The following is a 460,107-nucleotide window of genomic DNA, read 5'->3' as shown; positions in this document are numbered from 1 at the left end:
TCGGTGTCGCTGCCCGCGTACTCCTCGACCGCCTGCACCACCGGGGTCGGCGGGCTGCTCGACGGCCTGAACGTCGGCTCGCTCACCGTCCGGATCGGGTCGCGGACCGCCGAGTCGTACTGCGCGCTGCTCGACGGGAAGGAGCGCGTGGTCACCACGCTCGCGCCCGGCACCGTGGTGACGGTCCCCCTGACCGTCGCGGTCGGACCGGTCGTGCTGCTGCCGCGCACCGAGGCGGCGACGCTCCGGCTGGCGGTCTCGGGCGGCTTCACCGACCGGGTGGACGGGACCCTGAGGATCGGCACGAACCTGCTCGGCACCCGGTCCCCGCGGGTCGCCTCGCCGAGCGTCGTCCCGGCCGTCGCCGCCCCGCCCGCGGAGTGCGTCGACGCCGGCATCACCTCGGTCGCCGAGACCGTCGTCCTCAGCGGCGACGGCGCCGTGTTCGACGCCCGCACCGACCGGCCGGGTGCGACCGGGCCGCTGCTCGTCGTGGGCACTCCCGGACCCGACCGCATCACGGGGTCCCCGGGCCGGGACTGCCTGGTCGGGGCGGGCGGGGACGACGTGCTCGACGGCGGGGCCGGGGACGACGTGCTGCTCGGCGGCGACGGCGACGACCGCCTCTCCGGCGGGGACGGGGCCGACCGGCTCTACGGCGGCGCCGGAGCCGACACCCTGCTCGGCGGCCCGGAGAACCCGCGCGAGCCGGACGTGCTGCACGGCGGCCTCGCCGACGGCGCGACCTGCCCGGACGCCGGCCCGGACGACCTCCTGACCGCGTGCACGGCACCGGCCCCCGCCGCGACGCCACCGGCGACCGCACCGTCACCGGCACCCGGCGCGACTCCGGTGCCGGAGGGCTCGGCCGACCCGGCCGCGCCCGGGGACCCCGCCTCCACACCCCCGGAGCCGGCCCCGCCCGCGCCGGCCGTGCCCGAGGGCGAGCCCGACCCGGCGACGACCGCCCCGCCCGGCTGATCGGATCCCGGAATCGTCGGGGGGCCCGGCTAGCCTGCCCGCGTGACCGTCCGGGAGCCCCCGTCCGCCCGCGCGGCCGGACCCGGTGCGTCCCCGGCCGCCACCGCACCGCGTCCCCCCGCCCTGTCCCCGTCGCGTGCGGCGGACTTCCGCCGCTGCCCACTGCTCTACCGGTTCCGTGCGGTCGATCGGCTCCCGGAGCCGCCGTCGCAGGCGCAGGTCCGCGGGACACTGGTGCACGCGGTGCTGGAGCGGCTGTTCGCCCGGGACCCGGCCGACCGGACCCCGCAGGCCGCGCGGGAGCTGCTCGGCCCCTGCTGGGACGACCTCGCGGCCGCGGAGCCCGCCGCGGCGGCGCTGTTCAGCGGCCCGGAGGACCCGCAGCTCGCGCTCTGGCTGGACTCGGCCTCCGCGCTGCTCGACCGCTACTTCGCGCTGGAGGACCCGGCCGGCGTCTCCGCGACGGCGGTGGAGACCCGCATCGAGGCGGCCCTGCCCGGCGCCGGCGACGCGGCGCCGGTGCCGCTGCGCGGCATCCTGGACCGGCTCGACGACGGTCCCGACGGGCTGCGGGTGGTCGACTACAAGACCGGCGCGACGCCCGGCGAGGGCTACGAGTCCGGCGTGCTGTTCCAGCTCAAGTTCTACGCACTGGCCGTCCTGCTGACCCACGGCCGCGTCCCCGACGAGCTGCGCCTGCTCTACCTGGCCGACGGCACCGCCCTGACCTACCGGCCCGACGCCGAGGAGCTCACCCGCTTCGGGCGCCTGCTCGAGGCGGTGTGGACCGCCATCCGGCTCGCCGCCCCCACCGGGGACTTCCGGCCCCGCACCGGCCCGGCCTGCCGCACCTGCGACCACAAGGCCCGCTGCCCCGCGTGGGGCGGTACTCCCCCGCCGTATCCCGGCTGGCCGGGCGGCGCGGCATGATCGACGGGTGAGCGCACCGCCCCCTATCCCGCCCGGCCCGTTCTACCTGCCCCGCGGCGAGCAGACCGCCGACGGCGTCACCCACGCCGCCTTCGAGGCGACGCCGTCGACGACCGGCCCCTGGTTCGCCGACGCCCAGCACATGGGCCCGCCCTCGGCGCTGCTGGTCCGCGCCCTCGAACGGCTGCCCGAGTCCCGCCCCGGCGGCGCCGAGGCGGGGTGGCGGATCGCCCGCGTCACCGTCGAGGTGCTCGGGGCGGTGCCCGCCGGGCCGGTCACGGTCACCGCGGGCGTCGAGCGGCCCGGGCGGACGATCGAGCTGCTGTCGGCGACGATGCGCGCCGGTGACCGGGACGTGCTCCGGGCCCGGGCCTGGCGGCTCGCCTCGTCCGACACCGCCGTCGTCGCGCAGGGGCAGGCAGCCGCGCTGCCCGGGCGGGACGCCGCCGTCGTGCGCACCGAGCGGCCGGACGGCTGGCTGCCCGGGTTCCTCGACGCGATCGAGTGGGCCTGGCTCGACGGGGGCAGCCTCGGCGACGAGGGCCCGGGGCGCGGCTGGATCCGGATGCGGGTCCCGCTCGTCGAGGGTGAGGATCCGAGCCCGGCGCAGCGGCTGATGGTCGCCGCGGACTGTGCGAACGGGCTCGCCGCACCGCTGGACGTGACGCGCTGGCTGTTCGTCAACACCGAGCTGACGGTGCACCTGCACCGGGCCCCGGCCGGCGAGTGGATCGGCGTCGACGCCGCGACCGTCGTCGGGCCGGACGGGCTGGGCACCTGCTCGGCCACCCTGTTCGACGACGACGGGCACACCGGCCGGATCGCCCAGGCCCTGACCGTCCGGGCCCGCTAGCCGTACAACCGCCGGCACCGCCCCGGCCGCACGACGGCGGCCCGCCACCGGAGTCACCGGGGCGGGCCGCCGTGGGGGGAACGGACGTCGGACGGGGTGGGCTCAGTGGCCGTGGCCGTTGACCGTCATCGCGCGGCAGGACCGGATCTCCGAGGTGAGGATCGCGGTGGCGCCGATGTCGGCGAGCTTGTCCATCACGCGGTTCGTGTCCTTGGTGCGCACCATCGTGCGGACCGCGACCCAGCCCTTCTTCGACAGCGGCGAGACCGTCGGCGCCTGCAGGCCCGGTGCGACCTTCTCCACGGCCTCCAGCAGCCCCTCCGGGCAGTCGAAGTCCATCATCAGGTACTCGCGGGCCACGACGACGCCCTGCAGCCGGTCGGCGAAGACCTTCTTCAGGCGGGTGGTCTCGGCGTCCTCGGCGCGGTCGTGCCGCTTCTCCCGCTCGATGAGCGTGGCCTGCGAGGTGGCGATGGCCTCGCCGATGATCTGCAGACCGTGCTGGCGCAACGTGCGCCCGGAGGACACGACGTCGGCGATCGCGTCGGCCAGACCCAGCTGGATGGAGATCTCCACCGCGCCGTCGAGCTTCACGATCTCCGCGCCGATCCGCTTGCCGGAGAGGTACGAGCGGACCAGACGGGGGTAGGACGTCGCGATCTTGCGGCCGTCGAGGTCCTCGATCTTCCAGTCGGCGTCGGCCGGGGCCGCGAAGTGGAACCGCGACTTGCCGAAGCCGAGCGGGATGATCTCCTGGGTCTGGCTGCCCGACTCCTCCATGAGGTCGAAGCCGGTGACGCCCAGATGCAGGTCACCCTTGCCGACGTAGGTCGCGATGTCCTTGGGCCGCAGGTAGAAGAACTCGATCTCGTTCTCGTCGTCGACCACGCTGAGGTCGCGCGAGTCGGTCCGCTGGCGGTACCCCGCCTCGCGCATCATCGTCGCGGCGGGCTCGGCCAGGGTGCCCTTGTTCGGCAGTGCCACGCGGAGCATTTCCGCTCTCCTGACGGTCGTCGTCGGTGGTGGTGGTGTCGGTGGGTCGGGTCGACCTACAGATGCTTGTACACGTCCTCGAGGGTGAGCCCCCGCTGGAGCATGATCACCTGCAGCCGGTACAGCAGCTGCGAGATCTCCTCGGCCAGCTCGTCGTCGCCCTGGTACTCGGCGGCGATCCAGACCTCACCGGCCTCCTCGAGCACCTTCTTGCCCTGGGCGTGCACCCCGGCGTCCAGCGCGGCGACGGTCCCCGAACCGGCCGGCCGCTCCTGGGCCTTGGCCTGCAGCTCGGCGAACAAGTCGTCGAATGTCTTCACGGGTACCAGTGTGAACGGTGACCCACGCCGCACGCCGGGCGCATCCGGGGCGGTAAGCCGTGTGGGCAACGGACCGCGCCGGATGGTTCACCCGGAGTGAGCAAGACCAGGTCGGAGTGCCGCTCGTCGCCGCGAACGGCCCGCTCACACCGGCCCTTGGGCCGTTCAGCGGGCCCGGACCTCCGCGAGGACCGCCCCGAGCTCGGCCGGCCCGATCCCGGCGAGGGTCTCGCGCAGCACCCGGCGCGGACCGGCGGGCACCTCGAGCTCACAGGGCACCACCAGCACCGCGCAGCCGGCCCGCTCGGCCGACAGCGCACCCGTCGGCGAGTCCTCCACCGCGACGCAGTCGCGCGGTTCGACCCCGAGCAGCTCGGCGCCGCGCCGGTAGGGCTCGGGCTGCGGCTTGGGCTCGCGCACCTCGTCGCCGGGCACGACGGCGGCGAAGTGCTCCCGGCCCAGGGTCCCCAGCGCCCGCTCCACCAGCACCCGGATGGTGTTGGTGACGAGCGCGGTCGGGATGCCCGCCTCGCGCAGGGCGCCGAGCAGCTCCCGGGCACCGGGCCGCCACGGCACGCCGTGGGAGAACAGCTCCCCGGCGCGGTCGTAGAGCCACTCGCCGGTCTCGCGGTACTCGTCGGCGGGGATCGTGCCGGGGTCGCGCCCGGCCTCCCGGAAGCAGATCCGCAGCGACGAGTCGAGCGAGCCGCCGACGGACTCCAGCCGGGCCTCGAGGCTCAGCTCCGGGGCGCCGAGGTGCTTCATGAGGTCGTTGAGGGCGACCTCCCACACCTTCTCCGAGTCGATCAGGGTGCCGTCCATGTCCAGCAGCACGCCCGCGGGCCGGGTCGTCGTCGGCTCAGGCATCGGGGGTGTACCCCAGGTTCGGGCGCAGCCACTTCTCGACGACGGCGACGTCCACGCCGAGCCGGCCGGCGTAGTCGGCGACCTGGTCGGACCCGATCCGGCCGACGGTGAAGTACCGCGACTCCGGGTGGGCGAACATCATGCCGCTGACCGCGGCCGCCGGGGTCATGGCGAAGGACTCGGTGAGCCCCACGCCGGTCTCCTCGGCGCCCAGCAGGTCGAACAGCGGCCGCTTGAGCGTGTGGTCCGGGCAGGCCGGGTAGCCGAACGCGGGACGGATGCCCCGGAACCGCTCGGCGTGCAGGTCCTCGACGGCCTGGTTCGCGTCGGGCTCGAACCACTCGCGGCGGGCCTGCCGGTGGGCGTACTCGGCGAAGGCCTCGGCGAGCCGGTCGGCCAGCGCCTTCACCATGATCGCCTTGTAGTCGTCGAGCGCGGTCTCGAACTCGGCGGCCATGTCCTCGGCGCCGTGGATGGACACCGCGAACGCGCCGAGGTGGTCCCCGTCGGGCGCCACGTAGTCGGCGAGGCTGCGGTTGGCCCGCCCCTTCGGCTTGACGGTCTGCTGTCGCAGCATCGGCAGCCGCACGTCACCGCCGTCGGGTGAGATCACGATGTCCTCGCCCTCGGCGCGGGCCGGCCAGAAGCCGTAGACGCCGCGGGCGGTGAACCGGTCCTCGGCGATGATCTGGTCGAGCATCGCGTTGGCGTCGTCGTAGAGCTCCTTGGCGACGGGCGAGTTCAGGATCTGCGGGAACTTGCCCTTCAGCTCCCAGGCCAGGAACAGGAACTGCCAGTCGATCAGCTCGCGGAGTTCGGCGATCGTGGGCTCGCACGGGCGGACCCCGGTGAACTCGGGGACGGGCAGCTCACCGAAGTCGATGCTCTCGCGGTTGGCGACGGCGTCGGCGAAGGGCAGCAGCGGCTTGGCCTGCCGGCCCTCGTGCTGCTCGCGCAGCCGCTGCTGGTCGGCGTCGTTGCGCCGGGACAGGACCTCGGCGCGGTCGTCGTCGAGCAGGTCCGACACGACCCCGACGACCCGGGAGGCGTCCAGGACGTGCAGGACGTCGCCCTGGTACTGCTGGGCGATCTTCACCGCGGTGTGCTGGCGGGAGGTCGTGGCCCCGCCGATGAGCAGCGGCAGCTTCAGGCCGCGCCGCTCCATCTCGGTGGCCACGCTCACCATCTCGTCGAGCGAGGGGGTGATCAGGCCGGACAACCCGACGACGTCGGCGCCCTCGGCGACGGCGGTGTCGAGGATGGTCTGCGCGGGCACCATCACGCCGAGGTCGATGACCTCGTAGCTGTTGCAGCCCAGCACGACCCCGACGATGTTCTTGCCGATGTCGTGCACGTCGCCCTTGACCGTGGCCATGACGACCTTGCCGTGCCCGCGGGCGTCGATCTCGCCGCGGGCCTTGGCCTCCTCCTTCTCCTTCTCCATGAAGGGCTCGAGGTAGGCGACGGCGCGCTTCATGACGCGGGCGGACTTCACGACCTGGGGCAGGAACATCTTGCCGTCGCCGAACAGGTCGCCGACGACCTTCATGCCGTCCATCAGCGGGCCCTCGATGACGTCGAGCGGCCGCGTGGCCTGCGCGCGGGCCTCCTCGGTGTCGGCCTCGACGAAGTCGACGATGCCGTGCACGAGCGCGTGCGACAGGCGGGCGCGGACGTCGGCCTCCCGCCAGGACAGGTCGACCTTGCGCTGGGTGCCCTCGCCCTTGAACCGGTCGGCGTTCTCCACGAGCCGGTCGGTGGCGTCGGGGCGGCGGTTGAACAGGACGTCCTCGACCATCTCGAGCAGGTCGGCCGGGATGTCCTGGTAGACCGCGAGCTGGCCGGCGTTGACGATCCCCATGTCCAGGCCGGCCTTGATGGCGTGGAACAGGAAGGCCGAGTCCATGGCCTCGCGGACGACGTTGTTGCCGCGGAAGGCGAAGGACAGGTTCGAGACACCACCGGAGATGTGGGCGCCGGGGCAGCGCTCCTTGATCCGCGGGCAGGCCTCGATGAAGTCCTTCGCGTAGTCGTTGTGCTCCTCCATGCCGGTGGCGATGGCGAGGATGTTCGGGTCGAAGATGATGTCGTGCGGGTCGAGCCCGGCCTTCTCGACGAGCAGGTCGTAGGCGCGGCCGCAGATCTCGACCTTGCGGTCGGCGGTGTCGGCCTGGCCGGTCTCGTCGAAGGCCATGACCACCACGCCCGCGCCGTAGGCCTTGACCTTGCGGGCCTGCTCCAGGAAGGGCTCCTCGCCCTCCTTGAGGCTGATCGAGTTGACGACGCCCTTGCCCTGCACGCACTGCAGGCCCGCCTCGATCACCGACCACCGCGAGCTGTCGATCATGATCGGCAGTCGGGCGACCTCGGGCTCGGTGGCCAGCAGGTTGAGGAAGGTGCGCATCTCGTCGGCGGACTCGAGCAGGTCGGCGTCCATGTTGACGTCGAGCATGTTCGCGCCGCCGCGGACCATGTCCAGCGCGACGTCGAGCGCGCCGTTGTAGTCCTTCGACTCGATGAGCCTGCGGAACCGCTTGGAGCCGGTGACGTTGGTCCGCTCACCGATCATCACGAAACCGGTGTCGGGGCCGATCTCGAAGCGCTCCAGGCCGGAGAAGCGGGTGCGCTGCGGGGCCTCGGTCGGCACCCGCGGCGGCAGCCCCTTGACCCGGTCGGCGATGTGGCGGATGTGCTCCGGCCCGGTGCCGCAGCAGCCGCCGACGATGTTCACCAGCCCGGACTCGGCGAACTCCTTGAGGAAGTCCGCGGTCTGCTCGGGGGTCTCGTCGTAGCCGCCGAAGGCGTTCGGCAGGCCCGCGTTGGGGTAGGTCGCGACGAACGCGTCGCTGATCTCGGCGAGCGCGACGGCGTGCGGGCGCATCTCGTCGGCGCCCAGTGCGCAGTTCAGCCCGACGACGAGCGGCGCGGCGTGGCGCACGGAGGTCCAGAACGCGTCGACGGTCTGCCCGGACAGCGTGCGCCCGGAGCGGTCGACGATGGTCACCGAGATCCACACCGGAAGGTGCGGGGCGACGTCGTGCGCGGCCTGCAACGCGGCCTTCGAGTTCAACGTGTCGAAGATGGTCTCGATCAGCAGGACGTCGACGCCGCCGGAGTCCAGCGCGGCGATCTGCTGGGCGTAGGAGTCGTAGACCTGCTCGTAGGACACCGCACGGTAGGCGGGGTCGTCGACCTTCGGCGACAGCGACAGCGTGACGTTCAGCGGACCGATGGAGCCGGCCACCCACTTGGGCTCGCCGGTGGCCTTCTCGGCCTCGTCGGCGGCCTCGCGGGCCAGCCGCGCCGCGGCCACGTTCATCTCGTCGACCTTCGACTCCAGGCCGTAGTCCGCCTGGCCGATCGTGGTCGCGGTGAAGGTGTTGGTCGTCGTCAGGTCGGCGCCCGCGTCGAAGTAGTTGCGGTGCGCCTGGAGGATCAGGTCCGGACGGGTGAGGTTGAGCAGGTCCGGGTCGCCGTTGGTGTCCTTGGGGTGGCCGTGCAGCCAGTCCGCGGAGTAGTCCTCCGGGGTCAGGCCGAGGCCCTGGATGACGGTGCCCCACGCCCCGTCGATGACGCCGATGCGCCGACCCAGCAGCTCCGTCAGCTGCTCGGTCCGCCGGGCCGCTCGCTCGACCCGTTCGGGGTCGATCGGGCGGGTCGTGCTGTGGTCGTCCGAAGAGATGCCCACCGAGTGATCCGCTCCCGTCGTAGCTGACACGATCAACCACGGTACCTGGTGACGGGGAGGGAACCCGGCCGTGCGCCCGCGGGGTCGTAGGCTGGGGCGATGACCGACCGAGAGCCGAGCACCACGGGCGGCGACAGCACTCCGCACCTGGTCGACCCGGTCCTCATCGCGGCGTTCGAGGGCTGGAACGACGCCGGTGAGGCCGCGAGCACCGCGCTGGAGCACCTCGAGCTCAGCTGGGACGCGAAGCCTCTGACCTCGATCGATCCCGAGGAATACTACGACTTCCAGGTCACGCGCCCGCACGTCAAGCTCGCCGACGGCGTCACCCGGCGGATCGAGTGGCAGACCACGCGGCTGTCGTGGGCGACGCTGCCGGGCACCGACCGGCATGTCGTCCTGGTGAACGGGATCGAGCCGAACCTGCGCTGGAAGACGTTCTGCGCGGAACTGGTGGGCCACGCGGAGCGTCTCGGCGTGACGAAGGTCATCACATTGGGAGCCCTGCTCACCGAGGTCCCGCACACCCGACCGACGCCGGTGAACGGCACCTCCTGGGACGCGGAGTCGCAGAAGGCGATGGGCACCGAGCCGTCGAACTACGAGGGCCCGACCGGGATCGTCGCGGTCTTCCAGCAGGCCTGCGTGCAGGCCGGCATCCCGGCCGTCTCCTACTGGGCCGAGGTGCCGCACTACGTCTCGCAGGCCCAGGTCCCGAAGGCCGCGGTCGCGCTGCTGCACCGGATCGAGGAGTCCCTCGACGTCGAGGTGCCGCTCGGCGTCCTGCCGGAGAAGGCCGAGGAGTGGGAGCGGACCGTGTCGGAGATGGCCGACGCCGACGACGAGGTCCGCGAGTACGTGCGCCAGCTGGAGGAGCAGGCCTCGGAGTCCGACGACGAGGAGGCCCGCACCGAGCTGCGCGAGACCTCCGGGGACTCCATCGCGGCGGACTTCGAGCGCTACCTGCGCCGCCGCGGCCCCAACTCCTGACGGGCCGCGGCTCGTGGTGGCGCTGCGCCGGGCGGCGCTGTACCTGGGCGCCTTCCTCGGGCCCTTCGGCGGTGGCCTGACCGCGGCGATGCTGCCGGAGCTGGGCGCCGACTTCGGCGTCCCGACGGCGACGGCGTCGGTGTCGATCACCGCGTACCTGCTGCCGTTCGCCGGGGTCATGCTCGTCTCGGGCACCCTCGGAGACCGCTGGGGACGGGGGCGCACCGTCGTCGCCGGGTACGCGCTCTACGTCGTCGCCTCGCTGGCCTGCGTGCTGGCGGTGTCCTGGCCGGTCTTCCTGGCCGGGCGGGCGCTGCAGGGTGTCGCGAACGCGTTCACCACCCCGGTTCTGCTGGCGGCGCTGGCCGCCGCGGTGGAGCCGGACCGGCTGGGCCGGGCGCTGGGCTGGTTCGGGTCGCTGCAGGCGGCCGGGCAGACCTCGGCGCCGCTGGTGGGCGGGCTGGGCGCCGAGGTGGACTGGCGGCTGGCGTTCGGCGGAGCCGCCGCCGTGGCTCTGCTGCTCGCCGTCGTGGGCATCCCGTCCGGCGGGTCCCGGGGGAACGCCGGGGAACGCCCCCGGCTGCGGTCGGCCTGGACCGGGCCGGTGCTGCGGCTGGGGCTCGTCGCCGGGCTGGGCTGGGGCTGTCTCGCCGGGCTCAACTTCCTGCTCGCGCTGCGGCTGGAGGAGTTCTTCGGGCTCGGTGCCGGGCCGCGTGGGCTGGTGCTGACCGCGCTCGGCATCGCCGGGATCCTCACCGCTCGGCTGATCGGTGGCGCGGTGGACCGGGTCGGGCCGCGGCGCTGCGTCCTGACCGGCGCGATCGGCGGCGGGGTGCTGGTCGCCCTGATCGGCGCCGTGCCGGTGCTGGGCGTCGTCGTGGCGCTCTGGGCACTGGGCGGGATCTGCAGCCAGCTGATCCTCGTCGGGGTGAACGCCCTGGTCCTGGGGTCGGGCAGACCGAACAGCGGCGGCGCGGTGTCGGTGGTGCAGGCGGTGCGCTTCGCCGGGACCGCGGCGTCGCCGGTGGTGGTCACGCCCGTCTACCACGCAGATCCGCTGGCGGGATTCCTCGTGCCGGCGGCGCTGCTCGCCGCGGGGGTGCCGACGGTGCTCACCGGGGTCCGCACCCGGCGCCGCCCGGACGGATCCGGGCCCCCGGAACCGTCCTGACCCGGCCCGGGACGCAGCGATCGTCCCGACGGGCCGGGACGGACCGACCCTCCCGGCCGGGACCCGGATGTGGCGCACCGGGTCGACGCCGCGGACCGGGCACGCGCGGAGGGTCTCGGTCCCTGACCGGGCGAGCCGGTCAGTGCCGCGCGGCGTGCGCCCGCAGGTCGTCGAGGTCGACCCACTCGAGGGTGCGGGCGTGCGTCGCCTCGAGCACCACCGGCGGTGCGGCGCCCTCACGCAGCGCCTCGGCCCAGCGGCTCGCGCACAGGCACCACCGGTCCCCCGGCACCAGGCCGGGGAACCCGAACCGCGGGTTCGGGGTCGTCAGGTCGTTGCCCTGCTCGCGGGAGAAGTCGAGGAACTCGGCGGTGACGCGGGCGCAGACGGTGTGCACGCCCGCGTCCTCGCCCCCGGTGTCGCAGCATCCGTTGCGGTAGAAGCCGGTGAGCGGATCGGTCCCGCAGGTCTCCAGCTCACCGCCCAGCACGTTGAGGGCCATCCGTGGAGTCTCCCGGCCGGGCGCCCGCCCTGCCGGTCGGGACGGGTACCGGACCGGCTACAGGTTCACGCCGAGCAGCGCGTCCAGCGCGGTGCGCACCTGCTGGGGGGCCGCGGTGTCGGTACCGCGGCGGGTGAGCGCCTCCTCGGCCCAGGCGTCGACGGCGGCGAGCGCACCGGGGGTGTCGAGGTCGTCGGCGAGGTGGGTCCGCAGCTTCGCGACCAGCTCGGCCGCGTCCGGCCCGGCGTCGAGGCCGACGGCCTCGCGCCAGCGGGTCACCCGTCGGTCGCCCTTCGCGTGCACCTCGTCGGTCCAGGACCGGTCGGTGCGGTAGTGCCCGTCGAGCAGGGCGACCCGGATGACGTTCGGGTCCACGCGGGCGTTGCGCAGCTTGGAGACGAAGACCAGGTTGCCCTTGGACTTCGACATCTTCTCGCCGTCGAGGCCGATCATGCCGGTGTGCACGTAGTGCCGGGCGAACGGGTGCTCACCGGTGAGGGACTCGGTGTGCAGGGCGCCGCACTCGTGGTGCGGGAAGATCAGGTCCGAGCCGCCGCCGTTGAGGTCGATCTGCGGGCCGAGCCGGTTCAGGCCGATCGCGGCGCACTCCACGTGCCAGCCGGGGCGACCGCGGCCGAGGCCGGAGTCCCAGGCGGGCTCGCCGGGGCGCGCGGTGCGCCACAGCAGCGGGTCGAGCCGATTGCGCTTGCCCGGCCGGTCCGGGTCGCCGCCGCGCTCGGCGGAGAACCTCAGCATGGTGTCCAGGTCGTAGTTCGACTCGTAGCCGAAGTGCCCGGTGGCGGTGACGTCGTGGTAGACGTCGGGGTACTCCGGGTCGTCGATCCGGTAGGCCGCGCCGGCGGCGACGAGCTTCTCGACCAGCTCGGCGATCTCGGGGATCGCCTCGACGGCACCGACGAACTGGCGGGGCGGCAGAACGCGCAGCGCCTCCATGTCCTCGCGGAACAGGGCGGTCTCGCGCAGGCCCAGCACGACCCAGTCGTCCTGGTCGCGCTCGGCGCGCTCCAGCAGCGGCTCGTCGATGTCGGTGACGTTCTGGACGTAGTGCACGTCGTGGCCGAGGTCGCGCCAGTAGCGGTTGACCAGGTCGAACGTCAGGTAGGTGGCGGCGTGGCCGAGGTGGGTCGCGTCGTAGGGGGTGATCCCGCAGACGTACATCGTCGCGACCGGGCCCGGCGCCGTGGGCCGGACCCGGCCGGTGGCGGTGTCGTGCAGGCGCAGCGGCGGGCCGCTGCCCTCCAGTGCCGGGACGTCGGTCGGGGCCCAGGTCTCCATGCGGTCAAACCTACCTAGCTCTCGGAAGCGGTCACGCATGCGAACGCGCGGCGTCCGTCGCAGATTCCGGTGCGGGACGGGGTGCCGGTCACCACCACTCGACGTCGAGCTTGGCCTCGATGTCGCGGACGTGCCTGCGTGCGCAGGCCGGGCACAGCCGGCCGTCGCGGTCGCGCTCGTCGCGGTCGGTCACCCAGCCCGCGACGGCGGCGACCCCGGCGTCGTCGGGACCGGGGGCGTCGCAGAGACGGCAGGCGGACGGCGTCACGCCCGCGATGGTGCTCCGGCGGCCCGGTCGGTGTCGAGCGCCGCGCGGCGCCGGCCGACCCGGTCGGCGATCATCGCGCACGCCATCAGCTGGATCTGGTGGAACAGCATGAGCGGCAGCACCACCAGCGCCCCGGCGGGGCCGCCGAACAGCACACCGGCGATCGGCAGCCCGCTGGCCAGCGACTTCTTCGACCCGCAGAACACGATCGCGATGCGGTCGGCGTCGTCGAAACCGAGCGCGCGGGCCCCGAGCGAGGTCACCACGAGCGCCAGCGCGAGCAGCAGCAGGCAGATCCCGAGCAGCACGAGCAGCGAGACCGGGGTGAGCCGTCCCCAGATCCCGGCGACGACGCCCTCGCTGAACGCGGCGTAGACGACGAGCAGGATCGACCCGCGGTCCACCAGCGACAGCCGCTTCCTGTGCCGGGCCACGAACCGGCCGATGAGCGGCCGTGCGGCCTGCCCGGCGAGGAAGGGCACCAGCAGGCGCAGCGCGATGTCACCGAAGCTCGACGCGTCGAACCCGCCGCTGGTGGCCAGCAGCAGCGCGGCCAGCACAGGGGTGAGGACCACCCCGAGCACGTTCGACACCGACGCCGCGACGATCGCGGCGGGCACGTTGCCGCGGGCGATGCCGGTGAAGGCGATCGAGGACTGCACGGTCGACGGCAGACAGCACAGGAACACGACGCCGGCGGCGAGCGGTGCGGGCAGCAGCCACTCCGGCAGCAGCAGCACCGACAGGCCGAGCAATGGGAACAGCACGAACGTCGCCGCCAGGACGGTGCCGTGCAGCCGCCAGTTCCGCAGCCCGCCCAGCGCCTCGGCGGCGGAGAGGCGGGCGCCGTAGAGGAAGAACAGCAAGGCGATCGCGGCGGTGACGGCGACGTCGACGACCCCGACCATCGCGCCGCGCGCGGGGAACAGCGACGCGACGCCGACGGTCACGAGGAGCAACACCAGGAACGGATCGGGACGGACTCGCATGGGTTCCATCCTGCAAGCCGTCCGCCCATCGGGAAACCAACTGATCACCATGACTGTGTCCGCGATCTATGATGACCGGATGCTCGACCCCGTCCAGCTGCGGTCGTTCGCCGCCGTCGCGCGTGCCCGCAGCTTCACCCGGGCCGCCGCCACGCTCGGCGTCGGACAGTCCACCGTGAGCCAGCACGTGCGGCGCCTGGAGGCGACGGTCGGCCGCCCGCTGCTCGACCGCGACACCCACTCGGTGTCGCTCACCGTCGACGGCGAGGCGATGCTGGAGTTCGCCGCCACCATCCTCGACGCGGGTGACCGGGCGATGGCCCACTTCCGGGCGTCGCGGGTGCACGGCCGGGTGCGGTTCGGGGTGTCGGAGGACCTGGTCCTGACCCGGCTGCCCGCGGTGCTCGCGGACTTCCGCCGCCGCCACCCCGAGGTCGACCTGGAGCTGACCGTCGGTCTGGCCGGCGGGCTCGAACACCGCCTCGACGCCGGGGAGCTGGACCTGATGTTCGCCAAGCGCCTCCCCGGCCCCGACGACGGCCGGCTGGTCGTCCGCCGCGACCGCTTCGTCTGGGTCGGGGCGCCCGGACTTCCGCTCGGCCCCGGCGACCCGGTACCGGTCGTCGCCTACCCCCCGCCGAGCCTGTCGCGCACCGCCGCCGTCGGGGCCCTGGAGGCGGTCGGGCGGCCGTGGCGGATGGCCTGCACCAGCGGCAGCCTGTCCGGCCTGCGGGCCGCCGCCCTCGCCGGTCTGGGTGTGCTCGCGCACGCCGCGACGCTGGTCCCCGACGGGCTGGAGGTCGTCGGGGACCGTGCCGGGCTGCCCGAGCTGGGCCCGGTCGAGCTGGTGCTCGCGCACGGACGGCGGCGCAGCGACCCGGCCGAGGCGCTGGTCCGCAGCATCCGCACCGCAGACCTCCGTCCGGAGTCGTGGACACCCCCGAACGGCGGCTAGGGTCCCGGGCCGTGCGCCGCCTGCCGATCGTCCTGCTGCTCGCGATGCTGGTCGCCGGATGCGGTGCGCCCGCCGCACCGGGGTCCCCGACGCTGGACCGGGTCGCGGCGTCGCACGTGCTGCGGGTCTGCTCGACCGGGGACTACCGGCCGCTGACCGCACTGGCCGCGGACGGCACCTGGTCCGGGATCGACGTCGACATGGCCCGCGACCTCGCCGCCGAGCTCGGTGCCCGCGCCGAGCTGGTCCGCACGACCTGGGCGACCCTGCTCGACGACGTCGTCGCCGGGCGCTGCGACATCGCCGTCGGTGGCGTCTCGGTCACCCCGGACCGCGCGGAGCGGGCCGTGTTCACCGAGCCCTACCTGCGCGACGGCAAGACGCCGATCGCGCGCTGCCCCGACGTCGCCCGCTACGGCACGGTCGCCGACATCGACCGGCCCGGCGTCCGGGTCGTGGTGAACCCGGGCGGGACCAACGAGCGCTTCGCCCGGGAGACCTTCACCCGCGCGACGATCGTGGACCACCCGGACAACTCCACGATCTTCGACGAGATCGTGGCCGGTCGCGCGGACCTGATGGTCACCGACGCGATCGAGACCCGCTGGCAGGCCGCACAGCACCCCGGGGTGCTGTGCGCGGTGCACCCCGACGCCCCGTTCACCGCGTCGGAGAAGGCCTACCTGACCCCGGCCGGCGACCCGTCCTTCACCGAGCGGGTGAACACCTGGCTGCGCGCGGCGCGCACCGACGGCACCTGGGACCGCCTCGCCCGCCCCTGGCTCGGCTGAGTCCACACCCCCTGCCGGGCGGCCACACCCGTCACGACAGGTGTGGCCGCCGGGGAACGGGTGTGGCTGTCGGACCCCCGTGCGACGGTGCGGGCATGCGCATCGTGGTGACGACACCGACCGGCACCGTCGGCTCCCGGTTGCTGCGCCTGCTCCTCCAGGCCGGGCTGCACCCGGTGGCCCTGCTCCGCGACCCGGCCCGGCTGCCCCCGGACCTCGCCGGGCTGGTCGAGCCGGTGGTCGCGGACCAGACCGACGCCGACGCCGTCGTCGGCGCCACGCTCGGCGCGGACCGGCTGTACTGGGTGAACCCGCCCGCACCGCCCGGCACCGACCCGCTCGCCCACCAGGGAGCCTGCGCCGCAGTCGTCGCGGAGGCCGTGCGCTGCAACGGGATCGGCGCGACGGTGCTGCAGAGCAGCGGTGGCGCGGAGCTGCGCCGCGGCGCCGGGGACATCGACGGCCTGGCCGCGACCGAGCAGGCGCTCGACGCGACCGGCGCCCCGGTGCTGCACCTGCGGTGCGGCTACTTCATGTCGAACCTGCTGATGTCGGCCGACGAGATCGCCGGCGGGACGCTGTCGACGCCGTGGCCGCTCGATCACCCGCTGCCCTGGGTCGCGCCCGGTGACGTCGCCGCCGTCGCCGCGGTGCGGCTGCTCGGGCCGGTGTGGTCGGGGCGGTTGGTACAGGCCGTGCACGGGCCGGCGGACCTGACGTTCGACGACGCCGCGGCAGTGCTCACCGGGGTACTCGGCCACCCGGTCCGCGCGACGCACCTGCCCCGCGACGGGTTCCGGTCGATGCTGGCCGGCCTCGGCATGACGGCACCGGAGATCGACGCGGTCGCCGGGATGGCCGAACGCCTCTCGGCCCCCGGGTACCTCCCCGAGCAGCGCCGCGACGCGGTGTCGACGACCCCCACGACGCTGCGCGCCTGGGCCGCGGAACACCTGACCCCCGGTCCCGCCTGATCCCACGGGTCCACCGGGTACCCGCAGCGTCCCGTCGTGTCCCACGGTGACCTGTCACGTGCCGCGGCGACCCGTCGCGTACCGCGGCGACCCACGCGTGGGGTGCCGGGGCACGCGACGGGTCGCCGCGCGGTCAGCCGGTGCGGCGGCGCAGGTAGTCCGAGACCACCTCCGCGCCGAGGCCGTCGAGGTCGGGCTGCACCACCCGTCCCCCGGCGCGGCGCGCGAGCCGGTTCACGAACGACAGCAGCCCCGGGTCGTCACCGAGCACGAAGAACGTGAACGCCGCGTCCATCCCGATCAGCCGGTCCAGGCCGTCCACCGTCGCCCGCAGCGTGTGCGGGCTGGGCGGGTAGTCGAAGAACGCCTCGCCGTCGGGTTCCAGGTGCGCGGTCGGCTCGCCGTCGGTCACCACCAGGACGACCGGCGTCGCGTCGGGCTGGCGGGCCAGCCGCTCCCGGGCCAGGAGCAGCGCGTGGTGCAGGTTGGTGCCCTGCATGTACACGCCCTCCAGCCCGATCAGCTCGGCCAGGTCCACGGTCTGCGCGTGCCGCCCGAAGGTGATCAGCGACAGGTCGTCGCCGCGGAACCGGGTGGAGATGAGCTGGTGCAGCGCCAGCGCGGTGCGCTTCATCGGCACCCAGCGCCCCTCGGCCACCATCGACCACGACGTGTCGACCAGCAGCGTCACCGCAGCCCGGGTGCGCTGCTCGGTCTCGACGATCTCGACGTCGGACACGTCGAGTGCCCGGTCGTCGCCGCCGGCGCGGCGCAGCTGGGCGTTGAGCAGCGTCCGCGGCACCGACCAGGCCTGGGTGTCGCCGAAGGCCCACGGCCGGGTCGACCCGGTCGCGTCGCCCGCCGCCCCGGCACGCCGGGTGTCGCGCTGCCCCTGCCGCCCGGAGATCCGGTCGGCGACGTCGCGCAGCACCGACTGCCCGAGCGTCCGCAGCGCCTTGGGCGAGAGCATCAGCGAGCCGTCGGGGGCGCGGCGGAACAGGTCCTGGCGCTGCAGCTCGCGTTCCAGCTCGGCCAGGGTGCGGGCGTCGGCGGCGGCCTCCGGGCCGAGCATCTCGGTGAGCGCGTCGAGGTCGATGTCCTCCATCCGCGCGCCCGGGTAGCTCTGCGCGAGCTGTTCGGCCAGGGCGTCGAGCTGCCCCAGCTCCTCCATCGCGCGGGTCCCCTCGCCCATGCCCATCGGGTTCTCGCCGCGGAAGTCGCCCTCCCCCGACCAGTCCTCGCCCGGGCGCAGGCCCTGCAGCTGGGCGTCGAGCCGGGCCAGCGACTCCGACAGCCGCGGGTCACCGAACGCCTGCTGGGCCAGCTCGGCCAGCTCGGCGCGCTGCTCGGCCGACATCGAGTTCATCATCCGCTGGGCCGCGGCGGCCCGGGCGGCGAGCGCGTCGACCAGCTCCTCGGTGTTCTGCGGGTTCTCCGGGAAGTGCTCGCCGTGCTTGCCCATGAACTCGGCGAACTGCTCGGTGGTGTCCTCGCCGCGGGCGTGCCGGTCGAGCAGGTCGTTGAGGTCGGCGAGCATCGCGTTGATCCGCTCGACGTCCTCCGGGGTGGCGTTCTGCATGGCCTGCTTCATGCCCTCGAAGCGCTGGTCGAGCAGCTCCCGGCCGAGCAGGTCGCGGATCTCCTGGTAGGCCTCGCGGGCGTCGGAGGAGCGCCAGTCGTACTCATTCAGCTCCCGCACCGAGCCGCCGGTGTCGGGCGGCAGGGCGTCGAGCTGCATCTCGCGGAACCGCGCGTCGTCGGAGTCCTCGTTGCCCAGCGCCTCGCGCTCGGCGTCGAGGGCCCGTTGCAGCAGCTCACGGACCTCCTGCAGCGTCCCGTCGATGCGGTTGTCGCGCTGCAGGTCCCGGCGCCGCTCCCACACCCGGCGGGTGAGGTCGTCGAGCCCGCGCCGCCCGTCGAGGCCACGACGGAGCAGCTCCTGCAGCGCCTGACGCGGCGAGGAGCCCTCCATGACGTCGCGGCCGATCTGGTCCATCGCCGCCCGGATGTCGTACGGCGGCGCCAGCGGGTCGGGCCCGCCCGCGTAGGGGCCGTAGGCGTACCGGCGGCGACGACGCCGGGGATCAGCCATACGACACCGTGTCACCGTCGTCGGACTCATCCTTGGCCAGCTTGCGGGTCAGGAACAGGTACTCCAGCGCCAGCTCCGCGGCCGAGGCCATCGGGCCCGGGTCCTCGGTGCCCGCGGCGCCGAGCTTCGCGGCGATCTCGGTCAGCGCGTCGACCCGCGGCAGGGCGGCGACGACGTGGCGGGCGGGGATGCGCTCGCCGGTGCGGACCGGGCGGGTGGACACCTCCACGGCCAGCTCGTCGAGGTCGACGCCGCGCAGCGCGAAGCGGGCGGTGTCGGCGGTCGCGCGGCGCAGCAGGTGCTCGAGCACCTCGTCCTCGCGGCCCTCCTCCCCCGACGCGAACTCGATCTTGCCGCGGAGCACGGCCGGGACCGACTCCAGGTCGACCGGGCGGGCGTAGGCCGTCTCCTCGCCGGTCAGCGCGGCACGGCGCAGCGCCGCGGCGGCGACGGTCTCGGCCGCGGCCACGGCGAACCGGGCCGACACCCCCGAGCCCTGGTCGACCGCGGACGAGTCGCGCAGGTGCCGGGTGAACCGGGCGACGACCTCGAGCAGGTGCCGCGGCACCTCGGCGACGAGGTCGGCCTCCTGCGCGACGAGCTCGACCTCGGGGGCCAGCTCCAGCGGGTAGTGGGTGCGGACCTCGGCGCCGAACCGGTCCTTGAGCGGGGTGATGATCCGCCCGCGGTTGGTGTAGTCCTCGGGGTTCGCACTGGCCACGAGCAGCACGTCCAGCGGCAGCCGCAGCGTGTAGCCGCGGACCTGGATGTCGCGCTCCTCCATCACGTTGAGCAACGCGACCTGGATGCGTTCGGCCAGGTCGGGCAGCTCGTTGATGGCGACGATGCCGCGATGGGACCGCGGGACGAGCCCGAAGTGGATGGTCTCGGGGTCGCCCAGCGAGCGGCCCTCGGCGACCTTGACCGGGTCGACGTCGCCGATCAGGTCGGCGACCGAGGTGTCGGGCGTGGCGAGCTTCTCGGTGTAGCGGTGGTCGCGGTGCACCCAGGCGACCGGCAGGTCGTCGCCGAACTCGGCGGCGCGCCGGATCGAGGCGGGCACGATCGGCTCGTAGGGGTGCTCGCCGATCTCGGAGCCCTCGATGACGGGGGTCCACTCGTCGAGCAGGCCGGCCAGCGACCGCAGCAGGCGGGTCTTGCCCTGGCCCCGCTCACCGAGCAGGACGAGGTCGTGGCCGGCGAGCAGCGCCCGCTCGAGCTGCGGGACGACGGTGTCGTCGAAGCCGACGATGCCGGGCCAGGGGTCGCGGCCCTCGCGCAGGGCCGCCAGGAGGTTGTCGCGGATCTCGTGCTTCACGGGTCGCTGTACGTGACCGGACGCACGCAGCGCACCGACGGTACGGGGAAGGTCAGGTGTGACGGGCACGATCTCCACGCTACGCCCGGTTCCGGACTGCAGCGCGTCGTCGCGGAACCGTGTTCCGCGGGCCGGACTGGAATCTGTCTGGTTGTACAGATAGTTTGTCGGTATGGCCGATCCCACCCCCGACGGGCGACGACGACGCGGCGCCGACACCCGTCGCGCGCTGGTGCGGGCCGCCGTCGACGTCGTCACCGCGCACGGCTTCGACCGGCTGACGCTGCGCCAGGTCGCGGACCGCGCCGGTGCGTCGGCCGCGTCGGCGACCTACCACTTCGGCACCCTCGACGCGCTGCTGGAGGCGGTCGCCGTCGAGCTGGAGCACGACGCCGTCGCACGGCTGGGCGAGCTGACCCGCCGGGCCCGCTCCGGTGACCTGACCCTGCTCGACGCCTGCACCGCCTACCTGGTCGACCTGCTCGGCCCCCGCCGCCCGGTGTTCCTGACCATGCTGGAGCTGCGCGTCCGCGTCGCCCGGGGCCACGGCGGCACCGCCACCGGCCCGGCCGCCGCGGAACCCGACGCGGCGCTGGTCGACCTCATCCAGGACCACGTCGGGAACCGGGAACGGGCCCGCGAGCTGTTCGCCGGGGTCTTCGGGCTGTCCGCGCTGGCCGTGTTCGCCCCCGTCCCGCCGGGCGAGCCCGAGCTGCGGGCCCGGATGGCCCGGCTGCTCGCCGGAGCCGGGCTCACCACCCACGACGACCACGCCGTCCCGCAGGAGACCCCGCACGAGACCCAGGAGGACCGGTTCCCGTGACCGCCACCCGATCCCCCGGCGCGCCCGACCGCGACGCCCTCGCCGCCCGTTTCGGGCCCCGGCGGGCCGACCTCGCGGTGCGCGCCCGGACCGCGGGCGACCCGCTCGCCGACGCCGTGGTCGCCGAGATCCGCGCCGCGGGCCGCGAGGGCGGCCGCGCGCTCACCGCGGCGCTGCAGCGCGGCATCCGCGACGGGCTCGCCTCGGTGACCGGTCCCTCCCCCGCCCTCGCGGCCCTGCTCACCTCGGCCGAGTCGGTGCCCGCGGGCACCGACCCCGCGATGCTCGACACCGGGATCCGGCCCATGTTCACCGCACCGCCCGCGGTGCACACCCTGTCCCTGTCGGCCGGGGCGCTGCTGCGCACCTACGGCTCCCCGTCGATCGCGGTGCTGCTCGGCACCACCGGACGGCTGGTGGAGTCCGCCGAGCGCCGCCTCACCGAGACCGGCACCTGGCTGCTCGCGGCCACCCTGCCCGGCGGCATGCGCCCCGGCAGCCCCGGCTACGTCGGCACCCTGCAGGTCCGCATGCTGCACGCCCGCATGCGCGTGCTCGCCCGCGGCCGCGGCCTCGACGAGGCGGTGCACGGCACCCCGGTCAACCAGGTCGACCTGGTCCGGACCTGGCTGGACTTCACCCTCGTCTCGATGCGGGCCGAGGCGACGATCGGGTTCGGGCTCACCCCCGCCGAGACCACCGAGGTCTACGCCTGCTGGCAGCTGCTGGCCCACCAGCTCGGCATCGATCCCGAGCTGGTCCGCGACGTCACCTCGCACGCCGACGCCGAGGAGCTCGACGCACTGGTCACCGCCGTCACCGGACCGCCCGCCCCCGAGTCACGCGCGCTGGCCGGGGCGCTGATCGGGGCCGTCGCCGCGCTGCTCGTCCAGCCGCTGCGCCTGCCCGTGCCGCAGGGGCGCCGTCTGCTGCAGGCGCTGGCCCGGCGCTTCCACGGCGCCGCGGTGACCACCGGGCTGGGTCTGCGGCGCAGCCCCGGCTGGGAGGTGGCCGTCGCCGTCCTGGGGCGGGTGGTCGCGGTGCAGCGCCGGTGGGTCCGGCGCAGCCCGGCGTCGCTGGAGGCCGCGCGGGTCCGCAACGTCGCCGCCACCCGGGCGCTGCTCGCCGAGGACCGCGGCGGCCCCTCCCTGTTCGAGACGCACGGCGCCTGAGGTCAGGCCGGGTCGTCCCACCAGCACGGGGACAGCCCGGCGGCCCCGACGGCCGCGGTCAGCGCGTCGCGGCGCCGGTCCGGCCCGACCAGGACCAGGCCGCCGCCGTGGCCCAGCGCGACCGCGACCCGGTCGGTCGGCTGCAGGTGCAGCCCCGGCCCGAGGTCCGGCGAGCCGAGCTGCGGGTAGGTGTCGGCGACGGCGAGCAGCGGCCCGCCCGGCCCGTCCCGGCTCCCCCACAGCGCGACGACGTGCGCGACCGACCAGTCCGGCCCCGGCCGGACCCCGGCGTCGAGGTCGGCGACCGGGGTGCCCGCGGCGACCAGCTCCCCGGTCCACAGGGCGGCCAGCACGCCGACCGGGCCGTCGGCGGTGACGGCGGTGACGGCGTCGAGCAGCGCGGTCAGGCGCGCAGCGGTCCAGTCCCCCGTGGCCGGGACCGCGGCGAGCGACTCCCCGGAGAACTCCTCGACCGCACGACCGAGACCGGCGACCGGGGTGCCCGCCCGCTCGTCGTCCGCGGCGACCGGCAGGCCCCGCAGGTAGTCGGCGTCCGCCGGCGCCCCGGGCGGCCGCGACGACACGTCGTCGCCGACCCGCACCCGGGTGCCCGCCGCGTGCGCGAAGGCGGCCACCGTCGGTGCCGGCAGCGACGACAGCGCGGCCACCAGCAGCCGGGCGACGAACGGCCCGGCCAGCTGGTCGGGCTGGGGCAGCGACGCCGCGTGCACCCGCAGCAGCGCCTCCGCCCCGGGGAACGCACGGACCGGGCCGGGCACCGGAGTGCTCATGGGGCGACCAGCAGCCACACCGGCACAACGACCAGCGCGAGGGCGACCAGCCGGATCAGCCCGTGCACGACGCGCGGCAGCGCGGGGGGCGGGGCGGTGATCCGGTCGATGCGGGCCTCCAACGCGTCGGTGAACGACGACAGCGCCGCCGCCGGCGCGGACCCGCCGACGGCCTTGAGCGCGGTCGCCAGCTCGGTCGGGTCGCACAGCCTGCGGGCGACGTCGTCGGCCCGCATCTCGATCAGCCGGGCCACCGCGAGCTGGGCGTGCACCATGCCGCGCACGAACGGCGCCGTCGCCCCCCACGCGACGAAGGGGAGCACGACCAGGTCGTGCCGCTCACGCAGGTGCGCCCGCTCGTGGGCCAGCACCGCGACGACCCCGGCGGTGTCGAGGGTGTCCAGGACCCCCGCCGACACCACGAGCCGGGAGCTGCGCCCGGGCAGGCAGTAGGCGACCGGGACGGGATGGTCGAGGACACGGGTACCGGAGGCGTGCGGCCACGGCGTGGCGAGCACGTCGAGCAGGTCGCGGTGGCGCCGGCGGGCCCGCAGCGTCCGCACCGTGGTGATCACCAGGACCGACAGCAGCCGCACCAGCACCCCGAGCGCGATCAACAGGGCACCCACGTGCAGCGGGTCCATCCGGTCCGGCCACTCGCCCGCCGCCACCGATGCCGACAGCGCCGCCGCCGCGGTGGGCAGGCTGTGCCCCATCGGCGACAGCCCGTAGGCCAGCCCCGCACCGAACAGCGAGATCCCGCCGCCGAGCCCGACGGCCTGCCACAGCAGCAGCGCTCCGACGGGGTCGCGGCCGGGCCAGCGCGCCCGGGCCAGGGCACGACTGACCGGCTCGGCGAGCAGTACGCCGAGCAGTCCGAGTCCGAGCGCGGTCAGCTGCATCGCCTCACATCGTCGCGGAGTGCGCGGCGCGGCGCTGCATCACCCCCGCGACCGGACGGGCTCGTGGAACGCCGGCGGCTCAGCCGAGCAGGTCGCGCAACCGCGACCGCTCCTCCTCCGACATCGAGCCGAGGAACCGCGCGAGGGCGGCACCCCGGTCTGACGCGTCGTCGAGCGCGTCGGTCATCAGCTCGGCCACGTGGTCCTCCCGGCTGGCCACCGGGCGGTAGTGGTGGGCGCGGCCGTCGCGGATCCGCCGGACCAGCTGTTTGCGCTCGAGCCGGCCGAGGACGGTGAGCACGGTCGTCGTGGCCAGGTCGCGGTCGGCGAGCTGGTCCTGCACCTCACGGGCGGTCATGTCCCGGTCGGTCTCCCACAGGACGTTCATGACCGCCCGCTCCAACTCGCCCAGACTCGTCACGAAGGTCATCCTACGCGAACCTTTCTACTGCGCGTAGAACCCCTCCGGGAGATGACTCACACACCCGGGGCGCGACTCAGTGGATCTGCACCTGGTCGCCGACCTGCAGGTAGTCGAACCACCGGCGCGCATCGGTCTCGGCGAGCTTCACGCAGCCGGCCGACGGGGTGGAGAGGTCGCCCTGGTGGAAGGCGATGCCGCCCTGGGCGAAGAACACCGACCACGGCATCTGGGTCAGCCGTTCCCGGCTGGTCCACTGCTCGGCCTTCCACTGCACGGCGAAGGTCCCGGTCGGTGTCGGGGCCTCCGGGTCGCCGGGGCGCATCGCGACCGGTCCGGCGACGACCCGACCGGCGTCGAACAGCCAGGTGGAGCGGCTCTCCAGATCCACACATGCCCGCGCCGAGGAGGTGCACGGTGTGCCCGGGACGAGCTCGCCGGTGGCGACCTGCCGGTCGGTGGGATCGGGCTGCTCCGACGGCTCGGCCACGGCGGGGCCCGCCAGGAGCCCGGCGGTCAGGGCGCCGGTCAGAGCGACGCCCACCGCGAGGAGTCCGGTGGTCCGGCTCCGTCCCCGTGCCCGCATCCGTCCGCCCCTCCGCCGGGCGCACGCCCCACGTCCTCGGCCCGTCGGGACCGACCGGAAGCACAGTGCGACCGGCTGGTTCCCCACGGTAGCCCAACATGATCTTGAGCTGAACGGGCGAGTCCGATACCGCCGATCGGCGGTGCACGAGAAGCGTCGGACGGTCGCTGCGTCGTCCGGTCCCGCGGTCAGCGGCCCCGGAACACCGGTGCGCGCTTCTCGGTGCGGGCGGCGCGCCCCTCGGCGATGTCCTCCGCGGCCCAGCATCCGCGGAACTCCTCGGTGAGGCCGTCGACCACCGCCGGGTCGGTGTGGCCGCCACGGCCGAACGTGTCCACCGAACGCTTGTTGTAGGCCAGGGTCAGGGGGGCCATGGTCGCGATGTCCCGGGCCAGGGCGTGGGCGGCGTCGCGGTCGCCGAGGGTGTCGGCGAGACCGCGGGCGTGGGCGGTGACGGCGTCGACGGTGGCGCAGGCCAGCAACAGGCTGCGGGCCGTGCCGCCGCCGGCGATCTGCACCAGGCGCTCGATCGTCCACGGGTCCACGGCCAGACCGAGCCGCGCGGTCGGCAGCCCGAACACCGCCTCCGGGGCGGCGACCCGCAGGTCGCAGGCCAGGGCCAGCTGCAGCCCGCCGCCGATCGCGGGCCCGGTCACCGCGGCCACGGTCGGCATCGGCAGGTCGGCGACCGCGTGCAGCCCGGTGTAGAGCGCGTCGAGGAACTCGTCGGTGTAGACCTCGCCGAAGTCGGCGCCCGAGCAGAACGCCGGCCCGTTCCCGGCGACGACCACCGCCCGCGCGCCGGCCGCGCGGACCTCGGCCGCGGCGTCGACCAGCTGCCGGCAGGTCGCGATGTCCAGGGCGTTGCGGCGCTCGGGGCGGTTCAGCTCGATCAGACCGACGTCGTCGTGGGTGCTCACGGAGATCACTGCCGGACCCTAACCCGCCGCCGCGGCCCCGGACCCGTCCGCGTGACCGGCGCCGCGCGCGGCGGGAGAGGGCTCGCTCCAGGTCTGCCCGCACAGCTCGCGGGCCAGCCCGACGGCGAGCTGGTCGATCCGGCGCAGCAGCCGCGCCGCGGTCAGCCGACGCGTCCGCTCGGTCCCGGGACCGGCGGCGGTCCGTGACGCCGCGTCCGCCTCGGCGGCGTCGAGCAGCTCCTCCGCGGAGCCGACGCCGTAGTCGGCGGGGCCCGCGCCACTCGGGTGCTCGCGCCGGTCGGCGGGGCCCCAGGCGTCGTCGAGGATGCGGCGCAGGCCGTCGAGGTCGGCGCGGACCCGCTCGGCCGCGGGGCCCAGGGTCGCGGCCCAGCCGGGCACCGACGCGGTCGCGGCCTGGGCGGCGAGCTGGCGGGTGTAGTGGTCGACGGCGCCGACGACCCGCACGGTGTGGTGCACCCCGCGGCGCAGCGGCCTGCGGGCGACGGGGTGCTGCAGCGGCACCGCGCGGGTCCGCACGGTGGCCACCGCGGTGTCCACGGCACGGGCCTTCTCCAGCGGGTCACCGGCGCCGGGGCGGCCCAGCGCCGCGTCGACCGAGGTGCGCAGGGAGACGTCGACGGCGGTGAGGGCGTCGTCGAGGGCCTCGGCGAAGGCCGTGCGCGACCGGGTGGGCAGGACCAGGTAGGCGGCGAGCATGCCCAGCGCGCCGCCGACCACGGTCTCCTCGACCCGCAGCACCAGGGTCTGCACGCTGAACTGGCCGATCACTCCGTAGAGCAGGGCCAGCACCGCGGTGATCCAGAACGCCATCATCGCCTGCGAGATCCGCACCAGGTACAGGGCGAGGAACACGCAGACGAACAACAGCGCCAGGCTGGCGACGACGTTGCCGCCCACCAGCAGCGCCAGCAGCATCCCCGCCACGACCCCACCCGCGGTGCCCACCGCGCGGGCCCAGCCGCGGCTCAGGACGTCGCCGCGGCTGGCGGTGCCGGCGAACACCACGAACGCGGCGATCACCGCCCAGTACCAGCGGGCCGGGGAGATCAGCTCGCCGACGACGATCGCGAGGCTGGTGGCGACGCCGACCTGCACGGCCTGCCGGGTGTGCAGCGCGAGGCCGCCGAACCGGTCCCGGCCCGCCGGCGGCGGCACCTGTTCGGGGACGGGCCCGGGTGCCGGGTCGCCGCCCGCGGTCTCCCGGTCGGTGTCGTGGTGCTCGGCGATCCGCAGGCGGGCCTGCTCGACGGTGGTCTGCATCGCGTCGGCGAGCCGGACGACGGCGAACCCGATGCGCTGCTCGCGCGCGGCGGGCCCGACCCCGGCCGGCCGGTCCACGATGTCGGCGACGGCGGACCGTGCGCCGTCGTAGAGGCGGGCGGCGATCGCGCCGGGCGTCCCGACGGCGGTGGCCGCGGCGAGGGCCCGCAACCCCTCGGCCAGCTCGGCGCGGTCGTCGTCGGGGATCGGGTCGTGGTGCTCGACCGACCGGCGGACCGACATGGCGACCCGTTCGGCGGCGAGCTCGGAGTCGATGATCCACTGCCGTAGGCCCGCGACGGGGCCGGCCGCGACATCGGGCCCGTCGTCGGTGTCGTCGTCGGTGTCGTCGAGCCGGTCGGTCACCAGCAGCGCGGTCTCGTTGAGCCGGGCCTGGGCGCGCACCAGCGGGTCGAGGTCGGGCTCGCCGGCGGTGGTCCCCACCGCCTCGACCGCGGTGAGCAGCAGCGCGTGCAGCCGCGCCTCGAACGCCCGGAACAGCGCGTCCAGGACGGTCTCGGAGCGGCGGGTGAACACCAGGCAGCGCAGCAGGAAGGTGCTGCCGATGCCGATCACCACCCCGGCCAGCAGGAACGGCAGCTCGCCGGGGCCGGCGTGCAGGAACTGCACGAAGAAGAACGGCATGAACGCCGCCATGCCGAGCGCGACCCCGCGCGGCCCGTACCGCCTGACCGCGACGGCGACCATCATGACCAGGACGAACACGACGTCGGCCGCGACCCGGTTCGTCGACAGCAGCGCGGACACCGTCGCCGACGCCGCGGCGGGCACGACCATCAGGGCGGTGGTGACCCGCCGTCGCCGCAGGTCGTTCTCGTTCACCGCCAGGTTGCTGATCATCGCCAGCACCACGGAGAACAGCACGATCGTGATCGGCTGCCCGGTCAGAGCACGCAGCACGCTCGCGGCGACCGCGGCCAGCAGCATCGCCGCGGTCGCGACCGAGGCCAGGTGCAGCCGGGTGTGGCCCGGGTCGACCGCGGCCGCCCACGTCCGCAGCTCGCCCCACCGGGCCGGCACCGGCAGACGTCGTCCCCGCTCGACCGTCCCCGTCACGGTGCGAGTCTGACACGCACCGCGTGCCGGAGGTCCCTGCCTCAGTTCGCGGTGCGGGCCTGCGGCGGCAGCGACTCGGTCGGCACCGGGTTGGTCGCCCCCGGGACCGGCTGCGAGGTGGGCCGGGCGACCCGGATGCCGAGCACGTCACCGGCGGCCGCGGCCATCGCGCGCATCCCCTGGGCGTTGGGGTGCACCGGCGCGGCGGGCGAGGTCGGGACCAGGCCCTCGACCCACTTGACGCCGGGCAGCGTGCAGGCGTCGTGGCCGATGGTCGGGGTGTAGGTGTCGACGTAGTCGACACCGGCGTCGCGGGCGGCGTCGGCCAGCATCGCGTTGAGCTTCTTCTCGGTCTCGCGCAGGTAGGCGGTGTCGCCCGGGCTGAACGGGATGACCGGGTAGCAGCCGGGGCCGGTGTCCGGGAGGATCGACGGGTACCCGACGACGGCGACCCGTGCGGCGGGCGACCGGTCGCGGATCGTCGCGAGCACGTCGGAGACCTTGGACTCGGTGTCGTCGATCCGCTCGGCGAGCTGGTCGGTGCCGCCCGCGGTGTAGAAGTCCTTGCAGGCCGCGCCGAACAGGTTCGCCGAGGAGCGGCGCACGCACTCGCCGATGATCCCGGAGAAGCCGATGTCGTTGCCGCCGATGGTCAGGGTGACCAGCGACTCGGAGCCGTCGAGGGCGTCGAGCTGCGGCGGGTTCGGCCCGGCCTGGACCTGCTGCGGGGCGGTCATGTCCTCGGTCGTCGCGCCGCTGCAGGACACGTCGGTGAAGCGGCCGATGCCGGCCGAGCGCGCGAGCACCGACGGGTAGTTCTGGTTGGAGCGCAGGCACCCGGACGGCGTGCCCTGCTGCACCGGGACCAGCGGGCCTGCGGCGTAGGAGTCGCCCAGGGCGACGAAGCGCCCGACCGGGGCGGTGTCGAGGTTGCGCGCGGACAGCGTGGTCTCGGCGAACGTGGTCGGCGCCTCCGCCTGCGCGGGCGCGAGGGCGCTCATCCCCGCCGAGCTCAGCAGGGTCATGGTCGCCACGGCGAGCCACCGGGACGGACGGGGACGGCGCACGGGCTCTCGGACCTCCGGTCGGACGTCGCCGGCGTGGGCACGCCGGTCCTGACCGACCAACGATCATCGTCGCCGACCGGTTACGCCCCGTTCGGCGCACGTGACGGGCCGGGTACGACCCGGCCCGTCACGCACCGTGGGCGGGGCTCGCTCAGTCGGTGAGCCTGCGCAGCGACAGCGGTGCCACCAGGCGGTGCCGCAGCGCGGTCGCGTCCCAGAGCTCCGGCTGCGACGGCATCGACGCGAGCCGCCCGGCGGCGACCGCGCCGGGGTCGTCCATCGGCTCGCGGACACCGGCGAGGAAGGCCCACTCGTGCTCCTCGCAGCCGATGTAGACCCCGCGCCCGCCGGTCTCGCCGAACACGGTGGCGAAGCGCTGCCAGGCCGAGCGCAGCGTCGCGTCCCGCCACACCGCCGGGCTGCCCGCCTGGAACACCAGGACCCCGCCGGGGGTGAGCCGCTGCGCGCAGGCGCGGACGAAGTCCTCCTCGTAGAGCCGGTTGATCTGGGCGTCGGGCTCGTCGGGGCGCTCGTCGGGCAGGTCGACGACCACCAGGTCCCAGTGCTCGTCGGATTCCAGGACGAACTGCCGACCGTCGCCGTAGGTCAGGTGCACCGGGCCGTCGCCGCGCTCGGCCGCGGCGAGGGACTCGGGGGTGTAGCCGTAGGGCAGGTGCTCGGCGCAGATCCGGACGGCCTCGGTGTCGATGTCGACGTGGTCGACCCGGCTCGCACCGGCAGCGACCGCCATCTCCGACGCGACACCCTCGGAGGAGCCGACGATCAGCACCCGGTCCAGTTCGCGGGCCAGCAGGGCGCCGGGCCACACCAGCGCCTCGTGGTAGGTGAGCTGGGTGTGCTCGGTGGACTGGCGCTCGTCGTCGCAGAAGAGGGTGACGCCGTGCGCGGTGTCGGCGACCACGACGTGCTGGAACCCGGTGTGCGCGACGTGGTGGACCCGGCCGAGGTCCCAGCGCCGGGTCAGGCCGGGCGAGAGGGGCTCGGTGACGGTGCGCGGGGCGCCGCCGCGGTCCACGACCTGCAGCGCGGTGTCGGTCGCGCCGACACGTTCGGCGAGGCGGCGCACGGCGTCGACCGGGTCGGCGCTCTCGCCGCAGGTGAACACGTCGACGTGCATGCCGCCGTGCTCGGGCCAGGTGTGGATCGAGGCGTGCGACTCGGCCAGGACCGCGACGACGGTCGCCCCCTGCGGCTCGAACCGTTCGACGACCACCTGGCGGACCTGGGCCCCGGCCTCGGTCAGCGCGGCGGTCAGGTCGCTGCGCAGGCGTTCGCAGTCGTCGAGGATCTCGGGGGCGATGCCGCCGAGCTCGGCCAGGACGTGTCTGCCGACCGGTGACGACGTGCTGGGCAGCGCGGGTGCGCCCGTCCCGAGCCCGACGGTCGGATGCAGTTCTCCGGCCGCGGCGGCGGGCACGGACATGATCGGCGAGGTGGAGGATGACACGTCCGGACACGTTAACCGGGATGTGGGAGTGACGCCCCCTCCCCCGCGACGAGCACCTCGAGCGGGCCGAACCCGTTGAACCCGACCGAGGCGTAGCTCGAGGTGTAGGCGCCGGCCCCGAGCAGGTCGACGACGTCGCCCGCGGCCAGATCCAGCGGCAGCGCGACCGGGGTGCGGCGGTAGATGACGTCGTCGCCGTCACAGGTGGGGCCCGCCACCACGACCGGTCCGCGCGGGCCGCTGCGCCCGGGCACGCGCAGCGGATAGGCGATCGCCTCGCCCTCGGTCTCGGCGAGACCCTGGTAGCGGCCGACGTCGAGGTAGACCCAGCGGCGGTGGTCCACGCCCGGGCGGCGGGACACGCGCAGCACCCGGGCGCGCAGCACCCCGGCCGGGGCGACCAGCGCGCGGCCCGGTTCCAGCAGCAGCGTCGCGCCGTCCACGTGCCCGGCGTCGACGGCCGTGGCCACCGCGGCGCGCACGGCCGCGACGTAGTCCTCCGCGGGGGCGACGGCGGCGCGGTAGGCCACCGGCCAGCCGCCGCCCAGGTCCAGCTCGGGACGGCGCAGCCCGGCCCGCCCGGCGGTCGCCAGCGCGAGCGTGACGGCCCCGGCGTAGGTGGCGGGGCGGGTCTGCTGGGAGCCCGCGTGGAAGGTGACCCCGGCGGCGACCAGGCCGCGGTCGGCGACCCGCCCCAGCAGCGCGACGGCCGCGTCGGGCGGCGCCCCGAACTTGCCGTGGAACGGCGTCGCCGAGCCGGTGTCGTCGACCGAGAGCCGGACCTGCACCCGGGCGCCGGGGACCTCGGCGGCGAGGGCGTCGACGTCCTCGGCGCTGTCGGTGACGAACCGGGTGACGCCGTCGCGGGCGGCCCGGGCGGCGGCACCGGGGCCGCGCACCGGGTTCCCGTGCTGCAGCGTCGCCGGGTCCGCACCGGCGGCCAGGCACAGGTCGATCTCGGCCTGGGAGGCGACGTCGAACCCGGCCCCGGCCGCGACGAGGGCGCGCAGCACGGCGGGCTCCGGGCAGGCCTTGACGGCGTAGAGGATCCGGGCGTCGCCGAACGCGGCGGCCAGCGCGCGGTACCGCTCCCCGGCGACGGCGGGGTCCAGCGCCAGGTACGGCGTCGGACGGTCGGTGGCGAGCAGCCGCTCCAGACCGGGGCTCAGGGTGTCGGGCACACCGGGATCGTCTCCCGGGCCGGGTGGCGTGCCACCGCCGGGGCACGACCCGCCGGGGCCCGCACCGGCCCGACCGGACCGCTCCGGGCGCCGGGCCGCTGATCTAGGTTCGACCCATGACCGCACCGAAGCCGCAGCGCCGCGCCCGGAAGATCGCGATGACCCCGGAGGAGGTCACCGTCTTCCTCGACGCCGAGCGCACCTGCCGGGTCGCCACCAACGGCGTGAACGGCCCGCACGCCACCCCGCTCTGGTACCTGTGGGACGGCGAGGCGCTCTGGCTGACCTCGCTCTCGCGCTCGCAGCGGTGGGCGGACCTGCAGCGCGACCCTCGGATCGCCGTGGTCGTCGACGCCGGGCACGACTACGCCGAGCTGCGCGGGGTCGAGCTGCGCGGCTCTGTCGAGGTCGTCGGCGAGGTGCCCCGCACCGGCGAGCCGAACCCGGAGCTGGAGCGGGTCGAGCAGGTCTTCGCCGCGCGCTACACCGGCGGCCAGGTCGTGATCGACGGACGGCACGCGTGGCTGCGGCTGCGGCCGGAGAAGATCACCAGCTGGGACTTCCGCAAGATGTGATCACCGGGTGGGAGGGGTCCGGTGCCGGATCCGGCACCGGACACCTCACCGGTGGCGATCACCGGGAGCCTCCCGAGCCGTGCATCGCGAACCCGCGGTACCCGTCGCGGGCCACGGTGGACAGCTCCTTGCGGTAGGCCTTGTGCCCGGCCATGTAGAACATCACCGCGTTCGGCTTGCCGGGGATGTTCGCCCCGAAGATCCACGAGTCGGCCTTCGGGAACAGCGTGGCGTCGGCGATCTCCCGGCAGAGCCGGGACCAGCCCCGCTCGGCCTCGGCCGTCGGCTCGATCGTGCCGATACCGCTGCGCTCGGCGTGCCCGATCAGCTCACCGATCCACTCGACCTGGGCCTCGATGCTCGGCGGCAGGTTGGTGAACGGCCCGTTCGGCCCGAGGATCATGAACATGTTCGGGAAGCCCGCCGTGGACACCCCGAGGTAGCTCGACGGCCCGTCGGTCCAGTGGTCGTCGATGTGGCGGCCCCCGCGGCCGCGCAGGTCCATCGCCCGGTAGTTGCCGTCGACGGCGTCGAAACCGGTCGCGAGGACGACCACGTCGAGCTCGTGCACGACACCGTCGGCGGTGCGCACCCCGGCCGGGGTGACCTCGGCGATCGGGTTCTCCCGGATCGAGACCAGCTCGACGTCGTCGCGGTTGAAGGTCTCGTAGTACCCCTCGTTGCAGATCGGGCGCTTGGCGTAGAGGTCGGTCGGTGTGAGCTTCCGGGCGGTCTCCGGGTCCACGACGATCTCGGAGATCTTGCGCCGGATGAACGCGGCGGCCGCGGCGTTGGCCTCGGGATCGGTCGCGATGTCGCAGAACGTGCCGAACATGAACCGGAACCCGTTGCCGGCGTCCCAGTTCTCCTGGAAGACGCGCTCGCGCTCCTGCGCGGACACGCTCATCGCCTCGACGGCGCTCTCCTCGAACCCGAAGGCCACGACCGAGCCGCGCACCTGGTCCCAGATCTCGGGGAAGTGCTCCTTGGTGCGGTCGACCTCGTCCTGGGTGACCGGTCGGTTGCCGGAGGGCACGTTGTACTGCGGGCTGCGCTGGAAGACGGTGAGGTGAGCCGCGCGCGGGGCCGCCGCGACGATGAACTGGGCGCCGGTCGAGCCGGTCCCGACGACGCCGACCCGCCGCCCGGCGATGTCGAGGTCGTCGGGCCAGGCGTTGGTGTGGACGGTGCGCCCGGCGAAGGTGTCCAGCCCGGGGAGGGCGGGGACGTTGCTGCGGGCCAGCAACCCCAGGGCGTTGACCAGGTAGCGGCAGCGCACCGTCTCGCCGCCGGAGGTGCGCACCCGCCAGAGACCGGCGTCCTCGTCGTAGACCGCGGCGGTCACCTCGGTGCCCAGCGTGATGTCCCGGCGCAGCCCGTACCGGTCGACGACGTGCTCGAGGTAGGCCAGGACATCGGGCTGGTCCAGGTAGCGGGTGCTCCAGTTCCATTCCTGCAGCAGGTCCCGGTCGAACGAGTAGCGGTAGACGAACCCCTCGGTGTCGGACTTCGCGCCGGGGTACCGGTTGAAGTACCAGGTGCCGCCGACGCCGTCGCCCTTCTCGAAGGCGCGGACGCTCAGGCCGAGCCGGTCCCGCAGCGTGTGCAGCATGTAGATGCCGCCGAACCCGGCGCCGACGACGACGGCGTCGACATCGGGGGTGGTGGAGGTGGTCATGGTGTGCTCCCGGTGGGTGTCGAGGGATCAGCCGCGGTACCAGGCGGCGAGGGCGGCGAGCTCCTCGTCGGCCTCGGGCGCGGTGCCGGCGAGGAACGGGAAGACGTGCTGCATGCCCGCGACGACCGACAGCGTCACGTCGACACCGGCGGCCCGGGCCCGGTCGGCGAGCCGGACGGCGTCGTCGAGGAGCGCCTCGGCACCCCCGGCGTCGACGTAGAGCCGGGGGAGGCCGGTGAGGTCGGCGTGCAACGGGTTCGCCAGCGGTGCCCGCCGGTCGACGTGCCCCTCCCCCAGGACGCCGGCGATCATCCCCTCCAGCAGGGGCACCGTGACCAGGGCGTCCGAGGCGGCGTTGGTGACGAGCGTGGCGCCGGTGTTCTCCATGTCCAGCCACGGCGAGAACGCGACGACCCGGCCCGGCAGCGGTCGGCCCGCGTCGCGCAGGGCGAGCACGGCGGCGACCGCCAGGTTCCCGCCCGCGGAGTCACCGATGGTCGTCACGTCCGCGGGGGCGGTCCCCCGGGCCAGCAGCGCCTCGAACACCGCGACGGTGTCCTCCACCTGTGCCGGGTGCCGGTGTTCCGGCGCGCGACGGTAGTCCGCCACGAACGCCGTGGCGCCGACCGCCCGCGCGACGTGCCCCGCGAGCTTGCGATGGCTCGACGCCGAGCCGACGGCGAACCCGCCGCCGTGGGTGTAGAGCAGGACCTGCGCGGGATCCGCCCCGACCGGCAGCGCCCAGATCCCCGGGACGCCCCCGAGGGACTCCTCCCGGTAGGTCACGTCCTCGGGTTCACGGGTGGCCTGGTGCCACTCGTCGAAGATGCTGCGGAACAGCCGCGTGGTCAGGTCCGGGGTCGCCGCGATGACGGCGGACCAGTCGGCGTAGAGCGCGCGCAGCGCGTCGGACTCCGTGGACGCACCCGTCGGGCGGGTCGGTGGTGCCGTCGTCATCGCGGTCCTCCTCCGGTCGGCCGGAGCGACGGCGGGCGCCGCGCCGGCGGTGGCGTGGCCGTCGATGGTGGGCACCGCGGAGGCACCGCGGGTGTTCCGTTCTGGAACGCCCACCGGCCACTCCCCCTGGCCAGGATGGTGTGACCTGGGGCACCGTGGACGTGTCCGCAACGGGCGGCGAGGGACGGATCGGGGCGATGACGCGTCGGGACGAGGACACGGCGGTGCCGGCCCTGTCGGCCGGGCAGCGCCTGCGCATCCGGCGCAGCCGCGAGACGCTCGTCGACGGGGGGCTGCTGGCGCTGCCGCCCGGCCACGCGGGCGTGCCGCCGCTGATCGAGCAGAGCTGGCGGCGCTGCATCGGGGAGGCGGTGCCGACGGCGCCGGACCGCATCGGCTACGCCGACCCCGGCGACGACCACACCGCGCTGCGCCGGGCCGCGGCGCCCGTGCTGGAGCGGCTCGTGGACAGCTTCGCCGACGTCCCGGTGGCCATGGTGCTGTCCGACGCGACCGGGCGCATCGTCCGCCGCCACGTCGGCGTCCGGCGCCAGCGCACGCTCATGGACCGGGCGAGCGCGGTGGAGGGCTCGGACTTCTCCGAGCGGTCGGTGGGCACCAACGGCATCGGCACGGTGCTGGTCGAACGACGCCCGGTCCTGGTCCGGGGCCCCGAGCACTACAACGCCCTCCTGGAGAACCTCACCTGCGCCGGCACCCCGCTGGTCGAGCCCGGGACCGGCCGGACGGTGGGCTCGCTCTCACTGGCCTGCGCGGTGCGTGACGTGCACCCGCTCATGGCGGTGATGGCCGCCGACATCGGCCGCCAGATCGAGGCCCGGCTGCTCGACGAGGCGGGCGAACACCGTCGCAGGCTGGTACGGGCCTACCTCGCGCTGGAGCGGGCCACGACCGGGGCGCTGGTCGTCGACGCCGACACCGTCCTGGCCGACCGGCACGCGCTGGCCCACGCCGGCCCGGACCTGCACGCCCTGCTGTGGGAGCTGCTGCGCGACGGGGGTCCGGACCGGCCACGCCGGATGCGGGTGCCGATGCCCGACGGCCCGCACGACGCGGTCGTCGCCCCGGTCGAGGGCACCGGGGGGACCGCGTTCAGCGTCCGGCTGGCGCCCCGCCGGGCGGCACCCGCGGTGGCGGCCCCGGCCACCGTCCGGGGAGCCGCGCTCCACCACGACCTGGAGGTCGACCACCGGCTCCGCGAGGCCGTCTCCCACCGGGAGACCGTCGCCGTGACCGGCCCCGGGGGCAGCGGGAAGCTGCGGACCGCCCGCCGCGTGCTGTCCCGCCTGGGCCACGACGGCGCCGTGGTCGTCGAGCCGCACCGGGAGCGCGAGTGGTGGGAGACGGCCCGCGCGGCGCTGGCCGCGGGTCGCGGGCTCGTCCTGCGGCGGGTGCACCTGTCACCGGGGCCGCGACCGGAGCTCCTGCGGGACCTGGCCGCGACCGGTGTCCCGTTCGTCCTCACCGCCGACGCCGACCCCACCGACGACACCACCCCCGCCCTCCTCGGCCAGGTCGCCACCACCGTCCGCCTCCCGGCGCTGGCGGCGGGCCGCGAGCACCTCCCGGCGCTGGTGGAGACGCTGCTCGCGGAGCTGCCCCCGCCCGCGTCGGGGTCCCGGCTGTCCGGCGCGGCCCTGGACCGGCTCCGGGCCTGGCACTGGCCCGGTGACCTGGCCGAGCTCCGCACCGTGGTCACGGCGGCGGCCCGCCGCGCCGGCGGCGGACCGGTCGACGAGGCCGACCTCCCCGACCGCCTGCGCACCGCCCGCCGGGAACTCGGTCTGCTGGAGGCCGCCGAACGCGACGCCGTGGCCGACGCCCTGCGTGCGGCGGGCGGGAACCGCACCCGGGCCGCCCGCACGCTCGGGATCGGGCGCAACACCCTGTACCGGAAGCTGCGCGAGTTCGGGGTGTCCTGACCGGCCGGCACGGACCGGCGGCGTTCAGGGCCGCCCGGTCACCAACGGCCAGAGCCCGTCGGCGCCCGCGTCCAGCGCGGCCGCCCCGACCCGGTCGTTCCAGAACGCCTCGTCACCGTCCTCGTCGCGCCAGGCCCACAGCCGGGTCGTGACCAGCCGCAACGCGTGCTCGCGGGTGAACCCGATGGCCCCGTGCACCTGGTGGGCGATCCGCGCGACGGCCGTCGCCGCCTCCGAGCAGCGGGCCTTCGCCGCGGCGACGGCGAACGCCGTCTCCGGGGCGGCGAACCCCGCGCGCCGCGCGGTCGAGGTCGCGGCGGCGGAGGCGGCGGAGGCGGCCGCGACCTCGGCGCCCGCCTCGGCGAGCATCTGCTGCACGGCCTGGAAGCGGCCGATGGGACGACCGAACTGGGTGCGCTCCCCGGCGTAGGCGACCGAGCGGGCCAGTGCGCCGCGGGCGGCGCCGGCGAGCAGCAGCGACCGCGCCAGCGCCGCCCGCAGGGTCAGCTCCGCCGCCGCCCCGGCGGGGGCGGAGCCGGTGGCCAGCGGCGTGACCCCGTCGAGGGTGAGGCCGTCGCGGGGCTCCTCGGCGAGGTTGGCACCCTCGGTGACCGCCGCCGCGCCCGTGTCGAGCACGAGGACCCGGTCGCCGTCGAGGACGACGACCGCGGCCAGCGAACGGCCCCACGGCACCCGGGTCAGGGCCGCCGACACCGTGCCGGTCGTGCCGCCGCTGCCGGTCACCGTGCCCCCGGCGGTCCCGGCCGGGCGGTCCCCGCCGGTCGCGTCGGTGACGACGGCGGCCAGCGGCCCGTCCGGCGCGGCGAGCCCGGCGGCGCGGCCCAGCCACCCGGCGAGCAGGTCGGTCTCGGCCAGCGGCAGGCGGGCCGCGTCGGCGCCGGCGACCTCCAGCAGCACGGCGGCGTCGTCGAGGGTGCCGCCGGTGTCCGGGTCGGTCAGCGAGGTCAGCCCGGCCCCGGCGCACGCCTTCCAGGCCGCCGTGTCCAGGCCGGTCCCGTCACGGTCGTCGGACCCGGCCGCGAGGATCGAGGCGGCCAGGTCGGCCAGGTCGCTGTTGCGGGCCATCAGCGCAGTCCCATCCCCCGCGCGACGATGCCGCGCAGGACCTCGTTGGTGCCGCCGCGCAGGGTGAACCCGGGCGCGTGCAGCACGGCGTCGGCGAGCAGCCGGGCGAACCCGGACTCCGCACCCGGGTCCGGCGGGATGTCGACCAGCAGCCGGGCGGCGTCGACGATCTCGTTCTCGTAGCGGGTACCGAGGTCCTTGACCAGGGCCGCGGCCAGCTCGGGGGCCCGGCCGGACTCCAGCGCCCCGGCGACGGCCAGCGACATGGCCCGCAGCGTCCACAGCCGCGACACCAGCGACCCGACGCGACGACGGGTGCCGGCGTCGGCACGGCCCGCCCCGGCGAGCTCGCCGACCAGCGACGCCAGCAGCGGGTAGGTCGACAGGAACCGCTCCGGTCCGGAGCGCTCGAACGCGAGCTCGCCGGTGACCTGGGCCCAGCCGTTCCCCAGCTCGCCGAAGACCCGCGCGTCGGGGATGAACACGTCGTCGAAGCGGACCTCGTTGAAGTGGTGTGCCCCGGTGAGCAACGGGATCGGGCGGATCTCCACCCCGGGCGAGTCCAGCTCCACCAGGAACTGGGACAGCCCCGCGTGCCGGTGCGCGTCGTCGCGCGGCTCGGTGCGCACCAGCGCGAAGAACGCGTGCGCGTGGTGCGCCCCGGAGGTCCACACCTTGGTGCCCGACAGCCGCCACCCGCCGTCGACGCGGGTCGCCCGGGTCCGCACCGACGCCAGGTCGGAGCCCGAGTCCGGTTCGGACATGCCGATGCCGAAGTACACCTCGCCGCGGGCGATCCCGGGCAGGAACGCGCGACGCTGCTCCTCGGTGCCGTGGCGCAGCAGCGACGGCCCGATCTGGCGGTCGGCGATCCAGTGCGCCGCCACCGGTGCGCCCGCGGCGAGCAGCTCCTCGGTGACGACGTAGCGCTCCAGCGCGGTCCGGCCGTGCCCGCCGTACTCGGTGGGGATGGTCATCCCGAGCCAGCCGCGCTCCCCCAGCCGCCGCGAGAACGACTCGTCCCAGCCGGAGAGCCACACGTCCGCACGCGGGGTCCAGCGGGCGGCGCCGCGCTCGTCGTCGAGGAAGGAACGGACCTCGGCCCGCAGGTCCGCCAGCCCGGCGGGGAGCTCGACCGGGTCGGGCACGAGCTCGGGCAGGGCCGCTGCCGGTGTCGATGTCGCTGCCACGGGCCTCATCATGACCCAGCCCCGCCGGCGCCGCCGGTGTCTATGGGCCGACTCACCGGGGTACGTTCCGGGCATGACCACCAATGCTGACGAGCGCAGGGTGCTGGATGCCGTCCCCACCGGCCTGTTCATCGGCGGCCAATGGCGGAAGGCGGAGAACGGCGCGACCGCGAAGGTGGAGGACCCGGCCACCGGAGAGGTGCTGACCGAGGTCGCCGACGCCTCCCCCGCCGACGGCATGGACGCCCTCGCCGCCGCGCACGCCGCGCAGCCCACGATCGCCGCGATGGCGCCGCGGGAGCGCAGCGAGATCCTGCGCCGCGCCTACGACCTGCTCCACGAGCGGATCGACGACCTGGCCCTGCTCATGACCCTGGAGATGGGCAAGCCCTTCGCCGAGGCCAAGGGCGAGGTCGTCTACGCCTCGGAGTTCCTGCGCTGGTTCTCCGAGGAGGCCGTGCGCATCGACGGCGGCTACCAGGTCGCCCCGAACGGCCAGACCCGCTTCCTCACCATCCGCCAGCCCGTCGGGGTCTGCGTGTTCGTGACCCCGTGGAACTTCCCGCTGGCCATGGGCACCCGCAAGATCGCCCCGGCGGTCGCCGCCGGCTGTGCCTCGGTGATCAAGCCCGCGCCGCAGACGCCGCTGACCATGCTCGCGTTCGCGCAGGTGCTGGCCGACGCCGGCCTGCCCGACGGCGCCCTGAACGTCATCAACGCCACCGACGCCGGCGCGGTGATGGAGCCGATCCTGCGCGACGGCCGCGCCCGCAAGATGTCGTTCACCGGGTCCACCCCGGTCGGGAAGCTGCTGCTGTCCCAGGCCTCGGACAAGGTCATGCGCTCGTCGCTGGAGCTGGGCGGCAACGCCTCGTTCATCGTGCTCGACGACGCCGACGTCGACGCCGCCGTCGAGGGCGCCATGATCGCCAAGATGCGGAACATGGGCGAGGCCTGCACCGCCGCGAACCGGTTCTACGTCCAGCGCGGCGTCGCCGAGGAGTTCACCGCGAAGCTCGCCGAGCGGATGGGCGCGCTCAAGGTCGGCCGCGGCACCGAGGAGGGCGTGAACGTGGGCCCGCTCATCGACGCGAAGGGCCTGGACAAGGTCACCGACCTGGTCGCCGACGCCGTCGCCGCCGGTGCCTCGGTCGCGATCGGAGGGAGGGCCCAGGACGGGCCGGGCTACTTCTACCCGCCGACCGTGCTCACCGACGTGCCGGTGAACTCCCGGCTCAACCACGAGGAGATCTTCGGCCCGGTCGCGCCGATCACCGTCGTCGACAGCGCCGACGACGCACTGGCCGCGGCCAACGCGACCGAGTTCGGCCTGGTCAACTACGTGTACACGCGCGACCTGAACCGGGCGCTGCACATCGCCGAGAACCTCGAGAGCGGCATGATCGGGCTCAACACCGGTCTGGTGTCGAACCCGGCCGCCCCGTTCGGCGGCGTCAAGGAGTCCGGGCTGGGCCGCGAGGGCGGCACCGTCGGCATCGACGAGTTCCTGGAGACCAAGTACGTGGCCATCGGCTACAGCGGCTGACCCCATGCACGACCGAGGGCCCCGGTGCCGTACGGCGCCGGGGCCCTCGTATGTCGCGGGTCGGTCAGTTGGCCGGGGCCGCGGGCGCCGCCGGGGCCGCGGGTGCCGGGGCCTGCGGCTGGATCGGCACCGCCGGGTCCTGCCCGGGCAGCGGCTCGGCGGGCTGGGTCACGTCGGCCCGGCCCCCCGAGACGAGCTCGACCAGCTCGACGCCGCCGTTGAGGGTCAGCATCACGACCAGCAGCGCCACCGAGGCGACGGCGGCCGCGGTGAGCCCGCGCTGCGCGGACCCGCTGGTGACCAACCGGCCACGGCTGGTCTCCACCACCCAGGCGCGGGCGGCGAACACGGCCAGCATCAGACCGAACGCGAGCCAGGTCAGGAGGAATCCGTTCACGGGTTCGGCACCTCCCCACCGGCCGCCGGGGCCGGGGCCGTCGCCGGTGCCGGAACGCCCGGCGCCGGGAGCGGCTCGTTGCGCACCAGGATCGCGTCGAAACCGCTCTCGTAGGTCGCGCGGTACTGGCCCGACGCGATGAGCTGGTTGCGGATCTCGATCGTCCAGCCCGGCTCGCGGTCGTTCAGGACGACGCCCTGCTTCTCGATCGCCGGGTAGAACAGGATCGTCTGCGGCTGGACCTGGTCGATGCAGCGGAACGGGTCCGCGGCGAGGACCGCGCAGCCCTGACCGCCCGAGGCCATGTTGTTGTTCTCGCCGACGCCCTCCAGGGCGTAGGGCCCGACCGTCGACAACGGCTGCACCGTCGCCCCGGGCGGCGCCTCGGCGTAGGCCTTGCGGGTCATCTGGACGTCCTCGGTGGTGACGTCGGTGTAGGCCTCGTTACCGCCGCGGATGAAGATGAGCAGACCGAAGACGACCACCATGGCCACCGCGAGCAGCCGTTCGCGCTTGCGGTCGACGCGGGCGAAGGCCCGCAGCGCGTCGACGGCCAGGATCGACAGGATCGGCAGGCCGTAGAGCAGCACGCGCAGGAGCAGCTCGCCGCCGTAGCTCTGCACGACCGCCATCCCCATGGGGATGATCGCCAGCAGGATCGGCACGAGGTCGCGGCGGCGGCGCCAGTAGACCCAGGCCCCGGCGAAGCCGAGGACGTAGGTCAGGCCGGTCATCACGACCCGGAACCCCTTGCCGACGAGCTGGCCCGTGTCGCCCTGGAAGCGGTCCGCGACACCGGCCTGCAGCGCGCTGCCGTCGTCGCCGCTACCGATGATCATGCTGATCTGGTTCATCCAGAAGTCGCGGGCGCCGATCAGCACGAACACCGTCACCGCGGCGATCGCGACGATCACCAGCCCGCGTCCGCGGAACCGGCCGACGACGGCCAGCACGGCCAGCTGGCCGATGATGGCGAACGGGGTCAGCTGGTGGGCCGGGGCGACGGCGATGACGCACAGCGCCGCGCAGAAGTAGATCAGCAGCAGCTGCCGGGCGGGCAGCGTCGGCGTGTTCGGCGGGGTCAGCGCCGACACCAGCCAGCGCCGCCACCGGGGCAGCGGTGGCGCCCCGCGGTGGGCCCGCGGCCAGCCCGGGACCCCGGCGTTGTCGACGCGGCGGGTCGCCAGCGGGCCGAGCGCGAAGGTCAGCACCGTCAGCAGCAGCACGATCGCGGTCGCCTGCGGGGAGAAATAGTCCTGCTCGATCCAGTTCAGGCCGATGAACAGCCAGGCCGCGACCCACGGCGCGCGGGTGCCCCCGAGCATCGAGCGGGCCAGGGCGTAGACGCCGATCGCCCACACCGCGGTGACCGCGGGCGGGTACCAGCGCAGGATCGTGTCGAGCTGGTCGGCACCGGCGGCGTCGCGGATCCACGCCCACTGGGCGAAGAACGCGGGCCAGTAGAACCGCGCGTCCACGCCGGTGGGCGGGACGCCGTTATTGCTGGCGACCGCGTCGACGAACCCGGAGATCAGCCAGGCGGTGGTGAACCGGGCCTGGGGCTGCACGACCGAGGGCAGGCCGGTCGAGCACAGCAGCAGCACACCCGTCGCGGCACCCAGCATCGGGATGCGCGGGCGGCGCGACCAGAGCTCGAGCAGGCAGGCGCCGATGGCGAGCAGCAGTGCGACCCACGCGAACGGGCTCAGCGCCGGGGCGAGGCCCCAGCCGCCCAGGTCGGACAGGTCGGTCGTCGCGGCGGCGACGGGCAGCAGCAGCACCGCGAGAACGGCCAGGACCGGTGCGCCCCAGACCCACAGCGGGGACAGCGGCTCGGCGGTCTCGGGTGCGGGCGGCGGGGGCGGCGGCGGGCCGTCACCGGGCGGGCGCGGGACCGGGCCGCGGACGGCCGTGGTCGGCGAGTCCGGGCCGGGCGGCGTGACGAACTGGGTCCGCTCGCTCGCGCTCTCCTCCGCGACGCGGGTCCGCGCGACGGCGGGCTCCTCGCCGCGGTGGCCGCGGGTGGACGGGTCGGGGCCGCCCGTCCGGCGGGTCTCCGACGTCACGACTTCACCTCCGGTGTGCTCCGGCGGTTCCACGCCGGGACGAATCTGAGTGCCAGTGCGCAGAGGATCTGCGCGCCGACGTAGCCGAGGACGACCGGCAGCATGGTCATGCTGACCGATGCGGTTCCGGGGTCCGGCAGCGGGACCAGACCGGCGAAGACCACGACCAGGCCGGTGTTGAGCAGCTGGATCTTCGCGTAGCCCATCCCGTCGCCGTCGGCCTGGCGGCGGGCGAGCTCGAACACGACGATCAGCCGGAAGAACAGGCCGCCCATGAGCACGGCCAGCGCCGGGGCGCCGGGCGCGTAGCCCTCGCCGAGCAGCGACAGCACCGGGTAGCCCAGTGCCGCGCCGAGCCCGAGCGCGGGGACGAACAGCAGGAGCATCCGGCGCCGGGCGACGCGGGCGAACTCCTCGGCGCGGTGCGGCTCCCGGGCGGTCTGCACGGTCAGCGAGTTGGTGAAGAACGTCGCGGCCAGGTCGATGACGGTCACCGCCTGCCAGCAGATGAAGAAGACCGCGCCGATCTCGTTGCCCATCCGGAAGTTCGCGAACAGCGGGACCTGGTTGTAGAGCAGCGCGTTGCCGCACTGCGCCAGCGCGGTCGGCGCCAGGAACGCGATCATCTCCGGGCGCGACGGCAGCGTGCCCGGCCCACCGGCGCGGGCGAAGCGCCGCACCATGAACCAGAGCAGCACGGTGCCCGCGGCAATCCACAGCACGACCGGGATCGCCCAGGACAGCACCAGCGCCTCGGAGGCGAGCGTGCTGCCCAGTGCCAGCAGCAACACGATCCGGGTCACGGCGAAGGTGCCGTTGCGCCACACCGCCACCCACGGCCGCCCGATGGCGACCATGACGAAGTCGTGGACGACGAACACGCACCAGCCGGCGCAGGTCAGGACCAGGACGACCAGGCCCCAGCCGAACGATCCGCCACCCGCGGCCTCCGCGACCCGGGGCACGAGCGTGCCGTAGATCAGGCCGATCAGCCCGGACAGCGGCATGATCAGCAGCAGCGAGCCGAACGTGAGCCGGACCGACCTGCGGCCGGCCCCGGGGAGCCAGCGCAGCAACGCCAGCCCCAGGTTCAGCTGGGCGACGCCGCCGATCAGCTGGAAGGCCGACACGAACTCCGAGGCCCGGCCGACCTCGGCCTGCGGCATGATCCGGGTCGCGATCAGCACGCCGAGCAGCCCGGCGACCGAGCCGAAGCCCGAGCACAGGGTCAGGGCGATGCCGTCGCCGATGCCGCCGTTGCGGTCCGGGACCTGCTCGCCGTCCTCACCGCCGCCGTCTCCGCCGCCCGGTCCGGGCGGTGGGGTGGGCGGTGGGGTCGGCGGGTTCTCGCCGGGCCCGCGCAGCCCGACCAGCGGCGGGAGGTACTCGGTGTGCTGCTCGGCGTTGCGGCGCGAGTGCGCCCGGGCGTGGGCGGCGGCGAGACGCTGGGTCGGGGCGTCCGGGTCGACGCCCGCCGCCTGCGGTCCGGGGACGGGGCCGGGACCGGCCGTACCCGCGGCGGGGCGGGGACGCGCCGGCCCGACCGGCCTCACCGGGAGGTCCCGCTCACTGGGCCACCACGGCGTGGCGCAGCAGGAACGGGACCGACAGGAGCGTGACGACGAACAGGGCGACGCTCGGGTACCAGAGCCCCAGGCTGACCATGAGCTGGCCGCCGATCAGGGTGACGGCGGTGCCGACCCCGAGGGTCAGGAGCCAGACGTGCGCGGCGGGCGCGCGGCGCAGGAAGCCCGCGGCGGCCCAGCCGGGGCCGAGCAGCAGGAAGCCGATGGTGACCAGCAGACGGAACTCGCCCAGCGCGCCCCCGCTGATCCCGGCGATGCTCAGGCCGCAGGCGATGACGCCGGCGACGACGAGCAGGATCGCCACGTACCGCCGCGCGGTCCTCGCGCGGGTCAGCTCAGCTGCGGACTGCACGCTCACCGCGGCTCACTCCTCTTCACTGGTGGTTCTCCCGGCGCCACGCCCCTCGTGGGGCGTGGGCCGGTGGGGCACGGACCGGGCCCGATCCGGTCCCGGGGCGCTCAGGACGCCTCTTCCCCCCATGCGTACCGCACACCGGTCCGCTCGGGACGGGCGGACCCGTCGCGCTCGGAGCCGACGGGGCGCTGCTCGCGGGCGACCGGCGACGGGGCCGGCTGCTGCGGGGCGGGCCGGCCCGCACCGGGCTGCGGCTGCGGGGCCGGACGCGACGGTTGCTGCTGCGGGCGCTGCGGAGGTGCGTCGGCGTGCGGCCGCGGGGCCGGACGCTGCGGCTGCGCCGCCGGGACGGCACGGTCGGGCACCGCGGGCGGCACCGGCGCCGTGGCCGGGGTGGCGGGCACCGCCGGGTGCCCGGCGGGCGGGACGACCGCGGCGGGGCCGGGGCCGGCTGTGCCGGGGCCAGCGGGCCGGTCGTCGCGACCGGCCCGCCGCCGCTCGGCGGCGAGGGTCCGCAGGACGCGGGTGCCGTCGGCGAAGGTGCGCAGGTTCGTCTCGCCGAACATCCGCTCCTTCTCCACCGAGGGGACCTCGGTGATCGACAGACCGGCGGCGGCGACGCGGCAGTTCAGGACCGTCTCGATCTCGAACCCGTCGCCCCAGTACATCCCGCCGTCCGGGTGCGGCGGCATGTCGACCGCGGGCAGCTCCAGCAGCGGCAGGATGTCGGCCCAGAAGGCGTTGTAGCCGTAGCAGAGGTCGCTGTAGCGGGTCCCGAACAGCGTGTTCGCGATCAGGTTCAGACCGGCGTTGCCACCCTTGCGGAGCAACGTGATGTCGTCGCTGCCGCCCCCCTTGGTGAACCGGCTGCCCTTCGCGAAGTCGGCGCCCTCGACGAGCGCGGCGACGAAGCGCGGGATCTCCTGCGGGTCGGCCGAGCCGTCCGCGTCGAACATGACGACGACGTCGCCGGTGGCCGCGGCGAAACCGCAGGCCATCGCGTTGCCCTTGCCCTTGCGGGTCTGGCGGACGATCCGGACGCCGGGCAGGACACGGCGTGCGGTCTCGACGGTGCCGTCCCGGGAGTCGCCGTCGACGACGATCACCTCGTACACGGCGGGACGCACGGCCGCGACGGCCGGCAGGACCACCTCGAGGTTCCGTGCCTCGTTGCGGGTCGGCACGATCACCGACACCCTCGGTTGGTTCGGACGACGTGGTCCGTGGTCAGGGCGCTTGTTCACCGGTCTCTCCCCCGAATCGATCGGTCCTGGCGCGCGGTTGGCGAGCAGTGCGTGTCCGGTCGTGACGACGATGCCGACATCGACCGGATCCGTTACCCCACAACGGGGGTCATCCGGCTTATCTCCGGCGCCGTCGGTCGCGTTACGTGACCCGCACCGCATTGGGTGTCGCCCGGACGGCGCAAGGCCTCCGGACTCCGTCGCCGCGGCGTGGACCGATCACGCGAACACGACGACCGATACTACGGACGTCGTCCGAACCGCCGCGGTGCGGGACCGGCCCACCGGGACCCCGCCCGACGAGCGGTGATCGTCGGGCGGCGAGCGGCGAGACGTCCGGCCGTGATCACGGTGCGTATCCGTTCCGTCCCGATGGTCCCCTTCGGACGTCGCTCGTCCGCGCCGCCGTCCGGCCCGCCGACCGGGACGGGTAGCGTGGGTCGCCGCCTGCTCGTCCGATCCGTTCCACCCCTGCGAGGTACCCGATGAGGCCCGGCGGCTTTGTGCCCAGCGTGTCCGTCTGCATCCCGGTCCACAACGGCGAGACCTATCTCGCCGAGACCATCCGCAGCGTGCTGGAGCAGACCTGGCGGGACTTCGAGCTCGTCGTGCTGGAGAACGGCAGCACCGACGCGAGCTGGGAGATCGCGACCTCGTTCCGCGACCCGCGGATCCGGGTCGAGCGCAACCGGCAGACCCTGCCGCAGGGCGACAACTGGAACCGCGCCGTCGAACTGTGCCGCGCACCGCTGGTGAAGCTCGTCTGCGCCGACGACCTGCTGCACCCGCGCTGCCTGGAGCTGCAGGTTCCGCCGATGCGCGACGACCCGTCGCTGTCGGTGGTGGCCTCGCGCCGGCACATGATCGACGAGCAGAGCCGGGTCATCGTCCCGCGCCGCGGCCTCGGCGGCGGCCTGGTCGGGCTGCACTCGGGCAGCGAGGTCGCGCGTCGGGTCATCCGCAACGGCGCGAACCCGATCGGCGAGCCGGGCAATGTCCTGTTCCGTCGCGAGCAGTTCGTCACCGCGGGCGGGTGGCGCCCGGAGCGGCGCTTCATCATGGACCTCGACCTCTGGATGCGCCTGCTCCAGTACGGCGACTTCCTCGGCGTCCCGGAGACCCTGGCCGCGTTCCGGATCGCTCGCGGCTCGGTCTCCTCGGAGTTCGAGCAGCAGATCTCCGAGGAGCAGCAGCTGCTGTTCGACGAGCTGGGCGACTCCGGGGTGTTCGACGTCCGTCCGATCGACGTGCGGATCGGCCGGCTCGCCCTGCCGCTGGGCCGGGCCCGGCGCAAGGCGCTGTTCAAGGTCTCGCGCATCGCCGCCCGCAAGGACGACAAGCTGATCGCCGAGCGCGACGAGGCCGCGTCGGCCGACGCCCGCTGACCGCGGGCGCCCGACCGCGCGCCGCCCGTACGGACGGCATCCCGGACTCCCCGATCGGCGGGGTCGATACCGGACATCCGGGACATGCAGTCGCCTATCTACTGCCAGGCCTTTGCGGCAGCACCGCCGTCGCGTTGAATCCCCTCACCCGGCCGGGTGGCGGCCGGTCCGACCGGTGAGGGGGCGCGATGCAGACGCACGCGGTCGCCATGCACATGAGCGACGGACTGGTGAACGGCCCGACGGCGCTGCTGTTCGCCGTCGTCGCGGTGATCGCGCTGACGGTGGCCGTCCTGCGCGCCCGCGCGGACCTCGACGACCGCACCGCGCCGATGGCCGGACTGGTCACGGCGTTCGTCTTCGCCGTCCAGATGATCAACTTCCCGATCCTGCCCGGGGCCAGTGGGCACCTGCTGGGCGGGGCGCTCGTCGCGATCCTGGTCGGCCCGTGGGTGGGCATGATCGCGATCTCGATCGTGCTCGTCGTGCAGGCGCTGCTGTTCGCCGACGGCGGCATCACCGCACTGGGCCTCAACATCACGAACATGGCCGTGATCGGGGTGGTCGTCGGCTGGCTGGTGGCGCGCTCGCTGCGCCGGTTCGCGGTGCGTTCCCGCGGCGGGCTGGTCGCCGTCGCCTTCGTCGCGGCCCTGCTCAACACCGTCGTCGCGTCGATGGGCTTCGTCCTGGAGTACGCGATCGGAGGCGCCGGCGGCGCCACCCTCGGCACGGTGTTCGCGCTGATGGGCGGGCTGCACGTGCTGATCGGCATCGGTGAGGGCGTGATCACCGCGGCCACCGTGGGCGCGGTGGCCGCCGCCCGGCCGGACCTGGTGTACCTGCTGCGCGGCACCGGGCGCCCGCTGGCCCGCCGCTCGACCTCCGAGGAGGGTGCGCGATGAGCGCCACCGCCCGCCGTCGCCCGCTGCTGTTCTTCGCCGGATTCCTGATCGTGTCCCTGGTCGTGGCCGGGCTGGTCTCGTCCTTCGCCTCCCCCGACCCCGACGGCCTGGACACCGTCGCCCGGGACGGCTGCACCGCCGTCGCGACCCCGGACGGCGAGGAGCGGCTGGAGGGCACCTGCATCGCGACCCACGAGAGCGACCACGCCATGGCATCGAGCCCGCTCGCCGGGTACTCGGTCGTGGGCGGCGAGGGCACCACCGGCGTCGCCGGGGTGGCGGGGGTGCTGGTGACGGTCGTCGTCGCGGGCGGGGTGTTCCTGCTGCTGCGCCGCCGGGACGGCTGATGGGCGCCGGGCACGCGCACCCGCTGTACCTGCACCGCGACTCCCCCGTCCACCGGCTCCCCCCCGAGGTGAAGGTCGTCTCGGCGCTGCTGGTGGTGGTGTGCGTGGTCGCGACCCCGCGCGAGGCGTTCGCGGTGTTCGGCGGGTTCGCGCTGCTGCTGGCCGCGGTGTGGGCCCTGGCCGGGGTGCGCCCGGGCTGGATCCTGCGTCGCTCGGTGATCGAGCTGCCGTTCGTGGTGCTCGCGGTGCTGCTGCCGTTCACCGGCCCGGCACCGACGCTGGACTGGCTCGGCCTCACGCTGTCCCAGCCGGGGCTGCTCGGGGCGTGGAACATCCTGGTCAAGGGCACCCTCGGCGTCCTGACCTCGCTGACCCTCGCGGCGACGACGCCGATGCGCGACCTGCTCGTCGGCCTGCAGCGCCTGCACGCCCCGGCGATCGTCACCACGATCGCCACCCTGATGCTGCGCTACGCCGACGTGATCACCGGCGAGGCCCGCCGGATGCGGCTGTCCCGGATCTCCCGCGGCCACGACCCGCGGTTCCTGTGGCAGGCCGGGGCGACCGCCCGCGGGATCGGCTCGCTGTTCGTACGGTCCTACGAACGCGGCGAGCGGGTGCATCTGACGATGCTGTCGCGCGGCTGGACCGGCACCATGCCGCCGTCGGGCGATGCCCCGACCACCTCACGGCAGTGGCTGGCCGGGCTGACCGTCGCCGGGGTCGCGGTGCTGCTGGCCGGATCCGGCTGGGTGGCCGTATGAGCCCGCCGTCGCTGCGGCTGACCGACCTCGCCTTCGCCTACCCCGACGGCCACCAGGCGCTGTTCGGCATCGACCTGACGATCGCCCCCGGCGAGCGGGTCGCGCTGCTCGGCCCGAACGGCGCCGGGAAGACCACGCTGGTGCTGCACCTCAACGGGATCCTCGGCGGCGGGGACGGCGCCGCGGGCACCGTCGAGGTCGGCGGGCTCCGGGTGGAGAAGCGGCACCTGCGCGAGATCCGCCGCCGGGTGGGGATCGTCTTCCAGGACCCCGACGACCAGCTGTTCATGCCCACCGTCGCCGAGGACGTGGCCTTCGGCCCGGCGAACTTCGGGCTGCGCGGGCCCGCGCTGCGCGAGCGGGTCGACGAGGCCCTGGCCGCGGTGGGGATGGCCGACGCCGCCGACCGCTCCCCGCTGCACCTGTCCGGCGGGCAGCGCCGCCGGGTCGCGCTGGCCACGGTGCTGGCGTGCGACCCGGAGATCCTGGTGCTCGACGAGCCGTCGTCGAACCTGGACCCGGTGGCCCGCCGCGAGCTGGCCGAGGTGCTGCTGGGGCTGGGCCGGACCATGCTCATGGTCACCCACGACCTGCCGTACGCGCTGCAGCTGTGCCCCCGCAGCGTCGTGCTGGACGGGGGCACCGTCGTCGCCGACGGGCCGACCCGCGAGCTGCTGGCCGACACCGAGCTGCTCGCCCGGCACCGCCTGGAGCTGCCCTACGGCTTCGTCCTGGCCTGAGTGGGGCGCCCAGGGAGATCGCGCATGCTCCGGACGCGCCACCGCCCCACCCGGCGAGCCGGACGGGGCGGTGCGGTCACCGTTCGACGGTGAGGTGCGGCCCGGGGGTCAGCCGCGCTGTTCCTGGCCGTTCGGGTGGCCCTGCGCCGCGCCCGGGGCGCCGATGCCGGGGACCTCGCGGGAGGCCTCCAGCCGGGCCGGGGCCGCACCGCCGCCGTTGCCGGTCTCGGCGCCGGGGACTGGCGGGACGTCCGAGCCGACCGGCGGGACCTCCTGCTGGGCCGCCGCGGTGGCCGCCGCGACCTGCTTGGCGATCTCCGGGTCGGACGAGGTGTCGAACCAGTCCTCGACGCCGTCGTCCTCGGCGGGCCGGGAGACGGTGCCGTCGTCGGGACTGGGCTCGTAGCGGAAGACGCCGTCCTCGCCGGGCGCACCCAGCATCCGGGTGAAGCCCTCCAGTGCCTTCCCGAAGTCGGACGGGACGACCCACAGCTTGCTGGCCTCGCCCTCGGCCATCTGCGGCAGCGTCTGCAGGTACTCGTAGGCGAGCAGCTCCGGGGTGGGCTTGCCGGCCTTGATCGCGGCGAACTTCTTCTCGATCGCCTTCGACTCACCCTGCGCCTCGAGGTACAGCGCGGCCCGGCGGCCCTGCGCCCGCAGGATCTCCGACTGCCGCTCGGCCTCGGCGGCGAGGATGGCGGCCTGCTTGGCGCCCTCCGCGGTGAGGATCTGGGACTGCTTATTGCCCTCGGCGCTGCGGATGGCCGACTCCCGCTGGCCCTCCGCGGTGAGGATCATGGCCCGCTTCTCGCGGTCGGCCTTCATCTGCTGTTCCATCGAGTTCTGGATCGAGGGCGGCGGGTCGATCGCCTTGATCTCGACCCGGGCGACCCGGATGCCCCAGCGCTCGGTGGCCTCGTCCAGCTCGCCGCGCAGCGCGGTGTTGATCCGGTCGCGCGAGGTCAGCGTCTGCTCGAGGGTCATGCCGCCGACCACGTTGCGCAGGGTCGTGGTGGTGATCTGCTCGACACCGGCGATGTAGTTGGCGATCTCGTAGACCGCCGCCTTGGCGTCGTTGACCTTGAAGTACACGACCGTGTCGATGTTGACGGTCAGGTTGTCCTGCGTGATGACCGGCTGCGGCGGGAACGACACGACCTGCTCACGCAGGTCGACCCGCTCGCGGGTGCGGTCGACGAACGGCACCAGGATGGCGGGGCCGCCCTCCCGGATGCTGTGGTAGCGGCCCAGCCGTTCGATGATGTAGGCCCACTCCTGCGGGACGATGACGACCGACTTGACGACGATCGTCACGACCAGCGCGAGCAGGATGATGCCGATGATGAACTCGGCGCCCATGTGCTCTCCCCTCCTGCGCGCCGGAGAACCGGCGCCCGTGTCGCCCCGGATTCCCCGGGGCGTCGTGGCCGTCCCGCCGCGGTGGCGGTCAGGACGGCGGTAGCTCCCCCCGACCGGTGACGAGCACGGCCGCCCCGGTCACCTGCAGGATCGTGACGGTGGCGCCAGCCTCGAGGACCTCCACCCCGTCCATCGACCGCGCCGACCACACCTCACGTCCGATCCGCACCTGCCCGCGCTCGCCGTCGACGCGCTGCACGACCTCGGCGGAGGCGCCGACGAACCGGTCCTGGTGGCGATCGAGCGTGCCCATGTGCTCGGCCAGCCTGCGTTTCGCCACCGGTCGCACGGCCAGCAGCAGCAGTACCGCGACGGCGCCGCCCACCCCGGCGGCCGGGAGGAGCGTCAACCCGAGTGCGGCCCCGGCCGCCGCGGCGAGTGCGCCGCCGCCGAGCATGACGAGGAACAGCTCCCCGGACACGACCTCGCTGCCGATCAGTACGAGACCGATGAGCAGCCAGATCAGTGCCGGATCCATGGGCCCCAGGGTGCCAGAATGTCCGATTCCCCGTCGGCGTTTCGTCGGGATGCTCCGCACCGCTTGGCCCGATCGTTACCGGCCGGTGCCGGACTCCGCCCGCGGTGTCGGGGTCAGTCCCCCTCGGCGGTGACGAAGTCGATGAGGCGCTCGACCGCGCCGATCATCGGGGTCTCCAGGTCGCGGTAGCTGCGGACCGCGCCGAGCACCCGGCGGGCGCCGTCGGCGGGCTCGCCCCACCGCAGCGCCGCGCAGACCCCGGTCTTCCAGTCGGTGCCGCGCGGGATCACCGGCCATTCGCGGATCCCGACGACCGAGGGCTTCACGGCCTGCCAGACGTCGACGTAGGGGTGGCCGGTGACCAGGACGTGCTGCTGCGCGTCGCGGGTCGCCCGGTAGGCCTCGCGGGCCTGGCGGGTCTCCTTCGTGCCCTCCACCAGGTGGTCGACGAGGATGCCGAGGCGCCGGTGCGGGCCCGGGGCGAAGTCGCGGACCGCGGCGGCGAGGTCGTCGACGCCGTGCAGCGGCTCCACGACCACGCCCTCGACGCGCAGGTCGTGCCCCCACACCTGCTCGACCAGGGCCGCGTCGTGCAGGCCCTCGACCCAGATCCGGGCGGCGCGCGCGGTGCGCGCCTTCAGGTTCGCGACGTGCACCGAGCCGGACGCGGACAACGTGCGGCCCGCGGGGGCGGCCTGCGGCCGCACCAGCGTCGCGGGGCGGCCCTCGTACAGGAATCCGGCGGGGCGCAGCGGGAAGATCCGCCGGCCGCCGAAGCGGTCCTCCAGCGTCACCTCCGAGCCGGTGACGGTCACCACGGCACCGCAGAAACCGCTGGCCGGGTCCTCGACGACCAGGCCCGGCTCGGCGGCGACCTCGGTCACCCGGCTCTCCCGCGGCGCACGGGTGCCCGCGGTGTCGAACATGCCCCGGTAATCGTGGGTCCGGCTCATGGTGAGCCAGTATCGGTCGACGCCGGTCGGTGACCGCGGCACGACACGCCCACACTGCGGTGGTCACGCACAGCGTGACCCTCGTAGCGCTGCGTCACCCACGTGCCGGGTGTGCGACGCCGGACGGGCCGTTAGCCTGACCGCCGTGTCCTGTGCCTCCACGACCTTCGCCGTGTGGGCCTCGGCCTGGCTGGCCGGGTCCGCCGCACCCGACGACGTCCTCGACGCGCTCGCGCCGTGGTCGGAGGCGCACGACGTGCTCGCCGCCGACGACGTCACCGCCGCCACGACCGGACTGCCCGGACCCGGATCGGCGCCGACCTCGACGGCGATGCTGCTGGCCGCCGTCCGCCGCGGCGCCCCGCGCGGGCAGGCCCGGCTGGTGCTGCCGGCCCCCGGGGACGTGCGCGGCCTGCCCGGCCCGGGCCCGTTCTCCGACGCCGCGATCACCGCGGGCGAGGGCGTGCTGTTCGCCGACGCCGGGTTCGGCGTCGTGCCGTCACCGATCGCCGACGGGGTGGTCCGCTGGACCGCGCACGCCGTCGCCGACCCCGGCCCGGTCCCCGAGTACGTGGCGCTGAACGAGGCCGAACGGGAGCTGCGCGGCCAGGTGCGGGCCGCCGCCGCGGCGCTGACCGACCTGGGCGTGGCCCGGCACCGGCCCGGCGTGCGCGAGGAGATCGCGGCCTGGCTGCGCCGCCGCCCGCAGGCGCTGTGGCCCGGCGGGATGCCCCCGCAGGCGCTGCGGGTGCTGCAGCAGGCCGACGAGGTGGACGCGATCCTGTCCGCCGCCTCCGGCGACGAGCCCGGCGGCGCGCTGTCGGCGTCGGCGGCGGTCGCCCGCTCCGACGCGCTGCGCCCCATCGCCACCGCGGTGCGGGTCGCGCGGCGCGCCGCGGTCGCCGAGGCCGTCCGGGTCCTGGTGTCGGTCCCCCGCTGATCCCCGCGCCGGGCGTCACCGGAGCAGGGACTCCAGCAGCGCCTGCGCCGCCGGTCCGCCGGGCCCGCCCGAGCGCCACACCAGGTGCAGCCGCGTCCGGATCTCCGGGGGGGGATCGGCACCGCGACCGGCGGCCGGGCCAGGGCCACCACCCCGGCCGCGCCGAGCGCGGGTTCCGGGACCACCGCCACCCCCGCCCCGCGCGCGGCCAGGCGCACCAGCAGCGTCATCGCGCCGGACTCGAACCCGACCCGCGCGGTGAGCGACCGGGCCGCCGGCGCCGCGTCCAGCGCGGCGCGCAGGCCGTGCCCGCGGGGCAGGCAGATCAGCGGCCGGGCCGCGAGCTCGTCCAGGGTCACCGCGGCCCGACCGGCGAACGGGTCGTCCGCCGCCACCGCCGCCACCGCCGCGACCAGTGGGGACTCGACCAGCACCCGTCCGTCGAGGCCGTCGGGCGGGGCGTGCGGAAACCCCAGCACGGCGACGTCGAGCCTCCTGGACGGGTTCGCCGCCCGCGCGACCCGCGAGCGGTCGCACCCGGCGTTCCGGTTCGGACCGCCCCGCGGTGTCCCGGCCTCGTAGTCTCCGCCCATGACGCGTGCCGCGCCCCGACCGGAACCACGCCTGCGGGCGTGGGAAGCACGGACCGACGTCGGTCTGACGGTGCTCTCCGCCGGGTTCCTGCTGCTCTACGCCTGCGAGGTGCTGCTGACCCGCCCCGGGGCGCCGGCGTGGCGGGCCCTGGAGACCCTCCTGTGGGTGCTGTGGGCGGTGTTCGTCGCCGACGTCGCGATCCGGCTGTGGCTGGCCCGCGACCGGTGGCGGTTCCTGCTCGACAACCCCCTCGACGTCCTGGTCCTGCTCGCCCCGTTCCTGCGGTTCCTGCGCCTGGTCCGGCTCGTCGGCGCGGTGTCGGTGCTGACCCGGACGCTGCGGGACGACCTGCGCGGCCGGGTGAGCGCCTACCTCGTCGTCACCGTGTCGCTGCTGGGGTTCGTCGCGGCACTCGGCGTCTACGAGGCCGAACGCGACGTGCCCGACGCAACGATCACGACCTTCGCCGACGCCCTGTGGTGGGTCCTGACCACGATCACGACCGTCGGCTACGGCGACCGCTACCCGGTGACGACCGAGGGCAGGCTCGTCGCGGCCGGCCTGATGATCGCCGGGATCGCCGTGCTGGGCACCGTGACCGCGACCATCGCCAGCTGGTTCACCGAGCAGATCGAGCGGTCCCGTACGGAGGCCGCCCGCCACGACGAGCCCGACCCCGCCGGGCCGGGCGCCCCCGACCCGGCCACCTGGGCCGAACTCCTCGCCGAGCTCCGTCGGCTGCGCTCCCGCCTCGACGAGCTGGAGGCGGCCCCCGGGCAGCCGCCCGGCTGACGCCGCGTCAGACCGGCGGGGACAACCCGGCGTCGTGCACCAGCAGCGCCACCTGGACCCGGTTGTTCAGGTCCAGCTTGGTCAGGATCGCCGAGACATGGGTCTTCACCGTCGCCACACTGATGTGGTGACGGGCGGCGATCTCGGCGTTGGACCGGCCCGCGCCGAGATCGAGGGCGATGGTGCGCTCCCGCTCGGCGAGGCACTCCAGCCGTCGCCGGGCCGCGGCCCGGGTGCTGTCCCGGTCGGTCTCGGCGACCCGGTCGATGAGCCGGCGGGTCACCTCCGGCGAGAGCACCGGACGGCCCGCGGCGGCGTGCCGGACGGCGAGCACGAGTTCGTCGGGCGGGGTGTCCTTCAGCAGGAACCCGGCGGCGCCGGCCCGCAGCGCGCGCAGCACGTGGGCGTCGGCGTCGAAGGTGGTGAGCACGACGACCTGCGGCGCGCCGGGGCGGCGGCGCAGCGTCTCGGTGGCGGTCAGCCCGTCGGTGCCCGGCATCCGGATGTCCATCAGCACGACGTCGGGCCGGTGCCGCTCGGCCAGCGCGACCCCCTCGGCACCGTCCCCGGCCTCGGCGACCACGGTCAGGCCGTCGGCGCCGCGCAGCATCATCGACAGTCCGAAGCGGACGACCGGGTCGTCGTCGACGATGAGCACCGCGACGGGGTCGGAGGCGGTCACGACGGCCACGGTAGCCGCATCCCGGTCCGCCACCCGCCGTCCGGGGTCGGGCCGTGGTCCAGCCGGCCCCCGACGAGCGTCGCCCGCTCGGCCAGCCCCCGCAGCCCCTGCCCGGCCGCCGGCCGGTCGGCGCGGGCGGGCCGGGCCGGTGCCGGGTTCGCCACCTCGACGACGAGCCCGTCCCCGGCCCCGCCGGTCACCGTCACCGTGACCGGGGCACCCGGCGCGTACGTGCGCGCGTTGGTGAGGGCCTCCTGCACCAGCCGGTAGGCGGTGCGCCCCGCGGTCTCGGGCACCGGGTGTTCCCCGGTGGTCACGCCGGGCCCGTCGTGCAGGACGACCGCGGTCCCGGTCCGGCGGGTCTCCTCGAGCAGCTCCCCGACGTCGGTGATCCCGGGCAGCGGCAGCTCCCCCACCGGCGCCCGGAGCACCCCGATGACCTCCCGCAGGTCCTGCAGGGCGCGGTGGGCGTTCTCCCGCACGACCTCGGCGGCCCGCGCGGTCTCCTCCGCCGGCGCGTCGCGGTGGAACGCCAGCGCCCCCGCGTGCACGCTGAGCAGCGACAGCCGGTGCCCGAGCACGTCGTGCATCTCCCGGGCCAGCGCCTCCCGCGCCTCGTGCGCGGTGCGCTCGGCCCGCAGCGCCGCGGCGGACTCGGCCATCGCGGCCCGCTCGCGCAGCGACTCGACCAGCAGCCGGCGGCTGCGCACGAGCAGCCCCCAGCCGAACACCGCCGCGTGTCCCGCCACCAGCGCCCCGACCAGCAGCCACAGCGGGGCCTCCGGCATAGGCCGCCAGGAGTAGTACACCGCGAACGACGCGACGCTGCCCAGGAACACCGCGGCCGAGAGCCGGGCCGGGCAGCGGGCGGCGACCGCGAACAGCGCGACCAGCCCCGGGACCGAGGCGACCTCGGAGAACGTGCACAGCACGACGATGCCCACGGCCACCGGCAGCGGGTACCGGCGCCGCCACCAGAGCGCGACGCAGGCCAGCATCCCCGCCACGACGTCGACACCCAGCAGCACCTCGGGCCCCTCCGGCGACGACACCACCCGCAACCGGACCATGAGCAGCCCGATCAGGGCCGTCACCACGACCACCAGGCCGTCGACGACCCACCGCCGGTACGCCGCGACATCGGTCATGACGCCGAGGCTAGGGCCCGTACCGGCGCGGACGCCTCCGTCCCACGACCCGGCCGCGCTCATCCTTCGGACGGACCCCGGCCTGCCAGAACTCTCCCCCGGACGGATCCGGACGGCCGGACGGCCGCTCCAGACTCCACCGCATGCACGCCCTGCACCGACTCCTCCGGCCCCTCGCCGTCCTCGCGGCCGTAGTCGCCCTGACCCTGACCGGCTGCGCCGCCGCCGCACCCGCCGCACCCGCCGTCCCACCGCCCGACCCGGTCACCTGGACCGGGTGCGGTCCCGGCCTGGAGTGCGGCACCCTCGAGGTCCCCCAGGAGTACACCGACCCCGACGGCCCCCGCATCGCCCTCGCGGTGATGCGGCACCGTGCCACCGATCCCCAGCGCCGGATCGGCACCCTGTTCTTCAACCCGGGCGGCCCCGGGGTCGCCGCGACCGACACGCTGCGCGCGATGCCCGCCACCCCGGGGGTGCCGGGCACGTTCGGGCCGGAGGTGCTGGCGCGCTTCGACGTCGTCGCGATGGACCCACGCGGCGTCGGCGCCTCGTCGGCGGTGCGGTGCCGCAGCGACGCCGAGCGCGCCGACGCCGCCGCGAGCACCGCCGCGGACCCCGCCGTCCCCGGCGGTGCCCCGCTGCCGACGCTGCTCGCCGAGGCGAGAGCGCTGGCCGAGGGCTGTGCGGCGCACCGGACCCCGGCGTTCCTGGCGAGCCTGTCCACCGACAACGTCGCCCGCGACCTGGACCGGCTCCGCGCCGCGCTCGGTGAGGAGACGATCACCTACTACGGCATCTCCTACGGCACCGTCGTCGGCCCGATGTACGCCACCCTGTTCCCGGACCGGGTCCGGCAGATGGTCCTCGACGCGCCCGTCGACACCACGTTGTGGACCGGGGACTCCCTGGAGTTCCTCGACGAGGTCGCCGTCGCCAGCGAGCGGACCCTCGACGCCTGGTTCGACACCTGCCGCGCGGAGGGCACCGCTGCCTGCCCGTTCGGCGACGGGAACCCGGCCGCCGCGTTCGACGCCCTCGTCGCCGGTCTGGAACGCAGCCCCGCCCCGGCCCGGGCGGTGGAGGGTCTCACCCCGGCCGGCGTCGTCGACGGCGCGATGCTGCTGGAGACCGCCCGCGGCGCGGCGGGCGACCGCGCCCTCTGGCCGGTGCTGACGACGGCGCTGACGACCGCGCAGCAGGGCGACGGCACCCTCACCCACCTGCTGTACCGCACCCTGACGGTCTCGCCGTTCGGTGTCCCGACCGCGACGCAGGAGCAGCACACCGCGGTGCGCTGCGCGGACTGGACCACCCCGGCCGACGTCGCCGCGCACACCGCGGCCGCCGAGCGCGCGGTCGGGCACGCACCGCGGATCGGCACCCGCGCCGCCTACAGCGCGCTGGCCTGCGCGGTGTGGCCCGCGCCGAACACCGACCGGGTCACCGCGCCGCTGACCGGCGCGGGCGCCCCGCCGGCGCTGGTGGTCGGCGGCCGGCTCGACCCGGTCACCCCCCACACCTGGGCGGAGCGGACGGCCGACACACTGGACCGGGCGGTCCTGCTGACCCGTGAGGGTGTCGGGCACGGCTCGTACGGCACCGACCCCTGTGTCGACGCCGCGGTGGAGGCCACGCTGCTCGACACCACACTGCCGGCGGCGGGCACCGTGTGCACACCGCCGCGGGCCACCACCCGTCCCGGGGCGGTCCCGGGCGGCTGAGGTCAGCCGTGCGCGAGCACGGCGAACAGGGCCGGCACCAGCACCGTCACCCGGTCGCGAGCTCCAGCGCAGTGGTCAGTTCCAGCAGCCCGGCCGTCCCGGTCGCCGGCCGCCGGGCCTCACCCCCGCACCGCGGCCGCGAGGGCCGCGAGGTCGTCGGGGTGCATCCGGGCCGGGCCCGGCTCCGGTGCCGTGGCGCGCAGCCGGTCCCGTTCCGCGGCGAGCCCGTCCCGCTCCCGGCGGGTGTCGTCGAGCCGGCGGGTCAGCTCCTCGGCCGCGGTGCGGGCGTTCTCGTGCTGCGCGCGCAGCCCCTCGGCGACGGCGCGGGCCTCGGTCAGCAGGTCGTGCTGCGCGGCGAGCCGGCTGCGCTGTTCGACGACGGTCTCGACCAGACCCGCCCGATCGGCGACCACCGCGGCGTGGTCGGCCCGCAGCGCCGTCAGGTCGGCGTCCAGACGGTCCCGGTCGCGGGTGGCGGCGTCGGCGCGGGCGAGGGCGGCGTCGCGCTCGTGCTCGGCGGTCCGGGCGGTGAGTACCGCGGCCTCCCGGTCCCGGGTGGCGGTCGCGGCGGTGTCCCGGGCCTCGCGGGCGTCGGCGACGGCGGCGTCCCGGGCGGCGACGGCGTCGGCGGCCTGCTGCCGCGCCGCTCCGAGGGCCTCGGTCGCCGCGAGCGCGGTGGCGGCGGCCTCCTCGGCCCGGGTCACCGCCTCGGCCCGCTCCTGCCGGGCTTCGGTCGCGGCCCGGTCCGCCTCGCGGGCCCGGCGCTCGGCCGTCTCCCGGGCGGTGTCGGCCTGTCGACGGGCGGCGTCGGACTCGGCGGCGCCCGCGCGGGCTGACTCGGTGGCGGCCAGGGCGTCGCGCTCGATCTCGTCGAGCCGGTCCAGCACAGCGGTCAGCGCCCCGGACAGCTCGGCCACCGGCCCGGCAAGCGCGCCGACGTGCTCGCGGAGCCGGTCCGCGTCGAGCGCGAACGCCCCGGTCCCGGTGTCGAGGCCGAGAGCACCGAGGGCCTCCCGCTCGGCGCGGGCCATCTGCGCGCACGTCCGCCCCTGCTCCCACCGGGTGTCCCGGCAGAACGACCGCGGACGGCCGCCCTGCGGCCCGGGCGGGGGCAGCTCCGCCCGGCACCGGCTGTATCCGCACCGCACCACCGTGTCTGTCACGCCAGCCATGCTACCGGTTCAGGTTTCAGCAACTGATACGGGGTTTTAGGTCAGTTATTTTCGAACTAGAACAACACGGGATAATGCAGAGAATCCCGGGTTGTCCGGGCCACGGGTGCGCCGACCGACGCCGGGGCGCGCGGGAGCACACGGGGCACCGTCGTGGAGAGGGACCGCCGAGGCGGTGGAGGGTGCGCGGTCAGGCCGGAGCGGAGGCGCCGAACCACTCCGCGACCATCGCCGCGACCACGTCGCTGTCGGTGTCCGTCATCGGCATGTGGCTGTTCCCCGCCGGCCGGCGGGCGGGCAGATCCAGGTGCTGGACGGGCCCGGCCACTCCCCCGACGTAGGCCGACCACTGGGTCCGGAGCTGCCGGTACACCGGGGTCCGGTCGAGGGAGTCCCCGGACAGGCCTCCTGCTCGGTGCGCAGCAGCGCAGGGTCGGCCCCGCTGGAGGAAGTACTGGAGCCGGCCCTCCCGGCGGCGGAGGAGGCCGAGCGTAGCCGCGCAGGCCCGGGCCACGATCACCGCCGATAGCCTGGCCGGGAACCGGGCGAAAGGAGCAGCGATGGGCAGGACACCGTGGTTCGGGCCGGAGCGGGTCGGGTGGGGACTGCGCCCGCGGACCTGGCAGGGCCGGGTGGTGACGGCGGCGTTCGCCGCCGCACTGCTCGTCGTCGCCGCGGTCGGGCACTGACCGTGCCCCCGGTCCCGCGCCCCGCCGACCTCGACGCCGTCCGCGACTCCTACGACCGCGTCGCCGACAACTACGTCGACATGGTCGTCGCCACCGGCCTCGGTGACGTCCGCACCCACCCCTGGCTCCGGGCCGCCATGGACACCTTCGCCGACGCCGTCGCGGGCCGCGGGCCGGTCCTCGACGTCGGCTGCGGGCCGGGACAGGTCACCGCCCACCTCGTGGACCGCGGCGTCGACGCGTCCGGGATGGACCTCTCCCCCGCCATGATCGCCCACGCCCGGCGCCTGTACCCGCACTGCCGGTTCTCGGTCGGCTCGGCCACCGGGCTGGCGGTCCCCGACGCCTCGCTCGCCGGAGTCCTGGGCTGGTGGTCGCTGTTCCACCTGCCCCGCGACGTCCTGCCGCACGTCCTGGCCTCCTTCACCCGCGCCCTCGCCCCCGGTGGGCGGCTGATCATGGCGACCCACGTCGGCGACGGCGAGCTCGAACGCACCGAGTGCTACGGCGGCGTGCCCGTCCGCTGGACCACCCACCTGTGGCGGCCCGAGCAGCTGCGCGACCTCCTCGGGCGGGCCGGGCTGCACCCCGAGGCCGAGCTCCTCCTGCACCCCGACGAGCGGACCGGCCCGGGCGTGGTGATCACGGCGCGGGCACCGGGACCGGGAGGATGACCCCGTGACCGACCCCGCCCCCACCGGCGTCCCCGGCGCCGAGCTGCTCGCGCCGCAGGTGGACCTCCCGCTGACCGAGCAGGAGGCCGCCTACGTCGCGGCCGCCCGGTCGGCCAACACCCGTCGCGGCTACGCCTCGGACTGGCGGGAGTTCAGCAGCTGGTGCGCCCGGCACGGGCACGAGGCGCTGCCTGCCGCCCCCGAGGCGCTGTCCGGCTACATCACCGAGCTCGCCGGGGCCGGGGCGAAGGTCGGGACCATCAGCCGCCGGCTGTCCTCGATCCGGTTCGTGCACGTCATGCGCGACCTGCCCGACCCCACCGACGCCCGCCGCGTCACCGCCGTCTGGGAAGGCATCCGCCGCACCCACGGCGCCCCGCCGGTCCAGGCCCGGCCGCTGATGCCCCCCGACCTCGACGACGTCGTCGACGCCTGCCCCACCACGCGCAGCTACGCGACCCGCCCGGGTGAGGACGACCTCGCCGGCCTGCGCGACCGGGCCCTGCTGCTGGTCGGGTTCTTCTCCGCGCTGCGCCGCTCCGAGCTGGCCGCGCTCACCGTCGCCGACGTCGCCGACCACCCGCGCGGCCGCGTCCTGTCGATCCCCCGGTCCAAGACCAACCCGTACGGCACCGAGCCCGAGCTCGTCGTCCTCCCGCACGCGCACCGGTCCGCACGCTGCCCGGTCACCGCGCTGCGGACCTGGCTCGACGCAGCCGGGATCACCGAGGGCCCGGTGCTGCGCAAGGTCACCCGCGGCAACCGGGTGACCGACCGGCCGCTGCACCCGGAGTCGGTCAACGAGATCGTCCAGCGCGCGGTGGCCCGTGCCGACATCGGCCCCGGCCCCTGGTCGGCGCACTCCCTGCGCGCGGGCCACGTCACCTACGCCCACCAGCGCGGCGCCTCCGACCGGGCCATCGCCCACCAGACCCGGCACCGCTCCCTGGCCACCGTCGGCGCCTACATCCGCATCGACAACGCCTGGGAGGACAACTCCGCCGCCCTGCTGGCAGGTCTGTAGCCGTGCCCCTCCACCCGCCGATCGAGCCCCACGACGCCGGAACCCTCGCCACCGACGACGGCCAGGCCCTCCACTGGGAGACCTGCGGCAACCCCGACGGTCGACCCGCCCTGCACCTGCACGGCGGGCCCGGATCGGGGGCCTCGGCCGGGACACGCCGGTACTTCGATCCCGAGCGGTACCGGATCGTGCTGCTCGACCAGCGCGGCTGCGGCCGCAGCAGGCCACTCGCCTCCGACCCGGGCGTCGACCTGGGGCGCACCCAGACCACACAGCTGCTCGTCGACGACATCGAGCGGCTCCGCGAGCTGCTGGCCGTCCCCTCCTGGGTCGTGCGGGGCGGCTCGTGGGGCAGCACCCTCGCCCTCGCCTACGCCCAGGCCCACCCGCAGCGCGTCGACGCGCTCGTCCTCGCCGCGGTCACCACGACGACCGAGCGGGAGGTCCGCTGGGTCACCGAGGACATGCGCCGGATCTTCCCCGCGGCGTGACCCGGCTCCCCGGGACCCCGGTCCACGGCCGGTACGACGTCAGCGGCCCCCCGGACATCGCCTGGGACCTGCACCGGCGCCGGCCGGGCAGCGAGCTGCGGATCATCGACGACGCCGGGCACGGCGGCGCCGGGGCGTTCACCGACGCCGTCGTCGATGCGCTCGACCGGGCCGCCGACCGACCCCGCTGACCCGGGGTCTGCACCGCGCCGCACACCGGCCACCGGGCCGGGCCACCGGATCCTCCCCGGCCGGCGCCGGCCTCTCCGGATCCGGGCGGTTCGGTGGTCGTCGTTTCGTCGACGATTCGTCCGCGTCAATGTTTCATTGACTGTGAAGACTGCGACGTCACGCCGAGCCGGGGGCCGCCGGCGGCCGCTCGTCCTCACGGCCCTCGCCTCCGCCCTGGACGCGATCGACGTGAGAACCCGTCCACTCCCGGCGGCACGCCCACGTGTCCTGACGACACACGGGCACGGGCGTCGACAACCGGCCGGGCCGGGGAGCCGAGGCCAGACCCGCGCCCCCGGCCTCGCACCGGACCGGACCGGACCGGACCGGACCGGACCGCCTGATGATTCGCGCCGGCCGGGTACCGCCGGAACGGCCGGCCCGGTCACGGCCGTTCCGGCCCGACAGCGCGAGCCGGTCTCCTCTCCCCCGGCTCCGCAGCCGGCGGGTGTCGCTGCTCGGTTGACCGCACGTCGGCGTCAATGATTCCTTGACAACGTGAGTCGCGGCGCTTCGACCCCCGACACGTTGACCCCCTGTCCGCAGCGGCTCTAGATTCGAGCGATCCCGGTGCCGACTCCGTGCACCCCGCCTGTCGCAGGAGTGCACCCTGTCCACGATCCCGCTGTCGTGCCTGGACCTGAACCCGGTCCGGCCCGGCGGAACCGCCACCGACGTCGTCTCCGACGCGATCGTGCTCGCGCGCCACGTCGAGTCGCTCGGCATGCTGCGCTACTGGGTCGGCGAGCACCACCTCAACCCGGCGCTCGGATCGACCAGCCCGATGGTGCTGCTCTCGCACCTCGCGGCCCGGACCGGACGCATCCGGCTGGGCGTCGCCGCCACCCTGGTCGCCTACCACCCGCCGCTACGCCTGGCCGAGGACGCGACGCTGCTGTCCGCCCTGTCCGGTGGCCGCACCGACCTCGGGCTGGGCCGGTCGGTCGCCGCGCGCACGCCGCGCACCGTCGGGCTCGACCACGACCGCCCGCATGTCGAGGCCCGGCTGCTCGAACGCGGCCTGGGCACCTTCACCGGACGCTGCGACCAGCTCCTGCGCCTGCTCGCCGGCAAGGAGCCGGGGCTGCAGGGCACGCCGGTCGACCTGCTCGACGCCGTGACCCCGCAGGTCTGGGTGCACGCGGCAGGTGCGGGCGAGAGCGCCGAGTACGCCGCGCGCAACGGGCTGCCGATGGGTGTCGCCTACTTCTCCCGGCCGACCACCGTGCTCGAGGCGATCGACCTGTACCGCGAGCGGTTCGTACCGGGCCCCTACCGGGACCGCCCGCACGTCGCGATCGCGGTGTCGGCGCTGGCCGCGGACACCGAGGACGAGGCCGCCGCACTGGGCTCCGGTTACGACGTCTGGCTGCGCGGGCTCGCCCTCGACGCGGGCGCGCACCACTACCCCACCGCCGACGAGCGGGCCGGTCTCCCCCCGCTGGACCCGGACGAGCACGTCGCGCTGGACGACCGCCTGCGGACCCGCGTCGTCGGCCGGGCGGACGCCGTCGCGCGCCGTCTCGCCGCGATCGTCGAGGCCGCGGAGGCCGACGAGCTCGTCGTCGAGACCGTCGCCCCCACTCTCGACGACCGCCTGCGGTCCTACGAGCTGCTCGCCCGGGCGTGGGCCCGGGTCTGACCGGGCCCACGCGACGGGTCAGAGCATCGCCCGCTCGGACGGTTCCACCTCGGCGACCTCGCCGGAGGCGAGCTTCGCACGGAACTCCCGGACCTCCTTCTTGACCACCGGGGCCAGCACGTAGAGGCCCAGGATGTTGAAGAACGCGAGCAGGAAGAGCACCGCGTCGGCGAAGTCGAGCACGCTGCCCAGCGTCAGCACCGAGCCGACGACCACGAAGAAGCAGAAGATCACCTGGTAGACGCGCTCGGACACCATGTTCCTGCCGAACAGGTAGGTCCAGGCCTTCTGCCCGTAGTAGCCCCACGTGATAATCGTGGAGACGGCGAACAGGAACACCGCGACCGCGAGCACGTAGGGGAACCACGGCAGCACCGTGGCGAACGCGTCGGAGGTGACGAGCACGCCGTCGGCCACGTCGGAGCCGCCGCTGGCGAAGGCGGTCGCCTGGGCCTGCTGCCAGAAGGGCGTACCGGCGATCACGATGGTCAGCGCGGTCATCGTGCAGATGACCACGGTGTCGACGAACGGCTCGATCAGGGCCACGTAACCCTCGGTGGCCGGGTTCTTCGTCCGCACCGCCGAGTGCGCGATCGGCGAGGAGCCCAGGCCCGCCTCGTTCGAGAAGGCCGCCCGCTGGAAACCGACGATCATGGCGCCGAGCGCACCGCCCACCACGCCCTCCGCGGAGAACGCTCCCGAGAGGATGAGCCCGAACGCCGTCGGGACCTGCGCGATGTTCACGGCGATCACCAGGAGACAGGCGGTCACGTAGACGATCGCCATCGCCGGGACGAGACGACCCGTGACCGCACCGACGGACTTGATGCCCCCGAACACGACCGCCCCGACGAGCGCGGCCAGCAGCAGACCGAAGACGAACGCGGCGCCGCCGCTGCCGAGCAGACCGGTCTCGCCGCCGGTGACGTTGCGGAGCTGGGCGAAGGTCTGGTTGGCCTGGAACATGTTCCCGCCGGCGACGCCGAAGAAGAGGATCATCACCGCCGCACCGGCGGCCAGGACCTTGCCCAGGCCGCGGCCGAACGCGTTGGGGATGCGCTCGGCGACACCGATCCGCAGGTAGTGCATCGGACCGCCGGACACGGTGCCGTCGGGGTGCACGTCGCGGTACTTCACGCCGAGGGTGCACTCGACGAACTTGGTGGCCATGCTGAGCAGCCCGGCGACGATCATCCAGAACGTCGCGCCGGGACCACCGATCGTGACCGCCACACCGACGCCGGCGATGTTGCCCAGACCGACGGTGCCCGACAACGCGGAGGACAGAGCCTGGAAGTGGGTGATCTCCCCCGGCTCGTCGCGCCGGGTGTAGCGGCCACGGACGATCCGCAGGGCGAGGCCGATGCTGCGGAACTGGACGAACCCGAAGTAGAGGGTGAACAGCACCCCGGCCAGGATCAGCCAGCCCACGATCAGCGGGAAGTCGGCACCGAGGACGGTCACCTCGTAGAAGACGATGTTCGACAGCCCGGTCGAGATCGGGTCGAACACCGAGTTGATGGACAGCTCGATGCTCTCGAGCACGCCGGGTTGCGGCGGTGCCGTGGTCGGTACGGAGGTCATGGAGCCGAACCTCACCCCATGTGAGCACGAATCACAAGAATACGGACAAACGGTTACCGGATCGTCGATTTCGGCCCGGGAGCACGACCTCGAACGAGGTCGGGTCGCCCGGAATCTCCCGACGGTGGAGACCGTCGGACCGGCCTCCTACCGGGGGTCGTGACCGCCTGCCTGGCCGGGTCCTACGGCGAGCCGGCCGGGACCAGGGTCGAGGTCCCCGCCCATCTGGCCCGGGTGCGTCGGCGCTGATCAGCTCGGCCGGGCGGGCCGCCGCTGCGGCACGCAGCAGTCGACCGCGCAGGGCGCCCCGTTGCGGGTGCACCCGGCGGACGGGCCGGTGCCCAGCCGCCGGGCGGGCACGCCGTCGGAGTGTTCCCGCACGAGCTCGACCACCATGTCGGCGAAGCGTGGGTCGGGTCCGGCGGTGGCGGCGCGGGCGAAGCCCATGCCGTGCTCGGCGGCACGCTCGGCCGCCTCGTTGTCGAGGTCCCACACGACCTCGACGTGGTCGGACACGAACCCGACCGGCGCGACGACGACCGCGGGCACACCCTTGGCGTGCAGGTCGTCGATGTGGTCGACGATGTCGGGCTCCAGCCACGGCACCTGCGGCGGACCGGAGCGGGACTGCCAGACGACGTCGAACTCGTCGACGCCCACCTCGGCGGCGACCAGCGCCGCGGCCTCGCCGACCTGGCGGGAGTAGCGGTGCCCGCCGTCGGCCGGGGTCCCGGCGGCCGCGTCGGCCGAGGTCGGGATGGAGTGCGCGGTGAACACCAGCCGCGCCGCCTCGCGACGGTCCTCGGGCAGCTGGGCCCACGCGGTCCGCACGGCGTCGGCGTTGGCGCGCACGAAGTCCGGGTGGTCGTAGAAGTGGCGCAGCTTGACCAGCTCGGGGGCCGCGTCGCCGACCGCGTCCCGGGCCCGGGAGATGTCCTCGTGGTACTGGCGGCAGGCGGAGTAGCCGCCGTAGGCGCTGGTCGCGAACACCAGCGCCCGCTCGACGCCGGCCTCGGCCATCTCGCGCACGGTGTCCTCGGCGTAGGGCCGCCAGTTGCGGTTGCCGAAGTACACCGGCAGCTCGGTGCGCGCGGCGATCGCCGCGACCAGCTCGCGGTTGCGGGCGTTGATCGGCGAGACCCCGCCGAAGTGCTGGTAGTGCTCCTCGACGGCGTCGAGGCGCTCCGGCGGGACCCCGCGCCCCCGGGTCACGTTCTCCAGGAACGGGCGGACCTCGTCGGGGGCCTCGGGGCCGCCGAAGCTGAGCAGCAGTATCGCGTCGAACTGTTCGGGCACGACCCCGATTATCGACCCCGGCCCGCGCCGACGCGCGCGGGCCGGTACCGGCTCACACGCCGACGGCGTGCACCCCGCCGTCGGCCATGATCATCGAACCGGTGGTGGTCGGCATCCAGTCCGACAGCGCGGCGCACACGGTCTTGGCGACCGGCACCGGGTCGTTCATGTCCCAGCCGAGCGGGGCACGTTTGTCCCACACGTCCTCGAACGCGGAGAAACCCGGGATCGACTTGGCGGCCATCGTCTTCACCGGTCCGGCGGCGACCAGGTTGACCCGGATGCCGTCGCGGCCCAGGTCGCGGGCCAGGTAGCGGGTGACCGACTCCAGCGCGGACTTCGCGACGCCCATCCAGTCGTAGGCGGGCCACGCCTGCCGGTTGTCGAAGTCCATGCCGACGATCGAGCTGCCCGGGCCGAGCAGCGGCTTGCACGCCATCGCCAGGGACTTCAACGAGTACGCCGACACCTGGATCGTGGTGGCGACGTCCTCCCACTGCGCGTTGAGGAACGCGCCCTCGCCGAGCGCGCCGGGCGGGGCGAACCCGATGGAGTGCAGCACGCCGTCGAGGCGGGGCTCGTCGCCCAGGTGCGGGGTGACCCGCTCGACGAGCGAGTCCAGCTGCTCCTGGTCCGACACGTCCAGCTCGACGACCGGTGCGGGCTTCGGCAGCCGCATCGCGATCCGCTCGACCAGCCGCATCCGGCCGAAACCGGTGAGCACGACCTCGGCGCCCTGCTCCTGGGCGATCTTGGCGGAGTGGAAGGCCAGCGAGGCGTCGGTGATCACACCAGTGATCAGCAGCCGCTTGCCGTCGAGCAGTCCCATGACGTCCTTTCGAGAGTTCTGCGTGCCCGGGCCGGTGGGCACGGCGTCGATGTCCGCTCCGCGGACCTCGCTCAGTGCCCCATGCCCAGGCCGCCGTCGACCGGGACGACCGCTCCGGTGACGTAGCCGGCGCCGGGCGAGGCGAGGAAGGCCACGACCGAGGCGATCTCGCCGGTGTCGGCGTAGCGGGAGAGCGGGATGGTCCCCAGGATCTCCTCGCGCCGCTTCTCGGGCAGCGCGCGGGTCATGTCGGTGTCGACGAACCCGGGGGCGACGACGTTCGCGGTGATGCCGCGGCTGCCCAGCTCCCGGGCGACCGAGCGGGCCAGGCCGACGAGCCCGGACTTCGAGGCGGCGTAGTTGACCTGCCCGGCCGAGCCGGAGAGGCCCACGACCGACGAGACGAAGATCATCCGGCCCTTCTTGGCCTTCAGCATCCCGCGCGAGGCCCGCTTCGCGACCCGGTAGGCCGCGGTGAGGTTGGCGTCGACGACCTTGGTGAAGGACTCCTCGGCCATCCGCATGAGCAGCCCGTCGTCGGTGATGCCGGCGTTGGACACCAGCACCTCGACCGGGCCGTGTGCGGCCTCGACCTCGGTGAACGCGGCGTCGACGGACTCGGCGTCGGTGACGTCGCAGTGCACCGGCAACAGCCCGCCGGGGATGTCGTCCTTCCCGGAGCGGTAGGTCACCGCCACCTGGTCGCCCTCGGCCGCGAACGCCTGTGCGATCGCCAGGCCGATGCCGCGGTTTCCTCCGGTCACGAGCACGCTACGTCCCACGGGGGGTGAACCTAACGCACTACCGGCCGGTACCCGCGAGCGGAGATCACCCTCACGGCAGTCGCCTGCCGAGCAGGATGCCCGCGCCGAGCCCGCCGATCAGGAGCACGAACCCGCCGATCATCCAGGGCCTGCTCGCGTCGACCTCGCGTTCCTCGTAGCCGAGCTCCTCGGACAGGTCGGAGTAGACCGCGCGCAGCTCGGACTCGGTGGCGGCGGTGAAGAACCGGCCGCCCGAGAGCTGCGCGATGCGCTCCATGGAGGCGTCGTCGACGGCGACGGGGGTGCGCCCGCCGTCGAGCTCGATCGTGCCGTAGCTGGTGCCGAAGGAGATCGTCGAGACGGGCACGCCGCGGTTCTTCGCCTCGGCGGCCGCGGTGAACGAGCCGCGCGGCTCGGTCTCCCCGTCCGGCCCCGGGACGGTCTGGGTGCCGTCGGAGAGCAGCACGATCCGCGCCGGTGGCGGCACACCCGCCGCGTCGGGGCCGCCCTGCAGCGAGCGGGAGAAGGTGTCGATCGACTGCATCGCCGTGAAGATCGCCTCACCGGTCGCGGTGGACTCGGCGAGCTGCAGGTTGTCGACGCCGTTCTTGACCGCGCTGCGGTCGGTCGTGGGCGAGACGAGCACCGCCGCCGTCCCGGCGAAGGACACCAGCCCCAGGTTGACGCCGGGGGTCAGCTGGTCGGCGAACTGCTTGGCCGCGGCCTGCGCGGCGGCGAGCCGGGTCGGGGCGACGTCGGTGGCCTTCATCGACAGCGACACGTCGATCACCAGCATCACCGTGGCCCGGTTGCGCGGCACCTTCGCCATGGCCTGCGGCCCGGCGAGCGCCACGGTGAGCACCGCCAGCGCCGCGATCAGCGCGATCGCCGGGAGGTGCCGCCACCGGCCCGGCCGCTTCGGGGCGACCGACTCCAGCAGCTCCAGGTTGGTGAACCGCACGACGTCGCGACGGCGCCGCCGCAGCAGCCACACGTAGGCCACCGCGAGCGCGGCGACGACGAGCAACCCGAGCAGCCACCAGGGGGCGGTGAACGTCACGCGAGCCTCCGCGGAGCAGCGGCGTGCTTGCGCGCGACGGCGAACCGCACGATGTCGGCCACCCAGTCGGTGTCGGTGCGCAGGGTCAGGTGCCCGGCCCCGCAGCGGCGCAGCGCGGTGGCCACCCGGTCGCGGTGCTCGGAGGCGGCGGCGGCGAACTCGCGGCGCAGCAGCGGCGTGGTGTCGACCTCGCGCTGGCGCCCGGTCTCGGGGTCGGCGAGCACGACGGTCCCGACGTCGGGCAGCTCCAGCTCCCGCGGGTCGACGACCTCGATCGCGAGCAGCTCGTGGCGGGCCGAGAGCGCCCGCAGGGAGCGCTCCCAGGTGGGCTCGCCGAGGAAGTCCGACACCACGACGACCAGCCCGCGCCGGCGCGGCGGGCGGCGCAGCTCGTCGAGCGCACCGGACAGGTCGCCGCGGGTGCCCTCGGGTGCCGGCGGCATCGTCGCGACCCGGCGGACCAGGCCGCGGGCGTGCGCCAGGCCGCCGCGGGCGGGCAGGCGCTGCGTCGACTCCCCGTTCGCGACGACGGCGCCGAGCCGGTTCCCGCCGCCGGTCGTCAGCTGGGCGACCGCGGTGAGCCCGGCCAGCGCCAGGTGCCGCTTGTCGGTGCGGGCGGTTCCGTAGTCGATGCTGCGCGACAGGTCGACCACCGCCCAGGTCTCCAGCTCGCGGTCGGCGACGGTCTCGCGCACGTGCGGCGCGGTGGTGCGGGCGGTGACCGACCAGTCCATCCGGCGGACGTCGTCGCCGGGCTGGTAGGGCCGCGCGTCACCGGGCTCGGTGCCGGGCCCGGGCAGCAGACCGACGTGGTTGCCCTGGAGCAGCCCGTCCAGCCGGCGCCGGACGGTGAGCTCCAGGGTCCGCAGGGAGGCCTCGAGCCGGACGAGGTCGGCGGACCCCGCCGTCACGCCGGGCCCTGGCCGGCGTCCGGTGCGGACGGCCACGCCGTCGACGCGCCCTCGGGCCCTCCCCCGGGCCGGGCGCTGACCTGCGGCAACGGCACGGTCTGCAGGACCCGGGTGACGATGTGGTCGACCGGCACCTGGTCGGCGATCGCGTCGTAGGACAGCACCAGGCGGTGGCGCAGCACGTCCGGGGCGACCTCCAGCACGTCCTGCGGGAGCACGTAGTCCCGGCCGCGGACCAGGGCCAGCGCGCGGGCGGCGGACACGATGCCCAGCGACGCACGTGGCGAGGCGCCGTAGGCGATCCAGGACGCGACGTCGGACAGGCCGTGCTCGGACGGCAGCCGGGTCGCGACGACCAGCCGCACGACGTAGTCGACCAGGGCGTGGTGCACGAACACGTCCGCCGCGGTGCGCTGCAGCCGGACCAGCTCCTCGGGGGTGAGGATCTGGGAGGGCACCGGCGGGGTGGACCCCATCCGGTAGATGATCTCCCGTTCCTCCTCGACGCCCGGGTACTCGATGATCAGCTTGAACAGGAAGCGGTCGCGCTGCGCCTCGGGCAGCGGGTAGACGCCCTCGTTCTCGATCGGGTTCTGGGTGGCGAGCACGAGGAACGGGTCGGGCATCGGGTGGTCGCGACCGGCGAGGGAGAGCTTGCGCTCGGCCATCACCTCGAGCATCGCCGACTGCACCTTGGCCGGCGCGCGGTTGATCTCGTCGGCGAGCACGAAGTTCGCGACGACCGGACCGAGCTCGACGTCGAACTCCTCGCGGCCCTGCCGGTAGATGCGGGTGCCGAGGATGTCGGCGGGCACCAGGTCGGGGGTGAACTGCAGCCGGGAGAAGCTGCCGCCCACGACCGTCGCGAAGGTCTCCACGGCGAGGGTCTTCGCGACGCCGGGAACGCCCTCCAGCAGCAGGTGCCCCTTCGCGAGGAGCCCCACCAGCATCCGCTCGACGAGGCGGTCCTGGCCGACGATCACCCGCTTCACCTCGAGCACCGCACGCTCGAGCCGCTCGGCGTCGCGGGCGGGGGTGATCGGGTCCGGACCGGTCGAGGCAGTCGTGCTCACCGAGCCATCCCACCGTGCGGCCCGTGTGACGACGGTGAAACGCGCGGGCGGCCGCCGGGCCTGGTCGCGGTCGTCCTACTTCCTATAGGATCGATGACCTCCGCACCGCCAGGACGAGGGGACCGCGATGACGCGCCTGTTCAACGACCCGGACGACTTCGCCGCCGAGATGACCACCGGGCTCGCCGCGGCCTCCGCGCGCTGGCTCCGGGCCGTCCCGGGCGGGGTGGTGCGATCGACCGAGGCCGACGGGCCGACGGTGTCGCTGGTCGTCGGCGGCGGGTCCGGGCACTACCCCGCCTTCGCCGGGCTCGTCGGTCCCGGGCTCGCGCACGGCGCGGCGATGGGCAACCTGTTCGCCTCGCCCTCGACCCAGCAGGTCCACTCCGTCGCCGCCGCGGCGGACCGGGGCCGCGGGGTGCTGATGTCCTACGGCAACTACGCCGGCGACGTCCTGAACTTCGACGCCGCCCAGGCCCGGCTGCGCGATGCCGGGGTGGACTGCCGCACCGTGGTGGTCACCGACGACGTCTCCAGCGCCGCCGACCCGGCACTGCGCCGCGGGATCGCCGGGGACCTGTGCGTGTTCAAGGTCGCCGGCGCGGCCTGCGAAGCCGGTCACGACCTCGACGGCGTCGAGCGCGTCGCCCGGCTGGCCAACGAGCGGACCCGGTCGCTGGGCGTCGCCTTCGACGGCTGCACCCTGCCCGGCGCGGGCTCGCCGCTGTTCACCGTGCCGGACGGGCGGATGGCGGTCGGGCTGGGCATCCACGGCGAGCCGGGCATCGACGAGACCGACGTGCCCACCGCGGCCGGGCTCGCCGAGCTTCTGGTCCGCGGCCTGCTCGCCGAGCGGCCCGCCGGGGCCGGTGACCGCGTCGTCCCGATCCTCAACGGCCTCGGCTCGGTCAAGTACGAGGAGCTCTACGTCGTCTACGGCGCCGTGCACCGGCTGCTCGGCGAGGCCGGGCTCACCGTCGTCGACCCCGAGGTCGGCGAGTTCTGCACCAGCTTCGACATGGCGGGCGCCTCGCTGACCCTGCTCTGGCTCGACGACGCCCCCGGCGAGCTGGAGCGTCTGTGGACCGCCCCGTGCGACACCCCCGCGTTCCGCCGCGGGGCGGTCGCCGGGCACCACGGCACCACCGCCGCACCGCAGGACACCGCGGCCGGCGCGCCGGCCGCGGTGCTCGAGGGATCGCCGGGGTCGCGGGCCTGCGGTGCGCGGGTCGCCGCCGCGTTCGACGCGGTCGCCGCGGTGCTCGACGCCGAGGCCGACCGGCTCGGGCGGCTCGACCGCGTCGCGGGCGACGGCGACCACGGCATCGGCATGCAGCGCGGCGGACGCGCCGCCCGGGAGGCCGCCGCGGACGCCGCCGCCCGCGGGGCCGGCGCCGGGACCGTGCTCCGCCACGCCGCCGACGCCTGGGGCGACCGCGCGGGCGGCACCTCCGGGGCGATCTGGGCCGCCCTGCTCGACGCGCTCGGCACCGCGCTCGGTGACACCGGCACCCCGGACACGGCCGCCGTCGCCGCCGCGGTCCGCGCCGCCGAGCGGGCCGTCGCCGCCGCGGGCGGGGCCGCCGTCGGGGACAAGACCATGGTCGACGCCCTCGTCCCGTTCGCCACCGTCCTCGACGAGCGCGTCGGCGCGGGCGAGGACCTGCCGGTCGCCTGGGCCGACGCCGCCGACGCCGCCGGGCGGGCCGCCGAGGACACCGCACGGCTCACGGCCCGCCTGGGCCGCGCGCGGGCCCACGGCGAGCGCAGCGTCGGCACCCCCGACCCCGGCGCGGTGTCGTTCGCGCTGGTCGTACGCACGGCCGGGGAGCACCTGTGCTGATCGGGTCGAGCCTCAAGACCTACCTCGGCCACGCCCGCACCTGCGACTGGCTGCGGGCGGTCGCCGCGATCGCCGCCGGGCACCGGGCCGTCGCCTCCGGGGCGGCGACGCTGTTCGCGCTCCCCCAGTTCCCGTCCATCCCCGCGGCCGTGGAGATCGCCCGCCCGGCCGGGATCGCCGTCGGCGCCCAGGACGTGGCCGTGCACGACGACGGCCCGTGGACCGGGGAGGTCACCGCGCCCGTGCTGGTCGAGGTGGGCGCCACGCTGGCCGAGGTCGGGCACGCCGAGCGCCGGGCCCACTTCGGCGAGACCGACGACGTCGTCGCCGCGAAGACGCTCGCCGCACTGCGCAACGGCCTCACCCCGGTCCTGTGCGTCGGCGAGACCGACCGGTCCGGGGCGGGGCGGGCCGCCGACGCCGTGCGGGCCCAGGTCGACCACGCCCTCGCTCCGGCACTCGCGGCCGGGCACACGGGTCCGGTCGTCGTCGCCTACGAGCCCGTCTGGGCGATCGGCGCCCCCGAACCGGCCCCGGCCGCGCACGTCAGCGCGGTCGGGTCGGCGTTGCGTGCGCACGTCGCGGGGCGCCCGGGCGCCGCGGTGATCTACGGTGGGAGTGCCGGGCCGGGCCTGCTGCCCCGCATCGCCGACGGCGTCGACGGCATGTTCCTGGGCCGCTTCGCCCACGACCCGCGCGCCGTCGCCGCGATCCTCGACGAGGTCGCCGACCTGGAGGGAGCCCGATGAGCGCCAGCACCCCGGGGCTGCGCGGCGGGATCGAGCGCCGCGGCCTGCGCGACCACGTCTACGAGCGCATCCTCGAGCTGCTGCTCTCCGGCGGGCTCGAGCCGGGCACGCGGCTGGGCATCGACACCATCGCGCGCGACCTCGACGTCTCCCCTACCCCGGTGCGCGAGGCCATGGTCCAGCTGGAGCGGACCGGCCTGGTGACCCGCGAGGCGCTCAAGGGCTACCGGGTCGCGCCGCCGCTGGCCGCCGACCAGCTCGCCGAGCTCTTCGACGCCCGGCTGATGCTGGAGACCACCGCCGCGAGCATGGCCGCCCCCGCGACCCCGGCCATGCTCGCCGAGCTGCGGTCCGCGCACGCCCGCCACGCCGCGGCCGGCGAGCGCGTGGCCGCCGCACTCGCGCAGGGCCGGGTCGACCCGTCGCTGACCGCGGAGTACTTCGCCGCCGACACCGAGTTCCACGACGTCGTGCTCCACCACGCCCGCAACCGCTACCTCGTGCAGATGTCCGAGACCCTCGGCGCCCAGGTGCACCGGATGCGCCAGACCGCGCTGCAGGGGGTCCCCGACGTCGAGGAGGCGGTCGCGGAGCACGGCGGCGTCGTCGACGCGTTCGCCTCCGGCGGCGTGGACGAGCCGGTGGCCGCGCTACGCCGCCACCTCGACAACGTGCGCGAGCGCTCGCTGCGCTTCGAGCGCGGGGCCTGACCCGCCCGTCCCGATCGACATCCCCCGAACGGTTGACCTCGCTCGTCAATCCTATAGGATCTATCCAAGATCGCATGTGCACCGAAGGAGCCGCCATGCCCACCACACCCCCGGTCCCCGCGCCAGAGGACTGGCCGATCGCCGTCTGCATGCACGGGTTCGCCCCCGTGGGACCCGACGGGGTGGCGCTGCACGACGCCCCCGCCGAGCGCTGGGACGACGTGTTCGCCCAGGTCGCCGCCCTCGGGTTCACCGAGCTGGAGATCGCCGACTCCCACATCCGGCCCGCCGACCTGGAGCCCTCGCGCCGCGAGGAGCTGCGCGCGATCGCGACGCAGCACGGCGTCGCGATGATCTCGGTGCACGTGCAGCGCCAGAGCGTGCTGCAGCCCGGCCGCGAACAGCGCAACCTCGACTACGCCCACCGCACCATCGACGCGGCCGCCGAGCTGGGCATGACGGTGTTCTCCACCGGCCTGCACCACCCGTTCTCCGAGGCGCAGAAGAAGGCGCTGTGGTTCTGGACCGCGCCCGGCTGGAAGGACCCCGACGACGCCGCGACCCGGGCCACCGCCGTCGCGCGGCTGCGCGAGCTCGGCGAGCACGCGGCGTCGGTCGGCCTGCCGATGGCGCTGGAGATGTACGAGGACACCTACCTCGGCACCGCCGACTCCGCCGTGGCGCTGGTGCACGAGATCGGGCTCGACAACGTCGGGCTCAACCCCGACATCGGCAACCTCGTCCGGCTGCACCGCCCCATCGAGGACTGGCGCGAGATGCACGCCAGGACGCTGCCGTACGCGAAGTACTGGCACGTGAAGAACTACGCCCGCGACGAGGCCGGCGACGGCTCGTGGTTCAGCTCCACGCCGACCTCGATGGAGCTCGGGCTCATCAACTACCGGCAGGTCGTGTGCGACGCCGTCGAGCTCGGCTTCCGCGGGCCGTTCCTGATGGAGCAGTACGGCGGCGACTCGCTCGGCGTCTGCGCCACCAACCGCGACTATCTGCGCGGCCTGCTCGCCACCACCCGGAAGGACCGTTCATGACTCTCGAGGGACGCACCGTCGCGGTGATCGGCAGCGGCTACATGGGCGGCGGGATCGCCCAGGTCCTGGCCCTGGCCGGGGCCGAGGTCCGCATTGCCGACGTCGACGCCGACACCACCCGCGCCAACCGCGACCGGCTCGTCGCGGAGGCCCGCGCCTTCGCCGCCGAGGACCTGTTCCCCGCCCACGCCCCCGACACGATCGCCGGGCGCGTGCACGCCGCGGAGTCGTTCGAGGCCGCCGTCGAGGGCGCCGACTTCGTCGAGGAGGCGGTGCCGGAGAAGATCGGCATCAAGCACGAGGTGCTGCGCCGGGTCTCGGCCGCCGCCGCGCCGGACACCGTCATCGGGTCCAACACCTCCACCATCCTCATCGGGCGGATCGCCGAGGCCGTCGCGCGGCCGGAGCGGTTCCTGGGCGTGCACTTCTCCAACCCCGCGCCGTTCATCCCCGGCGTCGAGGTCATCGCGCACGCCGGCACCGACCCGGCGATCCTGCCCGGCGTCGAGGAGCTGGTGCGCGCGGTCGGCAAGCAGCCCGCGCGCATCTCCGACGCCGACGGCTTCGTCCTCAACCGTCTGCAGTACGCGCTGTTCTCCGAGGCGTCCCAGCTCGTCGACGAGGGCGTCGCGAGCGCGGAGGACGTCGACACGATCGTCCGGACCACCTTCGGGTTCCGGCTGCCGTTCTTCGGCCCGTTCGCGATCGCCGACATGGCGGGCCTGGACGTCTACCGGTTCTGCTTCGAGTCGCTGCAGGGCCGCTGGCCCGAGCGCTTCGCCACCCCGCGGGCGCTGGCCGAGCACGTCGAGAACGGCCGGCTGGGCACCAAGTCCGGTGGCGGGTTCCTCGACGTCCCCGCCGAGCGGGTGCCCGAGCTCGTCGCGTACCGCAACAAGGCCTACGCGCGGATGGCGCAGCTGATCGACGAGCTGGGCCCGGCCCCGCTCGGGAAGGAGGGCGACCGATGACCGGGTTCCCCGCCGAACGGACCGTGATCCTCACCGGGGCGGGCTCGCCGCGCGGGATCGGGCGCTATGCGGCCGACCACCTCGCCGCGGCCGGCTGGCACGTCGGGCTGATCGACATCGACGGCGACGCGGCCGCGACGACCGCCGCCGGGATCGCCGAGCGGCACGGGGTGCGCGCCGCGGGCGTCGGCGCCGACGTCGCCGACCGCGAGGCCGCCGTCGCCGCGGTGGACGCGCTGGAGCAGCAGCTGCCGCAGCTGGTCGCGCTGGTCGCGTTCGCCGGGGTCGCCTCCCCGGTCCCCTACCTCGACGTCGACGAGCAGGAGTGGCGCCGGGTCGTGGCCGTGAACCTCGACGGCACCCACTGGGTCACCCAGCGGGTCGCCCGCAGCCTGGTCGCCCACGGCGTCGGACGCATCGTGGGCATCTCCTCGGTCTCCGCCCAGCGCGGCGGCGGCACCTACTCCAAGACCCCGTACTCCGCGGCGAAGGCCGGCATCCAGGGCTTCATCCGCTCGGTCGCCCGCGAGCTGGGCCCGCACGGGATCACCGCGAACGTGATCGCCCCCGGCCCGATCGACACCGACATCATGGGCGGCACCCTCTCGCCCGAGCGCAAGGCGGCCATGGCCGCCGACGGCGTGGTGGCGCGCATCGGCACCCCGCACGACGTCGCCGCCGCCGCCGCGTACCTCATCGGGCCCGACTCCGGCTTCGTGACGGGCCAGACCCTGAACGTCGACGGCGGCCTCTACATGCACTAGGAGCCCGCGTGCCCCGTGAACCGTTCCCCGGCTGGTCGTGGTCGCGCGTCGCGTTCCTCGCGATCGGCCTCGTCCTCGTCGCGATCGGCCTCGTGCTGGTCCTCTGACCCGTCCGCCCGCACACGACCTCGAAGGGGAGATCGTGGAACCCACCACCGGCGACCGCACGCCGCGCGCGCTGCTCGACAGCCCGCACCTCGCGTCCGGCATCCGCAAGGCCACCACCCGGCTCATGCCGATGCTGGTGGTCCTCTACTTCGTCGCGTTCCTGGACCGCACCAACGTCGGCTTCGCCGAGGAGGGGCTGCAGGTCGACCGCGGCATCAGCGCCGGGGCGTTCGCCCTGGGCGCGGGCATCTTCTTCATCGGCTACGCGATCTTCGAGATCCCCAGCAACCTGCTGCTCGACCGCTTCGGCGCCCGGTTCTGGCTGGCCCGGATCGCGGTGACCTGGGGTGTGGTCGCGAGCGCGTTCGCGTTCACCACGAACGACACGATGTTCGTGTTCCTGCGGTTCCTGCTCGGCGTCACCGAGGCCGGGCTGTTCCCCGGCGTGATCATGTTCCTGTCGCAGTGGTTCCCGAACAAGAAGCGCGTGCAGATGTTCGCGATCTTCTACCTGGCCCAGCCGTTCAGCCAGATGCTCGGGGCGCCGCTGTCGGGTGGGCTGATCAGCTTCGGCGACACCCTCACGCCCTGGCACGGCTGGCAGGTCATGTTCTTCGTCGAGGGCGTCATGGCGATCGTCGCCGGCGTGGCCGCGTACTTCCTGCTGACCGACTCCCCGCAGAAGGCGACCTGGCTCGACGAGCGCGAGAAGGCCGCGATGCGCGAGGTCATGGCGCACGAGGACACCGTGCGCGACGCCGACGGCCCGCGCGGGATCGTCCCGGCGATGCTCAACGGCAAGGTCTGGTACTTCACCGTCATCTACTTCTGCCTGCAGGTGGCCGTCTACGGCACCACGTTCTACCTGCCCCAGCAGGTCGCGGGCCTGCTCGGGCGCGACGTCGGCTGGCAGGTCGGGCTCGTCGCGGCGATCCCCTGGGCGGTCGGCCTGGTCTTCTGCTACGTCGTCGGCCGGCACGCCGACACCGTCGCGCGGCGGCGCCACTGGGGCGGCATCGCCTTCCTCCTGACCGGCGCCGCGATCCTCGCCTCGGCCTGGGCCGGGGCGAACGGACAGGCGCTGCTGGGCATCGTCGCGATCACCGTCGCGGTGTCGGCGTTCCTGTGCGCCGGTCCGATCAGCTGGTCGTTCCCGACGGCGTTCCTCACCGGAGCCGCGGCGGCCACCGGCATCGGTCTGATCAACTCGATCGGCAACCTCGGCGGCTTCGTCGCGCCGATCATGCGGACCGCGATCAACGAGGCCGTCCCGACCGAGGCCGGGACGTGGGGCGTCGTCTCGCTGGGGGTCCTCGCCTTCCTCGCCGCGGCGATGATGTGGGGCACGGCGCTGTTCCGCACCCGCGCCGACGCGCTGCTCGACACCCCGGGGCGGGAGCGGTGAAGATCCTCGTCTGCGACGACGACCCGACCGGGACGCAGTCCGCGACCGGGGTCGAGGTCCTGCTCCGGTGGGACGCCGACGTGCTCACCAACGCCCTGCGCCGGGCCGACGCGGTGTACCTGCTGACCAACACCCGCGCGCTCGACGAACAGGCCGCCGTCGCACTGGTGTCGGGCATCCGAGCCGACGCCGACGTCGCGGGCGGGCGGCTCGGCGAGCGGGTCCGGCTGGTGCTGCGGGGCGACTCGACGCTGCGCGGGCACGTGTTCGCCGAGTGCGATGCCGTCGACCCGGCCGCGCCGGTGCTGTTCGTCCCCGCCTTCCCCGGCGGCGGACGCACGACCGTCGACGGCACGCACCGGGTACGCGTCGGCGGCGAGATCCTCCCGGCGCACGAGACGGAGTTCGCCCGCGACCCGGTGTTCGGCTACCGCGACGGCCATCTGCCCGGCTACGTCCGGGAGAAGTCCGTGCGCACACCGGTCACGGTCGGCATCGACGACGTGCGCTCCGGCGCGCTCACCGGGGTGCTGACCGGCGCCGGGGACATCGACGTGGTGCTGCCCGACGTGCACGACGACACCGACGTCGCCCGTGTCGCCGACGCCCTGCGCGCGGCGTGGGCGACCCGCGAGATCGTCGCGCGCGGCGGGGCGCCGCTGGCGGCCGCGGTCTGCCGGGTGAGCAGCGACGGCCTGCTCGACGCCCCCGTCGCGGGCCCGGGCCGCACGCTGCTGGTGTGCGGCTCGCACACCGCCGCCGCGGGCCGGCAGCTGACGTACGCCTGCGCCGGGCGCGGTGCGCCCGTGGTGGTCGGCACCGACGACGCACTCGCCGACCCGGACGCGACCGCGGCCCGGCTGGTCCGTGACCTGGCCGGTGACCTGTCCGCCGGCGGCTGGGCGGCCCTGGCCAGCGAGCGGGAGCGCCGCGCCGAGCACGACACCCTGGCCCACGGGGAGTCGGTGATGCGGGCGGTGGTCGGAGCGGTCGCGGCCCTGCGCGAGCAGGTCGACGTCGTGGTGACCAAGGGCGGGATCACCGGGGCCCAGGTCGCCCGCGACGGCCTCGGCGCGGTCTCGGCGCGGGTCCGCGGGCAGGTGCTGCCCGGGGTGTCGGTGTGGGACCTGATGACGCCGGGCGGGCGCGCGGTCGTGCAGGTGGTGGTGCCGGGCAACGTCGGCGACGACGACGCCCTCGACGCGGCGCTCGCGGCCGTCGGTGTGTGAGCTCACGGCGGGCCCCCGTCGACGAAGCGCAGGGTCATCGCCAGGTAGTCGCGCAGCGACACGGTGCGCGGCGCGCGCCGGTGCCGGGACCAGATGACGTTGGCGCGGCCCGGACTCAGGGTGTGGGCGTGCGCGACGACGGCACGCGCCTCGTCCGGGCCGATCTCGCGCCCGGCCAGCGAGGCGAGGGCCACGGCCAGCTCGGTAGCGCGGTCGTCGTCCACGCCCTCAGGAGAGCAGACACCCCCGACAGTTCGGGGCGCTCACTCCACCAGCAGGAACACGATCGCCGCGACCCCGATCACGACGATCACGGTCCGCAGCACCGCGGGCGGCAGCCTGCGGCCGACCTTCGCACCGAGCAGCCCGCCGACGATCGAGCTGACCGCGATGATCCCGACGACCGTCCAGTCGACCGGCGCGACGACGGCGTAGATCGCCCCGGCGACGATGTTCACGACCGAGGCGAGGGTGTTCTTGAAGGCGTTGAGCCGCTGGAGCGGGTCCGCGACGAGCAACCCCATCACCCCGACCAGCATGATCCCCTGGGCGGCGGTGAAGTAGCCGCCGTAGACGCCCACCAGGAACACCAGCACGTAGAGCACCGGCGAGCCGGACCGGTCCGGACGCGGGCGGTCGCGCAGCAGGCGGGCCAGCAGGGGCTGCACAGCGACCAGCAGCACCGAGGTACCGACCAGGACCGGCACGATCGTCTCGAACGCGTCCGGCGGCAGCGACAACAGCAGCGCCGCACCGACCACGGCCCCCAGGAACGACGCGACACCGTACTTCGCGAGGCGGCGGCCGTGCCCGGCCCACTCCTTGCGGTACCCGACGGCGCCGGTGACCGAGCCGGTGATCAGCCCGATGGCGTTCGACGTCGTCGCCGTCACCGGGGGGAAGCCCAGCGCCACGAGCACCGGGAAGGTCACCAGCGTCCCCGACCCGACGACGGTGTTGATCAACCCCGCCCAGAGCCCGGCCAGCGCGATGACCCCGACCTCCCACAACTCCATCGGGACACCCTACGAACCGCGCACCGGCACTCCGCCGGGCGCAGGGCGCGTAGGGGTTACGCCATGCGCGTAGGGCTCCCTACGAAATGCGTGACATGATCGACGCGTGACCGCCGCCGACGACCCCCGCTGGGCCGCTCCCCCGGCCCCGGCGCGCCGGACGTTGGACCGCGGCTCGATCGTCGCCACGGCGCTGCGCCTCGCCGACGCCGACGGGCTGGCCGCGGTGTCGATGCCGCGGCTGGCCCGCGAGCTGGGGTCCGCGCCGATGTCGCTGTACCGGCACGTGCCCGGCAAGGACGCGCTGGTCGACCTCGTCCTGGACGTCGCACTGGGCGAGCCGCCGGACCTGTCGGGCTGCGGGCTGCGGCTGGGCTGCGAGATCTGGGCGGCCGCCCTGCGCGACGTGCTCGACGAGCACCCGTGGACCGTCGGGCTGCTCGCCGGCCCCCGCGCCACCGGCCCCGCCGAGTGCGCGTGGTCGGAGGCGCTGCTGGCGCACGTCGTCGGGGCGGGGCACCCGCTGCACGCGGCCGTCGAGGTGCTGCACCTGCTGCACGGCTACGTCCGGGGCGCTGCGGCCCTGGCCGGGGACCGCCTCCCCACCCTCGACGACGTCCGCCGCTCCGGCCGGGCGGAGCGCCTGCCGGTGCTGTCCCGGCTCCTCGGCGGCGCCGTCGTGCGCGGGCCCGGCGGCGGTGAGCCGCTGTTCGACTCCGGGCTGCGCCGCACCCTCGACGCCGTCGAGGCCGGGCTCCGGCCGTGATCACCCGGCCGGGTCGAGCTCCAGCCGCGGCCAGTCGGCCAGGTCGCGCAGCAGCTGCCGGTCGTGGGTGGCGACGACGACGGCCGCCGAGGTGTCCCGGACCATCGCGGTGAGCTCGTCCACGAGCCGCGCGGACAAATGGTTGGTCGGCTCGTCGAGCAGCAGCGTCGTCGGGCGCTCCGCCAGGGCGCGGGCCAGGTCGAGCCGGCGCCGCCGGCCCTCCGACAGCCGACCCACCGGGGTCCGCAGCGCCGCCGCGTCGAGCAGGCCGTGGGCGCCACCACCGACGTGCTCCAGCACGGCACGCGCGGGCCGCCGCGGGTCGAGCACCGCGGTCTCCTGCCCCAGCCGGACGACCCGGGCGCCGCTCGCGGTGCGCACCGACCCGGCGTCCGGAGCGAGCGACCCGGCCAGCACGGCGAGCAGCGTCGACTTCCCGGCCCCGTTCGGCCCGGTCACGAGCAGCCGGTCGCCCGCGTCGAGGACCAGGTCGACCGGACCGGCGAGCCGCCCCCGCACGCCGACTCCGTGCGCGCGCAGCTGGGGCGCGCCAGGACGCACGTCGAGGTCGGGCCGGCGCAACGACGACGGCGGTACCGGCACGTCGATCCGGTGCGCGTCGAGCTCGGCCCGACGCCGGTGCAGCGCCTGCACCACCCCCGGGGCCCGGGACTGGCGGGCGTGCTTGCCGGTCCCCTTGTCCGGACGCCAGCCGGTCGAGAGCCGGTCCCGCGCGGTGGCGACGGCGTCGGCGAGGCGGCGGTGCTCGGCCTGCTGTTCGGCGTGCTCGGCCTCCCACGCGGCGCGGGCCCGGTCCCGCGCGGTCCTCCAGGCGTCGTAGCCGCCCGCGGTGAGCCGGGGCGTGCCGTCGCGCGTCGGGTCGAGGTCGCAGAACTCGTCGGCGACGTCACGCAGCAGGGCCCGGTCGTGACTGACCACGGCGAGCCCGCCCGGGTGCGCGCGCAGGGTGCGGGTCAGGAAGTCGAGCCCGGCGGCGTCGAGGTGGTTGGTGGGCTCGTCGAGGAGCAGGACGTCGTGGCGGGCACCGAGCAGGCACGCCAGCCGCACGCGGTGGCGCTGTCCCACCGACAGCGTCTCCAGCGGCCGGGTGCGGTCGGTGCAGGCGCCGATCGCACCGAGGGCGACGTCGACGCGGCGTTCGGCGTCCCAGGCGTCGAGCCGGGTCGCGGCGTCCAGGGCGGTGGCGAACCGGTCGTCGGCGCCGGGCGCGCCGTCGGTGAGCGCCGCGGTCGCCGCGTCGAGCTCGCGCAGCGCCGTCCGCGGGGCGGCGAGCGCCTCCGCGGTCAGGGTGCCGACGGTCTCGCCGTCGCGGGCGGGCACCTCCTGGCGGGCCAGGGCGACGGTGCCGGCGCGGTGCACGACCCCGGCGTCCGGTGCGAGCAGGCCCGCGAGGACGTGCAGGAGCGTGGACTTGCCGCGCCCGTTCTCCCCGACGACGGCGAGCCGCGAGCGGGCGGAGACGGTCAGCGTCACGCCGGTGAGGACGCGGTGCGACCCGCGGGTGACGACGACGTCCTCGACACGCACGTGGGCGGCCGCGCCGGCGTCGAGGGCGGGTGACAGGGACGGTTGTTCGGGTGTGGTGTGCACGAGGGCTCCGCGGCATCCGGGATCGGAGCCGGGCAGCACGGACTGCGCCGCCCGGCGGGGACCGGGACGGCGGACGCGATTCGGAAGGGGTGAAGGGCGCCGCCGTCAGCGGGCGGTGCGGACCTTCTGCGACCAGATGCCTCGTGCCATGGTGTCGACCCTAGCCATCGGCGCACGGCCGTGTCGTCCGGTTTACGTGCACCGTCGGCCCCGCCCCGCCCCGCGCAGGAGGACCCGATGACCGCCCGAGCCGTGCCGTTCCTGACCTTCCAGCCGCCGCGTGGCCCGAGCGCGAGCGAGGCGATGGAGTTCTGGACATCCCTGTTCGACGACGGCGAGATCGTCTCGGTCACCCACCGCCCCGACGATCCGAACGCGGTGGTCCTCGCCGAGTTCGTCGTCGCCGGGCAGCGCCTGCGGTGCAGCGACAGCCCGCCGGTGCACCAGTGGGACTTCTCCCCCGCCGTCTCGCTGTGGGTGGACTGCGAGTCCGGCGACGAGCAGGAGCGGCTGCTGGCGGCCCTCGCGACCGGTGGACGGGAGTTCATGCCGCTCGACGACTACGGCTTCGGCCCCTTCGCCTGGGTCGAGGACCGCTTCGGCGTCTCCTGGCAGCTCGCCGCCCCGGCCGCCTGAGCAGCGGACACGGCCCCGAGCGAGGCTCCGCCAGGCCACCCTGCCCGTTCGGCACGGTGATCAGAAGGGCGCGACGACGGTGGTGTCGTGGTCGGCCGCGTCCGGCAGCGGATCGGTGAAGACCCGGTGGTCGAACGGCCGCGTCGTCGCCCGGCGGTCGCACGGTGCCACCCAGGTCAGACTGCCGTCGGTCCCGGCGAGCACCTGCCAGCCCGGTGCGTCCTTCAACACGTGGTCGGCCCGGCACAGCCCGAACAGGTTCTCGGCGCTGGTCGACCCGTCCCCGGCCGCCCACGGCACGTGGTGGTCGAGGTCGCGGACCCGTCGGCTGCACGCCGGGCCGCGACAGGTGCAGTCCCGCGCCCGGACGTGGTCGGCCATCGCGACCGGCGGGCGGTAGCGGGTCCGCCCCACGTCGAGCAGCGTGCCCGACAGCGGATCGGCCACCAGCCGCTGCCACACCCCGCCGGCGGCGAGGGCCCGGGCGAGGTCGGCGGGGATCGGGCCGTGCCCGACCAGCTCGCCCGGTGCCGCGCCGCCCATCAGCGTGCTGAGCGGGACGACGACCTGGATCAGCGGGCGTCGGCCCACGGCCTCCTCCGGGTCCGGCTTCGCGGCGAGCACCCGCGCGACCGCGGCGAGCAGGCCGTCCTCGTCGGTCCCCGCCCCGTCCGCGCCGAGCGCGTCCCGGACCGTGCCGACGTCGGTGAGCGTCAGCGTGCCCTGCTGCAGCTGGTGGGCGAGGTCGACACGCTTCTGGTCCAGGGTGCGGTCGTCGCACGGGTCGTCCAGGGAGCGCGCGAGCCGGTCGACGCACTGCCACGACGCCCCCACCTGCGCGGCCGTGCCGCAGAGCCAGAGCGAGCCCATGCCGTCGTCCCCCGGGGAGATCGACATCCGTCGCTCCGACCGGGCCCGTTCGTGGCGCTCGCGGGCGCCGTCGGGGTCGACGCGGGCGACGTGGGCGACGTGGCGGCGCAGCCGGTCGCGCAGCAGCCGGCGGTGTGCTTCCGGGGCGCCCGGGAGGACCGCGGCCTGCACCCGGCGGGCGCGCTCGTCGTCCAGCACGAGGGTCGCGGACGAGATCGCCTCGGCTGCTCCCTGGTCGATCTGGCCCGACTCCCACGCGGCCAGGGTCTCCGGCAAAACCTGGACGAATCGCTGCGCCTGCCCGATCAGCGACCGGGCGTGATCGCGCGGGACCCGCAGCACGATCGCCACCTGGTCCGGCAACCACCGGGAGACGGGCTGCACCGCACGCGGGTCCGCGCCCGGCGGTGCGGCGCCGCTCCCCGCCGGGCGGCGCTCCGCGATCAGCGCGACCGACCGCATCCGCAGGGCGCTCGCACGGCGCACCCAGTGCTCGGCGCCCTCGAGGACGTCGAGCACCTGCAGGTCGGTGAGCCGGTCGGTCGGGGCTCCGGCGACCAGGTACCGCAGCGCCTCCCAGGCGACGTCGTCGATCCCGGCGGACTGGTCGGGCGGGGGCTCGGGACCGCACATCTCGCCGCACAGGTCGATCGCGAGGCCGTGCGGGCACCGGGTCGCCTCCTCCACCGCCTCGCGGCGGCGCCGGTGTTCGAGCCAGGCCGGGTCGTCACCCGGGTCGGCATGGCCCAACACATCCGAAGTATCGATCACATGTTCGATTATACTGCTCTGAGCTGGACGTTCCGAGGTCATTCGGCGCTCGCCTCCGGCCGTCCGCCGCATCCCACCGGCGGACGATCACCGTGTACCGGAGGAGCGCGGCACACGACGACCGGCGCCGCGAGAGAGACCGCCGCCGTAGGGACCGGAGGTCCCGCCGCGCTCCTGCCCGTCTGCGAACAGGAACACCCCACCGTCGCCGTGGATCCCGCTGAACGCGTCTCCGACGCGCGAACGCTCGTCCGCCGACACGATGCCGCGCGGTGAGTGCGGCGCGGTGGAGCGCGGCGCGGTGGGGTGCGCTGCCGCGCAGTACAGGGAGGTGCGTCGACGCTCCGTCGGTCGAGAGCAGCGACGATGCGACGTCGGTCGCGCCGCGCGCGTGGCCGCTTCACCGACCGCGTCCCGGCACTGCCCGCGCACCAGCTCGCGACGCAGCCTCCCCGGCCTCATCATGCCCGGGCGTCACGCCCCATCATGCCTGGGCGTCACGCCCCGCGGCCGCTGCCCGAGCCCATGGCCGACGCACTCGCCGGAGCACCGCGGTCGTACCTCGACAGCCCAGGCCGCCCCACCACGACTCCAGCTGCGCTCCGAGAACGACGTCCCGGCATTCCGCACCTCACCACTCGGCTGGACGGCGGAGGCGCGCGACCCTCGCACGCGCGAGGATGACCCCGTGCCCCCTCTCGCCGTCCCGCTGCTCGCCGTCCTGGCGCTCCTCGCCCCGACGAGCGCGGCGAGCGGGACAAGCGCGGCGATCGGGACCACGATCCCGTCCACCCGGACCTCGTGCGTCCCCGACCCCCTCCGCTCCGCCCACGCGTTCACCGGCACCGTCGCCTCGACCTCCGCCGACGGCCGCGTCGCGCAGGTCCGCACCGACGACGGCCGCGACGTCCAGGTCGCCGGCTCCCCGAACCCACGGCCGAACACCGCGACCTCGGTCGACCGGTCGTACGCCACCGGGACCCGCTACGAGTTCCATCCGCTGAACCCTGCGGGCCCGCACGAGGACACCTTGTGCACCGCCACCCGCGAGGTCGCGGCCGCGCCCGCGGTACCGCCCGAGCCCCCGGCGACCACGGTGTCGGCGGGCGCGTTCGTGACCGCCCTCGTCGCGCTCGGGGTCGTCGTCCTGGTCGGGACCGCGGCGGCGTTCCTCGTCCCGAGCCGCCGTCGCCGCAACCGCCGACGGCGCCGGCGGGCCTGACCCACGGCCCGGAGAGCAGGTCCCACCGGTTCCCGGCGACGTCGCGGAACACCGCGACCGTGCCGTAGGTCTCCACCCGCGGCGGTCCCTCGAACTCCACCCCGAGCGCCACGAGCCGCTCGTACTCCGCGGCGGCGTCGTCGACCTCCAGGAAGTGCCCCACCCGCCCGGCGAACTGGTCACCGACGACGGCCCGCTGCCGGTCGCCGTCGGTGCGGGTCAGGAGCAGGCCGGTGTCGGCGCCGGGCGGACGCACCACGACGACGCACGACCCGGCGCTTCGCCGCCCCGGTCGCCGAGGTCGTCGCGGGCGAGTCATCGACCTGATCGAAGCCGGGCACGTCGACGAGGAAGGTGAGCGCGGCGTCGTGGTCGTCGACCACGAGCGTGGTGCAGCGCAGCCTCATGCCGCCACCGGTACCCGACGCCGGGCCGGCGCGGAGGCCACCAGCACTCCGCCGACGACCACCGCCCCGGCGACCAGCTCGGTCACCGACGGCCGCTCCCCCAGGAGCACCATCGCCAGGCTCATCCCGACCACCGGGACGAGCAGCGAGTGCGGCGCGACGAGCCCCGCCGGGTAGCGGCGCATCAGCCCGGTCCAGATCCCGGCGGCGAGCACGGTCGCCACCAGCGACAGGTACACGAGCGCGACCAGCCCGGCGACGCCGTCGGGGGTCACCATCGCGACGACGTCGCCCCAGGTGCCCGGACCCTCCACCACGGCCGAGGCGGCCAGCATCGGCACCGGCGGCACGACGGTCATCCACAGCGTCAGGTGCAGCGGGTCGACCGCCTCGCCGTCGCGCTGGGCCAGCCGGCTGCACAGGTTCCCGGCCGCCCAGCCGAGCGCGCCGAGCAGGGTCAGCACGACCGGCAGCAGCGCCGCGGACTGGGCTCGGGCGAGGGCGATGCACCCCAGCCCGAGCACGGCGACGCCGATCCCGGCCCACTGCCGCGGCGTCACCCTCTCGCGCAGCAGCAGCGCACCCAGCACGAGCGTGAACGGTCCCGACGCCTGCAGGACCAGGGACGCGAGCCCGGTCGGCATCCCGGCGTACATCCCCAGGAACAGGAAGAGGAACTGCACCGTGCCGAACCCGAGCCCGTAGCCGACGAGCCAGCGCAGCGGAACCCGCGGCCGCGGCACGAGGAGCACCGTCGGGACCGCCAGCACGAGCATCCGCAGCCCGGCCAGGAACAGCGGCTGGAAGTGCTCGAGCCCGACGTGGATGGCGATGAAGTTGGCGCCCCACAACACGGCGACGACGACGGCGAGCAGGCGGTCACGAACGGTCACGGCGTCCACGCTGCCGTCCCCAGACCGTGCAGACCAGCGACAACAACTGAAACGATGTTGTAGCTTTTCTGCATGGACGTGCGGCGGCTCCGGATCCTGCGCGAGCTCGCCGACCGCGGCTCGGTCACCGCCGTCGCCGCGGCGCTCAACTTCACCCCGTCCGCGGTGTCCCAGCAGCTCAAGGCACTGTCCCGGGAGGCGGGCCTGGAGCTGACCGCACCGGACGGGCGCGGGCTGCGGCTCACCGCGGCCGGGCGGGCCGTCGTCGACGGGGCGCAGGAGGTGCTCGACGCGCTGGGCCGGCTGGAGGAGACCACCGCGGGCCTGCGCGAGCAGCCGCTGGGCACGGTCCGGGTGGTGTTCTTCCCGTCGGCGGCCCGGCTGCTGCTGCCCGGGCTGCTGCGCCGGGCGTCGGCCCACCCCGGGCTGGCGCTGTCCTGCCGTGACCTCGACCTGCGCCCGGAGGACGTACCGGCCGCCGCGGCCGCCGCCGACGTCGTCGTCACCCACCACGACGAACGGCTCGACCCGCTGCGCACGGGCCGGCTCACCGTGCACCCGCTCCTGCGCGAGCCCCTCGACGTCGCCCTGCCCCCGGACCACCCGCTGGCCCACCGCGCCGAGGTGCACCTGTCCGACCTCGTCGACGCCGATTGGATCTCGGTCGCCGTCGGGTGGCCGGTCGACGACGTGCTCAACTCGCTCGCACTGGTCACCGGCACCGTGCCGCGGGTGGTGCAGCGGATCAACGACTTCTCGGTCACCGAGGAGCTCGTCGCCCACGGGCACGGCGTCGCGCTGCTGCCCCGCTACTCCACCGACCACCGCGACGGCGCCCGGCTCGCACTGCGCCCGCTCGCCGGGGTGCGGGCCGCCCGCCTGGTGCGGGCCGTGACCCGCGGTGCGGTGACCCGGCCCGCGGTGCGGCTGGTGCTCGACGAGCTGACCGGCGAGGCCGCGGCCGTCAGAGCAGCCGGGTGACCTTGTTCAGGCCGTCGTAGCGGACCGAGGTGACCCGCACACTCGCGCCCGAGTACGGGGCCTCGAGCATCTTCCCGTCGCCGAGGTAGATGGCGATGTGGTGGGTGCGGCCGCCGTCGGCCCAGGACAGCATGTCCCCGCGCCGCATGTCCGAGATCGGCACCAGCCGGCCGGCGTTCGCCTGGTTGCCGCTGTAGCGGGGCAGATCGACGCCGACCCCGGCGAAGGCGAACTGCATCAGCCCCGAGCAGTCGAAGCCGACCTTGCGGAAGTCGCCGTGGGCGTCGGCGACGCCGCCGTCGCGGATCCCGCGGGTCGGTCCGCGCGAGTTGCCGCCACCCCAGGCGTAGATGGTGCCGAGCTGGGCCATCGCCCGGTCGATCACGGTCTCGATCGCCGCCGACCCGGTGCGCCGCGGCGCGGGGCCGTCCGACGGCGCGGGCTCCTGCGCGACCCGCGACGCCGCCTCCTCCCGGGCCCGCCGGTCGGCCTCGGCCTGGAGCCGGGCCTGCTCGGCCCGCCAGGCCTCGTAGCGCTGACGCTGGGCGCGCAGCCCGGCGTCGGCGTTCTCGGCGGCGTCGAGCCGGGACTGCACGTCGGTGCGTTCGGTGTGCACGGCGTCGAGCCGGATCTGCTGGGCGTCGGCGGCCGCGACGGCCTCGTCGACGGCGGAGTCGGCCGCCGCGGAGGCCTGCTCGGCGTCGGCGCGGCGCCGGTCGGCCTCCTCCTGCGCCGCACGGGCGAGGGAGTCGGCGTTGGCCTGGGCGATACGGGCCTGCTGGAGCTGCTCCAGGACCGCGGCCTGGTCCTCGCTCAGCGCGTCGGTGAGCCGGGCCCGGTCCATCAGGTCCTGCGGGTCGGTCGCCCGCGAGAGCAGCCCGAGCGGACCCAGGTCGAGACCGTGGGTGTAGACGTCGCCGACGAAGGCGTCGATCCGGGTCCGGGCGTCGTCGACGGCGCGGCCCGCGGCCTCGGTCGCGGCGCGGGCGTCGGCGGCCCGGGCCGCGGCGGTCTCGGCCTCACGACCGGCGGCGTCGGCGGTGTCCCGGGCGGCGAGCGCCTCCTCGTTGCGCCCCGCGACCTGCATCTGCAGCTGCTCGGCCTGCGCGTCGAGCTCGGCGAGGCGGGCGGTGAGCCGGCCGACCTCGGCGGCCCGGTCCTGCACCGACTGGCGGCTGCGCTCCAGCTCGTCGTCGCCGGGGTTCGGCGGCGGCGGGGGCGGCGGCTGGGCCGGGAGCACCGCGGCGGCGGGCACGACGACGGTCGCGGCCGCGCCCATCCCGGGCGAGGCCAGCGCGACCGCGACGAGCACGGCCACCACGACGAGGGTCGCCGACGGCTGGCGCGTCACGGGGAGGTCCTTCCATGGGGCGGGCGGGATCGACGGGGAATCGACTGGGAACAGTGCCACTCGTGTCACCCGAACCCCGTGCGACACACCGGACCCGTCCACCGCACGGGGGACGCCACCCGCGCGACGGCGCCGCGACCCCGGCCACACCCGCCTCGCCAGGCTTATAGGACAGGCGTACTATTTGCGGTACGAGGGTCCGCGCTGCTGCCGGCACGGCGGTGCGCGAGACTCCGGCACGACGCAGGTGAGCACCCCCGGCCCGCGGGGCGGGGCGCGTTCACCGCACCGGACATAGCGACCGCCCACCACCACGGGAGGACCACCAAGTGGCCAGCACCGACAGCTTCGGCGCCCGAGGACAACTCGACGTCGGGGGCACCGGTTACGAGATCTTCCGGCTCTCCGCGGTGGAGGGCTCGAAGCGCCTGCCGTTCAGTCTGAAGGTCCTGCTCGAGAACCTGCTCCGCACCGAGGACGGTGCGAACGTCACGGCGGACCACATCACCGCCCTGGCGAACTGGGACCCGCAGGCCGACCCGGACACCGAGATCCAGTTCACCCCCGCCCGGGTGATCATGCAGGACTTCACCGGCGTGCCCTGCGTCGTCGACCTGGCGACCATGCGCGAGGCCGTGACCGAGATGGGCGGCGACCCGTCCAAGGTCAACCCGCTCGCGCCCGCCGAGCTGGTCATCGACCACTCGGTCATGATCGACTTCTTCGGCACCGCCGACGCGTTCGAGCGCAACATCGAGTTCGAGTACGGGCGCAACAAGGAGCGCTACCAGTTCCTGCGCTGGGGCCAGGGCGCCTTCGACGAGTTCAAGGTCGTCCCGCCCGGCACCGGCATCGTGCACCAGGTCAACATCGAGAACCTGGCGCGCGTGGTCATGCCCCGCAACGGTCAGGCCTACCCGGACACCCTGGTCGGCACCGACTCCCACACCACCATGGTCAACGGCCTGGGTGTGCTGGGCTGGGGCGTCGGCGGCATCGAGGCCGAGGCCGCGATGCTCGGCCAGCCGGTCTCGATGCTCATCCCCCAGGTGCTCGGCTTCAAGCTAACCGGCGAGATCCCGACCGGTGTGACCGCCACCGACGTGGTGCTCACGATCACCGAGATGCTGCGTCGCCAGGGCGTCGTCGGCAAGTTCGTCGAGTTCTACGGCGCCGGCGTCGGCGCGGTGCCGCTGGCCAACCGCGCCACCATCGGCAACATGAGCCCGGAGTTCGGCTCGACCGCGGCGATCTTCCCGATCGACGAGGAGACCGTCCGCTACCTGAAGCTGACCGGCCGCTCGGCCGAGCAGATCGCGCTGGTCGAGGCCTACGCCAAGGAGCAGGGTCTCTGGCACGACCCGGAGCACGAGCCGGTCTTCTCCGAGACCCTCGAGCTCGACCTCTCGACGGTCGTCCCGTCGATCGCCGGCCCGAAGCGCCCGCAGGACCGCATCGAGCTGACCGACGCCAAGCCGGCGTTCCGCAAGACCGTGCACGACTACACCGACGACGACGTGGCCCCGAGCCCGCTCGCCGGCGTCGACGAGTCGTCGAACGAGTCCTTCCCTGCCAGCGACGCCCCGGCGCTCTCCTTCGCCGACGACGACGCGGCGCCGGTCGTCATGTCGGCCGCGGACGGCTGCGAGGGCCGCCCGTCCAAGCCGGTCACCGTGAAGTCCGACTCGCGCGGTGAGTTCGTGCTCGACCACGGCGCCGTGGTGATCGCCTCGATCACCTCCTGCACCAACACCTCGAACCCCAGCGTCATGCTCGGCGCGGCGCTGCTGGCCAAGAACGCCGTCGAGAAGGGCCTGACCACCAGGCCGTGGGTCAAGACCTCGATGGCCCCGGGCAGCCAGGTCGTCACCGACTACTACGAGAAGGCCGGTCTCTGGCCCTACCTCGACAAGCTCGGCTACAACCTGGTCGGCTACGGCTGCACCACCTGCATCGGCAACTCCGGCCCGCTGCCCGAGGAGATCTCGGCCGCGGTCAACGACAACGACCTCACCGTCGTCTCGGTGCTCTCGGGCAACCGGAACTTCGAGGGCCGGATCAACCCCGACGTCAAGATGAACTACCTGGCGTCGCCGCCGCTGGTCATCGCCTACGCGCTGGCCGGGACGATGGACTTCGACTTCGAGAACCAGCCCCTGGGGCAGGACTCCGAGGGCAACGACGTCTTCCTGCGCGACATCTGGCCCTCGACCGAGGACATCAACGACGTCGTCGACTCCTCCATCACCTCGGAGATGTTCACCAAGAGCTACTCCGACGTGTTCCGCGGCGACGACCGCTGGCGCGCGCTGCCCACCCCCGAGGGCCGGACCTTCGAGTGGGACCAGCAGTCCACCTACGTCCGCAAGCCCCCGTACTTCGAGGGCATGAAGGGCGAGCCGGACCCGGTCACCGACATCTCCGGCGCCCGTGTGCTCGCGCTGCTCGGCGACTCGGTCACCACCGACCACATCTCGCCGGCCGGTGCGATCAAGCCGGGCACCCCGGCCGCGGAGTACCTGGACTCCCACGGCATCGAGAAGAAGGACTACAACTCCTTCGGTTCGCGGCGCGGCAACCACGAGGTGATGATCCGCGGCACGTTCGCGAACATCCGGCTGCGCAACCAGCTCCTCGACGACGTCTCGGGTGGCTACACCCGCGACTTCACCCAGGACGGGGCGCCGCAGTCGTTCATCTACGACGCCGCGCAGAACTACGCCGCGCAGGGCACCCCGCTGGTCGTGCTGGGCGGCAAGGAGTACGGCTCCGGCTCCTCGCGTGACTGGGCGGCCAAGGGCACCGCGCTGCTGGGCGTGCGCGCCGTCATCGTCGAGTCCTTCGAGCGGATCCACCGTTCGAACCTGATCGGCATGGGCGTCGTCCCGCTGCAGTTCCCGGACGGCGAGTCGGCGACGAGCCTCGGGCTCGACGGCACCGAGACCTTCGACATCGCCGGCATCACCGAGCTGAACGACGGGAAGACCCCGAAGTCGGTGCACGTGACCGCGACGAAGGACTCCGGCGAGACCGTCGAGTTCGACGCGAAGGTCCGCATCGACACCCCCGGTGAGGCGGACTACTACCGCAACGGCGGCATCCTGCAGTACGTCCTGCGGGGCATGCTGAAGAGCTGACGCGCACAGCACCCACCACCACACGGAGCCCGTCCTCTCACCGAGGGGGCGGGCTCCGTCGTTCCTGCGGGTCGTTCCTACGGGCGGGCCCCCAGGTCGCGGGAGATGCGCCGGGCGGCGTCGGCGGCGGCGCGGCCGTGGTCGTCGAAGACCTCCTCGGACATGCGCACCGTGGGGCCGGACACCGACAGCGCCCCGACCGGACGGCCGTCGGGACCGAGGACGGGGGCGCCGACCGCGGCGATGCCGTCGGAGAGCCCCTCGGGATTGACCGACCACCCGCGCTCGCGCACCTCGGCGATCCGGGCCCGCAGCAGGTCGGGGTCGACGACGGTGTGCCGGGTGGAGGGTTCCAGCGGGCCGGCGAGGTAGGAGTCGACCTCCGCCGGGGTGCAGGCGGCGAGGTAGGCCTGGCCGGTGGCCGAGGCGTGCAGCGGGATGCGGTGGCCCAACGGCAGGAACGCGCGCAGCCGGTGCGCGGTGTCGAGCCGTTCGAGCAGGACCAGCTCGCGGCCGTCCGGGGCGGCCAGGTGCACGGTCTCCCCCGTCGCGAGCTGCAGCTCGTGCAGCACCGGGACCGCCACCGCCCGCAGGCCGCCGGCGTCGCGGGCCTGGTTGCCGACGGCGAACGCACGGTAGGTGAGCCGCCAGCGTGCGGTGTCGTCGGTGACGCACCACCCGACCTCGGCGAGCGTGCGCAGGGTGCGCTGCACGGTGCTCTTGGGCAACGCGACCGCCCGGGCCAGGTCCGACAGCCCGACGGGCTGACGCTCCCCCACCGCCTCCAGGACGCGGACCGCGGTCACCACGCTGTTCGTCGGAGCCATCGTCGGTGTTGACCTTCCCCGTTCGGGCGACCTAGTGTCCGCTCCAGGCGGTCCACTGTGCGCACCACTGTGCCACTGGGTGGACCGATACGACAAGCGCGTACCAACGGGGGTAGGCATGGCGGTGCAGGTCATCACGCTGGTGGTGTTCGCGGCGGTCTTCGTGATCGCCGAGGTCCGCCGGTCCCACATCGGGATCGTCATGTTCGCGGCCGCCGCCGGCATGGGGCTGCTCGTCGCGGGCCTGCCGCTCGACGACATCGTCGCGGGCTTCCCGGTCGACATCCTGGTCCTGCTGGTCGGGGTGACCTTCTTCTTCGGGATCGCGAAGTCCAACGGCACCATCGGCCGGCTGGTGGACCGGGCGCTGGTCGTCGTCGGCGACCGGACCGCGGCGCTGCCGCTGACGTTCTTCCTGCTCACCGGTGTGGTGTCGGCGATGGGCTCGCCACTGGGCGGGCTGGTCATGGCGCCGATCGGGATGACGGTGGCGCACCGGCGCGGGATGGACCCGATGCTGATGGCGCTGGCGATCGGCACCGGGCTGTCGGCGGGCGGGTTCGCGCCGACGTCGCTGTTCGGGATCGTCACCTGGGGGACGGCGTCGGCGGCGGGCATCGCCCTCAACCCGCTGACCCTGTTCGCGGTCGCGATCATCGCGAACCTGGTGCTGCTGGGCGCGTCCTACCTGATGTTCTCCGCCCGCAGCCGCGTCCCGGTCACGACGGGCGGCGGCGCCGGGCCCGAGGTGCCCGGTGACGAGGAGCCCCCGGCCCGCGAGCCGTTCCGCGTGACGCACTGGATCACCGTCGTCGCGATGCTCGGCCTGGTCGCGGCGGTCGTCGTGCTGGCGGTGCTCGGCGCCGAGCCCGACGTCGGGGTGCTGGCCTTCGCCTTCGGCGCGGCGCTCACCCTGATCGACCCGGACAGCGGCCGCGGCGCCCTGAAGGAGATCGACTGGTCCACCGTCCTGCTGGTCGGCGGGATCATCACCTACGTCGGTGTGCTGCAGGAGATCGGCTCGGTCGACCTGCTGGGTGACCTCGCCGCGAGCCTCACCGTCCCGCTGCTCGCCGCCCTGGTGGTCTGCGCGGTGTGCGGGCTGGTGTCGGCGTTCGCGTCGACCACCGGCATCCTCGCCGCACTGGTGCCGCTGGCGATCCCGCTGGTCCAGCAGGGCGGGATCCCGGGCTGGGCGCTGATCTGCGCGCTGGGGGTCTGCTCGTCCATCGTGGACGTGTCACCCTTCTCGACGGTGGGTGCGACGCTGGTCGCCACCACCGTCGACGAGCAGGAACGTCCCCGCATGACCGCGCTGCTGACCCGCTGGGGCCTGTCCATGGTCGTCATCGGCCCGATCGCGCTGGTGGGAGCCCTCGTGCTGCCCGCCATGGCGGTCTGACCCCGTCACCACCAGGAGAACGACGTTGTTCCTCACCTCGCTCACCGACAGCCACGACCTCGACCGCGCCGTCACCGTCGGCGACGACGTGCTCTCGCGCGCCGAGCTCCTCGACCGGGCGGGCCGGTTCGCCGCCGGCATCCCCGGCGACGGCCCGGTCGCCGTGCACGCGACCGCCTCGATCGACACCGTCGTCGCCGTCACCGGCGCGATCCTCGCCGGCGTGCCGGTCGTGCCCGTGCCGCCGGATTCCGGGCCCGCCGAGCGCGGCCACGTCCTCACCGACTCCGGCGCCACCGCCTGGGCCGGGGAACGCCCCGACGACGTCGACCTCCCCGTGGTCCTACCGGGGGCGCAGCCGATCGGCCCGCGCCCGGTCGACCCCGCCGCCACCGCGATGCTGCTCTACACCTCCGGCACCACCGGACGCCCCAAGGGCGCCCAGCTCTCCGGCGCCGCGATCGCCGCCGGCCTCGACGCCCTCTACGAGGTCTGGGACTGGACCCCCGACGACACCGTCGCCCACGGCCTGCCCCTGTTCCACGTCCACGGCCTGATCCTCGGCGTCCTCGGATCACTGCGCCGCGGCTCCCGCGTCGTGCACACCGTGAAGCCGCAGCCCGCCCGCTACGCCGCGGTCGGGGCGTCGATGTACTTCGGGGTGCCGACGGTGTGGAACCGCATCGTCGACGAACCCGACGCCGCCCGCGCCCTGTCCCGCGCCCGGCTGCTGGTGTCGGGCAGCGCGCCCCTGCCCGCATCGCTGTTCGACCGGATCGCCGCGCTCACCGGGCAGGCGCCGGTGGAGCGCTACGGCATGACCGAAACCATGATCACCCTGTCCGCGCACGCCTCCGGAGAACGCCGCGCCGGCTGGGTCGGACTCCCCGTCCCCGGCGCCGAGACCCGCCTGCTCCCCGCCACCGACGACCCGACCGACGCCGACACCGTCCCCGACGACGGCGAGACCGTCGGCCGCCTGCAGGTCCGCGGCCCCATGCTGTTCGACGGCTACCTGAACCGCCCGGACGCGAACGACGAGTGCTGGGCCGGCGAGGGCTGGTTCCGCACCGGTGACCTCGCCGTCCGCGACGCGGGCGGGTTCCACCGCATCGTCGGCCGCGAGTCCACCGACCTCATCAAGTCCGGCGGCTACCGCATCGGGTCCGGCGAGATCGAGGCCGTCCTGCTCGACCACCCCGCCGTGTCCGAGGTCGCCGTCGTCGGCGTCCCCGACCCCGACCTCGGCCAGAGGATCGTCGCCTACGTCGTCGGCGACGGCCACGACGCCCAGGTCCTCATCGACCACGTCGCCGGGCAGCTGTCCTGGCACAAGCGGCCGCGCGAGGTCGTGTTCCTCGACGGCCTGCCCCGCAACCCGATGGGCAAGGTCCAGAAGAAGCTGCTGGGAACCTGAGCGGACCGGGCCGTCCGGTTCTAGGTTCGGATCATGCCCGGTGCGCACTCACCCTCGGAGGACCGCGGCGACGACCGCGCGGTCCCGGTCAACCCGGTCTTCGCCGCGGAGCCCGTCGACATCCCCCGCTTCCGCATCCCCGACACGGGGATGCACCCGGAGATCGCCTACCAGGTGGTGCACGACGAGCTGATGCTCGACGGGAACGCCCGGCTGAACCTGGCCACGTTCGTCACGACGTGGGCGGAGCCCCAGGCCGAGCGGCTGATGGCCGAGTCCTTCGACAAGAACATGATCGACAAGGACGAGTACCCGCGGACCGCGGACCTGGAGCAGCGGTGCGTGCGGATGCTCGCCGACCTGTGGCACGCCCCCGACCCGGGCCGCGCGATCGGTTGCTCGACGACGGGCTCGTCGGAGGCCTGCATGCTCGGCGGGCTGGCGCTCAAGCGGCGCTGGCAGCACCGGCGGAGGGCGGCGGGTCTCCCGACGGACCGCCCGAACATCGTGATGGGCGTGAACGTCCAGATCTGCTGGGACAAGTTCGCGAACTACTGGGACGTGGAGCCGCGGCTGGTCCCGATGGAGGGCGACCGGCTGCACCTGGGCGTCGAGGAGGCCGTCGCACTGTGCGACGAGAACACCATCGGCGTCGTCGCGATCCTGGGATCCACCTTCGACGGCAGCTACGAGCCGGTCGCGCAGCTGTGCGCAGCGCTCGACGACCTGCAGTCCCGCACCGGGCTGGACGTGCCGGTGCACGTCGACGGTGCGTCCGGGGCGATGGTCGCGCCGTTCTGCGACCCCGACCTGGAGTGGGACTTCCGGCTGCCACGGGTGGCGTCGATCAACACCTCCGGCCACAAGTACGGCCTGGTGCACCCGGGCGTCGGGTGGGCGGTGTGGCGCGACACCGACGCGCTGCCCGAGGACCTGGTGTTCCGGGTGAACTACCTCGGCGGTGACATGCCGACGTTCGCGCTGAACTTCTCCCGCCCCGGCGGCCAGGTGATCGCCCAGTACTACAACTTCCTGCGGCTGGGGCACGAGGGCTACGCCCGGGTGCAGGGCACCTGCCGGGAGATCGCGACCGGGCTGGCCCGGCGGATCGAGGCGACGGGCGCGTTCCGGCTGCTCACCGACGGCTCGCAGCTGCCGGTGTTCGCGTTCACCGTCGCCGACGGCGAGCCGTTCTCGGTGTTCGACGTGTCGGCGGGTCTGCGCGAGACGGGATGGCTGGTCCCGGCGTACACGTTCCCGGAGAACCGGGAGGACCTGGCGGCGCTGCGGATCGTGGTCCGCAACGGGTTCAGCCACGACCTGGCCGCGCTGCTGCTCGACGACCTGGCGCGGCTGCTGGAGCGGCTGCGCCGCCAGGCCGGTCCCGTCCGCGGGAGCGAGGCCGCGGGCTTCGCCCACGGGACGTGAGCCGGTCCCGGCGGGACACCCGCACCGCGTACCTGCTGCTGGCCCCCAGCCTGGTGGGCGTGGTGCTGTTCCTGCTGCTCCCGGTGCTGATCGTGCTGGGGCTGGCGCTGTTCCGGTGGGATCTGGTCGGGCCGCGGACCTTCGTCGGGCTGGACAACGTCGCCGCGGTCGCCGCGGACGGCCGGTTCGCGCGGTCCCTGCTGGTGACGGCGTTCTTCGTACTCATCGTCATCCCGGTGCAGACCGTGCTCGGACTGGCGGCGGCGCTGCTGCTGGACCGCGGGCTGCCCGGGACGACGGTGTTCCGGGTGGTCTTCGTCCTGCCGTGGATCTGCGCGCCGCTGGTGCTGGGCGTGGTGTGGCGGTGGATCCTGTCCCCCACCGACGGCGCGCTCAACGCGCTGCTCGGGATCCGCGTCGAGTGGCTGGCCGACCCGGCGCTGGCGCTGCCGTCGGTCGCCGCGGTGACCGCCTGGACCCAGGTCGGCTACGTCGCCCTGTTCTTCCTGGCCGGGCTGCGCGCCATCCCGGACACGATCGTGGAGGCGGCCCGGCTCGACGGGGCCTCGGCGTGGCAGCTGCTCTGGCGGATCCGGCTGCCGCTGCTGCGCCCGACACTGTTCTTCGTGCTGGTCACCGGGGTGATCTCCAGCTTCCAGGTGTTCGACTCGGTGTACGCCCTCACGCCGAACGGCGGCCCGCAGGGTGTCACCGACGTCGTCGCGGGGCGGATCTACTACGAGGCGTTCGAGAACCGCGCGGTCGGGCAGGCCGCGGTGATGGCGGTGGTGTTGTTCGTGATCCTGGTGGTGGTGACCATGGCCCAGCAGCGGTGGTTCAGCCGTCGCACGACCTACGAGCTCGACACGTGAGGCGGGACAGGCTCGTCGACGCGGCCGTGCTGGTCGCGCTGCTGGTGGGCGCGGCGGCGACGCTGGCGCCGTTCGTGCTGAGCGTGACGACGGCGCTGAAGACGACCCGGCAGTTCGCGTCGACGCCGGTGCTGTCACCGCCGGCCCCGCCGACGGTGGAGAACATCGTGACCCTGTTCGGCCGGGACTACGACTTCGTGACCCCGATCGCGGTGACCGCCCAGGTGGTGGTCGTCGTCCTGGTGGGGCAGCTGCTGTTCTCGGTGCTGGCGGCGTACGCGTTCGCGCGGCTGGAGTTCCCCGGCCGGGACGCGCTGTTCTGGGTGTACCTGGGGACGCTGATGGTGCCGCAGGCGGTGACGGTGATCCCGCTGTACCTGATGATGACCGAGGTGGGGCTGCGGAACACGTTCTGGGCGCTGGTGCTGCCCTACGTGCTCGGGTCGCCGTTCGCGATCTTCCTGTTGCGTGAGCACTTCCGGACCATCCCGCAGGACCTGATCGACGCCGCCCGGCTCGACGGCGCCGGGACGGTCGGGATCCTGCGGCACGTCGTGGTGCCGGTGAGCCGGCCGATCCTCACGACGCTGGCGGTGATCACCGTGGTGACGCACTGGAACAACTTCCTGTGGCCGCTGGTCATCACCTCCGGCCGGACCTGGCAGGTGATGACCGTCGCGACCGCGGGCCTGCAGACGCAGTACAACGGGAACTGGCCGGTCGTCATGGCCGCGACGACGGTCGCGATCGTCCCGCTGATCGTGCTGTTCCTGGTGTTCCAGCGCAGCGTGGTCCGCTCGATCACGATCACGGGGTTCCGGTGAGACGGCGGATGGGCGCCGCCCTGGCGCTGGTCGGGGTGCTGCTGCTGGCGGCGTGCTCACCGGCGTCCCGTTTCGACGACGACGCCGACGGCGTGACCACGGTGACGCTGCGGCTGTGGGACACCCAGGTCGCAGCGGCCTACGAGCGCTCGTTCGCCGCGTTCTCGCGGGCCAACCCGGACATCCGGGTCGAGCTCGTGCAGGTTCCGTTCTCGGACTACTTCACCTCGCTGCCGCTGGACGTCGCGTCCGGCACCGCGACCGACATCTACTGGGTCAACTCCTCGAACTTCGGGGCGTTCGCCGACGCCGGGAAGCTGATCGACGTCGGTGCCGCGCTCGCCGACCAGCGCGCCGGCTGGGTGGACGCCGCCGCCGAGCAGTACACCCGCGGCGGGACCCTGTGGGGCGTCCCGGTGGTGACCGACGGGCGGATCGCCGTGTTCTACAACAAGGACCTCGTCCGCGCGGCGGGCGTCGACCCGGCCGCACTGCGCTGGGACCCCACCGACCCGGCCCGTGACACCCTGCTCCCCGCGGCCCGGAAGCTGACCCGTGACGCCGCCGGGCGCAGCGCCGGCACGCCCGGATTCGACCCGGGCACCGTGCGCCAGTACGGCTTCAACGCCGCCCGGGACCTGCAGGCGATCTACGTCGACTTCCTCGGCTCGGCAGGCGGGCGGCTCCAGGCGCCCGACGAGACCTTCGACATCGCGACACCCGCGGGCGAAGAGGCATTCGGCTACCTGGTGAACATGATCAACACCGAGCGGGTGGCGCCGTCCGCGGCGGACACGAACCAGAACCCGGACTTCAGCCGCGACCAGTTCCTGCAGGGGCGGATGGCGCTGTTCCAGAGCGGCACCTACAACCTCGCCAACATCGCCGAGGGCGCCACGTTCGAGTGGGGCGTCGCCCCCATGGTCGAGGGCCCGCGGGGCCGGGTCAGCGTGGTGTCGAGCATCGTCGCCGCCGGCAACGCCGACAGTCCGAAGCGTCCGGAGATCCTGCGGGTGCTGCGCTGGCTGGGCTCGCCCGAGGGCGCCGCCCCGGTCGGCGACAGCGGCGCCGGACTGCCCGCGGTCACCCCGGCCCAGCGGGGCTGGTTCGACTACTGGGCCCGGCGCGGCGTCGACACCCGGGAGTTCGTCGCGGACGGCCCGACGACCCCGGCCCCGTCCGGCCCGAAGGTGGGCGCGGCGACGACGGCGATGGAGCCCGCGCTCGACGAGTTGTTCGCCGGACGGGTCGCGGTCGGCCCGGGGCTGCGGGCGGCGCAGGACATCGGCAACGCGGCCCTGCGCTGATAACCTCCGCGGTGCGCCCCCGATGGGCCCAGCCGGAAGGAGTTCTCCCCAGTCCCGCACGGGCCCGCGGGCGCAGCTCCTTCCGCAGGTCGTTCGCGTGGTCCCCGCTCGTCAGGAGACCCGTATGACCTGCACGTTCAACCACACGATCATCGCCGCCCGGGACCGGGTGGCCTCCGCCGCGTTCTACCGGCACGTCCTGGAGGCGGCGCAGGCGCCGTCCTGGGGGCCGTTCACCAACATCGCCCTCGACGGCGGTGTCCTCGTCCAGTTCGCCGACCTGCCGCTCCACGTGGTGCCGGAGATCCAGCCGCAGCACTACGCGTTCCTCGTCGACGACGCGTTGTTCGACCGCGCGTACGCCCGGCTCGTCGAGGACGGGACGGAGCACTGGGCCGACCCCCAGCGCACCCGTCCCGGCGAGATCAACCACGGCCACGGCGGTCGCGGGGTGTACTTCCTCGACCCGGCCGGTCACTATCTCGAGATGATCACCCGGCCGTATGTGTGACGTCGCCGCGGCCCGCCGGTGGCTCGCCGCGGCCCGGCCCGATCCCGGCCGGGCCCCCGACTGGATGGGGCCGCTGCTGCGCGGGCTGGAGCACGCCGGGCCGCGCGACATCAGCGCGAACGACCTGCCCCCCGACCACGTCGGGCCCCGGCAGTCGGCCGTTCTGGTACTGCTCGGCCAGGGCCCGGACGGCCCGGAGGTCGTGCTGCAGCGGCGGGCCCGACGACTGCGCCACCACTCCGGGGAGATCTCCTTCCCCGGGGGCCGCGCGGACCCGGGCGACACCGACCCGGCCGCGACGGCGCTGCGGGAGGCTACCGAGGAGACCGGGCTGGACCCGTCCGGTGTGGACGTCGTCGCGATGCTGCCGCGTCTGATCCTGCTGACCGGGTTCCACGTGACCGCAGTGCTCGGGCACTGGCGGACGCCGACCCGGCTGCACGCGGTCGACCCGGCCGAGACCGAGGCGGTGCTGCACGTGCCGCCGGCGGTGCTGGCCGACCCGGCGCACCGGTTCCGGCTCCGGGCCGGCGGCGGGGCCTGGCGGGGCCCCGGATTCCGGGTGGGCGGCGACGTGGTGTGGGGGTTCACCGGCGACGTCGTCGACGCGGTGCTGCGCCTGGGCGGGTGGGAGCGGCCGTGGCCGTCCGGCCCGGAGCTGGAGTGGGAGTCGCTGTGACCGCGGCGGCCCGCGTAGGCCACTCACGACGAGGCCAGGACGGCGTCGAGCAGCACCGGAGCACTGTGCCGAGGGCTTCGTGGGACGGGCAGGTCGGGCCGGTGGAGCGGGTTGCGCCGGGGCCCGCCCGGCACCCAGGGTGGTGGATGGAACTCCGGGAACCCGCCGTCGATCTCGACCGCCCAGTCCCCGATGTGGATCATGCGATGGTGGTGCGGACACAGCAGCACCAGGTTCGTGAGGTCGGTGCACCCACCGTGGGCCCAGTGCACGACGTGGTGGGCCACGCACCACTGCGGCGGCGCCTCGCACCCCGGGAACGCGCACCCGCCGTCGCGCTGGGCCAGCGCCCGACGCTGCGCCCGGTTCGCCAGCCGCTGCTCGCGCCCGACGAACAGCGGCTCCCCCGTCGACGCCAGCACGATCGGCACCGCCCGCGCATCGCACGCCAACCGCAACGCATCCTCCGCAGCGATCGCCGCGGACGACCCACCCGCACCGAAACCCAGCAACCCGGCCCCGGCACCCGAGGTCAGGGTTTCCAACGGCACCGTCACGGTCAGCGCTACCGGCTGCCCGTTCTCGACTCCGAGATTCCCGACCGCCAGCAACCGACGGGCCAGCTCGACCAGCCCGTCCCCGTTGCGCTCGGCCGTGGAGCGTTCGTCCCGCGCCTGCCCGGCACCCTCGGGTGCAGCCGGGGCGGTGAGCGGGGACAACGCGCTGCGCAGGACCGCGGCGGACTCGGTGTCCAGCCAGCCCCGCGCCTCGAACCCCGCCCCCTGCGGCCGCAACGTGAACCGGTTCCGGGTCGGCTTCGGTTCCCGCGGGCGCGGCCCGTCGGGATCGAGCAGCGCAATGGCCCGCCGGCCCAGCGTGTCCACCGCGTCGGGATCCAGGGTCCCGGCGTGGGCGACGAGGTCGGCCTCCAGCACCGGCCGGTGCTCGCCGAGATGCGGGGGCAGCGAGGCGAGCACCCGGATGATCACGCGCACGTGCTCGGGGGTCACCGCGCCCTGCTCGAACGCCTCCGCCAGCACCGGCAGCTCGGGGTCGACCTGGTCACCGGTGATCAGGAACAGCGGCGAGAGCTTCCGGGCGGCGTCGACCCGGGCACGGGCGGTGGACGCCCCGACGTTCTGCACCGTGCGCAGCAGGTCCGCGGTGTCCCGGAACCCCTTCGCCCCGGCCAGACCGCGGGTGGCGACCTCGGCGACGAGGGCGACCAGGGACGCGGACTCGCGGTTGATCCGTTCCTGGACGGCCGCGACCGCGACGAGAAGGTCCTCGTCGTCGGTCTTCCAGAGCTCGTCCACGCATCTGATTCTACTCGACCATGCGTTCGATGAGTGCCGGTTGAGCTGCGCGGACGGTGTACGGCGACGAGCGGCTCGGTGGTCAGCCCACGTCGGGTGCGTAGCTCGCCACGACCCATCCGCGCTCGTAGTCCATGTCCCACTCCAGATAGAGGGCGGGGCCGCCGCCGGTCGTCGTCATGAAGGCGGACACCCGGCCGGAGCCGACGACGTCGTAGTTCAGCTCGACACGCGACTCGGCGGGATGAACGCGAGCAGGTTCGACACCAGGGGGCGGCCAACGTTGTCCGTGGCATCACCGGCCCGCCACGCGGTCAGGAACTCGTCGGCGCTGCGTCGCGCATGGCGTTCCTGCACCTCGGCACGGTCGACGCAGGCCCGGTCGCTGTCCGGGCCGGTCTCAGTCGTTCAGTAGCTGCCAGCGCCCCAGAGCCCGTCGAGGTCGGTGCCGGCCGCGGCCGACGGTGGGGCGGGCGCCGGTGTCGCGACGGGAGCCGTCGTGCGCGGAGCCTGCTCGACCACCTCGACCACCTCGACCCCGGTCGGCGGCGCCGCAGTGGCGGCCGGCGGAGGAACGGCCGCGGCGACCGGGGGCGGCGCGGCGACCGGACGCGGGGCAGCCATCCCGACGACTGCTGTGACCACGCCGGTCGTGACGACGACGAGGACCCCGACCAGCGAGAGCCAGCGTACAAGCGTCGTGTGCACGGCTCAGCCCCCGCAGATCGGGTCGAGAGGGTTCTGCAGACATCTCGCCCGCTCGGCCGAGCCCACCGGGTAGCCCGCGCCCGGTTCGTACTGGCCGCGAGCGACCAGCTCGGCCGGGTCCACGTACTCGCCACTCTGCCGTCGCTGCTGCTCGAGGTACTCCCGCTGCGCCTGCTCCTTCGCGGCGTTCAGCTCGGGGCAGGCCTTGTTGGTGATGTCGTCCGGGTGTGCCGGGTCCCCGAACTCGGCGTCGGCCCACGGCTCACAGGTGTAGACCACCGGCTCTGGGACGAACGACTCCAGTGGCGCGGCGGGCACTATCCCGTCAGGGACCACCGGCGCCGGGAAGTCCCGCGTCACCGCGCTCGGCCCCGACGCCGCCGCCCGCAGGGCCGTCGGCCCGGCGATCACCGGCGCCGCCGACGCGAACGACGCGACGCAGAGCGCGGCAGCCGTCGTCGCCGGCACCACAGCGGCCAGGACGAGGCGGGGCACGGAACGGCGTGCGCGGCGGTGCAGGATCATCGCGCGGTCTCCCCGGTCGACCTCGGGGCCGCCCGACACGGCCCGTACGCCCGGTGGATCGCTCCGGACGGAGCACGTCGTTATCGTCCGGACGGCCGTTCATCGGAAGTGATGACGGGGTCCGGCACGCCGGCCGGGCGGGCGACCGAAGCCAGCATTGGCGAAGCGACCAGGGCCAGCGCCGCCGCCGTCCACACCGGACCGGTGGGCCCGGCGACGGCGAGTCCCGCACCGCCCAGCAGCGGGCCCACCGTCGCCCCGGCGTTCAGCGACGCGGTGGCGACCGCGCCGCCGAGGGTCGGCGCCTCACGGGCGAGCGTCAGCGCCCGCGCGATCAGCGTCGAGCCGACCGCGAACCCGAGCGCGCCCAGCAGGCCCACCAGCGCGAGGACCGCCACCGGGTGCGCGGCACCGACGGCGAGCGCCACCCAGCCCGGCGGCAGCGCGCCGCCCGCGACGAGCAGCAGCGGACGGGTGCGGGTGTCGGCGAACCGGCCCGCGACGCCCACCCCGGCGACGGCGCCGACCCCGAACAGCAACAGGCCGGCGGGCACCGCGGGCGGGCCGCCCGCCGTCGCCAGCAGCGGGGACAGGTAGGTGTGCGCGGCGAACGTCGAGCCGTTCACCAGCGCGCCGAGCGCGAGTGTCCGGACGACCGGGCCCCGGCGCAGCACCGTCAGCTCGGCCCGCAGACCGGGCGCGGGTGCCCGGCCGCCGTCGCCGGCGGGTACGCCGACGACGACCCCCACCAGCGCGACGGCGGCGACCGCCGCGACCGACCAGAACGTGGCCCGCCAGCCGAACGCCTGCCCCACCAGCGCCCCGGCCGGCACGCCGGCGATCAGGGCGAGGGTCGTGCCGGACAGCAGGGTCGCGGTCGCGCGGGCGGTGCGCTCCGGCGGCACGGCGGCGACCGCGACCGACAGGGCCACGGCGAGGAAACCGGCGGTGCACAGCGCCGCGAGCACCCGGGTGACCAGCAGGACCCCGAGTCCGGGGGCCAGCGCCCCGGCGACGTGCACGGCGACGAACGCGGCGAGGAACCCCCGCAGCGCGAGCCGCGGTGGCAGCCGGCGGGCGGCGAGCGCCACGAGCGGCGCGCCGACGACCATCCCGACGGCGAACGCCGAGGTCAGCGACCCGGCGGCGAGCGGGGTGACGCCGAGGTCGGCGGCGATGTCCGGGACGAGCCCGGCGAGCATGAACTCCGAGGTGGCCTGCGCGAAGACGGCGCAGGCGAGGACGACGAGCAGCACGGTGGAACTCCGTGGGTGACGGGGTCGTGGAACGGACGCCGGTCCGGCCTCGTCACCGGGAGCGGGCAGGGGAGGTCGCCGCCACCGGTGGGGACCGGTGGCTACCGCCTGTTCGACTCCGGGCTGCTCACGGCCGTCACCGTAGCCGCCGCGCTCCCCCGGCGCCCGCCGTTTCCGCTCCCGGGCCGCTCACCAGACGATGCGGTCGAACAGCTCCCGCAGTCGCGCCGCCCGGGCCGGGCGCCCGTGCCCCACCCAGGCGATCCGTCCCAGCAGGTGCTCGCGGAAGGCCGGGTGCCCGGCCCGGTTCTGGGCGTCCGGGCCGGTACGGGCCGCGTTGTGCAGGATCGCGCGGAGCTCGTCGTGGTCGCGACGCGACGCCGCGGGCTCGCCGCCGTTCACGACGAGCCCGACGATCCGCTGGCGGTGGTGCGCGGGCATGATCCGGGTCTTGTCCGGGCGGACGCGGAAGCCTTCCTCCGCGGCGATCGCGGCCACCCGCTGCGCCAGGCCCTGCACCGGCAGTGTCGCGTCGCCGGAGAACACGAGGTCGTCGGCGTAGCGGCCGTAGGCGGCGCCGACCGCGGCGGCCAGGCCGCTCAGCCGCCGGTCCAGCCCGTAGGTGAGCAGGTTCGCCATCGTCGGCGACGACGGCGCCCCCTGCGGCAGGTGCGGTGCGGCGAGGCGGTCGAGCAGCCGCCGTCGTGGGGCGGGGTCGCCCCGGTGTGGGCAGACGCGCAGCACCCCGGGCGGGGTGGTGGTGACGAGCAGCCCGGCGACGGGGGCGGCGACGGCGGGCGGGTACCCCGCGACCCGCAGGAGTCCGGCGACCCGGCCGCCGGTGACGTGGGAGTAGAAGCCCTCCAGGTCCAGGCGTAGCACCATCGGCCGGGCCCGGTGCTCCGCGGCGAGGGTGTGCGGGCTGCGGCCGCGGACGTGGCCGTGTGCGGCCGGGTGCACCGGGATCCGGTCGAGCACGCTGCGCACGATCCGGCGCTGCAGCTCGGCGAGCCGCGGGGCGGGTGCCTCGACCAGGCGCGGCGTCCCGGAGCGCGACGGCGTCCAGTGCCGCCGGTAGTGGGTCAGCGGGCCGTCCGGGGTACGCCGCAGCCAGCCGCCGGGGTCGGCGAACCAGGCGAGCTCGCCGTCGTCCAGGTGCAGGGCGGCGGCCAGGGCGGGCAGGTCCGTCCAGCGCGGCACCGGCAGGCGCCACACCGGGTCGGGCTGGACGACCGGCCGGTGCCGGCGCGGCCCCGCCAGCAGCTCGGCGACCTCGGCCTCGACACCGGCCGGGGATCCACGCGGGGCGCGGCGCCGCCGGGCGACGAGGGCGCCCACGACGCCGGCCAGCTCGTCGGGGCCCGACCAGCCGCCGAGCCGGGCGAGCCGTTCGGTCAGCGGGTCCGTTCCCCAGCGCCCGGCGCAGGCGGCCGCGGCGATCGCCGCCGGGTCCGGCGCCATCAGCGGTCCCGTGCCGTGCGGCGGCCCACGGACAGCGGGGTGATGCGGCGGCGGGGGTCGACCGGTGTTCTCCGTCCGCCGCGCGCCGCCGGCAGCGCTGTCCTGCCACCCGCGCGCGGGACGCCGTGCTGCATCGTGCCGGTGCACCCCGGGGTTGCCCCGGAGTCGCGGGCCCCGGCCGGAACCGGGGCGGCCGCCTGCTCGTCCGTCCGCCGCCGCATCGGCACCGACGCTACCGTCCCTGCCGCACACCGGGAGCCCACACGGCCGGGTGAGGGCGGGCCCGTATCGTCGCCCGCCGTGACCTCCCCACCGTCCCGGGCGACCCCGGTGCTCGCCCTGGTCGCGATCGCGTTCGTCGTCGTCCAGCAGGTCCCCGGCCTGGTCTTCCAGCGCGGCGTCGTGGTGCCACTGCTGCCGATCGGGCTGTGGCGCGCGTGGATCCCGCTGGTGCTGACCGGGCTGGTGGTGCTCGCGGTGTCGGCGGCCGCAGGGCTGCGACGCCCGGGCCCGCTGAGCACGGCCGGGCGGCTCGCCGGGCTGCTGCTCGCCCTCGGGCCGCTGACCGTACTCGCGTTCCGGGGACGGCTGGTGGACCCGCTGTTCGTCTTCGAGCTGGGGCTGGACCCGTCGGTGCGGGCGTGGCCGGTGATCGACGTCGTGCTGGGGACGCTGCTCGCGGTCGCCCTCGCGGTGACGCTGCTCAGCGCCGTGGGTGCAGGGGGTCGACCCAGGGGACGTGCTCGGGGTCGGGCACCCCGGTGATGTCGAGGTTGACCACGATCGGCTCCTGACCGGAGCGGGTCAGCACGCACTCCAGCGGCTCGTCGTCGAGGGCGTTGATCTCCTGGTGCGGCACGAACGGCGGCACGAAGATGAACCCGCCCGGCCCGGCCTCGGCGATGAACTCCAGATTCTCGCCCCATTTCATCCGGGCCCGGCCGCGGACGACGTAGATGACGCTCTCCAGCTCACCGTGGTGGTGCGCACCGGTGCGGGCGCCGGGGTGGATGGTCACCGTGCCCGCCCACAGCCGCTGCGCGCCGACCCGGTCCCCGGTGACGGCGGCGGCGCGGTGCATGCCGGGCGTCTGCGGGGTGTTGGCGTCCAGCATGTCGCCGGGGATGACCCGGACGCCGTCGTGGCGCCAGTCGGTGCTCATGCACCCGACCCTAGCCGCGGCCGGCCCGGAACCGGAACGACCGCGCACCCAGCTCGGTCTCCGGCCGTGCGAACCCGGCCGCCCCGAGCCGCCGCGGCAGCGTCGCCGGGTCGACCGCGGTCAGGGTGTCCCCGATGTGGATCGTCCGGAACCGCAGCGTCATCCGGGAGTCGATGCCCGCGAACGTCCCGCCGGGACGCAGTACCCGCGCGGCCTCGGCGAAGAGCCGGTCCTGCTCGCCGGGCGTCGGGACGTGGTGGAGCATCGTGAAGCAGACGACGGCGTCGAAGCTGCCGTCCGGGAAGGGCAGGGCGGCGCCGTCGCCGTGCCGGACGTCGACACCGAGCTCACCCCCGAGGCCCGCACGCAGGTCCTCGGCCAGCACCGGGTCGACCTCCAGCGCGGTCAGCGCCCCGGTGCGCGCCGCGAGCCAGCGGGTGGTGACGCCGTAGCCCGGGCCGATCTCCAGGACCTCGCCGGTGAGGTCGACGCCGCGGGTGGCCCAGGGCAACGTCGTCCCGTGCATCCGGTCGGCCCAGGAGTCGGAGCGGCAGATCCGTCGGTGCAGCGCGTTCATCGCCATGTCCGCGACGCTAGGCGCCACCCGCGGTGGCCGGGAACCGCTGGGCTGCCGGATCGTGTCGCGGAGATGCGCGGGACCTACCTGTGGCCCGGCCGCTGCCCGATCGACCGGCCCGCGCCGTGCGTGCTCGCGGTGGAGCCGCTGGTCGCGGGGCGCCCGGTCGGCGTGGTCGCCCGGCACCTCGGCCACGCGACTCCCTCGGCGTCGTCGCGGCGTTCCGCCGGGAGACCGGGACCGCGCCGTCGGCGGTGCTGCGCCCCGGCCGGCGCAGCACCGCCGGACCTCAGGCGGCGGTGAGCAGCGTCAGCGCGAACCGCGCGTCGGGGTCGACCCAGCGCCGCGTCGTGGCGAACCCGGCGGCGGCGGCGAACGCGTCGACCGTCGCGGGGGTGAACTTCGCCGAGATCTCGGTGGCGAGCTCCTCCCCCGCGGCGAACGCGACGTCGAGGTCGAGGTCGGCGATCCGGACCCGCATGTCGCGGGTGGCGCGCAGCCGCATCTCGATCCAGGAGTTCTCCGCGTCCCAGACGGCGACGTGGTCGAACGCGTCGACGTCGAAGGTCGCGTCCAGCTCGCGGTTGAGCACGTGCAGCACGTTGCGGTTGAACTCCGCGGTGACCCCGGCGGCGTCGTCGTAGGCGGGGACCATCACCGCCGGGTCGGTGGCCAGGCCGGTGCCGAGCAACAGCTGCTCACCGGGCTGCAGCACCGAGCGGACGTGGACCAGGAAGTCGTGGCGCGGGCCGGGCATCAGGTTGCCGATGGTGCCGCCGAGGAAGGCGATCATCCGCTTCCCGCCGGGGTCGGCCCCGGGCAGCCGGTCCAGGTCGCGGGTGAAGTCGCCGACCACGCCGTGCAGCTCCAGCTGCGGGTAGTCGCGGTGCAGCTCGTCGATGGCGCCGCGCAGCGCGGACTCGCTCACGTCCTGCGGCACGTAGCGGCGCAGCGTCCCGGCGCGGGTGAACGCGTCGAGCAGCAGCCGGGTCTTGGTCGAGGACCCCGACCCCAGCTCGACGACGGTGTCGGCGCCCGAGGAGCGGGCGATGTCGTCGACGGAGTCGGTGAGCAGAGCCCGCTCGGTGCGGAACGGGTAGTACTCGGGCAGCTCGGTGATCCGCTCGAACAGCTCGGACCCGCGGGCGTCGTAGAACCACTTCGGCGGCAGCTCCTTCGGCGACGCGGCGAGGCCGCGGCGCACGTCGGACCGCAGCGCGGTGTCGGCATCGGTGTCGGAGAGGTGGACGTCCAGCTGGATGGCGCCGGGAGTGCTCACGGAGCTCCTAGGTCATGACTCTCGTGGTGGCCCGGTCGGGCCACCACCAGGTGCCGGTCGGGCACCCGGGTCCAGTCGGGGAACGCATGGGTGGGTTCGGAGGCGACGGTGACGCCCGCCGGTCCGGCCCGGACGGCGAGTGCGTGCCGCCAGGCCGTGGCCCAGATCGTCGTGCCGTCGGTGAGCAGCAGGTTCAGCCGCGAGCCGGGTGCGCTCCGCTCGGTGTCGGCGCAGACCCGGGCCAGCAGGTCGGCGGGGTCGGCGCCGTCGGCGAGACCGCGCCGGACCACCGCCCACAGCAGCGCGGCGTCGGTGGGGGCGTCGAGGGTCATCAGGTCGGTGACGGGCAGCGCCGCCGCGGCGGCCGCGAGGGAGTCCGGCCAGCCGCGGACGACGCCGTTGTGGCTGAACAGCCACCGCCCGTCGGTGAAGGGGGCGGCGGCGGTCGCCGTCACCGGCATCCCGACCGTCGCCGAGCGGACGGCGGCGAGCACGGCGCCCGACGTCGTCGCCGCGGCCAGCGCGGCGTAGGAGGTGTCGGCCCACAGCGGTGACGCCGACCGGACCCGTACCGGCGTCGTGCTGCCGGGCGGGTACCAGCCGGTGCCGTGGCCGTCGGCGTTGATCGTGCCGCCGCCACGCATGTCGGCCGGGGCGTAGGACTGCGCGAGCAGCCCGTGCTCCGGCTCCAGGAGCAGCGACGCCAGCGTGGCCGGCTCCCCCAGGTACGCGAGGTGCCTACACACCGGCGTCGCGGACCAGCCGGAATCCGGCGAAGATCTGCCGGCGGATCGGGTGGTCCCAGTTGCGGAACGTGGCCCGGATCGCCGCCGGGTCGGTGCCGAACGATCCGCCGCGCAGCACCGCGTAGTCCCCGCCGAAGAACACCTCGGAGTACTCGGGGTACGGGAACACGCTGAACCCCGGGTAGGGGTGCCAGCCGGAGTCGCACCACTCCCAGACGTCGCCGACCATCTGCTGCACCCCCAGGGCGGACGCCCCCGCCGGGTAGGAGCCGATCGGGGCGGGCTGGAGGTGGCGCTGTCCGAGGTTGGCGTGCTCGGCGCGCGGCTCGTCGTCGCCCCAGGGGAAGCGCCGGGACCGGCCGGTCGCCGGGTCGTGCCGGGCGGCCTTCTCCCACTCCGCCTCGGTGGGCAGACGCTTGCCGACCCAGCGGGCGTAGGCCTGCGCCTCGTGGAAGGAGACGTGCACGACGGGCTCGTCGTCGGGCACCCGCTCGACGACGCCGAACCGGCGCCGCCACCAGGTGCCGTCGCTGTCGCGGGACCAGAACCGCGGCGCGACCAGCTCCTCCTCGGTGCGGTGCGCCCACCCGGCGTCGGTCCACAGCCGCGGGTCGTCGTAGCCGCCCGCGTCGACGAACGCCGCGAACGCGCCGTTGGTGACAGGGTGCACGTCGATCCGGAACGCGGGCAGGTCCACGACGTGCGCGGGCCGCTCGTTGTCCAGCGCCCACGGCTCGGCCGAGGTCCCCATCTCGAACGGGCCCGCCGGGACGAGCACCTCCGCGGCCGGGTCGACCGCTCCGGCCGGGCGGGGCGGCGGGGCGGCGTCGAGCACCGGCCCCCCGGAGCGCAGCTGGTGGGTGGCGAGCATGGTCTCGTCGTGCTGCTGCTCGTGCTGCACGATCATCCCGAACGCGAAGCCCTCGGCCTCCAACCGGCGACCGCGCAGTGGGCTGCGGTGCAGCGCGTCGAGCGCCTTGTCCCGCACCTCGGCGACGTAGCCGCGGGCCTCGGCCGGGGTGAGCAGCGGCAGCTCGACCCGCGAGGAACGGGAGTGCTGGAACGCGTCGTAGAGGCCGTCGATCTCCGGGCGCAGCGGCTCGCGGCCGCCCACGTCGCGGACGAGCCACAGCTCCTCCATCGACCCGATGTGCGCGAGGTCCCAGACCAGCGGCGACATCAGCGGCGAGTGCTGGGCGGCCAGCTCGCCGTCGTCGAGGGCGGTGAGCGCGGTGCTGCGGTCGCGGGAGCGGCCCAGCAGTGCGGCGACGCGGGTACGCATCGTCTCCGGGCTCTCCCCCGGGGTCGCGGGGCCGGTCAGCGGTCCGGCGGGAACGGCGGGATCGGCGGTCATGCCACGTCCTCCTGGGCAGCCTGGTCGGCGGTGTCGACGGCGGACCGGCCGGGTTCTCGACCGGTCACCTCTCGTGCGGCGGGCGCGCCGGGCAGGGCGGAACCCAGATGGAGCCCCGGCGGGAACGGATCGGCGGTCGGGCCCGCACCCTGCTCGGCGGGGTCGATGTCATCGGCGGGGCAGCGCCCCTGCTGCACGCGCCGCTCGGTGACCTCGCGCAGCCGGGCCAGCAGCGGGCCCGGCCCGGTGGTCAGCGGATGGTCCGCGGCGGCCAGCACGTCGCAGGCCAGCGGGAACAGACCGGCGGCCGCCGCGGCCAGATCCGGGTGGTCCAGCCCGTGGCGGGCGGCGGCGACCCACTCGTCGCGGACCGGCTCGCACAGCTCCCGGACCCGGTCGACGACGGGGCCGGAGGAGGTGAGCGCCAGCAGCACCGCGGTCGGCAGCGCCCAGTCGTCGCCGGCCTGACCGTCGACGTAGCGCACCTCGAGGTAGCCGTGCGGGCGGACCGGCGGGAAGAGGGTCGAGACGTGGTAGTCGAGGTCGGCCAGTGTCGGCGGCCGGTCGAGGACCCCGCCGCGGGCGCGGCCGGACACCCAGTCGGCGAAGGTGACCCCGGCCGGCACCGACCAGGTCCCGGTGCCGCGCACGCACAGCAGCGGGGTGGTGACCACCCGGCGCGCCCAGGCGGCGGCCGGGTCGGTACCGGTCGTCGCGGTGGGCGGCGGCGCGGTCCGCGCGGGGTCGAGGCTGAGCCAGCACGCCTGCCGGGAGGACTTCCAGCCGGTGCGGCGGCCGTGCTGCACCGGCGAGTTCGCGAACGCTGCGAGCAGCACCGGGCCCAGCTCGTGCAGGACCGCCCAGCGTTCGGCGATCCCGGCGGCCGGGCCGGCGTCCAGGCTGACCTGGACCGCCGCCGTGGAGCACATCCCGCTGCGTCCGTGCGGGCCGACGCCGTCGAACACGCACTCCATGGCCGCGTAGCGCGGCAGGTCCAGCAGCCGCCGGGCGGGCCGGACCGGGTCGGCGGCGCGGCCGTGCGGCCGCAGGCCCTGCTCGGCGAGCAGACCGTGGAGGTGGGCTGCGTCGGCGCCGAGGGCGCCGAGGAGGGCCTCGAGCGAGTCAGCGGGAGCGCTGGAGATCTCGATCTGGCCGCCCGGCTCGACGGTCACGGTGCCGCCCGCGGGGAGCGGGGCCGCGTGCGAGGCGGGGTCCAGAGAGGCCGGGCGGTGCGGGCCGAGAGCGGCACGCACGGCGTCGAGGTCGACCGGGTCGGCCGGTCGACCGGGTCGGTGGAGCATCCATTCGATCTCGACACCGGCCAGGGTCGGGGGGCCGTGTTTGAAGCAGACCGAGGCCACGTAGGCCTCGGCCTCCCCCACGCTGCGGAGCACACCGTCGGTGCTCTGGTCGTCCAGGGTCACCACGTCGACGCTACCCCCGACGTGTGACACCCGCACGCGATGAAACCGTGGTCGTCGGCGCCGCCGGTGACCGGCGACACGACCGTCCACACATGCAGGACAAGCGTACGGAATACTGGGGAGCATGCCCCGCGTCAGCACCGACCAGCTCGCCGCACGCCGGCAGCAGATCCTCACCGGTGCCCGGACCTGCTTCGCCGACCACGGCTACGAGGGCGCCACCGTCCGGCGGCTCGAGGAGTACACCGGGCTGTCCCGTGGCGCGATCTTCCACTACTTCCGGGACAAGGAGGCGCTGTTCCTGGCCCTGGCCGAGCAGGACGCCACCCGGATGGCCGACGTCGTCGCCGAACAGGGCCTGGTGCAGGTCATGCGCGACCTGCTGCGCGGCGGCTCGGACCGCAGCTGGCTGGGCACCCGCCTGGAGGTCTCCCGACGGCTGCGCACCGACCCGGAGTTCCGGGCCCGCTGGCAGGAGCACTCCGGCGCGCTGACCGCCGCGACCCGGGCGCGGCTGGAACGTCAGGCCGCAGCCGGCGCGCTGCGCGACGACGTGCCGGTGCCGGTGCTCGCCCAGTACCTGGAGCTGGTGCTGGAGGGGCTGGTCTCGCACCTGGCGATGGGGCTGCCCGCCGACGACCTCGGCCCGGTGCTCGACCTCGTGGAGAACGCCGTCCGCGCGCCGTTGATGCGCTGACCGCCCACGGCCAGCATGATCGGCGCCATGCCGTTCCCCTTCCACCCGGCGGGCGACGACCCCGTCCCGGCCGCCGTCCGCGGGTTCGCCCGGGCCCACGCCGACCTCGTCGCCCTGCACGAGGACCCGATCCACCTCCTCGCACGCCACCGGGCACCCGGCAGGCGGGTCGGGCTGGTCTCCGGCGGGGGTTCCGGCCACGAGCCGCTGCACGCCGGGTTCCTCGGCCGCGGGATGCTCGACGCCGTCGCCCCCGGTCCGGTGTTCACCTCCCCGCACAACAAGGCCGTGCTGTACGCGTCCCGGGCCGCGGCGGGCCCGGACGGGGTGATCCACATCGTCAAGAACTACACCGGAGACCGGATCAACTTCGGCATCGCGGCGGAGCGGCTGCGGATGGAGGGCGTGGACGTCGCCCGCGTCCTCGTCGACGACGACCTGGCCACCGACGGGCTCGACACCGCGACCGGGCGGCGCGGGACCGGGGCGACCGTCGTCGTCGAGAAGATCCTCGGCGCCGCCGCGGACAGCGGTGCCGGGCTGGCCGAGCTCGCGACGCTCGGTGCGGACGTCGCCGCGGCCTCGCGCAGCCTCGCCGTCGCCTCCCGCGCGCAGACCTCGATGCGCACCGGGGAGCCCGCGTTCGCCCTCGACGGGCGGCTCGACTACGGCGTCGGCATCCACGGCGAGCGGGCCCGGCGCTCGGTCGACCGGCCGCCCACCGAGGAGCTCGTCGACCGGATGCTCGACGAGGTCGTCGCGGGCCTGCCCGACGGCCCCGACCAGGTCGTCATGGTCGTCAACGGCATGGGGGGCACGGCACTGCTGGAGCTCTACGTGCTCGCCGAGCTGGCCGCCGCCGGGCTGGAGGCGCGCGGGCTGGAGCGGGTGGGCCTGCTCGTCGGCACGTTCGTGCCCGCCCTGGACATGGCCGGGTTCTCGCTCACCCTGACCCGGATGCGCCCGGAGTGGACGGGCCTGTGGGCCGCACCGGCGCAGACGGCCGCCTTCCCCCGGACGGAGACCTCATGACCGACCATCGCCCCCTCGACCAGGACGCCGTGCTGGCCCGCTTCGCCCGGGCCGTCGAGGACGGCCACGGTGTGCTCACCGACCTCGACCAGCACTCCGGCGACGGCGACTACGGCGACAACCTGCGCGCCGGGGTCCGGCTGGCCGTCGCGCTGGCCGGGCGCGGACCGCAGCGCGGGTTCGGCGCGCTCGGCGAGGTCTTCCTCGACGAGGTCGGCGGCACCAGCGGCCCGCTGCTGGGCCTGCTGTTCTCCGAGATCGCCCGCGCGCTGTCCTACGGCTCGGCCGACACGGCCGCGTTCGCCGCGGGCGCCCGGGCCGGGCTGACCGCGATCCAGCGGGTCGGCGAGGCCGAGGTGGGCGACCGGACGATGGTCGACGCGCTGGCCCCGGCCGTGACCGCGCTCGACCGTTCGGGGTACGCCGCCGCGGCGGCCGCGGCCCTCGACGGCGCCGAGCGGACCGCGGAGCTCGCGGCCCGGCACGGCCGCGCGTCCTACGTCGGCGAGCGCGCGAAGGGCGCGCCGGACCCCGGCGCGGTCGGCGTCGCGCTGCTGTTCGCCGCCGTCGCCGCGGTGGCCGAGCCGGGCGCCGAGGTGGCGGACCCGCTGGCGGGCCGGGCCTGAGCACCGGCCCGCCGGAGTCGCTCAGCCCGCGGTCGTCGCCGCCGGGAGGAACTGGGTCCGGTAGAGCGTGGCGTAGCGGCCGTCGGCGGCCAGCAGCTCGTCGTGGGTGCCGGACTCGACGACCTGCCCACCCTCCAGCACCGCGATCCGGTCGGCCGCACGCACGGTGGACAGCCGGTGCGCGATGACGATCGCGGTCCGCCCGACCAGCGCCTCCGCCAGTGCCTCCTGCACTGCTGCCTCGGACTCCGAGTCGAGGTGCGCGGTGGCCTCGTCGAGGATCACCACCCGCGGGCGGGCCAGCAGCAGACGGGCGATGGTCAGCCGCTGGCGCTCACCACCGGACAGACGGTAGCCGCGCTCCCCCACCACGGTGTCGAGACCGTCGGGCAGCGTGTCGAGAAGATCGCCGAGCCGGGCGCGGCGCAGCGCGTCGATCATCTCGTCGTCGGTGGCGTCGGGCGAGGCGTAGCGCAGGTTGCCGGCGATGGTGTCGTGGAACAGGTGCCCGTCCTGGGTGACCATCCCGACGGCGCCGCGCAGCGTGGCGAACGACAGGTCCCGCACGTCCACCCCGGACAGCTCGACCGAGCCGGCGTCGACGTCGTAGAGACGTGGGACCAGCGAGGCGAGCGTGGACTTCCCGGCCCCGGACGACCCGACCAGGGCGAGCAGCCCGCCGCCGTGGACGTGCAGGTCGACGCCGTGCAGCACCTCGGTGTTGACCCGCTGGTCGAGCACCGCGACCTCCTCCAGCGAGGCCAGGGAGACGTCGGTGGCGCTGGGGTAGGTGAACCGGACCCCGCGCAGGGCGACGTCGACGGGGCCGTCGGGCAGCACGGCCGGGTCGGGTCGCTCGGTCAGCATCGGGCGCAGGTCGAGCACCTCGAAGACCCGCTCGAAGGCGACCAGCGCGGTCATCACGTCGACGCGGGCGTTGGCCAGCGCCGTCATCGGGGTGTAGAGCCGGGTCAGCAGCAGCCCGAGCGCGACGACGGTACCCGCCGGGATCGCCCCGGTCACCGCGAGGTAGCCGCCGAGGCCGTAGATCATGGCCTGGGCCAGCGCAGACACCAGCTGCAGCGCAGTGACGAACAACCGCGACACCATCGCCGACCGGACACCGATGTCGCGCACCCGCGACACCTGGCCCCGGAAGACCGCGGCCTCGGAGTCGGGGTCGCCGAACAGCTTCACCAGGGTGGCGCCGGGCGCGGAGAAGCGCTCGGTCATCTGGTTACCCATGGTGGCGTTGAGCTCGGCGGCCTCGCGGCGCAGCTCGGCGAGCCAGGTCCCCATCCGCCGGGCCGGGAGCACGAACACCGGCAGCAGCAGCATCGCCAGCACGGTGACCTGCCAGGCCAGACCGATCATGACCGCGATGGCCAGCACGAGCTGGATGCTGTTGGACAGCACCGTGGACAGGGTGCCGGTGATGGCGGTCTGGGCGCCGATCACGTCGTTGTTGAGCCGGCTGACCAGCGCCCCGGTCCGGGTGCGGGAGAAGAACGCCAGCGGCATCGACTGGACGTGACGGAACACCGCCACCCGCAGGTCCTCGATGAGTCCCTCGCCGAGCCGCGCCGAGAACCAGCGGCCGGCGAGCCCGACCACCGCCTCCAGGACGGCCATCCCGGCGATCGCCCCGGCGATCACCATCACGACGCGGGCGGCGTCGGGCAGCTCGTTCGCCGCGACGATCGTGTTGACCACGCGCCCGGCCAGCACCGGCGTCGCGACGCCGATCACGGCGGTGACGGTGGTCAGGGCCAGATAGGACAGCAGCCAGCGGCGGTAGGGCCGGACGAAGCCCCAGATCCGGGGCCAGGTGCCCCGCGCGATGGAGCCACGGCGGATGGACGTCGAGTCCGCCCCCCGGATGACCCCGCGCATCAGAGCGAGCGGGCGATCCAACGGTGTTCCCCTTCGCCGGTGGTGGACGGCGAGGGTTCACGTTACGGCGCGTACGGCGGGCGGGCGCGGTGATCCCGCGCGCGGCGCCCCACGACACACCCCGGACACACGACGACGCCGCCCCGGGCCCGATGCTCGACCCGATCGGCGGCGCCGACGAGCACTACTTCTTCTTGGTACGGGTGGCGCCGCCGCGCCCGCGCAACGTCACACCCGTCTCGGACAGGACCCGGTGGACGAAGCCGTACGACCGCCCGGTCTGCTCGGCCAGCGAACGGATGCTGGCGCCCTTCTCGTACTTCTTCTTCAGGTCGGCGGCGAGTTTGCCCCGCTGCGTCCCGGTGATCCGGGCGCCCTTCTTCAGCTCGGCCATCGGCCCTCCTCATCCCCTCCGCGGATGCCCCCGCGGACCGCCGCATCTGGCGCGACGATCAGGCCATGATGATCCAGTTGACCATTTATGACCAGAACGCGGAAAACGCGATCGGCGAACGGTTACCCCGAACGGCGCAGCACCGCGGGTACCTTTCGGAATCGTCATCCGTCGGGCAGCGCAGTGGATTACCCCGTCGGAACGGACCGTGCACGATTCCGGGAGCCGCACGCGGTACGGCCCGGACACGTTCGACGATCGTGGTGGTCCGGTCGGGTGATCACCGCTGCGTGCGGTGACCGGTCACGCGAGCTGGACGAGTTCCAGGTAGTCGGCCGACCAGTGGTCCTCGGTGCCGTCGGGCAGGACGATCACCCGGTCCGGCTCCAGCGCCTCGACCGCACCCGGGTCGTGGGTGACGAGCACGACGGCACCCTCGAAGCGGCGCAGCGCGTCGAGCACCTGCTCGCGGCTGGCCGGGTCCAGGTTGTTCGTCGGCTCGTCGAGCAGCAGCACGTTCGCCGCCGAGGACACCAGACCGGCCAGGGCGAGCCGGGTCCGCTCACCGCCGGACAGCGTCCCGGCGGGCTGCTGGAGCTGCTCCCCCGAGAACATGAACGACCCGAGCAGGGTCCGCAGCTGCTGCTCGGCGGCGTCCGGGCTGGCGTGGCGGATGTTGTCCCAGACCGAGGCGTCCATGTCGAGCGTGTCGTGCTCCTGGGCGAAGTAGCCCCGTCGCAGCCCGTGGCCGGGCACGACCCCGCCGGAGTCGGACTCCTCGGTGCCGGCCAGGATCCGCAGCAGCGTCGTCTTGCCGGCGCCGTTGAAGCCCAGCACCACGACCTTCGACCCGCGGTCCACCGCGAGGTCCACCCCGGTGAACACCTCCAGCGACCCGTAGGCCTTGGACAGGTTCTCCGCGGTGAGCGGGGTGCGCCCGCAGGGCGCCGGGGTCGGGAACCGGATGTGCGCGACGCGGTCGGCCTGACGCTCGTCGTCGAGTCCGGCGAGCAGGGCGTCGGCCCGGCGGGCCATGTTCTTGGCGGCGACGGCCTTGGTGGCCTTCGCGCCCATCTTGGCGGCCTGGACGTGCAGCGCGGACGCCTTCTTCTCGGCGTTGGCCCGCTCGCGGCGACGACGCTTCTCGTCGGTGGAGCGCGCCTCCAGGTACCGCTTCCAGTCCATGTTGTACTGGTCCGCCTCGCCGCGGGTCGCGTCGAGGAACCAGACCTTGTTCACGACCGCGGCCAGCAGGTCGGTGTCGTGACTGATGACGACCAGACCGCCCTCGTGCTGCTGCAGGAACCCGCGCAGCCAGGTGATCGAGTCGGCGTCGAGGTGGTTGGTGGGCTCGTCGAGCAGCAGCGTGGTCGCCGACTGCGACCCGCCGTCGGAGGCGGCGAACAGGATCCGGGCCAGCTCCACGCGCCGGCGCTGACCGCCCGAGAGCGTGCGCATCGGCTGGGCCAGCACCCGCTCGGGCAGCCCCAGGTGCGTGCAGATCCGCGCGGCCTCGGACTCCGCGGCGTAGCCGCCGAGGGCGGAGAACCGTTCCTCGAGCCGTCCGTACTCGCGGACCGCCTTGTCGTTCGCGGCCGGGTCGGCCAGCTCGGCCATCGCCGTCTGCGCCTTCTCCATCTTCGCCAGCAGCACGTCCAGGCCGCGCGCCGAGAGCACCCGGTCCTTCGCCGTGACCGACAGGTCGCCCTCGCGCGGGTCCTGCGGCAGGTAGCCGACCGGGGAGTTCGCGCTCCGCTGCCCGGAGTACGGCTCGCCCTCGCCGGCCAGCACCCGCATCGAGGTGGTCTTGCCGGCGCCGTTGCGCCCGACCAGACCGATCCGGTCGCCGGGCTGCACCCGCAGGGTGGCACCGGAGAGCAGGATGCGGGACCCGGCGCGCAGTTCGAGGTCGGTCGTGGTGATCACGTGGAAGAGCTCCAGACGGAGGACGGGGAGTGACGCTGAGAGGACCGGGATGCGGGCACGGCGGTGCCCGGGTACGCCGGTCTACTCGATCAGGATCACGCGTCCACACTACCGGCCGGGTCCACCGGAATCCCCACGTAGGGTCGGGCCCCATGACCGATCTCACCTCCCTGGCCGGTCGGGCGGCACTGGTCACCGGCGCCTCGCGGGGCATCGGGTACGGCGTCGCCGCCGCGCTGCTGGCGCGCGGCGCGTCGGTGACGATCACCGGCCGGCGCGCCCCGGAGCTCGACGCGGCGGCGGCGGAGCTCGCGGCAGGCACGGGGGTCGGCCCCGGCCGGGTGCTCGCCGTCGCCGGCAACGTCGGGGACGCGGCGCACCGGGCCGCCGCGGCGGAGGCGACGGTGACCGCGTTCGGCTCGCTGGACGTGCTGGTCAACAACGCCGGGATCAACCCCCAGCACGGGCCGCTGGTCGAGGCCGACCTCGACGCCGTCCGCAGGATCCTCGACGTCAACGTGGTCGCCGCCCTCGGGTTCGTCCAGCAGGCGCACCGGGTGTGGATGGGTGCGCACGGCGGCGCCGTCGTCAACGTCGCCTCGGTCGCGGCGCTGCGGCCCACCGGCGTCATCGGGGCCTACGGGGCGTCGAAGGCGGCACTGCTCACCCTGACCGAGGAGCTGGCCGGCCAGCTCGGCCCCGGCGTCCGGGTCAACGCCGTCGCCCCCGCCGTGGTGCGGACGAGGTTCGCCGAGGCGCTCTACGCCCACGACGAGGCGTCCGTCGTCGCGGGCTATCCGCTGGGGCGCCTCGGCGAGCCCGCGGACGTCGCCGAGGCGGTGGCGTTCCTCGTCTCCGACGCCGCGTCCTGGGTCACCGGGGCCACCCTGCGGATCGACGGCGGCAGCCTGTCCGCCGGCCGGCACCGGCCGGGCCCGCGATGACGGGGACGAGGAGCGGGACGGCGTCGTCGAGCCGGTCGGGTGCCCCCGGCACGACGGTGGCCGACGTGCTGGTCCTCGGCGGTGGTCCGGCCGGGCGGGCGCTCGCGGCGGCGTGCGCGGAGACCGGGCTGCGCACCACGCTCGCCGACCCCGCCCCGGAGCGGGCGTGGACGGCGACCTACTGCGCGTGGCCCGAGGAGCTGCCCCCGCACCTGCCTGCGGCGATGATCGCGACCCGGCCGGAGGCGGTGGCCGTGCTGCCCGGTGGTGGCACCCGCGCGCTGGGCCCGTACGCGGTGCTCGACACCGCCGGGCTGCGCGCCCACCTCGACGCGCGGCTCGCCGGGGTCACGGTGCTGCCCGGGCGCGCCGCCGCCGACGACGTCCGGCCCGACGGCCACCGGTACCGGGTGCGGCTGCACCCTCCGGGCGGCCGGGGCGGGAGCGGCGGCCCCGGTGACGGCGGGGCCCCGCGGGACGACGCGGCGCGGGTCGTCGACGCGGCCCTGGTCGTCGACGCCACCGGGGCCCCGTCGCGGCTGCGCCCCGGCCCGGCGGGCGGGACCGAGCAGACCGCGTGGGGCGTCGTCGTCGACGAGCGGGTGGCCGCGCCGGTGGTGGGGCCCGGCGAGGCCGTCTTCATGGACTGGCGCTCCCCCGGCCCGCACCGCCCGGGGTGGACGGAGTGGCCGACGTTCCTCTACGCCGTCCCCTATGGCGACGGCACCGTCCTGCTGGAGGAGACCTCCCTGGCGCGACGGCCGGGGCTGGGGCTGCCCGAGCTGCGCGACCGGCTCGCGGCCCGGCTCGCCGGGGCGGGCGTCGCCGTGCCCGACGCCGCCCCCGTCGAGCGCGTCCGCTTCCCGGTCGACACCCCGCGCGGCCCACGGCACCCCGTCGGGTTCGGGGCGGCGACGCCGCTGGTGCACCCCGCGACCGGGTTCAGCGTCGCCCCCGCGCTCGGGCTGGCCCCGCGGCTGGCCGCCGAGCTGGCCCGGCACCTGCCGCACGACCCCGCCGCCGCGACGACGGCGGCCCGCCGGCTGCTCTGGCCCCGCTCGGCCCGCGCGGTGCACCGCCTGCGCCGCCACGGGCTGCGCACCGTGCTGGAGATGCCGCCGCGGCTGGTGCCGGACTTCTTCGACGCGTTCTTCGCCGGCCGCAGCGGCCGCGCGTTCCTCACCGGCCGCGACGACCTGACCGGCACCCTCGCCGGGATGGCCGGTGTGTTCCGGGCCGCTCCGCCACCCGTACGAGCGCACATGCTGCGATCGGCCGCCGCATTTCACTCGAAAGGGCGATGACGGGAGGGACTCGGGACAAGTTGATCGGATACCACGTAGTAACGTCGTCGCACGCGGTGACGCCGGCCGCCGGACCGGCGACGCGCGACCGTTCCCCGGGAGGCACCTGTGTCCGCATACAAGACCATCGTCGTCGGCACCGACGGCTCGTCGACGTCGTTCGCGGCCGTCGAGCGCGCGGCCGGGGTGGCCGCGGACAGCGGCGCGAAGCTGGTCATCGTCTCCGCCTACACCCCGGCCAGCCGCGAGGACACCTCGGCCGCGGAGGACGCGCTGAAGGACGAGGCCTTCCTCGTCACCGGCTGGACCCCCGCCGAGGAGGCGCTGCGCGAGGCCTCCGACCGGGCCGCCGCCGCCGGCGCGAAGGACGTCTCGACCTTCGCCGAGGACGGCGCGCCGGTCGACGTCCTGCGCAAGGCGGTCAAGGAGCACAGCGCCGACCTGCTCGTGATCGGCAACCGCGGTCTGAACACCTTCTCCGGGCGGCTGCTCGGCTCGGTGCCCGCCGACGCGACCCGCCGTGCCGGCGTGGACGTGCTCGTCGTGCACACCACGTGATCGCGTGACGTCCGAACCCGGACGGCCCCGTCCGATGCCCGATCCCGCCTCGATCGACTGGAGCGAGATAGACGACGGGGCGCTGGACGAGTTCATCCTGGGCGCGCCCCGTGAGTTCACCCGCGACGAGCTGGTGGAGGCCGCGGGGCTCGACCCGGAGGAGTCGGGGCGGCTCTGGCGGGCGCTGGGGTTCGCGGACTCCGATCCGGAGGACCGGGTCTACACCCGCGCCGACCTGGAGGCGGCCAGCACCGTCGCCCGCCTGACCCGGGACTGGCTGCCCGACAAGAACGCCCGCGAGGCGGTCGCCCGCGCGGTCGCGCAGTCGCTGTCGCGGCTCGCCGAGTGGCAGATCGGCATGCTCGCCCAGGTCGCCGCCGCCCACATCGGCGAGCTGACCCCGCGCGACGCGGCCCGGCTCGCCGCCGACGTGCTGCCCGAGCTGGAGTCGCTGCAGTCCTACGTGTGGCGGCGCCACCTCGCGGCGACGGCGTCGCGCTGGGTCGCGGGGGCGCAGCGGTTGGACGCCGCGCACATCGCGGCCGACACCTGGCCGCTGTCGGTCGGGTTCGCCGACATGGTCGGCTTCACCCGCACCACCCGCCGACGTTCGATGGACGAGCTCGGCGAGATGATCGAGCGGTTCGGCTCGGTGACGACCGAGGTCATCGCGAACGGCCGGGGCCGGGTGATCAAGACCGTCGGCGACGAGGTCCTCTACGTCACCGAGCACCCCGCCGACGCCGCGGCCATCGCGCTCGGCCTGCGCGACCGGGTCCGGACCGAGCCGGCGCTGCCGCAGCTGCGGATCGGCCTCGCCCACGGCATGGTGCTGGCCCGCTACGGCGACGTCTACGGCGAGGTCGTCAACGTCGCGGCCCGGCTCACCTCCGAGGCCCGCCCGGACACGGTGCTGGTCGACAAGGAGATGTTCGAGTCGCTGCGCGACGACCCGCGCTTCGACCTGCGGCGGATCGCGACACTGCACACCCGCGGCTACTCCCACCTGCGGGCGTGGGCGCTGCGCGGCGCCCGCGAACGCTGATCCTTGACCTGAACCCGGGTCGAGGTGACAGCCTCGGGCACCATGACGAGCACGGTGACCACCTCGGCCGCCGCGTACCTCGACCTCCTCGGGGTCGACCGGGCGACACCGGACCGGGCGCTGCTCGACCGGGTCGTGACCGCGCACAACGCGACCATCCCGTTCGAGAACCTCGACCCGTTCACCGGCGTCGAGCCGCCGACCACCTCCGACGGCGTCGCGGCGAAGCTGGTGCACGGCCGGCGCGGCGGCTGGTGCTTCGAGCACAACCGCCTGCTGCACGACGTGCTGGCCGCGGTGGGGTACCAGGTCACCCCGCTCGTCGGCCGGGTCCGCCTCGGGCTGGCCCCGGCGGACCCGCCGACGTCGCGCACCCACCGGCTCACCCTCGTCGACACCACGGAGGGCCGCTTCACCGTCGACGCCGGGTTCGGCTCGACGGTGCCGACCATCGCGCTGCGGCTCGTCGCCGGGCTGGAGCAGCCGACCCCGCAGGCGACCTACCGCTACGCCCGCGACGACCACGGCGCCTGGGTCCTGCAGCGGCGCGGCAGCGGTGACTGGGCCGACCAGTACGTCTTCGACCTGGTCCCCGCCCCGGACGTCGATTTCGCGATGGGCTCCTGGTATCTGACCCACCACCCGGCGTCGCACTTCCGGACCGGGCTCGTCGCCGCGCGCACCACCCCGGAGCACCGGACCACCCTCGACGGGACCCGGCTCACCGTGCGCACCGCCGACGGCGACGTGGCGCGGCACGAGCTCACCTCCCCCGCGCGGGTCCGGGACGCGCTGGAGGAGCACCTCGGTGTCGACACCGGCGCCGTCGCGGGGCTGGAGGACCGGCTGCGGGAGGTCTACTTCCCGTGAGACGACGACGGGCCGGACCCCCTGGTGGGGATCCGGCCCGTCGGGGTCGGTGCGGGGTCGTCAGACCCGGAAGCCGAGGGCCCGCAGCTGCTCGCGGCCGTCCTCGGTGATCTTCTCGGGCCCCCACGGCGGCATCCAGACCCAGTTGATCCGGACGTCGTCGACGAGGCCGCCGTCGGGTCCGGCGGTGAGCGCGGAGCGGGTCTGCTCCTCGATCACGTCGGTCAGCGGGCAGGCCGCCGAGGTCAGCGTCATGTCGATGACGGCGGTCCCGCCGTCCCGGTCGATGCCGTAGACGAGGCCGAGGTCGACGACGTTGATGCCCAGCTCGGGGTCGACGACGTCCTTCATCGCCTCCTCCAGGGCCTCGAGGGTCGCGCCGTCACCGGCGTCGGCCCGGGCGGGCGGCTCGGGCATGCCCGCCGCGCCGCGCACCACGTCCTCGGAGGTGCTCTGTTCGGTGGTCTCGCTCATGCCGGACTCCCCTCGGAGTTCTCGATGCGGGCGTCGGTGCGGCTCACCGCGTCCTTGAATGCCATCCAGCCCAGGAGAGCACATTTGACCCGTGCCGGGTACTTGGCGACGCCGGCGAAGGCCACGCCGTCGCCGATGACGTCCTCGTCGGGCTCGACCCTGCCGCGTCCCTGGGCCATCTCCTGGAACGACGCCATGATCTTCCACGCCTCGCCGACCGGCTTCCCGGCGACGAGGTCGTGCAGTACCGACACCGACGCCTGGCTGATCGAGCAGCCCAGCGTCTCGTAGGACACGTCGGTGACCACGTCCCCGTCGACCTTGACCCGCAGCGTGACCTCGTCCCCGCAGGTGGGGTTCACGTGGTGGGTCTCGGCGTCGTAGGGCTCGCGCAGACCGGCGCCGTGCGGGTCGCGGTAGTGGTCCAGGATGATCTCCTGGTACATCTGCTGCAGCTGCACGTCACACCGTCCCGAAGAACGTCTGGGCGGCGCGCACCCCGTCGGCCAGCGCGGTGACCTCGTCCAGGGTGTTGTACACCGCGAACGACGCCCGGGCGCTGGCCACGATGCCGAAGCGCCGGTGCAGCGGCCACGCGCAGTGGTGACCCACGCGGATGGCGACACCGGCGTCGTCGAGCACCTGGGACAGGTCGTGGGCGTGGATGCCGTCCACGACGAACGACACCGCTCCCCCACGCAGCTCCGCCCCGGGCGGCCCGACGATGCGCAGCCCGTCGATCGCGGACAACTGCTCGAGCGCGGCCGCGGTCAGCGACGCCTCGTGCGCGGCGACGGTGTCCATCCCGATCGCCCCGAGGTAGTCGACCGCGGCGCCGAGGCCGACGGCCTGCGACGTCATCGGCACCCCGGCCTCGAACTTCTGCGGCGGCGGCGCCCAGGTCGCGCCCTCCATCCGGACCGTCTCGATCATCGAGCCACCGGTGAGGAACGGCGGGAGCGCCTCGAGGAGTTCCCGGCGGCCGTAGAGGACGCCGACCCCGGAGGGCCCGAGCATCTTGTGCCCGGAGAAGACCGCGAAGTCCACCTCGAGCCGGTGCAGGTCGACCGGCATGTGCGGCACCGACTGGCAGGCGTCGAGCACGGTCAGCGCGCCGACCGCGGCGGCCCGCTCCACCAGCTGCGCGACCGGCGCGACGGCGCCGGTGACGTTCGACTGGTGGGTGAAGGCCACGACCCGCGTCCGGTCGGTGAGCTCGAGCGAGTCGAGGTCGATCCGGCCGTCGTCGGTGACGGAGTACCAGCGCAGGGTCGCGCCGGTCCGCCGGCACAGCTCCTGCCACGGGATGAGGTTCGCGTGGTGCTCCAGCTCGGTGACGACGACCTCGTCACCGGGGCCGAGCGCGAACCGTTCGGAGGCGGCGTCGAGCCCGGTCCGGACCGAGGCGTTGCCCAGGCCGTAGGCGACCAGGTTGATGCCCTCGGTCGCGTTCTTGACGAACACGACCTCGTCGTCGTTCGCACCGACGAACGCCGCGATGCGTGCCCGGGCGGACTCGTAGGCGTCGGTGGCCTCCTCGGCGAGCTGGTGCGCGCCCCGGTGGACGGCCGCGTTGTGCCGCTCCAGGAACGTGCGCTCGGCGTCGAGCACCTGGCGCGGCCGCTGGGAGGTCGCACCGGAGTCGAGGTAGACCAGCGGCTTCTCCTCGCGCACGGTGCGCGCGAGGATCGGGAAGTCCGCCCGGATCCGGGCCACGGCGTCGGCACCGAGAGCAGCGCCGGCGGAACGAGCATCGGCGCTGTGGCCGGCCGTGGTCCCGGTTCCGTGGGTGAGGGTCATGGTCAGGCCAGTGCCTTCTGGCCCGCCGCCGCCTTGTCGGCCTGGGTGAACCGGACGTAGCCGTTCTTCTCCAGCTCGTCGGCCAGCTCGGGGCCGCCGGACTCGACGACGCGGCCGCCGGAGAACACGTGCACGCGGTCCGGCTTGATGTGGTTCAGGATCCGCGTGTAGTGCGTGATCAGCAGGACGCCGGTCTCGCCGCCCGACCGGTACCGGTTCACGCCCTCGGACACGACGCGCAGGGCGTCGACGTCGAGGCCGGAGTCGGTCTCGTCGAGCACGGCGAACTTCGGGTTCAGCAGCTCGAGCTGGAGCACCTCGTGGCGCTTCTTCTCACCGCCGGAGAAGCCCTCGTTGACCGAGCGGTCGGCGAACTCCGGGGAGATGTCGAGGCCGGCCATGGCCTCCTTGACCTCCTTGACCCAGGTCCGCAGCTTCGGCGCCTCGCCGCGGGTGGCCGTGGCCGCCGAGCGCAGGAAGTTCGCCATCGACACGCCCGGGACCTCGACCGGGTACTGCATGGCCAGGAACAGCCCGGCCCGCGCCCGCTCGTCGACCGACATCTCCAGGACGTTCTCGCCGTCCAGCAGCACCTCGCCACCGGTGACGGTGTACTTCGGGTGCCCGGCGATGGCGTAGGCCAGCGTGGACTTGCCGGAGCCGTTCGGCCCCATGATCGCGTGCGTCTCGCCCGCGCGGACGGTGAGGTTCACACCGCGCAGGATCTCCTTGGGGCCGTCCTCGGTCTCGACCGAGGCGTGCAGGTCCTTGATCTCCAGAGTGGACATCGGTGGTGGTCGCTCCGTATTCGGGAAGTGTGCGGAATCGGTGCCGAGCTGCGCTCAGACGCCGGTGAGCGCGAGCTCGGCCTCGACGGCCGCCTCGAGGCGCTCCTTGAGCTCCGGCAGCGTGATCTTGTTCAGGACCTCGCCGAAGAACCCGCGGACGACGAGGCGACGCGCCTGGTCCTCGGGGATGCCGCGGCTGCGCAGGTAGAACAGCTGCTCGTCGTCGAACCGGCCGGTGGCGCTGGCGTGGCCCGCGCTCACGATCTCGCCGGTCTCGATCTCCAGGTTGGGCACGGAGTCGGCGCGGCAGTGCTCGGTGAGCACCAGGTTCCGGTTGAACTCGAAGGTCTCGGTGTTCTCGGCGGCGGCCCGGATCAGCACGTCGCCGATCCACACCACGTGCGAGGAGTCCTTCGTCAGGCTCTGCAGCGCGTTCTTGTAGAGCACGTTGGACTTGCAGTTCGGCACCGCGTGGTCCACCAGCAGCCGCTGCTCGAGGTGCTGGCCGGCGTCGGTGAAGCCGAGCCCGATGAGCTCGGCGTCGCCGCCGGGGCCGGCGTAGCGCACGGTCGAGGAGACCCGGACCAGGTCGCCGCCCAGCTGGACCGTGGTGGCCCGCAGGGTGGCGTCGCGCCCGATCGAGTAGTGCTCGGCGCCCACGTGCACGGCGTCGTCGGCCCACTCCTCGGTCACGACCAGCGTGAGCTGCGAGCCGTCGCCCAGGACGACCTCGGTGTTGTCGGCCAGCACGCCCGACCCCCGGTGCACGACGACGACCGTCGCCTGTGTGTGCGGGGTGGTGCGGATGTGCAGGTGGCCGGCCGCCGTGACGCCCTCGCCGGGGCCGTCCACGGTGACGGTCACCGGATCGAGCTTCTCCCCGTCCAGGGTGACCAGGGTGGCCTCGCCGAACCCGGACCAGGCCGCGGCGGCGACCCGGTCGAACGGGACACCGCCCTCGCCGATCCGGGCGTCGTCGCGGCCGACCTTCTCGACGGTCACCCCGGCGGCCTCGGTGACCGAGACCGGCGCGGTGCCCTCGAACGCGGCACTGCCGTCGTGCAGGCCCTTGAGCCGGCGCAGCGGGGTGAACCGCCAGTTCTCCTCGCGGCCACCGGGGACCTCGAACGCCTCCACGTCGAAGGACTGGAAGCGCTCGCCGGCCGAGGCGATCGGGACCTCGCCCTGCCCCTCCTTGGCGCCCTTCAGCTCGGGCGCGAGGCCGGCAACGTCACTCGTCGTCATCCGACGGAACCCTCCATCTGCAGCTCGATCAGCCGGTTCAGCTCCAGCGCGTACTCCATCGGCAGCTCGCGCGCGATGGGCTCGACGAACCCGCGCACGACCATGGCCATGGCCTCGTCCTCGGTCAGACCGCGGCTCATCAGGTAGAAGAGCTGGTCGTCGGAGACCTTGGAGACGGTGGCCTCGTGCCCCATCGACACGTCGTCGTTGCGGATGTCGACGTAGGGGTAGGTGTCCGAGCGCGAGATCGTGTCGACCAGCAGCGCGTCGCACTTCACCGTCGAGCGGGAGTTGCGCGCCCGCGGGTTGACCTGGATCAGGCCGCGGTAGGACGTGCGCCCGCCGCCGCGCGCCACCGACTTCGACACGATCGTCGAGGAGGTGTTGGGCGCGAGGTGGACCATCTTGGCGCCGGCGTCCTGGTGCTGGCCCTCGCCCGCGAACGCGATCGAGAGGACCTCGCCCTTGGCGTGCTCGCCCATCAGCCACACGGCCGGGTACTTCATGGTCACCTTGGAGCCGAGGTTGCCGTCGACCCACTCCATGGTCGCGCCCTCCTCGGCCTTGGCGCGCTTGGTGACCAGGTTGTAGACGTTGTTCGACCAGTTCTGGATCGTGGTGTAGCGGCAGCGGCCGCCCTTCTTGACCACGATCTCGACGACGGCCGAGTGCAGGGAGTCGGTCTTGTAGATCGGCGCGGTGCAGCCCTCGACGTAGTGCACGTAGGCACCCTCGTCGACGATGATCAGCGTCCGCTCGAACTGGCCCATGTTCTCGGTGTTGATCCGGAAGTAGGCCTGCAGCGGGATGTCCACGTGCACGCCCGGCGGCACGTAGATGAACGAGCCACCGGACCAGACCGCGGAGTTCAGGGCGGAGAACTTGTTGTCACCGGACGGGATGACCGAGCCGAAGTACTCCCGGAACAGCTCCGGGTGCTCCTTCAGCGCGGTGTCGGTGTCCAGGAAGATGACGCCCTGCTGCTCGAGGTCCTCGCGGATCGAGTGGTAGACGACCTCGGACTCGTACTGCGCCGCGACACCGGAGACCAGGCGGGCCTTCTCGGCCTCCGGGATCCCCAGCTTGTCGTAGGTGTTCTTGATGTCCTCGGGCAGGTCGTCCCAGGTGGCGGCCTGCTTCTCCGAGGAGCGCACGAAGTACTTGATGTTGTCGAAGTCGATCCCGGACAGGTCGGAGCCCCAGCGCGGCATCGGCTTCTTGCCGAAGATGTCGAGCGCCTTCTGCCGGAACTCCAGCATCCACTCGGGCTCGCTCTTCAGGCGGGAGATGTCGGCGACGACCTCGGAGGACAGGCCACGCTTCGCGATGGAGCCCGCCTCGTCGGAGTCGGCCCAGCCGAAGTCGTACCGGCCGAGCGCCGCGATCGTCTCCTCCTGCGTGAGCTCGGTGCGCACATCAGGAGTGGTCGTCATAAGGACTGCCTCCCTTTCGGGGACCGTGGTGGGAGAGGGTCCCGCCGTCGGCGGAGCCCCCTTCTTCTTGCACCTGCCGCACCTGCGCAGTGGGTCTCCCACTCACGGTGACGGAACGGCCTTGCTTCTTACCTCTCGCCCGCGCGAGGAGTTCGGGATCCTCGAGCGGGACGTGTGTGGTGCACGCGGCGTCGCCGCGGGCGATGGTGGCCAGCCGCTGCACGTGCGTACCCAGGAGCTCGGCGAAGGCACGCGTCTCGGCCTCGCAGAGCTCCGGGAACTCGGTGGCCACGTGGGCCACCGGGCAGTGGTGCTGGCACAGCTGCACCCCGAAGCCGCCGTGGCGGGCCTGCGCAGCGTAGCCGCGGGCGCTGAGCACCCGGGCCAGCGCTTCGACGCGTTCTGCGGGCTCCGCCGGGGCGGTCACCGCATCGAGGTCGGACCCGAGCAGCTCGCGCACCCGGTGCCGGGCGAAGGCGTCGACCGCCTCCTCCCCCGCCGTCTCGGCGAGGAAGCGCAGTGCCTGGGTGGCCAGGTCGTCGTACCCGTGCCCGAACCGGACCCGGCCCGTGTCGGTGAGCAGGTACTCCCGGGCCGGACGGCCCCGGCCGCGCGGACGGGCGGACCGGGCCGGGGCCCGGACCTCCGCCTCGCCGTCGGCGATCAACGCGTCGAGGTGCCGGCGCACGGCGGCCTCGGTGAGCTCCAGCTCGGCCGCCACGACGGCGGCCGTGACCGGACCCTGCTCCATGAGCACCCGCGCCACGAGTGCGCGGGTACCCGTCCCGGACCCGGCGGGCACCACGGCGTCGCCGCCGACGCCGTGCCCGCAGGCAGGGTCGTCGAGGCGCCGCGGCGCTGTCCGGTCCGTTTTCACAACACCAGTGTTGCGTATATGTCCCGGCACGGCAAAACAGACCCCCCGCCGTGGTGACCGGGCTCACTCCACCCGCAGGTGAGGGCCGGTACCGGCCCCCCCGTCACCGCACCACTAACCTCTTCTCCCATGGTGACGCCCGAGGTCGCCCCGCCCGGGCGCGACGACCCCCCGACGCGTGCGGCGCCGTCCGATCCCCCCGCCACACCGCCGTCGACCGGCCACCGGGCCCGGCGCGGCCTGCGTGAGCAGGCCCGGATCGCGCGGATCCTCGGCTTGACCGGCGCCCTGCTGATGGGGATCAGCGCGCTGGGCTCCGGGGCGTTCCCGGTGCCGAACCCGCTCAACGGGCTGCGCGTGATCGGGCTGCCCTCGCGCAACGTCACCCTCGCGATCGCCGTCACCTACGCGGGCCTGCTCATGGTCGTCACGGCCTGGCTGTGGATCGCCCGGATGCTCACCACCCGCGGAGCGCACCACCCCGCGCCCGAGCGCCGCGAGCTCGGCCGCACCGCGATCCTGTGGGGGGTGCCGCTGGCGCTGGCGCCGCCGATGTTCTCCAAGGACATCTACAGCTACCTCGCCCAGAGCGCGACGCTCGCCCGCGGGATCGACCCGTACTCGATCGGCCCGGCGCAGGCGCTCGGCATCGACGACCCGCTGGTCCGCGGGATCCCCACGGTCTGGCGCGACACCCCGGCGCCCTACGGCCCGCTGTTCCTCGGCCTCGGCCGCGGGATCACCGCGCTGTCCGGGGAGAACGTGGTGCTCGGCATCCTCGAGCACCGGCTGCTCGCGCTGCTCGGCGTCGCCCTGATGGTGTGGGTGCTGCCCCGGCTGGCCTCCCGGTTCGACCTCGACGCCGGCCTGGTCCTGTGGCTCGGCGCGGCGAACCCGCTGGTGCTGTTCCACATGGTCAGCGGGATCCACAACGAGTCGATCATGCTGCCGCTGCTGCTGCTCGGGCTCTGGGTGATGCTCGGGCGCGACGACACCGTCCGGCCGTGGTGGCGGATCACCGGCGGTGCCGCGCTGATCGTCGCCGCGGCCTCGGTGAAGCTCCCGGCGCTGCTCGCGCTCGGCTTCGTCGGCGTGTACCTGGTCCGCAGGCGCGGCGGCAGGCTCCTCGACTGGGCCGTGATGACGGCCTGGCTGTCCGCGATCGCCGCGGCCGTGCTCACCTTCTTCAGCCTGGCCACCGGGCTGGGGTTCAACTGGGTGCGCGGGCTGTCCGCGCCCAGCGTGCTCATCTCGCCCATGTCGATCAGCACCAACCTGGGGCTGCTCGCCGGGCAGGTCGGCCGGCTCGCCGGGCTCGGCGACCACACCGAGACCACGATGGGCCTGATGCGCAGCCTGTTCGTGCTGCCGATCGCGGTGATCGTGGTCGTGCTGTTGCTCGGCTGCCTGCGCGGGACGGTCGACCCGGTCACCGGCACCGGCCTCGGGCTCGGCGCCGTCGTGCTGCTCGGCCCGGTCGTGCACCCCTGGTACCTGTTCTGGGCGCTGCTGCCGCTGGTCGTGACCCGGGCGATGCCGTTCTACCGCCGCGGCCTGCTGCTGCTGTCGGTCGTGCTCGCGCTGGCCGTGCCGCCCACCGGCGCCGACTTCTTCTTCCGTGGGTTCCAGCTGCCGCTGGCCATCACCGCGGGCGCCGCCATGTACACCCTCGCGCTGTACGTGGTCGCCCGGCTGATCCGCTCCCCCGGTGACGCCGGTGACCCGGCCCGCCCGGACGACGGCACCGACGGCACCGGCACCCCGGGCGACGCCACCGCCGGGACCCGCGCGCCGTCGGACCCGGAGCCCGCCCGGTGAGCGCCGCCCTGGAGATCCGCGACCTCGTCGTGCGCTACGGACCCACGACCGCCGTCGACGGCATCGACCTCGACCTCGCCCGCGGCGAGGTGCTCGCCCTGCTCGGCCCGAACGGCGCCGGCAAGTCCTCGACCGTCGAGGTGTGCACCGGGTTCCGGGCGCCCTCGGCCGGACGGGTGCGGGTCCTCGGTCACGACCCGGCCGACGAGGCCGTCCGCCCCCGGGTGGGCGTCATGCCGCAGGGCGGCGGCGCCTACCCGGCCGTGCGGACCGGGGAGATGCTGCACCTGGTCGCCGACTGCGCCGCGCACCCGCTCGACGTCGACATGCTCATCGACGTGCTCGGCCTGCGCCCGCGGGCGGGCACCCCGTACAAGCGGCTGTCCGGTGGGGAGCAGCAGCGCCTGGCGCTGGCCTGCGCCGTCGTCGGGCGCCCCGAGCTGGTGTTCCTCGACGAGCCGACCGCCGGTCTGGACCCGCAGGCCCGCCACCTGGTGTGGGACCTGGTCCGGGCGCTGCGCCGCGACGGCGTCGGGGTGCTGCTCACCACCCATCTGATGGACGAGGCCGAGCAGCTCGCCGACGACGTCGTCATCATCGACCACGGCCGGGTCGTCGCGCACGGCTCGCCCGCCCAGCTCACCGCCGGCGACCAGACCGAGCTGCGGTTCCGGGCCCGGCCCGGCATGGACGTCGCCGGTCTCGACGCCCGGCTGCCCGCCGGCTACGCCAGCTGCGAGACCTCCCCCGGCCGCTACCGGGTCCGCGGCCGGATCGACCCGGGCGCGCTCGCCGCCATCACCTCGTGGTGTGCCGACCAGGGCGTGCTCGCCGACGACGTCCAGGTCGTGCGCCGCAGCCTGGAGGACGTCTTCCTCGACCTCACCGGACGGGAGCTGCGCTCGTGACGACCCCCTTCCCCGAGGGCCTGTTCACCCCCGCCCCCGGCCGCGGCAACGCGCTGACCATGCTGCGGGCCCAGGGCGGCCTGGAGACCCGGCTCGCGCTGCGCAACGCCGAGCAGGTGCTGCTGACCCTGCTCATCCCGGCGGCGCTGCTCGCCGGGCTCACGCTCGTCCCGGCGGTGCCCGCCCCGGAGCCGCGGGTGGCGTGGCTGTTCGCCTCCATGCTGGCGCTGGCCGTGATGAGCTCGGCGTTCACCAGCCAGGCCATCGCGCTCGGCTTCGACCGCCGCTACGGGGCGCTGCGCAGGCTGGCCGCGACGGCGCTGCCCCGCTGGCTGCTGGTGTGCGGGCGGCTGGCCGCGGTCGCCGCCGTCGTCGTGATCCAGGTGGTGCTGCTCGGCGTGCTGGCGGCGCTGCTGGGGTGGTCCCCGGCCGGTGCCCGGCTCGACGGCGCCGCGCTGGCGGTGCTGCTGGGCGCGGCCGCGTTCGGGGCGCTGGGCATCCTGCTGGGCGGGACGCTGCGCGCGGAGATCGTGCTCGCCGTCGCCAACCTGGTGTGGTTCGCGCTGCTCCTGGCCGGTGGGATCGTCGTGCCGGTCGCGGACCTGCCGGGGCCGCTGGCGGCGCTCGCGCCGTGGCTGCCCTCGGGCGCGCTGGCCGAGGCGCTGCGCTCGGCCCTCGGCGCGGGCGAGTTCCCCGCGGCCGGGCCGCTGCTGGTGCTGACCGGCTGGGCGGTCGTCGCCGGGGTGGCGGCGTCGCGGCTGGTGCGCTGGACCTGAGCCCCGTCTTCTACGATGCGTAGTGTGCTGCTGTCGCGCGTGCCCTCCACCCCCCCGGTGCTGATGCGCCGGCTGGCGATCGCGAACCTGATCGCCCAGATCGGGATCGGGGTGACCGGCTCGGTCGTCCGGGTCACCGGCTCCGGCCTCGGCTGCTCGACCTGGCCGCAGTGCGAGCCGGGCAGCATGATCCCGGTCGACCACGCCGAGATCGCGCCGCTGCACATGTGGATCGAGTTCGGCAATCGACTGCTGGGCGTCCTCGTCGTCCTCACCGCGGGCGCCGCGCTGCTCGGCGCCCTGGCCACCCGGCCGCGGCGGCGCCGCCTCACCGGGCTGGCGCTGGCGATGCCGCTCGGCGTCGTCGCGCAGGCCGCCATCGGCGGGATCACCGTGCTGCTCGGGCTGGCCTGGTGGACGGTGATGCTGCACTTCCTGGCCTCGATGGTGCTGGTCTGGTTCGCGGTGCTGCTCGTCGGCGCCGCAGGCGAGGCCGACGGCCCGGTGACCCGCACGGTCCCCGCCGGCGGACGCGGTCTGGTGCTGTTCTCCACCGCCGTGCTGGCCGTCCTGCTCGTCGCGGGGACACTGGTCACCGCGGCCGGTCCGCACGGCGGGGACCCGGAGACCCCGCGCCTGGACGTGCCGATCCCGGCGCTCGCGCAGCTGCACGTCGACACGCTGTTCCTCTACCTCGGCACCCTGGTCGGGCTCGGGTTCCTGCTGCACGCGGTGTCCGCCCCACCGGCGCTGCTGCGCCGGTTCCGGGTGCTCGTCGTGGTCGTCCTCGCCCAGGGCGCGCTCGGCGGTGTCCAGTACGCCCTCGGGGTCCCGGAGCTGCTGGTCTCGCTGCACGTGCTCGGCGCCGGGTTGACCGCCGCCGCGGCCGCCTGGGTGTGGGCCGGCACCGCGACCCGCCCGGCCCCCGTCGACCCCCGCGCCACCCCGACCGGCGACCCCGCGGACACCGCCGCGCCCGAGCCCGCCGCCGTGTCGGTCTGAGTCGGTCCGACCGGCCGCTGCACGATCGGGTGATACTCGGGCACTCTGGGGTCATGACCTCCGCATCCCGGTTGCGACGCGGCGGGATCGCCGTGGCCCTCGCAGCCGCCCTCGCCGTCGCCCTCACCGTGTCGCTGTCGGCGGGCCTGCTCACCACGCGGGCCTCCGCCGCCCCCGAGCTGCCGCCCGTCACCCCGGAGCAGCTCGTCGCCTCGGTCGTCGCCGCGGAGCCGGTCGCGCTGGCCGGCACCGTCGCCGTCGACAACCGGCTGGGGCTTCCCGCCGTGCCGGGACTGCCCTCCGACGGGCTGACCGACGGCACCTCCACCGCGCGGGTCTGGTCCGACGGGACGGGCGACGGCCGCCTCGCCGTCCCGAGCGACGACGGCGAGCGCACCTACGTCCGCGACGGCGCCACGACCTGGGCCTACGACTCCACCGACCGCACCGCGACCCGGTTCCCGAGCCGGGGACACGCCCCGGACGCCGACGCCGCGAAGGACCCGGCCGCGGTCGCCCGGGCCGTCGTCGCGCGGCTGAGCGCCACCAGCGTGCTGCGGGTCGACGGCACCACCGAGGTCGCCGGCCGCCCCGCCTACACCCTGGTCCTGGCGCCGGAGGCCGGTGAGCGCACCGTGCTGCGCGAGGTCCGCGCCGCCGTCGACGCGCAGACCCGGACCCCGCTGGAGCTGACCGTCCTCGGCGCCGGGACCGACCCGGTGCTGCGGGTCGGGTTCGACGACGTCACGTTCGGCCCGCAGGACCCGGCCCTGTTCACCTTCACCCCGCCGCCCGGCGCCACCGTCCGCGACGGCACCGCCGGGACGCTGGAGCAGCCCGGCCCCGGGGGCCCCGGCGGCACGCCCGCACGGGCCGCCGCGCCGACCGTCGTCGGCGAGGGCTGGGACACCGTGGTCGTCGGCCGCGTCCCGCAGCGCTCCGGCGACCAGCAGGGCCCGGACCTGTCCGCGCTCGGCACCCCGGTGTCCGGACCGTGGGGCGCCGGCCGCGAGATCACCACGAACGCGGGCTCGGCGATCCTGGCCGGCGACGGCCGCGTCGCCGCCGGTGCCGTCGGCCCGGACGTCCTCGGCGAGGCCCTGGCCCGGTGACGACCACCCGCACCGCCCCCGCCGGCCACGTGGCGGACGGGGCCGCGGACGAGCAGCACCCGGCCGCCCGCGTCCGGGACCTGCGCAAGGTGTTCGGGCGGGTCACCGCCGTCGACGGCGTGGACCTCGACGTCCCGGCCGGGTCGGTGTTCGGGATGCTCGGCCCCAACGGCTCGGGCAAGACGACGCTGATCCGGATGCTGCTCGGGCTGACCACGCCGACCTCGGGCAGCGTCGAGCTGCTCGGGCTCCCGGTACCGGGTGGGCTCGCCACGACGCTCCCCGACGTGGGCGCGCTGGTCGAGGGGCCGGGGTTCCACCCGTTCCTGTCCGGGCGGGAGAACCTGCGCCGGGTCGCGGCGACCGAGCCGCGGCTCGCGCCGGGCGAGGTGCGGCCCGCGGTGGGGGCGGCACTGGAGCGGGTCGGGCTGGCCGCGGCCGCCGGGCGCCGGTTCCGCGGCTACTCCCTCGGGATGAAGCAGCGCCTCGGGCTGGCCGCGGCGCTGCTCGTCCCGCGACGGCTCGTCGTGCTCGACGAACCCACCAACGGCCTCGACCCGGCAGGGACACGGGAGATCCGGACGATCGTCGCCGAGCTGCGGGCGGGCGGGGCGACGGTGCTGCTGTCGTCGCACCTGCTGTCGGAGGTCGAGGCGGTGTGCACGCACGTGGCCGTGCTCAAGCAGGGCGCGCTGCTCGCGACGGGACCGCTGGACCGGCTGCTCGGCGCCGCCGACGGCGACTGGGAGATCGCGACCACCGACCCGGCGGCGGCGCTGCGGGAGCTCGGGGCCGCGGGCGCCGACGCCCGGGCCGAGGGCGCGGCCGTCGTCCTGGCCGCCGACGCCGACGGGCCGCGGCTGTTCGCCGGCCTCGTCGGGGCCGGAGTGGCGGTGCACGGGCTGGCCCGGCGCCGCACCGGCCTGGAGGAGCTGTTCACCCGGATCACCGAGGGCGACGCGTGAGCGCCCCGCCCCGGCCGGTGTCGTGGCGTCGGCTGCTCGGTGCCGAGCTGCGCTGGGTGCTGCGCAGGCCCCGGACCTGGGTGATGGTCGCGCTGCTCGGGGCGGTGCCGGTCCTGATCGCGGTCGGGCTCGTGCTGGCCGACGGGCCGCGCCGTGGCCTGCTCTCGGAGGTCGTCGGCAACGGGCTGACCCTGCCCGTCGCGGCGCTGACCCTGCTGATGGCGCTGCTGCTGCCGCTGGTGGTCACCGTCGCGGCGGCGGACGCGATCGCCGGGGAGGCCCAGCACGGCACCCTGCGCGGGCTGCTGCTGGCTCCGGTGGGGCGGCTTCGGCTGGTCGCGATGAAGGCGTTCGGGGTGCTGGTGGTGGCCGCGGTCGCGGTCGTGGTGGTCTGCGTGGTCGGGCTGGTGGCGGGGTGGGCGCTGATCGGGCCCCCCGCGGTCGTCGGCGACGGCGGCGCGCTGCTGACGATGTCCGGCTCGGTGCTGGACCTGACGTCAGCGGCCGGCCGGATCGCCCTGGCCGCGCTGTGGACGCTGGGTCAGCTCGCCGCGGTCGGCGCGGTGGCGCTGGCGGTGTCGTCGTTCACCGAGCACCCGCTGGTGGTGCTGTCCTCGGTGCTCGGCGGGATCATCCTGTCCGGGGTGCTCGGCGCGATCCCCGCCCTGGAGCCGATCCGCCCGTTCCTGCTCACCGACGGCTGGGCCGCCGGGGTCGACGTGCTGCGCGACCCGCTGCCGACCGCCGGGCTCGTGTCGAGCACCGGGCTCGCGGCGGGCTGGTTCGCCGCCGCCGCGGTCGTGCTCGTGTCCCGGATGCTCCGCCGCGACGCGTGAGGGCATGATCGGGCCCGTCAGCAGCGGCGAGCGACGAGGAGGACACATGCGTGCGGTACGGGTGAGCGAGCCCGGCGGGTCCGAGGTGCTGGAGGTGGTCGACACCGACGCCCCGGTCCCGGGTCCGGGCGAGGTGCTGGTGGAGGTCGCCGCGGCCGGGGTGAACTTCATCGACACCTACCAGCGCGAGGGCATCTACCCGATGGAGACGCCGTACGTCGCCGGACTGGAGGGTGCGGGCCGGGTCACCGCGCTGGGCGCGGACGTCGACGGTGTCGCGGTCGGGGACCGCATCGCCTGGGCCAACACCCTGGGCAGCTACGCCGAGCAGGTCGCCGTGCCCTGGGCGAAGGCCGTCCCGGTGCCCGAGGGCGTCGCCGACGACGTCGCGGTCGGTGCGGCGCTGCAGGGCATGACCGCCCACTTCCTGGTCAACGACTGCTTCCCGCTGCACGGCGGGGAGACGATCCTGCTGCACGCCGCCGCCGGTGGCGTCGGGCTGCTGCTCACCCAGCTGGCCGTCGCGAAGGGCGCCCGGGTGATCGCGACGACGTCGACGCCGGAGAAGGCCGAGCTGGCCCGCGGCGCCGGCGCCGCCGAGGTGATCGACTACACCGCCGTCGACGACCTCGCCGCGGCCGTCCGCGACCTCACCGGCGGCGCGGGAGTACACGCCGCGTTCGACTCGGTCGGGCGCAGCACCTTCGACGCGAGCCTCGCCTCGGTGCGCCCCCGCGGCACGCTCGTGCTCTACGGCGCCGCGTCCGGCCCGGTCGAACCGTTCGACCCGCAGCGGCTCAACGCGGCCGGGTCGCTGTACCTGACCCGCCCGAAGCTGTTCGACTACATCGCCACCACCGACGAGCTGCGCACCCGCGCCGCCGCCGTCTACGGCGACGTCGCCGCGGGCCGCCTCGACGTGCGGATCGGGCACCGCTACGACCTGGCGGACGCCCGCACCGCACACGACGACCTGCAGGGCCGCCGCACCACCGGCAAGGTGCTGCTCGTCCCCTGACGGGTCCGGAACGGGGTCGGTCCGCCGCGCGGTGTGCGGTAGAACCGACGGCGTGACCGACACCCCCTTCCACGACCTCGACGCCTACGTCGCGCTCCCCCGCCTCGGCGGGCTCGCCCTGTCCCCCGACGGCACGCGGCTGGTCACCGGGGTCTCCGAGCTCGACGCCGACGGCACCCGCTACCGGACCGCGCTGTGGGAGGTCGACCCCGCGGGCGAGGCCCCGGCGCGGCGGCTGACCCGGGGCGCGGCCGGCGAGTCCGGGCCGGTCTTCACCCCCGACGGTGACCTGCTGTTCCGGTCGGCCCGGCCGGACCCGGACACGGCGGGCGAGGCCGAGCCGCCGACCTCGCTGTGGCGGCTGCCGGCCGCCGGCGGCGAGGCCGAACCGGCGGGGTCGCGCCCCGGTGGCATCTCGGACGTCGCCGTCGCGGCCGACGCGGGGACGGTGGTCGTCTCCGCACCGACCCTGCCCGGGTCGGTCACCACCGCCGACGACGAGCGGCGGCGCACCGCCCGCACCGAGGGCAAGGTCACCGCGATCCTGCACACCGGCTACCCGGTGCGGCACTGGGACCACGACCTCGGCCCGGACGAGGAGCGGCTGCTGCTCGCCCCGCCCCGCGCCGATGTCCCCCGTGGCGGCTCCGGGGAACCGGACGGGACCGACGCCGACCCCTGGACGGACCTCACCCCCGCGCCCGGCCGTGCACTGGACGAGACCTCCTTCGCCGTCTCCCCCGACGGGGCGCGCGTGGTCACCGGCTGGCACCGGGCGCACGGGCACGGCACCTGGCGCCCCGGGCTCGTCGTCGTCGACACCGTCACCGGCGCGCGCACCGACCTCACCACCGACGACGGCCACGAGTACGGCACGCCCCGGATCAGCCCCGACGGGCGCACCGTCGTCGCGCTGCGCGAGCGGGTGTCCACCCCGGAGACCGCGCCGCGGATCGACCTCGTGCTGATCCCGCTCGACGGCGGCGAGCCGCGCCCGGTCGCGCCCGGCTGGGACCGCTGGCCCACCTCGGCGCGCTGGACGCACGACTCGGCCGCGCTCGTCGTGACCGCCGACGAGGACGGTCGCGGCCCGCTGTTCCGGGTCGTGCCGGGCCCGACACCGCAGGACGACACCGTCACCCGCCTGACCGGCGACCACGGCACCTACTCCGACCCGTGCCCGTCGCCGGACGGGCGGTGGGTCTACGCCGTGCGCCACGCCTACGACGCTCCCCCGACCCCGGTCCGGGTGCCCGCCGACGGCCGCGACGCCGAGCCGGAGCTGCTGCCCGCGCCGGCGCAGGCGCCCGCGCTGCCGGGCACCCTCACCGAGCTCGAGACCACCGCCGCCGACGGCACCCGGGTCCGCGCCTGGCTGGTCCTGCCCGACGGCGCCGACGCCGCGCATCCGGTGCCGCTGCTGCTGTGGATCCACGGCGGCCCGCTGGCCAGCTGGAACGCCTGGTCGTGGCGGTGGAACCCGTGGCTGATGGCCGCCCGCGGCTGGGCCGTGCTGCTGCCCGACCCGGCGCTGTCGACCGGCTACGGCCAGGACTTCGTCCAGCGGGGCTGGGGCGCCTGGGGCGGGACGCCGTTCACCGACCTGATGGCGGCCACCGATGCCGCCGTCGCCCGGCCGGAGATCGACGGCACCCGCACCGCGGCGATGGGCGGGTCCTTCGGCGGTTACATGGCCAACTGGGTCGCCGGGCACACCGACCGGTTCGCCGCGGTCGTCACCCACGCCAGCCTGTGGGCGCTCGACCAGTTCGGCCCCACGACCGACCACGCCGACTACTGGCTCACCGAGATGACCCCGGAGATGGCGCAGGCCCACAGCCCGCACCACCACGCCGACGCGATCGTCACCCCGATGCTCGTGATCCACGGCGACCGCGACCACCGCGTCCCGATCGGCGAGGGCTTGCGGCTCTGGTGGGACCTGGTGTCGCGGCAGGCCGACCCGGCGGCGAACCCGCACCGGTTCCTGTACTTCCCCGACGAGAACCACTGGGTGCTCGCGCCGAACCACGCGAAGGTCTGGTACCGGACGGTGTGGGCGTTCCTGGACCACCACGTGCTGGGCGAGGAGTGGGAGACCCCGGACCTGCTGCGGTGAGCACCGGTCCGGGCGCGGTCGCGGTGGCACGGGACCGCCGCGACCGCACCGAGCCCTGGCTGCGGGCGTTCCTGCGGCACGACGACCACGACGTGCCCGTCCCCGGCCCCGCCGTACCGGGTCCGCTCGCCGGCCTGCCGATCGCGGTGAAAGGGCTGCACGGGCACCGCACCCCGGCCGTGCGCGCGCTGCTCGCCGCCGGTGCCGTCCCGATCGGGGCGACCCCGGTGCCGCGTCCGGGCGGCCACCAGACGTGGGGATGGACCGACCGGGGCCCCACCCGCAACCCGTGGCGGGCCGACCGCTCCCCCGGTGGGTCCTCCGCCGGATCCGCGGCCGCCGTCGCCGCCGGAGTCGTCGGGATGGCCACCGGCTCGGACGGCGCCGGGTCGGTCCGCATCCCCGCGGCCTGGTGCGGCGTGCTCGGCTACAAGCCGACCGCGGGGCTCGTCCCGTCGGCCGACCCGCGCGGTCTCGCGGTACCCGGTGTGCTGGTACGGGACCCGGCACTGCTGCGGCCGTGGCTCGACGCCGTCGCCCGCCCGCGCCGGCCGGCCCGGCCGGTGGCGGCGCCGGCGACGGCGGTGTGGTCGGCCGACCTCGGTCTCGACGCCGAGCCCGACCCCGTGGTGGTCGCGGTTGCCGCGACGGCCGCCCGGGAGCTGCTCGCCCGTGCCGGGATCACCGAGATCGCGACGCCGGTCCGGCTGCCCGACCCGGCCCCGGCGTGGGCGGCGCGGCGCGCGGGACGAGCCGCGCCGCGGACACCCGGCGAGGCCGTGCCCGCCACGGTGTTCGCGGCGGCGGACCTGCTGCTGACCCCGACCACGCCCGCCGGCCCACACGGCCACGACGGTCCCGGCGGCCGGATGAACGTGGCTCTGACGTGGGCGTTCAACCTGTCCGGCCACCCGGCGGTGAGCGTTCCCGCCGGTACAGGACCCGACGGCTGCCCGGTCGGGCTGCAGATCGTCGCCCGGCACGGGGCGGATGCGGCGCTGCTGGACCTGGTCGAGCGGGTGGTCCCGCCCGCGGCCGTCGCCCCCGCGCCGGGCCGTGGGTGACCGGTCAGAACAGGACCGGCAGCCCCAGCGCGGCGTCGACGGCGATCGCCGCGAACAGCACGCACAGGTAGATGTTCGACAGGTGGAACAGCGGCATCGGGGAGATCTCGCCGCCGGACTTCACCTGGTGGTGCAGCCGGTGCGCCCGGAACACGAAGTACGCCCCGCCGAGCAGCGCCACCGCGAGGTACACCCACGACGTCGCCGGCAGCAGGAGCAGGCTCCAGGCCACCATCACCCAGCTGTAGACCACGATCCGCACCGACACCGCCGGCGCGGGCGCCACGACCGGGAGCATCGGCACCCCGGCGGCGGCGTAGTCCTCGCGGTAGCGCATCGCCAGCGCCCAGAAGTGCGGCGGCGTCCAGAAGAAGATCACACCGAACATGACCAGCGCGGGCCACTCGACGGTGCCGGTCACCGCGGCCCAGCCGATCACCACCGGCATGCAGCCCGCGGCGCCGCCCCACACGATGTTCTGCGAGGTCCGCCGCTTGAGCAGCATCGTGTACACGAGCACGTAGAACGCGATCGCCGCCAGCGACAGCACGGCGGCCAGCCAGTTCGTGGTCAGACCCAGCCACACCGAGCTCAGCGCGGCCAGGACCAGGCCGAACACCAGCGCGTTGCGGGTGGGGACCTGTCCCCTCGCCAGCGGGCGGCGGGCGGTGCGCGCCATCTTCTGGTCGATATCGGCGTCGACGACGCAGTTCAGCGCGTGCGCCGCGGCCGCGGCCATCGCGCCGCCGACCAGGGTGGCCGCGATCAGCAACAGTGACGGCACACCGCGCTGGGCCAGGAACATGGCGGGCACGGTGACCACGAGCAGCTGCTCGATGATCCGCGTCTTGGTGAGGCCCAGATACGCCGCCACCGTGGCGCGGACGCGCGCGAGACGCCCGACCGGTGCCGCCGGCACCACCACGGTCGTCGCGGGGGGCGTCGCCGCCGGCGCGGCGTCCGGTCCGGCCGGGACGTGCTCGGCCGGGATCCCGGCCTCGTCGGCCCGGCTCCGCCCTGACGCGGGTGCGCTCACCTGTCCGTACCTCGCTCGGTTCGACGTAGTGATCCCGTGCCGCGCCGCCCGGGGGGCCGCACCGGCTCGGTGCCGTGGACACGGGGTGGTCGCCGCGGTGGCGACCTCCCTAGTTCTACAGCGCGTCGATGCTAACCGGTGGCATGCGTCGCGGGCCCGCCGGGTACGCCGTCACCGGCGGCCCGGTCGGCCGATCGCCACGAGGCGCAAAGCCGCAGGCCGCGGGCGTGAGCAGTAGGGTGTTCCGCGTCGGGGCGGCGACGATGCCGCCAGGTGATCCGGGTCGCACCACACACCCGCCGACGTCGCCGCCACCGGAACGGCCGCGACCACCGGGCGGGCATCCGGATCCACGACCGGCAGACCGACATTCGTCGACGCGAGTACAGGAGCCATCGCCTTGTCCGACACCGCTACGTCCCCCCACGCCGGGGACAGCGCCGTCGCCGCGCTCACCCGCGCGCACGTCCCCGACGACTGGACCGACCTCGACCGCAGGGCCGTGGACACCGTCCGTGTACTGGCCGCGGACGCGGTCCAGAAGTGCGGCAGCGGACACCCCGGCACCGCGATGAGCCTGGCCCCGCTGGCGTACACGCTGTTCCAGCGCGTCATGCGGCACGACCCGGCCGACCCCGACTGGATGGGCCGTGACCGGTTCGTCCTGTCCGCCGGGCACTCCAGCCTCACCCTCTACATCCAGCTCTTCCTCGCCGGCTACGGCCTGGAGCGGGAGGACCTGGAGCAGCTGCGGAAGTGGGGCTCGCTGACCCCGGGCCACCCGGAGTGGGGCCACACCCGCGGCGTCGAGATGACCACCGGCCCGCTGGGCCAGGGGTTGTCCTCGGCCGTCGGCATGGCGATCGCGGCCCGCCGCGAGCGCGGCCTGTTCGACCCGGACGCCCCCGAGGGTGCCTCGCCGTTCGACCACCAGATCTACGTGATCGCCTCCGACGGCGACATCGAGGAGGGCGTCACCTCCGAGGCGTCGTCGCTGGCCGGTCGCCAGGAGCTGGGCAACCTCACGGTGATCTACGACGCGAACGAGATCTCCATCGAGGACGACACCAACATCGCCTTCAACGAGGACACCGCGAAGCGGTACGAGTCCTACGGCTGGCACGTCCAGGTCGTCGACGGCGGCGAGAACGTCACCGGCATCCTCGCCGCGCTCGAGGCAGCGAAGGCCGAGACCGGGCGCCCGTCGATCATCGTGCTGAAGACCGTGATCGGCTTCCCGTCGCCGAACAAGATGAACACCGGGGCCGCGCACGGTTCCGCGCTGGGCGACGACGAGGTCCGCGAGGTCAAGCGGGTCCTGGGCTTCGACCCGGACAAGGAGTTCGACGTCGACGACGACGTGCTCGCCCACACCCGCGCGGTCGGCGAGCGCTCGCGCGACGCGCACGACTCCTGGCAGGGCACCTTCGACGAGTGGGCGGAGCGCGAGCCCGAGCGCAAGCAGCTCCTGGAGCGGCTGAAGGCGGGCCGGCTGCCGGACGGCTGGGAGGACTCCCTGCCGCACTGGGACATCGACGAGAAGGGCATGGCCACCCGGAAGGCCTCCGGTGCCGTGCTCGGCGCTCTCGCCGAGGTGCTGCCCGAGCTGTGGGGCGGCTCGGCCGACCTGGCCGAGTCGAACAACACCACGATGAAGGGCGCCGACTCCTTCGGGCCCAAGTCGGCGTCGACGGGTATGTGGACCACCTCCCCCTACGGCCGCACGCTGCACTTCGGTGTCCGCGAGCACGCCATGGGCGCGGTGCTCAACGGCATCTCGCTGCACGGCCCGACCCGGGTCTACGGCGGCACGTTCCTCGTCTTCTCCGACTACATGCGCCCCGCCGTCCGGCTGGCCGCGCTGATGAAGACCAACCCGATCTACGTGTGGACGCACGACTCGATCGGCCTGGGCGAGGACGGCCCGACCCACCAGCCGATCGAGCACCTCGCCGCGCTGCGGGCCATTCCCGGCCTGTCGATGGTGCGCCCCGGCGACGCCAACGAGACCGCCTACGCCTGGAAGGCCGCCCTGGAGCGGCCCGACGGCGGCCCGATCGGCTTCGCCCTGACCCGGCAGAACGTCCCGACCGTCGCCGGGACCTCCGCCGAGGGCGTCGCCCGCGGTGGCTACGTCATCGCCGAGGCCGCGTCCGGCGTCCCTCAGGTGATCATCATCGCCACCGGCTCCGAGCTGCACCTGGCGCTGGCCGCCCGCGAGCAGCTCGAGGGCGAGGGCGTCGGCACCCGGGTCGTCTCGATGCCGTGCGTCGAGTGGTTCGAGGCCCAGGACGAGCAGTACCGGGAGTCTGTCCTGCCGACCGCGGTCAGGGCCCGTGTCTCGGTCGAGGCCGGCATCGCGATGCCCTGGTACCGCTACGTCGGTGAGCTCGGCCGGTCGGTGTCGATCGAGCACTTCGGTGCCAGCGCCGACCAGGCCACCCTGTTCGAGAAGTTCGGCTTCACCGCCGACACCGTCGCCACGGCCGCGCGGGAGACCCTCGCCGCGACCGAGAAGTCCTCCTGAACCGACGGCACCCGATCGCAAGGAGAGAATCATGAGCAACGATCGACTGGCTGCACTGTCCGCGGCCGGGGTGTCCATCTGGCTCGACGACCTGTCCCGGGAGCGCCTGACCAGCGGCAACCTCGCCGCCCTGATCGAGGACAAGCACGTCGTCGGGGTGACCACCAACCCGACGATCTTCGCCGGTGCGCTGTCCGACGGCGCCGCCTACGACGAGCAGGTCCGCGAGCTGGCCGCCCGCGGTGCCGACATCGACACCGCGATCCGCGAGATCACCGTCGCCGACGTCCAGCACGCCTGCGACGTGTTCTCCGGCGTCTGGGAGCGCACCGGTGGCGTCGACGGCCGGGTGTCGCTCGAGGTCGACCCGCGCCTCGCACACGACACCGAGGGCACCGCCGCGCAGGCGAGCGAGCTCTTCAAGGCCGTCGACCGGCCGAACCTGCTGGTCAAGATCCCGGCGACCGAGGAGGGCCTGACGGCCATCACCCGGGCCACCGCCGAGGGCATCAGCGTCAACGTGACGCTGATCTTCTCCGTCGAGCGCTACAAGCTCGTGATGGACGCCTACCTGACCGGTCTGGAGCAGGCGAGGGCGAACGGGCAGGACCTGTCCCGGATCCACTCGGTCGGCTCGTTCTTCGTGTCCCGGGTGGACTCCGAGATCGACGGCCGGCTGGAGAAGATCGGTGGCGACGCCGCGCTCGGCCTGCGTGGCAAGGCGGCCGTCGCGAACTCGCGGCTGGCCTACGCCGCCTACCGCGACGCGTTCTCCGGTGCCCGTTGGGACGCCCTCGCGGCCCACGGCGCGCACGCCCAGCGCCCGCTGTGGGCCTCCACCGGGGTGAAGAACCCGGACTACCCGGACACGCTGTACGTGTCCGAGCTGGTCGTGGACAACACCGTCAACACGATGCCGGAGAAGACCCTGCTGGCCTTCGCCGACCACGGTGAGGTCGACGGGGACAAGGTCACCGACACGGCCGGGGCGTCGCAGCAGGTCTTCACCGACCTGGAGGGCCAGGGCATCGACCTCGACGACGTGTTCCTCACCCTGGAGAACGAGGGCGTCGAGAAGTTCGAGAAGTCCTGGACCGAGCTGCAGGACACCGTCCGCAGCCAGCTCGACTCCGCGAAGTAGTTGAACGAGGCCACTCCCGGTGGCGACGGGGCCGACCTCGGCTCCGCCGCCACCGGCGGCCCGTCCGCACCCGCACCGTCCCCGGTGCGGGTGCGGCTCGCCGGTGAGCCGTTCGCCGGAGCGGCCCGGCGGATCGCCGCCGAGCTGGCCGGCGAGACCGTCGCCTCCCGGCTCGCCGACGCCGACCCCAGTGTCTGGGGGCCCCGCGCCGCGGGGGCCCCGCCCCGTACCGGCTGGACCGGGCTCGCCGCCCGCAGCCGGCCCCTCGTCGGGCAGGTCGCCGCGCTGCGCGAACGGTTCGCCGTCGCCGGTGCGCACCGGGTGCTGCTCGTCGGTACGCCCGACGCGGTCGCCGCGGCCCGCGTCGTCGCCGGCACCGACCCGGGTGGGGCCCGGCTGACCGCACTGGACTCCGCGGACCCGGTGCAGGTCGCGGAGGCGCTGTCCGGGGAGCTCGCCGAGACCGTCCTCGTCGTCGCCGACGCGGCGGGCACCGACCCCGTCGTCGCGGCCGTCACCCGGGTGGTCGCCGCCGCGATCGCCGAGGAGGTCGGCGCCGACGCCCTCGCCGCGCGCACCGTGCACCTGACCGAGCCCGGCTCACCGCTGGACACACCCGGCGACCCCGGCCCGGTCGTGGTCACCCTCGACGCGGACGTGCCGGGCCGCTTCGGCGTGCTGGGCCCGCTCGGGCTGGTCCCCGCGGGGCTCGCCGGGGCGGACGTGCCCGCCGTCCTGGGCGACGCCGTCGCCGCCGAGCGCTCGCTGGCCGCCGACGACCCGGACAACCCGGCGCTGCTGCTGGCCGGCGCACTGGCCGCGGGCCGCGGCTCGCTGCTGGCCCTGCGCGACGCCGAGCGTTCCCCCGCCCTCACCGGTTGGCTGGCTCCGCTGCTCACCGCCGCCGGGCTCACCGTCGTGCCGGTGCCGCCCGACGAGCCGGTCGGCGCGGGCCCCGCCCCGCAGGAGCCCACCGCACCCGCGGGCGTCGTGGACGTGCACGCCGACGGCACCGGCCCTCGGCCCGGGCCGGGCCAGGGCGCGGTACGGCTGGACGCCGGCCCGGGTGCCGCGGTCGTGCTGTGGCAGGCCGCCGCGGCGCTGGCCGGGCGGGTCCTCGACACCGACCCGTTCGCGCCCGCACCGCCCGCGCCCGCCGAGGGTCCCGACCCCGAGCCGTCGTTCGTCGACGGCGGGATCGCCGTGCACGCCGGGGACTGGCTCCCGCCCGGCACCCGCACCGTCGCCGGTGCGCTCGACGCGCTGGCCGCCGTCGCCGACGGGGCCCCGGCGGTCGTCTCGGCCTGGCTGGACCCGGAGTCCGACGCCTCGGTCGCGGTGCTGCGCGGGCCGCTGGTGGCCCGGCTCGGGTTGCCCGTCGCGTTCGGCTGGGCCCCGGCCTGCCGCAGCGGCGACACCGGCGCACCGGACGTCGCGGTGCACTGTCACCTGACCGGGAACGGGCCCGGCGGTGATCTTCCGGGGTCCGTCGGCGCGGACACCGTGCCGCCCGGGCCGGGACTGGATAGCCTGCACGCGGCACAGGCCCGGGCGGTCATCGACGACCAGCGACGCCGGGGACGTCCGGTGCTCCGGCTGCACCTGACCGACCGGCTCGCCGGACTGGTCACCCTGGCCAGGGCTGTGACATCGACACAGACGTCGACAGAGCCGTGACCCCGGTGCCCCGATCACGAGAACACCAGTACTAGGAGGGGCGATGCCCACCGCGAACGGCGGACGGACCAACCCGCTGCGCGACCCCCGTGACAAGCGGCTCCCCCGGATCGCCGGCCCCTGCGGACTGGTGATCTTCGGAGTGACCGGGGACCTGTCCCGCAAGAAGCTCATGCCCGCGATCTACGACCTCGCCAACCGGGGGCTGCTGCCGCCGGGCTTCGCCCTCACCGGCTTCGCCCGCCGCGACTGGGACCAGCAGGACTTCGGCCAGGTCGTCTACGAGGCCGTGCGCGAGCACGCCCGCACGCCGTTCCGGCAGGAGGTGTGGGACCGCCTCGCCGAGGGGCTGCGGTTCGTCCAGGGCTCCTTCGACGACGACGCCGCCTTCGACGAGCTGGAGCGCACCGTGCGCGAGCTCGACGAGAAGCGCGGCACCGGGGGCAACCACGCCTTCTACCTGTCGATCCCGCCCGGCGCGTTCCCGGTGGTCTGCAAGCAGCTCGCCCGTTCGGGGCTGTCCGCGCAGGAGGACCCGGACGTGTGGCGCCGGGTCGTCATCGAGAAGCCGTTCGGCCACGACCTCGCCTCGGCCATCGAGCTGAACGCGATCGTCAACGACGTCTTCCCCGAGGACTCGGTGTTCCGCATCGACCACTACCTCGGCAAGGAGACCGTCCAGAACGTGCTGGCGCTGCGGTTCGCCAACCAGCTGTTCGAGCCGATCTGGAACGCCAACTACGTCGACCACGTCCAGATCACCATGGCCGAGGACATCGGCCTGGGCGGGCGGGCCGGCTACTACGACGGCATCGGCGCCGCCCGCGACGTCATCCAGAACCACCTGCTGCAGCTGCTCGCGTTCACCGCGATGGAGGAGCCGACGTCGTTCTCCTCCGACGAGCTGCGCGCCGAGAAGATCAAGGTCCTCAAGGCGGTCAAGCTCGCGCACCCGCTCGACGCCACCACCGCCCGCGGCCAGTACGAGGGCGGCTGGCAGGGCGGCGAGGAGGTGCCCGGGTTGGCCCAGGAGGAGGGGTTCGACCCGGAGTCGACCACCGAGACCTTCGCCGCTATCACCTGCGAGGTCGAGAACCGCCGCTGGGCCGGGGTGCCGTTCTACCTGCGCACCGGCAAGCGTCTGGGTCGCCGGGTCACCGAGATCGCCGTGGTGTTCAAGCGGGCCCCGCACCTGCCGTTCGACGCGACGATGACCGAGGAGCTGGGGCAGAACGCCCTGGTGATCCGGGTGCAGCCGGACGAGGGCGTCACCATGCGCTTCGGGTCCAAGGTGCCGGGCAGCCAGATGGAGGTCCGCGACGTCACGATGGACTTCGGCTACGGCAACGCCTTCACCGAGGCCTCCCCCGAGGCCTACGAGCGGCTCATCCTCGACGTGCTGCTCGGCGAGCCGTCGCTGTTCCCGGTCAACGAGGAGGTCGAGCGGTCCTGGGAGATCCTGGACCCGGTCCTGGAGCACTGGGCCGCCGACGCGCGCGGCCCGGACTCCTACCCCGCCGGGTCCTGGGGCCCGGCGTCGGCCGAGGAGATGCTGGCCCGCACCGGGCGCCACTGGAGGCGGCCGTGAGCGCACGGACGGCAGTCGCGGAGAAGACGGAGACCCCATCGTGATCATCGATCTCCCGTCGAGCACCACCTCGGCGGTCAACCGCAAGCTCGTCGAGCTCCGCGAGTCCGGCGGGGTGTTCGCGCTGGGCCGGGTGCTGACCCTGGTCGTCGTCACCGACGACGGCCCGGAGCTCGAACGCGCGATCGACGCCGCCAACGCGGCCAGCCGCGAGCACCCCTGCCGGGTGATCGTCCTGGCCCGCGGGCAGCGGCGGGCCTCGCCGCGGCTCGACGCCCAGATCCGGGTCGGCGGCGACGCCGGCGCCAGCGAGGTCATCGTGCTGCGCGGCTACGGCCCGCTGGCGGCCGAGGAGGCGGGCGCGGGCATGGTCATGCCGCTGCTGCTGCCGGACGCCCCGGTCGTCGCGTGGTGGCCGAACGAGGCGCCCGCCTCGCCGTCGGAGGACGCGGTGGGCCGCCTCGCGCAGCGCCGCATCACCGATGCGCTGTCGTCGAAGAACCCGGTGAAGGCGTTCGAGGCGCGCCGCAAGGACTACGCGCCCGGCGACACCGACCTGACCTGGACCCGGCTCACGCAGTGGCGGGCCCAGCTGGCGGCCGCGCTGGACGTGCCGCCGTACGAGGACATCAGCTCCGCGGTCGTCGCCGGGGAGGCGGTGTCGCCGTCCACCGAGCTGATCGCGGGCTGGCTCGCCGCGAGCCTGGGGGTGAAGGTGAAGCGCTCTCCGTCGGAGAAGGACAACGGGCTCTCGCTGGTCCGGCTGACGCGCCCGTCCGGTGACGTCGAGCTGGCACGCCCGGACGGCAAGACCGCCCGGCTGACCCAGCCCGGCCAGCCGGAACGGCTGATCGCACTGGCCCGGCGGCACGTGTCGGACTGTCTCGCCGAGGAGCTGCGCAGGCTCGACCCGGACGAGGTCTACGCCGAGGCCCTCGCCGGTGTGGCGAAGGTTACCCGCGGCCGCACCCCGGTGAAGGTGCGCGCGTGAGCGCCGCGACGCAGGTGCAGGTGGCGGTGCACCCGGACAAGGACACACTCGCCGCGGCGACCGCGGCCCGGCTGCTGACCGCGCTGGTGGACCTCCAGGCCGCGGGCAGGGTCCCGCGGCTGGTGCTCACCGGAGGCGGGGTCGGGATCCAGCTGCTGCGCGACGTCGCCGCCTCCGGGGCGCGCGACGCCGTCGACTGGGCCCGGGTGGACCTGTTCTGGGGCGACGAGCGCTTCGTCCCCGCCGACGACGGCGAGCGCAACGACCGCCAGGCCCGCGAGGCCCTCCTCGACGCGCTCCCGCTGGACCCGGCCCGGGTGCACCCGATGCCCGCGGCCCCGGCGGGCGGCGGTACCCGCGACGACGCCCTCGCCGCGGCCGCCGGCTACGCCCGGCTGCTCGACGACCTGGCCGGCCCCGACGACGACGGCGTCCCCGCGTTCGACGTGACCCTGGTCGGGATGGGCGAGGAGGGCCACACCCTGTCGGTGTTCCCCGACTCCCCCGCCGTGCGCGAGCAGGCGGCGACGGTCGTCGCGGTCTTCGACTGCCCGAAGCCGCCGCCGACCCGGATCTCGCTGACCCTGGCCGCGGCGCGCCGCTCCCGCGAGGTGTGGGTGGTGGCGGCCGGGGCGGGCAAGGCACCGGCCGTCGCGGGTGCGCTCACCGGCACGCCGGAGACCGAGCTGCCGGTCGCTGGGGCCCGCGGCACCGTCACGACCCGCTGGCTGCTCGACACCGAGGCCGCCGCGGACCTGCCCGACGGGTTCGTCGCCCGGGTCTCCTGACGGCGGCCCCCGGATGTGAGATGCCGCGCCCGGGCGGGGTGTCGCACGTGGACCTGCGGTTAGGGTCCCCGTCATGCGTATCGGCACCCCGCTCGGCCCGGACCCCACCCGCGTGCTGCTGCTCGGCTCGGGTGAGCTGGGCAAGGAGGTCGCGATCGCGTTCCAGCGCCTCGGCGTGGAGGTCGTCGCCGTCGACCGCTACCCGCACGCCCCCGCCCATCAGGTGGCGCACCGGTGGCACGCGATCGACATGACCGACCCGGTGACGCTGGCGACGCTCATCGAGCAGGAGGCGCCCGAACTCGTCATCCCCGAGATCGAGGCCATCGCCACCGGCGCCCTGGCCGAGATCGAGGCGGCCGGGACGACCGTGGTCCCCACCGCGCGGGCCGCGAAGCTGACCATGGACCGCGAGGGCATCCGGCGACTCGCCGCCGAGGAGCTGGGCCTGCCCACCTCCCCCTACGTGTTCGCCGACACCCTCGACGAGGTCCGCGAGGCCGTCGCGACGGTCGGGCTGCCGTGCGTGCTCAAGCCGGTGATGTCCTCCTCCGGCAAGGGCCAGTCGGTCCTGCAGAGCGCCGACGACGCCGAGGCCGCCTGGGAGCACGCCCGTACCGGGGCCCGGGTGTCGAACCCGCGGGTGATCGTCGAGGGCTTCGTCGAGTTCGACTACGAGATCACCCAGCTCACCGTCCGGCACGCCGGCGGCACCGCGTTCTGCGAGCCGATCGGGCACCGCCAGGAGAACGGCGACTACGTCGAGTCCTGGCAGCCCCAGCCCATGTCCGACGCCGCGCAGACCGCCGCCCGCGACGTGTCCGCCCGGATCACCGAGGCCCTCGGCGGGTGGGGCCTGTTCGGGGTGGAGCTGTTCGTCCGCGGCGACGAGGTGCTGTTCTCCGAGGTGAGCCCCCGCCCGCACGACACCGGCCTGGTCACCCTCGCCACCCAGCGGCTCTCGGAGTTCGAGCTGCACGCCCGCGCCGTGCTGGGCCTGCCGGTGGACACCGCGCTGCGCTCCCCCGGCGCGTCGGCGGTGGTCTACGGCGGCACGGAGATGGACGCCCCGGCCTACGAGGGCGTCGCCGACGCGCTCGCGGTCGAGGGCGCGGACCTGCGGCTGTTCGGCAAGCCCACCGCGACCGAGCGGCGCCGGATGGGCGTCGCGGTCGCCCACGCCGACGACGCCGGCACCGCCCGGGAGCGCGCGACCCGCGCCGCCGGGCTCGTGCGCCCGGTCCCCCGGGAGCGATGAGTCGGGCGCACCGCGCCGGTCTCCCCCGTGTGACGCCGAGGGCCGGCGTCGCGGGGAGGGGACGACACCATGAAGCCGATCACGCCGTGCCTGTGGTTCGACGGAGTCGCCGAGGAGGCGGCCCGGTTCTACACCGGCATCTTCCCGGACTCGGGCATCGACACCGTCGTGCACTACGGCCCGGAGGTCCCCGACCAGGAGGGCCGGGTCCTGACCGTGGGGTTCCGGATCAACGGCCAGCCCTGGACCGCACTGAACGGCGGTCCGGTGTTCACCCTCTCCGAGGCGATCTCGATGGAGGTGCACTGCGAGTCCGTCGAGGAGGTCGACCGCTACTGGGACGCCCTGGTCGACGGCGGCGTCGAGCAGCCCTGCGGGTGGCTCAAGGACCGCTACGGGGTGTCCTGGCAGGTGATCCCGCCGGGGGTGCGGGAGTGGCTGACCTCGCCGGACGCCGAGGCCCGGTCCCGGGTCGCGCGGGCCGTGTACGCCACCCACGGCAAGCTCGACGCCGTCACCCTGGAGAAGGCGTACCGCGGGTAACCTGGTCCGGGTGGCGGCACGGACCGGACTCGTCGTGGCGGGCGCGGGAGCGCGCGGCGCCTACGAGGCGGGTGCGCTGACCGAGCTCCTGCCGCGGATGGCGCGGCGGTGGTCGGCGCCGTCGGTGCTGGTCGGCACGAGCGCGGGCGCGCTGAACGTGGCCGCGCTGGCCGGGCTGTCCGACGTCGCCCCGGACGCCGCGGCCGCCGAACTCGTCGCCCGCTGGTCCTCGGTGCGCACCGACGAGGTCGTGGCGCTGCCGTCGTCGGCGGTGGAGGCGACCGCGGCCTACCTCGGGGACCTCGCCGGGGTCCCGTCGTGGCTGCGCAGGCTGCTGCTGGTGCCGGACCGGGTGACCCGCCTCCTCGACGCCGACCGGCTGCGCCCGGTGGTGGACCGGGTCGTCGACTGGGACCGGATGCACGACGCCGTCGCCCGCGGCCGGGTCGACGCCGTCGGGGTGGCGTGCACCGCCGCGGGGACCGGCGGGACCACGGTGTTCGTCGAGCGCGGGCCGGACGTGGCGCTGCCGCCGTACGACCCGGGTCGCGACATCCGCTACGTCGACGCCCGGCTGGGCCCGGACCACCTGCTCGCCTCGGCCGCGGTGCCGGTGCTGTTCGCACCGCGTCGCATCGAGGGCGAGGCGGCCGGCTGGTACCTCGACGGCGGCGTCCGGCTCAACACCCCGCTCAAGCCCGCACTGCGCCTGGGCGCGGACCGGGTCGGCGTCGTCGCGACGACACCGGACGTCCCGTTCGGCGAGTCCGCCGCGGCGCTGTCCCCGGCGGACCGGGTGCCCGACGTGTACGCGGTCGCCGCGCTGGCGCTGCGGATCGTGCTGGGCGCCGGGGTGACCGAGGACCTGCGGACCCTGCGCGCGGTCAACGCGCTGGTCGACCGGGGCGAGGACCGGCGGCACCGCCGGATCGCGACCTGGTTCGCCGGGCCGCCCGCCGACCGGGCCACCGAGCTGGCGGAGCTGGCCGACGCGGTGCGCCGCCGCGAGTACGGCGGGCTGCGTGCGCTGCGGAACCCGTCGCTGGCCGTGTTGGAACGGCTGGTGGGCGGTGCGGTGCCGGACGCCGACACCACCCACGGCGCGGAGCTGCTCAGCTTCCTGTTCTTCGACCCGGTGTTCGCCGCCGCGGCGGCGGACCTGGGTGCGGCGCACGCCGCGCGCGCCGTCGCCCCCGAGGGCGGGGCGGCGCGCCGCCGGACGGCCCGTCCGGCGGCGCGCTGACGGCTCAGACCGCGTCGCTGCCGCGTTCGCCCGTGCGGACGCGCACGATGGTCTCGACCGGCTGCACCCAGATCTTCCCGTCGCCGATCCTGCCGGTGCGGGACGCCTCGACGACGGCGTCGACGACCGTGTCGGCGACCTCGTCGTCGACGACGGTCTCGATACGCACCTTCGGCACGTAGTCCACCGAGTACTCCGCGCCGCGGTAGATCTCGGTGTGCCCCTTCTGCCTGCCGTGCCCGCGGACCTCCCCGACGGTCAGCCCGAGCACACCGAGGTGTTCGAGCGCACCGCGGACGTCCTCCAGCGCGAACGGCTTGACGATCGCGGTGACGAGCTTCATCGGCTCTCCCCCACGGGCTCACGGGTGGCCGGCGTCGCGGGGCGGGAGGCCCCGGCGAGCGCGCGGCTGCCCAGCGACGAGAAGTCGTAGGCGGTCTCGGCGTGCTCGGTCTCGTCGATGCCGGTGGCCTCGTTCTCCTCGTCGATGCGGAACCCGATGGTCACCGTGATCAGGTAGCCGAGGACCAGCGCGACGACGAAGGAGTACAGCAGCACCGCACCCGCGGCGAGCGCCTGGCGGCCCAGCTGGACCAGCCCGCCGCCGTAGAACAGGCCGTTGTCGCCGGCGGCGGCGGAGTTGACGCTGTTGTCGCCGACGAAGCCGATGAGCAGGGTGCCCACGATGCCGCCGACGAGGTGGACGCCGACGACGTCGAGGGAGTCGTCGAGGCCGAAGCGGAACTTCAGCCCGACGGCCAGCGCGCACACCGCACCGGCGATGAGCCCGATGGCCAGCGCCCCGACCGGCTGCACGAACCCGCACGCCGGGGTGATCGCGACCAGCCCGGCGACCGCACCGGAGGCCGCACCGAGGGTCGTGGGGTGCCCGTCGCGGAACTGCTCGACGAGCAGCCACCCGATCAGCGCGGTGGCGGTGGCGAGCATGGTGTTGGTGAACGCGGTCGCGGCGAGGTCACCCGCGGAGAGCGCGGAACCGGCGTTGAACCCGAACCAGCCGAACCACAGCAGCGCCATGCCCAGCAGCACGAAGGGGAGGTTGTGCGGACGCATCGGCTCGCGCGGCCAGCCGCGCCGCTTGCCGAGCACGATCGCCAGCGCGAGCGCCGCGGCACCGGCGTTGATGTGCACCGCGGTGCCACCGGCGAAGTCCTCGGCCTTGAGGGTGTTGGCGATCCAGCCGCCGACGTTGTCCGGGCCGGTGAAGCCGTCGAAGGCGAACACCCAGTGCGCGACCGGGAAGTACACGATGGTCACCCACAGCACGACGAACGCGGTCCAGCCCCAGAACTTCGTGCGGTCCGCGACGGCGCCGGAGATCAGCGCCGGGGTGATGACCGCGAACATGAGCTGGAACATCACGAACGCCGGCGCGGGCAGGGCGTCGGTGCCCGGCCACGGGGCCGAGTCGCTGCCGACGCCCACCATCGCGCCGACGGTGTCGGCCAGCCCGGCGAACTCCCCGCCGCCGATCAGGCCGCCGCCCACGTCGTTGCCGAAGGCCCAGCTGTAGCCGTACAGCGCCCACAGGACGCTGACCACGGCCAGGCAGACGGTGCTCATCATCAGCATGTTGAGCACGGACTTGCTGCGGGTCATCCCGCCGTAGAAGAACGCCAGGCCCGGCGTCATCACCATCACCAGCGCGGCGCTGACCAGCACCCACGCGGTGTCTCCCGCATTCACGCCCACGCGTCCTCCGTCGTCGCAGTCCCCCGACCCCGGCAGGGATGGTTCGCCCGCGGTGTTTCGTGGAGCAACCGAGCGCGGTTTCCGGTGGGTGTCGGGTCCGGGCATCCGGCACGGCCCGCGCAGACACCGCCGACGCGACACACGACGCAGCCGGGACCGACGGTCCGAACCCGGACCGGGCGCACCGATGAGTTCCGGCGACGGCCCCGGTCTCCTCTGCAACGGCGGCCCCGGCCCGGGACCGCGAGCGCCGGGGGAGCCCGCCATGACCACCACCCGTACCGGGACCGCGTCCACCACCTCCGCCACCCGTCGTCCACGGGCCGCCACCGTCGGTCTGTGGGTGCTGCAGGTGCTGCTGGCCGGGGTCTTCGTGATGGCGGCGCTGCCGAAGGTGAACGCCGACCCGGTCGCGGTCGCCGGGTTCGACCTGCTGGGCCTGGGGGCCGTCGGCATGGTCGTGGTCGGCTGGCTGGAGCTGGCCGGCGCGGTCGCCCTGCTGGTCCCGCGGCTGTGCGGGCTCGCCGCCGTCTGCCAGGTCGCGCTGATGGTCGGGGCCACCGCGGTCACCGCGGTGCTGATGCCCGCGATGGTCGCGTTCCCGGCGCTGACCCTGGTGGCGGTGTGCGTGGTCGCGTGGGCCCGCCGCCGCGACACCGCGGCCCTGCTGCGCGGCCTGCGCCGCTGACCGCCCGCACGGCGCCGGCCCGTCCCCTGGTCCGGGGACGGGCCGTCGTGGTGCGGGTGGGGCTCGGCCGATCCCGTCAGCCCATCTCGTCGAGCCGGCCGTTCGTGTAGTCGTCGTAGGCGGCGAGGTCGAGGAAGCCGTGACCGCAGTAGTTGAAGAGGATCACCTTCTCCTCCCCGGTCTCCTTCGCGGCGAGCGCCTCGTCGACGGTGGCGGCGATGGCGTGCCCGCACTCCGGCGCCGGGATCTTGCCCTCGGTGCGGGCGAACTGGATGGCGGCCTCGAACACCTTCCCCTGCGGGTAGGCGACGGCCTCCATCCGCTCGTCCTTGACCAGCGAGGACACCAGCGGCGAGTCACCGTGGTAGCGCAGCCCGCCGGCGTGGATCGACGGCGGCACGAAGTCGTGGCCCAGGGTGTACATCGGCATCAGCGGGGTGAGGCCCGCGGTGTCGCCGAAGTCGTAGTCGTAGCGGCCCTGGGTCAGCGTCGGGCACGACAGCGGCTCGACGGCGAGCAGCCGCACGCCGGAGTCCGGCACGAACGGGAAGGCGATCCCGCCCAGGTTGGAGCCGCCGCCGCACGGCGCGATGACGACGTCGGGCAGCCGCTCCCCCGCCAGCGCGAGCTGTTCCTTCGCCTCCAGACCGATCATGGTCTGGTGCAGCAGCACGTGGTTGAGCACCGAGCCGAGCGCGTAGTGGGTGTCGGAGCGGCCGACGCAGTCGCGGACCGCGTCGGAGATGGCCGAGCCCAGCGAGCCGGGGTGGTCGGGCTCGTCGACGGGCGACGGCACGACCTCGCCGCCCCAGGTCTCGATCGCGATCCGCCGGTAGGGCTTCTGCCCGTAGGACGCCCGCACCATGTAGACCTTCAGGTCCAGGTCGAACTGGGCAGCGGCGAACGACAGCGCGGTCCCCCACTGGCCTGCGCCGGTCTCGGTGGTGAGCCGGGTGGTGCCCTCGCGGGCGTTGTAGAACGCCTGGGCCACGGCCGTGTTGGTCTTGTGGCTGCCCGAGGGCGAGAGGGACTCGTCCTTGAAGTAGATCCGCGCCGGGGTGCCCAGCGCCTTCTCCAGCCGGGTCGCGCGGACCAGCGGCGTGGGCCGCCACAGCCTCAGGATGTCGAGGACCTCACCGGGGACGTCGATCCAGGGCTCGGCGCTGACCTCCTGCTCGATCAGGGCGGTCGGGAACAGCGGCGCCAGGTCGTCGGGGACGACCGGCTCGCGGGTCCCGGGGTGCAGGGGCGGCTGCGGCGGCGTCGGCAGGTGCGGCACGACGTTGAACCATGCCGAGGGGATCCGGTCCGGGGGCAGCGTCCAGCGGCTCATGACCACCGAATCTAACCCGGACGTGCGCCCGGTCACGACCCGGGCGCGCCGTGGGACCGGGTCAGAGCTCCCGGGAGGCCCGCAGCCGGCCGAGGGCCTCCTCGAGGATGGCCTCGCCGTCGGCGTCGCTGCGCCGCTCCTTCACGTACGCCAGGTGCGTCTTGTACGGCTCGGTGCGGGGCGCGGCGGGCGGGTTCTCCGCGTCGCGTCCGCCCGGCAGCCCGCAGCGCGGGCAGTCCCAGGTCTCGGGGACCTCGGCCTCCGCGGCGAACCAGGTGTTGTTGACGTGCCCGTTCGCGCAGTAGAACGGGATGCGCTCGCGCGGAGCGGTCTCGCCCCGCTCGTTCTCGCCCATCGGTCCCGCACCGACCCGGGTACCGCGGATCGCGTTGCCGCCTGCCATGTCCCGCTCCCTCTCGTCCGTCCGAGGTGTCAGCCGGTGGCCAGCAGCAGGCCGTTGCCGACCACCGCGATGAGCCAGATGAGGCCGACGAAGACCGTGTAGCGAGCGATGTTGCGGTCCGCCGCCGCCGAGCCGGACAGGCTCGACTGCACGCCGCCACCGAAGAGACTGGTCAGACCACCGCCCTTGCTGCGCTGCAGCAGGACCATCGCGATCAGCAGGAGGCTGGTCACGATCAGGATGATCTGGAGGGTCAGGATCACGTGCGCTTCCCCATCAGTGGTCGCTCGCCGGAGTGGGGAGAGAATACTCCAGCGGCCCCGGCCCCTCTGACAGGGGACCGGGGCCGCGGGAACGGTACGGAGCGGGCCGCCTACGGCAGCGGACCACCCGCGGCGATCGCCGACAGCTTCGCGAACTCCTCGGCGTCCAGGCTGGCGCCGCCGACGAGTGCGCCGTCGACGTCGGTCTGGGCCACGATCTCGCCCACGTTCGACGACTTCACCGAGCCGCCGTAGAGGACGCGGACCGTCCCGGCGACCTCGTCGGAGTACAGCTCGGCCAGCGTCGCGCGCAGCGCGGCACAGACCTCCTGCGCGTCGGCCGGGCCCGCCACCTTGCCGGTGCCGATCGCCCAGACCGGCTCGTAGGCGAGCACGAGACCGGCCGCCTGCTCGGCGGTGACGCCCTTCAGCGCCCCGCGCAGCTGGTCGGTGCAGTGCTGCACGTGGGTGCCCGCCTCGCGGACGTCCAGGCCCTCGCCGACGCACAGGATCGGGGTGATCCCGTGCTTGAGCGCGGCGAGCACCTTGGCGTTGACGACCGCGTCGTCCTCGCCGTGGATCTCGCGCCGCTCGGAGTGCCCGACGGCGACGTAGGTGCAGCCCAGCTTGGCCAGCATGACGCCCGACACGTCACCGGTGTAGGCACCGGAGTCGTGCGGGGAGAGGTCCTGGGCGCCGTGCACGAGGCGCAGCTTGTCGCCGTCGATCAGCGTCTGCACGCTGCGGATGTCGGTGAACGGCGGCAGGACGGCCACCTCGACCTTGTCGAGGTACCGGTCGGGCAGGGCGAAGGCGAGCTTCTGCACCACCGCGATGGCCTCGAGGTGGTTGAGGTTCATCTTCCAGTTGCCCGCGATGAGGGGCTTGCGGGTGGCCATCAGGCGTCCTCCTCCAGCACGGCGACGCCCGGCAGGGTCGCGCCCTCCAGGAACTCCAGGGACGCGCCGCCCCCGGTGGAGATGTGGGAGAACGCGTCCTCGGCGATGCCGAGCGCCCGGACCGCGGCGGCGGAGTCCCCGCCGCCGACGACGGAGAAGGCGTCGCCGTCGGCGATCGCCTGCGCGACACCGCGGGTGCCCTCGGCGAACGGTGCCAGCTCGAACACGCCCATCGGGCCGTTCCAGAAGATCGTCTTCGCGTCGGCGATGCGGGCCGCGAACTCCCGTACCGAGTCGGGCCCGATGTCGAGGCCCATCCAGCCGTCGTCGATCCCGTCCACCGGCACGGTCCTCGTGTTCGCGTCCGCGGAGAACGCGTCGGCGACGACGACGTCGGTCGGGAGGACGATCTTGCCGGACTCCAGGAGCGTCCGGCAGGTGTCGACCTGGTCGGACTCCAGCAGCGAGGAGCCGACACCGTGGCCCTGCGCGGCGAGGAACGTGAAGCACATCCCGCCGCCGACGAGCAGCGTGTCGACCTTCGGCAGCAGCGCCTCGATCACGGCCAGCTTGTCCGAGACCTTGGAGCCGCCGAGCACGACCGCGTACGGCCGCTCCGGCGAGCCGGTCAGGGTGCGGAGCACCTCGACCTCGGACAGGACGAGCCCGCCGGCGTAGGCGTCGAGCCGCTGCGCGACGTCGTAGACCGACGCCTGCTTGCGGTGCACCACGCCGAACCCGTCGGAGACGAACGCCGCGTCGTCGCCGACCAGGGCGACGAGCTCGTCGGCGAACGCGCCGCGCTCTGCGTCGTCCTTGCTGGTCTCGCGGGCGTCGAACCGGATGTTGTCCAGCATCACGACGTCACCGGCGGCCATCGACGGCAGCGGCGTGCCGAGCTCGACCAGGCGCACCGGGGCGCCGAGCAGCTCGCCGAGGCGCTGCGCGACCGGGGCCAGCGACAGCTTCTCGTCGGGCCCGTTCTTCGGGCGGCCGAGGTGCGCGGTGACGACGACCTGGGCGCCCCCCTCGTAGAGGGCGTTGATCGTCGGCACCGACGCGCGGATGCGGCCGTCGTCGGTGATGTTCCGGTCGTCGTCGAGGGGAACGTTCAGATCGGAGCGGACCAGCACGGTCCGGCCCTGTACGCCCTCGGCGACGAGGTCGTCGAGGGTCCTCACAGCTTCGACGCCACCAGACCGGTGATGTCGACGAGGCGGTTGGAGTAGCCCCACTCGTTGTCGTACCAGCCGACGATCTTGACCTGGTTGCCGATGACCTTGGTCAGGCCCGAGTCGTAGATGCACGAGTGCGGGTCGGTGACGATGTCGGAGGAGACGATCGGGTCCTCGGTGTACTTGAGGACGCCCTTGAGCGGGCCCTCCGCGGCCGCCTTCATCGCCGCGTTGATCTCCGCGGCGGTGACCTCCTTGCGGACCTCGACGGTCAGGTCGGTGGCCGAGCCGGTGGGGATCGGCACCCGCAGCGCGTAGCCGTCGAGCTTGCCCTTGAGGTGCGGCATGACCAGCGAGATCGCCTTCGCCGCACCGGTGGAGGTGGGGACGATGTTCAGGGCGGCGGCGCGGGCGCGGCGCAGGTCCTTGTGCGGGCCGTCCTGCAGGTTCTGGTCCTGGGTGTAGGCGTGGATCGTGGTCATCAGACCCTTCTCGATCCCGGCCAGGTCGTCGAGCACCTTCGCCATCGGCGCGAGGCAGTTGGTGGTGCAGGACGCGTTCGAGACGATGGTCTGCGAACCGTCGTAGTCGCCGTCGTTGACGCCCTTGACGATGGTGATGTCCTCGTCGGTCGCCGGGGCGGAGATGACGACCTTCTTGGCGCCGCCGTCGAGGTGCTTGGCCGCGGCCTCGCGCTTGGTGAAGATGCCGGTCGACTCGACGACGACGTCGACGCCCAGGTCCTTCCAGGGCAGCTCGGCGGGGTCGCGGACGGCCAGGCCCTTGAAGCCCTTGCCGTCGACGACGATCTCGTCGCCCGAGGTGGTGACCTCGTAGGGCAGGCGCCCCAGGATCGAGTCGTACTTGAGCAGGTGCGCGAGCGTCGCGTTGTCGGTGATGTCGTTCACCGCGACGATCTCGATGTCCGTGGTGCCGGCGGCGCGCTGGGCGTCCACCGCCCGCCAGAAGTTCCGGCCGATGCGGCCGAAGCCGTTGACTCCTACGCGGACCGTCACAGATGCCTCCAGGGCTCGTCGTGCCTGTCGTCTTCTCCCCCGGCCCGCCGGGTCCCGGCGGTGGGGTGTGGCAGGTCGATCGCGGGTCGGCGCCCGTGGCGGGCGCCGGCGCGTGCCGTGCTCGGCAGCCACCCTATCGGCGCATCGGCCGTCGCGACCCCCGTAGGGCCCGTGACCTGCGCCGCGCTCGGGGATCGGGCCCGGTCGGACCGCTCCGGACGGGCCCCGGTGTGGGGACGGAACGGTACCGGCCGGTATCCGGACACGCGACCGCCCCGTGCCCGGGCGGGTCACGGGGCCGTCGCGGGTGTGCTCAGGCCAGGCGGAGCAGGCGGCGCCAGCCCGGACGGGTGTCGGGGACGCCGGCGGCGGCGCGCTCGTCGTCGGAGAAGCCGTCGACGGGCTCGTGCGAGCGGCCGTCGCGGGCCCGGGTCACGAACGCCGAGGCCGCGGACAGCGCCGCGGTGACCCCGGCCGCGCCGGGACCGGCGGTGATGGTGGCGGTGACCGGCACGCCGAAGCGCTCGGCCCCGTCGCCCGCGGGCCGCTCGGCGACGGCGACGGCGGCGTCCCCGCCCTCGCCCCGGTTCTCCCTGGACGCGGCCGCTCGCGCACCCGCGGCGGCCGGGATCGTGCCGGTGGTCACGTCGACCAGCACGAACTCCCAGGCGTAGGTGCTCTGCTGGTGGACGATGCGCTCGCGGACGGCGGAGGTGTCGCCGACGGCGCCCTCCCCGACGAGCAGGACGACCACCCGCTCGGGGCGGTCGGCCTCGTCGCGGGCGGCGAGCTCGTCGCCGACGGCGCCGAGCAGCCGGGCCGCGCCGCCGCGCAGGTCCGGGCCGCCGAGCGGGCGCAGCTTCGCGGGCAGTGCGGTGCGGGCCTCGGCGGCGCGGACCGGGACGGCGGGCGGGTGCGTGCCGTCGGGCAGCGAGCGGGTGAGGTCGTCCCCGGTGGCGACGACGACCTGCAGGTGACCGTCGTGGGCGTCCTGCTCGGCGAGCAGGTCCGCGAGACCGGAGCGCAGCGCGGGCAGGAGCGGCCGCAGCATGCTGGATCGATCGAGATGAACGGCGAGGAGGGTGGAGCCCGGGATCGTCACGGCGGCATCATGCCCGACACCCGCACCCCCCTCGTCACGGGGTGTGACCGCGGTCAGCGCCCGCCGCCCTCCTCCTCCAGCATCTCGGCGGTGACGGCGGACTCGGTGTCCGGGATGCCCAGCTCGGCGGCCTTCTTGTCCGCGGTCTGGAGCAGCCGCCGGATCCGGCCGGCCACGGCGTCCTTGGTCATCGGTGGGTCGGCCAGCTGGCCCAGCTCCTCCAGCGACGCCTGGGTGTGCTCGGCCCGCAGCCGCCCGGCGGCCTGCAGGTGCTCGGGCACCTCGTCGCCGAGGATCTCCAGGGCGCGGCTGACCCGGGCCGCCGCGGCGACCGCGGCCCGCGCCGAGCGGCGCAGGTTGGCGTCGTCGAAGTTCGCGAGCCGGTTGGCCGTCGCCCGGACCTCGCGGCGCATCCGACGCTCCTCCCAGGACAGGACGCTCTGGTGGGCGCCCATCCGGGTCAGCAGCGCGCCGATCGCGTCGCCGTCGCGGACCACGACCCGGTCGGCGCCGCGGACCTCGCGGGCCTTCGCCGCGACGCCCAGCCTGCGTGCCGCACCGACCAGGGCCAGCGCGGCCTCGGGGCCGGGGCAGGTGACCTCCAGTGCGGAGCTGCGGCCCGGCTCGGTGAGCGACCCGTGCGCGAGGAACGCGCCGCGCCAGGCGGCCTCGGCGTCGGACAGGTCACCGGAGACCACGGGCGGCGGCAGCCCGCGCACCGGGCGGCCACGGTTGTCGAGCAGCCCGGTCTGGCGGGCGAGTCCCTCACCGTCGCGGATCACCCGGATCACGTACCGGGCGCTGCGGCGCAGACCGCCCGCGGTGATCACGTGCGCGTCGGCGGTGTGGCCGTAGAGCTCGTGGATCTCGCGGCGCAGCCTGCGGGCGACCGAGCCGGTGTCGACCTCGGCCTCGATCACCACTCTGCCGCCCACGATGTGCAGGCCGCCTGCGAAGCGGAGCAGCGAGGCGACCTCCGCGCGCCGCGACGACTGCTTGGTGACGGTGAGCCGGCTCAGCTCGTCCTTCACCGTGGCGGTCATGGCCATCGGGAGCTCCTTCCGCGCTGCGGGCTGTCGTGCTGCGGCCTGTCGTGCGTGCCGTTCTCCGCCGGGACCCGGCCGGGGGTCAGGGCGCCGAACACGTCGGCGAGTGCCCCGGCCAGTGCGTCCGGGTCGTGCCGCGGGGTCGCCGCCCGGGCGTCGGCGACGGCGGCCGGCCACACCCGTCCGCCGGGGACCAGCAGGTCGGCGGCGGCCGCGTCCAGCCGGTCCGGCAGGCTCACCGACCCGGCGTCGGCCAGGACGGCGTGCACCCGCAGACCGGGAGCGTGCCCGGACAGTACTTCAAGGTGCTGTTCGGGGGAGAAACCGGCGGTCTCCCCCGGCTCGGGGGCCAGGTTGAGCAGCACGACCCGGGCCGCCGGGGTCTCCAGCAGCGCGTCGCGCAGCCCGGGCACGAGCAGGTGCGGGAGCACGCTGGTGAACCACGAGCCGGGTCCGAGGAGCACGACGTCGGCGGCGCGCACCGCGCGGACGGCCTCGTCGCAGGCGGGCGGGTCGGCGGGCCGCAGCCAGACCCGGCGCACCCGGCCCGGGGTGGAGGCGACGGCGACCTGGCCGCGGATCAGGTGGGCGCCGTCGACGCCGTCCAGCGCGACCTCCGCCTCGATGTCCAGCGGCACCCGGGCCATCGGCAGGACCCGTCCGGCGCAGCCCATCAGCTCGCCGACGGTCGCCAGTGCGCGCACGGGGTCGCCGTCGCGTTCCAGCAGCCCGGCGAGCAGCAGGTTGCCCACCGCGTGCCCGGCCAGGGCGCCGGTCCCGCCGAAGCGGTGCTGGACCAGCCCGGACCAGAAGCGGCCCCGCTCGTCGTCGCCGGCCAGCGCCGCGAGTGCCATCCGCAGGTCGCCGGGCGGGAGCAGGCCGAGCTCGCGGCGCAGCCGCCCCGAGGAACCGCCGTCGTCGGCCACGGTGACCACCGCGGTGATGTCGGTGACCGGCGGGCAGCGGCGCAGCGCGGTCAGCGTGGCGTGCAGGCCGTGCCCACCGCCGAGCGCGACCACCCGCAGTCCCCCGGTGCGCTCGGGTGGGTGTGGGCTCACTCGCGCCCCATGTCGCGGTGCTCGACGTTGACCTGGATGCCCTCGCGGTCGGCGAGCCGGCGCCCGATCTCCTCCGAGATCGCCACCGAGCGGTGCTTGCCGCCGGTGCAGCCGACGGCCACGGTCAGGTAGCGCTTGCCCTCGCGCCGGTACCCGGCGCCGACGAGGTCGAGCAGCTCCAGGTAGCGGTCGACGAACTCCTCCGCGCCCTCCTGGGACAGCACGTAGTCGCTGACCTCCCGGTCGCGGCCGGTGAACGGGCGCAGCTCGGGGATCCAGTGCGGGTTGGGCAGGAACCGCACGTCGACGACGAGGTCGGAGTCCAGCGGCAGCCCGTACTTGTAGCCGAACGACAGCACCGTCACCCGGGTCGCCGCGTGCGCGCTCTCCTGGGCGAACGAGCCCTCGATCCGGGTGCGCAGGTCGTGCACCGACAGGTTCGAGGTGTCGACGACGAGGTCGGCGTCCTCGCGCAGCGGACGCAGCACCTCGCGCTCGGCGCCCAGGCCGTCGGTGATGCGCCCGGCGCCCTGGAGCGGGTGCGAGCGGCGGTTCTGCTCGAAGCGGCGCACCAGCACCGCGTCGGAGGCCTCCAGGAACAGCAGCTTCGGCCGGTAGCCGCGGCCGTCGAGGTCCTTGATGACGGCTCCGAGATCGTCGGTGAACGCGCGGGAGCGCACGTCCATCACCACCGCGATCCGGGCCACCTCGCCCCGGGCCCGCGACCCCAGCTCGACCATCGTGGCGATGAGTTCGGGCGGCAGGTTGTCCACCACGAACCAGCCCAGGTCCTCCAGGACCTTCGCCGCGGTGCTGCGCCCGGCCCCGGACAGGCCGCTGACCACCGCGACCTCGATCCCCGGGCCCGCGGTCACCTCGCCGTTGTCGTCGGTCATGCCTTCTCCCCCTCGGTTCCGGCGTGCAGGGCCGCGACCACGGACTCGGCGGTCCGGCGACCGAAGCCGGGCACGCCGGCGATCTCGTCGACGTCGGCGGCGCGCAGCTTGCGCACCGATCCGAAGTGCTTGAGCAGCGCCTGCTTGCGGGCCGGGCCGAGCCCGGGGACCCCGTCGAGAGCGGACGCCGTCATGCCCTGCGAACGACGCTGGCGGTGATAGGTGATGGCGAACCGGTGCGCCTCGTCCCGGATCCGCTGCAGCAGGTAGAGACCCTCGCTGGTCCGGGACAGGATCACCGGGTCGGTGTCGTGGGGCAGCCAGACCTCCTCGAGGCGCTTGGCGAGACCGCAGACCGCGACGTCGGTGATCCCCAGCCCGGCCAGCTCCGCGGCCGCCGCGTCGACCTGCGGCTTCGCTCCGTCGACGACGAGCAGGTTCGGCGGGTAGGCGAACTTCTTGGGCCGCCCGGTCTCGGGGTCGATCCCGGTGCGCACGGTGTCACCCGGCGCGACCTCGCCGGAGCCCTCGGTGGGCGCGGGCTCGTCGGCGGTCTCGGCCAGGTAGCGGCGGAACCGGCGGCGCACCACCTCCGCGATCGAGGCGACGTCACCCTCTTGTGCGGCGTCGCGGATCTCGAAGCGGCGGTACTCGGACTTGCGGGGCAGCCCGTCCTCGAAGACCACGAGCGACGCGACGACGTTCGTGCCCTGCACGTGGCTGATGTCGATGCACTCGATCCGCAGCGGTGCCTGGTCGAGCTCCAGGTTCTCCTGGATCTCCTGCAGTGCGGCCGAGCGGGCGGTGAGGTCCCCGGCGCGGCGCAGCTTGTGCTGGGCGAACGCCTCCTTCGCATTGCGCGCGACGGTCGCGGCCAGATCACGCTTGTCACCGCGCTGGGGCACCCGGATCTGCACCTTGGAGCCGCGCAGCCCGGTCAGCCAGCGCTCCAGCGCGGGCGTGTCGGAGGGCAGCACCGGGACCAGGATCTCCTTGGGCACCGGCTGCGCCGCGTCGTCGGCGGCGCCCGCGAGGGCGTGCTGCTCGCCGTAGAACTGCGAGACGAACCGCTCGACGAGCTGCTCGGTGTCGGTCGGCTCGACCTTGTCGATCACCCAGCCGCGCTGGCCGCGGACCCGGCCGCCGCGGACGTGGAAGACCTGGACCGCGGCCTCCAACTCGTCCTCGGCGAAGGCGACCACGTCGGCGTCGGTGCCGTCGCCCAGCACGACGGCCTGCTTCTCCAGCGCGCGGCGGAGCGCCCCGAGGTCGTCGCGCAGCCGGGCGGCGCGCTCGAACTCGAGGTTCTCCGAGGCCTCGGCCATCTCGCGTTCGAGCTGGCGGACCATCCGGTCGGTGCGTCCGGACAGGAAGTCGGAGAAGTTCTCGACGATGTCACGGTGCTCGTCGGCGGTGACCGTGCCCACGCAGGGGGCGGAGCACTTGTCGATGTAGCCCAGCAGGCAGGGCCGCCCGATCTGGCCGTGCCGCTTGAAGACCCCCGTCGAGCAGGTGCGCGCGGGGAAGACCCGTAGCAGCAGGTCGAGGGTCTCCCGGATGGCCCAGGCGTGGGCGTACGGGCCGAAGTAGCGGACGCCCTTGCGGCGCGGGCCGCGGTAGACGTGCAGCCGCGGGTACTCCTCGTGCATCGTCACCGCGAGCACGGGATAGCTCTTGTCGTCACGGTAGCGGACGTTGAACCGCGGGTCGTACTCCTTGATCCAGTTGTACTCGAGCTGGAGCGCCTCGACCTCGGTCCCGACGACCGTCCACTCCACCTTCGCCGCGGTGGTGACCATCTGCCGGGTGCGCGGGTGCAGGCCGGACAGGTCGGCGAAGTAGGAGTTCAGCCGCTGCCGCAGACTCTTGGCCTTGCCGACGTAGATCACCCGGCCACGGGGGTCGGAGAAGCGGTACACCCCGGGCGACTCCGGGATCGTCCCGGTCGCCGGACGGTAGGTGCTGGGGTCGGCCATGGTGACTCCCAGGGTAGTTGCGGGCACCGACGGTTCCGGCCCGGCCCCGGCCTCGGCGCGGGCCCCGGACGAGGTGTAGGGACGCGTGTCGGCCGGGGACCGCGCACGAGCGCACCGGAACTGTCGGTAGGGTCCGGTACACCTCGCCCTCGAACACGAGTTCGACCTTACCGAGCCCGAGGAGACCGCCGTGAGCACCGCGCAGGAGACCGGCCCCCGCACCGACATCGGCACCGCGCCGGGTGAGCAGGTGCCCGGGGCCCGGCTGGACCGGATCCGCAAGCTGCTGGCGAAGGCGGAGCGGGCAGGCACCCCGGACGAGGCCGAGATCTACACCGACAAGGCGTTCGCGCTGATGGCACGGCACGGGATCGACGAGGCGCTGCTGGCGGCGGCGCCCGGCGCCGGGCCGTCGCGGGCCGACCCGATCGGCCGGAGCCGGATCACCGTCGACAACCCCTACAGCGGGGCGAAGGCGCGGCTGCTGGGGTGGACGGCGTCGGCGCTGCGGTGCCGGTGGGTGATGCACGACCAGCGGGGCGGCTCGGTCGCCGCGGTCACCGTGTTCGGGTTCGCCTCCGACCGGGAGCGGGTGGAGCTGCTCTACACGTCGCTGCTGCTGCAGGCCACGGCCGCGCTGGCCGCGGTCCGCCCGCCGGACCCCGGCGAGTCGGTGGCGGCCTACCGGCGGTCCTGGATCTACGGCTTCGCGGGCCGGGTGTACGAGCGGCTGTGCGAGGCCGAGCGCTCCGCACTGGGCGAGACCGAGGCCGAGACCGGGCGGGCGGCCGCATCGACCGAACTGGTGCTGGCCGACCGCGGCGCCGAGGTCGACCGGGCCTACGACGCCGAGTTCGGCAGGCTGCGCCGCGCCCGCCGCCCGCAGGTGTCGGGCAGCGGCTTCCGGCACGGGGCCGCCGCGGCCGACCGGGCCGACCTGGGCGGCCCGGTCCTGGACCGCCGGGCCGGGGCGCCGGGCATCGGCGCCTGAGCCGGCCTACTCCCCCAGGACGGCGGCGCGGTGCAGCGTGCGCAGGGTCCGGACGTGTCGCACGGCCAGCCCGCGGTCGACGGCCTGCACGGCGAGCACCGACTGGTACTCGTCGTCGGGAAGCTCCAGGCGGGCCGAGGCGGCGCCGTCGGGGAACGAGACGCCGTGCACGTCGGCCCAGTCGTACCACCGGGCGGTGATGACGTTGCGGACCTCGATGCCGTGGCTGTCGGCGCGCACCCGGGGGCGGGCCATGAGCAGCAGCCCGCCGGCCACGAACGCCCCGATGACCATCATCGCGACCTGGTCGGCCGGCTGGAAGATCACCCCGGTGTCCTCGGCGGGCATGAAGTAGGCCGCGATGAAGAAGAACACCATCACGCCGGCGGCGCTGAGCCAGGCGGTCCAGCGGATGCCCCGCGGGCGCAGGGTCACCGCGTCCGGTCCGGGTCCGGTCCGGGTCTGCGCCACCGGGGCGGCGGGGGCGGTGGAGTCGGTCGGCTGCTCGGTCACTGGAGTCTCCCTGTGCTGACCCGGGTCGGGGTCACGGGCGGGTCGGGGCGCCGGCGCGCAGGTCGCGCAGCGCCAGCGCCGATTCGAGTGCGGCGATGCAGGCCTCGGTCCCCTTGTCCTCGGCCGCGCCCGGCGCGCCGGAGCGGTCGATCGCCTGGTCCACCGTGTCCGTGGTGAGCACGCCGTTGCCGACCGGGGTCGACTCGTCGAGCGCCACGCGGGTGAGGCCCGCGGTGACGGCGTCGCAGACGTACTCGAAGTGCGGGGTGCCGCCGCGGACGACGACACCGAGCGCGACGACGGCGTCGTGGCCACGGGCCAGCTCCTGGGCGACGACCGGCAGCTCGACGGTGCCGGGCACCCGCACGACGGTGGGCTCGGCACCGGCCTCCCGAGCCGTGGCGACGGCCCGTTCCAGCAGCCGGTCCACGATCTCGGCGTGCCAGCGGGCCGCCACCACCCCGACCCGCAGTCCGCTCGCGTCCAGCTGCGTGGCCCCGGAGGGCCGGCCCTCACCGCTCATGGGCCGATTCTCGCCTCTCGGCCCGCGCGCCGCGCCACGGGGTCTCCCGGTGCGCGGTGCGCGGCCGGGTCAGAGCGCCGGGTCGGCGACCTCGCCGAGGTCGGGCAGGTCGTGGCCCATCCGGTCGCGCTTGGTCCGCAGGTAGCGCAGGTTCTGCGGGGTCGCGCGCACCGGCATCGGCTCGCGACCGACGACGCGCAGCCCGTAGCCCTCCAGCCCGGCGCGCTTGTCCGGGTTGTTGGTGAGCAGCCGCATCGACTTCACGCCGAGGTCGGCGAGGATCTGGGCGCCGATGCCGTAGTCCCGGGCGTCGGCGGGCAGCCCCATCGCGAGGTTGGCGTCGACGGTGTCGGCGCCGGCCTCCTGGAGCTGGTAGGCCTGCAGCTTGTGCAGCAGGCCGATCCCCCGGCCCTCGTGTCCACGCATGTAGAGCACGACGCCGCGGCCCTCCTTGGCGACGGCCTCCAGGGCCGCGTCGAGCTGGGGGCCGCAGTCGCAGCGCAGCGAGCCGAGGACGTCTCCGGTGAGGCACTCGGAGTGCACCCGGACGAGCACGTCCTCGCCGTCGTCGGCGGGGGTGGCGACGTCGCCCATCACCATGGCGATGTGCTCGGTACCGTCGAGGGTGCAGTCGTAGCCGTGCGCGAGGAAGTCACCGTGGCCGGTGGGGATCCGCGCGGTAGCGACCCGCTCGACGTGCTTCTCGTAGCGGCGCCGGTAGGCGATGAGGTCGGCGATGGTGATCAGCGTGAGGTCGTGGTCGGCGGCGAACACGCCGAGTTCCTCGCCGCGGGCCATCTCTCCGGTGTTCTTTTCCGAGACGATCTCGCACAGCGCGCCGGCGGCGGGCAGGCCCGCCATCCGGGCGAGGTCGACCGCGGCCTCGGTGTGCCCGGGACGGCGCAGCACCCCGCCTTCACGGGCCTGCAGCGGCACGACGTGCCCGGGCCGGACCAGGTCGTGCCGGTCGGTCCCCGGGTCCGCGAGCGTGCGGATCGTGTGCGCACGGTCCTGGGCGGAGATGCCGGTGGTGACGCCCTCCTTCGCGTCCACGGTGACCGTGTACGCGGTGCGGAAGGAGTCGCGGTTGGTGTGGTGCATCGGCGGCAGGTCGAGCCGCTCGCAGGCCTCACCGGTGATGGCCACGCAGACGTAGCCGGAGGTGTAGCGGACGGTGAACGCCAGCAGCTCCGCGGTCGCCTTCGACGCGGCGAAGATCAGGTCGCCCTCGTTCTCGCGGTCCTCGTCGTCCATCACGACGACCGGCTTGCCCTCGGCGATGTCGGCGATGGCCTTCTCGATCTGGGCGAAGCGCTCGGCCCGCTCCGAGGGGGACATCGCGGTGTGCGGGGCGTCCGGCAGCTTGCCCGACCCCTGGCCTGCCGGAGTGACCGGCGACGTCAACGGCTCGCTCACCGGGCGACCCCTTCCTGTCCGGACCCGGGCCCCTGCAGGTACCCCGCGGTCATGCGTTCCACGTACTTGGCGATCACGTCGACCTCCAGGTTGACCGGGTCCCCCGGGGCGCGCGACCCCAGTGTGGTCTCGGCGAGGGTCGTCGGGATCAGCGCCACCCCGAACCCGTCCGGGTACACGGTGGCGACGGTCAGCGAGACACCGTCGACGGCGACGGAGCCCTTCTCGACGACGTAGCGGGCGAGCTCGGCGGGCAGCGAGAACCGGACCTCGTCGCTGCGCTCGCCGGGGGTGCGGGAGACCACGGTGCCGATGCCGTCCACGTGCCCCTGCACGATGTGGCCGTCGAGCCGGCCACCGGCGGGCACGGCGCGCTCCAGGTTGACCCCGGACCCGGCACCGACAGCGCCGAGCGAGGTCCGCTTCAGCGTCTCGGGCACCAGCTCCAGGGTGAGCGTGGCCGCGCCCGGCCCGGTGACGACGGCGGTGAGACAACAGCCGTTCACCGCGACCGACTCCCCGTGCCCGACCTCGGCGGCCAGTGCCGCGCGCACGGTCAGCACGACGACGTCGTCGTCGGTGCGGACGTCGACGACCTCGCCGACCTCCTCCACGATCCCGGTGAACATCGCCCGTCCCTCCTACTGCGGCACGTCCGGCCCGGTCGGGCCGGATGCCGGTCGTGCGTCGATGACCACGTCGTCGCCGACGCGGTGGATCTCGTCCACGTGCAACCGAACGATGTCGGCGATCGTTACCACGCCCGCGTCACCGAGGGCGTGCGGTCCCGCGCCGAGCAGGGCCGGGGCCAGGTGCACGAGCACCCGGTCGACGAGTCCTGCGGCGACGAACGCACCGGCGAGGGTCGGTCCGCCCTCGAGGAGCACGTCCACCACGGTCCGGTGGCTGAGCTCGGCGAGCACCTCCCCCGGATCGCGGGTGCGGAGGTGGAGCACGTCGGCGGTGCCGGCTTCGTCGGTCCGGGCCAGCCGGGCGCCGGGCGGGACGTCGCGGTGTCCCACCACCACCCGCAGGGGCTGGTGGTCGAACAAGGTGCCGTCGGGCCGGCGGGCGGTCAGCGCCGGGTCGTCGGACAGGACGGTACCCGTGCCCGCGACGATCGCGTCCATCCTGCGGCGCAGGTCATGCACCGTGCCGCGCGCGGCCGGGCCGGTGATCCAGCGGCTGGTGCCGTCGGCGGCGGCGACGCGGCCGTCGAGCGTGGTGGCGACCTTCCAGGTCACGTGGGGGCGTCCGGTGCGCGTGCGGTGCAGCCAGCCGCGCAGCGGACCGAGCGCGACCTCGTCGGCGAGCGTGCCGAGTGTCACATCCACTCCGGCGGCGCGCAGCCGGTCCAGACCGCCCGCGGCGACGGGGTTCGGGTCGGCGACCGCGGCGTGCACGCGGGCGATACCCGCCTCCAGGAGACCTTCCACGCACGGCGGGGTGCGGCCGGTGTGGTTGCACGGTTCGAGGGTGACCACCGCGGTGCCGCCCGCGGCCCGCGGGCCCGCCGCGGCGAGCGCGACCCGTTCGGCGTGCGGGCCGCCGGGTCGTGCGGTGGCGCCGACGCCTGCCACCTCGCCGTGCCGGTCGAGGATGACGCAGCCGACCGCCGGGTTGGGGCTGGTGGTGCCGTGGACCTCCACGGATGCGGCCAGGGCACGGCGCATCGCCGCCACCGTGCGGCGGTCCGGGCCGGTCGAGCCGTCCACTGCTCCTCGCTCCGGGGCCGGGGCGGGCTCAGCCGGCCCAGCGGTGCGGGTTCGCGCGGCGGACGCTGTCGCGCAGCGCGGCGACGGCGCGGCCCGGGTCCTCGGCGCCGTAGACGGCCGACCCGGCGACGAAGCAGTCGACGCCGGCCTCGGCGGCCGCGTCGATGGTGTCGGCGTTGATGCCGCCGTCGATCTCGACGAGCACGGTGAGGTGCCCGGTGTCGACCAGGTTGCGGACGGTGCGGACCTTGTCGAGGACCTCGGGGATGAAGCTCTGCCCGCCGAAGCCGGGCTCGACGCTCATGACCAGCAGCGTGTCGTAGTGGCGGAGCACCTCGACCCAGGGGTCGAGCGGGGTGCCGGGCTTGATCGACAGCCCGGCGAGGGACCCGGCGGCGCGCAGGTTCTTGGCGAGCATCACCGGATCGTGGGCGGCCTCGGCGTGCACGGTGACGTTGCGGGCGCCCGCCTCGGCGTAGCCCGGGGCCCAGCGGTCCGGGTCCTCGATCATCAGGTGGCAGTCGAGCGGGATGTCGGTGGCGGCGCGCAGGCTCTGCACCACCGGCAGGCCGAGCGTCAGGTTCGGCACGAAGTGCGCGTCCATGACGTCGACGTGCAGCCAGTCCGCGCCGTTCCCGGTCCCGTCGCCGCCCACGGCGGCGGCCTCCTCGCCGAGTCGGGCGAAGTCGGCCGAGAGGATGCTGGGCGCGATCATCGGGTGCACGCCGAGGAGGTTACTGGCCGCTCGCCGGCGGCCCCGCACCCGTGGGCGAGGCCGCCGTCACACCGCGGTCAGTCGTCGAGCGGGCGGCGCAGCAGCGCCAGGAACATCGCGTCGGTGCCGTGCACGTGCGGCCACAGCTGGACGGTCGGCCCGTCCCCGAGGCCGGGGACCTCGCCGGGCAGCCAGGCGCGCGCGTCGAGCTGTTCGACGGCACCGGCCGGGCCGGGGCGTCCGTCGCGGCCGACGATCCGGCCGACGACGCCGACGGTCTCCGACACGTGCGGCGAGCAGGTGACGTAGGCGACGACGCCGCCGGGGCGGACGTGCCGCAGCGCAGCGACGAGCAGCTCGCGCTGCAGCCGGGTCAGCGTCGCGATGTCCTCGGGGCGGCGCCGCCAGCGGGCCTCGGGGCGGCGGCGCAGCGCGCCCAGCCCGGTGCAGGGCGCGTCGACGAGCACCCGGTCGTAGCCGCCGTCGGGCAGCGGGGCCTCCCGGCCGTCGGCGACGTGCACGGTGACCGGCAACTCCGCGACGGACCGGCGCACGAGGTCGGCGCGGTGCTCGCTGGACTCGACCGCGTCGAGCGTCCCGCCCCGGGCGGCGACGAGCCCACCCAGCAGCGACGCCTTGCCGCCCGGCCCGGCGCACAGGTCGAGCCAGCGACCGGTGTCCTCGCCCAGCAGCTCGGCCCGGGCGAGCGCGGCGGCGACGAGCTGGCTGCCCTCGTCCTGGACGATCGCGAGCCCCTCGGCGACGGCGTCGAGCTCGCCGACGTCGCCGCTGCCCGGTTCCAGGTGCACCCCGTAGGGCGAGTAGGGCGCCTGCTCGCCGCCGGTGGCGAGGGCCAGCTCCTCGGCGGTGATCTCGCCGGGCCGGGCGAGCAGGTGCACGCGCGGTCGGGTGTCGTCGGCGGCGAGGGCGGCGGTCAGCTCCTCACCGGTCCCGCCGAGCGCGTCGGCGAAGGCCTGCGCGATCCAGCGCGGGTGGGCGTGGCGCAGCGCGGCGTCGCCGACCGGGTCCTCGGCGGGGTCGGGGGCGAGGCGGTCGAGCCACTCGGCCTCGGTGTGCTCGCCGATGCGGCGCAGGACCGCGTTGACGAACCCGGCCGACTGCGAACCGTGATCGGACCGGACCAGCTCGACGCAGGTGGTGACGGCCGCGTGGTCGGGCACCCGGGTGCGCAGCAGCTGGTAGGCGCCCAGGCGCAGCGCGTCGAGCAGTGCGTGCTCGATCTTGGCCAGCGGGCGGTCGGTGCAGGCGTCGATGATCGTGTCGAGCAGGCCCTGCGCGCGCAGGGTGCCGTAGCCGAGCTCGGTCGCCAGGCCGGCGTCGCGGTCGCGCAGCCGGTGGCGGCGCAGGATGCCGGGCAGTGCGAGGTTGGCGTAGGCGTCGCGCTCGCGGACGGCGGTCAGCAGCTCGTAGGCCGCCTGCCGGGCGGGGTCGACGGCCGGGGGCCTGCCGGGGCCGCTGCGGCCGCGGGGCGGGCCGGAGTTGCGGGGGCCGGAGGTGCGCTCGCGGCGGGGGCCGCGGTCGCCGCCACGGTCCCCACGGTCGTCGCGGCCGCCGCGGCGGTCGTCCCCGCGGTCGGGGCGTGGTCCGTCGCTGCGGGGACGGTCGCTGCGGGCGCGGTCACCCTGGGGTCGGTCACCCCGCGGGCGGTCACCACGCGGGCGGTCGTCGCGGTCGTAGCGCGGACGGTCGCCGCCGGAACGGTCACCACGCGGGCGGTCGTCACGCCGGCGGTCGTCACGGCGGTCGGGGCGGGGCCCGTCGCCACGGGCACGGTCGCCGGCGGGGCGGTCGTCGCGGGGGCGGTCGTCGCGGGGGCGGTCGTCGCGGGGGCGGTCGTCGCGGCCCCGGAACGGGCGGTCGCTGCGGGGACGGTCGCCGCGCGACCGGTCCCCGCCGTCGCGCGGTCGGGCCACGTCGCCGCCGGAGCGGGAGTGGCTGGGCCGGTCGGAGTCGCGCCACCCACCACCACGGCGCTCCCCGGAGCCGCCCGGACCACCGGAGCCGGACCCGCCGCGCCGGTCGCCGGACCCCGGGCCGCCGCCCCAGCCGGACCCGGTGCGCGGGCCGCGGTCGTCGCGCGACCGGTCCCCGCGGGCCCGGTCACCGCCCGACCTGTCGCCGCCGCGGTGCCGGTCGTCGCCGGCGCGCCGCTCGGGGCGGTCGGACCGGTCGGGCCAGTCGCGGTCGGGTCGGGGGTCCTGCTCGCTCACGTGGTCTCCTCGGCGGGGTCCGCCGTGGCCGGGGGCCGGCCGTCGTCCGGGATGTCGGGAAGTCGGTGTGGTGTCGGGAGGTCGGTGCGCCGGACCGCGGCGGGTGGCGGCGGGTCAGCCCAGGTACTCGACGCCGTCGATCCGGGCGCCGCGGGCCCAGTCCGGTGCGGGCATGAACCGCTTGCCCTTCGGCTTCACCTCGCCCAGCTCGACGGGGACGGTCGCGGTCCCGGCCAGCACCCGGCGGCGCTCGACCCGCAGCTCCCCCGGCGCGAGCTCGACCTCACCGGTGCGCAACGGGCGGACCGGGCCGAGCCCGAGGCGGTCGTCGCGGAACCCGCACCACGCGCCGGGCTCGGGGGTGACCGAGCGGATCAGCCGGTCCAGCGCGGCGGCCGGGGTGGTGAAGTCGGCGCGGGCGTCGGCGGTCGTGACCTTCGGCGCGAGCGAGACCCCCTCGGCGGGCTGCGGGACGGCGGTCAGCGTGCCGTCGGCGATGCCGTCCAGGGTCGCGGCGAGCAACCGGGCACCGGACTCGGCGAGCCTGCCCAGCAGGTCGCCCGCGGTGTCGGTCGCGCCGACGGTCTCGGTGACCAGGCCGTAGGTGGGCCCGGTGTCCATGCCCTCCTCGAGCCGGAACGTGGTGGCGCCGGTGACGTCGTCGCCGTGCCGGATCGCGGACTGCACCGGGGCCGCGCCGCGCCAGGCGGGCAGCAGCGAGAAGTGCAGGTTGACCCAGCCGTGGACGGGCACGTCCAGCACCGGGCGGGGCAGCAGCGCCCCGTAGGCGACGACCGGTGCGCAGTCCGGGGCGAGCGCGCGCAGGGTGTCGAGGAACTCCGGGCCCGACGGCTTCGCGGGGGTCAGCACGGGGATCCCCGCCGCGTCGGCGAGCTCGCCGACCGGGGAGCGGGTGAGCCTGCGGCCGCGCCCGGCGGGGGCGTCCGGGCGGGTCAGCACCGCGACGACCTCGTGGCCGGGGTGCTCCAGCAGCGCCCGCAGCGACGGCACCGCCGGGTCGGGGGTGCCGGCGAACAGCAGCCTCATCGAGCCTTGCCGAACATGGGGTGCGGGCTCGCCTTGACGACCGGCTCGGGCTCGCCGAACCAGGCGGCCTCCCGGATCTCGCGCATCGCCAGCTTGCGGGTCTCGGCGTCGAGCCGGTCGACGAACAGCACGCCGTCGAGGTGGTCGGTCTCGTGCTGGATGGCCCGCGCCAGCAGCTCGGAGCCCTCGACCACCTGCGGCTCACCGTGCATGTCCCAGCCCCGCGCGACGACGTGCAGCTTGCGCCGGCAGTCCCAGCCGAGCCCGGGGATGGACAGGCAGCCCTCCATGCCGAACTGCTCGTCCTCACCGACGGCCTCCCAGGTCGGGTTGACCAGGTGCCCGGAGAAACCGTCGCAGTCGTAGACGAACACCCGCTTGCCGACGCCGATCTGCGGCGCGGCCAGACCGGCACCGCCCTCGTCGTGCATGGTGTCGGTCAGGTCGCTGACGAGCTTGCGCAGCTCCGCGTCGAAGTCGGTGACCTCGGTGGCGCGGGTGCGCAGGACCGGGTCGCCGAACAGCCGGACGGGCTGGATGGGCACGGGCTTCCCCTCACGGCGGACGAGTGCGGTGATCAGCGCTCCATTGTGCCACTGCGGCACCGCCGGTCCCCTCCGCGGTCACGCCGGTGACGCGGCGCGCCGCTCAGTCGATCTCGTCGGGGTCGAGCCGGACCCGGACGGTCTCGGGGGCCTTGCGGGCGGTGCGCAGGGCCTGCGCGTCGTGCAGGGCACGGGCCAGGTCGCGACCGGCGCGGCGCGGGACCCGCAGCAGCGCGCGCTCGCGGACCTCGTCGTCGGCGCCGTGACCGGCGCCGGGCCGGTCCGGCGGGTCGATCTCGACCGGTCCGAGCAGCTCCACCCCCTCGGGCGGGGACGGGTCGACGCGCCCGGTGCCGAGCACCGCGTCGCAGATCTCGGCGACGGCGGCGGGCGGCCCCTCCACCGAGGCCATCCGGATCGCGGGCGGGAACCCCACCTCGGCGCGTTCGGCGAGCTCGGCCTCGGCGTGCCCGGCCGGGTCCCACCGCACCAGCGCCTGCACCGTCGGCACCGACGCCTCGGCGACGACGACGACCCGTCCGCCGTCGGTGTGCGGCACGACCCCGGCGGCCGCGGCGAACCAGCGGCGCAGCGTCTCCTCGGCGACGCGCAGGTCCGGCCGGGCGAGCATCGCCCAGCCGTCGAGCAGCAGCGCGGCGCCGTAGCCGGCCCCGCCGCCGTCGACGACCGGCTCCGCCCCCGGCGTGGCGACGACCAGCGCGGGCCCGGCCGGGACGGTGTCGAGCACCTCGGCGCCCCCGCCGGAGGTCCGCACGGTGACACCGGGGAAGGCGCGGCCGAGCTCCTCGGCGGTGCGCCCGGCGCCGACCACCCCGGCCCGCAGCCGTCGCGACCCGCAGTGCCCGCAGCGGAACGCCGGCTCGGCCCGGCCGCACCAGCGGCAGGCGGGCAGTGCACCCTCGGAACCCGCGCCGGAACGCGGCAGGCCCAGCGGGCCCGCGCAGTGCCGGCAGCGGGCCGCGTCGCGGCAGGACGCGCATGCCAGGAACGGCAGGTAGCCCGACCGCGGCACCTGCACCAGCACCGGGCGCCCGGCGGTCAGCGCGGCGCGGGCGGCCTCGAACGCGACGCCCGGGACGCGGGCCGCGCGGGCGGCCGGGTCCCGCACGAGCTGGGTGTCGGTCTCCCCGATCGCCGTGACCCGCGGCATCCGGGCACGCACCCCGGCACGGTCGGCCGCGATGGGACTCGCCCAGCGGGTCTCGACGAGCACCTGCGCCTCGGCGGTCCGGGCGAACCCCGCGAGCAGCAGCGCGGCGCCCTCGCGGTGCGCGCGCAGCACCAGCACGTCGCGGACCTGCGGGTAGGGGGCTCGGGGCTCGGAGTGGGAGTCGTCGCCGTCGTCCCAGACGGCCAGCAGGCCGAGCTCGCCGAGCGGGGCGAACGCCGCGGACCGGGTGCCGACGACGACCCGCACGCTCCCCCGCCGCACCGCCAGCCAGCGCCGGTAGCGCTCGGCGGGCCCGAGCTCCGCGGTCAGGGCGACCACCCCGTCCTCGCCGAGCAGCGCCGCGCAGGCGCCGTGCAGCCGGGCGACGTCACGCTGGTCGGGCACGACGAGCAGGGCCGAGCGTCCGGCCGACCGGGTGGCGACGGCGGCCTCGGCCAGCCGGGCCGCCCACTCCTCCCCCGGCAGCGCCTGCCAGACGGCGTGCGCGGCGCGCCCGCCCGCCAGCGCGTCGAGGAACGCCCCGCCGCGCGGGTAGGCCTCCCAGCCCGCACGGTCGACCGGGGCGGGCTCGGCGGCGCCGCGTTCCCGCGGGCTCTCGGACTCGACGCGGGCGTGCCGGGCGGGCACCGCGAGGCGCAGGACGTCGGCCATCACCCCGGCGTAGCGGTCGGCGACGGCCCGGGCCAGCCCGGCCACCTCGGCGGTGAGCACCGGTTCGGGCGAGACGACCTTGTCGACCCAGGCGAGCTTCCCGGCGTGGGCGGTGTCCTCGGAGCGCTCCAGCAGGAAGCCGTCGACCAGGCGGCCGGCGAAGCGCACCCGCACCCGCACACCGGGGACGGCGGCGTCGTCGAGATGGGTCGGGACGCGGTAGTCGAAGGTCCGGTCCAGGTGCGGCAGCGCGACGTCGACCAGCACCCGCGCGACCGGACGGGCCGGGGCGGGCTGCCACTGCCCCCGGTCGCGCCCCGGGCGGCGGGCGCGGGCCGCCGGTGCCGTACGCGGAGAGCTCACGTCGAGGGTCTACCACGCGGCACCGACGCTGCCCGGAGACGCCCGTGGCCGCCGACCGCGCGGGGCGGTCGACGGCCACGGGGCACGTGCTCGGCGCTCAGCCGCCGGCGACCGACTTCAGGGCGTCGGCGCGGGAGGTGTCCTCCCACGGCAGCTCGACGTCGGTGCGGCCGAAGTGGCCGTACGCGGCGGTCGGCCCGTAGATCGGGCGCAGCAGCTTCAGGTCGCGGATGATCGCGGCCGGGCGCAGGTCGAAGACCTCCTCGATGGCGGCCTGGATCCGCGCCGGGTCGACGTTCTCCGTGCCGAAGGTCTCCACGAACAGCCCGACCGGGGCGGCCTTGCCGATCGCGTAGGCGACCTGGACCTCGATCCGCCCGGCGAGCCCGGCGGCGACGGCGTTCTTGGCGACCCACCGCATGGCGTATGCGGCGGAGCGGTCGACCTTCGACGGGTCCTTGCCGGAGAAGGCGCCGCCACCGTGGCGGGCCATGCCGCCGTAGGTGTCGACGATGATCTTGCGGCCGGTGAGGCCCGCGTCACCCATCGGGCCGCCGAGCACGAAGCGGCCGGTCGGGTTGACCAGCAGCCGCGGCTGCGACGGGTCCCAGCCCAGCGCCTCCACCTCGGGCGTGACGACGTGCTTGAGGATGTCGGGAGCCAGCATGCCGTCGAGGTCGACGTCCGCGGCGTGCTGGGAGGACAGGACCACGGTGTCGAGCCGAACCGGCTTGTCGCCGTCGTACTCGATGGTGACCTGGGTCTTCCCGTCCGGGCGCAGGTAGGGCAGCGTGCCGTTCTTGCGGACCTCGGTCAGCCGGCGCGACAGGCGGTGCGCCAGCGCGATCGGCAGCGGCATCAGCTCGGGGGTGTCCTCGCAGGCGTAGCCGAACATCAGGCCCTGGTCGCCGGCGCCCTGCTTGGCGATCTCGTCCTCGGCGGACTCGACGCGCTTCTCGTAGGCGGTGTCGACCCCCTGGGCGATGTCGGGCGACTGCGCACCGATGGCGATGTTGACGCCACAGGAGGAGCCGTCGAAGCCCTTGGCGGAGGAGTCGTAGCCGATCTCGAGGATCTTCTCCCGCACCAGCTGCGGGATCTCGACGTAGGCGTTGGTGGTGACCTCACCGGCGACGTGCACCTGACCGGTGGTCACCAGGGTCTCGACGGCGACCCGGCTGCTCGGGTCCTGCGCGAGCATGGCGTCGAGGATCGTGTCGCTCACCGCGTCACAGATCTTGTCGGGGTGGCCCTCGGTGACCGACTCGCTGGTGAACAGGCGACGGCTCGTGTTGGACACGCGCAGTTTCTCCATCCCGTTGGAAACGTTCTCCGCTCCGGCGCGACGACGTCGTCGCGCTCGCTCGGACGCACGACCATGATCGCGAGCGCCCCTCGGATGCAGGGTAGTCCAGACCGGCCGCCCATACGGGACTCGCACGAGGGAACTCACACACGGAGCGTGACAACACCCGGAAAGTTCGCTACCCGGTGTCGCCGGATGGGGTGATTGACCCTCTGCTCACGAATCGAACGGGCGTCGGCTCGTTGGGCGGGACAACACCTCGCACGCCCCGCGGGGTCGCCCACGAACGGATCCGCACGGTGGCCTCCCCGGCCCCGGCGGCACGGAGGTTGTTCCACCATGAAGCCGAACTCGCGACGCGTCGCAGCCGTCCTCGGCGCACTGGCCGTGGCCGGCGTCACCACCACCGGGATCATCGCCGGCACCGCGTCGGCCGCCGGTACCGGCACCTGCACCCAGAGCGTCAACGTCCGCTCCGAGCCCGAGGTCGACGCGCCGATCGTCGGCGTGTGCGAGCGGGGTGAGTCCACCTCGACCGGAGAGACCCAGGACGGGTTCGTCGAGCTCCCCGAGTACGGCGGCTGGGCGATGACCCGGTACGTCTCGACCTCCGGCTCCGAGGGCTCCGGGTCGTCGGAGGACTCGCTGACCCCGAGCAGCGCCGAGCGGTCGGCCCCGTCGACCTCGTCGCCGTCCACGTCGAGCCCGCGCTCGACCTCCTCGGCGACGCCGTCCACGTCCTCGCCGCGGTCGACCTCGTCGGCCACGCCGTCCACGTCGGGTGAGGGGTCGGGCGAGGGGTCCGACTCCTCCTCCGACGAGGCGGAGCCGACGCGCAGCTCCTTCTTCGACGAGGACTGAGTCCGGTCGCACACGACGACGGGCCCGCACCGGGGGTTCTCCGGTGCGGGCCCGTCGTCGTGTCCGGGGGTGCTCAGCGCAGGCGCGGGACGACCGCGTCCCAGATGCGGGAGGCGAGCAGCGCCTTCGAGCCGAACGGCAGCTCGTCCTCGCCGCCGTCGCGGGCGAGCAGCCAGCCGGCGTTGTCCGTGGTCTCGAAGGCCTTGCCGTCGCCGACCGCGTTCACCACCAGCAGGTCACAGCCCTTGCGGGCGAGCTTGGCGCGGCCGTGGTGGAGCACGTCCCCGTCGGCGTCGCCGGTCTCGGCGGCGAACCCGACCACGACCTGACCCGACCGCGGCGGGTCGGCCACGAGCCCGGCGAGGATGTCGGGGTTCTGGGTCAGCCGCAGCGGCGCCGGCTCCGCGTCGCCGCGCTTGATCTTGTCGGCGGCGGTGTCGACCGGCCGGAAGTCCGCGACGGCGGCGGCCATCACCACGGCGTCCGCGTCCACGGCCGCACCGCGGACGGCGGCCTCCATGGCGACGGCGGTCCCCGCGGCGACCACGTCCACCCCCGCCGGGGCGCCGAGGTCCGCGGTGTGCCCGGCGACGAGCGTCACCCGCGCGCCGCGCTGGGCGGCGACCCGGGCCAGCGCCCAGCCCTGCCGGCCCGAGGACCGGTTGCCGAGGAAGCGGACCGGGTCGAGGTCCTCCCGGGTCCCACCGGCACTGACGACCACGTGGCGGCCCTCCAGGTCCCGCGGCAGCGCGTCCGGGCGCTCCAGCAGCAGCCGGGCCAGGTCGACGATCTCGGCCGGGTCGGGCAGCCGGCCCTTGCCGGTGTCCGCGCCGGTCAGCCGGCCCGCGGCGGGTTCGATCACCACCGTGCCGCGGGCGCGCAGCAGGGCGACGTTGTCGACCGTCGCGGGGTGCTCCCACATCTCGGTGTGCATCGCGGGCGCCAGCACCACCGGGCACCGGGCGGTCAGCAGCGCCGCGGTCAGCAGGTCGTCGGAGCGGCCGTGCGCGAGGCGGGCCATGAGGTCCGCGGTGGCCGGGGCGACGACGACGAGGTCCGCGCCCTTGCCCAGGGCCACGTGCGGCACCTCGTGGACGTCGTGGAACACCCCGGTGGCGACGGGCCGGCCGGACAGGGCCTCGAACGTCGCGGCCCCGACGAATCGCAGCGCGGACTCGGTGGGGATCACCCGCACCGCGTGGCCGGACTCGGTCAGGCGACGCAGCACCTCGGCGCTCTTGTAGGCGGCGATGCCGCCGGAGACGCCGAGGAGCACCTCGGGAGGAGCCATCGAGAGGTCTTACTCGCCCTCGGTGTGCTCGAGCATCCCCGCCTGGATCTCGCGCATCGCGATCGACAGCGGCTTCTCGCGCGGGCCCGGCTCGACGAGCGGGCCGACGTACTCGAGCAGGCCCTCACCGAGCTGGGAGTAGTAGTCGTTGATCTGCCGGGCGCGCTTGGCCGCGTAGATGACCAGAGCGTACTTCGAACTGACCTGGCCGAGCAGGTCGTCGATCGGCGGGTAGGTGATGCCCTCGGGGGCGGTGGCGGTGCCGGTGGGCGTGCTCACGTGGTGGACTCCTGAAGAACGAGGGGGACCTGGGGCGCTCAGACGGCGCCGCGGTCGACCGCCAATGCTACCAACCGGCCGATCACGGCCTGCAGGTCGTCGTTGACGACCACCTCGTCGAACTCCCCCTGGGCGTCCATCTCCTCGATGGCGGTCCGCAGCCGGCGCTCGCGCTGCTCGGGGGTGTCGGTGCCGCGGTCGGTGAGCCGGCGGGCCAGCTCCTCCATCGAGGGTGGCGCGACGAAGACGGTGACGGCCTCGGGCAGGACCCGTTTGACGGACCGGGCGCCCTGCAGGTCGACCTCGACCAGGACCGGACGGCCCCGGTCGAGAGCCTGCTCGACGGGCACCCGGGGCGTGCCGGAGCGCTGCAGCCCGCCGTGCACCTCGGCCCACTCGAGGAGTTCGCCGCGCTCGATGAGCGCGTCGAACTCCTCGCGGGACACGAAGCGGTAGTCACGGCCGTCCACCTCGCCCGGCCGCGCGGGCCGGGTCGTGGCGGACACGCTGAACAGCAGCTCCGGCAGCGCCTCGCGCAGTCCCGCGACCACGCTGCTCTTGCCCACCCCGGACGGCCCGGCCAGCACGAGCAGCCGCCCGCGGGCGGGGCCGGTCCGGCCGGAGGGCATGACGGAGGAGGTGTCGGTCACGGGACGCCCGGATCAGCTCGGGTAGCGCTCGAGCAGCGCCTTGCGCTGCCGGTCACCCAGGCCACGCAGACGGCGGCTGGTCGCGATCTCCAGCTCCTCCATGATCTGCTGGGCGCGGACCTTGCCGACGTTCGGCAGGGCCTCGAGCAGAGCCGAGACCTTCATCTTGCCGAGGACCTCGTCGGTCTCGGCCTTCTTCAGCACCTCCTCGAGGGTGGTGCCGCCGCGCTTGAGGCGGTCCTTCAGCTCGGCCCGGGCCCGGCGCGCGGCCGCGGCCTTCTCCAGCGCGGCGGCGCGCTGTTCCTCGGTCAGCTGGGGAAGGGCCACGGTTGGTTCCTCCGTACTTTCCTGTGTCGTTCTCGTCGTTCTCGCCGCCGTGATCCCGGCTCGCGCCGGGGTGTCGCGTCAGCGATCGGGTGGTGGGTCGCACCGACCCGTCCGGGGGACGTCCCCGGCGTCGTATTCGAACGTACCCACGACCTCCACGGAGGCGTCAATGGGGGTCCCACCTCCGGTTTCGGCCGTCAGGAGGTGATCAACGGCACCCTGTTCGAACCACGACAGGAGTGCCATCCGGCTCCCCCGTAGGGCGGGTCGGCGCAGTGCTGCCCGCCGGACGGGGCAGCCGGCCCGCCACCGGACGCGCCCGATCGACGTCCCGGTGCGCCCGGGGCGCCCGGCGGGTGGAGTGGACCGCCCGGCGCGGGTCCGGCGTCGCCTGCCCACCACCGGACCCGTGCCGTCCCGGAGTCCATGATCGCGACGCGTGAGGTGTCCGGTGCCGGATCCGGCACCGGACACCTCACAGCAGACGATCATCGGGACCGGCGCCCGCTCAGTGCGCCCCGGCGGCGGTGGAGGCCAGCTCCTCCGCGAGCAGGTGCGCCGCGTCCCGCAGGGCGACGGTGTCGGGGCCGGCCCGCAGCACACCGCGCGCCGACACCGGCAGGACCGGGCCCGCGGTGCCGGCGAACCGCGACACCACGTCGGCCGGGCTCGCGCCCTGGGCACCAAGCCCGGGCACCAGCACCGGGCCGTTCAGCGCGGTCAGGTCCAGGCCGTGCTCGTGGGTGCCGCCGACGACGACGCCCACCGCGCCGCGGGGCTGCGCACCCGCGTTGCGGGCGGCGGCGTCGTCGACCATCCGCTGGGCGACGCTCACCCCGTCCGCCGTCGTGGCGCACTGCACCGCGGCACCGTCCGGGTTGGACGTGCGGGCCAGCACGAACACCCCGCGCCCGGCCTCGTCGGCGGCGGTCAGCGCCGGCTCCAGCGACCCGAACCCCAGGTAGGGCGACAGCGTGAGCGCGTCCGCCCCGAGCGGCGCGCCGACGCGCAGGTAGGCGTCGGCGTAGCCGTCCATGGTGGAGCCGATGTCGCCGCGCTTGGCGTCGAGCAGGGTCAGGGTGCCCGAGCCCGCGAACCCGGCGAGCAGCCGTTCCAGCACCGCGACGCCCGCCGAGCCGTGCCGCTCGAAGAACGCCGCCTGCGGCTTCACCACCGACACCGCCCCGGCGAACGCCGCGTGGCAGCGGTCGGCGAACGCGCCGAGGCCGTCGGCGTCGTCGGTGAGGCCCCAGGCCGCCAGCAGCGCCGGGTGCGGGTCGATCCCGACGCACAGCGGCCCGTGGGCGGCGACGGCCCCGTCGAGCCGGGCGGCGAAGCTCACGCCTTGGCCTTCAGCGCCGCGTGCGCCTGCTGCAGCGACCGCACGCCGAGCCCGCCCGAGGCGAGCGCCTCGATGCCCTGCACCGCGGCCGCGGTCCCCTGCACCGTGGTGATGCACGGCACCCCGCGCGACACCGCGGCGGCGCGGATCTCGTAGCCGTCGACACGCGGACCGGGGTTCCCGACCGGGGTGTTGACGATCAGGTCGACGTCCCCGGCGAGGATGGTGTCGACGATCGTCGGGGTCTCCGGTCCGGAGCCCTCGCTGTGCTTGCGCACCACCGTGACGTCGATCCCGTTTCGGCGCAGCATCTCCGCGGTGCCCTCGGTGGCGAGGACCTCGAAGCCCATGTCGGCCAGGCGGCGGATCGGGAACACCATCGCCCGCTTGTCGCGGTCGGCGATGGACACGAACACCGTGCCCGAGGTCGGCAGCGAGCCGTAGGCGGCGGCCTGCGACTTGGCGAACGCCGGACCGAAGGCGGAGTCGAAGCCCATGACCTCGCCGGTGGACTTCATCTCCGGGCCGAGCAGCGGGTCGACGCCCTGGCCCGCGGTGTTGCGGAACCGGTTGAACGGCAGCACCGCCTCCTTGACCGCGACCGGGGAGTCGGCGGGCAGCGCGCCGCCGTCGCCGGTCGCCGGGAGCAGGCCCTCGCCGCGCAGGTCGGCGATGGTGGCGCCGAGCATGATCCGGGCGGCGGCCTTGGCCAGCGGCACCGACGTCGCCTTGGACACGAACGGCACCGTTCGCGACGCCCGCGGGTTGGCCTCCAGCACGTAGAGCACGTCACCGTGCAGGGCGTACTGGACGTTGAGCAGCCCGCGCACGCCGACGCCGTGCGCGATGGCGGCGGTGGCCTCGCGGACCTTCGCCAGCACCGAGGAGCCCAGCGTGATCGGCGGCAGGGTGCAGGAGGAGTCCCCGGAGTGGACCCCGGCCTCCTCGATGTGCTCCATCACGCCGCCGAGGTAGATCTCCTCGCCGTCGCACAGGGCGTCGACGTCGATCTCGATCGCGTCGTCGAGGAACTTGTCGACCAGCACCGGGCGGTCCGGGGAGATGGTGGTGGCGCGGGCGATGTAGCCGGCCAGGGTCGCCTCGTCGTAGACGATCTCCATGCCGCGTCCGCCGAGCACGTAGGACGGCCGCACCAGCACCGGGTAGCCGATCCGGGTGGCGATCCCCCGGGCCTGCTCGAAGGAGGTGGCCATGCCGAACTCCGGGGCGGGCAGGCCTGCCTTGCGCAGGACCTCGCCGAACGCGCCGCGGTCCTCGGCCAGGTCGATCGCGGCCGCGGAGGTCCCGACGACGGGGACCCCGGCGTCGGTGAGGCGCTGGGCCAGCCCCAGCGGGGTCTGCCCGCCGAGCTGCACGATGACGCCCGCGACGGTGCCGGAGGCCTGCTCGGCGTGCACGACCTCCAGGACGTCCTCGAAGGTCAGCGGCTCGAAGTAGAGACGGTCGGCGGTGTCGTAGTCGGTGGACACCGTCTCCGGGTTGCAGTTGACCATGACGGTCTCGAACCCGGCGGCACGCAGCGCCATGACCGCGTGCACGCAGGAGTAGTCGAACTCGATGCCCTGCCCGATGCGGTTCGGGCCGGAACCGAGGATCAGGACCTTCGGCTTCTCGGTCTGCGGGGCGATCTCCGACTCGGCCGCGGGGTCGGTCTCGTAGGCCGAGTAGTGGTACGGCGTCCTCGCCGCGAACTCGGCGGCGCAGGTGTCGACGGTCTTGTAGACCGGCCGGATCCCGAGGCGGTGACGCAGGGTGCGCACGCCGTCCTCACCGGCGAACTCGGGGCGCACCGCGGCGAGCTGACGGTCGGACAGGCCGTGGCGCTTGGCCCGGCGGAGCAGGTCGGCGTCGAGGACGGGTGCGGCCTCGAGCTCGGCACGGATCTCACCGAGCAGCGCGATCTGGTCGACGAACCAGGGGTCGATGCCGGAGGTCTTGGCGACGTCGTCGACCGACTGGCCGGAGCGCAGCGCGCGCTCGACCTCGTAGATGCGGCCGTCGACCGGGACGGTGTACTGCGGTTCGCCCTCCGGATCGGGAGCGGTCCAGAACCCGGCCCGCTCCCGCTCCATCGAGCGCAGCGCCTTGCCCAGCGCCTCGGGGAAGGATCGGCCCAGCGCCATGGCCTCGCCGACGGACTTCATGGTCGTGGTCAGCTCGGGGTCGGCGCCGGGGAACTTCTCGAACGCGAACCGCGGGATCTTGACCGCGACGTAGTCCAGCGACGGCTCGAACGCGGCGATGGTCTCACCGGTGATGTCGTTGCGGATCTCGTCGAGGGTGTAGCCGACGGCGAGCTTCGCGGCGATCTTGGCGATCGGGAAGCCGGTGGCCTTCGACGCCAGCGCGGAGGACCGCGAGACGCGCGGGTTCATCTCGATCACGACCAGGCGCCCGGTCTCGGGGTGGATCGCGAACTGGATGTTGCAGCCGCCGGTGTCGACGCCGACCGCGCGCAGCACGGCGATGCCGACGTCGCGCATGTGCTGGTACTCACGGTCGGTCAGGGTCATCGCCGGGGCGACGGTGATCGAGTCACCGGTGTGCACGCCCATCGGGTCGATGTTCTCGATGGAGCAGATGACGACCACGTTGTCGTGGTGGTCGCGCATGAGCTCCAGCTCGTACTCCTTCCAGCCGAGCACCGACTCCTCGATGAGGACCTCGGTGACCGGGGAGGCGGCGAGCCCGGCGCCGGCGAGGCGCTCCAGGTCCTGCGCCGAGTGCGCCATGCCCGAGCCGAGCCCGCCCATGGTGAACGACGGCCGGATGACCACGGGCAGGCCCAGCTCGTCGGCGGCGGAGCGGACCTCCTCCATGGAGTGGCAGACCCGGGAGCGGGGGACGTCGCCGCCGACCCCGATCACGATGTCCTTGAACTTGAGCCGGTCCTCGCCGCGCTCGATGGCGTCGACGTCGGCGCCGATCAGCTCGACACCGTGGCGCTCCAGGGCACCGTTCTCGTGCAGCGCGATCGCGGTGTTGAGTGCGGTCTGCCCGCCCAGGGTCGCGAGCATCGCGGTGACCGGGGTGCCGTTGTCGCGCTCGGCGACGATGACCTTCTCGACGAACTCCGGGGTGATCGGCTCGACGTAGGTGGCGTCGGCGAACTCCGGGTCGGTCATGATCGTCGCCGGGTTGGAGTTGACCAGGGAGACCCGGATGCCCTCGGACTGCAGCACCCGGCACGCCTGGGTGCCGGAGTAGTCGAACTCGCAGGCCTGACCGATGACGATCGGCCCGGAGCCGATCACCATGACGTGGTCGATGTCGTCGCGGCGGGGCATCAGTGGTCCTCCTGCCGGGCCTGGTCGTGCCGGTCCGGGTGCTGCGGGGTGGATGGGGATCCGGTGGGCGGTGGCGGCCACGGGCGGTCGTCGACGGGCCGGGCACGGCCGGACACCGGGTCGCCGCCCGGTGCCGGGTCGGCCGGGGTGTCCTCGGCGTCCGGGTCGGCGGTGGCGCCCGGGTGGGCGGGCGTACCACCGTCGCGGCGCAGCGCGTCCTCGATGTCGGAGAACGGCGCCGTCAGCGGGTCCGGGGTGCCGGGGCGGCCCACGGCGGGCATCCGGCTGGTGGGCGGCTCGACCTCGTCGCGGCCGGTGGCCGGGGTGCCGGCCGGCGGGGTGACGGGCAGCCGGGTGGTGTGCTCGTCGGCGGCGTCCGGTCCGGCGTCGGCACCGCCGTGCGGGCCCTCCGGGCTGCCCGGCTCGAACCCGCCCGCGGCCGGGGCCGGGGTCGGGGCGGGCGGGGTGGGCCGCAGGTCGACCGACGGGGCCGCGGTCGCCGTCGGCGGCGTGGCCGGGTCGGGCTGGGCGGTCATCGCCGGCGCGGGCGCCGGCTCGGTCCCGGGCCGGGCCTCGGCGCCGGAGTGGTTCTCGGCCTCGGGCCGCGGGTACGGCGCGGGCGCGGTGCCCTCGGGCCGCTGCCCGGCGACGCCGGCGTAGCCGACCGGATACTCGGTCATGAGCTCCACGAAGCGGTCGAACAGGTCCGACGCGTCGTGCGGGCCCGCGGCGGCCTCCGGGTGGTACTGCACGGAGAACGCCGGGAAGTCGAGCCCGGCCATGCCCTCGACGCAGCCGTCGTTGGGGCAGGTGTGGGTGATCTGCGCGCGGCCGTAGGGGGTGTCGAACTCCTCGCCCGCCTCGCCGGACACCGCGAAGCCGTGGTTCTGCGAGGTGATCGCGATCCGCCCGGTGGCGTGCTCGACGACCGGGATGTTGATGCCCCGGTGGCCGTAGCGCAGCTTGTAGGTGGACCGGCCGAGCGCGCGGCCGAGGATCTGGTTGCCGAAGCAGATCCCGAACAGCGGGATGCGCCGCTCCAGGACCTGCCGGGCGAGTGCGACCGGGCCGTCGGCGGTGGCCGGGTCCCCCGGGCCGTTGGCCAGGAAGAAGCCGTCCGGGCGCAGCGACTCGACGGTCTCGATGGTGCTCGACGCGGGCAGCACGTGCACCTCGATGCCGCGGGCGGCCATCATCCGCGGGGTGTTGAACTTGATGCCGACGTCCAGGGCGGCGACGACGAAGCGCCGCTCCCCCACCGCGGGCACCACGTAGGTCTCGGCGGTGGTGACGGCGCCGTAGAGGTCGGCGCCCTCCATCTGCGGGGCCTGCCTGACCCGCTCGACCAGCTCGTCGTCGGCGGCGAGGGCGGTGCCGGAGAAGATCCCGGCGCGCATGGCGCCCTGCTCGCGCAGGTGGCGCACCGCGGCGCGGGTGTCGATCCCGGCGATCCCGACGACCTCCTGGGCCCGCAGCGCGTCCTCCAGCGAGCCGGTCGCCCGCCAGTTCGACGGCCGCCGGGCCGGGTCGCGCACGACGTAGCCCGCGACCTGGATCGCCCGCGACTCGTCGTCCTCGTCGTTCCAGCCGGTGTTGCCGATCTGCGGTGCGGTCTGCAGCACGATCTGGCGGTGGTACGACGGGTCGGTGAGGGTCTCCTGGTAGCCGGTCATGCCGGTGGTGAACACGGCCTCACCCAGGGTCTGCCCGGTGGCGCCGTAGGCCTCACCGCGGAAGATCCGCCCGTCCTCGAGAACCAAAAGCGCGGTCACTGCACAACCTTCCCGTCCTGCGCGGTGATGCGTCCCCGCAGCACCGTCGCGACCACCGTTCCGGGCAGCCGCATTCCCTCGTACGGCGTGTTCGCCGCCTTGCTCGCCAGCTCCGCACCGCGGACCGTCCAGACCCCGTCCGGGTCGACCAGCGCGAACGTCGCCGGCTCCCCCTCCGCGATCGGACGGCCCTGGTCGGGCAGGTTCCCGATCTCCGCGGGGCGCTCCGACAGCACCCGCGCGACGCCGTGCCAGTCCAGCAGGCCCGGCTCCACCATCGTCTCGACCAGCACCGACAGCGCGGTCTGCAGGCCCAGCATGCCCGGCTTCGCGGCCTGCCACTCGGTGTCCTTGTACTGCGCGGCGTGCGGGGCGTGGTCGGTCGCGACGACGTCGATCACGCCCTCGGCCAGCGCCTCGCGCATCGCGCGGGTGTCGTCGGCGGTGCGCAGCGGCGGGTTGACCTTGTTCACCGGGTCGTAGCCGGTCAGCCGGGAGTCGGTGAGCAGCAGGTGGTGCGGGGTGACCTCGGCCGACACCCGCACGCCCTGGGCCTTGGCCGCGCGCAGCACGTCGATCGTGCGGGCGGTGGAGATGTGGCAGACGTGCAGGCGCGCGCCGGCCTCGCGGGCCAGCGCGCAGTCGCGGGCGACGATCGTCTCCTCCGCGGTGGCGGGCCACCCGGCGAGCCCGAGCCGCGCGGCCACGGCACCCTCGTGCGCCTGGGCGCCGCCGGTGAGGCGGTGGTCCTCGGCGTGCTGGGCGATGACGACGTCGAGCGCGGAGGCGTACTCCAGCGCGCGGCGCATGATCAGCGGGTCGTTCACGCAGCGGCCGTCGTCGGAGAACATCCGCACCGCGGCGCGGGAGGCGGCCATCGTGCCGAGCTCGGCGAGCTTCTCGCCGCCGAGGCCGACGGTGACCGCACCGACCGGGTGCACGTCGACCAGCCCGATCTCCTCGCCGCGCCGGCGCACGTGCTCGACGACGACGTCGGAGTCGGCGACCGGGGTGGTGTTCGGCATCGCGAACACCGCGGTGAACCCGCCGAGCGCCGCGGCACGGCTGCCGGTCTCGATGGTCTCGGACTCCTCGCCGCCGGGCTCGCGCAGGTGCACGTGCAGGTCGACGAAGCCGGGCAGCAGCACGGCGCCGTCGGCGTCGAGGACCTCGGCGCCCTCGGGCGCGGTCAGGCCGGTGCCGATGGTGGCGACGACGCCGTCGGCGACGAGCACGTCGACCGGGTCCCCGCCGTAGGGCCGGGTGTTGCGGATCAGCAGGTCGGTCATTCGGGAGCTCCGGCGAGAAGGTGGTAGAGGACGGCCATCCGCACGTGCACGCCGTTGCGGACCTGGGCCAGGACGGCGGAGTCGGGGGCGTCGGCGACCGCGGGGGCGATCTCCATGCCGCGGATCATCGGGCCGGGGTGCAGGACGACCGCGTGGTCGAGCAGGAGCCCCGCGCGATCCTCGGACAGCCCGAAGCGCACCGCGTACTCGCGCGCGGAGGGGAAGAAGCCGCCGTGCATCCGCTCGGACTGCACGCGCAGCATCATGACCGCGTCGAGTGCGGGCAGCTCGGCGTCCAGCTCGTGGGACACCCGGCACGGCCAGGACTCGACGCCGGTGGGCAGCAACGTCGGCGGCGCGACGAGCACGACCTCGGCGCCGAGGGTCGCGAGCAGCAGCACGTTCGACCGGGCGACCCGGGAGTGCAGGACGTCGCCGACGATCCCGATCCGGCGCCCGGCGATGCCGCCGAGCCGGTCGCGCAGGGTCGCGGCGTCGAGCAACGCCTGGGTGGGGTGCTCGTGGGTGCCGTCACCGGCGTTGACGATCGCCGTGGGGGTGCCGGTGACCTCGCGGTCGGCGTCCACCCAGTGCGCGAGCCGGTGCGCCGACCCCGAGGCGGGGTGGCGCACGATCACGCAGTCCGCGCCCATCGAGGACAGGGTCAGCGCGGTGTCGCGCAGCGACTCGCCCTTGGAGACCGACGAGCCGGAGGCGGACACGTTCACGGTGTCGGCGCTCATCCACTTGCCGGCGATCTCGAACGACACCCGGGTGCGGGTGGAGTTCTCGTAGAACATCGTGATGACCGTGCGGCCGCGCAGCGTCGGCAGCTTGCGCACCTCGCGGCCGAGCAGCGCCTCGCGCAGCCGGTCGGAGGTGTCGAGCAGCGCGGTGGCCTCGGCGGCGTCGAGGTCGGCGACCGAGAGCAGGTGTCTCACCTGTCCCCCTCTCCCTGGGTGATCCAGACGCCGTCGCTGCCGTCGATCTCGGTCAGCGAGACCAGGATCTGCTCCGAGCGCGACGTCGGGACGTTCTTGCCGACGTAGTCGGCGCGGATCGGGAGCTCCCGGTGGCCGCGGTCGATCAGCACGGCGAGCTGCACCGCACGCGGACGGCCCTCGTCGCGCAGCGCGTCGAGCGCGGCGCGGGTGGTGCGCCCGGACATCAGGACGTCGTCGACGAGCACGACCAGCCGGTCGTCCACGCCGCCCTCGGGCACCGCGGTGGACTCCAGCGCGCGGGCCGGGCCGCGGCGCAGGTCGTCGCGGTAGAGGGTGGCGTCGACCGAGCCGACGGCCGGTGCGGCGCCGGCGAAGTCGGTGATCGCGGCGGCGAGCCGGTGGGCCAGGTGCACGCCGCGGGTGGGGACGCCCAGGAGCACGAGCCCGTCGGGGTTCTCGGCGCTGAAGGCGGTCTTCTCGATGATCTGGTGCGCGATGCGCGCGACGGTGCGGGTGACGTCGGCGGCGGACAGCAGTTCCCGTGCGGGCTGCTGTGCGTCGGCGTCCCCGCGGCGGTTCTGCGCCACGAGGTGGTCTCCTTCCCCGCCTCACCGGACGGGTCTTAAAGGACGGTCGTACACGATCTGTGCGCCAACCTAGCAACTCGGCGGGTGCCCGCGCGGGACGGCCGCAGCGCGTCACACCGCGAGCCGCGCCACAGCCGCGTCACCCGTTCGAGATCACGTTCCCGTCACGATGCGCGATGGCCGACGGCCGACCGGCACGACACCTTGCGATACCCGATTCTGCCCATGCGCACCCACAGGGGCGGGTGGTGGGATCGCAGACCCACACCCTGCGCTACCGCTGACGAGGGACGTGGACTGCCCCGTTCGTGTGGGAAACCGCTCGTCAACCCCCCGAGCAGGGGGTCGAACTTGACGGTGCCGGACCGGACCCGGAGGATTACTCTCCGTATCAATCAGCACGCGTGCAGCAGCGCCGCGACGAGCGGGACGGTCGGGACGCCGACCCCCGCCGGAGCTGCCGCCCCGAACGGGACCACCCACAGGGGCGACGACGCGGCAGGCGCGACAACGCCACCGGTGCACCGCCGGTGACCGGCCGGTCCGGCCACACCGGTACGGACCGTCAGGAACGAGGAGATCGATGGGCGACTACGCCAAGGCGCTCGGGGGCAAGCTCCGGGCGATCAGGCAGCAACAGGGGCTCTCCCTGCACGGCGTCGAGCAGAAGTCGGGCGGACGCTGGAAGGCGGTCGTCGTGGGCTCCTACGAGCGCGGGGACCGTGCGGTGACCGTGCAGAAGCTGGCCGAGCTGGCCGACTTCTACGGCGTCCCGGTGGCCGAGCTGCTCCCCGAGGGCCGCATCCCGTCCGGCAGCGAGCCCGCGACGAAGATCGTGATCAACCTGGAGCGGCTGCAGCAGCTCCCCGCGGACAAGGTCGGGCCGCTGGCCCGCTACGCCGCGGCCATCCAGAGCCAGCGCGGCGACTACAACGGCAAGGTGCTCTCGATCCGCGCCGAGGACCTGCGTTCGCTCGCGATCATCTACGACATGTCCCCCGGCGAGCTGACCGACCAGCTCATCGACTGGGGAGTACTCCCGCCCGAGGCGCGTCCCGGGCAGCACGTGGGATGATCTGTTCCACCGGCCGCGTCCCAGGGGAAGGGTGACGCGACCGGTCGGGCGGTGGCCGGGGTCTGCACAGTCCCCCGGCCACCGCCCTTCGTGCGTTCAGGCCCTGGTCAGAGGGTCGCGCGCAGGTGCTCGGCGATGTCGGAGATCTGGCCGAGCACCCCGTTGACGTAGCGCGGGGAGTCGTCGGTCGACAGCGTCCGGGCCAGCTCGACGGCCTCGGTGATCGCGACCGGGTCGTCGACGTCGTCCACCCACAGCAGCTCGTAGATCCCGAGCCGCAGCAGGCCGCGGTCGACCGCGGGCATCCGGTCGACGTCCCAGCCCTCGGCGTGCTCGGCGATCAGCTGGTCGATCCGGTCCCGGTGGGTCGCGACGCCCTCGACGAGCCGCGCCGCGTAGTCCTGCACGGGCGGCGCGTCGTCGGTCTCGCGGCGCGCGGTGAGCACGGACAGAGCGTCCTCACCGCGTGCCTCGGCCTCGAAGAGGATGTCCAGTGCCCGTTTACGGGCCTTGGTGCGTGCGCGCACCTCAGCTCACGCGGCCGAGGTAACGGCCGTCCCGGGTGTCGACCTTGACCGTGGTGCCGCTCTCCAGGAACAGCGGCACCTGGATCTCGGCGCCGGTCTCCAGGGTCGCGGGCTTGGTGCCGCCGGTGGAGCGGTCGCCCTGCAGGCCCGGGTCGGTGTGGGAGATGACCAGCTCGACCGAGGTCGGGAGCTCGATGAACAACGGCTCCCCCTCGTGCAGCGACACCTGGGCGGAGGCGTTCTCCAGCAGGTAGCGCGCGGCGTCGCCGACGGCCTTCTCCGGGATCGGGATCTGGTCGAAGGTGTCGCCGTCCATGAAGACGAAGTCGGTGCCCTCGCGGTACAGGTAGGTCATGTCGCGGCGGTCCACCGTCGCGGTGTCGACCTTGGTGCCCGCGTTGAAGGTCCGGTCCACGACCTTCCCGGACATCACGTTCTTCAGCGTGGTGCGAACGAACGCACCGCCCTTGCCGGGCTTGACGTGCTGGAACGCCGTCACGGTCCACAGCTGGCCCTCGATGTTCAGGACCAGGCCGTTCTTCAGGTCGTTCGTGGTCGCCACGTGCGCGCTCTCCTGCTCGGATCTCGGATTCGTGCGTCGGTCAGGGTACCGCCACCCGGTTCGCCGGCCCGCCCGAGGGGCGGGCGACCTGCCAGGATGGGCGCCATGACGGTGCGGGTGGTGGTGGCCGACGACCAGGCGGTGGTGCGGGCGGGGCTGCGGACGGTGCTGGCGGCGGCGCCGGACATCGACGTCGTCGGGGAGGCCGGGGACGGCGCGGAGGCCGCCGAGCTGGCCGAGACCCTGCGCCCGGACGTCGTGCTGATGGACGTCCGGATGCCCGGCACCGACGGCATCGAGGGGACCCGACGGATCCGCGCGCTGCGCGACCCCGGCATCCGTGTGCTGGTGGTGACGACGTTCGACCTGGACCGCCACGTCTACGACGCCCTGCGGGCCGGCGCGTCCGGCTTCGTGCTGAAGGACGTCGAGCCGGAGGACCTCCAGGTCGCGGTCCGCACCGTGCACGCCGGGCACGAGCTCTTCGCGCCGTCGGTCACGCGGCGGCTCGTCGGCTCGTTCGTCCCGGCCGACCCGCCCGCCCCGGCCGGGCCCGCGGCCACGCTGACCGAGCGGGAGCGGGAGGTGCTCGGTCTGGTCGCCGCCGGGCTGTCCAACGCCGAGATCGCCGACCGGCTGGTGCTGGGCGGCACGACGGTCAAGACCCACGTCTCGAACCTGCTCACCAAGCTGGGGCTGCGCGACCGGGTGCAGCTGGTGGTGTTCGCCTACGAGCACGGGCTGGTGGGAGCCGCCGGTGCCGACGGCTGAGCCCGGCCCGGACGCCCCCGCGCCCGCCCCCACGCCGCTGCCCGGCACGCGCGCCGGGGATGTCGCGCTGGCGGTGCTGGCGCTGATCCTGGTCGCCCAGGAGCTGGTCACCACCCTGGTCCTGGAGATCCCCGGCTACACCCACCGGCTCACCCCGCCGCTGTCCGTGGCGCTGGCGGCGGTGCTGAGCCCGGCGATGGCCGCCACCGTGCTGCTGCGCCGCCACCGGCCGCGGCGCGCCTACCTGGTCCTGGCCGTGCTCACCGCCCCGGCGATGGCGTTCCTCGGCGGGTTCGCGACGTTGCTGTGGCCACTGCTGGCCTTCTCCGTCGCGCGGGCTCCGCAGCGCGGACCGGCCGGCGCGGCGGCCTGGGTGACGCTGCCCTGGCTCGGTGCGCTCGGCCTGGCCGGGCTGCTGCGCGTCCCGGTGTCGCCGGATCCGGCGACCGAGGCGGGGATGCTCGTCGGCGGCTCGGTGGTGGTGGCGCCGCTGCTGGTGATCGCCGCCCTCGCAGGGCGCTGGAGCCGGTCCGCCGCGCTGCGCGCCGACCGGGAACGGGCCGAGACCGACCGGCTGCGGCACGGCACCGCGCTGGACGCCGAGCGGTCCCGGATCGCCGAGGAGATCGGCGGCGGGGTGCTCAGCGGTCTGCGCGGCCTGGTCGCCCAGGCCGGCGCGCTGGGCCCCGGCGCGACCGAGGCCGACCTGCGGGCCGTGCGGGAGCGGGCCCGGTCGGTGCTGGCCGCGATGCGCCGGGTCCTGGGCGTGCTCCGCGCGCCCGCCGCCGTCGAGCCGGGTCCCGTCGCCGTCGCGGTGCCGGAGCCCGCCGTTCCCTCGCGGCGGCGCCGGCTGCCGGTACCCGACCGGGCCGGGCTGTGGGCGCTCGTCGCGTTCGTGGTCCCGGCACTGCTGATGGGGGCGCTGGTCGCCCCGGTGGCCGGCCTGGACACCGGGCAGCCCGTCGTCGACGGGTTCCTGCGCATGCTGCAGCTGCCGTGGCGGAACCCGGCCGCGGCGGTCGTCGTGGTGGCGCAGTTCGCACTCGTCGCCTGGTGGCGGACCGCGCCGGTGCCGGCGCTGTTGCTCGCCGGGGCCGGGTCGCTCGCCGCGGGTCTGCTCGACGGCTCGAACGTGTTCGCCGAGTCGGCCTGGGTGCTGCTGGTCTGGGGCGCAGCGACGGCGGCGCCGGTCGTGACGTCCGCGGTGGCCGTGGTGGTGTCGACGCTCGTCGTCGTCGCCGGGGGTGTCCTGACGGGGGTGTGGGACCGGCTCGGCTACCCGGAGTCGGTCGTCGTGCTGAACTTCCTGGCCGTGGTGCCGCTGTGGGCGGCCGGGGTCGCGGTCCGCCACCACCGGCTCGACACCGCGGCCCGGCGGCGCGCGCTCACCGAGGCGGGCGTGCGCGACGCGCTCACCCGCGAACGCCTGCGCGTGGCCCGCGACCTGCACGACGTCGTCGCCCACCACGTCTCCGCGGTGGCGGTGCAGGCCGGGGCCGCGCGGCTCGCCGCCGACCCGGCGACGCGCGCCGAGGCGCTCGGGCACATCGCCGACTCGGTGCGCCGGGTCGCCGAGGCGCTGCCCGCGCTGGCCGATCTGGGTCCGGACCCGGACGGCGCGGACCTGTCCCCCGCCGCGCTGGAGGCGCTGGTGGCGCCGTCCCGCTCGGCGGGTCTGCCGGTCGCGGTGACGGTCGAGGGCGCTCCGGCGGAGACGCCCGGTGAGGCGGAGCTGTTCGCGCGGCGCATCGTCACCGAGGCGCTGACCAACACCCTGCGCCACGCCGGGCCCACCCCCACCCGGGTACGGGTCACCCAGGGCGGCGCCGACGAGCCCGTCGTCGTGGAGGTCGACGACGACGGCCCGGTACCCGGCCACCGGCCCGACGGGACCGGCTCCGGCCTGGGCCTGCTCGGCATGCGGGAACGGGTCGCGCTGCTCGGCGGCGACCTGTGCACCGGCCCCGGCGACGGTCCGGGGTGGACGGTCCGCGCGGTGCTGCCCCGCAGCCCGCTCGTCCGCGAGGACGACCCCGCCGCGTCGCCGATCTCGTCCTGCGCGCCGATCCGCGAGGGGACACCCGGCTCGTAGCGTCGGCCCCCACGAGCGGGGAGGGACCGATGACAGCACAGCAGCAGCTCCGGGCCGGGCCGGTGACCGGCACCGGCGCGACGCTCGAGATCGACGCGCTGACCAAGCGCTACGGCGGCACGGTCGCCCTGGACGGGGTGAGCTTCGACGTCCGCCCGGGCGAGATCTTCGGCTTCGTCGGCTCCAACGGCGCCGGGAAGACGACGACGATGCGGATCGCCCTCGGGGTGCTGGCGGCGGACTCCGGGCAGGTCCGCCTCGGCGGGCGCCCGGTCGATCTCGACGTGCGCCGCACCATCGGCTACATGCCCGAGGAGCGCGGGCTGTACCCGAAGATGAAGGTCGGCGAGCAGCTCACCTACCTGGCCGAGCTGCACGGCGTCGACCGGGCCGCGGCGCGCCGGGCGGTGCTGCGCTGGGCCGAGCAGCTCGGTGTCGACCACCGGCTCGGTGACACCGTCGACGCGCTCAGCCTGGGCAACCAGCAGCGGGTGCAGCTGGCCGCCGCGCTCGTGCACGACCCGGCGGTGCTGGTGCTCGACGAGCCGTTCTCCGGGCTGGACCCGGTCGCCGTCGACGTGATGAGCGAGGTGCTGCGGGAGAAGGCCCGCGCCGGGGTGCCGGTGCTGTTCTCCAGCCACCAGCTCGACCTGGTGCAGCGGCTGTGCGACCGGGTCGGGATCCTCGTGGCCGGCCGGATGCGGACCGTTGGCACCGTCGGCGAGGTGCGCCGCGGTGGCGGCACCCGGCTGGAGGTCCACGCCCCCGCCGCCGCACCCGGCTGGGCGCAGGGCCTGCCCGGGGTCACCGTGCTCACCCACGACCGCGGCCGCACCGTCCTGGCGCTCGGCGACGGCGCCGACGACCAGCGGGTCCTCGCCGCGGCGCTCGCCACCGGGCCGGTGCGCGGCTTCACCGTCACCACGCCGTCGCTGACCGATCTGTACCGGGAGGTCGTCGCATGACCGGGTCCGCCACCCTGCCCGCGCACCGCGCGGTCGCGCTCGTCGCGCGTCGCGAGTTCCGGGTGCAGGTGCACAAGCGCAGCTTCTGGATCAGCAACGCGATCATGGTTCTGGTCATCGTCGGCGGCATGGTCGCCTACGCGGTGTTCGGCTCCGGCGGCGACGACCGTCCCACCGTCGGGGTCGCCGGGGACGCCTCGCTCGCCGCGGCGGTCACGACCGCCGGGGAGCGGCTCGGCCTGCCCGTCGAGGTCCGGGAGGTGCCGTCCGCGGCCGCCGGGCGCGACGCCGTCGCCGCCGGGGGCCTCGACGTCGCCCTGACCGCGGACGGCCCGGCGGGCGCGGTCGCCGTCGTCGACTCGGACGTGCCGTCGGCGACCCGCGCGGTGCTCGACGCCGCGCTCGCCGACCGGGCCACCGCGTCCGCGCTGGCGACGGTGGGACTCACCCCGGCCGAGCTGGCCGCCGCGACCCCGCCCGCCGGGCTCACCGTCGACGCGCTGGATCCTGCCGACCCCGAGGCCGGGCAGCGCACCGCGCTGTCGTTCGCCGTGCTGATCGTGATGTTCATGCAGATCGTGGGCTTCGGCCTCACCGTCGCCATGGGCGTGGTCGAGGAGAAGTCCAGCCGCGTGGTGGAGCTGCTGCTGTCGACGATCCGCCCGCTGCACCTGCTGTGGGGCAAGGTGCTGGGCATCGGCGCGGTCGGGCTGGTCCAGCTGCTGCTCTACGGCGTCGTCGGCATCGGCGCCGGGATCGCCACCGGGCTGCTGACGATCACCGGCACCGCGCTCGGGGTGTTCGGCGCCGCGCTGGGCTGGTTCGTCCTCGGCTACGCGTTCTTCGCGGTGCTCTACGCCGCGGCCGGGTCCCTCGTGTCGCGCCAGGAGGACGTCAACACCACCACCGGGCCGCTGATGATGCTGCTGTTCGCGATGTACGGCGTCTCGTTCTGGTTCCTGGGCTCGCCGGACTCCGCGGTGCTCGGCGTGCTGTCGTGGATCCCGCCGTTCCCGGCGATGCTGATGCCGCTGATGATCGCCGACGGGTCCGCGACCGCCTGGCACGTCGCCGGGTCGGCCCTGGTCATGCTGGTGGCGCTGGTCCTGCTGGCGAAGGCGGGCGCCCGGGTCTACGAGCGGTCGGTGCTGCGGATCGGGGCGACCGTGCCGTGGCGGGAGGCGCTCAGATCTCGATGAGCTCGCGGGGCAGCCCGGTCAGCGGCACGGCCGGGCCGCCCGCGACGACGTGCAGGGTGTCCTCGATCCGCACCCCGCCCCGTCCGTCGAGGTAGACGCCCGGCTCGACGGTCACGACGTTGCCGGCGTCGATCCGACCGGTGGCGGTGATCCCGAGCCACGGCGGCTCGTGCACCGCGAGCCCGACCCCGTGGCCGAGGCCGTGCGGGAACCGTTCGCCGTGCCCGGCGGCGGTGATCACGTCCCGGGCGGCCGCGTCGACGGCGGTCACCGACGCCCCGGCGACGAGCGCGGCCCGCCCGGCCGCGGCGGCGGCGTCGACCAGGCCGTGCAGCTCACGCTGCCAGTCCGCGGCCGGGCCCAGGCAGAACGTGCGCGTGGTGTCGGAGTGGTAGCCGTCCAGCGCCGCCCCGAAGTCGATCTTGACGAGGTCGCCGCGACGCAGCTCGGTGCCGGTGGGGCGGTGGTGCGGCACCGCGGAGTGCGGACCGGCGGCGAGGATGGTGTCGAAGGCGGGGCCGTCGGCGCCCAGGCGGCGCATCCGTTCGTCGAGGTCGAGCGCGACGTCGGCCTCGGTGCGTCCCGGGCGCAGGCCGCCGTCGTCGAGCAGGGCGCGCAGCGCGGTGTCGGCCAGCGCGCAGGCCGCGGCGATCCGCTCGACCTCGCCGGCGTCCTTGACCGCGCGCAGCCGCCCGGCCAGGCCGGGGGCGCGGCGCAGCCTGCGGCCGGGGACGGCGTCACGGACCGCGGCCAGCCCGTCGACGGTGAGGGTCGCCGAGTCGTAGCCGAGGGTCAGCCCGGCGGGGACCCGGGCCGCGGCGGCCGGCGCGCTCGGCCGGTCGACGAGGACCTCCAGGTCGGGGCACTGCTCCGCGGCCTGCACCCGGTAGCGCCCGTCGGTGCAGAGCAGGTCGTCGCCCGGGTCGGCGGCGATCACCGCGGCGGCGTTGGAGCCGGTGAACCCGGTGAGGTGCCGGACGTCGATCAGGTCGGTGACCAGCAGCGCGTCCAGTCCGGCGGCGGGGAGCAGGGCGCGCAGGGCGTCGCGCCGGGCGGGGTGGGACATGGCCCGAACCCTATGTGCGGTGTCGCGGCTGTCTAGGGTCTCCGGCATGGGTCTCTACTTCCGCCAGCTGCTGTCGGGCCAGGACTACGCCGTGGGTGACCCGGTGGCCACCCAGATGGTCAACTTCTCGTACCTGATCGGCGACGACGAGACCCGCGAGGCCGTCGTCGTCGACCCGGCCTACTCCCCCGACGAGCTGCTCGCGACCCTCGACGCCGACGGCATGCGCCTGACCGGGGTGCTGGCCACGCACCACCACCCCGACCACGTCGGCGGCACGATGATGGGCTTCGACCTCGTCGGCGTCGCGCAGCTGATCGGGTCGCACCCGGTGCCGATCCACGTGCAGCGCGCCGAGGCCGACTACGTGACGCGGGTGACCGGGCTGTCGGCCACCGACCTGACCCCGCACGACCACGACGACGTCGTCGAGGTGGGGAACGTCGCGATCCGGCTGCTGCACACCCCCGGTCACACCCCGGGCAGCCAGTGCTTCCTGGTGCCCGGCCCGGACGGCGACCGGCTCGTCGCCGGGGACACGCTGTTCCTGCAGGGCTGCGGGCGCACCGACTTCCCGGGCGGCGACACCGCGCAGATGTACCACTCGCTGCAGCAGCTGGCCGCGCTGAAGGGCAACCCGACGGTCTACCCGGGGCACCGGTACTCCCCGGCGTCGAACGCCCCGCTCGACGACGTGCGGGCCACCAACACCGTCTACCGGGCGACCTCGGCCGAGCAGTTCGTGGCCGCGTTCGGGTCATGACGGTCGGACCGTGACGGCCGGATCGTGACCCCGGCCGCGGAGGTGCTCGGCGAGGGGACCGGCGACGCGGCGGTGCTCGGGACTCTCGCGCGGCGTCGCGGCACCCGCCCGCCGACGTGGCGATCGTCGCCCTGCACGCGCTGTTCGCCGCCGAGCTGGACCTGCGGGGGCTACCGGACCCGCTGTGCCGGGTCCTCGACGACGTCGGTCTCCGACCCGGGTGCGGGGTCGGTCCCGTCGGTCGCGATCCACGCCGCGGAGAACACCAGCAGCCGCGACAGCAGGAACAGGAAGAACAGCGTCGCGAGCACGGTGCCGAACACGGCCCCGCCCGCGGTGTCGGACACGGCGCCGACGACGAGCGCGACCCCGAGCTTGAGCAGCTCCAGCGCGACCGCGCCGACGGCGGCGGGACGCACGACCCGGCCCGGCGGGACCGGCCGGCGCGGCAGCCGGGCCAGTACGAAGCAGAACACGGCCCAGTCCAGGACCAGCACCACGACGGCGCCGAGCACCCGCAGCGCGACCCGGCCGCCGAGCGCGTCGCGGACGCCGACCAGCTCCAGGGTGAACCCGGCCAGCCCGGTCACGGCGAACGTCACCACCACCGAGGCGAGGACGGCGACGCCGAGCACGGCCAGCGCGCCCAGGTCCCACAGGACCCGGCGCGGCGAGACGATCCGCTCGGCGGGCAGCCGGAACTGCGCCGACAGCGCCTCCCGCAGGTACGACGTCCACGTCGACCCGGCCCACAGCACCCCGAGCGCACCGATCCCGACGAGCGACCGGCTGCGGTCGGCGGCGGCCTCCACGGCGGGGGCGACGGCGCCGGTCAGCCCGGCCGGGAACGCCGCCTCGACGGCGAGGACCAGGTCGTCGCGGGAGGTGGTGCGCCAGAACACGAGCAGCCCGAGGGCGAAGAACAGGACGAGCAGCAGCGGCACCGCCGCGATCACGGTGTAGAACGCGACCGCGGCGGACAGGTGGTTGCCGCGCTGGTGGCGGTAGCGGTCGGCGGCCCGGCGGGCGTGCCCCACCAGGGACGACCGGGCGGGGAGCTCACGGAGCCGTCGCAGGCCGTCCCGGATCACGTCGCGCACCCGGTCATCCTCTCCCACGGCCCCCACCGCGATCCGCGCCGGAGCGCCGGTGCCACGGGGGGGACCTTCGCCCCGGTCGCGGCTCCGGTGCGGGTGGGACCGTTACCCGCCACAACCCCTCCACCCGGACGGAGCACGACCATGGTCGACGCGAGTGACGGAACGGGACGGGCGCCCACCGCCGAGGACGCCACATCACACGGGGTCCGCGGACTCGTCGTACTCCGCGGTGTCCTGGTCCTGCTGTTCGGGCTGGCCGTGCTGGTGACCCCTGGCCTGGCCCTGCTGGTGCTGATCTACGTCTTCGCCGCGTACGCGCTGGTCGACGGCGTCGTCGCGGTCGTGCTCGGGATCCGGCACCGGGGCGAGCGCCCCGGCTGGGGCTGGGCCGTCGCGCAGGGCGTGGTGTCGGCCGTCGCCGGTCTGGCGGCCTTCGCGCTGCCCGGGACCGCGGCGCTGTTCTTCCTGTACGTGGTCGCGTTCTGGGCGATCGTCGCCGGAGTCGTCACCGCGGTCTCGGCCAACGAGGTCCGCCGGCACGGCGGTCCGTGGGGGTGGGTCGCCGGACGGGCCGTGCTCGACGTGCTGTTCGGCGTCCTGCTGCTCGTGTGGCCGGCGTCCGGCATCCTCGCGATGCTGTGGCTGGTCGGGGCGTTCGCCCTGGCCGCAGGGGTGCTGCTGCTCGTGCAGGCATTCGGGTCGCGTACCCACCCCGCCCTCGGCTGAGGTGTACCGACCGCGGTCTCAGCCGGAGATCGCGGCGTACGCGGTCTCCAGCAGCGCCGGGTCCGGGCCCTCCAGCCGCCCCGGCTCGGCGAGGCCGTCGAGCACGACGAAGCGCAGCGTCCCGGCCCGGGACTTCTTGTCCCCGCGCATGGTCTCGGTCAGCTCGTCGAGCACGCCGGGCTCGTAGCGCGTCGGCAGCCCGACCAGCTCCAGCACCTCGCGGTGCAGGTCGGCGGTGGCGTCGTCGAGCCGCCCCGCGGCGCGGGCCAGCTCGGCGGCGAACACCAGGCCGACCGCGACGGCGTTGCCGTGCCGCCACCGGTAGCGCTCGCGGCGCTCCACGGCGTGGCCGAGGGTGTGGCCGTAGTTGAGGATCTCCCGCAGGTGCGACTCGCGCAGGTCCGCCCCGACGACGTCGGCCTTCACCCGGATCGCGCGGCGCACCAGCTCGCCGAGCACCGGCCCGGCCGGGTCCAGCGCGGCGGCCGGGTCGGCGCGGACGCGGTCGAGGATGACCGGGTCGGCGATGAACCCGGCCTTCCACACCTCCGCGGACCCGGCGACGAGCTCGGGACGCGGCAGCGTGCGCAGCGTGTCGAGGTCGACGAGCACCGCGGACGGCTCGTGGAAGGCGCCCACCAGGTTCTTCCCGGCGGCGGTGTTGATGCCGGTCTTCCCGCCGACGGCGGCGTCGACCATCGCGAGCAGCGTGGTCGGGACGTGCACGACCCGTACCCCGCGCATCCAGGTCGCGGCGACGAACCCCGCCAGGTCGGTGACCGCTCCCCCGCCGAACCCGACGACCACGTCGGCCCGGGTCAGCGCGGCACGGGCACAGGCGTCCCAGCAGTCGGCCAGCGAGGCCAGGGACTTGCCGTCCTCGGCGTCGGGCACCTCGTGGGTGACCGCGGCCAGCCCGGCGGCCTCCAGCTCGGCGCGGGCGGCACCGGCGCGGTCGGCGAGCGTCGGCGGGTGCAGCACGAGGACCCGGCCGGCCCCGGTACCGACGACGACCTCGGCCAGCCGCGCGGCCACCCCGGCGCCGACGAGCACCGGATAGGGCTGCTCGGTGCGGACGTCGATGCGGACCGAGCCGTCGGACTCGGTGGTGCCGGAGGTGTCGGGCAGCGTGCCGGACGGTGTGGACGTCATCAGGCCTCCGCCCGCTCGGTGCCGGCCCCGTGCTGCGGCGAGCCGAAGCCGGGCGCCGGCAGTGTCGAGTCCTGGCGCGGGGTGGGCCGGTCGAACGGGTCGGCGGCGTCCGGGGAGGCCTCGGGCAGCGCGGACGGGCCGTGCCCGAGCTCGGCCAGCACGGCGGCGACGACCTGGTTGGGGCTGCGGCGCACCGTCGTGACCGCCACGGTGGCGACCTCGGCGTAGAGCGGGGCCCGCTCGGCGAGCAGCGCCCGGAACGTCGCCCGCGGGTTCACCCCGGCCAGCAGCGGGCGCGCGGTGGACATCCCGGTGCGGCGCATCCCGTCGGCGAGGTCCACCTCGAGGGCGACCACGCGGTGCCCCGCGAGCAGGGCGCGGGTCTCGGCGGCCAGCACGGAGCCGCCGCCGAGGGCGAGGACGCCGTGCCCGGCGCGCAGCTCCTCCGCGACGACCTCGCGCTCCAGCGCGCGGAACGCGGCCTCGCCCTCCTGCACGAACATCTCCGCGATCGGCTTGCCGATGCGGGCGACGATTGCGGCGTCGGTGTCGGCGAAGTTCAGCCCGAGCCGCTGCGCGAGCAGCGAGCCGACCGTGCTCTTCCCGGACCCGGGCGGGCCGACGAGCACCACCCAGGGGCGGCCCTCGGCGTCGGGGGCCGGGGTGGGGGCCGGCGCGGTCACCGCTGCCCCGCCAGGTAGGAGGCCAGGTTGCGGCGGGTCTCGTCGAGCGAGTCGCCGCCGAACTTCTCCAGTGCGGCCTGGGCCAGCACCAGCGCCACCATCGTCTCGACGACGACCCCGGCACGCGGCACGGCGCAGGCGTCGGAGCGCTGGTGGATGGCGGTGGCCTCCTCGCCGGTGGTGGTGTCGATGGTGCGCAGCGCCCGGGGGACGGTGGAGATGGGCTTCATCGCGACGCGGACCCGGACCGGCTCACCGTTGGTCATGCCGCCCTCGATGCCGCCGGCCCGGTTGGTGAGCCGGGTGACCGGCACGGTGCCCGCCGGACCCTGCCCGGGCGAACCGGCGGGGACCATCTCGTCATGGGCGACGGAGCCGCGGCGGTGCGCGGTGCGGAAGCCGTCGCCGATCTCGACGCCCTTCATCGCCTGGATGCCCATCAGCGCGGCGGCGAGCCGGGCGTCGAGCCGGCGGTCGGCCTGCACGTAGGTGCCGACGCCGACCGGCATCCCGTAGGCGATGACCTCGATGACCCCGCCGAGGGTGTCGCCCGCCTCGTGCGCGGCGTCGATCTCGGCGGCCATCGCGGCGCCGGTGGCGTCGGTGAAGGCGCGCACCGGGTTGGCGTCGATGCGGTCGAGATCGGCGGGGCCGGGCAGCGGCTCGTCGTCCGGGGCGTCGACGGCGCCGATGCCCACGACGTGGGACACGATCGTCACGCCGAGGGCCTGCTGCAGGAACGCCTTGGCGACGGTGCCGAGCACGACGCGGGCGGCGGTCTCGCGTGCGCTGGCGCGCTCCAGGACCGGGCGGGCCTCGTCGAAGCCGTACTTGGTCATGCCGGCGAGGTCGGCGTGGCCGGGACGGGGCCGGGTCAGCGGCGCGTTGCGGGCGCGGTGCGCGATCAGCTCCGGGTCCACCGGGTCGGCGGCCATCACCGTCTCCCACTTGGGCCACTCGGTGTTGGCGATGCGGACCGCGACCGGCCCGCCCTGCGTGAGGCCGTGCCGCAGGCCGCCGATGACCTCCAGCTCGTCGGCCTCGAACGCCATCCGCGGGCTGCGGCCGTAGCCGAGCTTGCGGCGGGCCAGCTCGGCCTGCAGCTCCTTGGTGGTGACCGAGACCCCGGCGACCATGCCCTCCAGCACGCCCACCAGGGCCGGACCGTGGGACTCCCCGGCGGTGATCCATCGCAGCACGGCGACCATCCTCTCACCCGGGGATCCGGACCCCCGACAGCACCACGACCGCGGGCACCACGACCGCCAGTGCCGCACCGAGCAGGACCGGGCCGTGCGGCAGCCTGCTCCCCCACCCGGCCCGCCCGGCCCCGACCGCGACGAGCGCCACCGCCGCCGAGACGACCGCGGCCAGCACCGCGACCACCGGCAGCACCGCCCATCCCGCACCGGCGGCCGCGGCGCCCACCGGGCCGGCGAGCTTCACGTCGCCGCCGCCCATCGCCCGCGGCGAGACCAGGTGCACCACCAGGTAGGCCCCGCCGAGCAGCACCGCCCCGGCCAGGCCGCGCCCCACCGCGGCACCCCCGGCCGGCACGAGCGCCGCGGGCACCAGCGCGAGCGCGGGCAGGGTGAGCGCGTTCGGCAGCCGCCGCACCAGCAGGTCGGTCGCGGATCCCGCCACGGCCAGCCAGGACAGCACCGCGAGCAGCGCCGTCCACCGCGGGTCGAGCAGCCCCGAGACGACCAGCCCCGCCGTCACCGCCCCGCACAGCGCCAGCCCCGCCTCGCACCACCCGGCCGGCACCGGTGCGCCGCGCGGCAGCCGGGCCAGCCACCGCCGGGTCGCGACGCCGGCGCCCCCGCCGAGGACGGCGGCGACCAGGACGGGAGCAGCGACGGTGACGGTGACCATGCCTCGATCCTGGGCCGGGCCGGGCCCTCCGGAACGACGGGTTGCCCGCCTGTGGACAACCCGCCCGGCGCGGGCAGGATGACCGGAATGGGTTCCAGAGCGCCGCAGGGTGACCGCCGGGCCGGGGCGGTGGTCCGCGCCGAGGTCGACCACGGTGTCGCCGAGCTGGTGCAGGACGCGGCGCGGCCGTCGTCGTGGACGCTGCTGCTCGACGGGACGGCCCAGTCCCATGTGGACCTCGACGACCCCGAGCACCTCGAGTTCGAGTACGTCCGCCGGATCGCCCACCTCGTCGACCTCGCCGCGCCGCCCGCGGTGCCGCTGCGGGTACTGCACCTGGGCGGCGGGGCGTGGACGCTGGCCCGCTACGTCGCCGCGACCCGCCCCGGGTCGGCCCAGACCGTCGTCGAGCTCGACGGTGAGCTGGCCGCCCTGGTCGCGCACCGGCTGCCGGGCCCGGGGGTCGCCGACGGGCTGGCCGTGGTCACGGGGGAGGCGCGCGCCACCCTCGGCCGGTTCGCGCCCGCGTCGTTCGACGTCGTGGTCGTCGACGTGTTCGCCGGGGCCCGTACCCCGGCCCAGGTCACGACGGCGGAGTTCCTCACCGCCGTCCGCCGGGTGCTCGCGCCGACCGGGATGCACGTGGCGAACCTCGGCGACGGCGCCCCCTGGCCGTTCCTGCCCGGCCAGATCGCGACGGCCGGGGCGGCGTTCGCCGAGCTCGCGCTCGTCGCCGCCCCGGACGTGCTGCACGGACGCCGGTTCGGCAACCTCGTGCTCGCCGCGTCGGACCGGGAGCTGCCGGTGCCCGGGGTGACCCGCCGGTCGGCCGGGGACCCGTTCCCGGCCCGGGTCCTCGACGACGCCGACACCCGCGCCCTGGGGCGCGGCGCGGGCGTCATCACCGACGCGTGCGCCGCACCCTCGCCCCGGCCGCCGGAGGGCTTCTGGGGGCAGTGACCCCCGGGTCAGGCCAGGGACGGGTCGACCAGGACCTTCATCTTCCGGCCCGCGTGCAGCGCCTCGAAGCCCTCCTCGACGACGTCGCGCATGGCGATCTTCTCCATCCAGCCGGTGGTGTCGTAGTGACCCTTCGCCATCAGCTCGATCACCGCCCGGTAGTCGGAGTGGGTGTAGCAGAGCGAGCCCTGGATGCGGGACTCCCCGAGGACCAGGTTGAGCAGCGGGGTCACCAGCGGCGTCTCGTAGATCGCGACGCTCACCATCGGGCGGCCCGCCCCCAGCGATTCCAGCGCGGTCGCGACGGCCGGGGCCACCCCCGCGGCGTCGTAGCAGGCGTCGGCGCCGCGGCCGTTCGTCAGGTCTGCCACGATCGCCGGTACGTCCTGGGCGGTCGGGTCGAGGGTGTGCGCGCCGAGCCGCTCGATCGCGCCGCGCCGGGTCGCCGACGGCTCGACGACGCGGACGTCCTCCACGCCCATGCCGCGCAGCGCGAACCACAGGCCGATCCCGATCGGCCCGGCGCCGAACACCAGCGCCGTGTCGCCCGGGTTCACCCCGCCGAGCTCGGCCGCGTGGTAGGCCACGGCCATGGGTTCGACGAGCGCGCCCATCTCCAGCGACACGTTCTCCGGCAGCGGGTGCAGCATGTGCGCCGGGACGACGGTCGTCTCGGCCATGCCGCCGTCGGCCATCAGACCGTGGAAGCCGATCTGCGCGCACACGTTGTAGCGGCCCTCGGAACAGCGTGAGCAGGTCCCGCAGGTGTAGAGCGGCATCACCGCGACCCGGTCGCCCTCGGCGACGCCCTCGACGCCGGCCCCGATCTCGACGACGGTGCCGGAGAACTCGTGGCCGAGGGTCAGCGGCAGCTCGCGGCCGGTCAGCGGGTGCTTCTCCCCGTTCGGGATGAAGATCGGGCCCGCGTAGTACTCGTGCAGGTCCGAGCCGCAGATGCCGTTGAACCCGACCTGGAGACGGACCTCGCCGGGACCCACCTCGCCCTCGGGCACGTCGGTGATATCGAGGTCCCCGGGCCCCCGGTAGACGACCGCACGCATCGCTGGCTCCTCTCGCCTGACGTCGCTGTCAGGGCCCGGTCTACCGGCGGGGGGTGAGCGCCGTCACGGGTTGGGCCCAGGTTGCATGCGCGCCCGGTGATGGGTCAGAACGCTCCGGCGGCGCGGGCGCGGTCGACGTTGCCGAGGTGCTCGGGGTAGGTCGTGGCGAAGCAGGAGGCGCCCTCGGTGGTGCACCGCACGAAGAACAGCCACGGGCCCGCGGCCGGGGACTCCGCGGCCGACAGCGCCGCGGTGGACACCGAGGCGACGGGCGTCGGCGGCAGCCCGGTGTTGAGGTAGGTGTTGTACGGCCCGGGGGTGCTGCGGGCCTCGGCCGTGGTGCGCAGCGCCTGCACGTCGAGCGGGTAGTTGACGGTGGAGTCCATCTCCAGGCGCTGGTTCACCGCGAGCCGGTTCTCGATCACCCGGGCCACCTTCGGCATGTCGGGGAAGAGCGCCTCCTTCTCCACGACGGAGGCGAGGACGAGGGTGCGGTAGGCGTTCTCCCCGCCCAGCCCGGCGGCCTCCAGCCTGGTCGCCGACGCGGTGAGCACCTGGCGCAGCACCTGCTCCGGGGTGCCGCGCGGGTCCAGGTCGTACGGCCCGGGGGCGACCAGTCCCTCCATCCGCCGTTCGGGGGCGGCCGCCCGGTAGCCCGCGCGGGCCCATTCGGGGACGGCGATCGAGGCCGGGTCGGCGTCGGCCATCGCGGCGCGCAGCGCGTCGACGTCGGTGCAGCGGGCGTCCCCGTCCGCGGTGCCGAGGCAGGTGGCGCGGGAGATCTGGGACAGCACGCCCGGGGAGACGGTGCCGTCCGGGGCGCGGGTGTCGTCGAGCTGGACGCCGCCCTTGACGTCGAAGAACCCGACGCGCCGCTCCGGGTCGAGCAGCCCCTCCACCGCGGAGTCGCCGGACATCTGCGATCGCAGCTCGTAGTAACCGGGCTGGACCCGCTGGATGTCGGGCTCCTCGGCGGCGGCCTCGACGAACGCGGCCCGGGACTTCACCACGTCCAGCCCGACCAGGGTCTCCCCGATCGCGCTGGTGGAGTCGCCCGACTCCACCAGCACCACGACCGATCCACTCCCGGAACCGGCGTAGTCGTCGGCGCCGCGCAGGTACAGGCCGACGGCGACGAGTACCGCGCCGGCCAGCAACGCCGACCCCAGCAGGGCGAGCCGCCGCCGCCGGAAGTGCACCGGGGTCGGACGGTGTCGTACGGGCCCCGCGGTCACGCTCACATCGGGCCCCGGGACGTCACGTCGTTCTCGCCGGCGCCGGTCACGGGCTCGAGGGTATCCGCCGCGGACCCGGCCCGTGGTCACCCCCGGTCACGGTGATCAGGTTCCGCGGGTGGTATCCAGCCAGCCCTGCAGGATGGCCACCGCGGCCTGCTGGTCGATGACCGCACGCTGCTTGCGGCCGCGCACGCCGCGCCCGGCCAGCTGCCGGGTCGCGACGACGGTCGTCATCCGCTCGTCGGTCAGCTCGATCGGGACCGCGCACCCGGCCGCGGCGAGCCCCGCCTCCAGCGCGGCGGCGAACTCCCGTGCGGCGACGGCGGCCGGACCGTCCTCGCCGCGCAGGTTCCGGGGCAGCCCGAGCACGACGCCGACGACGTCGTGCTCGGCCACCAGCGCGGCGATCCGGCGCACGTCGGCGCCGCCCTCGGCGTCGCGGGGCACGGTCTCGACCGGGGTCGCGAGGATCCCGTCCGGGTCGCACAGGGCGACCCCGACGCGGACGGCGCCGACGTCGATGCCCAGGCGCCGCCCGCGGGTGAGGGTCACGGACGCAGCGCGGCGCGCAGCTTCTGCACCGCGGCGTCGATCCCGGCCGGGTCGGTGCCACCGCCCTGGGCGAGGTCGGGCTTGCCGCCGCCGCGCCCGCCGACGGCCGCGGCGAACTCCCCGATCAGCTTCCCGGCGGCGATCCCGTTGTCCCGGGCCGCCTTCGTGGTGGCGACGACGAAGGACACCTTCTCCCCGTCGACGCCGAACAGCACGACCACGCCGGGCCGGTCGCCCAGCTTGCCCCGGACGTCGGCGGCGAGGGTCCGCAGGTCGTTGCCACCGACACCGTCGGGAGCGGTGACGGCGACCAGGGCGGTCCCGTCGAGGTCCTCGGCCTGCTGGGCGAGCGCCCCGGCCGAGGCCAGGACGGCGTCGGCGCGGTGCTTCTCCAGGTCGCGCTCGGCGGTCCGCAGCCGCTCGACGATCCCGTTGATCCGCTCCGGCAGCTCCTCCGGGCGGGCCTTGAGCTGGTCGGCGAGCTGGTTGACCAGCAGGTGCTCGGTGGTGGCGTGCTTGAAGGCGTCCAGCCCGACCAGCGCCTCGACGCGGCGCACCCCGGAGCCGATGGAGGCCTCGGACAGCACCCGGACCAGGCCGAGCTCGCCGGTGCGCCCGACGTGGGTGCCACCGCACAGCTCGCGCGAGTAGTCGCCCATGTCGACGACGCGCACGCGGTCGCCGTACTTCTCACCGAACAGCATCATCGCGCCGAGCGTGCGGGCCTCGTCGATGGAGGTCTCGTAGGTCTGGATCTCCCGGTCCTCCTGGAGCACGGAGTTGACCTCCTCCTCGATCTCGACCAGCGCCGCGGGCGGCACGGCCCCGGTCGGGGAGGTGAAGTCGAACCGCAGCCGGCCCGGGGCGTTGAGCGACCCGGCCTGGGCGGCGGCGCTGCCGAGCGCGCCGCGGACCCCGGCGTGCACGAGGTGGGTGGCGGTGTGCGCGCGCGAGATCGCGGACCGGCGGGTGCGGTCGACCTCGGCGACGACCTCGGCGTCGAGGGTCACGGTGCCGGCGGTGACGACGCCGCGGTGCACCCGCAGCCCGGCCACCGGGGACTGGACGTCGTCGACCCGGACCTCGAAGGACGCGCCGCGCAGCAGGCCGGTGTCGGCCTGCTGGCCGCCCGCCTCGGCGTAGAACGGGGTGCGGTCGAGCAGCACCTCGACCTGCTCGCCCTCGTGGGCGGCGGGCACGGTGGCGCCGTCGCGCAGCAGCCCGACGACGCGGGACTCCGACTGCAGCGTCTGGTAGCCGAGGAAGTCGGTGGCGCCGTGGGTGTCGAGGACGGCGCGGTAGACCGAGGCGTCGACGAAGCCGACCTTGCGCCCGGCGGCGTCGGCCTTGGCCCGCGAGCGCTGCTCGTCCATGAGCGCGGTGAAGCGCTCCCGGTCGACGGACAGCCCGGCCTCGGCGGCCATCTCCAGCGTCAGGTCGATCGGGAAGCCGTAGGTGTCGTGCAGCGCGAACGCCTGGTCGCCGGGCAGGGTGTCGCTGCCGGCGGAACGGGCGCGGGACACCGCGCCCTCGAAGATCCGCTCGCCGGCGGTCAGCGTGGCGCGGAAGGTGTCCTCCTCGGCCCGGATGACCGCGGAGATCCGCTCGAAGTCGGTGGCGAGCTCGGGGTAGGTCGGCGCCATGGTGTCGCGGACGACGGCGGCGAACTCGCCCAGGCACGGCCCGGTGACGCCGAGCAGCCGGGCCGAGCGCACGATGCGGCGCAGCAGCCGGCGCAGCACGTAGCCGCGGCCCTCGTTGCCGGGGGTGACGCCGTCGCCGACGATCATCAGCGACGAGCGGGCGTGGTCGGCGATGACGCGGAAGCGCACGTCGTCGATCTCGCCGTCCGGGCCACCCGCGCCGTAGCGCTTCCCGGACAGCTCCTCGGCCTTGGCGATGACCGGGCGGACGAGGTCGGTCTCGTAGACGTTGTTGACGCCCTGGAGCAGGAACGCGACCCGCTCAACACCCATCCCGGTGTCGATGTTCTTGTGCGGCAGGGTGCCGATCGGGGGGTGCCCCTTCTTCGGGGACAGCGCGCCGCGCTCGTCCTGCATGAAGACGAGGTTCCAGATCTCGAGGTAGCGGTCCTCGTCGGCCTCGGGGCCGCCCTCGGCGCCGAACTCCGGGCCGCGGTCGACGTAGATCTCCGAGCAGGGGCCGCCGGGGCCGGGGACGCCCATGTCCCAGTAGTTGTCGTCGCCGCCGCGGCGCTGGATGCGCTCCTCGGGCAGGCCGGCGATCTCCTTCCAGAGCGCGATGGCCTCGTCGTCGTCGTGGTAGACGGTGACCCAGATGATCTCGGGGTCGAAGCCGTAGCCGCCCTCGTCCTGGCTGCGGGTGATCAGCGACCAGGCGAACTCGATGGCGCCGCGCTTGAAGTAGTCGCCGAAGGAGAAGTTCCCGGCCATCTGGAAGAACGTGGTGTGCCGGGTGGTCTTGCCGACCTCGTCGATGTCCGGGGTGCGGACGCACTTCTGGATCGACGTCGCGCGCGGGTAGGGCGCGGGGACGTCGCCGAGGAAGTACGGCTTGAACTGCACCATGCCCGCGTTGACGAACAGCAGCTGCGGATCCTCGAGGATCAGTGAGGCGCTGGGGACGGGCGTGTGCCCGTTGCTCTCGAAGTGGGCGGTGTAACGACGGACGATCTCGTGGGTCTGCACCGGTGGGTCTCTCGTGACGGGTACGGCTGGCGACGGGTCGGCGACGGGGCGGGCGCCCTGCGCCCGCGCCACACCGTAGGCCGCGCGGCGTGGGGACGCCGCGGGAGGCCGGTCGTGCCAGGTTACCGGCACCCGGAGGAGGGGACGGCCGGTGCCGGTGCGCGCCCGAGCGCACCGGCACCGGCCGTCTGCGGGTCCCGCCGTGCTCCCGGTCCGGGGGGTCGACCGGAGGGTCGGCGGGTCCGCCGTCTCGCTCCGGTCAGACCGCGACCGGCAGCGGGGCGTCGAGGGGGGTCCGCGGCGCGGGGACGAGGACGCGGGGGGTGCGGACGGGGGTCCGCGGGACGGGGACGGCGACGACCCGGACGCCGGCCCGGCGGGACGCGCGGTCCTCGAGCTCGCGTCGCAGCCGCTGCAGCGCGCGGTGCTGGGCGACGCGGACCGCGCCGGGGGTGGAGCCGAGCGCGTCGGCGGTCTCCTCCGCGCTCAGCCCGACCGCGATGCGCAGCGTGAGGATCTCGACCTGGCGCGGGCCGAGCAGGCCCATGAGCTCGGACAGGCGGTCGTTGCGCTCGGCGTCGAGCACGACCTGCTCCGGGTCGTCCTCGCGGCTGAACCGCTCGGGGAGCTCCTCGACGGCGTCGCAGCGGTTGCGGGCCATCGCCCGGAACGCGTCGGCGACCTTGTGCCGGGCGATGCCGAACACGAACGCCCGGAACGACATCCCCGACGGCCGGTAGGTCGGGAGCACGGAGAGCACGGCCATGCAGACGTCCTGCGCGACGTCGTCGGCCGAGCCGAGGATCGTCTCGCGCCGGCCCAGCCGGGCCCGGCAGAAGCGCTCCACCTGGGGGTGCACCTTGGCCAGGAGCAGCGCGACCGCGCGCTCGTCGCCTGCGACGGCCGCGGCCAGCACCTCCGGCGGGAGGAGGTCCGCCGCCTGCCGGTGGTCGGCCTCCTCGGCGGCGTCCTCGGGTGCGGTCGCGATGGCCACGGGTCCGTCGTGCATCTGCCCAGCTCTCCTCGGTCGCGACCCGGGGCCGCGTCAGGCGCCGGCACCGCCCGCCCGACCCGGGAGAGGTCGGGCGGTGCGACTGTCGCGCTGTCCTCCGCCGGTGGTGGTCGGCGCTGCCGGCAGGTCCGCTCGGCCGCGCCCCGGCCTGCGATCAACCTTTCCGGTGCACCCTTTCGGGGTCAATCAACATGCACAATTTGCGGTATAGGTAGACGGACAGTAGGGGCTTTGGTCCTCATGGGGAGACCTCGGGCACGGACGGACGTCCACCCCTGCCGGAGGAGTGTCCTCCGCCTGCGGGCCGTGACCCGGGCGGAGCGGCGTCGTTGGGCCGGGTGTCACGCTCCGCTCGCCCGAAGGACCGCTCGTGTCTCTGCGTCGCCCGCACCGCCTCCTGCTCGCCGCTCTCGGCACCGTCGCGATCGGTGTGGGGGTGGCCGTGCCGGCGACCGCGGGCCCGGCGCTCCCCCCGGTCACGGTCGGCGAGGACGCCGCCGCGGCGCTGGTGCCCGCGGTGACCGAGGCCCTCGGGCCCGCGCTGGCCGGGACGTGGCTGGCCGACGGACGGCTGATGGTGGGCACCTGGGACGCCGCGGCCGCGCCGCTGGTCACCGCGCTCGGCGCGACGCCGGTGGTGCGCGACGAGCCGCGCCGCGACCCGGCCGCGGTGCTCTCGGCGCTGGCCGGGCGCACCGCGACGGGGATGCCCGCCGGTCTGGACTCCTACGGCGTCGACCCCCGCACCGAGCAGGTCGTCGTGAGCGTCGTCGACGGGCCGGGCGCCGACGCGCTGGCCGCGGGCCTGACCGGCGGTCTCGACCCGTCCGCGGTGCGGGTGGAGCGGGTGGCGGCGCCGGCGCACCGGCAGGCCGCGGTCGGCGGGGGCGACACCATCACCGACGGGACCCGCCGCTGTACGGCCGGGTTCGCCGCCTCCGACGGCAGCAGCGACTGGCTGATCACCGCCGGGCACTGCACCCGGGGCTCGTCGTCCTGGTCCGCCGGCGACGGCTCGACGATCGGCTCCGAGGTCGAGACCGCGGGCCGCGGGGTGGACGTCGGCGCGATCGCGGTCGAGCCGGGCGGCGTGTCGGCGACCGTGTCGGGGATCCGGGTGGCCGGGAGCCGTCCGGCGCCCGTGGGCTCCACGGTCTGCCTGTACGGGTCCACCAGCGGGCGGTCCTGCGGCACGGTCCAGCGCACCGACATGACGGTGAACTTCGAGGGCCAGAGCCAGTCCGGGCTGACCTCGGTGGCGGCGTGCGCGCAGGAGGGCGACTCCGGCGCCCCCTACATCACCTCGTCCGGGCAGGCCCAGGGCGTGCACACCGGTGCGGGCGGCGACGGCAACTGCACCAGCTACTTCACCCCGATCCGCACCGCGACCGGGGCGCTCGGGCTGACCCTGACCACCGGCTGAGCGCGCGGGCTCAGTCCCGGGTGCCGCGTACGACGCGGCGCAGCTTGGGCAGGCGCTCGGCGAGGACGCGTTCGTGCCCGCGCCCGGACGGCGCGTAGTAGTCGACGCCGACGACGTCGTCGGGCGGGTACTGCTGGCGCAGGACGCCGTCGGGGTCGTCGTGCGGGTAGCGGTAGCCGACGGCGTTGCCGAGCTTCTGCGCGCCGGCGTAGTGGCCGTCGCGCAGGTGCGGGGGCACCCCGCCGACCCTGCCGGAGCGGACGTCGGCCATTGCGGCGTCGATCGCGGTGATCACCGCGTTCGACTTGGGTGCGGTCGCCAGGTGCACCGTGACCTGGGCGAGCGCGATCCGCGCCTCCGGCATCCCGACGAGCTGCACGACCTGGGCGGCCGCGGTCGCGGCGGGCAGCGCGGTCGGGTCGGCCAGCCCGACGTCCTCCGAGGCGTGGATCATCAGCCGTCGCGCGATGAACCGGGCGTCCTCCCCCGCGACGAGCATCCGGGCCAGGTAGTGCAGGGCGGCGTCGGGGTCGGAGCCGCGGATGGACTTGATGAACGCGCTGATGACGTCGTAGTGCTGGTCGCCCGCGCGGTCGTAGCGCACGGCGACCTCGGTGACGGCGCGCTCGACGGCGGCGAGGTCGATCACCGGGTCGCCGCCGGCGCCGAGGACACCGTCGGCGGCCGCCTCCAGCGCGGTGAGCGCGCGGCGCCCGTCGCCAGCGGAGAGCCGGACCAGTGCCTGTTCGCCGTCCTCGGCGAGCGCGACGGTCGCGTTCAGGCCCCGTTCGGAGGTGACGGCGCGCCGGAGCAGGGTGCGCACGTCGTCCTCCCCGAGGGACTGCAGCTGCAGCACCAGGGAGCGGGACAGCAGCGGGGACACGACGGAGAACGACGGGTTCTCGGTGGTCGCGGCGACGAGCAGGACGAGCCGGTCCTCGACCGCGCCGAGCAGGGCGTCCTGCTGGGTACGGGAGAAGCGGTGCACCTCGTCGATGAACAGCACTGTGGTGGTGCCGCTGCGGTCGCGACGCCGGCGGGCCTCGGAGATGACGGCCCGCAGCTCCTTCACCCCGGCCGAGAGCGCCGACAGGGCGACGAAATGCCGCTCCGCTCCCCCGGCGCCGGCCATCAGCCGGGCGAGGGTGGTCTTGCCGGTGCCGGGCGGGCCGTAGAGCAGCACCGACGCCGCGGCGCCGCCGTCGAGCAGGCGGCGCAGCGGCGCACCGGGTGCGAGCAGGTCGGCCTGGCCGACGACCTCGTCGAGGGTGCGCGGGCGCATCCGCGCGGCGAGCGGCGCGTCGGGGCGGACGGCGTCGCCGTCACCGGTGTCGCGCTCGTCGCCCCCGGGGTCGATGTCGAACAGGCCGTCGGTGCTCATCGCATCCAGCCTGCCAGGACACCGGCCCCGGGTGGACGGGCGGCTCAGGCGCGGTCGATCTCGTCGGCGAGGACGGGGGTGTGCACCGGGTTGTGCTCGTGGAAGCGGCACTCGGCGTAGGTGACGATCATCGCGGCGACGCCGGCGATCTGCACCGGCAGCTGCAGCAGGGTCCCCACGACCTGGCCCAGGACGGGGCTGAGGAACGTCAGCGGCGCGACGACGACCAGCGAGATCACCAGCGAGTACACGATCGCGATCAGGAAGAACACCACGAGCCGGCCGAACACGGGGAAGAACCGGGGGTTGACCAGCGTGAACGTGCGGCCGATCCCGGCCCGCTCGATCACGACGACCCCGATCAGCGCGCCGGTGAACACCACGCCCAGGTAGATCGCCGGGATGATCAGCAGGAAGAAGCCGATGACGAACAGCAGTCCGGCCAGCAGCGACCAGCCGATCACCGGGAGCGCGCGGTTCTTCGCGAACGCGATGACCTGGTCCTGGCTCCACGGGCGCTGGGCCGCGTCGCGCACGACGACGAACACCGACGCCGCGTAGCCGAGCGCGGACAGCACGACCGCGATCACGGCCAGGACCAGGGTGGTCAGGCCGAGGCCCGCCACGAACCCCGTGCTGAGGTCGAGGTCGACGGGGTCGAACGACGACCGCGTGCCCCCGTCGAGGAGGTAGCTGATGCCGCTGAGGACCGCGGTCGGGATCAGCACGATCAGGTTGATGATGAGCAGCGGCTTCCCGCTGCGCTGCAGCACGCCGACGATCTTGGAGAACCAGTCGCCGAAGGAGAACGGCACCAGCGGGTCCGGGGAGGTGCCGCTGGGCGGGGCACCTCCGGAGGGGTAGGCGGGCCGGCCGTAGCCGCCCTGCGGGTACTGGCCGCCGTACTGCTGGCCGGCCGGGTACTGGCCCGGGTACTGCTGCCCGGCCCGGGGGTACTGGCCGGGATACGGGGCTCCGTACTGCTGCTGGCCGCCGTACTGGCCTGCGCCGGGGTACTGGCCGGGGTACTGCTGCTGGGCGTAGGACTGGCCGGGGTACTGCTGCCCCGGGTCCTGCCCGTACGGGGCCTGGCCGTACTGCTGGCCGTACTGCGGGCCGGGGTCCTGCCCGTACGGGGCCTGGCCGTACTGCGGGCCGTACTGCGGGCCGGGGTCCTGCGCGTACGGCCGGCCGTACTGCTGCCCGGGGTCCTGGCCGTACTGCGGGCCGTGCTGTCCCGGCTCCTGCGCGCCGGTGGCGGCGTCGTCCTGCCCGGCCTGCTGCCCGCCGGGGTACGGCGTGCCCGGCTGGTCACCGCTCCCGGCCGCCTGCCCGGACTCCTGGGCGCCGCCGGGCGTCGCGGCTCCCCCGGGACCGGCCTGCGGGTCCTCGCCCCGCGGCGGTTCGTTGCTGCTCATGCGCGCGGACCCTAGTTGCGGGCGGGGTGCGGCGGTGCCGAATTCACCGGCTCGCCCCCGATTCGTGACCGACGCGTACGCAGCGTGATCGTCGCCGACCCCGGATCGTCGCCGGAACGCAACGCCGCGGACGCGCGGTGTCACCGGCGCGCAACAGAGCCCGTGCACGCTCACGGGGCATGGACACGATCCCGAGTTGCCCGCTCTGCTCCCGTCCGCGCACCCCCGCCGACGTCCGCGGACTCGCCTGGAGCAGCCACGACGGCCCGACCGGCACGGTGTACGTGTGCGGTCCGTGCACGCGCGTCCAGCTCGTCGACCTCGAGTGCGGGCTGCTCGACCCGGCACGCGGCGGTGTCGCTCCGGACGTCGCGGCCCCGCTGCCGCACGCGGCCTGACCGGTCGGACGGGGCGGGCCACCGCCGACCCGCCCGGCCCGCGGCACGGCGACGGGCGGTCGTCGTAGGGTCACGCCGTGCGCGAGATCCTCGAGTTGCTCGAACGTGACGCGTCGTTGAGCCACGACACCGTCGCCACCATGCTGGGTCTGCCCCGGGACGAGGTCGACGCCCGGATCGCGGAGTGGGAACGCTCCGGGGTGATCCGCAGGCACAAGGCCGTCGTGGACTGGGCCCGGTACGAGGACGGCGGCAACGGCCACTCCGGCGCCGGCCGCGCCGGGGCGCAGGTGACGGCGTTCATCGACGTGTCGGTGGCCCCGGCCCGCGGGGTCGGGTTCGACGACGTCGCCGCCCGCATCTCCCGCTTCGACGAGGTCCGCGACTGCTACCTCGTCTCCGGTGGGCACGACCTGCGCTGCACGGTCGTCGGCCCGGACATCCGCGCGGTCAGCGACTTCGTGTCCCAGAAGCTGTCCACGATCGACCGGGTCCGTTCGACCGCCACGCACTTCGTGCTGGCCACGCACAAGCGCGACGGCGACTCCTTCGCCGAGCCGGAGCCCGACCACCGGCTGCCGGTGACCCCGTGAAGGCCCTCAACGCGACGATCTCGGCGATCCCGCCGTCGGGGATCCGGCGGTTCTTCGACATCGCCGCCGAGATGGACGACGTCATCTCCCTCGGTGTCGGTGAGCCCGACTTCGTGACGCCGTGGCGGATCCGCGAGGCCGGGATCTACGCCCTGGAGCGCGGCTACACCACCTACACCGGGAACGCGGGCCTGCCGAAGCTGCGGGAGCTGGTGTGCGCGGACCTGGCGTCGCGCTACGACGCCCACTACGACCCCGCCACCGAGTGCCTGGTCACGACCGGGGTGTCCGAGGGCCTGGACCTGGCGTTCCGGGTGCTGCTGAACCCGGGCGAGGAGGTCATCGTCCCGGAGCCCTGCTACGTCGCCTACCAGCCGTGCGTGGCGTTCGCCGGTGGGGTGCCGGTCGGGGTGCCGACCCGCGCCGAGGACGGGTTCGCGATCGACATCGCCGCGGTCGAGGCCGCGGTGACGCCGCGGACGAAGGCGATCCTGATCGGCTCGCCGGCCAACCCGACCGGCGCGGTGCAGCCGCCCGAGGTGCTGCGCGAGCTCGTCGCGCTGGCCGAGCGGCACGACCTGTACCTGCTCTCCGACGAGATCTACGACCGCCTCACCTATACCGGCGCCCACACCTGTCTGGGCGCGGTCCCGGGTGCCCGGGAGCGGACGGTGGTCCTGGGCGGGTTCTCCAAGGCCCAGGCGATGACGGGGTGGCGGGTCGGCTGGCTCGCCGCGCCGGAGCCGATCGCGGAGCTGTGCCTGCGGGTGCACCAGTACACGATGCTGTGCGCGCCGCACATCTCGCAGATCGCCGCCGTGGAGGCGCTGACCAGCGCGGAGGGCGACGTCGCGGAGATGGTGGCCGACTACGACCGTCGCCGCCGGGTCTTCGTGAAGGGCCTGCGCGAGGCCGGGCTGGACTGCCCGGAGCCGGCGGGCGCGTTCTACGCGTTCCCCTCGATCCGCGCCTCCGGGCTGGACTCGGAGACCTTCGCCGAGCGGCTGCTGCGGGAGGAGTCGGTCGCGGTCGTCCCGGGCAGCGTGTTCGGGCCCTCCGGCGAGGGGCACATCCGCTGCTCGTACGCGACGGCGCTGCCGCAGCTGGAGCAGGCCGTGGAGCGGATCGGGAACTTCCTGCGACGCCTGTGACCGGGCCGCCGAGGTCAGGCGGGCACCTTCCGCGCCCGCGCCCCCTCCACGAGCCCCCGCACCATCACCGGCCCGAGGTCCCGGGACCGCCGCACGAGCCACGGCACCCCCTGCACCACCAGCCACGCCCCCCGTTGCCAGGCCGTCACCTCCCGCCCGCCGGCGGCGTCGAGCCCGATCTCCCCCGGCACCGCGAACCCGGCGGCGCCGAGCAGCGCGGCGAAACCACGCGCCAGCAACCGGTGCCCCAGCTCGGACGGGTGCAACCGGTCCACGCTCCACGCCGCCGGGTCGTAGCTGCCTGCGGTGTCGAGGTCGAGGATCCCGACGGCGGACCGCCCCGTCGCGGCGACGGCGTCGGCCACCGCCCCGTCGACGGCCCCGTTCAGGGCCGCGATCCGGGTGGCGAGCGCCCGCTGCAACAGCCCCGGCAGCGGCCAGACGCGGGTGTGGTCGTGAAAGCGGAGCAGCAGCACGGTCGCACCGGCCCGCAGCAGCAGCTCCAGCGACTCGGCGCAGTCCCGCCGGATCGCGGCCGGGTCGAAGTCCGAGCGCAGGGTGTCGTTCATCCCGGCGCACAGCACGACGACGTCGGGCCCCGACGCCGCGGCCGCTGGCACCTGCCCGTGCCGGGCGTCGGCCATCCGCGCCCCGGTCCGGGCGTGGTTGTCCAGCCGGACCGAGCCGGGGTGGGCGGGATCGTCGAGGGCGTCGCGCAGCAACGGGCCGAACCCACGCCAGCCTCCGCCGGGCAGGGGGTCACCCAGCCCGACGGCGGTGGAGTCGCCCAGCAGGACGAGGTGCCGGACGGGCCGCCCGGTCGCTTGCGGTACGGCGACGGGGCGGACGGGGCGGAGGACCGGATCGACGACGGACGGGCGCGCGGTCATCGGGGACACGCCGACACGATCACCGCCGCAGCCACCGTTTCCGTGTGCAACCGGTGACGGGTCCCGTACCGCCGTGGGAACTCTCGGGGCGGGTCCCTACCACTCGCCCCCGCGGAAGGCGGGGAACAGCGGCAGCGTCGACGACGCGTCCGGGAAACGGGTGTCGAGCGCGGTCACCACGGCCTCGGCCAGCGCGGCCGTGCCGGGCCGGGCGGTCGCCTCCGCGGTGACACCGAGGCCCCGCCAGTAGTGCCGCAGCGCCGTGGACATCCGCGGGGACCGGCCGGCGTCGGGACCGATCGGGCCGTCGCGCTCGGGCACCCGCGGCAGCAGCTGCCAGGTCGACCACCACACCCACAGCACCTGGGCGTCGGCGAGGCGCGACTCCAGCAGCTCGGGGTCGTCCAGCTCGGGCCACACCGGCGCGACCTCGGCCCGCCAGGCGTCGAGCATGGCGTCGGCGACGGCGTCGGGCAGGGCGAAGCTCGACGAGCAGCCGGGGAACGGCACCCGCACGTAGGCGGCGTCGAGGACGACGTCGCGGAAGCAGCCCCACTCGAAGTCGACGAACCGCACCCCTCGGCTGGTGACCAGGTTGTTGTCCGGGCAGGTGTCGGACGGGCTGAACGCGCGGAACCCGGTGCCGCCGAGCAGGCGCACCCCGCCCTGGGCCTCGAACAGCGCCATCTCCGGCACCTCGACGCCGAGGATCTCGACCAGCAGCTCCGGCAGACCGGCCAGCGCGGCGCGGGCCTGGTCGGCGACCGGGTCCCGGCGGACCTTCTCCCCCAGCCGGCGCAGCAGCGCCCCGAAGTCACCTTCCCGCCCGGCGGTCGCGGCCTGCATCCGGCCCAGGCCGCGGGCCCAGCCGAGCAGGCAGGTCCGGGCGGCCTGGGCGTCCGGGGCGAACAGCTTGTCGGCCAGGGTCAGGCTGCGGCCGAGGTCCTCCAGTACGAGCAGCCGCTGCTCCGGGTCGTGCGCGATGATCACCGGGCTGGGCCGGACGTCGCTGGGCAGCGCGGTGAACAGCTGGCAGGACGCGACCTCGTAGCGGAACGGGTCCGACGCCAGGTCCGTGCCGTCCTCGGGCGGAGCGTAGTGCTTCACGACGACGCTGCGCCGGTCGGAGAACGGGTTCTTCGCCATCCGGGCCCGGGCGACGACGGAGCGGCCGCTGCCGCCGAGGTCCTCGGGCTCGAACAGCTCGACCTCCGAGCCCGCCCGCCGCGACAGCAACCGCGCGGCCCCGGCCACCGCCGCGACCGCGCCGGGAGTCGACTGCGGATCGGTCATCGAAGGGGACCCTACCCTTCGGAGAGCGTGCGGTCCGCGCCCCGACGACGCGATCCGCGACGGGCGAGCACCAGCACCGCGGCCGCCGCACCGATGGCGCCCACCAGGTCGGCCCCCACGTCGGCCTCGACCAGGTCACCGGCCGGGTGCACCGCCACCCCGGGGTGGACCACCAGGTGGCCCACCCCGGGTTGGGCGTCGAGGACGCTGCGGACCTTCGACCGTCCGCCCGGGTGGGCAGACCACCCGCAGGTGCAGCGCCTACGCGGCCGGGCCGGGCTTCTCCGGGGCACCGCCGCCGGTCTCCCCGGGGCGGCCGGGCGCCGACCCGCCGGGCGCGGGCGCCGTCGGCTTCGCGTCGACGCCCGCCTCCTTGCGCTGCGCGGCGGTGATCGGCGCGGGGGCCTGGGTGAGCGGGTCGAACCCGCCGCCGGTCTTCGGGAACGCGATGACCTCGCGGATCGAGTCGACGCCGGCGAGCAGCGCGGTGATCCGGTCCCAGCCGAACGCGATCCCGCCGTGCGGCGGCGGACCGAACGAGAAGGCGTCGAGCAGGAAGCCGAACTTCTCCTGTGCCTCCTCCGCGGACAGGCCCATGATCTCGAAGACCCGCTTCTGCACGTCGGCCGAGTGGATACGGATCGAGCCGCCGCCGATCTCGTTGCCGTTGCAGACGATGTCGTAGGCGTAGGCCAGGGCGTTGCCCGGGTCCTTCTCGAAGGTGTCGATCCACTCCGGGGTCGGAGAGGTGAACGCGTGGTGCAGCGCGGTCCACGCACCGCCCCCGACGGCGACGTCGTCGGTGTCGGCGGCCGACTCGAACAGCGGCGCGTCGACGATCCAGACGAACGACCAGGCCGAGGAGTCGATCGCACCGGTCCGCCGGGCGATCTCGCCCCGGGCCGCGCCCAGCAGCGCGCGGGCCTCGGTGGGCTTGCCGGCGGCGAAGAAGATGCAGTCGCCGGGGTGCGCGCCGACGGCCTCGGCCAGACCGGACCGCTCGGCCTCGGACAGGTTCTTGACCACGGGGCCGCGCTCGTCGACCTGCCCGTCCTCACCGATCAGCACGTAGGCCAGGCCGCGGGCGCCGCGCTGCTTGGCCCACTCCTGCCAGCCGTCGAGCACCTTGCGGGGCTGCGACGCCCCGCCCGGCATGACGACGGCGCCGACGTAGGGGTTCTGGAAGACCCGGAACCCGGTTCCCGCGAAGTACGACGTGAGCTCGGTGAGCTCGATGTCGAAGCGCAGGTCGGGCTTGTCCGAGCCGTAGCGGGCCATCGCCTCGGCGTAGGGCATCCGGCGGATCGGGGTCTCGATCTCGTACCCGACGAGGCGCCACAGCGCGGTGAGGACCTTCTCGGCGAGTGCGATGACGTCGTCCTGCTCGACGAAGCTCATCTCGATGTCGAGCTGGGTGAACTCCGGCTGGCGGTCGGCGCGGAAGTCCTCGTCGCGGTAGCAGCGCGCGATCTGGTAGTACCGCTCCAGCCCGCCGACCATGAGCAGCTGTTTGAACAGCTGCGGGCTCTGCGGCAGCGCGTACCAGGAGCCGGGGCGCAGCCGCGCCGGGACGACGAAGTCGCGCGCGCCCTCGGGGGTGGACCGGGTCAGGGTCGGCGTCTCGACCTCGATGAAGTCCTCCGCGGCCAGCACGTCGCGGGCGGCCTTGTTCACGTCGCTGCGCAGCTTCATCGCCGCGGCGGGCCCGGAACGACGCAGGTCGAGGTAGCGGTGGGAGAGCCGGATCTCCTCGCCGACGCCGGTGTGCTCGTCGATCGGGAACGGCAGCGGCGCCGACTCCGACAGGACGGTCAGCTCGGTGACCGTGACCTCGATGTCGCCGGTCGGCAGGTCGGAGTTCTCGTTGCCCGCGGGCCGGCGGACGACCTCGCCGACGACCTGGATGCAGAACTCGGAGCGCAGCCGGTGGGCCCGCTCGGCCATCTCGCCCTCGCGGAACACGACCTGGGCCGATCCGGAGCGGTCCCGCAGGTCGATGAAGATCACGCCGCCGTGATCGCGGCGGCGGGCCACCCATCCGGCGAGGGTCACGGTCTGGCCGGCGTTCTCGGCACGCAGCGTGCCGACGGGGTGGGTTCGCATCACGGCGGTCAAGGCTATCGGCATCCCCCGGGCCGTCTGCCACCAGGTTTCCGGCGGGTTCTCACAGCAGGCTCAGCTGCCCGTCCCCGGGCTCCGCAGCCCGCGGCGACGCGACCGGCTGCCGGGTCCACCCCGGGTCGCGCGGGTTCGGCTCGGGCCGGTCCAGGCCGTGCCGGGCCAGCAGCGGGGCGACCCGCCGGGCCAGGGTCCCGCGGTAGTCCCGGGTGGCGTAGGCCCCGCCGCGGTAGAGCCGCTCGTAGCGCGGCAGCAGCGCGGGGTGGGTCCGCCCCAGCCAGGCCAGGAACCACTCCCGGGCCCCGGGACGCAGGTGCAGCGCGAGCACCGTGGCCCGGCTCGCCCCGGCGGCGGCGATCTCCGCCAGCAGGGCGTCGAGGGCTTCGGTGGAGTCGGTCAGCCACGGCAGCACCGGGGCCACCATGACCCCGCAGGGCAGGCCGGCGTCGGTGATCCGCCGGACGAGGTCGAGGCGGGCCCGCGGGCTCGGGGTGCCCGGCTCGAGGTGCGACTGCAGCTCCCGGTCCAGCAGCGCGATCGACACCCCGGTGCCGACGCGGACGTCGGCGTTCGCGGCCGCGAGCTGCGGCAGGTCCCGGCCCAGCACGGTGCCCTTGGTGAGGACGGAGAACGGCGTGCCGGAGCGGGCCAGCGCGGTGATCACCCCGGGCATCAGCCGGTAGCGGCCCTCCGCCCGCTGGTAGGGGTCGGTGTTGGTGCCCATCGCGACGTGCTCGCGCCGCCACGACGGCCGGGCCAGCTCCCGCTCCAGCACCCGCGCGACGTTCACCTTGACCACGATCTGGGAGTCGAAGTCCGCGCCCGCGTCGAGGTCGAGGTAGGTGTGGGTGTTGCGGGCGAAGCAGTTGTGGCTGACCACCCCGGCGGCGACGAAGTCCCCCGTACCGGTGGTGATGTCGACCATCGGGCGGAGGGTGCCGGTGTCGCGGACCGCCACGACCCGCGGCGCTCCCCCGGGCGGCTCCTCGACACGGGCATCGCCGACGTCGCGCACCCGGGCCACGGCCGGGTCGGTCACCGCGACCAGCCGCAGCTGCTCGGCGACCCCGCCCAGCACCCGCAGCGCCCGCACCCCGGGCCGGGCCGACGGCTCGGAGGCCACGCGGAACCCGAGCCGGCGCAGCGCGTCGACGCAGGCCCGGGCGAGCTCCTCGTCGCCGGGCACGATCCGCAGCACCCCGGCGGAGACCTCACCACAGGCGTCGACGATCCCGCCGACGAAACCGGCCGTCCAGCCGCGGGCGGGCCGCTGCGGCCAGGCCGCCGGCGACGGGGCGGGCGCCGCGAGCATCCCGGCGGCCACGGGCGCCGGCCGCGCGGTCAGCAGGTGGTGGGCGCGGGCGAGCGCCTCCAGCTCGACCCAGCCGGTCGGGAACGGCTCGGCCCGCACCCGGCCGCGCACCGCGTCGGCCCGGACCAGCCCGCAGAGCCAGCCCTCGGCGTATCCGTCGGGCCGGGCCCCGCCCGGGACCGCGGCGGCACCGGGCCCGACCAGCGCCGTCCCCGGGCCCAGGTGCGGCCGGTCCGCGGAGGCCCGGCAGCGCCCCGGGCGCACGTGCGCCCAGCCGGAGGTGGTGAGGAAGCGGTGCTCGGCGGAGGTGACCAGCCGCGTGCCGTCGTCGAGGGTCACCTCCTGGGCGCGGCGCCGCGTCGACCAGCGCGCGAGCACCGGGGTGCGGACGAAGCGGCGCCGACCGCCGCCGTCGGCGACGGTGCCGACCACCTCGTCACCCGGGCGCAGCTCCCCGATCGGCCGCGACCGGCCGTCCGCGGTGAGCACCGGGGTCTCCGGGACGAGGCAGTAGGTGCACGCGTGCGAGCAGCCGCGGTAGGGGTTGACCGTCCAGCCGAACGGCACCGGCGACGACGACGGCACCCGGTTCAGCACCGAGCGCGCCTCGACCTCGTGGAACACCGTGTCCGCGAACCCCGGCGTGCGCACCGAGCGCAGCAACCCCCGCATCCCCGGCAGCGCCGTCGCGTTCCCGACACCGTCCGCCCCGACCTGCTGTCCGTTCCATCGCACCGAGTCAGTCGAACACAAGTTCGAACACCGGACAACCGGTCGTCGCCGGGCGGTCGCGTCCGGGCGAACGGCACCCCGCAGGTCGAAGATCGTTTGCAAGGATGCGGAGGTGCCCCCGCCTCCGCCCGTCCCGCGCGACCCGTCCGCCCCCGACGGCGGGCGGCCCGCCGCCCCGCGGACGGGTGGGCGGCGGCGCGCCGAGGACCGGCCCCCGGGCGCCTCGGGCGGGCACCGGCTCCCGGGTGGCGAACCGGCGCGGCACCGGGCCCGCCACGCTCCGGCCCCGCGCCGTCCGGCCCCCGTGGAGAACCGCCCCGGGTCCGCACCGGCGGGCGGCGCGGCGGCGGACCCCGCCGACGGCGCCGAGACCGGTCCGATCCCCCACCCCGGGCACCCGGGCGGCTGGGGCGACTGCCCCGGCCAGGCCGACCTCGGTGCCACACCCGGCCCGCCGGCCCCGCCCGCCCCCGGCCGGGGACACGGGCACGGGCACGGACACGGCGCCGCGTCCCCGGCCGGGCGACGGGTGCGCAGGCTGCTGGTCGCCCTGCTCGTGCCGTGCGTACTCGCGACGCTCGCCGGGGTGGCCCTGCTGTGGTCGGGGGCGACCCCGGTCCCGGAGATCCCACCCACCCAGCAGGTGCACGGCACCGTCACCGCGGTGCAGGTCGCGGACTGCTCCCCCGGCGCCGGGGACCGTCGCTGCACCGGGGTGACGGTCGCGCTGTCCGACGGGCCGCGCGCCGGGCGGGACCTGGTGCAGCTGGTGCCGAACGAGCCGTCGACGCCGCGGTTCGCGGTGGGCGACCCGGTCACGCTGTCCTGGTCGGGCGCGAACCCCGACGACGCGGGCTCCTACCAGCTCGTGGACTTCCAGCGCGGCGCCCCGCTGGGGTGGCTGGCGGCGGCGTTCGCACTGGCCGTCGTGGTGCTCGGGCGGCTGCGCGGATTCGCGGCACTGGTCGGCCTGGCGCTGAGCTTCGTGGTCCTCCTGTGGTTCGTGCTGCCGGCGATCCTGTCCGGCGGCTCGCCGCTCGCGGTCGCCGTCACCGGCGCCTGCCTGATCATGTTCGTGGTGCTGTACCTGACCCACGGGTTCACCGCGCGGACCTCGTGCGCGGTGCTCGGCACGCTGGCCTCGCTCGCCCTGATCGGGGTGCTGGGCTACCTGTTCACCGTCACCTCGCGGCTCACCGGGCTCGACGACACCACCGCCACGCTGATCGGCACGCTCGGCCCCGGGGTACCGATCGACCCGCGCGGCCTGGTGCTGGCCGGACTGGTGATCGGCGCGCTCGGGGCGCTCGACGACGTCACCGTCACCCAGGCCTCCGCGGTGTGGGAGCTGGGCGCGGCGAACCCCGAGCTGGGTGTGCGCGAGCTGTTCGCGGCCGGGATGCGGATCGGGCGCGACCACGTCGCGTCCGCGGTGAACACCCTGGTGCTGGCCTACGCCGGCGCCGCGCTCCCGCTGCTGCTGCTGTTCACGGTGGCGGCGGGCGGCGTGACCCAGGTGCTCACCAGCCAGGACGTGGCGACCGAGATCGTGCGGACCCTGGTGGGCAGCATCGGGCTGGTCGCCGCCGTCCCGGTGACGACCGGGCTGGCCGCACTCGTCGTCGGCCGGCGCTGAGTCCCGGCCCGGCGACCTATCCGGCGGGCTGGAGCACGAAGTCGTAGCGGGCCTCGTACCAGGGCACCTCGCTGTGCCCGCCGTCCGGCGTGGGGCCGGGCTCGCGGCGGGTGAAGCCGACGACGAGTTCGCGCTTGACCCCGAACACGACGTCGGAGTCGAGGAACTCGGCGCCCTCCCGGAACAGGTGGGTGATCAGCGGCTCGTAGCCGGGCACGGCCAGCAGGAAGTGGATGTGGGCGGGCCGCATCGGGCTGATGTCGGTGCGCGAGACGAGGTCGCCGACGGGCCCGTCCATCGGGATGGCGTAGCCGAGCGGGGCGATGGTGCGCAGGCAGTAGCCGCCGTCGTCGCCGGTGGTGTACTTCGCGCGCAGCCGGGCCTCGTCGACGTCGAGCTGGGCCTCGTAGGTGCCGTCGGCGTCGGACTGCCAGACGTCGAGGACGGCTCCGGTCACCGGGGTGCCGTCGAGCGCGCGGACGCTGCCGTGCACGAACAGCGGGTCGCCGGGCAGCCCGTCGGACATGTCCTCGCCGGAGGCCTTCTCCGGGGAGCCGTCGATGTGGAACGGGCCCAGCACCGTCGCCGGGGTGGCGGCCGGGTCGAGCCGGTGGTTCTGCTGGACGACGAGCATGGACAGCCCGAGCACGTCGGAGGCGAGGATGAACTCCTCGCGCTTGTCGTCGGAGATCTGCCCGGTTGCGGTCAGCCAGCGCACCGCGGCCATCCACTCGTCCTCGGTGAGGTGGGTCTCGCGGGCGAAGTCGTGCAGGTGGCGCACCAGGGCGGTCATCAGCTCGGCGGTGCGCGGGTCGTGCGCGGTCGCCCAGCGCGCGACGGCGGCGTCGGTGATCGTGTCCTCGGTGACGGTGGTGGGCTGCGTCATCGCAGGTCTCCCTCGGGCTGGTACGGGTCGGGGTCGACGGACCGGTTGTGCAGGTCCACGGACAGGAAGATGTCGTTGGCGACGGGGTGGCGCAGCTCCTCGGCGAGCTGGCCGATCAGGCCCGCGGTGCGGGCGAGCAGGGCGAAGCCGCGCAGCAGCTCCAGCGGCAGGCCGAGGTCGGCCAGCGCGGCGCCGCAGACGCCGGCGCCGTTGAGCGGCAGCGTCCGTCCGAGCACCTGCGGGTGCACCCGGCCGATCGCGGCGAACAGCCTCAGGTGCGGGCCGGTCAGCCCCTCCTCGGCGGCGAGGGTGAACAGCCGCGGGGTGCGGGGGTCGCCGTCCTTGTGGACGTGGTGGCCGAGGCCCGGCACGAACCGCTTCGCCGCCCGCTGGGCGGTGACGATCTCCAGCGCGACGGCGTCCCAGCCGTCGTCGGTGGTCGGGCGCTCGACGGGCAGGTGGTCGTGCAGGAACCGGCCGCAGTCCTCGGTGACGCCGAGGAAGCGCGACCCGCCGCCGAGCAGCCCGGCGGCCAGCGCGCCCTGCACCGAGTCCGGCGCCGACAGGTGGGTGAGCCGGGTGACGATCGCGGTCGGGGTGAACCCGTGGTCGGCCAGCGCGGCGAGGACGGCCTCGAACACCCGGGTCTCACCGGGGGTGGGGCGACGCTGGGTGGCGAGCCAGAACGCGAGCTCGCCGAACCCGACCTTCCCCATGACGTCGTCGGCGAGGTCGTGGCCGAGCAGGGTGATGGCGTCCTTCGACGAGGCGCCCAGGGCGGTGGGGTAGGTCATGAGTCGAGCCATTTCCGCAGGTCGGCGCCGTGCTCGTCGAGCCGCGGCGGAGGGAGCCGGTAGACGGCCGGGGTGGCGGAGAACCGGACCGGGTGCCGGGTGGTGGGCACCGCGCGGTCCCCCTCCCCGACCGTGACGACGGGATCGAGCCCGAAGCGCTCGGCCATCGCGAACCCGCCGTCGATGGTCTGGATCGGCCCGGACGGCACGCCGGCGGCGGTGAGCAGCTCGAACCACTCGACGGCCCCCCGGGTCGCGAGCCGCTCCTCCAGCAGCGGGCGCAGCTCCTCCCGGTTGACCGTGCGGTCGGCGTTGCGGGCGAAGCGGGGGTCGTCGGCGAGGCCGGGCACCTCGAGCACGCCGCAGAGCTTGCGGAACTGGGCGTCGTTGCCGGCGGCGACGATGAGGTCGTCGTCGGCGGTGGGCATCGGCTCGTAGGGGAACACCGAGGGGTGGGCGTTGCCCATCCGGTAGGGCACCGTCCCGCCCGCGACCCAGGCGGAGCTGTGGTTGACCAGCCCGGTCAGCGCGGAGGACAGCAGGTTGACCTCGACGTGCTGGCCGGTGCCGGTGCGGTCGCGGTGGCGCAGCGCGGCGAGGACGCCGATCGCGGCGTGGTTGCCCGCCATCACGTCGAACACCGAGATCCCGGCCCGGTACGGCGGCCCGTCCGGGTCGCCGGTGAGGCTCATCAGCCCCGACATCGCCTGCACCATGAGGTCGTAGCCGGGGACGTGCGCGCCCGCACCGGAGCCGAACCCGGAGATCGAGGCGTAGACGACACCGGGGTTGTCGGCGGCGACGGAGGCGTGGTCCAGCCCGAAGCGGGCCATCCCGCCGGGCCGCAGGTTCTCGATGACGACGTCGGCGCGGCGGGCGAGCTCGCGGGCCGCGGCGAGGTCGCCGGGGTCGCGCAGGTCGAGCGCGATCGACCGCTTCCCCCGGTTGATGCCGAGGTAGTAGGTGGCCTCGCCGTCGCGCTCGGGCGGGGTCCAGGTGCGGGTGTCGTCGCCCGCCGGTCCCTCGACCTTGATGACGTCGGCGCCCATGTCCGCCAGCAGCATCGTCGCGTACGGCCCGGCCAGGATCCGGGAGAAGTCGGCGACGAGTACGCCGTCGAGCGGCCCGCCGGTTCCGGGTTCCGCCATCGGTGTCCCTCCGAAATGATCGCTGTGCGGACGAGTGTCCGCCAGACGATCGTGACCCCGGGCGCGGGCGGCGGTCAAGCCGTGGCCGACACCGTCACGTGCGGCGCGGAGGCGAGCCGGGCGAAGTCGGCGCTGATGTCGCCCGCGGCCTGCAGCAGCAGCGGCAGATGGTGTTCGAGCAGGGTCTCCAGCGAGGTCTCCGCGGCGTGGCAGTTGACGTTGACCCCGGCGACGACCCGGCCCTCGCCGTCGCGCAGCGGGGCGGCGACCGAGCGGATGCCCGGGGCGAGCTGCTCGTCGGTCAGCGCCCAGCCGCGGGCGCGGACCTCGCGCAGCTCGGCGTCGCGCTCGGCGGGCGCCGGGGCGTGCCGCGGGGTCAGCCCGGACCGCGACGGCTCGGCCAGCACCCGTTCCAGCTCCTCGGGGGCCAGCGCGGCGAGCTGCACCTTCCCCAGCGACGTCGACGCGGCCGGGAACCGCGTCCCGATCTGCACCGACAGCGCGACGATCTTGGGCACCGCGACCCGCGCGACGTAGACGATGTCGCTGCCGTCGAGCTGGGCGATCGAGCACGACTCGTGGGTCCGCGCGACGAGGCGCTCCAGGTGCGGCCGGGCCACGTCCCACAGCCCGGTCGACCGGACGTAGGCGACGCCCAGGTCCAGCACCCGCGGGGTGAGGGCGTAGCCGCGCTCGCCGGAGCGGACGTAGCCGAGCTCGGTGAGGGTGAGCAGCACCCGGCGCACGGTCGGGCGGGCGAGCCCGGTCGCGCCGGCCAGGTCGGCGAGGGTCATCTCCGCCCGTCCGGGCCGGAAGGCGGTGATCACCTCGAGACCGCGGGCGAGCGCCTCGATGAAGTCCGGGCCGGTCCCGTCGCGTGCCATGGGCCCACGGTAGCCGGACACCCCCGCGACCCGGCCGTTGACAGCACAAGAAGGGTGCGCGACAGTGACCGCCGTCCGTGCGATGTCCGCACAGCGGACGCCTGTCCGCAGAATCGAGGAGTGCGTCGATGAGCGTCGTCTTCCGCAACGGGACCGTCCTGACGGTGGACGCGGGCCGGACGGTCCTGTCCGGCCACGACGTCCTGGTGACCGGTGATCGGATCGCCGCGGTCGGGGTCGGTCTGGAGGTGCCCGAGGGCACCGAGGAGGTCGACGCGACCGGCGGGATCGTGATGCCGGGCATGGTCGACACCCACCGGCACATGTGGCAGACCTCGCTGCGCGGGTACGGCGCCGACTGGACGCTCACCCAGTACTTCGTCTGGAACTACCTGGAGTGGGGCAGGATCTTCCGCCCGGAGGACATCCACGCAGGGAACCTGCTCGCCGCGCTGGAGGCCCTCGACGCGGGCGTCACCACCACCGTCGACTGGTCGCACGGCCTGCAGACCCCGCAGCACGCCGACGCCGCCGTCGACGCCCTGGCCTCCACCGCGGGCCGGTTCGTGCTCGCCTACGGCAACATCCACGACGCCCCCGCGAACTGGACCGCCGACCCCGGGTTCCGCGAGTTCGTGTCGCGGCGCATCACCCCCGGCGACGACATGCTCGGCTTCCAGCTCGCCTTCGACGTCACCGGTGACCCCGCGTTCCCCGAGCGCCCCGCGTTCGAGGTGGCCCGCGAGCTCGGCGTCGGCGTCACGACGCACGCCGGGGTGTGGGGCGCGACCAACGACGACGGCGTCCGGCTCATGCACGAGCACGGCTTCGCCGGGCCGGACACCGTCTACGTGCACGCCGCGACCCTGTCCGCCGACTCCTACCACCGGATCGCCGCGACCGGCGGCTCGGTGTCGGTGTCCACCGAGAGCGAGCAGAGCGCCGGTCAGGGCTACCCGCCCACCTGGGCGCTGCGCGAGCACGGGATCCCGGTGTCGCTGTCGATGGACACCTCGATGTGGTGGAGCGCGGACCTGTTCTCGGCGATGCGCACCACACTGGGCGCCGACCGATCCCGCGAGCACCTGGAGGCACACGCGCGCGGGGACACCGTCACCCACTCGTCGCTGCGGGCCGAACAGGTCGTGGAGTGGGCGACCCGCGGCGGGGCCCGCGCGATCGGACGCGAGTCCGATCTCGGCTCGGTCGAGGTCGGCAAGAAGGCCGACCTGGTGCTCCTGCGCAACGACCACTCACCGGTGTCGTTCCCGCTGCTGAACCCGCACGGTCACGTCGCGTTCCAGGCCCAGCGCGGCGACGTGCACACCGTGCTCGTGGACGGGCGCGTGATGAAGCGCGACGGGCGCCTGGTCGACGTCGACCTCGCCGCCGCGCGGACCGCGGTCACCGCCACCGTCGAGCACCTGCGCGCCACGATGGGCGAGGCGGCCTGGCAGGCCGGGATGAACCCCGAGATCCCCGAGACCAAGGTCCTCGACAACCCCTACACCTACACCGACTACCGCAGCGCGGCCACGCACGGCGGCTGATCAGGCGGGGAGGCGGGCGACCAGGTGCGCCTCCCCGTTGCCCTCGCCGTGGGCGAGGACCTCGAGGCCGGCGAACGCGGCGGTCAGCTCACCGGGCACCGCCCGGAACGGGCCGCCCGCGTCGCCGACCTCGGACAGCACCGTGACCACCAGCAGCCCGCCCGGCGCGAGCGCGGCACGCAGCGCCGGGTAGAGCGCCGGGTCGCGGAACCGCTGGCAGACGACGACGTCGTAGCGGTCGTCGTCGCGGGGGAAGCCGGCGTCGAGGTCGGCCTCCACCCAGCGCACCCGTACGTCGTGGGCGGCGGCCAGCCCGGCGCCCGCGGCGAGCCCGGCCGGGGACACGTCGACGGCGACGACGTCGAGCCCCTGCATCGCCAGCCACACCGCGACCGCGCCGCGCCCGCAGGCCAGGTCCAGCGCCCGGCCCGAGGACGGGAGCAGGTCCGTGCGCCCGCGCAGCGCGTCCGGCGGGAGCGGCGACCCGGCCCCCGCGGCCGTGTGCCGGGCGTCCCAGCGTTCGCGGTCCGAGGCCGCCACCGCGGCCTCAGCCCGCCAGGGCGGTCACGACGGCGTCGGTGACCGCGTCCAGCGGGACGTCCTGCTGCTCGCCCGAGACGAGGTCCTTGAGCCCGACGGTGCCGTTCTCCAGGTCCCGGTCCCCCAGGACCAGCGCGAACCGTGCGCCGGACCGGTCGGCGGACTTCATCGCGCCCTTGAGCCCCCGGCCGCCGTAGGCCAGGTCGACCCGCAGGCCCCGGGCCCGCAGCTGCGCGGCGACCACGACCAGGCGGCGCTGCGCGGCGGCGCCGAGGGACACCCCGAACACCTCGACGCGGGCGTCCGACCAGGGCTGCACACCTTCGGCGCGGCAGGCGAGCAGCGTGCGGTCGACGCCGATGCCGAACCCGACGCCGGACAGCTCGGGGCCGCCGAGGGTCGCCATCAGGCCGTCGTAGCGGCCGCCACCACCGATGCCGGACTGCGCGCCGAGGCCGTCGTGGACGAACTCGAAGGTGGTCTTGGTGTAGTAGTCCAGGCCGCGGACCATGCGCGGGTTCGGTGTGTAGGCGACGCCGAGGTCGTCGAGGTGGGCGAGCACCCGGGCGTGGTGGTCGGCGGCGGCGTCGGACAGGTGGTCCATCAGCAGCGGCGCGTCGGCCATCGCGGCGCGGACCTCGGGGCGCTTGTCGTCGAGCACGCGCAGCGGGTTGATCTCCGCCCGGGCCCGGGTCGCCTCGTCGAGGTCGAGCCCGGCCAGGAACTCCTGCAGCCGCTCCCGGTAGGCCGGCCGGCACTCGGCGTCGCCGAGCGAGGTGATCTCCAGCCGGTAGCCGGTCAGGCCGAGGGCCTTGAAGCCCTCGTCGGCGATCGCGATGACCTCGGCGTCCAGGCCTGCGTCGTCCACCCCGATCGCCTCGACGCCGACCTGCTGGAGTTGCCGGTAGCGCCCGGCCTGGGGCCGCTCGTAGCGGAAGAAGGGGCCCGCGTAGCGGAGCTTGACCGGCAGGCCCTGCTTGTCGAGGTTGTGCTCGATCACCGAGCGGACCACACCGGCGGTGCCCTCGGGGCGCAGCGTCACCGAGCGGTCGCCGCGGTCGGCGAAGGTGTACATCTCCTTGGAGACGACGTCGGTGGACTCCCCCACCCCGCGGGCGTAGAGGCCGGTGTCCTCGAACACGGGCAGCTCGATGTGGCCGTACCCGGCGCGCTCGGCGGCGGCGGCGAGGGTGTCCCGCACGTGCACGAACCCGGCCGAGGACGGCGGGAGGTACTCGGGGATGCCCTTCGGCGCGGCGAACGGCTCGGGCCTGCGGGCCCGGCCCACCTGCGGCTCGGTGGCGGTCACGGTTGCTGCACGTCCTCTCCGGGGATCACGTCGGGGGTCCTCCCAGCCTAGAACCGGTGTCTCTCAGCTTTCTCCCCAGGTCGCCCCGATACCCTCACCGCGCGTACGAGTGATCAAGTCAGGGAGTTGGGCGGGACGTGGCGACGAACGAGCAGCGCCGGGAGGCGGCCAAGCGCAAGCTGGAGGCGCAGCAGGCCCACCGGACGCAGCGGCAGCAGCAGCGCAAGCGGAACACGACGATCGCGGCCGTCGTGACGGTGCTGGTCGTGGTGCTGGCCGCGGTCGGGGTGTACGCGCTGACCTCGGCCTGGGGCGGTCCCGACGATCCCGGGCAGAGCGCCGCGGCGCCGGCGCCCGCCGGGGACGGCCCGGACACCGCCGGTCGGCCGACGGTGCCGCTGCCCACGCGCCCGACGGCCCTGCCGGCGTCGGTGGACTGCACCTACCCGACGTCCCCCGAGCCCGCCTCGAAGCCGGTGAACCCGCCGGCGGCCGGCTCCACCCCGGCCCAGGGAACGGTCACGGCGGATCTGCAGACCAGCGCGGGCCCGATCGACCTGACGCTCGACCGCGGCCTGGCGCCGTGCACGGTCACGAGCTTCGAGAGCCTGGCGCGGCAGGGCTACTTCGACGGGACCTCCTGCCACCGGCTGACGACCAGCCCCGGCCTGCAGGTGCTCCAGTGCGGTGACCCGAGCGGCAGCGGGCGCGGCGGCCCCGGCTACTCGTTCGCCGACGAGGTGTTCCCCGGTCTCACCTACGGCCGCGGGCTGCTCGCGATGGCCAACGCCGGCCCGGACACCAACGGCAGCCAGTTCTTCATGATCTACGGCGACGCCCAGCTGCCGCCGAGCTACACCGTGTTCGGCTCCATCGGCTCCGAGGGCCTCGCGACGCTGGACAAGGTCGCCAAGGGCGGCGAGTCCGCCGGCTCCGGTGACGGCGCGCCGAGCATTCCGGTCGAGATCCAGCGCACCGCACTCGGCTGACCGGCTCCCCGGTCCGCCCCCGGGTGGGGCGGGCCGGGGTCAGGCCGCGCTGGTGACCCGGTAGACGTCGTAGACGCCCTCGATGTTGCGCACCGCCTGGAGCAGGTGCCCGAGGTGCTTCGGGTCGCCCATCTCGAAGGAGAACCGGGAGATCGCGACGCGGTCGCGGGAGGTGGTCGTCGTCGCCGAGAGGATGTTGACCTTCTCGTCGGCCAGGACCTTCGTGACGTCGGACAGCAGCCGGTGCCGGTCGAGCGCCTCGACCTGGATGGCGACCAGGAAGACCGACTCCGGCGACACCGACCAGGTCACGTCGACCAGCCGCTCCTCGCGCGCGGTGAGGTCCCCGGCGTTGGTGCAGTCGGTGCGGTGCACGCTGATCCCGCCGCCGCGGGTGACGAACCCGAGGATCTCGTCGCCCGGCACCGGGGTGCAGCAGCGGGCGAGCTTGATGTACAGGTCACCGAGGGCCTGCCCGTCCTCGCCGCTGACGACGACGCCGGCGTTGCCCGACGGACGCCGGTGGCGGACCGTCGACGGCGTCGCCCGCTCGGCGAGCTCCTCCTCGGCCTCCTCCTCGCCGCCGAACCACGCGACGAGGCGCTGCACGACGTGCTGGGCGCTGGCCTGGTGCTCGCCGACGGCGGCGTAGAGCGCGGAGACGTCGGAGTAGTGCATCTCCCGGGCGAGCGCGGACATCGCGTCGCCGGAGATGAGCCGCTGCAGCGGCATCCCGGTGCGGCGGGCCTCCCGGGTGATCGCCTCCTTGCCCTCCTCGACGGCCTCCTCGCGGCGCTCCTTGGCGAACCACTGCTTGATCTTGGCCTTGGCCCGCGGGGACTTCGCGATCTGCAGCCAGTCCCGCGACGGCCCGGCGTCCTCGGCCTTCGAGGTGAAGATCTCGACGACGTCGCCGGAGGACAGCTGCCGCTCCAGGGCGACGAGCTTGCCGTTGACCCGGGAGCCGATGCAGCGGTGCCCGACCTCGGTGTGCACGGCGTACGCCAGGTCGATCGGGGTGGAGCCGGTGGGCAGGGTGACGACGTCACCCTTCGGGGTGAAGACGAAGATCTCCCGCGCGGCGAGGTCGAAGCGCAGCGAGTCGAGGAACTCGCCGGGGTCGGCGGCCTCCCGCTGCCAGTCGAGCAGCTGGCGCATCCACGCCATCTCCTCGACCTCGACCTCCTTGTTGCCGCCGCCCTTGACCTCCTTGTACCGCCAGTGCGCGGCGATGCCGTACTCGGCGGTGCGGTGCATGGCGTGGGTGCGGATCTGCACCTCGAGGGGCTTGCCGTCCGGCCCGATCACCGTGGTGTGCAGCGACTGGTAGACGCCGAACCGGGGCTGGGCGATGTAGTCCTTGAACCGGCCGGGCATCGGCTGCCACAGCGCGTGCACCATGCCGATCGCGGCGTAGCAGTCGCGCACCTCGTCGACGAGCACCCGGACCCCGACGAGGTCGTGGATGTCGTCGAAGTCGCGGCCCTTGACGATCATCTTGCGGTAGATCGAGTAGTAGTGCTTCGGTCGGCCCTCGACCTTGGCCGGGATCCGCGCGGAGTCCAGCTGCGCGGACACCTCGTCGATGACCTGGCGCAGGTAGGTGTCGCGCGACGGCGCACGGTCGGCGACCAGCCGGACGATCTCCTGGTACTTCTTGGGCTGCAGGATCGCGAAGGACAGGTCCTCCAGCTCCAGCTTCACCGTGGCCATGCCGAGGCGGTGCGCGAGCGGGGCGAACACCTCGAGGGTCTCGTTGGCCTTCTTGACCTGCTTCTCCGGGCGCAGGAAGCGCATCGTGCGCATGTTGTGCAGCCGGTCGGACAGCTTGATGACCAGCACCCGCGGGTCCCGGGCCATCGCGACGACCATCTTGCGGATCGTCTCGGCCTCCGCGGCGGTGCCGAACTCGACCTTGTCGAGCTTGGTGACGCCGTCGACGAGGTGCGCGACCTCGTCGCCGAAGTCGGCGCGCAGCCGCTCCAGGGAGTAGTCGGTGTCCTCGACGGTGTCGTGCAGCAGGGCCGCGACCAGCGTCGTGGTGTCCATGCCCAGCTCGGCCAGGATCGTGGAGACGGCGAGCGGGTGGGTGATGTAGGGGTCCCCGGACTTGCGGGTCTGCCCGTCGTGCTTGTCCTCGGCGACGTCGTAGGCGCGCTGGAGCAGCACCAGGTCGGCCTTGGGGTGCAGCGAGCGGTGGACCGCGGCGAGCGGCTCCAGCACCGGGGTCACGATGGCGACGCGCTGCGGCGTCATCCGCCGGGCGATGCGGGCACGGACCCGGCGGGTCGCGGACGGGCGCGGCGGTTCGTCGTCGGGCGTCAGCGGGCGCGTGGCCGGATGGGCGCTGGTCCGGTCGACCTCGGTCACCGCACCTCCTGCTCGTGCTCGGTGGCGGGAAGGGTCCTGGGTCCGAGGATAGTCCGCGAATCGGGGCCCGTCGTGGTCAGGCGTTCAGCAGGGCGTCGATCCGCAGGTCACCCAGCTTCGCCCGGCCGTCCAGTGCGGCCAGCTCCAGCAGCGTGCCGAACCCGACGACCTCGGCTCCGGCGTCGGCCAGCAGGGCGCAGGCGGCCGCGGCGGTGCCGCCGGTGGCGAGCACGTCGTCGACCACGTAGACCCGCGTACCCGGCTCGACGACCCCGGCCGGCAGCTCCAGGGTGGCGCTGCCGTACTCCAGGTCGTAGCTGCGCGACGCGGCGACCGCGGGCAGCTTGCCCGCCTTGCGGACCGGCACGGTACCGACCCCGGCGACGAGCGCGACGGCGGCGCCGAGCAGGAACCCGCGCGCCTCCACCCCGATCACCAGGTCCGCCTCGCCCGCGTTGGCGGCCAGCTCGGTGGTGACGGTCGCGAAGGACTCCCCGTGCGCCAGCACCGGGGTGATGTCACGGAACAGCACCCCGGGCTGCGGGTAGTCGGGTACCGAGCGGACCAGCTCGGCGACCCGGAGCAGGTCGTCCGCGGAGTCCCCGGTGATTCCGGGCCCGACCCGGATGCCGTCGACCTGTGCCCCGCTCATCCGCGACGCCGTCCGGTCTTGCCGGTCGGGCGGGCGCCGGGACGGGGGGCGGCGGGTGCGGAGGAGCTCACGGCGGCGAGGGTATCGGTGGCCGGATCGTCCTCGGCGTCCGAGTCCGTCCCGCCCCGGCCGGCCGCGCGGGCACGACGCGCCTCGACCCGGGCGGCCTGGTCGCGGACCCGCTTGTCGCGCAGCTTGATGTCGACCAGGACCGGGGTCGCCAGCAGCAGCGACGAGACGACACCGATGATCATGCCGACCAGCTGCACCAGTGCCAGGTCGGCCAGGGTGCCGACACCGAGCAGACCGACACCGATCACGAGCAGGCCGAGCACCGGCAGGATCGCGATGAGCGAGGTGTTCATCGACCGCATCAGCGTCTGGTTCAGCGCGAGGTTCGCGGCCTCGGCGTAGGTGCGCCGGGTCAGCTTCAGCAGCCCGCGGGAGTTCTCCCGGACCTTGTCGAACACGACGACGGTGTCGTAGAGCGAGAACCCGAGGATGGTGAGCAGGCCGATCACGGTGGCCGGGGTGACCTCCAGCCCGATGATCGAGTACACCCCGGCGGTCACGACGATGTCGTTGACGAGCGCGATCAGCGCCGCGGCGGCCATCGCCCGCTCGAAGTAGAACGCCAGGAACAGCGTGACCAGGACGATGAACACCGCCAGCGCGATCAGCGCCTGCGTGGTGACCTCGCCGCCCCAGGTGCCCGAGACCTGCGAGTCGCTGATCGAGGCGGCACTGGGGGCGCCGTCCGCGCCGAGCGGCTGCAGCTGGGTGAACAGCGCCTCGCGCAGCGGCACGAGCTGCTCGGGGGTCAGCGGCTCGGACTGCAGCACGATCGACGCGGCGTCGCCGGACCCGACGGACTGGGTGACCTCGGGCGCGAAGCCGATCACGCCCTCGTAGACCCGGTCGACCTGCTGGGTGCTGATCGTGCCGTTCGCCCCGGTGGCGGGCAGCTGGATCTGGGAGCCGCCGGTGAAGTCGATGCCGAGGTTGAAGCCCCGGAACACCAGCGAGAGCAGGCACACGGCGATGAGCACGCCGAAGCCGATGTACCAGGTCCGGCGGCGGCCGATGATGTCGACGTTCGCGGTGCCGGTGGTGAGCCGGGTCCAGCCCGACAGCGACTCGGGGTTCGTCATGCGCCCGCTCCCTTCCCGGTGGTGGCCGCGCGCCTGCCGACGGCCGGCTTCGCACGGCGGTGCCGCGACCCGATCCGGTCGACCGCGCCGAGCCCGGACAGCCCGGGTCTGCCCAGCGACGTCGACCGGGAGATGAGCACGACCAGCGGGAACGTCACGAGGAACACGACGACGAGGTCGAGGACCGTGGACATGCCCAGGGTGAACGCGAAGCCGCGGACCTCGCCGACGGCCAGGATGTAGAGCACCGCGGCGGCGAGGAAGCTGACCGCGTCGGCGGTGAGGATCGTGCGCCGCGCCCGCTCCCAGGACCGCGGGACGGCCGAGCGGAAGGTGCGGCCCTCGCGCATCTCGTCCTTGAGCCGTTCGAAGAAGATCACGAACGAGTCGGCCGTGATGCCGATGGCGATGATGAACCCGGCGACGCCCGCCAGGTCCAGGGTGAACCCGATCCAGCGCCCGAGCAGGATCAGCACCGCGTAGACGACCAGGCCGGACAGGGCCAGCGACAGGATCGTCAGGATGCCGAGCAGACGGTAGTAGAACAGGCAGTAGGCGAACACCAGCACCAGGCCGACGGCGCCGGCGATGAGCCCGGCCTCCAGCGAGGCCAGCCCGAGGCTGGCCGAGACGGTCTGGGCGTTGCCGGAGTCGAACGACAGCGGCAACGAGCCGTAGCGCAGCACCTGGGCGAGCTGCTGGGCCCGGTCCTGGTTGAACTGCCCCGAGATCTGGGTCTGCCCGAAGATCGGCTGGTTGATCGACGGGGCCGAGACGACGTCGCCGTCGAGGACGAACGCGACGTTCTTGCCGACGTTCTCGGTCGTGTACCGGCCCCAGGTGTCGGCGCCCTGCGGCTTGAAGGTCAGCCCGACCACCCAGCCGACGCCCTGCTGGTTCTGCTGGGCCTGGGCGGAGGCGATCTCGGTGCCCTCGAGGAACGACGGGCCGAGCAGGTACTTGTTCTGCCCGTCCTCGCTGCAGGCGACCAGCGGCCGGGTCGGGTCGTCGTAGCCCTGCAGGGGGTCCGGTGCGCCGCAGTTCAGCGACAGCAGCGCCTGCAGCTGGGTGGCCTGGTCGGTGCTCTGCCGGGTCTCGCGGAGCTTCGTGACCTCGGCGGCGACGCGCGGGTCGTCCGGCGCGAGCCCGCCCGGGCTCGGCGTCGGGGACGGCGCGGGTGTCGGCGGCGGGTCCTGCAGCGGCGCGACCTGCGCGACCGGCGCGACGGGACGGCTCTGCTCGCCCATGCCCTGCGGCTGCGCCGGGGCGGGGCTCGCGGGGGCCTGGCTCGCGGGGGCCTGGCCGGACTGCGCGTCCTGGCCCGGCGCGGGCTGTTGCCCGGCGGCCTGGTTCGCGGGGACGGGGCCCTGCAGCACCTCGCGGAAGCGCAGCTGCGCGGTCTGGCCCAGGGAGCGGGCCTGCTCGCCGGCGTCGCCGGGGACGGTGATGACGATGTTGCTGCCGTCCAGCTGGACCTCGGCGCCGCTGACACCGAGCCCGTTGACGCGCTGCTCGATGATGTCCTGCGCCTGGATCAGCTGGTCACGCGGCGGTGGCTGCCCGTCGGTGGTGCGGGCGGTGAGCGTGACGCGGGTGCCACCCTGCAGGTCGATGCCCAGCTTCGGCGTGAGGTTGCCGCCCCCGGTGAGGAACACCAGTGCGTACAGCACCACGACGATGCCTGCGAAGGCCGTCAGGTAGCGCCAGGGGCGCACGTGCTGCTGCCCCGACGACGTTGCCACGTGATCGTTCTCCTGATCCGACTCGTGCGGCGGCCGCGGCCGGCCTCACGGTCGGTCGCCGTCCCACCGGGCCGGTGCGGCAGAGCCGCGGCCGGGCCCGGTCCGGACGCCGAGGCCGCCGGAACGGGCCGCCCGGCCCGTTCCCGACGTGCTCAGTGGATCGTCGGCTTGTTCTCCGACGCGTCCTTGTCGGCCGGCTCGGCGACGGTCTCCTCCGTCACCTCGTCGGTCGCGACCTTCTCCCGGATCGCCGCACGCAGCCAGGTGGTGACCACGCCGTCGGCGATCTCGAGGTCGATCGTGTCCTCGTACGAGGCGTCGACGATGGTGCCCCGCAGCCCGGACGTGGTGACGACGACGTCGCCGTCCTCCAGCGCCTGCTGCATCGCCTGCGTCTCCGCCATCTGCCTGCGCTGCTTGCGGCCGTTCAGGAACAACGGCACGAACAGCAGCAGGATGATGAGGAACGGCAGCAGGGAGAAGATGCTCGAGCCGCCACCGGCCTGCTGGGCGAGGATTGAAGTCATCGTGCGGGGTCTCCGTCTCGTCTCGTAATCGTGAGTGTGCCAGCCGGGACCGACACCGACGGCCGGCCCCCTCCCGGAGGCGGACCGCTCGTCGCAGTGCGACGGGCCGAACGGCGTCACCCGGGCCCGCCGGCTGCCCGACACGCCCCGGAACGAGCCGGACGCCCGGATCGTTCCGGGGCGCCCGCATCAGGACGCCCGCCGGGCACGCGGTGTCCGGAGGACTCCGCGCGGTGTGCGGACACCAGGGTGCCCGTGGTCCCGGCCGGGCGGTGCCCGATCCGTTCGGTCCGTCCGGATCCTCCCATGTGTGACGGCCCGCGCACTCCGGTGCCCCGACGGCACGCCGGGTCAGAACAGCGGGTCGACCCGGTGCCCGGCCGGTGCGTCCGCGGGCGGGGTCAGCCCGAGGTGGGTCCAGGCCAGCGGGGTCGCGACCCGCCCGCGCGGGGTGCGGGCGATCATCCCGGCCCGCACCAGGTAGGGCTCGCAGACCTCCTCGACGGTCCCCGGCTCCTCCCCCACGGCGACGGCGAGGGTCGAGACGCCGACCGGGCCGCCGTGGAAGGAGCGGACCAGCGCGCCGAGCACGGCGCGGTCGAGCCGGTCGAGGCCGAGCTCGTCGACGTCGTAGACGGCCAGCGCGTCGCGGGCGACCTCCCGGGTGACCACGCCGTCCGCGCGGACCTCGGCGTAGTCGCGGACCCGGCGCAGCAGCCGGTTCGCCACCCGCGGCGTGCCGCGGCAGCGCCCGGCGATCTCGGCCGCGCCGTCCGCGCGCAGGTCGATGCCGAGGATCCCGGCGGCCCGGCGGAGCACGCGCTCCAGCTCGGGGACGTCGTAGAACTCCATCTGCCCGGTGAACCCGAACCGGTCGCGCAGCGGACCGGTCAGCGCCCCGGCCCGCGTCGTGGCCCCGACCAGGGTGAACGGTGCGACGTCGAGCGGGATCGAGGTGGCACCCGGGCCCTTGCCGACCACCACGTCGACCCGGAAGTCCTCCATGGCGAGATAGAGCATCTCCTCGGCGGGGCGGGCGGTGCGGTGGATCTCGTCGATGAACAGCACGTCGCCGGGCACGAGGTTGGACAGCATCGCGGCGAGGTCCCCCGCCCGCTCCAGCGCGGGGCCCGACGTCAGCCGGATCGCGGCGCCCATCTCCTGGGCGATGATCATGGCGAGGCTGGTCTTGCCGAGGCCGGGCGGGCCGGACAGCAGGATGTGGTCCGGCGGGTCGCCGCGGCGCCGCGCGCCCTCCAGCACCAGCTGCAGCTGCTCGCGGACCCGTGGCTGCCCGACGAACTCCTCCAGCGACCGCGGTCGCAGCGACGCCTCGACGTCGGTGTCCCCCGGCTGGACCCCGGCGTCGACGGCGCGCTCGTCGAGATGCCCGTCGACCCCGGCGTAGGGATCGGGGTCGGTCACCGCGACCTGCCGAGGCTCGACAGCGCGGTGCGCAGCAGGTCCCGGGCGTCGGTGTCGGGGGCGTGGGCCAGCACCGCGTCCACGGCCTGCTCGGCCGGGCGCTGGGTGAAGCCGAGCCCGAGCAGCGCCTCGACGACCTGCTCGCGCACCCCGAGCACCGGGGCCGGCGCGGCCGCGACCGCACCCGCGGGCACCGCGACGGGCGCGGTCACCTTGTCGCGCAGTTCCACGACCAGGCGCTCGGCGCTCTTGCGCCCGACGCCGGGGATGCGGGTGAGCACGGCGAGGTCGCCGTCGGCGAGTGCGCGGCGCAGCGTGTCCGGCTCCAGCACCGCGATCGTGGCGAGCGCGAGCCGCGTCCCGATCCCGGACACCGTCTGCAGCAGCAGGAACAGCTCGCGTTCCTCGGCGTCGGCGAACCCGTAGAGGGTCAGGGAGTCCTCGCGCACCACCAGCGTGGTCGGCAGCCGGGCCTCCTCGCCGCGACGCAGCCCGCCCAGCGTGGCGGGCGTGGCGTACACCGCGAGCCCGACCCCGCCGACCTCGACGACGGCGTGGTCCAGCCCGATCCCCAGCACCGGACCGCGCACCGAGTGGATCACTGACAGGTCCCCCTCCCACGAACGACCGTTCGAGGCACCGACGCTACCGGGCCGCACCGACGGAACCGCACGCGACACCACGCCACCACCGGGCGAGACGGGTCAGCGTGCGCCCCACCCGCCGGCGGACCGGGCGTCGGCGGCCGCGCGGGCCGCGGCCCACTGCTGGGCGGCACTGGGCCGGGCGCCTCCCCGCTCCCGCTGCGCCTCGGCGAGCCGGGCCCGGTGCACCGCGGCCAGCTCCTCGGCGCGGGCCTGCGCCTGCGCCATCCGGTCGATCATCGGGGAGCGCCAGCAGTGGCAGATGGCCAGCGCGAGCGCGTCGGCGGCGTCGGCCGGCTTCGGGGGTGTGTCCAGGCCGAGCAGCCGGGTGACCATCGCGGTGACCTGCGCCTTGCCCGCGCGGCCCTCCCCGGTGACGGCGGCCTTGACCTCGCTGGGGGTGTGGAAGGCGACCGGCAGCCCGGCCCGTGCGGCGACGAGCGCGACGACCCCGCTGACCTGCGCGGTGCCCATCACGGTGCGGACGTTGTTCTGGCTGAACACCCGCTCGACGGCGATCACGTCGGGGCGGTGCCGGGCCACCCAGCGCTCCACCTCGTCGGCGACGGTGAGCAACCGTCGTTCCAGCGGCAGGCCCGGCTCGCTGCGGGCGACGCCGACGTCGACGAACCCGACGGCCCGGCCCGCACCGGCCTCGACGACGCCGATCCCGCACCGCGTCAGTCCGGGGTCGACCCCGAGCACCCGCACCGCGTCCCCCTCGCCTCGGATCCGCACGGCCGTTCGAGAACCGTACCGGTGGAGGCGGTCCCGCCCGGTGCGGGCACGCCGGACCGGCGGGTCCGGGCCGGGCCGGGCGGACCGGGATGACAGGGTGCGCGGGTGACGTCGTTCCTCCGGATCCTCGCGTGGGTGTGGGCCGCGCTGCTGCTGGTCGTGCTGGTGGGGACCTTCCGCCCCGAGACCCCGGGGATCGGGCTCGCGGGGTCGTTCCTGTCCGGCGCGTACCCGCTGCACGTGGCCCTGGCCGGGGTGCTGGGGATCCTGTTCGGGCTGGCGGCGCGGGCCGCGGGTGCCCGGTTCACCGGAGTCGCGACGGCGGTGCTCGCACTGGCCGCGGTCGTCGGGTCGGTCACGGTGCTGGCCGCACAGGGCCGTGCGGCGTCCGAGCAGGGCGTCCCGCTGGACTGGACGGCGACGCTGACCGAGCTGGGCCAGCCCGACGGGCGGCCGGACCGGTCGGTGGAGTTCGCCCCCGGCCGCACGCTGGACCTCTACCTGCCGACCGGCGCGGGTCCGCACCCGACGATGGTGTGGGTGCACGGCGGGTCGTGGACGAGCGGGGACCGCCGCGACCGCACCGCGCTGAACCGGTGGCTCGCCGAGCGCGGCTGGGCGGTCGCGGCGGTGGACTACCGGCTGCCGCCGCCCGAGCCCGTCGGCCGCGACCAGCAGCGCGACGTCGCGTGCGCCGTCGACTGGGTCCGCGCGCACGCGGGCGAGGCGGGTCTGGATCCCGCGCGGCTGGTGCTGGCCGGGCAGTCCGCGGGCGCGACCCTGGCGCTGTCGACCACGTCCGGGCTGCTCGACGGGACGCTGGCGTGCTCCGAGGCACCGGCCGCGTACGGCGGCACCGGCCCGGCCGGCGCCCCGCCGCCGACGCCCGGCCCGCCGCCGGTCGGCGTGGTCGGCTACTACCCGCCCGTCGACCTGACGCTGGTCGACCCGGACCTGCAGAGCACCCTGTTCGGCGGGACCGCCGAACAGGCACCGGGCCTGCTGCGGCTGCTCTCCCCCGCCGAGCAGGTCCGCCCGGGGCTCCCGCCGACCCTGCTGCTGCTCGGGTCCGCGGACCACTACGTCCTGCCCGACCGGGTCGCCGCCTACGACCGGGAGCTCCGCTCCGCGGGGGTCGACGGCAGGCTGGTCACCGTCCCCTACGCCGACCACGTCTTCGACCGGCCCTTCGGCAGCCCGGGCGCGCAGCTGACCCGGGAGGCCGTGATCCGGTTCCTGACCGGGCTGAACTGATGCGGGTCGAGGTCACCGCCCTGCTGGCCGCGTCCCGGCACGCCTACGAGGGCAGGCCCGCGGACGGGCCCCGGCCCGACCCGGAGCCGCCGCTGCGCCACGCGGTCCGGGTCCGTGCCGGCCACGGGATCGTCGGCGACCGCTACGCCGGCCGCCCGGCCCACGCCCGCGCCGCGGTCACCCTGCTGGCCGCGGAGTCGCTGGACCACCTGCGCGCGGTGCTCGGCGACGCCGTCGACGCGACCCCGGCGGCGATGCGGCGCAACGTCGTCCTGCGCGGCGCCCCGGTCGACGCGCTCGCCGCGGCGGCACCGGCGCGCTGTTCGCCCTGGACTCCGGCGACGGGCCGGTCCGCTTCCGCGCGCACCGCGCCGCCGCACCGTGCCGCTGGATGGACACCGAGATCGGCGACGGCGCGTGGGCGGCGCTGCGCGGCCGGGGCGGTGTCCGCTGCGAGCCCCTCGACGACGGCGTGCTCCGCCTCGGGTCGGCCGAGCTGACGATCCTGGAACCGGCGGCAGCCGTACCGCAGGACGCCGGGCACGGACCGTCCGGCGGGATGTCCCCACCGTCCGCCGCGACGACGTAACAGCAGGTGGGAGCAGTGCGACCCTACCGGCGTCGGCCCCGGAGGAGGTGACGCCGATGCCGCTGGTCCCGCACCCCCGCCGCCCCGACGCGCCACCGGCCGTGCCGGCGCAGGCGGGCGTCCTCGTCCACCGGGGTCTGCCCGGGGACCGGGCGACCTGGGCGCGCCGGGCAGGCCGGATCGGCGGGCTCCTGGTCGCCCTGGCCGACGCCGAGTCCGGCGGGCTGGAGCTGCCCCCGTCGCTGGCCGGGCGCCGCGCGCTGTGGGCGTGGTCGCGTTCCGCGGAACGCGCGGTCGCCGCGGCGGGCGACGCCGACGCGGTCGTCGTGATCCACACCGACGACGCCGACGTCCTCGCCGCCGCCGGACGCGACCTGGCCGCGGTGCTGCGCCACGAACGCGACACCCGACGCCTCACCGGCCCTCGCGACACCACGGCCGGCGCCACGACCCGCACGCCCGGCCCGACCGGGCGGCTCTGCGCGATCCTGCACACCCAGGCCCGCCGGCAGGACGTCGCGGTGGAGCAGCTCGTCGCCGAGCTGGGCCGCGCCGCCCGGATCCTCGCGCCGGGGCACCTGCGTCACCCCTCCGGAGCCGGATACGGCGCCGGCGCCGCCGCACCGGGAGCGGTCCTCGGCTGAGCCCGGGCCGGGGCGCGGGTCAGTGCGCCGCGGCGTCCCAGCTGCGGCCGGACCCGACCGACACCTCCAGCGGCACCGACAGGTCGGCCGCGGCCGCCATCTCGCGGCGCACCAGCGCTTCCAGGGTCTCGCGCTCGCCGTCGGCGACCTCGATGACGAGCTCGTCGTGCACCTGCAGCAGCATCCGGCTGCGCAACCCCTCGGCCTGCAGCGCCCGGTACACGCCGAGCATCGCGACCTTGATGATGTCCGCCGCGCTGCCCTGGATCGGGGCGTTGAGCGCCATCCGCTCGGCCATCTCCCGACGCTGACGGTTGTCGCTGGTCAGGTCGGGCAGGTAGCGCCGCCGCCCCAGGATGGTGGCGGTGTAGCCGTCCTTGCGGGCCTGGTCGACGACTCCCGCGAGGTAGTCGCGTACCCCGCCGAACCCGGCGAAGTAGTCGTCCATCAAGCCCTTGGCCTCCTCGGTGGAGATCCGCAGCTGCCCGGACAGACCGTAGGCCGACAGCCCGTAGGCCAGGCCGTAGTTCATCGCCTTGATCTTGGCGCGCTGCTCGGGCGACACCTCGGCCGCCGCGACGCCGAAGACCCGGGCCGCGGTCTCGGCGTGGAAGTCGTGCTGTGAACGGAAGGCCTCGATCAGCGCGGCGTCCTCGGACAGGTGGGCCATGATCCGCATCTCGATCTGGCTGTAGTCCGCGGTGAGCAGCTCCGCGTACGGCGCGCCGTCGGGGCCGGATCCGACGACGAACGCGTCCCGGATCCGGCGCCCGGCGGCGGTGCGGATCGGCACGTTCTGCAGGTTCGGGTCGGTCGAGGACAGCCGGCCGGTCGCGGCGATCGTCTGCGAGTACGTGGTGTGGATCCGGCCGTCCTCGGCGACGGACTTCATGAGCCCGTCGACGGTCACCTTGAGCCGGGTCGCGTCGCGGTGCTGCAGCAGGAACTGCAGGAACGGGTGCTCGGTCTGCTCGTAGAGGCTCGCCAGCGCGTCCGCGTCGGTGGTGTAGCCGGTCTTGGTGCGCTTGGTCTTGGGCATCTCCAGCTCGTCGAACAGCACGACCTGCAGCTGCTTGGGCGAGCCGAGGTTGATCTCCTTCCCGATCACCTCGTAGGCCTGCCGCGCGGCCTCGCGGACCTGGGCGCCGAAGTCCGACTCCAGGTCGGACAGGGTCTCGCCGTCGACGGCGATCCCGGCCGCCTCGCAGTCGGCCAGCACGAACGCCAGCGGCAGCTCCAGGTCGGCCAGCAGCTCGCTGCCGCCCCGCTCGGCGAGGTCGGCGTCGAGGGCGTCGGCGAGCTCGGCGATCGCCGAGGCCGCGAGCATCTCCTGCTCCGCGGCCCGGGTGTCGGCCTCCTCCTCACCGCCGAGCAGCGACAGCTGCCCGTCGGCGGGCTCCTCGGTGCGCAGCTCGCGGCGCAGGTAGCGCAGCGCGAGGTCGGCCAGGTCGAACGTCCGCTGCCCGGGCTTGGCGAGGTACGCGGCGAGCGCGGTGTCGCTGGTCAGCCCGCCCAGGGTCCAGCCCCGCGCGCGCAGCGCGTGCAGCACCGCCTTCACGTCGTGCGCGGCCTTCGGCACGGACGCGTCGGCGAGCCAGTCGCCCAGGGCCGCCTCGTCGTCCGGGGTGAGGCCGGTCAGCGCGAGGTAGCCGGCGGCCGGGACACCGGCGGTGGCGCCGGCGGCCCGCTGCTCGACGGTCGGCTCCCCCGTGGCGAGCGCGATCCCGTCGAGGTCGCGCCCGGCGATCGGGCCGGTGACCCCGGCGAAGCTCACCGCGACGCGACGCCCGTCGCGGGCGTGGGCGTCGAGCCAGGCCCGCGCCGCGCCGGGTGCGACGACCTCGCCGGAGACCTCGAAGCCGGACTCGGCCTCGGGCTCGGCGGAGGAGAGGGTGGAGAACAGGCGCTCGCGCAGCACCCGGAACTCCAGCTCGTCGAACAGGCGGTGCACCGCGTCGCGGTCCCAGGGGCGCAGCTCGAGCTCCTCGGGGGCGGCGCCGAGGTCGACGTCGCGCACCAGCTCGGTGAGCTGGCGGTTGAGCAGCACGTTCGCCAGGTTGGCCCGCAGGTTGTCCCCGGCCTTGCCCTTGACCTCGTCGACCCGGTCGGTGAGCTCGGCGAGCGAGCCGAACTCCCGGACCCACTTGGCCGCGGTCTTCTCCCCCACCCCGGGGATGGAGGGCAGGTTGTCCGAGGGGTCGCCGCGCAGCGCCGCGAAGTCCGGGTACTGGGTCGGGGTGAGCCCGTAGCGCTTGTCGACCTCGGCCGGGTCGATCCGGCCGAGGTCGGACACGCCGCGCTTGGGGTACAGGACGGTGATGTCGTCGGTGACCAGCTGGAACGCGTCACGGTCGCCGGTGGTGATGAGCACCTGGTAGCCGTGCCCCTCGGCCTGGGTGGCGAGGGTGGCGATGAGGTCGTCGGCCTCGAACCCGTCGACGGCGAACACCGGGATGTTCAGCGCCGCCAGGACCTCCTTGATGAGGTCGATCTGGCCGCGGAAGTCGTCCGGCGTCGACGAGCGGTTCGCCTTGTACTCGGCGTAGCGCTCGGAACGGAAGGTCTTACGCGACACGTCGAAGGCGACCGCGAGGTGGGTCGGCTCCTCGTCACGCAGCAGGTTGATCAGCATCGAGGTGAAGCCGTAGACCGCGTTCGTGGTCTGCCCGGTACCCGTGCGGAAGTTCTCCGCGGGCAGCGCGAAGAACGCCCGGTAGGCCAGGGAGTGGCCGTCGAGCAGCAACAGGCGCGGCTTCGCCGGTGCCTTCTTCTTCGCCGAGGCCGACTTCTGGGTGCCCTGCGTCGCTGTGCTCATCGGCGGCGAGTCTAGAACCGACCCCCGACAGCGAACGCGGCCGCGCCCCGGGTGGGGACGCGGCCGCGTACGGACCTGCCGGGGCGACCTCAGCCGACCTCGGCCATGACCTCGTCGGAGACGTCGAAGTTGGCGTAGACGTTCTGGACCTCGTCGGAGTCCTCGAGCGCCTCGATCAGCTTGAAGACCTTCTTCGCACCGTCGGCGTCCAGCTCGACCTGCATCGACGGCACGAAGACCGCCTCCGCGGAGTCGTAGTCGATGTCGTTCTGCTGGAGCGCGGTCCGCACCGCGACGACGTCGGTCGGCTCGGAGACGACCTCCCAGCTCTCGCCGAGGTCGTTCACCTCCTCGGCACCCGCGTCGAGGACGGCCATCAGCACGTCGTCCTCGGACAGCTCGGCCTTCGGCAGCACCACGACGCCCTTGCGCTGGAACAGGTACGCCACCGACCCCGGGTCGGCCATGGTGCCGCCGTTGCGGGTCATCGCCGTCCGGACCTCGGTCGCCGCCCGGTTCCGGTTGTCGGACAGGCACTCGACCAGCACCGCGACCCCGTTCGGGCCGTAGCCCTCGTAGGTGATCGTCTGGTACTCGGCGCCTCCGGCGTCGGCACCCGAACCACGCTTGACCGCACGGTCGATGTTGTCGTTCGGGACCGAGCTCTTCTTCGCCTTCTGGATGGCGTCGTAGAGCGTCGGGTTGCCGTCGGGGTCACCGCCGCCGGTCCGGGCCGCGACCTCGATGTTCTTGATCAGCTTGGCGAACATCTTGCCGCGGCGGGCGTCGATCACGGCCTTCTTGTGCTTGGTCGTCGCCCACTTGGAGTGACCGCTCATCGGCTCGTCTGCCCACCTCTCGTGCTCGCACCGCGCACGCGACGCGCGGTGAGGGGCAGGTCCGACGCCCCGCAGCGCGAGCTGCGGTCGGGCCGACCTGCGGGAACCCGTCAATGTTACCGACGACGCGGCTCCCCGCCGGGCCGGGCCCGCGCACGCCCCCCGTCACCGACACATGCAAGATCGACTATGCTTCGCCACCACGTCCCGCCGGGAACCCGGCGCGGACTACGCTGACAACCGTTATCGGCACCTGCACCGGGCGCCGGTCGCGAGAGGAGCGCACGTGTTCGGAGCAGTGGCAGGCAAGGCCGTCGGGCTCGTCGTGAGCGGGCTGGCCGGCGCGGTCGCCTACGACGGCGTCAAGAAGGTCGCGCGCTCCGGCGCCGTCCGCGAGGCCGCCGTCTCGATGACCACCTGGGGCCTCAAGGGCGCCCGTGCCGCCGAGACCGGCGCCGAGAAGGCCCGGCTGGCGACCGCCGACATCGTCGCCGAGGCCCGCGGCCGCATCGGCGAGGAGGCCCCCGCCCCGGGCAACGGCCACGGGCACGGCCACGAGCACTGATCCCGGCCCTCCGGGCACGACGAGCGAGACGAGCGAGACCGTGAGCACCGACACCGCCGGCCCGGACGCCACCGTCCTCAGCGACGCCGCGGGCCGCATCCGCTTCGCCGTCCCGGCCCTGCGCGGGCGGACCGCGCTGGCCGTGGCCGTCGAGGACGAGCTGGACCACGTCGGCGGGGTGCGGCAGGTGCACGCCTACCCGCGCACCGGCAACGTCGTCGTCTGGTACCGCCCGGGCTGCGACCGGGTCGAACTCGTCGAGGCGATCGGCAAGGGTCTGGGCGCCGAGCCCGAGGCCACCGCGGCCCGCACCCCTCGCTCGGCCGACCAGCACAACGGGGAGCTGGCCCGGCTGGTCGTCGGCGGGGTCGCGCTCGCCGCACTCGGCTTCCGCCGCTACGCGCTGCGCCGCCCGCCGCTGCTCGGGCCGGCCAGCCGCACCGTCGCCACCGGCGTCACGATCTTCACCGGCTACCCGTTCCTGCGCGGCGCGCTCCGCTCGCTGGCCGGCGGGAAGGGCGCGGGCACCGACGCGCTCGTGTCCGCGGCGACCGTCGCCAGTCTCGTGCTGCGCGAGAACGTCGTCGCGCTGACCGTGCTGTGGCTGCTCAACATCGGCGAGTACCTGCAGGACCTGACGCTGCGACGCTCCCGGCGCGCGATCTCCGAGCTCCTCACCGGCGCCACCACCCGCACCTGGACCCGGCTGGCCGGCGGCACCGAGATCGAGATCGACATCGCCGACCTGTCGGTGGGTGACGAGGTCGTGGTGCACGAGCGGATCGTGCTCCCGGTCGACGGCGAGGTCGTCGACGGGGAGGGCGTGGTCGACCAGGCCGCGATCACCGGCGAGCAACTGCCCGTCTCGGTCGCCCCCGGGGCCGTCCTGCACGCCGGGTCGGTGCTGCTGCGCGGCCGGATCGTCGTGCGCGCCACCGCCGTCGGGCAGGACACCGCGATCGGGCGGATCATCGACCGGGTCGAGCAGGCCCAGGGCGACCGGGCCCCGATCCAGACCGTCGGCGAGAACTTCTCCCGCCGGTTCGTGCCGGCTTCGTTCCTGCTCTCGGCGCTGACCCTGGTCGTCACCCGCGACGTGCGGCGCGCGATGACGATGCTGCTCATCGCCTGCCCGTGCGCGGTCGGCCTGTCCACCCCGACGGCGATCTCCGCGGCGATCGGCAACGGCGCGCGGCGCGGCATCCTCATCAAGGGCGGCGCGCACCTCGAGGCGGCCGGCCGGGTCGACGCGGTGGTGTTCGACAAGACCGGCACGCTCACCCAGGGCCGCCCGGTCGTCACCAACGTCATCTCCTTCCACGACGACTGGGCGCCCGAGCAGGTCCTGGCCTACGCCGCGTCCTCGGAGATCCACTCCCGGCACCCGCTGGCACAGGCGGTCATCCGCTCCACCGAGGAGCGGCGGATCGAGATCCCGCCGCACGAGGAGTGCGAGGTCCTGCTCGGCCAGGGCATGCGGGTCCAGGCCGACGGCCGGGTACTGCTCATCGGCTCACGCGACCTGCTCCGCGCCCAGGGCGTCACGGTCCCGCGCAAGGCCGCGGACTGGGTGCGGCGACTGCAGAAGGCCTCGGAGACGCCCCTGCTGCTCGCCGTCGACGGCGCGCTGGTCGGCCTGGTCTCGCTGCGCGACACCGTGCGGACCGAGGCCCGCGACGTGCTGGAACGGCTGCGCGCCGACGGCGTCACCCGGATCGTCATGCTCACCGGCGACCACCCGCAGACCGCGAAGGCCGTCGCCGAGGAGCTCGGCATCACCGAGTACCGCGCCGAGGTCATGCCCGAGCAGAAGCAGGACGTGGTCCGGGCACTGCAGGCCGAGGGCCACACCGTCGCGATGATCGGTGACGGCACGAACGACGCCCCCGCGCTGGCGCTGGCCGACATCGGGATCGCGATGGGCGTGGCCGGGACCGACGTGGCGGTCGAGACCGCGGACGTCGCGCTGGCCGCCGACGACCTCAACGCGCTGCTCGACCTGCGTGACCTGGGGCGGCGCTCGATCACCCTGATCCGGCAGAACTACGGCATGTCGATCGCGGTGAACGCGGCCGGGCTGCTGGTCTCCGCGGGCGGGGCGATGTCACCGGTGGTCGCGGCGATCCTGCACAACGCCTCCAGCGTCGCGGTCGTCGCGAACAGCTCCCGGCTGATCCGCTACCGGATCCCCGCAGGCGTGGCGACGACCGTCGTCGAGGGTGAGGTCGTCCGGTAGAAGGCCCGTGCGGCGGGGTGGAACAGCAGCACGACGGCGCCGACCACCTCGGCCACGTGCAGCCCGCGCAGCGCCGCCGCGACGAGCTCGGGCGCGGTCGCGGACACCAGGAACAGCCCGACCGAGCCCCCGTCGGCGAGGGCACGTACCGGTTCGACGACCAGTGAGGCCGTCCCGAGCACACCGAGCACGCCGAGGACGGTCCACCGGTACACGCCGTGCCCGGAGCGCAGCTGCAGCACGACCACGCCCAGGACCAGGTAGATCCCGGCGCGGACGGCCAGCTCCCCGGTCGTGGGCGGCACCGGTGCGGCCAGCCGGACCAGGGACTCGGCGAGCCCGGCCAGGATCGCGCCGAGCCACAGCGCGACGCTGAGGTCCACCGCGGAGGGCAGGACGGGGCGCGACCCGCTGGGCACGACGGTGGTGGTCATGCTCTCCAGGGTCCCCGCGCCGGGCCGGCCGGCCCACACGGCGCTCCCCCCGGTGGACCTGGGGTATCCCCCACCCCCGTGGGGGGTCAGCCTGCGGCGCGCACCATGTCGACGAACAGCGCGTGCACCCGCCGGTCCCCGGTCAGCTCGGGGTGGAACGACGTGGCGAGCACCGGGCCCTGCCGGATCGCGACCGCGCGCCCGGCCGCCTCACCGGCGTCGGCACCGGCGCTCGTGACGTCCGGGACGGAGGCGAGCACCTCGACGTCGCCGCCGGTCTTCTCCACCCACGGGGCGCGGATGAAGACCGCGTGCACCGGACCACCGATGAGCCCGGTGAAGTCCAGATCGGTCTCGAACGAGTCGACCTGGCGGCCGAAGGCGTTGCGCCGCACGACGACGTCGAGCCCGCCGAGCTGGTGCTGGTCGGGGCGGCCGTCGAGGATCTCCTCGGCCAGCAGGATCATGCCTGCGCACGATCCGTAGGCGGGCAGCCCGTCGCGGAGCCGGGCCCGCAGCGGCTCCAGCAGCTCGAAGGTGTCGAGCAGCTTGGACATGGTCGTCGACTCGCCGCCGGGCAGGACGATGCCGTCCACCGCGGCCAGCTCGGACGCACGGCGGACCGGCACGGCCTCGGCGCCCGCCGCGGTCAGCGCCGCCACGTGCTCGCGGACGTTGCCCTGCAGGGCCAGCACACCGATCCTCACCGCCATGCACGCCAGCCTAGACCCGTGCGACCTGCGGTAACCGCCCGTCCGGGGGTGAGCCGCGGCACCGTACGGCGGTGCCGCGCCCCGGGGTGCAGGACGGATCCTGGGCCTTCGCGCGGTGCCGGGCACGGCCCCGCCCGGGCACACGGGGGTGGGGCGTCATGGACATCGGAGCGACGGTGCGGGTCTTCCGGGCCGAACCCCTGGCTGCGCCGGGCGACCCGGACCGGGCGCCGGCGCACCCGCCGACCGATGGGGCGGCGACACCGGTCGCGCCGGTCCCGGACGGCATGCCACGGCGGGTCCCCGACCGGGCCGGTGAACCGGTGTGTGCCCCGCGCTGACCACACCGTCGGACGGCGCCGCACCGGACGTCGCGGGCGTCGTCGTCGGCTGGCGGTGCTGGCGTGTCGCGGGCCCGCCCACCGCGCCGCGGCTGCGGTCCCCGGTGCACGTGGCCACCGAGTGGCCGCCCGGCGGCGCCCTCGCCGCGCACTGCGAGCTGCGCGGACACGAGGCACCGGACCCGGCCTGCACCTGCGGTGTGCACGCGGTCCGCGACCCGGCCCGGGTCGGCGGCGTCGGGTTCGGTCCCGGCACCGTGCTGGGCTGCGTCGCGCTGTGGGGTCTCGTCGTCGAGGGCGAGCACGGCTGGCGGGCCGGCGCCGGGGCACCGCTGGTGCTGTTCTGCGGGCCCGCGCTGGGCGACCCGGAGCGCAGCGGGCTGGCGCGGACCTACCGGATCGGGGTGCACCGGCTGCCGATCCCGGTCGCGACCGCCGTCGAGCTGCCGCTCCCGGTCGCGACGGCGGGCGCGGTCCGTGCCGCCGCCGCCGAGGGCCGGGGCCTCGACGACGCCGCGGCCGCGTTCGTGACGGCCGTGCCCGTGCCGGACGCCCCGGCGCGCCCGGTGCGCGTGCCGCGACCCCGCCGGTTCGCGCTCGGGACGACGGTGGCGCTGGCCGTACTCGTCGCCGCGGCGGCCTCCCCCGCCGAGCACGTCCCCGTGCCCGCGCCGCCCGGGGTGGTCGTCCCCCGGTGAGCCGGTCAGCCCGCCTCGACCTCGCCGCGCTTCGCCTGCTTCGCGGCGGCACCGCGCAGCGCCTCGGCGACGGCCGGGGCCACGCTCGTGTCGAACACGCTCGGCACGATGAACGACGGGTTCGGCTCGGCGACGACGTCGGCGATCGCCTCGGCCGCGGCGAGCATCATCTCGTCGGTGATGTCGTGCGCCTGGGCGTCGAGCAGCCCGCGGAACACACCGGGGAACGCGAGCACGTTGTTGATCTGGTTCGGGTAGTCCGACCGGCCGGTCGCGACGACGGCGGCGTGGCGCATCGCCAGCGTCGGGTCGACCTCGGGGTCCGGGTTGGCCAGTGCGAACACGATCGAGTCGTCGTTCATGGTCCGCAGCTCGTCCTCGCCGAACAGGTTCGGCGCGCTGACCCCGATGAAGACGTCGGCCCCGACGAGCGCGTCGGCCAGGGTGCCCTGCTTGCCGTCCTTGTTGGTCTGCGCGGCGATCGAGACGAGGTTGTCGTCCATCCCCTCGCGTCCGGTGTGGACGATTCCGTCCACGTCGACCGCGACGACGTCGGCGGTCTGCTCCGAGCCGAGCAGCCGGATGATCGCCGACCCGGCCGCGCCGACGCCGCAGACGACGACGCGGATGTCGGAGAACTTCTTGCCGACCACGCGCAGCGCGTTGCGCAGGGCGCCGACGACGACGACGGCGGTGCCGTGCTGGTCGTCGTGGAAGACCGGGATGTCGAGCAGCTCGCGCAGCCGGCGCTCGATCTCGAAGCAGCGCGGCGCGGCGATGTCCTCCAGGTTGATGCCGCCGTAGCCGGGGGCGATCAGCTGGACGGTGCGGATGATCTCCTCGGTGTCCTGGGTGTCGAGGCAGACCGGCCAGGCGTCGACTCCTGCGAACTGCTTGAACAGCGCCGCCTTGCCCTCCATCACCGGCATCGCCGCGGCGGCGCCGATGTTGCCCAGGCCGAGCACCGCGGACCCGTCGGTGACGACGGCGACGGTGTTGCGCTTGATCGTCAGGCGCCGGGCGTCGGACGGGTTCTCCGCGATCGCCATCGACACCCGCGCGACGCCCGGGGTGTAGGCGCGCGACAGGTCGTCACGGGTGCGGAGGTTCACCTTGGACCGCACCTCGATCTTGCCGCCGAGGTGGAGCAGGAAGGTCCGGTCCGAGACCTTGCGGACCGAGAAGCCCTCGAGCTGCTCGATGGCCGTCTTGATCTCCTCGACGTGCTCGGTGTTGCGGGCGTTGACCGAGATGTCGACGACGAGACTCTCGGTGCGCGCCTCGACGACGTCGAAGGCGGTGACGACGCCACCGACCTGGCCGACGGCGGCGGTGAGGTCACCGGCCGAGGTGGGGTGGGCGGGGGCGTCGACGCGTGCGGTGATGGCGTAACCGGGACCGGGAATGGACACGGCCCGGAACAGTACCGCCGGGAGTGTGGTTACCGTGGCGTCAACGATGTGACGACGCGCGTCACCGCTCGTCGGCGTCGTCCGCGGGGATCCGCGGCAGCGGCCCGGTGGGGGCGTCGGCGACGGCCATCTTGGCCGCCGAGTCGGTCGGGGCGTGCCCGCCGAGGGCGGCCAGCGCGGTCTCGTTGCCGACGTCGGCGCCGGCCCGTTCGGACAACAGCCAGCGCACCTCCAGCAGGTCGCAGTACGCCTGCACCGGATCGCCGGCTCCGCCGAGCGCGGCGTGCGCGCGGGCCGATCCGGGCTCGAGGCAGTGGTCGATCCAGCTGTGGGCGGCCGCGCGCTCCGACACCGGGTGACCGGTGCGCCGCTGCATCCAGTCGCGGTGGGCGTTGAGGTCGCCGAGCAGGATCCGGGCCTGGCCCTCCCCCACGCCGACACCGGTCAGCCTGCGCAGCGTCTCGGAGTGGTAGTTGCGGTCGCCGACGGCGATGTGCAGCCGCGACCGGCCGTCGCCGATCGGGAGCAGGGACACCTCGTCGACGGCGAAGCCCAGGTCGTTGAGCTCGCGGATGGCGCCCTCGACGCGGTAGCGGTCGCCGAAGGCGAAGACCGGCGAGGTGTGCAGCGCCTCCCACAGCTCCCGGTAGCGCTCGGGCAGGGCGGTCGCCTCGTCGATGAGCTGCGGGATCATCTCCGGCGGGCGCTCCAGCGAGGTCGCGAGGTCGATCATCCCGGCGGCGATGTTCTCGACCAGGATCGTCACGTCGTGCTCGCGCTGACCGTCGGACAGGCCGTCCGGGTGCACCTCGCTGGTCTCGGCGTCGACGAGGAAGGCCTGCAGGGTCTGCCCGTCGCGGGTGAACAGGGTGTTGTTGAGCGAGCAGTCCCCCCAGAACACGCCGTGCCGGTGCAACTCGACCAGCAGCGAGATCATCGCGTCGAACAGCCGGGCGCGGTGCCGCGGCCGGTTCGGGGGCAGCCGCAGGAACAGCCTGCGGTACTGCCAGGACCCGGCGAGGTAGCGGGTCACCAGGATCGCGGTCTCGTGCGCCGGCTGGTTCACCAGCCCGGCCGGGCGGACCGCGGGCAGGCACTGGTGCTCGAGGCGCCGCAGCACGTCGTACTCGCGACGGGCGATCCGCTCCGGCATGTCCTTGAGCGCCCACAGTGCACCGTCGGCCTCGACGAAACGGACGAGGTGCCGGCTGGGGCCGACCTCCATGTCGCGCAGCGGGACCCGCATCTCGTCCCACCGTTCCAGCGGCTCGTTCCAGGGCAGCGCGATCAGCTCGGGGCCGGGGGCCCGCAGCACCAGCTCCGGCGGCGCGTCCATTCAGGACACCCCCCGCACGCCGCGGGCCGGTGGGGCGGTGGAGCCGCGGATGACCAGCCGGGTCGGCAGGGTCGCGACCGGCTCGACCGGCTCGCCGGCCAGCGTCGCCAGCGCCATCCGGGCCGCGACGGCACCCTGCTCGGCCGCCGGCTGGGCCACGGTGGACAGATCGGTCAGCGCGGCCAGCGGGTGGTCGTCGATACCGATGACCGACACGTCGCCGGGCACCGCGAGCCCGGCCCGGCGCAGCGTGCCGACGGCGCCGAGGGCGACCTCGTCGGTGTGGGCGTAGACCGCCGTCGGCGGGTCGGACAGCCCGAGCAGCTCCCCCATCGCCCGCGCCCCGCCCTCCGGGCTCCAGGGCACGCTCACCGTCAGGGCGGGGTCGTGTTCCACGCCGGCGTCGGCGAGCGCCGTCCGGTAGGCGGCGGCACGCCCCTCGGGCTGGCCCGGGTCGAGCTCCGGGTCGGTGGTGACGATCATCCCGATCCTCCGGTGTCCGAGGTGGAGCAGGTGGTCGACGGCCTGGCGACCGGCGACGCACTCGTCGATCGACACCGAGGGGTGGTTGCCGATCCGGGTCCCCGCCGACACGATGCCGACGCCGATCCGCTCCAGCCGGGCGCGCTCGGCGTCGTCGACACCGAACCCCAGCAGCACGACGGCGTCGGCACGCCGGCGGGCGGGCAGCTCGGCGAAGAACGCGCGCCGGGCCGCGGCGTCGCCCAGGTGGTAGAGCAGCACGTCGCGCCCGGCCTCGCGCACCACCTCGGACAACCCCTCCAGCGCCGCCCCGAACCACCACCGCGACAGGTGCGGGACGACGACGGCGATCCGCCCCGTGGTGCCCCGCGCGAGCCCGGAGGCATCCGGACTGACGACGTACTCCAGGGCGCGCGCGGCCTCCCACACGCGGGCGCGGGTGGCCTCGGCGACGTGGGGGTGATCGCTGAGCGCGCGTGACGCGGTGGCCGGTGAGACCTTGGCCAGCCGGGCCACGTCGGCCAGGTTGACCGGTTCGGGCACCACACATGTATGCCCAAAGCTGGAAGCGATTGCAAGAGCGGATGTTATCCGACTGCGCTGGACCATCGCCTGTCGATCAGTAAGGATCGTCGCCTACCAGCCCGACCGATGTGAGTCTTGACACTCCTGGGTGAAAGGCTCACAGTCTCGGTTGGAAACGCTTCCAACGTCGCCGGCGAGCGACAGGACACAGCAGCGGTATCGGACACGGGAGTTCGGAGTTGACCATGCGTCGCACACGGTGGAGGAGGACGCTGGCCGCCGGTGCGGCCACCGTCGCCCTCGCCCTGCTGGCGGGCTGCGGAGGCGCACCCGCGGGCCCGCCGGTCCTCAACTGGTACATCAACCCCGACGACGGAGGGCAGGCGGAGATCGCCCAGCGCTGCTCGGCGGCGTCGAACGGGCAGTACCAGATCGCGGTGTCGGTGCTGCCGCGCCAGTCCGCGGAGCAGCGTCAGCAGCTGATCCGCCGGCTCGCGGCCAACGACAGCTCGATCGACATCATGTCCATCGACCCGCCCTACATCCCCGAGTTCGCCGAGGCGAAGTTCCTGGCCCCGGTGCCCGAGGACGTCGCGCAGCGGACCACCGCCGGGATCGTGAACTCCGCGAAGGAGGGCGCGAGCTGGAACGGCGAGCTGGTCACGGTGCCGTTCTGGGCCAACACCCAGCTGCTCTGGTACCGCAAGTCGCAGGTCGCCGGCACCGGGCTGGACCTGTCGAAGCCGGTCACCTGGGACCAGGTCGTCGCGACCGCGCAGGCCAAGAACTCGATCATCGCCGCGCAGGGCATCCGCGCGGAGTCGCTGACCGTCTGGCTGAACGCGCTGGTCGAGGGCGGCGGCGGGCAGATCGTCACCAACGCCTCGCCGCAGGACCCCGACGGCGTCCAGCTCGGCCTGGACTCCCCCGCCGCGACGAAGGCCGCCGAGATCATGAAGGCGGTCTCGGCCGTCGGCGGTCCCGGCTTCTCGACCAACTCCGAGGACGAGAACTCCAACGCCTTCCAGTCCGGTGACGCGATGTTCCAGGTGAACTGGCCGTTCGTGTGGGGCAAGGTCAACAGCGCCGTCGAGGAGGGGACCGTCCCGCAGTCCACGCCGGACGACTTCGGCTGGGCGCTCTACCCGCAGACCGAGGCCGGCAGGCCCTCGGCCCCGCCCTACGGCGGCATCAACCTCGGCGTCGGCGCCTTCAGCAAGCACACCGACCTGGCCTACCAGGCCACCGAGTGCATCACCTCGACCGAGAACCAGAAGCAGTACTTCCTCACCAACGGCAACCCGGCCGCCCGGATCTCGGTGTTCACCGACCCGGACGTGGTGAAGAAGTTCCCGATGGCCCCGGTCATCGCGCAGTCGCTGCAGCAGGCCAAGCCGCGCCCGCAGACGGCGTACTACAGCGAGGTCTCCGAGTCCATCCAGCGCACCTACCACCCGACCGCGGGCATCGACCCGCCGACCGTCGGCCCCGCGACCGCCGCGCTGATCAAGGCGGTCCTCGCCAAGGAGGAGCTGCTGTGACCACGACGACCGAGCGGCCCGGGACCGGGACCGGGGCCTCCCCGGCCCCGCGCGGTGCCAGTGACCGCAGCCGGGCCGAGCAGAAGCTCGGCTGGTACCTCGCGGGCCCGGCGTTCGCCGTGATGCTGCTGGTGACGGCCTACCCGATCATCCAGGCCGTCTACTACTCGCTGTTCGACTACCGGCTGACCGACCCGGACAACATCTCCTTCGTCGGCCTGAAGAACTACGCGGTCATCCTCACCGACTCGATCTGGTGGACCTCCTTCGGCGTCACGGTGTTCATCACCGTGGTCACCGTCGCGGTCGAGCTGGTGCTGGGCTTTCTGCTGGCGCTGGTCATGATGAACGCGCTCAGGGCGATCCGGCCGGTGCTGCGCGCCGCGATCCTGATCCCCTACGCGGTCATCACGGTCGTGTCGGCGTTCGCCTGGCAGTACGCGTTCTCCCTCGACTCGGGCTTCGTGAACTCCTGGTTCGGCTGGCTGCCCGGGATCTCGGCCGAGACCGACTGGTTCGGCTCGACCGGCTCGTCGCTGTTCGTGATCTGCCTGGCCGAGATCTGGAAGACCACCCCGTTCATCTCGCTGCTGCTGCTCGCGGGTCTGGCCCAGGTGCCCGACGTGCTGCAGGAGGCCGCCCGCGTCGACGGCGCGACCTGGTGGCAGCGGATGTGGAAGGTCACCCTCCCGAACATGAAGGCGGCGATCATGGTCGCCCTGCTGTTCCGGACCCTGGACGCGTTCCGCGTGTTCGACTCGGTGTTCGTGATGACGGCCGGGGCGAACAGCACCGAGACGGTGTCGTTCCTGGCCTACCGCCAGACCATCGCCCGCGTCGAGATCGGGCTCGGCTCCGCGGTGTCGGTGCTGCTGTTCCTGTCCGTCGTGATCATCTGCATCGGGTTCATCAAGGGGTTCAAGGTCGACCTGTCCCAGGCCCGAGGGGAGAAGTGATGTCCACCCGCGAGAGAGTCCTCTGGATCGTCGCCGGCATCGCGATCGTCGTCTACGCCCTGTTCCCGGTGGGCTGGATCGTGTCGCTGTCGCTGAAGTCGAGCGACGACATCGCCAACACGCAGTTCCTGCCGACCTCGGTGTCGTGGGACAACTACTCCCAGATCCTCGTCGGGGACGCGGCCGGGCTGTTCCTGCCCGCGCTGCGCAACTCCTTCGGCATCTGCATCATCGCGACGTTCCTGGCGTGCGTGCTGTCGATGTTCGCCGCCTACGCGATCGCCCGGCTCGACTTCCGGGGCAAGAAGCTGATCCTGTCGACCGCGCTGGCGGTGGCGATCTTCCCGGTCATCTCGATCGTGACGCCGCTGTTCAACCTGTGGCGCCAGATCGGGCTCTACGACACCTGGCCCGGCCTGATCATCCCCTACCTGTCGCTGACCCTGCCGCTATCGATCTGGACCATGTCGGCGTTCTTCCGCGAGATCCCGTGGGAGATGGAGCAGGCCGCGCAGGTCGACGGCGCCACCACCTGGCAGGCGTTCCGCAAGGTGATCGTCCCGCTGGCGACGCCCGGGGTGTTCACCACCGCGATCCTGGCGTTCTTCATCGCCTGGAACGACTTCGCCTACGGCATCTCGCTGACCTCGACCGGCGCGTCCCGCCCGGTCCCGGCCGCGCTGGGCCTGTTCTCCGGGGCCTCGCAGTTCGAGTCGCCGAACGGCCCGATCGCCGCCGCCGCGGTGATCGTGACCATCCCCGTCGTCGTGCTCGTCCTGCTGTTCCAGCGGCGCATCGTCGCCGGTCTGACCAACGGCGCCGTCAAGGGCTGACGCCCCGTACACAGAGAGAGGAACCGACCGGCCATGGCGTCGATCGAGATGAAGAACATCGTGAAGAAGTACGGGGACGGCTTCCCCGCCGTGAACGACGTGAGCATGGACATCGCCGACGGCGAGTTCATGATCCTCGTCGGCCCGTCCGGCTGCGGGAAGTCGACGCTGCTGCGGATGATCGTCGGTCTGGAGGACATCACCTCCGGTGACATGGTCATCGCCGGCAGCCGCGTCAACGACAAGGCCCCGCGGGACCGCAACCTGTCCATGGTGTTCCAGAACTACGCGCTCTACCCGCACCTGTCGGTCTTCGAGAACATCGCGTTCCCGCTGCGTCTGGCCAAGGCGCCCGAGGACGAGATCACGCAGAAGGTCGACACCGCGGCGAAGGTCCTGGAGCTGCAGGAGCACCTGCAGCGCAAGCCCGCGAACCTGTCCGGCGGTCAGCGCCAGCGGGTCGCGATGGGCCGTGCCATCGTCCGTGACGCCGACGCGTTCCTGTTCGACGAGCCGCTGTCCAACCTGGACGCGAAGCTGCGCGGGCAGATGCGCACCGAGATCGCCCGCCTGCAGCGCCGCCTCGGAATCACCACCGTCTACGTCACACACGACCAGACCGAGGCGATGACCCTCGGCGATCGGGTCTGTGTCCTGCGCAAGGGCGTCATCCAGCAGGTCGCCTCGCCGCGCGAGCTCTACGAGCAGCCGGTCAACCTGTTCGTCGCCGGGTTCATCGGGTCGCCGCCGATGAACTTCCTGCCCGCGACCGTGGCCGGGAACAAGCTGGAGACGCCGTTCGGCCCGATCGAGCTCGACGCCGCGCGCGCCGAGAAGGTCGCCGGGCGGGAGCTGGTGCTGGTCGGCATCCGGCCGGAGTACTTCGAGGACGCGTCACTGGTCGACGAGGCCAAGAAGCACGTCGGGTCGACCTTCACCGCGAAGGTCGACGTGACCGAGTGGCTGGGCGACTCGCAGTACGCCTACATCCCCTACGAGGCCCCGGCCGAGGTGGAGACCAAGCTCAAGGAGCTGTCGCGGGAGCTCGACGCCGATCAGCTGCGCACGCAGGCGATCGTGTCGATCGACTCGACCAGCCGGATCCGGGAGGGCCGCGACGCCGAGTTCTGGCTGGACGCGCGGAAGATCCACGTGTTCGACCCGGAGTCGGGCGAGAACCTCACCCGCGACCCCGAGGCCGGCGCCGAGCTGACGCGGCTCGCGGCCGAGGACCGCGCCGAGCAGGTGGCGCAGGCCCGCAGCCGGGACTGAGGCGCCGCCCCCGTCGCCCCCAGGGGAACTCTCGTGGCTTAGAGCGCTACGAGAGTTCCCCTGGGGGCACCCCGGAGGGGTCAGAGGGCGCGGACGTCGCGCCGGTAGCGGGTCTCGGCGACCCCGGCGAGGGTCCGCGCCATCACCGCGAACACGAAGCGCTGCGACGGGTAGGCCGCCAGCCATCCCAGCCGCCCCGCCATCCCGCGTGGGGTGAACCGCAGGGTCTGGGTGTAGCGGCTGGTCAGCCGGTCGGTCGGGGTGACGGCCAGCTCGAGCCGGGCGTCGCCGGGGAGCCGGTCCGCGGCGCGCAGCACCAGCCGCCGCCCCGGTTCGACGGTCTCGACGGTCCAGCGGTCCAGGGACTCACCCGGGAGGAGCCGGGCCGGGCCGTCGCCGTGCCGGCGCGGGACGACACCGGGCCCACCGGCGAGGACGTCGAGGTGGCCGGTCAGCGTCGCGACGCCCGGGACGGTGTACCAGCCGTGCGGGCCGCCGAGCGTCTCGATCACCGACCAGACGGAGCGGGCGGGAGCGGCCACGTCGCGGCTGTCGGTCGTCGACCACTCCAGCGGACCGGTGCCGGGCGGGTCGGACGGCCCCGGCCCGGCCGCGCCGACGCCGTCGAGAGCGCGGCGGACCGCCGTGCGGTACGGGGTCCGGCCGCCGGGCGGGGTGCCGATGAGCGCGTCGAGGGCCGCGAGGTCGTCGGGGTCGGCCACCAGGTCGTGCCGCATGGACTCGACCAGCGGCTCGGCCAGCCCGCGGCCGACCGGGGTGAGCGCGGCGACGGCGCGGGCGGTGAGCCGCGGCGCGGACAGCGGGACGGGCACCGGGAACGGCCGCAGCAGCCCTGCCTCGGCGGCGAACTCGCTCATCAGGGACCGGTAGGTGTGCACGTCGGGACCGCCGACGTCGAACGCCCGGTCCACCCCGGCGGGCAGGTCGAGGCAGCCGACGAGGTCGTACAGCACGTCGTCGACGGCGATCGGTTGGATCCGGTTCCAGGCGCGGTCGGGCAGCGGCAGGACCAGCGGACCGCCCATCGCGGTCTCGGTGAGGTGCCGGATCATCTCGAAGCTGGCCGAGCCGGTGCCGACGACGATCCCGGCCCGCAGCACGGCGGCCGGGACGGGCCCGGCGAGCAGGATGTCCCCGACCTCTCGGCGCGAGGACAGGTGCTGCGACACCCGCCGGGTGCCGGCCTCGGGCTGCAGTCCGCCCAGGTAGACGATGCGGCGTACACCGGCCGCGGCGGCGCCGTCGGCCAGCGCATGCGCGGCGGTGCGGTCGCGGTCGGCGTAGCCGGGGCCGTCCATGGCGTGCACCAGGTGGACGACGGCGTCGACATCCTCGCAGGCCCGGCGCACGTCGGCCGGGTCCCGGGCGTCGCCACGGACCGCGTCGACCCGGTCGCCCCACGGGTGCGCGGCCAGCTTGCCCGGGGTGCGGGCGAGGACCCGGACGTCGTGGCCGGCGTCGAGCAGGCGCGGGACGAGCCGGGAGCCGACGTAGCCGGTGGCGCCGAGGACGAGCACGTGCATGGGTCGATCCTCGCGGTCCCCGGCGCGGGGCGCGCGCCGGGGTGACGACCGGCTCAGGCGATCCCGGCCAGCCGCAGCCCGGCCGTCGTCGCCGCGGCGAGGACGACGACCAGCACGAACGGCACCCGGAGCAGCAGCGCACCGGCGGCCACGGCGACCCCGGCCGGGCGGGCCCAGCCGGCGAACCCGGCCCCCTCGAACCAGGTGCCGGTCGCGACGAGCGCGACGAGCAGCCCGACCGCGCCCAGCTCGACCAGGCGCACGGTGCGCGGGGACAGGGCGACCCGGTCGTGCAGGACCAGCGGCAGCAGCCGCATGAGGTAGGTCCCGCCGGCGAGGACGAGCAGCGCGGCGACGGTCACGGCTGCTCCCCCGTGGTCCGGCCGGCCGCCCCGACGCCGAGCAGACCGGCCAGCACGGGCAGGCCCGCGGGCAGGAACGGCGAGCAGGCCAGCGACAGGGTGGCGGCGGCCGCGCCGACCCGACGGGCGTCGACCCGGCGCAGCATCGGGACGAGCATGGCCAGCAGCGCGGCTGGGAAGGCGGCGTCGAGCCCGAACGCGGCCGGGTCAGGGACGCTCGCCCCGAGCACCAGACCGGCCGCGGTGCCGAGCTGCCAGCAGAGGTACTTCGCGACGCCGAGGATGCGGAACGCGCGCCATCCCCGCCCGGGGACGTCGGTACGGGCCAGGACGAACGCCGTCGACTCGTCGGTGACGACGTGCGCCGCGGGCAGCCGTGCCCAGCCGCCGCCCAGGTGACGGGCCAGGGCCAGGCCGAACGGCAGGTGCCGCAGATTGAGCACCAGCCCCGCGGCGACGGCGGCCCACACACCGCCCCCGGCGGCCAGCACTCCGGTGACGAGCAGCTGGGCGCCGCCCGCGAACGCGAGCAGCGACATCGCCATCGTCATGGCCGGGGACAACCCGGCGGCCGGCGCGAGCGCGCCGAAGGAGACCCCGACGACCGCGACGGCCACCGAGATGGTGACGGCGTCGCGGACGTCCCCGCGGGTCGTTCGCTGTATCGAACGCATGCCCGATACAGTGAACAACAGCGGCTGTGTTCGTCAAGTCGAACGAGGAGACCGATGAATCGAACGCCTGAGCCACCGCTCGCAACGATCGCGGCGGCCATCCGCCGGGAACGGGAGCGCCTCGGCATCTCCTCGGCCGAGCTCGCCCGCCGGGCGGGCATCGCGAAGTCGACGTTGTCGCAGCTGGAGGCGGGGACCGGCAACCCGAGTGTGGAGACGCTCTGGGCGATCGCGGTCGTCGCCGGGGTCCCGTTCGGCGCGCTGGTGGAGCCGCCGTCGTCGCCGGTGCGGGTGGTGCGGTTCGCCGACCGTCCCGCGATCCGGTCGGAGGAGGCCGCCTACACCGGAGCACTGCTGTCCCCGTGCCCGCCGGGGGCGCGCCGCGACCTGCACCTGGCCACCTGCGAGCCGGGGCCGCCCCGGGCCGCCGACGCGCACTCCCCCGGCACCGTCGAGCACGTGGTGGTGTCGGCGGGCCGGTGGGTGATCGGGCCGGAGGGCGAGGAGGTCGAGCTGGACCCGGGGGACCATCTGACGTTCCCGGCCGACCGCCCGCACTCCTACCGCGCGCTCACCCCGGGCGCGACCGCGGTGATGGTCATGGAGTACCGCTGATCAGGTACCGCTCGCCCCGCGGGTCGCCGAGCCGGGCTCCCGGTCCGGACCGCCCTCGGTGATGCGGTGCAGCAGTCCGTCGAGGAGCCCCTCGTCGTTGCCCCCCGCGTCGCCGGAGTCGTCGCCGCCCTTCTCGGACTCGGGCAGGGCGTACTGGCGGACCCAGTCGACCTGCATCTCCGAGGGCTTCACGGCGCCGCCGCCCTTGGGGAACCAGTCGAGCTGGATCGTCAGGTGCATCGGCCCGGGCGGCAGGACCGACGTGTCGTCGGTGTGCCACCACTGCTTGCCGTCGACGAAGGCGGTCACACCCTTCGGCGTCCACTCGACCGCCCAGTTGTGCCACTGGGTCGCGTCGATGTCGACCGAACCCTGGACCTGGGAGTTGTCCTCGCCGTAGTGCAGGAACAGGTTGGTCTTCTGCCGGGTGTGGTCGGTCATCTCCATGAAGTCGATCTCACCGCCGACCGGGAAGTTCTCGGCAGTGGGCCAGAGCAGCAGCAACGCGTTGTACGACGGGTCCGACGCGGGCGCCCGCACCCGGCCCTCCCAGCGGCCGTACTTCTGGCTGCCGTCGGACCAGGCCATGCCGCCGGTGGTGCCGTCGGCGTCGCCGTCGATGGTGAGCAGACCGTCCTTGACCGAGATCGCCGACGGGGACCGCTTCCCCTCCCCGCCGTGGCCGGGTCCGTCGTAGGGGCTCCAGCCCGTGAGGGCGTCGCCGTCGAAGTCGTCGACCTTGGTGGGCTCGCCCCAGCCGTGCGCGACGGCGGCGGTGGTCGCCGCGCCCGGGTAGGACGGGGCCGCCGGGGCTGCCGGGGCTGCCGGGGCTGCGCCGGCGGTGCAGTCCACGGGGGCGGGGGTCGCACCGGGGGCCGGTTCGTCGGCCGGGGTGGTCGCGGCGCCACCGGGCGCGGTGCCCGGGGTCGCGTTCGCCGAGGTCGTGTCAGCGGGTGATCCCGGGGCGCCGGCCTGGTCGCCGGCCGAGCCGCCCCGGTCGCCGGCCGGACCGCCCTGGTCGCCGGCCGGACCGCGGTCGCCGCTCGGAGCGCCGTCCTCGCCCGAAGTCGTGTCGTCGCCCGAAGTCGTGTCGTCGCCCGAGCCCGTGTCGGGGGCCGTGTCGTCGCCGGAACCCTGATCCCCGCCCGAGCCGTGGTCGTCGCCGGAACCCTGGTCTCCGCCCGGCTTCCGGTCATCGGCGGAGTCCTGCTTCTTGTCGCCGGTGCCGGAGTCGCCCGCGCCCGATGTCGTGTCGCCGGAGTCCCCACCGGAACCCGAGCCCTGGGCGGAGCCGGAGCCACGGTCGTCACCCGAACCGGACCCGGCGTCGTTCCCCGAGCCGCCCGATCCCGACGATCCCCCGTGGCCGCCGGAGCCGGAGTCGTCGCCGCCCGCGCCGCCGTCATCGCCCCCCGGCCCGTCCCCCTCGGGCCCGGCCGCCCCGGGGGCGGCGGAGGCGCCGGGCTTCCCCGACCCGGCGCGTCCGTCACCACCGGTGGCCGGACCACCCGAACCGACTCCCCCACCCGGGGCGGTACCCGTCGTGGGGCAGTCCGCGGTCGTCGTCGCGCCCGGTCGGCCGTCCCCCGTGTCCGCGAACGCCGCAGCCGGAAAGCTGATCAACATCGCGGCGGCGATCGCCACGACTCTCACAGAGCGTCCCATCAGGCTCCTCCGCAACAGTGGTCTCCTGATCCCCACGGAACGCTAGATGCCACAGAGTCACCACGAGCACCTGTGTCACCACATCGAGTAGGCAACCCCTCCACCGAGCGACCGCAGAACGTGGCCGGAACGGACACCCCACGCGTCCGAGGGACCGATCGGGTCACCGGACCGTGGCCCGTACCCGGTCCCGTCCCCCGCCGCACGGGTTCCGTACGCGCCGCACGGGTCCGGACCCGTGCGGCGCGTACGGAACCTGTGCGGCAGCGGGGCCGGGAACGACGAGAGCCCCGTCCGGCGGGGTGCCGGACGGGGCTCTCGGGGCGGAGCCGGGGGGGCTTACCAGCCGCGAGCGGCGTAGCGCTGCTCCTCGGGGATGTCCGCGATGTTGATGCCGACCATGGCCTCGCCGAGACCGCGGGAGACCTTGGCGATCATCTCGGGGTCGTCGTGGAAGGTCGTGGCCTTCACGATCGCCGACGCGCGCTGCGCCGGGTCGCCGGACTTGAAGATGCCGGAGCCGACGAACACGCCCTCGGCGCCGAGCTGCATCATCATCGCGGCGTCGGCCGGGGTCGCGATGCCACCGGCGGTGAACAGCACGACCGGCAGCTTCCCGGTGCGGGCCACCTCCGCGACCAGCTCGACCGGGGCGCGCAGCTCCTTGGCCGCGATGTAGAGCTCGGCGGCGTCGAGCGAGGCGAGCCGGCCGATCTCGGCGCGGATCGAGCGCATGTGCCGGGTGGCCTCGACGACGTTGCCGGTGCCGGCCTCACCCTTCGAGCGGATCATCGCCGCACCCTCGGAGATGCGGCGCAGGGCCTCACCGAGGTTGGTGGCACCGCAGACGAACGGGGCGGTGAAGCTCCACTTGTCGATGTGGTGGGCCTCGTCGGCCGGGGTCAGCACCTCGGACTCGTCGATGTAGTCGACGCCGAGGGACTGCAGGACCCGGGCCTCGACGAAGTGGCCGATGCGGGCCTTCGCCATGACCGGGATGGACACGGCCTCGACGATGCCGGTGATCATGTCCGGGTCCGACATGCGGGCCACGCCGCCGTTGGCACGGATGTCGGCCGGGACGCGCTCCAGGGCCATGACGGCGACGGCCCCGGCGTCCTCGGCGATCTTGGCCTGATCCGGGGTGACGACGTCCATGATCACGCCGCCCTTCAGCATCTCGGCCATCCCGCGCTTCACCCGCGCGGTGCCGTGCTGCGGACCGGCGGTGTCGGGGGTGTTCTCAGCTGCGGACACGGGTGATCGGAGCTCCTCACATGACGGTCGGACTGCGTGGCGATTCTACGTGAGGTCGCGCAGGTGAACGCGGCGGTTCCGGATCGGCGATCTCGAAGTACACCGGCTCCGGTGCGGTGCCGTGCAGCCGCAGCAGCCGCACCAGCCGCCGCGACCGCAGGGCACGGGTGTCGCGGACGGCGTCGTTGTGCACCCGGCGGGCCAGCACGACCAGTGCCTCGGCATCGGCGAGGTCATCGCAGGGCCCCGACCGGGCCGACCCCCGCCCGACGACGGCGAGCTGCCTGGTCAGAGCGTTCTCCGCGGCCTCGCGGGCGGCGCGGCTCCCGGCCGGGTCCCGGCCGTCCGGGGCCGGAGCGGGCAGTGCCAGCGCGGCATCGGCGGCCCGGCGCAGGTCCGGCGGTGCGGCGGGGCCGAGGGCGTCGGCGAGGGCGAGCGCGACCCGGGCCCGGGAGTCCAGCGCCGCGGCGAGCCCGGCCCGGGCGGCGTCGACCCGCACATGCAGCCGGTGCAGGCGTCGGACCCGTGTCACGCACCACAGGGTGAGAGCCGCCACCAGCAGCGTCGCGAGGACCACTCCCCCGGCGACGACGGCCGTGCTCACCGCGCGCCCCCGCGCACGAGCGGCCGTGGCGCGCCGGCGATCGCGGCCCGGTACACGCGCAGCACGTCGGAGGCCACGACCGGCCAGTCGTAGCGCCGCGCCCGGTCCCGCCCGGCGGCGGCGAGCCGGGCGCGGGCGGTCCCGTCGTCGAGCAGGCGGGTGAGCGCGGCGGCCAGGGCGGCAGCGTCGCCGGGTGGGAACAGTGCACCGGCGCGGCCGTCGTCGAGCACGGCACGGAAGGACTCGAGGTCCGCGGCCAGCACCGGGGCGCCCGCGGCCATGGCCTCGGTCAGCACCATCCCGAAGCTCTCCCCGCCGCGGTGCGGTGCGCAGAACACCGCGACCGAGCGCAGCGCGGCGGCCTTGGTCGCCTCGTCGACCGGCCCGAGCAGGTCGATCCGGCCCGCCAGGCCCGGTCCCGCGGCGCGCCGCAGCCGGTCGCCGTCGCCGCGGCCGACGACGAGCAACCGCACGTCCGGGCGGTCGGCGACGACCCGGCGCAGCGCGGCCAGCAGCACCGGCATGCCCTTGCGGGGCTCGTCGAAGCGACCGACGTAGCCGACCCGCACGGCGGGCGGCAGGTCCAGTGCCGGCCCGTGGGCGAACCGGGCGAGGTCGACGCCGTTGGGGATCTCGGTGGCGTCCCCGCCCAGGTGCTCGACCTGGACCCGGCGGGCGGTCGCCGACACCGCGATCCGCGCCGTGACCCGCTCCAGCAGGGGGCGCGCCACGGGTCCGAACGCGGCGAGGGCCCGGGACCGCTCGGTGGAGGTGTGGAAGGTCGCGACGACCGGTCCGCGGGCGTCGAGCAGCGCGAGCGCCGACACCGACGGGGTCGTGGGCTCGTGGACGTGCAGCACGTCGAAGTCGTGCGCGGCGAGCCAGCGCCGGGTGCGGTGGCGGGTCAGCGGGCCGAACGCGACGCGGGCGACGGAGCCGTTGTAGGGGACGCCGACGGCCCGCCCGGCCGGGGTGACGAACTCGGGCGCGGTGCCGGTCGTCGGGGCCAGGACCTCGACCGTGTGCCCGAGCGTGCGCAGCGCGGCGGCCAGGTCCAGGACGTGGCGCTGCACGCCCCCGGCGACGTCGAGGGAGTACGGGCAGACGATGCCGATCCTCATCCCGTGCCGACCGGCTGGAGCATGTGCCAGTCCCACGGACGGCGGGCGATCATGTCGCCGAACGCGTCGGCGAGGTGCTGGACGGCGCCGGGACCGGGCGGGACCGGCACGCCGACCTCGACGCCCCAGGCGTCGTCGGTGAAGTAGGGGTAGGCCGGGTGCAGCGCGGCGCCGGTGAGCCGGGCGAGCCGCGCCGGGCCGGACGGCAGCCGGGCGGGCCCTCCGAGGAACGTCACGCCGGTCCCGGTGCCGGTCAGGTCGCGGTCGGCGACCAGGCAGACGACCCCGCCGCGGCGCAGCCGCCCGGTCAGCGCGCGGTGCGCGGCGCGGGGGTCGTCGGCGGTCACGACCTCGAACCCGAGCGCGCGCCGGTAGGCGAGGAACCGGCGGAACAGCGGCTCGGGGCGCAGCCGCTGCACGACGGTGGTCAGCGCCGGTTCGAGCCCGAGCCGGTCGAGCTCGCGCAGCAGGTAGAGCCCGGCGAGGTCCCAGTTGCCGGCGTGCGGGAGGGCGAACACGACCCCGCGCCCGGACCGGGTGGCCGCCAGCGCGCCGGCGACGCCGTGGGCGTGCGGGTGCATCGCGGCGTGCACCGCGGCGGGGTCGAGGCCGGGCAGTGCGAACGCCTCGCGCCAGTAGCGGGCGTAGCTGCGCATCCCGGCGGCGACCAGTGCGTCGAGCTCGGCGGGGGTCGCGTCGGGACGGGCCCGGCGCAGGTTGTGCCGCAGCCGTCGCACCCCGGGGCCGTCGCGGCGGACCGCGAGCGCGGCGCCTGCGTCGAACACCCGTCCGGCGACGCCGGCCGGGAGCCGCCCCGCGACCCGCCAGCCCGCCGCGTACCCGGCGGCGCTCAACGCGTCGGCGGTGCGCGTCCGCAGGTCAGGCACGCGGTGCCTCGCGGGAGCTGCGCCGCACCGCCAGGATCCGCTGGCCGAGGGTCACCGCCGTCCCGATCGCCAGCACGACGAGGGTGACGGTCAGCGCCCACGGCACCCCGATGCCGGACAGGAACGCCCCGACCAGGCCGAGGATGAGCCGTTCGGCGCGTTCGACGAGGCCGCCCTCGGCGGTGAGCCCGACGGACTCGGCGCGGGCCTTGACGTACGACACGATCTGGCCACCGACCAGGGCCACCAGCGCGGCGGCGCCGGCCAGGGGCTCGGCCCCGCCGGTCAGCGCCCACCAGGCGAGCCCGGCGAACAGGGCGCCGTCGACGATCCGGTCGCAGGTGGAGTCGAGCACCGCCCCGAACGGGGTGCCGTGCCCGCGGGCGCGGGCCATCGCGCCGTCGATCAGGTCGGTCAGCACGAAGAGGGTGACCAGCACCGCGCCGAGGGCCAGCAGGCCGGTCGGCAGGAACGCCAACGAGCAGGTCACGGCCCCGACGGTGCCGAGCACGGTCACGGTGTCCGGGCTGACACCACGGTCGATCAGGGCCCGCCCGACGGGGTCGGTGAGCCGGTTGACGTGCGCGCGGGCGAACAGGTTCAGCATCGGCGGCTGCGTGCTCCCGTGCAGGACGGCGGCGGTGGGGGACGCTGCCAGCGTAGTCCGACACCGGGTCCGCCCGCCGTCGGCGCGGCCGGAGTCAGCGACGTGGCGGTTCCCACGCCTGTGCCAGCTGGTCGCGGGTCTCGGCGAGCAGCTGCGGGATCACCTTCGTCTGCCCGACGACGGCGATGAAGTTCGCGTCCCCGCCCCAGCGCGGGACGACGTGCTGGTGCAGGTGCTCGGCCAGCGAGCCGCCCGCGACGTGGCCCAGGTTGAGCCCCACGTTGAACGCGTGCGGCGCCGCGATCCGCTTCATGGTCACGACCGCCTGGCGGGTGAACGCCATCAGCTCGCCCGCCTCGGAGTCGGTGAGGTCCTCCAGGTCCGCGACGTGCCGGTAGGGCAGCACCATCAGGTGCCCCGGGTTGTACGGGTGCAGGTTGAGCAGCGCGAACACCTCGTCCCCGCGGGCGACGACGAGGTTGTCCGCGTCCGGGTCCGTCGAGTCGCCCAGGGTGTCCCCCCGGGCGATCCGGCAGAACGGGCAGCCGGTGTCACCGGCGCCCTGGATGTAGGCGAGCCGGTGCGGGGTCCACAGCCGGGCGAAGCCGTCGGGCGTCCCGGTCCCCTCCTGCGGGACCCACTCCTGCTCCATGAGCCGATCCTAGGCGCCGGGTCCCCCGGAGCAGGACCGTGCCCGGGTGCTCACCGGTCGATCTCGCAGAGCACCGAGCGGACGCTGACCGCGTCCCCGGGCGCCACGGCGAGGCCGCGGACGGTCCCGTCGCGGTGGGCCAGGACCCGGTTCTCCATCTTCATCGCCTCCAGCACCGCGACCAGGTCGCCGCGGGCGACCCGGGTGCCGTCGGTGACCGCGACCGCGACGATCGTGCCCTGCATCGGTGCGGTCACGACCGGCCCGGACGCGCCCGCGGTCTCCGCCCGCCGCAGCGCCGCCGACTCCTGCCGGATCCTCGCCGCGGTGTCGCCGAGCACCGCCAGGCCGGGCACCGGGACCGGGAGCGAACTGCGGCCGACCCGCACGGTGAGGATGTCGCCGACCGGCCCGGGCCCGACGGCGACGGGCCGTTCCTCGATCCACCGGTTGTGCACGGCGAAGGTGTGACCGTCGCCGGTGAAGTCGGGGTCGACGACGACCTCACGGTAGAACGGCAGCGGTGTCGGCACCCCCTCGATCCGTGCCTCGGCCAGGGCGCGCCGGGCGCGGCGGAGCGCCTGCGGCCGGTCCCGGCCGGTGACCACGAGCTTGGCGAACATCGAGTCGAACCGGCCGTCGACGGCGTCGCCCTCGACGACGCCGGAGTCCACCCGCACGCCGGGGCCGGACGGCATCCGGAACACCCGCAGCGGCCCGGGTGTGGGCACGAACCCGGCGGCCGGATCCTCCGCGGTGAGCCGGAACTCGATGCTGTGGCCGCGGTCGGGCACCGGCCCGCCGGTGAGCCTCGCGCCGCCCGCGATCCGGAACTGCTCGGCCACCAGGTCGATCCCGGTGGACTCCTCGGTGACCGGGTGCTCCACCTGCAACCGGGTGTTGACCTCCAGGAAGGACAGGGTCCCGTCCCCGCCGAGCAGGTACTCGACGGTCCCCGCACCGACGTAGCCCGCGGCCGCGCAGATGCGCGCCGCCGACCCCCGCAGCTCCCGCTCCTGGGCCGCGGTGAGGAACGGGGCAGGTGCCTCCTCGACGAGCTTCTGGTTGCGGCGCTGCAGCGAGCAGTCCCGCAGCCCGACGACCTGCACCGTGCCGTACGCGTCGGCCAGCACCTGGGCCTCGACGTGCCGGGCCCGGTCGAGGAACCGTTCGACGAAGCACTCGCCGCGTCCGAACGCCGCGGTGGCCTCGCGGACGGCGCCTGCGAACGCCTCCGGGATGCCGGCGGCGTCGCGCACCACCTTCAGGCCGCGCCCGCCGCCGCCGAAGGCGGCCTTCACCACGATCGGCAGCCCGTGCTCCTCGGCGAACGCCCGGACCTCGCCCTCGTCACGGACCGGGTCCCGGGTGCCCGCCGCGAGCGGGGCACCGACCTCGCGGGCGATCCGGCGGGCCGCGACCTTGTCCCCCAGCGCCCGGATGGTGTCCGGCGGCGGCCCGATCCACACCAGTCCGGCGGCGACGACGGCGTCGGCGAACCCGGCGTCCTCGGAGAGGAACCCGTAGCCGGGGTGCACCGCGTCGGCGCCCGCGGACAGGGCCGCCGCGACCAGCGCGCGGGCGTCGAGGTAGGTCGACGCGGCGTCGTCGCCCGGCAGCGCGACGGCGGCGTCGGCGGCGTGGACGTGCAGCGCGTCGCGGTCCGGACCACCGTGCACGGCGACGCTGCGCAGGCCGGCGTCGCGGGCGGCGCGGATCACCCGCACGGCGATCTCGCCGCGGTTGGCGACGAGGACGGTGTGCAGCGGGCGGGGCGGTTCGTCGGTCAGCACGGGGGCTCCTCCCGGCGGAGCGCGTTCCTCACGCGTCCCCCGCCCGGGCCAGGACACCCCTGGCCATCGCGATGTGCACGGCGTCGACCATCCGCCCGTCGACGACACCGACGCCACCACCGGCGGCGTCCAGCACCCGGCGGGCCCGGGCGAGCTCGTCGGCCGACGGGGTGAAGACCTCGTGCGCCGCCTGCACCTGCAGCGGGTGCAGGCAGATCTTGCCGTGGTAGCCGAGATCGCGGCCGCGGGCGGCGTCGGCGCGGAACCCCTCGGTGTCCCGGACGGCGACGACCGCCTGGTCGACCACCGGGACCCGGGCGAGGTGTGCCGCCAGCCGGACGGCGCTGCGGGCGTGCAGCACCTCGTCGCCGCCGGTGGTCCGCCGTCCGCCCAGGTCGGCGACCAGGTCCTCCGCGCCGAAGTAGGCGGCGTCGGGTCCCTCGGCGAGCAGCGCACGGGCGTCGGCCACCCCGAGCGCGCTCTCCAGCCCGACGACGACCCGGGCCCCGGACGGCAGTGCGTCCCGCACCGCGCGGAGCCGGCCGGGGTCCTCGTACTTGGGCAGGACCACCCCGTCGGCGGCCGCGCCCGCCGCGGCGGCGAGGTCGTCGTCGTGCCAGGGCGTCCCGGGCGGGTTGACCCGGATCAGCACCGTGCCCGCGCCGGGGCGGTCCGCGGCGAGCGCGGTGACCACCGCGTCGCGGGCCCGGGCCTTGTCGGCGGGGGCGACCGCGTCCTCCAGGTCGGCGACGACGACGTCGGGCCGGCTGCGGACGACCTTCGCGAGCAGCTCCGGGGCGCCGCCGGGCACGAACAGGACGCTGCGCACCGCGGTCATGACCGGCCACCGTGGGCGGGGCGCCGGTGCATCAGCCCGGTGCGCCGGGCCCGGCAGACCAGGTCGCCGTGCTGGTTGTGGGCGCGGTGCTCGAACACGACGATCCCGGCGTCCGGCCGGGAGCGGGACTCCCGGGCCGAGACGACCTCGGTCTCCACCCGGACGGTGTCGCCCGGGAACACCGGGTGCCCGAACACGACCTCGTCGAGGCCGAGCTGGGCGACGATCGTGCCCAGGGTGAGCTCCGGGACCGAGAGTCCGACGACGAGCGCGACGGTGAACATGCTGTTCACCAGCGGGCGGCCGAACTCGGTACCCGCGGCGTACTCGGCGTCGAGGTGCAGCGGTGCCGGGTTCATCGTCATGGTCGTGAACAGGACGTTGTCGGTCTCGGTGACGGTGCGCCGGGTGGCGTGCCGGACGACCGTCCCCACCGTGAGCTCCTCGAACCAGCGACCGGACACGGCGCGGTCCTCGGCGCCGCTCATCCGCGTACCGCCGCGGCGGTGGCGTCGAGGGCGGACCGGTCCTCCATCGCGGAGGTGTCGCCGGTGGGCTCGCCGTGCACGACCAGGTCGCGCAGCAGCCTGCGCATGATCTTCCCGGTACGGGTCTTCGGCAGTGCCGTCGTGACGTGCACCCGGTCCAGCCGGGCGTAGCCACCGAGCTCCGCGACGACCCGGCGACCGACCTCGGCCGCGACGTCGCCGGGCCCGGCGCCCGGACCGAGGGTGACGAAGGCGATCGGGACGGTGCCCTTGGTGGGGTCCGGCACCCCGACCACCGCCGCCTCCACCACCGCCGGGTGCGCGGTGACCACGGCCTCGATCTCCATCGTCGAGATCCGGTGCGCCGCCACGTTGATCACGTCGTCGGCCCGGCCGAGCACCCACAGGTGCCCGTCGTGGTCGACCACTGCCTCGTCGTGGGTGGCGTACCGGCCCGGGAACCGTCCGAAGTAGGTGTCCAGGTACCGCTGGTGGTCGCCCCACACCGTCCGGGCCAGGGTCGGGAACGGCGCGGTCAGCACCAGGTTCCCCTTCACCCCCGGTGGCACCTCGACCCCGTCGTCGTCGACGACGACCCAGTCGTGCCCGGGCACCGCCGTCCCCACCGAGCCCGCCTTGAGTGCCTCCACCCCGGCGACCGGGTAGGTCCAGGTCGAACCGGTCTCGGTCTGCCCGTAGGCGTTGACCACCGGCACGTCGAACGTCCGGGTCGTCCACGCGAAGGTGTCCGCGTCCAGCGGCTCGCCCTGCATCGTGATCAAGGACAGGGCCACCGGATGCGCCGCGGCCAGGTCGTCGCCGAACTTGCGCAGCATCCGCGCCACCGTCGGCGCCATCAGCACCTTCGTGACCCGGTGCCGGGCACAGATCTCGTAGAACCGCGACGTGGACGGCGTGTCCAGCGCACCCTCGAAGCAGGCGATCGTCATCCCGCACGCCAGCCCGCCGACCACCGCCTGGATCGGGAAGGTCAGCCAGCCCACGTCCGCCGCCACCCAGTACACGTCCCCGTCCTGGCGGCCCGCCTGCCAGTACGCGTTCGCCCAGGTCCCCACCAGGAACCCGCCCACCGAGTGCACCACCCCCTTCGGGGTCGACTCCGTCCCGCTGGTGAAGATCAGGAACGCCGGCTCGTTCGGGTCCAGCGCCACCGCGTCGCACCCGGCCGCCCCCGAGGTGAGCAGGTCGGCGTAGCGGTGCTCGCCCCCGGTCAGTGCGGTGTCGTCACCGGTGCGGTCGACCACCACCGTCGCCCGGACCGACGGGGCCCGCGAGCGCGCCGCCCGCAGCGTGGCGAGCAGCTCCACCCGGTTGCCCCGCCGGTAGCTCGCGTCCGCGACGACCACCACCGACGCGCCCGCCGCGGCCAGCCGCGACCCCACAGCCTGCTCCCCGAACCCGGCGAACAGCACGGTGTACACCGCACCGATGCGGTTGCACGCCTGGATCGTGGTGAACGCCTCCACCAGGTTCGGCATGTAGATCGCGACGACGTCACCACGGGACACGCCGAGCTCCCGCAGGCCCGCGGCCAGCGCCGACACCTCGACGGCCAGCTCGCCGTAGGTCAGCGTGCGGGTGTCGCCCGGCTCGCCCTCCCACACCACCGCCGCCCGGTCCCGGGTGGCGGGGTCCTCGGCCCACCGGTCCACACAGTTGTCGGCGACGTTGATCAGGCCGCCGTCGAAGTAGGTGAAGTCGGGCAGCCCACCGGTGCGCAGCCGCTCCCAGGGCCGCATCCAGCGCTGCCGGCTCGCCGCCCACTCCCAGTACTCGTCGGTGCCGAAGCCGCGGACGTGCCCCAGCTCGGCCTCCCGCTCCGGTACCCGCCACCGCTGTGGCAGCGCCCGCAACGGCTCCGCGATCAACGCGGCCAGCGGGTCCGTGCTCTCGGACATCGTCGTCCTCTCGCAGATCTACACAGGGCTGATCAGGTGGTGCCGACGCCCGGTCGTGCGGGTCCAGCCGTCGGCGTCGTTCATCCGTGCGACGAGCTCGGCGCGCAGCTCCCCCGGTGCGACGACGGCGTCGACGACCAGGTCGCTCCCCATCCGCAGCAGGTTCACGTCCGCCTCCTGCTCGGCGGTGCGAGCCGCGACGTAGGCGGCCCGCTCGCCGTCGTCGCCGATGGCGGCGATCTTGTTGGCGTACACCGCGTTCACCGAGGCCTCGGCCGCCATCGGGCCGATGGTGGCGGTGGGCAGCGCGAGGGTCGCGCGGGGTTCGAAGCCGGGGGCGCACATCGCGTAGTAGCCGGCGGCGTAGGCCTTGCGCAGCACCACGGTGAACTTCGGGACCTCCGCCGAGGACATCGCGGCGATCAGCTTCGCGCCGTGCCGGATGATCCCCTGCCGCTCGACGTCCACCCCGACCATGAATCCGGGAACGTCCTGCAGGAACACCAGCGGGATCCCGTAGGCATCGCACATCGAGACGAACCGGGCGGCCTTGTCGGCGGAGTCGACGAAGATCGCGCCGCTGCGGACGTCGGGTTGGTTGGCCACCAGGCCCACGACCCGCCCCTCGAGCCGGGCCAGTCCGACGACGATCTCCCGTGCCCACCGGGCCTTGATCTCGAAGAAGGTGCCCGCGTCGACGACGCCCTCGATCACGTCGCGCACGTCGTAGGCCTGGTTCGGATCGGGTGGCACGACCTCGCCGAGCACCCGTTCCGGCGGGACCGGCTCGGCGCGGGCGGGCGAGGACCGGTAGTCGTCGGGCAGGTAGGACAGCAGCAGACGGGCGGCCGAGACGGTCTCCCAGTCGGAGCCGAACACCTCGTCGCCGCAGCCGGAGACCGAGGCGTGCATCTGTGCCCCGCCCATCTCCTCCAGGGTGGTGCGCTCACCGGTGACCTTCTCGGCGACCCGCGGGCTCGCCAGGTACATCGAGGCGTTGTGCTCGACCATCCCGACCCAGTCGCAGAAGGCGGGCATGTAGGCCCCTCCGGCGGCAGAGGGGCCGTGCAGGCAGCAGATCTGGGGGACCCGCCCGGAGAGCCGGACCTGCAGGTGGAAGATCGCCGAGGCACCACGCCTGCCGGGAAAGAAGCCCATCTGGTCGGTCAACCGGCCACCCGCGGAGTCGACCAGGTAGACCACCGGGAGCAGATCGCGGTCCGCGCGTTCCAGGATCCGGATCTGCTTCTCGCACGTCAGCTCCCCCCAGGACCCGGCCTTCACGGTGAAGTCGTGGGCGATCACAGCGACCCGGCGGCCGTCCACCCGGCCGACCCCGGTGACGACACCGTCGGCGGGCAGACCGTCGGCCGCCACCGAGGCGAGCAGACCGTCCTCGACGAACGTGCCGGGGTCGAACAGCACCCGCAGCCGGTCGCGCACCGCCATCTTCCCGGGCCAGCGGGAGGCGTCTCCCCCGGCCAGCGCCCGCTCCCGGGCCGCGGTGACGTCGGCCCGGGTCGGCGCGCCGGTGGTCGAGGCGCTCATCCGGCGGTCCCCTTGGCGAGGATCTCCAGCTGGATCTCGTCGGTTCCGCCCCCGATCCGCAGGATCCGGGCGTCGCGGTAGTGCCGGGCGACCGGGGACTCCTCGACGAACCCGGCTCCGCCGAACAGCTGCACCGCCTCGTCGACGATCCGGTTGGCCGCGATCGCGGCCACGTACTTGGCCCGGGCCACCGAGGTCTGCGCCTCCGGGTGCCCCGAGGAGAGCCGGGCCGCGGCCCGGTGGGTGAGCAGCCGGGCCGAGTCCAGCTCGATCTCCATCACCGCGACGCGGTGCCGGATCGTCTGCAGCCGGGCGAGCGGGGCGCCGAACGCCTCGCGCTCGCGGACGTAGGACCGGACCAGGTCCAGGCACTCCGCCGCGTGGCCCAGCCCCATCCCGGCCAGCGCGATCCGCTCGAGCTGGAACCCCTCCATGATCTGGTGGAAGCCGCGGTTCTCGGTACCCACGACGTCCCCGGGGCCGACGGCGACGCCGTCGAGGACCACCTCGCGGGTGTCCGAGGAGTGCCACCCCATCTTGCGCAGCGGGCGGCCCACGGACAGGCCCGGCGCGTCGGTGGGCACCGCGAACAGGGTGATCCCCGAGTGCCGGGGCCCGCCGGTCCGTGCGGCGACGACCAGCACGTCGGCCAGCCCGGCGTTCGTGATGAACATCTTGCGGCCGTCGATCGTCCAGCCCCCGCCCGCGGGCCGGGCGGTGCTGGTGATGCCGGCGACGTCGGAACCGGTCCCCGGCTCGGTCACCGCGATCCCGGCCATCGCCTCGCCCGCGGCGAGCGGGCCGAGCCAGCGCCGCTGCTGGTCGGGGCTGCCGTGGCGGACCAGGTGGGGCGCCGCCATGTACCCGCTGACCAGCGCGGTCACCGCGATCCCGCCGGTGGCTCTGCTCAGTTCCTCGGCCAGCAGCGCGACGGCCAGGGCGTCCGCGTCCGAGCCGCCGTGCTCCTCGGGGGTGGCCAGCCCGAGCAGGCCGGCCGCGCCGAGACGCTTCCACAGCTGCATCGGGATCGCCCCGGCCTGCTCGGCCTCCTCGACCAACGGCCGGATCTCACGGTCGGTGAAGTCCCGACAGGTCCGCCGGAACGCCTCGTGCTCCTCGTCGAGCTCCCACATCTATGGCGCGCCTCACAAAATCGACCGACCGGACGGTCGAATAGTGGGACGACCGGGCAGCCCTGTCAACCCGCCCCGGGGCTACCGTGAGCGGGCCCGACTGCACGACGGAAGGAACCCGATGGCCGGCACGGCCCTGACCAAGGCGGACGCCCGTCGGATACGCGTCCTCGCGCTCTCGGCCGAGATCTTCTCCCGGCGCGGTTTCCGGGCGACGTCGATGAACGAGATCGCGGCCGCGGTCGGGCTGTCGAAGCCGACGCTCTACCACTACTTCAGCAGCAAGGAGGAGCTGTTGGTCCGGCTCTACTCCGACGTACTGGACGAGAGCCTGGTGCTCGCCCGCGAGACCCTCGCCGCCGCGGGCTCACCGCTGGAGGCGATCCGCGACCTGATCGCGTCCCGGGTCGCCTACACCTGCCGGCACCAGTCGCTGCTCAAGGTCTGCTTCGAGGAGGAGCACGAGCTGCCGGTCGAGCTGGCCGGCGAGGTGCTCCGGCGACGGCGCGCGTTCGAGGACGTCTTCCTCACCGCGCTGCGCGACCACCTCACCGCGCACCCCGGCGCCCTCACCGGGATGACCCCGAAGGTCTACATGAACATGTGCCTGGGCGCCGCGAACTGGACCTACAAGTGGTACCGCCCGGACGGGAGGTCCACTCCGGAGGAGCTCGGCGCCGGCATCGCCCGGTCGCTGACCACCGCGATCGACCCGGACGCCCGCGGGTGACGGGGTGCGCCCGGGCCGGTACCCGGGCGCACGACCGTCAGGACGCGGGGAAGGTCTCCGCGGTCGGGGAGACGTTGCTGCGCGAGGACACCCACGCGGTGATCGCCGCGACGGCCTCGTCGACCGGCACCGCGTTGGTCTGCGAGCCGTCGCGGAAGCGGAAGCTCACCGCGCCGGCCTCGACGTCGCGACCGCCCACGAGCAGCAGGAACGGCACCTTCTGCAGCGTGTGGGTGCGGATCTTCTTCTGCATCCGGTCGTCGCCGGAGTCGACGTCGATCCGGATGCCCGCGGCGCGCAGCCGGGCGGCGATGCCGCGGACGTAGTCGTCCTGGGCCTCGGTGACCGGGATCCCCACCACCTGGACGGGGGCCAGCCACGCCGGGAAGGCGCCGGCGTAGTGCTCGGTGAGCACGCCGAAGAAGCGCTCGATCGAGCCGAACAGCGCGCGGTGGATCATGACCGGACGCTGCCGGGAACCGTCGGAGGAGGTGTACTCCAGCTCGAAGCGGTCCGGCAGCATCAGGTCGACCTGGATGGTCGACATCTGCCAGTAGCGGCCGATCGCGTCGCGGGCCTGCACCGAGATCTTGGGCGCGTAGAACGCGGCGCCGCCCGGGTCGTCGTGCAGGGTCAGCCCGAAGCTCTCGGCGGCGTCGCGCAGCGCCTGGGTGGCCTCGGCCCACGACTCGTCGGAGCCGATCGACTTCTCCGGGTTGCGGGTCGACAGCTCCAGGTAGAAGTCGTCGAGGCCGTAGTCGCGCAGCAGGTCCAGCACGAACTGCAGCAGGCTGCGGATCTCACCCTGCATCTGCTCACGGGTGCAGTAGATGTGCGCGTCGTCCTGGCTGAACCCGCGGGCCCGGGTGAGGCCGTGCACCACACCGGACTTCTCGTAGCGGTAGACGGTGCCGAACTCGAACAGCCGCAGCGGCAGCTCGCGGTAGGACCGTCCGCGCGAGGCGAAGATCAGGTTGTGCATCGGGCAGTTCATCGGCTTGAGGTAGTAGTCGACGGCCGGCCGCTTCAGCTCGCCGTCGGCGGTGTACTCCGCGTCGAGCTGCATGGGCGGGTACATGCCCTCGGCGTACCACTCCAGGTGCCCGGACTTCTCGAACAGCGCGCCCTTGGTGGCGTGCGGGGTGTAGACGAACTCGTACCCGGCCGCGGCGTGCCGCTCGCGGGACAGGTCCTCCAGCTCCTTGCGGACGACGCCGCCCTTGGGGTGGAAGACCGGCAGGCCCGACCCGATCTCGTCGGGGAAGCTGAACAGGTCCAGCTCGCTGCCCAGGCGGCGGTGGTCGCGCCGCTCGGCCTCGGCGATGCGCTCCAGGTAGGCGTCGTGCGCCTCCTGCGACTCCCACGCGGTGCCGTAGATCCGCTGGAGCTGGGCGTTGCGCTGGTCGCCCCGCCAGTACGCGGCGGCCGAGCGGGTCAGCGAGAACGCCGGGATGAACTTGGTGGTCGGCAGGTGCGGGCCACGGCACAGGTCCGACCAGACGACGGCGCCGGTGTGGGCGTGCACGTTGTCGTAGACGGTGAGCTCGCCGGAGGAGTCGACCTCCATGACCTCCCCGCTGTCGACGGAGTCGTCCGTCGACTTCAGGTCGATCAGCTCCAGCTTGTAGGGCTGGTCGGCCAGCTCGGCGCGGGCCTCGTCCTGCGAGGCGTAGCGACGGCGCTCGAAGCGCTGCCCCGCCTTCACGATCTTCTTCATCGCCGACTCGATCTTCTTCAGATCCTCGGGGGTGAAGGGGGTGTCGACGTCGAAGTCGTAGTAGAAGCCGTCGGTGACCGGCGGGCCGATGCCCAGCTTGGCCTTCGGGAACAGCTGCTGGACGGCCTGGGCGAGCACGTGCGCCGCCGAGTGCCGGATGACGCTGCGCCCCTCCTCGGTGTTCGCCGGGACCGGGACGACCTCGGCGTCGGCCTCGGGGACCCAGGCCAGGTCGCGCAGGGCACCCTCGGCGTCGCGCACGACGACGATCGCCTCGGGACCGCTGGTCGGCAGCCCGCCCTCCCGGACGCGCGCGCCGGCGGTCGTCCCGGCCGGCACCCGGATCGGGGCGGACGCGGGCGGGGCGGACGGTGCGGACACGGGGGTGCCTCCAGAGGTGGTGCGAACAGATGGACCTCCGATGCTAGTCGGGGGCCGCGAACCGGTTTCGACCGCCGGGAAGACGCCCGGCGGGTGCGGGTGTTGCAGCCGTCGTGGTCCCTCTCTCCGTGCTCGACCTGGTCCCCGTGGCCGACGGCTCGTCGGCCACCGACGCGCTGGCGCACAGCACCCGCCTGGTACGACGGGCCGAGGAGCTGGGCTTCACCCGCTACTGGGTCGCCGAGCACCACGGCATGCCCGGGATCGCCAGCTCGTCGCCGCCGGTGCTGATCGCGCACCTGGCCGGGGCGACCGGGCGGATCACCGTCGGCTCGGGCGGGGTGATGCTGCCCAACCACCGCCCGCTCGTCGTCGCGGAGCAGTTCGGCACCCTCGAGGCCCTGCACCCCGGCCGGATCGACCTCGGCATCGGGCGCGCCCCGGGCACCGACCCCCGCACCGCCGCCGCGCTGCGCGGGACCGGAGCCGACCGGCTGCACGCCCCGGACGACTTCCCCGACCAGCTCGTGGAGCTCGCGGCCTACTTCCGTGGCGACGCCGGTGTGCTCGCCGTACCGGCCGTGGGGAACGCACCGACCATGTGGCTGCTCGGCTCGTCGGGCTACTCGGCGAAGGTCGCCGGGATGCTCGGGCTGCCGTTCGCCTTCGCCCACCACTTCTCGGCCGCGAACACGCTGCCCGCGCTGGAGCTCTACCGCGAGCACTTCCGGCCCTCGGCGCTGCTGGCGCAGCCGTACTCGATGATCGCCGCCGCCGTGACCTGCGCCGACACCGACGAGCGCGCCCGCGAGCTGGCGCTGCCCTCGGCGCTGCAGTTCCTGCACCTGCGCCTCGGCGATCCGCGCCCGCTGCCCGGCCCCGACGAGGTCGCGGCCTTCGACTGGACCGACCCGGCCCGGGCGTTCGTCGAGCAGCGCCACGCCGACCAGGTCATCGGCTCGCCGGAGACCGTGCGCGCCGGCGTCGAGGAGCTCGTGGCCCGGACCGGGGTGGACGAGCTGATGGTGACGACCTCGACCTTCCGCGGCGAGGACCGGCTGCGCTCCTACGAGCTGCTGGCCGGCGCCGTCGGCCTGCGTCCGGCGGCCGCGGCCGCCTGACCCGGGGCGGGTGGGGCATGATCGCCGGCGTGAACGACGCCGCCGCCCGCTTCCGGGCCGCGATCGAGGCCGGAGACCTCGACGCGGCCGTCGCCCTCTGCCGCGACGACGTCGAGTTCCGCTCGCCCGTCGTGCACCGCCCCTACCGGGGCCGGGAGGCGTTGCGCCCGATCCTGGGCGCGGTGTTCACCGTCTTCGGCGGGTTCCACTATGTCGCCGGGTACTCCGGCGACGACGGGCACGTCCTCGAGTTCGCCGCGACCGTCGGGGAGCGCGAGGTGCAGGGCGTCGACATCCTGCGCACCGACGAGGAGGGCCGGATCCGCGAGCTCACCGTGCTCGTGCGGCCGCTGTCGGCCGCGGTCGCGCTGCGCGACCGCATGGGCCCGCTGCTCTCCTGACCCGTTGCCGCAGGTCGGCGTCGGGGTTGCCGCCGCCCGTCGATCGACGACGGCCGGTCGTCCCGCCGGATGCGGCCGTCCGGCCGTCCGGCGCTGGGCCGCCCGCGCGTCGTCGCACGCAACCGGCCGTTGCTCGACGCAGTGATCGTGTCGCCTGTGCATCCCTTCGGCCGCGGGCACGATGGTCCGCATGCCGCACCATGATCGGGCGATCCGGTCACGGAGCGCGCCATCACCCCGCTGACGTGCCGACATTCGAGTGACGTCGATCAGGTGGGCACAACGCCGCCCTCCGGTCCCTCGTTGACACAGCGAACTCGTTGACCGGGTGAGACCACGCCACCGTCCGGTTCCGCCGGCCGTCGACCAGAAGGGAGAGCCGGTTGCCCGCAGGCCCGCCCCCACCGCCGCGGTCGCGCCGCTCCCCCGGGTCCGATTCCCACGGATCGACCGGTTCCGGTCGTGCGGTCGACACCGAGGAGCGCCCGACCGGCCGGCACGGCAGCGACCAGGTCGCCCGCGCCGACTCCGGCGCTTCGGCACGGCACGGCGCCCCCGCCGGTGGACGGCGCGCGCGGTCCGCCGAGCCGGAGGCCCGTTCCTTCGCCGACGTCGTCCGGTCGACCGGGTCGACCGGACGTTCCGGCCCGGACGGGGCCCGCGGCACCGGGGAGGACGGCGGCACCGGCCGTCGGCGCTCCCGGCGGGCCGGCGAGGCCGCTCGCGCGACCGCCGCCCCCGGTACCGGGGCCCCGGCGGACGGCGCCCCCGCGCACAGCGCTCCCGCGAACGGCGCTCCCGTGAACGACACCTCTGCGAACGGCTCGGGCAACGGCTCCGTGGGCAACGGCTCCGTGGGCAACGGCTCCGTGGGCAGCGGCTCCGGCACCCCCGGCTCCGCGGGCAGCGGCTCGGGCGGCAGCGGCCCCGGCTCCGGCGTCAACGGCTCCGGGGGCACCACGAAGGTCGGGCTGCGCGTGCGCGGCGGCACCGTGCCCCGCGAGCCCGGCAGCACCCCGCGGCCCGGCACCACCGGTGCGACGCCCGCGGGCCCGCCCCCCGCGGCCGAGCCCCGGCACACCACCGGCCCGCAGCGGCGCCCCGGCGCCGGCGGACCCGGCCGCCCGGGCCCCGCACCGTCGTTCCCGGCCGGGCAGCCCACCGCGCCGGCGCCGGCCGGGCCGGTCGACCGCCCGGGGGCCGGGGCACCACGATCCGGCACCGGCGACACCCACGGCGCCGCGCCTGCCCCAGGGCTCCGGAACACCGGGCCGCACGCCCGGCCCCGCCCCGCCCCGGCGGCGCCGAGCGCCCCCGGCGCCGGTCCGCAGGGCGCCGCGCCCCGCCCCGCGCAGCACCCGTCGCTGCCGCCGGTCCCCCGGCCCGCCGTGCCCCCGACCGGTACCGCCCGGCCCGGCCCGGCCTCCGCCGCCACCACGGCGGCCACCGCCGGGGTCACCGCTGCGGCCACCACGGCCGTCGCCGCGCCCTCGGCACCGTTCCCGGGCCCGGCGGTCCCGCACGGCACCGCCGCGACCACCCGCACCGGCCGCCGTCGTCGTCCCGAGCCGGACGAGGGCGCGGAATCCACGACCGACGCCCTGCCCGCGCGCACCGGCGGTCGCCGCCGCCGTCCCGGATCCGGCGACGCCGCGACCGCGCTCGCCCCCACCGCCGAGGCCCCGACCGGGCTCGTGCCCGCCACCGCCCCGCGCGGCGACGGCGGTGCGCCCACCGCCCTGGTCACCGCCCCCGGCGACGGGGCGGACACCGAGTTCGTCGACGCCGCGGCCCCCGGCCCGCGCCGCCGGCGTCGCGCCGAGCCCGACGGGCCGTTCGACCGGGTCATCGCACTCGTCGGGCCCGGCGTGGGCGTCGTGCGCCGCCGCCTCGGCATCCTCGACGCCGACCAGAAGGCAGCCCTCACCCCCGAGGAGCGCCGGACCCGGCGTCGCCGGCAGGTCCTGTACTCGCTGGTCGGGACGGCCGCGTCGATCGTGCTGCTGCCGCTGCTGCTGCTCGGGCTCGGCTGGCTGCTGTTCCCGATCCCCAGCACCGACGACGCGGTGCAGAACCAGATCGCCACCGTCTCCTACGCCGACGGCGGCCAGCTCGCCCGCCTCGTGCCCGAGCAGGGCAACCGGATCAAGGTCGGGATGGACGCCATCCCGGTGCCCGTGCGCGAGGCCGTGCTGGCGGCCGAGGACCGGTCGTTCTACTCGAACCCGGGCTTCGACTTCACCGGCATCCTGCGGGCGATGGTCAACCAGCTGACCGGCGGCGTCGGCGGCGGGTCGACGATCACCCAGCAGTACGTCAAGAACACCCTGGTGGGTAACGACGCGACGTACTGGCGGAAGTACAAGGAACTGATCGTCTCGCTGAAGGTCTCCGGGCAGAAGTCCAAGGACGAGATCCTCAACGACTACCTCAACGCCATCTACTTCGGCCGCGGCGCCTACGGCATCGAGTCCGCCAGCCTCGCCTACTACGGCAAGCCCGCGGCCCAGCTGACCCCCAGCGAGGGCGCACTGCTCGCCGGGATCATCCAGTCGCCGTCCAACTGGGACCCGGCGAACTCCCCGGACCGGGCGAAGCAGCGCTGGAACTTCGTCCTCGACGGCATGGCCGCCCAGGGCTGGATCTCCCAGGCCGACCGGCAGGCCGCCGTGTTCCCGCAGACCATCGCGCCGGCGAACACCTCGCGCTCGTCGTCGCTGACCGACGCCCGCGGCCACATCCTCAACGCGGTCCGCTCCGAGCTGGGCTCGCTGGGCATCTCCGAGCAGGCGTTCGCCCAGGGCGGCCTCCAGGTGACGACGACGATCGACCCGCAGCGCCAGCAGCAGCTCACCGACTCGGTCGAGCAGAAGCTGCGCGGCGAGCCGGAGCTGCTGCGCACCGGCGCGGTCGCGATCGACCCGCGCACCGGCGGCATCCTCGGCTACTACGGCGGGCCGAACGGCACCGGCCTGGACTACGCCCAGGTCATGAAGCAGCCCGGGTCGACGTTCAAACCGTTCGCCGTGCTCGCCGGGCTCCTGAACGACCCGCCGATCGGTCTCGGCACCACCTTCGACGGGTCCGAGCGGCCGGGGCTGCGCAACGCCGAGGGCGCCAACTGCCCGCGCTGCGACCTCAAGCAGGCGATGACGATCTCCAACAACGTCGTCTTCACCAAGCTCGCCGCGCAGGTCGGGCCGCAGAAGGTCGCCGACGCCGCGCGCCTCGCCGGCATCACCGCGCCGCTGGAGAACCCCGACGCGCGGCTCCCGCTGGGCAACAAGGAGGTCACGCCGGTCCAGCTGGCGTCGGCCTACGCCACCATCGCCGCGGGGGGTGTCTGGCACGCCCCGCACATGGTGTCCAAGGTCGTCGACTCCGACGGGCGGGTGCTCTACGAGTACCAGCCGGGCGAGGGCGAGCAGCGCTTCCCCGAGCAGGTGGCGCGCAACGTCGCCGAGGCGATGATGAACGTCGTCGACAACGACGGGCTGCAGCTGCCCGACGGGCAGGAGGCCGCCGGCAAGACCGGCACCGTCCAGTCCCGCTTCGAGGGCCAGAACAACGACGCCTGGTTCGCCGGCTTCACCCCCGGGATCGCGACGGCCGTGTGGGTCGGGACCGACCGCAACGACCCGATCCAGGACTCCGCGGGCCGCCCGATCAACGGCGCCGACCTGCCCGGATCGGTGTGGAAGGCGTTCATGTCCGACACCGTGCGCGCCACCGGCACGGCCGAGTTCCCCGCGTTCAGGCCGATCGGCGAGTCGCCCTCCACCCTGGCGCCCAACGAGCCGACCGCCCCGCCGACGCCGACGAGCACGCCGTCGGCCGAGCCCACGCCGGAGCCGACCGCGGACCCGGTGGCCCCCACCGATCCCCCGGCCCCGGTCGAGCCGACCGGTGTCCCGGAGACGACGGGCGACCCGGTGCCCGCCCAGCAGGACGACACGCAGCCGGGCGCCGACGCGGGCCGCGCCGCCGACCCGACCGTCGGCTGATCCGCCCCGTTCGCGCCGCGGCCGGGCTACCGTGGACGGGTGACCGGTGACCATCACTTCGAGGTGGTGGCCTGGCGGGCGGACCGCAGGCTCACCCTCTACGTGCCGGGCATCGAGGCGTCGACCACCGTCGACGACCCCCGGGTGGCCGAGGACGCGGTGCGCGACCTGATCGCGGACCTCACCGGCGTCGACCGCGGGGTCATCACCTGCGACATCCGGCTCGGACGCCCCTGGCGGTCCGGGATCTGAGACCTCCCGGGTCAGCGGGCCGGCGGCACCAGGATCGTCGCCGCCGCCGCGCACACCGACTCGGTGAGTGCGTCGAGCACCGTGGTGCTGAGCTTCCAGTGCTGCCAGTACAGCGGGACGTCGAGGTGGCGCTCGGCGTCGAGCAGCACGAGCCGCCCGGCGGCCGCGGCCTCCCGGGCCGGGCCGTCGGTGAACATCCCCCAGCCCAGACCCGCACGGATCGCGTCGTGGTAGCCGTCGGCGGCGGGCACCCGGTGCGCCGGGCCGGTGCACGGCCGGTGGGTGAGCCCGCGGACGAACCGCGTCTGCAACCGGTCCTTCGGCCCGAAGTCGACCCGCGGGGCGAGCGGGAACGCCTCGGCCGGGTCCCGCCCGGCGAACCACCGGTCGTACACCGGCCGGGCGGCGACGGGCCGGTAGCGGGTCGCGCCCAGCGGCCGGACCGTGCAGCCCTGCACCGGCGCGGACGACGTCGTGACCGCCCCGACCACCGAGCCCTCCCGGAGCAGGGCCGCGGTGTGCTGCTCGTCGTCGACGTGCAGGTCCAGCCGGACCCCGTACCGGGCGGCCAGCGGGACCACCGCGGACAGGAACCAGTGGGTCACCGAGTCCGCGTTCACCGCGATCGGCAGGTGCGTGCCCGCGGTGTCGGCGCTGCCGAAACCGGCCTCGACCTCCCCCTCGAGCACCGCGATCTGGCGGGCGAGCCGCAGCAGCGCGGCGCCCTCCTCGGTGGCGACGCAGGGGCGCGTGCGGCGCACCAGGATCCGGCGCGCCTGCCGTTCCAGGGCCTTGATCCGCTGGGACACCGCGGACGGCGTGATGGACAGCCGCGCGGCGGCGGCGTCGAACCCACCCTCCTCCACCACGGCGCTCAGGGTGGCGAGCCGCTCCCGGTCGTACATGAAGCGATTCTACAGTTCATGACGTTCTTTCAGTTGCTGACGTCTTCCTGGCGCGGTCGGCCTAGCGTCGGTGACGTGAGTGTGCTGGCGGGATTCGGGACGGGACTGTCGCTGATCGCGGCGATCGGGGCACAGAACGCGTTCGTGCTGCGGCAGGGGCTGCGACATGAGCACGTCCCGGCGGTGGTGGTGTTCTGCGTGCTGGCCGACCTGGTGCTGGTGACCGCGGCGGTCGCGGGCGTCGGGCTGGTCGTCGACCGGGTGCCGGGCCTGGTCGAGGTGGTGCGCTGGGGCGGCGTCGCGTGGCTGACCGGCTACGGCCTGCTGGCGCTGCGGCGCGCCCTGCGTCCCGCCGGTCTCGACACCGACGTCCGCGGCGCGGCGCGGCCGCTCGTTCCCGTCCTGGGGAGCGCCGCCGCACTGACCTTCCTGAACCCGCACATGATGCTGGACCTGCTGGTGCTCGGGTCGCTGGCCGCTGCGCACGGCGACGACGGCCGGTGGGCGTTCGGCGCCGGGGTGGTCGTGGCCAGCCTGACCTGGTTCTCCGGGCTCGGCTTCGGCGCGGCGCGGCTCGCCGGGCTGTTCGCCCGGCCGACGGGGTGGCGGGTGCTCGACGGCGTGGTCGCCACGGTGATGCTCGGCCTCGCGGTCGCGCTGGCCGCCGGGTGAGGAGTGGGGGTACAACCTCGTCCATGTCCGCCGAGTACGTGCCGGGGCGTCCGCCCGCCGCACTGCGCGCGCACGTGCTGCGCTACCTCGGCTACCGCGAGCACGCCGCCGCTCCCCTGCGTCGCCGCCAGCCGCCGTCCGCCGGGACCGCGCTGATCCTGGGGCTGCACCCGCTGACGCTGTCCGGGCCGGCCGTCGGGACCGCGGCGGCGGCCGCGTTCGTCGGCGGCCTGAGCGACACCTGGGTGCTGACCGAGTTCACCGGCCCGCAGGCCGGGGTGCAGGTGGACCTGACCCCGGCGGCGACCTACACCCTCCTCGGCGGGCGGGCGCTGCCCGGCGGCACGGTGCCCCGCCTCGACGAGCTCGACGACCCCGTGCTCGCCGCGCTGCCCGCCCGCCTGGCCGCCGAGCCCACCTGGGACGGCCGATTCGACCTGGTCAGCGGACTGCTCGCGGACCGGCTCCTGGACGACCGGGCACGCCTCCCCGCACCCGAGGTGCGCTACGCCTGGGACCGGCTCAGCGCGACCGCGGGCCGGGTCGGCGTCGCGGAGCTGGCCGCCGAGACCGGCTGGAGCCGCCGCCACCTGCAGTCCCGGTTCCGGACCCAGGTCGGTCTCGCCCCCGGCACCGTCCGCCGGGTGCTGCGCTTCGCGCGCGCCGCGGAGCTGGTCGGGGGCGGGCGGGACCCGCTCGCGCTCGTCGCCGCCGAGTGCGGCTACGCCGACCAGCCCCACCTCTCCCGCGAGTTCCGGGCGCTCGCGGGGATCTCACCCGCCGCATTCCGCGCCGAACAGTTCCCATTCCTTCACGACGCACCGCCGCGTCCCGGTCAGGATGGTTCGTCATGAGCATCCACCCGACCCTCCGCTACGACGACCCCCGCGCCGCCATCGCATTCCTCACCACGGCGCTCGGCTTCCGGGAGGTCGCCGTCCACACCGGCGACGACGGCGAGGTCGCCCACGCCGAGCTCGCCTGGGACGACGGCGCCGACACCGGCGTCGTGCTGATCGGACCGCGCCGCGCCGGGGGCGACCGCTTCGACACCGGTCGGACCGTGGTCTACCTGACCTGCGACGACCCGGACGCGGTGCACGCCCGCGCGGCCGCCGCGGGCGCGGAGATCACCATGGCGCCGGTCGACCAGGACTACGGTTCGCGCGAGTGCGCCGTCGCCGACCCGGAGGGCAACACGTGGAGCGTGGGAACCTACCGGCCGTCCGCGGGGCGCCCGTGACCGCACGCCACCCGGACCCCGCCGACCCGCTGCCGTGGCTGCGGGAGATCTGCCTGTCCCTGCCCGAGGTGACCGAGAAGCAGAGCCACGGGTCGCCGTCGTGGTTCGTGCGGAGGATGTTCGTCTCCTACGCCGGGAACCACCACGGCCACCCGCACCTGGCGTTCTGGTGCGCCGCGGCGCCGGGCGTGCAAGCCGAGCTGGTCGCCGAGGACCCGGCCCGGTTCTTCCGGCCCGCCTACGTCGGGCACCGCGGTTGGCTCGGGGTGGTGCTCGACGGCACCGGCGACGCCGCCGCCGACCGCGACGAGATCACCGAGATCGTGACCGACGCGTGGCGGTGCGTGGCCCCGGCCCGGCCGGCCGGCCGGCCGGCTCGACAGCTGACCCAGGGCGCGGCGCCCGACCCGCGGACGGATCGGAGCAGCGAGGTCAGCAGCCGGGCGTGGTCGGCGTCGGCCTGGCTCGGGTCACGGCGCTCGTCCGCGACGGCGCCGGCGACGCGACGGCCGGGCAGGGCCGGCAGATCTTCGTCACGTGCACGGCCGGCCGGCCGGCGGCGGGAACGCCCAGCACCCCGGCACGCGGACACCGCGCTTCGCGGTCGTCCTGGACGTCCTCGTCCGGGGTCTGCCCGTCCGCGAGCCCGACGCCGACCGACCCGCAGGTGCCGGGCCACCGACACCGTGACCGGCCGTGCCGCAGACGGTCCGGCCACCACGCCGGTCCCCGCCTCGCGCCACCCGACCATGATCACCGGTTGTGGAGGATGAGGCCCGCGTCGTGAACGGATCGCTCCACAACCGGTGATCTTCCGGCGCCGGTCGAGCCGAGGCGACGTCCGGCCGGGCGTCCGGGTACACCGCGGAGCCGGCCGGACCGCGGGGATGCGGTGCGGACGCCGGACGCTCGCACGGCACCTCACAGGGCCGACCGGCGCCGATGCCGGGCGGACGTCGCTCAGGCGTTCGCGCCGGTGACCGCCGAACCGGCCGGAGCCGGGGACGTGCGCTCCGCGGCCGGCGCCGCGGCCTTCTGCGGGCGACGGGCGCGCAGCTTCGCGAGCAGGCTCCCTTCGGGGCGCTCGGCCAGTGCCGAGGTGAACCGGTCGAGGAAGATCGCCACGATGACGACGGCGAGCCCGCCCTCGACGCCGGTCGCGATGTCGAGCTGGGTGACCGCGCTGACCACCGTCGTGCCCAGCCCGTCGGCACCGGCGAGGCCCGCGACGACCACCATGGACAGCGCCAGCATGATCACCTGGTTGACGCCGGCCATGATCGACGGCAGCGCCATCGGCAGCTGCACCTCGCGCAGGATCTGGCGGGGGTGGGCCCCGAAGGCGTGCGCGGCCTCGACGACCTCGCCGTCGACGCCCCGGATGCCCAGCTCGGTGAGCCGGACCGCGGGCGCGATCGAGAACACGATCGTCGCGACGACGCCCGGCACCACGCCGATGCCGAACAGCAGCACCACCGGGATCAGGTAGACGAACGCCGGGACCGTCTGTGCCAGGTCGAGGACCGGGCGCAGCGTCCGGCTCGCCGCGCGGCTGCGGGCGGCCCAGATGCCCAGCGGCACACCGATCGCCACCGCGATCAGCGCCGCGACGAGCACCAGGCCGAAGGTCTCCATCGTCTCGGTCCACAGGTCGAACGAGGACACGAGGGAGAAGCCGACCAGGGTGAACACCGCGAACCCGACCCCGCGCACGAGCAGCGCGAGCGCCACGAGCAGCAGCAGCCAGACCCACCACACCGGGGCGGTGAAGATCGAGGTCACCGCCTCGACGACCGCGGTGATCGCGACCCCGACGGCGTCGAACACGACCCCGGCGTTCTGCAGCAGCCAGAGGATGAACGCCTCGACGTAGCTCCCGAACTCGAACCTGGGCATCAGGCGTTCCTCCCGTCGGCGGTGGCCTCGTCGTGGGTCGACAGGGCGGCGAGCACGGCACCGCGCGGGACGACGCCGGTGAGGCGGCCGTCGTCGACCACCGCGAGCGGGACCGGGTTGCGCCCGACCTGGTGCAGCAGGTCGATCAGGGGCCGGCCCGGTTCGGTGGTGCGGTACTCCTCGACCAGGGCGGACCGGTCGATGCCGGTGGCGCCCCGCCCCGCGGCGTGGCCGAGCCAGTCGTCGCGGACGACACCGAGGATGCGGTGGCCGTCGTCGACGACGTAGGCGCCGGTCGCCTCGGCCCTGCCCAGCCGCACGAGCACGTCGGCGGGGCGCTCGTCGAGGGTGACGGTGATGCGGGCCTCGCGGATCACGTCGGCGGCGGTGAGCACCCGGCTGCGGTCGACGTCGGAGACGAACTCGGCGACGTAGTCGTCGGCCGGGGACTCCAGGATCTGCGGCCCGGTGCCGACCTGGACCAGCCGGCCGTCCTTGAGCAGCAGGATGCGGTCACCGAGCAGCATGGCCTCGTTGAGGTCGTGGGTGATGAACACGATGGTCTTCTTGAGGTCCCGCTGCAGACGGACGAGCAGCTGCTGCATGTCGCGGCGGATCAGCGGGTCGAGCGCGGAGTAGGGCTCGTCCATCAGCAGCACATCGGTGTCGCTGGCCAGCGCCCGCGCCAGCCCGACGCGCTGCTGCATGCCGCCCGAGAGCTGGCCGGGCAGCGCGTCGGCACGGTCGCCGAGGCCGACCTGCTCGAGCGCCCACCCGGCCTTCTCGCGACGGGTGCCGGCGTCGACGCCGCGGATCTGCAGCCCGTACTCGGCGTTCTGCCGCACGGTGCGGTGCGGCAGCAGCGCGAAGTGCTGGAACACCATCGCGATCCGCTCGTTGCGCAGCGTGCGCAGGTCGGCGGCGCCGAGCGAGCCGAGCTCGCGGCCGTCGACGGCGATGCTGCCCGAGGTCGGCTCGATGAGCCGGTTCAGCAGCCGGACCAGCGTCGACTTGCCGGAGCCGGACAGGCCCATGATCACGAACAGCTCGCCGTCGCCGATGTCGAAGGACACGTCGTGCACGGCCAGGGTGGCCCCGGTGCGGCGCTGGATCTCCGGCCGGCCGAGTCCCTCGCCGGCCAGCCGCACGGCCTCGTCGGCGGCCTTGCCGTCGCCGAAGACCTTCGTCAGGTTCCGTACCTCGATCATGCTCCGGCTCCCACCCACTGGCGGACGCGGTCCGGGTGCGCGGCCACGTACTCGCGGGCCACCACCTCCACGTCCTGGTTGTCCACGTCGACCCGCTGGAGCATCTGCTCGACATCGGGCAGCGGCAGCTCGAAGCGGCGCAGCATCGCCGCGAAGCCGGGGCTGGTGCGGGCCAGCTCGGGGCTCGCCGCCGTCCAGGCCGAGTACGCCGGCATGGCGCAGGCGCCGTCGCCGGTGGTGTAGCAGTCGTCGCGGGCCGGGGTCGGCTCGGTCAGCTTGGTCAGCGCGAGCTCCTCGAAGATGTAGTGCGGCCGGTACAGGTAGACCAGGATCGGCTGGCGGCGCTCGTAGGCGCGGCGCAGCTCGGCGATCTGCGCGGCCTCGCTGGAGGTCACCTGCTCCAGGTCCAGCCGGTACCCGGCGAGGCGCTTCGCGTTGTACTCGGTGGTGAGGAAGCTGGGGTCGGAGTCGACGAGCCGGTTGCCGAGGGCGTCGGCGTAGTCGTTCAGCTGGGTGACGCTGGTCAGCCCGGCGAGCGGCTGTCCCGGCTCGACCGCGTAGCTGGGGACATACCAGCCCTGCTCGGCGCCTTCGTAGGTCGGGTGGACCAGCTCGATCCGTTCCGCCGCCTTCGCGGCCAGCTCGGACTGGTTGGGCATCGCGACCTCGGTGAGGGCGTCGACGTCGCCGCGCTGGGCGCCGGCCCAGGCGGTCGCGGGTCCGACCTGGATGGTCTTGAGCCGGCCGACGCCGAGCTCCGGGTGGGCCGCGACGACCTCACCGAGGATCGCGTTGGTCAGCTTCGCCGCGCTCCACGGGAACTGGGCGAGCCGGACGGTCGGGCCGTCGGCACCGGCGGCCGCGCAGCCGGATGCGGCCAGCAGCACCGCGAGCAGGGCGGTGACCAGGCGGACCGTCCTGGTCCGGGGTACGGCAACGGGCGGATCGGCCACGGGGGCACGTCCTCTCGGGGGTCGTCGGCTCTCCGCGTCCCGGTCGGCTTCAGGACACGCGGGCAGGCGTCAACGACAGGCGGACGACCACATCCAGCACAGGTCGACGTCCAGACGCGACGTCAGCCGGAGGTCGGGAATCACGCGAACGAGCCTTCACGACCGTTCCGGACGGCGCAACAGCGAGCACTACGATCGTGATGTGCCTGCGACGTCTCTGCTCGAACTGGACGGCCTGCGCCACGAGTACTCCGACACCGGTGACCCCGGCGACGACCGTGCGCCGCTGCTGTTCCTGCACGAGGGGCTCGGGTCGGTCGGTCTGTGGCGTGGGTTCCCCGAGCGGGTCGCGGCCGCGTCCGGGCGCCGGGCCGTCGCGTACTCCCGGCTCGGGCACGGCCGCTCCGACCGGCCCCGCAGCCCGCGGACGACGGCCTTCATGGCGACCGAGGCGACGACGACCGTCCCGGCCCTGTGCGCCGCGCTCGGCCTGGACGCACCCGTCCTCGTCGGGCACTCCGACGGCGCCACGATCGCGCTGCTCGCGGCCGCGGCGATGCCGGTGAGCGGGGCCGTCGTGCTCGCCCCGCACGTGCTGACCGAGCCGTTCGCCCTCACCGCGATCCGGGCGGCGCGCACCGCGTTCGACGACGGCGACCTCCGCACCCGGATGGCCCGCCACCACGACGACCCGGACGCCGCGTTCCGCGGGTGGAACGACATGTGGCTGGCCGAGGAGTTCACCGACTGGGACGTCCGCGACACCCTGCCCGGGATCACCGCGCCGGTTCTCGCCGTCCAGGGCGACGACGACCCCTACGGCAGCGCCGTGCACGTCCACGCGGTCGCCGAACGGGCGTCGGGACCGGTGACCCTCACCGAGCTGTCCTGCGGGCACGAGCCCCACCTGGAGCTGCCCGAGCAGACGCTGTCGGCGGTGACGGCGTTCCTGCGCACCCTCCCCTGACCGGCCCGACCCATGATCACGCGTCCGCGCGCGGGACCGCGGTGCGCGCGCGACGTGCTGCGCGCGGGGAGCGGTTCCGCGCGCGAGCCTGTGCTCACGGGCTGGGGGTGGCGGTCCAGGCGGTCCAGCGGACGGGGGTCAGGGCCAGCACCGGGCCCTCGGGTGGCCGGGCGGCGTAGGGGGCGTACCGGGCGGCCAGGGCCGCGACGGCGCGGGAGTGCAGGTCGCCGTCGTCGTGGATCGTCGCGGTGGCGTCCAGGCGCACCCACCACAGCTGTGACCAGTCGTCGTCGTAGTGGTCGGCGAGCAACGCGACGCGTGGGTCGGCCTCGACGTCGCGCAGCCGCGCGAGCCGGCGGTGCCGCTTGGGCTTGACGTCGTCGACGGCGGACACCACCAGCCCGTCGACGAGCGCGAAGGTGACCGGCACCAGGCGCGGGGTGCCGTCGGTGGCGCGGATCGTCGCGAGCCGCGCCACCCGCGCGCCGGTCAGCAGCGCGCGGGCAGCGGTCTCGTCGAGGGAGGGCACAGGTCTCAGGCCGCCGGGACGTCCACCCGGACGGCGAGCAGCCGCGCCAGGCGGGTGTCACGGCGCTCGTGCTCGGCGAACCCGGGGGCGGTGCAGAGGAACAGGGTGTGGCCGTCGTCGCCGCCGAGTGCGCAGGCGTAGGTGCCGACCTGGCCGGTGGAGACCTCTCCGTCGACCATCCCGCCGGGGCGGACCCGGATCGCCCGGTTGCCGATGGCGTCGGCGACCCAGATCGCACCCTCCGCGTCGGGGGCGGAGATGCCGTCCGGGGCGACGGTGAGCTCGGCGATGGCGTCGAACGGGTCCTCGGCGGCCGACGGCGGACCGAACAGCGCCCAGTCCCGGCGCGGGCCGAGCGTGCCGTCGTCGCCGACCGCGAAGGCGGACATCCGGTTGCCGAAGGTCTCGGCGACGACGAGGTCCCCACCGGACAGCGCGGGTCCGTTCGCGAAGTGCAGCGGCTCGCTCGCGACCGACACGCTCCCGTCCGGCGCGACGCGCAGCAGCGGCGCGGCGGCGCGCGGGGCGCCGTTCATCAGGTCGAAGCCGAAGCTGCCCACCCAGAGGCCGCCGCCGCCGTCGACGACCATGTCGTTCAGGACGTGCTCGGCGTGGCCGGACAGGTCGGCGTGGGTGGCGAGGGTGCCGTCGGTCTCGCGGCGCAGGATCCGCCGGTCGCGCATGGACACGATCAGCAGCCTGCCGTCGGGCAGCCAGCCCAGACCGGAGGGCTGCCGGGGCACCTCGGCCTCGGTGCGCAGGTCCGACCCGTCGGCGCGGGCCGAGAGCACCCGGTGGGTGTAGAAGTCGCTGACCCAGATCCTCCCGTCGTGCCAGCGTGGGCCCTCGAGGAAGGACATGTCCGACAGCACCGTCGACAGCTCCGTCATGGCGATCAGTCTGGCCCCCCGGGAATCCGGACGCCAGCGCGGTCGTTGACCGTGCAACAACCACCGACCGTGGAGGTCCCGATGCCCGCCGTCTCCGTCGCCGACGTCAGCGCCCTGCCCCGTGTGCCCGTCCCCGGCCCGACCGACCTGGACCGGGGCGTCCGCAGCGTCACCACCGCTCCGCGCGGGTACGAGGGCGAGGGCTTCCCGGTCCGCCGCGCCTTCCAGGGGGTGGACCTGCGCGACCTCGACCCGTTCCTGCACATGGACCAGATGGGCGAGGTCGAGTACGCCCCGGGCGAGCCGAAGGGCACCTCGTGGCACCCGCACCGCGGTTTCGAGACCGTCACCTACATCATCGACGGGACCTTCGAGCACGGTGACAGCCACGGCGGCGGCGGGACCATCACCGACGGTGACACCCAGTGGATGACCGCGGGCTCGGGCCTGCTGCACATCGAACGCCCACCGGAGTCGCTGGTGCGCAGCGGCGGGCTGTTCCACGGACTGCAGCTGTGGGTGAACCTGCCGCGCGCGGACAAGTGGCTGCCGCCGAAGTACCAGGACCTGCGGGGCGGCGAGTCCGCGCTGGTCACCACGCCCGACGGCGGCGCGCTGCTGCGGGTCATCGCCGGCGACGTGGCGGGCGCGTCCGGACCGGGCTCGACCCACACCCCGATGGCGATGGTGCACGCCACCGTCTCCCCCGGCGCACAGCTGCGGCTGCCCTGGCCGCGGCCGTACAACGCGCTGGTCTACGTACTGAGCGGGTCCGGCACCGTCGGCGCGGACCGGCGCCCGGTCCGCACCGGCCAGCTCGCCGTGTTCGGGCCCGGGGACCTGATCACCGTCGAGGGCGGCACGGGACAGGAGTCCCGTCACCCGTCGCTGGACGTCGTGGTGCTCGGCGGGCAGCCGATCCGCGAGCCCGTCGCGTGGGCGGGCCCGTTCGTGATGAACACCCGCGAGGAGGTGCAGCGGGCGTTCGAGGACTACCAGCGCGGCCGTCTCGGCGTGGTGCCGTCGGACTACGTGCCGCACGGCTCCCTCCCCGGCTCGTTCAACTGATGGGTTGAACACGAGCCCTCCCGGCGCTACGGTGTATTCAACCGAGAGGTTGAACGAGGAGGAGACGTGGAGGACCGGCTGAACCGGGTCTTCGCCGCACTGGCGGACCCGACCCGGCGCGACATGGTGGCCCGGCTGGCGACGGCCGACGCGACCGTGAACGAGCTGGCCGAGCCCTACGACGTCTCCGTGCAGGCCGTCTCCAAGCACATCCGGGTACTGGAGGACGCGGGGCTGGTCCGGCGCAGCCGGCAGGCCCAGCGTCGTCCGGTGCACCTCGAGGCGGAGGTCCTCGACCTGATGACGGCCTGGATCGAGCGGTACCGGCGACAGGTGGAGGAGCGCTACGCGCGCCTCGACGACCTGCTCGCCGACGAGTCCGCACCCACCGAGCACGAGGAGACGGCATGAGCACCACCGACACCCGCGGCACCGCCATCGAGACCGTGGACGACCTGCCCGCGATCCGCATCACCCGGGAGTTCGACGCCCCGCCGGAGCGGGTCTTCGACGCCCATGTCGACGAGGACGAGGTCGTGCGCTGGCTGGGCCCGCGCGGGCTGACGATGACGGTGCACCGCTGGGACGCCGAGACCGGCGGCGGCTACCGCTACACCCACGCGGACGAGGGGGGCGAGTACCGCTTCTTCGGCTCGTTCCACGAGGTCCGCGCCCCGGAGCGGATCGTGCAGACCTTCGCCTTCGAGGGCTTCCGCGACAGCGTCTGCCTGGAGACGATGACCCTGGCCCCGCTGCCCGGCGGGCGGACCCGGTTGGTCGCGCAGTCGCTGTACGACTCGTTCGCCGCCCGCGACGCGATGCTCGCCTCGGGGATGGACGTCGGGGTGAACGAGGGCTACGAGCGGCTCGACGAGCTGCTGGCCTCCCGGTAGGCCGCCGGGGTCAGGCCCGTCGCGCGTTTGAACACCTGCCCGAAGTGCGAGGGCCCGCGAAACCCCCACCGCGACCCGATGGCCGCGGCGGGCACGTCGGCCAGGCCTGCGTCGGCCAGGTCGCGCCGGCACATCTCGACCCGCCGCGCGCGGATCCAGGCCGCGGCGCTCGTCCCGGTCCCGGCGAACAGGTTGTGCAGGTGGCGCGCGGACACGAAGTGCGCGGCGGCGATCCCGGCGGGAGCGAGGTCCGGGTCGCCGAGGTGCGCCTCGACGTAGGCCTTGATCCGGTCCAGGAGGTCGCAGTGCGAGGCGGGCTCGGCACCGGCCGTGCTCCGCAGCAGTACCCCGACCAGGTCCACGGCGTGGCGCACCGCGACGGCGGCGTGCGGGCCCATCGCGAGCCGGTGCGCGTCGAGATGGCGCAGGGTGTCGCACACGTAGCCGGCCAGGCCGGGGCCCGCGTCGAACGCGGTGCCCGCCACCCCGGTGAGCGGCTCGCCGCGGGGTTCGACGCGGTCGCGGGGGAACGACACGCACAGCGCGCGGAACGCGGCGTCCGTGGTGGGGGTGCCCGGGCGGGCCGGGTCCAGCAGCGCCCATCGCCCGGGAACCAGCGGCTGACCGTCGCCGAGCAGCGCGCTGCCCGCGAGCGCCACGACCAGGACCAGGCGGTCGCCACCGGGGGCGGGCAGGTCGCCGGTGACGGTGGTGAAGGAGACGCCGACGGGTCCGGAGCCGTCGGGTCCGGGACCGGGTCCGGAGTCGGTGGGACGGTCGGCGACGGTCGTCATCGGCGGCTCCTGGTCGTGCTGGTGGCCGCACCCAGCCTAGTCACGCAGCAGCCGCCCACCGGGCCGGTGCGGGCGTGCACGCGGACGACAGCGGTCTGCGCCCGTCGGCGATGTGCCGCGGCCGCCGCGTTCCTAGCGTCTGCGCACGTGGCTCATGTCGAAGGCTCCCATCATGTGACCCTGTCCGTCGCCGGCGCCCAGGAGGACGTCGACTTCCACACGAAGATCCTCGGCATGCGCTTCATCAAGCGCACCGTCCTGTTCGACGGCTCCCTGCCGATCTACCACCTCTACTACTCCAACGCCGACGGCGACCCGTCCAGCGTGGTCACCACGTTCCCGTGGGCGCAGGCGGGCCAGTTCGGCACCCGCGGCACCAACCAGGCCCGCGAGGTCCTGCTGTCGGTGCCGGAGGGCTCGCTGGACTTCTGGGCGCAGCGGCTGCGCGCCCACGACGTCGAGGTCAGCGACGTCGAGCGGTTCGACCAGCGGCGGCTCGCGTTCGCCCACCCGTCGGGCATCGAGTACCAGTTCGTCGCGAACGCCGGTGACCCGCGCCGCGGCTACGAGGGCAACGGCGTGTCGGCCGAGCACGCGATCCACGGCATACACGGCGTCGGCGTGCACATGACCACCCCGGACCGGATGGTCGAGTTCGCCGACACCTCGTTCTTCGCCCAGGGCGACCCCGCCGAGGACGGCGACGTGTTCGGCCTGCGGATCGGCGACGCGAAGGTCGGCAACCACCTGGAGATCACCGTCAACCGGCACGACGACCAGGGCACCTGGCGCTACGGCGCGGGCACCTACCACCACTTCGCGTGGAACGTGTCGGACCTGGCGAACCAGGACGCGGTGAAGTTCGACATCGAGGGCGCCGGCTACACCGACATCTCCGAGCTCAAGGACCGCAAGTACTTCAAGAGCGTCTACGTCCGGACGCCGAGCGGGGCACTGTTCGAGCTGGCCGTCACCCACGACGAGGGCGGCTGGACCTGCGACGAGTCCCCGCAGGAGCTCGGCACCCGGTTCCAGCTGCCCGAGCAGTTCGAGCACCGGCGCGAGGAGATCTTCGCCAAGCTGGAACCGATCGAGGGCTGATGGCCACCTGGGGGGATCCGGACGCGCCGCTGGTCGTGCTCGCCCTGCACGGGCGGGGCCGCGACCCCGACGACATGCGGGCCACCGCGGCCCGGTTCGGGGACGTGCCCGCCCGGTTCGTCGCCCCGGCGGCGCCGGACGGCAGCTGGTACCCGAAGCCGTTCCTGGAGCCGTTCGACGAGAACCGCGACGCGCTGCTGCGCGCCCTGGCCATCGTCGACGACGAGCTGGCCCGGCTCGCCGACGCCGGTGTCGGCCGGGACCGGGTGGTGCTGTGGGGGTTCTCCCAGGGCGCCTGCCTGGCCGCGCACCACCTGCTGGTGCGCGACCCGCGCCCGTGCGCGGGGCTGGTGCTGTTCACCGGCGGGTTCGTCGGTCCGGACCCGGTCCCGGCGCCGCCGGCCGGGGCGCTGGCGCCGACCCCGGCGGTGCTGCGGTCGATCTCGCGCGACCCGTGGGTGCCCGCGCACCGGGTCTCCGACACCGCATCGCTGCTGGTCGCCGGCGGCGCGCGGGTCGACCTGCGGATCGACGACGGCGACGAGCACGTGATCACCGACGAGGCGTGCGCGGCCGCGGCCGGGCTCCTGCACGCGGTCGCTGTCGGGGGTCGCCTCTAGCGTGGGGGTGTGTTCGTCGTCCACGCCCTGCACTCCCCCACCCGGGGCGTCCTGCTGTGGGCGGAGGACGGCGAGCGCACCCCCCGCACCGACCGCCGGTCGCTGCGCACGGCGCGGCCGCACCCGTTCGCGGTGCCGTCGGACGAGCTGGCCGCGATCCATCCGGGCAAGCCGGCGTCGGTGACGGTGCTGCTGCCCTCGCACCCGTCGGGCCCGCAGGACTCCCCCGGCCTGGTCCGGTCCCGGCCACGCACCCGGGCCCGGGGCACGCCGACGCTGGCGCCGTGGACGGTGCCCGCGGTCGTCGTCGACCCGTCCGAGCTGACCGACCCCTCCGACGAGGTCCGCTACGGCGCCGGGTTCGCCCACCTCGCCGACCTCGCCCGGCTCGCCGAGGAACTCGCGGCCCGCGGCCGGGTGCTGCCGGTCCTGCTCACCGAGTCCGGCCGCCCCGCGGCGCGCTGGCGCCCGGTCGTCCAGGGTCTCGACGCGGTCGCCCGCGCCGACCTCGTCCGGCGGCTGCCCCCGGTCGCGCGGGCCGAGCAGCGCCGCCCCGGCGACGTCGCCGGGCAGGACCCGGACACCCTGGTCGACGCCGCGCTCGCCCGGTTCACCGACGCCGCCGTCCGCGAGCGGCTGGGGCGCAGCGCCGCGATCCCCGTCCCGCTGCCCGCCCGCACGGACGCCCCGGCGGCGCTGCTGCACGCCTTGACCGGTCCGTCGGCGGACCTGCCCGCGGTCGGCGCCGGGCTGCGGGTGCTGCGCGAGGCACTGGCCGTGTGGGACGACGTCGGCCGCGAGCAGCCCGGCGCCGCCACCGCGCTGTTCCGGCTCGCCGAGGTCTCCACACTGCACGACCCGGCCGACCCCGGCCCGGACCTCGACGACCAGACCGGCGACGGCACCCGGTGGGAGCTCCAGTTCGCGCTGCGCTCCACCGAGGACCCGAGCCTGGTGTTCGACGCGGCCGGCGTGTGGGCCGGGGAGGCCGACGCGCTGGTGTCCGGCGCGCAGGACGTGCTGCTGGCCGAGCTGGGGCGGGCCGCGCAGGTGCTGCCCGGGCTGGTGCCCGCACTGCGCCGGGCCCGCCCGACCGGGCTCGAGCTCGACGTCACCGGAGCCCACCGGTTCCTCACCCGGGACGCGCCCGCGCTGCTGTCGGCCGGGTTCGGGGTGGCGCTTCCGCGCGGGTGGGACGGGCGCCGCCCGCTGGGGCTGCGGCTGTCGGCGTCGTCGGCCCCGGCGCCGGGGGTGATCACCCGCGGCGGGCTGGGCCGTGACGAGCTGGCGGAGTTCCGCTGGTCGCTCGCCGTCGGCGACGAGGAGCTGGGCGAGTCCGAGATCGCCGCGCTGGTGGCGGCGAAGGCGCCGCTGGTCCGGCTGCGCGGGCGCTGGGTCGCCGTCGACGCCCAGGCGCTGGCCCAGGGACTGGACTTCCTGCGCCGCCACCGGGACCGGCCACCCACCGTCGGCGAGGTGCTGGCCGCGGCCCGTGGCGACGCGGGCGCCCCGCTCCCGGTGACCGACGTGTCCGCCCGCGGACACCTCGGGGCGCTGCTCGAGGGCACCGCCGAGCGGACGCTGACGCCGGTGCCGGCGCCGCCGGGGTTCACCGCGACGCTGCGCCCCTACCAGGAGCGCGGGGTGGCGTGGCTGGCGTTCCTGTCGTCGCTGGGCCTGGGGGCGTGCCTGGCCGACGACATGGGGCTGGGCAAGACCGTCCAGCTGCTGGCCCTGGAGGCCCACGACCGGTCCGGCGGGCCGACCGGCGCCCCGACCCTGATCGTGTGCCCGATGTCGATGGTCGGCACCTGGCAGCGGGAGGCCGCGACGTTCGCACCCGGCCTGCGGGTGCACGCCCACCACGGGGCCGCCCGCCCGCGTGGCAAGGCCCTGCACGCCCGGCTGGGCGAGGCCGACCTCGTGGTCACCACGTACGCGACCGCGACCCGCGACGCCGAGGACCTGCGGGCGTGGCGGTTCCACCGCCTCGTCCTCGACGAGGCCCAGATGATCAAGAACGCGCACGCGGCGGCGTCGCGCACGATGCGGTCGTTCGACGCCGGCCACCGGGTCGCGCTGACCGGCACCCCGATGGAGAACCGGCTGGCGGAGCTGTGGTCGGTGATGGACTTCCTCAACCCCGGCGTCCTCGGGGTGCCGGAGGTGTTCCGGCAGCGGTTCGCGGTGCCGATCGAGCGCCACCGCGACGCCGGGACGGCCCGCACCCTGCGCCGGATCACCCGGCCCTACCTGCTGCGGCGGGTCAAGACCGACCCCACGGTGATCGACGATCTTCCCGAGAAGATCGAGATCGTGGCCGACCACCGGCTCACCCGGGAGCAGGCGTCGCTGTACCGGACCGTCGTCGACGACATGATGGAGAAGATCGAGGGCAGCGACGGCATCGAGCGCCGCGGCAACGTGCTGGCCGCGATGAGCAAGCTCAAGCAGGTCTGCAACCACCCCGCGCAGCTGTTGCACGACGGGTCCCCGATCCACCGCAGCGGCGGGCGGCACCGCTCGGGCAAGGTCGCCCGGCTGGAGGAGATCCTGGAGCCGGTGCTCGCCGCCGGGGACCGGGCGCTGCTGTTCACCCAGTACACGGAGTTCGCTGCGATGCTGCGTCCGCACCTGTCGGCGCGGTTCGACACCGAGGTGCTCTACCTGCACGGCGGCACCCCGAAGAAGCGGCGCGACGAAATGGTCGCCCGGTTCCAGTCCGGGGAGGGACCGTCGCTGTTCCTGCTCTCGCTGCGCGCGGGCGGCACCGGGCTCACGCTCACCGCGGCGAACCACGTGATCCACCTGGACCGGTGGTGGAACCCGGCGGTGGAGGACCAGGCCACCGACCGGGCGTTCCGGATCGGGCAGCGGCGCGCGGTGCAGGTGCGCCGGTTCGTGTGCCCGGGGACGGTCGAGGAGCGGATCGAGGATCTGGTCACGGCGAAGCGGTCGCTGTCGGACATGGTGGTGACCGGCGGGGAGGACTGGCTGACGTCGCTGTCGACCTCCGAGCTGCGGGCGGTGTTCGCGCTCGGCTCGGACGCGGTGGCCGACCTCGACGAGGAGACGGGGGACGCCGATGAGTGACCGGCCGTTCTGGGCGCAGGAGGACTTCACCGGTGGGCCGCCGCGCCGCGTCGAGGGCGGTATCCGGATCCACGCGGCGGCGGGCGCGGTCGCCCGGACCTGGTGGTCGGCGCGGTTCCTGGCGGTGCTGGAGCAGCTCGGCGTCGGCGGGCGGCTCTCGCGTGGCCGCAGCTACGCCCGGTCGGGGCAGATCGTGTCCCTCGACGTCGACGCGGGCGCCGTGGTCGCGCTGGTGCAGGGCACCCGGCCGCAGCCGTACCGGGTCCGGATCGGGCTGCGGGTCTGGGACAAGACGCAGTGGCGGCGCGTGGAGCAGGCCCTGGCCGCCGACGCCTGGTACACCGCGGCCCTGCTGTCGGGGACCGTGCCCCCGGAGATCGAGGAGCTGCTCGACGGCCTGGAGCTGTCGTTGTTCCCGGCCGCGGGCGCCGACCTGTCGCAGGACTGCTCGTGCCCCGACCACACGGTGCCGTGCAAGCACCTGGCCGCGGTGTTCTACGTGCTCGCCGAGCGCTGCGACACCGACCCGTTCACCCTGCTCACACTGCGCGGACGCGACCGGGACGCGCTGCTGGAGCGGTTGCGGGCCGAGCGTGACAGCGGCGACGACCCGTCCGCACCGGCCGGGCCGGCCCCGCTGGCGGACCTGCTGGACCGCTTCTGGGAGGGCGCGGCGGGGGCCGCTCCCCCGCGGCCGCCGGACACCGAGCCGGGAGCGGTGCTGGACCAGGTGCCCGAGCCGTCGCTGCGGGCGGGCGGCGGGCGGCTGACCGACGCGTTGCGGCCGGTGTACCGGGCGCTGGCCCACCCGGACGCGTGAGGAACCGGGAACGTGTGAGGGCCCGGTCGCCGTGGTCGAGCGACCGGGCCCTCGTCCCGAACTGACGCGCCGCTCCCACCACGAAGCGACACGTGAAACTTAGCCAAGGCTTACCTACGCTGTCAAGCCGTGGGTAGGAGCGGGTTCCCCCGCAGAGCCGGGAGGCGATCGAGAGCCGCGGCCGGCCCCCCGGCGCGTTCCGCTGAGCCGGGCACGACACCCGCCCGGAACGCGGGACGGCCCGGCCGCTGTGGTCGATGCGGCCGGGCCGTGTTTCCCGAACTGACGCGCCGCTCCCACCACGAAGCGACGCACTGAAGTTAGCCTAGGCTTACCTCAGCCGTCAAGAGCGGCACGGGAATCCGGGAGGACTCAGCCGGCGACGGGCCGGCCGCGGGCCGGGTCGAGGCGGCCGGTGGCCCCGGCGTGGCGCTCGAACCAGATCGTCGTCAGCGGCGGGATGCTCGCGAGCAGGCCGATCACGGTGGTGCGCAGGTCCCAGCGGAACAGCCGCGCGGTCCACAGCGTGACCAGCACGTAGGCGACGAACAGCGCCCCGTGGATCGGGCCCATCACCTGCACCCCCACCTCGGTGGTGGCCAGGATCCACTTGAAGAACATGCCGATCAGCAGGCCGGTCCAGGACAGCGCCTCGGCGACCGCCACGACCCGGAAGGCCTTGGCGACGAGGGACGGGTCGTTCATGACGGGTGCTTCCTCCAGGCGGACGGGACGTCGGAGTCCACTCTGCCGCATCCGCCGCACCACCTTCTACCAGGTGTCGAAAGACGTACGGGGCGATGAGTCGGCGCGCCGCGGCCGGTCGGAGCAGGCAGGGCCCCGCGACCGTGGGGCACCGACCCGACCCGAGGTGGCCACCGTGCTCGATCTCGCCCCGACCGCCCGCGCCGTCGCCGACGTCGTCACGGGTGTCCGCGACGACCAGCTCCACGACCCGACCCCCTGCGACGGCATGACCGTCGCCGCCCTGCTGGACCACGTGCACGGTCTGGCGTGGGCGTTCCGGGTCGCGGCGCAGAAGTCCCCCGAGGCCACGGGTACCGCGCCGAGCGCCGACGCCGCGCACCTCGTCGCGGACTGGCGCACCGCGATCCCGGCCCGGCTCACCGCGCTGGCGCAGGCGTGGCGCGAGCCGGCCGCCTGGGAGGGCTTCACCGCGGCGGGCGGTCTGGACCTGCCCGCCGACGTCGCCGGGGTCATCGCCCTCGACGAGCTGGTCCTGCACGGCTGGGACCTCGCCGTGGCCACCGGCCGCCCGTTCTCCCCCGACGACGACGCCGTCGCCGCCGTCCTGGAGTTCACCACCGCGATGTCAGCGCCCGGTCAGGAGGCGTCACGGGAGGGTCTGTTCGGGCCGGTGGTCCCGGTCCCGGCCGATGCGCCGCCGTTCCACCGGGCGCTCGGCAACAGCGGCCGCGACCCGCGCCGGAGCCCCGACGCGGGGTAGCGTCGACCGACGTGGTGACGTCCCCGCACGGCAAGGTCCGCATCGGCGTCGGCTCGGTGGGGCTGCGCGCCACCGACCCCGGCTCGGAGTTCGACGAGTTCGTCGACGCCCTCGAACGCGCGCGCATCGACTCGCTGTGGTTGCCCGACCTCGTCTCCGCCCCTGGCGTCGACGCGCTGGTCGGCACCACCTGGGCGGCCGCCCGGACCCGGACGCTGAAGGTCGGCACCGGTGTCACGATCCTGCCCGGCCGCAACCCGATGCTGCTCGCGGCCGAGCTCGCGTCACTGGCGGTGCTGGCGCCGAAGCGGATCCTGCCCGCGTTCGGCATCCGCGCGGCGACGCCGTCGGAACGCCAGCTGTTCCCCGTCCCCGGTACCCGGGCCGCGGTGTTCGAGGAGTCCCTCGTGGTGCTGCGACGGCTGCTGTCCGAGGAGTCGGTGACCCACCACGGCGAGTTCTTCACCCTCGACGACGCGACCGTCGCGCCGCGCCCGGCCCGCCCGCTCGACCTGTGGCTGGGCGGTCGCGCGGAGGTCGGGCTGCGCCGGGTCGGCCGGCTCGCCGACGGCTGGCTGGGCAGCTTCCTCACGCCCGACGAGTCCGCCCGTGCCCGCACCGTCATCGAGGCCGCCGCCCGCGACGCAGGCCGGGCGATCGACGACGACCACTACGGCACCAACGTCACCGTCGTGCTGCCCGGCGACGGGTCCGGCGCCGCCGCCGACCACGCGCTGCACCGGGCCGCCCAGCAGCGGCCCGACGCCGACCCGGAGCAGCTGGTCGCCCGCGGCTGGGACGGCGCCGCCGATCAGATCCGCCGCCACGTCGAGGGCGGGCTGACCAAGTTCGTGGTGCGCCCCGCCGCTCCGGCGCGGGACTGGGCCCGGTTCCTCGACGAGTTCGTCGCCGAGCTGGGGCCGCTCGAGTCGGACTGAACGTTCCCGGACGAGTGACCGATCACCTACGGTGAGTGAGTGGTCGACTCCCCGCACGGCACGGTCCGCATCGGTCTCGGCCTCGTCAGGGCCCGCCACCTACCCACCTTCGCCGACGAGTTCGAGGAGCTGATCCACGCCCTCGACGCCTCCGCGGTCGACTCGCTGTGGCTGGCCGACATCGCGTCGAAGTCGGTGGTCGACCCGATGGTCGGCAGCACCTGGACCGCGGCGCGCACCCGCACCCTGAAGGTCGGCACCGGCGTCACGGTGCTGCCCGGGCGCAACCCGATGCTGCTCGCCTCGGAGCTCGCGTCGCTGGCGGTGCTCGCGCCCCGGCGGATCCTGCCGGTGTTCGGGCTGCAGGCCGCCCAGCCCTGCGACCGGCAGCTGCACCCCGTCCCGGGCCGGCGCGGCGCGGTGTTCGAGGAGTCGCTGGTCGTGCTGCGCCGGCTGCTCACCGAGGACTCCGTGACCCACCACGGCGAGTTCTTCACCCTCGACGACGCCGCCGTCCTCCCCCGCCCGGCCGCCCCGCTCGACCTGTGGCTGGGCGGACGTGCCGACGCCGGGCTCCGGCGCGCCGGGCGGCTCGCCGACGGCTGGCTCGCCAGCTTCCTCACCCCCGCCGAGACCGCCCGGGCCCGCGGGATCATCGAGACCGCCGCCCGCGACGCCGGCCGCACGATCGACGACGACCACTACGGCACCAACCTGTGGGTCGCCCCGCCCGGCGCGGACCCCGGCCCCGCCCGCGCGCTGGCCGGGGCCCAACGCCCGGATGCGGACTGGCGCGACATCGTCGGCGACGGCTGGGACGGCGTCGCCGAGCTGGTCCGCCGGCACGCCGACGGAGGCCTCACCAAGTTCGTGGTGCGCCCGACCGGGCCGGTGGCGGACTGGCCGGGGTTCCTCGACCGGTTCACCACCGAGCTCGGGCCGTTGCAGTCCGGCTGAGCGGCGGGGTGCGGCGCCGGGTCAGCGCGTCGTCCAGATCCCCCCGTCGACCGGCAGCACCGCGCCGGTCACGTAGGACCCGGCGGCCCCGGCCAGGAACAGCGTCGCCCCGACGACGTCCGACGGCTTCCCCAGGCGTCCGAGCGGGGTGGAGTCGGCGATCTCGTCGCCCGCCGCCTCCAGTGTGGCGCGCATCATCCGCGACGGGAACGGCCCCGGCGCGATCGCGTTCACGGTGATCCCGCGGCCGGCGAGGTCGCGGGCCAGCACCCGGGTCAGCTGGTGCACCCCGGCCTTGCTGGCCGAGTAGCTGTAGTTCGGCAGCTCGGGGACACGCAGCCCGTCGATGCTGCCGATGTTGATCACCCGGGCCGGGTCCTCGGCCGACGCGGCGGCCTCCAGCAGCGGCAGGAACGCCCGGGTCAGGAAGAACGGCGCCTTCAGGTTGAGGTCGAGCACCTTGTCCCAGGCGTGCGCCGGGAACTCCTCCAGCGGCGCACCCCAGGTCGCGCCCGCGTTGTTGACGAGCAGGTGCACCCGCTCCTCCCGCTCCCCGACCTCCGCGGCCAGCCGGACGCACTCGTCCTCCGACGACAGGTCCGCGGCGATGTCGGTGCCGCCGATCTCCGCGGCGGTGTCGGCGCAGGCGTCGGCCTTGCGGCTGGAGACGTAGACCCGCGCCCCGGCCTCGGCGAGACCGCCCGCGATCATGCGGCCGATGCCGCTGGTGCCGCCGGTGACCACGGCCACCCTGCCGCGGACGTCGAACAGTTCGGTGATCATGACGCACGCTAACCGGAGAGCTGGCACCCTCGCAGCCATGACCCGTTCCCGCGACCGCGACGACCGGGGCCGTGCCCGCAACGCCCGCCCCCGCGACGCCGCCGGGCGTCCGCTCCCGCACGGCGCGCCCGGCGTCGGGCGGGTGCCCGAGGACCTGGCGCTCTCCCCCGCCGACGCCGTCACCGAGGCGCAGCGCCTGCTCGACTCGGGCCTGCCCTTCAACGCCCACGAGATCCTCGAGGGTGCCTGGAAGGACGCGGGCGACGACACCCGCGACCTGTGGCGGGCGCTGGCGCAGCTCGCGGTCGGGCTGACCCACGCCCAGCGCGGCAACGCCCGCGGCGCCGTCGCGCTGCTGCGCCGCGGCGCGGAGGGCGTCCGGCTGTGGCGCGTGCTCGGCATCACCGTCCCGGCCGGGCTGGACCTCGACGGGCTGGCCGGGCACGCGGACGCCCTCGCGGACGACGTCGAACGGGAGGGTGCCGACGCCGTCACGGCGGCGCGGCTCGCCCCGCGGCTGCGGGGGATCCGGACGCCGGGGAGCCCGGGAGCCTGACACAGCGCGGCCGCGCGCCGGGGTGCCACCCACCGGGAGCCTCCGCCGGGGAGTCCGACGCCACCCCACGACGTCCGTGACTCCGGCCCGTCCCCCGGGCCACCATGGGGCCGTGCCCCTCCACCTCGTGTCCCGCCCCGCACACTGACGGTGGCCGCCCGTCCCACCTCCCGGTCGTGGCCCCGCGCGCTGCTGCGCGAGGCCCGGTCGCTGCCCACACTGGCGCTGCTCGGGCTGATCGCCGTCGTCGGCGTCCCGCTGGTGATCCTGCTGACGCCGGAGAACCACGTCGAGGTGTTCGGCCAGGACGTCGGCGTGGGCGCCCGGGTGCCGCCCCTGACGCTGTCGGGGCCCGCGCAGATCGCCCAGCTCGGCAACGCCGAGTTCGACCTCACGACCGTGCAGGTGTGGGGTCCGATCCGTCCGCGGTTGTCGATCGGGCCGTTGAAGCGGCCCGCCGACAACGGCCCGGTGCTGGGCCCGCACACGGTCGACGGCGCGGGCGACGCGGTCCGCGACCTCGGTGAGGGGTTCGTGACCTGGTACCTGTGGGGCGCCGCGGGCATGGTGCTGGTCGCGCTGCTGGGCAGCGGGCTGATGGCGACCGCACGGCTGCTGCTGGCGCTGCGCCGGACCCGCACCGGCCGGTACCGGCCGGTGCACTGGGACGACCTGGCCGGGCCGATCGGGCGGATGACCGTCGTCGCGGTGACCGCGTCGGTGCTGCTGTGGGCGGGCGCCGGGGTCGCCGCGCTGCACGGCACCCTCACCGGTCTGGGGAGGGTCACCTCGCTGACCGACCTGGTCGGGGCGGCGACGGTCACCCCGTCGCCGGTCGGGCCCGCGGTCACCGGGGTCGCGGGCGCGGTGATCGGGGACTCCCGCGCGGCCCGGATCGGCGGCCCGCCGCTGCGGCAGGACGACGGCACCGTCACCTCCGAGGACCGCGCCTGCGGGCGCAGCACCGACTCCACCGCCGCCGAGCTGGCCCGGCTGCGCGACGAGGACGTCCTGAACCTGGCCTGCTCCGGAGCGGGCGTCGCGACCGGGCTGCGCGGGCCGCAGCTGCGCGAGGGCGTCACCGTCGACCCGCAGGTCGGGCGGCTCAAGCAGGTCCGGAACCTGCAGTGGGTGGTCGTCGCCGTCGGCCCGAACGACCTGGCCTGGTCGGACTTCCTGCTGTACTGCTACGGCCTCGCCACCTGCGACGACCGGCTCTCCGACGGCGAGTTCGAGTCCCGCCTCGCCGGGTTCGCCCGCGACGTCGGCGCCCTGTTCACCGACCTCGACACGCTGCCGGGGCGCCCCCGGGTGGTGGTCACCCTGTCCTACGACCCGTTCCCGGCCCGGTTCGACCCGACCTGCGCGGACATGCGCGGCCCGGCCGGCACCCCGGGTCTGGACCAGGCCAAGCTCGACCTGCTCGCCGAGCGGAACCGCCGGCTCAACGACGTGCTGGCCGACGGCGCCGCCCGCTTCGGGTTCGGCACCGCCGCGCCGGCACTGGCCCCGCTGTGCGACCCGGACCGGGACCGGATGCCGCCGGACATCATGGGGCTCGCCACCGCCGACCCGTTCCACCCGACGGCGGTCGGCTCGCTGCGGATCGCGGCGGCGGCGGCGACGGCGCTGGCCGGCCCACGCCCCACCGGGACGCCGTGACCTCGCGCCGGGGCGCTCAGGCGTCGGCGTCGCGCAGCACCCGCAGCGCGTTGCGGTGGGCCAGCTTCGCCAGGTCCTCCGCGCTCCATCCGCGGTCGGCGAGCGCGTCGAGCAGCCGCGGGTAGGTGGAGACGTCGGAGAGCTCGTCGGGGAGTGCGGAGGTCCCGTCGAAGTCGCCGCCGATGCCGACGTGGTCGATCCCCGCGGCCTCGCGCAGGTGCTCGACGTGCGCGACGACGTCGGCCAGCGTCGCGTGCGGCGCGGGCGGGCCGTCCCAGGTCGCGGCGAACCGGTCGCGGGCGGCGAGGTCGCGGTGGTCGAGCCCGGCGGCGGTCATCGCCTCGCCGAGGCGGGTGTCCCAGTCGGTGACCGCGCCGGAGACGAAGCGCGGCACGAACGTCGCCATGACCACGCCGCCGTTGCCGGGCAGGGCCTCCAGCACGTCGGCGGGGACGTTGCGCGGGTGGTCGGTGACGGCGCGGGCGCCGGAGTGGGTGAACAGCACCGGCCGGGTGGTGACGGCGAGGGCCTGGTGCATCGTCGCCGGTGCGACGTGCGAGAGATCGACGATCATGCCGATCCGGTTCATCTCGGCGACGACCCCTCGGCCGAACTCCGACAGCCCGTCGTGGCGGGGCGTGTCGGTGGCCGAGTCGGCCCAGTTGTTGTTCAGGTTGTGGGTCAGGGTCAGGTAGCGGACCCCGAGCCCGCGCAGGACCCGCAGCACGGCGAGGGAGTCGGCGATGCAGTGCCCGCCCTCCGCCCCCATCAGGGAGGCGACCCGCCCGGAGCCGACGACGGCGTCGACGTCGTCGGCGGTGTCGGCGAACGCCAGGGCGTCCGGGTGGGCGGCGAGCAGCCGCCGCACCCGGTCCACCTGGTCGAGCACCGCGGTGACCGCCTCGTCGTGGCCCAGCTCGCCGGGCACGTAGACCGACCAGAACTGGGCGCCGACCCCGCCGGCCCGCAGCCGTGGGAGGTCGGTGTGCAGCCGCGGGTCCCCGGCGGCGACGTCCGGCTCGCGCGCCGGGTCGCCGCCGGAGAGCTCGCGCAGCGCCCAGGGCAGGTCGTTGTGTCCGTCGAGTACGTAGACCATGCCCCGGAGCCTGCCAGTGCTCAGTAGCGGATGATGCCCCGGATGTTCTTGCCCGCGTGCATGTCCTCGTAGGCCGTCGCGACCTGGTCCAGCGTGTAGGTGGTGGTGACCAGCTCGTCGAGCTTCAGCGCGCCGGCGCGGTAGAGCTCCAGCTGGCGCAGGATGTCCCAGTTCGGGTTGGACATGCCGAACATCGCGCCCTGGATGCGCTTCTGGAACAGGGTGACGTCGGCCAGCGACACCGGCAGCGGCTCGGTGGAGTTGATGTCACCGAGCGCGGTGACGACGACGGTGCCCGCCTTGCGGATCGAGGCCATCGCCTGCCCGACGTGGTCGGGCTTCACGACGCCGACGGTCACGATGGTCTGGTCGGCGCCCTGACCGTTGGTGAACTGCTTCGCGATCTCGGTGGCCTCCTCCATCGTCTCCACCGCGTGCGTGGCGCCGAGCTCCTGGGCCTTCTCGCGCTTCAGCGCGACCGGGTCGACGGCGATGATGTTCGCCGCGCCCGCGTGCGAGGCACCCTGGACCGCGTTGATCCCGATGCCGCCGATGCCCATGACGATCGTGGTGTGGCCCGGTTGCACGCCGCCGGCGTTGACCGCGGAGCCCCAGCCGGTGCCGACGCCGCAGCCGACGAGGCAGGCGACCTCGAGCGGGATGTCGTCGGGGACCTTCACGCAGGAGTCCTCGGAGACCAGGGTGGTCTCGCAGAAGGTCGAGATGCCGCACATCTGGCCGACCGGGGTGCCGTCGTCGGCGAGCCGCAGGCGGGTGGTGGGCTCCTCCCAGCGGGTGCCGGCGAGCAGGCCCGCGCCGAGGTCGCAGAGGTTCTGCATGCCGCTGGCGCACCAGCGGCAGTGCCCGCAGGAGGGCAGGAACGAGAAGACGACGTGGTCGCCCTCCTTGAGGCCCTTCTTGTTGGCCCCGGCGCGGGTGACGATGCCGGAGCCCTCGTGGCCACCGGCGAACGGGTAGGTGCCGACCGGGATGTCCCCGGTGGCGATGTGGTCGTCGGAGTGGCACAGCCCCGACGCGACCATCTTGACCTCGATCTCGCCGGGGCGCGGCTCGTCGAGTTCGAGGTCGACGACCTCGTACTTGCCCGGAGCGCTCCGAACGATTGCTCCACGGGTGTGTCCCACGGTGGTTCACCTCAGACGTCGTCGTCCAACAGGATGCGCACGCGACGATATGAGCCCGGTCACTCCAGGGGAAGTGCCACACGCAGATCGCGGGACACCGTTCGCCTGTAGACCGTGTCGCTAACGGGGCATCCGACGCCAGACGGCACGGGGCAGCAGCCGCAGCCCGAGGAACAGCAGCCGCAGGGTGCCGGGCACCCAGACGTCGGCGTTGCCCCGCCCGCGCCGGACAGCACGCACCGTCGCGTCGGCGACCTGCGCGGGCGTCGACGACAGCGGCGCCGGGCTCATCCCCTCGGTCATCCGGCCGACGACGAACCCCGGGCGGATCAGCACCAGCCGCACCCCGGTCCCGTGCAGCGCGTCGGCCAGGCCGGAGGCGAACCCGTCGAGCCCGGCCTTGGCACTGCCGTAGACGTAGTTGGCGCGCCGCACCCGCACGCCCGCCACCGAGGAGTAGACGACCAGCGTCCCGCTCCCCTGCGCGCGCAGCACCTGGGCCAGCTCGGTGAGCAGGTGCACCTGGGCGAGGTAGTCGGTGTGCACGATCGCGGCGGCGTGCGCGGCGTCGGTCTCGGCGCGGGCCTGGTCGCCGAGGATCCCGAACGCGACGACGGCTACGTCGATCCGGCCGTGGCGCGCCGTCACGTCGTCGAGCAGCGGGCGGTGGCCGGCGAGGTCGTCGGCGTCGAAGGCGACGGTGTCCACCGTGGCGCCCGCGGCCCGGACCCGGGCGGCCTCCGCGGTCAGCGCCCCGGGGCGGCGCGCGGCCAGCACGACCGTGTCGGTGTCCCCGGCGGCGAGCCGTTCGGCGACCTCCAGCCCGATCTCGCTGCGACCACCCAGGACCAGGACCGTGCGCTCCGAACCACCCACACGGTGCAGCCTCCCACCCGGTGGCGGACCGTCGTCGCCACGGGGTCGGACGCGGAAGCCCGGTGCGGTGCGGAGTCGACCCGCACGACGCCGTCCTGGTGCCGGTCGACGGCCGTGCGGTCACCCGGGTGCGCCGCGACCGGCTCGGCGTCCACCCGGTCCGAGGCCGGTGTGGGTCCGCTCACACCGGACCGGGTGGGGATGGGCGGGGCCGGCCCCGTCGTTGTCTGCCGACACAGGGCGCGCCCGCCGCGTCCGGGAAGGGGACCGTCGTGGACCTCCTGCTGCACCACGGGCTGACCGCGTTCGGGCAGTTCGTGTCGTGGGCCGAGCTCGTCGGGCAGATCGGCGCCATCGCCGTGGTGTTCCTGGCGCGCCGGCGCAGCCTCGCGACCTGGCCGGTGCAGATGGCGGCCTGCGTGCTGCTGTTCACCGTCTACGCCTCGGCGCACCTGGGCGGGCTGGCGTTCCGGCAGGTCATCGTGCTGGCCATCTCGGTGTTCGGGCTCGTCGCGTGGCTGCGCAGGCGCGACCCGGTCTACGGCCTCGCGGTGCGCCGGGCGAGCACCGCGCAGCGGCTCGGACTGGTCGGGCTGCTCGTCGGCGGCACCGTCGTGATGGCGCTGGTCCTCGACGCGCTCGACGCCAGCTGGGCGCCCTGGCCGGACGCCGCGATCTTCGTCGGTACCGCGGTCGCGTTCCTCGCCCAGGGCCTGCGGTTCATCGAGTTCTGGGTGATCTGGCTGCTGGTCGACGCCGTCGGCGTGCCGCTGCAGCTGGCCTCGGGGCTGTGGTTCTCCGCCGCGGTCTACGTCGTGTTCGCCGGGCTGGTCGTGCACGGCTGGTGGAGCTGGGCGCTGGCCCGGCGCACCGTGGGAGCCGCGCAGCGGGAGCCGTCGCGGGCGGTCTGAGTCGCCACGGGATACTGCTCGGATGAGCACGTCCCCCGTCCGCCGCGCCGCCGTCCTCGGTTCCCCGATCGCCCACTCGCTCTCGCCCGCGCTGCACAACGCCGCCTACACCGCGCTCGGGCTGACCGGCTGGTACTACGACCGGCACGAGGTCGACGAGGCGGGCCTGGCCGGGTTCGTCGCCGGGCTCGGCCCGGAGTGGGCGGGGCTGTCGCTGACGATGCCGCTCAAGCGGGTGCTGCTCGACGTCGCCGACCACGTCGCTCCCGGCGCGGCCGCGATCGGCGCCGGCAACACCCTGGTGTTCGAGGGCACCGGTGCGACCGCGCACAACACCGACGTCACCGGCATCGCGCGCTCGCTGCGCGCCGCGGGCGCGGGGGGCGGGCGCGCCGTGGTGCTCGGGGCGGGCGGGACCGCGCAGGCCGCCGTCGCCGCGCTGCACGACATGGAGGTCGACGCCGTCGACGTCCTGGTCCGCGACGCGGGGCGGACCTCTGCGCTGCGCGGGACGGCCGAGCGGCTCGGCACCGAGGTGACGGTGCACGCGGTGCTCACCGACCCGCCCGCCGCGGCGCGGCTGCTCGAGGGCGCCGACGCGGTCGTCTCCACCCTCCCGGCGGGGGCGGCCGACGCACTGGCCGGTGCGCGCTGGCGGCCGGGGACCGTGCTGCTCGACGCCGTCTACGCGCCGTGGCCGACCGTGGTCGCGGGCGGCGCGGCGGCGGCCGGGGCGCGGATCGTGTCCGGCCTGGAGATGCTGCTGCAGCAGGCGGTCGCGCAGGTCGAGCTCATGACCGGGCGTCCCGGTCCGGAGGCCGCCATGCGCGAGGCGCTCGACGCGGCCGTGCTCGCCCGCAGCTGACCCCCGGCCCGGCGGTGCCACGGTCCGGGGGCGCGCTGCTCAGGCCGGGGTCCGGGCCGCGGCGGCCCGTCCGGCGCGGCGCCGCGCCGGTGCCCACGGAATGCGGCAGCTGGCCGGCACCCACCAGTACCGGGTCAGGCCCCACGGGCTCACGAGCGCGACGACCACCCCGCTGACCAGCGCCGCGAACGCCAGCGGGATGACCGGCCACCGGTCGACGACGTCGACGAACCGGTACCCGGCGGCCGCCGTGGCCGGGTCCGCACCCAGCGCGACGCGGCGAGCACGACGTTCGCCGCGCCCGCGCCCATCCACCCCACCGACACCGCGACGTGCACGACGACCAGCCACTGCCGTACCCGCTTCCCCACCCGCGCCACGCCCTGAAAGTAAGGCACCTGACAATTCTCGGTGAGCGGAGCGCCGCGTGCGGGACGACCATGGCGGTCGTGGAGGAGAAGAGCTGCGTGGTCTGCGGGCGGCGGATCGAGTGGCGGAAGAAGTGGGCCGACGACTGGGAGCAGGTGCGCTACTGCTCCCAGGGCTGCCGCAGGCGCAAGGTCCGCCCGGTCGACACCGAGCTGGAGTCGGCGATCACCGGGCTCCTCGACCGGCGTCGGGGCGGGGCGACGATCTGCCCGTCCGAGGCGGCCCGCGCCGTCGACCCCGACGGCTGGCGCGACCTCATGGAGCCCGCGCGGATGGCCGCGCGCCGGCTCGTCGACGCCGGGCGGGTCGAGATCGTGCAGTCCGGCCGGGTCGTGGACCCGTCGACGGCCAAGGGCCCGATCCGGATCCGCCGGGTGCCCGGCTGAGCGCCGTGCCAGGCTGACCCCGTGCCCCGCGACACCTACACCCACGGCCATCCGGGCGTCGTCGTCCGGTCGCACGCGGCCCGCACCGCGGAGGACTCGTGCGCCTACCTGCTGGACCGGCTCACGCCCGGCACCAGCCTCCTCGACGTCGGCTGCGGCCCCGGCAGCATCACCGCGGACCTGGCCGAGCGGGTCGCGCCCGGCCGGGTCCGCGGCGTCGAGGTGGCGCCCGGACCTCTGGAGCAGGCCCGCGCCGGTGCCGCCGCCCGCGGCCTGGAGGTGGAGTTCGCCGTCGACGACGGCTACGCCCTGTCCGACCCGGACGGCACCTGGGACGTCGTGCACGCCCACCAGGTGCTCCAGCACGTGTCCGACCCGGTCGCGGTGCTGCGCGAGATGGGCCGGGTCGCCCGACCGGGCGGCCTGGTCGCCGCCCGCGACGCCGACTACGCCGGGTTCCACTGGTGGCCGCACGATCCGCGGCTGGACCGCTGGCTGGAGCTGTACCGGGCCGTCGCCCGCGGCAACGACGCCGAGCCCGACGCCGGACGACGGCTGCTCGGCTGGGCGCACGCGGCCGGATTCTCCGAGGTGACGCCGTCGGCGTCGGTCTGGTGCCACGCGACCCCGGAGGCCCGCGCCGCCTGGGGCGGGATGTGGGCCGACCGCATCCACACCGGCGTCGGCCGGATGGCCGTCGAGCGCGGGCTGGCCGGGGAGTCCGAGCTGGACGGGATCTCCGCGGCGTGGCGGGAGTGGGCGGCGCACCCCGACGGGTGGATCGTCATCCCGCACGGCGAGGTCCTCTGCCGGGTGCCCGACCGGCCCTGAGCCGCCCGGGTCAGGCGCGGCGGTGCAGGGCGACCACGTAGTCGCCGCCGGACCAGGGCGCACGGTCCCAGGTGGACCACCGCGCGACCGGGTCGAGCCCGGCGGAGGCGCACCAGGCGTCGTGGTCGTCGGGGGTGGGCCAGCCCGGCTGTGCGGCGAACCCCGCCAGCAGCAGGCCGCCCGGACGCAGGTGCCGGGCACAGCCCGCGACCACCCCCGCGCGGTCCTCGGCGTAGGGGATCACGTTGCCCGCCAGCACGACCAGCCCGAACCGCTCGGGCAGGTCCAGGGTCTCCAGGCCCGTGGTGACCCAGCGCAGCGCAGGCGCCTTGGCCCGCGCCGCGGCGATCATGTCCGGGTCCGGGTCGACGCCGACGACCGCGACGCCGCGCCGGTCCAGCTCGATCGCGACGCGGCCGGTGCCGCAGCCGCCGTCGAGGACGGGGCCGTCCCCGCGCAGCGCGCAGACCAGGTCGACCTCGCCGTGCGGGTTCTCCCCGGCGGCGGCCATCGCCGCCCACCTGCGGTCGTAGTCGTCGAGGTCGACCCGGGCGCGCCAGGCCTCCCAGTCGTCGGGGAGCCCGCCGGGGCCCGGCTCACCGGGGTCGGCGCGGGGTCCACCGCGGTCGGCCAGGGCGGGGTCGTGCGGGCCGTGGTCGTGCGGGGCGTGGTCGTGCGGGGCGTGGTCGGGCACCCCCGCAGGTTAGGCGGCGACCCCGGAGCCCAGCCGACCGCGCAGCCACCGGCCGACGCCCGCCCCGCGCAGACACGGGTGGAGCACCACGACGGGCTCGGGCACGCCGGTGTCGGTGCCGAGCAGGGCGGCCACCCCGACCAGGTCGCCGGCGGCGGTGCGCAGCAGCAGCGCCGGTCCGGCGACGGGCGCCAGCAGCCCCGCGAGGTCGGCGGCCGTCCAGTCCACGGCCGGTGCCCCGGCCAGGCAGGTCCGCAGCAGCACGTCGAGCTCGGCGGTCTCCTCCCCCGACGCGGGTTCCGCGGCGAGCTCGGCCCCGCCGGGCAGCAGCACCGTCGACCGGGGCGGCGGGGTCGCCGCGCCCGCGCGCAGGAACGCCTCGCCGCGGGCCCGCTCGGTGACGGTGAACGGCGCCCAGTCCCGGGCGGCCAGCACCGGCGGGCCTGCCGGGGCGGTGAGCTCCAGGACGTGCGTCCCGGCCGCGACCGGGCCGGTGCCGACCTCGTCGGCGTGCAGGAGCGCGGCGAGGCCGTCGAACAGCCCGTCGCGGCCGCGGGCGGCGGCCACGAGGTCGAGCGCCCGGGTGGGTCCGTCGACCAGCTCGTGCGGGTCGGCCGGGGTGACCTGCACGGTGTCCGGGCCGGACCCGCGCAGCCGTCGCCGGATCACCCGCGACAGCCGGTCCGCGGTCACCCCGCCGCCGACGAGCATCTCGTCGACGACGGTGCCCGCGTCGCGGCCGTGCACCGACAGCGACAGGATGTTGCCGCCGACCTCGGCGACGGCCGCGGTCAGCCGGGCCAGCGCACCGGACTCGTCGGGCAGCCCGACGCGGACCTTGAGCAGCGGCGCCGGTCCCGGCTCGGCCGCGGTGGCGAGGACCGCCGGGTCGAGGACCGCCGGGCCGGGTTCCGTCCTGCCGGGGGCAGCGGTGTCCACCACCCGCAGCAACGGCGGGACGGACGGGCTGTCGACGAGGGTCTGCCCGGGGCCGACGGCGGAGTGCCCGGCCGCCCGCAGCGCGGCCCACATCGTCACCTGGTTCGCGGTGAGCACCGGCTTGCCGAGCTCGCGCTCCAGCACGGCGATCGCGTCGTAGGTGGGCAGGTTGGTGCAGGACACGAAGACCGCCTGCGCGTCGGGGTGGTCCGCGGCGCGCACGGCCGCGGCGACCTGCTCCGGGGTCGTCGTCCAGATGTGGCCGAGCAGGCCCAGGCCGTGCCGGGCGACGGTGTCGACCCCGGACCCGGCGAGGAAGTCGGCGAGCAGCCCGGTGAGGTCGTCGACGTAGGGGGTGGCGACGGCGAGCCGGGTGACCCCCAGCTCGGCGCACGCCGCGACCAGCGACCCCGCCGTCGTGACCGCCGCCGGCGCGCCCGCGGCCAGCACCGCGTCGCGCAGCGCGGCCTCCCCCGCCACGCCACCGACGAAGCTGCCCGAGGTGCACGAGTACGCGACCACGGCGGGGCCCGGTGTCAGCACGTCGCGGGCGGCCTGCCGGACCATGGCCGGGTCGGAGATCAGCCGGGCCTGCGCGGCGTCGGCCGGGGTCGCGACGAACGGCGTGCGGGTCACGTTCAGGGTGACCGGCTCGGGGACCCACCGCCACATCTCACGGTCGAGGGCGAAGTCGTACGGCACGACCACACCCACCCGGTCCCGATCCCGCGGGGACGACAGCTCACCCATACCGGCCTCCATGACGCAACGATCACCGTCCATCGTTGCCGCCACGGGTCGCGGCGGTTTCGCGATGGTGAGGACGCCCGCCGGAGGCCGTGTGGGTACTGCCCGTTCTCGATCGTCCTGCCGGAAGGATGCCAGCGGTGGCGGCGCCGTGACCTCCGTGCTACGCCGACCGGCGCCTGCGGTGCGCCGAGTGCGCTACGCCCCGGCCCAGCCGCGCGGGTCGGACTCCGGGCGCGTCGCGACCGCGCGCAGGAACGCCTGGGCCCGGGCCACCTCGGTGACGGTGAACGGCGCCGCCCGCCGGGCGACAAGCCGGGTGCCGTCGGGCGCGGTCAGCTCCAGGTCGTGCTCGTCGCGCGCACCCGGCTCGTCCGGGCCCGGCGTCCGGACACCCGACGCGCCGAGCAGCGCGGCGATCCCGTCGGCGGGGCTCCGGCCGGCGGCGACGATGTCCAGTGCGCGGGTGGGCGGGTCGACCAGGTCGTGCGGGTCGGCGGTCATGACCAGGACCCCACCGCCGGGGGCCGCCCCGCAGACCGCCACCGACAGCTCGCCGACGCTGCACGGCCCGGACACCAGCAGCTCGTCGACGACGGAGTGCGCGTCCTGACCGTGCACCGACAGGGCGAGGATGTTGCAGCGCACCTGCGCCAGCGCCGCCGTCAGCCCGGCCAGGGCACCGGGTTCGTCGGGCAGCCGCACCCGCACCCGGTAGAGGCCGTCGGTCGTCCCGGGATCGGTGCTCATCACCACCAGCCTGCGGGACCGATGTTGCGACTCTGTGTCGGGGCGGTGTCGGGTGCGTCGCGGCCGGCACGCCCGTCCGTCGGGCGCACCGGCCACGCGGGTCAGCCGCAGACAGCCCCGTCGGCCGCGGACGACACGAGCTTCGCGTACTTGCCCAGCACCCCGCGCCGGTTCGTCGGCTCCGGGCACGTCCACTCCGCGCGCCTCCGCTCCAGCTCGGCGGGCTCGACGCCGATGTCGATCGTGCGGGCCTTCATGTCCAGGGTGATCGTGTCGCCGTCGCGGACGAGCGCGATCGGTCCGCCGTCGGCGGCCTCGGGTGCGACGTGCCCGACGCACAGCCCGGTCGTCGCACCGGAGAAGCGGCCATCGGTGACCAGCAGGACGTCCTTGCCGAGGCCCGCGCCCTTGATCCGCCCGGTGACGGCGAGCATCTCCCGCATCCCGGGCCCGCCGCGCGGGCCCTCGTAGCGGATCAGGACGATCGTGCCGGGGCCGATCTCACCGGCGTCGACGGCGTCGAGCGCGCCCTGCTCGCCGTCGAAGACGCGGGCGGTGCCGGTGAAGGTGGCGGCGTCGAACCCGGCGGACTTGACGACGGCGCCGTCGGGCGCGAGCGAGCCGCGCAGGATCGTGAGGCCGCCGGTGGGGTGGATCGGGTCGGCGAGGTCGTGGATGACCGAGCCGTCGAGGCCCGGCGGGTCGAGCTCGGCGAGGTTCTCCGCGACCGTGCGGCCGGTGACGGTGCGGGCGTCGCCGTGGATCAGGCCCGCGTCGAGCAGTGCCCTCATCATCACCGGTACGCCCCCGACCTGGTCGACGGCGTACATGAGGTGCCGCCCGAACGGCTTGACGTCGGCCAGGTGCGGGATCCGGTCGCCGACGGTGTTGAAGTCGTCGAGGGTCAGCGGCACCTCGGCCTCACGGGCGATGGCGAGCAGGTGCAGCACCGCGTTGGTGGACCCACCGAAGGCCATCACGACAGCGATCGCGTTCTCGAAGGCCTCCCGGGTCAGCACCGACCGGGCCGTCAGGCCACGGGCGATCATGCCCACCGCGGCCTCACCGGAGGCACGCGCCACGCCGTCGCGACGCCGGTCCACCGCGGGCGGGCTGGCCGACCCGGGCAGCGCCATCCCGAGCGCCTCGGCCGCCGCCGCCATCGTGTTGGCGGTGTAGAAGCCGCCGCAGGCGCCCTCCCCCGGGCACATCGCCCGTTCCAGGGTGTCCAGCTCGTCGGGGGTGATCAGCCCGCGCGCGCAGGCCCCGATGCCCTCGAACGCGTCGCCGATGTTGACCTCCCGGTCGCCGACCCGGCCCGGCATGATCGACCCGGCGTAGACGAACACCCCGGCGAGGTCGAGCCGGGCCGCGGCCATCAGCATCCCGGGCAGCGACTTGTCGCAGCCGGCCAGGAGCACCGTCCCGTCGAGCCGCTCGGCCTCCACGACCGTCTCCACCGAGTCGGCGATGATCTCGCGGCTGACCAGGGAGTAGTGCATGCCCCGGTGCCCCATCGAGATGGCGTCGGACACCGAGATCGTCCCGAACTCCAGCGGGTAGCCGCCCGCGGTGTGCACGCCCTCCTTCGCCGCCGTCGCGAGCCGTTGCAACGACAGGTTGCACGGGGTGATCTCGTTCCAGGACGAGGCGATGCCGATCTGGGGCTTGGCGAAGTCGTCGTCACGCATGCCGACCGCGCGCAGCATGCTGCGCGCGGCGGTGGCGCCGATGCCGTCGGTGACCTGATGACTGCGGGGCTTGCGGGACGGGGTGGTGGTCATACGCGCTCCTCGGCCGGACTCCGGTGTCGGGACGGGGCCGATCCTCCCGCAGATCGCCGGGGCAGGCCTGTTTCCCGTCGCAACCGATGACCCGTCCGGGCGTATCCGTCGCCGGGGGTGATCGTTGAACCGTCCGGCAGCACCATCGTTCACCCGAGAGGACCTGAGCAACACTCATGGCGCACACGAACGAGCCCACTCCCCGTAGCACTCGCCGGGCGCGCCGCCGACGCGCCCTGGCCGTCGTGACCGCCGGGCTGGTCGTCGGGCTGGGTGCCGCGGGCACCGCCCTCGCGGCCGATGCCGACCCGGGGGTCGCCGGCACCCCGTGCTCGGCGTCGGCGAGGGCCTGCGTGGACCTCGGGTCCCAGCAGGCGTGGCTGATGAACGGCGGCTCGATCACCTACGGTCCCGTCGACGTCGCCACCGGGGGCCACGGCACGGAGACCCCCACCGGTGACTTCGCCGTCTACGACAAGGACCGCGAGCACTACTCCGCCGAGTTCGACGGCGCCCCGATGCCGTGGTCGGTGTTCTTCGCCCCGGGTGGTGTCGCCTTCCACCAGGGCGACCGCGACTCCGGGTCCGCGGGATGCGTCAAGATGCGCAACCAGGACGCCACGGTGTTCTTCGGGAAGCTGCGCCAGGGCGACCGGGTCGAGGTGCGCTGACCGACCCCCGGACGACGAGAGGGGCCCCGCGCGGATCGCGCGGGGCCCCTCTCGTGCATCCCGGGCCTAGTGGGCGCCGGCGTTGTCCCGATCCCGACGCACGTTGGCCTTGCGGCCCTTCAGCGTCGTCGCACCGCGCAGCGAGCGCAGCACGTCGTCCGCGGCGTGCTCGGGCACCTCGACCAGCGAGTGACGCTCGTGGATCTGGATGGCGCCGATGTCGCGGCCGGACAGCCGGGACTCGTTCGCCAGCGCGCCCACGATGTCCTGCGGGCGCACACCGGAGGCACGACCCGCCGAGACGAACAGGCGGGTCGCCCCGGCCTTCGGGGGACGGGCGCCCTGGCCGCGGGCACCGCCCGGACGGCCGTCGCGGTCGCGGCGCGGGCCACGGTCGCCGGGGCCGCTGTCACGGCCACCACGCGAGCGGACCTGCGGGATCTCGATCTCGTCGTCCGGCACCGAGTTGTCGGCACGGGCGATCCGGATCGCCGCGGCGGCGATCGAGGCGAGGTCGTGGTCACGGGCCAGCTCGACGACGAGCTGCTCGACACCGTCCTGCGGCGGGGTGTCGGCGTCCTGACCGGCCTGCTCGCGCAGGGCCAGCGCGGTGCGGGCGAGCCGCACGGTGCGCAGGTCCTCCGGCGAGGGCACCGGCGCGCTGGGCACCGAGGCCCCGATGAGGCGCTCGATGTTGCGCAGGTGACGCACCGACCCCGGGGTGACCAGGGTGATCGCGACGCCCTCGCGTCCCGCCCGGCCGACCCGGCCGATGCGGTGCACGTAGGACTCCGGCGACGACGGCACGTCGTGGTTGACCACGTGGGTCAGCGAGTCGATGTCCAGACCACGGGCCGCGACGTCGGTGGCGACCAGCAGCTCGGTGCGGCCGGCGCGCAGGCGCTCGACGACCCGGGTGCGGTGCTCCTGATCCATGCCACCGTGCAGCGCCTCGGCGCGCAGGCCGCGCGCGGTGAGGGTCTCGGTGACGGCGTCGACGTCGGCGCGGGTGCGGCAGAACACGATCGCCGCGGTCGGCTGCTCCATCTCGAGCACCCGGCCCAGCGCGACGGTGACGTGGCTGCGGGGCACGTGGTACGCGGTCTGGCGGACCCGTGGGGCCTCGCCCTCGGGCGTGGCCTCCTTCTTGATCCGGATGTCGGCCGGGTCGCTCAGGTGGGTCCGCGCCAGGCTCTGGATGCGGCCCGGCATGGTCGCCGAGAACAGCACGGTCTGACGGCCCCGCGGCGTGGCGCCCAGGATCGTCTCGATGTCCTCGACGAAGCCCATGTCGAGCATCTCGTCGGCCTCGTCGAGGACGGCGACCTCGATCGCGTCCAGGGCGAGCGCGCCCCGGTTGACCAGGTCGATCGCGCGGCCGGGGGTGGCGACGACGATGTCGACGCCACGGCGGAGCTGGCCCAGCTGCGGGCCGATGGGCGCGCCGCCGTAGACGCAGGCGACCGAGGCACCGAGGGCGGCGCCGTACTTGGCGACCGCGTCGCCGACCTGCATGGCCAGCTCACGGGTCGGGGCGAGCACCAGGCCGAACGGCTTGGCGCCGCGGGAGCGGGCGGTACGGCCGTCGGCCAGGCGCTGCAGCATCGGCAGCGCGAACGCGGCGGTCTTGCCGGTCCCGGTGGCGGCCTGTCCCAGCAGGTCACGACCGGCGATCAGCGGGCTGATCGCGGCGGCCTGGATCGGGCTCGGCACGGCGTAGCCCAGCTTGTCCAGGGTCTCGAGCAGCCGGGGCGCGAGGCCCAGGTCGGCGAAGGTCGGTCCGGCGGGGGTGTCGTCGCCGGGCTCGTCGGCCGTGACCGCGGCGGGCTCGAACTCGACGGCCTCACGGGAGGGGGTGACCTCCGGCGTGGCGGAGGTGTCCGGGGCGGCGTCGGCGGTCACGGTGTCGGTCGCGTCGGCGTCGATGTCCGTCATGGCGGCGGAAGTGGTGATCTCGTCTCCGGAGTCGTTCAGGTCGGGGTGCTGGTCCAGCAGAATGCTCACTCGGTCCTCAAAATGGCGTGCGCAGGGGGGTGCGCTGTGTCGTCGGGCGGCTCTCGCCCGCTCTCCCAGCCCGCCAGGCCCGCGTGCGGCATCTCGATCCAGATGATGTGCCGGTGAACCCAGACCTCCGGGGCTCGCGGCCGTGCGTCGTCGCCGACGGCCGTCGATCAACCAGTGTGCCATGTCCCGGTGCGGTCCGTCCGTCGGGTCCCGCGTGACCGACACCACCGATGCCCCTGATCACGACCCTCGGCGCGGCCGCGGGGAGATCACCGACCCTGGTCGGGTGACGGCATTTCTCTCCAGCGCCGCGACCCGACGCCCGGCGAACCTGCGTGATCTCGGTGGTCTGCGCACGACGGACGGCTACCGCGTACGGCACGGGGTGCTCTACCGGTCCGACGCGCCCCGCCCGGGCGACCCGCGCGACGCCCGGGCCCTCGACCTGCCCGAGGGATCGCCGTGGCCGCCGCGGACCGTCGTCGACCTGCGCTCGGCGGCGGAGACACGCGAGCCGCACCCGCTCGCCGACGTCGCCGACGTCCGTCCGGTCCCGCTCGGCGCGTCGCTGACCCCGGAGCGGGTCGCGACGGCCGCCGCCGGTGAGGACGGGCTCGGGTGGGCCTACCGGCTGCTGGCTGCCGAGGCCGGCGCCGAGCTCGCGGGGATCGTGCGGACCGTCGCCGACGCGCCCGCCCCGGTGCTGGTGCACTGCGCCGCGGGCAAGGACCGGACCGGGATCGTGGTCGGGGTGCTGCTGGCCGTGCTGGACGTGCCGCGCGCGACGGTCGTCGCGGACTACCTGCGCACCAACGAGGTCCTGCCGACGCTGTGGGACCGGCTGCGCGCCTGGGGCCAGCCCGAGCCCGACGACGAGGCACTGCTCGGGGTGGACGCCGCCGCCCTGGAGGCCGTGCTCGACGACCTCGACGCGCACCCCACCGGCCCGGCGGGCCGGCTGCGCGAGTGGGGCGTCGGCGACGACGACCTGCGCCGGCTCGCCGAGCGGCTGCTGGAGCCGGTCCTCCCGCACTGACCGCGACCGGGCCCGCGCACCCGGGGTGTGCGGGGCCCGGTCGTCGGCTCAGGACTTGCCGAAGCCCGCCTTGCGCAACGCCTCGGCCATCGCGTCGTTGGCGGGGCCGCGGTCCTGCCGGCCGCCGCCGGAGCCGCCGCGACCGCCCTGGCCGCCGGAGCCGCCGCGGCCACCGCCCTGACCGCCGCGGCCGCGGTCGCCACGGCCACCGTCGCGACCACCCCGGCCGCGGTCGCCGCCGCCCTGGCCGCGGCCGCCGCCCGGACCGCGCCCGTCGCGCTCGCCGCCGTCGCGGCCCCGGCCGCCCTGGCCTCCGCCCTGGCCCTGGCCGGGCCCGCGGGACCGGCCGCCGCGCTCGCCGGCGCCGGGCTCGTCGTCCAGACGCAGGGTCAGCGAGATCCGCTTGCGGGCCTCGTCGACCTCCAGGACCTTCACCTTGACCACGTCACCGGACTTGGCGACGTCGCGCGGGTCGGACACGAAGTCCTTGCTCATCGCGCTCACGTGCACGAGGCCGTCCTGGTGCACCCCGACGTCGACGAACGCGCCGAAGGCGGCCACGTTGGTGACGACGCCCTCCAGCAGCATCCCCGGCCGCAGGTCGGAGATCTTGTGGACGCCCTCGGCGAAGGTCGCGGTCCGGAACGCCGGCCGCGGGTCCCGGCCGGGCTTCTCCAGTTCGGCCAGGATGTCGGTGACGGTCGGGAGCCCGACGCCGTCCTCGACGTAGTCCTTGGGCTTGATCTGGTGCAGCCGTGCGGCGTTGCCCATCAGGGCGGACACGTCGAGCGTGGTGCGCTCCACCATCCGCCGGACGACCGGGTAGGACTCGGGGTGCACGCCGGTGACGTCGAGCGGCTCGTCCCCCCCGCGGATGCGCAGGAAGCCCGCGCACTGCTCGAACGCCTTGGGCCCCAGCCGCGCGACGCCGGTCAGCGCGGTCCGGTTCCGGAACGGGCCGTTCTCGTCGCGGTGGGCGACGATCGCGCCGGCGAGGGACTCGGAGATGCCCGAGACCCGACGCAGCAGCGGCGCGGACGCCGAGTTCACGTCGACACCGACGGCGTTCACACAGTCCTCGACGACCGCGTCGAGCGAGCGCGACAGCGACGACTCGGGCAGGTCGTGCTGGTACTGCCCGACCCCGATCGACTTCGGGTCGATCTTGACCAGCTCGGCGAGCGGGTCCTGCAGGCGCCGCGCGATGGAGACCGCGCCGCGCAGCGAGACGTCCATGTCGGGCAGCTCGGCCGAGGCGTAGGCCGACGCCGAGTACACCGACGCGCCGGCCTCGGACACCATCACCTTGGTCAGCTTCAGGCCCGGGTTCGCCGCGATGAGCTCACCGGCCAGCGCGTCGGTCTCCCGCGAGGCGGTGCCGTTGCCGATCGCGATCAGCTCGACGGAGTGCTTCGTGCACAGCGCCGCCAGGGTCTTCAGCGACCCGGCGCGGTCCTTGCGGGGCTCGTGCGGGTAGATCACCGCGGTGTCGACGACCTTGCCGGTCGCGTCGACGACGGCGACCTTGACCCCGGTGCGCAGGCCCGGGTCGAGGCCCAGGGTCGCGCGGGTGCCCGCGGGGGCGGCGAGCAGCAGGTCGCGCAGGTTCGCGGCGAACACGCCGATGGCGCCCTCCTCGGCGGCGGTGCGCAGCCGGACCCGGATGTCGATGCCGAGCGCGGTGAGCAGGCGGGTCCGCCACGCCCACCGGACGACGCCGAGCAGCCAGGCGTCGCCGGCGCGGCCGCGGTCGGCGACGCCGTACTCGGCGGCGATCAGGGCCTCGTAGGGGTTCGGCTCGTCGTCGGCGACCCCGGCGTCGAGGGTGACGTCGAGCGCCTCCTCGGACTCACCGCGGAAGACCGCGAGGATCCGGTGCGAGGGCAGTGTCGTGAACTTCTCGGCGAAGTCGAAGTAGTCCGAGAACTTGGCCGCGGCCTGGTCGTTCTCCTTGCCCTCGCGGACCGTGGTGACCAGCCGCCCGTGCGCCCACATGCGCTCGCGCAGGCCGCCGACGAGGTCGGCGTTCTCCCCGATCCGCTCGACCAGGATCGAGCGAGCACCCTCCAGCGCGGCGCCGGCGTCGGCGACCTCGTCGGTCACGTAGGCGGCCGCCGACGAGTGCGGGTCGAGGGTCGGGTCGGCGAGCAGCGCGTCGGCCAGCGGTTCCAGGCCCTGCTCGCGGGCGATCATCGCCTTGGTGCGGCGCTTGGGCTTGTAGGGCAGGTAGATGTCCTCGAGCCGGGCCTTGGACTCGGCGGCGAGGATGGTGGCTTCGAGGGACTCGTCGAGCTTTCCCTGCGACCGGATGGAGTCGAGGACGACGGTGCGCCGCTCCTCCAGCTCCCGCAGGTAGCGCAGCCGCTCCTCCAGGGTGCGGAGCTGGGCGTCGTCGAGGCCGCCGGTCGCCTCCTTGCGGTACCGGGCGACGAAGGGGACCGTCGAGCCCTCGTCCAGCAGGGCCACCGCGGCCCCGACCTGGTCCGGCCGGGCGCCGAGCTCGTCGGCGATGCGCTGGTTGATCGAGCGGTGCTGCTGGATGTCCGGGGGTGCCGTGCCTGTCACCGCCCCATCGTGGCGAACGGTGTCGCGGGCGCCACCGCCGGGTGGGGGGTCGCGTCCGCGCCCGTCCGGACGGCGGCCCCCGTGACCGTCGACGAGTGTCCGACATCCGATGGAGAACCCGGTGAGTGAGCGCCCGCTCACCCGTGCCAGACTGCGCCCGTGGCTCGCTGTGGATCATGGCTCGCCGGGCGGCCCGCCGTCCGCGGCCAGCGCGGCGAGCCCGGTCGCGAGCGCGTGCACCATGCGGCTGTACAGGTCGGGCGGCGCCTCGCCGGGCACACCGAGGCGGTACTCCCGGACGAGGCCGTGGAACAGCGCGATCATCGCGGTCGCCACCTCGTCGTCCGGCACGCCGAGGTCCACCCCGGCGGCCGCGCGGCCGCGCGCCACCATGGCTGCGGCCTCGTCCCGGACCCTGCGGTGGTGGTCGGCCACGGCCGCGCGCATCGCCGGGGTGCGCATCGCCACCGCCCAGGTCTCGGCGTCGAGCAGGGTCGCCGGGCGCGAGCGGGCGGTCTCCAGCAGCACCGTCTCCAGCTCGGCCAGCGCCTGTTCGGGGCCCGCGTCCATACCGGACCGCACCCGGTGCAGGTCGCCCTCCAGGTGGCCGGTCATCAGCGCCCGGAACAGGTCCTGCTTGCTGCCGAAGCGGCTGTAGATCGACCCCACCGACACCCCGGCGGCGCGGGCGATCTCGTCCACCGAGGCGCCGTCGTAGCCCCGCTCGGCGAACACGTCGGCCGCCGCGGCCAGCAGGGCCGCCCGTGTGCGCGCCACGCCGTCGTCCCGTGTCTCCCGGCGCCTGCCCCCGGGCGTCGCTCCCGTCACGACGTCCCCCGTCCGCTCCCCCAGGTCCCGGAGGTTGCCATGCGGTCGCGCAGTCTGCTGCTGTCGGTGCTCGTCGGAGTGATCGTCGCCGGAGCGGGGGCGGGTGTCGCGTCCGCCTCGACCTGTGACGACGCCTGCCGGGTCGACGGTGCCCGCGCCTACGTCGCCGCGCTCGCCGACCACGACCCGTCGGCGGTGCCGTTCCACCCGCACGCGACCCGGGTCGAGGCGGGGCTGCCGACCGGGTTCTCCGGCGACCAGCTGCGCGCCGACCTGCGGTTCGGCCCCCAGTACCGGATCATCCGCGCCGTCTCCGACGAGACCTACCGCGTGCGCGGGGACGGCGTCGTCGTCGCGGAGTTCACGCTGTCCGTCGGGGCGGGTCCGGTCGAGCTCACGACCGCGCGGGTGCACGAGACCTTCCGTTACGACGACGGTCTGATCCGCGAGATCGTCGCCGACATCCGGATCGGGGGCTGAGCCGGATGCGGGTGACCAGCCGCCGGGGGTTCCTGACCGGGACCGCGCTCGGTGCCGCCGCGCTGGGTGCCGCCGGGACCGCGACCGCCGCGCCGGCCCTGCTGCGCCGCGAGGTCACCGCGATGTCCGCACCGGCCGTCGTCGTCGGGAGCGGGCTCGGCGGGTCGATCGCCGCGGCCCGGCTCGCCGAGGCGGGCGTGCGCACCCTGGTCCTCGAACGCGGCCGCCGCTGGACCACCCCGGCCGCCGACACGTTCCCGCCGTTCCTGCGCCCGGACCGCCGCTCGTCGTGGCTGACTCCCGCGCCGGTGTTCCCCGGCCAGCCGCCGACCCTCTACCGGCCCTACACCGGCCTGTTCGAGAAGGTGTCCGGGCGCGGGATGAGCGTGCTCTGCGGGGCGGGCGTCGGCGGGTCGACGCTGGTGTACGCCGGGGTGTGGATCCGGCCGGACGCGGCGGTGTTCTCCGCGGCGGTCCCCGGCATCGACCACGACGAGCTCGCCGCCGTGCACTACCCGCGCGCCGCCGCCCGGGTCGGGGTCTCGCCGATCCCCGACGACGTCCTGGCCCACCCCGCGCACGTCGGCACCCGGCTGTTCCTGGAGCAGGCCCGCCGTGCCGGGCTGACCGCGCAGCTGCTGCCCAACGCGACCGACTGGGACGTCGTGCGTGCCGAGTTCGCCGGGCGGGCGACGCCGTCGATGTCGGTCGGCGAGTACTTCACCGGTGTCAACTCCGGGGCGCGGCTGTCGGCGGACAAGAACTACCTGCGCGACGCCGAGGCCTCCGGACTGGTCACCGTCGCCCCGCTGCACCGGGTGGTCGACCTGCACGCGGTCGGCGGCGGACGCTACCGGCTCGACGTCGAGCGGATCGACACCGACGGCGTCGTGCGGGAACGGATCGCGCTCACCACCGGCGCGCTGTTCCTCGCCGCCGGGTCGACCGGCACCTCCCGGCTGCTCGTGCGGGCCCGCGAGACCGGGACGCTGCCCGACCTCACCGCCGACGCCGGCCGGTTCTGGGGGAACAACGGCGACCGCATCCAGCTGCGCGTCGGCGTCCCCGAACCGGCGGGCGGACCGCAGGCCGGGCCGATGGCGGCCGGCATCCGCCCACCCACCGACGACCGCGCAGAGGCCGTCACGCTCACCTTCGGTCCCGCGCCGCTGCCGTTCGACGTCCGCGCGATGTCGCTGCCGGGTTTCGGGGCCTGCGACCCGGTGGGCGAGTTCCGCTTCGACGGCGCCACCGGCGAGGCCGTGCTGCACTGGCCGGCCGACGGCGACGCCGACGCCCAGCGCACCGTCCGCGACCTCACCCAGCGGTTGATCGCCCCGGACGCCCCGGTCGGCGCCGGCCTCGGACGGGTCGTCTCCGACGTCGCCTCCCGGCTGCCCGCAGGGCTCTCCGGCCTGGTCGCGCGTGCCGCGGACGCACCCTCCGGGGTCCTCGACCTGGGGGCAGCGGACCCGGTCACCTGGCACCCGCTGGGCGGCGCGGTACTGGGCCGGGTCACCGACGACCGGGGACGCGTGGCCGGGCACCCGGGACTGCACGTCGTCGACGGGGCACTGGTGCCGGGGACGACGGGGAGCACGAACCCGTCGTGGACGATCGCGGCGATCGTGGAGCGGGCGATGGACGGGATCCTGGCCGACGGGCTGTGAGCCCGGCCCGCAGCGCCCCTCCCCGGTCCCGCGGCACCCCGTGCGCGGGTCGCCGCGCGAGCTCATGGGACGCCGCGGCACCGGCTCACCAGGTGACCGGCAGCGCCCGCACTCCCCCGGTGACCTGCTCGGCGCGCACGTCCAGGTCCTCCGGGGCGACGGCGAGCCGCAGCCCGGGCAGCCGCCGGAACAGCCGCGCGAACACCGTCGCGAGCTCGGTGCGGGCCAGGCTCGCACCGATGCAGAAGTGGCCGCCGTAGCCGAAGGACACGTGCGGGTTGGGCCGGCGGGTCGGGTCGAAGGCGTCGGCGTCGTCGAACACCCCGGTGTCCCGGTTCGCCGACGCCGTCGAGATCATCACCGCGTCACCGCGGCGGATCGTGACGCCCCCGGCCTCGATGTCGGCGTGCGCGTAGCGCAGCAGCCCGAGCCCGCCGGGGGCCGACATGCGCAGGACCTCCTCGACCGTGCCGTGCAGCCTGCCGTCGACGTCGGCGACGAAGGCGTCCCGGCGGGCGGTGTCGGTGAGGAGCAGGAGCACACCGAGGTCGATGCGCCCGACGGTGGTCTCGTGCCCGGCGAACAGCAGCCCGGCGGCGAGCCGGGTCAGCTCGGCCTCCCCGAAGCCGGGGTCCTCGGCCCGGGCCCGCACGAGGTCGGTGACGACGTCCTCCCCCGGGGTCTCCCGCTTCGCCGCCGCGAGCCGTCCCATGTAGCCGCGGAACTCGGTCATCGCGGTCTCGGCGTCGCCGCCGGAGCGGATGGTCGCGACCCGCTCGGACAGCCCGCTGAAGTAGCCGCGGTCGGCGAAGGGCACGCCGAGCAGCTCGCAGATGACCAGCACCGGGAGCGGGAACGCGAGGTGGGCGTGCAGGTCCGCGACGCCGTCGGGGGACGTCTCCTTCGCGGCGACGAGGTCGTCGAGGCAGCCGTCGACGAGCTCGCCGACGTGGTCGCCGAGGCGCCGCATCCGCTTGGCCGAGAACGCGGGGACCAGCAGCCTGCGCATCCGGTCGTGCTCGGCCTGCTCGGTCTCCACGGTGCCGGTGGGGCCGGCCAGGACCGCCGCCTCGGACACCCGGGCCGCCTGCTCCGGCGCGGGGTGCGAGCGGCCGAGCCGCGGGTCGGCGAACAGGGAGCGCGCCTCGGCGTGCCGGGTGACCAGCCACGCCGGGTCACCGACGGGGGTGCGCACCGGCACGATCGGCCCCTCGCGGCGGAGTACCGCGTACAGCGGCGCGACGTCGATGACGTTCGGACGGTCGAAGGGCAACTGCGGGGCCTCGGTCGTCGGCACGGCGGAACTCCCTCGTCGTCATGATCGGGACACCGGAACGGTAGCCATCTATCGTTTCGCTGCGCAACAGGCAGGTGCACTCCTCCGCCGCCGCGCGGGCGTCCGACCGAGGCACGATGCTGGACCCCATGGCGACAGGGAAACGCATGCAGCGGGCGGCCGTCCTGGCCCTGGCCCTGTTCGCGGTGGGCTGCGCCGCGCCGCCCGACGGCCCGGCCGCCCCCGGGCGGGCGGGCACCCCCGCCCGGTTCGCCGAGCCGCTGCCGCCACCGGCCGAGCCGGGCGTCGCCCCGGCGGTGACGGCCGCCCCACCCGGCCGGATCGTCCCCGTCGGCGCCGTCCCCGAGGGCATCGTCGCCGACGGGCCGACGCGCCGCGTCGCGGTCGGGGTGCGGCAGCCCGACCGGCTCGTGCTGCTCGACGCCGACACCGCCGCCGTCGTCGGGCGGGTGCCGCTGCCGGGCGTGCTGCGCCACCTGCAGCTCGCCGGGCCGGGCGGGCCGGTGCTGGTCCCGAGCGAGAGCGCGAACGGCCTGCTGCGCGTCTCGCTGCCCGGTGGCCAGGTGTCGTCGGAGGTGATGACCGGCCCGATGGCGCACGACGCGACCGGGACGGCGGCCGGGACCGTGTTCGTCGCCAACGAGGCGGGTGGCAGCGTGTCCGTGGTCCGCGGGGACCGGGTGGTGCGCCAACTGACCGACGTCACCCAGCCCGCCGGGCTCGCCCCCGTCGGCGACCGGGTCGGACTGATCGACGTCCGCGAGAACACCCTCACCGTCTACGACGCCGCCACCGGCGACGGCATCCGCGAGCTCCCGGCCGGCGACGGCCCGACCCACCTGGTCGCCGACCGGCACGGCCGCATGATCGCGACCGACACCCGGGGCGGGCACCTGATCGTCGTCGAACCGGCGGGCACCCCGGCCGAGGTCGGACGGGTGGACCTGCCCGGCGAGCCCTACGGGATCGCCTACGACCCGGTCCGGGACCGCGTGTGGGTCACCGCGACCGGGGCGAACCTGCTCGTCGGTTACGACATGACCGACCCGACACCGCGGGAGGTCGCCCGGATCCCCACCGTGCGCCAGCCGAACACGGTCGCGGTCGACCCGGACACCGGACGGCTGTTCGTCACCGGCACCGCCGACGGCGTCGTCCAGGTCGTCGACGGGCCCGCCTAGGAGCGCGCGGAGCTCACGCGCGAGCCCCGAGGGCCGGTAGCAGCACGTCGTCGCAGACCGACCGCAGGTACCCGGCGTCGGCGACGGCGGCCGGCCCGTCCAGCAGCGTCGGCGCCACCACCGCGCCCGCCAGCAGGTAGGGCAGGTGCCGGGCGGCGGGCGGGTCGGCCGACAGCTCCCCGCGGGCGACGGCCCGCGCCACCATCGCGCGCAGCGCCTCGACCTGCGGCAGCAGCCGTGCGGACAACGCGGCCGGCAGGGCGGGGTCGCACTGCCCGGCCCCGGCCAGCCCCAGCACGATCGGCACGTCGACCGCGGCCCGCGCGGCCAGCTGGTCGACGACCGCGGCGAGGTCCCCGGCCAGCGACCCGGTGTCGATCCGGTCGATCGCGAGCGGGCTGCCCGCCGAGACGGCCTCCACCACGAGTGCGGCCTTGTCGCCCCACTGGCGGTAGAGCGTGGCCTTGCTGGTGCGGGTCGCCGCGGCGACGGCCTCGACGGTGGTCGAGGAGTAGCCGCGTTCCGCGACGAGGTCACGGGTCGCGGCGAGCACCTCCCGGCGGCGCTCGTCGGGGAAGCGGCTGGTCACTCGCGACGCAGGAAGAACAGGAACGGGTGGGTCAGGCCGCGCATGTCCATGGCACCGAGGACGGTGGCGTCGTCGACGCGGCGGAAGACGTCGTGGATCGGCAGGTCGTCGTAGCACATGGTGGCGCTGGCGACCCCGCGGTACTCGGTGGTGCGCAGCCGCGCCTTCGGGGCCCGGGTGGCGAGCGCGGGGCCCGCGGTGCGGGCGATCCGCGCCAGGGTCGCGTGGCGCAGCGCGGCCGGGTGGCGCAGCAGCGCGGGCAGGGGGACCAGGGCGGGGTTGAGCGAGAACCGGCCGCCGCGGGGGTGGTCCATGACGAGCGGGTGGACGTCGTCGACGCCGTCGAACCGCTTGCCGTGCCAGCCGAAACGCCCCAGCAGCCCGTCCATCGGGTTGCCGGTGGGGATCTCGCCGCCCGACCAGTCACCCAGCATCTCCGCGACCCCGACGGCGGGCAGCGCGTCGAAGAACCCGAGGCCCTCCTCGAGCGTGGCGCCGTGCGCGAGGTGGCGCAGCGTGTCGGCCGGTGCGGTCCTGGTCATCGCGAGCTCTCCATCGAAACGGCGTCGTTTCGATGGAGCGTACCCGGTCAGCGCAGGGCGGAGCCCTTCGTCTCCGGCAGGGTCAGCACCGCGACGAAGGAGATCACCGCCCCGACGGCGACGTAGACGAAGAACAGGATCGCCAGGTCCGCCTCCTGCAGCGAGGCGATGACCAGCGGCGCGGTCCCGCCGAACACGGCGACGGTCAGGTTGTACCAGGCACCGATGCCCAGGGCCCGGACCTTCGTCGGGAACAGCTCGCTCATGATCGCCGGCGCGACCGAGGTCATCGCCGTGTAGAGGGACAACCCGACGACGAACACGACGAACATGTTCCAGAAGCCGGGCCCGATCAGGAACGACAGCGGCACGACGAGCACCGCGGTGGCCGCGGACCAGACCAGCATCTGCGGCTTGCGGCCGTACCGGTCGGCGGCGGCCCCCATCGGGTACTGCAGCAGTACGAAGATCGCTGTCGCGATGGACAGCGCGAGGAAGACCTCGGACGCGTCGGCCCCGCGGGACTTCGTCGCGTACGGGGTCAGCGCGGAGAAGAAGGTGTAGTAGCAGAGCGTGTGCAGGATCGTGAAGCCGACGAGCTGCGCGACCGCCTTCGGGTGCTCACGCAGGGTCAGCATCAGCGGGTTGCGGATCCGGGCCGCGGACTCCTTGTTCTCCTCGAACTGCTCGCTCTCGCTCATCTGGCGCCGCATCCAGAGCCCGATGATCCCGAGCACCCCGCCGAGCAGGAACGGGATCCGCCAGCCCCAGGAGGCCAGCTGGTCCTCGGTCAGCGTCGCGGCCAGCACGAAGCCGGTGAGGGAGGCGAACAGCACCGCGGTGCCGGTGGAGATGTAGAAGAACGACGAGTAGCGCCCGCGCCGCTCGCGCGGGGCGATCTCGGCGAGGTAGGCCGAGGCGTTGGAGACCTCGCCGCCCAGCGACATGCCCTGCGCGATGCGCGCGAGCAGCAGCAGGACCGGGGCGAACCAGCCGATCATCGCGAACGTCGGCAGCAGGCCGATGACGAACGACCCGCCCGCCATCAGCAGGATGGTCACCAGCATCGCGGTGCGGCGGCCCTTGAGGTCGGCGAACCGGCCCAGCAGCAGACCGCCCAGCGGCCGGAAGAAGAAGGCGAGCGCATAGGTTGCGAGCGTCGAGATGAGGGCAAGCGCCGCGTTCTCGGGCGGGAAGATCTGCGTCGCGAAGTAGATCGAGAACGTCGCGTAGATCGTCCAGTCGTACCACTCGACCGCGTTGCCGATGGACGCCGCGACGAGCGTCCGGACCGGGAGACGGTGACGTTCCGTCGTTCCGGTGGTGGGTGCCTGGGACACGGTTCCCCCTGACGTGTCGGCCGAACGGTCGGCGAACGGTAACCGTTACGGCCCGACAATTCGACCGGACGGGTCAGGAGAGGACCAGGCCGACAGTCGTCGCGGTCCCGAAGACGAGCGTCACCACGTGCCCGAGGACGGCGAGCCCGCGGCGGCCGCGCCGGGTGCCGAGCACCACCGCCGTCGTCCAGGGCAGGTAGCCGAGCAGGGCGACGCCGAGGAACGGCAGGGTCAGTGCGGCGAGCACCCCGGTCGTCCCGGTGGGCACCGCACGGTCACCGGCAGTGGTCAGCTGCGCCGCGACGACCTCCCCGGCCGACGAGTCCGGCGAGGCGTCGACGGCGATCGGGTCACCGCCGGCGTCCGGCCGGAACAGGCCGTTGCAGTCGTAGCGACCCTCCCCCAGGTCGGTGCAGTCCGTGACCTCCAGGACCCCGGGCGCGCCGACCGCGCCGCTGGCCAGGCGCAGGTCGTCGACGGCGGACCACCCGCACGCGAGCGCGAGCAGCAGCCACAGCGCCAGCAGGAACCCCATCCAGCCCGGGGTGGGGGTCTCCGGGTCGTCCCAGTCGACCTCGACGTCGGGGTTCCGGCGCTCACTCACACGCGCGAGTATCGCCGTCGCGACCCGGGCGCCCCATCATCATTTCTCGGTACACCGAGCCGCCCGTCCCACGATCCTGGAGGATCCCCGCGATGCCACTGTCCGCCACGACCGACGGCTTCCGACTGGCCTACGACCGCAACGGCGAGCCCGGCGCGCCGCCGGTCCTGCTGCTGCACGGCTGGCCGGGCGACCGGACGGACATGACCGCCGTCGCCGAGCGGCTGGCCCCCGCGCACGACGTCGTCGTCCCGGACCTGCGCGGGTTCGGCGGGTCCGACTCGCACGACCGCGACCCGGCCGAGCAGTACTCGGCGGCCGCGCAGGCGCGCTCGCTGACCGCGCTGCTGGGCGAGCTGGACCTGTCCGATGTGGTCGTCGCCGGCTACGACGTCGGCAGCCGCGTCGGCCAGCAGGTCGCGAAGGACCGGCCCGACCTGCTGCGCGCGCTCGTGGTCACCCCGCCCGCGCCGGGGGTCGGGCGGCGGATCCTCGCGGAGCAGCCGGTGCGCGAGTTCTGGTACCAGTCCTTCCACCAGCTCGACCTGGCCCGCGAGCTCGTCGACGGCGACGCCCGTGCCGCCCGCGCGTACCTGCGCCACTTCTGGTCGCACTGGTCCGGCCCGGGGTTCACCCCCGACGACGGGCGCCTCGACCACCTCGCCGTCGCGTACGGGGCGCCGGGCGCGTTCGTCGCGTCGATCAACTGGTACCGCTCCGGCGGCGGCGCGGTGGCCCGCTCGCTCGCCGAGACCGCGCCCGACCCGGCCGACCGCGTCACCGTCCCGACGACGTTCCTGTGGCCCGAGCACGACCCGCTGTTCCCGCGCGACTGGTCCGACCGGGTCGGGGAGTTCTTCACCGACGTGACCGTCACCCCCGTCGACGGCGTCGGGCACTTCGTCCCGGTCGAGGCGCCGCAGGTGTTCGCCGACGCGGTGGCCGCGGCGGCCGCCCGGTAGGACCTGTCGTCGCGGCCGCCGCTGTGGTCCGATGATCGTCGTGGTCCGGGGATGGCGGTGGATCGGCGGAGCGGCGGTCGCGGTGCTGGCGCTCCTGGCGCTGCTGTCCTGGGTGCGCTGGGCCGGGCTGCCCGCGGACGTCGCCGTCCCCGCGACCACCGGCGGTCCCGTCGCGGTCACCGGGCCCGGGACCCGCTGGGTGTACCTGGAGACCCGCAGCGGGTACGGCTCCGCCGACGCGCTGCCGACGGTGACCGGCCCGTCCGGCCCCATGCCGCTGGTCCCGGCGACGATGGACGAGACCTACTCCGTCGGTGCCCGCTCCGGCTTCCTGATCGGGTCGTTCGAGGTCGACGAGCCGGGCACCGTCACGCTGTCGGCCGCGCCGGGGGCACGCGGGATCGGGGTCGCGCTGGTCGTCGCCGCGGCCGGGATCGCCCCGCTGATCCTGGCGATCCTGACGACGGTCGCGGCCGGCGTCGGCGCGATCGTGCTGCTGGTGCTGGTCCTGGTGCTGCGGCGACGCCCCCCACACACCGCCCCGCCACCGTGGACAGTGCACTGATGGGGACTCCGCGGGTGCACGACGACGGCGCGGTCCGGACCGTCACCCTGGACCGTCCCGAGGCCGCCAACGCACTGCACACGGGCGACGTCGACGCGATCACCGCGGCCGTCACCGACCTCCCGGACCGGGTGCGGGTCGTGGTGGTCACCGGGGCCGGGGACCGCGCGTTCGGCGCCGGGATGCACCTCGACGTGTTCCGCGACGCCGCCCCCGGCGACGGTCGCGCGATCATCACCCGGCTCGCGACCTGCCTGCGCGCGGTGCGCACCGCACCGGTACCGACGATCGCCCGGCTGAACGGCGCCTGCCTCGGTGCGGCGTTCGAGCTGGCGCTGGCCTGCGACCTGCGCGTCGCCCACGCCGGGGTGCGGGTGGGGCTGCCCGAGGTGCGCCTCGGGATCCCGTCGGTGGTCGACGCGGCGCTGCTGCCCCGCTACGTCGGTGCCGCGCTCGCCCAGGAGATGGTCCTGACCGGCAGTGTCCACAGGATCGACGAGCCCGGGACGGCGCCGCTGGTGAACCGCCTCGTCGACTCCCCCGCCGGGCTCGACGCCGCCGTCGACGACCTCGTCGCGACGCTGCTCGCCCCGACCCGCGAGGTCCTGTCGGCCCAGAAGGAGCTGCTCGAGACCTGGCGCGAGCAGGGCATCACCGGCTCGGTGGACGCGAGCGTCGACACCTTCGCGGAGGTGTTCGCACTGCCCGCGACCCGCGACGCGATCACGCGGTACCGCCCGTAGGGTCGCGCCATGGCCGTCACGACCAAGATCGCCGACCTGACCGGGCCCGGGTACACCGACCGGTTCGGGATCGGCGGCACCGACCTCGGCATCCTCGCCACCGCCCCGGACGGGCGCCTGGTCGCCGTCTTCGGCGACACCTTCGACCGGGCCGGTGTCGGCGGGCCCGGCTGGCGCTCCCCGGTCGTGCTGTTCGCCGACCCCGACGACGTCCGCGGCGGCCTGCGCTGGACCGGCTCCGGCGGCGACGCGGCCGACTACGCCTGCCGCCTGGTCAGCAAGCCGGCGACGAACTGGTTCCGGCTGCACCGGCGCGTCACCACGATCCTGCCGGCCGACGTCATCACCGTCGGCGACACGATGTACCTGCACGTCATGGCCAACAAGGGCCTCGGCAACGTGCTGTGGAGCGAGATCGTCGCCTCCCGCGACAACGGCGTCACCTGGGAGCGGACCGGCTGCGACTGGCCCGGCGACCACCACGACGGCCTGTTCCAGCAGCTGACCTGGTGCGACGGCGGCGACGGCTACGTCTACGCCTACACCACCGGCTTCCAGCGCCGCGACGGCCTGCTGCTGCACCGGGTGCCCGCCGACCGGATCACCGACCGCGACGCGTGGGAGCCGTGGGGCTTCGCCGGGGAGCGCTGGGACTGGGGCAACCCGCCGACGCTGACCCTCCCCGGCGCGTTCGGCGAGCTCAACCTGCGCCGGGTGCCCGGCCCGGACGGTCGCGAGCACCTGCTGCTCACCGTCTTCGACGCCGGGAACTACCGGATCGACACACTGCTGCTCGACCGCCCGGACGCCGACCTGCACCGCGCCCCGCGGACCACGGTGCTCACCGGCTGCGGCTGGGACGACGAGGACCACGCCACCGGCCGCGTCGCACAGCTCTACGGCGGCTACGTCGTCCCCGGCTCGACGCTCGACGACCTGCACCTGGTCGTCAGCCAGTGGAACACCACGACCAACTGGCCCTATCGGGCGATGCAGTTCCGGACGGACGTCACGGAGCTGCTGCGGACGGAGTAACCCCAGGTCCCGGCGTCATGAGAAGTGGGTATCTCCCGGCCGGGACCGCATCCGGACGGGGGCTCCGCTCGTAGGGGACTCCATGAGCTCGGAGCACGACGGGACGCGCCCCTTCACCGCGACGGTGGTCGTCGCCGGCTGTCCGCTGACCGCGGGTGAACTGCGTGTGCTGGCGCGGACGCTGCCCGAGCTGTCCCGGGTGCGGACCGCGCGCCACGGGGGCGGGCTGTTCCTGCAGGCGCGCCTCGACGACGTCGACGGCGCCGCCGCCGTGCGACGGCTGCGCCGCGCGGTGCCGCGGCTGCTGACCGGGTTCCCCGGTGTCGTCGTCGCGGCGGGCCCCGGGCCGGCGCCCCGGTCGCGGACGCCGTGGTGGCGCCCGGTGGTCAGCCCGGTTCCCGCTCCCCGGGCGGCAGGAGGCTGAAGTACCAGCGGCCCGCCTCCTCGGTGACCGACAGCGTCACCAGCACCGGTCCCGAGCGCACCTCGACCCGGTCCGGCCCGGTGGGCAGCACGGCGGGCGACCCAGCCGCCTGGAGGCGTTCGACGTAGTCGTCGACGAAACCGCGGTCCGGGGCGTCGAGCAGCAGCTCGTGCAACCGGGCACCGCCACCGTCGGGGGTCCGCAGCGCGGCCTCGCCCCGCTCGTAGAGCGCGGCCCGGTCGTCAGCACCGCGCTCCCCCGCCGCCGCGATCAGCGTGACGGTCCCGACGATCCACGCCCCGACGAACGCGACGGCGATCCACCCCAGCAGGGTGCGGGTGCGCGCCGGACGTCTCATCAGGCCGAGACTGTGTCACACCGGACACCGTCGTCCGCCGCACACCGGTCGCCGTTCACCGGTCCGTGCCGGTGCTCACCCGAACCCCGCGGGTACCCGTACTCGTAGACCCGGGTGGAGGTGGTCGACGGTGGCCCGATGGTGGCGGCCCGTGCTGCTGGTGACGCTGGTGGCCGCGGGCTCCGCGGTACTGCTGGTCACCGGCTGGCCGACGGTCGAGGGCGTCCGTGCGACGACGGCGTCCGCGGGCTGGGCGGCACCGGTCCTGTTCACCCTGCTGTTCGTCGGGTTCACCCTGGTCCCGGCGCCAGCGACCGTGATGGGCATCGCCGCCGGGGTCCTGTTCGGCCTGCCCGTCGGCCTGGCGACGACGATGACCGCCGTCGCCGTGGGCTCGCTGATCGGCTTCGTGCTGTCGCGGACGCTGGGCCGCGAGGTCGTCGCCGGGATCGGCGGCGCCCGCATCCGCCGTCTCGACGCGCGGCTGCGCCGGGGCGGGCTGTGGGCCGTCGCCGGGGGCAGGCTGCTGCCGGTGATCCCGTTCCCGGTGCTCAGCTACGCCTGCGGGCTGACCGCGATCCGGCTGCGCGACTACCTGGCCGGGTCGGTGCTCGGGGTGGCGCCCTCGGCGGTGGCGTTCGTGACGATCGGCGCCTACGGCGGGGACCCGGCCTCGGTGCCGTTCGTGGCGGCCGTCGCCGGGCTGGTGCTGCTGACGGGCGCCGCACTCGTCGCGGGTCGGCGACGGCGGCGACGCACGGAGCCCGGTGCCGCTCCGCCGGTCCCGCCGGTCCCGGTGGGCTGAGGCCCGGCTGCCCGACCCCGCCCCGGCGCCGCCCGGGCTGCGCTCGCCGGCTCCCGGCCGCGCCGACATCGATCAGTACCTCAGCGCTGTCCCCCCGTCACGCGACCGCCCTGAGGTACTGATCGATCGCCGGACTCGGGTCCGAGGGAGTGGGCGAACGCCCGGAGGTCGTCGACGACGACGGAGTCCGCGGCCAGCCGCTCCTCCACCGCCCGTCGGTCGACGTGGTGCCGCCCGTGGTCGGCGAGCGCGCGCAGACGGTCGGGCGGGACGCCGTAGGACCACCCGGCGCCGGACGGTACGTCGGGCCGGCGGTGTCGTCGAGTCGGGCGTGCAGGCGGTCGATCTCCGCCTGCGGGACGGGGAACGGGTTCGGCGCCACGACACGACCGTGGCACCGGACCCGGACGGATCCCGTCCTCGGAGGTCAGGCCGAGACGACGGTCCCGATGTGCTCCCCGGCCAGGGCCTTCGTCAGGTTCCCGGCGACGGTCCCGTCGACGATCTGCACCGACCGGACGTGGCGGGCGCGCTGCAGCGTGCGCAGCGCCTCCCGGTCGATCGGCAGGGTCCGGGCGGCGTCGGCGAGCAGGTCGGCCGCGGACGCCTCGCGGAGCACGGTGTCCCCGTCGAGCACGCCGCCGACGTCGCGGACGTAGGTCAGCGAGGCGGCGCCCCACGCGTCGGCCAGCAGCAGCGCGCCGGTGTCGGTGCGGTGGGCCGGGATCTTCCCGGCCGCCGTCGGCAGCTCGTGCACGCCGTAGGGCGGGTAGCCGTTGGTGACGGCGGCGTTCGACGCGGCCAGGTGCACCGGCAGCTGGTGGGCGACGGTGTCGTGCCCGAGGTAGGCGACGCCCTGCTCGGCGAGCAGCGCGGCGACCAGGTGCCCGTTCTGCTCGGCCTCACGGCCGGCGATCTCGGCGAGCGCACCGGTCGGCAGGCCCAGGTCGAGGCCGACGCCGAGCGCGTGCCGGGCACGGATCCCGGCACCGGTGGCGATCAGCAGCGGGTCGCCGGAGATCGCGGCGCGCAGCTCCTCGACGAGCGGCAGCAGCACGTCGCGGCCGCGGTCGACGATCGAGCGGCCGCCGAGCACGACCACGCGCAGGCGGGGCAGCATCCGGATGACCGGCTGCTGCTGGTCGACGGGGCGGACCTGCTCGCGGTCGAGCAGGGTCTGGCGGGCCAGCGGGGACTCGACGTCCTTGGGGTGGGTGGTGCTCATCGGGCGTCTCCCGCGGTGATGATCGTGCCCACGTGCTCGCCGGCGAGCGCGCGGGTGAGGTTGCCGGGCTTGAGACCGTTGACGATCTGGATCGAGCGGACGTGCGTCGCGTGCCGCATGAGCTCCAGCACCGGGCGCTCGACGATCAGGTCGGGCAGGTCCCGCTCGATGAGCTCGTCGACGGTGATCTCGGGGATCAGGGTCGCCGACGGGTCGTTCTTCGGGTTCGCGGTGTAGAGACCGTCCTCGTCCTTGACGAAGATCATGTTCTTGCAGCCGTAGGTCTCGGCGACCAGGTAGCAGCCGGCGTCGGTGCGGTAGGGCGGGATGACGCCCTCGTCGGGCAGCGGCTGCCACATGGCGTACGGCGGCATGCCCGCGAAGATCGCCGCGCGGACCTCGGACAGCGACAGCGGCAGTGCGTCGAACCCGCCCCCGGCGACGACCGGCACCCCGTGCCGGGCCATCAGGTAGCCGAGCATGGTGGCGTTCTGCCCGGCGACGGCGCTGCCGACCGAGCTGAGCACACCGGTGGGCAGGCCGAGCCCGGCGGCCAGGGAGTACGCGTGCCGGGCACGGGTGCCGCCGCCGGTGCCGATCAGCAGCCGGTGCGCGGACCGGGCCTCCAGCAGCTCCTCGACCAGCGGGAACACCGCCTCGCGGCCGCGGTCCATGAAGCTCTGCCCGCCGACCTTGACCACGGACACGTCGGGCAGGACCCGGATGTCGGGGGTCCGCTCGGTGGCCGCGGCGAGCTCCGGGTCGTCGAGCGACCGGGTCAGCAGCAGCGACTCGAGCTCGGCCGCGCTCGCGGCGTGCGTCATCGCATCTCCTCGTGTTCCGATGCGCGCACCCGGACGGGCGGCGCGTCCGGCGCGAACCTAGCGACTCCGGGTCGTGTCGTGCCCGACGACGCCACGGACATCCCGACCGGGCTGCGGTACCGGGACCGGGCGCCGCGCCGTCGGCGCGGCCGGTCGTGCACGACCGGCCCGCATCCGCTGGTCACGACGCCATCCGAGTGATCCACACCACTGTCCGGCGTCCGTTCCGCAGCTCCGACTCATCCCGCGCTCCGGCCCCGCACCCGCGGCACACCCGCGGCGTCGCACAGGTTCCGGTCCCGCCGCCCATGTCCGGAGGTGTGCGGTGCGGTCGGACGCCGTGCGGCGCGGGTCCGGTGGGGCGGCGGCCGCCCGCCGTCGGACCGGGTACCTCCCGGGCGGCCGGGAGCGGTGGCGCCGGCGGCGCGGCCGGGTGCGGGAAGGGCGGCGCGGACGCGGTCACCCTGGGGTGCGGAGGCGGAAGGTGCCGGTGGGCGCGTCGAAGGCCAGCTCGTCGGTGTCGAACGCCGCCCCCACCGCCCCGGAGGCTGCCAGCTCACCGGGCGTCCCCGTGTGCAGCGCGCCCGCGCCGTCGAGCAGCCAGGCCCGGTCGGCCAGACGCAGTGCCGGCTCCAGGTCGTGGGTGGACAACAGCACCGCGAGGTCCTGCTCCCCCGCCAGCCGGCGCAGCGTCCCGAGCAGCGCGACCCGGGAGGAGACGTCGAGGAACGCGCTCGGCTCGTCGAGCAGCAGCAGCGAGGGCTGCTGGGCCAGTGCGCGGGCGACCATCATCCGCTGCCGCTCGCCGTCGGACATCCGGGCCAGCGGGCGGCCGGCCAGCGGGCCGGCGCGGACCGCGTCGATCGCGGCGTCGACGGCGGCCTCGTCGCCGGCGGTGAGCACGCCGGTGGCGCCGGTGTGCGGCAGCCGCCCCAGCTCGACGACGTCGCGGCCGGTCAGCTGCCCCGGGTCCGGCCGGTCGGTCAGCACCACCCCGACCCGGCGGGCCCGTTCCGGTGCTCGCAGCCCGAGCAGGTCGGTGCCGTCGAGGGTGACCGTGCCGCCCAGCGCGGGCAGCAGCCCGGCGAGGGTCCGCAGCAGGGTGGACTTGCCCGCGCCGTTCGCCCCGAGCAGCACGGTCAGCTCGCTCCGTGCGGCGACGGCGTCCACCCCGGACAGCACCGGGCGCACCCGGCCGCGGCGCAGCGCCCCGCCCTCGGCGTACCCGACGTCGAGCCCGGACAGCACCAGCCCGGCGCTCACCAGGCCGCGCCCAGGCGTCGGGAGCGCAGGAGCACCGCGATCACGACCGGCGCCCCGACCAGCGAGGTCACCACGTTCAGCGGGATCACCGTGCCCAGCCCCGGCGGGTTCGCGACGACCGCGCAGGCCAGCCCGACCAGCGCCCCGGTCAGGGCGGTGGCCGGGACGAGCACCCGGTGCCGCGCCGTGCCGACCGCCATCCGGGCCAGGTGCGGCACGGCGATGCCGAGGAACCCGATCGGCCCGCAGAACGCGGTGACCGCCCCGGCGAGCACGGCGGCGACACCCAGCACGGCCAGCCGCACCCGGGCGACGTCGACGCCGGCGGTGCGGGCGTAGTCGTCGCCGAGCAACAGCCCGTCGAGCGGCTTGGCCAGCACGACCACCGCCAGCAGCCCGGCCGCGACGATCCCGCCGAGGACCGGCAGCTCGCCGCGACCGACGCCGGACACCGAGCCGAGGCCCCACATCAGGTACTGCTGCGCGGTGCGCGGGTCGGTCCAGACCAGCAGCAGGCTGACCACCGAGGTGACCGCCGACCCCAGCATCACGCCGATCACGAGCAGCGCGGTGACCGACCGGGCGAACCGCGACAGTGCCAGCACCAGCGCGAGCACGGCGGCGGCACCGACCGCCGCGGCCGCGACGGTCGTGAGCCGACCCCCGACGACCGGTGCGGCGCCGAGCCCGCCGGTGGCGAACGCGGCGGTCCCCGCGGCCGCGCCGAGCGTGGTCACCAGCGCGACGCCCAGCCCGGCCCCGGCGCTGACCCCGAGCACGTAGGGCTCGGCCAACGGGTTGCGGAACAGGGTCTGGGTGAGCAGCCCCGCGGTGCCCAGCCCGACGCCGACGGCCGTCGCGGTCACCGCCCGCGGCACCCGCAGGTCGGTGACGAGCAGGTCGAGACGGACGTCGGGGGTGCCGATGCCGAGCAGCGCCGACAGCGTCCGGTCGAGCCCGATCACCACCGACCCGGTCGAGACGGCGAGGGCGAACAGCACGACGACACCGGCGGCGAGCAGCGCCAGGACCAGCGGCGCCCGGCGTCCCGAGCGCTGTCCGGCCCGGTCCGGGGCCCGGGGCGCCGGAGCGGGCGACGCCGGTGCGGCCTGCCTCATCCGGCGGGCACCTGCCGGTAGTAGGTGAACGCGTGCCCGGGCAGGGCCTGCGGGTGCAGGATCGCGACGAGGTCGGCGAGGATCTCGTCCTGGTGGAGCGCGCCGCGCTCGTAGAGGGCGTTGCCGCCGTCGGCGGTGGTGGCCCGGTCGCGGGTCCACAGCTGCCCGCCGGGGCGGGCCGCGGTGAGCGAGGACAGCCGCGGGTCGAGCGTCGCGACGTCGGCCGTCGAGGCGAACGGGCCGTCGGCGAGCCAGATGCGGGCGTCGCCGTCGTCGGCCAGCACCCGCTCCAGCGACTGCGCCTGGGTGCCGGTGCCGGGCATCCCGGCGCCCAGCCAGGTGGCGCCGGCGTCGCGGAACAGGATGCCCGCGGTCGACTCGGCGGCCGGGACGTTCCAGGTGCCCTGGTAGGGCTGCCCGGCGACGATCGGGGTCGGCGGCAGACCGCGCACACGACCGGCGAGGTCGGTGTAGCGGCCCGCGATGCCGTCGAAGACCTCCGCGGCGCGGGCGTCCTGCCCGGTCAGCGCGCCGACGACCTTGATCCACTCGGCCTGGCCGAGCGGACCGGTCTCCAGGTAGTCCGCCCAGCCGACCACCGGGATCCCGGCGGCGGCCAGCGCCGGGAAGGCCGGGTCGTCGGTCCCCGCCGACAGCACGACCGGTGGCGCGGCGGCGACGACGGCCTCGGCGTCGATCGTGGCGTTCGGCGCGAAGTCGACGGCGGCACCGGACTCGACGCGACCGCGCACGGCCGGGTCGGTGACCAGCGCGGCCCCGCCGACGCCGGTGATCCGGTCGAGCCCACCCAGCTCGGTGATCATCGGTAGCTGGGTGGTCGAACCGGCGAAGATCCCGCTCACCGGGGTGTGCACCACCGGGGCCCCGGCGAGCGCCGCGGGCAGCGCCGGGTCGCCCTGTCCGCAGCCGACGAGCACGACCGACTGCGGCTGCCCTCCCGGGAAGGGCGTGCGGACGGTCAGGACCCGGTAGCCGTCGCCGCCGGTGATCGTGACGTTGGTGGCGTGGCTGAAGGCGACCGTGCCGTCCGGGGCGGATGCGGCGCCGGGCACGCAGTCCTGTGCCGCCGCGCCGGTCCCACCGGGGGCCCGCGGTGCCGCGGCGGGTGCCGAGCACCCGGCGACGAGGGACAGTGCGAGCAGGGCCGCGAAGACCCACCGAGAACGCGTCACCTGAACAGTCTCACATATGTGGATCAGGCCCCGACGAAGTCGGAGAGCCCGTCCAGGAGCCGGTCGACGTCGGCGTCGTCGGTGTAGCAGGCCAGCCCGATCCGCAGGGATCCGGTGTCCCCCAGGCCGAGCCGCCGCGAGCACTCGAGCGCGTAGAACGACGAGGCGGGCGCCGCGATCCGTCGCTCCGCCAGGTGCCGGTAGGCGTCGGCGGCGTCGCGGTCGTCGAAGGTCACCAGCAGGGTCGGGGTCCGCCGGGCCGCCCGGGAGCGCACCGTGACCCCGGGCAGGGCGGCGAGGTGGGTCTCGATGCGCTCGCGCAGCGGCCGCTCGTGCTCCTCCACCGCGGCCATCGACGCCTGCAGCCGCGCCCGGCGGTCCCCGGTCGCCGACGGGTCCAGCGCGGCGAGGAACTCGACGGCGGCGGTGGTCCCGGCGAGCAGCTCGTAGGGCAGGGTGCCGAGCTCGAAGCGCTCGGGCACCGCGTCGCTCGACGGTGCCAGCTTCGCCGGGCGCAGGGTCTCCAGCAGCGCCGGGTCGGCGGCGAGCACCCCGCAGTGCGGGCCGAGGAACTTGTAGGGCGAGCAGGCGTAGAAGTCGGCGCCGGTCGCGGCGAGGTCGATCGGAGCATGCGCGGTCAGGTGCACGCCGTCGACCATGAACAGCGCCCCGGCGGCGTGCACGGCTGCGGCGATCGCGGGCAGGTCGGGGCGGGTCCCGACCAGGTTCGACGCCCCGGTCACCGCGACGAGCCGGGTGCGGTCGGACAGCAGCGGCGTCACGTCGTCGAGCTCGGTGGTGGCGGGGTCGAAGTCGAGCCACCGGACCGTCACCCCGGCCGCCTGCGCGGCCCCCACCCAGGGGCGGATGTTCGCGTCGTGGTCGAGGCTGGTCACGACGATCTCGTCGCCCGGCGACCAGGTCGCGGCCAGCGTGCGGGCGAGGTCGAAGGTCAGCGCGGTCATGCTGCGCCCGAACACGATCCCGCGCGGGTCCGCGCCGAGCAGGTCGGCCGTCGCGGCGCGGGCGCCGAGCACGATCGCGTCGGCGGCGCGCTCACCGCTGGTGACCGTCCCGCGGTTGGCCAGCGGGGAGGTCATGGCGGCGGCCACCGCCCCGGCGACGGAGTCGGGGACCTGGGAGCCGCCGGGCCCGTCGAAGTGGGCGATCCCGGCGCGCAGGGCGGGGAAACGGCTGCGGACGGCGGCGACGTCGTAGCTCATGGCGGAACCCTGTCACGCCGCCGCCGCGGACGCGCCCGGGCAACGATCACATGTCGTCGGGGTGTCGCACCGCCCGTGTGGGTGACATGCGAGCCATGATCCTCGGCATGTCGAGGTCCTGGGAGCACTCGCGTGGGCGCCACACCCCACGCCGGCGGCGACGCTCGGTGCACCGCCGCACCTGGGCGGTGCTCGCGACCTCGCTGGTCGCACTGGTGGTCCTGCTCGCGGGCGGGACCGCCGCGATGGCGGGCGGCCGGATCGGCGACACCGTCGGCGGCGGCGTCGACTCGCTGGCCCGCAACCTCGCCGGTGCCGTCGACCGCCTCCGTCCGGCCCCGGCCGTGCCGCCCGCACCCCCCGTCCCCGAGGTCCTCACCAGCGTCCCGGCCGGCGGTGCCCCGGTCGCCCCGCGCAGCCCGGTCCGCACCGAGGTCAGCACCGGGACCCTCGACGGCGTCGCACTCACCGCCGACGGCGACGACGGGCCGGTCACCGTCGCGGGCACCCTGTCCCCCGACGGCCGCAGCTGGACCGCCACCGAGCCGCTGGACCTCGCCACCACCTACCACTGGTCGGGCAGCTGGGTGCTGGGCCCGCAGGACCGGCGCCCGGTGCCCCCGGCCCCGTTCACCACCGTCGACCCCGACGACACCGTCGACGCCACCATGAACATCCGCGACGGCGGCGAGGTCGGCATCGGCGCCCCGGTCGTGCTCACCTTCGGCGAGAAGCTCCCCGACGCCGCGAAGGCCACCGTCGAGCGGGCGCTGAGCGTCACCGCGTCGCGGAAGGTCGAGGGCGCCTGGGCGTGGCTGCCCGACACCGCCGAGGGCTCGCGGGTGCACTACCGGCCGAAGGCCTACTGGCCCGCGCACACGCAGGTCCGCGTGCGGGGCGCGCTGCGCGGGCTCGACCTGGGCGACGGCACCTTCATGACGGAGGACCTGGACCGGGCCTTCACCGTGGGACGCAGCCAGATCGTGAAGGCCGACACCCGCAGCCACGCGATCGTCGTCGTCCGCGACGGCACGGAGGTCGCCCGCTACGACGCCTCCTACGGCCTGGAGTCCGACCCGCGCCGGGTGACCCGCTCCGGCATCCATGTGGTCATGGCCAGGTCGGAGAAGGTGCTGATGAGCAACCCCGACTACGGCTACGTCGACGAACCCCAGTTCTGGGCGGTCCGGATCTCCAACAACGGCGAGTTCATCCACGCCAACCCCGCGTCGTCGTGGGCGCAGGGCAACCGCAACGTCAGTCACGGCTGCATCAACCTCTCCACCCGTGACGCGAAGGAGTTCTTCGCGGGCGCCGTGTTCGGCGACCCGGTCGAGGTGACCGGCAGCTCGCAGCCGCTGACCGCCCGCGACGGCGACCTCTACGACTGGACGATCCCCTGGGACGAGTGGCGCTCGCTGAGCGCGCTGTCCTGACCGCCCCTCCCCCGGTCTCCCGGTGGACCGCCCGCCGGGGACGCCTCCGCACGAATCGGACCGCTTGGTCCGGGACTGATCGGTCCGCTATCGTCGACCCGACCCGGCACCGACGGAAGGCGCCCCATGCCCCTCTGGACCGTCCACCACAGCGCAGACTGCCTCGGCCCCGACGACCGCCGTACCCTGGCCGAGGGCATCACGGGGATCTACCCGATGCTGCCGCCGTTCTACGTCGGCGTCGTGTACCAGTCGGCCGCGCCCGGCGCGCTGTTCATCGGCGGGGCACCCCGGGAGCGGTTCGTGCGGATCCAGGTGGACCACATCGCCCGGACCCTGCCCGACGCGTCCGCACGCGACCGCCTGGTCGATCGGGTCGGCGACCTGCTGACCCCCTTCATGGCCGAGCGGTCCCTGGACTGGGAGCTCCACGTCGACGAGACCTCCCGTGACCTCTGGCTCATCCAGGGGCTGCGCCCACCGGGCCCCGGGACCCCGGGCGAGCGCCTGTGGGCCGAGCGCGGCGCGCCGGTCCCCCTCGACGGCGCCGCCGCGAGCCGGCCCTGATGCCGGCTCCGGGGCCGGGACCAGCCACCCCCGGCACGGCAGCACGCTCGGACCGATCGGTCCGCTACCATGCCCGGATGGCTCGCACGCCCGCCCCGGGCACCCGGGAACGCATCCTCGCGACCGCGTCGCGGCTGTTCTACGCGCACGGGGTCCGCGCGATCGGGATGAACCGGATCATCACCGAGGCGGGCACCGGGAAGAACCTGCTCTACCAGCACTTCACCACCAAGGACGACCTGGTCGCGGGCTACCTCGCCCGGGTCCGCGAGCGCCGGGCTGACGCGATCCACCGGGCCCTCGACGCGGCGGGCGACGACCCGCGCGCCCGTCTGGTCGCGCTGGTCGGCGAGCTCGGCGACCTGGTGACCCGCACGGGCTCGCGCGGCTGCGCCTTCCGCAACTACCTCGTCGAGTTCCCCGACGACACCCCCGCCGACGACGCCGCGGGTACCACCGACGCCGCCGACACCGCCGCCGGGGCCGACACACCCGCGGTCCTGGCCCGGGAACACCTGGCGGACGTTCGGGCGATCATCGACGGACTGGTCGGCGAGCTCGGGACCGACGACCCCGGCCGGCTCGCCGACGAGCTCTGCCTGCTCGTCGACGGGCTGTTCATGCAGGCCGCCCACCGCGACCCGGCCGACGTCCGGCGCGGCGCCGACACCGCTGTGCGGCTCACCCGGCACCTCGTCGGGGCCTGACCCCACGACCCGTCGCACCCGTCCCACCTGCCCGTACGCCGGGTCGGACCGATCGGTCCGTCACGAGAGGACACCCATGACCGCGCCCCGGCCCGGTGCCGTGCTGCTGATCACGTCGGCGGCGGCGTTCCTGTCCAGCCTCGACCTGTTCATCGTCAACATCGCCTTCCCCGACATCCGCGCGTCGTTCCCCGGCACCGACCTCGGGCAGATGTCGTGGATCCTCAACGGCTACACGGTGGTGTTCGCGGCGTTCCTCGCCCTCGCCGGGCGGCTCGGCGACCGCTTCGGGCACAAGCGGATCCTCCTGACCGGGCTCGCCGTGTTCACGCTCGCGTCGGTCGCGTGCGCGGTGGCGCCGACCGTGTGGCTGCTGGTGGCGGCGCGGGCGGTGCAGGCCGTGGGGGCGGCGTTCGTCATGCCCACCTCGCTGTCGCTGCTGCTCGCCGCGTACCCGGCCGAGCACCGCAGCCGCGCCGTCGGCGCGTGGGCCTCGATCGGCGCGGTCGCCGCGGCGCTGGGCCCACCCCTGGGCGGGCTGCTCGTGCAGGCGTCGTGGCACTGGGTGTTCCTGGTGAACGTCCCGGTCGGGGTCGCGGCGCTGCTGGCCGGGGCGCGGGTACTGCGCGAGCCGGACGTCGCACCGACCGGGATGCCCGACCTGCTCGGCGCACTGGCCCTGGTCGTGGGCATCGGCGCGCTCGCCTTCGCCCTGGTCCGCGCTCCGGATCACGGGTGGCGCTCGGCGGAGGTCCTCACCGCCGGCGGGATCGCGGTCCTCGGCCTGGTCGCGGTCGTCCTGCGGTCGCGGCGGCACGCCGTCCCGGCCCTGGACCTCGCCGTCGTCCGGGTGCCGGCCGTCGGGTTCGCCGCGCTGACGATGGTGGCCTTCACGTGCGGGTTCGCCGGGATGCTGGTCGTGAACGTGCTCTACCTGACCGGGACCTGGGGCTGGACGGCGCAGCTCGCGGGCCTGGCCCTCGCACCGGGGCCGATGGTCGTGGTCGTCGTATCGAGGCTCGCCGGTCGGCTGTCGGCGCGGATCGGGACCGGTGCGACGGCGGCACTCGGGGCCCTCGCCTTCGCGGCCGGGCCCGTCTGGTGGCTGGCCCACCTGGGCCTCACGCCCGACTACGCCGCAGGCATGCTCCCCGGGCAGCTGCTCACCGGGCTCGGCGTCGGGCTGATCCTGCCCACGCTCTCGTCCGTGGTCGGTTCCGCGCTGCCCGCACCGCAGTGGGGTTCGGGTTCGTCGCTGATCAACACCGCCCGCCAGGTCGGGTCCGTGCTGGGCGTGGCCCTGCTCGTCTCGGTGATCGGCGTGCACACCACCGGGCTGCCGTCGGAGTTCGGCTCGGTCCGGGCCGGGTGGGTGCTCCTGGCGGGGTCGGCGGTCGTCGCCGCGCTCCTCGCGCTCGTGCTCGCCGCAGCCGAACGACGGCCGGCTCGGGTCACCGCGGATCCCGACACCGCGGTCGGCTCCCCCGTCGACGCCCACGCCGACGGTCGGATGCGCGGCGTCCCACCCGTGGTGCGCGGGATCGTCCGGGACGGCCGCGGGCGGCCGCTGGCCGGAGCGGTCGGCACGGTGATCGACGCCGGCGGCGCCGAGCTGGCCCGGGCGGTGACCGGACCCGACGGCCGGCTCGCCGTCCCGGTGGACGGCGCCCGGGTGGCGCCGGGCACGCACGTGGTCCTCGTGGTGACCGAGGCGGGTCACCACCCCCGGGCCCACCGGGTGCCGATGGGCGATGAGACGGCCCTGTCGCTGGTACGGCGGGACGCGCCGGTGGCCGACCCGCCCTGACCTGGTCGCCGTCTCCCGCGGGGGCACGTCACCGCTAGCGGATCCGGCGTTCCTCCCCTGCCCACGCCTCCTCGCGCAGCACGAACTTCTGGATCTTCCCGGTGGAGGTCTTCGGCAGCTCGGCGAAGGTGACCCGCTTGGGGGCCTTGAACCGCGCCAGTCGCCCGCGCACGTGCTCGACGATCTCGTCCTCGGTGGCGCTCTCGCCCTCGCGCAGGGTCACCCACGCGGCCGGGACCTCGCCCCACCGCTCGTCGGGGACGGCGATCACCGCGACCTCCAGCACGGCCGGGTGGTCGGCGATGGCCTGTTCCACCTCGACGCTGGCGATGTTCTCCCCACCGGAGATGATCACGTCCTTCGAGCGGTCACGGAGCTCGACGTAGCCGTCGGGGTGCATGACGCCGATGTCGCCGGTCCGGAACCAGCCGTCCGGCGCGGCGTCACGGGTGGCCTGCTCGTCGTCGAGGTAGCCGAGCATCACGTTGTTGCCGCGCAACGCGATCTGGCCGGTCGTCTCCCCGTCGGCGGGGACGTCGGCGCCGTCGTCGTCGATCACCCGGACGGCGCAGGCGATCATGTTCCCGACGCCCTGGCGGGCCTTCATCCGGGCCCGGGCGTCGGCGTCGAGGTCGTTCCACTCCGGACGCCAGTCGCAGATCATCGCCGGGCCGAAGGTCTCGGTGAGCCCGTAGAGGTGGGTCACCTCGAACCCGAGCTCGGCCATCCGGCGCAGGATCGCCGGGCTCGGCGGTGCTCCCCCGGTCGCGACGGCCACCGGGGTCCCCACCGGCCCGGCCTCCGGCGCGTAGGCGATCATCGACAGCATGGTGGGGGCGCCGTTGAGGTGGGTGACGCCCTGCTCGCGCACGAGCTCCCAGATGCGGGTCGGCTCCACCTTCGGCAGGCAGACGTGGGTGGCGGCGGCCGCGGTGACCGCCCAGGGGAAACACCAGCCGTTGCAGTGGAACATCGGCAGCGTCCACAGGTGCACCGACGACGCGGTCAGCCCGGTGTGGCCGACCATCGCCAGCGCCTGCAGGTAGGCGCCCCGGTGGTGGTACATCACGCCCTTCGGGTTCCCGGTGGTCCCGGACGTGTAGTTGATCGACAGCAGGCCGCGCTCGTCGGCGGGCCGCACCGCGGTGGGCTCCCCCTCCTCGACGAGGCGCTCGTAGTCCGGGCCGACCCGCACCGTGTGCGGCGGGGTGTCGAGGCGGGCGACGGCCTCGGCGACGAGGTCGTCGAACACCGGGTCGGCCACCAGCACCGAGGCGTGGGAGTGCTCCAGGATGTAGGCGACCTCGCCCGCCGACAGCCGGGTGTTGACCGCGACCAGCGCCGTCCCCGACCACGGGACCGCGTGCGCCGCCTCCAGCCCGACGTGGGTGTTCGGCACGAGGACCGCGACCGGGCGCCCGTCGTGCAGCGCGGCGAGCGAGCCCGCCAGCCGCCGGCAGCGGTCCCGGAACTCGGTGTAGGTGAACCGCAGGTCGCCGTCGACGACCGCGACCCGGTCGCCGTGCGCCGCCGCGGCCCGGTCGAGGAACGCCGTGGGGGTCAGCGGCTCGTAGGACAGGTCCACCAGGTCGGCCGGGACACCCGCCGGGTGGACGGGGACGGGAGCCTCGTCGGTCATCCCCCGAGCCTCCCCGGCAGCGCCCGGGCACGCAATCGCCCCCGCCCGCCCGGTGACCCGCCGTCCGCGCACGGTCCCGCCCGCACGGTGGTCCCGCCCGCACGGTGGTCCCGCCCGCACGGTGATCCCGCCCGCACGGTGATCCCGCCCGCACGGTGATCCCGCCCGCACGGTGATCCCGCCCGCACGGTGATCCCGCCCGCACGGTGATCCACCGTCCGCGCGGTGATCCGCTCCCCGCGCGCGTCCGGACGCGCGCGGGCCGCGGATCTGCGCGCGCATCGTCGATCACCGGCTCGGCCGGCTACCGACCACCGGCTCCGTCGACCACCGGCACCACCGACCGTCGGCCCTGTCGGCTGTGGCCCCGTCGGCCACCGGCTCGGCGGCGGCCCTGTCCACGTCGTGGCGGGCTGGGATACGTTCGCAGTGGCAACGAGGCTCGTCGGGAGGCGGACGCGATGGCGTGGGACTTCAGCACCGATCCGGAGTTCGAGGAGAAGCTGAAGTGGATGCGCGGCTTCGTCCGCGACGAGATCATCCCACTGGAGACCCTCGACCTGGACCGGGAGACCTTCGCCCGGATCACCGCCCCGCTCAAGGAGCAGGTCAAGGAGCAGGGACTGTGGGCCGCGCACCTGCCCCCCGAGCTCGGTGGCGGGGGGTTCGGCCAGGTCTCCCTCGGGCTGATGCACGAGATCCTCGGCCAGTGCCGCTACGCGCCGGGGGTGTTCGGCAACCAGGCCCCCGACTCGGGCAACGCCGAGCTGCTGGCGATCGGCGGGTCGCCGGAGCAGAAGGAACGCTGGATGCACCCGCTGCTGCGCGGTGAGCTGCGGTCCTGCTTCTCGATGACCGAGCCCGGCGCCGGTGCGGACCCGACGATGCTGTCCACCCGGGCCGTCCGCGACGGCGACGACTACGTCATCAACGGCCACAAGTGGTTCTCCTCGAACGCCACCGGCTCGGACTTCCTGATCGCGATGGTGGTGACCGACCCGGACGCGCCCCCGTACCAGCGGGCCTCGATGATCGTCGTCCCGACCGACACCCCGGGGGTCGACGTGGCGCGCGACATCCCGGTGATGGACCACCCCGACGTCGGCGGCGAGATCTACGGCGGCCACGCCGAGGTGTTCTACCGCGACGTCCGGGTGCCGGCGACGAACCTGGTCGGCAACCCCGGCGACGGCTTCAAGCTCGCCCAGCAGCGGCTCGGCCCGGGGCGCATCCACCACGCGATGCGCTGGCTGGGCCAGTCCCGGCGGGCGTTCGACATGCTGTGCGAGCGCGCGGTGTCGCGGACGGCGAGCGGCACGCGGCTCGCCGACAAGCAGATGGTGCAGGACATGATCGCGCAGTCCGCTGCGGACATGGCCGCGGCGCGGCTGCTGACCCTGCACGCGGCGTGGACGATGGACCAGGTCGGCGCCTCGAACGCCCGGATCGAGATCGGGATGATCAAGTACTGGGGTGCGAGGGTGCTGCACGACGTGATCGACCGCGCGATCCAGGTGCACGGCTCGCTGGGCTTCTCCGGGGACCTGCCGCTGGAGCAGATGTACCGGGCGGCCCGCGCCGCGCGCATCTACGACGGCCCCGACGAGGTGCACAAGGAGTCCGTCGCGCGGCGCATCCTGCGCGGCTACACCCCGGTGGAGGTCCCCACCGAGCACGTCCCGACCCGCACCGAGGCCGCGCGCCGGAAGTTCGCGGAGTACCTGGACACCGCGGCGGCGAACGCGTGACCCCTCAGGCCGGCGTGGACTTCTGCGCCGGCCCGGCGGCGAGGTCGGCGCGGTAGTCCGCGACCAGCGCGTTCATCGCGGTGAGGAAGCGGGCCGCGGCGGCGAGCTCGTCGTCGTCGAAGCCGGCGAGCACGGCGTCCATCCGGGCGCCGAGCGGGCCGAAGAACGCCCCGCCGACCTCGGCGGCGTTCTCGGCCTGGCGCAGGGTCACCCGCCGCCGGTCGGTGGACTCGCGGCTGCGGCGCACGTGGCCCGCGCGCTCCAGACGGTCGACGAGCGCGGTCGTCGCACCCGTGGACAGCCCGAGCCGGGCACCGAGGACGCCCGGGGTCAGCGGTTCGCCCGCGGAGTCCGCGCGCATCACCGCGAGCAGTGCGTGCAGGTCGGTGGGGTGCAGCCGGTGCCGCCCGGCGAACTCCTGGCCGAGCAGCTCGGCCTCGCCCGCGTAGTCCTGCAGCAGCGCGACCAGGTCCTCACGTCGCGTCCGGGCAGGCATGCCGACGAGCCTAGTCGCGTGCGGCGACATACCGGGCGCGGGTCAGCGCCCCGTCCAGCGCGGCGGGCGCTTCTCCAGGAAGGCCGCGATCCCCTCGGTCCTGTCCGCGGACCGGTCGATCGCCGCCGAGGCGATCTCGGTGGCGTTCCAGCCGCGCTCGTCCGGCTCGGACACCACACGTTCCAGCGCGCGCAGCGACACCGACACCGCCAGCGGCGAGTTCTCGCACACCGCGGCCGCGAGCGCCAGCGCCGCCGCCTCCGCCCCGCCCGGCTCGACGAGCTCGGAGACCAGTCCCAGGGTGTACGCGCGCTCGGCGTCCAGCGGTCGCCCGGTGACCAGCAGCTGCTTGGCGATGTTGAGCGGCAGCGGCCGCGGCGCCCGGAACAGCGCCCCGCAGTTCGCGACCAGGCCGCGGGCGACCTCGGGCAGCCCGAACCGCGCCGTCGTCGACGCGACGACCATGTCGCAGGCCAGCACGATCTCGAACCCACCGCCGTAGGCGACGCCCTCGACGGCGGCGATCAGCGGGCGCCGCCGGTCGCGCCGGACGACGCCGTAGTTGCCGCCGCGCGGCGTCGGCCCGCCGGAGCCCGCCGCCAGGTCGGTGCCCGCGCTGAACGCCGTCGCGTCCCCGGCGAGCACGCCGCACCACAGGTCCGGGTCGTCGTCGAGGGTGTTGAGCGCCTCGTCGAGCCCCGCCGTCATCGCGGCGTCGACGGCGTTGCGTTTGTCCGGGCGCGTCATCCGGATCAGGAGCACGTGCCCGTGCCGCTCGGTGGTCACCCGTGTCCCCGTCATGCCGTCCGTCACGATCTCGACTGTAGGTGGGGAGCGGGCCCGGGCCTTCGTACTGTGGTGATCGTGTCCCGCAGCAAGCGCGTGCCGACCGCGGCCGTCCTGTCCGTCCCGCTCGCCCTGACCGGGGCCCTCGCCGCGCTCGGCGTGCACGTGCGCCGCAACATGGGGGCCCGCGCGGGCGACCTCCACCGGATCGCCTCCGGGTCGCCGAACGCCGTCGACGGCGTGTTCGCCAACACCGAGCCGGGTCTGCCGCGGGCCAAGGCCTCCGCCAGGATGATCCTGAACATGCTGGTGGGCCGCCGGTCCGAGGGCGTCGCGCCGGCCACCGTGCCGCTCGCGCCGCTGCGGACCCCCGACGAGCCCGCCGGGCTGGCGGTGACCTGGCTGGGGCACGCCGGGGTGCTGCTGGAGATCGACGGCCGACGGGTCCTGGCCGACCCGGTCTGGTCGGAGTACGCCTCCCCCGTGCCGCGCTTCGGGCCGCGCCGCCTGCACCCGCCGGTCGGGCCGCTGTCCGCGCTGGGGCCCCCGGAGGTCGTCGTGATCAGCCACGACCACTACGACCACCTCGACCGTCCGACGGTCACCGCGCTGGCCCGTGACACCTCCGCGGTGTTCGTCGGCCCGCTCGGGGTGGGCGCGCACCTGCGGGCCTGGGGCGTGCCCGGGCACCGGGTCGTCGAGCGCGACTGGGAGGGCGTGGTGACCGTCGCCGGGCTGGAACTGACCTGCCTGGAGACCCGGCACTTCTCCGGGCGCGGGCTGCGCCGCAACACGACGCTGTGGGCCGCCTGGAAGGTCGCGGGGCCGCGGCACACCGCGTACCTGGGCGGGGACACCGGCGCCACCCGGGCGCACGCGCGCACCGGGGCCGCGCACGGCCCGTTCGACCTGACGGTGCTGCCGATCGGCGCCTACGCCGACCTGTGGCCCGACATCCACGCCGACCCGGAGCAGGCCGTCGCCGCGCACCGCGAGCTGGGCGGCCGGGTGCTGCTGCCGATCCACTGGGCGACGTTCAACCTGGGCTTCCACCCGTGGGACGAGCCCGCCGAGCGGGCCCGCAAGGCCGCCGCCGACCAGGACGTGGTCCTGGCCCTGCCGCGTCCGGGCGAGCGGATCGACCTGACCGGCGTCACGACCGTCGACGACGCGCGCGCCGCGGTTCCCACCGAACCGTGGTGGCCGACCGCGCGCTGATTCACGTCACGTTCGCCGCTGACCCTTTTCGCCCATTCCCGTCGCCCGGACGCCGTATCCCCCGACCCGAAACGACGGCGCCGGACTATTTCCGGGCAGGGGTTCGACAGGTCGGTTCGGCATCCATTATCGTTCTGCCCGAAGAATCGGTTCCGGCTCCGACCGGGCGATTCCCGTCTCCGGCCGATCCGGTGATTCCCCGTGGAAGGAATGACGACGTGGCGCAGCAGACGACCATCACACTGGTCGACGACCTCGACGGCACCGAGGCCGACGAGCAGGTGGAGTTCTCCGTCGACGGCCGCGCCTACGAGATCGACCTGTCCGCCGGGAATGCCGAGAAGCTGCGGGAATCGTTGGCGCCCTACGTCGCGGCCGCCCGTCGCGGGTCCGGTCGGCGCGGTCCCGCTTCCGGCACCTCGTCGTCGAACGGTTCCAGCTCCTCGGAACGCGCCGCGAACCGCGCCGTGCGGGAATGGGCGGTGGCCCAGGGCATGAAGATCTCCGAGCGCGGGCGTATCCCGTCCTCGGTTCTCGAGGCCTATCAGAACGCGCACTCCTGACCGCTGCCGCCGCCGGGGTCGCCCCGGATGGCAGGATCGGGCCGACGAGAGACGTGCGCCGGGCGATCCGCGGCGCGCCCCGACGGAGAGGCCCCGATGTACCCAGGCACGCACGCCGCCACGACCCCCGACAAGCCGGCCGTGATCATGGGGGGCTCGGGCGCGACCCTGACGTTCCGTGAGCTGGAGGAGGGGTCCGCCCGGCTCGCGAACCACCTGCGTGCGGCCGGTCTGCAGCGGGGCGACGTCGTCGCACTCGTCGCGGAGAACACCGCGCGGGTCTACGAGGTCTACTGGGCCGCCCAGCGGTCGGGGCTCTACATCACCGCGGTGAACCACCACCTCTCCGCGCCCGAGGCGGCCTACATCGTGCGGGACTGCGGCGCGAAGGCGCTCGTCGTCTCGGCCGGTGTCGCCGGTCTGGCCGCGGCGATCGAGGACCACGTCGACACCCCGGTGCGGCTGGCCTTCGGCGGTGAGATCCCCGGTGCGTCGCGCTACGCCGACTACGACGAGACCCTCGCCGCGGTGCCGGCCGAGCCGCCGGCCGACCAGCCGCGCGGGGCGGACATGCTCTACTCGTCGGGCACCACCGGCCGACCCAAGGGCATCAAGCCGACGCTGCCCGACCGGCAGGTCGACGAGCCGGGCGACACCTACCAGGCCCTGTTCGGGTCGATGTACGGCTTCGACACCGACACCGTCTACCTGAACCCGGCCCCGCTCTACCACGCCGCGCCGCTGCGGTTCACCGCCACGGTGCAGGCACTCGGCGGCACCGTCGTGGTGATGGAGCGCTTCGAGCCCGAGAAGGCCCTGGCGCTGATCCAGCGGTACTCGGTCAGCCACTCGCAGTGGGTGCCGACGATGTTCGTGCGGATGCTCAAGCTCCCGGAGTCCGTCCGCGCGTCCTACGACGTGTCCTCGATGCGGGTCGCGATCCACGCGGCCGCGCCGTGCCCGGTGGACGTCAAGCAGGCGATGATCGACTGGTGGGGTCCGGTCCTGCACGAGTACTACGCCGCGACCGAGTCCAACGGCATCACCTTCATCGACTCGGCGCAGTGGAGCGAACGTCCCGGCTCGGTCGGGCGCGCCGGGCTCGGCACCATCCGGATCGCCGACGACACCGGCGCCGTCCTGGCCCCGGGCGAGATCGGGACGGTCTACTTCGAGCGCGACGTCCGGCCGTTCGAGTACCACAACGACCCGGGCAAGACCCTCGCCGCGACCCACCCCGAGCACGAGAACTGGACCACCACCGGGGACCTGGGCTACCTCGACGAGGACGGCTTCCTCTTCCTCACCGACCGCAAGGCGTTCATGATCATCTCGGGCGGGGTGAACATCTACCCGCAGGAGGTCGAGGACGCCCTCGCGCTGCATCCCAAGGTGCTCGACGTCGCCGTCATCGGGGTGCCCGACGAGGAGATGGGCGAGAAGGTCAAGGCCGTCGTCCAGCCCCCGGAGGGCGTCGACGCCGGCCCGGAGCTGGAGCGCGAGCTGATCGACTTCGTGCGGGAGCGGATCGCGCACTACAAGGCGCCGTCGTCGGTGGACTTCACCGACTTCCTGCCGCGCACCCCCACCGGCAAGCTGGTCAAGCGGGAGCTGCGCGACCGCTACGTGTGACGCCCCACCGTGCTCCCAGGGTCACTTTCGTGGCGCTCTAAGCCACGAGAGTGACCCTGGGAACACACGGCGCGGGTCAGGCGGCCCGGCGGGCGTAGCGGGCCCGGGTCCACGCGGCGACCAGCGCCAGCGGCACCGAGGCCACCAGGGCGGCGGCGAACAGCGGGGCGAAGCGCCCGGCGTCGGCGAGCGGGGCCCCCAGCGTGGTCCCGGCCGAGCTGCCCAGGAACAGCAGTGTCGCGAACAGCGCGACGGCGGTCGCGCGGGCCTGCGGGACGACCTCGGTCGCCCAGGTCTGCAGGGTCGAGTGCAGGAACGCCCACGCCCCACCCAGGCAGAGCCCGGCCACGGCGACCGTCGCCGGGTGCACGACGACCAGCGGGAACACCCAGGCGATCACGAGGAACCCGCCGCCGACGGCGGCCAGCGCGGCGGGGCGCAGGCGCCCGACCAGGCGTCGCACGACCCGGGAGAACAGCACCGCGCCGACGCCGTAGCCCCCGGCGGCGAGCCCGGCCAGCGCGGCGGAGCTGCCCCCGGCCTGCAGCGACGGGGCCAGGTAGGTCAGCACCCCGAGCACGACGGCGCCCTCGACGAAGGCGAGCGCCAGGACCAGCCGCGCCCAGCCGTTCCCGGCGACCGCGGCCAGCGGGCGGAGCACCGCGTCGACGATCCCGCGCGAGGTGGTGCGGGCACCGTCGGGTTCGGGCAGCGCCCGCAGCGCGACGAACAGCACCGCGCAGCCGGCCGCCGTCGCACCGAGGACGACGCGCCACCCGGCCAGGTCGGCCAGCAGGCCCGCCCCGGCCGTGGCGACGGCGGTGCCGAGCGCGGTCGCGGCGAGCAGGTCCGACAGGGGCCGCTGCCGGACCGCGGCGGGCCAGGTGTCACCGACGTACACCAGCGCCGCCGGGATCAGCGCCGCCGTGCACGCGCCGGTGACGACCCGGGCGACGACCAGCACTGCGAGGGTCGGGGCCAGCACCGAGGCGACCCCGCCCAGCACCGCGCCGACCAGGGCCAGGCGCATCACCCGGACCCGGCCGATCCGGTCGGACAGCACCCCCCACACGACCTGCATGAGGCCGTAGGCGAGGAAGTAGCCCCCGGCCGCGCCGGCCGCCGCGGCCAGCGGCGCCGAGAACGACGCGGCGATCGGGACCAGCAGCGGCGCGATCGCGAACCGGTCGACGGTGCTGGTCAGCGACGCCAGCTGCAGCAGCCGGAGCCGCCGGGTGCCGTCGGGGACGGCACCGCCGGGGTCGGCTCCGTCGGGGTCGGCTCCGTCGGGACCGCTGCCGTCGGGGGTCGTGCTCACCGGCGTCACCCTGCACGGCGGCCCGTGATCTTGCCCCACCGGGGTGATCGGGACCACAGTGGCAGGGCAGTCGAGGCTCGGGAGGCCACCGGTGGGCACGATCACGGGACACGGGATGACCGCGGCGGACATCGTCGCGCGGCACGCACGGACCACACCGGACGGGCCGGCGCTGGCCGACCCGCGGACGTCGCGGACCTGGGCGCAGCTCGACGACCGGGTGTCCCGGCTGGCGACCGTGCTCGCCGACCGGGGGGTCGACCGGGGGGACCGGGTCGCGGTGCTCGGGCTCAACTCCGTCGAGCTCGTCGAGAGCTACCTGGCGGTGCTGCGCCGCGGCGCGATCTGCGTGCCGCTGAACTTCCGGCTGACCGCGGGCGAGGTCGCCTTCCAGCTCACCGACTGCACCCCCACCGCCGTGCTCTGCGACGACGGGTTCGCCGCGACCGTGGGGACCGCGCGGGAGCAGGCACCGTCGGTGCGGACGGTACTCACCCTCGGCGAGGGGTTCGGCGCGCTGCTCGCCGGGACCGACCCCGGCGACTGGGGCGACGACGTCGCCGACGACGAGCCCGCCTACATCATGTACACCTCGGGGACGACCGGCCGCCCGAAGGGCGCGGTGCTGACCCACCGCAACCTGATGCTGCACGCGTTCCTGTCGATCACGCACCTGGGCACCGCGGGCGACGACCGGGTCTCGCTGTCCGGGGCTCCGCTCTTCCACATCGCCGGGCTGTCCGGGATGCTCCCGACCCTGATCGCGGGCGGCCGGGTGATCATCCCGCCGTCGGGCGGCTTCGACCCGGTCGCGACGGTCGACACCCTGGAGCGGGAGCGCGTGTCGTCGTGCTTCTTCGTCCCGGCGCAGTGGCAGGCGATCTGCGCCGTGCCCGGCATCGCGCAGCGGGACCTGTCGGCGCTGCGCCGGATCACCTGGGGGGCCGCCCCCGCGTCGACGACGCTGATCCGCACCATGATCGACACGTTCCCGCAGGCCATGGTGGTCACCGCGTTCGGGCAGACCGAGTGCAGCCCGGTCACCTGCGCGCTGCGGGGCGAGGACTCGGTGCGCAAGATCGGTTCCGTGGGGACGCCGATGGTCGGCGTCGAGGTGCGGGTCGTCGACGCGGACATGAACGATGTGCCGCGCGGCGAGGTCGGCGAGATCGTCTACCGCGGTCCGACCGTGATGCGGGAGTACTGGGGCCGCCCGGAGGCGACGGCCGAGGCGTTCCGCGGCGGCTGGTTCCACTCCGGTGACCTGGTGCGCGAGGACCCGGACGGCTTCTACTACGTCGTCGACCGCGCCAAGGACATGATCATCTCCGGTGGGGAGAACGTATACAGCGCCGAGGTCGAGGAGGTGCTGGCCGCGCACCCGGGCGTCGCCGACGTCGCGGTCGTCGGGGTGCCGGACCCGCGCTGGGGCGAGACCCCGCTCGCCGTGGTCGTGCCCGCCGACCCCGCCGCCCCGCCGGACCTGGACACGCTCACCGCGTGGTGCGCCGACCGGCTGGCCCGCTACAAGCAGCCGAGCCGGCTCGCGCTGGTGGAGGTGTTACCGCGCAACCCGTCGGGCAAGGTGCTCAAGACCGAGCTGCGCCGTCTCCACGGGTCCGTGTGAGACGAACCCGCTCGCGTCGGCGGCGGTGGGACGCCTAGCGTCGCGGGGGTGTCCGTCGTGGAGTCCGTGAACACCGGGGTGTCCCGTCCGATCCTCGCCAAGGCGGGGACCTCGGGCATCGACAAGCGGCCGGTACCCGGTCCGGTCCGGGTGGACATCCCAGCGCCCGCGGCGAGCGGGCTGGCCGGCGACACGATCTGCGACGCCGACCACCACGGCGGCCCGGACCAGGCCGTCTACGCCTACGCCCGGGAGGACCTGGAGTTCTTCGCCCCCGAGCTGGGCCCGCTGCGGGCGGGGATGTTCGGGGAGAACCTCACCACCCGCGGCGTCGACGTGTGCGGCGCGGAGCTGGGCGAGCGCTGGCAGGTCGGCGGAGTGCTGCTGCAGGTGACCGCGCCGCGCATCCCGTGCCGGACCTTCGCCGCGCACCTGGAGCGGACGGGCTGGGTGAAGCGCTTCACCGCGGCCGCCCGCCCCGGTGCCTACCTGCGGGTCCTGTCCCCCGGGGGGATCCGCGCCGGCGACGCTGTGACCGTCGAGCACCGGCCCGGGCACGGCGTCACCGTCGCCGACGCGTTCCGGGCACTGCTCGCCGAGCCCGCCCGCCTCCCGGATCTGCTGGCCGCGGGCGAGCACCTGCTGCCGCGGATCCGGGAGACGGTCACCCGGCGGACCGCGTCCTGACCCGCCCGTAGCGCATCCCCATGGCCGCGCGGACCGCGTCGAGTGTCTCGTCGGCCAGGTCGTTCGCGCGGGAGTTGCCGCGGGCCAGCACGTCGTCGACGAGCCCGGGGTCGCGGGCCAGCTCGGCGCGCCGCGCGCGGTGTCCGGCGAGGTGGTCGTTGACCGCGTCGGTGGTGAGCCGTTTCAGCGCGGCGGCCCCGTCCAGGGTCGCGGCCAGCTCGTGCGGGTCGCGGCCCAGGCACAGGGCCGCGGTCGTGAGCAGCCCGTACACCCCGGGCCTGCCGTCCGGGTCGACGGTGATGCGCCGCTCGGGGTCGGTGCGGGCGCGGCGCACGAGCGCCGCGGTCTCGTCCGCGGTCGCGCCGAGCGGGACGGCGTTGCCGCGGGACGTGGACATCGTGTGCCCGTCGAGCCCCGGCAGCTCCGGGGTGTCGGTCAGCATCGGCTCGGGCGGGGTGAACACCGGGCCGTAGCGCTCGGCGAAGCGCCGGGCCAGCGCCCGGGTGAGCTCGATGTGCGGGAGCTGGTCCTTGCCCACCGGCACGAGGTCGGCGCGGCAGGACAGGATGTCCGCGGCCTGGTGCACCGGATAGGTCAGCAGCAGCCCCGACAACGCCCGTCCGGACGCGGCGTGCTCGGCCTTCACCGTCGGGTTGCGGTGCAGCTCGGCCTCGGTGACCAGCGACAGGAACGGCAGCATGAGCTGGTTCAGCGCGGGCACCGCGGAGTGGGCGAACACCGTCGTGCGGTCCGGGTCGAGCCCGGCGGCGAGCTGGTCGAGCACCGCGTCGCGGACGTGGTCCGACAGCCGGTCGGCGACGTCACGGTCGGTGATCACCTGGTAGTCGGCGAGGATCACCAGCACGTCCACTCCGGACCGTTGCAGCCGGACGCGTTCGGAGATCCTGCCCACCAGGTGCCCGAGGTGCAGAGGGCCGGTCGGCCGCTCCCCGGTCAGCACCCGGTGCGACGACGGGTCGGCGGCGACGGCGGCACGCAGCGCGGGCATCCGGGCGACGGCGGCACGCAGCGCGGGCATCCGGGCGACGGTGGCGGTGGCGGCGAGGGAATCCATGATCAGCTCCTGGGAACGGGGAGCTGCACGAGACACACCGGTTGCCGCCGGGCTGCTCGGCAGCCCGGGATGACGGTGACGTGCGTCTACGCGGCTGCGGGGAGCAGCCGCCACCAGACCGGACGGGAGGTGCGCACGGGGGCACCCTTCACCGCGATTATCGACAATGGTTATCGTGAATCTATGGCCGACCGTCGCGTTCCCGTCACGATCCTGTCCGGCTTCCTCGGCGCGGGGAAGACGACGCTGCTGGAGCACCTGCTCGCGAACCGCGACGGCAGGCGGATCGCCGTCGTCGTCAACGACATGAGCGAGGTCAACATCGACGGCGCGCTGGTCGACCTGCACCGCAGCCAGGAGAAGCTGGTCGAGCTCACCAACGGCTGCATCTGCTGCACGCTGCGCGAGGACCTGCTGACCACGGTCGGCGAGCTCGCCGCGGAGGGGCGCTACGACCACGTCGTCGTCGAGTCGACCGGGATCTCCGAGCCGATGCCGGTCGCGGCGACGTTCGAGTGGACCTTCGACGACGGCACCGCGCTCTCCGACGTCGCGCGGCTGGACACGATGGTCACCCTCGTCGACGCCTCGACCTTCGAGACGCTCCTGACCAGCGAGGACTCGCTCGCCGACCGCGAGCTGCAGGCCGCCGAGGGCGACGAGCGGACCCTGTCGGACCTGCTCGCCGACCAGGTCGAGTTCGCGGACCTGCTGGTGCTCAACAAGACCGACCTCGTCGCGCCGCACGCGCTGGGCCGGATCGAGGCGCTGCTGTCGCGGATGAACCCGGGCGCACGCCGCGTCCGCGCGGTGCGTGGCGACGTGCCGGTCGCCGAGCTGCTCGACACCCACCGCTACGACCCGGCGGCGGCGTCCGCGACACCCGGCTGGGCGCAGGAGCTCAACGGCAGCCACACCCCCGAGACCGAGGAGTACGGGATCGCCAGCGTGACCTGGCGGGCCGGACGCCCCTTCCACCCCGCCCGGCTGCTCGACGCGCTCGCCGAGTGGCCCGGACTGCTGCGCAGCAAGGGCTTCTGCTGGCTGGCGACCCGGCCCGACGTCGCCGGCCTGTGGTCGCAGGCCGGCCCGAACATGGCCCTGGATCCGGCGGCGCCGTGGTCGTCGTTCGACGGGCCGCGCGGGCAGGAGATCGTGTTCATCGGGCTCGGCCTGACCCGCGCGGCCGTCACCGCGCGCCTCGACCCGGCCCTGCTCACCGACGACGAGCTGCTCGCCGGGCCCGGCTCCTGGCGCGACCTGGACGACCCGCTGCCCACCTGGGACCTCGACGACCTGCACGACCACGGGATCCACGAGCACACGCCCGTGGCCGGGTAGCGTCCGGGCACGTGCCCGACCTCACCCCGGACGAGTTCCGAGCCCTCGGCCACCTGTTCGTCGACGCCGTCGCCGACGCCCGCGCCGGGATCGAACGTCACCCGGTCCGCGACGTCGTCGAGCCCGGCACCGTGCGGGCCCGCTTCCCCCGCGAGGCGAACGAGGACCCCGAGCCGCTCGCGGCGTTCCCGTCGCTGGTCGAGGCCGTCACCGGTGACGCCGACACCCGCTGGCAGCACCCCGGGTTCCACGCGTTCTTCCCGGCGAACGCGTCGCTGACCTCGCTGCTGGGTGAGCTGCTCTCCGGCGGCGCCGGGGCGCAGGGGATGCTCTGGTCGACCTCGCCCGCGTGCACCGAGGTGGAGCAGGCGGTCACCGACCAGGTGGCCCGGGCGCTCGGGCTGGACGAGACGTTCACCCACGACGGCGGCGGGGGCGGCTCGATCCAGGACTCGGCGTCCTCGGCGGCGCTGGTCGCGCTGACCGCCGCGCTGCACCGGGCCGCCCCGGACCCGGACTCCGGCTGGCGCGCGCGCGGGGTGACCGGCCGGGAACGCGTCTACGTCACGGCCGAGACGCACTCGTCGCTGGCCAAGGCGGTGCGGGTGGCCGGGCTCGGCGCGGACGGGCTGCGGACCGTCCCGTGCACCCCGGGCTCCCGGGCGATGGACCCGGCCGCGCTGGCCGCCACCCTGGCCGCGGACGTCGCCGCAGGGCTGGTCCCGGTCCTGGTGTGCGCGACGGTCGGGACGACCTCGACCGGGTCGAGCGACCCGGTCGCGGCGCTGGTCACGGCGGCGCGACCGTACCGGGCCTGGGTGCATGTCGACGCCGCGTGGGCGGGCGTCGCCGCGCTCTGCCCGGAGCACCGCTGGGTGCTCGACGGCGTGAACCCGGGCCCCGGGCCCGGCGTCGACTCCTTCTGCACCGACGCCCACAAGTGGCTGCTCACCGCGTTCGACGCCTCGCTGCTCTGGGTGCGCGACGCCCGCGCGCTGCCGGCCGCGCTGTCGATCACCCCGGCCTACCTGCGCGACGCGCACTCCGACACCGGCGCCGTCGTGGACTTCCGGGACTGGCAGGTCCCGCTCGGGCGCCGGTTCCGGGCACTGAAGCTGTGGGCGGTGCTCCACGGCCAGGGGCTGTCCGGGCTGCGGTCGCACCTGCGCGGCCACGTGGACCTCGCCGCCGAGCTGGCCGAGCGGGTCCGCGGGCACGACGACCTGGAGCTGGCGTGCGCGCCGGTGCTGTCCCTGGTCTGCCTCCGCTCGCGCTCCGGAGACGCCGCGACCACCGCGCTGCTGGAGCGCGCCAACGCCGACGGACGGGTGCTGCTCACCGGCACCGAGGTCGACGGGCACCCGCTGGTGCGGGTGGCCTTCGGCGGGGTCACCACGGGCCGCGAGCACCTCGAGGTCGTGTGGGATGTCCTGTCTGCCCGATCGTGACCGCCGTGGGTAAGGTTCGCCTGTCCACCCGGAAGGGTGTACTGACCTGATCCCCCGGCGCCCGGTGCACCCCGCCCGCACGGGTCCCGTCGAAAGGACCGCCCCCATGCCCCGACCCCTGCTCCGCGCGCTCGCCGCGTGCGTGGTCCTGTTGCTGGCACTCGCCGGCTGCTCCTCCGGGGGCTCCGGCGACGCGGCACCGCCCGCCCCCGCCGACGACGCCCCCACCGGGGCGTTCCCGGTCACCCTCACCCACGCCTTCGGGCAGACGACGATCCCCGCCGCGCCGCAGCGGGTCGTGACCGTCGGCTTCAACGACGCCGACTTCGCCCTCGCCCTCGGCGTGAAGCCGGTCGGGGTCCGCGAGAACATCGGCGACTACGACTACGCGAAGCGCCCCTGGGCGCAGGAGGCACTCGGCGGGACGCAGCCGCAGCTGCTGACCGGGTCCCAGATCCCGGTCGAGCAGGTCGCCGCACTCCAGCCCGACCTGATCCTCGGCGTCTACTCCTTCATGGACCAGGCGACCTACACCGCGCTGTCGCAGATCGCGCCGACCGTCGCCCAGGGCACCCCCGACGGCACGAACGCCGCGGGCTGGGAGGAGCAGACCCGCATCACCGGGCAGGCCACCGGGCGCACCGAGCAGGCCGAGCAGGTCATCGCCGCGACCCGCGCCGAGTTCGACGAGGCCAAGGCGGCCCACCCCGACTTCGCGGGCACGAACCTGAAGATGGACTTCTTCATCGAGGGCGTCCCCTACGACATGGGCACCGACGACCTGCGCGCCCAGATCTTCGCCGGCCTCGGCTTCACCGTCCGGCCGGACTCGCAGACCCTCTCGCTGGAGCGTCAGGGCGACCTCGACAGCGACGTGCTCGTGGTGCTGGGCCGTTCGCGCGCCGAGTCCGAGGCCGACCCGGTGTTCCGCGCGATCCCGGCGGTCCAGCAGGGCCGGGTCGCCTACCTCGGGCCGTTCGAGACCGAGTTCGCCGCCGCGCTGGGCTACTCCAGCCCGCTGTCGCTGCCCTACGCCATCGACACCGTCGTGCCGCAGCTCGACGCGGCGCTGCAGGGCCGGGCCCCCGGCAGCTGAGCCGGCGCCCGCGCACCGGTGCCGTGAACGTCACGTCACCGGTGCGCGCAACCCCTTGTCCCGCCCCGCCGCGCCGACGACTGTGATCGCGGCCCCGTCAGGGCGGCGGGCCACGGTGAGGGGGCTCGGTGACTTCGACGCGGGAACGACGGCGCGGCTGGACCGTGGTGCACGGCGGCAAGGCCCCGCCGCCCGGCGAGGTCGTGGGCCCGCAGGAGCGGCTGTCCTGGCCGCGCACCGTCGGCCTCGGCGGCCAGCACGTGATCGCGATGTTCGGGGCGACGTTCGTCTTCCCGGTCCTCATGGGACTGAACCCCAACATCGCGATCCTGATGTCCGGCGTCGCGACCGCGCTGTTCCTGCTGATGACCCACGGCCGGATCCCCAGCTACCTGGGGTCCTCGGCGTCGTTCGTCGGCGGGGTCGCGGCGATCCGCGCCCAGGGCGGGGACTCCGCGGCCGTGACCGGCGCGATCGTCGTCGCCGGGGTGGTGCTGCTGCTGGTCGGTGTGGTCGTGCACCTGGTCGGCGCCCGCGTCGTGTCCCGGCTGCTGCCACCCGCGGTGACCGGCGCCGTCGTCATGCTGATCGGGTTCAACCTCGCCGGGGTCGCCTCGACCGTCTACTGGCCACAGGACCAGTGGGCCGCGCTGGTGACGATGGTCGTGGTGATCGCCGCCGCGGTACTGCTGCCGGGGTTCTGGGGCCGGATCGGGGTGCTGATCGGCCTGGTCGCCGGGTTCGCCTTCTCGCTGCTGCTCGACGCCACGACCGGTCCGATCACCGCGCCCGACGCGAACGGGGACGTCGGCACCCGGATGCGGGTCGACCTGTCCGGGGTCGGGTCCGCGGACTGGGTGGGGCTGCCGCCCGCCACCCAGACCGGACCGGACGGCATGGAGATCGCCGGCTGGCACTGGCCGACGTTCTCGTTCGCCTTCGCGCTCCTCGTGCTGCCCTCGGTGATCGCGCTGGTCGCGGAGAACGCCGGGCACGTCAAGGCCGTCGAGGGGATGACCGGCGAGCGCCTCGACCCGTACCTGGGCCGGGCGCTGGCCGCGGACGGCGCGGGCACCACGCTGGCCGGCCTGGTCGGCGGCTCCCCCACCACGACCTACGCGGAGAACATCGGCGTGATGGCCGCGACCCGGGTCTACTCCACCGCCGCGTACTGGGTGGCCGCGGCCGTCGCGGTGCTGCTGGGGTTCTGCCCGAAGTTCGGGGCACTGATCGTCGCGGTGCCGGGCGGGGTGCTCGGCGGGCTCACCGTGGTCCTCTACGGCATGGTCGGGCTGCTCGGGGCGGCCATCTGGATCCGCAACGGGGTCGACCTGGCCCACGCCGCGAACCTGGTGCCGCTGTCCGCCGGGCTGATCATCGGCATCGGCGGGGCGAGCCTGTCGGTGGGCGGGTTCGAGCTGTCCGGGATCGCGCTGGGCACGATCGTGGTGCTCGTCGGCTACCACGCCCTGCACGCGCTGCTCCCCGCCGACCGGCGCCCCTCCGGGGACGGCGGGCCGCTCGGCTGAGGCTCAGGCCGCCGTGCGCACCATGACGACGGCGTCCTTGTGCGGCAGCGCGATCCGCTCGGCCTCGTCGAACCCGGCCCGGCCGAACGCCCCCCGCGCGGCGGTGTTGCGGGCGTCGGGCTCGGCGAGCACCCGCGGGCACCCCGCGGCGGTCAGCGCGTCGGCGACCGCGGCGAGCAGCGCGCCACCGGTGCCACGCCGGTGCGCGGCACCGACGCAGACGTGCACGCCGACGTCGCCCGGGCCGACCGGGAACGCGCGGGCCAGCGCGTGCCGCACCGGGCGGTAGATCTCCAGGTACGCGATCGGTCCGGCGGCCGGGTCGCCGGCGGGCTCCACGAGCACGGCGGCGGTACCCGACCCGGCGCCGTGGCCGTCCAGCTCACGAGCCCAGCGCTCGTCGGGCCAGGGCTGACCGAAGAAGCGCACCACCTCGGGCCTGCGCATCCAGTCCCCGACGGTGCGCAGGTCGGCGCCGTGCGGACGGGCCGGACGCAGCAGGTACTCCCCCGCGCGGCCGGGCACCGGCGGGTCGGTCACCGCCGGCGCACCCGCCCGCAGCAGCGGGTTCGGCGTGCGGTGCCACCGGGCCGGGTGCAGGACCGGGCGACGCCACAGGTGCGCCGCGGTCAGCCAATGATGCAGCAGCCGCCGCACCCGGCCGGGGCGCTCGGCGTCACGGGCCGCGGCGAGCCGCTCGGCCAGCGCGGTGAGCTCCGAGCACTCCGGCCGAGCCGCCGGGCCGGTTGCCCCGACCAGCGGCAGCAGGCCCGACACCAGTACCCGGTCGGTCAGGTCGGCGTCGGAGACGCGACCCGCCTCGTGGTGCAGCAGGGCCAGCGCGACCGCCACCGGGTCGGTGCCACCGACGGGCTCCGGCGGGCCGCCGGCCGGCCCCCGTTCCGGGGCGGGACCGTCGGCGGCCGCCGGGACCGGACCCGGCGGCAGCGGTCCGGGGCCGCCGCGGGCGGCGAGCTCGGTACGCAGCGCGGCGGCCAGCTCGTCGGGACCCGGGTGGGGGTCGACGGCACCGTCGGTCGTGGCCAGGGCGATCCGGGAGAACCGGTGCAGGCCGACCGGCGAGGCGTGCTCGACCTCGGCGACGACGTCCATCCCCACCGCGGGCAACGGCAGGACCAGCGGACCCGGCGCCGGATCGGCGCCGATGTCGAGGAGGGCGTGTCGCAGGATCCGTTCCCGGCGGGCGTCGGGAGTCATCAGGTCAGGTAACCCCCCATGCGGCGGAAGTGGTCGCCGGCGACGTGCTCGACCCCGTCGGCGTCCTTGACCCGCTGCAGGACCAGGCCGTACTGGCCGCCACGCCAGGCGTCCGGCCCGGCGACGACGACCACCCCGCTCCCCTCGCGGGCGAAGATCCGCCCGTTGGTCCCGCCGCAGCGCTCCCGCGACACGGTCGCCTCCAGCACCCGCAGCCGCGCCCCGTCGTGCAGGCACCAGGCGTTCGGGTACGGCCCGGTCTGCGCGCGCACCAGGTTGACCAGGTCGGCCGCCGGACGGTCCCAGGGGATGCGGTTGTCCTCGTCGGCCCGCTTGTGGAAGAACGACGCGTGCGCCGGGTCCTGGGTGAGCCACTCGTGCGGACCGTGCTCGACCCGGTCGAACGCCTCGAGCGCGAGCGGTCCGAACAGGAGCACGGTGCGCTCGAACAGGTCCTCGGTGGTGTCGGTCGGGGTGACCGGCACCGTGCGCTGGCAGATGATCGGGCCGCGGTCGAGCTCGGCGTCCATCCAGTGCGCGGTCACGCCCACCTGGCTCTCGCCGTTGATCAGCGCCCAGTTCAGCGGGGAGAACCCGGCGTAGCGCGGGAGCAGCGAGTCGTGGGTGTTGACCGTCCCGCGGGGCGGGGCGGAGAACACCTGCGGGGAGATCCAGGTGCGCCAGTTGCAGGCCACCCCGATCTCGGCACCGGACCCGGTGATCGCGGTGACCAGCTCGGCGTCCACGGCCTTCTCCCGGTAGAGCACCGGGATCCCGTGCTCACGGGCCAGGTCACCGAGCGACTCCTGGAAGATCACCGGGGACGGCTCGCCCTCCTCCGGGTGGCTGACGACGAGCACCACCTCGTGCCGCGAGTCCAGCAGGTCGGCGAGCAGCCGGGCTCCCCACTTCTGGTATCCGAACAACACGACACGCACGAGGTGTCGACCTCCTCCTGGGACGGGACCCGATGACGGGCGGCGACCGGTGCGCCGACCGGGGAGCGGCGAGACACACCCCGCCCTCATGATCGCCACGCGCTGGTGAGGTTAGCCTCTCTTCATGACCGAGCACAGGGGCACCGGTGACGCACGGGTCACCGCACGCGAGGTGGTCCGCAGCACGATCAGGTCGTTCCGCGGCCGGGTCGCCGCGGCCACCGTCCTGCTCTGCGGGCACCAGGTGGGTGAGGCGCTGGTACCGGTCCTGGTGGGCGTGGTGATCGACCGCGCGGTCGCGACCGGCGACGTCGGCAGCCTGGTGATCTGGCTGCTGGTACTGGCCGCGGACTTCGCGATGCTGTCCTACAGCTACCGGTTCGGGGCGCGGCAGGCCCTGCACGCCGACCTGCGTGCCGACGCCGGGCTCCGCACCCGCGTGGCGGCGCGGCTGCTGGACCACCGGGGCGGCGCCGAGACCGGCAGGCTGCCCGGCTCGGTCACCTCGATCGCCGTCGCCGACGCCAAGCGGGTCGCGGTGATGAACTTCTGGATCCCGACGGCGGCGGCCGCGGCGGCGGCGCTCGTGGTCGCCGCGGTCGCGCTGCTGCGGATCTCGCTCCCCCTGGGCCTGCTCATCCTGCTCGGCACCCCGCCGCTGCTGTGGCTGATCGGCCGGGTCGGCCGGCCGCTGGAGCGGCGCAGCGGTGCCGAGCAGGAGCGGGCCGCACGCGCGGCGGGCACCGCCGCCGACCTGGTGTCCGGCATCCGCGTGCTCAAGGGCCTGGGCGCCGGGCCCGCCGCGGCCGAGCAGTACGCGGCCAGCAGCCGCACCGCGCTGGGCGCCACGCTGCGGGCGACCCGCGCCGAGGCCGGCTTCCTCGGCACCGTCCAGCTCGCGAACGGCCTGTTCCTCGCGGTCATCGCGCTCGTGGGCGGCCTGCTCGCCCTCGACGGGTCCATCACCGTCGGCAACCTGGTCTCCGCGGTCGGGCTCGCCCAGTTCCTCGTCGGGCCGCTGCAGACCCTCGGTATCGCCGGGGCGCGCTTCGCCCAGGCGCGGGCCTCGGCCGGGCGGATCGCCGAGATCCTCTCCGCGCCGCCCGCCGTCGGCCCCGGCCACGACGGCCGCGATGCCGGCCCCACCGCCGACCCCACCGACCCGGCCGCCGCGCTGGCGGTCACCGGGCTGCGGCACGGCCCGCTCGACGGCCTCGACCTGCAGGTGCCCGCCGGTCAGCTGCTCGGCGTGGTCGCCCCCGACCCGTCCGCGGCGACCGCACTCGCCCGCTGCCTGGCCCGCGACGTCGCACCCGAGGAAGGGCGGATCCTGCTCGGCGGCACCGGCGTCGACGACCTCGCCCCGGCCGCCACCCGGTCCACGCTGCTGGTCGCGGCGCACGACGCGCACCTGTTCACCGGCACCGTCCTGGACAACGTCACCGCCGCGACCCGCAACGGCGCCGCGGGGTCCGCGACGGTCGCGGCGATGGCCGCGGCCCGCGCCGACCAGGCCGTCGAGGCCCTCCCGCAGGGCGCCGACACCCCGGTGACCTCGCGCGGCAGCTCACTGTCGGGCGGGCAGCGCCAGCGGGTCGCACTGGCCAGGGCGCTGGCCGCCGATCCCCCGGTCCTGGTGCTGCACGACCCCACGACCGCCGTCGACGCCGTCACCGAGACCGAGATCGCGGCCCGGCTGCGCGAGCACCGCACCGGCCGCACGACCGTGCTCCTCACCACCAGCCCGGCGCTGCTCGCGGTCACCGACCGCGTGGTGGTGCTGCGCGACGGCCGGGTCGTCGCGGACGCGACGCACACCGAGCTGATGACCGACGACACCGACTACCGCAGGGTGGTGACCGGATGACCACCGGGACCGAGCCGTCCGGACCCCGTCTGCTGCCCGTCGCCGACGGGCGCCGCACCCGCGCCGTCCTCGGCGAGCTGCTCCGGCCGCGCCGCGGGACAGCCGTCGCCGCCCTCGTCGCGCTGGTCGCCGGGTCGGCGGTGAGCCTGGTGGCGGCACCGCTGCTGGGCCGGATCGTCGACCTCGCCGCCCGCGGGGCGGCGCCGTCGGCGCTGACCGCGCCGGTCGCCGCGCTGGCCGGGGTCGCGGTCGTCCAGGGTGTGCTCGCCTTCGCCGGGATCGCGCTGATCGCCCGGGTCGGGGAGACGATGCTGGCCCGGCTGCGGGAGCGCTTCGTCGCCCGCGCGCTGGACCTGCCGCTGGACACCCTGGAGCAGGCCGGGTCCGGTGACCTCACCGCGCGCGTGACCGACGACGTCAAGGTCGTCGGCGAGGCGGTGCGCGAGGCGCTGCCCGAGTTCGCCAGGGCCGCACTGATCATCGGCCTGACCCTGGTCGCGCTCGGCGCGCTGGACTGGCGGTTCCTGCTCGGCGCGCTGCTGGCGGTGCCGATCCAGGTGGTCACCGCCCGCTGGTTCCTGCGTCACTCCGGCCCGCTCTACGACGACGAGCGCATCGCGGGCGGGGCCCAGCAGCAGCAACTGCTCGACACCGCGGCCGGGGTGAGCACGGTGCGCGCGTTCCGCCTCACCGACGACCACCTGGACCGGGTCCGTGCCCGCGCCGAGGCCGTCGCCGGGATCGGGCAGCGGCTCGTGGTGCTGCAGACCCGCTTCTTCGGCCGGCTCAACGCCGGTGAGGTCCTCGGTCTGAGCGGCGTGCTGGTCGCCGGGTTCGTGCTGGTCGGCAGCGGCAGCACGACGATCGGTACGGCGAGCGCGGCGGCGCTGTACTTCATCAACCTGTTCACGCCGATCAACATCATGCTGTTCCAGCTCGACGCCGCCCAGTCCGCGGTCGCCGGGTTGCGGCGCATCGTCGGCGTCGCCGAGATCGACCCGCCCGCCCCGCCCGCGGACCCGGCGGTGCCCGCCGACGCGCGGGTGCGGGTGCGCGGCCTGACCCACTCCTACGTCGACGGCCACCCGGCACTGTCCGGGGTGGACCTCGACCTGGCGCCCGGCGCCCGGGTCGCGCTGGTCGGGACCAGCGGGGCGGGCAAGTCCACGCTGGCCAAGCTCGTCGCCGGGATGCACACCCCGGACGCCGGATCGGTCGAGATCGGCGGCGTGCCGCTGGAACGCATCGACCAGCGCGGCGGGCGGCCGCCGGTGGTCCTGGTGACCCAGGAGGTGCACGTGTTCGCCGGGCCGCTCGCGGAGGACCTGCGCCTGGCCCGCCCGGACGCCACCGACGACGACCTGCGCGCCGCCCTGGCCACGGTCGGCGCGGCGCCCTGGGTGGACCGGCTGCCCGACGGGCTGGAGACCGTCGTCGGGGACACCGGGCACGCGCTGACCGTGGTGCAGTCCCAGCAGCTCGCGCTGGCCCGGCTGGTGCTGGCCGACCCGCCGGTGGTGATCCTCGACGAGGCGACCGCCGAGGCCGGCAGCGCCGGCGCGGCGGAGCTGGAACGCGCCGCCGACGCCGCGCTGGCCGGCCGCACGGCCGTCGTCGTGGCGCACCGGCTCAGCCAGGTCGCCGACGCCGACCTCGTGCTGGTGCTCGAGGGCGGGCGGACCGCGGAGACCGGCACGCACGCCGAGCTGGTCGCCTCCGGCGGCCGCTTCGCCCAGCTGTGGCAGGCCTGGACGGGTCTGCGCGGTGAGTCCGTCCGGCGTACCGGCGACTGAGGTAAGGATCTCTTGACCTGGCCTGGGACTTAGGTAAGCCTCAACTGCCACATCGGATCACCGGGCAGCGACGGCCCCGTCGTCCCGGGTCGAGAGAACAGGAACGTCATGCCTCACGCCTCACCGTCCAGGGGACGGTTCCGTCCACTGCTCGTCGCCCTGCTCGGTGTCCTCGTCCTCGCCGGGTGCTCGTCGGCGCCGTCGGGCGGCGGTGCCGAGGCCCCCGCGGCCCCGGCCGCGTCCGGCACCTTCCCGGTGACCGTCGAGCACAAGTACGGCTCCACCGAGATCACCGCCGAGCCCGAGCGGGTCGTGACCCTGGGCTACACCGACCCGGACGCGCTGCTCGCCGTCGGGATCGCGCCGGTCGGCATCGTCGACTGGTTCACCCAGCCCCCGGCCGGTAACACGTGGCTGTGGCAGGAGCAGGGCTTCGCCGGGCAGACCCCCGAGGTCGTCGGCGTCCGCGAGGAGTACCAGCTGGAGAAGATCGCGGCGCTCCAGCCGGACCTGATCATCGCGTCGTACTCGGGCATGACCCAGGAGCAGTACGACCAGGTCTCCCGGATCGCGCCGACGGTCGCGCAGCCGAAGGGCTTCGAGGACTACACCGCGTCCTGGCAGGTCATGACCCGGGAGATCACCAGGGCCGTCGGCCGTGAGCAGCAGGGCGACGAACTGATCGCCGCGACCGAGAAGAAGATCGCCGACGCCAAGGCCGCGCACCCCGACTGGGCGCAGCAGACCGCCGTCGCGGTCTCCTACGACACCCCGAACTACTTCGCGTTCGCCGGTGGCGACATCAAGGCCGACCTGCTCGCCCAGCTCGGCTTCCGCGCCCCCGAGGCGATCACCCGGGCCGCGGCCGGGACGAGCGAGGCGCAGCTGAGCCCGGAGCAGGCCGGCGAGTTCGACGTCGACAAGCTACTCGTGCTCGCCCCGACCGAGGCCGCGAAGGCCGAGATCCAGGCGCGTCCGGAGTTCAGCAGGCTCGACGCCGTCCAGCAGGGCCGGGTGCTGTGGATGCTCAGCTCCGACCGCACCGAGCCGCTGCCCGCCGCGCTGAGCTACGGCAGCGTGCTCAGCCTGCCGTACGCGATCGACAAGCTGGTGCCGGAGCTCGAGGCGCTCCCCGCCACCCAGGGCTGACCACGGGGCGCACCCCGCGCACACGAGAGGGGGCCGGTCGCACCGCGACCGGCCCCCTCCGTCGTGCTCAGCCCTGCCCGGTCACCTCGCGCAGCGCCGCACCCCACCGCCGGCCGAGGTCGGCGACGACGGCGTCGTCGAACACCGCCACCGGGTGGATCAGGTCGGCGTGCACCCGGGGTCCGTCCACGCCGTCGACGGTGCGGGCGATGACGGTCAGCGGGAACCGCTGACGCATGTCCGGCTCGACGGCGACGTCGAGGACGTCGTCCTCGTCGGCGAAGCCCCAGTCGCGCGGGGCGCGCCGGTCGAACCGGCCCAGGTAGTTGAACTCGATCTCGGGCAGCGGAAGCGGCGCGAGCTCCGCGGCGGTGTCGGGGTTCAGGTGGCGCAGCAGGCCGAATCCGATGCCGTGGTCGGGCTCGCCGTCGAGGTCGGCGACCAGCCGGTCGCGCACCTGCCCGGCGGGTCCGCGCGGGTCGACCGCGACCGGCCGGATCGCGGTGAACCAGCCGACGGTGCGGGACAGGTCCGGTCGCGGCGCGACGGCCTCCTCCTCCCGTCCGTGTCCCTCCATCGCGAGCGGCACGACCCCCTCGGCGGGGGCGCCGTGGTGGCGCGCGAGGCCGGCGACGGCGATCCCGAGCCCGGCGGCCAGTGCCCGGTCCGCACCGGCGGCGAGGACGGCGGCCGACAGGTCCGCGGGCAGCTCCACCGGGTGCACCCGGTTGGTGCCGTGCCGGTCGCGGTCCGGGTCGAAGGGCGTCGCCAGCGGCAGTGCCACCCGCGGTCCGGCCAGGACCGACCGCCACCGGCCGGTCTCGGCGACCCGCTGCGGGCGGGCGGCCTCGGCGGCGAGCATCGACGCCCAGGCGCGGTAGGACACCGGGACCGGCGGCGGCGACGGCTCGCGCCCCGCGTCCTGGGCGGCGACGGCACCGGCGAGATCGTCGAGCAGGATCCGCCACGACACCCAGTCCACGGCGACGTGGGCCACCACCAGCAACAGGCGGCCGGGGGCGTCCGGTCCGGCGTCGAACCAGACCGCCGACAGCATCGTGCCGGAGCCGGGGTCGAGCCGGTCGCGCGCGGCGAGTGCCTCCTCCCCCAGCTGCTCGCGCACCTGGTCGGCGGTGTTCGCCGCGCTGACCGGTACCTCCCGCAGCACCGGGCCGGGCACCGCGGCGGGGACCTCCAGGCCGTCGGCGGTGCGCCGGGCGCGGAGCATGCCGTGCGTGGCGAGCAGCGCGCCCAGGGCGCGGCGCAGCACCGGCCCGGTCAGGCCGGCCGGCGTGCGCACCAGCACCGACTGGTTGTAGCCGGGCGCGTGCGGGTCGACCTCGGTGAGCCAGTCCAGGATCGGGGTGGACCCGACCGGCCCGACGCCGTCGTCGTGGGTGTGGTCGTGCGCGACCGGCTCGGCGACGGTGGCCAGCCCGGCGACCGTGCGCTGCCGGAACACCTGGCGCGGGGTGAGCGCCAGCCCGGCCGCGCGGGCCGCGGACACCAGCCGGATCGCGATGATCGAGTCCCCGCCGAGGGCGAAGAAGTCGTCGTCGGCGCCGACCCGGTCGACGGCCACCAGCTCGGCGACCAGTCCGGCCAGCACCCGTTCCGGACCTTCGGCGGGCTCCCGGCCGCTGCCGGTCGCGGGGGCGGGCTCGGGCAGCGCCCGCTTGTCGACCTTCCCGTTCGGGGTGCGCGGCAGCGGCCCGTCGAGCGCGACGAGGTGCGCCGGGACCATGTGCTCGGGCAGCCGCCCGCGCAGGTGCTCGGCGAGGCCGGCGGGCACCGCTGTGCCGCCGCCCGCCGGGACGACGTAGCCGTCGAGCCGGGTGACCGGGCCCCGCCGTCGTACGACGACCGCGGCCTGCGCGACGTCCGGGTGCGCGGCCAGGACGGCCTCGATCTCGCCGGGCTCGATCCGGTAGCCGCGGATCGTGACCTGGTCGTCGGAACGGCCGAGGAACTCCAGGACCGGCTCGCGGTCGGGGTGCTCGGCGCCGTCGTCGAAGCGCAGCCGGACGCGGTCACCGGTGCGGTACATCCGGGTCCCCGGCTCCCCGAACGGGCAGGCCACGAAGCGGTCCGCGGTGAGAGCGGTGCGCCCCAGGTAGCCGCGGGCCAGCCCGGCCCCGGCCACGTACAGCTCGCCGGGGACGCCGGGCGGAACGGGGGTGAGGGCGTCGTCGAGGACGTAGGTCCGCACGCCCGGGTCGGGGCGCCCGATCGGTGACCGGAACGCGGTGCCCGGCCGCGAGTGCCACAGCGTGGAGTTCACGGTGGCCTCGGTGAGCCCGTAGGCGACGTGCAGGTCCAGGTGCGCGCCCCAGCGGTCGATCAGGTCCGGCGGGACGGCCTCGGTCCCGGCGAGCACCGTCGACCCGGCCGGGAGCGACGCCTCCGGCGGCAGCGCGGTGATCAGTGACGGCGGCAGGATCAGGTGCGTGAGCCGCTGCTCGGCGAAGAACCCGGTCAGCTCGGCCGGGTCGGCGTCGCGGCCGCGCAGCCGCTCCGGGGCGACGACGAGCCGGGCCCCGGAGCACAGCGCCATGCACAGCTCGAACACGAGCACGTCGAAGCCGGGCGCGGAGAACTGCAGGACCCGGGAGTCCGCGGTGAGCCGCATCCGGTCGCGGGCCAGCTCCAGCAGCTCGCCGATGCCGGCGTGCGGCAGGACCGCGCCCTTCGGGCGTCCGGTCGAGCCGGAGGTGTAGATGACGTAGGCGGCGCCCGCCGGGTCGGTGGGCGGGTCCGCCGGGGCCGGGCCCGGCTCCGGAGGCGCCGGGACGAGGTGGGTGACGCCGTCGACGGCGGGCAGCAGGGCCGCGGCGTCGCCGGTCGTCACGACCAGCCGGGTGCCGGAGTCGGTGAGCAGGTACTCCAGCCGCTCGGCGGGCAGGTTGAGGTCCAGCGGCAGGAACGCGCCACCGGCGCGCAGCACCGCCAGCACCGCGACGACCATCTCGACCGACCGCGGCACCGCGACCCCGACGACGGTCTCCGGGCCGACGCCGCGGGCGCGCAGCTCGCGGGCCAGAGCGGCGGTCTCGACGTCGAGCCCGGCGTAGTCGAGCTCGCGGTGCTCGTCGGCGACGGCGACCGCGGTGGGCCGGTCGGCGACGGAGCCGGCGACCATCTCCCACATCGTGCGGGCGGCCGGGACCGGGCCGCCGTCGAGGGCGCGGCGGGCCCGGTCGGCCTCCCCGGCCGCGGCGACGTCGATCCGGCGGACCGGGCGCCGCGGGTCGGCCACGACGGCGCGCAGCACCGTGGTCAGCCGCTCCCCCAGCGCGTGCACGGTCGCGGCGTCGAACAGCTCGGTGCGGTACAGCAGCCGCACCCCCAGCGGTTCCTCCGGCCCGCCGTCGCGGAACTCGACGACCAGGTCGAACTGGGCGCGGGCGGGCGGCTGCGGCTGCTCGCCGACGGTGACACCGGGCAGGACCAGCCCCGACTCGCGGGCGGTGCCACCGGCGCGGTGCACCACCATCACCTGGAACAGCGGGGTGGTGTCGGCGCTGCGGTCCGGGTTGACCGCGCGCACCACCGACTCGAAGGGCACGTCGGCGTGCGCGAACGCCTCCAGGTCGGCGGCCCGGACCCGGTCCAGGACCTCGGTGAACCCGGGGTCGCCGGACAGGTCGGTGCGCAGCACCAGGGTGTTGACGAAGAACCCGACGACGTCCTCCAGTGCCTGGTCGGCGCGGCCCGCGACGGGGGCGCCCAGCGGGATGTCGTCGCCGGCGCCGAGGCGGTGCAGCAGGACCGCGACCGCGGCCCGGGCGAGCATGAAGGTGCTCGCACCGGCGGCGCGCGCCGTGCGGCGCAGCTCGGCGCCGAGCGCGGGGTCGATCGGCACGTCGACCGCGTCGCCCGCCATCGTCGGGGACGCGGGCTCGGGCCGGTCGGTCGGCAGGTCCAGGCGCTCGGGCAGCCCGGCCAGGGTGCGGGTCCAGAACCCGAGCTGGCGGCCCGCGACCGACGACGGGTCGGCCGGGTCGCCGAGCAGCTCCCGCAGCCACAGGGTGTGGTCGGCGTACTGCACCGGCAGCGGGGTGAGGCGGGGCGCGCGGCCCGCGGACCGGGCCGCGTAGGCGGTCGCGAGGTCGGCCAGGAACGGCCGGTCGGACCACTCGTCGGTGGTGACGTGGTGGAGCACGAGGACCAGCACGTGCTCGCCGGTGTCGGACTCGGTGAGCAGCAGCGCCCGGACCGGCAGGTCCGATCCCAGGTCGAACGGGCGCCGGATCTCCGCCGCCACCTCCGCCGGGGTGGCGGCGGCGTCGACGGTGCGGCGCACGAACGGCACCCGGGCCGCCGCGGCGTCGACGACCACCTGGACCGGGACGCCGTCGCCCCCGTCGACGAGCAGGGTGCGCAGCGACTCGTGGCGGGCGACGACGTCGTGCAGCGCCTGCTCCAGTGCGTCGGCGTCCAGGGCTCCGGCCAGCCGGAAGGTGATCGGGAAGTGGTAGGCGCTGTCGCGGCCCGCGTCGGCGTCGAGCCGATCGAGGACCCAGAGCCGGTGCTGCGCCGACGACGCGGGCAGCGGCTCCGGGCGGGGCCGCGGCGCCAGCACGGGGCGGGCAGGACCGCGCTCGGCGCCGGCCGCGTCACCGGCGTCGAGGTGGGCGGCGAGCCGGGCCGGTGTCGGCTCGGTGAACAGGTCGCGGATCGACACCTCGGCCCCGAGCGCGGTGCGCAGCCGGGCGACGATCCGGGTGGCGAGCAGCGAGTGCCCGCCGAGGTCGAAGAAGTCGTCGTCCACGCCGACCTCGTCGAGGCCGAGGACCTCGGCGAACACCGTGCAGAGGGCCTGCTCGGTCGCGGTCTCCGGGGCCCGCGACGGCGCCGCGGCGGCGCGGCCGTCGGGGACGGGCAGCGCGCGGGTGTCGAGCTTGCCGTTGGCGGTCAGCGGCAGCTCGTCGAGCAGCACGAACGCCGACGGCACGAGGTGGTCGGGCAGGGCTGCCCGCAGGTCCTCGCGCAGCACCGGGACCAGCTCGGCGGCGAACCGGGCCGCGGCCGGGTCGGTCGCCTCGGGCGCCGCCGGGTCCCCGGCGCGGTGCAGCCCGACCAGCGGACGGCCCGCCGGATCGGCCTCCACGAGCACGACGTCGAGCACGCCGGGCCCGTCCGGGGACCAGGTCGGCTCGGCGTCGCGGCCGTGCCGGGCGGCGAGGGCGCGCAGCGCGTCGGGCTCCGGGCCGTCGGCCGGGCGGCCCTGCTCGGTCGCGAGCCGCACGTCCGGGACGCCGGTGAGGCGCAGGCCGGTGGTCCCGGCGTCGGCGAGCAGCCGGTCGAGGTCGTCGAGCGAGGACAGGTCGGTGCCCCAGCGCAGGGTGCGGGCCGGGTCGGCGCGGCGCACGTCGGCGCCGGGCAGGTGCAGCTCGACGTCGTAGCGGTGGCGGGTCAGCTCGTTGTGGGCGTCGCCGCGCTTGGCGCGCACCGCGACCTCCGCGCCGAGACCGGCCGCGACCCGGTCGAAGAACGCCGGGGCGAGCAGCAGCTCCTTCTCCAGGGCCAGCGACCGCTCCGCCGCGGCGTCGACCGCGGCGGGGTCGGCCCCGTCGCCGAGCCGGGTCCGGGCGATCGCGGTGTGGAACGCGTGCAGCGTGTCCGGGCGGCGCACGTCCCCGACGACGATCCGGCCACCGGGGGCGAGCAGCTCCGCGGCGCCGGTGAGGACCCGCTCCAGGTAGCCGGCGTCGGGGAAGTACTGCACCACCGAGTTGATCACGACGGTGTCGAAGTGGCCCCGCGGCAGCCCGGACAGGTCGTCGGCGGGCCGGGTGTCGAGCTCGACGTGGCCGTAGCGGGCCGGGTCGTCGGCGAGCGCGGTGCGCAGCGCGGTGATCACCGGCTCGGCGAGGTCGGTGCCGCGGTACTCGGTGGCCTCGGGGGCGAGCGGGCCGAGCAGCAGCCCGGTGCCCACCCCGATCTCCAGCACCCGCTGCGGACTCAGTGCCCGGATCAGGTCGACGGTCGCGGCCCGCCACTGCGACATCTGCGCGAACGGGATGGGATCGCCGGTGTAGGAGGAGTCCCAGCCGGCGTAGTCCTCGGTGGACACCGCGACCGGGATCCGGGAGTACTCCTCGGAGTAGATCGCGCGCCACTCGTCGACGGCGCCGGCGGCGGTGGCCGCGCGGTCGGCCTCGTCGGGGGCGGCGGGGACGACGTAGCCGACCAGCCGGAGCGACCCGCCGTCCGGGGCGGGGACCGGGACGACCGCCGAGCGCGACACCAGCGGGTGCCGGTCGAGGCGGGCGGTGACCTCTCCGGGCTCGACGCGGTGCCCGCGGATCTTCACCTGGTCGTCGGTGCGGCCCAGGAAGTCGAGCAGCCCGCCGGTGCCGGGGCGGCGCCGGACCAGGTCACCGGTGCGGTACATCCGCCCGCCCGGGCTCCACGGGTCGGCGACGAACCGCTCGGCGGTCAGCGCGAACCGGTCGAGGTAGCCGCGGGCCAGGCCGTCGCCGGCGATGTACAGCTCACCGGCGACGCCGTCGGGCACCGGGCGCAGCCACGGGTCCAGGACGTGCGCGACGGTGTTGCTGATCGGCGTCCCGACCGCCGGGGTGGCCGAGTCCGCGGTCCCGGTGCCGAGGGTGTTGATCGTGTACTCGGTGGGGCCGTAGAGGTTGTAGCCGAGCACGCCGTCGGCATCGCGCAGGGTCGACCAGACGGCGTCGGACACGGCCTCGCCGCCGAGCAGCACCAGCGGCATCGGGCGCCGGGCGAGCAGCCCGGTCTCCAGCAGCGCCGCCGCGTAGGTCGGGGTCACGTTGACGACGTCGACCTCGTGGGTGTCGCAGTAGGACACCAGCCGGTGCGCGTCGCGGCGCAGCTCCTCATCGGCCACGTGCACCTCGTGCCCCTCGACCAGCCAGAGCAGCTCCTCCCAGCTCATGTCGAACGCGAAGGACACGGTGTGCGCGACCCGCATCCGGGCGTCGGGCCCACGGCGGGCGCGGACCTCGGCGACCACCGGGTCGAAGATCTCGCGGCGGTGGTTGAGCTGCATGTTCGTCAGCCCCCGGTACGGGGTGACGACGCCCTTGGGCCGCCCGGTGGAGCCGGAGGTGTAGATGACGTAGGCGGGCAGGTCGAGCCGTGCCGGGTTCCCGCGGGCGAAGCTGCCCAGCTCGGCGTCGGGGATCGGGCCGGGGTCCAGTGCGGCGCGCTCGGCCGCGACGGCCGGGTCGTCCAGCGCGACCGTGGGCACACCGGCGTCGGCCAGGGCCGGGGCGACCGCGGTCGTGGTGAGCACCGCGACCGGGCGGGAGTCGCGCAGGGTCTCGACCAGCCGGGCCGCGGGGTGGTCCAGCTCCAGCGGCAGGTACGCCGCGCCCGCGCGCAGCACCGCGAACAGCGCGACGACGGTCTCGGCGGAACGCGGCAGCCCCAGCGCGACGACGGTCTCCGGCCCGGCGCCGCGGGCGCGCAGCAGCCGCGCGGTGCGGTTCACCGCCGCGTCCAGCTCGGCGTAGGTGAGCCGCACGTCCCCGGCGACGACGGCGAGGTCGTCGTGGGCGAGCGCGGCCCGGTCGGCGAGCAGGTCGGCGACCGTCGCGGTGCCGGTGTCGACCCGGCGCCCGGTGCGGTGCGCCTCGACCTCGGTGCGCTCGTCGTCGCCGAGCGGGTCGATCCGCGCGACCGGGGAGTCGGGGGCGTCGAGCAGACCGTGCAGGACGCGGCGCACCCGCTCGACCCAGCGGGCCGCGGACCGCTCCCCGACGGTGTGCGACAGGGTCAGCCGGAACCGCTCGCCGGGGGTGACCGCCAGGGTCAGTGCGTAGTGCGTGGTGTCGGTGCTGGTCAGGTCGGTGATGCCGTGCCGGGCGCCGAGGTCGGCGACCCGCTGCTCACCGCCCTCGGGGCGGTAGACGAACAGCGTGTCGAACAGCGTCCGGTGCCCGGAGACCTGCTGGATCTCCCCCAGCCCGACGGTCTCGTGCCCCAGCAGCGCGAGCCGCTCGGCCTGCACCCGGGCGAGCAGCTGCGCGCCGGTCTCGCCGGGGCGCAGCGCGACCCGGGCGGGCACGGTGTTGAGGAACAGCCCGATCACGTTCTCCACGTCGGGCACGGTCGCGGGCCGCCCGGCGACCGAGGTGCCGAACACGACGTCGTCGCGGCCGGTGCCGGCGGCCAGGGCCAGCGCCCAGACCGTGGAGAGCACGGTGTTGGGGGTGACCGCGGTGATTCGGGCCAGCTCCCGCAGCCGCGCCGAGGTGTCCGCGTCGAGGTCGAGGTGGGTCTCGGCGACCTCCCGCGGGCCCGCGGCGGGGACCGGCGCGGTGAGGGTGGGCTCGTCGAGCCCGGCGAGTGCGTCCCGCCAGGCGGCCCGGCCGGGCTCCGGGTCGCGGGCGGCGATCCAGGCCAGCAGGTCGTCGTAGCCGCCGCCGGGAGCCGGGGGCGGCGACCCGGCGTAGGTGTCGAACAGCCCCTCCAGGAACAACCAGGCCGACCAGCCGTCCCAGATCAGCAGGTGACGGTGGATCAGCAGCCGGTCGCGGCCGTCGCCGCGCAGCACGGTGATCCGGAACAGCGGCGGGGCGCTCAGGTCGAACGGCGCGGTCCGGTCGGCGGCGGTGAGCCGGTCCCGTTCCGCCTGCGAACCGGTGTGCACCAGACGGACCGGCGGGGCCGGGTCGGCGGCGACGAACTGCACCGGCCCGTCGAGGCCGTCGGCGGTGAACCCGGCACGCAGCGTGGGGTGGCGGCGCAGCATCGCGGTCACCGCGTCGCGCAGCCGGTCGAGGTCGATCTCGTGGTCGAGCTCGACGGTCTCCTGCACGGTGTAGGCGTCACCGGCTGCGGTGACGGTGCCCGCGGTGCCGTCGAGGGTGGCGTGGAAGTAGAGGCCCTCCTGCAGCGGGGACAGCGGCCAGACCCGTTCGACGTCGTCGCCGGCGATCTCCCGCACCCGGGCGAGGACGGCCGGGTCGGGGTCGGGCAGCGGCGGTACCGGCTCGGCGGCCGTCCCGGCCCGACCGGCGACGGCGGCCGGGGTGCGCCCGGCCAGCACGTCGCCGGGCCCGACGTCCAGCCCGGCCCGTCGCGCCCGCGAGGACACCGCGATGGAGGTGATGGAGTCCCCGCCGAGGGCGAGGAAGTCGTCGTCGGGGCCGACCCGGTCGCGGCCCAGGACCTCGGCGAACGCCGCGCACAGCACGCGCTCGAACTCGGTGGCGGGCTCGCGGTCCGACCCGCCCGCGGCGACGTCCGGGGCGGGCAGCGCGGCCTGGTCGAGCTTGCCGTTGGGGGTCAGCGGCATCTGCTCCAGCACGACGACCGCGGCGGGCACCATGGCCTCGGGCAGCACCCGGGCCAGCGCGGCGCACAGCCCGTCGCCGTCGGGAGCGGCGCCGGCGGCGGGCACGACGTAGCCGACCAGCGACGGGGACGGCCCGTCCCGGCGGACGACGACCGCCGCGCGGCCGACCCCGTCGGTCGCGGCGAGCACCGCCTCGACCTCACCCGGCTCGATGCGCTGCCCGCGGATCTTCACCTGGCCGTCGGAGCGGCCGAGGTAGACCAGCTCGCCGTCGACGCGGCGCACGACGTCGCCGGTGCGGTAGAGCCGCTCCCCCGCCGCGCCGAGCGGGTCGGCGACGAAGCGGTCCGCGGTCAGCCCGGGGCGCGCGTGGTAGCCCCGCGCCAGCTGCACGCCGCCGAGGTACAGCTCGCCGGGGACCCCGTCGGGGACCGGGCGCAGGCAGGCGTCCAGGACGTGGGTGCGGGTGTTCGCGACCGGCACGCCGATCGGGACGACGGCGCCCGGGTCGGCGGCGACGGTGTGCGCGGTGACGTCGACGGCGGCCTCGGTGGGCCCGTAGAGGTTGTGCAGCGCCACCCCGGTCAGCGCGTGCCAGCGCCGGGCCGCGGCCGCGGACAGCGCCTCGCCGGAGCAGAACACCCGCCGCAGCGTGGCCGCCCACCGCGGGTCGGCGACGACCTGCTCGGCGGCGAGGAAGCCCTCCAGCATCGAGGGCACGAAGTGCAGCGTGGTGATCCGCTCGTCGCGGACCAGCCGCGCCAGGTACTCGGGGTCGCGGTGCCCGCCGGGGGCGGCGAGCACCACGGTCGCGCCGGTCGAGGGGGCCCAGAAGAACTCCCACACCGACACGTCGAACCCGGCGGGGGTCTTCTGCAGCACCCGGTCGTCGGCGGTGAGCGGGTACGCGTCCTGCATCCAGTCGAGCCGGTTGCCGATGGCGCGGTGGCTGACCACGACGCCCTTGGGCCGCCCGGTCGAGCCGGAGGTGTAGATCAGGTAGGCGGCGTCGTCGGGGTCCGGGTCGGGCAGCGCGGCGGGCACCGGGCCGTCGGCGAGCTCGGCGACGGCGAGGCGGCGCACCCCGGGCAGGTCGGGCAGCGGGTCGGTGCCCGCGGGCACCAGCACGGTGTCGACGCCCGCGTCGGCGGCGGTGAACGCGATCCGCTCCGCCGGATGCTCCGGGTCCAGCGGCAGGTACGCCGCCCCGGCGCGGACGACGCCGAGCAGCGCGACCATCAGCTCGGTCGAGCGCGGCACGGCGATCCCGACGACGCTGCCCGGTCCGGCACCGCGCTCGCGCAGCGCCCCGGCCAGCGCGGCCGAGCGGCGGTCCAGCTCGGCGGCGGTGAGCGTCCCGTCCGGTGCGACGACGGCGGTGCGGCCGGGGTCGGCGGCCAGCCCGTCGGCGACCCGGCGGGCCAGGGTCCGCGGGTCGGCGGCCCGCTCGGGGCCGTGCACACCCTGCTCGGGACGGGTGCGCAGCGGCAGCGCGGCGATCGTGCGCTGCGGGCCGGTGACCAGCGCGGTCAGGGTGCGCTCGAACATCTCGAGCAGCAGGCCCGCGGTGGCGTCGTCGACGCGGGCGGTGTCGTGCTTGAGCACGACGGAGGTCTCCCGGCCCGGCCGCACGACCAGCGCGAGCGGGTAGTGCACCGCGTCGCGCACCTCCACCCCGGTGACCAGGCCGTTCGCGGTCTGCTCCGCGGCGTAGTTCTCGATCACCACGATGGAGTCGAACAGCTCCCCGCGGCCGCGCTGCAGCTCCGCGAGCCGGACCTGCGGGTGGTCGAGGACGGCGGTGCGGCCGTCCTGCATCCGGCGCAGCGGCGCGGCCGGCGGCTCTCCGGGCGCCCAGCGCATCCGCACCGGGACGGTGTTGACGAACAGCCCGACGGCCTCGCCGATGCCGTCGACGGCGGCGTCGCGGCCGGACACGGTGCTGCCGACGAGCACGTCCCGGCTGCCGGTGAGCGCGCCGACGGTGAGGGCCCAGGCGGTGTGCAGCACCGTCGACGGGGTGACGCCGCGGGCGCGGGCGGCGCGGTCGAGGGCGGCGGTCGCGCCGGCGTCGAGGGTCAGTGCGCGCTGGGCGTGCGGCCGGTCCCCGCCGTCCGGGCGGGTCCGCGGGGCGGGGAGGGCGTCGAGCAGCCGGACCGGTTCGGCGCCGGCGAGCTCCGCGTCCCACACGGCGCGGGCGGCCGCCCGGGCGTCGCCGGTGTCGAGGGCGGTGAGGTGGTCGAACCAGGCGCGCAGCCGCTGTTCGGCGCGGGCGCGCGGCCCGCCGGGGTCCTGCGGGGTACCGGCGGCCCGGGCGGCGTGGGCCTGCTCCAGCTCGGTGACCAGCAGCGCCACCGACCACCCGTCGAGGACGGCGTGCTGGAAGGTCAGGGCGAGGCGGGTGCGGCCGTCGTCGTGCAGCAGCGCGGCGCGCAGCAGCGGCGGGCGGGCGAGGTCGAACGGGCGGGCCCGCTCGGCGTCGAGCACGGCGGCCGGGTCGGTGCCGCGCACGTCGTGCTCGGTCCACGGCAGCGTGACGCGGTCGGCGACGCCCTGGACGACGCGGCCGTCGGCGCGCTGGGCGAACCCGGCGCGCAGCTGCGGGTGCCGGTCGAGCAGGTCGGACAGCGCGGCGCGCAGGGTGCCCGGGTCGACGTCGGCGGGCAGGTCGAGGACCTCCTGCACGACATAGGAGGTGTCGGCCGGGTCGAGCGCGGCGTGGAAGAAGAAGCCCTCCTGCAGCGGGGACACCGGCCCGGCGAGGGTGACGGGGCCGAGCACGGCGGCCGCGGCGTCGTCGAGGACGGTCGTGTCGGGCCCGGTGGGCGCGGCGACGGAATGGTGCTCGGTCACGAGCGGCGCGAGCTCGGCGACGGTGCGGTGGGTGAAGACCTGCCGCGGGGTGACCAGCAGGCCGGACTCGCGGGCCCGCACGACCAGCCGGATCGACAGGACCGAGTCGCCGCCGAGGGCGAAGAAGTCGTCGTCGACGCCGAAGCCGGGCACCCCGAGGACCTCCGACACGAGGTCGCAGAGCAGCGCCTCGCGTGGTGTGCCGGGACGGGTGCCGCGGACCTGCGCGGACAGGTCGGGGGCGGGCAGCGCGGCCCGGTCGGTCTTGCCGTTGGCCAGTACCGGCACCGACGGCAGCGGGACGACGGCGGCGGGCACCATCCAGTCCGGGAGCCGGTCGCGCAGGTGCTCGCGCAAGGCGCCGACCAGGGCGTCGACGTCCCGGAACGGGGCCGGGCGGTGGAACGCGGGGCCGGTCGGGTCCGTGCTCGCGCGGTGCAGCGGGCCGGGGTCGACGCCGGGCCGGGAGAACAGCAGCTCGACCGTCGCCCCGGTGCCCCAGGTGCCCTCGGCCGTGTAGCCGAGGGACTCGCCGAGGGCCAGCAGCTCCTCGGGGTCGGCGCCGGCGGGCGGTTCGGGCTCGCCGTCGATGCGGGCGCGGGTGGCGCGGTCGGCGGCCGAGCGCAGGTCGGGGACCCCGACCACGCGCACCACGTCCGCGCCGGCACGGGCCGCGCCGTCAGGGTCACGGCCCGCGGCCGGGCCGCTGTCGCCCGCCGGGCCGGGCCCGGCGCCCAGCGCGGCACGCAGGGCGTCGGTGAGCGCGACCGGGTCGGCCCCGACCGCCTCCCAGTCGAGGACGAGCGGCGCGGTCGCGGGATCGGGCCGCGCGGCGGCGCCGGGCCGGAGCACGACGTCGTAGCGGTAGCGCGAGAGCTCGTCGTGCGCGCGGGCCCGCTTGATCCGGATGCTGCTCGCGTCGAACCCGTCGAGGGCGGTGAAGAACCGCGGCGCGCAGAGCAGCTCGCCCTCCCAGGCGACGGCGCCGTCGAGGGCGCGGCGCAGCTCGGCGGGCTCGGCGTCGGGCCGCCGGGCGGCGACGACCCCGGCGCGGAAGGTGCGCAGCAGCCCGGCGTGCCGGACGTCGCCGACGACGATCGCGCCGCCCGGGGCGAGCAGCGCCGCGGCCCGGGTCAGCACGTCGGTCAGGTACTCCGGGCCCGGGAAGTACTGGGCGACGGAGTTGATCACGATGGTGTCGAAGGGACCGGTGATGCCGTCGAGCTCGTGGGCGGCGGCGGGGGCCAGCTCGACGCGCCCGCGCAGCTCGGGGCGGGTCGCGACCCACCGCGACAGCGCGGCGACGGCCTCGGCGGACACGTCGGTGCCGACGTAGCGGGGACAGTCCGGGGCCAGCTCCGCGAGCAGCAGACCGTTGCCGACGCCGAGCTCCAGGACCCGGCCGGGGCCGAGCTCGCGGATCCGGGCGACGGTGGCGTCGCGCCAGGCCTGCATGTCCGCGCGCGGGATGGGGGTGCCGTCGTAGGTGGAGTTCCAGCCGGCGAAGCCGCCCTCGTAGCCGGTGGGGTCGCCGTCGTCGGCGGAGGTGGCGGCGTAGAGCAGCTCGTGGACGTCGCGCCAGTCGGCGACGCGCTCGGCACCGTCGTCGGCGGGGGTGTCCCCGGCGGTCGCGGGGACGACCCACGCGGTGAGACGCCGGTCCCCCGGCGCGGCCTCGTGCACGCCGACGACGGCCTCGGCGACGTGGGGGTGGGCCCGCAGCGCCGACTCGATCTCGCCGGGCTCGATCCGGTAGCCGCGGACCTTGAGCTGGTCGTCGACGCGGCCCAGGAACTCGAGCTCGCCGCGCTCGTCGACGCGCACGAGGTCGCCGGTGCGGTAGAGCCGCCCGCCCGCGGGCCCGAACGGGTCGGCGACGAACCGCTCCGCGGTCAGGCCCGGCTTGTTCAGGTAGCCCCGGGCCAGACCGGGGCCGCCGAGGTAGAGCTCGCCCTGCTCGCCGTCCGGGACCGGCGCCAGGTCGGGGCCCAGCACGTACGCGTCGGTCATCGGGTCGGCGACCCCGATCGGCACCACCGGCCCGGTCCGCGCCGGGTCGCACCGGCCCAGCGTGGAGTTGACGGTGACCTCGGTCGGACCGTAGGCGTTGAACATCGTCCGGCCCCGTGCCCAGCGCGCGACCAGCTCCGGGGACACCCGCTCGGTACCGGCGAGCAGGGTCGCCGGGGGCAGCGTGACGTCCGGGCCCAGCGCGGCGAGCAGCGCGGGCGGGAGCACCATCACCGTCACCGCGTGCTCGTGGGCGTAGTCGGCCAGCTCGGGCACCGGCAGCCGCAGCTCCGAGGGCACCACGACCAGCCGCCCGCCGGAGAGCAGTGCCATGCACAGCTCCCAGAACGCGACGTCGAAGCCGGTCGAGGCGAACCCGAGGATCCGGTCGTCCGCGCCGAGCCCGAGCCGCTCGGTCTGGGTGGCGACGAGCTGGGTGACACCGCTGTGGGTCAGCACGACGCCCTTGGGCCGCCCGGTGGAGCCGGAGGTGTGGATGACGTAGGCGGCGCCGAGGACGTCGACGTCGGGCACCGGGGCGACCGGCGCGGCGGCGATCGCCGCCCGATCGGCGTCGTCGTCGAGCAGCACGGTCGGGGTCCCGTCGGGCAGCGGCAGCTCGGCGGCGACACCGGCCGTGCTCAGCACGACGGCCGGGCGGGCGTCGTCGAGCACCAGCGCGGTCCGCGCCGGCGGCTGGTCCGGGTCGACCGGCAGGTACGCCGCGCCCGCACGCAGGATCGCCACCTGCGCGACGACGAGGTCCACCCCGCGCGGTACGGCGAGCGCGACCAGCCCCTCCGGTCCCGCGCCGCGCCCGCGCAGCACCGACGCGAGGCGCCCCGCCCGCTCGTCGAGCCCGGCGTAGGTGAGCTGCTCGCGGCGCTCCCCCGAGCCGCACTGCACCGCCACGGCGTCCGGCGTGGCCGCGACCTGCCGGGCGAACAGCTCCGGCCAGGTCGCGAGCGCACCGTCCGGCAGCGGTCCCGGGCGCGGGTCGGACGGGGACGGCAGCGTGCGGGTCACGGGAGGCGCTCCAGGGGTGGTGGTGCAGGACGGGCGGTGTGGGACGGGTCAGCCGGCAGCGCGTTCGCGCAGGCTGCGCGGCCGCAGGTCGGTCCAGTGCGTCTCGACGAAGGACAGGCACGACGGCTTGTCGGCCGGCCCGTGCTCGACCGTCCAGCCGGCGGGGACCTCGGCGAACGCGGGCCACAGCGAGTACTGGCCCTCGTCGTTGACCAGCGCGTAGAAGCTGCCCTCGGGGTCGTCGAAGGGGTTCGTGGACATGGCTCTCCCTGGGATCGGCGGAACGGGTGGGGTCGCGCTCAGACGACGACGGGCGTCGGCGCCGTCGACGGCACGGGGGCGCCGGTCAGCGAGGCGACGACCTCGCCGGACCGGACCGCGATGTTGGACAGCAGGGTCGAGGTGATGCCGTGCGTGTGCTCGGTCGGCCCCTGCAGGTAGAAGCCGGCCCGCACCGCGGTGCCGTCGGCCAGCGCGGTGGTGCCGAGCCGGTAGTCGCGGTGCACGTCGAGCCGGCCGCGGGCGTCGCGGGCGCAGGCCTCGTCGAGGCCGCCGGACAGCAGCCACAGCGGGTCGGCGGGGCGGTAGCCGGTCGCGTAGACGACGGCGTCGGCGGTGATGACCTCGCGCGAGCCGTCGATCAGCGACTCCACGGCCAGCTCCACCCGGTCCCCGACGTCGACGACGTCGGCCACCCGCGACACGTTGCGGAAGCGCAGGCGCTCGGTCCCGGCGACCCGCTCGTGGTAGTGGGTGCGGTAGAGGCCCTCGATGAGCTCCGGGTCGACCACGGAGTAGTTGGTGTTCGCGTGGTAGCCGAGGATGCGGTCCTTGACCTCGTCCGGCGCGGTGTAGAAGTCGTCGACGGCGGCCGGGTCGAAGATCCGGTTGGCGAAGGAGGTGTCGTCGGCGGGGCTGTAGCCGTAGCGGGCGAACACCGCGTGCACCTCGGCGGTCGGGAAGGTGCGGTGCAGGTGCTCGACGGTCTCGGCGGCGCTCTGTCCGGCGCCGACGACGGCGAAGCGGGTCGGCTCGGTCCCGGCGAGCTCGCGGGTGCGGAACAGCAGGTCGCGGTTGTGCCAGACGCGACCGCCCATGGTGATCCCGCGCGGCAGGACGGGGGTGAGCCCGCAGGCGAGGACGACGTTGCGGGCGCGCAGGCGCTCCACCCGGTCCCCGGTGCGGACGACGACGTCGACGAGCTCCACGCCGTTCCCGCCGCGGACCGGCTCGATCTCGAGGACCTCGCTGCCGTAGTCGACCGTCACCGCCGACCCGGCGGCCGCGCTGATCTCCCCCACCCGTGCCGCGGCCCACTCCAGGTAGTCGTGGAACTCGCGGCGGGTCGGGAACGACGAGCCGTAGTTGATGAAGTCGGCGAGCCGGTCCCGGTCGTGGAGGTAGGACAGGAAGGAGAAGCCGCTGGTCGGGTTCCGCAGCGTGACCAGGTCCTTGAGGTGCGAGACCTGCATGGTCGCGTCCTCGAGCAGCATCCCGCGGTGCCAGCCGAACCGCTCCTGGCGCTCGACGAAGCGGGCGCTCACCCGCGCGTCGGCGGGGACCGTCGCGTTGTGCTCGAGCAGGGCGATGGCGATGCCGAGGTTCGACGGCCCGAACCCGACCCCCACCACGTCGAGTACCTCCGGGGTGGAGTGGGGGTTCGCGTTCGCGGGGTTCGCCATCACTGTCCTCTCGTAGCTTCGGCACGCCTCAGATAAGGCGAGGCTAACTGCAACACGAAAGTGGAGGTCCCGCCTAGGGGGTGATCGCCGGGGCCCGGCCCCGAGGGACCGTCCGCACTGGTCAGCGCCGCGACGTGACGCAGGTGTCACCCATTGGGAGTACAAGGCGCAACGGTGCACGCACCGCCACACGAGGGTGTCGCATGTCCCGCCCGCGCGTCATCAGATCTGATGAGAGGGCCTCGCGGGCCACCCGGGGCGTGAGCGCGCCGGCCGGTGGCACCCCCGGCCGCGCGACGGCGCGGAACGGCGGCGCCGCGCGGGACGACCGAGTGTCCCGCGCGGCGCCGATGACGGTTCACCAGTCCCAGTTGCGCACGAGCGATCCCCCCTCGACCGGAGTGCTTCTTCCCGTCCCGGAACGGACGCCGTTGCGCTCCGCACGTGAGGACGCACGGCGTGCTCCACGATCGAGTGATGACGTGGCCAGAGTAAGCGACGGACAACGCTCCGTCACGATTTAACGTGGACCTGAGGCGTTCGCCGTCGGTTCCGGGCCGTTCGGCGCGGATTCCGGCCACCGGGGGACGAACGGCAAAGGCTTGCCTTACCCGCGGGTAGCCTCGGTCCATCCCCTGACGCAGCCGACGAACAGGCAGACGACGTGACCTCTGGCCCGGTGGCACCGCACCCGGCCGGTCGCCGCCGTCGTGCGCCGGACGCCCGGTCGCTGCTCGGCCTGCCGCTGCGCCCGCTGCTGCTGGTCCTGGTCGTGGAGACCGCCGCGGTGGCCGCGGTCGTCGCGGGCCTGCTCACCGGGGACCCGCCGGTACGGACCGAGGTGCTGCTCTGCGGGCTGCTGGTGCTGGTGGCCGCGGTGCACACCGAGCTGTCGGTCAACGCCGAGCGCCTGCGGCGCCGGATCGCCGCGACCCGCTACATCAACATGACCTCGGTGTGGACCTTCGCGGCCGCGCTGCTGCTGCCGCCGGGGCTCGCCACGGTCGTCGTCGTCGTCAACTACCTGCACCTCTACCTGCGGGTGGCCCGCCCGAGCGGCACGCCGCCGCACCGCCAGGTCTACAGCGCGGCCACGGTGCTGCTCGCCGTGCACGCCGTCGCGGGGCTGCTCGCGCTGGTCGACGGCCGGGCCGGGGCGCCGGCGACCCCGCAGAACGCGGCGCTGGTGCTGGGCGCGCTGGTCGCCTACACGGCGGTGAACACGCTCCTGATCGTGTCGGTGCTGCGGCTGACCGCACCGGGCTCGCGGTTCCTCACGATCCTGCTGGGCGGCGACATCGGCCTGGAGCTGGCGACGCTGTCGATCGGTGGGCTGGTCGCGGTCGTGCTCGCCAACACCTCCCCCTGGTTCGCGTTGCTCGCGGTGCTGCCGCTGCTCGTCGTCGAGCAGACCACCCTGGTGCGGCAGCTGGAGGCGCAGGTCGACACCGACGCCAAGACCGGGCTGCTCAACCCGGCGGCGTGGCGCTGGCGCAGCCGGCAGATGCTGGAGCGCGACACGCGTACCGACCGGGCCGCCGCGGTGCTGATCCTCGACCTCGACCACTTCAAGGCGGTCAACGACCGGTACGGCCACCTGGCGGGCGACGACGTGCTCCAGGCCGTCGCCGACGTCCTCACCGCCGAGGTCCGCGACCAGGACCTGGCCGGCCGGTTCGGCGGCGAGGAGTTCGTGGTCGCGCTCGGCGGGATGCGCACCGACGACACCCCGGCCGCCCGCGCCCGCGAGGTCGCCGAGCGGATCCGGCGGGGCGTGCGTGCGCTGCAGGTCGACACCGCGACAGCCGGGCTGGTCACCGGGCTGTCGGTGTCGGTCGGGGTCGCGACGACGCCCGACCACGGCACGGACCTCGACGGCCTGCTGGCCGCCGCGGACGCCGCGCTCTACGAGGCCAAGCACGCGGGCCGCGACCGGGTGGCGGTCCGGCGCCCCGCACCGCCGGTCGCCGCCGAGGGCGCGACGCCGCCGTTCGGGCTGAGCTTCGGCACCTGAGCCGGGTCACGGCCCCAGCAGCACCCGCGCCAGGTCCTTCCACTGGGGCAGCATCGCGTCGCCCGCGGGGTCGCGCGGGTCGAAGGTGTAGGTCAGCGCGGTCCCCCGCATGGAGGTGAGCAGCAGGTCGCGCAGCTGCTTGAACCGCGGGCGGTCCGCCAGCTCTTCGCCGAACATGCGGGCCATCGACGCGCGGATCGCCGCACCGAGCCGCTTCTCCTCGGGACGCAGCGCCTCGGCGATCTCGGAGTTGGACCGGGCCGCGGTCCACAGCTCCACCGCCGCCCAGAAGTGCGGCTCGGAGAAGCTCTCCCACAGCAGCTCGATGACCCGGTCGGCGCGTTCGAACAGGCCGACCTGGTCGGCGTCGAGCACCCGTCGCACGCGTTCCTCGGTGTCGGCGACGCGTTTGACCGCGAGGTGCTGCGCCGCCGCGACCAGCAGCCGGTCCCGGCTGGGGAAGTGGTGCAGCAGCCGGCCGCGCGAGACGTCGGCGGCCGACTGGATGGTCAAGGTCGTGGATCCGGAGTAGCCGCCGTCGATGAGGCAGGCGACGGCGGCGTCCAGGATCCGGGCGCGGCTGTCCGAGGACCGCTGCGCCCGGCTCCTGACCACCGGAGTGGGTTCGGTGTTCATGATGTGGTCATGATCGCCTGTCGGTCATCGGCTCAGAGTCCCAGACCCCGGCCGATCACCTCCTTCATGATCTCGGTGGTGCCGCCGTAGATCCGGGTGATGCGGGCGTCGGCGTAGGCCTTGGAGACCGGGTACTCGCTCATGTAGCCGTAGCCGCCGTGCAGCTGCAGGCAGCGGTCGGCGACCCGGCCCTGCAGCTCGGTGCACCAGTACTTCGCCTTCGACGCGTCGACGGCGGTGAGCTCGCCCGCGTTGAGCGCGCGGACGCAGTCGTCGACGTAGTGCTCGGCGAGGTCGATCTCGGTGTCCATCTCGGCCAGGGCGAACTTCGAGTTCTGGAACGAGCCCACCGGCGAGCCGAAGGCCTTGCGCTCCTTGACGTAGGCGAGGGTCCCGTCGAGCACCGCCCGGGCCGCCGCCGCACCGGCGATCGCGATCGACAGCCGCTCCTGGGGCAGCTTCTCGACCAGCTGGACGAAGCCCTTCCCCTCCTCGGGCCCGAGGAGGTTCTCCACCGGGACCTTCACATCGGTGAAGGACAGCTCCGCGGTGTCCTGGGCGTGCATCCCGAGCTTGTCGAGGTTGCGGCCCCGCTCGAAGCCCTCCATCCCGCGCTCGAGCACGAGCAGACTCATGCCCTTGTGCTTCTGCGACGGGTCGGTCTTGACCGCGACGACGATCAGGTCGGCGTTGATCCCGTTGGTGATGAAGGTCTTCGCACCGTTGACGACGTAGTGGTCGCCGTCGCGGATCGCGGTCGTCGACATCGACGCCAGGTCCGAGCCGATACCCGGTTCGGTCATGGCGATGGCGAGGATCGTCTCGCCGCTGACGACGCCCGGCAGCCAGCGCTGTTTCTGCTCGTCGGTGCAGTAGGTGAGCAGGTAGGGCAGCACGATGTCGTTGTGCAGGGTCAGGCCGAGGCCGGACCCTGCGGCGCCGACACGCAGCAGCTCCTCGCTGATGACGGCGTTGAAACGGAAGTCCTGGACCCCGCCGCCGCCGAACTCCTCGGGCGCGTCGATGCCCAGGAAGCCGTTCGCACCGGCGGTGGTGAACAACTCCCGCGCGACGGCGCCGTCACGTTCCCACTGCGCCTCGTGCGGGACGATCTCCTTCTCGACGAAGGCGCGGAACGCCTCCCGGAAGTCCTGGTGGTCGGACTCGTAGAGCGTGCGCTTCACGGCGCCCCCTCCCCTCGGGTGGTCGTGACTAGCGGGGCTGCATCCGGATGGCGCCGTCGAGACGGATCGTCTCGCCGTTCAGCATGGGGTTCTCCACGATGTGGGCGGCGAGCTTGCCGTACTCCGCGGGCTGCCCCAGCCGCGACGGGTGCGGCACCTGCTTGCCCAGCGAGGTCTTGACGTCCTCGGGCAGCCCGGCCAGCAGCGGGGTCTCGAACAGGCCCGGGGCGATGGTGCAGACCCGGATGCCGAGGTCGGCCAGGTCGCGGGCGATCGGCAGGGTCATGCCGACGATGCCGCCCTTGGACGCCGAGTACGCGGCCTGCCCGATCTGCCCCTCGAACGCCGCGACCGAGGCGGTGTTGATGATGACGCCGCGGTCGCCGTCGACCGGCTCGGACTTCGCGATCCGCTCGGCGGCGAGCCGGATCACGTTGAACGTGCCGATCAGGTTGACGGTGACGACCTTGGTGAACCCGTCCAGCGGGAACGGGCCCTTCTTGCCGTAGGTCTTGATGCCGTTGCCGATGCCGGCGCAGTTGACCGCGACGCGGACCGCACCGAGCTCTTCGGCGGCGTCGAGGGCGGCGGTCACCTGCTGCTCGTCCGTGACGTCGGCGGCGACGAAGCGGACGTTCTCCCCCAGCTTGTCCGCGACGGCCTCACCCTGCGACGACGGCAGGTCGATGATCAGCACCTTGGCGCCGAGCTCCACGAACTTCTCCGTGGTGGCGAGGCCCAGGCCGGACGCACCGCCGGTGACGACGGCGACGGAACCGTTGATGTCCATGTTCTGTCTGTTCCTTCCGGGTGGGGAGCGGGTGTCAGAGGAGCTCGAGGATGGTGGCGTTGGCCTGGCCGCCGCCCTCGCACATGGTCTGCAGGCCGTAGCGGATGCCGTTGTCCCGCATGTGGTGCACCAGGGTGGTCATGATCCGGGCGCCGGAGCCGCCGAGCGGGTGGCCGAGCGCGATCGCGCCGCCGTTCGGGTTGAGCAGGGCGGCGACGTCGCCGTCGTCGTCGGCGATGTCGGCCAGCCAGGCCAGCGGCACCGGGGCGAAGGCCTCGTTGACCTCGAAGGCGCCGATCTCGTCCAGCGACAGGCCGGAGCGCTTCAGCGCCTTCTCGGTCGCCGGGATCGGCGCGGTCAGCATGATCACCGGGTCGGCCCCGGCCAGCACCGCGGTGTGCACCCGGGCGATCGGGGTCAGGCCCAGCTCGCGGGCCTTCTCGGAGGTGGTCATGAGCAGCGCGGCCGAGCCGTCGGAGATCTGCGAGGAGTTGCCGGCGTGGATGACGCCGCCCTGGTCGGCGTCCTTGAACACCGTCTTGAGCTGGGCGAGACCCTCCAGGGTGCCGCCGCGGCGGACACCCTCGTCGGCGGTGACGCCGGCGATCGGGGCGATCTGGCCGTCGAACCGGCCGTCGTCCTGCGCGGCGGCGGCGCGCTCGTGCGACTGCAGGGCGAACTCGTCGAGACGCTGGCGCGAGAAGCCCCACTTCTCGGCGATCATCTCGGCGCCGACACCCTGGTTCGGCGCGACGCCGTAGCGCTCGGCGAAGTCGTTGCCCAGCGGGTCCTGGTCCTGGCGCGAGGAGCCCATCGGGACCCGGGTCATGGACTCGACGCCACCGGCGACGGCCACGTCGTAGTGCCCGGCGATCAGACCGGCCGCGGCGAAGTGCACGGACTGCTGGCTGGACCCGCACTGGCGGTCGACGGTCACGCCGGTGACGGTCTCGGGGAACCCGGCGGCCAGCGCGGCGTTGCGGCCGATGTCGAAGGTCTGCTCGCCGCTCTGGGACACGCAGCCCCAGATGACGTCCTCGATCTGCGCCGGGTCGACGCCGGACCGCTCCACCAGGCTGCGCAGCACGTGGGCCGACAGGTCGGTGGGGTGGATGCCGGCGAGGCCGCCCTTGCGCTTGCCGACCGGGCTGCGTACAGCCTCGACGATGACTGCGTCTCGCACGGTGTTCGCTCCTTCGCGACGGTGGACGGCGCCCGGGACGGGGCCGTCGGCTCGCCACGACGGTAGCAGGAAACAGTCAGTGTTGACTGCCACGGGGCGGTGCGACCCGGGTCACGCCGACCACGGAGATTCCTCGGCCGGCGCGCCACTGTCGATCGGCACCTCGGCGCCGCCGGGGCGGCGCCGAGGTACTGATCGATCCCGGACCGGCGCCGCGGTACGGGCGCGGCGGGCCGGTGCGCGACCGGGGTCAGGCGGAGGTGGCCGACACCCGGCCGGCCGTCGCACCCTCGACGGAGGCGGTGGCCTCGGTGGCCGCGGTGGCGTCGACGGGATCGGCGGCGTCGCGCCCGAGGATCCCCTCCTGCGCCGCGACGAGCGTCGGCACGGTGATCTGCCCGGCGACGTTGGTGGCGGTGCGCATCATGTCGAGGATCGGGTCGATGCCGATCACGACCGCGATCCCGGCCGCGATCACCGCGGGCGGCATCCCGACCGCGGCGAGGGTCAGGGTCAGCATGGTGAACCAGCCGGTCGTCCCGGCCGTGGCCAGCGCCCCGAACACCGCGACGGCGACGATCACCAGGTACTGCCACACCGCGAGCTGCACCCCGGAGATGTGCGCGACGAAGATCGTCGCGAGCGCCGGGTAGACGGCGGCGCAGCCGTCCATCTTGGTGGTCGTGGCCAGCGGGACGGCGAACCCGGCGTAGTTGCGGTCCACGCCGAGGTCGATCGCGGCCTGACGGGACATCGGCAGGGCGGCGCCGGACGAGCGGGAGACGAAGGCGAACTGCAGCACCGGCCAGGTGGTGCCGAAGAAACGGCGCGGCCCGATCCCGGCCACGACCTTCAGCAGCAGCGGATAGACACCGAACAGGACGATCGCGCAACCGAGGTAAACGGTGCCGATCAGCCCGGCGAGCGAGGAGACGACGCCGCTGCCGTAGGTGGCGAACGCGGTGCCGATCAGGCCGAGCACGCCGATCGGGGCGAGCACGACGATCCAGCGGATGACCGTCAGGACGATCTCGAACGCCGAGCGGGAGAACGCGACGAACGGCTCGGCCTTCTCCCCCAGCGCGTAGGCGGCGGCGCCGACGAGCAGCGCGGCGACGACGACCTGGAGCACGTTGTCGTCGGCGAACGCGGCGACCGGGTTGTCCGGCACCAGGTTCGACAGCAGTGCCTCCCACGACCCCGCGGTCCGCGCGCCCACGGCCTCGACGTCGGCCGGGTCGGCGGCGATCGTGACGCCCTCACCGGGCCGCCCGATCAATCCGATCGTGATGCCGATCAGTACCGCGACCAGGGAGGTCCCGGCGAACCAGGCGACGGTGCGCCCGCCGAGCCGGGCCGCGGTGCGGCCGCCGCCGAGGTCACGCAGGCTGACGATGCCGACGACGATCGCGAGGAACACCAGCGGCGCGACCGTGAACTGCAGCAGGCCGGTGAACAGTCCGCCGACGGTGTCCAGCGTGGTCGCGAGACCCGCGGACCCGGTGACCCGGGCGGTCAGCCCGAGCAGTGCGCCGAGCACGAGCCCGGCGACGGTGAGCAGTGCGAACACGCGCGGGCGCTGCCAGGCGCGTGCGGCACGGACGACGAGTGACACGGGTTCCCCCAGGAGGTGCGGTACGGGTGTGGTCGGCGGTCAGCGCCGACAGCCCGTGGCCGGACGGCGGCACAGGTCGATCACCCGCCGGCACACCAGCCACACACCCGTCCCCCGCACAGGGGGAGCAACGCACCCGTTCGCCGCGATCTTCCCGCCGGACGGGGGCACACAGCGTGACCCGCACCTCCGTCCGGGGCCGTCACCGCACCCGTGGGGTGGTCGCGTGCGCGGCCGGCTCGGCCCCGTCGCGGCCCGCGGTCGCGAGGTCGATCCCCCGGGTCTCGGGCAGCAGGTACACCGTCAGCCCGGACACCAGCAGCAGCACGATCGCGTAGCCGAGGAACAGGCCGGGCCTGCCGATCTCGGCGAACAGCGTCTGCAGGTAGGGGGCGGTCCCGCCGAACAACGCGACCGAGATCGAGTAGGGAACGCCGAGCCCGGCGGCGCGCACCCCGGTCGGGAACATCTCGGCGTAGAGGGCGGGCCCGACGGCGCAGCCCGCCCCGATCAGCGCGAGCGCGACGGTCATCGCGACGAACAGCGTCGGCCCGTCGTGGATCATCGCGTCGAGCGGGAACAGCGCCAGGACGAGCACCGCACCGGGCACGAGCAGGGTGCGGCGGCGACCGAACCGGTCCGAGGCCGCGCCCCACAGCGGCAGCAGCACCATGAACACCGCCAGCGCACCGGCGCCGGCCCACAGCGCCGCCGCCGGGTCCACCCCGCGCGCGGTGATGGCGTACGCCGGGGCCGCGACCGACCAGACGTAGTAGACGACGGTCAGGCCGCTGGTCAGGAACACCACCCGGGCCAGCGCCTTCGGGCGGGCCAGGACCTGGCGCCACAGCGACGGGCGGCCCGGCGTCGCGGTGCGGGCCTCCTCCTCCCGGGAGTAGGTGTCGGACTCACGCATCCGCAGCCGCATGACCAGCGCGTACAGCCCGAACAGCCCGCCCAGGACGAACGGCACCCGCCAGCCGTAGGCGGCCATCTCCTCGCGGGTGAGCACGCTCGACAGGACGGCTCCGAGCACCGTCCCGACCAGGATGCCCGCGGTGCCGGAGAAGTAGATGAGGCTCGACCACAGCCCGCGCCGTGCGGGCGGGGCCATCTCGGCGAGGTAGGTCTGCGCGGCGGGCAGCTCGCCCCCGTGCGCGAGGCCCTGCGCCAGCCGGGCCAGGACCAGCACAACCGGTGCGGCGATGCCGATGACGGCGTGGGTCGGGACGAGCCCGATCACCAGGCTGCCCACCGCGGCGGTCGCCACGCACAGCGCCATCGACAGCCTCCGGCCGCGGCGGTCGGCGATCCAGCCGAACAGGAAGCCGCCGAACGGGCGGGCGACGAACCCGACGGCGAACACCGCGAGGGTCTTGAGCAGGGCGGTGCCGGTGTCGTCGCCCGCGAAGAACTGCGGGGCGAAGAACGCCGAGAACGTCGCGTAGACGTTCCAGTCGAACCACTCCATGGCGTTGCCGGCGCCGATCCCGAGGATCGTGCGACGCCGCTCGGTGCGCTCGGTCATGCCGCCACCCCCGCGGCCGGGGCGAGGCGTGTCGTGGCGAGCGCGGCGTACAGCGCGGTCGCGTCGGCGAGGACGCCGTCGTCGAAGCGGGCGAGCGGCGAATGGTTCATCGGCGCGGTGTCGGGGTCGGCGCCGGGTGGGCAGGCGCCCATCCCGAGGAACGCGCCCGGGACGGCGGCGAGCACCCGGGAGAAGTCCTCGGAGCCGCTGACCGGGTTCGGTGCGAGCCGGAACCGGTCCTCGCCGAGCAGCTCGGCGCACACCCCGGCGGCGAACCCGGCCTCGTCGGCGTCGTTGACGGTGCGCGGGTACTCGTCGGTCCAGACGACCTCGGCGCGCACGCCGTGCGCGGCGGCGACACCGTCGCAGACCTCGCGGACCAGCACCGGCAGCGTCGCGGCGTGGGCGTCGGAGAAGCTGCGCACGGTCGCCTCGAAGCGGGCGGTGTCGGGGATGACGTTGCGCCGGGTGCCCGCGGCGACGACGCCGACGGTCAGCACGACCGGGTCGAACATGTCGAAGCGGCGGGTCACCATCGTCTGTAGGGCGGTGATCATCTCCGCGGCCGCGGCGATCGGGTCCCGGGCGGTGTGCGGGTTGGAACCGTGGCCGCCCGCCCCGTGCACGACGACGTCGAGCGCGTGCGAGGCGGACAGGAACACCCCGGGCCGGGTCGTGACCAGCCCGGCGGGCATCCGGTTGGCGAACACGTGCAGGCCGTAGGCGTGGTCGACGCGCCGTCCGGCGGCGGTCAGGACGCCCTCGGCGAGCATGTGGCCCGCGCCGTCGAAGCCCTCCTCGCCGGGCTGGAACATGAACACGACGTCGCCGGCGAGGTGGTCGCGGTGGGCGCTGAGCAGCCGCGCGGCCCCGGCCAGCGCCGCGGTGTGCAGGTCGTGGCCGCAGGCGTGCATGGTGCCGGTCCGCGCGGCGAAGTCCTCGCCGGAGCCCTCGGCGACCGGGAGACCGTCCATGTCGCCGCGCAGCAGGACCACCGGGGCGTCCGCGCCGGCGCCCGGGGCGGTGCCGCGCAGGACGGCGGTGACCGACGTCGTCGTCGTCCCCTCGGTGATCTCCAGCGGGAGCCCCTGCACCGCGGCCAGGACCCGGTCACGGGTCCGGGGCAGGGCCAGCCCGACCTCGGGGTCACGGTGCAGCTCCCGGCGCAGGTGCACCAGATCCGGCTGCAGCGACCGGGCGTCGTCACGAAGATCCACAAGCGTCCCCTCGGGTCGTACCGGCGGGCCACGCTGCCCGCCGGAGGTCCTGCCCGAGTCTCGGAGCCCGCGCGTTACGGCACGTAACATCGACGGATCCGATCCGGATCGGGGGCCCCGTGGACGGAACCGACCGTCATCCGCTGTCCGAGGACGACTTCGCGCTCGTCCACGCGCTGCAGCTGCACCCGCGCGCGAGCTGGGCCGGGCTCGGCCCGGTGCTCGATGCGGCGCCGGTGACGCTGGCCCGGCGCTGGGCCCGCCTGCAGGGGTCCGGGCACGCGTGGATCAGCTGTTATCCGGTGGTCGGCGAGGACGCCATGCAGGTGGCGCTGGTCGAGGTGGACTGCGCGCCGGGGTGGCTCGCCGGGGTCGTCGCGGCGCTGGACTCCGAGCCGTCGGTGATGACCATCGAGTACGCCGCCCGCGGCCGGGACCTGCTGCTGACGGTGAACGCGGCGTCGTTCACGGAGCTGTCGGGGCTGGTGCTGGACCGGATCGGACGGGTGGCCGGGGTCGCGTCGGTGCGCACGCACCTGGCGTCACGGGTGCACCGGGAGGGCAGCCGGTGGCGGCTCGACGCGCTCGACACCCGGCAGGTCGCGGCCGTGCGCGCGCTGCGCCGGGCGGACACGACACCGCAGGCGGCGGGTGTCGATCTGCGGGGGCCGGTGTACGCGCCGCTGGTGCGGGAGCTGTGCGCCGACGGCCGGGCGAGCGCCGCGGAGCTCGCGGACCGGGTCGGGCGGCCGGCGTCGACGGTGCGCCGGCAGCTGTCGGCGCTGGTGCGCTCGCGGGCACTGGTGTTCCGCTGCGAGGTCGCACAGCTGCTGACCCGGTGGCCGATCTGCGTGACGTGGTGGATCCGGCTGCCGACCGCCGCGGTCGAGCACGCGGTGCGCCGGGTCCGTACCGATCCGCGGGTGCGGCTGTGCCTGTCGCTCACCGGGCCGGAGAACCTTCTGGTCACGGCGTGGACGCACTCGCTGGGCGAGCTGGTCGGGATGCAGTCGGCACTGGAGCGGTCGCTGCCGCAGGCGCAGATCGTGGACACCTCGGTGATCCTGCGGACCCGCAAGCGGATGGGGTGGCTGCTGCACCCCGACGGCCGGGCCACCGGGGCGTGCGTCCCGGTGTTCCCCGGCTGAGGAGGGTCAGAGCCAGGCGTCGCGGACGTCGAGCGTGGTCCGGTCCAGCGACGCGAGCAGGTCCAGCTGCGGGCCGGTGCGGGGCAGCTCGTGGCGCACGAAGTAGCGGGCCGCGGCACGCTTGCCCTCGTAGAGGTCGCCGTCGCGGCCCTCGGCGGCGAGCGCCTGCTCCAGCCAGATCCAGGCGAGCACGACGTGCCCGGCGGCCTCCAGGTAGACCGAGGAGTGTGCGACCGCCAGCGCCGGGTCGTCCTGGCCGTGCACGATCCCGGTCACCTCGACGACCCGGTCCACGGCCGCCGCGACGGCGTCGGCGTGCGCGGCGAGTTCCCCGCCGACCGCGCGTCCGCGCTCCACGGTCTGCCCGATCGTCTCCCGCAGCAGCGTCAGCCCGGCGCCGCCCTGCATCACGACCTTGCGGCCCAGCAGGTCCAGGCCCTGGATGCCGTGGGTGCCCTCGTGGATCGGGTTGAGCCGGTTGTCGCGGTAGAGCTGCTCGACGTCGTGGTCGCGGGTGTAGCCGTAGCCGCCGTGGATCTGGATGGCGAGGTCGTTGGCGTGCAGGCACCACTGCGACGGCCAGCTCTTCGCGACCCGGGTCAGCACCTCCAGCAGCAGGTGCGCCCGGCGGCGTTCCTCGTCGGTCCCCGCCGTGCGCTCCTCGTCGAGGAGCCGCCCGCAGTACAGGTTCAGCGCGAGCGCACCCTCCACGTAGGACTTGCTCGCGAGCAGCATCCGGCGCACGTCGGTGTGGGCGACGATCGGCACCTGCGGGCTCGCCGGGTCCTTCGCCCCGGCCGGGCGGCCCTGGGTGCGCGTACGGGCGTGGTCGAGGGCCAGCAGGTAGCCGGCGTAGCCGAGTGCGGTGGCACCCGCCCCGACCCCGACCCGGGCCTCGTTCATCATGTGGAACATCTGGGCGAGACCGGTGTGCGGCTCCCCCACCAGGTACCCGACGGCGCCCGCCTCCCCGCCCGGGGTCGCGCGGCCCTCGCCGAAGTTCAGCACCGTGTTGACGGTGCCGCGGTAGCCCATCTTGTGGTTGAGCCCGGCGAGGGCGATGTCGTTGCGTTCGCCGTTCTCCAGCACCCGGGGCACCACGAACAGCGAGATGCCCTTCACCCCGGCCGGTCCGCCGGGGATCTTCGCCAGCACGAGGTGGACGATGTTCTCCCCCAGCTCGTGCTCGCCGCCGGAGATCCACATCTTGGTGCCGGTGAGCCGGTGCGTGCCGTCGTCGCGCGGCTCGGCCCGGGTGGTGACGTCGGCCAGCGACGACCCGGCCTGCGGCTCGGACAGGCACATCGTGCCGAAGTAGCGGCCCTCCACCATCGGGCGCACCCACGTCTGCACCTGCTCGGAGCTGCCGTGGGCGAGCAGCAGGTTGGCCGCGGCGACGGTGAGCATCGGGTAGGCGGCGGTGGCGACGTTGCCGGCGTGCAGCCACACGAAACACGCCTGGACGACGACGGCGGGCAGCTGCATCCCGCCGACCCGCTCGTCGAGCCCGGCGCCGACGATCCCGGTGTCGCCCAGCATCTTCAGCGCGGCGCGGACCTCGTCGGGGAGCGTGACGCGCTCGCCGTCGAACTCGGGCTCGCGGGTGTCGGAGACCTTGCGGTGCGGCGCGAAGTGCTCGGTCGCGACCTGTGCGGCGAGGTCGACGACGGCGTCGATGGTGTCGCGGTCGTGCTCGGCGTAGCGCTCGCGGTCGCAGAGCTCGACCACCCGCAGCCAGTCGTGGAGCAGGAAGTCGAGGTCGGCACGGGAGATCAGCTGCGCTCGCACGGCACCCACGATCGCACCCCGGGGCGGATCCGGGGAAGCGGGCCGCTCAGCCCCCGGCCGCGAGCGCCGGGGTGAACGCCGGCGACCCGGACCGGCCGGTCCGCACCAGGTCGGCGACGAGCTCGCCGACGGCCGGGGCGTACTTGAAGCCCTGCCCGGAGAACCCGCCGAGGACGACGGTGCGCGGCTCCCACGGGGCGAGCGCGACGATCCCGCGGCGGGTCGGGGTGTAGCCCTCGACGTAGGACTCCAGCCGGGCGGGCCGGTCGGACATCCCGGCGAGGCGCGCGGCGACCGCACCGGCCCAGTCCCGGGTGTAGCCGGCCTCGACCCACGGGTGGTGGTCGGCCGGCGAGTGGACGCGGGGCTGCGGCTGCTGGTGGTTGATCTTGACGGTGGCGCCGTCGACGGCGGGGAAGAACGTGTGCACCGGTGCCGCGGTGTGGATCCCGGGCGGGAAGACCGCGGGCGCGAACCGGGCGGGGTCCCGCACCCCGAACCAGCTCAGCACGACGCGGCGCTGCTCGATCCCGATGGCGCCCGGGACGAGACCGGCGCCGTGGCCGGTGGCGATCACGACGTTGTCGGCGACGGTCTCGCCGTCGACGGTGTGCAGCACGCCGCGCCCGCGCCGCCTGCCGATGCCGAGGACGGTGACGCCCTCCCGGACGGCCGCTCCGGCCCGGCGGGCCTCCGCGACGAGCCCGCGGGTGGCGGTGCCGGCGTCGAGCAGCCCGCCGCCCGGGTCGAGCACGGCCACCTCGTCCGCGCCGAGCAGGTGCGCGGGCCAGCGCACGGCCGCCGCGGCCGCGTCGAGCACGGTGGTCCGGCCCGGCAGCGCGACCGCCCGGACCCGCGGGTCGTCGCGGGCGCCGAGCGTGAGCGCGCCGCAGGCGGTGAACGGCGCGCCGGGCAGCCCGGTCCAGAGCTCACGGCTGCGGTCGAGCAGGCGGACGTGGTCCGGCCCGGTCGCGACGGCGGTGCGGAAGATCCGCGTCTCGCCGCCGGAACCCCCGTCGGGGTGGCCGACGCGCCCGGACTCCAGCCCGACGCAGGACACCCCGGCGCGGACCAGCGCGAGCAGCGACGCCGCGCCGAGCACACCCAGCCCGACGACGGCGCACTCGACCGACCCGGCCCGCCTCACGGGTGCTGCGACCGGGTCCGGGCGTCCGCGGGGAGCGGCACGCGGGCCGGGTCCCGGGGCAGGCGTCCCGGCCAGACCAGGCAGAGCAGCGTCGGCGCACCGACCGCCCGCAGCGCGGCGACGGCCGTCACGACGTCCTCGGTGGTCGTCGCAGCGGTCTCGACGACGAGCACGCTCGGCCCGCCGTCGCGCACGGCGCGCAGGTCCTCGTGCGCGAGCCGCGGGACCCGCAGGGCCCGCACGACCGGCGCTCCGGGGGCGACGGTCGTCGCCGGGGCGCCGGGGGTGAGGTCGCGGTACTCGCGCCGGTCCCCCACCAGTGCGGCCGCCTTGACCAGCTCGGACGCGACGTCGCAGGCGGGCTCGCGGGTCAGCTGGACGACGGTGAGGCAGTCGACGTGGCGCAGCAGGTCGCGGTAGGCACCGGCCAGGCGCGGCACCGCGTCCGGGGCGGTGCCCGGGGCGAGCACCGGCACGTCGAGCCGGGCCCGGAGCCGGTCCTCGGGGTGGGCCTCGGGCAGCAGCCCGCGGCCGCGGCGGACCGCGGGCACCCCGAGACCGGCCAGCAGCAGCGCCGCACCGGCGCCGATACCGGCCGCCCCGCCGACCCACCACGCGGTCGGGACCCCCGGCGCGACGACCGGGGCGGGCCCGTCGACGACGACCGTGACCTGCCCGGTCCGGTCGGCCAGCGTCCGGCCGAGCTGCTCGGCGACCGGGTCGGTCCCGGTGGTGCCGGAGCTGCCGGTGGCCTGGGCGTCGGCGGCGCGCCGGTCGATCTCGGCGCGCAGCGGCTGGGTGCCGCCGGTGGTGACGGCGGCGTCGAGGGCGCCGATGCGCTCGCGCAGGGCGGTGACCGCGTCGTCGGCCAGCGCGGTGGCGCTCGCGTCGTCGGTGCCGGTGGCGCGGACGGCGACCACACCCGGTTCGGGTGCGGTGAGCACGAGGCGCCCGGCGACGTCGGTGACGGTGGAGCCGGTCAGCTGGGCGACGCGATCGGTGAAGGCGGCGCTGCCGGCCGCGGCGAGCGCGCGGGCGGTGGCCGGCCCGGGGTCGGCGGTGCCGACCGAGCCGACCTGCACCGACGTCGTCGCGACGGCGGGTGGTGGGAAGAGCACGGCCAGGCCCGCGGCGCCCGCGGCCGCGAGCAGCACGGCTCCGGTGACCGGGGCGCGGCGACGGCGCAGGGTCGCGCCGATCTCCGCCAGGGGGCCGTTGCGGTCCGACCCGGACGGGACGGGTTCCGGTGTCGCGGCCGGGTTCGGTGCGGCCGCGGGGGCGGTCGGCGGGGCCGGGGCCGCGGTCCGGTCCGGCCGGGGCGCCCCGGGCGGGACCGGACCGTCGAACCCGGCCGGCAGCTCCGGGCCGGACCCCGTCGGGGCCGGGCGCGGGGGTGCGACCGGGGACCGCTGCGGGGCCGGTGCGGGGGTGGGCACGGACGCCGTCGGCGGCACCGGCGGCACCGGCGGGATCGCCGAGGTGGCCGGGGACGGGCGGGACGGTGCCGGCGCGCCCGGCGGTGTGGACCGGGTGGGCAGGGCCGACGAGCCGGTGACGGGCGCCGTCCTTGTGACCGCCGACGGTCCGACGGGCGTCGTGGCCGACACCGCGCCGCGCGCAGCGTTCCTGCCCTTCGCGCCGTTCGCCGGACCCTGAACCGGGGTCGTGGACGTGGCCGGGGTGCCGGTGCGGGGTGAGGTCGGCAGCGACGTCGGGGTCGCGGTGCGGTGGGCCCCGGCGCGCGGCTCGGTCCCGGCGCGTGCGTCGGTGCCGTTGCGTGTCTCGGCTCCGGTGCGTGCCCCGGCCGCGGTGCGCGGCTCGGTCCCGTGCTGCGCGTCGGTGCCGCCGCGCGGGTCGGCGCCGGTGCGCGGTCGCGTCTGCACGGTGTCCTCCACCCCGGAAGGACCGGAAGCACCGGAACCGTCCGGGGCACCGGGACCCGCCGTCGACGCGGCGGGCTCGGCCCGGGTCACCGCACCCGGCGGCGGCAGCAGTCCCCGCCGTCGCGACCGTGCCCGGTCCGGCGTGCCGGAGCGCGACGACGGCTCGGCGGGCCGCGACAGCTCAGCGGGACCGGTACCGGGCGACGCCGGGTCTGCGGCGCGCACCGGGGGTCGCTCGTCGCCCCGCGCCGGAGCCGCACCGGCCGGCGACGGAGTCACCGCGGGCAGCGCCGTCGTCGCGGAAGCGTCCTCGACGGCACCCGGGGCTCCGCCGGCCGGCTCCCGCGGTGCGTTCTCGCGGCGGTAGGGCGTCGGCCGGGACGACGACGACCCGGCTGCCGTCTCCGCCGGTGCCTCGCGCCGCGGCGGGACCAGCGGGGCCCGCGGGGTCCTGGTGCGGGCCATCAGCGGGACCCCGCGACCAGGGCCGGACCACCGGGCAGGATCTCGGTGACCACGCCGGCGGGCGTGAACTCGGTGATCGTGGCCTCGCGCGGCTGCGGCATCCCGGCCGCCGCCTCGGGGCCGAAGTGCTCGGCCAGCCACGACGGCCGGTAGACCGTGTCCAGGTAGCGCTCCCCCATGTCCGGGGCGAGCGCGACGGCCGTGGTCGTCGCGTCGCCGTGGCGGCGCAGCCAGTCCGCGGCCCCCGCGACGACGGTGCCCGTCGACCCGCCGAACAGGAACCCGCGGCGGGCCAGGGCGTGGCACGCCTCGAGCGTGTCGGGCTCGGCGACGTGCACGACGTCGTCGATGTAGGACTCGTCGAGCGCCTCCGGGCGGACGCTGGTGCCCAGCCCCGGGATCATCCGGGGCGTCGGCCGGTCGCCGAAGGTGACCGACCCGGCCGCGTCGACCGCGACCACCCGGACCGGACGCGGCCGGGACCGGAAGTAGCGGGCGCAGCCCATCAGCGTGCCGGTCGTGCCCGCGCCGACGAAGACCACGTCGAGCTGCGGGAACGCCGCCTCGATCTCCGGCCCGGTCGTGACCTGGTGCGAGCCCTGGTTCTCCGGGTTGGCGTACTGGTTGAGCCAGACGTAGCGGTCGTCGCCGGCGACCAGCGAGCGGACCAGCGCGATCCGGGTGGCGAGGAAGCCCCCGGCGGCGTCGGGGGTGTCGACGACGCGGACCTCCGCGCCGAGCGCCTCCATCAGCCGGTGGGTGGCCGGGTTGCAGCGCGGGTCGGTGACGCAGACGAACCGGTAGCCCCGGCTCGCCGCGATCATGGCGAGCGCGACGCCGAGGTTGCCCGAGGAGGACTCCACGAGCACCGATCCGCGGTGCAGCAGGCCGCGCCGCTCGGCGTCGGTGACCATGCCGAGTGCGGCCTTGAGCTTGACCGATCCTGCGAAGTTGAAGCCCTCGCACTTGAGGTAGACCGACAGTCCGAGGACCCCGGTCAGGTCGACGTACAGGTCGTTGGTGTTGAAGTCTTCGGGTGCGGAGATGACGGTCATCGTCGACCCCTCGTGTACCAGTGGTGGCGGCTCAGCCGTGCCGGCTCAGCTCGTGGAAGAAGTCGTCGACGGTGTGCAGCTCGCCGGCGCGGGCGACCTCGGCGTGGACGAACCGTCCGACGGCGAGGTCGAGGACCCCGAGGCCGAACGGGGAGAACACGACCGTGCGGTCGGTGGGGACGGCCAGCGTGCCGTCGAGCACCTGGTCGAGGGTGCCGTCGACGAAGTCGCGGTTCCCGGTGGCCTGTTCGGCCAGATGCGGGGAGGTGTCGGCCTTGAGGCAGTGCTCGACGTCGTCGAGGACGTTGAAGGCGCTGAGCACGATGTCCGCGGACAGGTCGCGCAGCGACACGTTCAGCACCAGCGGGTGGTGGTCGAACCAGGCGGGGTCGTGCACGTGCGGGGTGCCCGCGACGGTCGCGAAGATCACCAGGTCGCTGCCGCGGACCAGCGACTCGGCGGAGTCGTGGATCCGGACCGCGCCGGGCGCGGTGCGCTCGACGTGGCCCCGGAACCCCTCGGCGGAGTCGGCCGACAGGTCGAACACGCCGACCTCGTCGAAGGTCCATCCGGTGCCGACCAGGAACTGGTGGATGTAGCGGGCGATCAGCCCGGTCCCGACGAACCCGACGCGACGCGGGCGGGCCCGGTCGCGCGAGAGCCGGTCGGCCGCCGAGGCCGCCGACGCCGCGGTGCGCGTCGCGGAGATGATCGAGCTCTCCAGGCAGGCGTACGGGTAGCCGGTGCGGGGGTCGTTGAGGATCAGCACCGCCGAGGCCCGGGGGACGCCGCGGGCGACGTTCTCCGGGAAGCTGGAGATCCACTTGATGCCGTCGACGCCGGTGTCGTCACCGGTGCCGCCCAGCGACGCGGGCAGCGCGATGATCCGCGACGACGGCCGGTCGGGGAACCGCAGGAAGTACGACGGCGGGTTCACCGTCGCGCCGGCGCCGTGCACCCGGTACGTGTCCTCGACGAGCTCGACGAGCTCCTTCTCCCGCCCGCCGAGCGCCCGCGCCACCTGGGCGCCGGAGATCACGGAGAAGGCGGGGACCGACTCGGCCGGGGCGTTCATCGGGCTCCCTCGAAGGCGGGGACGGCGACGCCGTCGGTCATGGCGACGACGACGTGCCGGTCACCGGTGTAGGGGTCGCGGCCGTGGGCGAACCGCAGGTTGTCCACGACCAGCAGGTCGCCGTCCTGCCAGGGCTCGCGGACGGCGTGCCGGTCGTGCGCGGCGTTGATCTCGTCGACGACCGCCTCGGGCACCGGGGAGCCGTCGCCGAAGCGGGTGCTGAACGGCAGCCCGTCCGGGCCGTGCATCTCCAGCAGGAACTCGCGGACCTCGGGGTCCATCGCGAACTCCGACAGGAACGCGATCTGGTTGAACCAGACCCGCTGCCCGGTGACCGGGTGCATCAGCACGCCGTGCCGGCGCTGGCGGGTGCGCAGCCCGCCGTCGGGCGTCCAGACCGTGCCGATGGCGTTGGCCCGGCAGTAACGCTCGACGGCGTCGCGGTCGGCGGTGCCGAACGCCTGCTCCCAGGAGGCGCCGATGTCGTCGCCGTAGGAGCGGGTGAGGATCCAGCCCTCGCGCTCGACGCGGTCGACGAGTGCGGGCGGCAGGTCCGCCGCGACCCGGCTGGTGTCGACCAGTGGCGTGGCGCCGCCGGTCTCGGGTGCACGCAGGCAGGCGAACAGCAGCGTGGCGGGCGTGTCCAGGACGTAGGACAGCTCGTGGTGGGCGCACATCGGCTGGCGCGCGGGCCACGGGGTGGCCGAGTAGACGCCGTCCGACAGCAGGGTCCGGGCGGCGATCGCCTCGCACTCGACGTAGCTGCCGGTCCCCAGCCTGGCGGCCACACCGGCGACGTCGGCGACGGTGCGCAGGCCGAGCCCGCGCACCAGCACGACACCGTGGTCGTCGAGCAGGTCGCGCAGCGCGTCGCCGTGGCGCTCGGTCCAGCCGGCGGCATCGCCGCCCGGGCCCGCGTCGAGGACGGGCGGTCGTCCGGGGTGCGGGCGCACCCCGAGCAGTGATCCGGTCATGTCTCCCCCTGTGGTGGTCAGAGCTGGTCGGCCGGGAGCAGCCCGGCGAGGTCGGCGAGGACGGGATGGTCGAGCACCTGGCGGACCGTGACGGCCCGGCCGAGTGCGATCACGAGCTTCACCGCGGACAGCGAGCTGCCCCCCAGGTCGGCGAAGTCGTCGTCGGGGCCCACCGATCCGGCGGGCAGGTCGAGCACGCGGGTGACGGCGTCGACGACGCGGCGCTGGGCCGCGGTGAGTTCGCCACCGGTCGGGCCGGCCGACGCGCTCCCAGCGACGGCGGCCTGCGCCGCGGCCGCGGTCGCGTGCGCGGTGAGGGTCTTGCGGTCGATCTTGCCGTTGGCGGTGACCGGCAGCGGGTCGAGCCGGTGGACCGTCGGCGGGACCATGTAGGCGGGCAGGCTGCGCGCCAGCCGGGCCCGGACCTCGGGAGCGTCCGGGCCGTCGCCGGCGTGATAGGCGACCAGCTGCGGCCCGCCCGCGGTCGTCGCGACGACCACGCAGGCGTCGCGGACGCCGGGCACCGCCAGCAGCGCGTTCTCGATCTCGCCGATCTCGATGCGGAACCCGCGGATCTTGACCTGGTTGTCGCGACGGCCGAGGAACTCGAGCTGCCCGTCGGGGCGCCAGCGGCCGTGGTCGCCGCTGCGGTAGAGCCGCTCGCCGGGCCGGTGCGGGTCCGAGCCGAACGCGGCGGCGGTGCGGTCGGGGTCGTTGACGTAGCCGCGGCCGACGCACACCCCGGAGAACACGATCTCCCCGGGCGCGCCGAGCGGCACGGGCGCCAGGTCGGCGTCGACGACGTAGACCTTCACCCCGGGCACCGGGGCGCCGAGCGGGACCCGGCCGTCCGCGGGAGCCTCGCGCAGCACGGCGTGGTTCGTGTCGTCGGAGGTCTCGGTGAGGCCGTAGGCGTTGACCAGCGGGACGCCGGGCAGCACCCGGAACCAGCGCTGCACCAGCTCGGTCTTGAGCGCCTCCCCGGTGGCCGAGACCATCCTCAGGTCGGGCAGCGCCGTGGGGTGCTCCTCCAGGTAGGTCAGCACGACCTCGAGGTAGCTGGGCACGAGCTGGGCGACGGTGACCCGGGACCGCACCAGGGTGTCGACGAAGCGGCGGACGTCGAGGATCACGTCCTGCTCGACGAGCAGGGTCCGCCCGCCGGCGAGCGGACCCGCGACGAGCTGCCACAGCGAGATGTCGAAGCACTGCGGCGCGGTCTGGGCGACCACGCAGCCCGGCGCCAGCTCCAGGTCCTCGATCTTGGCGAGCAGGTGGTTGAGCATCCCGGCGTGCTCGCACATCGCGCCCTTGGGCTCGCCGGTGGAGCCGGAGGTGAAGTACAGGTAGGCGAGTCCGTCGGCCGGGACGTCGGCGGTGGGCGCGGGGCCGTCGGCGGCGGCGACCGCGTCCGGCACGGTCAGCACCGTCGTCGCGACGCCGGCCTCGTCGAGGTGGGCGCGGGTGGCGTCGGTGGTCAGCGCGATCCGGCACCCGGCGCGGGTGAGTGTGCGGGCGATCCGCTCGGCCGGGAAGTGCGGCTCGACCGGCAGGTAGGCGCCACCGGCGCGCAGGACGGCGAGCACCGCGACCATCCAGTCGAGGTCGCGGTCGCACACCACGGCGACGACGTCCTCGGGCGCCAGCCCGGCGGCGAGCAGGGTCGAGGCGACGCGGGCGGCGCGGTCCTCCAGCTCGGCGCGGGTGAGGGTGACCCCGGCGTGCTCGGCGACGACCTCGTCGGGGGCTGCGGCGGCGCGGTCGGCGAGCAGCTCGTGCGGGCGGCGGTCGGGCAGGTCCCGGGGCCGGCCGGCGAGGTCGCCGAGCTGGGCGTCGCGCTCGACTCGCCCGACCAGCGCCGACGGGCGCACGGGCGCGTCGGCGTCGGCGGCGGCGAGCGCCAGGGCCGCGGCGTGGTAGCCGGCGATCCGGGCGGCCGCGTCCTCGTCGAGCAGGTCGAGACGGTGGGTCAGGCGCAGGGTGGACCCGGACACCGCGACGTGCAACCCGGCGGCCGGCCCGTCGCCGGTGGTGGGGCACGGGTCGGCGCCGCGGTCGCCGGTGCGGCCGAGCGCCCCGGGGGCGATCTCGGCGCCGCGCAGGTCCGCGCCCGGGTCGAGCACCGTGCCGAACGACGGCACCGCGGTCCCGAGCTCGGCGGCGAGGCGTCCCAGGTCGGGCCCGGGGTGGGCGCGCAGCCCGGCCAGTGCGTCGGCGGCCGCGGTGACCAGCGCGGACCAGCTGCGGGCCGTGTCCAGGCACACCGGCAGCGGCGTCGCGCCGGCGCGGGCCGGGACACCGGCGGTCACCTCGGTGTCGCCGGACAGGGCCGCGAGGACGGCGGCGTGCGCGGCGAGCAGCACCGCGCCGGGCTCCACGCCGGTCACCGCGGCGACGGAGGCGACCGCGTCCCGCGGGATCGGCTCGGTGTGCACGGCGGTCCCGGGCCGGGGTGTCGCCGTCCACGACGGGGCCGGGGTGGCGCCGCCGGTGAGCAGCACCCGGGTCCAGTACTCGCGGGTGGTCGTGGTGGCGGGGTCGGCGAGCGTGCCGGTCATCGTGCGGTCTCTCCGTTCAGCAGCGGGGCCGGGGCGGGGCGGGACCGCGGGGCGGCGGCCGGGTTGCCCTCCCAGACGGCACCGGCGGGGACGTCCTCGCCCTTCATGAGGAAGGCGTCGCAGCCGATGCGGGCGGCGTCGCCGACGACGGCGCCGTAGTGGACGAAGGCGCCGACATCGAGACAGGCGCCGGTGCCGACGGAGATGAAGTCGGACTTGAAGGTGCCGTCCTCCTGCGAGTGGCACTGCAGCACCGACCCGGCGTTGAGGACGACGTCGTCGCCGATGCGCACGAGCGTGCGGTCGGTCATGTTGCACCCGTCGTCGAACACGCGGCGGCCGATCTGCACGCCGAGGGCGCGGGTGACGAGGCTCTTGAACGGGGTTCCGGCGAGCATCCGGTCCCAGCCCTGCACCACGAGCTTCCAGTACCGCTCGTGCCACCAGAAGTACGGGTCGTAGACAGAGCAGAAGCGGGGCTGCAGCCGGCGGCGCCCGGCGACGGTGAGCCGCTCGACGGTGATCGTGTACGTCATCGTGAACAGCAGCGACAGCAGCAGCTGCACCCCGACCGCGACCGGACCCAGCGGCGCCAGCAGGGCGGCGACGATCAGGGTGAGCAGGGTGACCCCGAACAGGGCACCCCACCGGAACGCCACGGCCAGGGCGATGGTGCGGCGGTTGTAGCGGTTCTTGGCGCGCAGCCGGTCGTGCAGGTCGAGGCCGGTGTGCAGGTGGCCGAACATCGAGTCCCGGGCGACGGTGCGGGGGATCTCGAACGGCGGCGAGCCGAGGAGCCCGACCCCGGTCCGCACCCGGCCGTCGGTGGGGACGAGCGTCTTGGTGGCGATCAGGCAGTCGTCGCCGACCCTGGAGCCGGCCGTCCATACGATCCTGTTGCCCAGGAACGAGTTCGACGCAATCCGTGTCCGGTTCACGACGAATGCGGTGTCCGAATAGTCGACATTGACGATGGACAAACCGTCGGCGACCATCGTGCCGGTTCCGATCGAGCTCGCGAACGGCGTCTCCTGCTTCACCGCCGTCCCGAAGTTCGTCCCCGTCTGCGGGGTCCGCCGGAGATCGTGTCCGATGATCCGGAGGTAATCGACGATGTAGGAGCTGTCGCCGAGCAGATAGGTGAAGAACCGGACGTTCGTGATCCGTAACACGGTGCGCTGCAACGTGTATCGCAGGCCGTAGAGGGGGTACGGACGTCCCTCGGTGAGCCCGAGCGACAGCACGCGCGCGACCACTGCGGCCCCGAACAGACCGACGGCCGTCCCGGCGAGGAGCAGGCCGGTCGAGCTGACGAGGGCGTCGAGCCAGAGCTGGGACGAGACCACCCCGGCGGCCCCGCTGCCGATCACCGCCGCCAGCGTCGGCACGGACGCCAGCACGACGTCGACCACACCGGTGCCCAGCGGCAGCCAGACCAGCAGCAGCCAGCCGAGCTGGCCGGTCGCATAGCCGGCGCGCCGGGCCCGGCCGATCGTCGCCGAGACCCCGGCGCCGGGGTCTCCGCCGCCCGGGCGGGCCGGAGTGCCCCACCAGGTCGCACCGGCCGGAACGACCTGGCCGGTGTGCAGCGAGGAGGCGTGGGCGAGCCGTCCGCCGTCGCCGATCTCGGTCCCGATGTCGATCACCGACGCCTCGCCGACGACGACGCGGGCACCGATCGTGACCCGGCCGGTCCGGATGATGCCCGGCTCGGCGCGGTAGCAGGACAGGATCGAGTCCTTGCGCAGCACGGTGTTCGCGCCGATCGTGAGCAGGTCCGGGCAGGCCGGGATGGTGCGCGCCAGCATGACCACGCCGGGTCCGATCCGGGCGCCGAGCAGCCGCAGGTAGAGCGGCAGCAGCGGCGAGCCCGCGGCGACCAGCAGCAGCGGGTTGGTGCGGACCAGGGTCCTGGCCAGCCAGAACCGGTAGTACGCGGCGCTCCACAGCGGGATCTCGCGCTCGGTCCACCGGCCGACGAGCAGCCACTTCGCGGCGATCGGGAGCACCGCGAACACCGTGAAGGCCACCGCCACCGCGGCCAGCGAGCGCAGGTAGAAGTCCAGCAGCCCGGTGCCGAGGGCGATCCACTGGAACACGGCGCCGAGCAGGGTGCCATAGGCGAGGGTGAACACGACGAAGGTGAGCAGCTGCGCCGCGCCGCACAGTACGTAGGCGCGGGTGGTGCCGGTCGGGACCGGCAGCGCGGGCGGTGCCTCGTCCGGCACGGGACCGGCGTCGCCGGCGAGCGCGACGGCCAGACCGGCGGCGGTGGGGTGGGCGTAGACGTCGGTCATCGCGACGTCGGGCAGGTCGTCGCGGCGGCGGACCCTGGCGCAGAACCGGGTCATCGTCATGGAGTCGGCACCGAGGTCGGCGAACACGTCGGCGTCGGCCCCGACGTCGGCGCCGACCAGCTCGGCGAGGATCGCCCGGTAGCCCTCGCGCACGTCGTCGACGGTGCGAGCGGAGCGCGCGACCGACGGGGCGAGTGCCGCGGCCAGCCCAGCCACGGTGGGGTGGGCGTAGACGTCGGTCATCGCGACGTGCGGCAGGTCGGGCCGCTGCCGGACCCGCGCACAGAACCGGGCGAGGACCATCGAGTCGGCACCGGCGTCGACGAAGAAGTGGTCGTCCGGCCGCACGGGTGCGTCGAGCAGCTCCGTGATGATCGCTGTGAAAGCGATCACGACAGCGTGTTCCGGCTCGGACACCGTGCGCGATTCCTGTTCGCGCACAGGCCCGGTGGTCATCACCCCGTCTTTCGACACCATCGCCATCCCCCGGCAGTACGAGCGTGTACGGGCAGAATCGTCGACCATTTCCAGCGCGTTACATAGTCAATATTTATGATCGACCGACCCCCGACTCACACATTTTCGGGGGCAGAGCGGCACGATTCCGACCGCGACGTCGAGGGCGTCGCGGTCGCGGGCCGCGAGCGGACGCGATCCCGATGAACTGCTTTCGTGACTCGACGAGCGGAGGTTCGACGTGAGCCTGGATGTGATGCAGGTCACTGCATATCAGTCGTCGGTGCGGGCGTGCCGCGGGGGACCGGGTGTGCACCCGGCCGGTTCCGGCCGATCGCCCGTGGCCGGGCACCCGCGGTGATTCACTCGTCCGGCGACACCGGCCCCGGCGCGTGCGCACCGCCGCCGGGGTCGCCGGGGCGGAGCATGGACGGTTCTCCCCGACCACCACGCACAGGAGGACGTGTGACCGCACTGCCACGCCGCAGCGTGCTGCTCGGCACCCTCGGGGCCGCGGTCGCCGGGCTGGTGCCGGCCACGCCCGGCGGTGAGCCCGCCGCCGTGCCCCGCTGGTTCGCCGGTGCCCTGCGCCAGGCGACGACGCCCGACCCGTTCACCCTCGGCGTCGCCTCGGGCGACCCGTCGCCCGACGGGATGGTCCTGTGGACCCGGCTCGCCCCCGAGCCCGACGCCGAGGACGGCCGCGGCGGGATGCCCGACCGGGCGGTCGAGGTCGAGTGGGAGGTCGCCGAGGACGAGCGCTTCGCCCGCGTCGTGTCGCGCGGCACGGAGACCGCCACCCGCGAGCTCGCGCACAGCGTGCACGCCGAGCCCGCGGGACTCGCCCCGGGCCGCGAGTACTTCTACCGGTTCCGTACCGGTGGCCACCTCTCCCCCGTCGCGCGCACCCGGACCGCGCCCGCGGCGGGAGCGGCCGCCGCCTCGCTGACCATCGCGACGGCGTCGTGCGCGAAGTTCGGTGCGGGCCACTTCACCGCCTACCGCGGGATGGCCGCCGACGCCCCCGATCTCGTCCTGCACCTGGGCGACTACTTCTACGAGACCGACCGGGGGGAGGTCCGCGACCCGGGCCCGCCGGAGCCGAAGACCCTCGCCGGGTACCGGCGTACGCACGCCCACCAGCGCTCCGACGACGACCTGCGCGCCGCCCACGCCGTCGCCCCGTGGGTGGTGGTGTGGGACGACCACGAGGTCGTCAACGACTGGGACGGCGCGACGCCCGACCGGCGCCGGGCCGCGGCCCAGGCGTACTACGAGCACATGCCGCTGCGCCGCGCCTCGGTGCCCGACGGCCCGGACATGCAGCTCTACCGGCGGCTGGAGTGGGGCTCGCTCGCCACCTTCCACGTCCTGGACACCCGCCAGTACCGGATGCGCGGCTCGATGCTCGGCGCCGACCAGGAACGCTGGCTGCTGCGCGGGCTGACCGACTCCGCCGCGGGCTGGGACGTGCTGGCCCAGCAGGTGTTCTTCGCCCCGCGCCGGGGCGGCAAGTCCGGCACCTGGGGGGAGTTCACCGGGTCCCGGGAGCGGGTCGTCCGCGGCTGGACCGAGGCGGGCGTGCGCAACGCCGTGGTCCTCACCGGCGACGAGCACGTCCACCACGCCAACGAGATCCCCGGTGCCGACGACCGGATCGCCGGCACCGAGCTCGTCACCACCTCGGTCACCTCCGGCGGCGACGGCGACGGCGACGCGAAGTCCGGTGGCAGCGGCAGCTCGGTGTGGTCGCTCGACCGACGCGGCTACGTGCTGGCGACGTTCACCTCCGCGCAGATGCGCGCGGACTTCCGCACCGTGTCCCGGATCAGCGAGCCCGGTGCCACGGTGCGCACGGCGGCGTCGTTCGTGGTGCCGGACCGGGAGCCGGGCCTGAACAAGGTCTGACCCGGCCCCCGGCGCTCAGCCGGTCGCCACCCGGGGCTCGCGGACGTCGTCGCCGAGGGTGTCCAGCACCAGCACGGCGATGCGCTCGCGGTGGGCCTCGGCGGACCCGAGCAGCGCCGCGTCGGCGACGGCGCGCTTGTAGTACAGGTGCGCGACGTGCTCCCAGGTGAAGCCGATCCCGCCGTGCAGCTGCACCGCGTCGGCGGCGACCCGGTACGCCGTCTCCGAACAGGTGGCCTGCGCGATCGACACGGCGAGGTCGGCATCGTCGACGCGCGGGTCGTCGACCGCCCAGGCCGCGTGCAGCGCCGCGGTCCGGGCCTGTTCGACGGCGACGAGCATGTCCGCGCACCGGTGCTTGACCGCCTGGAACGACCCGATGGGCCTGCCGAACTGCAGCCGCTCCTTCGCGTAGGCGACGGTCAGGTCGAGCAGCCGACGGGCGATGCCGGCCTGTTCGGCGGCGAGCAGCGCCCCGGCGGTGCGGAAGGCGTGCCGCAGCGCGCCGTCGGCGTCCGCGCCGGTGGCGAGTACGGTGCCGGTCACCCCGTCGAGGACGACCCGGCCGACCGGGCGGGTCACGTCGAACGAGCCGCACCGCTGCACCCGCACCCCGTCGGCGCCGGGGTCGACCACGGCCAGGACCGGGCCCTCGGGCCCCGCGGCCGCGACGACCAGCACGTCCGCGGCGCCCGCGTCCGGGACGTGCTCCACCGTGCCGGTGAGCCGGTCGCCGTCGGCGGTGACACCGGCCGCGGAGGCGCCGTCGTAGGGCGTGGTGAGCCGGGCGACCAGGGCCGCGGTGCGCGAGCCGTCGGCCAGCGCGGCGAGCAGCGCGTCGCGCCCGTCGCCCGCCGGGGCCGCGACCAGCGCCGGGACCGCGAGCGCGACGGTGCCGAGCAGCGGCCCGGTCACCAGCGCCGCACCCAGCTCCTCCGCCGCGACGGCCTGGTCCACACAGGTCCCGCCGGCGCCGCCGAGGTCCTCGGGCACCGCGAGGGACAGCGCGCCGAGCTCGGTGCCGAGCCGGGCCCACAGTGCCCGGTCGAACCCGTCGGTGGTGTCGACGAGCCGGCGCAGGGTGGCCTCGTCGTGCTGGCGCTCGGCGAAGCGGTGCAGCGCCGCGCGCAGCTCGCGCTGCTCGTCGGTGACGTCGAACTCCCGGAGCTCCTGCTCAGCCACGGGGGACCTCCTTCCAGGGGCGGTCGGAGTCCGACCGGGGCTCGCCGGGCAGACCCAGCACGCGTTCGCCGAGGATGTTGCGCATGACCTCCGAGGTACCGCCCTCGATGGTGTTCGCGCGCGAGCGCAGGAAGCGCTGCTGCACCGTGGAGTTCGGGTCGGTGTGCACCCGCCCGCGGTCCATCGTCCAGTCGTCGTAGAGCAGCGCGTCCGGGCCGAGCAGGTCCATGCAGAACTCGTAGACGTCCTGGTTCAGCTCGGCGCCGACCAGCTTGGACACCGACCCCTCCGGACCGGGCTGTCCGGCGCTCGCGGTGCGCCGCGCGCGGGCCAGGGTGAGGCGGTGGGTCTCGGCGCGGGTCCACAGTGCCGCGAGCCGGTCGCGCAGCACCGGGGTGTGCCGGTCGGGGTGGGCCCGCCACAGGCCGAGGGCCTCGCCGATGACGCCGCTGCCGCGCCGCCCGGTGACCCCGCCGATGGCGGTGCGCTCGTTCATCAGGGTGGTGATCGCGACCTTCCAGCCGGCGCCGACCTCGCCGAGCCGGTGCGCGTCGAGGACCCGGGCGTCGTGCAGGTGGACCTCGTTGAACTCGGCCTGCCCGGTCATCTGCCGCAGCGGGCGGACGTCGACGCCCGGCTGGGTCATGTCGATCACGAAGTAGGTCAGGCCGCGGTGCTTGGGCTGCTCGGGGTCGGTGCGGGCGACGAGCATCCCCCACCGCGCGACGTGGGCCAGGGTCGTCCAGACCTTCTGCCCGTTGACGACCCACTCGTCGCCGTCGCGGACCGCGGAGGTGGCCAGGCCCGCGACGTCGGAGCCGGCGCCGGGCTCGCTGAACAGCTGGCACCAGATCTCCTCGCCGGTGGCCATCGGCCGCAGCCAGGCCCCGACCTGGTCACGGTCCGGGCCGTACTCGACCACGGTCGGCGCGCCCATGCCGTAGCCGATCGGGTTGACCGCGAACATCCGCTCGCCGCCGGCGTCGGTGACGATCTGGTCGACCACCGGCTGGAGCCCGCGGGACAGCCCGAGGCCGCCGAGCCCCTCGGGGTGGTGCACCCAGGCGAGCCCGGCGTCGTAGAGGGCGCCGAACAGCTCCTCGCGCGGCACCGACAGCGGGTCGTGGGCCTCGACCACCTCCCGGGCGGCCTGTGCCACGCGGGCCGCGTCGGATGCCGGTCGGGTCGTGGTGGGCGAGCTCATCGCACCTCCGGAAGGTGGGCCTGACGGTCGTCGTCGACGTCGCTCCGAACCTAGCCGTCATCAGTTTCGGGGACCACGGTTAACGGTTCCTGGTCCGTGCGCGACATCAGGTTCGTCCGTCCGACGCAGTCCGAACCGCAGGAGCAACGATGCCCGCCACCACCGCAGCCACCCACCGTCCCGCGGCCCCCGTCCTCGACGGGACCGCGCTGCCGGGCTGGGTGCTGCTGCTGATCACCGCCGGGCTGGCCGCCGCCGTCGTCGTGATCATGGTGCTGTCCTACAGCGGGCTGGCCTGACCCATACTCGGGAGTGATGCCCCCACTCCCCGACCTGCCGGTCCGCGCCGTCCTCGACGAGCTGCGGGCGGCGCTGGACGACCGCGGCGGCGCCGTGCTCGTCGCCCCGCCCGGTACCGGCAAGACCACCCTCGTCCCGCTCGCCCTGGCCGGGCTCGACGGCTCCGGCCCGGCACCCGGGGGCACGGTGCTGGTCGCCGAGCCGCGCCGGGTCGCCGCCCGCGCCGCCGCGGCCCGGATGTCGTCGCTGCTGGGGACCGAGGTCGGTGGGCCGGTCGGCTACCGCGTCCGCGGCGACGCCCGCACCGGGCCGGACACCCGGGTCGAGGTCGTCACCTCCGGCCTGCTGCTGCGCCGCCTCGCCGGGGACCCGGAGCTGGCCGGGGTGTCCACCGTCGTCCTCGACGAGGTGCACGAGCGTCACCTCGACGCCGACCTGCTGCTCACCCTGCTGCTCGACGCCCGCGACGGGCTGCGGCCCGACCTGCGGCTGCTCGCCACCTCCGCGACCCTCGACGCGGCCCGCCCCGCCGTGCTGCTGGGCGACGACGACCGGCCCGCGCCGGTGCTGGAGGTCGCCGCCCGCAGCTACGACGTCGCCGTCGCCCACGTCCCGCCCGCCCGGGCCGGTCGCGGCGGGACCGAGCGGATCGAGAACACCGTCGCCCGGACGTGCGTGCGGGCGCTCGAGCACGGCAGCGTGCTGGCGTTCCTGCCGGGCGTCGCGGAGATCGGGCGGACCGCGTCGGCGCTGCGCGAGCTGGGACCCGACGCCGACGTCCTCGCGCTGCACGGCAGGCTGCCCGCCGCGGAGCAGGACGCGGCGCTGCGCGACGGGCCGCGACGCCGGATCGTGCTCGCCACCGCCGTCGCCGAGTCCAGTCTGACCGTGCCCGGTGTCCGGGCAGTCGTCGACTCCGGGCTCGTCCGGGTCCCGCACACCGACCACCGGCGCGGACTGTCCGGCCTCGTGACGCGGCGGGTCTCGCGCGCGGTCGCGACCCAGCGCGCCGGCCGCGCCGGCCGGGAGGCACCCGGCGTCGCCTACCGCTGCTGGCCCGAGGGCGAGGTCCTCGCCGACGCCCCGGACCCCGAGATCCGCACCGCCGACCTGACCGCGCTCGCGCTGGACCTCGCCGTCTGGGGCACCCCCGACGGCAGCGGTCTTCGCTGGTGGGACGCCCCGCCGCCCGGTCCGCTGGCCGCCGGACGGACGGTGCTGACCGCACTCGGCGCGATCGACACGCGAGGCGCGGTCACCGACCGGGGACGGCGGATCTCCGCGCTGGGCCTGCACCCGCGCCTCGCCAGGGCCCTGCTCGACGGCGTCGCCGCCGGTGGGGACCCGCGGGAGGTCGCCGGGATCGTCGCCGTCCTCGACGACGACACCCTCGCCGGTCCCGCCGACGACCTGACCGCCGCACTGACCCGGCTGCGCTCCGGCGACGCCCCCGGCGCCGGGCGGTGGCGTGGGGACCGGGACCGCCTGACCGGTGCACTGCGCCGCGCCCGCGCCTCGTCGCCCGCCTCCTCCTCGGTCGCCGCCTCGCCGACCGCCACCGTGTCGCCGGGCACCTCGCCGGGAGCCGGGGCGCACTCCGGCCCGGCCGCCGCGGCCCCGGGCCCTGCGCGCGAACGGGCCGGGCGCGCCGCGGGGGCTCCGGACGCCGAGCTCGTCGCGCTGGTCACCGGGCTCGCCTACCCCGAGCGGCTCGCCCGGCGCCGCGACGCCGCGGCCGGGGTGTTCCTCATGACCGGTGGCACCGCCGTCGAGGTCCCGCCCGGCCCGCTGCGCGACGCCGAGTGGCTGGCCGTCGCCGTCGCCGACCGGCGCCCCGGGCAGACCCACGGCCGGGTCCGCCTCGCCGCGACCACCGACGCCGCGACCGCGCTGCGGGCCGCCGCGCCGCTGCAGGTCACCGGCTCGGAGGCCGTCTGGAGCGACGGCGACGTCCGCGCCCGCACCGTCGACCGGCTCGGCGCGATCGTGCTGTCGGAGAAGCCCGACCGCTCCCCCGACCCCGGCGCCGTCCGCGACGCGCTCGTCGCCGGGCTGCGTGCCGAGGGCACCGGGCTGCTGCGCTGGACGGCGGGGGCGGTCTCCCTGCGCGAGCGGTTGGACTTCCTGCACCGGGTGCTGGGCGCACCGTGGCCCGACGTGTCCGAGGAGGCGCTGCTCGACTCGGCCGCCGATCCCGCCGGGTGGCTGGCCGGTCCGCTCGCCACCGCCCGGCGCCGCTCCGACCTGGCCCGGGTCGACGCCGGCCCCGCGCTGCGCCGCCACGTCGCCGCGTACGTGGGCGGGCTCGCCGGGCGGATCGACGAGCTGGCCCCGGAGCGGCTCACCGTCCCCACCGGGTCCCGGATCGCGCTGGACTACTCCGGCGCGGCCCCGGCCCTGCCGGTGAAGGTCCAGGAGGTGTTCGGGTGGACCGGCTCCCCGGCCGTCGCCGACGGGCGGGTGCCGGTGGTGCTGCACCTGCTCTCCCCCGCCGGGCGTCCGACGGCGGTCACCGCGGACCTGGACTCGTTCTGGGACAACGCCTATCCACAGGTCCGGGCCGAGCTCCGCGGGCGCTACCCCAAGCACGCCTGGCCCGAGGACCCGCGGACCGCGACACCGGGACGGGGCACCGGGCGCCGGCGATGAGCCCCGCGCCCCGCCCGGCGACCGGGTCCAGCCGGCCCGGTCGCCGAGATGCAGCTCAGCGGGAATTGTGAATCTCCACAGCCCGCTGGGCTGCATCTCGACGAGCGCGGGTGCGTCCGGACCGCGCTCCATGGGGCGTGGGGCGCAGACGGGCCGCTCAGCGGACCTGGTCGGCGAACACCACGACGTTGTCGACGTAGCTGCGGGCCGACCGGTCGAACACCCCGCCGCAGGTGATCAGTCGCAGGCCCGCGTGGTCGAGATCGCCGTAGACCTCGGCGGTCGGGAACTCCGCCTTCGGGAAGCGCCCCACCCGGCGCACGGCGAACACCACCGACGTCCCGTCGGCCCGGTCGACGCGGATCTCGTCGCCGGGCTCGAGGGTGTCCAGGTCGGCGAAGGCGCCGGGCAGCCCCTTCCAGTCGACGTGCGCGGTGAGCACGGCGGGGCCGATCTCGCCCGGGGTCGGTGCGCCGGTATACCAGCCGACCGTGCCCGCATCCGCGGGGACCTCCATCGACCGGTCCGCGGCCAGCCCCATCGGCCGGGGCACGGTGTCGAGCCCGAGCCGGTCGACCCGCAGCCGGACCGGCTCGGACCGCACCAGCGGCGCGGGCCCCGGCGGCAGCAACGCCCCCGGCGCGGGCGCCGGAGCGGGCACCGGGACGGAGGCGACGGCCGTCGCCCCGGGCTCGGGTGCGCCCGCGGGGTCGGCGAGCAGCAGCGCGGCGGTGAGGACTCCGACCGGCGCCAGCACCCGCGTCACCCGGCGCAGCGCACCGGCCCGTCGCCGCGCCCGTCGCCCGTGGTCCGGGCTCCCGCGCCGCACCGTCCCGGCCCGGTCCCCGGCCACCGTTCCGCGCCCGGCGTGGTCCCCGGCCACCGTTCCGCGCCCGGCCCGGTCCCCGGCCACGGGGCCGCGCCCGGCCCGCGCACCGGACGGTGCGGCGGGTCCGGGCACCGGGAGGACGGGACCGGGCACGGTGCCGGGGTCAGCCGCGGCGACCGGCGGCGACGCGCCGCACCGCGACCGCGCCGATGCCACCGGCGGCGACGGCACCGAGCGCCAGCGGCAGCACGTCGGCCGGGCCGCCACCGGCCTCGACGCCACCGACCGGCGTCGCGGTGACCTGGGTGGAGTCGTCGGAGGCGGCCTCGACCGTGGCCGGGGACGCCGCGCTGCCGTAGTCGTGGTCCTCGCAGGCCTGACCGTCGTTGTCGCGGTCGAGTCCGTAGGGGTCACCCGGGGTCAGGGCCGCCTGGGCGTCGGCCTGGCCGGCGAAGTCGTCGCAGTTGCGGTCCTGGGCGAAGGCCGTACCGGCGAGCGGGAGGGCCGCCGCGGTCGCGAGGAGCACGGCAGCGGACAGGGAGCGGAGGCGCATCGGGGGTGTCCTTCCGGGGAACGTGGGGGGAGCCACGCAGGTAGCAGCGATCCCGACGTGTCAGTCGTTACATCCGATCGTGAATGGATCCGAACGGACTTGAACCGGCTCCGCCGGGCGGCGGAAGGTGGTCCGGTGAACGCTCTCCCCACCCCCGACGACGTCCGTGCCGCGGCAGCGATCCTGCGCGGCCACGCCCACCGCACCCCCGTCCTCACCTCCCGGCTCACCGACGCCGAGCTCGGCGCGCAGGTGTTCGTGAAGGCGGAGAACCTCCAGCGCACCGGGAGCTTCAAGTTCCGCGGGGCGTTCCACACGCTGTCCCGGCTGTCCGCGGCACAGCGGCGGGCGGGGGTCGTCGCGTTCTCCTCGGGCAACCACGCCCAGGCCGTGGCGCTGGCCGCGCAGCTGCTGGAGGTCCCCGCGACGATCGTGATGCCGCACGACGCCCCGGCCTCGAAGCTCGCCGCCACCCGCGGCTACGGCGCCGAGGTCGTCGCCTACGACCGCTACGCCGAGGACCGCGCGGCCATCGCGACCGCGCTGTCGGAGGAGCGTGGGCTCACCCTCGTCCCGCCCTACGACCACCCGCACGTCATCGCCGGGCAGGGCACCGCGGTGCTGGAGCTGCTGGAGGACCACGGCCCGCTCGACGCGCTGTTCGTCTGCCTCGGCGGGGGCGGGCTGCTCTCCGGATCACTGCTCGCGACGCAGGCCCTGTCCCCCGACGCCCAGGTGTACGGCGTCGAGCCCGAGGCCGGCGACGACGGCCTGCAGTCCCTGCGCGCCGGGCACGTCGTGCGCATCCAGCAGCCCCGCACGCTCGCCGACGGCGCCGCCACCACCCACCTCGGCGACCACACGTTCCCGGTGATCGCGCGGCTCGTCACCGACATCGTGACCGTGCCCGACACCGCCCTGGTCGAGTCGATGGCGCTGTTCGCGGCGCGCTACAAGGTGCTCGTCGAGCCGACCGGGGCGCTGGCCTTCGCGGGCGTGCGGGCCGCCGTCGCCGCGGACCCGCAGCGGTGGGCCGGGACGCGGATCGGCGTCACGATCTCCGGCGGCAACGTCGACCTGGACCGCTTCGCCGCCCTCGTCACCGGCTGAGCGTCCCGCGGGCCCCCGCCCCGTCGACGGCGGCACCGGGTTCGGCCGGCGGCGCTGCCGTGCCCCCGCGCCCGCGGGACGGGCCCGCGCCGTGGGCGACATGGCGCGCACGCCGTGCAGCGGGCCCGCGTCCGGACAGCCCGGGCGGGGGCCTGTCGTGGCGCAGGGACCTCAGCGCCGGTCGTGCTGCAGCGCGTCCTCGGCGATCACGGCCTCGGTCGGCAGCCCGGGCACCTCCCGGACGGCCTCCTCGGCGTCGGCGCGCTCGTGCGACGGGCCGGGCTGCTCGGCCTCGGCGTCGGCGGCGTCCAGGTCGCGGCGGATCGTCGCCAGCAGCACCGCCCCCGCCAGCACGACGACCGCGGCGATCAGGAACGGCACCGACGCCCCGACGGCCGCCGCCATCAGGCCCGCCGCGAACGGGGCCAGCCCGCCGCCGATGAAGCGGACGAACCCGTAGGTGGCCGACGCGGTCGGGCGGGGCACCGGCGAGATCGACATGACCGCCGTCGTCACCAGGGTGTTGTTGACGCCGACCACGATGCCGGACAGGACCACCGCGACGATCACCACGGCGGGGACGTCGTCGAACAGCCCGATGGCCGCGAGCAGCACCGCGATGCCGACGAGCGCGCCGTAGAGGGTGCGGGCGGTGCCGAACCGGTCCTTGAGCCAGGGCGCACCGAACACCGCGAAGACCGCGACGAGCACACCCCAGCCGAAGAACACCCCGCCGAGCGAGATCGGGTCGAGCCCGCCCATCAGGAACGGTGCGTAGCCGAGCAGGGTGAAGAAGCCCCAGTTGTAGAGCAGCCCGACCCCGCTGGTGGTGGCGAGCGCGCGGTGGCGCAGGGCGGCCAGTGGTTCGGAGAGCCGCGCCTTGTGGGTCGGGACCGGCGTCGGTTCCAGCAGCACGACGGTCGCGACGAGCGCGATCAGCATCAGCACCGAGACGCCGAAGAACGGGCCCCGCCAGGAGACGGTGCCGAGCAGCCCGCCGAGCAGCGGACCGGTGGCGATGCCCACGCCGAGCGCGGTCTCGTAGAGCACGATCGCACCGGCGAAGCCGCCCGAGGCCGAGCCGACGATCACCGCGAGCGAGGTCGCGATGAACAGTGCGTTGCCCAGGCCCCAGCCGGCCCGGAAGCCGACGATGCCCCAGATCCCCGACGACGCCCCGGCCAGCGCCGCGAACACCACGATCAGCGCGAGGCCGGTGATCAGGGTCCTCTTCGCGCCGATCCGGGACGACACCCAGCCGGTCGCCAGCATCGCGATCGCGGTCACGACGAGGTAGCTGGTGAACAGCAGCTCGACCTCGGCGTGCGTGGCGTGCAGCTGCCCGGACAGCGACGGCAGGATCGGGTCGACCAGCCCGATGCCCATGAACGAGATGACGCAGGCGAAGGCCACCGCCCAGACGGCCTTGGGCTGGCGGAACGGGCTGGGGGCGTGCGCTGCACCGGATGTTCGGGACATGTCATCGCCTTTCCCCGGGAACGGACCCCGGAGAGATCATGGACGTAACGGACCTGTCGAACATTGCATCACGCAACACATGTCATGAGCAATGCGAACGACCGTGATCGTGCCCATGTCCCGCTACGGTCGGGGCCCCGACGTCGAGGAGGCCCCGTGCCGCACACCGCCGCCGAGGCCGACCGCCTCGCCCGGCAGGCCGCGTTCCTGGGCGCACTCGCCGCGATCGGCGCCCTGCTCCTGGCCGTGCTCGGCTGGGCCGGTGGCGCGGTCGCGATGTGGATGGGTGTCACGGCCCGCCGCCGCGGCGCGGGGCGCACCGCCGTCGTCGCGATCGCGCTCGGCGCGCTCGGCCTGGTCGCCGGCGTCGGGAACGCCCTGCTGGGCGCCTATCTGTTCCGCTGACCGGTCCGCAGCACCGGCTTGCCCGGGGCCCGGTCCGGTGACTCCAGGTGCGCGTGTGCGGCGGCGACGGCCGCGACGCCGTCGTCCAGGTCGAAGACCCGCTCCACCAGCGGGATGAGCGTGCCCGCGGCGAGCCCGGCGCGGGCGAACGCCTCGGCGCGGGCCAGCACCGCCGCGTCGCCGGTGACCTCGCGGACGTGGAAGCGGCGCAGCCACACCGGCGCGTACCCGGCCGCGGGCAGCGGTGTCGGCTCCCCGGACAGTCCGCCGTGGACGATCACCGCGCCGCCCGGGGCGCAGGCCCGCACCAGCCGGGCGACGCCGGGACCGCCCTCGGCGTCGAGGACCAGGTCGGCGCCGCCGCCGAGCGCGGACCGCAGCGTCTCGGCGTCGGGCGTGCCGGTCAGCACCTCGGCGGCCCCGGCGGAGCGCAGGACCGTGGCGTGCCGGTCGTCGGGCACGACGGCGACGGCGTGCACCCCGAGGTGCCGCGCGACCTGCAGCGCCGCGGCCCCGATGCTGTTCGCCGCGGCCGTGACGACGAGCCGGTCCCCCTCCCGCAGCCGGACGGCGTGGCGGGTCATGCCCCACACGGTCAGCAGCGGCATCCACAGCGCGGCGGCGCCGTCGTCGTCGAGACCGGGCGGGCGGGCCAGCAGCGACCGGACCGGTACGACGGCCTCGTCGGCGTAGACCGGGTGCTCGTTCTGCGACGACGCCGGGATCACGCACACCTCGTCGCCGGGCGCCCAGCCCGTCACCCCCGGACCGGTCCCGAGCACGGTGCCCGAGCACTCGCTGCCCAGGCCCGCGGGGAGCACCGGGGCGTCGAGGTAGGTGCCGCGGCGGAAGTTGACCTCGGAGCGGTTGAGCCCGACCGCGTGCACCCGGATCCGCACCTCCCCCGGGCCCGGGGCGCGCAGCGGCAGCCGCTCGATCCGCAGCACCTCCGGGCCGCCCGTGGCGTGGAAGCGGACGGTGCGCACGAGCGGGGACGTCACGACGGACCAGCCTAGGTCCGTGGCGGCCGGTAGGGCACGATGAGCACCGTTGCGCGGGGAAAGGACAGGGATGCGGCGGCGGGTCGAGGTCGGGCTGGAACGGATCACGTTCTTCAGCGACGGGGTGTTCGCCATCGCGATCACGCTGCTGGTGCTGCCGCTGACCGACGCCGAGTTCGGCCCGGGCCCGGTCGCCCCGCAGCTGGTGGAGCTGCTGCCGCGGATGCTCACCTTCGCGCTGAGCTTCGCGGTGATCGGGCGGTACTGGACGGTCCACCACCAGCTGTTCGCCCGCTTCGACCGCGCCGACGCCCGGATGACGACGCTCAACCTCGGCTACCTGTTCGGCATCGCGTTCCTGCCGTTCCCGACGTCGCTGCTCGGCGGGCACGGCGACAGCACCGCGGCCGTCGTGCTGTATGCGGCCACCCTGGTCGTCATCGGCTCGTTCTCCGCCGCGATGTGGGCCTACGGCTCCTACCGCGGCCGCCTGACCCGCGCCGACGTGACCCCGGACGAGGCCCGCCACACGCTGGTCAACGGGCTGGCGCCGGTGGTGTCGTTCCTGCCGTCGCTGGTGATCGCCCCGCTGAGCCCGACCTGGGCGATGCTGTCCTGGCTGCTCACCATCCCGGTCTCGGCCGTCGCGGAGCGGCTGTTCCCCGAGCACCGCGCGGCGCGGGCCCGCGCGCAGGGGGGGCACGCCGGACACCGCGTGAGGCTCAGACCTCGTTGCTGATCTCGACGAGGTTCCCGTCCGGATCGCGCAGGTAGACGCTGAGCAGCGGCCCCCGGGCCCGGGTCCGCTCGACCGGCCCCTGCTCGACGGCCACGCCGGCCTCGGCCAGCTCGCGCCGGACCTGCTCGATCGGGTCGAGGGTGATCAGGCACAGGTCGGCGCTGCCCGGAGTGGGCCGCTCGGCCTTCGGCTCGAACTCCCGCCCCGCCTCGTGCAGGTTGATCTTGCTGGGGCCGAAGGCGAGTGCGCGGCGCCCGCCGCCGAACTCGACGGGCTCCATCCCGAGCACCCGGGTGTAGAACGCGACGGTGGCGTCGACGTCGGCGACGGTCAGCACGAGGTGGTCGAGGTGGTCGATGCGCATGCCCGCGATGCTGGCAGCCGGGCCACCCGGACGCAGATCCTCCTGTGGGTGACCGCCACCGCCCCGGACCGTGAGCGGGCACCGGACGTCGACACCCACACGGACCAACCGGGCGGGTCGCTACCGGCGAACGGGCGTTCGTGAATCACCCTTGTACCTGGCCGTGCAGCCGAGTGGAGAGGGACGAGGACGCACGTGGACGACGAGCTGACGACCGGCGGGGAGACCCCGCCCGCGGACACCGCGAGCACCCCGGCGCCCGAACCGCCGAAGCGGAGGCGGGGCAGGCCACCGGGCTCGACGGCCCGCACCACCCGGGTCGTGACCATGACCCTGACCGTCAGCGGTTCCGCCGACGGCGACTGGCAGGCCGAGCTGAAGCAGGGCACCACGTGGGTGGCCCGCGGCCTGCCGGTGACGGCGTCGGCGGTGTCCGCGGCGGCTGCGGCGCTGCACGCCGACCTGTCCGGTCCGGTCGACGAGCTCATCGAGGGCGCCCGGTCGGCGAAGGCCGCGCGGGTGGCGGAACTGGAGGCCGAGCTGGAGCGGGCGCGCAAGGACCTGGCCGAGCTGGAGCAGTGACCGCGCCGGGGGTGACCGGCGCGGTGGCTCAGCCGAGCAGCGGCCCCAGTGTCGTGGCGTGCTCGCGCAGCAGGGTGACCAGCTCGGGGTCCGGGTCGGCGACCCGGGTCGCCGGGCCGGACAGCGCGAGACCCGCGACGAGCGCCCCGTCTGCGGGCGAACGGACCGGTACGGCCAGGCACCCGCGGTCCGGGCGCAGCTGACCGGTCTGGGTGGCCAGGCCGTCGCGGCGGACGGCGTCGAGGACGGCGTCGAGCGCGTCCGGGTCGGTGACGGTGCGGTCGGTGACCGGGCGCAGGTCGCGGACCAGGGCCCGCCAGTCGGGCTGCTCGGCGAGCAGCAGCCTGCCCAGCGCGGAGGCCTGGGGCAGCCGGGCGAGCAGGTCGGCGTCGCTGGGCGGGTGGTCCGGGTCCGGGTCGAGGACCTGCAGCCGGGCGCCGTCGAAGATCGCCAGGTGCACCCCCCAACGGACCCGGCCGCGCAGGTGGTCGACGACGGTGCGCGCGGCGGTCGGCAGCCGCGGGACCGCGACCGGGGACAGCCGCGCGGCACGGCGCCCGAGCGCGAAGCCGCGCAGGTCGGGCAGCCGGACCAGGTACTCCTCGCCGACGAGCAGGTTCAGCACCCGGTAGGTGGTCGCCGGGGGCAGCCGCAGCGCCGTCGAGATCTCCTTGGCGGTGACCCCGGGTCCGGCCGCGACGACCTCCTCGAGCACCGCGAGCGCGGTCCGCACGGCCCGTGGCTGGCGTCCGCTGATCGGCGCCGGGTCGACCGTCACCGGGCCCGCCCCCAGACGTCGGAGGCGACGGTCTCGTCGTAGACGCCCAGGTCGTGCAGCCGCCCGCGGCGGCGCAGCACGACGGCCCACACCGCACCGGCCGCGAGCGCCACGGCGATCGCGATCCCGGTGGCCGGGGCGGCGACGACGAACGCGACCAGGGCCGCGACCAGCGACGGGACGGCCACCACCGCGGTCGCGACCGCGGCCGGGGTGAGCTCACCGATGCGACGCAGGAACGCCGGCGCGGCCAGGCAGACCAGCGCGTAGCCGACGAGGAACCCGACCGTCGCGACGCCGAGCAGCGCGGCGAGCACCGCCCCGACCGGAACGCCCAGCGCGACCGGGACGGCGACCGCGAGCGTCGCCGCGGGTGCCCCGAGCCCGACGGCGACGTGCGGGGTGCGGAACCGGCGGTGGGTGCGCCCCAGCGGGCGGGGTACGACGCCGTCGCGGGCCAGGGCGAACAGCACCCGCGACAGCGCGGTGGTCGTCGCGACGGCGCAGGCGAGGAAGGACAGGACGAGGGCGGCGTCGAGCAGCGGGGGGATCCAGGACCAGCCGCGCGCGACGGCGAGGACCTGCACCGGCTGGGTCTGCCCGGCGAGCCCGCCCGGGACGGCGGCGAACCCGGCGACCTGCACCGCGGCCGCGAAGACGTAGAGCACCGCGGTCACCGCCGCGGTCGCCGTGACCGCTCGCGGCACCGACCGGAACGGGCGCCGGGCCTCGGCCCCGAGCGAGGTCGCCACCTCGAACCCGATGAACGCCGCGAGCGCGGGCACCACGCCCGCGGCGACCGCACCCGGACCGGCGGGCGGGGCGGGCGCGCCGGGGCCGGGCAGCGGGCCGCCGACGAGCAGCACCACGAACACCCCGACCAGCACCGCGACCGCGACCGCCTCCACCAGCAGCACCACCCGCGCCGCGGGGCGGACCCCGCGCACGACCAGCGCGGTCACCACCGCGCCGACCGCGACGGCGAGCAGTGCCGACGCGAGCGGCCCGGTCGCCCACGGCCCGCACAGCGGCCCGAGGTAGGCCACGGCTCCCGCGATCGCCGCGCCGCACAGCAGCAGGTACCCGGCCAGCGTCGCGATCCCGGCCGCGAACGCCGGTCCGGCGCCGAGGCCCTGCGCGGTCAGCGTGTAGATCCCGCCGGGTGCCGCCATCCGGCGGGTGAACCGGGCGACCGAGGCGGCGACGAGCAGCGCGAGCACACCGGCGACGACGAACGACCACACCGTGCCCGCCCCGGCCATGCCCGCGACGATCACCGGGGTGGCCGCCATCGCCGCCGAGGGTGCCGATCCGGCGATCGACTGGGCCGCGACGTCGGCCGGGCCCAGTCGTCGCCGGGCCAGGCCGTGCACCGGTGACCGGTCACGCAACGACGTCACGACGCCCCTCCCCGCCCTCACCGGTGATCCTCGCCCGCGGACACTAGCTCCCCGTGTCGACGCCATGACCAGCGACGACGGGTCGAACGAGAAAAACTCCGGCGCCGTTCCCGCAGTGCGGGAACACCACAGCCGGTGATTCGCACCACACGGGATCCGGCGTTGTGCACGGTCCGCGGCACCGGCCACCGTCCCGGCACCCGACGTCCGCCTCGACCGCCAGGAGGAACCGTGAGCGCACCCGCGCCCCGCCCGTCACCACCGTCGCCGTCCCCGGAGCCCGCGGACCGGCACCGTCTGCGCGGGACGCTGGGCGCCGGGTCGATCGTGTTCATGGTGGTCGCCGCGGCCGCGCCGCTGACCGTCGTCGCCGGGACGGTGCCGCTGGGGCTGGCCGCGGGCAACGGTGCCGCGTTCCCGATGACCTTCGTGCTGTGCGCGGTGGTGCTGCTGCTGTTCGCGGTGGGCTTCTGCGCGATGTCGCGGCACGTGCCGGGTGCCGGCGCGTTCTACGCCTACGTCGCCCGCGGGCTCGGTGCCGCGCCGGGCCTGGGCTCGGCCTTCCTCGCGCTGGTCACCTACACCGCGGTGCAGGCCGCGGTCTACGGCTACCTGGGCGCGACCGTCGACGCGCTGGTGCAGCACCACGGCGGGCCCGCACTGCCCTGGTACCTCTACGCGGCCGCGGCGCTCGTCGTCGCCGGGGTGCTCGGCTACCGCCACATCGAGCTGTCCGGCAGGGTCCTGGGCACGCTGCTGGTCGCCGAGGTCGCGATCGTGCTGGTGTTCGACGCCGTCGTCGCCGCGACCGGCGGGCTCGGCTCCGGCCGCTCGACGGCGCTGTTCGTGCCGTCGCAGTTCCTGTCCGGCTCGCTCGGCATCGCGATCATGTTCGCGATCGCCTCGTTCATCGGGTTCGAGGCCACCGCGGTGTTCCGTGACGAGGCCCGCGACCCCGAGCGCACCGTCCCCCGCGCGACCTACCTGGCCCTCGTGCTGATCGGCGCGTTCTACACCCTGTCGTCGTGGGCCGTCGTCTCCGCCTGGGGCGACGACGGCGCCGTGGCCCGCGCGACCGAGGACCCCGGGAACATGATCGTCACGACGATCACCGCGGTGCTCGGCCCGGTCGGCGGCGACCTGGCCCAGGTCCTGCTGGTCACGAGCCTGTTCGCGGCGCTGCTGTCGTTCCACAACGTGCTCTCGCGCTACCTGTTCGCCCTCGGCAACGCCGGCTCGATGCCCCCCGCGCTGGGCCGCAGCCACGCCCGGCACGCCTCGCCGCACGCCGCGTCGGCGGCCCAGTCGGGCACCGCGCTGGCGCTGATCGCGGTGTTCGCGGTGACCGGGATGGACCCGGTGACCCAGGTGTTCGCCTGGATGGCCGGGACCGCGACCCTCGGGGTGCTCGCGCTGATGGCGCTGACCTGCGCTGCGGTGCTGGTGTTCTTTCGCCGCTCGCGCGTCGACACCCGGTTCTGGCACACCGCCCTGGCCCCGGCGCTGGGGCTGGCCGGTCTGCTGGTCTGCCTGTGGCTGACCGTCGCGAACTTCCCGACGCTCATCGGCGGCCCCCCCGCGCTGGCCCTCGCCATCGGCGGGGTCCTGGTCGCCGCGTTCGTGCTCGGAACGGTCCTGACCCGATTCACGGGTGCCCGCCCCGAGACCTTGCCCTCGCCCGACGCGCCCGGAACCGTCACCGGGAACGACACCGCGCACGACACCGCGCACGACACCGCGCACGACACCGCGCACGACACCGCCGGAACCGACCTCCAGGAGGAGACCCGATGACCGCCGTCCAGGAGCCGCGCACCACCGCGAGCCACCCGCTGGCCCCGACCACGGAGGCCGAGGTCACCGTCGTCCGCGAGGTCCTCGCCGCGGCCGGGCTGCTCACCGAGCACGTCCGCTTCGCGTTCTTCGCCCCCGAGGAGCCGCCCAAGTCCGAGGTCCTCGCCCACCCCGACGGCGCCGACGCCGAGCGCAGCTTCCGCGCGGTGCTGCTGGACCTGGGCACCGGCCGCTCCCACGACACGGTCGTCTCGGTCACCCGTCGCGAGCTGGTCTCCTGCCGCGAGCTGGAGCCCGAGCGGGAGGGGCAGCCGCCGATCATCGACTCGGAGTTCGAGTTCATCGAGGACGTCCTGAACGCCTCGCCGGACTGGCTCGCCGCGCTGGAGAAGCGCGGGCTGGAGCCCGCCTCGGTGCGCGCCGTGCCGCTGTCGGCCGGCGTCTACGACATCCCCGGGGAGAAGGGCCGCCGCCTCGCCCGCGCCTTCGGGTTCCGCCAGGACCACGAGGCCGACCACGCCTGGGCACATCCGGTGGACGGGCTCGTCGCCTACGTCGACCTCACCGCCCGCACGGTCGACCGGGTGATCGACACCGGTGTCGTGCCGGTGCCCGCGACCAGCGGGAACTTCGACGACCCGGCCGTGCAGGGCGAGCACATGACCTCGCTCAAGCCGATCGAGATCACCCAGCCCGAGGGGCGCTCGTTCACCGTCACCGACGGCCGGGTCCGCTGGGGCAAGTGGGACCTGCGCGTCGGGTTCAACGAGCGCGAGGGCCTGACCCTGCACCAGATCGCCTTCGACGAGCGCCCGATCTGCTATCGCGCCTCGGTCGCGGAGATGGTCGTGCCCTACGCCGACCCGGCGCCGGTGCGGTTCTGGCAGAACTACTTCGACTGCGGCGAGTACATGTTCGCCCGCTACGCCGACTCCCTGCAGCTGGGCTGCGACTGCCTCGGCGACATCCACTACCTCGACGCGGTGGTCGCCGACGACCTGGGCAACCCGCGCACGATCAGCAACGCCATCTGCATGCACGAGGAGGACCACGGCGTCCTCTGGAAGCACACCGACATCTTCACCGGCGCCCGTGAGGTGCGCCGCCAGCGTCGCCTGGTGATCTCGTTCTTCACCCCGATCGGCAACTACGACTACGGCTTCTACTGGTACCTCTACCTCGACGGCACCATCGAGCTGGAGTGCAAGGCGACCGGCATCGTGTTCACCTCCGGTAGGCCCGGCGAGTACGCCACCGAGGTCGCGCCCGGCCTGGGTGCTCCGTTCCACCAGCACCTGTTCTCCGCGCGGCTGGACATGACCGTCGACGGCACGGCCAACGCCGTCGAGGAGGTCGAGGCGGTCCGCGTGCCGATGGGCGAGGGCAACGCCCACGGCAACGCGTTCGCCCGCTCGGCGACCCGGCTGACCCGCGAGTCGCAGGCCCAGCGGGACGCCGACCCGGGGTCCGGGCGGGTCTGGCACGTGGTGAACACCGAGAGGACCAACGCCCTGGGTCGGCCGGTCGGCTACGTCCTGCATCCGCACGGGCAGCCCACCCTGCTGGCGGACCCGGCGTCGTCGATCCACGCGCGGGCGACGTTCGCCTCGAAGGCGCTGTGGGTGACCCGCTACGACCCGGCGCAGCGCTACCCGGCCGGTGACTTCGTCAACCAGAACCCGGGTGGGGACGGACTGCCCTCCTGGGTGGCCGCGGACCGTGACCTCGACGGCCAGGACGTCGTGCTGTGGCACACCTTCGGGCTGACCCACTTCCCGCGGCCGGAGGACTGGCCGGTCATGCCGGTCGACTACACCGGCTTCGTCCTGAAGCCCGCCGGGTTCTTCGACCGCAACCCCACCCTCGACGTCCCGCCGGCGCCCACGAGCTGCCACTGACGGCCGCGCGGGTTCCGCGCCGCACGGTGTACGCACGGCGCGGAACCCGTGCGGCGCCGGCGGCGGTGCCCGGCGACAGGACGGGGTGTGACGACGGCGCGGGGCCGGGCGGGGCGGTGGCGGACTAGGGTCGGTCCCGACCGCTCCACCCCGCAGCACCAGGAGGAACCCGTGGCTCTCGCCGCCGGTGACCAGATCCCCGACGTCACCCTGATGACCCCGTCCGCCGAGGGCCCGAAGCCCGTGCAGAGCGCCTCGGTGCTCGGCACCGGCACGGTCGTGCTGTTCGGTGTGCCCGGCGCGTTCACCCCGGCCTGCTCCGACACCCACCTGCCCGGCTACGTCCTGCGCCGCGACGAGCTCAAGGCCAAGGGCGTCGACACCGTGGCCTGCACCTCGGTCAACGACGCGTTCGTCCTGGAGGCCTGGGCCGAGTCCCGCGGCGCCGGCGACGCGGTGCTCATGCTCGCCGACGGCAACGGCGACTTCGCCAAGGCCGCCGGTCTGGACATGGACGGGTCGAAGTTCGGCCTCGGTACCCGGTCGCAGCGCTACGCCGCGATCATCACCGACGGCGTCGTGCGCTGGATCGGCGTCGAGCCGGTCCCGCCGACCGTCGAGATCTCCGGCGTCGAGTCGGTGCTCGCGCAGCTCTGAGGTTCCGGGCCGACCGGCACGCGGGCCTACACTGGCCCGCGTGCCGAAGGTCCTGGGCTCGCTGGCGACGCACCGCGAGCAGGTGCGCGAGCGGGTGTTCGACGCCCTGCGCGGGCAGCTCTACGAACGTGGCTTCGACACGGTGACCCTGTCCGGGGTCGCCGCGGCCGCCGGCGTGGGGCGCACGGCGCTCTACAACCACTTCCCCGACCGCCAGGCCCTGCTCGTCGCGTTCGTCGAGCACGAGGCGGAGCGCTACGTCGCCGAGCTCGACGCCGCGCTCGCCGAGGCCGCGGACCCCCGCGAACGGCTCGCCGCCTTCGCCCGGCTGCAGCTGCGCCGCCTCGCCGAGTTCCACCTCCCGCCCGGCCAGGCGCTGGCCGGTGCCCTCGACCCGGCCGCCTACCGGCGGATCGCCGCGCACGCCGACCCCATCTCCGACCGGCTGGTGGCCGTCCTCCGGGCCGGCGCCGCCGACGGCTCGATGGTCGACGACGACCCGCACGTGCTCGCCGCCGTGGTCTCGGCCGCGCTGTCGAGCCGTCGGATCGTCGAGGTCGAGCCGGACGCGCTGGACGCGACGGTGGAGACCGCGGTGGCCGCCGTGCTGCGAGCGGTCTCGACGATTGTCCGCGACTGAGGCTAGCCTTACCCGCATCCAGCCCTTAGCATCGTGATCTGACACGGTGTCAGATCCGGCGCCGTGCCGTCGCACCAGACGTCACGTCACGGGAGGGCCGATGGACGCCACGACCCCCATCACGGGCACGCTGTCCGCCGATCTCCGCCAGGCCACCTGGGCGGTGCACGAGCGGGCCCACCGGTGCAGCTACTTCGGGGCGCTGTTCGACGGTGATCTCCCGTTGGACGCCTACACCCTGCTCGCCGAGCAGTACGTCGCGATCTACACCGCGCTGGAGGAGGCCGGGGACGCCCTGGCCGCCGACCCGGTCGCGGCCCCGTTCGTGATCGACGAGCTGCGCCGGGTGCCCGCCCTGCACGCCGACCTCGACGCCCTCGGCGGCGGCGTCCCGCGGGTCCTGCCCTCCACGGCGGCCTACGTGGCGCGGCTGCGCGAGGCCGCTTCGGACCCGGCGCTGTTCGTGGCCCACCACTACACCCGCTACCTGGGTGACCTGGCCGGCGGCCAGGTCGTCGGGAAGGTCCTGCAGCGCACCTACGGCATCGAGGGCCCCGGGCGGCTGTTCTACGACTTCAGGGCCCTCGGCAGCCCGTCGGCGTTCCGGACCCGGTACCGCGCCCTGCTCGACGACGCGGCCTGGACCCCGGCGCAGCGGGCCCGGCTGCTCGCCGAGGCGGTGCACGCCTTCGAGCTGAACATCGCCGTCCTCACCGAGATGGCCGAGGAGGTCGGGCTCGCGCAGCCGCTGGCGTCCTGAGCCGGAATCGGGGGAACTAGGATCGACGCCCGTCCCCCGACCACCGATCCCAGGAGTGTCCCGGTGTCCAGCCCCGGCATCGACCCGGACGAGCTCGCGACCGCGCTGAAGGTACTGGCCCGGGTCGACGACCTGCCACCCGAACACCCCGACGCCGTGGTCGTCCGGCGGGCGACCGCGGGGATCTGGAAGTCGGTGCGGCTGCGGCGCCGCGCCGAGAAGCGGCAGGCCGAGAAGTCCTCCGACGAGGCCGTCACCGCCGCCACCGCGACCGGCGCGGCCGGACGCATCGACGACGAGACCGCCGGCATCCCGCTGGTGTCGACCACCCCCGGCGCGACCGCGGGGACGCTGCACCGCGCCCGCGGCTGCTACGTGTGCAAGACGCGCTACACCGTCGTCGACGCCTTCTACCACCAGCTGTGCCAGGACTGCGCCGCCGCGCACCGTGCCCACCGCGACGCCCGTACCGACCTGTCCGGGCGCCGCGCGCTGCTCACCGGCGGCCGCGCCAAGATCGGGATGTACATCGCGCTGCGGCTGCTGCGCGACGGCGCGCACCTCACCATCACCACCCGTTTCCCGCGCGACGCCGCCCGCCGCTTCGCCGCGCTGCCCGACTCGGCGCAGTGGCTGCACCGGCTGCGGGTGATCGGGGTGGATCTGCGTGACCCGGGCCAGGTCGTCGCCGTCGCCGACGAGGTCGCCGCCGCGGGGCCGCTGGACATCCTGGTCAACAACGCCGCGCAGACGGTGCGCCGCTCCCCCGGCTCGTACTCCGCGCTGGAGGCCGCCGAGCACGAGGAGCTGCCGGCGGGCGAGCTGCCGGAGATCGTGTCGTTCACCAGTGCCTCGCGCGAGCACCCGCTCCTGCTGGCCGGCGCGGTCCCGGGCGGGCGCGACCTGGCCGCGCTGGCGACGACGGCCCGTTCGGCGTCGCCGGAGCGGATGGCCGCCGGCACCGCGGTGGACGCGGGCGGGCTGCTGCCCGACACCGCGGCGGTCAACAGCTGGGTCGACCACGTCCAGCACGTGGACCCGCTCGAGCTGCTCGAGGTGCAGCTGTGCAACCAGACGGCGCCGTTCGTGCTGGTCTCGCGGCTGCGCCCGGCGATGGCGGCGTCGAGCGCCCGCAACAAGTACGTCGTGAACGTCTCGGCGATGGAGGGCGTGTTCGGACGCGGCTACAAGGGGCCCGGGCACCCGCACACGAACATGGCGAAGGCCGCGCTGAACATGCTGACCCGCACCAGCGCGGGCGAGATGTTCGCGACCGACCGGATCCTGATGACCGCGGTGGACACCGGCTGGATCACCGACGAGCGTCCGCACCCGATGAAGCTGCGCCTGGCCGAGGAGGGGTTCCACGCCCCGCTCGACCTCGCCGACGGCGCCGCCCGGGTCTACCACCCGATCGTCGCCGGGGAGGCCGGCGAGGACCTGCACGGAGTGTTCCTGAAGAACTACCGCGTGTCCTCCTGGTAGAGGGGTCCACCCGTCACTGTCGGGGGTCGCCGCTACCGTGCGGTCCGTGCTGGAGATCCATCGGGCCGAACGCGCCGACACCCTCGTCGAGGCGCTCGCCGACGTCCTGGCTGCCGGCTCGGGCGACCCGTTCGCGGCCGAGACCGTCGCGGTCCCCGAGCGCGGGGTGGAGCGCTGGCTGGCCCAGCGGCTCGCGCACCGGCTCGGTGCGGGGACGGGCAGCGGCGGGGTCTGCGCGAACGTCCGGTTCCCGGCGCCGGCCGCGCTGCTCGGCGGGGTCGTCGCGCACGTCACCGGCACCGACCCGGCGACCGACCCGTGGTCGCCCGGCCGGTCGGTGTGGCCGCTGCTGGAGCTGATCGACGAGGCCGTCGCCGCTCCCGGGGACGACCGGTTCACCGCTCTCGCCGCGCACCTGGAGCGGGGTGGGCACGGCCGCCGCTACGCGCTCGCCCGCACGCTGGCCGGGCTGTTCGGCTCCTACGCCACGCACCGCCCCGAGCTGCTGCGCCGCTGGCGCGCCGGGGAGGACGCGGTGCCCGCCGACCTGGTGTGGCAGCCGGAGCTGTGGCGCCGCCTGCACGCCGCGCTCGGGGTGCCCGGACCCGCCGAGCGCCTCGACGACGCGGTGGCCCGCCTGCGCGGAGGCGCCGACCCGGGCCCCGAGGTCGGGCCGCGGCTGTCGCTGTTCGGCCCGACCCGGCTGGCCGCCGAGCACCTGACCGTCCTGGAGGCCCTCGCGGCGCACCGGGAGGTCCACCTGTGGCTGCCGCACCCGTCGCCGGCGATGTGGGAGGCGGTGCGCGCCGCGCGGACACCGGGGGTGCCCTCGCGCGCCGCCGACACCAGCGCCGAGGCCGTGCGTCATCCGCTGCTGCGCTCGCTCGGCCGGGACACCCGGGAGCTGGCCCTGCGGCTCCCCGCGGCCGGGCCCGACGTGACCGACACCCACCACCCGGCCCCCGCCGGGACCGGCGCGCCGACCCTGCTGCGCCGCCTGCAGACCGCCCTGCGCGACGACGCCGTGCCGCCCGCCCCGGAGGACCGTCCCCTGCTCGACGCGGACGACCGCAGCGTCGCACTGCACTCCTGCCACGGCCCGGACCGGCAGGTGGAGGTGCTGCGCGAGGTGCTGCTCGGCCTGCTCGCCACCGACCCGGACCTGGAGCCGCGCGACATCATCGTCATGTGCCCGGACATCGAGGTGTTCGCGCCGCTGATCACGGCGTCGTTCGGCCTCGCCCCGGACGCGGACTCCCCCGACGGTGCGGGCCCCTCCCGCGAGGAGCTCCACCCCGGGCACCGGCTGCGGGTGCGTCTGGCCGACCGCGCCCTGCGCCAGGCGAACCCGCTGCTGGGCACGGTGTCGTCGCTGCTGGAGCTGGCCGGGTCCCGGGTCAGCGCCTCCCAGGTGCTCGACCTGGTCGCCTCCGCCCCGGTGCGGCGCCGTTTCCGCTTCGACGACGACGCGCTGGAGCGGCTGTCCGAGCTGGTCACCGCGGCCGGGGTCCGGTGGGGGCTCGACGCCGCGCACCGGCGGCCCTACCGGCTCGACGGGGTCGAGCAGAACACCTGGCGGGCCGGGCTGGACCGGATGCTCGTCGGCGTCGCGATGGCCGAGACCCCGGGCGCCCCGGCCTGGCTGGGCACCGCGCTGCCGCTGGACGAGGTCGACTCCTCCGACGTGGACCTCGTCGGGCGGCTCGCCGAGTTCGTCGACCGGCTCGCGACCGTGCTCGGTGCGTTGCGCGGCCCGCAGCCGCTGTCGGTCTGGGTGGACGCGCTGGTCGAGGGGCTGTCCGCGCTGACCGACACCACCCCGACCGACGCCTGGCAGGCCGGGCAGGCCCGGGCGGAGCTGGCCGACGTCGTCGCCTCCGCGGGGCCGCAGGCCGCCACGGTCGACCTCGACCTGCCCGACGTGCGCGGCCTGCTCGCCGAGCGGCTGCGCGGGCGGCCCAGCCGGGCCAACTTCCGGACCGGCACGCTGACCGTCGCGACGCTCGTGCCGATGCGGGCCGTCCCGCACAAGGTCGTGTGCCTACTGGGCTGCGACGACGGGGTGTTCCCCCGCGCCGGCGCCCCCGACGGCGACGACGTGCTGGCCCGCGACCCGGTCGTCGGCGAGCGGGACCCGCGCGGGGAGGACCGCCAGCTGCTGCTCGACGCGCTCTGCTCGGCCACCCGGCACCTGGTCGTGGTGTCCTCCGGCGCCGACGAGCGCACCGGCGCCGACCGGCCGCCGTCGGTGCCGGTCGGGGAGCTGTGCGACGCGATCGACGCCTGCGTGCGGACCGGAACCGGCACGCCCGCGTCGCAGGCGCTGCGGGCCCGGCACCCGTTGCAGCCGTTCGACCGGCGCAACTTCACCTCCGGCGCGCTGCTGGCCGCCGGGCCGTTCAGCTTCGACCGGGCCGCGCTGCGCGGCGCCGAGGCCGCGGCCGGGCCGCGCACCGTGACCCCGCTGTTCGGCGCGGACCCGCTGCCTCCGCCGGAGGACCCGCCGGACGGGGTGGTCGAGCTCGACGAGCTGGTCGCCTTCGTCGAGCACCCGGTGCGGGCGTTCCTGCGCCAGCGGGTGCGGGTGCTGCCGCCGGAGGAGAACGTCGAGCCCGACGACGCGCTGCCGGTCGAGCTCGACGGCCTGGCCACCTGGAAGATCGGGGACCGGCTGCTGACCGACCGGCTCGCCGGGGCCGCACCGCAGGCCGTCGCGCGGGCCGAGACGCTGCGCGGTGACCTCCCGCCGGGCGGGATCGGGCACCGGGTACTCACCGAGGTCGGCGGGCAGGTCGAGCCGCTGGTCGCCGTCGCGGCGGCGGTCGCGACCGGCGAGGCGGGCTCGCAGGACCTCGTCGCGCAGCTCACCGGCACACCCGAGGACGGCCGCGCCGTCGCCGGGACGGTGCCGGGCCTGCACGGCGACGTCGTGGTGCGCGTCGAGTACTCGCGGCTCAAGGCCAAGCACCGGCTGCGGGCGTGGGTCCAGCTGCTCGCGCTCACCGCCGCGCACCCCGGCCGGTCCTGGACGGCGGTGACCGTCGGGCGCGGCCCCGGCGGCGCCGCCCGCTCGGTGCTCGGCCCGGTCGACCCCGGCCTGGCCCGCCGCACCCTGGCCGACCTGGTCGCGCTGCGCCGTGAGGGCCTGCGGGCGCCGCTGCCGCTGCCCACCGACGCCGCCGCCGTCTACGCCCGCAACCGCTCCCGCGGGGTGGTCCCGGCCAACGCGTTCGCCGCCGCGGAGAGCGAGTGGTCGCGCTTCGAGCACGCCGAGGCCCCGCACGTCTTCGTCCGGGGCGCCGCGGGCGGCCCGCTGGTCGCCCGTCCCGAGCCCGGGTCCGGCGGGGAGCCCACCCGCTTCGGGGAGCTCGCCGTCCGGCTGTGGGCACCACTGCTCGACCACGAGAGGCAGGACGCGCCGTGAGCACCACCAGCGTGTTGTCGGCACCGACCTTCGAGGTCGACGGGCCGCTGCCGTCCGGCACCGTCGTGCTGGAGGCGAGCGCGGGGACGGGGAAGACCTACACGATCGCCGCGCTGGCGACCCGCTACGTCGCCGAGGGCGTCGCGGACCTGGATCGGCTGATGCTGGTCACCTTCGGCCGCGACGCCACCCAGGAGCTGCGCGAGCGGGTCCGGGAGCGGCTGGTGGGCACCGAGCGGGCGCTCGCCGCCGTGCTCGCCGGCGCCGCCCCGCCGACGCCGGAGGCCGACCCCGTGGTCGCGCACCTGGCCACCACCGACCCGGCCGAGCTGGAGCGGCGGCGGGCCCGGCTGGCGACGGCGTCGGCGTCGTTCGACGCGGCGACGATCGCCACCACCCACCAGTTCTGCATGCAGATGCTGGCCGGCCTGGGCGTGGCCGGGGACAACGACCCCGACGCCGAGTTCGTCGACCACGTCGACGACGTCGTCACCGAGGTCGTCGACGACTTCTACGTGCGCAAGTACGCCGCCCCGAACGCCGGCCGCCCGGCGTTCGACCGGGCCGCGGCCCTGGCGCTGGCCCGTCGCGCCGTCGGCGACCCGCAGGCCGAGCTGGAGCCCCGCGACGCCGACCCGGCCACCCCGGCCGCCACCCGGTACGGCTTCGCCTCCGCGGTGCGCCGCGAGGTCGACGCCCGCAAGCGGCGCTCGCGCATCTACAGCTACGACGACATGCTCACCCGCCTCGCCGCGGCGCTGCGCGACCCGGTCCGCGGCCCCGCCGCCCGGGACCGGCTGCGGTCGCGGTTCTCGGTGGTGCTCGTCGACGAGTTCCAGGACACCGACCCGCTGCAGTGGGAGATCCTCTCCCTGGCGTTCCACTCCGCCCCCGACACCACGTTGGTGCTCATCGGCGACCCGAAGCAGGCGATCTACGCCTTCCGCGGCGCCGACGTGCACAGCTACCTGCGGGCCGCCGACGCGGCGGCGACCCGGCGCACCCTCTCGACCAACCGCCGCAGCGACGCGGCCCTGCTCACCGCGCTGGACGGGGTGTTCGGCGAGGCCGCCCTCGGGGACTCCGGGATCGTCGTGCACCCGGTCCGGGCCCACCACACCGGGCGGCGGCTGACCGCCCGGCACGACGCCCCGCTGCGGCTGCGGCTGGTCGACCGGGACCGGCTCGACCTGACCGGGCGCGGGCTGGCCCGGGCCAAGGGCGCCCGCGCCGTGGTGGCGCGTGACGTCGCCGTCGACCTGTCGCAGCTGCTCGACGGCACCGCCCGCTTCGCGGGGGGACGGCTGCGCCCCGGGCAGGTCGCGGTGCTGGTGCGGACCAACGCCCAGGGCCTGCTGGTGCGCGACGCCTGCGCCGAGGCCGGGGTGCCCGCCGTGCTCACCGGCTCCACCAGCGTGTTCACCACGCCGGTCGCCGCGGAGTGGCTGACGCTGCTGGAGGCCGTCGAGCAGCCGCAGCGCTCGATGCGGCTGCGCGCCGCCGCGCTGACCCGGTTCGTCGGCCACACCGTCGCCGACCTGTGCGGGCCCGACGCCGAGGGGCTGGTCGACCAGCTCGGCGCGGACCTGCGGGCCTGGCACCAGGTCCTCGCCGAGCGCGGGGTCGCCGCCCTGCAGGAGGCCGTGTTCGCCCGTTATGCCCCGGCCGAGCGCCTGCTGCGCAGCCCCGACGGCGAGCGCGACCTCACCGACGTGCGCCACGTCGGCCAGGTTCTGCACTCCGCGGCGCTGGAACGCCACCTGGGCCCGACGGCGCTCACCGAGTGGCTGCGGCACCGGATCGGCGAGGCCGCCCGCGACACCTCCGCCGAGCGGAGCCGGCGGCTGGAGTCCGACGCCGACGCCGTCCAGATCGTGACGGTGCACCGGTCCAAGGGGCTCGAGTTCCCGGTGGTGTACCTGCCGTTCGCGTGGGACCGCTGGGTCGACGACCGG

At 75.0% G+C, this 460,107-nt stretch carries 404 protein-coding genes and 5 pseudogenes (2 of these 409 only partly in view); 176 read left to right on the top strand and 233 right to left on the bottom strand.

Annotated elements, in window-relative coordinates:
- The 3 genes in view from ATL51_RS04135 to ATL51_RS04125 are tightly spaced (at most 42 nt apart) and all read left to right on the top strand, a layout consistent with a single transcriptional unit that may run on beyond the window.
- Positions 1-981 carry the 3' portion of a calcium-binding protein gene (locus ATL51_RS04135; protein ID WP_301548882.1) on the top strand. The gene continues 264 nt to the left of window position 1, outside the view, so 981 of the gene's 1,245 nt are visible here — the last part of the coding sequence; its start codon lies beyond the left edge, outside the window; it ends in the stop codon at positions 979-981.
- Between the two features lie 42 nt (positions 982-1,023).
- Positions 1,024-1,911 carry a RecB family exonuclease gene (locus ATL51_RS04130; RefSeq protein WP_100877720.1) on the top strand — a complete coding sequence of 296 codons (888 nt, stop codon included), beginning with the start codon at positions 1,024-1,026 and terminating at the stop codon, positions 1,909-1,911.
- Between the two features lie 7 nt (positions 1,912-1,918).
- Positions 1,919-2,764, top strand: coding sequence for a thioesterase family protein (locus ATL51_RS04125; protein WP_100877719.1), 846 nt, complete (start codon positions 1,919-1,921; stop codon positions 2,762-2,764).
- 102 nt (positions 2,765-2,866) lie between these two features.
- Here ATL51_RS04125 and hisG read toward each other — a convergent pair whose 3' ends face one another.
- From hisG to metH, 4 genes are all read right to left on the bottom strand, one after another.
- The gene (gene hisG / locus ATL51_RS04120; RefSeq protein WP_100877718.1) at positions 2,867-3,757 is read right to left on the bottom strand and encodes an ATP phosphoribosyltransferase; all 891 of its coding nucleotides are present in this window, start codon (positions 3,755-3,757) and stop codon (positions 2,867-2,869) included.
- A 56-nt stretch (positions 3,758-3,813) separates the two neighbouring features.
- Positions 3,814-4,077, bottom strand: coding sequence for a phosphoribosyl-ATP diphosphatase (locus ATL51_RS04115; protein WP_062395155.1), 264 nt, complete (start codon positions 4,075-4,077; stop codon positions 3,814-3,816).
- Between the two features lie 165 nt (positions 4,078-4,242).
- The gene (locus ATL51_RS04110; RefSeq protein WP_073574819.1) at positions 4,243-4,944 is read right to left on the bottom strand and encodes an HAD family hydrolase; all 702 of its coding nucleotides are present in this window, start codon (positions 4,942-4,944) and stop codon (positions 4,243-4,245) included.
- Positions 4,937-8,593, bottom strand: coding sequence for a methionine synthase (metH, locus tag ATL51_RS04105; protein ID WP_100880467.1), 3,657 nt, complete (start codon positions 8,591-8,593; stop codon positions 4,937-4,939). Before metH ends, ATL51_RS04110 begins: the two co-directional genes overlap by 8 nt.
- A 138-nt stretch (positions 8,594-8,731) precedes the next feature.
- Here metH and ATL51_RS04100 point away from each other — a divergent pair, with 138 nt between their 5' ends.
- Positions 8,732-9,622: a PAC2 family protein gene (locus ATL51_RS04100; protein WP_100877717.1), complete on the top strand. Its 891-nt coding sequence runs from the start codon at positions 8,732-8,734 to the stop codon at positions 9,620-9,622.
- 13 nt (positions 9,623-9,635) lie between these two features.
- Entirely contained in the window at positions 9,636-10,793 is a 1,158-nt protein-coding gene (locus tag ATL51_RS04095) for an MFS transporter (RefSeq protein WP_100877716.1), read from the top strand.
- A gap of 139 nt (positions 10,794-10,932) precedes the next feature.
- On the opposite strand, the gene ATL51_RS04090 is transcribed toward ATL51_RS04095, so the two are convergent.
- The 4 genes from ATL51_RS04090 to ATL51_RS04075 form a co-directional block, all read right to left on the bottom strand.
- Positions 10,933-11,295 (bottom strand): DUF2237 family protein, encoded by a 363-nt coding sequence (locus tag ATL51_RS04090; RefSeq protein WP_073574817.1) that lies wholly within the window; start codon positions 11,293-11,295, stop codon positions 10,933-10,935.
- Positions 11,296-11,352: 57 nt separating this feature from the next.
- The gene (mshC, locus tag ATL51_RS04085; RefSeq protein ID WP_100877715.1) at positions 11,353-12,591 is read right to left on the bottom strand and encodes a cysteine--1-D-myo-inosityl 2-amino-2-deoxy-alpha-D-glucopyranoside ligase; all 1,239 of its coding nucleotides are present in this window, start codon (positions 12,589-12,591) and stop codon (positions 11,353-11,355) included.
- An 88-nt stretch (positions 12,592-12,679) separates the two neighbouring features.
- Positions 12,680-12,859, bottom strand: a complete 180-nt coding sequence (locus ATL51_RS04080) for a hypothetical protein (protein ID WP_100877714.1) — start codon at positions 12,857-12,859, stop codon at positions 12,680-12,682.
- The gene (locus ATL51_RS04075; protein WP_301548881.1) at positions 12,856-13,848 is read right to left on the bottom strand and encodes a bile acid:sodium symporter family protein; all 993 of its coding nucleotides are present in this window, start codon (positions 13,846-13,848) and stop codon (positions 12,856-12,858) included. The genes ATL51_RS04080 and ATL51_RS04075 overlap by 4 nt, the downstream gene beginning before the upstream one ends.
- Before the next feature lie 79 nt (positions 13,849-13,927).
- Between ATL51_RS04075 and ATL51_RS04070 the strand changes: the two genes are divergently transcribed.
- The 3 genes from ATL51_RS04070 to ATL51_RS04060 all read left to right on the top strand — a co-directional run bounded on the left by ATL51_RS04070 (position 13,928) and on the right by ATL51_RS04060 (position 16,568).
- The gene (locus ATL51_RS04070; RefSeq protein ID WP_073575310.1) at positions 13,928-14,803 is read left to right on the top strand and encodes a LysR family transcriptional regulator; all 876 of its coding nucleotides are present in this window, start codon (positions 13,928-13,930) and stop codon (positions 14,801-14,803) included.
- Positions 14,804-14,814: 11 nt separating this feature from the next.
- Positions 14,815-15,594 carry a transporter substrate-binding domain-containing protein gene (locus ATL51_RS04065; RefSeq protein ID WP_392567356.1) on the top strand — a complete coding sequence of 260 codons (780 nt, stop codon included), beginning with the start codon at positions 14,815-14,817 and terminating at the stop codon, positions 15,592-15,594.
- Between the two features lie 95 nt (positions 15,595-15,689).
- Positions 15,690-16,568 (top strand): NAD(P)H-binding protein, encoded by an 879-nt coding sequence (locus ATL51_RS04060; RefSeq protein WP_100877712.1) that lies wholly within the window; start codon positions 15,690-15,692, stop codon positions 16,566-16,568.
- Positions 16,569-16,701: 133 nt separating this feature from the next.
- On the opposite strand, the gene ATL51_RS04055 is transcribed toward ATL51_RS04060, so the two are convergent.
- Entirely contained in the window at positions 16,702-18,660 is a 1,959-nt protein-coding gene (locus ATL51_RS04055) for a vWA domain-containing protein (RefSeq protein WP_100877711.1), read from the bottom strand.
- Complete coding sequence (locus ATL51_RS04050) at positions 18,653-20,047, bottom strand: sigma 54-interacting transcriptional regulator (protein ID WP_100880465.1); 1,395 nt, start codon at positions 20,045-20,047, stop codon at positions 18,653-18,655. The genes ATL51_RS04055 and ATL51_RS04050 overlap by 8 nt, the downstream gene beginning before the upstream one ends.
- A gap of 103 nt (positions 20,048-20,150) precedes the next feature.
- Between ATL51_RS04050 and ATL51_RS04045 the strand changes: the two genes are divergently transcribed.
- Both ATL51_RS04045 and ATL51_RS04040 read left to right on the top strand, forming a co-directional pair.
- Positions 20,151-20,801, top strand: a complete 651-nt coding sequence (locus ATL51_RS04045; protein ID WP_073574811.1) for a TetR/AcrR family transcriptional regulator — start codon at positions 20,151-20,153, stop codon at positions 20,799-20,801.
- Positions 20,798-21,973, top strand: a complete 1,176-nt coding sequence (locus ATL51_RS04040; RefSeq protein ID WP_100877710.1) for an oxygenase MpaB family protein — start codon at positions 20,798-20,800, stop codon at positions 21,971-21,973. The genes ATL51_RS04045 and ATL51_RS04040 overlap by 4 nt, the downstream gene beginning before the upstream one ends.
- Before the next feature lie 2 nt (positions 21,974-21,975).
- On the opposite strand, the gene ATL51_RS04035 is transcribed toward ATL51_RS04040, so the two are convergent.
- From ATL51_RS04035 to ATL51_RS03995, 9 genes are all read right to left on the bottom strand, one after another.
- Positions 21,976-22,764: a DUF6885 family protein gene (locus ATL51_RS04035; protein WP_157818218.1), complete on the bottom strand. Its 789-nt coding sequence runs from the start codon at positions 22,762-22,764 to the stop codon at positions 21,976-21,978.
- Positions 22,761-23,666 carry a M56 family metallopeptidase gene (locus ATL51_RS04030; protein ID WP_100877708.1) on the bottom strand — a complete coding sequence of 302 codons (906 nt, stop codon included), beginning with the start codon at positions 23,664-23,666 and terminating at the stop codon, positions 22,761-22,763. Before ATL51_RS04030 ends, ATL51_RS04035 begins: the two co-directional genes overlap by 4 nt.
- A 79-nt stretch (positions 23,667-23,745) precedes the next feature.
- Positions 23,746-24,087 (bottom strand): BlaI/MecI/CopY family transcriptional regulator, encoded by a 342-nt coding sequence (locus ATL51_RS04025; protein ID WP_100880464.1) that lies wholly within the window; start codon positions 24,085-24,087, stop codon positions 23,746-23,748.
- Between the two features lie 76 nt (positions 24,088-24,163).
- Positions 24,164-24,631, bottom strand: a complete 468-nt coding sequence (locus ATL51_RS04020; RefSeq protein ID WP_301548880.1) for a L,D-transpeptidase — start codon at positions 24,629-24,631, stop codon at positions 24,164-24,166.
- A gap of 230 nt (positions 24,632-24,861) precedes the next feature.
- Positions 24,862-25,602 (bottom strand): enoyl-CoA hydratase, encoded by a 741-nt coding sequence (locus ATL51_RS04015; protein WP_073574806.1) that lies wholly within the window; start codon positions 25,600-25,602, stop codon positions 24,862-24,864.
- 9 nt (positions 25,603-25,611) lie between these two features.
- Positions 25,612-27,951, bottom strand: coding sequence for an FUSC family protein (locus ATL51_RS04010; protein ID WP_157818217.1), 2,340 nt, complete (start codon positions 27,949-27,951; stop codon positions 25,612-25,614).
- A gap of 41 nt (positions 27,952-27,992) precedes the next feature.
- Positions 27,993-28,976, bottom strand: coding sequence for an SGNH/GDSL hydrolase family protein (locus tag ATL51_RS04005; RefSeq protein ID WP_218899171.1), 984 nt, complete (start codon positions 28,974-28,976; stop codon positions 27,993-27,995).
- A gap of 193 nt (positions 28,977-29,169) precedes the next feature.
- Positions 29,170-30,486 (bottom strand): adenosylmethionine decarboxylase, encoded by a 1,317-nt coding sequence (gene speD, locus ATL51_RS04000; protein WP_253069353.1) that lies wholly within the window; start codon positions 30,484-30,486, stop codon positions 29,170-29,172.
- A gap of 11 nt (positions 30,487-30,497) precedes the next feature.
- A complete protein-coding gene (locus tag ATL51_RS03995; protein WP_301548879.1) occupies positions 30,498-31,667 on the bottom strand; it encodes a type III PLP-dependent enzyme in 1,170 nt (389 codons plus the stop codon).
- Between the two features lie 116 nt (positions 31,668-31,783).
- On the opposite strand from ATL51_RS03995, the gene ATL51_RS03990 reads away from it, so the two are divergent.
- The gene (locus tag ATL51_RS03990) at positions 31,784-32,242 is read left to right on the top strand and encodes a pyridoxamine 5'-phosphate oxidase family protein (protein ID WP_100877703.1); all 459 of its coding nucleotides are present in this window, start codon (positions 31,784-31,786) and stop codon (positions 32,240-32,242) included.
- A 58-nt stretch (positions 32,243-32,300) separates the two neighbouring features.
- On the opposite strand, the gene ATL51_RS03985 is transcribed toward ATL51_RS03990, so the two are convergent.
- Together ATL51_RS03985 and ATL51_RS03980 are read right to left on the bottom strand one after the other, a co-directional pair.
- A complete protein-coding gene (locus ATL51_RS03985) occupies positions 32,301-33,920 on the bottom strand; it encodes a flavin-containing monooxygenase (RefSeq protein WP_100877702.1) in 1,620 nt (539 codons plus the stop codon).
- Between the two features lie 27 nt (positions 33,921-33,947).
- A complete protein-coding gene (locus tag ATL51_RS03980) occupies positions 33,948-34,952 on the bottom strand; it encodes an alpha/beta hydrolase (RefSeq protein ID WP_301548878.1) in 1,005 nt (334 codons plus the stop codon).
- Positions 34,953-35,074: 122 nt separating this feature from the next.
- Between ATL51_RS03980 and ATL51_RS03975 the strand changes: the two genes are divergently transcribed.
- Complete coding sequence (locus ATL51_RS03975) at positions 35,075-36,820, top strand: sigma-54-dependent Fis family transcriptional regulator (protein ID WP_301548877.1); 1,746 nt, start codon at positions 35,075-35,077, stop codon at positions 36,818-36,820.
- Positions 36,821-36,844: 24 nt separating this feature from the next.
- On the opposite strand, the gene ATL51_RS03970 is transcribed toward ATL51_RS03975, so the two are convergent.
- Positions 36,845-37,906, bottom strand: a complete 1,062-nt coding sequence (locus ATL51_RS03970; RefSeq protein ID WP_100877701.1) for an acyl-CoA dehydrogenase family protein — start codon at positions 37,904-37,906, stop codon at positions 36,845-36,847.
- Entirely contained in the window at positions 37,906-39,105 is a 1,200-nt protein-coding gene (locus ATL51_RS03965) for an acyl-CoA dehydrogenase family protein (RefSeq protein WP_073575303.1), read from the bottom strand. Before ATL51_RS03965 ends, ATL51_RS03970 begins: the two co-directional genes overlap by 1 nt.
- A gap of 64 nt (positions 39,106-39,169) precedes the next feature.
- Here ATL51_RS03965 and ATL51_RS03960 point away from each other — a divergent pair, with 64 nt between their 5' ends.
- Complete coding sequence (locus ATL51_RS03960) at positions 39,170-40,642, top strand: NAD-dependent succinate-semialdehyde dehydrogenase (protein WP_100877700.1); 1,473 nt, start codon at positions 39,170-39,172, stop codon at positions 40,640-40,642.
- A gap of 64 nt (positions 40,643-40,706) precedes the next feature.
- Here the strand turns inward: ATL51_RS03960 and ATL51_RS03955 are convergent, their stop codons facing one another.
- From ATL51_RS03955 to ATL51_RS03935, 5 genes are all read right to left on the bottom strand, one after another.
- Positions 40,707-41,039, bottom strand: coding sequence for a hypothetical protein (locus ATL51_RS03955; RefSeq protein WP_100877699.1), 333 nt, complete (start codon positions 41,037-41,039; stop codon positions 40,707-40,709).
- Positions 41,036-43,105 (bottom strand): hypothetical protein, encoded by a 2,070-nt coding sequence (locus tag ATL51_RS03950; RefSeq protein ID WP_100877698.1) that lies wholly within the window; start codon positions 43,103-43,105, stop codon positions 41,036-41,038. Before ATL51_RS03950 ends, ATL51_RS03955 begins: the two co-directional genes overlap by 4 nt.
- Positions 43,102-44,658: a lipopolysaccharide biosynthesis protein gene (locus ATL51_RS03945; RefSeq protein WP_100877697.1), complete on the bottom strand. Its 1,557-nt coding sequence runs from the start codon at positions 44,656-44,658 to the stop codon at positions 43,102-43,104. Before ATL51_RS03945 ends, ATL51_RS03950 begins: the two co-directional genes overlap by 4 nt.
- Before the next feature lie 13 nt (positions 44,659-44,671).
- On the bottom strand, positions 44,672-45,049 hold the full coding sequence (locus tag ATL51_RS03940; protein WP_139282736.1) for a hypothetical protein: 378 nt from the start codon (positions 45,047-45,049) through the stop codon (positions 44,672-44,674).
- Between the two features lie 101 nt (positions 45,050-45,150).
- Positions 45,151-46,236, bottom strand: a complete 1,086-nt coding sequence (locus tag ATL51_RS03935; protein ID WP_301548876.1) for a glycosyltransferase family 2 protein — start codon at positions 46,234-46,236, stop codon at positions 45,151-45,153.
- 557 nt (positions 46,237-46,793) lie between these two features.
- On the opposite strand from ATL51_RS03935, the gene ATL51_RS03930 reads away from it, so the two are divergent.
- The 5 genes from ATL51_RS03930 (at position 46,794) to ATL51_RS03910 (ending at position 50,428) form a co-directional block, all read left to right on the top strand.
- The gene (locus tag ATL51_RS03930; protein WP_073574796.1) at positions 46,794-47,675 is read left to right on the top strand and encodes a glycosyltransferase family 2 protein; all 882 of its coding nucleotides are present in this window, start codon (positions 46,794-46,796) and stop codon (positions 47,673-47,675) included.
- Positions 47,676-47,863: 188 nt separating this feature from the next.
- Positions 47,864-48,577, top strand: coding sequence for an energy-coupling factor ABC transporter permease (locus ATL51_RS03925; protein WP_174565861.1), 714 nt, complete (start codon positions 47,864-47,866; stop codon positions 48,575-48,577).
- On the top strand, positions 48,574-48,924 hold the full coding sequence (locus ATL51_RS03920; protein ID WP_073574795.1) for a PDGLE domain-containing protein: 351 nt from the start codon (positions 48,574-48,576) through the stop codon (positions 48,922-48,924). The genes ATL51_RS03925 and ATL51_RS03920 overlap by 4 nt, the downstream gene beginning before the upstream one ends.
- Positions 48,924-49,688 (top strand): cobalt ECF transporter T component CbiQ, encoded by a 765-nt coding sequence (gene cbiQ / locus ATL51_RS03915; RefSeq protein WP_100877696.1) that lies wholly within the window; start codon positions 48,924-48,926, stop codon positions 49,686-49,688. The genes ATL51_RS03920 and cbiQ overlap by 1 nt, the downstream gene beginning before the upstream one ends.
- Positions 49,685-50,428, top strand: a complete 744-nt coding sequence (locus tag ATL51_RS03910) for an energy-coupling factor ABC transporter ATP-binding protein (RefSeq protein WP_100877695.1) — start codon at positions 49,685-49,687, stop codon at positions 50,426-50,428. The genes cbiQ and ATL51_RS03910 overlap by 4 nt, the downstream gene beginning before the upstream one ends.
- 108 nt (positions 50,429-50,536) lie before the next feature.
- On the opposite strand, the gene ATL51_RS03905 is transcribed toward ATL51_RS03910, so the two are convergent.
- The 3 genes from ATL51_RS03905 to ATL51_RS03895 form a co-directional block, all read right to left on the bottom strand.
- Positions 50,537-51,787 (bottom strand): SPFH domain-containing protein, encoded by a 1,251-nt coding sequence (locus tag ATL51_RS03905; protein WP_073574792.1) that lies wholly within the window; start codon positions 51,785-51,787, stop codon positions 50,537-50,539.
- Between the two features lie 88 nt (positions 51,788-51,875).
- Positions 51,876-52,325: an NfeD family protein gene (locus ATL51_RS03900; protein WP_073574791.1), complete on the bottom strand. Its 450-nt coding sequence runs from the start codon at positions 52,323-52,325 to the stop codon at positions 51,876-51,878.
- A 113-nt stretch (positions 52,326-52,438) separates the two neighbouring features.
- Positions 52,439-53,278, bottom strand: coding sequence for a DUF3097 domain-containing protein (locus tag ATL51_RS03895; protein WP_208622914.1), 840 nt, complete (start codon positions 53,276-53,278; stop codon positions 52,439-52,441).
- A 145-nt stretch (positions 53,279-53,423) separates the two neighbouring features.
- On the opposite strand from ATL51_RS03895, the gene ATL51_RS28865 reads away from it, so the two are divergent.
- The gene (locus tag ATL51_RS28865; protein ID WP_073574789.1) at positions 53,424-54,218 is read left to right on the top strand and encodes a hypothetical protein; all 795 of its coding nucleotides are present in this window, start codon (positions 53,424-53,426) and stop codon (positions 54,216-54,218) included.
- A gap of 152 nt (positions 54,219-54,370) precedes the next feature.
- Here the strand turns inward: ATL51_RS28865 and ATL51_RS29810 are convergent.
- Positions 54,371-54,811 (bottom strand): annotated as a pseudogene (locus ATL51_RS29810) (LysR substrate-binding domain-containing protein); the annotation flags it as partial.
- Here ATL51_RS29810 and ATL51_RS03885 point away from each other — a divergent pair.
- Positions 54,810-55,604 carry a potassium channel family protein gene (locus tag ATL51_RS03885; RefSeq protein WP_100877692.1) on the top strand — a complete coding sequence of 265 codons (795 nt, stop codon included), beginning with the start codon at positions 54,810-54,812 and terminating at the stop codon, positions 55,602-55,604. The pseudogene ATL51_RS29810 and the gene ATL51_RS03885 sit on opposite strands and share 2 nt — an antisense overlap.
- Before the next feature lie 7 nt (positions 55,605-55,611).
- On the opposite strand, the gene ATL51_RS03880 is transcribed toward ATL51_RS03885, so the two are convergent.
- Entirely contained in the window at positions 55,612-56,286 is a 675-nt protein-coding gene (locus ATL51_RS03880; protein ID WP_073575300.1) for a response regulator, read from the bottom strand.
- Positions 56,283-57,434, bottom strand: a complete 1,152-nt coding sequence (locus tag ATL51_RS03875; protein ID WP_100877691.1) for a sensor histidine kinase — start codon at positions 57,432-57,434, stop codon at positions 56,283-56,285. The genes ATL51_RS03880 and ATL51_RS03875 overlap by 4 nt, the downstream gene beginning before the upstream one ends.
- A gap of 143 nt (positions 57,435-57,577) precedes the next feature.
- On the opposite strand from ATL51_RS03875, the gene ATL51_RS03870 reads away from it, so the two are divergent.
- A complete protein-coding gene (locus ATL51_RS03870; RefSeq protein WP_100877690.1) occupies positions 57,578-59,158 on the top strand; it encodes an alpha/beta hydrolase in 1,581 nt (526 codons plus the stop codon).
- A gap of 119 nt (positions 59,159-59,277) precedes the next feature.
- On the opposite strand, the gene ATL51_RS03865 is transcribed toward ATL51_RS03870, so the two are convergent.
- Together ATL51_RS03865 and ATL51_RS27995 are read right to left on the bottom strand one after the other, a co-directional pair.
- Entirely contained in the window at positions 59,278-60,321 is a 1,044-nt protein-coding gene (locus ATL51_RS03865) for a coiled-coil domain-containing protein (protein WP_301548875.1), read from the bottom strand.
- 199 nt (positions 60,322-60,520) lie between these two features.
- Positions 60,521-60,703 carry a hypothetical protein gene (locus ATL51_RS27995; protein ID WP_157818215.1) on the bottom strand — a complete coding sequence of 61 codons (183 nt, stop codon included), beginning with the start codon at positions 60,701-60,703 and terminating at the stop codon, positions 60,521-60,523.
- A 187-nt stretch (positions 60,704-60,890) separates the two neighbouring features.
- Here ATL51_RS27995 and ATL51_RS29245 point away from each other — a divergent pair, with 187 nt between their 5' ends.
- From ATL51_RS29245 to ATL51_RS03840, 6 genes are all read left to right on the top strand, one after another.
- Complete coding sequence (locus ATL51_RS29245; protein WP_301548874.1) at positions 60,891-61,019, top strand: hypothetical protein; 129 nt, start codon at positions 60,891-60,893, stop codon at positions 61,017-61,019.
- Positions 61,020-61,021: 2 nt separating this feature from the next.
- Positions 61,022-61,693 carry a class I SAM-dependent DNA methyltransferase gene (locus tag ATL51_RS03855; RefSeq protein ID WP_301548873.1) on the top strand — a complete coding sequence of 224 codons (672 nt, stop codon included), beginning with the start codon at positions 61,022-61,024 and terminating at the stop codon, positions 61,691-61,693.
- A 4-nt stretch (positions 61,694-61,697) separates the two neighbouring features.
- Positions 61,698-62,717, top strand: a complete 1,020-nt coding sequence (locus ATL51_RS03850) for a site-specific integrase (protein WP_100877687.1) — start codon at positions 61,698-61,700, stop codon at positions 62,715-62,717.
- A 2-nt stretch (positions 62,718-62,719) separates the two neighbouring features.
- The gene (locus tag ATL51_RS03845; RefSeq protein ID WP_208622912.1) at positions 62,720-63,208 is read left to right on the top strand and encodes an alpha/beta fold hydrolase; all 489 of its coding nucleotides are present in this window, start codon (positions 62,720-62,722) and stop codon (positions 63,206-63,208) included.
- Entirely contained in the window at positions 63,205-63,399 is a 195-nt protein-coding gene (locus ATL51_RS28855; RefSeq protein ID WP_208622911.1) for a hypothetical protein, read from the top strand. The genes ATL51_RS03845 and ATL51_RS28855 overlap by 4 nt, the downstream gene beginning before the upstream one ends.
- A gap of 632 nt (positions 63,400-64,031) precedes the next feature.
- Positions 64,032-65,081, top strand: a complete 1,050-nt coding sequence (locus tag ATL51_RS03840) for an MsnO8 family LLM class oxidoreductase (RefSeq protein WP_083658223.1) — start codon at positions 64,032-64,034, stop codon at positions 65,079-65,081.
- Between the two features lie 18 nt (positions 65,082-65,099).
- Here ATL51_RS03840 and ATL51_RS03835 read toward each other — a convergent pair whose 3' ends face one another.
- The 7 genes from ATL51_RS03835 to ATL51_RS03805 form a co-directional block, all read right to left on the bottom strand.
- Entirely contained in the window at positions 65,100-66,665 is a 1,566-nt protein-coding gene (locus tag ATL51_RS03835) for an alanine/glycine:cation symporter family protein (RefSeq protein ID WP_100877686.1), read from the bottom strand.
- A gap of 249 nt (positions 66,666-66,914) precedes the next feature.
- Complete coding sequence (locus ATL51_RS03830) at positions 66,915-67,961, bottom strand: ferrochelatase (protein ID WP_100877685.1); 1,047 nt, start codon at positions 67,959-67,961, stop codon at positions 66,915-66,917.
- 52 nt (positions 67,962-68,013) lie between these two features.
- Entirely contained in the window at positions 68,014-68,790 is a 777-nt protein-coding gene (fabI, locus tag ATL51_RS03825) for an enoyl-ACP reductase FabI (RefSeq protein WP_073574780.1), read from the bottom strand.
- 71 nt (positions 68,791-68,861) lie between these two features.
- Positions 68,862-69,572 (bottom strand): 3-oxoacyl-ACP reductase FabG, encoded by a 711-nt coding sequence (gene fabG / locus ATL51_RS03820; RefSeq protein WP_073574779.1) that lies wholly within the window; start codon positions 69,570-69,572, stop codon positions 68,862-68,864.
- A 52-nt stretch (positions 69,573-69,624) separates the two neighbouring features.
- A complete protein-coding gene (locus ATL51_RS03815) occupies positions 69,625-70,614 on the bottom strand; it encodes a VWA domain-containing protein (protein WP_100877684.1) in 990 nt (329 codons plus the stop codon).
- Positions 70,611-71,525, bottom strand: coding sequence for a DUF58 domain-containing protein (locus ATL51_RS03810; protein WP_073575296.1), 915 nt, complete (start codon positions 71,523-71,525; stop codon positions 70,611-70,613). Before ATL51_RS03810 ends, ATL51_RS03815 begins: the two co-directional genes overlap by 4 nt.
- Entirely contained in the window at positions 71,522-72,598 is a 1,077-nt protein-coding gene (locus ATL51_RS03805; RefSeq protein ID WP_073574777.1) for an AAA family ATPase, read from the bottom strand. Before ATL51_RS03805 ends, ATL51_RS03810 begins: the two co-directional genes overlap by 4 nt.
- A 127-nt stretch (positions 72,599-72,725) precedes the next feature.
- Between ATL51_RS03805 and ATL51_RS03800 the strand changes: the two genes are divergently transcribed.
- The 8 genes from ATL51_RS03800 (at position 72,726) to ATL51_RS03765 (ending at position 81,426) form a co-directional block, all read left to right on the top strand.
- Complete coding sequence (locus tag ATL51_RS03800) at positions 72,726-74,441, top strand: dihydroxyacetone kinase family protein (RefSeq protein ID WP_100877683.1); 1,716 nt, start codon at positions 72,726-72,728, stop codon at positions 74,439-74,441.
- The gene (locus ATL51_RS03795) at positions 74,435-75,190 is read left to right on the top strand and encodes a triose-phosphate isomerase family protein (protein WP_208622910.1); all 756 of its coding nucleotides are present in this window, start codon (positions 74,435-74,437) and stop codon (positions 75,188-75,190) included. The genes ATL51_RS03800 and ATL51_RS03795 overlap by 7 nt, the downstream gene beginning before the upstream one ends.
- Entirely contained in the window at positions 75,187-75,900 is a 714-nt protein-coding gene (locus ATL51_RS03790) for a GntR family transcriptional regulator (RefSeq protein WP_073574775.1), read from the top strand. Before ATL51_RS03795 ends, ATL51_RS03790 begins: the two co-directional genes overlap by 4 nt.
- A 95-nt stretch (positions 75,901-75,995) precedes the next feature.
- Positions 75,996-76,949, top strand: a complete 954-nt coding sequence (locus ATL51_RS03785) for a sugar phosphate isomerase/epimerase family protein (protein WP_100877682.1) — start codon at positions 75,996-75,998, stop codon at positions 76,947-76,949.
- Entirely contained in the window at positions 76,946-77,920 is a 975-nt protein-coding gene (locus ATL51_RS03780; protein WP_100877681.1) for a 3-hydroxyacyl-CoA dehydrogenase family protein, read from the top strand. Before ATL51_RS03785 ends, ATL51_RS03780 begins: the two co-directional genes overlap by 4 nt.
- On the top strand, positions 77,917-78,684 hold the full coding sequence (locus tag ATL51_RS03775; RefSeq protein WP_100877680.1) for an SDR family NAD(P)-dependent oxidoreductase: 768 nt from the start codon (positions 77,917-77,919) through the stop codon (positions 78,682-78,684). Before ATL51_RS03780 ends, ATL51_RS03775 begins: the two co-directional genes overlap by 4 nt.
- 142 nt (positions 78,685-78,826) lie before the next feature.
- A complete protein-coding gene (locus ATL51_RS03770; protein WP_208622909.1) occupies positions 78,827-80,197 on the top strand; it encodes an MFS transporter in 1,371 nt (456 codons plus the stop codon).
- Positions 80,194-81,426: a four-carbon acid sugar kinase family protein gene (locus ATL51_RS03765; protein WP_208622908.1), complete on the top strand. Its 1,233-nt coding sequence runs from the start codon at positions 80,194-80,196 to the stop codon at positions 81,424-81,426. Before ATL51_RS03770 ends, ATL51_RS03765 begins: the two co-directional genes overlap by 4 nt.
- Before the next feature lie 2 nt (positions 81,427-81,428).
- Here ATL51_RS03765 and ATL51_RS03760 read toward each other — a convergent pair whose 3' ends face one another.
- Both ATL51_RS03760 and ATL51_RS03755 read right to left on the bottom strand, forming a co-directional pair.
- Positions 81,429-81,650 (bottom strand): hypothetical protein, encoded by a 222-nt coding sequence (locus ATL51_RS03760; RefSeq protein ID WP_100877679.1) that lies wholly within the window; start codon positions 81,648-81,650, stop codon positions 81,429-81,431.
- Positions 81,651-81,689: 39 nt separating this feature from the next.
- Complete coding sequence (locus ATL51_RS03755; protein ID WP_100877678.1) at positions 81,690-82,442, bottom strand: sulfite exporter TauE/SafE family protein; 753 nt, start codon at positions 82,440-82,442, stop codon at positions 81,690-81,692.
- A 106-nt stretch (positions 82,443-82,548) separates the two neighbouring features.
- Between ATL51_RS03755 and ATL51_RS03750 the strand changes: the two genes are divergently transcribed.
- Complete coding sequence (locus ATL51_RS03750) at positions 82,549-83,208, top strand: TetR/AcrR family transcriptional regulator (RefSeq protein ID WP_073574767.1); 660 nt, start codon at positions 82,549-82,551, stop codon at positions 83,206-83,208.
- On the opposite strand, the gene ATL51_RS03745 is transcribed toward ATL51_RS03750, so the two are convergent.
- A complete protein-coding gene (locus tag ATL51_RS03745) occupies positions 83,209-84,792 on the bottom strand; it encodes an ATP-binding cassette domain-containing protein (protein WP_392567394.1) in 1,584 nt (527 codons plus the stop codon).
- A 264-nt stretch (positions 84,793-85,056) separates the two neighbouring features.
- On the opposite strand from ATL51_RS03745, the gene ATL51_RS03740 reads away from it, so the two are divergent.
- Positions 85,057-85,455: a VOC family protein gene (locus tag ATL51_RS03740; protein ID WP_073574765.1), complete on the top strand. Its 399-nt coding sequence runs from the start codon at positions 85,057-85,059 to the stop codon at positions 85,453-85,455.
- Between the two features lie 60 nt (positions 85,456-85,515).
- Here the strand turns inward: ATL51_RS03740 and ATL51_RS03735 are convergent, their stop codons facing one another.
- Positions 85,516-87,078: an HNH endonuclease signature motif containing protein gene (locus tag ATL51_RS03735; protein WP_167409957.1), complete on the bottom strand. Its 1,563-nt coding sequence runs from the start codon at positions 87,076-87,078 to the stop codon at positions 85,516-85,518.
- A gap of 706 nt (positions 87,079-87,784) precedes the next feature.
- On the opposite strand from ATL51_RS03735, the gene ATL51_RS28585 reads away from it, so the two are divergent.
- Positions 87,785-88,318 (top strand): hypothetical protein, encoded by a 534-nt coding sequence (locus ATL51_RS28585; protein WP_167409935.1) that lies wholly within the window; start codon positions 87,785-87,787, stop codon positions 88,316-88,318.
- A gap of 79 nt (positions 88,319-88,397) precedes the next feature.
- Here ATL51_RS28585 and ATL51_RS29805 read toward each other — a convergent pair.
- The 3 genes and pseudogenes from ATL51_RS29805 to ATL51_RS03720 all read right to left on the bottom strand — a co-directional run.
- Positions 88,398-88,481: pseudogene (locus ATL51_RS29805) on the bottom strand (hypothetical protein); the annotation flags it as partial.
- A 16-nt stretch (positions 88,482-88,497) separates the two neighbouring features.
- Entirely contained in the window at positions 88,498-88,725 is a 228-nt protein-coding gene (locus ATL51_RS29240; RefSeq protein WP_301548872.1) for a VOC family protein, read from the bottom strand.
- Positions 88,722-89,618 carry an EamA family transporter gene (locus ATL51_RS03720; RefSeq protein ID WP_100880456.1) on the bottom strand — a complete coding sequence of 299 codons (897 nt, stop codon included), beginning with the start codon at positions 89,616-89,618 and terminating at the stop codon, positions 88,722-88,724. The genes ATL51_RS29240 and ATL51_RS03720 overlap by 4 nt, the downstream gene beginning before the upstream one ends.
- A gap of 72 nt (positions 89,619-89,690) precedes the next feature.
- On the opposite strand from ATL51_RS03720, the gene ATL51_RS03715 reads away from it, so the two are divergent.
- Positions 89,691-90,599, top strand: a complete 909-nt coding sequence (locus ATL51_RS03715; RefSeq protein ID WP_100877674.1) for a LysR family transcriptional regulator — start codon at positions 89,691-89,693, stop codon at positions 90,597-90,599.
- Here the strand turns inward: ATL51_RS03715 and ATL51_RS03710 are convergent.
- Positions 90,583-91,950, bottom strand: a complete 1,368-nt coding sequence (locus ATL51_RS03710) for a C40 family peptidase (RefSeq protein WP_100877673.1) — start codon at positions 91,948-91,950, stop codon at positions 90,583-90,585. The genes ATL51_RS03715 and ATL51_RS03710 overlap by 17 nt on opposite strands.
- 329 nt (positions 91,951-92,279) lie before the next feature.
- On the opposite strand from ATL51_RS03710, the gene ATL51_RS03705 reads away from it, so the two are divergent.
- Entirely contained in the window at positions 92,280-95,087 is a 2,808-nt protein-coding gene (locus ATL51_RS03705; RefSeq protein WP_100877672.1) for an aconitate hydratase, read from the top strand.
- 77 nt (positions 95,088-95,164) lie between these two features.
- Here ATL51_RS03705 and ATL51_RS03700 read toward each other — a convergent pair whose 3' ends face one another.
- Positions 95,165-95,914, bottom strand: coding sequence for an IclR family transcriptional regulator (locus ATL51_RS03700; RefSeq protein WP_100877671.1), 750 nt, complete (start codon positions 95,912-95,914; stop codon positions 95,165-95,167).
- Positions 95,915-96,032: 118 nt separating this feature from the next.
- On the opposite strand from ATL51_RS03700, the gene ATL51_RS03695 reads away from it, so the two are divergent.
- The 8 genes from ATL51_RS03695 (at position 96,033) to ATL51_RS03660 (ending at position 104,354) form a co-directional block, all read left to right on the top strand.
- Complete coding sequence (locus tag ATL51_RS03695; protein WP_100877670.1) at positions 96,033-97,316, top strand: SLC13 family permease; 1,284 nt, start codon at positions 96,033-96,035, stop codon at positions 97,314-97,316.
- Positions 97,317-97,341: 25 nt separating this feature from the next.
- A complete protein-coding gene (locus tag ATL51_RS03690) occupies positions 97,342-98,733 on the top strand; it encodes an acyl-CoA synthetase (RefSeq protein WP_100877669.1) in 1,392 nt (463 codons plus the stop codon).
- A 33-nt stretch (positions 98,734-98,766) separates the two neighbouring features.
- Positions 98,767-100,161, top strand: coding sequence for a glutamate decarboxylase (locus ATL51_RS03685; RefSeq protein ID WP_100877668.1), 1,395 nt, complete (start codon positions 98,767-98,769; stop codon positions 100,159-100,161).
- Entirely contained in the window at positions 100,158-101,033 is an 876-nt protein-coding gene (locus tag ATL51_RS03680) for a carbohydrate ABC transporter permease (protein WP_100877667.1), read from the top strand. Before ATL51_RS03685 ends, ATL51_RS03680 begins: the two co-directional genes overlap by 4 nt.
- The gene (locus tag ATL51_RS03675) at positions 101,030-101,857 is read left to right on the top strand and encodes a carbohydrate ABC transporter permease (RefSeq protein ID WP_100877666.1); all 828 of its coding nucleotides are present in this window, start codon (positions 101,030-101,032) and stop codon (positions 101,855-101,857) included. The genes ATL51_RS03680 and ATL51_RS03675 overlap by 4 nt, the downstream gene beginning before the upstream one ends.
- Positions 101,858-101,865: 8 nt before the next feature.
- Entirely contained in the window at positions 101,866-103,164 is a 1,299-nt protein-coding gene (locus ATL51_RS03670; RefSeq protein WP_100877665.1) for an ABC transporter substrate-binding protein, read from the top strand.
- A gap of 124 nt (positions 103,165-103,288) precedes the next feature.
- Positions 103,289-103,675 carry a VOC family protein gene (locus ATL51_RS03665; RefSeq protein WP_100877664.1) on the top strand — a complete coding sequence of 129 codons (387 nt, stop codon included), beginning with the start codon at positions 103,289-103,291 and terminating at the stop codon, positions 103,673-103,675.
- Complete coding sequence (locus ATL51_RS03660) at positions 103,668-104,354, top strand: NUDIX hydrolase (RefSeq protein WP_100877663.1); 687 nt, start codon at positions 103,668-103,670, stop codon at positions 104,352-104,354. Before ATL51_RS03665 ends, ATL51_RS03660 begins: the two co-directional genes overlap by 8 nt.
- Positions 104,355-104,377: 23 nt before the next feature.
- Here the strand turns inward: ATL51_RS03660 and ATL51_RS03655 are convergent, their stop codons facing one another.
- The 6 genes from ATL51_RS03655 to ATL51_RS03635 all read right to left on the bottom strand — a co-directional run bounded on the left by ATL51_RS03655 (position 104,378) and on the right by ATL51_RS03635 (position 109,620).
- A complete protein-coding gene (locus ATL51_RS03655) occupies positions 104,378-105,670 on the bottom strand; it encodes an HNH endonuclease signature motif containing protein (RefSeq protein WP_157818214.1) in 1,293 nt (430 codons plus the stop codon).
- Positions 105,671-105,889: 219 nt separating this feature from the next.
- Entirely contained in the window at positions 105,890-106,027 is a 138-nt protein-coding gene (locus tag ATL51_RS27990; protein ID WP_157818213.1) for a hypothetical protein, read from the bottom strand.
- Positions 106,028-106,078: 51 nt separating this feature from the next.
- A complete protein-coding gene (locus tag ATL51_RS27985; RefSeq protein WP_157818212.1) occupies positions 106,079-106,378 on the bottom strand; it encodes a hypothetical protein in 300 nt (99 codons plus the stop codon).
- A 3-nt stretch (positions 106,379-106,381) separates the two neighbouring features.
- Complete coding sequence (locus ATL51_RS03645) at positions 106,382-106,903, bottom strand: hypothetical protein (protein ID WP_157818211.1); 522 nt, start codon at positions 106,901-106,903, stop codon at positions 106,382-106,384.
- An 80-nt stretch (positions 106,904-106,983) separates the two neighbouring features.
- Positions 106,984-108,159, bottom strand: coding sequence for a Cmx/CmrA family chloramphenicol efflux MFS transporter (locus ATL51_RS03640; RefSeq protein WP_157818210.1), 1,176 nt, complete (start codon positions 108,157-108,159; stop codon positions 106,984-106,986).
- Between the two features lie 189 nt (positions 108,160-108,348).
- Complete coding sequence (locus ATL51_RS03635) at positions 108,349-109,620, bottom strand: reverse transcriptase family protein (protein WP_100877659.1); 1,272 nt, start codon at positions 109,618-109,620, stop codon at positions 108,349-108,351.
- A gap of 300 nt (positions 109,621-109,920) precedes the next feature.
- Between ATL51_RS03635 and ATL51_RS03630 the strand changes: the two genes are divergently transcribed.
- Complete coding sequence (locus tag ATL51_RS03630; protein WP_100877658.1) at positions 109,921-110,385, top strand: hypothetical protein; 465 nt, start codon at positions 109,921-109,923, stop codon at positions 110,383-110,385.
- Here ATL51_RS03630 and ATL51_RS03625 read toward each other — a convergent pair.
- The 6 genes from ATL51_RS03625 to egtA form a co-directional block, all read right to left on the bottom strand.
- On the bottom strand, positions 110,324-110,782 hold the full coding sequence (locus tag ATL51_RS03625) for a cupin domain-containing protein (protein ID WP_073574745.1): 459 nt from the start codon (positions 110,780-110,782) through the stop codon (positions 110,324-110,326). The genes ATL51_RS03630 and ATL51_RS03625 overlap by 62 nt on opposite strands.
- 10 nt (positions 110,783-110,792) lie before the next feature.
- Complete coding sequence (locus ATL51_RS03620; RefSeq protein WP_100877657.1) at positions 110,793-111,365, bottom strand: class I SAM-dependent methyltransferase; 573 nt, start codon at positions 111,363-111,365, stop codon at positions 110,793-110,795.
- Positions 111,366-111,648: 283 nt separating this feature from the next.
- Positions 111,649-112,638 carry an L-histidine N(alpha)-methyltransferase gene (gene egtD / locus ATL51_RS03610; protein WP_100877655.1) on the bottom strand — a complete coding sequence of 330 codons (990 nt, stop codon included), beginning with the start codon at positions 112,636-112,638 and terminating at the stop codon, positions 111,649-111,651.
- Positions 112,635-113,384: an ergothioneine biosynthesis protein EgtC gene (gene egtC / locus ATL51_RS03605; protein ID WP_100877654.1), complete on the bottom strand. Its 750-nt coding sequence runs from the start codon at positions 113,382-113,384 to the stop codon at positions 112,635-112,637. The genes egtD and egtC overlap by 4 nt, the downstream gene beginning before the upstream one ends.
- Positions 113,377-114,666 carry an ergothioneine biosynthesis protein EgtB gene (gene egtB / locus ATL51_RS03600; protein WP_392567393.1) on the bottom strand — a complete coding sequence of 430 codons (1,290 nt, stop codon included), beginning with the start codon at positions 114,664-114,666 and terminating at the stop codon, positions 113,377-113,379. The genes egtC and egtB overlap by 8 nt, the downstream gene beginning before the upstream one ends.
- A gap of 68 nt (positions 114,667-114,734) precedes the next feature.
- Positions 114,735-116,162, bottom strand: a complete 1,428-nt coding sequence (gene egtA / locus ATL51_RS03595) for an ergothioneine biosynthesis glutamate--cysteine ligase EgtA (protein ID WP_301548871.1) — start codon at positions 116,160-116,162, stop codon at positions 114,735-114,737.
- Between the two features lie 124 nt (positions 116,163-116,286).
- On the opposite strand from egtA, the gene ATL51_RS03590 reads away from it, so the two are divergent.
- Genes ATL51_RS03590 through ATL51_RS03580 form a run of 3 tightly spaced genes read left to right on the top strand, consistent with a single transcriptional unit; the run spans position 116,287 to position 118,517 of the window.
- Complete coding sequence (locus ATL51_RS03590; RefSeq protein ID WP_073574739.1) at positions 116,287-116,859, top strand: TetR/AcrR family transcriptional regulator; 573 nt, start codon at positions 116,287-116,289, stop codon at positions 116,857-116,859.
- Between the two features lie 27 nt (positions 116,860-116,886).
- Positions 116,887-117,891, top strand: a complete 1,005-nt coding sequence (locus ATL51_RS03585; protein WP_073575288.1) for a dihydroxyacetone kinase subunit DhaK — start codon at positions 116,887-116,889, stop codon at positions 117,889-117,891.
- Entirely contained in the window at positions 117,888-118,517 is a 630-nt protein-coding gene (locus tag ATL51_RS03580) for a DAK2 domain-containing protein (protein WP_100880453.1), read from the top strand. Before ATL51_RS03585 ends, ATL51_RS03580 begins: the two co-directional genes overlap by 4 nt.
- Before the next feature lie 21 nt (positions 118,518-118,538).
- Here the strand turns inward: ATL51_RS03580 and ATL51_RS03575 are convergent, their stop codons facing one another.
- The 3 genes from ATL51_RS03575 to ATL51_RS03565 all read right to left on the bottom strand — a co-directional run bounded on the left by ATL51_RS03575 (position 118,539) and on the right by ATL51_RS03565 (position 122,730).
- Complete coding sequence (locus tag ATL51_RS03575; RefSeq protein ID WP_208622907.1) at positions 118,539-120,410, bottom strand: ABC transporter ATP-binding protein; 1,872 nt, start codon at positions 120,408-120,410, stop codon at positions 118,539-118,541.
- Between the two features lie 184 nt (positions 120,411-120,594).
- Positions 120,595-120,804 (bottom strand): helix-turn-helix domain-containing protein, encoded by a 210-nt coding sequence (locus ATL51_RS03570; RefSeq protein ID WP_010240451.1) that lies wholly within the window; start codon positions 120,802-120,804, stop codon positions 120,595-120,597.
- Between the two features lie 303 nt (positions 120,805-121,107).
- A complete protein-coding gene (locus ATL51_RS03565) occupies positions 121,108-122,730 on the bottom strand; it encodes an ABC-F family ATP-binding cassette domain-containing protein (protein ID WP_062395368.1) in 1,623 nt (540 codons plus the stop codon).
- 152 nt (positions 122,731-122,882) lie between these two features.
- Between ATL51_RS03565 and ATL51_RS03560 the strand changes: the two genes are divergently transcribed.
- The 5 genes from ATL51_RS03560 to ATL51_RS03540 all read left to right on the top strand — a co-directional run bounded on the left by ATL51_RS03560 (position 122,883) and on the right by ATL51_RS03540 (position 127,451).
- Positions 122,883-123,674, top strand: a complete 792-nt coding sequence (locus tag ATL51_RS03560) for an SDR family oxidoreductase (RefSeq protein ID WP_100877651.1) — start codon at positions 122,883-122,885, stop codon at positions 123,672-123,674.
- A 65-nt stretch (positions 123,675-123,739) separates the two neighbouring features.
- Positions 123,740-124,978 (top strand): lycopene cyclase family protein, encoded by a 1,239-nt coding sequence (locus ATL51_RS03555; protein WP_322789649.1) that lies wholly within the window; start codon positions 123,740-123,742, stop codon positions 124,976-124,978.
- A 108-nt stretch (positions 124,979-125,086) separates the two neighbouring features.
- Entirely contained in the window at positions 125,087-125,536 is a 450-nt protein-coding gene (locus ATL51_RS03550) for a universal stress protein (protein WP_062395375.1), read from the top strand.
- A gap of 34 nt (positions 125,537-125,570) precedes the next feature.
- A complete protein-coding gene (locus ATL51_RS03545) occupies positions 125,571-126,581 on the top strand; it encodes an adenylate/guanylate cyclase domain-containing protein (protein WP_100877649.1) in 1,011 nt (336 codons plus the stop codon).
- A gap of 42 nt (positions 126,582-126,623) precedes the next feature.
- Positions 126,624-127,451 (top strand): arylamine N-acetyltransferase family protein, encoded by an 828-nt coding sequence (locus tag ATL51_RS03540; RefSeq protein WP_100877648.1) that lies wholly within the window; start codon positions 126,624-126,626, stop codon positions 127,449-127,451.
- A gap of 60 nt (positions 127,452-127,511) precedes the next feature.
- Here the strand turns inward: ATL51_RS03540 and ATL51_RS03535 are convergent, their stop codons facing one another.
- Genes ATL51_RS03535 through ATL51_RS03505 form a run of 7 tightly spaced genes read right to left on the bottom strand, consistent with a single transcriptional unit; the run spans position 127,512 to position 133,996 of the window.
- Positions 127,512-127,925, bottom strand: a complete 414-nt coding sequence (locus ATL51_RS03535; RefSeq protein ID WP_020624271.1) for a metal-sulfur cluster assembly factor — start codon at positions 127,923-127,925, stop codon at positions 127,512-127,514.
- Complete coding sequence (gene sufU / locus ATL51_RS03530; protein ID WP_062395379.1) at positions 127,922-128,386, bottom strand: Fe-S cluster assembly sulfur transfer protein SufU; 465 nt, start codon at positions 128,384-128,386, stop codon at positions 127,922-127,924. The genes ATL51_RS03535 and sufU overlap by 4 nt, the downstream gene beginning before the upstream one ends.
- A gap of 1 nt (position 128,387) precedes the next feature.
- Positions 128,388-129,725, bottom strand: coding sequence for a cysteine desulfurase (locus ATL51_RS03525; RefSeq protein WP_301548870.1), 1,338 nt, complete (start codon positions 129,723-129,725; stop codon positions 128,388-128,390).
- 2 nt (positions 129,726-129,727) lie between these two features.
- The gene (sufC, locus tag ATL51_RS03520) at positions 129,728-130,513 is read right to left on the bottom strand and encodes a Fe-S cluster assembly ATPase SufC (protein ID WP_073574732.1); all 786 of its coding nucleotides are present in this window, start codon (positions 130,511-130,513) and stop codon (positions 129,728-129,730) included.
- Positions 130,514-130,567: 54 nt separating this feature from the next.
- Positions 130,568-131,758 (bottom strand): Fe-S cluster assembly protein SufD, encoded by a 1,191-nt coding sequence (gene sufD, locus ATL51_RS03515; protein ID WP_073574731.1) that lies wholly within the window; start codon positions 131,756-131,758, stop codon positions 130,568-130,570.
- Positions 131,755-133,191 (bottom strand): Fe-S cluster assembly protein SufB, encoded by a 1,437-nt coding sequence (sufB, locus tag ATL51_RS03510; RefSeq protein ID WP_062395386.1) that lies wholly within the window; start codon positions 133,189-133,191, stop codon positions 131,755-131,757. Before sufB ends, sufD begins: the two co-directional genes overlap by 4 nt.
- Positions 133,175-133,996 (bottom strand): helix-turn-helix transcriptional regulator, encoded by an 822-nt coding sequence (locus ATL51_RS03505; protein ID WP_253067935.1) that lies wholly within the window; start codon positions 133,994-133,996, stop codon positions 133,175-133,177. Before ATL51_RS03505 ends, sufB begins: the two co-directional genes overlap by 17 nt.
- A 201-nt stretch (positions 133,997-134,197) precedes the next feature.
- Between ATL51_RS03505 and mptB the strand changes: the two genes are divergently transcribed.
- Genes mptB through ATL51_RS29235 form a run of 10 tightly spaced genes read left to right on the top strand, consistent with a single transcriptional unit; the run spans position 134,198 to position 145,686 of the window.
- Positions 134,198-135,886: a polyprenol phosphomannose-dependent alpha 1,6 mannosyltransferase MptB gene (mptB, locus tag ATL51_RS03500; protein WP_167409955.1), complete on the top strand. Its 1,689-nt coding sequence runs from the start codon at positions 134,198-134,200 to the stop codon at positions 135,884-135,886.
- Entirely contained in the window at positions 135,883-136,794 is a 912-nt protein-coding gene (locus ATL51_RS03495) for an ABC transporter ATP-binding protein (RefSeq protein WP_100877647.1), read from the top strand. The genes mptB and ATL51_RS03495 overlap by 4 nt, the downstream gene beginning before the upstream one ends.
- Positions 136,791-137,570 (top strand): ABC transporter permease, encoded by a 780-nt coding sequence (locus tag ATL51_RS03490; protein ID WP_073574729.1) that lies wholly within the window; start codon positions 136,791-136,793, stop codon positions 137,568-137,570. Before ATL51_RS03495 ends, ATL51_RS03490 begins: the two co-directional genes overlap by 4 nt.
- Positions 137,571-137,585: 15 nt before the next feature.
- Positions 137,586-138,572, top strand: a complete 987-nt coding sequence (locus tag ATL51_RS03485; RefSeq protein ID WP_392567355.1) for a COX15/CtaA family protein — start codon at positions 137,586-137,588, stop codon at positions 138,570-138,572.
- A gap of 53 nt (positions 138,573-138,625) precedes the next feature.
- Positions 138,626-139,684: a LolA family protein gene (locus ATL51_RS03480; RefSeq protein WP_100877646.1), complete on the top strand. Its 1,059-nt coding sequence runs from the start codon at positions 138,626-138,628 to the stop codon at positions 139,682-139,684.
- A gap of 29 nt (positions 139,685-139,713) precedes the next feature.
- Positions 139,714-140,649 carry an ABC transporter ATP-binding protein gene (locus tag ATL51_RS03475; RefSeq protein ID WP_301549228.1) on the top strand — a complete coding sequence of 312 codons (936 nt, stop codon included), beginning with the start codon at positions 139,714-139,716 and terminating at the stop codon, positions 140,647-140,649.
- Complete coding sequence (locus ATL51_RS03470) at positions 140,646-141,485, top strand: ABC transporter permease (RefSeq protein ID WP_100877644.1); 840 nt, start codon at positions 140,646-140,648, stop codon at positions 141,483-141,485. Before ATL51_RS03475 ends, ATL51_RS03470 begins: the two co-directional genes overlap by 4 nt.
- 46 nt (positions 141,486-141,531) lie before the next feature.
- Positions 141,532-142,503: a quinone oxidoreductase family protein gene (locus ATL51_RS03465; protein WP_100877643.1), complete on the top strand. Its 972-nt coding sequence runs from the start codon at positions 141,532-141,534 to the stop codon at positions 142,501-142,503.
- Between the two features lie 52 nt (positions 142,504-142,555).
- A complete protein-coding gene (locus ATL51_RS03460; RefSeq protein ID WP_100877642.1) occupies positions 142,556-144,622 on the top strand; it encodes a S9 family peptidase in 2,067 nt (688 codons plus the stop codon).
- Positions 144,619-145,686, top strand: a complete 1,068-nt coding sequence (locus tag ATL51_RS29235; RefSeq protein ID WP_100877641.1) for an amidase family protein — start codon at positions 144,619-144,621, stop codon at positions 145,684-145,686. Before ATL51_RS03460 ends, ATL51_RS29235 begins: the two co-directional genes overlap by 4 nt.
- Before the next feature lie 4 nt (positions 145,687-145,690).
- Here the strand turns inward: ATL51_RS29235 and ATL51_RS03450 are convergent, their stop codons facing one another.
- A complete protein-coding gene (locus ATL51_RS03450) occupies positions 145,691-146,611 on the bottom strand; it encodes a heme o synthase (RefSeq protein WP_083658454.1) in 921 nt (306 codons plus the stop codon).
- A gap of 511 nt (positions 146,612-147,122) precedes the next feature.
- On the opposite strand from ATL51_RS03450, the gene tkt reads away from it, so the two are divergent.
- The 9 genes from tkt (at position 147,123) to ATL51_RS03405 (ending at position 158,478) form a co-directional block, all read left to right on the top strand.
- Positions 147,123-149,249: a transketolase gene (gene tkt, locus ATL51_RS03445; protein ID WP_100877640.1), complete on the top strand. Its 2,127-nt coding sequence runs from the start codon at positions 147,123-147,125 to the stop codon at positions 149,247-149,249.
- Positions 149,250-149,280: 31 nt separating this feature from the next.
- Complete coding sequence (gene tal, locus ATL51_RS03440; RefSeq protein ID WP_100877639.1) at positions 149,281-150,390, top strand: transaldolase; 1,110 nt, start codon at positions 149,281-149,283, stop codon at positions 150,388-150,390.
- Complete coding sequence (locus tag ATL51_RS03435; protein ID WP_100877638.1) at positions 150,391-152,067, top strand: hypothetical protein; 1,677 nt, start codon at positions 150,391-150,393, stop codon at positions 152,065-152,067.
- Positions 152,068-152,110: 43 nt separating this feature from the next.
- Positions 152,111-153,655 (top strand): glucose-6-phosphate dehydrogenase, encoded by a 1,545-nt coding sequence (zwf, locus tag ATL51_RS03430; RefSeq protein ID WP_100877637.1) that lies wholly within the window; start codon positions 152,111-152,113, stop codon positions 153,653-153,655.
- A 40-nt stretch (positions 153,656-153,695) separates the two neighbouring features.
- Entirely contained in the window at positions 153,696-154,646 is a 951-nt protein-coding gene (gene opcA / locus ATL51_RS03425; protein ID WP_100877636.1) for a glucose-6-phosphate dehydrogenase assembly protein OpcA, read from the top strand.
- Positions 154,643-155,434, top strand: a complete 792-nt coding sequence (pgl, locus tag ATL51_RS03420; protein WP_167409954.1) for a 6-phosphogluconolactonase — start codon at positions 154,643-154,645, stop codon at positions 155,432-155,434. The genes opcA and pgl overlap by 4 nt, the downstream gene beginning before the upstream one ends.
- 73 nt (positions 155,435-155,507) lie before the next feature.
- Positions 155,508-156,692, top strand: coding sequence for a formate-dependent phosphoribosylglycinamide formyltransferase (purT, locus tag ATL51_RS03415; RefSeq protein ID WP_100877635.1), 1,185 nt, complete (start codon positions 155,508-155,510; stop codon positions 156,690-156,692).
- A 69-nt stretch (positions 156,693-156,761) separates the two neighbouring features.
- The gene (locus ATL51_RS03410; protein ID WP_100877634.1) at positions 156,762-157,235 is read left to right on the top strand and encodes a VOC family protein; all 474 of its coding nucleotides are present in this window, start codon (positions 156,762-156,764) and stop codon (positions 157,233-157,235) included.
- A gap of 10 nt (positions 157,236-157,245) precedes the next feature.
- Positions 157,246-158,478 (top strand): patatin-like phospholipase family protein, encoded by a 1,233-nt coding sequence (locus ATL51_RS03405; RefSeq protein ID WP_100877633.1) that lies wholly within the window; start codon positions 157,246-157,248, stop codon positions 158,476-158,478.
- Between the two features lie 4 nt (positions 158,479-158,482).
- Here the strand turns inward: ATL51_RS03405 and ATL51_RS03400 are convergent, their stop codons facing one another.
- Together ATL51_RS03400 and ATL51_RS03395 are read right to left on the bottom strand one after the other, a co-directional pair.
- The gene (locus tag ATL51_RS03400; protein ID WP_100877632.1) at positions 158,483-158,821 is read right to left on the bottom strand and encodes a P-II family nitrogen regulator; all 339 of its coding nucleotides are present in this window, start codon (positions 158,819-158,821) and stop codon (positions 158,483-158,485) included.
- On the bottom strand, positions 158,818-160,185 hold the full coding sequence (locus tag ATL51_RS03395; protein WP_208622906.1) for an ammonium transporter: 1,368 nt from the start codon (positions 160,183-160,185) through the stop codon (positions 158,818-158,820). The genes ATL51_RS03400 and ATL51_RS03395 overlap by 4 nt, the downstream gene beginning before the upstream one ends.
- A gap of 271 nt (positions 160,186-160,456) precedes the next feature.
- On the opposite strand from ATL51_RS03395, the gene ATL51_RS03390 reads away from it, so the two are divergent.
- On the top strand, positions 160,457-160,879 hold the full coding sequence (locus tag ATL51_RS03390) for a DoxX family protein (protein WP_073574711.1): 423 nt from the start codon (positions 160,457-160,459) through the stop codon (positions 160,877-160,879).
- A gap of 76 nt (positions 160,880-160,955) precedes the next feature.
- On the opposite strand, the gene ATL51_RS03385 is transcribed toward ATL51_RS03390, so the two are convergent.
- The 11 genes from ATL51_RS03385 to uvrC all read right to left on the bottom strand — a co-directional run bounded on the left by ATL51_RS03385 (position 160,956) and on the right by uvrC (position 172,046).
- Positions 160,956-162,212, bottom strand: a complete 1,257-nt coding sequence (locus ATL51_RS03385; RefSeq protein WP_100877630.1) for a TrpB-like pyridoxal phosphate-dependent enzyme — start codon at positions 162,210-162,212, stop codon at positions 160,956-160,958.
- A gap of 61 nt (positions 162,213-162,273) precedes the next feature.
- Positions 162,274-162,615, bottom strand: a complete 342-nt coding sequence (locus ATL51_RS03380) for an RNA polymerase-binding protein RbpA (RefSeq protein WP_020627702.1) — start codon at positions 162,613-162,615, stop codon at positions 162,274-162,276.
- Positions 162,616-162,644: 29 nt separating this feature from the next.
- On the bottom strand, positions 162,645-162,878 hold the full coding sequence (secG, locus tag ATL51_RS03375; RefSeq protein WP_020627703.1) for a preprotein translocase subunit SecG: 234 nt from the start codon (positions 162,876-162,878) through the stop codon (positions 162,645-162,647).
- 110 nt (positions 162,879-162,988) lie between these two features.
- A complete protein-coding gene (tpiA, locus tag ATL51_RS03370; protein WP_062395591.1) occupies positions 162,989-163,777 on the bottom strand; it encodes a triose-phosphate isomerase in 789 nt (262 codons plus the stop codon).
- Entirely contained in the window at positions 163,777-164,958 is a 1,182-nt protein-coding gene (locus ATL51_RS03365) for a phosphoglycerate kinase (RefSeq protein ID WP_100877629.1), read from the bottom strand. Before ATL51_RS03365 ends, tpiA begins: the two co-directional genes overlap by 1 nt.
- Positions 164,955-165,968, bottom strand: coding sequence for a type I glyceraldehyde-3-phosphate dehydrogenase (gene gap / locus ATL51_RS03360; protein WP_073574708.1), 1,014 nt, complete (start codon positions 165,966-165,968; stop codon positions 164,955-164,957). The genes ATL51_RS03365 and gap overlap by 4 nt, the downstream gene beginning before the upstream one ends.
- Before the next feature lie 313 nt (positions 165,969-166,281).
- The gene (locus ATL51_RS03355; RefSeq protein ID WP_100877628.1) at positions 166,282-167,019 is read right to left on the bottom strand and encodes a hypothetical protein; all 738 of its coding nucleotides are present in this window, start codon (positions 167,017-167,019) and stop codon (positions 166,282-166,284) included.
- 104 nt (positions 167,020-167,123) lie between these two features.
- Complete coding sequence (gene whiA / locus ATL51_RS03350; RefSeq protein WP_062395598.1) at positions 167,124-168,119, bottom strand: DNA-binding protein WhiA; 996 nt, start codon at positions 168,117-168,119, stop codon at positions 167,124-167,126.
- The gene (locus ATL51_RS03345) at positions 168,110-169,141 is read right to left on the bottom strand and encodes a gluconeogenesis factor YvcK family protein (RefSeq protein WP_100880448.1); all 1,032 of its coding nucleotides are present in this window, start codon (positions 169,139-169,141) and stop codon (positions 168,110-168,112) included. Before ATL51_RS03345 ends, whiA begins: the two co-directional genes overlap by 10 nt.
- Before the next feature lie 29 nt (positions 169,142-169,170).
- Positions 169,171-170,070, bottom strand: a complete 900-nt coding sequence (gene rapZ / locus ATL51_RS03340) for an RNase adapter RapZ (protein ID WP_073574705.1) — start codon at positions 170,068-170,070, stop codon at positions 169,171-169,173.
- A complete protein-coding gene (uvrC, locus tag ATL51_RS03335) occupies positions 170,067-172,046 on the bottom strand; it encodes an excinuclease ABC subunit UvrC (RefSeq protein ID WP_100877627.1) in 1,980 nt (659 codons plus the stop codon). Before uvrC ends, rapZ begins: the two co-directional genes overlap by 4 nt.
- Positions 172,047-172,236: 190 nt before the next feature.
- Here uvrC and ATL51_RS03330 point away from each other — a divergent pair, with 190 nt between their 5' ends.
- A complete protein-coding gene (locus tag ATL51_RS03330; protein ID WP_322789648.1) occupies positions 172,237-173,037 on the top strand; it encodes a DUF2786 domain-containing protein in 801 nt (266 codons plus the stop codon).
- 6 nt (positions 173,038-173,043) lie between these two features.
- Here the strand turns inward: ATL51_RS03330 and ATL51_RS03325 are convergent, their stop codons facing one another.
- The 11 genes from ATL51_RS03325 to metK all read right to left on the bottom strand — a co-directional run bounded on the left by ATL51_RS03325 (position 173,044) and on the right by metK (position 185,248).
- Complete coding sequence (locus tag ATL51_RS03325) at positions 173,044-173,550, bottom strand: PH domain-containing protein (protein ID WP_392567354.1); 507 nt, start codon at positions 173,548-173,550, stop codon at positions 173,044-173,046.
- Positions 173,551-173,581: 31 nt separating this feature from the next.
- Entirely contained in the window at positions 173,582-174,073 is a 492-nt protein-coding gene (ribH, locus tag ATL51_RS03320; RefSeq protein WP_100877626.1) for a 6,7-dimethyl-8-ribityllumazine synthase, read from the bottom strand.
- Positions 174,074-174,142: 69 nt separating this feature from the next.
- Entirely contained in the window at positions 174,143-175,411 is a 1,269-nt protein-coding gene (locus tag ATL51_RS03315) for a bifunctional 3,4-dihydroxy-2-butanone-4-phosphate synthase/GTP cyclohydrolase II (protein WP_073574702.1), read from the bottom strand.
- Between the two features lie 74 nt (positions 175,412-175,485).
- Entirely contained in the window at positions 175,486-176,118 is a 633-nt protein-coding gene (locus ATL51_RS03310) for a riboflavin synthase (RefSeq protein ID WP_100877625.1), read from the bottom strand.
- 12 nt (positions 176,119-176,130) lie between these two features.
- Positions 176,131-177,162: a bifunctional diaminohydroxyphosphoribosylaminopyrimidine deaminase/5-amino-6-(5-phosphoribosylamino)uracil reductase RibD gene (gene ribD, locus ATL51_RS03305; protein WP_100880447.1), complete on the bottom strand. Its 1,032-nt coding sequence runs from the start codon at positions 177,160-177,162 to the stop codon at positions 176,131-176,133.
- A 70-nt stretch (positions 177,163-177,232) separates the two neighbouring features.
- A complete protein-coding gene (rpe, locus tag ATL51_RS03300) occupies positions 177,233-177,919 on the bottom strand; it encodes a ribulose-phosphate 3-epimerase (protein WP_073575281.1) in 687 nt (228 codons plus the stop codon).
- A 77-nt stretch (positions 177,920-177,996) separates the two neighbouring features.
- Positions 177,997-179,343 carry an RsmB/NOP family class I SAM-dependent RNA methyltransferase gene (locus ATL51_RS03295; RefSeq protein WP_100880446.1) on the bottom strand — a complete coding sequence of 449 codons (1,347 nt, stop codon included), beginning with the start codon at positions 179,341-179,343 and terminating at the stop codon, positions 177,997-177,999.
- Between the two features lie 921 nt (positions 179,344-180,264).
- Positions 180,265-181,197 (bottom strand): methionyl-tRNA formyltransferase, encoded by a 933-nt coding sequence (gene fmt / locus ATL51_RS03290; protein WP_073574700.1) that lies wholly within the window; start codon positions 181,195-181,197, stop codon positions 180,265-180,267.
- Positions 181,194-181,742, bottom strand: coding sequence for a peptide deformylase (gene def / locus ATL51_RS03285; RefSeq protein WP_062403164.1), 549 nt, complete (start codon positions 181,740-181,742; stop codon positions 181,194-181,196). Before def ends, fmt begins: the two co-directional genes overlap by 4 nt.
- 103 nt (positions 181,743-181,845) lie before the next feature.
- Positions 181,846-183,948, bottom strand: coding sequence for a primosomal protein N' (locus ATL51_RS03280; protein WP_100877624.1), 2,103 nt, complete (start codon positions 183,946-183,948; stop codon positions 181,846-181,848).
- A 97-nt stretch (positions 183,949-184,045) separates the two neighbouring features.
- Positions 184,046-185,248: a methionine adenosyltransferase gene (metK, locus tag ATL51_RS03275; protein WP_357437836.1), complete on the bottom strand. Its 1,203-nt coding sequence runs from the start codon at positions 185,246-185,248 to the stop codon at positions 184,046-184,048.
- Positions 185,249-185,593: 345 nt separating this feature from the next.
- Between metK and ATL51_RS03270 the strand changes: the two genes are divergently transcribed.
- On the top strand, positions 185,594-186,115 hold the full coding sequence (locus ATL51_RS03270) for an SH3 domain-containing protein (protein WP_100877623.1): 522 nt from the start codon (positions 185,594-185,596) through the stop codon (positions 186,113-186,115).
- Positions 186,116-186,188: 73 nt separating this feature from the next.
- Here the strand turns inward: ATL51_RS03270 and coaBC are convergent, their stop codons facing one another.
- The 10 genes and pseudogenes from coaBC to pyrR form a co-directional block, all read right to left on the bottom strand.
- Positions 186,189-187,406 carry a bifunctional phosphopantothenoylcysteine decarboxylase/phosphopantothenate--cysteine ligase CoaBC gene (coaBC, locus tag ATL51_RS03265; protein WP_073574696.1) on the bottom strand — a complete coding sequence of 406 codons (1,218 nt, stop codon included), beginning with the start codon at positions 187,404-187,406 and terminating at the stop codon, positions 186,189-186,191.
- 9 nt (positions 187,407-187,415) lie between these two features.
- Entirely contained in the window at positions 187,416-187,685 is a 270-nt protein-coding gene (gene rpoZ / locus ATL51_RS03260) for a DNA-directed RNA polymerase subunit omega (RefSeq protein WP_073574695.1), read from the bottom strand.
- Positions 187,686-187,723: 38 nt separating this feature from the next.
- A complete protein-coding gene (gene gmk, locus ATL51_RS03255) occupies positions 187,724-188,335 on the bottom strand; it encodes a guanylate kinase (protein ID WP_434094383.1) in 612 nt (203 codons plus the stop codon).
- A gap of 12 nt (positions 188,336-188,347) precedes the next feature.
- Positions 188,348-188,662, bottom strand: a complete 315-nt coding sequence (gene mihF / locus ATL51_RS03250) for an integration host factor, actinobacterial type (protein ID WP_020627642.1) — start codon at positions 188,660-188,662, stop codon at positions 188,348-188,350.
- Between the two features lie 508 nt (positions 188,663-189,170).
- A complete protein-coding gene (gene pyrF / locus ATL51_RS03245; RefSeq protein WP_100877622.1) occupies positions 189,171-190,004 on the bottom strand; it encodes an orotidine-5'-phosphate decarboxylase in 834 nt (277 codons plus the stop codon).
- Positions 190,001-193,312: a carbamoyl-phosphate synthase large subunit gene (gene carB / locus ATL51_RS03240; RefSeq protein ID WP_073574693.1), complete on the bottom strand. Its 3,312-nt coding sequence runs from the start codon at positions 193,310-193,312 to the stop codon at positions 190,001-190,003. Before carB ends, pyrF begins: the two co-directional genes overlap by 4 nt.
- 677 nt (positions 193,313-193,989) lie before the next feature.
- Positions 193,990-195,084 (bottom strand): annotated as a pseudogene (gene carA, locus ATL51_RS29230) (glutamine-hydrolyzing carbamoyl-phosphate synthase small subunit); the annotation flags it as partial.
- On the bottom strand, positions 195,081-196,373 hold the full coding sequence (locus ATL51_RS03230; RefSeq protein ID WP_100877621.1) for a dihydroorotase: 1,293 nt from the start codon (positions 196,371-196,373) through the stop codon (positions 195,081-195,083). The gene ATL51_RS03230 and the pseudogene carA, both read right to left, overlap by 4 nt.
- A complete protein-coding gene (locus tag ATL51_RS03225; protein WP_100877620.1) occupies positions 196,370-197,314 on the bottom strand; it encodes an aspartate carbamoyltransferase catalytic subunit in 945 nt (314 codons plus the stop codon). Before ATL51_RS03225 ends, ATL51_RS03230 begins: the two co-directional genes overlap by 4 nt.
- Positions 197,311-197,904, bottom strand: a complete 594-nt coding sequence (gene pyrR, locus ATL51_RS03220) for a bifunctional pyr operon transcriptional regulator/uracil phosphoribosyltransferase PyrR (RefSeq protein ID WP_062395627.1) — start codon at positions 197,902-197,904, stop codon at positions 197,311-197,313. The genes ATL51_RS03225 and pyrR overlap by 4 nt, the downstream gene beginning before the upstream one ends.
- A 583-nt stretch (positions 197,905-198,487) precedes the next feature.
- Between pyrR and bldD the strand changes: the two genes are divergently transcribed.
- Positions 198,488-198,979 (top strand): transcriptional regulator BldD, encoded by a 492-nt coding sequence (gene bldD / locus ATL51_RS03215; RefSeq protein ID WP_020625790.1) that lies wholly within the window; start codon positions 198,488-198,490, stop codon positions 198,977-198,979.
- A gap of 107 nt (positions 198,980-199,086) precedes the next feature.
- Here the strand turns inward: bldD and nusB are convergent, their stop codons facing one another.
- Positions 199,087-199,506, bottom strand: coding sequence for a transcription antitermination factor NusB (gene nusB / locus ATL51_RS03210; protein ID WP_100877619.1), 420 nt, complete (start codon positions 199,504-199,506; stop codon positions 199,087-199,089).
- Between the two features lies 1 nt (position 199,507).
- Positions 199,508-200,068: an elongation factor P gene (gene efp, locus ATL51_RS03205; protein WP_100877618.1), complete on the bottom strand. Its 561-nt coding sequence runs from the start codon at positions 200,066-200,068 to the stop codon at positions 199,508-199,510.
- 105 nt (positions 200,069-200,173) lie between these two features.
- Between efp and ATL51_RS03200 the strand changes: the two genes are divergently transcribed.
- From ATL51_RS03200 to ATL51_RS03185, 4 genes are read left to right on the top strand one after another with little or no spacing between them, the layout of a single operon-like run.
- Positions 200,174-200,839, top strand: a complete 666-nt coding sequence (locus tag ATL51_RS03200) for a response regulator (RefSeq protein WP_100877617.1) — start codon at positions 200,174-200,176, stop codon at positions 200,837-200,839.
- Positions 200,826-202,931, top strand: a complete 2,106-nt coding sequence (locus ATL51_RS03195; protein ID WP_100877616.1) for a histidine kinase — start codon at positions 200,826-200,828, stop codon at positions 202,929-202,931. The genes ATL51_RS03200 and ATL51_RS03195 overlap by 14 nt, the downstream gene beginning before the upstream one ends.
- Before the next feature lie 29 nt (positions 202,932-202,960).
- Positions 202,961-203,896 carry an ABC transporter ATP-binding protein gene (locus tag ATL51_RS03190; protein WP_100877615.1) on the top strand — a complete coding sequence of 312 codons (936 nt, stop codon included), beginning with the start codon at positions 202,961-202,963 and terminating at the stop codon, positions 203,894-203,896.
- Positions 203,893-205,095, top strand: coding sequence for an ABC transporter permease (locus ATL51_RS03185; RefSeq protein ID WP_100877614.1), 1,203 nt, complete (start codon positions 203,893-203,895; stop codon positions 205,093-205,095). The genes ATL51_RS03190 and ATL51_RS03185 overlap by 4 nt, the downstream gene beginning before the upstream one ends.
- Here ATL51_RS03185 and ATL51_RS03180 read toward each other — a convergent pair.
- Entirely contained in the window at positions 205,082-206,161 is a 1,080-nt protein-coding gene (locus ATL51_RS03180; RefSeq protein WP_100877613.1) for a M24 family metallopeptidase, read from the bottom strand. The two genes, ATL51_RS03185 and ATL51_RS03180, sit on opposite strands and share 14 nt — an antisense overlap.
- A 46-nt stretch (positions 206,162-206,207) precedes the next feature.
- Here ATL51_RS03180 and ATL51_RS03175 point away from each other — a divergent pair, with 46 nt between their 5' ends.
- Complete coding sequence (locus tag ATL51_RS03175; protein WP_062395645.1) at positions 206,208-206,924, top strand: MBL fold metallo-hydrolase; 717 nt, start codon at positions 206,208-206,210, stop codon at positions 206,922-206,924.
- Positions 206,925-207,094: 170 nt separating this feature from the next.
- Here the strand turns inward: ATL51_RS03175 and ATL51_RS03170 are convergent, their stop codons facing one another.
- On the bottom strand, positions 207,095-208,024 hold the full coding sequence (locus ATL51_RS03170) for a YihY/virulence factor BrkB family protein (RefSeq protein WP_167409953.1): 930 nt from the start codon (positions 208,022-208,024) through the stop codon (positions 207,095-207,097).
- A gap of 141 nt (positions 208,025-208,165) precedes the next feature.
- Here ATL51_RS03170 and ATL51_RS03165 point away from each other — a divergent pair, with 141 nt between their 5' ends.
- Complete coding sequence (locus ATL51_RS03165) at positions 208,166-208,750, top strand: HdeD family acid-resistance protein (RefSeq protein ID WP_100877611.1); 585 nt, start codon at positions 208,166-208,168, stop codon at positions 208,748-208,750.
- Between the two features lie 18 nt (positions 208,751-208,768).
- Here the strand turns inward: ATL51_RS03165 and aroB are convergent, their stop codons facing one another.
- From aroB to ATL51_RS03145, 4 genes are read right to left on the bottom strand one after another with little or no spacing between them, the layout of a single operon-like run.
- Positions 208,769-209,902: a 3-dehydroquinate synthase gene (aroB, locus tag ATL51_RS03160; protein ID WP_100877610.1), complete on the bottom strand. Its 1,134-nt coding sequence runs from the start codon at positions 209,900-209,902 to the stop codon at positions 208,769-208,771.
- Complete coding sequence (locus ATL51_RS03155) at positions 209,902-210,585, bottom strand: shikimate kinase (protein WP_073574681.1); 684 nt, start codon at positions 210,583-210,585, stop codon at positions 209,902-209,904. The genes aroB and ATL51_RS03155 overlap by 1 nt, the downstream gene beginning before the upstream one ends.
- A complete protein-coding gene (gene aroC / locus ATL51_RS03150) occupies positions 210,582-211,784 on the bottom strand; it encodes a chorismate synthase (RefSeq protein ID WP_073575277.1) in 1,203 nt (400 codons plus the stop codon). The genes ATL51_RS03155 and aroC overlap by 4 nt, the downstream gene beginning before the upstream one ends.
- A 13-nt stretch (positions 211,785-211,797) precedes the next feature.
- Positions 211,798-212,460, bottom strand: coding sequence for a prepilin peptidase (locus ATL51_RS03145; RefSeq protein WP_100877609.1), 663 nt, complete (start codon positions 212,458-212,460; stop codon positions 211,798-211,800).
- Between the two features lie 87 nt (positions 212,461-212,547).
- Between ATL51_RS03145 and ATL51_RS03140 the strand changes: the two genes are divergently transcribed.
- Positions 212,548-213,420, top strand: a complete 873-nt coding sequence (locus ATL51_RS03140) for a spermidine synthase (RefSeq protein ID WP_100877608.1) — start codon at positions 212,548-212,550, stop codon at positions 213,418-213,420.
- A gap of 8 nt (positions 213,421-213,428) precedes the next feature.
- Here ATL51_RS03140 and ATL51_RS03135 read toward each other — a convergent pair whose 3' ends face one another.
- From ATL51_RS03135 to shbA, 5 genes and pseudogenes are all read right to left on the bottom strand, one after another.
- Positions 213,429-214,481, bottom strand: coding sequence for a 2,3-butanediol dehydrogenase (locus ATL51_RS03135; protein WP_100877607.1), 1,053 nt, complete (start codon positions 214,479-214,481; stop codon positions 213,429-213,431).
- Between the two features lie 104 nt (positions 214,482-214,585).
- The gene (locus ATL51_RS03130; RefSeq protein ID WP_157818208.1) at positions 214,586-215,680 is read right to left on the bottom strand and encodes an endolytic transglycosylase MltG; all 1,095 of its coding nucleotides are present in this window, start codon (positions 215,678-215,680) and stop codon (positions 214,586-214,588) included.
- Between the two features lie 141 nt (positions 215,681-215,821).
- On the bottom strand, positions 215,822-216,271 hold the full coding sequence (ruvX, locus tag ATL51_RS03125; RefSeq protein WP_073574677.1) for a Holliday junction resolvase RuvX: 450 nt from the start codon (positions 216,269-216,271) through the stop codon (positions 215,822-215,824).
- Complete coding sequence (gene alaS / locus ATL51_RS03120; protein WP_100877605.1) at positions 216,268-218,940, bottom strand: alanine--tRNA ligase; 2,673 nt, start codon at positions 218,938-218,940, stop codon at positions 216,268-216,270. The genes ruvX and alaS overlap by 4 nt, the downstream gene beginning before the upstream one ends.
- Positions 218,941-219,334: 394 nt before the next feature.
- Positions 219,335-219,949, bottom strand: a pseudogene (shbA, locus tag ATL51_RS03115) (RNA polymerase sigma factor ShbA); the annotation flags it as partial.
- 373 nt (positions 219,950-220,322) lie between these two features.
- On the opposite strand from shbA, the gene ATL51_RS03110 reads away from it, so the two are divergent.
- The gene (locus ATL51_RS03110; RefSeq protein WP_100877603.1) at positions 220,323-221,375 is read left to right on the top strand and encodes a S1 family peptidase; all 1,053 of its coding nucleotides are present in this window, start codon (positions 220,323-220,325) and stop codon (positions 221,373-221,375) included.
- 10 nt (positions 221,376-221,385) lie between these two features.
- Here the strand turns inward: ATL51_RS03110 and ATL51_RS03105 are convergent, their stop codons facing one another.
- Together ATL51_RS03105 and ATL51_RS03100 are read right to left on the bottom strand one after the other, a co-directional pair.
- Entirely contained in the window at positions 221,386-222,756 is a 1,371-nt protein-coding gene (locus ATL51_RS03105; RefSeq protein ID WP_073574673.1) for a replication-associated recombination protein A, read from the bottom strand.
- Between the two features lie 44 nt (positions 222,757-222,800).
- The gene (locus ATL51_RS03100) at positions 222,801-224,174 is read right to left on the bottom strand and encodes a hypothetical protein (protein WP_100877602.1); all 1,374 of its coding nucleotides are present in this window, start codon (positions 224,172-224,174) and stop codon (positions 222,801-222,803) included.
- A gap of 179 nt (positions 224,175-224,353) precedes the next feature.
- Here ATL51_RS03100 and ATL51_RS03095 point away from each other — a divergent pair, with 179 nt between their 5' ends.
- The 3 genes from ATL51_RS03095 (at position 224,354) to ATL51_RS03085 (ending at position 226,316) form a co-directional block, all read left to right on the top strand.
- On the top strand, positions 224,354-224,572 hold the full coding sequence (locus ATL51_RS03095) for a hypothetical protein (protein ID WP_100877601.1): 219 nt from the start codon (positions 224,354-224,356) through the stop codon (positions 224,570-224,572).
- A 77-nt stretch (positions 224,573-224,649) separates the two neighbouring features.
- Positions 224,650-225,165, top strand: coding sequence for an Lrp/AsnC family transcriptional regulator (locus ATL51_RS03090; RefSeq protein ID WP_073574671.1), 516 nt, complete (start codon positions 224,650-224,652; stop codon positions 225,163-225,165).
- On the top strand, positions 225,162-226,316 hold the full coding sequence (locus tag ATL51_RS03085) for an aminotransferase class I/II-fold pyridoxal phosphate-dependent enzyme (RefSeq protein WP_100877600.1): 1,155 nt from the start codon (positions 225,162-225,164) through the stop codon (positions 226,314-226,316). Before ATL51_RS03090 ends, ATL51_RS03085 begins: the two co-directional genes overlap by 4 nt.
- Before the next feature lie 14 nt (positions 226,317-226,330).
- Here the strand turns inward: ATL51_RS03085 and ATL51_RS03080 are convergent, their stop codons facing one another.
- From ATL51_RS03080 to ATL51_RS03065, 5 genes are all read right to left on the bottom strand, one after another.
- A complete protein-coding gene (locus ATL51_RS03080) occupies positions 226,331-227,206 on the bottom strand; it encodes a GDSL-type esterase/lipase family protein (RefSeq protein ID WP_208623097.1) in 876 nt (291 codons plus the stop codon).
- 96 nt (positions 227,207-227,302) lie between these two features.
- Entirely contained in the window at positions 227,303-228,499 is a 1,197-nt protein-coding gene (locus ATL51_RS03075) for a hypothetical protein (RefSeq protein WP_100877599.1), read from the bottom strand.
- A gap of 11 nt (positions 228,500-228,510) precedes the next feature.
- Positions 228,511-228,672: a hypothetical protein gene (locus ATL51_RS27980; protein WP_157818207.1), complete on the bottom strand. Its 162-nt coding sequence runs from the start codon at positions 228,670-228,672 to the stop codon at positions 228,511-228,513.
- An 88-nt stretch (positions 228,673-228,760) separates the two neighbouring features.
- On the bottom strand, positions 228,761-230,605 hold the full coding sequence (gene aspS, locus ATL51_RS03070) for an aspartate--tRNA ligase (protein WP_073574668.1): 1,845 nt from the start codon (positions 230,603-230,605) through the stop codon (positions 228,761-228,763).
- Positions 230,606-230,663: 58 nt separating this feature from the next.
- Positions 230,664-232,664, bottom strand: coding sequence for an intein-containing Rv2578c family radical SAM protein (locus ATL51_RS03065; RefSeq protein WP_100877598.1), 2,001 nt, complete (start codon positions 232,662-232,664; stop codon positions 230,664-230,666).
- Positions 232,665-232,773: 109 nt separating this feature from the next.
- Here ATL51_RS03065 and ATL51_RS03060 point away from each other — a divergent pair, with 109 nt between their 5' ends.
- Complete coding sequence (locus tag ATL51_RS03060) at positions 232,774-234,297, top strand: YibE/F family protein (RefSeq protein ID WP_301548868.1); 1,524 nt, start codon at positions 232,774-232,776, stop codon at positions 234,295-234,297.
- A 16-nt stretch (positions 234,298-234,313) separates the two neighbouring features.
- Here ATL51_RS03060 and ATL51_RS03055 read toward each other — a convergent pair whose 3' ends face one another.
- From ATL51_RS03055 to ATL51_RS03040, 4 genes are all read right to left on the bottom strand, one after another.
- Positions 234,314-235,183, bottom strand: coding sequence for a dioxygenase family protein (locus ATL51_RS03055; RefSeq protein ID WP_073574666.1), 870 nt, complete (start codon positions 235,181-235,183; stop codon positions 234,314-234,316).
- Entirely contained in the window at positions 235,180-235,977 is a 798-nt protein-coding gene (locus tag ATL51_RS03050) for a citryl-CoA lyase (protein ID WP_100877597.1), read from the bottom strand. Before ATL51_RS03050 ends, ATL51_RS03055 begins: the two co-directional genes overlap by 4 nt.
- The gene (locus tag ATL51_RS03045) at positions 235,974-237,125 is read right to left on the bottom strand and encodes a CaiB/BaiF CoA transferase family protein (RefSeq protein WP_100877596.1); all 1,152 of its coding nucleotides are present in this window, start codon (positions 237,123-237,125) and stop codon (positions 235,974-235,976) included. Before ATL51_RS03045 ends, ATL51_RS03050 begins: the two co-directional genes overlap by 4 nt.
- 74 nt (positions 237,126-237,199) lie before the next feature.
- Positions 237,200-238,009 carry an IclR family transcriptional regulator domain-containing protein gene (locus tag ATL51_RS03040; protein WP_073574663.1) on the bottom strand — a complete coding sequence of 270 codons (810 nt, stop codon included), beginning with the start codon at positions 238,007-238,009 and terminating at the stop codon, positions 237,200-237,202.
- Positions 238,010-238,137: 128 nt separating this feature from the next.
- On the opposite strand from ATL51_RS03040, the gene ATL51_RS03035 reads away from it, so the two are divergent.
- Entirely contained in the window at positions 238,138-239,559 is a 1,422-nt protein-coding gene (locus ATL51_RS03035) for an amidohydrolase family protein (protein ID WP_100877595.1), read from the top strand.
- Here the strand turns inward: ATL51_RS03035 and ATL51_RS03030 are convergent, their stop codons facing one another.
- Together ATL51_RS03030 and hisS are read right to left on the bottom strand one after the other, a co-directional pair.
- Positions 239,560-240,099 (bottom strand): class I SAM-dependent methyltransferase, encoded by a 540-nt coding sequence (locus tag ATL51_RS03030; RefSeq protein ID WP_100877594.1) that lies wholly within the window; start codon positions 240,097-240,099, stop codon positions 239,560-239,562.
- 7 nt (positions 240,100-240,106) lie between these two features.
- Positions 240,107-241,408: a histidine--tRNA ligase gene (gene hisS / locus ATL51_RS03025; RefSeq protein WP_174565858.1), complete on the bottom strand. Its 1,302-nt coding sequence runs from the start codon at positions 241,406-241,408 to the stop codon at positions 240,107-240,109.
- Positions 241,409-241,545: 137 nt separating this feature from the next.
- On the opposite strand from hisS, the gene ATL51_RS03020 reads away from it, so the two are divergent.
- Positions 241,546-242,397 (top strand): peptidylprolyl isomerase, encoded by an 852-nt coding sequence (locus ATL51_RS03020; RefSeq protein ID WP_100877593.1) that lies wholly within the window; start codon positions 241,546-241,548, stop codon positions 242,395-242,397.
- Positions 242,398-242,436: 39 nt separating this feature from the next.
- Here ATL51_RS03020 and ATL51_RS03015 read toward each other — a convergent pair whose 3' ends face one another.
- The 8 genes from ATL51_RS03015 to ruvC all read right to left on the bottom strand — a co-directional run bounded on the left by ATL51_RS03015 (position 242,437) and on the right by ruvC (position 251,619).
- On the bottom strand, positions 242,437-244,722 hold the full coding sequence (locus tag ATL51_RS03015) for a RelA/SpoT family protein (RefSeq protein ID WP_073575273.1): 2,286 nt from the start codon (positions 244,720-244,722) through the stop codon (positions 242,437-242,439).
- 121 nt (positions 244,723-244,843) lie between these two features.
- Positions 244,844-245,419, bottom strand: coding sequence for an adenine phosphoribosyltransferase (locus ATL51_RS03010; protein WP_073574660.1), 576 nt, complete (start codon positions 245,417-245,419; stop codon positions 244,844-244,846).
- Positions 245,416-246,570 (bottom strand): protein translocase subunit SecF, encoded by a 1,155-nt coding sequence (gene secF, locus ATL51_RS03005; protein WP_100877592.1) that lies wholly within the window; start codon positions 246,568-246,570, stop codon positions 245,416-245,418. The genes ATL51_RS03010 and secF overlap by 4 nt, the downstream gene beginning before the upstream one ends.
- Positions 246,567-248,312 (bottom strand): protein translocase subunit SecD, encoded by a 1,746-nt coding sequence (secD, locus tag ATL51_RS03000; RefSeq protein WP_100877591.1) that lies wholly within the window; start codon positions 248,310-248,312, stop codon positions 246,567-246,569. The genes secF and secD overlap by 4 nt, the downstream gene beginning before the upstream one ends.
- A 152-nt stretch (positions 248,313-248,464) precedes the next feature.
- Complete coding sequence (yajC, locus tag ATL51_RS02995) at positions 248,465-248,839, bottom strand: preprotein translocase subunit YajC (RefSeq protein WP_301548867.1); 375 nt, start codon at positions 248,837-248,839, stop codon at positions 248,465-248,467.
- Between the two features lie 351 nt (positions 248,840-249,190).
- On the bottom strand, positions 249,191-250,264 hold the full coding sequence (ruvB, locus tag ATL51_RS02990; RefSeq protein ID WP_100877590.1) for a Holliday junction branch migration DNA helicase RuvB: 1,074 nt from the start codon (positions 250,262-250,264) through the stop codon (positions 249,191-249,193).
- Entirely contained in the window at positions 250,261-250,866 is a 606-nt protein-coding gene (ruvA, locus tag ATL51_RS02985; protein ID WP_073574655.1) for a Holliday junction branch migration protein RuvA, read from the bottom strand. The genes ruvB and ruvA overlap by 4 nt, the downstream gene beginning before the upstream one ends.
- 102 nt (positions 250,867-250,968) lie before the next feature.
- On the bottom strand, positions 250,969-251,619 hold the full coding sequence (gene ruvC / locus ATL51_RS02980; RefSeq protein ID WP_100880442.1) for a crossover junction endodeoxyribonuclease RuvC: 651 nt from the start codon (positions 251,617-251,619) through the stop codon (positions 250,969-250,971).
- A 132-nt stretch (positions 251,620-251,751) separates the two neighbouring features.
- On the opposite strand from ruvC, the gene ATL51_RS02975 reads away from it, so the two are divergent.
- The 3 genes from ATL51_RS02975 to ATL51_RS02965 all read left to right on the top strand — a co-directional run bounded on the left by ATL51_RS02975 (position 251,752) and on the right by ATL51_RS02965 (position 254,133).
- Positions 251,752-252,900: an alpha/beta hydrolase gene (locus tag ATL51_RS02975; protein ID WP_100877589.1), complete on the top strand. Its 1,149-nt coding sequence runs from the start codon at positions 251,752-251,754 to the stop codon at positions 252,898-252,900.
- Complete coding sequence (locus ATL51_RS02970; RefSeq protein ID WP_301548866.1) at positions 252,900-253,400, top strand: hypothetical protein; 501 nt, start codon at positions 252,900-252,902, stop codon at positions 253,398-253,400. Before ATL51_RS02975 ends, ATL51_RS02970 begins: the two co-directional genes overlap by 1 nt.
- Positions 253,401-253,545: 145 nt before the next feature.
- On the top strand, positions 253,546-254,133 hold the full coding sequence (locus ATL51_RS02965) for a hypothetical protein (protein ID WP_157818206.1): 588 nt from the start codon (positions 253,546-253,548) through the stop codon (positions 254,131-254,133).
- Between the two features lie 19 nt (positions 254,134-254,152).
- On the opposite strand, the gene polA is transcribed toward ATL51_RS02965, so the two are convergent.
- Both polA and ATL51_RS02955 read right to left on the bottom strand, forming a co-directional pair.
- Positions 254,153-256,948, bottom strand: coding sequence for a DNA polymerase I (gene polA / locus ATL51_RS02960; protein WP_100877587.1), 2,796 nt, complete (start codon positions 256,946-256,948; stop codon positions 254,153-254,155).
- A gap of 89 nt (positions 256,949-257,037) precedes the next feature.
- Complete coding sequence (locus tag ATL51_RS02955) at positions 257,038-257,787, bottom strand: YebC/PmpR family DNA-binding transcriptional regulator (RefSeq protein ID WP_073574650.1); 750 nt, start codon at positions 257,785-257,787, stop codon at positions 257,038-257,040.
- 286 nt (positions 257,788-258,073) lie between these two features.
- Here ATL51_RS02955 and ATL51_RS02950 point away from each other — a divergent pair, with 286 nt between their 5' ends.
- Both ATL51_RS02950 and ATL51_RS02945 read left to right on the top strand, forming a co-directional pair.
- Positions 258,074-258,352 (top strand): DUF1490 family protein, encoded by a 279-nt coding sequence (locus ATL51_RS02950; protein ID WP_224402295.1) that lies wholly within the window; start codon positions 258,074-258,076, stop codon positions 258,350-258,352.
- Between the two features lie 40 nt (positions 258,353-258,392).
- Positions 258,393-260,588 (top strand): heavy metal translocating P-type ATPase, encoded by a 2,196-nt coding sequence (locus tag ATL51_RS02945; RefSeq protein ID WP_100877586.1) that lies wholly within the window; start codon positions 258,393-258,395, stop codon positions 260,586-260,588.
- On the opposite strand, the gene ATL51_RS02940 is transcribed toward ATL51_RS02945, so the two are convergent.
- Both ATL51_RS02940 and pdxT read right to left on the bottom strand, forming a co-directional pair.
- Positions 260,531-261,022 carry a hypothetical protein gene (locus ATL51_RS02940; RefSeq protein ID WP_157818205.1) on the bottom strand — a complete coding sequence of 164 codons (492 nt, stop codon included), beginning with the start codon at positions 261,020-261,022 and terminating at the stop codon, positions 260,531-260,533. The two genes, ATL51_RS02945 and ATL51_RS02940, sit on opposite strands and share 58 nt — an antisense overlap.
- An 86-nt stretch (positions 261,023-261,108) precedes the next feature.
- Positions 261,109-261,735: a pyridoxal 5'-phosphate synthase glutaminase subunit PdxT gene (pdxT, locus tag ATL51_RS02935; RefSeq protein ID WP_073574646.1), complete on the bottom strand. Its 627-nt coding sequence runs from the start codon at positions 261,733-261,735 to the stop codon at positions 261,109-261,111.
- Positions 261,736-262,060: 325 nt separating this feature from the next.
- Here pdxT and ATL51_RS02925 point away from each other — a divergent pair, with 325 nt between their 5' ends.
- Positions 262,061-262,774, top strand: coding sequence for a hypothetical protein (locus ATL51_RS02925; RefSeq protein ID WP_100877583.1), 714 nt, complete (start codon positions 262,061-262,063; stop codon positions 262,772-262,774).
- 5 nt (positions 262,775-262,779) lie between these two features.
- Here ATL51_RS02925 and ATL51_RS02920 read toward each other — a convergent pair whose 3' ends face one another.
- The 3 genes from ATL51_RS02920 to ATL51_RS02910 all read right to left on the bottom strand — a co-directional run bounded on the left by ATL51_RS02920 (position 262,780) and on the right by ATL51_RS02910 (position 266,548).
- Positions 262,780-264,186: an NAD-dependent malic enzyme gene (locus tag ATL51_RS02920; protein ID WP_100877582.1), complete on the bottom strand. Its 1,407-nt coding sequence runs from the start codon at positions 264,184-264,186 to the stop codon at positions 262,780-262,782.
- Between the two features lie 61 nt (positions 264,187-264,247).
- On the bottom strand, positions 264,248-265,522 hold the full coding sequence (locus ATL51_RS02915) for a DUF4032 domain-containing protein (RefSeq protein WP_100877581.1): 1,275 nt from the start codon (positions 265,520-265,522) through the stop codon (positions 264,248-264,250).
- A complete protein-coding gene (locus ATL51_RS02910) occupies positions 265,523-266,548 on the bottom strand; it encodes a LacI family DNA-binding transcriptional regulator (protein WP_208622904.1) in 1,026 nt (341 codons plus the stop codon).
- 227 nt (positions 266,549-266,775) lie between these two features.
- Here ATL51_RS02910 and ATL51_RS02905 point away from each other — a divergent pair, with 227 nt between their 5' ends.
- From ATL51_RS02905 to ATL51_RS02890, 4 genes are read left to right on the top strand one after another with little or no spacing between them, the layout of a single operon-like run.
- Positions 266,776-268,071 (top strand): extracellular solute-binding protein, encoded by a 1,296-nt coding sequence (locus tag ATL51_RS02905; RefSeq protein ID WP_100877579.1) that lies wholly within the window; start codon positions 266,776-266,778, stop codon positions 268,069-268,071.
- Positions 268,068-269,027 (top strand): carbohydrate ABC transporter permease, encoded by a 960-nt coding sequence (locus ATL51_RS02900; protein WP_100877578.1) that lies wholly within the window; start codon positions 268,068-268,070, stop codon positions 269,025-269,027. The genes ATL51_RS02905 and ATL51_RS02900 overlap by 4 nt, the downstream gene beginning before the upstream one ends.
- Entirely contained in the window at positions 269,027-269,860 is an 834-nt protein-coding gene (locus ATL51_RS02895) for a carbohydrate ABC transporter permease (RefSeq protein WP_100877577.1), read from the top strand. Before ATL51_RS02900 ends, ATL51_RS02895 begins: the two co-directional genes overlap by 1 nt.
- 33 nt (positions 269,861-269,893) lie before the next feature.
- Positions 269,894-271,132: an ABC transporter ATP-binding protein gene (locus ATL51_RS02890; RefSeq protein ID WP_100877576.1), complete on the top strand. Its 1,239-nt coding sequence runs from the start codon at positions 269,894-269,896 to the stop codon at positions 271,130-271,132.
- A gap of 80 nt (positions 271,133-271,212) precedes the next feature.
- Here ATL51_RS02890 and ATL51_RS02885 read toward each other — a convergent pair whose 3' ends face one another.
- From ATL51_RS02885 to ATL51_RS02875, 3 genes are read right to left on the bottom strand one after another with little or no spacing between them, the layout of a single operon-like run.
- Positions 271,213-272,676, bottom strand: coding sequence for a DUF2867 domain-containing protein (locus tag ATL51_RS02885; RefSeq protein WP_100877575.1), 1,464 nt, complete (start codon positions 272,674-272,676; stop codon positions 271,213-271,215).
- A gap of 53 nt (positions 272,677-272,729) precedes the next feature.
- On the bottom strand, positions 272,730-273,038 hold the full coding sequence (locus ATL51_RS02880; RefSeq protein ID WP_062395725.1) for an AzlD domain-containing protein: 309 nt from the start codon (positions 273,036-273,038) through the stop codon (positions 272,730-272,732).
- The gene (locus tag ATL51_RS02875; RefSeq protein ID WP_100877574.1) at positions 273,035-273,712 is read right to left on the bottom strand and encodes an AzlC family ABC transporter permease; all 678 of its coding nucleotides are present in this window, start codon (positions 273,710-273,712) and stop codon (positions 273,035-273,037) included. The genes ATL51_RS02880 and ATL51_RS02875 overlap by 4 nt, the downstream gene beginning before the upstream one ends.
- Positions 273,713-273,766: 54 nt before the next feature.
- On the opposite strand from ATL51_RS02875, the gene ATL51_RS02870 reads away from it, so the two are divergent.
- Positions 273,767-274,327: a helix-turn-helix domain-containing protein gene (locus tag ATL51_RS02870; RefSeq protein WP_100877573.1), complete on the top strand. Its 561-nt coding sequence runs from the start codon at positions 273,767-273,769 to the stop codon at positions 274,325-274,327.
- Here ATL51_RS02870 and ATL51_RS02865 read toward each other — a convergent pair whose 3' ends face one another.
- The 13 genes from ATL51_RS02865 to ATL51_RS02805 form a co-directional block, all read right to left on the bottom strand.
- The gene (locus ATL51_RS02865) at positions 274,328-275,992 is read right to left on the bottom strand and encodes a glycoside hydrolase family 16 protein (protein WP_157818204.1); all 1,665 of its coding nucleotides are present in this window, start codon (positions 275,990-275,992) and stop codon (positions 274,328-274,330) included.
- 339 nt (positions 275,993-276,331) lie between these two features.
- A complete protein-coding gene (gene pdxS, locus ATL51_RS02860) occupies positions 276,332-277,249 on the bottom strand; it encodes a pyridoxal 5'-phosphate synthase lyase subunit PdxS (protein ID WP_073574636.1) in 918 nt (305 codons plus the stop codon).
- 16 nt (positions 277,250-277,265) lie between these two features.
- Entirely contained in the window at positions 277,266-277,853 is a 588-nt protein-coding gene (locus ATL51_RS02855) for an NUDIX hydrolase (protein ID WP_100877571.1), read from the bottom strand.
- The gene (locus tag ATL51_RS02850; RefSeq protein WP_100877570.1) at positions 277,850-278,974 is read right to left on the bottom strand and encodes a glycosyltransferase family 4 protein; all 1,125 of its coding nucleotides are present in this window, start codon (positions 278,972-278,974) and stop codon (positions 277,850-277,852) included. Before ATL51_RS02850 ends, ATL51_RS02855 begins: the two co-directional genes overlap by 4 nt.
- Positions 278,971-279,861 (bottom strand): phosphatidylinositol mannoside acyltransferase, encoded by an 891-nt coding sequence (locus ATL51_RS02845; protein ID WP_301548865.1) that lies wholly within the window; start codon positions 279,859-279,861, stop codon positions 278,971-278,973. The genes ATL51_RS02850 and ATL51_RS02845 overlap by 4 nt, the downstream gene beginning before the upstream one ends.
- Positions 279,854-280,468 (bottom strand): phosphatidylinositol phosphate synthase, encoded by a 615-nt coding sequence (gene pgsA / locus ATL51_RS02840; RefSeq protein WP_100877569.1) that lies wholly within the window; start codon positions 280,466-280,468, stop codon positions 279,854-279,856. The genes ATL51_RS02845 and pgsA overlap by 8 nt, the downstream gene beginning before the upstream one ends.
- A gap of 94 nt (positions 280,469-280,562) precedes the next feature.
- Positions 280,563-281,120, bottom strand: a complete 558-nt coding sequence (locus tag ATL51_RS02835) for an HIT family protein (protein WP_073574632.1) — start codon at positions 281,118-281,120, stop codon at positions 280,563-280,565.
- A 50-nt stretch (positions 281,121-281,170) separates the two neighbouring features.
- The gene (locus ATL51_RS02830; RefSeq protein ID WP_100877568.1) at positions 281,171-282,913 is read right to left on the bottom strand and encodes an acetyl/propionyl/methylcrotonyl-CoA carboxylase subunit alpha; all 1,743 of its coding nucleotides are present in this window, start codon (positions 282,911-282,913) and stop codon (positions 281,171-281,173) included.
- Between the two features lie 28 nt (positions 282,914-282,941).
- On the bottom strand, positions 282,942-283,751 hold the full coding sequence (locus ATL51_RS02825; RefSeq protein WP_100877567.1) for an HpcH/HpaI aldolase/citrate lyase family protein: 810 nt from the start codon (positions 283,749-283,751) through the stop codon (positions 282,942-282,944).
- Positions 283,748-284,239 carry a MaoC family dehydratase gene (locus tag ATL51_RS02820; protein ID WP_100877566.1) on the bottom strand — a complete coding sequence of 164 codons (492 nt, stop codon included), beginning with the start codon at positions 284,237-284,239 and terminating at the stop codon, positions 283,748-283,750. Before ATL51_RS02820 ends, ATL51_RS02825 begins: the two co-directional genes overlap by 4 nt.
- Positions 284,236-286,158 carry an AMP-binding protein gene (locus ATL51_RS02815; RefSeq protein WP_100877565.1) on the bottom strand — a complete coding sequence of 641 codons (1,923 nt, stop codon included), beginning with the start codon at positions 286,156-286,158 and terminating at the stop codon, positions 284,236-284,238. The genes ATL51_RS02820 and ATL51_RS02815 overlap by 4 nt, the downstream gene beginning before the upstream one ends.
- Before the next feature lie 18 nt (positions 286,159-286,176).
- On the bottom strand, positions 286,177-287,706 hold the full coding sequence (locus ATL51_RS02810) for an acyl-CoA carboxylase subunit beta (RefSeq protein ID WP_100877564.1): 1,530 nt from the start codon (positions 287,704-287,706) through the stop codon (positions 286,177-286,179).
- Positions 287,703-288,839, bottom strand: a complete 1,137-nt coding sequence (locus ATL51_RS02805) for an acyl-CoA dehydrogenase family protein (RefSeq protein ID WP_100877563.1) — start codon at positions 288,837-288,839, stop codon at positions 287,703-287,705. The genes ATL51_RS02810 and ATL51_RS02805 overlap by 4 nt, the downstream gene beginning before the upstream one ends.
- 121 nt (positions 288,840-288,960) lie before the next feature.
- On the opposite strand from ATL51_RS02805, the gene ATL51_RS02800 reads away from it, so the two are divergent.
- A complete protein-coding gene (locus tag ATL51_RS02800; RefSeq protein WP_100877562.1) occupies positions 288,961-289,569 on the top strand; it encodes a TetR/AcrR family transcriptional regulator in 609 nt (202 codons plus the stop codon).
- 37 nt (positions 289,570-289,606) lie between these two features.
- Here the strand turns inward: ATL51_RS02800 and thrS are convergent, their stop codons facing one another.
- The gene (thrS, locus tag ATL51_RS02795) at positions 289,607-291,667 is read right to left on the bottom strand and encodes a threonine--tRNA ligase (protein WP_100877561.1); all 2,061 of its coding nucleotides are present in this window, start codon (positions 291,665-291,667) and stop codon (positions 289,607-289,609) included.
- 113 nt (positions 291,668-291,780) lie between these two features.
- Between thrS and ATL51_RS02790 the strand changes: the two genes are divergently transcribed.
- The 4 genes from ATL51_RS02790 to ATL51_RS02775 all read left to right on the top strand — a co-directional run bounded on the left by ATL51_RS02790 (position 291,781) and on the right by ATL51_RS02775 (position 297,445).
- Positions 291,781-292,788: an LLM class flavin-dependent oxidoreductase gene (locus ATL51_RS02790; protein ID WP_167409952.1), complete on the top strand. Its 1,008-nt coding sequence runs from the start codon at positions 291,781-291,783 to the stop codon at positions 292,786-292,788.
- 29 nt (positions 292,789-292,817) lie between these two features.
- Complete coding sequence (locus ATL51_RS02785; protein WP_301548864.1) at positions 292,818-293,189, top strand: nuclear transport factor 2 family protein; 372 nt, start codon at positions 292,818-292,820, stop codon at positions 293,187-293,189.
- Positions 293,190-293,989: 800 nt separating this feature from the next.
- Positions 293,990-297,193, top strand: coding sequence for a transglycosylase domain-containing protein (locus tag ATL51_RS02780; protein ID WP_301548863.1), 3,204 nt, complete (start codon positions 293,990-293,992; stop codon positions 297,191-297,193).
- A gap of 39 nt (positions 297,194-297,232) precedes the next feature.
- Positions 297,233-297,445 (top strand): hypothetical protein, encoded by a 213-nt coding sequence (locus ATL51_RS02775; protein WP_073574628.1) that lies wholly within the window; start codon positions 297,233-297,235, stop codon positions 297,443-297,445.
- A gap of 11 nt (positions 297,446-297,456) precedes the next feature.
- Here the strand turns inward: ATL51_RS02775 and ATL51_RS02770 are convergent, their stop codons facing one another.
- Positions 297,457-298,350 carry a LysR family transcriptional regulator ArgP gene (locus ATL51_RS02770; protein ID WP_100877558.1) on the bottom strand — a complete coding sequence of 298 codons (894 nt, stop codon included), beginning with the start codon at positions 298,348-298,350 and terminating at the stop codon, positions 297,457-297,459.
- A gap of 75 nt (positions 298,351-298,425) precedes the next feature.
- Between ATL51_RS02770 and ATL51_RS02765 the strand changes: the two genes are divergently transcribed.
- Genes ATL51_RS02765 through ATL51_RS29800 form a run of 4 tightly spaced genes read left to right on the top strand, consistent with a single transcriptional unit; the run spans position 298,426 to position 301,038 of the window.
- Positions 298,426-299,022 carry a LysE/ArgO family amino acid transporter gene (locus ATL51_RS02765; RefSeq protein ID WP_301548862.1) on the top strand — a complete coding sequence of 199 codons (597 nt, stop codon included), beginning with the start codon at positions 298,426-298,428 and terminating at the stop codon, positions 299,020-299,022.
- Positions 299,023-299,045: 23 nt separating this feature from the next.
- Positions 299,046-299,876 carry a helix-turn-helix domain-containing protein gene (locus ATL51_RS02760; RefSeq protein ID WP_100877556.1) on the top strand — a complete coding sequence of 277 codons (831 nt, stop codon included), beginning with the start codon at positions 299,046-299,048 and terminating at the stop codon, positions 299,874-299,876.
- The gene (locus tag ATL51_RS28580) at positions 299,873-300,265 is read left to right on the top strand and encodes a VOC family protein (RefSeq protein WP_167409951.1); all 393 of its coding nucleotides are present in this window, start codon (positions 299,873-299,875) and stop codon (positions 300,263-300,265) included. Before ATL51_RS02760 ends, ATL51_RS28580 begins: the two co-directional genes overlap by 4 nt.
- The gene (locus ATL51_RS29800; RefSeq protein ID WP_392567353.1) at positions 300,262-301,038 is read left to right on the top strand and encodes an MmcQ/YjbR family DNA-binding protein; all 777 of its coding nucleotides are present in this window, start codon (positions 300,262-300,264) and stop codon (positions 301,036-301,038) included. Before ATL51_RS28580 ends, ATL51_RS29800 begins: the two co-directional genes overlap by 4 nt.
- Before the next feature lie 187 nt (positions 301,039-301,225).
- Here the strand turns inward: ATL51_RS29800 and ATL51_RS02750 are convergent, their stop codons facing one another.
- Genes ATL51_RS02750 through ATL51_RS02740 form a run of 3 tightly spaced genes read right to left on the bottom strand, consistent with a single transcriptional unit; the run spans position 301,226 to position 304,322 of the window.
- Positions 301,226-302,161 (bottom strand): ABC transporter permease, encoded by a 936-nt coding sequence (locus tag ATL51_RS02750; protein WP_100877555.1) that lies wholly within the window; start codon positions 302,159-302,161, stop codon positions 301,226-301,228.
- A complete protein-coding gene (locus tag ATL51_RS02745) occupies positions 302,161-303,369 on the bottom strand; it encodes a quaternary amine ABC transporter ATP-binding protein (RefSeq protein ID WP_167409950.1) in 1,209 nt (402 codons plus the stop codon). Before ATL51_RS02745 ends, ATL51_RS02750 begins: the two co-directional genes overlap by 1 nt.
- Positions 303,366-304,322 (bottom strand): glycine betaine ABC transporter substrate-binding protein, encoded by a 957-nt coding sequence (locus ATL51_RS02740; RefSeq protein WP_073574620.1) that lies wholly within the window; start codon positions 304,320-304,322, stop codon positions 303,366-303,368. The genes ATL51_RS02745 and ATL51_RS02740 overlap by 4 nt, the downstream gene beginning before the upstream one ends.
- Before the next feature lie 202 nt (positions 304,323-304,524).
- Between ATL51_RS02740 and ATL51_RS02735 the strand changes: the two genes are divergently transcribed.
- On the top strand, positions 304,525-305,289 hold the full coding sequence (locus tag ATL51_RS02735) for an alpha/beta fold hydrolase (RefSeq protein ID WP_100877553.1): 765 nt from the start codon (positions 304,525-304,527) through the stop codon (positions 305,287-305,289).
- A 94-nt stretch (positions 305,290-305,383) separates the two neighbouring features.
- On the opposite strand, the gene ATL51_RS02730 is transcribed toward ATL51_RS02735, so the two are convergent.
- A complete protein-coding gene (locus ATL51_RS02730; RefSeq protein WP_100877552.1) occupies positions 305,384-305,818 on the bottom strand; it encodes a TIGR03668 family PPOX class F420-dependent oxidoreductase in 435 nt (144 codons plus the stop codon).
- Positions 305,819-305,823: 5 nt separating this feature from the next.
- Complete coding sequence (locus ATL51_RS02725; RefSeq protein ID WP_100877551.1) at positions 305,824-306,708, bottom strand: SMP-30/gluconolactonase/LRE family protein; 885 nt, start codon at positions 306,706-306,708, stop codon at positions 305,824-305,826.
- 81 nt (positions 306,709-306,789) lie between these two features.
- Between ATL51_RS02725 and ATL51_RS02720 the strand changes: the two genes are divergently transcribed.
- The 3 genes from ATL51_RS02720 to ATL51_RS02710 all read left to right on the top strand — a co-directional run bounded on the left by ATL51_RS02720 (position 306,790) and on the right by ATL51_RS02710 (position 308,669).
- A complete protein-coding gene (locus tag ATL51_RS02720) occupies positions 306,790-307,776 on the top strand; it encodes a pirin family protein (RefSeq protein ID WP_100880439.1) in 987 nt (328 codons plus the stop codon).
- A gap of 66 nt (positions 307,777-307,842) precedes the next feature.
- Positions 307,843-308,187 carry an ArsR/SmtB family transcription factor gene (locus tag ATL51_RS02715; protein ID WP_100877550.1) on the top strand — a complete coding sequence of 115 codons (345 nt, stop codon included), beginning with the start codon at positions 307,843-307,845 and terminating at the stop codon, positions 308,185-308,187.
- On the top strand, positions 308,184-308,669 hold the full coding sequence (locus ATL51_RS02710; protein WP_100877549.1) for an SRPBCC family protein: 486 nt from the start codon (positions 308,184-308,186) through the stop codon (positions 308,667-308,669). Before ATL51_RS02715 ends, ATL51_RS02710 begins: the two co-directional genes overlap by 4 nt.
- On the opposite strand, the gene ATL51_RS02705 is transcribed toward ATL51_RS02710, so the two are convergent.
- Positions 308,633-309,463 carry a helix-turn-helix domain-containing protein gene (locus ATL51_RS02705; RefSeq protein ID WP_100877548.1) on the bottom strand — a complete coding sequence of 277 codons (831 nt, stop codon included), beginning with the start codon at positions 309,461-309,463 and terminating at the stop codon, positions 308,633-308,635. The genes ATL51_RS02710 and ATL51_RS02705 overlap by 37 nt on opposite strands.
- 174 nt (positions 309,464-309,637) lie before the next feature.
- Here ATL51_RS02705 and ATL51_RS02700 point away from each other — a divergent pair, with 174 nt between their 5' ends.
- The 4 genes from ATL51_RS02700 to ATL51_RS02685 are packed head-to-tail and all read left to right on the top strand — an operon-like array spanning position 309,638 to position 315,097.
- Positions 309,638-310,564, top strand: coding sequence for a VOC family protein (locus ATL51_RS02700; protein WP_253068287.1), 927 nt, complete (start codon positions 309,638-309,640; stop codon positions 310,562-310,564).
- Positions 310,564-311,184: an alpha/beta hydrolase gene (locus ATL51_RS02695; protein ID WP_100877547.1), complete on the top strand. Its 621-nt coding sequence runs from the start codon at positions 310,564-310,566 to the stop codon at positions 311,182-311,184. The genes ATL51_RS02700 and ATL51_RS02695 overlap by 1 nt, the downstream gene beginning before the upstream one ends.
- A gap of 9 nt (positions 311,185-311,193) precedes the next feature.
- Entirely contained in the window at positions 311,194-314,277 is a 3,084-nt protein-coding gene (locus ATL51_RS02690; protein ID WP_100877546.1) for a DEAD/DEAH box helicase, read from the top strand.
- A complete protein-coding gene (locus ATL51_RS02685) occupies positions 314,270-315,097 on the top strand; it encodes an SWIM zinc finger family protein (protein ID WP_100877545.1) in 828 nt (275 codons plus the stop codon). The genes ATL51_RS02690 and ATL51_RS02685 overlap by 8 nt, the downstream gene beginning before the upstream one ends.
- A gap of 372 nt (positions 315,098-315,469) precedes the next feature.
- Here the strand turns inward: ATL51_RS02685 and ATL51_RS02680 are convergent, their stop codons facing one another.
- Positions 315,470-315,802, bottom strand: coding sequence for a DUF3817 domain-containing protein (locus ATL51_RS02680; protein ID WP_100877544.1), 333 nt, complete (start codon positions 315,800-315,802; stop codon positions 315,470-315,472).
- Positions 315,803-315,977: 175 nt separating this feature from the next.
- Between ATL51_RS02680 and ATL51_RS02675 the strand changes: the two genes are divergently transcribed.
- From ATL51_RS02675 to ATL51_RS02665, 3 genes are read left to right on the top strand one after another with little or no spacing between them, the layout of a single operon-like run.
- A complete protein-coding gene (locus ATL51_RS02675) occupies positions 315,978-316,565 on the top strand; it encodes a TIGR03086 family metal-binding protein (RefSeq protein WP_322789645.1) in 588 nt (195 codons plus the stop codon).
- An 11-nt stretch (positions 316,566-316,576) separates the two neighbouring features.
- Complete coding sequence (locus tag ATL51_RS02670) at positions 316,577-317,503, top strand: TIGR03854 family LLM class F420-dependent oxidoreductase (RefSeq protein ID WP_301548861.1); 927 nt, start codon at positions 316,577-316,579, stop codon at positions 317,501-317,503.
- A gap of 39 nt (positions 317,504-317,542) precedes the next feature.
- Positions 317,543-318,460: a TIGR03854 family LLM class F420-dependent oxidoreductase gene (locus tag ATL51_RS02665; protein ID WP_208622902.1), complete on the top strand. Its 918-nt coding sequence runs from the start codon at positions 317,543-317,545 to the stop codon at positions 318,458-318,460.
- A gap of 21 nt (positions 318,461-318,481) precedes the next feature.
- Here ATL51_RS02665 and ATL51_RS02660 read toward each other — a convergent pair whose 3' ends face one another.
- Positions 318,482-319,243, bottom strand: coding sequence for an SDR family oxidoreductase (locus ATL51_RS02660; protein ID WP_100877542.1), 762 nt, complete (start codon positions 319,241-319,243; stop codon positions 318,482-318,484).
- Between the two features lie 37 nt (positions 319,244-319,280).
- Between ATL51_RS02660 and ATL51_RS02655 the strand changes: the two genes are divergently transcribed.
- Together ATL51_RS02655 and ATL51_RS02650 are read left to right on the top strand one after the other, a co-directional pair.
- Complete coding sequence (locus ATL51_RS02655) at positions 319,281-319,799, top strand: DUF309 domain-containing protein (protein WP_100877541.1); 519 nt, start codon at positions 319,281-319,283, stop codon at positions 319,797-319,799.
- A 150-nt stretch (positions 319,800-319,949) separates the two neighbouring features.
- Positions 319,950-321,461 (top strand): GDSL-type esterase/lipase family protein, encoded by a 1,512-nt coding sequence (locus tag ATL51_RS02650; protein ID WP_100877540.1) that lies wholly within the window; start codon positions 319,950-319,952, stop codon positions 321,459-321,461.
- Between the two features lie 16 nt (positions 321,462-321,477).
- Here ATL51_RS02650 and ATL51_RS02645 read toward each other — a convergent pair whose 3' ends face one another.
- The 3 genes from ATL51_RS02645 to ATL51_RS02635 all read right to left on the bottom strand — a co-directional run bounded on the left by ATL51_RS02645 (position 321,478) and on the right by ATL51_RS02635 (position 324,578).
- Positions 321,478-322,557, bottom strand: coding sequence for a dipeptidase (locus ATL51_RS02645; RefSeq protein ID WP_100877539.1), 1,080 nt, complete (start codon positions 322,555-322,557; stop codon positions 321,478-321,480).
- 20 nt (positions 322,558-322,577) lie between these two features.
- On the bottom strand, positions 322,578-323,702 hold the full coding sequence (locus ATL51_RS02640; RefSeq protein ID WP_073574603.1) for an NDMA-dependent alcohol dehydrogenase: 1,125 nt from the start codon (positions 323,700-323,702) through the stop codon (positions 322,578-322,580).
- A gap of 120 nt (positions 323,703-323,822) precedes the next feature.
- Entirely contained in the window at positions 323,823-324,578 is a 756-nt protein-coding gene (locus ATL51_RS02635; protein ID WP_062395766.1) for an SDR family NAD(P)-dependent oxidoreductase, read from the bottom strand.
- 272 nt (positions 324,579-324,850) lie between these two features.
- On the opposite strand from ATL51_RS02635, the gene ATL51_RS02630 reads away from it, so the two are divergent.
- Both ATL51_RS02630 and ATL51_RS02625 read left to right on the top strand, forming a co-directional pair.
- Positions 324,851-325,489 (top strand): nicotinamide mononucleotide transporter family protein, encoded by a 639-nt coding sequence (locus tag ATL51_RS02630; protein ID WP_100880436.1) that lies wholly within the window; start codon positions 324,851-324,853, stop codon positions 325,487-325,489.
- A gap of 22 nt (positions 325,490-325,511) precedes the next feature.
- The gene (locus ATL51_RS02625) at positions 325,512-326,354 is read left to right on the top strand and encodes a shikimate dehydrogenase (RefSeq protein ID WP_062395769.1); all 843 of its coding nucleotides are present in this window, start codon (positions 325,512-325,514) and stop codon (positions 326,352-326,354) included.
- 39 nt (positions 326,355-326,393) lie between these two features.
- Here ATL51_RS02625 and ATL51_RS02620 read toward each other — a convergent pair whose 3' ends face one another.
- Positions 326,394-326,669: a hypothetical protein gene (locus ATL51_RS02620; protein ID WP_100877538.1), complete on the bottom strand. Its 276-nt coding sequence runs from the start codon at positions 326,667-326,669 to the stop codon at positions 326,394-326,396.
- 134 nt (positions 326,670-326,803) lie between these two features.
- On the opposite strand from ATL51_RS02620, the gene ATL51_RS02615 reads away from it, so the two are divergent.
- Together ATL51_RS02615 and ATL51_RS02610 are read left to right on the top strand one after the other, a co-directional pair.
- Positions 326,804-327,169 carry a DUF2256 and DUF3253 domain-containing protein gene (locus tag ATL51_RS02615; protein ID WP_238590033.1) on the top strand — a complete coding sequence of 122 codons (366 nt, stop codon included), beginning with the start codon at positions 326,804-326,806 and terminating at the stop codon, positions 327,167-327,169.
- Positions 327,170-327,190: 21 nt separating this feature from the next.
- Entirely contained in the window at positions 327,191-328,000 is an 810-nt protein-coding gene (locus tag ATL51_RS02610; protein WP_100877537.1) for a methyltransferase domain-containing protein, read from the top strand.
- Between the two features lie 10 nt (positions 328,001-328,010).
- Here ATL51_RS02610 and ATL51_RS02605 read toward each other — a convergent pair whose 3' ends face one another.
- The 4 genes and pseudogenes from ATL51_RS02605 to ilvD form a co-directional block, all read right to left on the bottom strand.
- The gene (locus tag ATL51_RS02605; protein ID WP_301548860.1) at positions 328,011-328,694 is read right to left on the bottom strand and encodes a class I SAM-dependent methyltransferase; all 684 of its coding nucleotides are present in this window, start codon (positions 328,692-328,694) and stop codon (positions 328,011-328,013) included.
- 969 nt (positions 328,695-329,663) lie between these two features.
- Positions 329,664-330,395 (bottom strand): annotated as a pseudogene (locus ATL51_RS29980) (maleate cis-trans isomerase family protein); the annotation flags it as partial.
- Positions 330,396-330,578: 183 nt separating this feature from the next.
- Complete coding sequence (locus tag ATL51_RS02595) at positions 330,579-331,130, bottom strand: ACT domain-containing protein (protein WP_157818203.1); 552 nt, start codon at positions 331,128-331,130, stop codon at positions 330,579-330,581.
- Between the two features lie 101 nt (positions 331,131-331,231).
- Positions 331,232-332,914 carry a dihydroxy-acid dehydratase gene (gene ilvD, locus ATL51_RS02590; protein WP_100877535.1) on the bottom strand — a complete coding sequence of 561 codons (1,683 nt, stop codon included), beginning with the start codon at positions 332,912-332,914 and terminating at the stop codon, positions 331,232-331,234.
- Positions 332,915-333,090: 176 nt separating this feature from the next.
- Here ilvD and ATL51_RS02585 point away from each other — a divergent pair, with 176 nt between their 5' ends.
- Positions 333,091-333,585 carry a L,D-transpeptidase gene (locus ATL51_RS02585; protein WP_100877534.1) on the top strand — a complete coding sequence of 165 codons (495 nt, stop codon included), beginning with the start codon at positions 333,091-333,093 and terminating at the stop codon, positions 333,583-333,585.
- Positions 333,586-333,651: 66 nt separating this feature from the next.
- On the opposite strand, the gene ATL51_RS02580 is transcribed toward ATL51_RS02585, so the two are convergent.
- Positions 333,652-335,520: a DEAD/DEAH box helicase gene (locus tag ATL51_RS02580; protein ID WP_100880434.1), complete on the bottom strand. Its 1,869-nt coding sequence runs from the start codon at positions 335,518-335,520 to the stop codon at positions 333,652-333,654.
- A 355-nt stretch (positions 335,521-335,875) separates the two neighbouring features.
- On the opposite strand from ATL51_RS02580, the gene ATL51_RS02575 reads away from it, so the two are divergent.
- On the top strand, positions 335,876-336,625 hold the full coding sequence (locus ATL51_RS02575; RefSeq protein ID WP_073574593.1) for a tyrosine-protein phosphatase: 750 nt from the start codon (positions 335,876-335,878) through the stop codon (positions 336,623-336,625).
- A gap of 48 nt (positions 336,626-336,673) precedes the next feature.
- Here ATL51_RS02575 and ATL51_RS02570 read toward each other — a convergent pair whose 3' ends face one another.
- Positions 336,674-339,190: a Tex family protein gene (locus tag ATL51_RS02570; protein WP_167409949.1), complete on the bottom strand. Its 2,517-nt coding sequence runs from the start codon at positions 339,188-339,190 to the stop codon at positions 336,674-336,676.
- A gap of 174 nt (positions 339,191-339,364) precedes the next feature.
- Positions 339,365-339,967 (bottom strand): TetR/AcrR family transcriptional regulator, encoded by a 603-nt coding sequence (locus ATL51_RS02565; protein ID WP_208622900.1) that lies wholly within the window; start codon positions 339,965-339,967, stop codon positions 339,365-339,367.
- A 90-nt stretch (positions 339,968-340,057) separates the two neighbouring features.
- Here ATL51_RS02565 and ATL51_RS28825 point away from each other — a divergent pair, with 90 nt between their 5' ends.
- Both ATL51_RS28825 and ATL51_RS02560 read left to right on the top strand, forming a co-directional pair.
- Entirely contained in the window at positions 340,058-340,498 is a 441-nt protein-coding gene (locus ATL51_RS28825) for a hypothetical protein (RefSeq protein ID WP_208622899.1), read from the top strand.
- An 11-nt stretch (positions 340,499-340,509) separates the two neighbouring features.
- Entirely contained in the window at positions 340,510-342,168 is a 1,659-nt protein-coding gene (locus ATL51_RS02560; protein WP_167409946.1) for a GMC oxidoreductase, read from the top strand.
- An 85-nt stretch (positions 342,169-342,253) separates the two neighbouring features.
- Here the strand turns inward: ATL51_RS02560 and ATL51_RS02555 are convergent, their stop codons facing one another.
- A complete protein-coding gene (locus ATL51_RS02555) occupies positions 342,254-343,465 on the bottom strand; it encodes a cytochrome P450 (protein ID WP_100877531.1) in 1,212 nt (403 codons plus the stop codon).
- Between the two features lie 128 nt (positions 343,466-343,593).
- Between ATL51_RS02555 and ATL51_RS02550 the strand changes: the two genes are divergently transcribed.
- Positions 343,594-344,646 (top strand): YncE family protein, encoded by a 1,053-nt coding sequence (locus ATL51_RS02550; protein WP_208622898.1) that lies wholly within the window; start codon positions 343,594-343,596, stop codon positions 344,644-344,646.
- 13 nt (positions 344,647-344,659) lie between these two features.
- On the opposite strand, the gene ATL51_RS02545 is transcribed toward ATL51_RS02550, so the two are convergent.
- From ATL51_RS02545 to ATL51_RS02530, 4 genes are all read right to left on the bottom strand, one after another.
- Positions 344,660-345,235, bottom strand: coding sequence for a TetR/AcrR family transcriptional regulator (locus tag ATL51_RS02545; protein WP_100877529.1), 576 nt, complete (start codon positions 345,233-345,235; stop codon positions 344,660-344,662).
- The gene (locus ATL51_RS02540) at positions 345,232-345,777 is read right to left on the bottom strand and encodes a DUF4334 domain-containing protein (RefSeq protein ID WP_100877528.1); all 546 of its coding nucleotides are present in this window, start codon (positions 345,775-345,777) and stop codon (positions 345,232-345,234) included. The genes ATL51_RS02545 and ATL51_RS02540 overlap by 4 nt, the downstream gene beginning before the upstream one ends.
- Before the next feature lie 47 nt (positions 345,778-345,824).
- Positions 345,825-347,117, bottom strand: coding sequence for an MFS transporter (locus ATL51_RS02535; RefSeq protein WP_100877527.1), 1,293 nt, complete (start codon positions 347,115-347,117; stop codon positions 345,825-345,827).
- Between the two features lie 73 nt (positions 347,118-347,190).
- Positions 347,191-347,721 carry a hypothetical protein gene (locus ATL51_RS02530; protein ID WP_100877526.1) on the bottom strand — a complete coding sequence of 177 codons (531 nt, stop codon included), beginning with the start codon at positions 347,719-347,721 and terminating at the stop codon, positions 347,191-347,193.
- Between the two features lie 92 nt (positions 347,722-347,813).
- On the opposite strand from ATL51_RS02530, the gene ATL51_RS02525 reads away from it, so the two are divergent.
- The 5 genes from ATL51_RS02525 to ATL51_RS02510 all read left to right on the top strand — a co-directional run bounded on the left by ATL51_RS02525 (position 347,814) and on the right by ATL51_RS02510 (position 351,450).
- The gene (locus tag ATL51_RS02525) at positions 347,814-348,683 is read left to right on the top strand and encodes an alpha/beta fold hydrolase (RefSeq protein ID WP_100877525.1); all 870 of its coding nucleotides are present in this window, start codon (positions 347,814-347,816) and stop codon (positions 348,681-348,683) included.
- A gap of 31 nt (positions 348,684-348,714) precedes the next feature.
- Positions 348,715-349,248, top strand: a complete 534-nt coding sequence (locus tag ATL51_RS27975) for a hypothetical protein (RefSeq protein ID WP_157818202.1) — start codon at positions 348,715-348,717, stop codon at positions 349,246-349,248.
- Positions 349,248-349,991 carry an enoyl-CoA hydratase/isomerase family protein gene (locus ATL51_RS27970; RefSeq protein WP_157818201.1) on the top strand — a complete coding sequence of 248 codons (744 nt, stop codon included), beginning with the start codon at positions 349,248-349,250 and terminating at the stop codon, positions 349,989-349,991. The genes ATL51_RS27975 and ATL51_RS27970 overlap by 1 nt, the downstream gene beginning before the upstream one ends.
- 9 nt (positions 349,992-350,000) lie before the next feature.
- Positions 350,001-351,026, top strand: a complete 1,026-nt coding sequence (locus ATL51_RS02515; RefSeq protein ID WP_100877523.1) for a DUF4185 domain-containing protein — start codon at positions 350,001-350,003, stop codon at positions 351,024-351,026.
- 82 nt (positions 351,027-351,108) lie between these two features.
- The gene (locus ATL51_RS02510; protein ID WP_073574578.1) at positions 351,109-351,450 is read left to right on the top strand and encodes a hypothetical protein; all 342 of its coding nucleotides are present in this window, start codon (positions 351,109-351,111) and stop codon (positions 351,448-351,450) included.
- Here ATL51_RS02510 and ATL51_RS02505 read toward each other — a convergent pair.
- Positions 351,413-351,808: a hypothetical protein gene (locus tag ATL51_RS02505; protein ID WP_073574577.1), complete on the bottom strand. Its 396-nt coding sequence runs from the start codon at positions 351,806-351,808 to the stop codon at positions 351,413-351,415. The genes ATL51_RS02510 and ATL51_RS02505 overlap by 38 nt on opposite strands.
- Before the next feature lie 130 nt (positions 351,809-351,938).
- On the opposite strand from ATL51_RS02505, the gene ATL51_RS02500 reads away from it, so the two are divergent.
- The gene (locus tag ATL51_RS02500) at positions 351,939-352,613 is read left to right on the top strand and encodes a TVP38/TMEM64 family protein (RefSeq protein ID WP_139282722.1); all 675 of its coding nucleotides are present in this window, start codon (positions 351,939-351,941) and stop codon (positions 352,611-352,613) included.
- 427 nt (positions 352,614-353,040) lie between these two features.
- Here ATL51_RS02500 and ATL51_RS02490 read toward each other — a convergent pair whose 3' ends face one another.
- From ATL51_RS02490 to ATL51_RS02465, 6 genes are all read right to left on the bottom strand, one after another.
- Complete coding sequence (locus tag ATL51_RS02490; RefSeq protein ID WP_100877521.1) at positions 353,041-353,838, bottom strand: amino acid kinase family protein; 798 nt, start codon at positions 353,836-353,838, stop codon at positions 353,041-353,043.
- Positions 353,835-354,662 carry an amino acid kinase family protein gene (locus tag ATL51_RS02485; RefSeq protein WP_100877520.1) on the bottom strand — a complete coding sequence of 276 codons (828 nt, stop codon included), beginning with the start codon at positions 354,660-354,662 and terminating at the stop codon, positions 353,835-353,837. The genes ATL51_RS02490 and ATL51_RS02485 overlap by 4 nt, the downstream gene beginning before the upstream one ends.
- A gap of 459 nt (positions 354,663-355,121) precedes the next feature.
- Positions 355,122-355,925 carry an ABC transporter ATP-binding protein gene (locus tag ATL51_RS02480; protein ID WP_208622897.1) on the bottom strand — a complete coding sequence of 268 codons (804 nt, stop codon included), beginning with the start codon at positions 355,923-355,925 and terminating at the stop codon, positions 355,122-355,124.
- Entirely contained in the window at positions 355,922-357,043 is a 1,122-nt protein-coding gene (locus tag ATL51_RS02475; RefSeq protein WP_100877519.1) for a FecCD family ABC transporter permease, read from the bottom strand. Before ATL51_RS02475 ends, ATL51_RS02480 begins: the two co-directional genes overlap by 4 nt.
- Entirely contained in the window at positions 357,040-358,236 is a 1,197-nt protein-coding gene (locus ATL51_RS02470) for an ABC transporter substrate-binding protein (protein WP_100877518.1), read from the bottom strand. The genes ATL51_RS02475 and ATL51_RS02470 overlap by 4 nt, the downstream gene beginning before the upstream one ends.
- Before the next feature lie 23 nt (positions 358,237-358,259).
- A complete protein-coding gene (locus ATL51_RS02465) occupies positions 358,260-359,459 on the bottom strand; it encodes a cysteine desulfurase-like protein (protein WP_100877517.1) in 1,200 nt (399 codons plus the stop codon).
- Between the two features lie 107 nt (positions 359,460-359,566).
- On the opposite strand from ATL51_RS02465, the gene ATL51_RS02460 reads away from it, so the two are divergent.
- From ATL51_RS02460 to ATL51_RS02445, 4 genes are all read left to right on the top strand, one after another.
- Positions 359,567-360,895 carry a L,D-transpeptidase gene (locus ATL51_RS02460; RefSeq protein WP_100880431.1) on the top strand — a complete coding sequence of 443 codons (1,329 nt, stop codon included), beginning with the start codon at positions 359,567-359,569 and terminating at the stop codon, positions 360,893-360,895.
- Positions 360,896-361,021: 126 nt separating this feature from the next.
- Entirely contained in the window at positions 361,022-361,462 is a 441-nt protein-coding gene (locus tag ATL51_RS02455) for a tautomerase family protein (RefSeq protein ID WP_100877516.1), read from the top strand.
- 77 nt (positions 361,463-361,539) lie between these two features.
- Positions 361,540-362,169, top strand: a complete 630-nt coding sequence (locus ATL51_RS02450) for a TetR/AcrR family transcriptional regulator (protein WP_157818200.1) — start codon at positions 361,540-361,542, stop codon at positions 362,167-362,169.
- A 76-nt stretch (positions 362,170-362,245) separates the two neighbouring features.
- Positions 362,246-363,976, top strand: a complete 1,731-nt coding sequence (locus tag ATL51_RS02445; protein ID WP_100877514.1) for an MFS transporter — start codon at positions 362,246-362,248, stop codon at positions 363,974-363,976.
- A 34-nt stretch (positions 363,977-364,010) separates the two neighbouring features.
- Here the strand turns inward: ATL51_RS02445 and ATL51_RS02440 are convergent, their stop codons facing one another.
- The gene (locus ATL51_RS02440) at positions 364,011-365,615 is read right to left on the bottom strand and encodes an AMP-binding protein (RefSeq protein ID WP_167409945.1); all 1,605 of its coding nucleotides are present in this window, start codon (positions 365,613-365,615) and stop codon (positions 364,011-364,013) included.
- A gap of 461 nt (positions 365,616-366,076) precedes the next feature.
- On the opposite strand from ATL51_RS02440, the gene ATL51_RS02435 reads away from it, so the two are divergent.
- A complete protein-coding gene (locus ATL51_RS02435) occupies positions 366,077-367,363 on the top strand; it encodes an acyl-CoA dehydrogenase family protein (RefSeq protein WP_073574570.1) in 1,287 nt (428 codons plus the stop codon).
- 4 nt (positions 367,364-367,367) lie between these two features.
- Here ATL51_RS02435 and ATL51_RS02430 read toward each other — a convergent pair whose 3' ends face one another.
- Entirely contained in the window at positions 367,368-367,859 is a 492-nt protein-coding gene (locus tag ATL51_RS02430; protein ID WP_062395807.1) for a MarR family winged helix-turn-helix transcriptional regulator, read from the bottom strand.
- A 42-nt stretch (positions 367,860-367,901) separates the two neighbouring features.
- Positions 367,902-368,672, bottom strand: coding sequence for an enoyl-CoA hydratase-related protein (locus ATL51_RS02425; protein WP_224402240.1), 771 nt, complete (start codon positions 368,670-368,672; stop codon positions 367,902-367,904).
- A 51-nt stretch (positions 368,673-368,723) separates the two neighbouring features.
- On the opposite strand from ATL51_RS02425, the gene ATL51_RS02420 reads away from it, so the two are divergent.
- The 3 genes from ATL51_RS02420 (at position 368,724) to ATL51_RS02410 (ending at position 372,058) form a co-directional block, all read left to right on the top strand.
- Positions 368,724-369,863 (top strand): MBL fold metallo-hydrolase, encoded by a 1,140-nt coding sequence (locus ATL51_RS02420; protein ID WP_301548858.1) that lies wholly within the window; start codon positions 368,724-368,726, stop codon positions 369,861-369,863.
- Positions 369,864-370,081: 218 nt separating this feature from the next.
- On the top strand, positions 370,082-370,426 hold the full coding sequence (locus tag ATL51_RS02415) for a histone-like nucleoid-structuring protein Lsr2 (protein ID WP_073574567.1): 345 nt from the start codon (positions 370,082-370,084) through the stop codon (positions 370,424-370,426).
- A gap of 96 nt (positions 370,427-370,522) precedes the next feature.
- Positions 370,523-372,058, top strand: a complete 1,536-nt coding sequence (locus ATL51_RS02410) for an acyl-CoA synthetase (protein WP_100877512.1) — start codon at positions 370,523-370,525, stop codon at positions 372,056-372,058.
- A 76-nt stretch (positions 372,059-372,134) separates the two neighbouring features.
- On the opposite strand, the gene ATL51_RS02405 is transcribed toward ATL51_RS02410, so the two are convergent.
- Positions 372,135-373,376, bottom strand: a complete 1,242-nt coding sequence (locus ATL51_RS02405; protein WP_301548857.1) for an MFS transporter — start codon at positions 373,374-373,376, stop codon at positions 372,135-372,137.
- Positions 373,377-373,491: 115 nt separating this feature from the next.
- Here ATL51_RS02405 and ATL51_RS02400 point away from each other — a divergent pair, with 115 nt between their 5' ends.
- Together ATL51_RS02400 and ATL51_RS02395 are read left to right on the top strand one after the other, a co-directional pair.
- A complete protein-coding gene (locus ATL51_RS02400; protein ID WP_100877511.1) occupies positions 373,492-375,003 on the top strand; it encodes a long-chain-fatty-acid--CoA ligase in 1,512 nt (503 codons plus the stop codon).
- 48 nt (positions 375,004-375,051) lie between these two features.
- Positions 375,052-375,690, top strand: a complete 639-nt coding sequence (locus ATL51_RS02395; protein WP_208622896.1) for an MOSC domain-containing protein — start codon at positions 375,052-375,054, stop codon at positions 375,688-375,690.
- Here ATL51_RS02395 and trpS read toward each other — a convergent pair.
- Entirely contained in the window at positions 375,668-376,765 is a 1,098-nt protein-coding gene (gene trpS / locus ATL51_RS02390; protein ID WP_208622895.1) for a tryptophan--tRNA ligase, read from the bottom strand. The two genes, ATL51_RS02395 and trpS, sit on opposite strands and share 23 nt — an antisense overlap.
- Before the next feature lie 183 nt (positions 376,766-376,948).
- Between trpS and ATL51_RS02385 the strand changes: the two genes are divergently transcribed.
- From ATL51_RS02385 to ATL51_RS02370, 4 genes are all read left to right on the top strand, one after another.
- The gene (locus ATL51_RS02385) at positions 376,949-378,106 is read left to right on the top strand and encodes a GTP-binding protein (protein WP_100877510.1); all 1,158 of its coding nucleotides are present in this window, start codon (positions 376,949-376,951) and stop codon (positions 378,104-378,106) included.
- 11 nt (positions 378,107-378,117) lie between these two features.
- Positions 378,118-379,554 (top strand): pyridoxal phosphate-dependent decarboxylase family protein, encoded by a 1,437-nt coding sequence (locus tag ATL51_RS02380; protein WP_100877509.1) that lies wholly within the window; start codon positions 378,118-378,120, stop codon positions 379,552-379,554.
- A gap of 106 nt (positions 379,555-379,660) precedes the next feature.
- Complete coding sequence (locus tag ATL51_RS02375; RefSeq protein WP_100877508.1) at positions 379,661-380,650, top strand: ABC transporter substrate-binding protein; 990 nt, start codon at positions 379,661-379,663, stop codon at positions 380,648-380,650.
- 128 nt (positions 380,651-380,778) lie between these two features.
- Positions 380,779-382,179, top strand: coding sequence for a uracil-xanthine permease family protein (locus ATL51_RS02370; protein WP_100877507.1), 1,401 nt, complete (start codon positions 380,779-380,781; stop codon positions 382,177-382,179).
- Between the two features lie 3 nt (positions 382,180-382,182).
- Here the strand turns inward: ATL51_RS02370 and ATL51_RS02365 are convergent, their stop codons facing one another.
- Complete coding sequence (locus ATL51_RS02365; protein ID WP_100877506.1) at positions 382,183-383,397, bottom strand: GNAT family N-acetyltransferase; 1,215 nt, start codon at positions 383,395-383,397, stop codon at positions 382,183-382,185.
- Complete coding sequence (locus tag ATL51_RS02360; protein WP_073574560.1) at positions 383,397-384,335, bottom strand: methionyl-tRNA formyltransferase; 939 nt, start codon at positions 384,333-384,335, stop codon at positions 383,397-383,399. The genes ATL51_RS02365 and ATL51_RS02360 overlap by 1 nt, the downstream gene beginning before the upstream one ends.
- A gap of 124 nt (positions 384,336-384,459) precedes the next feature.
- Between ATL51_RS02360 and ATL51_RS02355 the strand changes: the two genes are divergently transcribed.
- The 3 genes from ATL51_RS02355 (at position 384,460) to ATL51_RS02345 (ending at position 389,144) form a co-directional block, all read left to right on the top strand.
- A complete protein-coding gene (locus ATL51_RS02355; RefSeq protein WP_100877505.1) occupies positions 384,460-386,202 on the top strand; it encodes an ABC transporter transmembrane domain-containing protein in 1,743 nt (580 codons plus the stop codon).
- Entirely contained in the window at positions 386,199-387,995 is a 1,797-nt protein-coding gene (locus tag ATL51_RS02350; protein WP_100877504.1) for an ABC transporter ATP-binding protein, read from the top strand. Before ATL51_RS02355 ends, ATL51_RS02350 begins: the two co-directional genes overlap by 4 nt.
- 108 nt (positions 387,996-388,103) lie before the next feature.
- Entirely contained in the window at positions 388,104-389,144 is a 1,041-nt protein-coding gene (locus ATL51_RS02345) for an ABC transporter substrate-binding protein (protein WP_073574557.1), read from the top strand.
- A 67-nt stretch (positions 389,145-389,211) separates the two neighbouring features.
- Here ATL51_RS02345 and ATL51_RS02340 read toward each other — a convergent pair whose 3' ends face one another.
- Genes ATL51_RS02340 through ATL51_RS02330 form a run of 3 tightly spaced genes read right to left on the bottom strand, consistent with a single transcriptional unit; the run spans position 389,212 to position 405,998 of the window.
- Positions 389,212-404,316, bottom strand: a complete 15,105-nt coding sequence (locus ATL51_RS02340) for a non-ribosomal peptide synthetase (RefSeq protein ID WP_100877503.1) — start codon at positions 404,314-404,316, stop codon at positions 389,212-389,214.
- 48 nt (positions 404,317-404,364) lie between these two features.
- Complete coding sequence (locus ATL51_RS02335; RefSeq protein WP_062395825.1) at positions 404,365-404,577, bottom strand: MbtH family protein; 213 nt, start codon at positions 404,575-404,577, stop codon at positions 404,365-404,367.
- Between the two features lie 38 nt (positions 404,578-404,615).
- A complete protein-coding gene (locus ATL51_RS02330; RefSeq protein ID WP_073574555.1) occupies positions 404,616-405,998 on the bottom strand; it encodes a lysine N(6)-hydroxylase/L-ornithine N(5)-oxygenase family protein in 1,383 nt (460 codons plus the stop codon).
- A 664-nt stretch (positions 405,999-406,662) separates the two neighbouring features.
- Here ATL51_RS02330 and ATL51_RS02325 point away from each other — a divergent pair.
- Positions 406,663-408,012, top strand: a complete 1,350-nt coding sequence (locus ATL51_RS02325; protein WP_301548856.1) for a GGDEF domain-containing protein — start codon at positions 406,663-406,665, stop codon at positions 408,010-408,012.
- A 6-nt stretch (positions 408,013-408,018) separates the two neighbouring features.
- Here ATL51_RS02325 and ATL51_RS02320 read toward each other — a convergent pair whose 3' ends face one another.
- The 7 genes from ATL51_RS02320 to ATL51_RS02290 form a co-directional block, all read right to left on the bottom strand.
- Positions 408,019-408,648 (bottom strand): TetR/AcrR family transcriptional regulator, encoded by a 630-nt coding sequence (locus ATL51_RS02320; RefSeq protein ID WP_100877501.1) that lies wholly within the window; start codon positions 408,646-408,648, stop codon positions 408,019-408,021.
- A 32-nt stretch (positions 408,649-408,680) separates the two neighbouring features.
- Complete coding sequence (locus ATL51_RS02315) at positions 408,681-409,832, bottom strand: acyl-CoA dehydrogenase family protein (protein WP_100877500.1); 1,152 nt, start codon at positions 409,830-409,832, stop codon at positions 408,681-408,683.
- 28 nt (positions 409,833-409,860) lie between these two features.
- Positions 409,861-410,622, bottom strand: a complete 762-nt coding sequence (locus ATL51_RS02310) for a 3-hydroxyacyl-CoA dehydrogenase (RefSeq protein ID WP_073574552.1) — start codon at positions 410,620-410,622, stop codon at positions 409,861-409,863.
- A gap of 34 nt (positions 410,623-410,656) precedes the next feature.
- Positions 410,657-411,805 (bottom strand): thiolase family protein, encoded by a 1,149-nt coding sequence (locus ATL51_RS02305; RefSeq protein ID WP_100877499.1) that lies wholly within the window; start codon positions 411,803-411,805, stop codon positions 410,657-410,659.
- Between the two features lie 250 nt (positions 411,806-412,055).
- Positions 412,056-413,420 (bottom strand): dicarboxylate/amino acid:cation symporter, encoded by a 1,365-nt coding sequence (locus tag ATL51_RS02300; RefSeq protein ID WP_100877498.1) that lies wholly within the window; start codon positions 413,418-413,420, stop codon positions 412,056-412,058.
- Between the two features lie 202 nt (positions 413,421-413,622).
- Positions 413,623-414,948: an MFS transporter gene (locus tag ATL51_RS02295; RefSeq protein ID WP_100877497.1), complete on the bottom strand. Its 1,326-nt coding sequence runs from the start codon at positions 414,946-414,948 to the stop codon at positions 413,623-413,625.
- Positions 414,945-416,165 carry a M20 metallopeptidase family protein gene (locus ATL51_RS02290; protein WP_100877496.1) on the bottom strand — a complete coding sequence of 407 codons (1,221 nt, stop codon included), beginning with the start codon at positions 416,163-416,165 and terminating at the stop codon, positions 414,945-414,947. The genes ATL51_RS02295 and ATL51_RS02290 overlap by 4 nt, the downstream gene beginning before the upstream one ends.
- A 119-nt stretch (positions 416,166-416,284) precedes the next feature.
- Here ATL51_RS02290 and ATL51_RS02285 point away from each other — a divergent pair, with 119 nt between their 5' ends.
- Complete coding sequence (locus ATL51_RS02285) at positions 416,285-417,313, top strand: Lrp/AsnC family transcriptional regulator (protein WP_301548855.1); 1,029 nt, start codon at positions 416,285-416,287, stop codon at positions 417,311-417,313.
- Between the two features lie 6 nt (positions 417,314-417,319).
- Here the strand turns inward: ATL51_RS02285 and ATL51_RS02280 are convergent, their stop codons facing one another.
- The 8 genes from ATL51_RS02280 to ATL51_RS02250 are packed head-to-tail and all read right to left on the bottom strand — an operon-like array spanning position 417,320 to position 430,948.
- Positions 417,320-419,101 carry an acyl-CoA dehydrogenase gene (locus ATL51_RS02280; RefSeq protein WP_100880424.1) on the bottom strand — a complete coding sequence of 594 codons (1,782 nt, stop codon included), beginning with the start codon at positions 419,099-419,101 and terminating at the stop codon, positions 417,320-417,322.
- Positions 419,102-419,147: 46 nt separating this feature from the next.
- Positions 419,148-420,248: an FAD-dependent oxidoreductase gene (locus ATL51_RS27965; RefSeq protein WP_157818199.1), complete on the bottom strand. Its 1,101-nt coding sequence runs from the start codon at positions 420,246-420,248 to the stop codon at positions 419,148-419,150.
- Positions 420,245-422,596: a hypothetical protein gene (locus ATL51_RS28565; protein WP_167409944.1), complete on the bottom strand. Its 2,352-nt coding sequence runs from the start codon at positions 422,594-422,596 to the stop codon at positions 420,245-420,247. Before ATL51_RS28565 ends, ATL51_RS27965 begins: the two co-directional genes overlap by 4 nt.
- Positions 422,596-423,651 carry a 2,3-diaminopropionate biosynthesis protein SbnA gene (sbnA, locus tag ATL51_RS02270; protein WP_100877494.1) on the bottom strand — a complete coding sequence of 352 codons (1,056 nt, stop codon included), beginning with the start codon at positions 423,649-423,651 and terminating at the stop codon, positions 422,596-422,598. Before sbnA ends, ATL51_RS28565 begins: the two co-directional genes overlap by 1 nt.
- A gap of 31 nt (positions 423,652-423,682) precedes the next feature.
- Positions 423,683-424,726, bottom strand: a complete 1,044-nt coding sequence (gene sbnB, locus ATL51_RS02265) for a 2,3-diaminopropionate biosynthesis protein SbnB (protein ID WP_100877493.1) — start codon at positions 424,724-424,726, stop codon at positions 423,683-423,685.
- A complete protein-coding gene (locus ATL51_RS02260; protein ID WP_100877492.1) occupies positions 424,723-425,700 on the bottom strand; it encodes a TauD/TfdA family dioxygenase in 978 nt (325 codons plus the stop codon). The genes sbnB and ATL51_RS02260 overlap by 4 nt, the downstream gene beginning before the upstream one ends.
- A 17-nt stretch (positions 425,701-425,717) precedes the next feature.
- Entirely contained in the window at positions 425,718-428,258 is a 2,541-nt protein-coding gene (locus tag ATL51_RS02255) for a non-ribosomal peptide synthetase (protein ID WP_100877491.1), read from the bottom strand.
- Entirely contained in the window at positions 428,255-430,948 is a 2,694-nt protein-coding gene (locus ATL51_RS02250; RefSeq protein WP_208622894.1) for a Pls/PosA family non-ribosomal peptide synthetase, read from the bottom strand. The genes ATL51_RS02255 and ATL51_RS02250 overlap by 4 nt, the downstream gene beginning before the upstream one ends.
- A 489-nt stretch (positions 430,949-431,437) precedes the next feature.
- Here ATL51_RS02250 and ATL51_RS02245 point away from each other — a divergent pair, with 489 nt between their 5' ends.
- The gene (locus tag ATL51_RS02245) at positions 431,438-432,919 is read left to right on the top strand and encodes an alkaline phosphatase D family protein (protein ID WP_100877490.1); all 1,482 of its coding nucleotides are present in this window, start codon (positions 431,438-431,440) and stop codon (positions 432,917-432,919) included.
- Between the two features lie 15 nt (positions 432,920-432,934).
- On the opposite strand, the gene ATL51_RS02240 is transcribed toward ATL51_RS02245, so the two are convergent.
- Positions 432,935-434,101, bottom strand: a complete 1,167-nt coding sequence (locus ATL51_RS02240; RefSeq protein WP_100877489.1) for an acyl-CoA dehydrogenase family protein — start codon at positions 434,099-434,101, stop codon at positions 432,935-432,937.
- On the bottom strand, positions 434,094-435,305 hold the full coding sequence (locus ATL51_RS02235; RefSeq protein ID WP_100877488.1) for an acyl-CoA dehydrogenase family protein: 1,212 nt from the start codon (positions 435,303-435,305) through the stop codon (positions 434,094-434,096). The genes ATL51_RS02240 and ATL51_RS02235 overlap by 8 nt, the downstream gene beginning before the upstream one ends.
- A 149-nt stretch (positions 435,306-435,454) precedes the next feature.
- On the opposite strand from ATL51_RS02235, the gene ATL51_RS27950 reads away from it, so the two are divergent.
- Together ATL51_RS27950 and ATL51_RS02230 are read left to right on the top strand one after the other, a co-directional pair.
- Positions 435,455-435,604, top strand: coding sequence for a hypothetical protein (locus ATL51_RS27950; RefSeq protein ID WP_157818196.1), 150 nt, complete (start codon positions 435,455-435,457; stop codon positions 435,602-435,604).
- A 16-nt stretch (positions 435,605-435,620) separates the two neighbouring features.
- Positions 435,621-438,254 carry an ATP-dependent RNA helicase gene (locus ATL51_RS02230; protein ID WP_100877487.1) on the top strand — a complete coding sequence of 878 codons (2,634 nt, stop codon included), beginning with the start codon at positions 435,621-435,623 and terminating at the stop codon, positions 438,252-438,254.
- 157 nt (positions 438,255-438,411) lie between these two features.
- Here ATL51_RS02230 and ATL51_RS02225 read toward each other — a convergent pair whose 3' ends face one another.
- Positions 438,412-439,215 carry a class F sortase gene (locus tag ATL51_RS02225; RefSeq protein ID WP_301548853.1) on the bottom strand — a complete coding sequence of 268 codons (804 nt, stop codon included), beginning with the start codon at positions 439,213-439,215 and terminating at the stop codon, positions 438,412-438,414.
- Between the two features lie 31 nt (positions 439,216-439,246).
- On the bottom strand, positions 439,247-439,636 hold the full coding sequence (locus tag ATL51_RS02220) for an excalibur calcium-binding domain-containing protein (RefSeq protein WP_100877486.1): 390 nt from the start codon (positions 439,634-439,636) through the stop codon (positions 439,247-439,249).
- Positions 439,637-439,771: 135 nt separating this feature from the next.
- Here ATL51_RS02220 and ATL51_RS02215 point away from each other — a divergent pair, with 135 nt between their 5' ends.
- A complete protein-coding gene (locus tag ATL51_RS02215; RefSeq protein WP_100877485.1) occupies positions 439,772-440,746 on the top strand; it encodes a threo-3-hydroxy-L-aspartate ammonia-lyase in 975 nt (324 codons plus the stop codon).
- Positions 440,747-440,917: 171 nt separating this feature from the next.
- Here ATL51_RS02215 and ATL51_RS02210 read toward each other — a convergent pair whose 3' ends face one another.
- Positions 440,918-442,225 (bottom strand): MFS transporter, encoded by a 1,308-nt coding sequence (locus ATL51_RS02210; RefSeq protein WP_100877484.1) that lies wholly within the window; start codon positions 442,223-442,225, stop codon positions 440,918-440,920.
- 156 nt (positions 442,226-442,381) lie between these two features.
- Between ATL51_RS02210 and ATL51_RS02205 the strand changes: the two genes are divergently transcribed.
- Positions 442,382-442,630, top strand: a complete 249-nt coding sequence (locus tag ATL51_RS02205; protein WP_073574538.1) for a hypothetical protein — start codon at positions 442,382-442,384, stop codon at positions 442,628-442,630.
- Here ATL51_RS02205 and ATL51_RS02200 read toward each other — a convergent pair.
- Positions 442,615-443,631 carry an alcohol dehydrogenase catalytic domain-containing protein gene (locus tag ATL51_RS02200; protein ID WP_167409943.1) on the bottom strand — a complete coding sequence of 339 codons (1,017 nt, stop codon included), beginning with the start codon at positions 443,629-443,631 and terminating at the stop codon, positions 442,615-442,617. The two genes, ATL51_RS02205 and ATL51_RS02200, sit on opposite strands and share 16 nt — an antisense overlap.
- Positions 443,632-443,701: 70 nt before the next feature.
- Here ATL51_RS02200 and ATL51_RS02195 point away from each other — a divergent pair, with 70 nt between their 5' ends.
- A complete protein-coding gene (locus tag ATL51_RS02195) occupies positions 443,702-444,370 on the top strand; it encodes a TMEM175 family protein (RefSeq protein WP_100877482.1) in 669 nt (222 codons plus the stop codon).
- On the opposite strand, the gene ATL51_RS02190 is transcribed toward ATL51_RS02195, so the two are convergent.
- Entirely contained in the window at positions 444,354-444,734 is a 381-nt protein-coding gene (locus ATL51_RS02190) for a VOC family protein (RefSeq protein ID WP_100880421.1), read from the bottom strand. The genes ATL51_RS02195 and ATL51_RS02190 overlap by 17 nt on opposite strands.
- A 195-nt stretch (positions 444,735-444,929) precedes the next feature.
- Between ATL51_RS02190 and ATL51_RS02185 the strand changes: the two genes are divergently transcribed.
- On the top strand, positions 444,930-445,316 hold the full coding sequence (locus ATL51_RS02185) for a DUF6319 family protein (protein WP_073574536.1): 387 nt from the start codon (positions 444,930-444,932) through the stop codon (positions 445,314-445,316).
- A 28-nt stretch (positions 445,317-445,344) separates the two neighbouring features.
- Here ATL51_RS02185 and ATL51_RS02180 read toward each other — a convergent pair whose 3' ends face one another.
- Positions 445,345-446,094: an IclR family transcriptional regulator gene (locus ATL51_RS02180; protein ID WP_083658146.1), complete on the bottom strand. Its 750-nt coding sequence runs from the start codon at positions 446,092-446,094 to the stop codon at positions 445,345-445,347.
- Positions 446,091-447,494 (bottom strand): APC family permease, encoded by a 1,404-nt coding sequence (locus ATL51_RS02175; RefSeq protein WP_208622893.1) that lies wholly within the window; start codon positions 447,492-447,494, stop codon positions 446,091-446,093. The genes ATL51_RS02180 and ATL51_RS02175 overlap by 4 nt, the downstream gene beginning before the upstream one ends.
- 231 nt (positions 447,495-447,725) lie before the next feature.
- On the opposite strand from ATL51_RS02175, the gene ATL51_RS02170 reads away from it, so the two are divergent.
- The 8 genes from ATL51_RS02170 to ATL51_RS02135 all read left to right on the top strand — a co-directional run.
- A complete protein-coding gene (locus ATL51_RS02170; RefSeq protein ID WP_301548852.1) occupies positions 447,726-449,288 on the top strand; it encodes an APC family permease in 1,563 nt (520 codons plus the stop codon).
- A complete protein-coding gene (locus tag ATL51_RS02165) occupies positions 449,285-451,186 on the top strand; it encodes a primary-amine oxidase (RefSeq protein WP_100877480.1) in 1,902 nt (633 codons plus the stop codon). The genes ATL51_RS02170 and ATL51_RS02165 overlap by 4 nt, the downstream gene beginning before the upstream one ends.
- 171 nt (positions 451,187-451,357) lie before the next feature.
- Positions 451,358-451,843: a peroxiredoxin gene (locus tag ATL51_RS02160; protein ID WP_062395851.1), complete on the top strand. Its 486-nt coding sequence runs from the start codon at positions 451,358-451,360 to the stop codon at positions 451,841-451,843.
- Between the two features lie 40 nt (positions 451,844-451,883).
- The gene (locus ATL51_RS02155) at positions 451,884-452,483 is read left to right on the top strand and encodes a TetR/AcrR family transcriptional regulator (RefSeq protein WP_100877479.1); all 600 of its coding nucleotides are present in this window, start codon (positions 451,884-451,886) and stop codon (positions 452,481-452,483) included.
- 100 nt (positions 452,484-452,583) lie between these two features.
- Positions 452,584-453,243 carry a biliverdin-producing heme oxygenase gene (locus ATL51_RS02150; protein ID WP_073574532.1) on the top strand — a complete coding sequence of 220 codons (660 nt, stop codon included), beginning with the start codon at positions 452,584-452,586 and terminating at the stop codon, positions 453,241-453,243.
- Positions 453,244-453,306: 63 nt separating this feature from the next.
- On the top strand, positions 453,307-454,728 hold the full coding sequence (locus ATL51_RS02145; RefSeq protein WP_208622892.1) for an SDR family NAD(P)-dependent oxidoreductase: 1,422 nt from the start codon (positions 453,307-453,309) through the stop codon (positions 454,726-454,728).
- 46 nt (positions 454,729-454,774) lie between these two features.
- Complete coding sequence (gene recC, locus ATL51_RS02140; protein ID WP_167409942.1) at positions 454,775-458,152, top strand: exodeoxyribonuclease V subunit gamma; 3,378 nt, start codon at positions 454,775-454,777, stop codon at positions 458,150-458,152.
- Positions 458,149-460,107, top strand: the 5' portion of a protein-coding gene (locus ATL51_RS02135) for a UvrD-helicase domain-containing protein (protein ID WP_208622891.1). 1,527 nt of this gene lie beyond the right edge of the window; the window shows 1,959 of its 3,486 coding nt (coding positions 1-1,959); the start codon lies at positions 458,149-458,151; its stop codon lies off the right edge, out of view. The genes recC and ATL51_RS02135 overlap by 4 nt, the downstream gene beginning before the upstream one ends.

Origin of the sequence: Pseudonocardia alni, assembly GCF_002813375.1 — a bacterium.
GTDB lineage: Bacteria > Actinomycetota > Actinomycetes > Mycobacteriales > Pseudonocardiaceae > Pseudonocardia > Pseudonocardia alni.
The sequence above is the reverse complement of the archived record's forward strand: the minus strand, read 5'-3'. Positions and strand labels throughout refer to the sequence as shown.

Coding starts and splice junctions, on each gene's coding strand:
- ATL51_RS03920 (WP_073574795.1), top strand. CDS start 48,574: ATGAGCGCCACCGCCCGCCGTCGCCCGCTGCTGTTCTTCGCCGGATTC.
- ATL51_RS03315 (WP_073574702.1), bottom strand. CDS start 175,411: ATGTCCCCCTCGGAGCGGGCCGAGCGCTTCGCCCAGATCGAGAAGGCC.
- ATL51_RS03105 (WP_073574673.1), bottom strand. CDS start 222,756: ATGAGCACCGACGGCCTGTTCGACATCGACCCCGGGGGCGACGAGCGC.
- ATL51_RS04030 (WP_100877708.1), bottom strand. CDS start 23,666: ATGCAGCTGACCGCGCTCGGACTCGGACTGCTCGGCGTACTGCTCGCC.
- ATL51_RS02335 (WP_062395825.1), bottom strand. CDS start 404,577: ATGTCCACGAACCCCTTCGACGACCCCGAGGGCAGCTTCTACGCGCTG.
- tpiA (WP_062395591.1), bottom strand. CDS start 163,777: ATGGCCACCCGCAAGCCCCTCATCGCGGGCAACTGGAAGATGAACCTC.
- ATL51_RS03740 (WP_073574765.1), top strand. CDS start 85,057: ATGACCGCCCGAGCCGTGCCGTTCCTGACCTTCCAGCCGCCGCGTGGC.
- ATL51_RS02870 (WP_100877573.1), top strand. CDS start 273,767: ATGAATCGAACGCCTGAGCCACCGCTCGCAACGATCGCGGCGGCCATC.
- ATL51_RS02435 (WP_073574570.1), top strand. CDS start 366,077: ATGGCGTGGGACTTCAGCACCGATCCGGAGTTCGAGGAGAAGCTGAAG.
- ATL51_RS03075 (WP_100877599.1), bottom strand. CDS start 228,499: ATGACCGATCCGCAGTCGACTCCCGGCGCGGTCGCGGCGGTGGCCGGG.
- ATL51_RS03380 (WP_020627702.1), bottom strand. CDS start 162,615: ATGGCAGGCGGCAACGCGATCCGCGGTACCCGGGTCGGTGCGGGACCG.
- ATL51_RS02490 (WP_100877521.1), bottom strand. CDS start 353,838: ATGAGCACCACCCACCCCAAGGACGTCGAGTCCCCGCTGGCCCGCCAG.
- carB (WP_073574693.1), bottom strand. CDS start 193,312: ATGCCCCGCCGCGACGACATCGACCACGTCATGGTGATCGGCTCCGGG.
- ATL51_RS02450 (WP_157818200.1), top strand. CDS start 361,540: ATGGCTCGCACGCCCGCCCCGGGCACCCGGGAACGCATCCTCGCGACC.
- ATL51_RS02815 (WP_100877565.1), bottom strand. CDS start 286,158: ATGTCCGAGAGCACGGACCCGCTGGCCGCGTTGATCGCGGAGCCGTTG.
- ribD (WP_100880447.1), bottom strand. CDS start 177,162: ATGCGCCGTGCCCTGGCCGCATCCGTGGAGGTCCACGGCACCACCAGC.
- ATL51_RS02750 (WP_100877555.1), bottom strand. CDS start 302,161: ATGCCCAGGTTCGAGTTCGGGAGCTACGTCGAGGCGTTCATCCTCTGG.
- ATL51_RS02475 (WP_100877519.1), bottom strand. CDS start 357,043: ATGAGGCAGGCCGCACCGGCGTCGCCCGCTCCGGCGCCCCGGGCCCCG.
- ATL51_RS03485 (WP_392567355.1), top strand. CDS start 137,586: ATGCGTAGTGTGCTGCTGTCGCGCGTGCCCTCCACCCCCCCGGTGCTG.
- ATL51_RS02465 (WP_100877517.1), bottom strand. CDS start 359,459: ATGAGCTACGACGTCGCCGCCGTCCGCAGCCGTTTCCCCGCCCTGCGC.
- ATL51_RS03965 (WP_073575303.1), bottom strand. CDS start 39,105: ATGAGGCCCGTGGCAGCGACATCGACACCGGCAGCGGCCCTGCCCGAG.
- ATL51_RS02330 (WP_073574555.1), bottom strand. CDS start 405,998: ATGGCGAACCCCGCGAACGCGAACCCCCACTCCACCCCGGAGGTACTC.
- rpe (WP_073575281.1), bottom strand. CDS start 177,919: ATGATCGCGCCCAGCATCCTCTCGGCCGACTTCGCCCGACTCGGCGAG.
- sufC (WP_073574732.1), bottom strand. CDS start 130,513: ATGTCCACTCTGGAGATCAAGGACCTGCACGCCTCGGTCGAGACCGAG.
- ATL51_RS03560 (WP_100877651.1), top strand. CDS start 122,883: ATGACCGATCTCACCTCCCTGGCCGGTCGGGCGGCACTGGTCACCGGC.
- ATL51_RS03695 (WP_100877670.1), top strand. CDS start 96,033: ATGGCGGTGCAGGTCATCACGCTGGTGGTGTTCGCGGCGGTCTTCGTG.
- ATL51_RS03535 (WP_020624271.1), bottom strand. CDS start 127,925: ATGAGCGAGACCACCGAACAGAGCACCTCCGAGGACGTGGTGCGCGGC.
- ATL51_RS02515 (WP_100877523.1), top strand. CDS start 350,001: ATGGCCGTCACGACCAAGATCGCCGACCTGACCGGGCCCGGGTACACC.
- secF (WP_100877592.1), bottom strand. CDS start 246,570: ATGACGAACCCCGAGTCGCTGTCGGGCTGGACCCGGCTCACCACCGGC.
- ATL51_RS02255 (WP_100877491.1), bottom strand. CDS start 428,258: ATGACCGGCACGCTCGCCGACCCCGCCACCACGACCACCCGCGAGTAC.
- ATL51_RS02685 (WP_100877545.1), top strand. CDS start 314,270: ATGAGTGACCGGCCGTTCTGGGCGCAGGAGGACTTCACCGGTGGGCCG.
- ATL51_RS03175 (WP_062395645.1), top strand. CDS start 206,208: ATGGGTCTCTACTTCCGCCAGCTGCTGTCGGGCCAGGACTACGCCGTG.
- ATL51_RS02895 (WP_100877577.1), top strand. CDS start 269,027: ATGTCCACCCGCGAGAGAGTCCTCTGGATCGTCGCCGGCATCGCGATC.
- pdxT (WP_073574646.1), bottom strand. CDS start 261,735: ATGGCGGTGAGGATCGGTGTGCTGGCCCTGCAGGGCAACGTCCGCGAG.
- ATL51_RS02680 (WP_100877544.1), bottom strand. CDS start 315,802: ATGAACGACCCGTCCCTCGTCGCCAAGGCCTTCCGGGTCGTGGCGGTC.
- ATL51_RS02260 (WP_100877492.1), bottom strand. CDS start 425,700: ATGACCGGATCACTGCTCGGGGTGCGCCCGCACCCCGGACGACCGCCC.
- ATL51_RS03885 (WP_100877692.1), top strand. CDS start 54,810: ATGACGCGTGCCGCGCCCCGACCGGAACCACGCCTGCGGGCGTGGGAA.
- ATL51_RS02400 (WP_100877511.1), top strand. CDS start 373,492: ATGACCGCGGCGGACATCGTCGCGCGGCACGCACGGACCACACCGGAC.
- ATL51_RS04090 (WP_073574817.1), bottom strand. CDS start 11,295: ATGGCCCTCAACGTGCTGGGCGGTGAGCTGGAGACCTGCGGGACCGAT.
- ATL51_RS03390 (WP_073574711.1), top strand. CDS start 160,457: ATGACCACCACCCGTACCGGGACCGCGTCCACCACCTCCGCCACCCGT.
- ATL51_RS02805 (WP_100877563.1), bottom strand. CDS start 288,839: ATGTGGGAGCTCGACGAGGAGCACGAGGCGTTCCGGCGGACCTGTCGG.
- ATL51_RS04100 (WP_100877717.1), top strand. CDS start 8,732: ATGACCGACCGAGAGCCGAGCACCACGGGCGGCGACAGCACTCCGCAC.
- ATL51_RS02365 (WP_100877506.1), bottom strand. CDS start 383,397: ATGACTCCCGACGCCCGCCGGGAACGGATCCTGCGACACGCCCTCCTC.
- ATL51_RS02825 (WP_100877567.1), bottom strand. CDS start 283,751: ATGACCGCGGTGCGCAGCGTCCTGTTCGTGCCCGGCGGCGCCCCGGAG.
- ATL51_RS03790 (WP_073574775.1), top strand. CDS start 75,187: ATGAGCGCCAGCACCCCGGGGCTGCGCGGCGGGATCGAGCGCCGCGGC.
- ATL51_RS03185 (WP_100877614.1), top strand. CDS start 203,893: ATGACCGGGTCCGCCACCCTGCCCGCGCACCGCGCGGTCGCGCTCGTC.
- ATL51_RS02430 (WP_062395807.1), bottom strand. CDS start 367,859: ATGCCTGCCCGGACGCGACGTGAGGACCTGGTCGCGCTGCTGCAGGAC.
- ATL51_RS03985 (WP_100877702.1), bottom strand. CDS start 33,920: ATGACCACCTCCACCACCCCCGATGTCGACGCCGTCGTCGTCGGCGCC.
- ATL51_RS02810 (WP_100877564.1), bottom strand. CDS start 287,706: ATGAGCGCCTCGACCACCGGCGCGCCGACCCGGGCCGACGTCACCGCG.
- ATL51_RS02850 (WP_100877570.1), bottom strand. CDS start 278,974: ATGAGGATCGGCATCGTCTGCCCGTACTCCCTCGACGTCGCCGGGGGC.
- ATL51_RS03875 (WP_100877691.1), bottom strand. CDS start 57,434: ATGACCGATGTCGCGGCGTACCGGCGGTGGGTCGTCGACGGCCTGGTG.
- ATL51_RS03660 (WP_100877663.1), top strand. CDS start 103,668: ATGTGTGACGTCGCCGCGGCCCGCCGGTGGCTCGCCGCGGCCCGGCCC.
- ATL51_RS03040 (WP_073574663.1), bottom strand. CDS start 238,009: ATGGCACGCGACGGGACCGGCCCGGACTTCATCGAGGCGCTCGCCCGC.
- ATL51_RS02320 (WP_100877501.1), bottom strand. CDS start 408,648: ATGAACACCGAACCCACTCCGGTGGTCAGGAGCCGGGCGCAGCGGTCC.
- ATL51_RS03970 (WP_100877701.1), bottom strand. CDS start 37,906: ATGGCCCGCAACAGCGACCTGGCCGACCTGGCCGCCTCGATCCTCGCG.
- ATL51_RS04035 (WP_157818218.1), bottom strand. CDS start 22,764: ATGAGCACTCCGGTGCCCGGCCCGGTCCGTGCGTTCCCCGGGGCGGAG.
- polA (WP_100877587.1), bottom strand. CDS start 256,948: ATGAGCACAGCGACGCAGGGCACCCAGAAGTCGGCCTCGGCGAAGAAG.
- ATL51_RS03190 (WP_100877615.1), top strand. CDS start 202,961: ATGACAGCACAGCAGCAGCTCCGGGCCGGGCCGGTGACCGGCACCGGC.
- ATL51_RS02210 (WP_100877484.1), bottom strand. CDS start 442,225: ATGTCCCGAACATCCGGTGCAGCGCACGCCCCCAGCCCGTTCCGCCAG.
- sufD (WP_073574731.1), bottom strand. CDS start 131,758: ATGACGACGAGTGACGTTGCCGGCCTCGCGCCCGAGCTGAAGGGCGCC.
- rapZ (WP_073574705.1), bottom strand. CDS start 170,070: ATGACCGACGACAACGGCGAGGTGACCGCGGGCCCGGGGATCGAGGTC.
- ATL51_RS02660 (WP_100877542.1), bottom strand. CDS start 319,243: ATGATCACCGAACTGTTCGACGTCCGCGGCAGGGTGGCCGTGGTCACC.
- ATL51_RS04045 (WP_073574811.1), top strand. CDS start 20,151: ATGGCCGATCCCACCCCCGACGGGCGACGACGACGCGGCGCCGACACC.
- ATL51_RS03590 (WP_073574739.1), top strand. CDS start 116,287: ATGCCCCGCGTCAGCACCGACCAGCTCGCCGCACGCCGGCAGCAGATC.
- ATL51_RS04070 (WP_073575310.1), top strand. CDS start 13,928: ATGCTCGACCCCGTCCAGCTGCGGTCGTTCGCCGCCGTCGCGCGTGCC.
- ATL51_RS02350 (WP_100877504.1), top strand. CDS start 386,199: ATGACCACCGGGACCGAGCCGTCCGGACCCCGTCTGCTGCCCGTCGCC.
- ATL51_RS03545 (WP_100877649.1), top strand. CDS start 125,571: ATGCCCGATCCCGCCTCGATCGACTGGAGCGAGATAGACGACGGGGCG.
- ATL51_RS02585 (WP_100877534.1), top strand. CDS start 333,091: ATGGCGCACACGAACGAGCCCACTCCCCGTAGCACTCGCCGGGCGCGC.
- ATL51_RS03180 (WP_100877613.1), bottom strand. CDS start 206,161: ATGTCCCACCCCGCCCGGCGCGACGCCCTGCGCGCCCTGCTCCCCGCC.
- ATL51_RS03775 (WP_100877680.1), top strand. CDS start 77,917: ATGACCGGGTTCCCCGCCGAACGGACCGTGATCCTCACCGGGGCGGGC.
- ATL51_RS02150 (WP_073574532.1), top strand. CDS start 452,584: ATGGACGCCACGACCCCCATCACGGGCACGCTGTCCGCCGATCTCCGC.
- aroB (WP_100877610.1), bottom strand. CDS start 209,902: ATGACGTCCACACCGTCCGGCACGCTGCCCGACACCTCCGGCACCACC.
- ATL51_RS02955 (WP_073574650.1), bottom strand. CDS start 257,787: ATGAGCGGTCACTCCAAGTGGGCGACGACCAAGCACAAGAAGGCCGTG.
- ATL51_RS03715 (WP_100877674.1), top strand. CDS start 89,691: ATGGACGTGCGGCGGCTCCGGATCCTGCGCGAGCTCGCCGACCGCGGC.
- ATL51_RS03310 (WP_100877625.1), bottom strand. CDS start 176,118: ATGTTCACCGGGATCGTGGAGGAGGTCGGCGAGGTCGTCGACGTCCGC.
- ATL51_RS02165 (WP_100877480.1), top strand. CDS start 449,285: ATGACCGCCGTCCAGGAGCCGCGCACCACCGCGAGCCACCCGCTGGCC.
- ATL51_RS02540 (WP_100877528.1), bottom strand. CDS start 345,777: ATGACCAGGACCGCACCGGCCGACACGCTGCGCCACCTCGCGCACGGC.
- ATL51_RS02720 (WP_100880439.1), top strand. CDS start 306,790: ATGCCCGCCGTCTCCGTCGCCGACGTCAGCGCCCTGCCCCGTGTGCCC.
- ATL51_RS02550 (WP_208622898.1), top strand. CDS start 343,594: ATGGCGACAGGGAAACGCATGCAGCGGGCGGCCGTCCTGGCCCTGGCC.
- ATL51_RS03585 (WP_073575288.1), top strand. CDS start 116,887: ATGCCGTTCCCCTTCCACCCGGCGGGCGACGACCCCGTCCCGGCCGCC.
- ATL51_RS02625 (WP_062395769.1), top strand. CDS start 325,512: ATGAGCACGTCCCCCGTCCGCCGCGCCGCCGTCCTCGGTTCCCCGATC.
- uvrC (WP_100877627.1), bottom strand. CDS start 172,046: ATGGCCGACCCCAGCACCTACCGTCCGGCGACCGGGACGATCCCGGAG.
- ATL51_RS02580 (WP_100880434.1), bottom strand. CDS start 335,520: ATGACGGACATCGACGCCGACGCGACCGACACCGTGACCGCCGACGCC.
- ATL51_RS27975 (WP_157818202.1), top strand. CDS start 348,715: ATGATCGTCGTGGTCCGGGGATGGCGGTGGATCGGCGGAGCGGCGGTC.
- ATL51_RS03900 (WP_073574791.1), bottom strand. CDS start 52,325: ATGGATCCGGCACTGATCTGGCTGCTCATCGGTCTCGTACTGATCGGC.
- ATL51_RS02220 (WP_100877486.1), bottom strand. CDS start 439,636: ATGCGCCTCCGCTCCCTGTCCGCTGCCGTGCTCCTCGCGACCGCGGCG.
- pgsA (WP_100877569.1), bottom strand. CDS start 280,468: ATGCTGAACCTGTTCGCCCGCGCGCACGTCAACCGGCTCACCGACCCC.
- ATL51_RS02745 (WP_167409950.1), bottom strand. CDS start 303,369: ATGATCGAGGTACGGAACCTGACGAAGGTCTTCGGCGACGGCAAGGCC.
- ATL51_RS03480 (WP_100877646.1), top strand. CDS start 138,626: ATGACCTCCGCATCCCGGTTGCGACGCGGCGGGATCGCCGTGGCCCTC.
- ATL51_RS02345 (WP_073574557.1), top strand. CDS start 388,104: ATGCCTCACGCCTCACCGTCCAGGGGACGGTTCCGTCCACTGCTCGTC.
- ATL51_RS03385 (WP_100877630.1), bottom strand. CDS start 162,212: ATGAGCCGCTGGACGCTGCCCCCGGACCGGATCCCCTCGGCATGGTTC.
- ATL51_RS03580 (WP_100880453.1), top strand. CDS start 117,888: ATGACCGACCATCGCCCCCTCGACCAGGACGCCGTGCTGGCCCGCTTC.
- bldD (WP_020625790.1), top strand. CDS start 198,488: ATGGGCGACTACGCCAAGGCGCTCGGGGGCAAGCTCCGGGCGATCAGG.
- ATL51_RS02595 (WP_157818203.1), bottom strand. CDS start 331,130: ATGAGCACCGATCCCGGGACGACCGACGGCCTCTACCGGGTGCGGGTG.
- ATL51_RS03230 (WP_100877621.1), bottom strand. CDS start 196,373: ATGACCGACCTGCTGATCCGCAACACCCGGCCCTACGGCGGGGACCCG.
- ATL51_RS02875 (WP_100877574.1), bottom strand. CDS start 273,712: ATGCGTTCGATACAGCGAACGACCCGCGGGGACGTCCGCGACGCCGTC.
- ATL51_RS03665 (WP_100877664.1), top strand. CDS start 103,289: ATGACCTGCACGTTCAACCACACGATCATCGCCGCCCGGGACCGGGTG.
- ATL51_RS03145 (WP_100877609.1), bottom strand. CDS start 212,460: ATGGTCACCGTCACCGTCGCTGCTCCCGTCCTGGTCGCCGCCGTCCTC.
- ribH (WP_100877626.1), bottom strand. CDS start 174,073: ATGAGCGGTGAGGGCCGGCCCTCCGGGGCCACGCAGCTGGACGCGAGC.
- yajC (WP_301548867.1), bottom strand. CDS start 248,839: ATGACTTCAATCCTCGCCCAGCAGGCCGGTGGCGGCTCGAGCATCTTC.
- coaBC (WP_073574696.1), bottom strand. CDS start 187,406: ATGGCTCCTCCCGAGGTGCTCCTCGGCGTCTCCGGCGGCATCGCCGCC.
- ATL51_RS02835 (WP_073574632.1), bottom strand. CDS start 281,120: ATGGAGCAGGAGTGGGTCCCGCAGGAGGGGACCGGGACGCCCGACGGC.
- ATL51_RS03400 (WP_100877632.1), bottom strand. CDS start 158,821: ATGAAGCTCGTCACCGCGATCGTCAAGCCGTTCGCGCTGGAGGACGTC.
- ATL51_RS03800 (WP_100877683.1), top strand. CDS start 72,726: ATGACGCGCCTGTTCAACGACCCGGACGACTTCGCCGCCGAGATGACC.
- ATL51_RS03625 (WP_073574745.1), bottom strand. CDS start 110,782: ATGAGCACCGACTGGCGCCACGACGGCGTCCGGGTCATCCCCGGCGAC.
- ATL51_RS03685 (WP_100877668.1), top strand. CDS start 98,767: ATGCCCGGTGCGCACTCACCCTCGGAGGACCGCGGCGACGACCGCGCG.
- ATL51_RS03080 (WP_208623097.1), bottom strand. CDS start 227,206: ATGACCGCGCGCCCGTCCGTCGTCGATCCGGTCCTCCGCCCCGTCCGC.
- ATL51_RS03540 (WP_100877648.1), top strand. CDS start 126,624: ATGACGAGCACGGTGACCACCTCGGCCGCCGCGTACCTCGACCTCCTC.
- ATL51_RS02455 (WP_100877516.1), top strand. CDS start 361,022: ATGCCCCTCTGGACCGTCCACCACAGCGCAGACTGCCTCGGCCCCGAC.
- ATL51_RS02510 (WP_073574578.1), top strand. CDS start 351,109: ATGAGCTCGGAGCACGACGGGACGCGCCCCTTCACCGCGACGGTGGTC.
- ATL51_RS02905 (WP_100877579.1), top strand. CDS start 266,776: ATGCGTCGCACACGGTGGAGGAGGACGCTGGCCGCCGGTGCGGCCACC.
- ATL51_RS03055 (WP_073574666.1), bottom strand. CDS start 235,183: ATGACGCAGCCCACCACCGTCACCGAGGACACGATCACCGACGCCGCC.
- ATL51_RS02375 (WP_100877508.1), top strand. CDS start 379,661: ATGCCCCGACCCCTGCTCCGCGCGCTCGCCGCGTGCGTGGTCCTGTTG.
- ATL51_RS02760 (WP_100877556.1), top strand. CDS start 299,046: ATGTCCGCCGAGTACGTGCCGGGGCGTCCGCCCGCCGCACTGCGCGCG.
- ATL51_RS29240 (WP_301548872.1), bottom strand. CDS start 88,725: ATGAGGCTGCGCTGCACCACGCTCGTGGTCGACGACCACGACGCCGCG.
- ATL51_RS03960 (WP_100877700.1), top strand. CDS start 39,170: ATGACCACCAATGCTGACGAGCGCAGGGTGCTGGATGCCGTCCCCACC.
- ATL51_RS03050 (WP_100877597.1), bottom strand. CDS start 235,977: ATGACCTACCCCACCGCCCTGGGCGCCTCGTCGAAGGACGCCATCACC.
- ATL51_RS28580 (WP_167409951.1), top strand. CDS start 299,873: ATGAGCATCCACCCGACCCTCCGCTACGACGACCCCCGCGCCGCCATC.
- ilvD (WP_100877535.1), bottom strand. CDS start 332,914: ATGACCACCACCCCGTCCCGCAAGCCCCGCAGTCATCAGGTCACCGAC.
- ATL51_RS02505 (WP_073574577.1), bottom strand. CDS start 351,808: ATGAGACGTCCGGCGCGCACCCGCACCCTGCTGGGGTGGATCGCCGTC.
- ATL51_RS03200 (WP_100877617.1), top strand. CDS start 200,174: ATGACGGTGCGGGTGGTGGTGGCCGACGACCAGGCGGTGGTGCGGGCG.
- ATL51_RS02355 (WP_100877505.1), top strand. CDS start 384,460: ATGACCGAGCACAGGGGCACCGGTGACGCACGGGTCACCGCACGCGAG.
- ATL51_RS28825 (WP_208622899.1), top strand. CDS start 340,058: ATGCGGTCGCGCAGTCTGCTGCTGTCGGTGCTCGTCGGAGTGATCGTC.
- ATL51_RS02230 (WP_100877487.1), top strand. CDS start 435,621: ATGCCCCCACTCCCCGACCTGCCGGTCCGCGCCGTCCTCGACGAGCTG.
- ATL51_RS27950 (WP_157818196.1), top strand. CDS start 435,455: ATGCCCGCCACCACCGCAGCCACCCACCGTCCCGCGGCCCCCGTCCTC.
- ATL51_RS03095 (WP_100877601.1), top strand. CDS start 224,354: ATGGACACGATCCCGAGTTGCCCGCTCTGCTCCCGTCCGCGCACCCCC.
- ATL51_RS02705 (WP_100877548.1), bottom strand. CDS start 309,463: ATGACGACCGTCGCCGACCGTCCCACCGACTCCGGACCCGGTCCCGGA.
- ATL51_RS03100 (WP_100877602.1), bottom strand. CDS start 224,174: ATGAGCAGCAACGAACCGCCGCGGGGCGAGGACCCGCAGGCCGGTCCC.
- ATL51_RS04055 (WP_100877711.1), bottom strand. CDS start 18,660: ATGGCTGATCCCCGGCGTCGTCGCCGCCGGTACGCCTACGGCCCCTAC.
- ATL51_RS27970 (WP_157818201.1), top strand. CDS start 349,248: ATGGGGACTCCGCGGGTGCACGACGACGGCGCGGTCCGGACCGTCACC.
- sbnB (WP_100877493.1), bottom strand. CDS start 424,726: ATGAACGCCCCGGCCGAGTCGGTCCCCGCCTTCTCCGTGATCTCCGGC.
- ATL51_RS02190 (WP_100880421.1), bottom strand. CDS start 444,734: ATGCGCATCGACCACCTCGACCACCTCGTGCTGACCGTCGCCGACGTC.
- ATL51_RS02645 (WP_100877539.1), bottom strand. CDS start 322,557: ATGGTCTACGTACTCGACGGACACAACGACCTGCCCTGGGCGCTGCGC.
- ATL51_RS03575 (WP_208622907.1), bottom strand. CDS start 120,410: ATGCGCGGGGTCATCCGGGGGGCGGACTCGACGTCCATCCGCCGTGGC.
- mptB (WP_167409955.1), top strand. CDS start 134,198: ATGGTGACGCCCGAGGTCGCCCCGCCCGGGCGCGACGACCCCCCGACG.
- ATL51_RS03700 (WP_100877671.1), bottom strand. CDS start 95,914: ATGGCTCCGACGAACAGCGTGGTGACCGCGGTCCGCGTCCTGGAGGCG.
- sbnA (WP_100877494.1), bottom strand. CDS start 423,651: ATGACCGTCATCTCCGCACCCGAAGACTTCAACACCAACGACCTGTAC.
- ATL51_RS02865 (WP_157818204.1), bottom strand. CDS start 275,992: ATGGGACGCTCTGTGAGAGTCGTGGCGATCGCCGCCGCGATGTTGATC.
- ATL51_RS02695 (WP_100877547.1), top strand. CDS start 310,564: ATGGCCACCTGGGGGGATCCGGACGCGCCGCTGGTCGTGCTCGCCCTG.
- ATL51_RS02385 (WP_100877510.1), top strand. CDS start 376,949: ATGGCCGACCGTCGCGTTCCCGTCACGATCCTGTCCGGCTTCCTCGGC.
- ATL51_RS02770 (WP_100877558.1), bottom strand. CDS start 298,350: ATGTACGACCGGGAGCGGCTCGCCACCCTGAGCGCCGTGGTGGAGGAG.
- tal (WP_100877639.1), top strand. CDS start 149,281: ATGAGCAACGATCGACTGGCTGCACTGTCCGCGGCCGGGGTGTCCATC.
- ATL51_RS03895 (WP_208622914.1), bottom strand. CDS start 53,278: ATGAGCCGGACCCACGATTACCGGGGCATGTTCGACACCGCGGGCACC.
- ATL51_RS03045 (WP_100877596.1), bottom strand. CDS start 237,125: ATGGCGGAACCCGGAACCGGCGGGCCGCTCGACGGCGTACTCGTCGCC.
- ATL51_RS03410 (WP_100877634.1), top strand. CDS start 156,762: ATGAAGCCGATCACGCCGTGCCTGTGGTTCGACGGAGTCGCCGAGGAG.
- ATL51_RS02800 (WP_100877562.1), top strand. CDS start 288,961: ATGGCCGGCACGGCCCTGACCAAGGCGGACGCCCGTCGGATACGCGTC.
- ATL51_RS03670 (WP_100877665.1), top strand. CDS start 101,866: ATGGGCGCCGCCCTGGCGCTGGTCGGGGTGCTGCTGCTGGCGGCGTGC.
- trpS (WP_208622895.1), bottom strand. CDS start 376,765: ATGGATTCCCTCGCCGCCACCGCCACCGTCGCCCGGATGCCCGCGCTG.
- ATL51_RS03975 (WP_301548877.1), top strand. CDS start 35,075: ATGACGCGTCGGGACGAGGACACGGCGGTGCCGGCCCTGTCGGCCGGG.
- ATL51_RS02970 (WP_301548866.1), top strand. CDS start 252,900: ATGCGGGTCGAGGTCACCGCCCTGCTGGCCGCGTCCCGGCACGCCTAC.
- sufB (WP_062395386.1), bottom strand. CDS start 133,191: ATGACGACCACTCCTGATGTGCGCACCGAGCTCACGCAGGAGGAGACG.
- ATL51_RS02655 (WP_100877541.1), top strand. CDS start 319,281: ATGACCCGTTCCCGCGACCGCGACGACCGGGGCCGTGCCCGCAACGCC.
- ATL51_RS02710 (WP_100877549.1), top strand. CDS start 308,184: ATGAGCACCACCGACACCCGCGGCACCGCCATCGAGACCGTGGACGAC.
- ATL51_RS02195 (WP_100877482.1), top strand. CDS start 443,702: ATGCGGCGGCGGGTCGAGGTCGGGCTGGAACGGATCACGTTCTTCAGC.
- hisG (WP_100877718.1), bottom strand. CDS start 3,757: ATGCTCCGCGTGGCACTGCCGAACAAGGGCACCCTGGCCGAGCCCGCC.
- ATL51_RS02525 (WP_100877525.1), top strand. CDS start 347,814: ATGCCACTGTCCGCCACGACCGACGGCTTCCGACTGGCCTACGACCGC.
- mshC (WP_100877715.1), bottom strand. CDS start 12,591: ATGGAGACCTGGGCCCCGACCGACGTCCCGGCACTGGAGGGCAGCGGC.
- ATL51_RS02460 (WP_100880431.1), top strand. CDS start 359,567: ATGTCGAGGTCCTGGGAGCACTCGCGTGGGCGCCACACCCCACGCCGG.
- ATL51_RS02440 (WP_167409945.1), bottom strand. CDS start 365,615: ATGACCGACGAGGCTCCCGTCCCCGTCCACCCGGCGGGTGTCCCGGCC.
- ATL51_RS02885 (WP_100877575.1), bottom strand. CDS start 272,676: ATGCACGTGCTCGTCCTCGGCGCCACCGGCTACGTCGGCTCCCGGCTC.
- ATL51_RS03755 (WP_100877678.1), bottom strand. CDS start 82,442: ATGGAGTTGTGGGAGGTCGGGGTCATCGCGCTGGCCGGGCTCTGGGCG.
- ATL51_RS03785 (WP_100877682.1), top strand. CDS start 75,996: ATGCCCACCACACCCCCGGTCCCCGCGCCAGAGGACTGGCCGATCGCC.
- ATL51_RS03925 (WP_174565861.1), top strand. CDS start 47,864: ATGCAGACGCACGCGGTCGCCATGCACATGAGCGACGGACTGGTGAAC.
- purT (WP_100877635.1), top strand. CDS start 155,508: ATGCGTATCGGCACCCCGCTCGGCCCGGACCCCACCCGCGTGCTGCTG.
- ATL51_RS03165 (WP_100877611.1), top strand. CDS start 208,166: ATGGTCGACGCGAGTGACGGAACGGGACGGGCGCCCACCGCCGAGGAC.
- ATL51_RS02485 (WP_100877520.1), bottom strand. CDS start 354,662: ATGACGCACGCCGCGAGCGCGGCCGAGCTCGAGTCGCTGCTGCTGACC.
- ATL51_RS02915 (WP_100877581.1), bottom strand. CDS start 265,522: ATGGACGCGCCGCCGGAGCTGGTGCTGCGGGCCCCCGGCCCCGAGCTG.
- ATL51_RS02965 (WP_157818206.1), top strand. CDS start 253,546: ATGCCGCTGGTCCCGCACCCCCGCCGCCCCGACGCGCCACCGGCCGTG.
- ATL51_RS02890 (WP_100877576.1), top strand. CDS start 269,894: ATGGCGTCGATCGAGATGAAGAACATCGTGAAGAAGTACGGGGACGGC.
- ATL51_RS03870 (WP_100877690.1), top strand. CDS start 57,578: ATGCACGCCCTGCACCGACTCCTCCGGCCCCTCGCCGTCCTCGCGGCC.
- ATL51_RS03010 (WP_073574660.1), bottom strand. CDS start 245,419: ATGAGCGGGGCACAGGTCGACGGCATCCGGGTCGGGCCCGGAATCACC.
- ATL51_RS28565 (WP_167409944.1), bottom strand. CDS start 422,596: ATGGCCCGCACCAGGACCCCGCGGGCCCCGCTGGTCCCGCCGCGGCGC.
- ATL51_RS02445 (WP_100877514.1), top strand. CDS start 362,246: ATGACCGCGCCCCGGCCCGGTGCCGTGCTGCTGATCACGTCGGCGGCG.
- ATL51_RS03355 (WP_100877628.1), bottom strand. CDS start 167,019: ATGCTGCGGCCGCTCCTGCCCGCGCTGCGCTCCGGTCTCGCGGACCTG.
- ATL51_RS03270 (WP_100877623.1), top strand. CDS start 185,594: ATGAAGCCGAACTCGCGACGCGTCGCAGCCGTCCTCGGCGCACTGGCC.
- ATL51_RS02310 (WP_073574552.1), bottom strand. CDS start 410,622: ATGGACATCAACGGTTCCGTCGCCGTCGTCACCGGCGGTGCGTCCGGC.
- zwf (WP_100877637.1), top strand. CDS start 152,111: ATGCCCACCGCGAACGGCGGACGGACCAACCCGCTGCGCGACCCCCGT.
- ATL51_RS02295 (WP_100877497.1), bottom strand. CDS start 414,948: ATGACCGAGCGCACCGAGCGGCGTCGCACGATCCTCGGGATCGGCGCC.
- ATL51_RS03645 (WP_157818211.1), bottom strand. CDS start 106,903: ATGATCCTGCACCGCCGCGCACGCCGTTCCGTGCCCCGCCTCGTCCTG.
- ATL51_RS29245 (WP_301548874.1), top strand. CDS start 60,891: ATGGGCAGGACACCGTGGTTCGGGCCGGAGCGGGTCGGGTGGGGACTG.
- egtB (WP_392567393.1), bottom strand. CDS start 114,666: ATGCGTACCCGCGTCGCCGCACTGCTGGGCCGCTCCCGCGACCGCAGC.
- ATL51_RS04060 (WP_100877712.1), top strand. CDS start 15,690: ATGCGCATCGTGGTGACGACACCGACCGGCACCGTCGGCTCCCGGTTG.
- ATL51_RS03905 (WP_073574792.1), bottom strand. CDS start 51,787: ATGGGCGCCGAGTTCATCATCGGCATCATCCTGCTCGCGCTGGTCGTG.
- cbiQ (WP_100877696.1), top strand. CDS start 48,924: ATGGGCGCCGGGCACGCGCACCCGCTGTACCTGCACCGCGACTCCCCC.
- whiA (WP_062395598.1), bottom strand. CDS start 168,119: ATGGCCATGACCGCCACGGTGAAGGACGAGCTGAGCCGGCTCACCGTC.
- ATL51_RS04005 (WP_218899171.1), bottom strand. CDS start 28,976: ATGACCCTGCTGAGCTCGGCGGGGATGAGCGCCCTCGCGCCCGCGCAG.
- ATL51_RS04110 (WP_073574819.1), bottom strand. CDS start 4,944: ATGCCTGAGCCGACGACGACCCGGCCCGCGGGCGTGCTGCTGGACATG.
- ATL51_RS02410 (WP_100877512.1), top strand. CDS start 370,523: ATGTACCCAGGCACGCACGCCGCCACGACCCCCGACAAGCCGGCCGTG.
- ATL51_RS02235 (WP_100877488.1), bottom strand. CDS start 435,305: ATGAGCTCGCCCACCACGACCCGACCGGCATCCGACGCGGCCCGCGTG.
- fabI (WP_073574780.1), bottom strand. CDS start 68,790: ATGGGACTGCTCGACGGCAAGCGGCTGCTGATCACTGGTGTGATCACC.
- ATL51_RS03635 (WP_100877659.1), bottom strand. CDS start 109,620: ATGGCGCCGGACCCGGCGGCGATCGCCGCGGCCGCCTGCGCCGGGCGC.
- ATL51_RS03620 (WP_100877657.1), bottom strand. CDS start 111,365: ATGGCGATGAACGCGCTGCACCGACGGATCTGCCGCTCCGACTCCTGG.
- ATL51_RS03570 (WP_010240451.1), bottom strand. CDS start 120,804: ATGGCCGAGCTGAAGAAGGGCGCCCGGATCACCGGGACGCAGCGGGGC.
- ATL51_RS02725 (WP_100877551.1), bottom strand. CDS start 306,708: ATGACGGAGCTGTCGACGGTGCTGTCGGACATGTCCTTCCTCGAGGGC.
- fmt (WP_073574700.1), bottom strand. CDS start 181,197: ATGAGGCTGCTGTTCGCCGGCACCCCCGACCCGGCGGTGCCGTCGCTG.
- ATL51_RS03525 (WP_301548870.1), bottom strand. CDS start 129,725: ATGACCCTCACCCACGGAACCGGGACCACGGCCGGCCACAGCGCCGAT.
- ATL51_RS04075 (WP_301548881.1), bottom strand. CDS start 13,848: ATGCGAGTCCGTCCCGATCCGTTCCTGGTGTTGCTCCTCGTGACCGTC.
- ATL51_RS02245 (WP_100877490.1), top strand. CDS start 431,438: ATGGACGGTTCTCCCCGACCACCACGCACAGGAGGACGTGTGACCGCA.
- ATL51_RS02820 (WP_100877566.1), bottom strand. CDS start 284,239: ATGAGCGGCGCCGAGGACCGCGCCGTGTCCGGTCGCTGGTTCGAGGAG.
- ATL51_RS03035 (WP_100877595.1), top strand. CDS start 238,138: ATGAGCGTCGTCTTCCGCAACGGGACCGTCCTGACGGTGGACGCGGGC.
- ATL51_RS03835 (WP_100877686.1), bottom strand. CDS start 66,665: ATGACCTCCGTACCGACCACGGCACCGCCGCAACCCGGCGTGCTCGAG.
- ATL51_RS03465 (WP_100877643.1), top strand. CDS start 141,532: ATGCGTGCGGTACGGGTGAGCGAGCCCGGCGGGTCCGAGGTGCTGGAG.
- ATL51_RS03140 (WP_100877608.1), top strand. CDS start 212,548: ATGGGTTCCAGAGCGCCGCAGGGTGACCGCCGGGCCGGGGCGGTGGTC.
- ATL51_RS02940 (WP_157818205.1), bottom strand. CDS start 261,022: ATGACCACCACCGTCGTGCCCAGCGGGTCGCGCCCCGTCCTGCCCTCC.
- ATL51_RS03990 (WP_100877703.1), top strand. CDS start 31,784: ATGACCGCACCGAAGCCGCAGCGCCGCGCCCGGAAGATCGCGATGACC.
- ATL51_RS03135 (WP_100877607.1), bottom strand. CDS start 214,481: ATGCGTGCGGTCGTCTACCGGGGGCCCGGGGACCTCGATATCACCGAC.
- ATL51_RS03780 (WP_100877681.1), top strand. CDS start 76,946: ATGACTCTCGAGGGACGCACCGTCGCGGTGATCGGCAGCGGCTACATG.
- ATL51_RS03910 (WP_100877695.1), top strand. CDS start 49,685: ATGAGCCCGCCGTCGCTGCGGCTGACCGACCTCGCCTTCGCCTACCCC.